Source organism: Bacillus sp. FSL R5-0431 (assembly GCF_038002985.1).
Classification (GTDB): domain Bacteria; phylum Bacillota; class Bacilli; order Bacillales; family Bacillaceae; genus Bacillus.
The window spans coordinates 1,556,631-2,018,003 of sequence record NZ_JBBOOG010000001.1 but is presented as its reverse complement, the minus strand read 5'-3'; the positions used below and the strand labels follow the sequence as shown (position 1 = coordinate 2,018,003).

Genomic DNA, 461,373 nt, shown 5'->3' with positions numbered 1-461,373 from the left:
TCATAGATCTTCAAGAAGATGTGAAGATGATGATGACAGTGCTTGGCGTGAAGACCATTGAAGAACTGAGACAAACCCAGGTTGTCATTTCCGGGGAAACAAGTCATTGGCTCAAAGAAAGAGGCATCGACACAACGTACTATAGTTTAAGATCAAAGAAGAAAAAGGACTAAAATCAAGTTTAGTCCCTAAACATCTAAGGCATGTGGTCATCACATGCCTTTTTTTATTGATTTCTTCTTCGTGCGCTATCTGGACCTTCTAATGCTGTTGCCCCTTTATGATGAATGGATTGATCACGGTCAGATTCCACTCTTTTTGATGCCTTTAAGCGTTTTTCCTGTCTATCTTTTCCCATCATGCATCCCTCCTCAATTATTAGAGTGTCACCTCTTGTTTATTTCATACAATGCCCAAAGCGATCCCTTACGTTTAAAAATTGGGGATTTTCCCATAATGTAATTGAGGTGATGAGACGTTGGAGGCTTTGTACTATTATTGGTCCATATGGTTCGTTTGGATTATGGTGACATTTATTATGGAAAAAAGCTCATGGCGCAGTATGCTAGGCGTTTGTGTCCTCGTCCATATTATATGTAGTCATTTCATGGTATCCATGTTTGATATGAGCCTCAATGCGGGGTACTTGATGACCTTTTTATATGCATGTGCAGGTTTCGTTATATTCCGGTCTGGCCATCAAATGATGAGAATCATGCAATTAGGCTCTATGGTGAGCGCATATGCCTTTTTTATGATTTTTGCATTATATGACCCGGTTTGGTTCACGCTAATAAAAGTGGATTGGGTCGTATTTGCCTTGCTGATCTTGATGTCTTTGACATATGGACATCATTTCACAGAACGAGTCACCCTATGGATGATGTCTGTATGTCTTGGCGAAGCCCTTTATGCGCTGACGATTCACCGCCTGACATCATCGATTGTCATAGGAGATCTCTCTTTTCTGTCCCTTGTTGTTCAAGGGTCCATCTTCCTATTAGGTGTCGATCAGCTTGAAAAGCTCTTGAACGCCCGTTCATCAAGAAAACCAGTAAAAGGGGCTGCAAAATCAACATGACGGATTATACGTTTCCTGTGATTATTGGTGTCATCTTTGGGATGGCGGCCAGACTTTATATGTTAAGAACAGATTACCGGCAATACCCCACGTATATTCATGGACAAGTGATTCATATTGCGCTTGGTTTTATCGCTTCAGGACTTGGTGCGATCATTATGCCTGCACTCATTCAGGAGGAATTTACGGCGATTACCTTTCTCACGCTGGCGGCCACGCAATTCCGAGATGTCCGCAATATGGAAAGAAATACGTTAACTCAAATGGATTCATATGAGCTAGTCTCAAGAGGCAGTACATATATAGAAGGCATTGCCATTGCCTTTGAAAGCCGGAATTATATTGCGATTCTCACGGCACTGATTACTACCACAGCCTGTATTTTCTTCTCGCTCGTTATTGGGACAGTGGTCGGTATTCTTTGTTTTTTCTTGGCAAAGCTATTAATGTCTGGCAGCCAATTAAAGGATATTGTCAATATACAAAAAGGAGAGCTTCGCTTTGATGGGGCAGGGCTTTATGTGAATGATATTTACATCATGAATATCGGACTGCCCGAAAAGCAAAAGCTCATTTTAGAGCATGGGATGGGCTTTATTTTGACGCCGAAAAATTTCAACTCAGCCACAACGATTGCCAATCTTGGGCAGCGGCAAGCCATTTTATTTGATTTATCCAACGTACTTGGGGTGTATCGCGACTCTGGTGAACCATCGCTCTGTCCGCTCGCAAAACGTGATCTAAATAACGGCACACTTGGCGTGTTCATTTTACCGCAATGGTATCGTGAAGATTTGGCTGTCCGTGTATTGGAAGAAGTACCTATTTTAGAAAATGCCATCAGAATGCCGACAGAGTTCATAAAAAAGAAAGTGAGGTAATAGGGCATGGCGAACACCATTGAACAATTTATACTCGCTGTGGCTACAACAAATAAAGAGCGGGTCATGGGCGGAACAGCCGTTTTTTTCTGTGAAAATAAAGAAGAACTCGACATGTACGCCATGAATTTAGAGGCCATTTTAGATGGAATTGCACACGGAATTGGAGAAGATCTTTACTTGATTGTCAAACATTTTTAAGTTATTCATTGTGGTCTGATTAAAAATTGATATAATATATAAGTTGAACCCTTCATGTTTGAAGGGTTTATTTCATAAAACTGAATGAAAATTTTAAATCCCGGTTGAAACATGATGATGAACATATTGAATCGCGGCTGGATTGAAAGGAAGGGTACTATGGGTAAACCTGTCGTAGCCATTGTTGGAAGGCCCAACGTTGGAAAATCTACAATTTTTAATCGAATCGCAGGCGAAAGAATATCGATTGTAGAAGACACACCTGGTGTAACAAGAGATCGAATCTATAGCTCTGCTGAATGGTTAAATTATGACTTTAACTTAATAGATACTGGTGGAATTGATATTGGAGATGAGCCATTTTTAGCGCAAATTCGCCATCAGGCAGAAATCGCAATGGATGAAGCGGATGTCATTATCTTTATGGTGAATGGCCGAGATGGTGTCACATCTGCGGACGAAGAAGTCGCAAAAATTTTATATCGCACGAAAAAGCCAGTTGTACTTGCTGTCAATAAACTGGACAACCCTGAAATGAGAAGTGACGTGTATGACTTTTATGCACTAGGGTTTGGCGAACCGTATCCGATTTCTGGAACGCACGGATTAGGTCTAGGTGATCTGCTTGATGCTGTCGCAGAACACTTCAAAAACTTACCGGATACACAGTATGCGGAAGAAGTTGTTCAGTTCTGCTTAATTGGCCGCCCGAATGTAGGGAAATCTTCTTTAGTGAATGCAATGCTTGGAGAAGACCGGGTCATTGTGAGCAACATCGCTGGTACGACAAGAGATGCTGTGGATACGATGTTTACGTACAATCAGCGTGACTTTGTCATTGTCGATACAGCAGGTATGAGGAAAAAAGGAAAAGTATATGAAACAACAGAGAAATACAGTGTGCTTCGTGCATTAAAAGCCATTGATCGTTCTGATGTTGTCGCTGTTGTTCTAGACGGTGAAGAAGGCATTATTGAGCAGGATAAACGTATTGCAGGCTATGCACACGAAGCTGGTAAAGCTGTTGTGATCGTTGTGAACAAATGGGACGCTGTTGAAAAAGATGAGCGTACAATGAAGGAATTTGAGCAAAACATTCGCGAGCATTTTCAATTCCTGGATTATGCACCTGTCTTGTTTATGTCTGCTCTCACGAAAAAGAGAATTCATACGTTAATGCCATCCATTATTACAGCTAGTGAAAATCATGCGATGCGCGTTCAAACGAATATTTTGAACGATATCATCATGGATGCAGTGGCAATGAATCCAACACCGACTCATAATGGACAGCGTCTGAAAATTTACTATGCGACACAGGTGGCTATTAAGCCTCCGTCCTTTGTGGTGTTTGTAAATGATCCAGAGCTTATGCACTTTTCTTATGAACGTTTCCTAGAAAACCGCATTCGAGATGCATTTGGTTTTGAAGGAACACCGATTAAAATATTTGCGAGAGCGAGAAAATAAAAAGGGTGAGCAGGATGAAGAAAATTTCAGTACTTGGAGCAGGCAGCTGGGGAACAGCTCTTGCGCTTGTATTAGCTGATAATCATCATGATGTACACATGTGGGGACATAGACAAGAGCTTATTGATCAAATCAATGAGAAACATGAAAATCATGATTACTTGCCTAATGTCGAACTGCCAGCGTCTATTCAGGCGACGACAGATATGAAGCAGGCGTTAGAGGGGACAGACGCTATTATTGTCGCTGTGCCAACAAAGGCCATTCGCGAAGTATTAAAGCAGGCAAATGAGCTGATCACATCGAAAGTGCCGTTTGTCCATGTAAGTAAAGGGATTGAACCAGATACACTTCTTAGAATTTCTCAAATGATTGAACAAGAAGTACCTGCTGAGAAAAGAGAAGCTGTTGTTGTCTTATCAGGGCCGAGCCATGCCGAAGAAGTAGGCTTGCGTCATCCGACAACTGTCACTGTCTCATCAGAAAATATTGAAGCGGCTCAATTTGTTCAAGATTTGTTCATGAACAACAACTTTAGAGTATACACAAACCCTGATGTGATTGGTGTAGAAATAGGCGGAGCACTGAAAAATATCATTGCTCTTGCGGCAGGGATCACAGACGGACTTGGATATGGTGACAATGCGAAAGCGGCGCTCATCACTAGAGGACTCGCTGAAATCGCACGTCTTGGTACGAAAATGGGAGGAAATCCTCTGACATTTGCCGGATTAACAGGCGTGGGAGATTTGATCGTGACATGTACAAGTGTTCATTCGCGTAACTGGCGCTGCGGAAATCTGCTTGGTAAAGGGTATAAGCTTGAAGAAGTGCTTGAAAAAATGGGGATGGTTGTTGAAGGCGTCCGTACAACAAAAGGCGCTTATCAGCTCTCCAAAGAATACAAGGTCAGCATGCCGATTACAGAGGCGCTTTACCACGTCTTATTTGAAGGGAAAAAGGTCGACGATGCTGTAGAATCATTGATGGCACGTGTGAAAACACATGAAATGGAAGACCTTGTGAACATGTTTGAAAACCAAACAAAATAAATGGAAGACTGAACTTAGGCATGTAGAGGATGCAAGAAGGGGAAGACTTGCATAACATAGCAATGAAGTTTGAATAGAGCTTTGCCTCTACAGAATGAGGAAAAATAGTCGATTTAATGACTGAAGCAGAGTCCCCCTCTTTGCTTCAGTTTTTTATGCGCTTTTTTCTGAATGATTGGAAAAATGATTGATATTTACCTTATTTTTGGTTTAGAATGAAATATAAACGCTTACAATTTGTTCGTTTTGAAGGGGGACAGGCACGATGAGTTTTGCTTTAATCAAGATGTGGTTTGCGCTTGGTTCCATGGGGCTCATGTTTTTAGCCGTAGTAACCATTTATTTCAGTCGATTTAAGCTGAAAAGCCGGTTTCTTAAAATAACAGCCTCGACCGTCGCATACAGCTTGATGCTTATATCAGGTATCATTGTGTTTTTAGTTGTATTTAGCGGGCCGGTCAATGAATAAAGAAAAAGGAAGAATGTGATGATCAAAGCAAAAGTCAGTGTCACGTTGTTAGCACTTATTTTACTAACAGGATGTCTGTATCCAGAAAATCGCAAAACTGAAAACCGTGTGCCATATGAAGAACAGCTGCAAAGCGTTCAGACAGCGATTGAGGAATTTCAAAAAGCAACAAATGGCCTTTTGCCGATTGAAACGAAAGAAGCAGATACGCCGGTTTATCAGAAGTACGTCATCGACTTTAAGCGCTTGTCACCAAGATATTTACACGATGTACCGTCTACATCTTTTGAAGGCGGGGGAGAATATATGTATGTCCTCACAGACGTCGAAAAAAAACCAACGGTGAAACTGCTTGATGTCAAAATGACGCAAACCATCAGTGAATTACGGCTTAGAATCAAAATATATCAAGATGAACATACATATCCGCCATATGGCAAAGTAGTATCAAGCAATTTATATACGTTAAATGAAAAAAAGCTAGGCTTAAAATCGCCGCCTACGGTCATGAGTCCGGTGACGGGGAATTCCCTCCCGTTACTGATTTCATCAAATGGCGAAATCTATGTGGACTACCGCAGTGATTTTGCTCATATTTTGAAGAATACGAAACAAAAGCTCAAACCAGGTGAAAACATTCAAGATGTCTATTGGCAGGAAACCCCGTTTGTACCCGCGTTTTCTGTCCCATATACCATCAACAAAAAAGGTGAGCCTGACTTTTTAGAAAAAAAGACGTCATAAACAAGAATGAACCTTTTTCCTCTGCATATAAATGAGGAGAAAGGTTTTTTTATGGCTAAACATACTCTCAAAACAAAAAAGGTGTCATATTCAAATAGGACAACGTCATACACATATATTGTCCAGACACCTTTCAAGCACAGTTTGATTGAAGAATAGAGTATTTTATTTGAAAACGAGGATAGCAAGTCCGGGAGGGGATCACTTGGAAAAAGTCGATATTTTCAAGGATATCGCTGAACGAACAGGAGGCGATATATATTTAGGAGTCGTTGGCGCTGTTCGTACAGGGAAATCTACGTTTATTAAAAAGTTTATGGAGCTCGTGGTGCTCCCGAATATCAATAATGAGGCAGATCGTGCAAGAGCACAGGATGAATTGCCGCAAAGTGCAGCAGGAAAAACCATTATGACCACTGAGCCAAAATTTGTACCGAATCAAGCGGCATCGATCCATGTGAGTGACGGTCTTGATGTCAACATCAGGCTTGTTGATTGTGTCGGATACACAGTCCCTGGTGCGCGCGGGTATGAAGATGAAAATGGTCCAAGAATGATCAACACGCCGTGGTATGAAGAGCCAATCCCGTTCCATGAAGCAGCGGAAATTGGCACACGCAAGGTCATTCAAGAGCATTCAACCATCGGTGTTGTGATTACAACAGATGGTTCCATTGGAGAAATCCCAAGACATGATTATATTGAGTCTGAAGAACGTGTGATTGATGAGCTCAAAGAGGTTGGAAAGCCGTTTATTATGGTGATCAACTCTGTGAGGCCATATCACCCTGAAACAGAAGCGCTGCGGCAGGAACTCAGCCAAAAATATGATATTCCAGTACTCGCCATGAGTGTAGAAAGTATGAGAGAGCAAGACGTCCTTAGTGTGCTTCGTGAAGCATTATATGAATTCCCAGTCCTAGAGGTGAATGTGAACTTGCCAAGCTGGGTCATGGTGCTGAAAGAAGATCATTGGCTGAGAGAAAGTTATCAGGATTCAGTGAAGGAAACCGTAAAGGATATTAAAAGATTAAGAGATGTTGACCGTGTCGTTGGTCAATTCAGCGAATTTGACTTTATTGAAAGAGCGGGCTTAGCAGGGATTGAAATGGGTCAGGGGATTGCGGAGATTGACCTGTACGCCCCAGATGATCTATATGATCATATTCTAAAAGAAGTGGTTGGTGTGGAAATTAGAGGGAAAGACCATCTTCTAGAGCTCATGCAAGATTTTGCGCATGCGAAGACAGAATATGATCAAGTATCAGACGCATTAAAAATGGTGAAGCAGACGGGATACGGGATTGCGGCCCCGGCCTTGTCAGATATGAGTTTAGATGAGCCAGAAATCATTAGGCAGGGCTCGAGATTCGGCGTGAGATTAAAGGCGGTTGCGCCATCTATTCATATGATTAAGGTAGATGTAGAGAGTGAATTTGCACCGATTATTGGAACAGAGAAACAAAGTGAAGAGCTCGTCCGCTACTTAATGCAAGACTTTGAAGATGATCCGCTTTCGATTTGGAATTCTGATATATTTGGGCGCTCACTCAGCTCCCTTGTCAGAGAAGGTATTCAAGCAAAGCTGTCGCTGATGCCAGAAAATGCAAGATATAAGCTGAAAGAAACGCTTGAAAGAATTATCAACGAAGGATCAGGCGGTTTGATCGCCATTATTCTATAGCATGTGAGACCTCTCATTGACAGGGGTCTTTTTTTGCGTATTGAATGAGTCATAAAAAGACAATTGTATAAAGATTAGTCAGATTCAGGCTGAAATTAGGAATATTCGTTCGTAAAAGTGCCCTTAATCCTTGACGAATAAGGATTCTTCCCTTTAAAATGCTTGATATGGTATTTCATATGTGTTAATCTACTTACAGAAAATCTTCACTTTGTTGGACAAACATTCCTTCAAAGAGTTGTTTTCTAATGAATAGCCATGTATAACGCTTTCTAGACGCTCTTTTTTTCGAAAAAAGTGTATAGAAAGAAGATGAATTGTGAAGAAATGATAACAATCTACTGAATGCATATTTTTGGGAGGAGGTGAAAGGCATGAACAAGACAGAACTTATTAACGCGGTTGCTGAAGCAAGCGAGTTATCTAAAAAAGACGCGACAAAAGCAGTTGATTCTGTTTTTGATACAATTTTAGATGCACTTAAAAATGGTGACAAAATCCAACTTATCGGTTTTGGTAACTTTGAAGTACGTGAGCGTTCAGCTCGTAAAGGACGTAACCCACAAACTGGTGCAGAGATCGAAATCCCTGCAAGCAAAGTACCTGCTTTCAAACCAGGTAAAGCACTTAAAGACGCGGTGGCAGGTAAATAATCGTTATGTGTAATGATCCTATTGCAGGAGTTATACATATAAAGTTTCACACTGGTCTAGAAAAGCCCCTTTCATAAGGGGCTTTTCCTTTTGAATCAAAAGGTTCGTTTAGAACGCTCTCCTTTGCTTTTAGGATCTGAAGTGTGCTAGAATCTGATTGAAATGTAATCGCCTTTGGAGGATATAATACATGAGTGAAATAAATAAAGAACTAATCGAACACGCAGTACGCGATATATTAAAAGCCATCGGAGAAGATCCAGATCGTGAAGGACTTCTTGATACCCCAAAACGAGTAGCAAAAATGTATGAAGAAGTGTTCTCGGGATTAAATGAAGATCCAAAAGAACATTTTAAAACCATTTTTGGTGAAGACCACGAAGAACTCGTTCTTGTAAAAGATATTGCTTTCCATTCAATGTGTGAACATCACCTTGTACCTTTTTACGGAAAAGCCCATGTCGCTTATATTCCGCGCGGCGGAAAAGTAACGGGACTTAGCAAACTTGCAAGAGCTGTAGAGGCTGTTGCCAAACGCCCGCAGCTTCAGGAACGCATTACATCAACCATTGCAGATAGTATGGTGGAAACACTCAATCCGCATGGCGTGATGATTGTCGTTGAAGCAGAGCATATGTGTATGACGATGCGCGGAGTGAAAAAGCCAGGTGCTAAAACCGTGACATCAGCAGTACGCGGTACATTTGCAAATGATACGGCGGCAAGAGCAGAAGTGCTTTCCTTTATTAAAAACGACTAATTCAATAGATGGAAGGTGAACAGATTGAGTGAAAATAAAGCATCTGATTTTGTAGTGATTAAAGCCATTGATAATGGTGTAAATGTCATCGGCTTAACTAGAGGCTCTGATACAAGATTTCACCATTCCGAAAAGCTCGATAAAGGTGAAGTCATCATTGCACAATTTACTGAGCATACGTCAGCGATCAAAGTAAGAGGCGATGCTGTCATTCAAACGAGCTTCGGTGAAATTCAAAGCGAAGCAAAGAAATAAGCACTTGAATGCACTTGATAGCATAAAAGTGAGAGCTGATATGGTATAATAAATCTCTATACAATGTGCAGGGCTACATATGAAACTGTAATTTTTGGGACAAGGGTGATATCTTTGCAAGACATCTACGGAATTTTATCTAATCTAAATATAAAATTAAATAAAAAGCTTTCTCATCCTTATTTGGCGAAGCATTTACGTGCGCCACTCATCGATGAAGATAAGCTCCTTCTTTTTCATGCAATGTTTGATGAAGCTCAAATTGATGCAGAGAAAAAAGAAAATTATATTTTAACGGCGATGCTTGTACAAATTGCCCTTGATACCCATGACGAAGTCACAACTGCTGCAGCCATCAAACAAGACGAATTCAAAAATCGTCAGCTGACCATCCTAGCAGGAGACTATTTCAGCGGTCTCTATTATTCTCTTCTCTCTGACATGAAAGACATCTACATGATTCGCACGCTCGCAACGGCGATCAAAGAGATCAATGAACATAAAATTAGACTGTATGATCGATCCATTCAAGATGCAGCGCACTTTTACAAAAGTGTAGCAACTGTTGAGTCTGCGTTATTCCAAAGGGTTTCTGAGCATTTTCAATTAACGCATTGGAATGAGATTGCAAGTCGTTTCCTTGTTTATAAGCGTTTCATGAAACAAGCAGAAGATGACAAACATTTAAAACTTTTTTTGAACGATAGCTATACGGACGCCTATACATGTTTTGACAACTTTGAGAAGGAAGGCTATGAAAAGGCCAAACGACCGATCAAGGAGTATCTTGTTTCATCTCCGGTCGTTCAAAAAGAGCTATTAAATCGCTTGGATCATATGAAAAATGAGCCTGCGTACCATCAGAAAGTGGAAGAAGGGTAAGTCATGCAGCAATCAAAAGAACAGCGAGTACACGGTGTATTTGAAAAAATTTATAAAAATTATGATCAAATGAACTCTGTCATCAGCTTTAAGCAGCATAAAAAATGGCGCGATAAAACAATGAAACTCATGAATGTTCAAAAAGGAGCCAAAGCATTGGATGTATGCTGCGGAACAGCCGATTGGACCATTGCGCTGGCTGATGCTGTAGGCGAAAAAGGCGAAGTCAAAGGCCTTGATTTTAGTAAAAATATGCTGAGTGTTGGAGAAACGAAGGTGAAAACTGGGGGCTATAATCAAATTGAACTGCTTCACGGCAATGCGATGGAGCTTCCTTTTGAGGATAACACATTTGATTATGTCACGATCGGTTTTGGCCTACGAAACGTCCCTGATTACTTAACGGTGCTAAAGGAAATGACAAGAGTCGTGAAGCCTGGTGGAATGGTTGTCTGTCTTGAGACATCACAGCCTGAAATGATTGGGTTTAAACAAGGCTACTATGTCTATTTCAAATACATCATGCCGCTCTTTGGTAAACTGTTTGCCAAAAGCTATCAGGAGTATTCATGGCTTCAAGAATCAGCCAAAGCGTTCCCTGGCATGAAAGAACTGGCGGCTCTTTTCGAAGAGGCGGGTCTGTCTGATGTCTCGTATCATCCATTTACAGGCGGTGTAGCAGCAACACATATCGGAAAGAAGCTTTGAATAAACGATATTTGGGTGAAAATAATGAAACTAAAAGCAATGATCTCTTTTTTAAATCATGATATCGATATTATTGAAAAAGAGCTTGAACAAACAGTTCGCTCTGATTATGCATTATTAAGTGAAGCAGGTCTTCATTTGCTGCAAGCGGGCGGAAAACGAATCCGCCCCGTTTTTGTTCTCCTTTCAGGCATGTTTGGCGACTATGACATTAATAAAATTAAATATGTTGCCGTTGCTCTTGAGCTGATTCATATGGCATCGCTCGTTCATGATGATGTCATTGATGATGCTGAGCTGAGAAGAGGCAAGCCAACGATTAAGGCAAAATGGGACAATCGAATTGCCATGTACACAGGAGATTATATGTTTGCAAGATCGCTTGAGTATATGACAAAGATCAATCACCCAATGGCGCATGAAATTTTGTCAAAGATGGTCGTCGAGCTCTGTCTTGGTGAAATCGAGCAAGTGAAAGACAAATACAATATGGATCAAAACCTGCGTACATACTTAAGAAGAATCAAACGAAAAACAGCCTTGCTCATTGCAGGCAGCTGCCAGTTAGGTGCGATAGCAGCAGGTACAGATGAGAAAACACATAAAGCCCTTTACTGGTTTGGCTATTATGTCGGTATGTCCTATCAGATCATTGATGATGTGCTTGATTTCACATCAACTGAAGAAGAGCTTGGTAAGCCTGTTGGGGGAGACCTTTTACAAGGAAATGTCACACTCCCGGTCTTATATGCACTGAAGAACCAGGCACTCGAAGGCCAATTAAAGCTGATTAATAGTGAAACAACGGAAATGCAGCTGAAGCCTGTGATTGAACATCTCAAACAAACAGATGCGATCGACCGCTCGATTCGAGTGAGTGAAATGTATTTGAAGAAGGCATTTGAACAGCTGGACAAACTTCCTCGAGGACGAGCGAAAACGTCACTTGCCTCCATTGCCAAATATATTGGAAAACGAAAATTCTAATCAACATGTTGTTGATTGGTTTTTTTGTGAAATTTTTTGTCAAAAATTGATTGTTATAAAAAAAAATGATACGATCACTTTGTAACAATGTAAGCCTATACATACATAACGACGGGGTGGAGAACGTATATGGACAAAACATTTCTTATGGTCAAACCTGATGGTGTGGAAAGACAATTAATCGGTGAAATTGTGTCAAGATTCGAAAAAAAGGGGCTTCAGCTTGTTGGTGCAAAACTAATGAGTATTCCAAAAGAAGTAGCAGAAACACATTACGGAGAGCATAAAGAAAAACCATTTTTCGGGGAATTGGTTGACTTTATTACGTCAGGACCAGTATTTGCAATGGTATGGCAAGGTGAACAGGTAGTAGATGTAACAAGACAGATTATCGGCAAAACAAACCCGAAGGAAGCGCTTCCAGGCACAATAAGAGGAGACTATGGATTGACGGTTGGAAAAAACATTATCCATGGCTCAGACTCACCAGAAAGTGCTGAAAGAGAAATCAACTTATTCTTCAAACAAGAAGAACTCACAAGCTGGGATCAAACCATCTCAAGCTGGATTTATTAAGGTTCAAGCCAAGGTGTTCATCAAATGAGCACCTTGGCTTTTTTTATATGAATATTTCTACACGAAATTTCGCATGAGAAGATACAAATTTTCGATAAAAACAGCTATACTAGGACAAAGATAGATGAGACAGGAGAGGACTTTGATGGATCAATATCAAGTATTTGTAGGAAAATGGAAAAAACTAACCGGGGTGGATCTGAATTTATATAAAGAAGCACAAATGAAACGAAGATTAACGTCACTTTATGATAAAAAAGGATATAGAGATTTTGAAGCATTCGCGGCTGCCCTTGAAAAGGATAGAGCACTATTAGATGAGACGATGGATCGAATGACGATCAATGTGTCAGAATTTTACCGAAACTATCAGCGCTGGGAAGTGCTTGACCAAAAAATTCTTCCGCTGCTTTCGAAAAACAGCGGCACCCTAAAAATATGGAGTGCAGCATGTTCGACAGGAGAGGAGCCGTATACACTCTCAATGCTTCTATCAAGCCATCCGCTTGTGAAGGACTTCCAAATTATCGCAACTGATATTGATGATAAAGTTCTGCAATCAGCTCAAAAAGGACGATATCATGAACGATCATTGCAAGAGGTACCAGATCAAATCAAGCAAAAATATTTCACAAAAGAAGATTCTTCATTTTACACTGTGAAGGATGAGGTGCGAAAGCATATTCAATTTAAGAAGCACAACCTTTTAGCAGATCCTTATGAAAAACAGCTTGATCTTATCGTGTGCCGAAATGTCCTCATTTACTTTACAGAAGAGGCAAAAGAAGAGATTTACTTGAAAATGAGCAGCAGTTTAAAACCAAATGGCGTATTATTTGTGGGTTCTACTGAACAAATTTTTCACCCAGAAAAGTTTGGACTGACATCTGCTGATACTTTCTTTTATCAAAAGAAGGGGTTGTAGCTGACTTTTTAGTAGTAAGTGTGTTATCATATTTTTACTTAAAAGCGTTAATGCGATGAAGGGAGATCAAGTCATGAGATACTTAACAGCAGGTGAATCACATGGTCCACAATTGACCACAATTATTGAAGGCGTTCCAGCGGGACTTTACATAGAGCAGGATGACATCAATTATGAATTGGCTAGAAGACAAAAAGGTCACGGCCGCGGGCGAAGAATGCAGATTGAAAAAGACCAAGCGAAAGTGTTAAGTGGTGTTCGCCACGGGAAAACATTAGGTTCTCCTATTGCGCTTGTCGTTGAAAACAACGACTGGAAGCATTGGACAAAGGTGATGGGGGCAGAGCCGATCACAGAAGAAGAAGAGAGTGAAATGAAGCGTCAAATTTCACGCCCTAGACCAGGACATGCGGATTTAAATGGTGCGATTAAATATGGACATCGTGATATGCGAAACGTATTAGAGCGTTCATCAGCCCGCGAGACAACCGTTCGCGTAGCAGCAGGCGCAGTCGCCAAACAAATCTTGGCTCATCTAGGAATCAAGGTAGCTGGCCACGTTCTTGAAATTGGCGGAGTGAAAGCAGCTCATACGACATATAAATCGATTGAAGATTTGCAAAAGGTAACGGAAGAGTCGCCTGTTCGCTGCTACGACAGTGAAGCAGGTCAAAAAATGATGGATGCCATTGATGAAGCGAAGAAAAACGGTGATTCAATTGGCGGAATTGTTGAAGTCATCGTTGAAGGAATGCCGGTTGGAGTCGGAAGCTATGTTCACTATGACCGCAAATTAGACAGCAAGCTTGCAGGTGCTGTTCTGAGTATCAACGCTTTTAAAGGGGTTGAATTCGGTATCGGCTTCGAGGCGGCTTCTAAAAATGGCAGTGAGGTCCATGATGAAATCATCTGGGATGAAGAAAAGGGCTATACGAGAAAAACAAATCGCTTAGGCGGTCTTGAAGGCGGAATGTCAACTGGTATGCCAATTGTCGTAAGAGGGGTCATGAAACCAATACCAACGCTTTATAAACCGCTTCAAAGCGTTGACATTGAAACAAAAGAACCTTTCTCCGCAAGTATTGAACGTTCTGACAGCTGTGCTGTTCCTGCCGCAAGTGTTGTCGCAGAAGCAGTCGTGGCTTGGGAAATTGCCAATGCTGTTGTTGAGCAGTTTGGTCTTGATCAAATCGACCGCATTAAAGAAAATGTTGAAAAAATGCGCCAGCTTCAGAGGGAATTTTAATGAAAACACTGGAAGTTAAGACGTCTTCAGCCACTTATCCTGTATACATCGGTGATGGGATTAAACGCAATATCGTCGACTTGATGACTTCCACGGGGCATTCCTATACGAAGCTCCTAATCGTTACAGATACAGCTGTTGATGCCATTTACGGTGATGAAATGGTTCGATTACTTAAGCAGAAGTGGTCTGTGCATAAAGTGGTTGTGCCAAGCGGAGAGCAGTCGAAATCTTTTGCTGAGTTTGAGCATATTCATACGAAGGCCATTCAGTTTCAGCTGGATCGCTCCTCGTGCATCATTGCGCTGGGAGGAGGCGTAATTGGGGATTTGGCTGGCTTTGTTGCTGCTAGTTATATGAGAGGCATTGATTTTATGCAAGTTCCGACGACGCTGCTGGCACATGACAGTGCAGTTGGCGGGAAAACAGGGATTAACCACCCGCTCGGTAAAAATTTAATCGGTGCATTTCATCAGCCGAAAGCTGTGATCTATGATACGAGTATGCTTGAGACACTATCTCAAATTGAATTGAGGTCAGGCTTTGCTGAGGTCATCAAACATGCCCTCATTTCAAGTGAAGACTTTTTATCAGAACTGATGTCCATTCGTTCTTTGGCGGAATGTTCAAAGAGCGAGCTGGCACATATGCTGTATCAAGGGATTCAAGTCAAAGCGTCGATTGTTCAAAAAGACGAAAGAGAACAAGGCGTGCGTGCATTTTTGAATTTAGGTCATACACTTGGGCACGCCATTGAAGCAGAGTATGGATACGGCGTTATCACGCACGGAGATGCTATTGCAATCGGCATGCAGTTTGCGCTATATGTGAGCGAAAAGAAGCTGGGACTCAGCCTCAATCGGATGGAACTAAAAAATTGGATGAAAGAACTCGGATTCCCGGTACAAGTCACTCAAAACATTTCCACGAAAACATTTGTTGACCGAATGATTGGTGATAAAAAGGCAAGAGGCGGAACCGTTCAATTTGTTTTATTAAAACAGGTTGGAGACGCTGTCTTGCAGTCTTTCACAAAAGATGAGCTGCATCACTGGCTCGAAGAATGGAAACGGGAGGAGGGATGTCTATGATGTTTCGCGGGATACGTGGGGCTACAACTGTGACAGAAGATACAGAAACAGAAGTGTTAAACAAAACGAAACAGCTGCTAGAAGCGATTATTTCAAGAAATCAAGTAGATCCAGAACGTGTCGTGCAGATCTTAATTTCAGCTACACAAGATATTCACTCCGTTTTTCCGGCAAAAGCCCTTCGTCAGTTTGAAGGATGGACGTATGTGCCTGTTACTTGTATGCAGGAGCTGGACATTCAAGGCGGTCTAAAGCATTGCATTCGCGTTTTAATGACGGTCCAAACAGACACAAAGCAGGAAGATGTGCAGCATGTGTACTTGGAAGAAGCTGTGACGCTTCGCCCGGATTTACAGTTGACAAAAAACAAGGAATTATAATACGATATGAACAGCCGAAGTTTACACACAGGTGTAAACGGCATTGCAAGCTTAGAGAAGATGAGAATGAGACTAGGGTAGTTGAGATGAGTAGAGTTGAGCAGAGATACGATACGTCTATTTCATCATACTGCCTAAAAGAGCAACCCTCTTTTAGGCTTATTTCGTATACTCATACAAACCCTCTATATGTCCCCTCATTCTCCTTAATCCCATTTAAGGAGTGTGCTTATGAATTCCCAAACAAACCTGACCCAATTTTTAAGGGACAGCGAGTCCCACAAAACAATCCCGATTGTTGAAACCATTACAGTTGATACGCTCTCACCGATTCAAATTGTCGAAAAACTCAAGCAAGATATTGTGTATCTGCTAGAAAGCAGAGACGAGTCTTCTAGCTGGTCGAGATATTCCTTCATCGGATTACATCCTTTTTTAACCTTACATGATGACCAAAACCAATATATTGCACGTGACGCTGCAGGGCAGGAAGTCATGAAAAAGCAAGAACTGAAAGACTTACTAGACTGGATGAAAGAGCAATACCAAATCAAGACACCAGGTGTTGACATCCCATTTACAGGCGGGGCAGTTGGGTACTTAAGTTACGATCTTATTCCAAGCATTGAACCTTCTGTCAGGCCACACCTAAGCGCATCAACGACAGACAATTGTACTCTATTTGTCTGCCAAACGATGATTGCCTTTGATCATGAAACGAATCATGTTCATTTTATCCAATACACCCAGCTGACCGGAAATGAAACAGAAGACGAAAAAATACGAGCTTACAAAGAAAATCAAAAGCGGCTTGAACAGATGATTCACAAGCTCCATACAAAGATTGATATGAAAGAACTGATTTTATCAGGGAATATGAACGAATCACCGTCCTTTGAACATGTGACGTCAACCTATGAAAAAGCGCAATTTTTAAAGGACGTAGAAAAAATCAAAGAATACATTCGAGCAGGTGATATTTTTCAAGGCGTCCTCTCACAGCGCTTTGATATCCCAGTGTCAGTGAGTTCATTTGAATTATACCGCGTGCTTCGCATTGTGAATCCATCTCCATACATGTATTTTATGAAATTAAAAGACCGCGATTTAGTCGGAAGCTCGCCAGAACGATTAATCCATGCCAAAAATGGGCACTTAGAAATTCACCCCATTGCAGGCACAAGAAAACGAGGAACAACAAAAGAAGAGGACGCTGCGCTTGCAAGAGAGCTGCTAGAGGATGAGAAAGAAAAAGCAGAACATTACATGTTAGTAGATCTAGCCAGAAATGATGTCGGCCGCGTAGCAGAATACGGCAGTGTGTCTGTACCGACCTTTACAAAAGTTGTGAACTTTTCACATGTCATGCACATCATCTCCATTGTGACAGGGAAGCTAAAGCAGGATACACATCCAGTCGATGCGCTCATGTCCGCTTTTCCTGCAGGCACATTAACAGGGGCACCGAAAATAAGAGCGATGCAATTATTAAATGAAATGGAGCCTGAGCCAAGGGAAACGTATGGCGGCTGTATTGCCTATATTGGGTTCGACGGCAATATCGACTCTTGTATTACCATTCGCACCATGAGCATCAAAGATCAGACCGCTTCCATACAAGCAGGCGCTGGCATTGTCGCAGATTCTGTTCCAGAAAATGAATGGGAAGAGACATGTAACAAGGCAGGAGCGCTTCTGAAGGCCATTCAGCTTGCTGAACATATTTTCTCAGAAAAGGAGAGTGTGCAGGATGAATCAGCGACTTTCAGCTCTTGTTAACGGAGGCTTCCTATCAGAAAATGAAGCCCATAGGCTAATGCATGATATGATGAGCGGATCTTTAACAGATGCTGAAGTCGCTGCAAGTCTATCGATTTTAGCGCACAGAGGAGAAACCGCTGAAGAAATGACAGGCTTCGTGAGGGCCATGCGGCAAAAGGCAGCACCAGCGGAAAGATCGCTCGATGTCGTTGACACATGCGGTACAGGAGGCGATGGACTCTCTACATTTAATATATCAACTGCAGCTGCCATTGTGGCTTCCGCCGCTGGTGCTAAAATCGCAAAACACGGAAATCGTTCAGTCTCTTCTAAAAGCGGAAGTGCCGACGTGCTAGAGTGTCTTGGCATTCACATTCAATCCACTCCAGAAGAAACGAGAAGACAAATACAAGACAAAAACATGGGCTTTTTATTTGCACCACTGTACCATTCATCGATGAAACAAGTAGCAGTAGTCCGCAAGCAGCTCGGCTTCCGGACGGTATTTAATCTATTAGGACCGCTTTGCCACCCGATGCAAGCCAAAAAGCAAATCATCGGTGTGTACTCAAAGGAAAAGGCAAAATTAATGGCGAAAGCCCTTGCCCCATTAGAGCCAGAACATGTCCTGTTTGTGAGCGGGGAAGACGGGCTGGATGAATTAACGATTACAGCAAATTCATATGTGATTGAACTCAAAAAAGGTACCATGACAGAATATACGCTAAACCCGGAAGACTTTGGACTGGAAAAAGGAACCTTATCAGATATTCAGGTCCAATCACCGGAAGAGAGCGCAAAATTGATTCAGAATATATTGAATCATCAAACAGGAGGGGCGCCGCTTCATATTACAGCTCTGAATGCCGGGGCGGCTTTATATGTCGCAGGCAAGTCAGAAAGCCTCATGGCAGGAACATTAAAAGCGTTAGAAACGATTAAAAACGGCACAGCCAAAGAACAATTGGCTCGTTTAAAACAAAAAAAGAAAGAGGAAGAGATCTATGCTTAATCAAATCATTGCACGCAAAAAAGAACATATTCAAACGTTGCAGTTACCTGTGGATGGAGACTTTGAAAGACGATCATTTAAAGAAGCACTCATGAACCCTCACCGCTCGATTGGTCTAATTGCTGAGGTGAAAAAGGCATCTCCTTCCAAAGGAATCATTCAGCCGAATTTTGATCCTCTGCAAACAGCAAAAGCATACGAAAAATCGAATGCTGATTGCTTATCTGTCTTAACAGATGAACCATTTTTTCAAGGGAAGAACGAGTATCTTTCCTTAATTAAAGAACACGTCGCACGTCCAATTTTAAGAAAAGACTTTATCATCGACTCCATACAGATAGAAGAGTCAAGACGTATCGGTGCAGATGCAATTTTATTAATTGGAGAAGTACTTGAACCGCAACAGCTGCATGAGCTCTATGCTGAAGCGAAGGAAAAAGGACTAGATATTCTTGTCGAAGTTCATGCAGCAGATACACTGGAAAATATCTTAAACATATTCACCCCTGAAATCATTGGAGTGAATAACCGAAATTTAAAGACATTTAAAACAACAGTTGAACAAACAAAAGAGATTGCACCACTTGTTCCAAAGGATGTCTTACTAGTGAGTGAAAGCGGTATTCAGACATATGATGATCTGACCTTTGTCAAAAAACATGGAGCGAGTGCTGTCCTTGTAGGTGAATCATTAATGAGAGAACCATCACAAGAAAAAGCCGTTCAGACGTTATTTGGAGAATGAGGAAGATGAAGCCTTTTTTAAAATATTGCGGGGCGCTATCACAAGAAGATGTAGATTGCATTGCGCAATCTCAAGCAGATGCGATCGGGTTTATTTTTGCTCCAAGTAAAAGACAAGTCGATCCAGAACAAGTGAAACAATGGCTCACCGAGTCGCAGTGCGAGAAAGAGATTACTGGTGTATTTGTAAATGAAAAAATCCAAAAAGTGTGTGATATCACAAAGCATATTCCTTTAGATATCGTTCAGCTGCATGGAGATGAAACACGAGAGGATGCAAAAGAAATAAAACAACAAACAGGAGCGATTGTGTGGAAAGTCTTTCACCACGAGCCCGATGTAAAAGAAACACTCGATAAAATGACGGCATTTGCGCCGTTTGTCGATGGCTTCCTCATTGATGCGAAAGTAAAAGGGATGAGAGGTGGTTCTGGCACAGCTTTTACATGGGAAGCGGTACCTGTATACATTCAGCAGGCAAAACGACTGGAGAAAACATGCATCATTGCAGGCGGAATAACACCAGAAACGCTGCCAGAGCTGCTTGCCTATGGCCCAAAAGCGATCGATCTTTCAAGCGGCATAGAAGAAAACGGGAAGAAAAGCAGCGCTAAGATCAAAGCGCTCGAAGAAAGGATGTTAAACGATGTACGCATATCCAAATGAGATTGGCAGATATGGAGAATTCGGAGGGAAATTTGTTCCTGAGACGCTCATGCAGCCACTCAAAGAAATCGAACAAGCATTTAACGAATTAAAAGAAGACCCTGCTTTTGAGCAAGAATATCTTTCCCTTTTGCAAAACTATTCAGGCAGACCGACTGCGCTGACATATGCTGATCAATTATCAGCATACCTCGGCGGCGCAAAAATCTATTTAAAAAGAGAAGATTTAAACCATACAGGCGCTCATAAAATTAACAATGCACTTGGTCAGGCTCTGCTTGCAAAAAAAATGGGAAAATCAAACATCATCGCGGAAACAGGCGCTGGACAGCACGGAGTAGCAGCTGCAACGGTGGCCGCAAAGTTTGGATTATCCTGCACAGTATTTATGGGAAAAGAGGATGTGGAAAGACAATCACTCAATGTATTCCGAATGAAGCTCCTTGGCGCTGAGGTCATACCTGTCACAAGCGGGAACGGCACATTAAAAGATGCAACCAACGAAGCGATTCGTTACTGGGTCCAGCACTGCAGTGATCATTTCTATATGATCGGCTCAGTTGTAGGACCTCACCCGTATCCCCAAATCGTCAGTGAGTTCCAACGGATGATTGGTGATGAAGCAAAAGAGCAGATACTTAAAAAAGAAGGCAGGCTCCCACATAAAGTCATTGCTTGTGTCGGCGGCGGAAGTAATGCCATTGGAATGTACCGAGCGTTTTTAGATGAAGAGATTGATATTATTGGTGTAGAAGCCGCTGGAAAAGGAATCGATACGCCGCTTCATGCAGCAACCATTACGAAGGGGACAAAAGGGGTCATTCATGGATCTTTGACATATTTAATCCAAGACGAATTTGGCCAAATTATTGAGCCCTATTCCATTTCAGCTGGTTTAGATTATCCTGGGATCGGACCAGAGCACGCATATTTACATGCGAGCGGCCGTGTTCAATATCTGAGTGCTACAGATCAAGAAGCACTGGATGCGCTAAAGCTGCTGACGGAAAAGGAAGGAATCCTGCCAGCGATTGAATCAGCACACGCTTTAGCCAAGGCGTTTGAGATGAGCAGGACGATGAATGAAGATGAAATCGTCCTTGTCTGCCTGTCAGGAAGAGGAGATAAGGATGTGCATACATTAATGAATGTGCTTGAAAGTGAGGGCAAAACCAAATGATCACATTTCAATTAGAGCAAGGAGAGAAGTTATTCATCCCATTTATCACGGCAGGAGATCCGTCAGAAGAAGTCACGATTGATTTAGCTGTGTCCCTTCAAGCAGCCGGTGCACATGCGATTGAACTAGGTGTCCCTTATTCCGACCCGCTAGCGGACGGTCCTGTCATTCAAAGAGCCTCCAAAAGAGCTCTAAATCATGGCATGAATATCGTAAAAGCGATAGAATTAGCAGGGAAGATGAAAAAAAATGGTGTAAAAATTCCTGTAATTCTATTTACGTATTATAATCCTGTGTTACAATTAGACACAGAATACTTTTTCGCTTTACTGCGCAAAAATCATATTTCGGGACTCTTAACACCCGACTTGCCGTTTGAAGAGAGCAGTGAGCTGCAAAAGAACTGTCAAACTTATGACATTTCATATATTTCGCTCGTTGCACCAACCAGCAAGGAACGATTAGTAAACATTGTAGAGCAGGCAGAAGGTTTTGTGTATTGTGTTTCATCTCTTGGTGTAACAGGTGTCAGACAAACCTTTGACGAATCGATTACTGATTTTATTCAACAAGTGAAACAGCTGAGTCACATACCGGTTGCGGTCGGTTTTGGCATCTCAACAAGAGAGCAGGTAGACTCAATGAATAAACTGAGTGACGGTGTCGTTGTAGGCAGTGCACTTGTGAAAAAAATTGAAGAACTTCAAGATCAATTGTTAGCAAGTGATACACGTCAAGAAGCTTTAAGAGAATTTGAAACCTATGCAAAAACATTTAGTCCCCTCTATTCATTCAAATGAGGTGAAACTTTTGCAAATCAAAGATCAATTAAAACAACTAAAACCGTATCAACCTGGGAAACCAATTGAAGAGGTCAAAAAAGAATATCAATTAGACAAGATTGTGAAATTGGCTTCAAATGAAAACCCTTTTGGATGTTCCTTACATGCAAGAGAGGGGATACAAGCTGAGCTCGAACATTTAGCGATCTATCCAGATGGATACAGCGCAAGTTTAAGAACGGAGCTTGCTGAGTTTCTTCAAGTAAATGAAAAACAATTAATATTCGGGAATGGCTCAGATGAACTTGTGCAAATTATTGCTAGGGCATTCCTTGACCAACATACAAATACCGTCATCCCAGCTCCATCTTTTCCGCAATACCGTCACAATGCCGTCATTGAGCAGGCAGAGATTCGAGAGGTGCCGCTTTTAGACGGAGGAGCTCACGATCTGAAGGGCATGCTGGATGCGATTGATGAGAACACGAAGGTCGTCTGGGTATGCAACCCGAATAACCCGACGGGAAATCATTTGTCAGAATCTGAGCTTGTGGCGTTTTTAGACCAAGTACCAGCTCATGTGCTTGTTGTACTAGATGAAGCATATGTCGAATACGTTCGTGCGGAAGACTTTCCGAACAGCTTATCTTTATTACATTCCTATCAAAATGTCATCGTACTCCGAACGTTTTCAAAAGCGTATGGACTGGCTGCACTTCGAGTAGGCTATGGCATTGCGTCGGAAGAGCTGATTACTGCGATTGAACCAGCGAGAGAGCCATTTAATACGAGTCGTATCGCTCAGGCAGCTGCACGTGCAGCGATAAAAGATCAGGATTTCATTCAATCTTGCAGACAGAAAAATGAAGCAGGTCTCAAGCAATATCAAGAATTTGCTGACCGTTTTGGACTTTTTATTTATCCGTCTCAAACAAACTTCGTGCTGATTGATTTTAAGAGAGATGCAGATGAATTATTCAATGCATTATTGAAAAAAGGCTACATTGTTCGTTCTGGTAAAGCACTTGGTTTTCCGACTTCTTTACGTATTACGGTCGGAACAATGGAGCAAAATGCAGAAATTCTAAGTACACTTGCCGATTTAATGCAAGGCATTCGTGCGTAGCATAACCATAAAGTCATATCCTAAGGCAGGATATGGCTTTCATTGTACCAACCTCATATACATATAAGCTGTTGAAATGGCTTTTTTAATTTTCGTGAAAAAACAGGTGATGAACATGAATGATGCAAACGAAACAATATTAATCGCTGGACTTGGTTTAATTGGAGGTTCCATCGCACTGTCGATTAAAAAAGAGTATCCCCATAAAAAAATTGTAGGATACGATGTGTCCAAAGAACAAATGGTTGCGGCAACAAAGTTGGGTATCATTGATTTAGCAGCTGATTCATTTGCGGCAGGTTTGGATGAATCTGCGACTATTATATTGGCAACACCAGTTCAGCAAACAGTCAAGATGCTTCGTGATATTGCAAACTCTGGAATTGAGAGAGAGCTCACAATTACCGATGTTGGCAGCACAAAGCAAAAGGTCGTCCATTTTGCTGAAAAAACGCTTCCTAAGCACTACCAATTTATTGGTGGACATCCGATGGCAGGCTCTCATAAGTCAGGAGTCATTGCAGCGAAAGACTTTTTATTTGAAAATGCGTTCTACATTTTAACGCCGGCAAAGGAAACAAACCGCCAGGCTGTTGAACGTTTGAAGGACTTGTTAAAGGGGACAAATGCTCATTTCATTGAGATGACCCCAGAAGAACATGATGCTGTAACAAGTGTGATTAGTCATTTCCCTCATATTGTTGCAGCCAGCCTTGTGCATCAAGCACATCATTTTGAAGAACAATTCCCACTTGTCAAACGGTTTGCTGCTGGAGGCTTTCGTGACATTACACGTATTGCATCAAGCAATCCTGCAATGTGGCGAGATATCCTTCTGCACAACAAAAACAAGATTTTAGACCGGTTCCATGAATGGAAAAAAGAGATCGACCGCATTGAGACCTTTGTACAGCAAGAAGACGCTGAAGGCTTGTTCTCTTATTTTCAAGAGGCAAAGGAATATCGCGATGGACTTCCTCTTAGGAAAAAAGGTGCCATTCCTGCTTTTTATGACCTTTATGTGGATGTTCCAGATCACCCTGGGGTCATTTCGGAGATTACAGGGCATTTAGCAAATGAAAACATCAGTATTACGAATATCCGTATTATTGAAACGCGAGAAGACATTAATGGGATTTTGCGCATTAGTTTTCAAACAGATGACGACCGTAAGCGGGCAGAGATCTGTATAAAAAATAGAGCAAATTACGATACATTTTATGCTGACTGAGGTGACACACATGAAAATTCATAAAAATGCTCCTATGAATGGAGTCATTCATATTCCAGGTGATAAATCCATTTCTCATAGATCAGTGATGTTTGGTGCAATTGCTGATGGGACTACAGTGGTGAAAAACTTTCTTCCTGGAGCCGATTGTTTAAGTACGATTGATTGCTTTAGAAAGATGGGCGTTGAAATTGAACAAAAAGGGACAGATGTTGTGATCCACGGTAAGGGACTGAAAGAGCTCAAGGAGCCGTCTGACGTCCTCGATGTTGGGAATTCTGGTACAACCATTCGATTAATGATGGGAATATTAGCTGGTTGTGAGTTTCACAGTACACTGATCGGTGATGAGAGTATTGCTAAAAGACCAATGCAACGAGTAACAGGTCCACTTAAACAACTGGGAGCGAAAATAGATGGCAGAGCAAACGGCGAGTATACGCCACTGTCTATTCGTGGCGGTCATTTAAAAGGTATCTCATATGAGTCTCCGGTGGCAAGTGCCCAAATTAAGTCCGCTGTCCTTTTAGCGGGGCTTCAAGCAGAGGGAACAACAACATTAACTGAACCGCATAAATCAAGAGATCATACAGAAAGAATGCTCTCTATGTTTGGTGTAAAACTAGACGAAGATGAACAAAGTGTTTCCATTGAAGGCGGTCAAACATTAAAAGCAACAGATATATTTGTTCCTGGAGACATCTCTTCAGCTGCATTTTTCCTTGTTGCTGGATCTATTGTTCCTAACAGCCGGATTGTGTTAAAAAATGTCGGGCTAAACAAAACAAGAACGGGTATTATCGATGTACTGAAACAAATGGGTGCGAATCTTGAGATCAAAGAAGTAGATGCAAAAGACGGAGAACCGTATGGTGATTTAACGATTTCAACCTCTTCATTAAAAGGGATTGAAATTTCTGGTGACATGATTTCAAGACTCATCGACGAAATCCCGATTATAGCGCTTCTAGCGACACAAGCAGAAGGAACAACGATTATTAAAGATGCTGCTGAGTTAAAAGTAAAAGAGACCAATCGAATTGATACCGTCGTGTCAGAACTTAAAAAACTCGGTGCTGATATTGAAGCAACTGATGATGGTATGAAGATTCATGGTAAAACCACACTTCAAGGCGGCGCGGTCGTGTCAAGCTACGGAGATCACCGAATCGGTATGATGCTGGGGGTTGCTGCTTGCATCACAAAGCAAGCTGTTGAGATTGAAGATACAGATGCTGTTCGTGTATCATACCCGAATTTCTTTGAACACATTGAATACTTAACCAAAACAGTCTGAGGATGTCCTCAGGCTTTTTCTTTCCTTATGCATATTTGTAAGAAAGATAGCATAGCTTGTCTCAAGATGAAACCTGGAAAAAAATCATTTTATCCGATAAAAAAATGAATTTCAGGTGCTTACAGTTTACAAAACTTCCGTTTCGTAAAGGATGAAATGAAAAACAGTCTTTAAAACAAAAAAATGGGTTCATTTTAAAAGAGCAACATATTTGCTGGATGAGTACCTGTCGATTATGATATGAAGTAACAATAGTTTAGGTTTTTGGAAACAGAAAGGAACGGTTTGATTTGAATAGTTCATTACAAGAAGCCATAAAATTAGTTGAGGCGGGTGAGACTGAAAAAGGACTCCAAACACTTGCTCAGGCAGAAAAGCATTTGCATGATGAAGAAAAGGTGCAGGCAGCTCAGTTATATTATGATTGGGGAGATATCGATAAAGCGCGGAATCTCATCAGTGATTTACATGATTTATATCCAGAGGAAACAGGGTTAACATGTTTTTATGCAGAGCTACTGATTGACTCTGATGAAGAAGAAAAGGCGATTTCGGTATTAGAGACGATTCCTGAAGATGATGATGCGTATCCAGAGAGTTTATTGTTAATGGCAGATTTGTATCAAATGCAAGGACTATTTGAAGTCAGTGAACAAAAGCTCTTAAAAGCGAAAGAACTGCTTCCAAATGAAGCCATCATTGATTTTGCGTTAGGTGAATTGTATTTTTCACAAGGTCTTTCAAAGAAAGCCGCCGACTATTTCTACAAAGTCGCAGATCAACAACATGAGGTTGGCGGCGTCAATGTTTACCAGAGACTCGCTGAATCACTCAGCACAGCTGGAGAATTTGAAGATGCGCTTGAATGGTACGAAAAGGCAGTAAAACATCAAACAGACCCGAATACACTTTTTGGCTACGGATTTACAGCGATGAGGGCCGGCAGAACGAAAACAGCCATTCAGCAGCTTTCAGAACTAAAAGATATTGATCCGTCTTATTCGTCTCTTTATATGCCTTTAGCGAAAAGTTATGAGGAAGAAGGACTATATCAGGAGGCTTTAGAGGTAGTAAAAGAGGGTATTAAAGTTGATGAGTATAACAAAGAATTATATTTATATGGTGCAAAGATTGACTTGAAAAATGGGGATTCAGAAGATGCGAAAAAGCTGCTTCAAGAAGCACTTGCTCTTGATCCGGGATATATTGAAGCGGTTCAAACATTGCTCGCGATCTATTTAAATGAAGAGCTTTTTGATGAAATCCTGAATGTCATTAAAGAGGTTAAAAGCTTTGGGGAAGTTGATCCAAAATGGAATTGGTATGCTGCATCTGCTTCTGTTGGGCGAGAGGAATACAAAGAAGCAGCCGAGTACTTCAAGCTGGCTCTGCCTGATTTTGATGAGGAGCGTGACTTTTTATATGAATACGCTTCGTTCCTTTTAGAAGAAGGCAGACAAAAAGAAGCATTGCCGCTATTACGCAAAGTTCTTCAGAAAGATGGCACGAATGAAGAAATCGAAGAAACCATTTTAAGAATTGAAGACGAAATTTCCTTATAGTTTGCAGGAATGAAGAACTGGTTTGTTGAATAATTCATGTATAGCAATTTAATTTACGATAGAGGAGGGAATAACATGCAGACCCCTGTTTCTGTCAATGAAAAGAAGGAATTCATCCGGTGGTTTTTAAACCATTATCAGCTAAAACGAAGAGAGTGTGTTTGGATATTAAATTATTTAATGAGTCACGACTCTTTGATGGAAAAGGTTCATTTTGTAGAGCAAGCAGAATTTTGCCCAAGGGGAATCATTATGTCAACACACTGTGTGGATGAAGTTCCCTTTAGATTTTATAAAGAAAACATCATGACGACAGATGCTGAAAAGTCATTTCATGATATTCGTTTGAATAAACAGCAAGATTTGTTTATTCAATTGAATTTCCGTTCTGCTTATCGTTCGCCGGAATATGCAGCTGTGCTTGAAACAAATCCTCATATTCCAAAGGATCTTTATGAGAACGAAAAAGATAAGGATCTTGCGGAGAAAGTGCTTGAACACTCGATCGCAACGTTCCAAAAAGAACGGCTTATGAAAGAGATAGATGAGGCACTTGACCGTCATGATCAAGAAACATTTAATAAGTTAGCAAAAGAATTAAGCCTATTGTCATAAACTGAACGAATAAGCCTTGCCCTATACAGGCAGGGCTTATGTCATGAAAGAGGGGAAATTGATGAAGTTTCAAGCGGAGGATGCGGATCGCTTTTTGCAATCTAAAGATTACATTGATACCGCTATCATTCCAATAGTTGGAATAGATGCGAATCAAATCAAACAAAGTGTATCTTTAGGTGAGTTTACCATTCTTGTAGCAGAGGAACTTGAAAGGCAGCTGAAAGGGCGGGTCTTTCTTTTTCCGCCACATACATATGTAGAGATCAATGATCGAAAACTAGAAGACATCTTCACGATGAAGCAGTCGCTAGAAGATCATTTTCAGCATGTCGTGTTGATCTCATCTGATCATCAATGGAAAGAGCATGCGGCGGTTAGTGAAGCGCTATTTTTATTAAAGCCGGTTCCGCTCGAGCATTTAAAGGTAGAATTAAAGCAAAAAATCGTTCAAGACAGTGTAGAACAAATTTTGAACTTTTTGTTACAAAAGTGGAACCCTTCATAAAAACCCTTACATTTGCATTGTACATAGCTTTTTAGGCTGTTGACCTTGTGAATAGATTGATATATTATGAGGGTGTCCTAGTTTTATGAAATTTTTTCTAATTCAGTTATAAAGTAGCTGACGACCTGAGGGGGGGAGAAAAAAATGAGCGAGAAGAGACATGGAGTGTCCAGGCGTCAATTTTTGAATTACACGTTGACCGGCGTGGGGGGATTTATGGCCGCTGGAATGCTCATGCCTATGGTTCGCTTTGCGCTTGACCCTGTGCTAAAAGGAACAGAGGATCAGGATATGGTTCAAGTTGTCAGTGTAGATGAACTGACGAAGGAACCGAAGCGCTTTGACTTTAAAATTGATCAAGTAGATGCATGGTATGAGTCAAAGGAATCTAGGTCAGCATGGGTGTACAAAGAAGGGGATGAAATTGTCGCTTTATCGCCAATCTGTAAACATTTAGGATGTACAGTGAACTGGAACAGTGATCCGAAAAATCCAAACAAATTTTTCTGCCCATGCCACTATGGGCTGTACGACAAGGATGGTACAAACGTACCCGGAACTCCACCGCTTGCACCGCTTGACCATTATAAGCAGCAAGTGAAGGACGGATACCTCTATCTTGGAAAAGCTGTGCCGAAAGGGGAAGGGTAACGATGCTTAACAAGATTTATGATTGGGTAGATGAGCGGCTAGACATTACACCAATATGGAGAGATATTGCGGATCATGAGGTGCCAGAGCATGTCAATCCAGCACATCATTTCTCCGCTTTTGTGTACTGTTTTGGCGGTTTAACGTTTTTTGTGACAGTCATTCAAGTCCTTTCGGGCATGTTTTTAACGATGTATTATGTGCCGGATATTAAAAATGCCTGGGAATCTGTCTATTATTTGCAAAATGAAGTGGCATTTGGTCAGATTGTCAGAGGGATGCACCACTGGGGTGCGAGTCTAGTCATTGTCATGATGTTTTTACATACGCTAAGGGTCTTTTTCCAAGGGGCGTATAAAAAGCCTAGAGAGCTGAACTGGATTGTTGGTGTGCTCATTTTCTTTGTGATGCTTGGACTTGGTTTTACAGGATATCTCTTGCCATGGGATATGAAGGCGCTATTTGCGACGAAGGTTGGTCTTCAAATTGCAGAAGCCACACCATTCATTGGAAAAGAGATCAAAACGCTGCTTGCAGGTCATCCTGACATTGTAGGGGCACAAACGCTGACGAGATTTTTCGCTATCCATGTCTTTTTCTTGCCAGCGGCATTATTTGGGCTGATGGCTGCCCACTTTATTATGATTCGTAAGCAAGGAATTTCTGGACCGCTATAAAAAAAGTTGCGTTTGATGAATGTTCAATGAGGAGGGGATGACTTTGCATAGGGGAAAAGGGATGAAGTTTGTCGGAGACTCCAGAATTCCGGCAGAAAGAAAACCTAACATACCTAAAGACTATTCCGAATATCCGGGAAAAACAGAAGCCTTTTGGCCGAACTTTCTTTTAAAGGAATGGCTTGTAGGTGCCGTTTTTTTAATTGGATTTCTTGTCCTAACTGTTGTTCATGCACCTCCGCTTGAGCGGATGGCTGATCCAACAGATACCGGCTATATTCCGCTGCCAGACTGGTATTTCCTATTCTTGTACCAGTTATTAAAATATGAATTTGCTGCAGGAGGCTATACAGTAGTTGGCGCGATGATTATGCCTGGAATTGCGTTTGGTGCACTTTTGCTCGCACCATTTCTTGATTCTGGTCCTGAACGCAGACCGTATAGAAGACCGGTTGCAGTGGGGATGATGATCCTTGCAGTCGGCGCAGCAACATATTTAACGTGGGAGTCTGTTGCTACTCATGATTGGGAAGCAGCGGCGAAGCAAGGTGAAATTAAGAAAGAAGCAGAGATTGATACCTCAGCGGAAGAGTATAAAATTTATCAGGAGCAGACATGTATCTCCTGTCACGGGGATAACATGCAGGGCGGAGCAGCCGGACCGTCACTTGTTGACAACGGTCTTGCACCTGAGGAGATAGCTAAAATCGCTGTTGAAGGAAAAGGCAACATGCCTAAGGGTATCTTTAAAGGCAGCGATGAAGAACTTGAAAAGCTTTCTAAATATTTATCTGAGGTCAAATCTAAATAATTCAGTTGTTTAAAAGCAAGTACAAGGATATACTCAAAAGAGAAAAAGCTGGCGCTGTCAGCTTTTTTCTGATTTTAACAGATCGTGAGTGAAGAGACGTATGAGATGGATTCAATATCTGCTAGCCACGCGCTACATGCTTGTGCTAGTCCTGATGATCAATTTCCTTGGCAGTGTGTACGGCTACTATTGGTATATTCCTCAGCTTGTAGAGACGCCGGCTATCTTTTTAGCTTTTGTTCCAGACAGCCCAACGGCAAGCTTTTTCTTTTTATTTGTACTACTTGCGTTTTTGATGAAACGAAACGCTCCTTATTTTGAAGCACTTGCCCTTGTGACCTTGATTAAGTACGGGTTATGGGCTGTAGGAATGAATATCTTTGTGCTTTTATCTGTTGATGACTTTCCGTGGGAAGGATACATGCTGATTGGGTCTCACTTTGCGATGGCGGTTCAAGCTGTATTGTTTGCACCGTATTATCGTTTTAAAATGCGTCATTTGGTGGTAGCCGGCATATGGATTTTACATAACGATGTGATTGATTATGTATTTGGTATGATGCCGCGTTATTCTATGCTGTCTGCCTATTCAAACGAGATCGGCTATGTCACGTTTTGGTTAAGTATTGCTGTTCTTCTTGTTTCGTATTATCTCGTCCTATCGAAAAAATCGGTCAAGCTTGAACTCCCTTAACAATATTGGTCTAACCTTGTCCTTTTCTTCATACGCTGTATGGAGAAGGGCTAGGAGGGACTTGCATGAAACGAAAGCCAATCGCGATGATTCTATTATTTTTTCTCGTATTACAGCCATCTGTTGCCAAAGGCGAGGAAACAGCCGCTAACGTGCTGCAAGAATTAACGGAACTATCAGATTCAATCTTTCAATTAACGAGACAAGCTAAATATGATGAGGCGTTACAGGTCGCATTGTATGTTGAAAAGACATTTAAAGCTGAGAATTGGCGTGGTACTCTGACAAATACGCAGATTCGGCAAATTACACTTGGCTATCAAGATATTATAAAAGGGCTGCCGCAGGAAGAATTGAATGAGCGCGAAAAGCTTCGTTATGCCTCTCAGTTTAGAATGCTGCTCGATGCGATCCAGTCAGACTCTGAGCCTCTTTGGGGTTCGCTGGAGAAGCCCATTATGGGGTCTTTTCCTACTTTGAAAAAAGAAGTGAGGGATCCGGAGTCGACGACGTTTTATGAAACTTGGAATGAGCTGGTTTCTTTATACGATATGATATACCCTAGTTTAACCATTGATGTTTCGCCTGAAAAGCTGCAAACGATTAAGCAGCATATGGAAGTGATTGAGCAAGGTGAATTTTTAAAAGCATCAAGTGGGACAAAGCTTGAGCGTCTCACGAAGCTCGAAGAGGATTTATCGAGTGTGTTTGCTCACGTCGATCAAGATGAAGCTGATCCATCGCTTTTATGGGTCATTTTAACAACAGGGAGTATCATTTTATTAACGTTAACGTATGTTGGGTTTCGGAAATACCGTGCTGAAAAAGAGAAGAAGCAAAAGCGTCAGGCTGATTATCCGAAATCATAAAAAAAGAAGCACCATTTTTGGGCTTCTTTTTTTAATGCGGATTAAGCGGCTTTTTGTGTTCATCTAATGTGAAGCCTTCACCAAGCACATCATGCACGTCACTGACGGATACAAATGCATGAGGATCGACTGAGGTCACGACGCTTTTGAGATGGACAAGCTCGTTTTTCGGGACGACGCAATAAAGGACGTTGCGCTCCTGTTTTGTATAGGAACCAACCCCTTTTAAAATGGTCACACCGCGCTCCATTTCCTCTGTGATTTTCTTTTGAATGATGTCATCTTTTTCAGAGATAATCATGGCGCCTTTGGCTGCGTAAGCGCCTTCTTGCATGAAGTCAATGACCTTTGCGGCAACAAACACTGCGACGAGTGTATACATGGCTTCTTTGTAATTTAAATAAGTAAGAGAAATCGTAATGACACATGCGTCGAAGATGAACATTGTTCGTCCCATGGCCACCTGATAATGCTTGTTGATGAGTCTTGCGATGATGTCCACGCCGCCGGTTGTACCGCCGAACTTAAAGATGATCCCGAGGCCTGTTCCGATAAACACACCAGCAAAGAGCGCGGCTAGAGCCAAATCGTGCTGGAGAGGCATATGTATTTGAAAGCGCTGGAAGATGGCAAGAAAGACAGAAAGACTGACGGTTCCTACAATTGTATAAGTAAACATGGTTCTGCCGAGCATTTTCCAGCCGATAAAAAAGATCGGAATGTTTAAGACAAGGTTTGAAATGGATGGATCAATGTGAAATAGAAAATATAGAAGCAGTGTAATACCTGTAAATCCGCCTTCCGCCAAATTGTTCTGCATATTAAAATGAACAAGACCGAAAGAAAAAATCGCAGATCCTATTAAAATAAATACGATATTTTTAAGACGAATTTCTTTTAGCAAGAGACCACTCCTTTTTTTGCTTAGACAGCGATAATATTATATGGTATGGGAGAGAAACAAGCAAACTGAGTCTTAAACATTTGTCAAATATTTATGATTTCGCTAACATGTAAGAGATGGATAGGAGGATGAGCTTCATGACGAATGAAAAAACGCTGCGTCACGTGCAGCAAGAAGTAGATGATTACATAGGACAATTTAAAGAAGGCTATTTCAGCCCGCTTGCCATGATGGCCCGTCTGACAGAAGAATTAGGCGAGCTAGCAAGAGAGGTTAACCATTACTATGGAGAAAAGCCGAAAAAAACAACGGAAACAGAAAAAAGCATGGAAGAAGAAATTGGCGATGTTTTGTTTGTGTTAACATGCCTCGCTAATTCACTAGATATATCACTAGAGGAAGCACACGATCGTGTGATGCATAAATTCAATACAAGAGACAAAGACCGCTGGACGAAAAAAGAAGGGAAGTAGAGACGATGACGAACCAAACCATCAAAGTAGTAATCGCTGGAGCAAGAGGAAGAATGGGGATAGAGGCTGTGAAGCTGGCAGAAGAAACGAGCCATTTTGAGCTTGTGGCAGCCCTTGATCACGCGCACGAAGGAAAAAAATTATCTGATGTGATTCATACGACATCTGAGGCGCCAATTTATACAGATATTGATGTGTGTCTTTCAGAGACAGCACCTGATGTATTAATTGATTTGACGACACCAGAAATCGGGAAAGTACATACAAAAAAGGCACTTGAACATGGCGTCCGACCAGTCGTAGGAACCACTGGATTTTCTGAAGCTGACCTGAAAGAGCTACAGCAATTAACAGAAGAAAAGGGCATAGGCTGTATTATTGCGCCAAACTTTGCTGTCGGTGCGGTCTTAATGATGAAGTTTGCCAAAATGGCAGCGAATTACTTTCCTGACGTTGAAATCATTGAGCTTCACCATGATAAAAAACTAGATGCTCCGAGCGGTACAGGGCTTAAAACAGCTGAAATGATTGCAGAAGTCAGAGAAAGCAAAAAGCAGGGACATCCAGAAGAGAAAGAATTAATCGAAGGTGCACGAGGCGCAGATTATGACGGTATCCGTCTGCACAGCGTAAGACTTCCGGGTATGATTGCACATCAAGAAGTACTGTTTGGAATGGACGGACAGACGCTCACAATTCGCCATGATTCTTATAACCGTGCATCATTTATGTCAGGTGTGAAGCTTTCAGTTGAACAGGTCATGCACATTGATCAGCTCGTCTATGGTTTAGAAAATATCATCGACTAATAAGGAGTGGATTCCTGATGAACATTGCTTTAATCGCTCACGATAAGAAAAAAAGTGACATGATCCAATTTGCCATTGCGTACCGTGATATATTGGCAGATCATACACTTTACGCAACAGGGACAACAGGTTTGAGAGTGAAAGAAGCGACGGGGCTTCCCATTCATCGTTTCCAGTCAGGACCACTTGGAGGAGATCAGCAGATTGGTGCTTTAATTGCTGATAATGCAATGGATCTTGTGCTCTTTTTTAGAGACCCGCTTACCGCGCAGCCGCATGAACCGGATGTATCTGCACTCATTCGGCTTTGTGATGTGTATACCATTCCACTAGCCACCAATATGGGGACCGCTGAAATTTTAGTCAGGAATTTAAATAAAGGCACGTTTGATTTTCGAGATGTAGCAAAAAACGGAGGAACAAATGAAACGACTTGATATCCTTGCATTCGGTGCCCACAGCGATGATGTTGAGATCGGTATGGGCGGAACGATTGCAAAATACGTAAAAAAAGGGGCGCGTGTCGGGATTTGCGACTTGACCCAGGCCGAATTATCTTCGAATGGAACGGTAGAGAGCCGTAAAGAGGAAGCAAAAGCTGCTGCCGCCATTTTAGGTGTGTCAACGCGAATCCAGCTCACACTGCCAGACAGAGGACTTTATCTAAATGACGAAGCGATGAAGGACATTGCAGGCGTGATTCGAACATACAAGCCGAAACTGATTTTTGCTCCGCATCACCAAGATCGGCATCCAGATCATGGTCATGCGGGCTCACTTGTAGAAGAGGCTGCTTTTTCGGCAGGTATACATAAATTTGAAGATTCATACAAGCAGCCAGCGCATAAAATAAGTCAGATGTATTATTACATGATTAACGGCCATCATCGTCCAGATTTTGTGATTGATATTTCTGAGGAAATGCACCAAAAAATTGATAGCTTGCATGCGTATAAAAGTCAATTTGTTAAATCGGCGAATTCAGTTGAGACACCTCTTGTGAACGGTTATATTGATTTTGTCAAAATGAGAGAGTCTATGTATGGAAGGGAAGTCAATAAAGCTTATGCAGAAGGGTTTATCACAAAGAAACCACTTTTGATAGATGACGACTTACTTGGGGGGTAATTATGAAAAAACTGAAGGTCGGAATCACTTGTTATCCAAGTGTCGGCGGCTCGGGCATTATTGCTACGGAACTTGGAAAACGTTTAGCTGAAAAAGGGCACGATGTTCATTTCATTACCTCAAGTATTCCGTTTAGGCTCAATAAAGTGTATCCGAATATTTATTTTCATGAGGTGGATGTCAATCAATATGCTGTTTTTCAATATCCGCCTTATGACCTTGCATTAGCAAGTAAATTGGCAGAAGTCGCAAAACGAGAGAAGCTTGATATTATTCACGCGCATTATGCGGTTCCGCACGCCGTCTGTGCGTTCTTAGCGAAGCAGATGACGGGACACTCTGTGAAAGTCGTCACGACGCTTCACGGGACGGATATTACGGTATTAGGCTATGATCCATCACTAAAGGAAGTCATTCGATTTGCGATCGAATCATCAGACCGGGTAACGGCGGTGTCGCATTCATTAGCTGCGCAGACGTACGACCTCATCAAACCAAATAAAAAGATCGAGACGATCCATAATTTTGTCGATGAACGGGTGTATTTGCGCGAAGATCACGAAGTGCTAAAGACACATTATGGTCTTTTACCGGACGATAAGGTCGTCATCCATGTATCAAATTTTCGAAAGGTCAAACGGGTGCATGATGTCGTTCATGTGTTTAAAAAGATCTCAGAACAGGTGCAGGCAAAGCTGCTGCTCATCGGTGATGGTCCTGAAAAATCGGTCGTATGCGAACTCGTGAAAAAACTGGGGCTGACAGACCGCGTGTTATTTTTAGGAAAGCAAGAGAAAGTAGAAGAGCTGTATTCCATCAGTGATTTGAAGCTGCTTCTTTCTGAGAAAGAGAGCTTCGGACTTGTGCTTCTTGAGGCGATGGCATGCGGTGTCCCATGTATTGGGACTGATGTTGGCGGGATTCCAGAGGTCATTACACATGGAGAAACAGGTTTCCTTGTCCCGCTCGGCGATATAGACGCGGCAGCTAAACACGCAGTCTCTATACTCAAAGACAAAGCGCTTCATGAACAAGTGTCTGCGTCGGCTCAGTCTAGTGTTCAGGGCCATTTCTCTTCTGAAAAAATTGTGAGTGAATATGAAAAGCTTTACCTAGAATTGATCGAAGGTGATGATGAACATGAATGAACCATTCACACATGCGATCCCTATTTTACATACACTGCACGAACATGGGCATCAGGCTTACTTTGTCGGCGGAGCAGTGAGAGATGTCCTTTTAGGCAGGGAAATCGGCGACATCGATATAGCAACAGATGCAACGCCTGATACGGTCGAATCCTTATTTGAAAAAACAGTTGATGTTGGCAAAGAGCATGGCACTGTCATCGTGTTACATGATGGGGTCAGCTATGAGGTGACGACGTTTCGAACTGAATCAGAATATGAAGATTTTCGCAGACCGAAAGAAGTGGCGTTTATCACATCATTGAAGGAAGATCTTTTAAGAAGAGATTTAACGATCAATGCGATGGCCATGGATATAAATGGGGAGATCATTGACCATGTAGGGGGCAAACAGGATATTGAGCGGAAACGAATTCAAACCGTAGGAGATCCTGCGTGCCGCTTTCAGGAAGACGCGCTTCGTATGATGAGAGCGGTCCGTTTTTTAAGCCAGCTTGGCTTTGAGCTCGCTGCAGAAACGGCTGAAGCGATGAAAAAAGATAAGCACCTGCTTGCCAACATATCAGTTGAACGCAAAAAGATTGAAATGGAGAAGCTTTTAAAAGGCCGTTATTGTGAGCGGGCGATTAAGGTGCTCATTTCTACCAAATTGTATGAAGAATTGCCGGGTCTCAAAAAGGATGGTCTGCAAGAATCCTTTCAATCATTTCCGTATTATTTACTGGATGGACTAGAAGAAGTATGGGGGGCTGTTATCCATTTGCTTGGCTTAGATGAAGCGGAGGCTGTGCTCTTCTTAAAAGAATGGAAGCTGTCAACAAAGCTTTTGAAAGACGCGGTGGCGATTAGCCAATACGTCGATTGTGACTGGGATGCGGAGAAGATGTTTGAGGCTGGTGAACACGTGCTCTTATCTAGTTTGAAGATCTCACAGCTAAAACACGAGCGTCGCATTTTCTTTGACGAGCTTGAGGCAGCGAAGCGTTCTTATGATGCCCTGCCGATTAAAACGCTTCAAGACCTCGCTGTTTCAGGAAAAGATTTAATGGCCTTTCGGCAAAAGACATCAGGAAAATGGATCGCAGAAGAGCTCGATTTGGTGAAAAAAGCCGTTCTGCAAAATCATTTGGAAAACCGAAAAGAAGCCATAGAGGAGTGGCTTACAGCATGCGATCAGCAATTAGAAAACGATTAATCGAACTATTTACAGCATCAAGTGAGGACTTTGTCTCAAGTCAGCAAATATGTGATGAGCTTGGCTGTTCTCGAACGGCTGTCTGGAAGCATATAGAGGGCCTCAGAAAAGAGGGCTATGAGGTAGAAGCCGTCAGAAGAAAGGGGTACCGCCTGCTTCGTAAACCGGACAAAATTAGTGAGGATGAAATTCTGTTTGGTCTAGAAACAGAGAGCTTTGGCAGGCACATTTATTTTCAGAAAGAAGTCGCCTCCACACAGCTGATTGCCCATGATCTTGTAAATGAAGGTGCGCCCCACGGTACGCTCGTTGTCAGTGATCATCAGACAAATGGGAAAGGCCGCCTTCAAAGAACGTGGCATTCACCAAATGGGACAGGCATCTGGATGAGTCTCGTTCTACGGCCTGAAATTCCGCTGCACAAAGCGCCGCAGATGACGCTTTTAGCATCTGTAGCCATCGCAGAAGCCATTGCAGAGCAAACAGGACTCAGTCCATCCATTAAATGGCCAAACGATATTTTGTTAAACGGGAAAAAGGTCGTTGGCATTCTGACTGAATTAAAAGCAGAGGCGGACCAGGTTCATGCGGTGATTATTGGCCCGGGCATTAATGTGAACCAAACGGCTGATGACTTTCCGGATGAACTAAAGGATGTCGCCACAAGCCTGCGAATGGAACTGAATGAAAAAGTGGACCGTGCTGCCCTCATACAACAGATCATGTCCACCTTTGAAAAAAGGTATGACGATTATATGAAGCATGGATTTACACCGATTAAACAATTATGGGAATCGTTTGCGATGACGATCGGTCAGCATATTGTTGCCCGCACCGTCAATGGGCAATACACTGGAAAAGCGCTCGGAATCAATGAAGAAGGTGTTTTATTGCTTGAAACGGAGGAAGGTATTCAAAAAATCTACTCCGCAGACATCGAGATAAAGTCAACTTAAGTGGAACACCCGGCACATTTTTGATATACTTCGTGTGGGCAGTATCTGAAAAAGAGCTGTACCTGTAGAAACAAAAATTTGATAAATTTCTGCCTTGATCCTAAGGGACTTGGACAGAGGGATGATTCGCCGCGCATGAGAGATCAAAACATGTGATGTGAGGCAAGCCATCTCCTCTCCAGAATGAGGAGGAACAAATGAAGACAAAGCTAGATTTTTTCAAAATGAAAGAACAAAACGAACCGATTGTGATGCTGACAGCATACGACTATCCATCTGCAAAGCAAGCAGAAAAAGCGGAAGTCGACATGATCTTAGTTGGTGATTCACTTGGGATGGTTGTACTTGGACTCGATTCGACAGTACAAGTCACAATCGATGACATGATTCATCACACAAAAGCAGTGAAAAGAGGCGCAAAAGACACATTTATTGTGACGGATATGCCATTTATGTCTTACCATTATTCATTAGCAGAAACATTGAAAAACGCAGCACGCATCATGCAAGAAAGCGGTGCGGATGCCTTAAAGCTAGAAGGCGGAGATGGCGTATTTGAATCCATTCAAGCTCTCACAAGAGGCGGGATTCCTGTCGTCAGTCATTTAGGCCTCACACCTCAGTCAGTTGGAGTACTTGGCGGATATAAAGTGCAAGGAAAAGACCACGAAAGTGCGCAGAAATTGATTGAAGACAGCTTAAAATGTGAGGAAGCTGGTGCGATTGCACTTGTGCTTGAATGCGTACCTGGTGAACTGACAAAACGAATTACCGACATGCTGAAAATTCCTGTCATCGGGATTGGTGCAGGAGCTGAGGCAGACGGACAAGTTCTCGTTTACCATGATGTGGTAGGATACGGGGTGTCTAGAACACCTAAGTTTGTGAAACAATACGCGCAAATTGATACTATACTAGAAGAAGCGCTTATTCAATATACGAAAGAAGTAAAAGCACACACATTTCCAGAAGACAAGCATACATTTCATATCAAAGAAGAAGTCCTTAATGGTTTATATGGGGGTATGAAAAAATGAACGTTGTCACCCATATTCACGAGCTGAAAGAATGGATCAAACATCATCAAGAAAAACAGCATTCCATCGGCTTTGTCCCAACGATGGGCTTTCTTCATGAAGGACATCTGACGCTCGCGAAAGAAGCAAGGGATCAAAATGACATTGTGGTAATGAGCATCTTTGTCAATCCTTTGCAATTTGGACCGAACGAAGACTTTGAATCCTATCCAAGGGATATGGAAAGAGATCAGCGCCTTGCAGAAGAAGCAGGTGTGGATATATTATTTACACCTGATGTGAAAGAAATGTATCCAAATGATCCATCTATCACGATGACGGTTCAAAAGCGGACTGATGTCTTATGCGGGAAAAAACGTCCAGGACATTTCGATGGCGTTGTCACTGTGCTTACAAAGCTATTTCATCTTGTAGCACCAACAAATGTATACTTTGGTCTAAAGGATGCACAGCAAGTCGCTGTGATCGATGCGATGATCAAGGATTTCTTCTTTGATCTTCACCTTGTATCTGTGCCGACAGTTAGAGAAGAAAACGGTTTAGCGAAAAGTTCAAGAAATGTGTACTTATCTGAAAAAGAAAGACAAGAAGCACCTGCTTTGTACCGCGCATTGAAAAAAGGACAGTCAGCGGTTGAAAAAGGTGAACGTGACGTCAGTCGTATTTATCAGTTGGTAGAAGAGGAAATTCTTCAAACGAGCGGGGAAATCGATTATATTGAGATCTACTCCTATCCAGAGCTTGAGCCGCTTCAGCAGTTGGCAGGTCAGGTCATCATTGCGATTGCGGTGAAATTCTCACGGGCAAGGCTGATTGATAATGTGATATTCCATGTTCCTGAAAGCGGTGAAAAACATGTATAGAACCTTTATGACCTCTAAACTTCATAAAGCGACGGTAACAGAAGCAAACTTACATTATGTAGGAAGTATCACCATTGACGAAGATTTACTTGATGCGGCAGGCATGATGGCAAATGAGAAAGTACAGATTGTCAATAATCACAATGGCGCGAGACTTGAAACATATATTATTCCTGGTGAAAGAAAGAGCGGTGTCATTTGTCTAAATGGCGCGGCAGCAAGATTGGTTCAGCCGGGGGATGAAGTGATTATTATCGCTTATGGGATGCTCTCAGAAGAAGAAGCAAAGACACATACACCAAAAGTGGTCGTATTAAATAAACAAAATCAAATTGAACAAATGATTGGGCAAGAGCCTGCGAGAACGATTTTATAACGCATGCTGCAAGGAAACAGAACAGTTTTAAGAAAAGAAGCTGTTCTGTTTCAGCTATTTTGCCCAGAGCGTGTTTCACTTCGAGTGAAACGAGGAATTGAGGTGTCCATTTTATGGCCGATCAAAGGTTTGTTGTCGTTGATATTGAAACCACCGGAAATTCACCCAAAAAGGGTGATAAAATCATTCAAATTGCTGCGGTGGTCATTGAAAATGGACAAATTGTCGAACGGTATTCAAAATATGTGAACCCGGGAAAAGCGATCCCTGGATTTATTGAACAGCTGACAGGTATTCAGCAGCACATGGTTAACGATGCAGTGTTTTTTGAGGACATTGCCCAAGAGGTGTATGATCTTATTCAAGGCGCTTATTTTGTTGCGCACAATGTTCATTTTGACTTGAATTTTTTAAATGATGAACTAAAAGCATGCGGGAAAAATGAGCTGGATGTGCTAGCGATTGATACAGTTGAGATTTCTAGAATTCTTTATCCAGAGCTTGAAGGTTATAAGCTCACTGAATTAAGTGAAGAGCTCATGCTTCCACATGACCACCCGCACCGGGCGGATAGTGATGCGGAAGTTACTGCCATGTTATTTTTAACCTTATTACATCAATTAACACATACACCGCCAAATGTGCTAAAGCAGCTGCGCAGATTATCCTCTTATCTCTTAAGCGATATAGGACTTTTAATACAGCAGCTTGAAACGAGTCGTGCTAGCCGTGAAGATTCTTTGGTAGAAGTGGGCTCTTTTGCTGTAAAAGATGTCACCAACCCTGAAACGGATACGACAGATTCAGTAGGGGAAGACGATGAACAGCTGTTTGAGGAGATCAAAAAGAAGCTTCCCCAAACAGTGGAAGGCTATGAAGTAAGAGAAGGCCAGCTCACGATGATGAATAAAGTGAGAGATGTGTTTCATGAAAGGGCCTATGCTTTAATTGAAGCGGCACCAGGTATTGGAAAAACGCTGGCATACCTCATACCAGCTGCACTAGAGGCAAAGAAATCAGGAAAACCTGTCATTATTAGTACATATTCCATTCTTTTGCAGCAGCAAATGCTTCAGCGCGATGTGCCGATTTTAAATCAATTGCTTCCGTTTGAGCCAGCTGCCTGTGTATTCAAAGGACGGGCGCATTATATTTGCTTAGATAAGTTTGAGCATGTGCTGCATGAGGAAGATGATAACTATGATGTGGTCTTAACGAAGGCGCAAATATTAATGTGGCTTCTTGTCACAGAAACGGGTGATTTATCTGAACTGAATTTACCGTCAGGAGCTGCCAATATAAAAGACCGTATTTCGTGTGTGCACATGCCGTTTACATCAAAAAAGCGCCGCTTTAAAGAATACTGCTTTTATGAACGCGCCAAAAAAAGAGCCAAAACAGCCAATTTAATTTTAACAAATCATCGCCTGCTCTTATCACAAACGGAAGCATCGTCTATCTTTCAGCATGCAGACGTATATGTGATTGACGAGGCTCATCAATTTGAGAAAACAGCCAATGAAACACTAGGAGATAGTGCGTCGTATATCCAGCTTCATGCGAAATTAACGCAGCTTGGCTCCTTACAGGGCGGTCTTTTAAACAAGCTGAAAAAGAGATTTCACGGTGCAGGTTTACAGACGGACACCTTTATCGAAATGGATGAGTATCTTCATCAGCTTCAAATGGAAAGTGACGCCTTCTTTAGTACAGTTCATTCTTTTGTCAAAAGGACAAAACCAAAAGCAGACATCAATCGTCTCATTCATAGAGTACGTCATCATTCGAAGCATGCGCAGTGGAAACGGATTAAAGAGACGGCAAGTAAGCTTTGTTCCTTGTTAATTGCTTGTGAAAAGCTGTATGAGCAGCAAAAAAGCGAGCTTCTTCAAAAAAGTGATCAGCTGACAGAACACTTTGCGTTTGAAGCAGAGGAATACGATCAAGTGATGTCGTTTATGCATACATTTTGCAGTACGCTGTACCGGTTTATTTTTGAACCGAAAAACGATGAAACGGTTTGGATTGAGATTGATGCAAAGGGTGCCAAAAATGCTGTCTTTATGCATGCACAGCCGCTAGATACAGGAGAGCTTTTAGCTGATCGTTTTTTTATGAACAAAAAAAGTGTTGTTCTCACATCAGGAACACTCACAATCAATGGGCGCTTTGATTATTGCTTAGAACGATTTGGTCTGCAGGATTTTTATCCGCATCTTGTACAGATTGAGTCACCGTTTGAACTTGAAAAACAGCTCAAGGTGATTGTACCAGCTGATATGCCGCCGATTACGAACCGTGATGAGCACGACTATGTAGAGCAAGCAGCACGGTACATTAAGGTGATGGAAAAGCAGCATCAAGCGAAGATATTGGTGTTGTTTAATTCACATGAGATGTTAAAAGCAGTGTATGAAGAGCTGAAAACAGAAGGGATGCAAGCCGCCCTTTTTGCTCAAGGTCTGACGGGCGGGAGCCCTGTTAAATTAACGAAAATGTTCAAATTAGCAAAACATGCGATTTTACTTGGTACGGGTAGTTTTTGGGAAGGTGTCGATTTTCCTGGATCAGAGCTGACAACAGTCATTATGGCACGTCTCCCGTTCAGGCCGCCTGATTCACCGCTCATTGAAGCAAAATGTGATGCCGCTAAAAAACAGGGGAAGAATCCGTTTAAAGCCGTTGCTCTCCCAGAAGCTGTGCTAACCTTTAAACAAGGTGCAGGACGCTTGCTGCGCTCTGAAAAAGACATAGGTACATTGCTCATTTTAGACCGCCGAGTGAAAACCGCTTCATATGGAAAGCTATTTTTAGAATCACTCCCTCATGCGCCAGTCCACGAGATGTCAAAAGAATCACTTGAGGCGTATATAGAGAAGCTCAACAACGAAAAGCCGCTGTCATAAGCGGCCTTTAGCTGGTGTGGGTTTGGAGTTAATTTATCGTAACGGCTTTTTGTGTTCCGTTGTAAAAATAGTATCGGTTCCCGCGCCGAAAAGTATGACTAACAATATTTACGTACCGAGGAGGAATTAGAAGTGGAAAGTAAAATAGAGGTACTTTCAACTGTTCAAATTAAGCATTCAGAGGACCTGTATAAAATTGTTGACTTATTGAACAGAACGCTTAAAAGAGAAGATCTCATGTTTGGATTAGCATTAGATCAAGAAGATCAAAATCAAGCGATATTTACGATATATCGCACATAGGGGAAGCTTGACATGAAAAAAATAGTCTGGATCATTTCATCCGTTGTGGCTCTCGTTTTGCTCATTGGCATCATCAGTTTTACGTGGATTTATCAGATTGCCATGGGACAAAAAGAACAAGGTCATGAGGCGGCGATTGAACGAGCAAAAAAACAAGCAAACATCGTACAAGTGGAGCAAGTGGAAACCTTTGTCGGGAAAGAAAAACAATTTATTGTTGAAGGAAAAAACAAACAAAATGAAACAACCTATGTTTGGGTACCTGCCAGCAATAAAGAAAAAGTGATCGCAAAAAAAGCAAAAGAAGGCATTACCTCAAATCAAGCAGTACAAGCCGTTCAAAAGGAGAACACTGTATCTAAGCTAAAGGACGTTCAATTAGCAAGAGAAGGTGACGTACTCCTTTGGGAAGTGACGTACTTAAATGAGAACAATCAATACAGCTTCAGCTATGTCGACTTCTCGACAGGACACGTGGAAAAAAATGTAACGCCATAGTTTCTCCTGTCTTGCGTTGACCATGCTGAATTAGAACGGTTATAATAAAATGTATGAAAAAAGATTCACACCTGTTGAAAAGGTGAGTTTCTTTCTGGCTTTGGAGGGAATTATGTTGAAAACAACGATTAATCAAGTGTTCAAACATGTCGATGAAGATGTAACCATCGGCGCATGGATTGCCAATAAACGTTCAAGCGGTAAAATTGCATTCTTGCAGCTGCGTGACGGGACAGGCTTTATTCAAGGAGTCGTAGTAAAAGCAGAAGTGGAAGAGGAAGTCTTTAAGCTTGCGAAATCAGTCACTCAAGAAACATCTGTCTATGTGACAGGACAAGTGACAAAAGACGAGCGTTCACCTCTTGGTTTTGAATTGCAAGTGAAATCCATTGAAGTGATTCACGAAGCAACTGACTATCCAATTACACCAAAAGAGCATGGAACAGAATTCTTAATGGATCACCGTCATTTATGGCTTCGTTCTAAAAAGCAGCATGCCATTATGAAAATTCGTAACGAAATTATTCGTGCTACATATGAATTCTTCCATCAAGAAGGTTTCGTGAAAGTAGATCCGCCAATTTTAACTGGAAGTGCACCTGAGGGCACAACGGAGCTGTTTGCGACGAAATATTTTGATGAAGATGCGTACCTTTCTCAAAGTGGACAGCTTTACATGGAAGCTGCGGCAATGGCACTCGGAAAAGTATTCTCATTTGGCCCAACATTTAGAGCTGAAAAATCTAAAACAAAACGTCATTTAATTGAGTTTTGGATGATCGAGCCTGAGATGGCTTTTGTCGAATTTAATGAAAACCTTGAGTATCAAGAACATTATGTGACTCATGTTGTTCAAAGTGTACTTGAAAACTGTAAAGTTGAACTGCATACACTTGGCCGTGATACAGCAAAATTAGAAAACATCAAAGCACCATTCCCGCGCATCACTTACGATGAAGCGATTAAATTCTTGCAGGAAAAAGGCTTTGACGATATTGAATGGGGAGATGACTTCGGTGCGCCTCACGAAACAGCGATCGCTGAAAGCTACGATAAACCAGTGTTTATCACTCATTACCCAACATCATTAAAACCATTTTACATGCAGCCTGCACCGGATCGTGATGATGTCGTCCTTTGTGCAGACTTGATTGCACCAGAAGGCTACGGAGAGATCATTGGCGGTTCTGAGCGTGTGCATGATCTAGAGCTGCTTGAAGCAAGATTGAAAGAACATGGGCTAGATCAAGAAACTTACAAATGGTACACAGAATTAAGACAATATGGTTCTGTACCGCATTCAGGTTTTGGTCTTGGACTTGAACGTACAGTTGCTTGGATTAGTGGAGCGCCGCATGTGCGTGAAACCATTCCTTTCCCAAGATTATTAAACCGTTTATATCCTTAAGACATGAAAGCCTCCAACATATGGAGGCTTTTTCAAACGTTTTTTGAAGGGGCACGTGAAATAAAACGTGATATACTTAAAGTGAAGAGGTGTATCCGATGAATAGGCAGCAATTTATAAATATGCAGCAAATGGGTTCGACCAGTTTGCCTAATTTGCTGATTGCTCATTATGAGCAGTTAGGACTGAATGAATCACAAATGATGGTGATGCTTAAGATTAAAATGAATGAAGAACAAGGTGTTTTCTTTCAAACATTTGAAGAGCTGTCCCATGGCATGACCATTTCAGCTGAAGAATGTGCGTATATGGTTCAGCATTTAATTCAAAAGGGATTTATTTCGATTCAGCCGTTTGAGGACGGGTCTGGTATTCAGCATGACCGATACTCAGTTGAGCCTTTATGGGGCGTACTGTATGACTTTTTAGAAGCAAAACAAGCGAAGGAAGGTCAAAAACTTCATGTGCAGGCTGAAAAGTCTTTATATGCTCTATTTGAAGATGAATTTGGCAGACCGCTGTCTCCTCTTGAAGGAGAAACACTCTCGATCTGGATGGATCAAGACCATCATGATGCTGAAATGATTCGCCTAGCGTTAAGAGAAGCGGTTTTATCAGGAAAATTAAATTTCCGTTATATCGACCGAATTCTGTTTGAGTGGAAAAAGAAAGGGCTGAAAACAGCGGAAGAAGCAAAAGAGCATAGCCAGCATTTCCGTTCTCAGCAAAAAGCGCCACCTTCAAAAGAAGAGACGTCAACATATAAACGACAAGTTCCTTTTTATAATTGGCTGGAACAATAACCAATAAAGGAGAAGTCATGTTATCAAAAAAACAAATCAATGAATGTTTAGATATTATAGGAGATATGTTTCCAGAGGCTGAGTGTGAGCTTGTTCATTCCAATCCATTTGAACTTGTGATCGCTGTGGCACTCTCTGCGCAGTGTACAGACGTGCTTGTCAACAAAGTCACCAAAACGTTATTTCAAAAATATCAAACACCAGAAGACTATTTAAGTGTACCGCTTGAAGAATTGCAGCAAGATATTCGTTCGATTGGCCTTTATCGAAATAAAGCCAAAAACATTCAAAAGTTGAGCAAAATGCTGATTGAAGAATATGGCGGTGAAGTGCCAAAGGATCGGGACGAGCTTGTGAAGCTTCCTGGGGTGGGCCGGAAAACAGCAAATGTCGTCGTATCTGTCGCTTTTGGAGTGCCAGCCATTGCTGTCGATACACACGTAGAACGAGTCAGCAAGCGTCTTGGGATTTGCCGGTGGAAGGATTCTGTTCTTGAAGTAGAGCAAACCTTAATGAAAAAGGTGCCAGAAGAAGATTGGTCTGTGACGCATCACCGCCTAATCTTTTTTGGCAGATATCACTGCAAGGCGCAGCGGCCGCAGTGCGAGTCTTGTCCGCTTCTTGATATGTGTAGAGAAGGGCAGAAGAGGCTGAAAAAAGGATTGGTGAAGCTGGCATGAGCGGGGCAGCTGTTTTTACCTCATATGTCGAAAAGCTAAAAGGGAAAAAGGTAGAGATGAAAGGCGATCGAGTAGACATACTTAGAGATAATCCACTCGCATATGATCTATCATCAGATCTTTTAACAGATGAGCTTCCATGGCAGAAAACAGAAGAGTTTGTTCCTGTGATGTTTGAACTGTGGAATGAATTAAAAGAAAAAATGCTTCCTCGTTTTCAAACAAGAAAGTCCCGGTGTGAAGAAGACGATATGCTGCAAGGTATTGTCAGTATGATTGCGATGTTTTACTGGATCAAAGGGGAGAGACTTCAAACGCTTGAATGGGAACATATCAAGCAAGAGACATTTCCTGTAGCTCCAATTAATTGGACAGAACGTTTAGAGTTCATTTTGCTAAAACCAACTCAATATCATTGCTTTATTCAACTGGACGAGCTATACACGGAACTAAAAAAGCAGTATGGAAAACATGAAGCACTTAAAAAGATCAGACAAAACCGTTAAAAAAAGCACTTGCCATATGGGCAAGTGCTTTTTCATTATTCATTTTCTTTTCGACTAGGAGAATTTGATTGCGAATTTGAGCTTTGAGAGTTTGTTTTCGCATCATCTTTCTTTTTATCTTTATTGTCAGTTTGTGAGTTCCCATTTGTACTGTCTGAGCCATCATCGGAAGAACCATTATTTCCATTTTCCGTATTTCCGCCTTGATCCTGATCCTTATCCTTATCTTGATCTTTTTTATCATCTGGCTTTTGCTCGTCAGTGCCTGGGGGTTGATTTTTGTTATCGTCAGTCTGGTCTGTCTGCTCGTCGTCAGGCTGCTGCGGTTCTTCTTCTTCTTTGTTCTCATCATCTGCTTTTTCTTCCTCATCTTCATCATCCTTGATGGTGAGGAAGGTAGAAGCTGCTTTACTTGTGACATCCTCTACAGTGGCTGTTACTTGGAATTTATAAGTAGAGCCAGGCTTCACATCAGAGATGACCGCTTCTTTAGCAGAACTGTTTTGAATCTCTTTATAGCCGCCGTTATCAACCGCTTGTTTCACATTAAATGTAGCATCTGCGTCGTTATCATAGCCCCAAGACAGTGTGATGGATTTTTTCTCTTCATCATACACCGCTTTTAAGCCAGAAGGCTTATCGGCTTCTTTTTTCTCATATGTGTCAGACACTTTTGTCGGAACAGTTCCTTTTACAAAGTATTCTGTTGTCTTCTTCTCACTTGGTGTATTTGGTCCGGCTAATCTTGCTGGATCTGATCCTTTTTCAACCGTAGCTTCCAAGACACTGTCTGGTTTTTCAAATGAGCCGCTTCCATCATCAATTTGAGAAATTAATCGCTGGAAGACGATTTTGGCAACGCGCTGCTCGTAATCTGTGAGCCACATTTTGCCGTCCGCATCTTTTGAATTACCGATTCCGGTCCAAACGGCTGCTGTATATTGCGGCGTATAACCAACAAACCACGAATCTTTCGCACCGCCAGAAGGGATATTGTATTTATTCATATCATCTTGTGTAAAGTTGGTTGTACCTGTTTTACCAGCTACTTGAACGTTCGGTACTTGTGCAAGTGTACCTGTTCCAGATTGTACAGCTGTTTTCAGCATATCAGTGATCATAAATGCTGTGTAATCACTCATTGCCGCTTTAGAATCTGGCGTAAGGTCAAGCTTTGTTCCGTCATTAAACTCAACAGACGTGACAGCATGCGGTTCATTATAGTATCCGTTATTACCGAATGCACTAAATGCTCCAGCCATCTTCAGGGAGGAGACACCATCGTCAAAACCACCGATTGAGTATGACTCTGGAATGTCAGACGGTAAGTCCAAACCTAAGTTATTGGCGAATTGAACGGCATTGTCTGTGCCAGCTTCTTGGAAAGCTTTTAAGGCAGGGATGTTTCGTGATTGTGCCAAAGCACTTCTCATCGACATTTTCCCTAAATGTCTTCTGTCAAAGTTATTAATCGGTGTACCGTCTGAGTACGTATACGGTGCATCATCAATTTGCTGATATGTTGACCATTTTTTGTTTTCAATGACAGGACCGTAATCTAAGATTGGTTTGATTGTAGATCCTGGCTGGCGTTTTGCATCAGTTGCATAGTTAAAGCCGCCGGCTGGTACATCACGTCCACCGCCAATGGCGCGAATTTCACCATTTTTCGTATCAAGCAATGTCACACCAGCCTGCATGCCTTTCGTAAATCCAGCTGCATCTCCATTAATGATATCATCTAGGTGATCCTGTGCTTTTCGATCAAGTGATGTATAGATTTTTAGTCCATCGGTTGATACATCCACTTTGGCTTTTTTCTGTACTTCTTCCATGACTTCTTCAATATAAGCAGAGTACTTACTTGAGTTTTGGCTCTTATATTTATCAGCTGAAACAACGGTCTTGCTGACAGGGGTTGCTTTTGCAACGTCATAGTCTTTTTCTGAAATGTAGCCTTGTTTTTTCATGAGGCTTAAAACGATATTACGGCGTTTTTCCGCTGCTTCAGGATGTTTCACTGGGTTATAGGCAGAAGGACTTTGCGGCATACCTGCAAGTGTGGCAGCCTGTGCAACGGTTAGTTTATTTAAATCTGTAACGCCGAAGAATTGTTCAGCCGCTTTCCCAACACCGTAAGCATAAGGTGAGAAGAAGATGCGGTTTAAATACATTTCTAAAATTTCATCTTTAGAGTATTTTTGCTCAAGCTGAATCGAGAGCCATACTTCCTGTACTTTACGTTTTAACGTTTTTTGATTGTTAAGTAGAGAGTTTTTCACAACTTGCTGTGTAATCGTACTTCCACCTTCAGCTCCAAAGCCGTCCTCGACGTTTGCGACAAGGGCACCGCCGATACGGATTGGATCAATCCCGTGGTGTTTATAAAAACGTGCATCTTCAGTTGCAATAAATGCTTCTTTTACCACATCGGGTATATCTTTAATCGAGACATACGTTCTTTTTTCCGCACCAACTTCTGCAAACACTTTCTTGTCTTTGTCATAAAGCTTTGAAGAATACGGTGTTTTGAGCTTACTATCATCAATAGAAGGAGCGCTTGATGCAAAAACGGCAAAAGTTGTGATTCCGGCAACTACACAAAGAAGACCGATCACGAGTAAAGATAAAAATATTTTTTTAAATAGACCTGCTTTCTTTTTGCCTTTTTTGTTCTTTTGCTTCTTATTGTTTTCTTGACTTGCTTTACGTCGCTGTTCACGACTTGTAAATTGATCAGACATCACATCTCAACCTTTCGTGTTAAACCTTTTTCGAACGTCATTGCTACTCACTTTCATCCGAAAAATGAAGTGTCTCCACTACTTTAATATAATCAATTCTTGGCGAATATCCAAGTGTCATTAAGTGGCCAGCTTCCATTAATTCGTCTTTGCTAATAGATTTCCGGCCGTTTTGCTGCTGCCGCTCCCAGAAGAAAAAGAGATCTGAAGCGGACAAATAATAAACGGAGCCAAATGCGGATATAATAACGAAACAAATACCGCCTTGCTTTTCTACCTGTTTCATATGCTCAATTTGATGATCGTGAAAATTTTTGAGTGGAAACGAGGTGGTGCTTTTGGTTTCCTTTGCTTCAAAATCGATATAGCGCCCTTTGTACACTCCATTATAGTCTGTTGTGGATGATTGTTTAAAATAGGCTTCTTTGATAACAGCAGCGCTTCTTTTTGGATAATCCACATTCACAATTTGAACGGGGGTAGGCTTTTTATGAATGACTGCGATCCCGTTGACCAAATAGTACTGGTTGGTTTCATTTAAGTCAGCCTCAAGCGTCATCCCGCGGTTACTATAAGAGGATTCGCCGCTGATTCTTTTTTTTGTCCCAATTTGTTGAATGGGCTGATACGATTTTCCGTTTGGATACCGAATCATCAAGTTTCAGCCTCCTTTTAATGCATTTTGTATTGGAGAGATTACTATGTTGTCACAAGAAGAGCACATCATCACTCAGTATATATTGCGTGAAACGAAAGCGAAAAATAAAGACAACCTGACGAGGACAAATGCTTACAAACGCTTTTATGACCGCCATCCAGAGATGAAATGGTCGCTGCTTGCTTCCTTTGTCTCGAGAAATGCTGGATGGTCTATGACGGATCTAAAGGGCGAGCTCTTTCATCCAGGTTTAACAGATCAGCAGGGGCACCTTTTTTTCACAGCATATGAAAGAGCGAATTGGCTGATCTTTTCGGATGCTTACCCTCAGCTTCTTTTGTATGAATGGTCTAAGCGGTGCAGCAAACCCTTGTTCCATCTGCTTCCATATTTTTCTGTTTCTCGTTTTATGAGCACTGAGTGGGAACGTTTTTGGCTAAAGCGTGACACAGAGCGCCTGCTTTATGCACTCATCATAAATGAACAATATACTATACAATCTCCTATTATACAAAATCCTCTTCTGAAAAAGAATGTTTTTCACTCGATTCAATATCTGTTCAGCGAGTGGGGACATTTTCAAACCGTTGTTTTTCCAACGGTGGACGGGCATTTGTACGGGTTAACCATACGGAAGTTTTCCCGCGTAAAGGAGCGTATTACATTAGGAAAAAAACTAGCGAAACTATTATTTCGAGCCGATTTATTTTCGGATTTTTATCATTTTTTGCATACTGTTCCGCATACCGGATCACGGTTTGATTTTGAGCCGTTTTTAGGGATCGCTAGGAGGTCAACACCTTTTCTTCGAACAGTTTATCCGGTGATGACACATTCATTAGACGATCAAAGGGACGATTGGTTTCAAAAGAAATTGAGCCCATCCTTATTTGATGCAGAGACGTTACCAAAACAAATTGAGCTGACCGACTGGTATTTTCATAAAAAAAGACAGCTTCGTTTTCTTTTCTCATTAGAGCACTATTTTTTGCATAAATAAAAAGCAGGGGGTACCTGCTTTTTTACGTGGATGGTCGATTAGGACCGCCGAGCTTTTTATCAAGCTGATCTGTACTGTTTTCTTTCCCTTTTGGCTTTTGCTCTTTTGGTGCTGGCTGCTTTTTCATGAAATCTACCTCCTTTGTCCTTAGAATTTACACAATCGGACGCAATCATACAAAGAAGGACAAGCATATGTCGAAAAGGAAGAAATAGCGCTCATCTACACTTAGATTGGCGATTTGCTTCTAGTTTTGTCATGTGTGAAGGAGGGTGTGAAAGAAAAGAGAATGTAACGAGAGACGATAAAGGAGGAATCTGATGATGAGCGAATTTGTATCAAAAGAATCCATTATGCAGTTATTAGAGGAAATCGAGCGGAAAATTGATGCGGTGGAAGAAGAACTGTCTCTTGCTGTGAACCAAACAAAACGTGCAGCCATAGAGGAGCAAGAACAAATGATAGACCGGCTTGAATCAGAAGTAAAGGACTGTGAAGTGAAGATTCACGCGGCTGAGTATAAACTGGCGGTAAGACCGGCATATCACACCGGATAGCTTTTCTATTTGAGCAATAAGTAAACGTTTGATAGGATGGTTCATAGAGGTGAACATTTTGGATAATCAAACATTACTTGAACATACACAAGAGCTGAGAATATGGATCGAAGAGGCGTATGAGCAGTACCAAAAGGGAAAGGCTGAAGAGGAATACCCCGTATATGATTTTCACACGGACATTCAGCCGGCCGTTGAGACATTTGATCAGAAAATGGAAGAGTGGCTCACTGCTGCGATCTCGTTTATTCATCTGGTCAAACCTAGATATTTACACCAAGAACAGCTTGAAGCCGTCAAAGAAAATGGAAAAGAGGTTGTCCTGCAATCTTATTTTGGCAAACAGCATGCACCCCGTGTGAAAAATTTAGTTGAGTCAGTGATTTACACACTGAACCTTTTAATAGAAGAAATCAACAAGCGCAGCTGAAGACATATGCTGCGTTTTTCTTATGGCTGCTTTAGGCACATCTTCTGTTCTTGATCATAATATATGAGTGACATCACTATGTGTTGAGAGCGAGAGGAGCGAGATATATGATCCCTTATTCAAACCAGCAGCCTTATGAATTCAATCCATTCAATCGAGGGCCTTTTCCGTATCCAGATATGCAGCAGCAGCCTCCGCAGCCTCCAGAATATTTTATGCCGCCACATCAAGGTGGAATGAGCCAGGCACCATCTGCTGTCTATCAGCCGCCTTATGGATACCAAGAAAATGTGCCGCCTTTTCATCCGCCTGAAGCGATCAATCAACCCCAGATGCCGCCACCAGGCATGATGCCCATGCAGCAGCCTATGAACCCTTATCCTTTGCCAAGACCGCAAAAACAGCAATCATCTCAATTTAAAAGTGTACTGTCACAATTCAAAAAAACGAATGGACAATACGACTTTAACAAAATGTTTGATACAGCTGGGCAAATGATGAGTACGATGAATCAAGTAGGCTCATTAGCGAAAGGATTTACAAGCATTTTTAAAGCATAGTTAAAACCCAATAGATGGACCTATTGGGTAGTTTGCTTTGGTGCCGTCACACGAAGCGTTTGATCTTTCCACACGCTCTTCATGTTCGTTTCATCTATTTTTGCCGGCATTAAAATGGTCTTGGTAAAGCTCGAATACGAGGAAGTTGTATCTGTTTTGATTGTTTCCTGCACGGATAAGTGTAAATATTGGGCTTTTACTTCTAGTGCGATATCCCCTTCCACAAAATGGTCGGGAAATTGGATCTCGATATACACAAACTGCTCATCCTCTGTCACATCGGTCGTAATCGATGCAAGTGAATGTGATGTGGTCATGAGCGCCTCCGCACTATTTAATATCTCGTGAAACGGGGAGGATGCGAAAAATTGTTCAATCGCTTCATAGAGAATATCTTCATTTGCCAGCAATTCATGGTTCTTTTCGCCTTCATGTTTCATTTGAATCACCTCTCATCTACAGCCTATGCAGAAAGGGCTCAGGCGGTTATCAATTGATGAGAGGAAAAAATTATGATTAAATAGTGTTGAATGTAGCAAGGTGTATGAGCGCAGCGTTTCATACGCGGAATAGAACTAGAAGCAAAGCTTGAAGGGAGCAATTGACATTGCTGAAAAAATTATTCGGTTTCGGAAAAAACCAAGATGATGTAAAGGAAGAAATCATTTATTCTCCAGCTGATGGAGAGTTAATGGATATGACGGATGTACCAGACCCTGTTTTTTCTCAAAAGATGATGGGAGACGGCGTAGCAGTAAAACCAAAAAGTGGCACGATTGTGTCACCAGTAGAGGGTGAAATCATCCAGCTCTTCCATACAAAACATGCAATTGGCATTCGAACACTCTCAGGGCTTGAGCTTCTGATTCATATCGGGCTTGAAACAGTGGGATTAAATGGTGAAGGATTTGAAGCGCACATAAAAGAAGGGGATAAAGTGAAGATCGGTGACCCTCTCATTACGTGTGATTTAGAACTGATTGAAGAGAAAGCGGCAAGTACAGTGACTCCGATTGTCATTATGAATGGTGACTTGATCGAGCATCTTGATAAAGAACCAAAGGGACCTGTAGAAAAACAGACTTCTAAGCTTTTTACCGTTAAACTAAAATAATCAGGAATCACAAAAAAACTACCCAATCGTATGAGGGTAGTTTTTTTGATGACATTAATCTTCCATCGGAACCCAGCCTTGACTCGCTTCCATGACAGACCACAATCCTTCTGGAATCAAATACTTATCTTTTTGGCTGCGTTTAATGACAGTTTCAATCTCGCTTTCTCTGCCTTCTTTAATCTTCTTTGCCCAATCTGGGTCGACGATCAGCTCTCGTGCGACAGCGATAAGTGGAATTCCTTGATTATAAGCACCTAGTGCATCTTCGGCTGTAATGACGCTGCCCACACCGATGAGCGGAAGGGTATCGCCGCAGCGTTCTTTTAGCAGCTCCATACGTGTCTTATGAGTATCTGCACCACGTCTTGCTTTAGAGTCAATCTCCATTAAAGAGATATGCAAATAATCGAGGTTTTTTGTTTTGAGAACATCCACTAAGGTAAACGTCTCTGTCATTGTTAAACCAGGTGTTTCTGGTTCTTCTGGGGATAATCGATATCCAAAGATAAACGGTTTTGTTGCATGCTTTTCGATTGCCTCTTTGACTGCATCCACAATAGCGATAGGGAAGGCTAGACGCTTTTCTTCATTTCCTCCCCACTGATCTGTCCGCTGATTGCTATGCGGAGAGTAAAATTGCTGTAATAGATAACCATTTGCACCGTGGATTTCCACGCCGTCAAACCCTGCTTGAACCGCTCGTCTTGCCGCTTCTTTAAAAGAGTCAATGATATGGACAATTTCCTCTTCTTTTAAAGCGCGTGCAATCTGCTTTCCATCTTTAAACACATCACTTGGCGCAACCACATCACCGTTTGGAACTAAGTGAGGGAGAGCCTGAGAGCCGCCGTGATGAATTTGAATGATGGCTTTTGTTCCCTTTGCCTGAATCGCAGAAGCAAGTTTTTTCAGGCCAGGTATATCTTCATCTCTTGCAATAGAAGGCTGTCCTTCAAATGCCTTACCATCTGGAGTCACGTTTGCACATGCTGTGATCACCATGCCCATATCACTAGATCTAGCTGTAATGAAATCAATTTCCTCTTTAGAAATGGTGCCATCCTCGTGAGAACCGAAGTGTGTCATTGGCGCAACGACTAACCGGCCATCAATAGACGCACCTCCTGGAAACGTAAATGGTTCAAATAAAGGCTTAAATTCGTTTTTCACTCTCATCATCTTCTTCCTTGATAAAATCATTTCACTATAGAAGTGTAATAGATACTGTTACAACACTTCAAAGTATTTGCTCATAGGCTGCGCATCAAAAAATTGCCGCCTAGTCATGCAAACAAATATTCGGTACACTATGTAAGAGAGGTGATGCGATATGAAAAAGAAAACAATGAACGAACTCATAGAAGAATTAAAGAAAGACGAACAGGTAGAACATTGGCATGAAATTGATGCGAAGCCTGCACAGACCTCTCCGGTTCCTGAAAGAGTGAACGACAGGCTGAAAAAGGCGCTTGAGAAACGAGGCGTGAGCGAACTCTACATTCATCAAAAGGAAGCCTTTGAACGTGTGATGGATGGAGATCATGTGGTAACCGTCACACCAACAGCTTCAGGTAAAACGCTTTGCTACAATCTGCCTGTCCTTCAGTCGATCGCAGAAGATCAGACAAGCCGCTCCCTTTATTTATTCCCAACAAAAGCGCTCGCACAAGATCAAAAAAGTGAACTTAACGAGATCATCCACGAGATGGATGTTCCGATTCATAGTGAAACATATGACGGAGACACCTCTCCGGCCATTCGGCAGCGAGTCAGACAAGCAGGACATATTGTCATCACAAACCCGGATATGCTGCATTCAGCCATTTTGCCTCATCATACGAAATGGGTCAGCTTGTTTGAGAATTTGAAGTATATTGTCATTGATGAGCTTCATACATATCGAGGTGTATTTGGCAGTCATGTGGCCAATGTGATTCGCAGGTTAAAACGAATTTGTGCATTTTATGGAAGTGAACCGGTTTTTATTTGTACTTCCGCAACGATTGCGAATCCAAAAGAGCTAGCGCAGCAGCTAACGGGGAGTAAGGTGCATCTGATTGAACGAAACGGGGCACCTAGCGGTAAAAAGAATTTTGTGTTTTACAACCCGCCAGTTGTGAATAAACCATTAAATATTAGACAAAGTGCCGCCACTGTTGTCAATCAATTGGCAAAAACTTTTTTGAAAGAAAAAATCCAAACGATTGTTTTTGCTAGAAGCAGAGTAAGAGTTGAAGTGATTTTAAGCCATATTCAAGAGCTAGTGAAAAAAGAGATCGGTCCAAAATCGATTCGTGGATATCGCGGAGGCTATTTACCAAAAGAGCGGCGAGTGATTGAAAAAGGATTGAGAGAAGGAGACATTCTAGGTGTGGTCAGCACAAACGCACTAGAATTAGGAGTGGATATAGGTCAGCTAAAGGTCTGTATCATGACAGGGTATCCTGGCAGTGTAGCGAGTACATGGCAGCAGGCAGGACGAGCTGGAAGGCGTCATGAGGAAGCACTCATAATTATGGTGGCAAGCTCCTCACCTCTTGATCAATATATTGTCAGACACCCTGAATATTTCTTTAACAGGCCGCCTGAAGCTGCCAGAATCAACCCTGAAAACCTCATTATCTTAGTGGATCATCTAAAATGTGCATCCTACGAGCTTCCGTTTCGGGAGGATGAACAGTTTGGCGGCATGGAGGTAGAAGAGATTTTGCAATACTTACATGAGGAAGGTGTTCTTCATTTTAGCGGGAACCGGTATTATTGGTCAGATCAATCGTTCCCAGCGCATGGCATCAGCCTCCGGTCTGCAAGCCAGGAAAATGTGGTGATTGTGGATCAATCAGATGTGGCGAATGTTCGGATTATTGGAGAGATGGATCGATTCAGTGCGATGACGCTGCTTCATGATGAAGCCATTTATTTACACGAAGGGGTTCAGTATCAAGTGGAAAAGCTAGATTACGAGCATCTGAAGGCTTATGTGAAACAAGTAGATGTAGAATATTATACAGACGCGAATTTAGCTGTTCAACTTAAGGTGCTTGAAATCGATCAGACGACAGAGAAGGAAGCCGTATCTGTTCACTACGGTGATGTGACTGTCAACGCAATGCCGACGATTTTTAAAAAAATCCGGCTAAGTACCGGTGAAAATATCGGCTCTGGACCAATTCTCTTGCCGGAAGAAGAAATTCATACGAGTGCTGCTTGGTTTGAATTACATGAAGCAGAGCGGAGATTTGAAGAGAAAACACTTGAACAGCTGCTGCTTGGCATCGCAAATGTTCTTCAGCACATTGTACCTGCTTTTGTGATGTGTGACCGTTCTGATATTCATGTTGTTTCACAAATTAAAGCGGCACATACCGGAAAACCGACGGTCTTTTTATATGACCACTACCCTGGCGGAATCGGCTTAAGCAAGGAAGTACAAGCTCGTTTCGATGAAATAGCAGGCGCAGCCATTCAGCTGATTGAGCGGTGCCGCTGTGAAAATGGCTGTCCATCCTGCATTGGCATGGAAATGAAAGAGGTGAGCGGAAAAAGCAGCATCGTTGAATTGATGTCCGTATTTTAAGGGAAAGGAGGGGGACAACTGCTCATGTCTTTAAAAGGGAAATTAAACAGAATGAAGAAGCACCTATCGCACAATCAGACACATGAAAACCGGCAGAAAACTTTAGAAGGACAACCACAGCCTGTGACTTCAGAAAATATCCCATTTTTAAAAGAATGGGAAACATTAGGTGTATCTCCTTATCACTTTGAGGATTCCTTTTGTCTGATTCGGGAAGTCGCATATTCATTAGAAGATCAGCATGGGCGCTATTCGTTTGCGGAACTGCCGAAGATCATCGAGGCATGGAACGAAAGCGGCATCCAGCATTCGCTATCGGCTAAAGGGTACGAGCCGCACGAGCTGTTTTTCTTTGATACAGAAACAACAGGATTATCTGGCGGTACGGGAAATATGATTTTCTTGCTTGGACATGCACGTGTCTTTTCCGACAAAGTGGTGGTGAAACAGCACCTGCTCACCAATCCAGGAAATGAAGCGGCTCTGTACAAAAGCTTTCTCGATGAAGTAAACGTAGAATCATTGGTTACATATAATGGTAAATCGTTCGACTGGCCGCAAGTGAAAACGAGACATACGCTCTTACGAGATCAAATCCCTGCACTGCCTGAATTCGGACATTTTGATCTTCTGCACGGATCTAGACGATTGTGGAAGCATAAATATGAACGAATGGCGCTATCCGTTGTGGAAAAAGAAGAGCTGCACGTGCATCGTGAAAACGACACGCCGGGGTTTTTGGCACCGATGATTTATTTTCATTTTTTAAAGGAACAAAATCCGAAGCTGATTGAAGGGATCTTGACTCATAATGAACTAGACGTATTATCGTTAATCAGCCTCTACATTCATCTATCCAAAAAAATACTATCTGAGGATGCGGTAAAGGAACACAAGGAGAAGTATGCGCTCGCCAGATGGCATCTTGCTCATCGTGATGTACAGGAAGCAACGAAGCATTTGCAAAAATTAACGGATGCTGATTTTGAGCATGCGAATCAGGCGTCTTATGATCTTTCCTTACAATATAAACGACAAAACGAGTGGGATGAAGCGGTTCAAATATGGGAAAAATTATTTAAATCAAGCGATGTCCATTTAGCATTAAAAGCGGGTATAGAGCTTGCGAAGTGTAAAGAGCATCGTCAAAAAAATGCAAGGTCAGCTCTATCCATCACTGAATCGTTATTATCTTTCTCATCGTTAAGTCAGCGAGACACGGAAGAACTTGAGAAGCGAAAAAAACGTCTCTTGAGAAAAGCTGGGCAATGAACATTATTGCCCGGGAAAGCGCAAAACATGACAACGTTCGGCTCTCGGCCGAAAATAAAAATTGTTTAGCACTTTTATTGTAGAAAAGTCACGAATCCTGTAAAATAACGTTAGATATTGAATGAGGAGCGTAGAGCATGTATAAGGGTCTTTTCTACTTGTTTTTTCTTGTTGTCATTTTGGTCGCTTTTGTGTTTTCAAACTATAAGGATGTTTTTCTTGCAAACTTTTAAAATAGGTTAATGCATTAGTACATGTACACCTCTTAATTCATACATTGTTAATGTAAGAAAATTAAGGAGAGGGGAATGCTACATGTACCATCATCATCATCATTGCCAGCCGAATGTTACACAGCCAATTGTTCATCCGACGAATCATTGCTGTACACACAGCGATTCAACAACAATTGTGCCGCATATCCATCCGCAGCATGTGACAAATGTTCACCATCAAAATTTCAAACATGTTCACTACTTCCCGCATACGTTTTCTCAGGTGGACCCGGCAACACATCAACACTTTAACTGCGGTGGACCTTGCTGTAACAGATAAAGTGAAATGGGACTTTTAGAAGTCCCTTTTTTTAAAAGCAGGTGAAAAAATGAAAATTATTGCTGTCACAGGGTACAAGCCATTTGAGCTTGGGATATTCAAACAAGACGAGCCTGCACTTCAATACATAAAAGCGGAGCTTCAAAAAAGGCTGACAGCCCTGATTGAAGAAGGCCTGGAATGGGTTCTCATATCAGGCCAGCTTGGGGCAGAAATCTGGACTGCCGAAGTGGTATTTGAGCTTCAAGAGGAGTATCCAGCGTTAAAACTGGCCGTCATTACACCATTTTATGAACAGGAAGAGCGCTGGAATGAACAAAACAAAGAGTTGTATGAAGGGATTCTTGCACAGGCCGATTTTGTAGAAAGTGTCACGCATAGACCGTATGAAAGTCCGGCACAATTTAAACAAAAGAACCGTTTTTTTATTGAAAAAACAGATGGCCTTCTCGTCCTTTATGATCCTGAGCATGATGGCTCGCCAAAGTACATGATCAAAGAAGCGGAAACCTATACCGATTACCCCATTATGTACATCACAATGGATGATTTGAGAGCGCAAGTTGAGGCAGAAGATCCGTTTTTTGACTAAAAGCAAGAGAAAATTTGACAACGTCACGTATTTCTGAAAAAATATACTATGAATTCACGATATGAGGTGAAAAAGATGCTTGCTGATAAAGTAAAGCTTTCTGCGAAAGAAATTTTAGAAAAAGAATTTAAAACAGGTGTCAGAGGATACAGACAAGAAGAAGTCGATAAATTTTTAGATATGGTCATTAAAGACTATGAGACATTCAACCAAGAAATCGAAAAGCTTCAACAAGAAAACCTCCATTTGTCTAAACAGCTTGAAGAAGCCGTTGAGCAAGGAAAAAGACAGCCTGCACAGTCTAATACAACAAACTTTGATATTTTAAAAAGACTATCTAACCTTGAGAAACACGTTTTCGGCAGCAAACTTTATGATTGAGCCTTGCTGAAAAAAGCTTGTGCCTGATGTCATTGTCGTTTATAATAACGATTATTGATTAACGTTCGGGTAATCGCTGCAATGCTTTTAGACATTGCAGAGGAAAGTCCATGCTCGCACGGTGCTGAGATGCCCGTAGTGTTCGTGCCTGGCGAAAAAATAAGCCAGGGCAGCCTGGGAAAGGCTGACGGCAGGAAAAATGCCTACGTCCTTTTAGGATATGGCAAAGTATCCTTGAAAGTGCCACAGTGACGAAGTCTCACTAGAAATGGTGAGAGTGGAACGCGGTAAACCCCTCGAGCGAGAAACCCAAACTTGGTAGGGGAACTTTCTCAAAGGAACCAAACGGAGAGAAGGACAGAGTATTCTGTAGATAGATGATTACCACCTGAGTACGAGGCATTTGCCGTTTGCAGTACGATGGAACAAAACATGGCTTACAGAACGTTATATCCGTTATTATAAACATGATGAAAACAAAGCTCTCCTATTCAACATATGGAGAGCTTTTATCTTGAATACATAAAAGGACGAGAAAACAGGTGATAAAACAATGAAAACCTATACACTCATCGCAACAGCTCCAATGGGAATTGAAGCGATTGTTGCAAAAGAAGTAAGAGACCTTGGCTATGACTGCACAGTAGACAATGGAAAAGTGATTTTCGAGGGGGATGCTCTTGCGATTTGCCGTGCGAACCTTTGGCTGCGTACAGCAGACCGGATTAAGGTACAAGTAGCTGAATTTTCGGCAAAAACATTCGATGAGCTGTTTGAACGGACGAAGGCGATTGACTGGTCCGCTTTTTTACCGAAAAACAGCACGTTCCCTGTCATCGGTAAATCTGTGAAATCACAGCTTGCCAGTGTGCCGGATTGTCAGCGTATCGTCAAAAAGGCGATCGCGCAAAAGCTCATATCCTCTTACAACATACAGTCTGAATGGCTTGAAGAAACAGGACCTGAGTATAAAATTGAGGTTGCCCTTTTAAAAGATAAAGCTGTGCTCACGCTTGATACATCTGGTGTGGGTCTTCATAAACGAGGGTACCGTACGGATCAAGGCGGAGCACCTATTAAAGAAACCCTTGCGGCTGCACTCGTGCTATTAACAAACTGGACACCTGACCGTCCGTTTGTTGACCCTTTCTGCGGGTCAGGAACAATCGCTATTGAAGCGGCCATGATAGGACAAAACATTGCCCCAGGATTTAACCGGGAATTTGCGTCCGAGTCATGGGAATGGATTGGTGAAGACGTTTGGAACAAAGCGCGTCACGAAGTGGAAGAAAAAGCAAACTATGATCAGCCGCTCCACATTATTGCAAGTGATATCGACCATCGGATGGTAGACATTGCACAAATGAATGCTGAAGAAGCTGGTCTAAGTGAATTGATTCAATTTAAACAAATGCAAGTGAAAGACTTTCAAACGAAAGAAGAGTATGGTGTGATTGTCGGAAATCCGCCTTACGGAGAACGACTCAGTGATAAACCAGCTGTTGAAAAAATGTATCAAGGAATGGGCGAAGCATTTAAGAGCCTAGATACTTGGTCCATTTACATCTTAACGTCACACGAAAAGTTCGAAGAGTGCTTCGGCAGAAAAGCAACGAAAAAGAGAAAACTGTTTAATGGTTTTATTAAAACAGACTATTACCAATATTGGGGAAAACGCCCGCCTAGAAAACAGACAACTGAATCATAAAAAAAAATGGTCACACCTATAGAAGGTGTGGCTTTTTTATCGCAGAAAGGTATAAACCTTCACGGGACGGAATAAACTGAACTTGATTTTAAAAAAAGAGGTGTCTCCATGATACAATATGATCAATTTCAGTTAATCCAAAAAGCACTCGCTTCGACTGCTCAAAAAATTGAAGGGCAAGAAGGTGGACAATCTGCTCAGCTGACAGCAGCCATCGAAGATTTAGCGCTTGCTCAGGCTTACATAGAGCGTTCAGAGCATGCATTTTTAATGAAAGAAACCTATCAACATCGTTTGCGGTCGTAAAAAAGATTGTCATTCCCCTGCATAAATGTTACTATTGAATGTCTGAATGATTCAAAAGTTGGGGGTTGAAGCAGGTGACAGCATCTCGTTTGCCTTTTTCATTATCAAAAGAACATAATTTTTACGAAGAACTGGGCAACTGGATTGGTGATGTGTTCTATGACATTTTGCCAGAAAAGGGCTTTGATCTTCGAGATGAACAAATATTTATGGCTTTTCAACTAGAAAGAGCCTTTAAAGAAAAAAGTGTGATGTTTGCCGAAGCTGGGGTAGGCACAGGCAAAACCATTGTCTATCTATTATTTGCGGTCACATATGCAAGGTATACAGGGAAACCTGCGATTATTGCATGTGCAGACGAAACGTTAATTGAACAGCTGGTGAAACAAGAGGGTGATATCTATAAAATTGCCAATCACCTTGATATTCAAATAGATGCGAGATTAAGTAAATCGCATGACCAATATTTATGCTTAAAGAAACTAGAGAAAACCATGCAGCGTGAAGATGATGAGAAGTGGCTCGATATTTATGAATCGCTTCCTTCATTTGTTCATGAATCACATGGCATGCAAAACTTTTATCCGTATGGTGATCGAAAAGAGTATCCAGAACTATCAAATGATGAATGGTCACGCATTGGCTATGACTCGTTTCAAGACTGCTTGACGTGCGATATGCGTCATCGCTGCGGTCTGAATTTATCAAGAGATCATTACCGGAAAGCAACCGATCTCATCATCTGTTCTCATGATTTTTACATGGAGCATGTGTGGACGAAGGAATCCCGCAAACGCGAGGGCCAGCTTCCGCTGCTTCCAGAACATAGCTCCGTCGTATTTGATGAAGGGCACCTTCTTGAATTTGCCGCACAAAAAGCACTGACGTACCGAGTGAAGCAATCAATGCTCGAAACATTTTTAGAGCGCCTGTTGCAAAACGATATACGTGAAGAGTTTGCCGAGCTCGTTGAAGATGCACTAGCCACAAACGATGAGTTCTTCTATCTCTTAAAAACACATGCCAAAGAAATCAAGGGCTCGCATCGACTTGAAATTGGACGTGTGGATGAAGTGAAGCGGTCTGCAAGTGAATTGTGTGATTTGCTTGAAAAAATCGGAGAAGCACTCGTGTTTGAATCAGAGATGTATACAATCGATCAATACGAATTGTCTGTTGTGGAAGAGTACATTGAACAAATGGCGTATTCTCTGTCGCTATATCAAAAAAATGCGATTAGCTGGCTTGAAAAGCAGGAGTTAGATACGACATTTGTTGTGATGCCAAAGACAGTCGCAGAGGTGCTTGGTGAAAAAGTATTTTCGCAAAAAAGACCATACATTTTCTCTTCTGCTACATTGTCTGAAAATCAATCCTTTGATTATTTAGCTGAAAGTCTTGGGATCAAAGATTATTTATCAATGAGTGTCGCTTCTCCGTATGATTACGATGAGCAAATGAAGATTTATTTCCACGGGATTCAGCAGCTTCAAGAGCAAGAGGCAAAAGGACAGCAAGTGATCACTGAGCTGAAAGAAAACGGAGGACGATCTCTGATTTTGTTCCCTTCATTTGATGAACTTCATTTCTTTAGAAAGCAGCTTGAGGCATCGGATGAATCACTGCCTTTCCACGTGTATTTTGAGGGAGACGAGGAAATCAGCACGATTGTTCAAAAGTTCCAAGCAGATGAGACATCCGTGTTATGCTCTGTTCACCTTTGGGAAGGGCTGGATATTCCAGGACGATCACTAACAAATGTGATCATCTGGGGACTTCCTTACCCGCCTCATGATCCGGTATTTGAGGCAAAACGGAATGAAGCAAAGGATGCTCGTGCTGAAGTTGACCTTCCGTATATGCTGCTGCGCTTGCGACAAGGTATTGGAAGGCTGATTCGGACAAGCCAAGATGCAGGAACCATTCATATTTATTTTGACCGTAAGGAAGATACAGAGCTTCAAAGTAAAATTCAATCCGTTCTACCAGTCAAGCCAATCATCATATCTTAAATAACGCCCGAACGAAGAAAAGAGGAGGATACCATCTGAGTATCCTCCTTTTTCATTGACAAAAGAACATTCCTTGAAGTAGCCTTGAAACGTACATACATATTTTATTGATTGGGGGAACAAACGTATGAGTCTTGAAGCAAAAGAGAAAGCGTTTTATCAATTACTAGGAAAAATCGCCCATTATACGGAGGCGCTCCATTTACTTTATTGGGACTCTAGAACACAGGCGCCTAAAAAAAGCGCCGATTTCAGAGCTGAAACGATCGGTCAATTATCAAGTGATATTTTTAATATGAAGACTTCTGATGAAATGAGAGATCTTCTTCACGCATTAAACAAACATCGAGATGAGCTGTCAAAAGATACACAAAAGGCGCTCGAATTATCACAAAAAGAGTATGATGAAAACAGCAAAATTCCGAAAGAAGAATTTAAAGAATACTCGATTTTGCAATCAAAAGCAGAGCATGTCTGGGTAGAAGCAAGGGAGAAATCAGACTTTTCACTCTTTGCACCATACTTAAAACAGCTCATTGATTTTAACAAGCGCTTTATTCAATATTGGGGCGTGAAACAAACGCCATACGATGTGCTACTCAATAACTATGAGCCAGATATGACGGTTGAACAGCTCGATCAAAAGTTTGGTGCACTTCGTGATGCCATTGTTCCTCTCGTGAAAAAAATCGAAGCCTCTCCTCATAAGCCGGATACTTCATTTTTATCGAAAAGCTTTCCGATCGACAAACAAAAGGAACTGAGTCTCTTCTTCTTAAAAGAATTGGGGTATGACTTTGACGCAGGACGTCTGGATACAACGGTTCATCCGTTTGCTGTGACATTGAGCAGAGGGGACGTTCGTGTGACGACCCGTTATGATGAGCATGATTTTCGGATGGCGATCTTTGGCACGATTCATGAGTGTGGTCATGCCATCTACGAGCAAAACATTGATGAGGCACTGAGCGGAACGCTATTATGTGATGGCACATCAATGGGGATCCATGAATCACAGTCTCTTTTCTTTGAGAATTTTATCGGCAGACATGAAGATTTCTGGAAAACGTATTATCATAAGCTGCAAGAAGCGTCTCCTGAGCAATTTAAAGATGTCTCTTTAGAAGACTTTGTGCATGCAGTGAATGAATCGAAGCCGACTTACATTCGAATTGAGGCAGATGAACTGACGTATCCGCTTCACATTATCATCCGCTATGAAATTGAAAAAGCGATTTTTAATGAAGAAGTAGCAGTTGAAGACCTGCCTGCACTGTGGAATGAAAAATATAAAGCGTATCTTGGCATTACGCCTCCTAATGATGCACTCGGCATTTTGCAGGATGTTCACTGGTCTGATGGAAGCTTTGGATATTTCCCTTCATATGCGCTTGGTTATATGTATGCGGCGCAACTAAAGCACCAAATGATCAAAGATTTACCGAATTTTGATGAGCTGATTCAAAATGGGTCTTTTGCACCGATAAAAGAATGGCTCACAGAACATGTTCACCAGCATGGAAAACGCAAAAAACCATCTGAAATCATTCAAGATGCGACTGGTGAGGAATTAAATGTGCAATATTTAATCGATTATTTAACAGATAAATATACGAAATTGTATTTATCTTAAATAAAAGGCACCCTTTGCTCAGAAGGGTGCCTTTTTTGATGCTTGAATATTCTAAAAACGAACGTTTTGATCTGATCTATTATTTAAGTTCGGTATTTTTCTGGAAAAGTGCTTTCCAAGCGTCTGAAATCTTGTTATAATTTGAACACTATAACACTCATATAATCGCGTGATGATGGCACGCAAGTTTCTACCGGACACCGATACGGTCCGACTATGAGTGAGCAAAATGAAACAGCTCTTGTTTGAGCTGAAGATCCGTGGATCGTTTTCGCATTGCTTGCTCCTCATGGACAGCAATGCTTTTTTTATGCAAAAAATTAAAATGTTTGCCAATATGCTGGGAGGAAGAATGATGGAATTGTTACGTCAAAAAATTGAGAACGAAGGAATCGTTCTGTCAAATCAAGTGTTAAAGGTAGATGCCTTTTTAAATCATCAAATTGATCCTGTGTTAATGCATGAGATCGGGCAAGAGTTTGCTAGATTATTCAAGCATGATGGCATTACAAAAATTGTCACAATCGAATCTTCTGGCATTGCACCTGCTGTGATGGCTGGACTAGCTCTTCAAGTACCAGTTGTCTTTGCTCGAAAACGTCAATCACTAACACTAACAGATAATCTATTAACAGCGAGTGTGTACTCTTTTACGAAAAAAGTAGAAAGCACGATCGCTGTTTCAAATACGCATCTCAGTGAAAAAGATTGTGTATTAATCATTGATGACTTTTTAGCGAACGGTGAAGCCGCTAAAGGGCTTGCTGCAATCGCAAAGCAGGCGAAGGCGAAAGTAGCCGGATTTGGCATTGTCATTGAAAAGTCATTTCAGCCCGGAAGGAATGCGCTTGTTCAAATGGGCTACCGCGTCGAGTCCCTTGCACGTATTGAATCACTTGAGGAAGGGAAAGTCACGTTTGTACGGGAGGTACAATCATGAGTGCCGCTAAAAAAGCCAAAACGCTCTCGCTAGGGATTCAGCATGTGCTGGCGATGTATGCAGGTGCCGTTCTTGTGCCGCTCATTGTGGGAGATGCGCTCGGCCTCACCCCTGCACAGCTGACTTACTTAATCTCGGCAGATATTTTCATGTGCGGGGCTGCCACGCTCCTTCAAGTTTGGAAAAACCGTTTCTTTGGTATCGGTCTGCCTGTTGTATTAGGCTGTACATTTACTGCGGTTTCTCCTATGATTGCGATTGGCTCTAAATACGGGATTTCGTCTATCTATGGAAGTATTATCGCTTCTGGGTGTATCATCATTCTTCTTTCCTTTTTCTTTGGGAAGCTTGTGAAATTTTTCCCGCCTGTTGTGACTGGGTCTGTCGTCACCATTATTGGTATTACCCTTATTCCAGTAGCGATGAACAATATGGCAGGAGGAGAAGGAAGTGCAGATTATGGTTCTTTTGAAAATCTAGGCCTCGCTTTCCTTGTGCTGTTTATCATTGTGCTGCTCTATCGATTCACAAAAGGTTTTATGAAGGCGATCGCTATTTTAATCGGTATTCTCCTTGGGACAGCAGTCGCTGCATTTATGGGGAAAGTGGAAACAGCTGAGGTGGCGAACGCTCAAGTTTTCCGCATGATTGAACCATTTTATTTCGGCATGCCTACCTTTGAATTTGCACCCATCATGACGATGACGTTAGTAGCCATTGTGTCATTAGTCGAATCAACAGGTGTTTATTTCGCATTAGGTGATTTAACAAACCGGTCATTAAAAGAGAAGGATTTAGCGAAAGGCTATCGCGCAGAGGGGATTGCTGTTTTATTAGGTGGTATTTTCAATGCCTTTCCTTACACAGCCTACTCGCAAAACGTTGGGTTGATCCAGTTGACAGGAGTCAAGAAAAATCAAGTCATCGTGGTGACAGGAGCATTGCTCATGTTATTTGGACTTTTTCCTAAAATTGCTGCATTTACGACGATTATTCCAAAGTCAGTTCTTGGCGGCGCAATGGTCGCCATGTTTGGGATGGTCATTGCCTACGGTATTAAAATGCTCTCGCGCGTAGATTTTGCCAAACAGGAAAACCTACTAATTGTTGCGTGCTCAGTTGGGATCGGCTTAGGTGTCACCGTCGTGCCGCAAATGTTTGAGCATCTGCCAGAATCGATGAAATTATTAACAAGTAACGGAATCGTGGCCGGCAGCTTTACCGCTATTTTGCTTCATATTATTTATCACATGATTCCATTTAAAAAAGAAACAGGGCAGGATCTGATAGAAGAACCTAAGCAATCTGTTATGTAAACACCTCTCATTAAGAGGTGTTTTTTTTGCATAAAAAAAGCAGGTTCGCTTGGCTTGGAACGAACCTGTGAAGGAGGAAAACTACATCATGTTTTCAACTATATTATCCAATATTTATCAATTGTCGTCAAGACAAAAAGTTAGACGGAGGAAAATGTTTTGACTGAATTGTGACGATTTGGCATGTATATCCTTTTTTCGATAGGGGATATTAACCAAAAAAAGAGGTGAAGCCGATGGCGTACATTCTTTCAGTTGGAACGAGTCTCCCAAAGCATCACGTGGATCAGAAAACAGCTGCTGAATTTGCTAGGTCTCAATTTAAACGATCGTTTAAAGATATTGATCGGCTGCTGAGAGCTTTTCAAAATGGAGAAATTCAGAGCAGGCAATTTGTACAGCCCATTGAATGGTATCAGACGCACCACTCTTTTGAAGAGAAAAACAATATCTATTTGGAGAAGGCACTGGCTCATGCAAAAGAAGCGATCTTACATTGTCTTCAAGAAAAGGCGTTTCTGAAAAAGTCGATCCCGGTTGAAGAGATCGATGCACTGTTTTTTATTTCAAGTACCGGCTTATCGACCCCAAGTCTTGATGCAAAGCTGATGAACGTACTTCCTTTTTCTCCTTATACGAAACGAGTACCGATCTGGGGGCTAGGGTGCGGGGGTGGTGCGTCAGGGCTGTCTCGGGCTTATGAATATATAAGGGCATATCCAGAAGCAAAGGTGCTCGTCGTTGCCTGTGAGCTGTGCAGTTTAACCTTTCAGCCGCAAGATCAATCAAAAAGCAATTTAATCGGCACCTCCTTATTTGGAGACGGGACGGCTGCGGCTCTTTTAGCTGGAGAAACGGCTGCACTAGAATATGCCCATTTAAAAACAGTCCCTAAAGTACTAAGTACACAATCCGTCACGATGAAGGATTCTGAGGATGTGATGGGCTGGGAATTTACAAGTGACGGCTTTCGGGTTATTTTCTCCCGTGACATTCCGTCTATGATTTCAGGCTGGTTAAAAGAGCAGGTGGATCGATTTTTAGAGGAGCTTGGATGTTCAACTAAAGACTTATCCGTTTTTCTTGCCCATCCTGGAGGAAAAAAAGTGATTGATGCCTATGTTGAAAGTCTATCTTTACGAGAGGATCAGCTATTTTCTTCAAAAGAAGTACTCAAACAACACGGAAATATGTCCTCTGCCACAGTTTTGTATGTCATCAAGCATTTCCTTGAACATCAATCAGCTGAAGCGGGGGATATTGGCCTTTGCGGGGCGCTTGGTCCAGGCTTTTCCTCAGAGCTGCTGCTTATGAAATGGGAGGAGGTCTTGTCATGATCATTTGGCTGGTCATCGGTTTCTTCGTTTGTCAGCGGCTCATTGAAATGATTGTGGCCAAAAGAAATGAAAGAAAAGTAAAAGCGATGGGTGCCATTGAATTTGGTGCTAGTCATTATCCCTATATGGTCGCTATGCATACGGCCTTTTTTCTCTCACTCATAGTTGAGATAGGGCTTTTACATAAGGGGCCGTCCCGGTATTTTCTTGTGCTGCTCCTTTTCCTGATGGCTACACAGGTCATTCGATACTGGGCATTATGCTCCCTTGGGACGTACTGGAATACGAAGATTTTAGTCGTGCCAAACGCAATGATTGTAAAAAAAGGGCCGTATCGCTGGTTGAAACACCCTAACTATGTAGTCGTGGCGATTGAGCTTTTGCTGATCCCGCTATTGTTTGAGGCGTATGTCACTGCCATTTTGTTTACGTGTTTAAATGCATGGATGATGGTTGTAAGAATTCAAACAGAGGAGAAAGCGTTAAATCAGTATTTGCTAAATTAATATTGAAAATCATTATCAATTGTGCTACACTTTCATTAATGATAAACATTCTCAATCATGAAGGATGGATGGTGATCACATGACAATGATTTTCTTACTCGGTACGGTGTGTGTATACAGCCTATTAATTGGCTTCGTATTAAAAGGTGTCTCCAAAAAATCTGCTTCCTGATCTCAGTCAATTGCGACTGATCGGGCAGCAGATTTTTTTTATTTCCTCAGATCAGAAGAAAAATCTCTTTATTTTGTGTAAAATGGTATCACATACATAACTGACTTTTCTAAAAACAAAGGGGTTTATCGTCATGAAAGATTTGTCTATTCGAGATTCGCTCGTTCAAACTACAGGAGCTTTATATCAAAGCTTTCTCAAAAGGGATGATCATGAGCGCGCAGCCAAACTTGCATCGATTATCAAAAAGGAAGCAGAAGAAGAAGTGTATATCGCATTTACCGGCCACTATTCAGCTGGAAAGTCATCACTTGTGAATCATCTGCTTCATGATCACATTTTGCCAACGAGCCCAATCCCAACAAGTGCAAACTTGGTCGTCGTGAGGAAAGGGGAAAGTGAAGTGCAGCTTCACACCTCTGATGGCCGTTTTGCAAAAATGAGCGGTTCTTATGATAAAGAAGCAGTACAGCGTTTTTGTAAGGATGGAGAACAGATTGAGATGGTGGAAATTAGCGGTGACTATAGAGGACTGGAAGGAAAGGTGGCACTGATTGATACGCCAGGAATTGATTCAACGGATCATGCCCACTTTTTGTCTGCTGCCTCTATTCTTCATCAAGCAGATGCTCTTTTTTATGTCGTTCACTACAACCATGTTCATTCTGAAGAAAACATTCGTTTCATTCGTTCCATTAAAGAAAAAGTGCCAAATCTTTATTTCATCGTGAATCAAGTGGACCGGCATGATGAGCATGAGACAGCATTTGAAGACTACAAAAATCAAGTGATTGACATGCTCCTTAAAGAGGGCATTGAAGAAGATCATCTATACTTTACATCTGTAACCGATGAGACGCATCCAAGAAATGAAATGATTCGTTTAATCAAAAAACTGCAAGAATTACAGACGTTGCCGAAAGCATCACTTCGGGCTTATACGGAGCAAAAAATTGAGCATGTTTTAAAAGAACACATTGACTCGTTAAAAGAAGAGCTGCAAGGTGAAGAGCTTGAGTCGCAGCTTCAAGAAAAAAGAAAAGAAGTAAAGGAATTTGAAGCGAAAAACCACTTCATTGAAAATGGAGCAAAACAATTAGAAGATGAAGTATCTTCTGAAGTCGAGAGCATCTTAAAAAATGCCAACCTAACTCCATTTAAAATGAGGGAACTCGCAAGCGACTATATTGAATCAAAAGCACCTGGCTTTAAAGTGGGACTGCTTTTTGCTAAAAACAAAACTGAGCTAGAAAAAGAAAAACGGGCAACCGACTTCTTAGCAGATGTCAAAGCGAGGATGAAAGCTGAAGTGGACTGGCATATTGCTGAGCTGCTTAAAAAAGAAGTCAAGAAGCATCAGCTTGGTGAAGAGTTATTAAATCAAGTGATGGCATTTGAAACACCTGTGCAAGAAGCACTCCTTGAAAGTGTGATTCATCATGGTGCGACGTTCTCCAATGAATACGTACTGCAATATGCAAAAGATGCTGGCGAAGCCTTGAGAAGACAGGCAAAACAGAAAGCGATGACACTGATTGAACAAATGTCTGAGTCGCTGAAAGCCCAGCTTATGAAAGATAAAGCAAAACATCAAGAAAAATGGGACCAGTCTGCAAAAGAACTCCAAACGCTCGAGCAGTGCATCGAAAAAAATGAACAAATGAAACGAGATATTCAGCATGTATGGGATATATGGCAAAACGGAACGGATGAACAGATCGAAGAAGATTGGTTTTATGCGAAAAAGAGGCGAATGCAGCATGATCAGCTAAAGCAGGATCACGCGCACATTCATCCCGAAGGGAGTGGGCAAGAAAAAGCGCAGAAGCAGATAGAGCAACATCAAATGCGTCAGTCACAGCGTGTCACGACGGCACAGTCAATTGACCAGTTTGAACAGCTTTCTCAGATTTTATTGCCATTAGACGCTCTCAAATCTCAAAGAAAGTCCTTTGAAAAACGAACAAAACGGCTGCAAGCGAAAGAATTCACACTCGCTTTATTTGGGGCTTTTAGTTCGGGGAAATCTTCCTTTGCAAATGCCCTTGTTGGGAGAAAGGTACTGCCATCCTCTCCCACGCCAACAACGGCAACGATTAATAAGCTGACGCGACCGACGGAAGATCACCCGCATGAAAGTGTAAAAGTGGTGTTCAAAACAGAACAGGATATATTAGAGGAGCTCAATCAGATCCTCGGATTTTCGATCTCAGAAGAAAAGGGAGAGACGTTTACATCCAAGCTCGAACGAACGCTGAAAAAAAGACAGCTTGAACAAGATCACCGCATCATTGTTGAACATTTTTTACAAGCGCATACACGTTTCCTTCATCACATTACTAAGCAAACGCCGCTTCATGTCACTCTTCAAGAACTGAGGCCATATGTGGCGGAAGAAGCTGTTTCTTGTGTGGTGAAGGAAGTGACGGTGTATTTGAGTACACCTTTAACAGATAAAGGGCTGACTATTGTTGATACACCAGGCGCCAGCAGTATGAATAAGCGCCATACAGAGATTGCCTTTCAATATATGAAGGACGCAGATGCTCTTCTTTATTTAACTTACTACCAGCACTCTTTCTCGAAGGCAGATCGGTCATTTTTACGTAAGCTTGGGCTTGTAAAAGATTCATTTAGCATGGATAAAATGTTCTTTATTATCAATGCAGCTGACCTCGCAAAGGATCAAGCAGAGCTTGACACCGTCTTTGACTATGTGAAAAATGAGCTCACAAAAGAAGGCATCCGAAACCCAAACCTTCATCATGTGTCCAGTAAGGAAGAAATCGAAGGAAAGGGAGAGACAGCTTATAATCAATATGCAAAGCTTAGAAAACAGCTCGACTATTTTATTGAGGAAGAATTAACGAAAGATGCGATCGAGCTTTTGTATTTTGAAGCCGGCAGGTTATGTAGCACAGTCGACAAGCTGCATGCGACACTGCATCAGTCAGAAGATGAGAAGCAAGCGGAAAAGAAAAAGATAGACACATCCTATGAAGCGATTCTTGATCAAATGAGTCATATCAAACAATCTAAGCTAGTGACAGAAAGTGTGAAAAAGGACTTACATGAACAGCTCTATCATATTGTGCAGCGCCTATCACTATTTGCGAATGATCTGTTAAAGACAGTCTTTTACCCTGGAATATCTCAAGGAGACTTCAGGCAGCAGTTGAAAAAAGCGCTTGAACAGGCACTGAAGGATTATGAATTTGAATTTGTACAGGAGTTAAAGGCGCTTGATATCCGAATGGAATCGTTTATTCATCAATATTTCCAAGAGGAGTGGGAGAAAGGATTGCAGGTGGCAAGTGCAGAAGACCCCTACTTTTCTCTCACACTCTCGCCGCCAGAAGAGAAAAATGCTGAGCTGAAACAAATTGAAGTCGAAGCTGAACTGACGCCATTCGAACCGCTCTTAAAGAAGCAAAAATCAGGGAAAGTTTTCTTTGAACAGAATGGAAAGGCTGCGTTCATTGAAGCGATTCGAGATATTCTTCATCAGTTAACCACGAAATGGGCAGATAAAGAAAAAGAAGAATTACTGAGCAGGTACGACACAATGGTGAAGACCTTTACTGAAAGATATGAAACAGAAGCGCTCGAGCAGCTAAGTGAACAAAAACAAACATTTATCAAGGGCCTAACGACAGATGCCAAAGAACAGGCGGTGATTGAACAAGTATATGAACAAACAAACGAATGGAAGAACCAGTTGAAAACCATTTGATTCATGGTAGACTAAATAAAAAAGAAAGCAGTTGATAGAAAATGACGAGCGTACACGAAGAGATTTCCGCACACTCACAAAAGCAGCATGCTCATATTCAGTCCTTTCTTGAGCTTGAACAGAAAAGAGAACAAGCAATAGAGACTGCTGTATTCAAATGTGAGCAAAACGAGCCATTTACAACAGACGACATCAATGCCATTACGTCGAAGATGAATGAGCTTGCACGAGGCGGTATTGTTCCGCTGCGTAAGCATGTGACGAATGATATGGTTAGGGAGTATGTCAAGCGGAAACAGAAGTAAAGAGTAACTTTCTCTTTTTTGGTCATCTTAATGAATGTACCAAGAAAGGGGAATGATCATGAAAAAAAAGCAACAGACAAAGCAGCAGAATGAGCGTGACCCTAAACAAAAAGACATGCCGTCCTATGCAGAAGCAGAGTCGAAAAAAATGCAATACGGTCAAAAGTAAACAGGGTGCCTCTTCTTTTCTAAAAGAAGAAGGCGCCTTTTTTATGTCGAGTTTTGTGTTCTGTGATAGAATAGGAGTATTGTTTTGAAAAAGGGAGTTTATAAGAATGAATAAACACGTACTGCTTGTAGATGGAATGGCGCTTTTGTTCAGATCGTTTTATGCAACGGCTGTACATCGCAATTTTATGATAAATGATCACGGTGTGCCGACAAATGGAGTCAATGGCTATTTGAAGCACTTATTAACGGCTGTACAGACATTTGAGCCAACTCATATTGTTTGCTGCTGGGATATGGGAAGCCAAACATACCGAAACGAATTGTTTCAAGATTATAAAGCAAATCGAGGAGAGGCGCCTGTCGAGCTCATTCCGCAATTCGATTTAGCAAAAGAAGCTACAGAAGAACTGGGAATTGTAAACATTGGTTTAAAGGGCTTTGAAGCAGATGATTGTATCGGTACTCTTGCTGCGCTCTACCAAAAAGAAGCACGGGTGACTGTCCTAACTGGAGACAAAGATTTGCTGCAAATTTTGAATGAACAAGTCACTGTTGCCTTGATGCAAAAAGGAATTGGCAATTATAAGCATTATACAAAAGCTTTATTCGAAGAGGAAATGGGAATCTCTCCAAAGGCGCTGATCGATATGAAAGCACTCATGGGTGATGCAAGTGATAATTATCCAGGTGTCAAAGGAATCGGAGAAAAAACCGCATTAAAATTTATCCAAACATATGAAACGATTGACGGTTTGTTAGAAAATGTCCATGAACTAACGGCTGCACAGCAAAAGAAAATGCAAGCAGGATTAGAAGATTTGAAGCTTTCTCGTCTATTGGCAGAGATCAAATGTGATGTCCCGCTCAGCTGTCCAATTGATGAGACGAAAATGAACATCAATCAAGAACGTGCTGCTGCTATGCTGAGGTACCATCAAATCAAAGGAATCGAACCGATGATGAATCGTTTAAGTACAATAGAGATCAGCTAAAGCCGATCTCTCAGAGTGTAGACAAACCCTCGCATTCGTTGTCAGGTTTATCACGCTGAAAAGAAGACAAAGGGCTAAATCAATATCATTTTAGCCCTTTGTCAATAATCTTAGAGGTCAGAAAAGCAGATCTCTCAGGTTCATCTTTTTGTATTGCTTTTCTTCGATCTATTTTCAAGCTGAGATAGTGGCTGTTTATCTTTTGTTTGCGCATCACCTTGTGGGGTTGTCCCATTTGTGACACGACCTTTATTTTCTTTATCCAATCAGTATCACCTCACACACATTAGCATAACCGAAAAAAAGCGATTCATCCTTTAGAAAGGTGAATCGCTTTTCTAGCGAGCTGATCCGCTATTTGATTTTCCTTACTCGGAATCCATTTAATGAAAAATAAATCAAACTGGCTTTGAAGTTCGATCATCTCTTTGATAAAATGCTGAAAGGCTGGATTTTTAGCAAATCCTGCATTGGCTGCGCGGTCAACTACTTGTGAATCTGTTCGAAATGAAACGGTACGCAATCCTTTTTCCGCGCATATTTTCATCCCCTCGATCAGAGCGGAAAATTCTGCTTCGTGATTGCTCATTGATCCAAGAGGAATGGAGAAGGATTCAGCCTTTCCATCATATTTAATGAAAATGCCGATGCCAGAGGGACCTGGATTACCTGCACTTGCACCATCAATGTATATTTCAGCTGGCACATTATTTCACCCTTTCATCAAGCGGAACCATTTTTTTCGCTGCATACGCGTAAGGTGTCGCAATCGCAGCTACGATAAATTTAATGACATATGTCGTGATGAAGATTTCAATCCATACATGAAATGGATACGTGCCAAGAAAGGCAATGGTCGTGAAAATCAGTGTATCAAGAAGCTGGCTAATCATCGTACTTCCGGCGTTGCGCACCCAGAGCGCACCATCGGAAGGAAATATCCGGCGAATAAACGAATATACATAAACATCTAACATTTGACTGATGATATAAGCAGCAAGACTGCCAAGTGCGACCCTTGGCATAAAGCCAAATATGGTTTCCAGCGATGATTGTGAGATATCAGATGGAGCGGGATGGAAAAGCAAAGCCTCCTGCATGACAACAGTTAGTGTTAAAAGGGTGGCAAAGCCAATCCAGACAGCTTTTCTCGCTTCATTTTGTCCATATTTTTCATTCAATACATCCGTTGCAAAAAACACACTGCCATATAAAATATTTCCAAGTGTTGCCGTTAAGCCAAATAATTCAACGGTTTTGACAACTTGTAAATTTGCGGCAGCCGTCGCAAAGCCAATCCAGACAAAAAGGCCCATCTTGCCAAATCCTTTATAAAATAGAAGAACAATGATAAAATTAATGATCGCAAATAAGATCCAAATACCTTCATTAAACAAGTGACATGAACTTCCTTTCTCATTGTAAAATGTAACTTTTTGATTATAGCATAACGTATGTTTACCTTAAAAGCACGGGAAGGCGATGTGATCAATGAAATTAAGAGCACACTACACAATGAAAGTGAAATCAATTGGGTCCATTGCTTTTTTCCAAGAAGATTGGATGGAGCTAAATGAGGCCTTGATTTTAGCAAAACATATCGGCAAAAAAGAACCACAGTCACTCCTGTCATTTGAAGATGAAAAAGGGGCCATGTGGTCCATAAAAGAGCTTGAAAAGCTAAATGAAGAACTAAAGCTTGAACCTGATCAGCTTCAAGTCTATTTTGATGCAAGTTTTCATAAAGAAACTGGCGACTCTGGTCTTGGAGTTGTCGTCTACTATAAGCTGGGAAAAGACGCTTATCGATTGAGAAAAAATCAGCCTTTCCAAGGGAGCACCAATAATGAAGCAGAGTATGCGGCTTTATTTGAGGCAGTAAAAGCTTTAAAAGACCTAGGGGCAAGCAGAAATTCTGTCACGATTAGAGGAGATTCACTTGTTGTCATGAATCAGTTAAAAGGAGAATGGCCTTGTTATGATGATGTACATAACAAATGGCTTGACCGAATTGAAGCGGCTATAAAAGAGCTGAAGCTGACGCCAACCTATGAAGTCATCGATCGGAAACAAAATGCAGAAGCGGATCAGCTTGCAAGACAGATTCTTGCAGACGTCCCAATCGAAAGTACATTGAAATTAGAAGCAGACGGAGCTGAATAATGTGGATAAAAAAACAGCAGTACAAGAATTGACCGATCTTCAAGACACGTATTGTTCAGATTGTTTGATTAAGAAGCATTTTCGGAAAGAATTTGGCAAAAAATATGCCCATTCCTTTTGTATACAGCAATGCACCGTTGGAGAGAAAATAAAAGAATATGGACAGACGCTGCTCAAAAAGTAAGCGGACGCACCGGTTTTCCCTGCTCAAACATCCGTTCATGAAAAAAAACGGATAGAATGTGTAAAAAAAGAACATATTCTGAAAAATGAGCCGATATAACTATAGAAAGTTTTGGTTGAGTTACTTTTTGACTAAGTGACGGATATTAGAGGAAAAGGGGAAGGCCGGTATGAATAATAAGGAGTTCGAAACGGTATTACATCGAACATTTCAAGAGGTGTACAGCGATCTAGAGCAACTAGTAGATGTAGCAAAGAAGGGAAGACCTTTTCTCGAAAAAGATATCTCTGAAATTGAACAACGACTGAAGCAAAATATTTTAGCGATTGAAATTCAGCTGAAAATCAAATAAGAGAGGCATAGGCCTCTCTTTATTTTGTCTTTACATCATTGATTTAGTTGATTAGATTTTTGTTACGTTTGCAGCTTGAGGTCCACGATTACCTTCAACGATTTCAAAAGAAACTTCTTGTCCTTCTTCTAAAGACTTGTAGCCGTCACCTTCGATAGCTGTGAAGTGAACGAATACATCGTCTCCGCCTTCAACTTCAATGAAGCCGAAACCTTTTTCATTATTGAACCATTTTACTTTACCGTTTTGCATATTGCTTTTTCCTCCTAGTACTGTAGCATACCTTTTGGCATACTAAAAAAAATTTTCATCACCTAACGACTTTGCAGTTGTTAAATGATGGTTCCACTATACACCATCAAAAGTAAAGCGTCAAGCGGGAGAGCCAAATTTTGAGCAGAATATTTGATTTTTTTTGGCGAATAACAATAATAGCTAAACCGTCCCCATTTTCTGAAACTTTATGCACACCTTGTCCGTATATAAAAAAAATACAGGAAGAGGTGCTATCATGAATCGTTATACACTTGAAGAATTTGTTCAGAATACGCAGCAGGAAGATAAAGGAGAAGGGGTCTTCGAACTTGAAACATCAAGACTTTTAGAAATTAATTTGACTGATACCATTTGGGCAAAAACAGGTTCCATGGTTTCGTACCGAGGCAAAATCAAGTTTGAACGCGAGGGCGTTTTTGAACATGGCGTCTCAAAGATGTTCAAAAAAATGCTGTCAGGAGAAGGCACTTCACTCATGAAGGCAACAGGTGATGGGAAATTATATGTGGCAGATCAAGGCAAAAAAATCTCAATTCTTCGTTTGGCTCAAGGAGATTCCATTTTTGTGAATGGGAATGATCTGCTCGCATTTGAACCGTCAGTGCGCTGGGATATCAAATTGATGAAAAAAGTGTCGGGCATGCTTGCAGGCGGTTTATTTAATGTCAAATTAGAAGGACCAGGCCTTGTTGCGATTACGAGTCATTATGAGCCGCTCACATTGATTGTTCAGCCGGGTGACTCTGTCTATACAGATCCGAACGCGACAGTTGCATGGTCAGGGGATTTAAAAACTGAATTTGTGACAGATGTTTCATTCAAAACCTTTATTGGCAGAGGAAGCGGAGAGTCTATTCAAATGAAATTTAGCGGAAGCGGTTTTGTTGTCGTGCAGCCGTTTGAAGAAGTGTACACAACAAATGGAAATCAAGGATAAAGAAAAAGGTGTCCGTCAATGACGGACACCTTTTTATGATAATGCACGAGCATACGTTTTGTTATTCGTGATGAGATCTGATTGCTCAACGATATCTTCCAAAATGGTTTGAGAAGAATGCTTTAAGTGCAGTTTTTTAATGTTTTGTTTCATGACTTCTAACTTTTCTTCATCTTGCAGCAAGTTGGTCACAGATTCTAAAATGTCTTCATGTCTGTTGATGACGATGGCCGCACCATAATCTTCAAAGAAATGTGCATTTTCCTTTTCTTGTCCAGGGACAGGCTTGTAAAGAATGACCGGGACACCGATTGCTGTTGCTTCTGTTAAAGTAATGCCGCCTGGTTTTGTGATCATACAATCTGTTACTCTGAACAATTCATCAATTTGTTCCACATATCCAAGCGCCTTCAATTGATCTGGATGTGCTTGTTCAAGATCGCTCAGTGATTGTTTCAGCGCTTCGTTCTTTCCGCATACAACAACAATTTGTACTTCACTGTCTAGAAGCAGCGCTTCACATAATTCCTTGACATTTTTCAGTACACCATGAGCACCGGCCATAATCAGAAGAACTTTTTTGTTTGATGATAATCCATATTTTTTATAAATCTTCGATTTTGGCACGTCTGCTTCAAATTGTGGTCTAATAGGAATGCCTGTCACTTTGACATCGCTTGGATGTGTGCCGATTTCCACTAATTTTTGTTTCACATAATCGGTTGCAACATAGTACCGGTCGATGTTTTCATGTACCCAAATCTTATGCAGACAGAAATCTGTCATGACATTAAATGTCGGGATGACTTTGCCTGTTTTGTTCCGGTATTCTGGAACAACAATCATCGGGAATGTAATAATAATGATATCCGGATTGTGTAATTGAATGAGTTCATCAAGACGCTTATTTCCCATTTTTAAATAAATGTTAAATTTGCGTTTATTGTAAATTTTATCTACACCATAATAAAACAAGCGATAAAATTGTTTCCCAATGGAAAAGCTCTTCAAGTATAAATATTGAGTCACTTCCGACACAATGGGATTTGATTCTTGATACAAATTAGAAACTACAACATGCTCAAACCCTTGGGATTTGCATTCATCATACAGTGTTTTAGCCACCTGCATATGTCCATTTCCATAATTTGCGGTCAAGATTAATATTTTTTTATTGGTATTCAAGAATATTCACCTCAAATGTAATCAACAACAACAAAACTTCGTACGAAAACTATTAATCTCATAGGTCTACATATACATAAAGATAACATATAAACAGCCAGAGCATATCATTCGTTACGAAAGAATTAAACTAATTTTAAAAAACAACGAGACTAAATTGATAATGGAAGACAGAGCCATTTGTATTTTAACACATTTTGACCATTTATCATCAGACCACAGTCTATTTTATTCCCAAACGTATGGAGTTTCTTGATAAACATAATAATTGAGCCAATTCATAAACAGTAAAGTGGCATGGGCTTTCCAGCGATTCACTGGGACTAATGTGTCACCATCTTCTATAAAATAGTGGACAGGTTTTTGGACTGTATCATGCTTCAATAAATCTCTTTCATATTCCTGCTTCAATGTGTCCGTATCATATTCAGGATGTCCAGTTAAAAATACTTGTTTATCATCATCTGAAACAATTAAACAAACACCCGCTTCTTCAGAGATACTCAATACTTTCAAATTCGGCGTGTTTTTTAATTGTTCTGTATTAATATCTGTATGCCTCGAATGTGGGACATAGTATACTTCATCGAAACCTCTGACTAATCTTTCTTTTTTCTCTTTCACAAGATGCTCAAATACACCAAATTTTTTCTCGGGAAGCTTGATTTTTTCAATCCCATAATGGTGATATAGGCCTGCCTGTGCACCCCAGCAAATATGAAGGGTAGACGTCACATTGGTTTTACTCCAGTCCAAGATGTCCTGAAGCTCTTTCCAATAGGACACTTCTTCAAAAGCTAAATGCTCAATTGGTGCGCCGGTGATGATCATTCCATCAAATTTCTTATGGCGAATCGATTCAAAGGTCGTATAAAATTCATCTAGATGCTCTCTCGACGTATTCTTCGGTGTATGCGTACTTGGAATCAAAAACGTAAAGTACACTTGCAAAGGAGAATTTCCGAGCATTCTTAGCAGCTGCGTTTCAGTTTGTATTTTTTTTGGCATTAAATTTAAGATCACGATATTCAAAGGACGGATATCTTGCTTGAATGCCCTTGTCTCATCCATGACGAAAATGTTTTCGCTCTCTAGTATTTGTTTTGCCGGCAGATGAACTGGTATGTTAATAGGCAACTCGCCACCCCCTGAACCAAAGCTAATTTCATTTCATTATAGGAACTTTCTGGCGATATTTCAATGTTTCAATTATGTTACAATAAAAAACAGAGCAAAAACAAAGCTGTTTCTGGAAAAAAAGGAGGCCGTTTATTTATGATCACAAAGCATTTATCAGATATTGACATCGCCCAAAAGGCAAAGCTGAGACCTATTCAAGACATCGCAGCAAAGCTGCAAATACATGACGAAGAATTAGAATGCTATGGTTTCACAAAAGCGAAAATATCTTTGACTATTTTTGACCGTTTAAAAGAACAAAAAGAAGGACATGTGATTCTTGTCACATCGATCAATCCAACGCCAGCAGGTGAGGGGAAGTCTACCGTAACAGTCGGCCTCGGTCAAGCCTTCGAAAAAATTGGGAAAAAAGCAATCATTGCGATGCGCGAGCCTTCATTAGGTCCTACAATGGGCATAAAAGGCGGTGCAGCGGGTGGAGGATATTCACAAGTGCTGCCGATGGAAGAAATCAATCTTCATTTTACAGGAGATTTTCATGCGATTACTTCTGCACATAATGCCTTATCTGCGTTCATTGATAACCATATCCATCACGGAAATGAACTCGGCATCGACTCGCGCCGCATTGTATGGAAGCGAGTGCTTGATTTAAACGATCGTGCATTAAGACAGGTCGTTGTCGGACTTGGCGGTCAGTTAAATGGGTATCCTAGAGAAGACGGATTTGACATCACAGTTGCCTCCGAAATGATGGCCATCCTTTGTTTAGCAGAAGACTTAACCGATTTAAAAAAACGTCTTTCTTCTATTGTTGTTGCCTATAATCAAGATGGCGAGCCAGTCACAGTTGGAGCACTTGGATATGAAGGTGTTCTTACGTTACTTTTAAAAGACGCGCTCAAACCGAATCTTGTTCAAACGATTGAAGGAACTCCGGCCCTAGTACATGGCGGTCCTTTTGCCAATATTGCGCATGGATGTAATAGTTTAATTGCAACCAAAATGGCGGCGAAATTAGCTGATTATGTGGTAACAGAAGCTGGATTTGGAGCAGATCTTGGAGCAGAAAAGTTCCTGCACATTAAAACAAGAGCTGGTGATTTCAAGCCTGGTGCAGTTGTCATTGTGGCGACTGTCAGAGCATTAAAGATGCATGGCGGAATGAAGAAAACTGAACTCAAAGAAGAGAATGCACATGCCGTATTAGAAGGTATACATAATTTAGAAAAGCATATTGAAACTGTGCAAGCCTTCGGTCTTCCATACATCGTCGCAGTAAACAGGTTTATCACTGATACAAAAGAAGAGATTCAATCGATAGAAGATTGGTGCCACGCACATGGCCATCCAGTCAAAGCTGTGAATGTATGGGAAGAAGGAGGCGAAGGCGGAACAGCACTTGCCGAGGAACTCGCGACACTTATTGAAAAGAAGAAGAACCACTTTTCCTATTTGTATGAAGAAAATGATTCTATCGAAGAAAAGTTATCTAAAGTTGCCCAAGTGGTTTATGGAGCAGACGGGGTCACACTCACTTCAAAAGCAAGAAAGCAGCTGGCAGCCATCGAGAAAAACGGCTGGGGTCATTTACCGGTTTGTATGGCAAAAACGCAATATTCACTTTCGGATGATCCAGCTTTAATTGGGAGACCTAAGGGCTTTACCATTACGATTCGCGAGTTAAAACCATCTGTAGGAGCAGGCTTTATTGTTGCTTTAACCGGAAGCATTCTGACAATGCCTGGATTACCTAAAAAACCTGCGGCGCTCGAGATGGATTTATTAGAAGACGGCAGTGTGACAGGGCTCTTTTAACAGGAGGCATAAAAAGCGATTTTATAAAAGAAGCATGTTACGATAGGAAAAAGTGAATCCTAGGAGGCTATGAGATGTCAATTTATGATATTCAGGTCAAGACCATTAACGGTCAGGAAAAATCAATGGCAGATTACAAAGGAAAAGTACTCATTATTGTCAACACAGCAAGTAAATGTGGACTGACTCCTCAATTCAAACAATTGCAAGAGCTATATGATCAATATCATGAAAAGGGCCTTGAAATTTTAGGATTTCCGTGCAACCAATTTATGAACCAGGAGCCAGAAGGGGAAGAAGCGATTCAGGAATTCTGTTCTTTGAATTATGGCGTAACCTTCCCTATGTTTGCGAAAGTAGATGTCAATGGTGACAATGCGCATCCGCTTTTCAAACATTTAACAAGTCATGCAAAAGGTGTACTTGGAACGAAAACAGTGAAATGGAATTTCACAAAATTTATCGTTGATCAAAACGGAGAAGTCACTGAGCGGTTCTCTCCGAAAACATCACCAAAAGAATTAGAAAGCTCCATCATCGCTCTTTTGGACAAATAAGGTGCTCACAGTCATGCAGAAAAAACAATTGGAGGCAGCTGCCTCCTTTGTTTCAGATCAGCTGAAATATGAACCGACTGGACACGATGCGGCTCATATTGATCGTGTGCGCCAGCTTGCCCGCCAGATTGCTAATCAGGAAGGCGGCTCTCTTTTTATTATTGAAATGGCGGCGATTGTTCATGATGTCATTGATGAAAAGCTGTCGAGTGAATGGAAGCTTTCACCGCAACAACTTGAGCATCAGCTCCTTTCTTGGGAAGTAAATACGCGGGATATTCGTTATATCATGGATATCATTACCACGATGTCTTTTCGTCATCGACATAAGCAGAATAGGCCTATGACGTTAGAAGGGGCCATTGTTCAAGACGCAGATAGACTCGATGCGATAGGAGCAAGCGGTATTGCAAGAGTGTTTACTTATGCAGGCGCAAAAGGGGAGCCCCACTATACAAAGAACATGCAGCAGGGCTCCGTGCTAAAGCATATGGAAGAAAAATTGCTCAAATTAAAAGACTTGATGAACACCTCTGCAGGAAAGCAGCTTGCTGAGGAGCGGCATGAATTGATGAGCTTATTTATCAAGACATGGAAAGAAGAATGCGGCCTTACAGATGAGTAGGGTCTTTATGTGTGTAAGGAGGATGTATAGATGAAAATAACAGCGATAGAACCGACGCCAAGTCCAAATACCATGAAGGTCATTTTGACAGAAGCACTTGCCGGCGGTAAAAGCAACAACTACAAAAAGGATCAAAAAGACGAAGCGCCAGAGATGATCAAGCGCATTTTGAACATTGAAGGTGTAAAAGGTGTTTATCATGTCGCAGATTTCTTAGCGGTCGAGCGTAATGCAAAGTTTGACTGGCAGGGCATTTTACAACAGGTGAGAGAAGCCTTTGGTCAAGAAACAGAAGGCCTTCAGGAAGGACCGCAGTCAGGCGGTGACACATTTGGCGAAGTCAAAGTGTTTGTCCAAATGTTTAATGGGATTCCGATGCAAGTCAAATTAACGGACGGTGAAAGAGAAGAGCGGTTCGGAATGCCTGAACGCTTCCAAGCAGCCATTTTAAAGCTCAGAAGCAGTTCAGACAATGTCGTATTTGAACGTGTGTGGAAAGAACATGGCGTTCGTTTTGGTGACTTTGCTGATATCGGCCAGGAAGTCACAGAAGAGCTGCAAGCAGCCTATGATGACGAGCGTTTAGCCCGCTTAACAGAGGCGGTCAAAGAAGGGCAAGAAGCCGTAGATAGACAGGTGAACCGAAAGGCATATGATGTAACAGAAGACATGCTGCGCGAGGAAGATTGGAAAAAGCGTTTTGCCCATTTAGAGCAAATGCAGCCAGAGCAAAAGGATATACCTGTTTTAATGAAAGCGATGGAGGACCCAAAAACATCCATTCGCAGACAAGCCGTTGTGAATGCTGGAATGATTGAAGATCCTGCTATACTGCCTATATTATATAAGGGACTTAAAGACAAAACTGTGACGGTCCGCAGAACCGCTGGAGACTGTATTTCAGACCTTGGTGACCCTAGCGCTATGGAAGCAATGATCGAAGCATTAAAGGATCCGAGTAAACTTGTCCGCTGGCGTGCAGCTATGTTCCTCTATGAAGAAGGTGACGAAACAGCACTTGACGCATTAAAAGAAGCTGAGCAAGACCCTGAATTTGAAGTCAGCCTTCAAGTGAAAATGGCGATTGAGCGCATTGAGCACGGAGAAGAAGCGAAAGGCTCTGTATGGAAGCAAATGACAGAAAGTAGAAAAAATGCATCAGAATGATGAGAAATATGAGCAAGCTGCCAATGAAAGGCAGCTTGTTTTTCTTAAAGTGATAGACAGAAAAATTTTTTTAGAAAAATTATTTTGAATATTGTTGAAATATGCGAAAAAACTCTATATAGTAGTACCAATATAGAATATTGGAGGTCAGATTTTATGACACGAACCTTGCTGAGCGCTAGTTTCAGCAGACATGTGGGTCATCAGTCATTCATCGGTGGCTAAATAAACAGAAAATTTGTAAAATAAAATCAACTCAAAATCATGCAGTCAACAAGACTTGTAGTATAGGAGGCTTTTTAAACAGATGGCAGAACTACGCAGTAATATGATTAAACAAGGAATTGACAGAGCACCTCACCGAAGCTTACTAAGAGCGGCGGGGGTAAAGGATGAGGACTTCGGCAAGCCATTTATTGCCGTATGTAATTCCTATATTGATATTGTCCCAGGACATGTCCATCTTCAGGAATTCGGGAAAATTGTGAAAGAAGCCATTCGTGAAGCTGGCGGGGTCCCATTTGAATTCAATACGATTGGGGTCGATGATGGAATTGCGATGGGTCATATCGGGATGAGATATTCATTACCAAGCCGTGAAATCATTGCTGACTCTGTAGAAACCGTTGTATCTGCTCACTGGTTTGATGGAATGGTTTGTATTCCTAACTGCGATAAAATCACACCAGGGATGATGATGGCAGCGATGCGTGTCAATATTCCGACTGTCTTTGTCAGCGGTGGTCCGATGGAAGCGGGTAGAACAAGTGATGGCAGAAAGATTTCTCTTTCTTCTGTATTTGAAGGCGTTGGTGCATACCAGTCAGGTAAAATTAACGAAGAGGAATTAAATGAATTAGAACAGTTTGGCTGTCCAACCTGCGGTTCTTGTTCAGGTATGTTTACAGCAAACTCAATGAACTGTTTAGCAGAGGCGCTTGGAATTGCTCTTCCTGGAAATGGAACGATTTTGGCGACATCACCAGAGCGAAGAGAATTTGCGAAAAAGTCAGCAAAACAACTGATGGAGCTCATTAAAAAGGATATTAAACCACGTGATATTGTTACTGAAAAAGCAATTGATAACGCATTTGCATTAGATATGGCACTTGGTGGTTCAACCAATACCGTTCTTCACACACTGGCGATCGCAAATGAAGCAGGTGTGGAATATTCACTTGAACGTATCAATGAAGTAGCTGAGCGTGTGCCTCATTTATCAAAACTTGCTCCAGCTTCGGATGTTTATATTGAGGATTTACATGAAGCAGGCGGCGTCACAGCTGCGCTAAATGAATTGTCCAAAAAAGAAGGCGCACTTCATTTAGATACAATGACCGTCACAGCGAAAACGCTTGGTGAGAACATTGCAGGACATGAGGTAAAAGACTATAACGTCATTTATCCAATCGATAAGCCATTTACTGAAAAGGGCGGCTTAGCCGTTTTATTTGGAAACCTTGCGCCAGATGGAGCCATCATTAAAACGGGCGGGGTACAAGATGGGATCACACGTCACGAAGGACCTGCGATCGTATTTGAATCCCAAGAAGAAGCTCTTGAAGGCATCATTAATAGAAAAGTAGAAGCAGGACATGTTGTCATTATTCGCTATGAAGGACCTAAAGGCGGACCTGGTATGCCAGAAATGCTTGCACCAACTTCACAAATTGTCGGCATGGGACTTGGGCCAAAGGTTGCTTTAATTACTGACGGACGTTTTTCCGGCGCTTCTCGTGGTTTGTCCATTGGACACGTCTCTCCAGAGGCAGCTGAAGGCGGCCCGCTCGCCTTTGTTGAAAATGGTGACCATGTCGTGGTTGATATTGAACAACGCATTTTAAGCGTCGATGTTCCAGAGGAAGAATGGGAAAAAAGAAAAGCAAACTGGAAAGGCTTTGAGCCAAAAGTGAAAACTGGCTATCTTGCTAGATATTCAAAACTTGTGACATCAGCCAATACAGGCGGAATCATGAAAATTTAATCTGATATGGAAGATTTGAAAATTGGCTCTCTCTATAGTATCCTTTATTCACAACATAAGGATTTTTAGAGGGGGCTTTTTTATGTCAATGGCATATGAAGAATATATGCGCCAGCTCGTTGTGCCAATGCGCCAAGAGCTGACAAGTGCAGGATTTCAAGAACTTAAGACGGAAGAAGAAGTAGAACAAACCATGCAAGAAGCTGAAGGAACAACATTTGTTGTCATTAATTCTGTATGCGGATGTGCTGCCGGATTAGCACGCCCAGCAGCGACTCAAGCTGTGATGAAGGCAGAAAAAGCTCCAGACAGAATCGTCACAGTATTTGCTGGGCAGGATCGGGAAGCAACGGCAAAAATGAGAGAATACTTCACGGGTGAAGAGCCATCATCTCCTTCTATGGCCCTTTTAAAAGGAAATGAACTCGTTCATTTTATCCCGCGTGACGAAATTGAAGGTCATGAAATGGAAGATATCATGAAAAATGTCTTAACTGCATTCGAAAAACATTGCTAATACAAGTGTTGAAATGCCCTGTGATCAGATCAGGGCATTTTTTCTTGATCATGATGGAGGAACAATATGCTCATTACAACAAGCTTTAGAGCAAATGAACAAACGATTGAAACAGCGAAGGCGCTTGCAAAGGATTTAGATGGTGAGTATGTAGAAAGACGCAAACAATCCGTCAAGCAGCTTGCGATGAAACGAGGAGATGTACTTGTTGTCGGGAAAGAAAGATTCGAATGGTATCAGCCCAATGGTGAAAAGTTCTTTTTTCATCCAAGCTCAGCGATGTTCAGGGTGAAGCGGCTCTTGCGCGGAGAAAAGGATCCTTTAATCGAAGCAGCCCAGCTAAAGCCGGGAGATTCCTTTTTAGATTGCACACTTGGCTTAGGGTCTGATGCTATTACTGCAAGCTGTGCGATAGGCAGGAATGGAAGGGCCGTCGGTATAGAAAAGAATCCCATTACGGCGTTACTAGTGCGAGAAGGACTGAACACATGGGAAACAGGGATAGAAGAAGCAGATGAAGCGATGAAACGGATATCTGTGATCAGTGGAGACAGTATCGAGCAGCTAAAGCAGTGTCCTGACCGTTCATTTGATATTGTCTATTTTGATCCGATGTTTGAGGAAACGATTCAAGAATCTACAAGTATAGCGCCGCTGCGTCATGCGGCAGAGCACCACTTTGATCACGAAATAGCCGTGCAAGAGGCGTTAAGAGTGGCAAGAAAAAGAGTGGTTTTAAAAGATCATTGGAAAAGTACACGATTTACAGCGGAATCCTATCAATTTCACGTCATAAAACGAAAAACAGCCCAATTTCATTATGGTTATATTGAGAAAGAAAAAAGCCCTCACTAAGGGCTTTTACAGCGTGTAGACAAACCCTTGCATTCGTTGTCAGTCCTGCGCTGCGGTACTCACGAATGTCAAATTCGCTCCATTCCAGTGCTCGTCCTTCCTAGACTTCAAAGGTTTTCTATCACGCTGAATAGAAGACAAAGGGCTAAAATCAAGATTATTTTAGCCCTTTGTCAACAATCTGAAAAAGCCCTTTCTAAGGGCTTTAATCCGTAATCTCCATATAGACAAAATAAAACAGTGTCAGCAAGGAAGCTGTGATGAAAAACCCTTCAAGCATACCCATTCCTCCCAAATTTTAGTCGTCATTACTGTCATTGTAAACGTTTTATTATGAAAAAGAAAGTCTCAAATCAGTGACCAAATTGAATGACTGAAAATTCATTATATGCTAGAATAGCAGTATGATAACTTATGGAAGGAATTAGATATCATGAAGATGTGGATGAGAAAAACGCTTGTTGCGCTCTTTACAATTGCAACTTTTGGTTTGATCTCTCCTCCGTCGGCTTTGATGACAGACAAGCCATCTGAACTTTCTTCATCTGATAAAACGCCTTATACAGCGGTTTATGATACATCAGATGAATTACGCAGCTGGGAACTATCGCAAGAGGACAACAAAGAGCAGGTAGACCCCTTTGAGCAATATAAGGAGGAGGTTCTATCAAGTGCAGAAAATCAATCCTTTCTCAAATTCGGCCGTAAAATCACACCTGTCATTGAAGACGAGTACAGAGAAGAGATTCAACCGAAAATTGAACAAGTGTTAACCGATGTTTTAACAAATTTCAAAGATGACGAAAAATTTCAAGATGTTGTGTTAACTGATCAGCCTTCGAGCGGAAATGGCGAAAAAATCTTCCACATCTACAACCGGAAGACTGGAGAAGATTTGCTCCGTTTTCATGTGAGAAGAGATCAGCCGCCACACAGCGGATATTGGTTTAACTTTCACTACCATACAGCAGAAGATGGATTCCAGACGCATCATGAACTCGGTAATATTTACTGGGACAAAAACACCCCGCCGAGCTGGATGAGCCACTAGAAGGAGATGTCATGCCAATTGAAAAAGTATACAATGAACGAAATGGTGCAGATTACAAAACAAATGTTAAACGAACGTGGAGTGAAAATTGAAGATATTGCACATATTGTGCTAAAGCTTCAAGAAAAATATCATCCAAACCTTCCACTTAGTGTCTGTATTGAAAATGTTGAAAAAGTGTTGAATAAAAGGGAAATTGTCCATGCGGTTTTAACAGGACTTGCCCTTGATCAGCTGGCTGAAAAAAAGCTATTGCCAGAACCATTGCAGCACTTAGTAGAAACAGACGAGCCGCTATATGGTATTGATGAAATTATTCCGCTTTCCATTGTCAATGTATATGGATCAATCGGTTTGACCAACTTCGGTTATTTAGATAAAGAGAAATTTGGTATTATCAGGGAATTAGATGAAGGTCGTCCAGGTGAAGTGCATACCTTCCTTGATGACCTTGTCGCCGCGCTTGCCGCAGCAGCAGCTAGCCGTATTGCTCACTCACACCAAGATATTAAGGACGAAGAGCAGGATCGAGTGAATCAAGTATAAAAAGAAAAACATGTCTGCTCATCATGCAGGCATGTTTTTTTGGTTTAAACAAAAGCAGAAATAAGGTAAACTACAACAAGAACATAAATAAAGGATGAAAAAAATGAAACAATACAAAGAGTTATGCCGTCATGTATTACAGCACGGGGATGAAAAAGGTGACAGAACGGGAACAGGTACAATCAGCACGTTCGGTTACCAGATGAGATTTGATTTGCAGGAAGGATTTCCGCTTTTAACAACAAAGAAATTGCACCTGAAATCAATTATTCATGAGTTACTGTGGTTTTTAAAAGGTGATACAAATGTCAAATATCTTCAGGAAAATGGCGTCCGGATTTGGAACGAATGGGCAGATGAAAATGGCGAACTGGGCCGTGTGTACGGAGCGCAGTGGCGATCTTGGGCTAGTGGGGACGGTGAGACTGTGGATCAGATCACAAAGCTGATCCACGATATCGAGCATAATCCGAATTCAAGAAGACTGATCGTCAGCGCTTGGAACCCGGGTGAAATTGATCAAATGGCGCTGCCTCCATGTCATTGTCTGTTTCAATTTTACGTATCAAACGGGAAGCTTTCCTGCCAGCTTTATCAAAGATCGGCAGATATCTTTTTAGGCGTGCCATTTAATATTGCTTCATATGCCCTTCTCACGATGATGATTGCCAAAGTTACAAATCTTGAGCCAGGAGAGTTTATTCATACGCTAGGAGATGCTCATATTTATCAGAATCATCTTCCGCAGGTGAAAATGCAGCTAGAGCGTGAGGAACGCACGCTTCCGCAGCTTCGCATCACAAGAGATGTGAAAAGCATTTTTGATTTCACGTTCGATGATTTTGTACTTGAGAACTATGACCCGCACCCGCATATCAAAGGAGAAGTCAGTGTATGATTTCAATGATTGTGGCGACAGGAAAAGACAGAGTCATTGGTCAAGATAATCAAATGCCTTGGCATTTACCAGCTGATTTAGCGTATTTTAAGAAGGTCACAGGCGGCCATACGATTGTCATGGGCAGAAAAACGTTTGAATCAATCGGACGAGCGCTTCCTAACCGCCGTAATATCGTTTTGACGACAAGTTCTTCTTTTGAAGCAGAAGGATGCGAGGTTGTCCATTCCATTGCTGATATTTTGGCAATCGGGGAGAACGAGACAGAGTTATTTATCATCGGCGGGTCTAAGCTGTATGAAGAAATGATGCCATATGCGAATCGTCTATATATCACGCATATTCACCATGCGTTTGAAGGAGACCGCTACTTTCCTGATTACAATGAAAACGAATGGACGGTTGTATCACGCGAAAAAGGCCATCGTGACGAAAAGAACCCCTACAATTATGAATTTGTCGTTTATGACAAAAAAGGATAAATGAGTAGGAGGAGTACGGTTGTTTCGTTATTGGTTTTTAACGATTTATGTTGTTGTATCCTTTTTTAAAAGTATGAGGCATTTGCATGCCCATGAATTAACTGATCCGCGCATTTCCTATACGAAACGAATGCATCTCATTCATGAGCATGCAAAAAGGTTTGCCCGGGGCTGTATTGATCAGTCAGGATCAGTCATGACCATTCACCAGCAAAAGAAGCTGCCAGATGGACCCGTTATTTATATCACACAGGCACTGAATCCAGTCACGACGACATTATTGATTGGTCACCTTGAGAAGCCATTTGCTTTCATGGCAAAGCCGAATCTTTTTCGATATCCCATTTTAAAACAATGGCTGAAGAAGATGGCGGTTATTCATCAGAATCAATCTGATGATGCCTTATTAGAAGAAGCAAAGGAAAGAATCTTATCTGGGCAGAGCGTATTGCTTTCAGAAGCACAGCGTCACATGGCAGAGGCACTTGCTGAAGATTGTGATTGTCCGCTTGTACCGATTGAAACAAGTGGAACGGATCGTCTATTAACTGGGAAAGTCGTGAAAAGGCTGCGCCCTGTTAATGTTGATATTCATATTAAAGCACCTGTCATGATGAGTGATTACGCCCAAAAGCGCGCATAGAAAAACCAGCATCCGAAAGTGGATGCTGGTTTTTTTCATGCAGCAGGAATGTTCACACAATAGAAGAGAATGCAGAAGAACATCGATGCACTGCCGCCGAGTACAAAGCTGTGCCAAATGGCATGATGATAGGGGATTTTCCGCCAAATATAAAAGATGGTTCCGACTGAATACAATAGACCGCCTAACAGTAAGAGGCCAAATCCTGCGCCCGTTAACCCAATGTAAAGTGGTTTGATGGCAATGATAATCATCCAGCCCATTAATAAATAAACGAGCGTGGACACAATGATAAACCGTTTGACGAAAAAGATTTTAAAGACAATTCCGCCAGCAGCAAGCGCCCATACAATCGCAAGAAGCGTATAGCCTAGTGCGCCTTTTAATGGTCCTAGTAAAAAGGGCGTATATGTACCAGCAATCAATACATAAATAGCCGAGTGGTCGAGGATTTCAAATACATCTTTTGTTTTTTTGTGCCGAATGCTATGAAGCAAGGTCGAGCTTAAATAGAGCAGCAGCATGGATGCGCCAAATATCGAAAAGCTGATGATCTCTGTGACAGTGCCGTATTGAACAGCGAATAACACGAGAAAAACAATGGCTGGTATGGATAAAATAACGCCAATGCCATGTGTAATGGCGTTTGCAATTTCTTCTTTTACAGTAAACAATGGATGTCCTCCTTTTATTGAACCGGTATATAACCATCAAGTGACTTCAGGAATGAAAGACCTTCAAGTGTAATCTTCGTGCCGGCCCTGCCTTTTCCTTTTGTCACGTATGCTTTTTTCTCAAGGTCATCTAATCGGCTTCTCACCTGCTGAGGAGTCAGCGGAATGTCGCCTTGTTTGCTTAATTCAGACAAGATGCGTCTGCTGGCTGCTTCACCTTTCTCATTGAGAGACTTAATGGCTTCCAGCAGGAAAACAAACTCTTGTTTTTCCATTAGTGTGAGCTGGTGTTCTTCCTTTTTTCCTTTTACGTCCGGCGAAAGAGGTGTTAACACAAAAGGCGGCAGGTGGTGTAAAAATACCGTTTGCCCCTCGAGAATGACTGCAGCATAATGAACGATATTTTTGAGTTCCTGTACGTTTCCTTCAAACGGATACTCCTGCAAGGTTTCCCAAACACTTTGATCAATATCAGGCGTCATGCTCAGCTCCTGAAAGAAAGCAGTTGTTAACACAGGAATGTCTGTTTTTCGCTCTGCTAATGACGGCAGGGGCAAATGAAAAACATTTAAACGATAAAACAGCTCAGGTAAAAAGGTAGATGACACCCTCAATGCCTCTATTGATAAAGACGAAGTGGCAATGATTTTTGTTGCAAAAGATGTTTCTAGAAAACGAATGACCTGATGCTGCATAGGAATACTTAATGCGGCGATTTCGTCTAAATAAAGAATTTGACGGGTCTTTTCCGTGAAGGCTTTCTGTAAGGTATCTTCATCTAAGACGGGGCAATATAGATGTGTCAGTGAAGCGTTTGGAGCAGCTGCATTTGCAATTTCCTGGGCAAATAGTGTTTTGCCTGTGCCAATTTCTCCTGTTATCAAGACCGGCTGCTCGTGTTTTGTGAATTGCTTTGCCAGATGAATGGCACGCTTCATTTCTTGATGCTCTCCATATATAGACGTAAACGAATGTGTGGTCATCGGGTGATTCCTTTCTTTGTGGTTCTAATTGGTTCAATTGTAACACCCAATAAAACCAAATGTACAGAAAAACGAAAAAGTTTATGAAATTTATGCTTGATCCATGATCTATCGGTTTATTTTTTGAATATTCATGTTATAATGACAAATTAAATAAGGTTAAAGAGAAAGGATCTTGTACATGAAACCGTTGCTCAAAGAAAACACGCTAATTCAAGTGAAAGACATTTTAAAGGCCCATCAAAATTTGAAGGATGTAGTGATTCATACACCTCTTCAAAAAAATGAGCGACTTTCTGAACGATATGAATGTAATGTCTACTTAAAAAGAGAGGATCTTCAAGTAGTTCGTTCCTTTAAATTAAGAGGCGCTTTTAATAAAATGAGCCAGCTTCCAAAAGATAAACTAGAAAACGGCATTGTCTGTGCAAGTGCAGGAAATCACGCACAGGGTGTTGCCTATTCTTGTAAATATTTAGGGATCCACGGGAAAATCTTTATGCCTGCCACGACACCAAGGCAAAAAGTATCTCAAGTGGAGCTTTTCGGAAAAGAATATGTTGAAATTATCTTAACCGGAGATACGTTTGATGATTCATATCATGAAGCAGTAAAATGCGGAGATGAAGAGAAGCGCGAGTTTATCCATCCGTTTGATGATTTGGATGTGATGGCAGGACAAGGAACGACTGCTGTAGAAATATTAAATGATATCGAAGTGGAGCCTCACTTTTTATTTGCAAGTGTTGGAGGTGGAGGTCTGTTATCTGGAGTTGGTACATATATCAAAAATATCGCCCCAGAAACCGAAATCATTGCAGTCGAACCACTTGGCGCAGCTTCACTCCATGCTTCCCATGAAAAGGGCAAGGTTGTGACACTTGATTCAATTGATAAGTTTGTAGACGGAGCAGCGGTTCAGCGGATTGGCGAAAAGACGTTTACATCGCTTCAGTCCGTTGTCGATAAAATCAGTCTTGTACCTGAAGGAAAAGTATGTACAACCATTTTAGAGCTGTATAATCAATGTGCGATTGTAGCAGAGCCGGCAGGCGCACTGCCGATCGCAGCGCTGGATGCCCATCGCGAGGAGATTAAAGGGAAAAATGTTGTCTGTATTGTCAGTGGAGGAAATAATGACATTGGCAGAATGCAGGAAATCAAAGAACGGTCGATGATCTATGAAGGGCTTCAACATTATTTCATTGTCAATTTTCCGCAAAGAGCAGGAGCGCTTCGGGAATTTTTAGATGAAGTATTAGGTCCAAATGATGATATCTCACGCTTTGAATATACGAAAAAGAATAACCGAAGCAAAGGCCCCGCGCTTGTTGGCATCGAATTGAATGAAAGAGATGACTATGCGGCACTGATTGAACGGATGAATAAAAAAGGCTTCCATTATGTTGAAGTGAATAAAGATCAAGATTTATTCCACCTATTTATTTAGGCCTAACAGAACATTGGAAAAGAGGATTGATCGTTTGTGCTGCTCAAAACAATATGTTTTAGACGGATGGATGGAGCTCAGATCAAGGTAACAGAAGTCCCTGTACTAAAGGGAGATGAGACGTATGGTTTCATGCTCACCTTTAGACTTGAAGCTTTCTTGAAAAAAGTCTATGTATCTAAAGGAAAGAGAGCTGTATACTCTTTCAGAGAGGATGTGAAACGTAACGTCAAGTGGAGCACATATGAGCAGATCTATCAGGAGCCTACACTGAAACACAATGCGTAAATAGAAATCTTTGTCAAGTGGAGTGAGCGGCCGTTTTGAAATGACAGCTGCTCAGCTTGGCAAAGATTTTTTTCATAAAAAGAAGAAAATGTGACAATTTTAAAAACGTCATGACAGTTGTTTTCAAGTATGCACGAAATAAGGTAATATCATAAGTAAAGACTAAGACAGCAAGGATGAGACGATAGTGAAACAAATTAAAATTGTAACAGATTCAACTGTGGACCTTCCGCAAGAAAAAATCAATGATCTTTCCATTCACGTGATTCCGCTCAATATCTCCATTTCTGGGGTTGATTATATTGACCGAGTGAATATACAGCCAGATGAATTTATTGAAAAAATGGAGGCCGCTGAGGAATTGCCGAAAACGTCTCAACCTGCGATCGGTCAATTCGTCGAATTATATGAAAAGCTCACAGCAGATGGAAGCGAAGTCATTAGTATCCATTTAACGGGTGGAATGAGTGGTACTGTTCAAACTGCTGAAAGCGCTTCGAAAATGGTAGACGGAAACATCACGGTGATTGATTCAAATTTTATTTCCTATGGGTTAGGTTTTCAAGTCAGCAAAGCAGCAGAGCTTGCAAAAAATGGTGCAAGCCGTGAAGACATCATCAAAGAAATGGATAAAATCCGTCTTAAAACAAAGCTATTTGTCACAATCGATACATTAGAAAATCTCGTGAAAGGTGGAAGAATTGGAAGAGGAAAGGCGCTGATCGGCTCACTTCTTCATATCAAACCAATTGCCAGCTTAACGGATGGGGTATACACGCCGGAAGCGAATGTGAGAAGCTATTCTGCTCTTGTCCGCTATTTGACCAAACAGTATGTACAGGCCGTGAAAGGAAAAACAGTTCAAGCCATTGGGATAGCGCATGCAGATGCATTAGAACTCGCTGAAAAGCTCAAATCAGCGCTGCTTGATCACACACCTGAAGCACTTGTTGACATTGCCTACACAACACCGATTATTTCGTGTCACACTGGAAAAGGCGCAATAGGCTTTACTTTTTATACCGATTGATTGAAAAGGGGATGGACGTACCATGCTTAAAAAAAGGGGAGCCTCACTTGGTGCGCTTATTATCATAAGCGTGCTTCTTTTAGTCTCATGTTCAAATGGACAAATCAAAGATGCGTTAAATTATCAAATACAGCCGTTTGAGTATGAAAATCAGGATGGTCAAAAGGTGTCATTGGATGATTTGAAGGGGAAAGTATGGGTTGCAGATTTTATTTTCACAAGCTGTGAAACGATCTGTCCGCCGATGACTGCTCATATGACAGAGCTGCAAAAACGGTTAAAAGAAGAAAAATTGGATGCTCATATCATTTCCTTTAGCGTGGACCCGGAGGTAGACTCACCGAACAAGCTAAAAGAATTTGCGAAAGCATATCCATTGTCCTTTAAAAATTGGGATTTTCTCACTGGCTATTCACAGTCCGCAATCGAAAAATTCGCAATGAAGAGCTTTAAAACCATTGTGAAGAAACCTGAAGATGAAGACCAAGTGATTCATCAGTCATTGTTTTTCCTAGTTGATCAAGAAGGGAAAGTGATGAAAAATTATGATGGTGTACAAAATACACCTTATGATGAAATTATCAAGGACATCAAAACGCTGAATCGAAGCTAGCATAAGGATGTTCAAATGAGCGAAAACATGATACACTTTTTTAATCAGAAAAAGGAGGGACATCATCGTTTGAAGGCTCGTTTGATTTTGATTGTGATGTCTCTAGCTTTTGTTCTTTCTGCATGTTCCGCGCAAGAGGCTGGCATAAAGGATAAACTAGAAGACACACAAGACGTAAAAGAACATATTACGATCGCAGCGGTTGGAGATTCCTTAACAGAAGGAATCGGAGATCAACATAAAAAAGGATATGCAGGCATGACCCGTGACAAGTTAGAAGCGGTGGACGGCGTGCAATCTGTCACATTAAAAAATTATGCCATTAAAGGCAGTAGAACGGTAGATTTATTAAAAAGATTAAAAGAAAAAAAGGTGCAAGACGGACTGAAAGACGCTGACTATATTTTCTTTACGATCGGCGGCAATGACTTAATGCATGTTGTCCATCAAAATGTGCTCAATTTGACTTTTGCTCCTTTTCAAAAAGAGCAGGGTCCTTTTGAGGAGCGCTTTAAAACCATTCTTGCTCAATTGAGAAAGCACAATGATCATGCGAAGATCATGTATGTCAGCATGTACAATCCCTTTAAGTTCAGTTTGTCTGAGCTGCGAGATATTGATGAAGTCGTCAAAGATTGGAATGCCGCTGCCAAAAAAGAACTGAAAAAAGACGGCAACGCTGATATGATCAATGTAGCAGATTTATTTGAGGAAGATTCTGATGAAAAATTACTGGCAGATGATGATTTCCACCCAAACCAAAAGGGGTACTCTCTTATGGCAAATCGTTTATTCTCCAAAGTGAAAAAAGAAGGACTGCCGAAGGAATAGGGTGAACGTATGAAAAAGTGGAAAAACTTATTTTTTATTTTACTTGCAATCAATCTATTGATTGTTCTTGCCTGCGGTATTTTGATGATGCTGCCAGGCGGTCAATCCGCTTCAACTAAAGAATTAAAAAGCGAGTATTCTTTTAATATATCTAGCTCAAAGGAATCGCTCACCAGCTTTATCAATGATTACTTGAAAAATCAAGGATCAAGTGATATGCCAGACTTTCATGTGGCGATCGATCAAGATGTGAAAGTAACAGGCGCAATTAAAGCTTTCTCTTCGACTATTGATGCAAACGTCTCATTTACGCCAACTGTCGAAGATAATGGTGATGTGCTGTTGAAAGTGGATGGCCTTTCAATTGGACAATTGAGCATTCCGATTAGTTTTGTTTTAAGCTACATGGGCCAGTTCTATGAACTGCCAGAATTCGTTCATGTGAAACCGGATCAAAAAACGGTTGAAGTACGCCTTTCAGAAATGCCACTGACGAATGATATGTATGTGAAAGCAAACAAAATTGATCTAGAGAACGATGAAATTGAGTTCTCATATTATCATCCAAAGCAATAGAAAGTGAGTCAGGAGTGAAATCATGAAGCGAGTCTATCAATATTTTAGTTTACTGTCGCTTTTATTTGCTGCGTACTTTGGCATTACAGCTGCCACTGATTTAAGAGCAGAAAATATCGATCAGTTTTACTTAAATATTGCCTATTGTGCATTATTTCTAGGTATCATGATTCTTGCTTTTGATTTTCAAAAGCAAGAAAAAGCTGAAGATGTCTCGTAAAGAGCCTTTTCCATTGAGGAAAGGCTCTTTTTTATATTTGCTGAGACAAGACCACCTTCGCCATAAGCTCTGGCTCTCCGTTAGCAAAGCCATGAAGCAGAATGAGGTATGCGCGATTTGCTTGCAGATGAACTTTTGGGATATCAAGCAGTACACTTTGAGTACCGGCGGCTTTTAATTCAAAATGATATTTATTCGGGGAGAAATGATGAATGTGAGTGCCGTTTACATAATGAAGCTCCTTTGATAACACCCCTTGATCACGTTCATATATATCAATGGAAGGAAGGTCTGGAGACAGATGGACAAATGTAAGGGCTGACAGGTCCTCGTGTTGAATCACAGGGTCTTGCCGCTCTGTCAGCAGCGCAAAACCTGCATGAGCACCTGTGATACATAGGGTGTAAATCTCGCTACGTTTAATCATCATGCAAGAATGAAGAACTCTTTCTTTTGTAGTCAGCTTGAACACTTCTATCTCATAAATTCCCTCATTCCACTCCATATAAGCTGTCAAATGACTGTAAGGCATTTTTTTCAAGACCTCATTCCGATTCACATATACAGCGAGCTCACTAAGATCTGGTGCAGCGTGAAAGAGCCGAATAAAGGCTTTGGATGAAGGGCTGCTTTGAGGGTGCTCGAAGCCCGCAGCGAGTGGACGGTATGGAAAGTCATGATAAGAGAGCTGCTGCATGTCATCAATCCCTACTTTCTTATGCGATGGTGTTTTTTTGTAGCGTATGCATGAAAAAGGCGATCTGTATAGGCAAAAGAAGCATAGAAAAAAGCCTGACGTTTTCCGTCAGGCCCGCAAGTTAAGAAGGAGAAGAATATTGATGATATTCAGCTAGCTTAATGAACGTTTTTTCATCCTCAATTAAACCACAAACGCCGCACTGGACTTTTATTTGAGGACCTTGATAGCTCACGTGAAAAGGAGAAAGCTGCTCTCCTTCGTATCTTTCGACAACTGCTCCGGTCGCAGGATCCAGCTTCACAGGTTCTGAAAGCTGCTCAATCAGATTAAAGCGCGTTCTGTTTGTTTTACAGTTTGGACAAAGATAAGGGCTTGTCATGGTTCATTCCACCTCTTTTTATCCGTAGCATGTCCAGAGCGCTAAAATCTATGCTTAATCCTTTTGACTTTTATCCAGCTTTTTAAATAATTTGATCATTGTTTTCAGTTCTTCGTCGTCGAATGACTCAAATCGCTCCATAAAGTATTCTGTTTTCTTTTTCTCAAAATGCTCAGTAATTTCCTTACCCTTATCGGTTAAGTGGATTTTGATGATGCGGCGATCCTCTTTAGAACGGATACGGGTAATCCAGCCCTTCTCTACGAGTGTGTCGGTCACAGCTGTGATATGGCTTGCTGACACCCCTAGAATGGACGCAAATTCCGTTACTTTTTTTGCACCTTGCTCACGAAGCAGATTTAAAATGAGAAATTCATTCCGAGATAATTCGTTTTCGAGCAGGCTGTTAATCTCATAACGGATCTGCTTAAATACGGTTCTCAGTAAAGAATCCATTTCATACATCATTTGTTTTCTTTGTTCCAATCATTAAACCCCCATTATATTTTAAGATACGACAGAATGCTTTCTTTTATTTTAGGTATACAAGTCGTATCATTTTCATTATTTTTCATCATGTTATAATATGATGATACCATTTTTTAAATGAAGGGGGCACTAATATGTCTGAAAAACAAGAATTAGCCACATTTGCAGGAGGCTGCTTCTGGTGTATGGTTAAACCTTTTGATGAACAGCCGGGCATTATCAAAGTTGAATCAGGGTATACTGGCGGACATACAGTGAATCCGACCTATGAGGAAGTATGTACAAATACAACAGGACATAGAGAAGCGGTTCAAATCACGTTTGATCCAGACGTTTTCTCGTATGAAAAGCTATTAGAACTGTATTGGCAGCAAATAGACCCAACAGATGATGGAGGGCAATTTGGTGATAGAGGAGAGTCCTACCGCACAGGTATTTATGTTCATCATGACGAGCAGAGAAAGCTTGCAGAAGCATCGAAAGAGAAGCTGAACGAAAGCGGCACTTTCCAAAAGCCAATTGTGACAGAAATTTTAGATGCTGGTCCTTTTTATCCCGCAGAGGAATATCATCAGCATTATTATAAAAAGAACAAAATGCACTACGAACGATATCATGTCGGTTCGGGCAGAGCGGGTTTTATTGAGTCCCATTGGAGTGATAAATCATGACAAACGAAAAAGAAAAGCGTCTGAAAGAATTAAACCGAATGCAGTACGAAGTCACGCAAAATAATGGCACTGAGCCGCCATTTCAAAATGAATTCTGGGATCACAAAGAAGAAGGCATTTATGTAGATATCATTTCAGGCAAGCCGCTTTTTTCATCTTTAGATAAGTTTGATGCCCATTGCGGCTGGCCGAGTTTCACAAAGCCGCTTGAAGATGAGGAAGTAGCGGAGAAGGTGGATACGAGCCATGGGATGGTGCGGACAGAGGTGCGCAGCAAAACAGCTGATTCTCATCTAGGTCATGTCTTTCCTGATGGACCAGGACCAAATGGTCTTCGGTATTGTATTAACTCAGCCGCTTTGAAGTTTATCCCAAAGGATGATCTTGAAAAAGAAGGCTATGGGAATTTGAAACATCTATTTGATTGATCTATTTAAAAATCGTCACATGGAAGGCATCTGCTTCCGTGTGACGATTTTTTATTTTTTATGATGCGTGTGATGTAATTGTTCAATGATGTGGAATAGCTTTTCTTTTGTAATGAGAGGCGCTTCATTTGATGTGTAATTGGTTAAGTCGACTTTTTGAAAGTCAGCGTGCAGTTGTGGTCTTGGTAAAATGGCATAAAATTGTTCATGCTCAAATAGTGCATCTGCTTCGTGCTGAAATGTGAGCTCTTCGTGAAGCTTTTCTCCAGGTCTTTTCCCAACAACGAGAATATCCGGGGATGCGACATTGATTTGAGTGGCATATTCATGAAACGCTTTTAAGAGATCAGCAAGCTGTAATGACTCCATCTTGAGAATGAACGTTTCGCCGCCTTTCATCATGATCGCTGCTTGAAGTGTGAGGGAGACAGCCTCTTCGATGGACATAAAAAAACGTGTCATATTAGGGTCAGTTACGGTCAAAGGTTTTTCATTTAACAGCTGCTGGAGCATGATGGGAATGACTGAACCTCTTGATCCAAGCACATTGCCAAAACGCACAGAGCAAAACATCGTTTTTTGATTCGGAATACTTTCGTTTGCTTGGAAAAATAGTTTTTCTGAAATTAATTTTGTTGCACCCATGGCATTTGTTGGAGAAACCGCTTTGTCAGTTGATATGTTGACAACATGACTGACTTCATGTTCGATTGCGGCTTCAATGACGTGCTGCCCGCCGATAATATTCGTTTGCACGGCTTCAAACGGATTGTCTTCACAAGTGGGTACTTGTTTTAAGGCGGCTGCATGAAAGATGATATCAACGCCTTTGACGAGCTGTCTCACGCGGCTTGCATCTCGTACATCTCCTAAAGCGAATGCAACTTCTGGATGATCTGCATACTCATTTTTCATCATGTATTGTTTGCTGTCATCTTTGCTGAAGACGATAATCTTCTTTGGAGAGCATGATGTTAATTTTTTCACAATTTGACGGCCGATCGAACCCGTACCGCCTGTGACTAATATCGTTTTGTCACGAAAAAAAGCCTTCAAACTCATTTCTATCTTTTTGGACATATCTAATCCCCCAACTCTCATTTCTCTACTTTGCATCATATGTGAAAGAGCGGCATCCGTTTGAGGAAAAGAACCACTTTCTATATAAATTAGGTGAACAAATTATAACCATCTGCTTGACGTCTTAATAGAATATGGAGAGATAAGAGAACAAGTAGAAAAACGAGAGACCTGAACACTTCAGTACTGCGATCAGCTCGGATGAAAATGAAGAGAGCTTTGCGTGAGGGGAGAAGGGAATACATGTATAGGGGAAATCGTATTTTAGCCTTGATACCAGCTTTTAGAAGTAGGCGCGATCAGCATGATGAACACATTCGCGTATTGGCGGAGCGGCCGCTCATCTATTGGACCATTCAGCCGTTACTGCAAATGATTGAGTTAGATGAAGTCATCGTCTCTACAGAGGATGTCAATACTCAAATCATTTCATCTCACTACGGAGCCCATGTGATTGAACTGCCAGACACGCATGTAACGGAACAAACACCGTCACTCATAGCTGTGAAGCATGCGCTTGCTTATTTAGAGCGTGAGGGGAAGACCTTTGATATTGTTCTATATTTGCATCCATCGTCTCCTTTAAGAGAGCCGGAAGATATTGAGAAGTGCTTGCAGCTTCTAGTAGAAGGGAGTTATGACTGCATGGCATCTTTTACAGAGGCGCTAGAAAACCCAAATGAAACATGGACACTGCATGAGAATAATGAAGCAACTTTATATAAGGACAATCATTACTTTTTCATGCCAAAGCATGAGCAGCCATATACGTATGGCCGTTTAAATGGAGCAGTGTATGCTTTTCATGTTCCATATGCAAAAGAATGCATTCATTCCTTTTTAGAAGGATCTGTTGGAGCGTATATCATGGATCGCCAAAAATCACTCGTGGTGAAACAGGAGGAAGACCTTGAGAAAGCGGAGAAAGTCTTATTGGCTCGCCGAGATGCGGAGGGTTATGCATAAGATGAATTTCAACGAGAAAAGCGCCCGGTCATAGGGCGCTTTTTACGATCTCATAAAGCCTGTGTGGAAATGTCTCAAATGTATTCCAGGGAACGACTTGTTCGTAATTGTTTCGTGCGATCGCTTTTCTTTTCTCGGCATTTGATCCATAATATTCAACCTGTTCCAGCAAATCGTCCTCATCTTTATAAAAAACGAAGCTTGAAAAAGCTTGCGGCGGTTGTAGATCCGTCAATTGAAAGCTTTCAGCTGCAGCGATATCAAACGCTCTGTTGTTCAGGCTTACATTTTGAATCATGGCTTTGTTTTTATTATAGGCAAACTGAGCCGGCCTGTGCGGGTTAAGAACAATCGCTGATTGCTGATAGATGTCCGCCATTTGCTGAGGGCTCAGCCAATTGGTCACTAGTGTGAGATCTCGATAATGTCTTCGTGACTTATTTAAATGACGATGCCATTCCTTACCTGCAACGAGAATCCGCCATTTGTTCTGTTGTAAGAGTGTATCAATGGCTTTGATGCGGTTGGGATAAGGGTAGCCGGCGAGTGCAATGTCATAGTTGCACATCTCTTCAGGCGATTCGTTTTTTTGAAAAACACGTGTATTTACCGGAATGGGAAAGTAGTGGGTGTGACCTATGCCCAATTGTTTGTAAAATGGCAAAGCTCCTTCATCAATCGTTAATATGAGCCGCGCATCACGCGTGCAAGCAGCTGACACATCTGTATAAAAGGGATCTTCTGTCATCCACAAAACGATCGGGATCTTTTCTTGTTTGAATTGATGAAGCACTTCGCTCGGAACATGATCACCGATCATCATCAAAACAAAATCCGGAGAAAATGTCCGGATTTTGTGCATGTGAGGGGGTAGAGATTCTCGATCAATTTTTACACATGAAAAGGGGGAATCAATGAAGCTCTCTTCTACCCATTGATCAAACATGTGATAGATTCCACCGTAGCCAGAGCTGATATAAAGAACCTTCATGATGGCCCTCTCACATTAAGATGTGAACGTAACACTTTCAACTTTATCTACATCTAATAAAGTCGTTGCAGAGCCTGTTGGTGTAACTGAGCTTTCTTGTGTAACAAATACAACACCCGTTGAAGCATTGAATGCTACGAATTGAACCGGCCCGATTAAATCTCCTGAGTCAGTGACAATGCTGATGACGGTTCCTGGTGCAAGTCTTGCAAAAATCCATCTTGCTGGCTGCGATACATCGAGTGTTGTAGCAGAATCTGAAGGTGATGCCTCAGCTGCCACTTCACTTAATAAATTGTTCAATTTTTCTTCCATTTGAACTCCTCCTTCTTCAAGATTAACTGTTAATGCACGAGTAAGTGGTTTGAAAAACACTTTCAATAGTTCTTTTTTTAATTCGGCACGCTTGTCGCTCATTTTTTCCCCATCCTTTCTTCATCAATTCAAACTCACCCCTATGTATATGCCGTTCACTTTTTTTGGTATAAGCAGAACGCTGATTCTTTGTTCTTTTTTTCATTTAATTACTTCACACATTTTTAAAAATGTTTTCAAATGCTGAGGCTAAATGAAGTGATTCTCATACTCTAGTAAAGATTAAATGTGAAGAGAGAGGGATTATGAATGGAATTTGAACAATTATTAAATGGTTGGAACGAAGAATTACTAGAAGCAGAAGGAGTACTTGAAGTCATCTTGATTTTACTTCTTTTTCGTCTTTTAGAAGAAAGTGAGGAAGAGAGTGTGTCAGACATCAAAGAATTACTTCGTCCATGGCTTGAGCTTGGCATACCGCTGCCACGTGTTCATTTAGTCAATGGAGAGGTCCTTCAAAACGTAGTTGTTGTGCAGCTCTTTGATACAGTAGCGGTCTTTAAAAACGTGACAAATCAGCTAAGAGTGAATGTTCCTTACGTGAACATTGTCAGCTGGGGGGCTTTTTAATCTAATTAAAAAGGATAATGATCATGAAAGTATCGGTAATTTTAACAAGCTACAATAAACCTGATTTCATTGATCGTGTGCTAAAGAGTATGGTGGAACAAACGTATTCAAATTGGGAGCTTCTGATTATGGATGATGGCTCAGAACAAGGCACCCTCCAAAAGATCCAGCCCTATTTAGACGATGAACGCATTCATCTGTATTCACGCACGGTTCATCCTGCAAAACGGCTGTTAACCGTTCGGTATGCGACGCTTATTAATGAAGCGCTAACCCGTATAACAGGTCAGCTCATTTGTTATTTAACAGATGATACTGTGTATCATCAAGATCGTTTGCAGAAAATGGTGGATGTTTTTCAGTCGAAGCCTCATATCGATATCGTGTATTCCTCGCAGCGGGTCGTGCATGTTGATAAGCATTTAGTTGAGACCATGAGCTTTGTCCGTGAAGCAGACCAAATCTTGGAGCATGCGTCCTTTCAAGTGGATCATTGTTCGGTCATGCACAGAAGGCGTTTGCTTCCGCTAATTCATGAAAAATACGGGCAATATTGGGATGATGGGCCGAAACACTGGCATCATGCAGATTCTGTTTTTTGGATGAGGCTGAATCAATTTGCCGCGTTTTTTCCATTAAGAGATGTACTTGATACAACGTATAAAACCCCTCATTCCTTTCATCATCTGTTTTCGAGTATGCCGTATGATCTCATTGACGGAACGGTGATTGAAAAGGAAGGGGATTACTACCAAATCGCAGGCGGCAATCTTCATGAAATTGAAAGGTGCTGGGTGAACGAAAAAAACAGGCGCGCAATTCGGGTGCCATCGTTATGTGCGATGAAATATGAGATGAAAGACATGCTGGCAGTACCAAATTATACAGTTGTCACGGCAGATCATGGGAAAACGTTCTATTATATTGAAGATCAGAAAAAAAGGCGATTTGCTGCAAAACGTGACGTGCAATATTTTCAGTTTCACCCTAAGGAGATCTATACGATTTCAAATGAACGGCTTCAGATGTTTGAAGATGGCGGCATGATTCAAGTTTCTCCAGTATTTAGTCCGCCAAACAGACGGCTGTTTAAATGGAAACAAGATGTCTATTTACTGATGCATCATACCTTTTACCGTATTGATCCTGATGTCGTGAAGCGATTTGCTTTTTATCATCAGCCAATTAATTTATACCCTTCCCAATTTACGTTATTTCAAGAAGGAAAGCCGATAGTGCCGCTGTATATGGAATCGCTGCAAGAATTTGATATGTCTCTTTATCAAACATCAGGGCGAAAGCACTCCTCATAAGAGGGGTGCTTTTTTGACGCTATAGACAAAAAAAGCAGGAAGTTGCAAGGAAAAAGCGAAACATGAAAGGACAGGAGAACGTGTGAGGAAGATGATCAAGCCGCTGAAAATCCGGCAATAGATGCCGGTTTTTTGGCACTGAAAGTGAGGGGGAAAGAATGGGGAAAGTTGTCGAAAGAGCGGATTGGTTTGAATTAATTTTAGAAGCCATTGATGAAGCCATTCATGTTGTAGATGATCAAGGCATGACGATCTTTTACAATCATAATGCCGCTAAGTTTGACTGTTTACAAAAAGAAGAGGTGATTGGCAAGTACATCCTTGAGGTGTATCCCTCTTTAACAGAAAAAACAAGTACGCTTATGCATGTTTTGAGAACTGGGAAGCCCATTTATCATTCGCTGCAAACCTATTTGAATAAAAACGGAGAAAGAATTGAAACCGTCAACACGACATTGCCCATTATTGAAGAAAGCAAGTTAATAGGCGCGGTCGAAGTCGCAAAAGATGTATCGAAGCTGTCAGCCCTTTCAAATCGTTTAGATCAAAAAAAACGGATACACGATGTGGCTGGGGCAGAACAAATGCATGATTTTGCTTCATTTTTAACAAATGATCCGTTCTTAAAAGAAATGCTTGAAAAGGCAAAAAAAGCAGCTGCTTATCCGTCATCAGTTGTTGTCTACGGGGAAACAGGGACAGGGAAAGAAGTGCTCGTTCAAGCCATTGTTCATGAATCTGACCGGAAAAACCAAGTGTTCATTCCGCAAAACTGTGCAGCACTTCCAGAATCGCTACTTGAGAGTCTATTATTCGGATCTGTCAAAGGGAGCTATACGGGCGCAATTGATCGCAAGGGGCTCTTTGAATTGGCTGATGGAGGCACGCTTTTTCTTGATGAACTGCAAGCGATGCCGCTCACGCTGCAGACGAAATTATTACGTGTGTTAGAGGATGGTGTTGTGCGCCGTATTGGGGATGCAAAAGCGATTCAAGTGGATGTAAGACTCATTACTGCACTCAATATGGACCCATTTGAAGCGGTGAAAAAGCAAATTTTAAGAGAAGACTTATTTTATAGACTGCATGTGTCATCTTTTCATATCCCGCCGCTTCGTGAGAGAAAGCAAGACATCCCGCTGCTTTCCCGCCATTTCATTCAAACCTATCATCAGCAGTTTTCAAAAAACGTCAAACGCCTTTCTGAAGAAACGGAACAATTGTTTATGGCTCACCACTGGCCGGGAAACGTTCGAGAATTAAAACATACCATTGAGCATGCCGTATTGATGATGCCAAAGGAAGCGGAAGACATCACACCTTCATACCTTCCTGCTCATTTACGTACGCAGAAGCTCGAGGAAGAAACACCCGACGCCTCCTTAAAAAGTCAGGTTTCTTTATTTGAACAAACTTTGATTCAAGAAGCTTTAAATCAGCATCATGGCAATATTAAAAAAACCGCCGCAGCCTTAAAAATCCCTCGACAAACGCTGCAGTATAAACTGAAGAAATATGCAGATGCCGAAAAATAGGCACCACCATCCATTGGATATCACGGGTAAAGCTCCTTTTGTAAAGAATAGGGGCATTTTCCCATGTTGGCACATAACTTGCATAGTATAAGGTGAATGCTGATAGGGGGAATGGATATGAATCAGAAACTGTATGAACCGGCGCGTCATTGGAAGGACATTGAGCTTTGGAAGGATGTACCTGAGGAAAAGTGGAACGACTGGATTTGGCAGCTGACGCATACCGTGAAAACGCTTGAAGATTTAGAGAAAATCGTGAACTTAACAGAAGAGGAAAGAGAAGGGGTGAAGATTTCCACCAAAACCATTCCACTCAACATTACACCCTACTATGCCTCACTGATGAATCCAGACGATCCAAGATGCCCAGTACGTATGCAATCTGTGCCAATCGCTGAGGAGCTTCATAAAACAAAATATGACTTGGAAGACCCTCTGCATGAAGATGAGGACTCACCTGTCCCGGGGTTAACGCATCGGTACCCAGATCGTGTGCTCTTTCTTGTAACAAATCAGTGCTCCATGTACTGCCGCTATTGTACGAGAAGACGTTTTTCCGGCCAGATCGGTATGGGCGTGCCAAAAAAGCAGTTAGATGCTGCCATTGGATATATTAGAGAAACACCTGAGGTGCGGGATGTGTTAATTTCCGGCGGAGATGGGCTCTTAATCAATGATCAAGTGCTTGAATACATTTTGAAAAACTTACGAGACATTCCGCACGTGGAGATCATTCGGATAGGAACCCGCGCGCCGGTCGTCTTTCCGCAGCGCATTACAGATGAGCTGTGCGAGATTTTGAAAAAATATCATCCGGTTTGGCTGAATACCCATTTCAATACAAGCATTGAAATTACGAAAGAAGCGAAAGAAGCGTGCGAACGTCTTGTGAATGCCGGCGTCCCTGTTGGTAATCAGGCTGTCATCCTTGCAGGTATTAACGACAGTGTGCCGATTATGAAGAAGCTGATGCACGATCTCGTGAAGATACGGGTCAGACCTTATTATATCTATCAATGTGATTTATCTGAGGGGATTGGCCACTTTAGAACACCAGTATCAAAAGGTCTTGAAATCATTGAAGGCTTAAGAGGGCATACGAGTGGGTATGCCGTGCCAAGCTTTGTTGTAGATGCACCAGGAGGCGGAGGAAAGATAGCCTTACAGCCAAATTATTTATTATCGCAAAGCCCTGACAAAGTCGTCCTTCGTAACTTTGAAGGTGTGATCACCTCTTACCCTGAACCAGAGCATTACGTCGCAGGGCAGGCAGATGCGTATTTTAATGAAATTTATGAAGAGAAACAAGAACCGGCAATTGGTGTTACCGCACTATTTCAGGATGAAGCGAAATCGTTTACGCCTGAGAATTTAAGCCGGATGAAACGAAGAGAAGCATATGAGACAAATCCTGAGCATGACACACTCAAAAACAAACGTGAAAAACGAGATGAATTAAAAGAGAAAAAATATCAAGCACAGCTCAAAAAAGATCAAACTGTAAAGGAGGAGAAATGACCTTGCTGACATGTGATTGGTGTGAGGAAAACAAAGCAAACGCAGAGCAGACAACAGTCTATTGGGAACTGATCACTGGCACACAATCAATTGAAATCATCGAAACACCGTCCATTTCCTGCACGCACTGCGGCATGTTATATCAAAAGGATGAGACGGTCAAAGAGATAGAAGATCAATTAATTTTAGTGGATCAGACAAAACTTCCAGAAAAAATTTCATACGAAGAATTAATGAGCATGGAGCGGTTATTAAAGCGAAATTACTTTGACTTTTCATCATAAGTTGTACCTCCGCCTATACAAGTCATCAAATTGCTGTATAATATAACAACAAAATAGAGTGTCGCGGAGGGAAAAACAGGTGAAGTCGTTTTACCATTATTTAATGAAGTACAGACATCCAAAACCGAAAGATGAAATCAGCCATTTTGCAAATGCTGCTTATGAGGATCACAGCTTCCCGAAAGCGTCCATTGATTATCATGAGCTGTGTGCCTATTTAGAATTAAATGGCGATTATTTGAGCTCAATGACAACATTTGACGAAGCGTTTGAGCAATATGAAGTAGAAGTCAAAAAAAAATAACAAACAACCGCTTGTTCCAGATGGGAGAAGCGGTTTTTTTATAAGAAATAAAATGGCGTTTTGCATGGTGTGGTTGCCCATGCAGAATTCCTTGCGCCGGCATACGATACGTTAAGACCAAAAGTCGGGCAAGGGGGAGACAGAATGAAGGCGAAAGCACCAAAATATCAAGTAGGGGATATTGTCGTCGTTGTCATGTACGGCACAGTCGGAACGATTACAAAAGTCCATCAAATTGACCAGCACTATTTGTATGAGGTCAATCATAATGAGGTGCTTTATTTTGAAACATCACTTCAGCTTTACGATGAGTACGACGGGGTGATTGTGGATACAGAAAAGCTGGACATTGAATATGAGTTCCTCATTGGCGATGTTGTATATGTAAAAGATTACGGAAAAGAGCTATTTAAAATTATTGGCCATCGGACTGAAATATGGCGATACCTTGATGACGGCTGGGAAGATGTCATTTACGAACTCACGAGGCTAAAGGACGGAGAGTGGCTGGAAACAGAAGAGGAAGACTTAACGCTTGTCCTGAGGAAATATGAGATGGACCAGTTCGTTCATCAGCTTCTTTTTGTGCATTACGTCGGTGAAACCTCAAAAGAAATGGAAGAAGATATGGTTCAAACGGCTCTATTACAACTAGAAGAGAAACAAGAAAGCGAAGCATCACTAGAATTCCTCGCTGTATCTATAGTGGATGAGCTTCTTGATATATATAATGACTATAAAATTCTCTACGAATTTTTCGAAGATCCAGAATACAAGGATATGATGGATTTTATATTGGAAAGTTTACACGAGCATTTTGGTTAAAGAAAGACTTGTCCTAACACGAATAAAAAATAAGGCACACAGAAAAAAACAATCACATAAAACCATCCCCTCAAGATACGGCCCATCACCTGATCAAACGTTTCTCCATCTAATATGCTTAACCATTTCATTGCCTCAAACCCCTTTTCTTTTTGTTTACTGCATTTATATGTATGGAATGAGCCATTATGACAAACTGTAATAAAAAACAGGCGTCGTTCATACATCATAAAAAAGGAGGCGGAATGTAATGAAAGAAGCAGATTTGGTGATTGATACAGAGGAAATTGCGGAATTCTTCTACATGGAGCTGGTCAAAAGAGGGTACATACCTGCTGAGCTGGAAACGTTTGAGCTGGCTGACATTACGTTTGAATATATGCTGAAAAAAGCAATGATAGTTGAAGAAGAGGCGTGGTAGGCACTATACTTTGAAGAGATTCTGAAGAGAGAGGGAGGAGAATCTTTCGCGTGTATATCCTATTTCTTTTGATTTTATTTGGCGCCATTGCTGCGCTCATGGTATCTGGTGCGGGTCAAGAATTGGACAACCAGATCATCTTATGGTTTGAGAGCATCAGACTCCCTTTTTTAAATAATGTCATGCTGACTTTGACGGACTTTGGCATTAGTGCGCTGCTCGTCCCAATCATGCTCATTTTTAGTGTCGTACTATTCATGTATAAGCGCTATTACTCTATCATGATGCTTTTTCTATTATATCTCACAGAAAAAACCATCAATCATGAACTAAAGGGGCTGTTTGCTAGAGAGCGACCGGCCTTTGATCATCTTGTCAATGAAACGTATTACAGCTTTCCGAGCGGACATTCGATGAATGCAGCCACAATCTATCCTTTTATAGCTTATCTATTAGTTGAAATGATTCCATGGCTGAAAGAAAGACAAAAAATCGTCTACTTGATCACGGGGTTCTGTGTTCTTTTGATTGGGATCAGCCGAATGTATATCGGTGTTCATTATTTGACAGATGTTGCAGGCGGTTTTGCGATAGGACTTGCTTTATTTCTCATTTGTAAAAAGATTGACGAAAAATTGTCTGTCATTCGACAAAAATAGAAGAAGGAAATTGACAGACCCCAGCCAATTTTATATAAAAGGGGAGGGATTTGAATGCAATTGACGTTGAGATTTTTTCAAAAGAAACCTTCAGCATTTCACTTAACCATTTATCAGACACCTGAATATGGCGCTGCAAGCGGGCATCAGCCTGTGTACCGGACAAAGATTGGCGGCAGAACACACCTGGATGTTCTGGAAAAAGCATTCTCGACATTTAATGTACATGATACAGTCCCTAATGATTACAATGCACGGTTTATGACAACAGGTGATATTGTTGTGATTGATGATAAGAAGAAGGGAAAGTGCTATTATCAGCTTTTTCCGGCAGGATGGAAACGCAGTGAACGACTGATGACGATGAGTTAAATAGATGATTGACGATGCCAGCTTAAGCTTCAGCTGGTATTTTCTTTTTTAGGCTCAATCGTTTATACTAAATAGGATAAATCACATAGTAAACGTAAGTGGAGGCTAAAAAATGAGTGTACATATTGGAGCAGAAAAAGGACAAATTGCAGAAACGGTATTGCTGCCAGGCGACCCGCTTCGTGCGAAATATATTGCAGATACATATTTAGAAGATGTCGAATGCTATAACGAAGTGCGCGGAATGTATGGTTATACTGGAACCTACAAAGGAAAGCGCGTTTCTGTACAAGGTACCGGAATGGGCGTACCTTCTATTTCGATTTATGTGAATGAACTCATTCAAAGCTATGATGTTCAAAACTTAATCCGCGTCGGATCTTGCGGGGCTATCAAAAGGGATGTCAACGTGCGTGATGTCATTTTAGCTCAAACATCTTCAACAGACTCACAAATGAATCGTGTGGCGTTTGGACCGATTGATTACGCACCTTGCGCTGATTTTGGACTGCTTAAGAAAGCCTACGATACAGCAGAAGCAAAAAATGTCGCTGTACGTGTCGGTAATGTATTTACCGCAGACCAATTTTACAATGAAAAACCACTTGAACTCATGGCTCAATACGGTATCCTAGCGATTGAAATGGAGACAACAGCTCTTTATTCGCTTGCAGCAAAATTTGATCGAAAAGCGTTATCCATTCTGACAGTGAGTGATCATGTTCTCACAGGAGAAGAAACAACGGCTGAAGAGCGTCAAACGACATTTGACGAAATGATCTTAATTGCACTAGACTCCGTTTTATAATAGTATAAAGGGTGTGCTACGATGTAGCGCATCTTTATTTTTTTTTAGAAGAGCAAAAGGAAGGTATGTCATGAAGAAAAGCTATAAAATACTCTCAATCGCATCGATTCTTGGTTTGACAGCCGCACTATCGGGCTGCCAGTTGCTGGATCAAAAAAGCGGTACATCTGAATCGAACAAAACAAACGAACAAAAGAGCGCAGCAAATTCATCTACCCAGCAAAACTCAAACAATACAGCAGATTCATCGGATCAAGAGCTGACATTAAAGAGTGAATATTTCAATGACATCAAGGTGGTAAGTGGGCTGAAAACCATTCAAAATCCTGCAAACGTGCTAGCTCTTGTCAACAAAGAATACGCATTACCAGGAACCTATAAACCTTCTGATCTCGTTGTACCAAAAGTAGAATTCTCTTTTTCAGAGGATATTGAAAAACGATATATTCGTAAAGAAGCAGCGGAAGCACTTGAGAAGTTATTCAAAGATGCGAAAAAGAAAAACTTCGAGCTGGCTGCAGTATCTGGCTATCGCTCCTATGACCGTCAAAAAGTCATTTTTGATAGTGAAGTCAAATTAAAAGGCAAAGACAAAGCGCAGGAAGCAGTAGCTTTACCAGGCGAAAGTGAACATCAAACAGGCCTTGCCATGGACATTTCCTCAAAAAGTGCCGGCTTTGACATCTCTGAAAAGTTTGGTGAAACACCTGATGGCAAATGGGTGGCTAAAAACGCCTATAAATATGGTTTTATCATTCGTTATCCAAAAGGAAAAGAAGATATTACAAAATATGAATATGAGCCGTGGCATCTGCGCTATGTTGGAAAAGAAGCAGCAAAAGCGATGCATGATCACGATTTAACATTTGAAGAGTACATGAACAAAGTGAAGAAAATCTAATCAAATAAAAAGGCCTCCCAGCTATTCGGGGGGCCTTCTTTATTCTTCTTTTAAAAAAAGAACAATCCTGCTAATGCGAAACCTGTAATGAAACCAAGCCCGATGCCATAAGCGGCACCCCAGCCGTAATACCCTCCGTAATAACCAAAGCCAAAGCCGCCGCGAGAACCGCCGACTGGACGAATATACACTTTACGGTTTGTCACCCGCTCAATGCGTCCGACATGTACTCTGCCATTACGATCTGTGATTCTAGCGACTTTTCCCATGTGCTGCTGACAAAGCTTTTGATAGCGCTCCATATTTTTCCTCCTTATGACAAACTCTGTTCACTCTTATCCTATGCGAGAGACCTCATAGAGTTTGGACAAAACATATAGGAGATTCGCTCATTTTATACGGTACATTCAAATAGAATGTGGCTTAGCTGCTTCCGGTGCGCTTGAATCAGATCGTAGTGTGTTTGCAGCGTTTCGTAAAGAGAAGGCGGGATGTGTTCAGATAATTCCATTTCTGTCGGCTCCTCCTGTACCATGTGTTCATCAAATGAGAGAATGCGAAAGTCATGGAATCCTGCTGCTTTTAGCTGCTCCTTCCATTCTTCAAGTGAAAAGAGTGAGTGGAACCCGTAAAAATCTCGTACGGTGGCGAGCTCCTCTGGTGTAAGGGGTGCTTTTAACACAGCTTCATTTGCGATCATTTGACTTCCAGGGGCAAGCACTCGTTTGATCTCAGCAAGTGCAGCAGGAAGGTTTGTGAAGCTTAAAACAGATTCACTGATGAGAAGAGTGAACGCTTCATCTGGAAATGGCAGCTGTTCAATTGATGCTTGCAATGCGCGGATCGGCAGTTCTTCTCGCTCAAATCGCAGGTTGGCCTTTTCAATCATCAAAGGGTGTGTATCAATCGCCTCTACCTGATAACCGATATTTCCTAAATATGCCGCCGTTTGTCCTGTCCCGCATCCCGCATCCAGTATACGTGCATCCGGCGTCAACTTTATATGCTCAAGCATCGTTTTTGTTAACTCAATTCCGCCAGGATGGGCACTGGATACGCCAAAATAGGCAAGCATTTCTACATAATCACTCATAAAATCCCTTCTTTCCTTATCAAGTTCCTCTTTAAAGATTATGCAATGCAAGGTTAAATGGCTTATCTTTTCAAAGAGAACTTCGATCCTTTGGTTGACGGATGAAGCATCGTCCTTGATAATAATGAAAGGAGATAAAGGTGGTGTTTTTTTGAAAAAACAATTTAAGTTCGTGATCGCCATTCTGGTGACAGCGGCCCTGTCCTCTGCGATTACATTTGTGATCACAAAACAAGGGGCTGTCAGTGTCTCAGGAGACGAGAAGTTTAGTAAACTCATGGCGGCGTATACGAAGGTAAAAGATGAGTATTACGAAAAAACGGATGATCAAAAACTAGTAGATGGTGCGATTCAAGGAATGATTGCATCACTTGATGATCCATACTCTACATATATGGATCAGGAGGAAGCCGAAGGATTTAACAACACCATTTCATCATCATTTGAAGGAATTGGTGCACAAGTAGAAGAGAAGGATGGGCAAATTTTAATTGTCGCACCGATTAAAGGCTCTCCTGCTGAAAAAGCCGGGTTGAAACCTCATGATCGTATTTTAAAGGTGGATGGGAAAAGCACAAAAGGCATGTCGGTCAATAAAGCAGTTTCTCTTATTAGAGGGAAAAAAGGAACGGATGTCAAGCTGCACCTTAACCGCCAAGGAGTGGGCAATGTTGATGTGACGATCACAAGAGACACCATTCCGCTTGAAACGGTGTATGCAAAACTCACAAAAGACAAAATAGGAGAAATTCAAATTACGTCCTTTGCTGAAACAACATCGAAAGAGCTAGATAAAGCCATTGATGACCTCGAGAAAAAAGGGGCAAAAGGCTTTGTCATCGACCTGAGAGATAATCCAGGCGGCATTATGACAGAAGCGATTGAAATGAGTAATGACTTTATCGATAAAGGGAAAGTCATCATGCAAGTTGAAGAAAAAGGGAAGAAAGAAGAGTACAAGGCTGAAAAAGAACGTAAAGTTCATCAGTCGGCAGTTGTTCTTGTAAATGGCGGCTCAGCTAGCGCTGCTGAAATCATGGCGGCGGCTCTGCACCAATCTTCAGGTATCAAAATTATTGGTGAAAAGACATTTGGTAAAGGAACTGTTCAAAATGCACAAAGCTATAATGATGGTTCTAGCGTCAAGTTAACCATCGCCAAGTGGCTGACGCCGGATGGTTCTTGGATTCACAAAAAAGGAATTGAACCACAGGTCAAAGCATCGCTCCCAAGTTATGCAAAGCTGCCATACTTAAGTCCGAAAAAATCGTATCAGCTGAATGACAATGGAGATGAAGTCAAAGCGGCTCAAAAAATGTTCCAAGCGCTTGGCTACAAAGCAAAAGCAAATGGTGAGTACGATCAAGCTTTCCAGTCTATCGTCAAACGCTTCCAAACAGACAACGATCTGAAAACAGACGGTATTCTGACAGGAGATACAACGACAGTACTGATGACAAAGATCCAAGATAAGCTAAAGAACAATGATACTCAAATGAAAAAAGCCATTGAAGTTTTGAAAAAAGAAATGAAATAAAGAGCAGTCCTCATAAGGGGGACTGCTCTTTTTATGTTTACGCGTTGTTTACAGTCGCTTCTGTTTTTTCGTTATCTTTTTCAAAAAGATCATTTATGACAGAATTGTCTGTGACATGCTTTTGGAAGAATGGATTCAAGATCAAGATGACCACAACGTTTGCTAGTAAACCGAGAAAACCTTCATAAAGACCGAACGTGACTTGTGAGATATTGGCTGTAAAGGTGACGATGATGCCAACAACTAACCCCGCAATCGTTGCTTCTCTTGATTGTTTTTTCCAGAACAAGCTGATCGCAATGGCTGGGAAAATTTGAACCATTCCTGAAACGCCAATGAGCTGAAGCGTTACAAGTGCTGTTGGGAAGAGCATCCCGAATAAAAGGGCCAGTCCGATGACGATAAACACCATTGAACGTGTAATGATGGTCAATCTTTTTGGTGATACATTCGGATGAATTAAGTCACGGTATAAATTATTGGCAAATAAATTCGATGCGCCAATGGCCATGATTGAGCATGGAATGAGGGAAGCCAGTGCAATTGTTGAATAAGCGAGGCCCTGCATCACACCACCATATGACGTTTGAATTAAATGAAGAAGAGCAAATCTTGGATTTGTATCTTCAGGTAAGACTAAAAAGGCAATAAATCCAAGGAAGATGACCAAAATCAATACGATGTTATAAAGAGGCAAAAACATACTGTTTTTACGGATGGCATCTGCACTTTTGGCTGTAAAAACCCCTGTTGCCGCATGCGCCCACATAAACAAAGCAAGGGCAGAAACGCCTGAAGCGGTAATGAACCATAAAATGCCTTTAGGACCGCCGTCAGGGATCGTCAGAAGCTGTGGCGCTTCCTTAGCTAACGTATTCATCATCGGGGTCCAGCCGTTAAAATGAATGATTGGCAGTGAAACCACCATAAACAGCATGATGACCCAAACGAGAATATCCTTAATAATGGCTGTATATGTAGGACCTTTAATACCACTGAAAAATGTATAAAGTGCGACTAAAATAAATGAAATAATAACAACTGCATTCACATTAATATAACTAGTACCAGCGACAGTTAACGTATCTTGAATCCCGCTCAGCTGAAGACAAATATAAGGAATCAGCATAAGTACTCCAATAATCGCAATCAAACTGGATAACAGCTTGCTGTCAAACCGCTCACGTGCATAATCAGCGAGCGTTGTGAGGTTGTGATTTTTCGCAACCGTCCATAGCTTTGGTAAGAAGAAATAAGCAATAAAATACGCTAGAACTGAATAGGGGATAGCGAAAAAAGCGACACTTCCAGCTGTATAGGCTGTACTAGTGAGCCCTAAAAAGGTATAAGCGGTATATAAATCTGCGCCTACGAGGAACCAGACGAGCAGACCGCCAAATTTTCTCCCGCCGACAGACCATTCCTCTACTGACTGTCTCGATGATTTATCCCGGCCAGCGGCAAATCCGATGACCACGACGATGAAAATAATACTTGCAGTAATCAATAAAGCTGTTAAATTTCCTTGCATTAGTCAGTTCCTCCATTTGAATGTTGCATCCGGTAAATGATGAATGTGCAGATTGGTGTGAGAACAATCCATAGTAAGAGCCAGAAGTGGAAAAAAGGAAGCCCTATCACAAATGGATGAATACGATTTGCAAAGGGCAGCAGTGCGAGCTGTCCGATGAATGGAATCGCTATAAGTAGTGCCAGTATCAATTTTTTATTCATGATTCCCTCCTGAATTTTTTGTAATTTCATAATAATAGCAGTTGTCAGATTAGATCACAAGACCATTTTCAGAAAAAACAATCATTTTGGCGAATATCATACTAATATAACGCTTTCATTCTTAAAAAGGAGAAAGGGTGAAGGTGAAAAGGGGTAAAGTGAAAAGAAAGTATGTAGGAATAATATTTAAACCAAATAAAAAAAGCCTCAGCATGAAAGCTGAGGCCTTGCCAATCTTAAAGGAAATCAGATACTTGTTCGGTGTCGAAACGATTGCTTTTATGAGCTTCTTTCGCTGCTTTACCAACTGAAATCAACATGACTGGCTCATAACGTCCGCTTACATTGAATTCTTTGATGAAGGCGTCTTTACTGAAACCACCCATTGCGCATGTATCATAGCCCATTGCTTTTGCAGCAATCATTAATTGCATAGCAGCTAATGAAGCATTTGAATACGCAGCTTCACGTGCATACTGCTCGCTTTGGTATGCGCCATTGATTTGAGTCATCAATGTTTCTTTGATGTCTTCAGTAATGAAGCCTTGTTCTGCCAGCTCACTGTATATTTTTTCACCATTTTGATTGGCTTCAAGATCACCTAGTACAGCAATAACAGCTGATGCTTGTGAGATTTGCTTTTGGTTGTAAGCGATTGGAAGTAACTTCGCTTTAGATTCAGCACTATGGAAAACAGTGAAATGCCAATGCTGAAGATTCCACGCAGATGGTGCTTTAGTTGTGATATCAAGCAGCTCTGTTAGCTCTTCTTTTGTCATTTCATGAGTTGTATCATACTCTTTTACTGAAGCTCTTTGTTTTAAAATGTCAATTGTTTTTTGATCAGTCGCCATATGGATATTTCCTCCCGTTTTTGCAAATAGTATGGTACAATAACTAAAAAAGTGAGAAACTTACTTATTGTAACTAGAGCTATTTTAAATTGTATACCGTTAGTTTGTCAAACAATCATGAAAAGAAAGGCTGAAATTTATGGAATTTCAATTATGTCCACACATTCAGCAAGCTTTTTTACTGCTAGGCAAAAGGTGGAATGGTCTCATTATTCATGTATTGCTTGATGGTCCAAAGCGCTTTAAAGACATGACGGACATTATCCCATCTATCAGTCAAAAAATGCTCGCAGAGCGTTTAAAAGAACTTGAGCAAGAAAGGATTATAGAGCGAACTGTTCTGCCTGAGACGCCTGTTAAAGTCATTTATTGTTTAACTGAAAAAGGAAATGCGCTAAATAATGTGTTTCATGAGGTATCTAGGTGGGCAGGGGAGTATACAGAATCTCATGAAAAAAAGGAGCAAGCCTAGTTTCAGGTTTGCCCAAACGTTTTGACTCCTGATGAATATGCTGATGTTAGGCACATGACAAAGGAGGAGAAATGCATGTACCCTCATACTCCGTATTTCCGAGGCGGCGCCCCTGGCATTCCGCCATATGAATCCAGAGTCCCTTTGTTTTTTGGTTTTGGCGCTCCTTTAGTCGGCGGACTGCTTGGCGGATTTTTAGGAAGTGCGATTTTTAATTATCCCCGTCCATATTACCCACCACCACCGCCTGCTCCACCACCTTATGGCGGCGGATATCCACCATACTATTAAGAAAAAAGAGTAAGCCTGCTTCTATATGTAAGCAGGCTTTTTATAATGGAATATCGATTTCAGAGATCCCCGGATCATCATGCTTTAAAAACATAATCTCCAAAATACCGTCCTGATACGAAGCCTTCGTTCCTTTTCTTTTTACAGCAGCAGGAAGGACAACTTTCTTCTGCGTGCCTTCCTCAGGAAAATGATCAATAAACAGCAGGTTGGCTGTATGTTTGATTTTTACTTTTTCTGTGTTCGGCCGAGCAAGCTCAATTTTAACGAACACGTGATCAGTGGTTTCGAACACTTCCACTTCGGGTTCTTTTTTGACGTCTGTTTCTCTTGTTTTTTGATGTTGAGAGAGTGGATCCTGAAAAGGGAACTGAGCAGGATAATTGGAGCCGAATACACTTTCCATCACTTGATTGACATACTGCTCAACGTCTTTAGGGTCTGAATTCTTTAAGGCTTCTTTTGAAAATTGCTTTTGAAAAGGGAATAATCGGTTCCAGTCAAACATGCAAATCATCCTTTCTAAATGCCCTGAATTAGTATATGCCCATTCACCTGAGTGCGTGCTATAATATACGATAGGTTTAGAAAGGAATGGTTAGATTGAACGATCAGCAACAATCAAAAGGTGTTCTCTATACGGCAGCATCTTTTACATTATGGGGATTATTCCCGTTATATTGGAAACTGATGGAGCATATTTCGTCAGGCGAAATTTTAGCGCACAGAATTTTATGGTCATTTGTTTTTATGTGCGGTATTCTACTGTATTTAAAACAAGTCCGGCCGGCGATGCAGACAGTGAAGGGTCTCATGCTGGATGGTAAAGCACTTTTTTCACTACTTTTATCTGCTATTTTAATTTCGGTTAACTGGTATGTGTACATTTGGGCAGTCAATCACCATCTCATGCTAGAAGCTAGTTTAGGGTATTATATTAATCCGCTTGTCTCTGTTTTACTAGGCATCATTTTCTTGAAAGAGCGGCTCAATAAATTACAAACCATTGCGATACTAATTGCCGCCACTGGGGTGATTCTTTCCACGATTCAGTACGGTTCATTTCCTGTCGTTGCGATATTACTTGCCTTTAGCTTCGGTTTTTATGGATTGATTAAAAAAAGAATGAGCTTCACGAGTGCAATTGGATTGACAATTGAAACGCTGCTTTTAGCCCCAGCGGCCCTTGTGTACTTATTGTTCTTCTTAAAAGAACCTGTGGTGACAATGAATCCTAACAGCTTCGGATCGCTTGGTCTCTTATTCTTTGCAGGGGTCTTTACAGCGGTGCCACTTCTTTTATTCTCTGAAGGCGCAAAAAGAATTCCTCTTTATCAAGTGGGCATTTTACAATACATTGCACCGACGATTACGCTGTTTTTGGGGTTATTTGTGTATCACGAGCATTTATCTTCAGCTAAAATCGTGACGTTTCTTTGTATCTGGGTGGCGATTTTATTATTTACTACCTCTCAATTACGCATGAAAAAAACAGCGAATTCTCATTAAGTGGAACAAGCAGTTTGCTTTTTTTTGAAGGCGGATCATGTCATAATAAGTTGTTACCAAAACTGTAGAGGTGATTACATGTCATCTGCCAATGAGCTTGCAGCCGCTTATCAATCTTTATGGAAAAATCGTCAGCTTGATGTCGATGATATGTCTTCTTTACTCGAGGCGATATGTGATGATTTAAGCGATGCGCGCACTCATCCGCGGGCGAGAAAATCATTCCATCAAAAATATGTGCTCGCTGTAGAGAGAATATTAGAAAGTGAGCTTGAGCATGATCATCAGCTGCAACTGATCAGCTTACATACAAAAAAGCTGCGAGAATTAATTCAAAATGAAGGAAGGAACCACTCATGAAACCAATTCAAACGGAAGATGTCACAACACATCTTGAATCGTTTTTAAATCGTCCAGTTTTCGTTCATCTTGAAACGACAACGGGTTCTTATTCAGCTCATGTAAATGAACAAAATATGACGGTCGTGGCTTATATCCGAAATGCGAAAGTCGTCTATTCACAGGCGAAAATAAAAGGACAAGGTCCGTACCGTGTTGGAATGAAAACAGAAGATGGCTGGATTTACGCAGAAGGATTAACGGATTATGTGTTTGATGACCATGGCCGCCTGCTGTTAGCAGGGCACTTGCCAGACGGAAAACTAGCGATCTCATTACAAATTAGTGAAACACCATTTCAGGTGTAGAAGAAAGGGTGACGAGTCATGAACGAACATGTACTAGTGATGTTGCCTCACCCAGATGATGAATCCTTTGGGGTTGCAGGTCTCATTGCACAAAGCAGAAAACGCGGAATCCCAGTCACGTATGCATGCGGGACACTTGGGGAAATGGGCAGAAATATGGGCAGCCCAACATATGCCAATCGCGAAACACTTCCTGAATTAAGAAAACAGGAATTAATCAATGCCTGCAAAGAAATGGATATCACAGACTTACGTATGCTTGGACTTCGTGATAAAACATTGGAATTTGAAGACGACGAGTATTTAGCTGATGTGATGGAAAACATCATTGATGAAGTCAAACCTACACTGATTGTCACGTTTTATCCAGGACACGGTGTACACCCTGATCATGATGCGACAGGAGAAGCGGTTATTCGCGCTCTTTACCGTAAGAAAAAAGAAGACCGTCCTGTCACATACTGCATGGCCATTACGAGAAATAGAGAAGAAGTGCTGGGAAATGCAGATATTATGATCGACATTACAGATGTAGCAGATATCAAATTAAATGCACTGAGAGCGCATAGAACGCAAACAGAAGGCATGCTGAGAGAGCTTGAACAGAAGCTGAAAAACAAAGAACCTGTCGTCCAAAAATGGTTCGATGAAGAAATTTTCTGGACGTACCAATGGAATGACTAAATAAAAAAGCAGCTGACATCGATCAGCTGCTTTTTTTTGTGTCGTATTTAGTGATTGAGCGCTTGCTGAAGCAAGCGTTTTTCAATCAATCTGAGGCGGATAAAGAGGACGACAGCACCAGCGGCAAGTCCTGCAATGAGACCAATCCAATAGCCAAATGCCCCAAATGAGGTATAGGTGCCAATCAAATAGCCGGAAGGAAGACCGATCACCCAGTAAGAAACAAATGCGGCAATGAGAGTATAGTTCACATCTTTATAGCCGCGCAGAGCCCCTTGAATGGGTGCAGCAATTGCATCTGACAGCTGGAAAAAGATCGCATAAATCAAAAAGTGCTGTGTCAACTGTAAAACAGCCGATTCAGCTGTGTATAAACCAGCAATCTCTGGTCTAAATAACAAAATGAGTGCCGCCGTACACAATGAGAATAATACCGCCGTTCCAATTCCGATATAGCTGTAGTTTTGCGCGTCTTTATACCGCTTGGCACCGGATTCAAACCCAACGACAATTGTTAAAGCCATTGAGATACTGAGCGGTAAAATATATAAGATAGAAGCAAAGTTCATCGCAGCCTGGTGACTTGCAATCGTCACAGTATCAAAGTGACCCATTAACAGCGTGACAGCTGCAAAGATACTCGTTTCAAAAAAGATCGCAAACCCAATAGGAAGACCGATTTTCAGTATTTGCCCCATACGGGAGATATTGATTCGAGGCAGTTTTTGAAACAAACGAAATGAGGCAAATGGTTCTGCTTTCATGACAATACAAATACTCATGATGAAAATGGCCCAATACGTCATCGCAGATGCAAGGCCAGCTCCCGCACCGCCAAGCTTTGGAAAGCCAAAATTCCCAAAAATAAATACATAGTTTAAAGCAAAGTTAATAGGAAGTGCTGTTAACGTGATGAACATCGTCACACGTGTTTTCCCTAATGCATCAATAAATGACCTGAGTACCGAATAACCAAACAGCGGGATGATACCAAAAGCAAGAAAACTGAGAAAATGCCGCGCAATATCCTCTACGGATTGCTCAAGTCCAAGTCCACCTAATACGTAAGGGATGCTGATTGTACCAATCGCAATCACACCGATACTTAAAAGAAAGGATAAATAAATCGCCTGAAAGACAGCCTTGGGAACATCTTTTTTATGCCCAGCGCCCATCAGTTGAGCGACAATCGGCGTAACGGCCATTAATATACCAGCAAGTCCTGTATAAACGGGTGTCCAAATACTAGAACCGATCGCAACACCCGCAAGGTCTTCTGCACTCACTTTTCCAGACATTACGGTGTCTAAAAACGTAATAAGCGAAAGACCCGCTTGAGTGATTAAAATCGGAATCAAAATGGTTAAAAATAGTGTCACCTTAGCTCGAATGCTATTTGTTTCTCTCATCATAAGTTCCTCTCTGAACAGAAATAACGAGAGGATTATATCATGCTATGTAAAAAAATCAATTCTCCGTCGGATTATTTTTCTTAGATGGCTTCGTTTTTTTAAACATTTGGGCATAAATAAAGGAAAGACTGACAACACCTAAAATGCTGCAAGTATATTGAATCACTTTCTGAATGGTCATATTAAGTCACCTCCATATCAATAGAATGCGCATAATTTGTTATTTTATGACAACAAAAAGGAGGAGGGAAAAGGTCAAATGATCAATCGTACGAATGAAGAAGCGCTATTTAAAGTGGACATGAGAACACACTTGATGAAAATCATGAAGGATGCAAGTGACATTATTGATTCCCTTGATGAGATCGAGCAATGTCTACTTTGTGATCTCGAGTCATTACATGATGAGTTTAATGAAATGCACGCAGAGGCTTCCTCGTTTTATTTGCAATCGTATATGGAAGAATTCACACCTGGATTTGCTCAATTTTCGTTAGCCATTGAGAACTTATCAAAACAAAAACACGGGGCACTTATTGTGATTCAAAGGCGTGATGAGGTTGAGGATTTTATTCAAAAAGGGACAAATCTTCATGCGAAAATTAGTGCTTCATTAATAGAAAGCATTTTCTACCCAGGAAATCCACTTCATGATGGTGCTCTTTTAGTCAAAGAGAATACACTCGTATCTGCTGCAAATGTGCTCCCGCTTACTTCAAAAAAAGTTAGTCCTTCTCTCGGGACAAGACACAGGGCTGCGATCGGACTCTCCGGTATGACCGATGCACTTGTTCTCGTCGTATCAGAAGAAACGGGAAAAATGTCGTTTGCGAAAGAAGGAGTCCTTTATCCGCTCACTGTAAAAGAACCTGAAATAAGGAAATAAAAATGAATCGCTGCATTCTTCATTCGGAAGGATGCTTTTTTTCATTTGAGGAGAAAAAACAGCCAATTGAGTAAAAAGTCATTTGATACAGAAAAATTTGTCATGTAGAATAGAACTATGAAACTAGCACCGTGCTTGTTTTGACAAATTTCTAAACGTCAACTTAAAAATTCCTTAAAAAATGTTTATAAATACAGCAAACTGCCGATAGAAACGATATGGCTTTGTTTTAGCATTTTGAGTTGGCTGCTTTAGCCTATTTGTTATTGCCCAACGTCTACATGTCGAGTAATATAATAGAAATAAAGATAAAATAGTGCAAGAGAAGCAGAACCATTAAATGCTAAACTCAAAACTAGTACATAAGTCTTATTGAATGAAATATGAAAGGCGGAGATTCATCTATGAAGAAAAAAGTAGTAACCGGCCTCACAGTTTCAGCGATCGCTGGCTCAGCTGTGTTTGCTGCACCGTCAGAAGCACAGACGATCAAAGTGAAAAGCGGTGACTCACTTTGGAAGATTGCCGAACAGTACAATACAAGTATTTCGGAACTTCAATCTCTTAATCAACTAAAAACGACGATGATTTTTGCAGGACAAAGCTTGAAAATTCCTGGCGCAAAAAGCAAAAAATCCAGCTCGTCAACTGGATCAAAAGCAACGAAATCAAATGCTTCAACGACATCAAGCTACACTGTAAAGCTTGGAGATTCTTTATGGCTCATTGCAAAAAATCATAAAATGTCAGTCGCAAGCTTAAAAAGTCTAAACAGCTTAAACAGTGACTTAATTCGTCCTGGACAAAAGCTAAAGGTATCTGGAAGTACGAAGACAAGCGGGGGCCAGTCATCAAACTCCTCTTCAAATTCCAGCTCAAACAATAAGACAACGAACTCAAATAGTTCATCCTCATCAAGTACATACAAGGTTAAATTAGGGGATTCTCTCTGGAAAATTGCGAATTCGCTCAATATGTCGATTGGTGAAATCAAAACATTGAATGGGATAAAATCTGATATGATTTATCCGAATCAAGTATTGAAAGTAAAAGGGACGGCTGCATCAAAACCAAGTCAGCCGAAAGCACCTGCTAAACCAAGCAACCCGCCTTCAAGCGGGAAAGCGACATCTTATACTGTAAAATCAGGCGATTCCTTATGGAAAATTGCGAATCAATTTAAAGTGCAGGTTCAATCCATCCGCACAGCCAACAGCTTAAAAAGCGATGTGCTTAGAATTGGACAAGTTCTAAAAATTAATGGTGCAGCTTCAGGCTCAACTGGGTCGAATGGTTCTACGTCTAACGGTTCAACAACTCCGGTCAACAATAACAAAAATGATGTGCCGATGAATGCAAAAATCACGACGATGATCCAAGAAGGGAAAAAGCTGACAGGCATTCCTTACAGATGGGGCGGCAATACACCATCTGGATTTGACTGCAGCGGATTTGTTTATTATCTCATTAACAAGGTTTCATCTGTATCCAGATTAAGCACAGCAGGCTACTGGAGTATGATGACACCTGTGAGCACACCTCAAGTTGGCGATTTTGTTTATTTCACAACGTACAAAGCGGGTCCATCTCATATGGGACTATACCTTGGCGGAGGAGATTTCCTTCATGCAAGTGACAGCGGAGTAGGGATATCGAACTTAAGCAACCCATATTGGAAAAAAGCCTATTTAGGTGCAAAACGTTTCTTCTAAAAAAAGCCGATTTTCGGCTTTTTTTTGTTTGCCTATTGATCAGGTTGTCCATACTGATATCAAAAGGGGGCAGTCATATGAAAAAGTCAGTGTGGATGATCATGATGTGTCTGGTCTTTGTCGCAACAGCATGTCATGCACCGCCGAAAAAAGAAACGACAGAAGAAACCAGTGAGGTTGCAGCACCTAAACAAGCACCAGTTACCACGACACTCATCAATGAAAACGGGCAAAAAATAGGAAGCATCGAAGTAAGAGACTCCTCAGAAAATGGCCTGGATTTACATGTGAAAGCGAAAGATCTGCCGCCAGGTCCTCATGGCTTTCATATTCACGAAACAGGAATATGTGAAGCGCCAGATTTTGAAACGGCAGGGGCTCACTTTAATCCAACACACCGGGAGCATGGCTTTGATAACCCAAAGGGCCACCATGCTGGAGATATGCCTAATTTAGAAGTTGGGGCAGATGGGCAAATTGATGTTGTCGTGAATGTGCCAGATGTGGCGTTAAAGGGAGGTCCAAACCAATTAATGGATCAAAATGGGCGTAGCTTTATCATTCATGCGGAAGCCGATGATTACTTAAGCAACCCTTCTGGAAACTCAGGGAAACGCATCGCTTGCGGAGCGATCACAAAAGAAATGGTAAAATAACAGATGTCTAGCCTTTATGTATTGAGTGCATAAAGGTTTTTTTAGTATACTTGGTGAGGAAAATGATCGAAGAGAGGAATTAATCATATATGTTTAACGAACAATCACTCCCAGAAGAAATTCAAGCAATGATTGAAGCAAAAGCAAAAGGACTAGAAGAAGAATTCCGTCCGCTTATTGGAACAGGCGGCTATGAATCACAGGATACGTCTATCATACAAGATGCGATAATTGCACTAGCACTCGGCAAAAACGTTCTTTTAAAAGGGCCGACTGGCTCAGGTAAAACAAAACTAGCAGAAACTTTATCTGCTTTCTTTCAGCAGCCGATGCATAGTGTGAACTGCTCGGTTGATCTTGATGCAGAAAGTTTGATTGGCTATAAAACCATTCACAATGATGGTCAAGTTGCTTCTATTGAATTTATTGAAGGACCGGTAACGAAAGCGATGAAAAAAGGCCATCTTTTATATATTGATGAAATCAACATGGCGAAGCCGGAAACACTGCCTATTTTAAACGGTGTACTCGACTACAGAAAAATGATGACAAACCCATTTACAGGCGAGGTCGTTAGAGCAGATGAAGGCTTTGGAGTGATTGCGGCAATCAATGAAGGCTATGTCGGCACAGTGCCTCTAAATGAAGCGTTAAAAAACCGTTTTGTTGTGATTGACGTTCCATATATCGGCGGCGGTATCCTAAAGGATGTACTGCAATCCCAATCTGTATTAAAGGATGAACGGTTAATCGATCAATTCGTGCAGCTCTCATCAGACCTCATTACACAGGCGCACAACGGGCAGGTAAGTGAAGAAGCGGCATCCATCCGTGCACTCCTAGACACATGTGATCTTGCGCAATACATCCCGCCGCTTCGTGCAGTTGAACGAGGGATTGTTGAAAAGCTAGAAGATGACCGGGAAAAAGCAGCGGTAAGAAATATTGCCCAAACATTATTCGAGTGAGGTTCTGACTTTTGAAATTCATCAAATTTAATGACAGCAGAATCGATTCATTTTTATTTATGGAATTAACGGATTTAGCTAAAACGTTAGCAAAAAGTGATGATGTCGAGCTTGAATACGGAGTGCAGTCCTACTATGAGCCTTTTGAAAAGAAAATTTTCATCAGCCATTTTTGGGATGACCGTAAACAAGAAGACATGACAGCCGGGCTAAAAAGTGATGTGTTCCTCCGTGCAGTAGGAACCGTTTATAGTGATCTGACTGTCTTTCAGGAAATCATTCGCTATGCTCATACAATTACCATTCCTGATCTATGTAAACAATTGTTTATGCTCTTTGAAGATATCCGGATTGAAGAGCGGATTAAACGCGAACGTCCAGGAACAAAAAAGGTATTTAAACGAAGAAGAGAGCTGTACCGGCGACACTTTAAGACGCAATTAACAATTAACCAAGAGCGAAGCATTCTAACGGATGCACTCTATTGTGCAATGTATGTGAAGCTGACAGCTGACTCGCCGCTGGAAGAGATTCCGCCTCTCCACGAGCGGATCAACCCAATGATTCCGTTTATTGAATCAAGTCTTGAGCGTGTATATGAGGCGGGTTCAACAGCAGATATCGCAGTCATTGTCAAAGAATTAATAGAAGGTTTTGATGAGCTTCTTGATAAGGATATGCTGAATACGTACTTTTTCTTCCCGGAATTGGACTATGAAAAAGCGGCAAAAGAACCGCTGTTTCATGACTTGAAAAGAAAACCTAAATTAAGTGAGGACATCAAAGTCGACCGGGAAAAAGAGGGCGATGAAGATATCCACCAGGAGTATATGGAAGTGTGGCATCGAGAAACAGAAGCGCCGTCAAAAAGCTTCCTTCAATTTGATTTAGAGCACGGCGGTAAAAGTGATCTCGGGAAGGATGCAGCAAGAGAAGGCGATGACGGAGATCAAGCACTCGGCACTGTCCAAGGCTCTGCCAAGCAAACATACCGAAAAGATTATTCAAAGCTTGAGGCGCTGGAAGAGGCTGAAGGGGAAGAAAGCGGGGCGGATGCTCATGAGAATGGAAAAGAGAACAAATATGCGTTTCCAGTCATGATTTCACCTGATCCTCCCGCGCCAGAACAAATCGATGTATACAAGCAGCACGCTAAGGAGATTGAGCCTTATCAGAAACGCTTAAAACAGATGATTCAAAAAACGCTCGAACACAAAAAATCATGGCCAAAAACGGACCTTCATGCAGGACGCCTCAGTAAAAAGCTGATTCGGTATTTTACAGAGTCTAACCCGCGTCTTTTCTATAAAAAACAGGCACCTTCTTCGGAGATTGATGCTGTTTTCACTTTATTAGTAGACTGTTCTGCCAGCATGTTTGACAAGATGGACGAGACGAAAAAAGGAATTGTTTTATTTCACGAAGCATTAAAGTCCGTTCAAGTCCCACATCAAATTGTGGGGTTTTGGGAAGATACAAATGACGCAACAGAAACAAGTCAGCCGAACTATTTCAACACAGTCGTGTCGTTCAAAGATTCTTTATTTGATGCAGGTCCTTCCATTATGTCCCTTGAACCAGAAGAGGATAACCGGGATGGCTATGCGATTCGCCAAATGACAAAAATGATTTTAAAACGAAGAGAAGAGCAAAAGTTTCTCATTGTCTTTTCAGACGGAGAGCCAGCTGCCTTCAGCTACGAACAAAATGGGATCGTCGATACACATGAAGCAGTTCTTGAGGCGAGGAAAAAGGGCATTGAGGTGATCAATGTGTTTTTATCCAATTCGCCGATCGAAGAAGCACAGATAAAAACCATTCAAGATATGTATGGCAAGTTCAGCATTTTTGTACCAGATGTCGATACATTGCCGGATGTCTTATATCCATTACTGAAGAAATTACTGCATAAAAGCATTGGGGCATAAGGTTTTGCCCCTTTCTTCAAAATATTTTTCGGAATGATTTAAATTTTTTGTTTTTCTGTGAATTTTTTATCTTTAATTGAACAAAGAATGTAGAAAGTAATCCGAAACAGTGGTAGAATATTATTGGAAGCGTTTTATTACATAAATTTGGTCATTGTGTTCTGGAAGTTATATCGAGATAGTGTTCAATCACTTGATGATCAAAGTTGGGGGTAGTGTTCAAAATGTTTCAAAATGATGTGAAACAACCGTTGAGTTGGGAAGAATTTCATGGTCCGAACCTCGGCTATGTGCTCGAGCTCTACGATCAGTATGTCCAGGATCCTACTAGTGTTGATGAAGATCTAAGAGGCATATTTGATGAACTTGGTGCACCACCGAGTGAAATGAAGGAGGAAATTGGGAAAAAAGAAAATAGAGTAGTTACTTCTGAACAAATCCAAAAGATAGCATCAGTCGTTAAACTGGCAGAAGACATCAGAACGTATGGCCATTTAAATGCTTCCGTCAATCCTCTTCGCAAAGAAAAGGAATTACAAGAGCTGTTTCCTTTAAAGGAGTACGGTTTAACAGAAGAAGACGTCAAGAATATTCCAATATCTATTATTAGTCCTGACGCACCAAAACACATTTCAAACGGCATAGAAGCCATTAACCATTTGAGAAATACGTATAAGCGTACCATTTCATTTGAGTTTGATCACGTGCATGATTTCGAAGAACGAAACTGGCTCTCAAAATCGATTGAGTCTGGTGAACTATTTAAGAAAAAACCAGCGGATAAACTAGTTTCTGTTTTCAAGAGATTAACAGAAGTTGAGCAGTTCGAACAGTTTCTTCATAAAACATTTGTTGGGCAAAAGCGCTTCTCAATAGAAGGATTAGACGCACTTGTCCCAGTACTTGATGAAATTATTTCAGAGTCTGTTACACAAGGGACTTCAAATATTAACATTGGAATGGCACACAGAGGCCGTTTAAATGTATTAGCACATGTGTTAGGAAAACCATACGAGATTATTTTCTCAGAATTCCAGCATGCGCCAAATAAAGAGCTTGTTCCATCAGAAGGCTCTATCGGCATCAGCTACGGGTGGACAGGTGATGTAAAGTACCATCTTGGAGCAGATCGCCAAATTAAAGACGAAGATACAAAGAGTGCGAGAGTCACGCTTGCTAATAACCCAAGTCACTTGGAATTCATTGATCCAATCATTGAAGGAAGCACACGTGCCGCTCAGGAAACACGTACTCAAAAAGGTTATCCAGCTCTAGACGTTGAAAAGGCATTAGCCATCTTAATTCATGGTGATGCGGCATTTCCTGGAGAAGGAATTGTGGCAGAAACATTAAATTTAAGTCAACTTGTAGGGTATCAGGTGGGCGGAACAATCCATATCATTGCAAACAATATGATCGGATTTACAACAGAAAGCAATGAATCTCGCTCAACAAAATATGCAAGTGACCTTGCAAAAGGATTTGAGATTCCAATTGTTCACGTCAATGCAGATGATCCAGAAGCATGTTTAGCGGCTGTTCAATTAGCTGTAGAATACCGCAAACGCTTTAAGAAGGATTTCTTAATTGACTTGATCGGTTACCGCAGATTCGGTCATAACGAAATGGATGAGCCTTCTACGACTCAGCCGATGCTGTACGATGCAGTCAGAAAGCACAAAACGGTCAAGAATATCTTTGCAGATAAACTTGTTACAGAAGGTCTTCTAACGAAAGAGCAGCGTGAAGAAATCGAGCAGGCTGTAGCAACGAAAATAGAAGAAGCCTATCAAAAGGTGCCTTCAAAGAAAGAGCATACGATTCAAGAAATTGAACTGCCAGAACCAGTATCAAATGGCTTCCCAGCAGTAGATACATCAGTAGAATTTGATGTATTACGAAAGCTGAATGAAGAATTGATCAGCTGGCCGGAGGATTTCCAAGTATTTGGTAAGCTCAAGCGGATCCTTGAAAAACGTGCAAAAGTGTTTACAGATGACCGTAAAGTAGAATGGTCGCTTGGGGAAGCACTTGCATTTGCATCTATATTAAAAGACGGTACGCCAATTCGAATGACCGGACAGGATTCAGAGCGCGGTACTTTTGCTCAAAGAAACCTTGTTCTTCACGACAGTCAAACTGGAGATGAATTTATTGCTCTTCATGAGCTGAGTGATGCAAACGCATCATTTACTGTTCATAATAGTCCACTGTCAGAGGGCTCAGTCATCGGATTTGAATATGGTTATAATGTCTATTCTCCTGAAACGTTAGTCATTTGGGAGGCTCAATTTGGAGACTTCGCAAATGCGGCTCAAGTGTATTTCGATCAATTTATTTCAGCTGGCCGCGCAAAATGGGGGCAAAAATCAGGTCTAGTGATGCTCTTGCCGCATGGATATGAGGGACAAGGACCTGAACATTCAAGTGGAAGAACAGAGCGTTTCCTGCAATCAGCTGCTGAGAATAACTGGACAGTGGCGAACCTGACAAGTGCAGCACAATACTTCCATATCCTTAGAAGACAGGCGAAAATGCTGCTTCGTGAAGAGATTCGTCCACTTGTCATCATGACACCGAAGAGTCTGCTTCGTAACCCGAACACATTGTCTGAAGTCCAGGAATTAACGGATGGACAGTTCCGTCCAGTTCTTGAACAGCCAGGCCTTGTGCATGATCACGAAAAAGTATCGCGCCTCGTGCTATCTAGCGGGAAGGTATCAATCGATATTAGTGATCGTTTTACTCAAATGGAAGAGACGAAAAATTGGCTTCACATTGCGAGAGTGGAACAACTATATCCATTCCCAGCCAAAGATATTAAAGCGATTTTATCGAAACTAACAAACTTAGAAGAAATCGTATGGGTGCAAGAAGAGCCACAAAATATGGGGGCTTGGGGATACATTGAGCCATATTTACGTGAGATTGCGCCTGAAAAAGTAAAAGTACGTTACATCGGCCGAAGAAGACGTTCAAGTACGGCTGAGGGTGACCCAACTGTGCATAAAAAAGAACAAGAACGAATTGTATCTGATAGCTTGACTCGCAAAAACTAAGGGGGAAATGAAAAATGGCGGAAATTAAAGTACCTGAATTAGCGGAATCGATCTCGGAAGGAACGATTGCTCAATGGCTAAAGCAGCCGGGCGATTATGTGGAGCAGGGAGAGTACCTGTTAGAACTTGAAACAGATAAAGTCAATGTCGAACTGACAGCCGAAGAATCTGGTGTACTGAAAGAAGTGCTGAAAGATTCTGGTGACACTGTACAAGTTGGAGAAGTCATTGGAACAATTGCAGCAGGTGAAGCTGGCGGAAGCGAGTCCGCAGCTCCAGCACCTGAGCAAGAGTCTGCACCAGCTTCGAAAGAAGAACCGGCAGCTGCCCAAAAAGAAGAAGCAGTGAAAGAAGAGTCGAAATCTGGTAATGGCAGAACCATCGCTTCTCCTGCAGCTAGAAAACTGGCGAGAGAGAAGGGGCTAGACTTATCTGAGATTCCAACCGTAGATCCGCTGGGCAGGGTACGAAAGCAGGATGTCGCTTCTTATCAAAAGAATGAAGCACCTGCAAGTGCACCGAAAGCCGCGCCAAAAGCAAATGCTGCGGTGCAAAATGAGCAACCAGGAAAGCCAGTTGAACGCGAGAGAATGTCACGCCGCAGACAAACGATTGCAAAACGTTTAGTTGAGGTTCAGCAAACGGCTGCGATGCTGACGACATTTAATGAAGTGGATATGACGGCCGTGATGGATTTAAGAAAGCGCCGTAAAGATGCCTTCCTTGAACAAAATGATGTAAAGCTTGGCTTCATGTCCTTCTTCACAAAAGCAGTTGTAGCAGCACTGAAGAAATATCCGCTGCTTAACGCAGAAATTCAAGGTGATGAGCTCGTCTTGAAGAAATTCTATGACATCGGCATCGCCGTTGCTGCTAACGAAGGACTTGTGGTACCGGTTGTCCGTGATGCAGACAGATTGTCGTTTGCAGGGATTGAAAAGGAAATTGGTCATCTTGCGAAAAAAGCAAGAGATAACAAATTGTCTCTGAATGAGCTACAAGGTGGATCATTCACGATCACTAACGGTGGAACATTCGGTTCACTGCTTTCAACACCAATTTTAAACAGCCCTCAAGTTGGAATTTTAGGTATGCATAAAATTCAGCTTCGTCCTGTGGCAATTGATGAAGAACGTTTTGAAAACCGTCCGATGATGTATTTAGCTCTTTCTTACGACCACCGAATTGTCGATGGTAAAGAAGCAGTTGGATTCCTTGTCACGATTAAAAACTTGCTTGAAGATCCGGAGCAGCTATTGCTTGAAGGATAATCTTCAATTTGAAAAGCTAGCACCCGTTAAGGTGCTAGCTTTTTTTCTTTTTCATTTTCAGGATTTCCTCTTTTTGACCAATATGTCGCAAGCCAGGAACCAGATAAATTATGCCACACACTAAAAATGGCACTTGGTACGGCTGCAAGTGGCGAGAAGTGTGCTGTCGCTAGAGCTGCACCGAGTCCAGAGTTTTGCATGCCTACTTCAATCGAGATGGCTCTTCGAGAAGGGATATCCATTTTGCACCATTTTGCAATAAGGTAACCAAATAAAAGACCAAGTCCATTATGTAATATAACAACGGCCAATATCAGCAATCCAGATTGAAGAATCTGCTCTTTATTTGCACTGACAACTGCTGCAATAATCACGACAATTCCGGCAACAGATACAAGCGGCAGTGCTTGAACCGCATATGATACTTGTTTTTTAAAAAACAATTTCACAAGAATACCTAAAATAATAGGGATTAAGACAACTTGTACAATGGATAAAAACAGAGCCTCTGGTGATACAGGTAACCAAGATCTTGCAAAAATTAAAATGAAAACAGGGGTTAAAAACGGCGCTAGCAATGTTGATATGGTGGTTACAGCTACAGATAAAGCTGTATTTCCTTTCGCCAAAAAGGTCATGACGTTCGATGCTGTACCGCCTGGGCAGCAGCCTACGAGAACAACTCCTACTGCGATTTCAGACGGAAGCCGCAGTCCGTAAGCTAACAAAAAGGCAAGAAGCGGCATGAGTGTGTACTGCGTCAGCACCCCGATCAGAACATAAAGAGGTTTTCGAAACAGTTCTTTAAAATCTTCAGTGGACAAGGTAAGCCCCATTCCAAACATAATAATACCGAGTAAAAAAGGAATATACGGTCCAATCTTAGAGAATTCGGCAGGAAAGGCAAATCCAAGAAGTGCAAAGACAATGACCCAAATCGCAAAGGTCCTTCCTGCAAAGTGACTAATAGTTAAAAGAATCTTCATTTATTGTTTCAACTCTCTTTCCTTACATATCTTTTTTATTTTAAACGAATTTTCTGAAAAAACAACCCATTCTTTATAAAGGCGATCATAATAAAATTATGTAAACTAAATTGAATTAAAAACCCCCCATATAAGCATTTGCCTATATGGAGTATCGTCTTAAAAAGGGGTCCATTTCACTTGCTGAGCTTGCTTTAGTCGTGCTTCTGGCTCACGCCAGTCAACGACATTCCACCAACGGTCTACATATTGTGCTTTTTCATTCAGATATTGCAGATAGTAGGCATGTTCCCATACGTCAAGAGCTAGAAGAGGGATCACATCCCATTGTGATAGAAATTGATGGCGTTCGGCTTGTAAAATCTCTAATCGTTGAGATCTTGGTGCCCATACAAGAATGGCCCAGCCAACACCTTCTACTTGTTTGGCTGCAGCTGAAAATTGGGATTTGAATGCATCATAGCTTTCAAATGATTGTTCAATGAGACGCAGCATTTGACCAGTGGGCTTTCGTTTTCCTGAAGGACTCATAGAAAACCAAAAAATGCAATGTAAATAGTGTCCCGCACCATTGAAGGCAAGCTCCCGTTCCCAATGCTTGATCATTTTAAAATCATTGGTTCTTCTCGCTCTTTTTAAGGCAAGCTCAGCTTGGTTCAGACCATCAACATATGATTGATGATGCTTCTGGTGATGCAAATACATAATCTCTTTTGAAATAAACGGTTCTAGTGCATCATACCGGTAAGGGAGCGGAGGTAATTTATGGTCGCCAGCTGCCACATCCCGCATTGCTTCTAGTGGTTTCATATCCTCTGCAATACTTTCTGCCAATTCGTACCACTCTTCTTCACTGGAATATTCATCATTCATGATGAACGATAAATGTTCTGTTTTCTGACGGATGTTGTCATCTTGAACTGCACCTTGAATGGAGCTAAGCCAATCTTTAAGCTGCATGCGATATTCTTCCTTATTCATTTTTACGCCTCATTTCTTCTAAAAATGTGGAACAAGCCATCATTGGAAAGACAAATGGATAGCTATGATAGGTGATGTAAAATTGCTTTGGAAGACCAATGCCTACTGGATAGTGCAAGGCTTCAATCGAGTGCTGATGAATCAAAAATGAGATGGCTTTTAATATTGTTGTGTGATCCGGCTTCTCATATTGTAAAAGTGCCTCAGCAGCCCAAGCCGTTTGAACCACTGTTCCAAATGGGAGCGGGACATATCTTTTTACCTCTGCACTTTTACACGATTCTCCGAAGCTGCCATCTTCCAATTGAATTGTTTTTAAAAATCGACACGCTTTTTGAACAGCAGGATGCGATGAGGGAATGCCAGCAGCCTTTAGTCCTGTTAATGCAGCCCAGGTTCCATAAATATAGCAAACACCCCATCTGCCAAACCATGATCCGTTGTTCTCTTGATGATCAAGAAGCCATTTTACGCAATGATCTTTTTGCCTTTGCATGAGTGGTGACATGTTGTTCTCTTCAAGACCGATGAGATGAAGCACACGACCTGTAATATCAGGAGTAGATGGGTCAATGGCCGCATCCTCAGCAGATTCGAGCGGGAGATGACGAAGCAAGAAGTGATCTTGATTTTTTTCAAAAGCAGAAAAGCCGCCATCACGGTTTTGCATGGAAAGAAGCCAATCAAACCCTCGTTTCCACTGAACGGGTGCGTAGGTGTGAGGAATGGCTTTTAACACAATTTGCGTATCATCACAATCAGGATTATTTGTGTTCAAATCTGAAAAACCAAAGCCTCCCGGAGCCGCATGCCGGTTATGAATCGCCCAATCTGCTTTCTTCATTTGCTGCCGGTTCAATAAGTACGTAAAAGACTTTTCGATAACTGGATCTTCTTGAGTTCTGCCTGCTCGCTGAGAAGCATAACTGACAAGCGCTGTATCCCAAACTGTGGATGTAGAATTCTCAGCATATTTCCTGCCCCCACAGTCAGTGACTAGCTTTTTGATCCCTTTAACTGCTTTTAAAATGAGACGATGGCCAGGAGAGTATCCAAGACTCATGAGTGCATAGACCATAAAAATACTGGCACTTAAATAGCTGTACAGCGTACCATCTTTTTCAAGTCGGTCAAACATATATCGCTTCGCTGCCTCATACCCGAAAAAGTCGAGGCGGCTGTCGAGTGCTGTATACGACCTCATGTACGCTAGAAAGTGGTGAGTGGAACGTTCTTCTCTTGCCATAAACCAGTCAAAAGGATTTTTAGACATGTTCGCATCAAGATGTGCTAAGCTTGGAAACTGTTCATGAGAGGTATATCGTTTGTTGAGTGCAATCATCATTGGGACAAAATGAATTCTTGCATATGCACTAAGATGATAGAAGTGCAGCGGAAAGTATGTAGGGATGAGTAAAAATGAAAGTGGCGCATAGAAGTATGGCCAAGGGTGCATGCCATTGACGGCAAGCATCCACTTTGTCATAAAATGAACGTCTTTTAATCCGCCTTTTGATCGAATAAAGTGTGCTGCTTTTTCCATATGCGGCTCATCTTGTTGAAACCTGCCTGAAACAAGCATTCCACAATAGCCTTGCACAGTCGCTGTTACATGTCCCGATTGATCATGATACAAAGAAAAAGAACCATCCTCATTTTGCTTTTCGCGAATTGCTTCTGCCAATTGATGAACGAGTGCCTGGTCCGAATCACCGACAGCCTTTAACAGCATAATCAAAAAAGCATTTGTCATCATTGGGCCTTCAAAGCAGAAGACAAAAGCGCCATCTTCTCGTTGTCTGCGTAGCATTTGCATGTGCAATTCATCAATAAATTCGTTTACTTTCGTTTTGAAATCTTGCATATTCGGCCTTGCTCCTTTCCTTTATTACTATATTCAGGAGCCTGCCTGTCACATGCAATCACAAAAAAGCCGATGACATGGTCACCGGCTTTATAGGCGTCATTAGTCTTGGAGATTAATCCATACACTTTTGACTTCTGTATAGTTGTTAAGGGCGTATGATCCCATTTCTCTGCCAAGACCTGATTGCTTGTATCCTCCAAATGGGGATGCAGCATCAAAGACATTATAGCAGTTGACCCAAATCGTGCCTGCTTCAAGACGTGCAGCAATATCATGGGCATGCTTTAAGTTTTCTGTCCAAAGTCCTGCGGCTAATCCATAATCAGACTGGTTGGCTCTTTCGACCACTTCATCAATGGAATCGTAAGGAATCGCAGATAAGACAGGACCGAAGATTTCTTCTTTTGCGATGGTCATGTCATCTTCTACATCTTTAAAAACAGTAGGGGAGACAAAATAGCCAGCCTCATAAGGGCAATCGCCACCGACAACGGCTGTTGCACCTTCTGATTTACCCTTTTCAATATAGCCTAACACGCGCTCGTGCTGTTCTTTACTTACAAGAGGTCCGATTTGCGTATCTTGATGAAGACCAGCGCCTTGCTTGAGGGATGTCGCATATTTGGCCATTTGATCGACAACCTCATCATATTGGCTCCGGTGAACAAAGACCCTAGAACCTGCAGAGCACACCTGGCCTTGGTTAAACATGACACCATTTAGAGCACCTGGAATGGCTTTCTTTAAATCGGCATCTGGCAAAATAATATTAGGTGATTTTCCGCCAAGTTCTAATGTGACCCTCTTAATGGATTTGGCTGCTTTCTCCATAATGAGTTTCCCAACACTTGTTGACCCCGTGAAGGCAAGCTTGTTTACATCAGGGTGATCGGTTAATGCGTTCCCAGCTGTTTCACCAAATCCAGGAACGATGTTAATCACACCTTCTGGGAAGCCGGCTTTATCCACTAATTCAGCTAAATAAAGAGCAGAGAGGGGTGTTTGTTCTGCTGGTTTTAAAACGATGGTGCAGCCAGTTGCAAGTGCAGCACCCATTTTCCACATGGCCATGAGCAGCGGGAAGTTCCAAGGAATGATTTGTCCTACAACGCCAACAGGCTCATGACGGGTATAATTAAAGTACCCTTGACTGACAGGAATGGTTTGTCCGCTTATTTTGGTCGTCCAGCCCGCATAATAGCGCATATGCTCAATGGCGAGAGGGATATCTGCATTTGTTGTTTCATTAATTGGTTTTCCGTTATCTAATGTTTCAAGCTGTGCGAGCTCTTCTTGGTTTTCTTCCATTAGATCGGCAAGCTTGAACATGAAGCGGGCGCGTTCAGCGGCAGATATTGAGCGCCATGGGCCTTGAAAGGCTTTTTTGGCAGCCTTTACTGCTTCATCAATGTCTTTTGCACCTGCTTCATATACATCAATAAGGGTTTCACCTGTGGCTGGGTTAGGGGTCGAAAAGGTTTTGTTATCGTGACTTGTGACAAACTGACCATTAATGTAGAGTTTTTTCGTCCCTTGGAGAAAAGATTCGAGTTTTGAACTAATTTGAAGTGTTGTAGAGCTCATAAATAAACAAACCTCCTTAAAGATATGGATTGTTCTGCGAGTTCTAGGTGGAAAAGCGGATCTGAAGCAAAGGAACCAGTATACGCACACGTATGTAAACGTATACATTCATCATATTACACGACATGTTTGAAAGCAATCCATAACACTCATTGCATTTCATGAAAAATTGGCTACAATAAATATATAGATGAAAAAAGGAGTTTTTAAATCATGATCCATCAAAACTGGCAAACGGCTCAAACGTTAAAGCAAGTAAAATGTATACATACGAATGCGAAAAAATATATGGTCGATCGTGCACTAACGGTTGGAAGCACATATGAAGTGAAAAATGAGACAGAAGAATTCCTGTTTGTCGTTGATAATACAGGTAAAGTAGGCGGGTATTATAAAGAGTATTTCGAAGACATTTCTGCTGAATGATTTTAGTGATCATCACTCATACTAAGAAAAACAGTAAAGGGTGATGATGATGAAAAAGAAGCAAACAGACGAGCAGAATAATCAAAATGCTTGGCATGATCACGAAGATGCTGATATGGCGATTACGCTTGAGCAGATTTCCGATGTATATGCCGAGGGAACCATTGATACACCAAAAGACGAATAGTCCAGATTGTTGACAAAGTGCTAAAATGATCTTTATTTTAGCACTTTGTCTTCTTTTTCAGCGTGACATGAAAACCTTTGCGGTCTAGGAAGGACGAGTACCGGAGCTGAGCGAATTTGACATTCGTGAGCACCGGCGCGCAGGACTGACAAAGAATGCGAGGGTTTGTCTACACGCTGACAGTGATTTGAAAAAATCACTGTTTTTTTATTGGTAACATTCAGCAATTTTTCTCAAAAAGAATTGAAACTTTTTTCCTGCTTTAACTGTCTAAATAAGTAGAGGAAAGAGCATCGAATCAAAAAGAAAAAGTTAAATGAAATTTAATCTATTCGTAATGGAATAACGACCATTTATAGCGTATTCTATAAGTGAGAATAAAACGTACCCACAGAGCGTGCGTCCGTTTTTTCATAAAGGAATTTGATGGAGGAAGAGGGGGTTTACGTGGGTATTTTTTCTGTCAGTAAACAAAATGATAAGAAATTCGAATCCTTACTAATTGAAGGGGAAAGAATTGAGGCTGTTTACAGACTGCGTCACGACCAAATTTGTTTCACCAATAAACGACTGATCTTTGGCGATAACCGCGTATTTTCTAAGAAGAAAGTCAGGGTCTCCTTGCCGTATCGATCAATTGAAAGTTTTGCCATTCAAGAAGCTGGCGTGTTTGATCAGGACACAGGTATGCTGCTTGTCACAAGCTCAAAAGTATTTGAACTCGATTTTTCGAAAGAGACGGATTTGAGTGATGTGCAAGCCATTTTGACAAAACATCTTTGCTGATCAACCTTGCGATTACATAGATCATGCACTTTTCTCATTCTACTTATTTTAATAGATCGCACATTGCCTGAGCTCTTACCCATATTTTCTGGGAAGGGCTTTTTTTGTTTAGGTGTTTGAATGATAGCAAAAAAGGATAAAGATGAAACAGATACAGAAAGGAGAATGAACAATGAAAGTATTAGTTGCTGGAGCAAATGGACATACAGGCAGGCTCGTCATTCGTTATTTAAAAGAAAAAGGACATGAGCCGCTTGCTCTCATTCGAGATGAAAAACAAGCGGATGCGCTAAAGGAACTTGGTGCAGCGCCTGTCATCGGTGATCTTGAAAAGGATGTGACAGATGCTGTGAAACAAGCAGATGCTGTCATCTTTGCAGCTGGTTCAGGCTCAAAAACAGGTGCAGATAAGACGATTGCAGTGGATCAAGAAGGTGCAAAACGCCTTGTCGACACAGCGAAAAAAGAAAACATTCAGCATTTTGTTATGCTGAGTTCCTATAATGCCGATGATCCAAACCAGGGAAAAGGGCAAGGAAGTATGGAAATTTATTATGAGGCGAAAAGAAAAGCAGATGAACACTTAAAACAGTCTGGGCTTTCCTATACCATCGTCCGTCCAGGCGCCTTGCTGCATGAGGAAAAGACAGGAAAGATTGAAGCTGCGGAGCATATTCCCGATAATCAGAACATTGAGATTTCAAGAGAGGACGTAGCCGCTGTACTTGTGGAAAGCTTAACAGAATCCAATGTGAAAAATAAATCCTTTGACTTGATTAAAGGGGATAAACCAGTAGAAGAAGCACTTCGTACTCTGTAAGAGAAGAAAGCTGCTGCCAAAAAGGCGGCGGCTTTTTTGATGTTTTCAATTCCCTTGCAGCGGGAAGGTAATGAGAAAGGAGTGATTGAACGTGGGCTTAACGAAAGAACAAAAAGCTGATTTATACGAAAGATTGAATCAATTAAAAGAAGATGTGAAAGGATCAAAAAAGAAAGAAGAATCTATGCTAAGTGAATCCAGCGAGATTTCAAATGGTGTTGGGAACCATATCGCTGATCATGGGAGCATCTATTTAGACCGCATGACAGAACAAACGCTGGATGAAGTTGATGGCCAGCTTGAAGATGAAATTGATGCAGCACTGAAACGAATGGAAGACGGATCATATGGGATATGTGAGAAAACAGGGAAAGATATTCCATATGAACGTTTAAAAGCAGTCCCGTATACACGTTATTCAATCGATGTGAAGAAAAACGAAGAAACCACTCAAGACCCAAACGAGTTTGACCGTAATTTCTCTGATCAAATGCGTGATTTAACAAATAGAGAAACAATGGATCAGATGCATTCAGATACGTATGAGCGATTAGAGGAAGAGCAGGATGTTGACATAGACGAAGAAAAATAGGATAATAAGTTGAAGTTACATTTTTTCAGAATAATGTTTTCTTATGTGTGCAAGGACAAATATCTTGTATACATAAGTATTTCTTAGAAAAAAGATCTCTTGAAATTTAATAAACTTTCGTGTAATATAGTTTAAAGGCTGCGATGCGCGTAATGTTAATTAAGTTTTAACCTTTAAGCTGTAATAGGGAGTTTTATATTGAAGCCGGAATGTCATGCCTCCTTAGAGAGGAAGACAGGAACGTTTCTGCAAACACCCACTTTGAGGAGTGGTGGTTTAAAACTTTCTTACTTAGATTACGGCATCCGCAGCTTTTCCTAGGATGATTCAAGCCATTTTCCATTTCGGAAAATGGCTTTTTATTTTGTGAAAATGCGAAATTGGACAGATCGCCTGTAGAGGCAAGAATATATGTTAAAATGGACAAAACTAATGACGGAGAGGGAATTGGATGTTAGAACAAGCAGAAGCACTCCTGAAACAATACTATGGCTTTGATGTCTTTAGAAAAGGACAGAAACAAGCCATTGAAGCGATTGTAAATAAACAAAAGGATACTGTCTGCATTATGCCGACAGGCGGAGGGAAGTCAGTTTGCTATCAGATCCCTGCCCTCATGATGGAAGGTACAACGATCGTTGTATCTCCGCTTATTTCTTTAATGAAGGATCAGGTCGATGCGTTAAATGAGATGGGAATACGTTCTTCCTTTTTAAACAGCACACTTTCCGCAGCTGAAATGAATGAAAGGCTGAAAAAATGCGAAAATGGGGAATATGAGCTGCTTTATATCACACCTGAACGCTTACAAAATGAACGTTTTTTTCAGCTGCTGGATCGGTTAACGATCCCTTTAATCGCGATTGATGAAGCGCACTGTATATCTGAGTGGGGGCATGATTTTAGGCCAAGTTATCGCTTCATTCAAGAATGCTTGAACAAGCTGTCAAAAAGACCGGTGATTGTCGCATTAACAGCTACAGCGACGAAAAAGGTCCACCAAGATATATGTGAACAGCTTGGCATGAACGGAGAAGAAACCATCTTTACTGGGTTTGCTAGAGAAAATTTGTCCTTTCAAGTGATCAAAGGGGAAAATAGTGACCGTTTTATCACACAATATATGAAGAAAAACAGTCTTGAGTCTGGCATTATTTATACAGCAACTCGTAAAGAAGCGGATAACATTTATAATCGACTAAAAAAACAAAAGATCAAAGCTGGCGTTTATCATGGCGGTTTGGATGACCATACGAGAGAAGAGCAGCAAAACCTGTTTTTAAATGATGACATCCAGGTTATGGTCGCTACATCAGCATTTGGCATGGGAATCAATAAGTCGAATGTACGTTTTGTGATCCATCATCAAATTCCAAGGGATATTGAAAGCTACTATCAAGAAGCTGGGCGTGCCGGCAGAGACGGGCTTGAAAGTGAATGCATTTTACTGTTTTCACCACAAGGCGTAAGAGTGCAGCGCTTTCTCATTGAGCAGTCAACAGAAGATGAGACGCGCTACCAACATGAGCTGCTTAAATTAAGGCAAATGGTTGATTACTGTCATACTGAGCAATGTCTGCAGCAATTTGTGATGGACTATTTTGATCAAACAGCTAGTTCGCCTTGCGGTAAATGCAGCAACTGCCTTGATGAAAGAGAGCGTGAAGAGGTCACAAGAGAAGCACAGATGGTGTTATCTTGTACAGTGAGGATGAATGAGCGATTCGGTAAAATGATGATAGCCCAAGTACTGGCAGGCTCTAAAAACAAAAAAGTGCTTGAGCTAGGTTTCGACCGTCTCCCTACATATGCTTTAATGAAACAACATTCGGCTCAGCAAATCAGTGACTTCATTGAATTTTTAATTACAGAAGAGTATTTGCACATGTCTGAAGGTGCTTACCCAACACTTAAGGTGACCCATAAAGGGAAGAAAGTGTTAGTTGGACAAGAGACAGTGTATAAAAAGCAGGCGATCAAAGCAGAGGCCATTCAAGAAAATGATGCATTATTTGAGCGATTGAGATCGCTGAGAATGAAGCTAGCTAGAGAGCAAGGCGTCCCGCCATTTGTTGTATTTTCTGATCAAACATTGAAGGAAATGTCAGCTGTAGAGCCTCAAACAGATGATGAATTACTCCAAATTAAGGGGATTGGCGCTCAAAAAAGAGAGAAATACGGAGATGTTTTTTTAGAAGAAATTCGTTTATTTATAGAAAAAGAGAAAAAATAAAGTGTTTAAAGAAGAAAAATAAATTTTTTTTCGCTGCACTTGGACACGTTTTCATCAGGTCGTTTTCGATCCTTTTAAAACCTTGATATGGCGGGGAATCAAGCCGTTTTGTGGTCTGATTTACCAATGGAGAGAGATGTTTCATGTAAAGGAACTGTAATCTAAAACATATCGTTTTGTTATTGAAATGACATTTACATATGTTACGATAGCACTCGTTAGCCGCCATAAAAAGCTAACAAGGGAGGATTTACTTTATGAAGAAGACTATTATGTCCTTGGTTGCTGTTGCAGCAATCTCAACAACAGCATTTGGAGCGCAGCAAGCTTCTGCAAAGGAAATCACTGTACAGAAAGGTGATACACTTTGGGGAATCTCTCAAAAAAATGATGTGTCTCTAAAAGACCTAAAGGGTTGGAACAATTTATCTACTGATATGATCTATGTAGGTGATAAATTGACAATCTCTTCAAAAGAGAAAACTCAGGAGCAGTATAAAGTCCAGAAGGGGGACAGCCTCTGGAAAATCGCTCAAAAATTCAATGTGTCAATTAGCGATATTAAGTCTTGGAATAACTTAAACTCAGATATAATCATGGTTGGTTCAACACTAAGTGTTGCTGGCCAAAGCTCGGCTCCGGTAAGCTCAGAACCTGTTCAAAAACAGGAACCTGTCCAAAAAGAGCAAACAACGAAAAAAGCTGCTCCTAAAAAGGAAACAGCTAAAGCAGAATCATCTTCTGCTAGTCAGAGTGTACAAAAAGAAATGACTGTTACGGCTACGGCTTATACAGCAAATGATGGTGGCATCTCAGGTATCACTGCAACAGGGGTAAACTTAAACAAAAACCCAAACGCAAAAGTTATTGCAGTAGATCCTAGTGTCATTCCATTAGGAAGTAAGGTTTATGTTGAAGGCTACGGTGAAGCCATCGCAGCAGATACTGGCGGCGCAATTAAAGGTAACAAAATTGATGTACATGTACCAAGCAAATCCCAAGCGCAAAATTGGGGCGTAAAATCAGTCAAAGTAAAAGTACTTAACTAGTAAACAATTGTTTTTTTTGAAGAAAGCATCAGGTGGCGGCCTGATGCTTTTATTATACCCTTTTTTTGGTCAAAAATACACATATTTTTCTGAAAAGTTTGCATTTTCGACAAAAAGCAGCGCATATCTTATGATACACGCTGGTTTTTGTCGTTAGCTGTCCACCCAATAAATTTCTCCGCTTTGTTCTTTCCAATTGATTTGAACATCAAATTGATGCTTTTCATAAAAATGAATCAAGCGATCCACGTGATTCCAGTCCCTTTTGACGAGGTCGCCAGTAATCACTGGTATGTTCTGCTCTCTTGCGATTTCTTTTAAATGCTTCATACAGATGGAGCCGTACCCATTATCTGGCGGGCCTTTAATATCGGCAATATGAATCTTTCCTTCTTCAGGATATTCCGCAATTAAGGAAAAATCAGATTGTCCGCGAAAAGCTTTTTCACAATCGCTCAACATAATTTTACATGTATCTGCACTTTCAATGGCAGAGACGATCATCCACTCATCTTCTTTCGCTTGATCGATGCCAATGATTTTTGCTTTTTTCGAAATATCTTTCATATTTTCTTGCATTCGATACATTTGGAACTGCAATTGCTGTAATTCTTGCTCTAACGTCTTCACATCTTTGGCTGTTTCCTGTAAGATTGACAAGTCCATTACTCCTTTCATATCAGAAATGATAAAAATCACATAAATTCCAATTCTAAAGGAAGTGGATGGATCTTTCAAGCCGTTAGAACGCCTGCAACCCTTAAGTTTGTCTAAAATTCGACGAAGACAGCGAATTCATTGACTTTATAGAGAAAGTTAAATAACATACTCTTAGTCGGAACTAATAAAGAGAGGTTTTCAAACATGAACGAACAGAATCAAAAACCGAAAAATTTCACTGGTATTGTGATCATTTTAACAATTGCCATAAACGGATTAATCGCTTTATTATTTTTAATGCCAAAATCAGATAAATTTAGTCATCTGGATATTACATTTTTGCCGTTACTTAATGCCGTGATGAACAGCTTTACGTTTATCTTTTTACTTTCAGCACTCATCATGATTAAACAAAAGAACATTAAAGCGCATAGACGATTTATCTTTGCTGCATTTTCAACGACACTTGTCTTTTTAATTTCGTATGTGACATATCATTCAATGGCAGCTGATACCCATTTCGGAGGAGAAGGGATCATCCGTCCAATTTACTTCTTTATTTTAATCACACATATCGTCTTATCAGCTGTAATTGTACCGCTTGCCCTAATTACTCTTTTTAGAGGCGCACAGATGCAAGTCGAGCGTCACCGTAAAATTGCCCGCTGGACAATGCCGCTATGGCTTTATGTCAGTCTCACTGGCGTCATTGTGTATATGATGATTTCTCCATACTACAGCTAACGTATGCCCAACTGGACATACGTTCTTTTATTTACAAGAGGCAGTGCTTTGGATAAAATGGGAATTGGGTATCCGACTTGCACGGTATCTTCCCATCTATAGACTCACATCATTTCTGGCCGTTTGCTCGTTTGGAGAACAACAATTGAACGAAACGGGGGTTATATGATGACTGAACAACTGCAGTATAAACCGGGGCTTGAAGACATTGTGGCAAGCGAAACGTCTATCTCATACTTAGATGTGCAGCAAGAAGAAATTGTAATTCGCGGGTATGACCTCATCGAGTTGGCACAAAAAAAGACCTATTTAGAAACAGCCTATCTGCTTATTTATGGAAGATTACCAGATACCATGGAATATCACCAATTTCAGCAAGACATTTCCTCACAAACCAACTTACATCCAACCATTCAAACCATTTTAACAAAGCTGCCAAAAACCACTCATCCTATGGATGCCATGAGAACGTGCATATCTGCTCTTAGTGGGTACGATGATGCATTACATGATCGATCAGAAGCGTGCCAGCAAAGGCGTGCTGTTCGATTACTCGGCCAGCTGCCGGCCATTGTTGCTGGAAGCTATCATATTCTCACAAAAGACGCCGCTATTTCTCCAGATCAGACCAAATCCTACACTGAAACCTTTTTAGCCATGCTCACAGGACGTACTCCAACACAAGACGAAATCACCGCTTTTGACCAAACACTCACATTATATAGTGAACATGAACTGCCTAATTCAACGTTTGCCGCTAGAGTCATCGCATCCACCCATTCTGACATGTATGGTGCTTTTACTGGAGCGATTTCTTCATTAAAAGGTGACTTGCACGGGGGAGCGAATGAAGCTGTCATGCACATGCTTCTCGAAGGAAAAACAACGGAAGGATTCCTTGCGCTGATTGAACGAAAATTAGCCGCAAAAGAAAAAATGATGGGCTTTGGCCATAGGGTATACATGAGAAAAATGGACCCAAGAGCCGCTCTTTTAAAACGATCATTGAAAACGCTTACGGAATCAAAGGGAGATACAACGCTTTATGACATGTGTGCAGCAGGCGAGGCATACATGAAAGAGAAGAAAAACCTCTATCCGAATCTTGATTATTACGCCGCACCTATTTATTACGTGCTCGGGATTCCAATTTCACTTTATACACCGATTTTCTTTGCTGCTAGAGCCAGTGGATTAGCAGCCCATGTTATTGAACAGCATTTGCATAATCGCATTTTTAGACCGAGAGTCCGGTATTTAGGACCAAGAGGATTAAAAGTCTCAGATGATGATAGAAAAACGGGGGAATGAACATGAATAAAACAGCAGTCGCCAATCAAACGGATCAGCTATTAGAAGAAATCGCAGCCTATGCAGTAGACGGGGAAATTACGAGCAAAGAAGCCATTGAAACAGCGCGGTATGTACTGATAGACACACTCGGCTGCGGAATGCTGGCGCTCAATTTTCCGGAATGTACGAAGCATCTTGGCCCCATCGTACCTGGTACCGTTGTGCCTAACGGAGCAAGAGTTCCAGGCACTTCGTTTGTGCTAGATCCTGTTCAAGCGGCTTTTGATATAGGCTGTATGATTCGCTGGTTAGATTATAATGACACGTGGCTTGCAGAGGAGTGGGGACATCCGTCAGATAACTTAGGCGGAATATTAGCTGTAAGTGATTATATCAGCAGAACGCGGCTTGCAAACGGTGAAGAGCCGCTTTCGATGAATGACGTACTGCATGCGATCGTCAAGGCACATGAAATTCAAGGTGTGCTCGCTTTAGAAAATTGTCTGAACCGAAATGGCTTGGATCATGTGTTATTTGTCAAAGTGGCAACAAGTGCTGTTGTGTGTGCATTGCTTGGCGGAACAAAGGAAGACGTGCAGCATGTTTTATCGCAAGCGTTTGTTGATAATTCTCCGCTTAGGACGTATCGCCACGCCCCAAACACAGGATCAAGGAAATCGTGGGCAGCGGGTGATGCAACAAGCCGCGGGGTAAGACTGGCAATGATGACACTAAAAGGGGAAATGGGCTATCAAACGCCGCTCAGTGCTGAGAAGTGGGGCTTTGAAGATGTTCTTATGCAAGGAAAATCTCTCACACTCGCTCAGCCGCTAGGATCATACGTCATAGAAAATGTGCTTTTCAAAATTGCTTATCCTGCTGAGTTTCATGCCCAGACGGCTGCAGAGGCCGCTATGATGCTGCATGACGCTGTAAAAGATCGATTAGATGAAATAGACCGGGTAGAGATTACAACACATGAATCAGCGATTCGGATTATTGATAAGAAGGGGCCACTGTATAACCCAGCAGACCGCGATCATTGCTTGCAGTATATTACCGCGATTGGATTGATCTATGGTGAGCTGACAGCTGACCATTATGAAGAAGAAACGGCGCGAAATCCGGCCATTGATCGTCTCCGGGATCAAATGGTTGTCAAAGAAGATAAACGTTATACAGCAGATTATTTAAATCCGAAAAAGAGATCAATAGCAAACTGTGTGCAGATCTTCTTTAAAGACGGGACGATGACAGACCGAATCGAAATTGAATATCCACTTGGTCATCGCAGAAGAAGGCAGGAAGGCATTCCGCTGCTTGAAAAGAAATGGCTCTATCATTTGAAGACGAGATTTCCACAAAAACAAGTGGATCAAATTGTGTCACTCTGTCAAAATCCAAATCAATTAAAAACAACAACCGTACCATCATTTATGGACCTATTCGTCATATAAGGGGGAACTAGTGTGTGGATCGTGAATGATGAATCAAGTCAAGCAGATTTAGCCGCAGCCTTTAAAGAACAAATGCACAAATCATCTTTATTTCAAATCCCAGGCGTTCACGATGGAATGTCTGCGCTTTATGCAAAAAAAATGGGCTTCCAAGGGCTCTATTTATCTGGCGCCGCTTTTTGTGCCAGCAAAGGACTGCCTGATCTCGGCATGATCCATTCAACGGAAATGGCTGAAAAAGCGAAGGAAATCATTCGAGCTTCTCAGCTGCCGCTTTTGGTAGATATGGATACTGGCTATGGCGGCGTATTGAATGCTGCAAGGGCGGCCAAAGAAATGGTAGAGAGCAAGGTGGCAGCTGTTCAAATTGAAGATCAGCAAATGCCAAAAAAATGCGGACATTTAAACGGAAAGTCGCTCGTTCCAGTAGAAGAGATGATCGCGAAAATCAAAGCCATCAAACAAGCGGCACCAACGCTTTTGGTGATTGCAAGAACCGATGCAAAGTCTGTAAACGGGATGGAGGATGTCATCCGCAGAGGCAATCTTTATCTCGAAGCAGGAGCTGATGCTATTTTTCCTGAGGCGCTCATTACAGCTGAAGACTTCACGCATGCGTCAAGCAGCATAAAAGGACCTCTTCTTGCAAATATGACGGAGTTTGGTAAGACACCTTATTATCATGCAGACGAATTTTCGATGTTTGGATTTCAGATGGTCATATACCCTGTGTCATCACTTAGAGTCGCTGCAAAAGCGTATGAGCGTTTATTTACAGAAATCATGGAGAAGGGGACGCAGCAAGGAATGCTGAAGGACATGCAAACGAGAAAAGAGCTGTATGAAACGATTCAATATGATGAATATGAGGAAATGGATCAGCATTTAGCGAAAACGATCCTGCCGGAAATCGGGAAAGAACAGCCATAAAATGAAAAGCACTTCCTAAACGGAAGTGCTTTTTTTACGATGATGGTGTGGATGATGAAGCCAATTTCATCTTTTCTTCAACTGTTTTCGTTTTTTCTTTTACTTTTTCAGCATAAGTGAAATCACCGTAGCAATACGGATAGCGGAAGTTATCTTTGTTGCCTCCGCACGTATAGACTTCGGGGTTTTGTTTCACTTGCTTTTTGGAGTATTGCTTTGCCAATTTCTCGGAATGTTTTCCCCCGTTTTTTGCAACAAAATCAATATAGCCGATTCCCATATTATAGCTTTGAATAATGGTTTCCAAATCAACGCCTTTTTTCTTCCCATGCTTGTACATAGTAGAAAAATGATGGACTCCTTGTCTAATGCTTTTCTGAGGGTCATTGATTTCATTTCGTTTCAAACCAAGAGATTCAGAGGACTGCATTGGATCTCCGCCTCTACCTTTTGATTCTTGATACATCATACCGAGGATTAACGCGGTATATTGATCTAAATCTTGATCTCTTAGCTCTGTTTCTACAAGCGGCTTGTAATCATCCAATCTCGACAAAACAATTGATTCCGTATCAATCGGCAGCTTTTTTAATTCCTTTTGATTAAAGGACATGACAATGGCTGCTAATACGAAAACAAACAGAAAAATCGTGAAGCAGCCTGAAATGGCAAAACATCCTGTTTTTTTCTTTTTCAAGGTCAGTTCACCCCTGTTTTGCCCCGCTTTTAAAAGGGAAGTACAGCCTTTTTATTATGCCATATCCTGCACAGGATACCAAGTGAAAACCTTATAATCAATCATACCCAAATGTAAATTCGGGTCTTGTTTTCAGTCTGTAGCAGAAATAAACAAAACCGATAATCAGCCAAAGCATACCAATGATTAATGCATTTGTACTGATGCTCGTTAACAGCCAAATACAAAAGGCCGTCCCGCACAGAGGGATCAATGCGTATCTCAATGTATTGAGTACACCTCTTTGTTTTTGTCTGACGAAATAGTACGCAAAAACAGACAAGTTCACAAAAGTGAATCCAATCAACGCGCCGAAGCTGATAAAGGAATAAATGACTTCAAGTTCGCCAACGACTGCGGTTAAGGAGAAAGCACCAATTAATAAAATATTAAAAACAGGAGTTTTTAATCTCGGATGAATATATCCGAAGAAACGCTTCGGTAACGACTCATCTCTACCCATTGCATATAACAGCCTTGCTGCACTTGCATGTGACGATAAGGAAGAAGAGATGACAGCGACCATTGTGCCAGCTAAAAAGAACGAGTGGAGAAATGCGCCCCCCACAAATTCCGCAATTTCAAGTGAGGCAGCATCGGGATGCTTGAACTGTTGAAAATTTGGAAATACCTGCTGCAAAAAATAAGACGTCAAGGTAAACAGTACGCCTCCAATGGCGACGGTTAAGAAGATGGCAAGTGGGATCGTCTTTTTTGGCTTAATGGTTTCCTCAGACATGGTCGAAATTGCATCAAATCCTAGAAACGAAAAACATAAAATGGTCGCTCCTGAAAAAATAAGCGCTGGTTCTAAGCTCGCTGAATAAAAAGGCCGGGCGGACAATAATTCTCCACTTCCAGCGTTTTGTGTGAGCCCATAAATAACAAACCCAACAAAAGTGACGGCGACAATGACCTGGAAGGTCACAAATAGTGCCGTGATGTTGGCTGTAAGCCGAATACCGATTACATTGACAGTCGTTATGGCGATAGCAAGTATGATGATCCAAATGTAATGAGGTACATCAGGAAAGGCTGCGGTTAAATAAGCACTTCCGATCGCAAAATTCACCATAGGCAAAAATAAATAATCCAGTAAAAGTGTCCAGCCCACAAGGAAGCCGACATGAGGATGAATACTTTTTTGCGCATATGTATAAGCAGATCCTGCTTTTGGAAAAGCCTTCACCATATTCCCATAGCTAAGCGCTGTCAATAGTAATGCAAGTAACGTAAATATATAAGCTGCAGCGACGTGTCCTTTCGTCAGCTGAGCAACAATGCCGTATGAATCAAATACGACAAGTGGATCCATATAAGCAAGCCCGATCACAACAAGTGGAAAGACAGTCAGGCTGCGTTTTAGTCTTGGCTCTTCAGTCAATTTGCCTATCAGCTCCTCTAAAAAAATGAATAAATAATGCTCATTTTAAAAAGAATGCTACCAAGTGTCAATGCTATTTGAGTAAATCTTTTTTCTAAAGTGTGCCCGCTTTGCATGCCGGACGTTTTGGTATATGATGATACAGAGAATAAGTCGTGATTTGACGGACAAGAAAGGTGAAGCAAAATGAAGGAAGAACTGAATACAAATCAAGAACAGGAACGGATGGAGCTGGATGAAGAAAGTCTATTTCTTGTCTCCCAAACCTTTAAAGCTTTATCTGATCCGACTCGTATTCGAATTCTGCACCTGCTGTCTCAAGGTGAACACTCGGTAAATGATATAGCAGAAACACTGAATCTCATGCAATCAACCGTTTCTCATCAGCTGCGCTTTTTAAAAAACCTTCGTCTCGTGAAATCTAGACGAGCAGGGACCTCGATTTTTTACAGCCCTGAAGATCAGCATGTGATGGAAGTGCTTGAACAGATGATTCACCATGCACAGCACGATTGATAAAAAACCTTCCTACGCCTATAGGAAGGTTTTTATGCATGATGCACATGTGTCGATCGTTTACTTGCTTTCATCATGTGATAAGAAAAAACAACATAGTAAGCAGCTAAAAGAAAAAAGCTGAGCATGGTCATCGCATCATCGCTCACGATATGCTGATATAGTTCAACGACACTGATCTTGGTCATCGAATGGTTTGTCAGCTCAACCAGCTTAAAACTAAGCCTGGATAAAAACAAACATAAAATGAAGCTTTCAATCCATTTACTCGTTTTCATATACAGCCGGCCATTTTCTTCTTTCATTCGAATCGTCTGATAGGCATGAATAGCCAGGCTGCTTCCAAAAAGCATGCCAATAGCGGCATAGATGAAGATACTGTGATTTTGCCATCCTTCTGATAGGAGAATAAGGGCAGAGAGACCAAAGATATACATTCTCATCAAAAGACTGATGGGGCGTACAAGCTGATAGCGTCTCATTCGATTCATTCGAATCATGATGCAGATCAACATAATGCTCCCAATCATGAACAACTGCCACACGTTATGTGTCATGATGCAACCTCCTCCTGCACGTGCAGGGATGTAAACGAATGCTGGCTGTTACTTATCTTTACCATTCTTTCTTTTTTTATCAAAACAAAACCTACATTTATGAAAAAGAGGAAAAGTCATGAAAATCGACCGCATTTTATCTATTGTGATGCTGCTCATTAGCAAGAAGCAGGTACAGGCGAAAGATCTTGCTGAACTCCACGAAGTGAGCGTGAGGACCATTTATCGTGATATTGATACCATCAACCAAGCGGGAATCCCTATTGTGACAACCCAAGGAGCAGGTGGAGGCATTTCACTTGTTGAGGACTATCGTTTAGAGAAAAAATTATTTACTGATGATGACATCGAGGTCATTTTAACAGCCCTCGAAAGCATGACGAGTGCGTACTCCTTTAAAGAAAGTGAGCATGTACTGAAAAAAATCAAATCGCTCATTCCCACGCATACGGGTGAAAGTGAAAAACAGCATCATGTCTTCATTGATTTAAGCTCCTGGGGAAAAGACAGCCAGGCTGAGCAGAAGCTCCAGCTCATCCATACAGCTGCCTCAGCGCACCAATATATTCAGTTCACCTATCGCAATGCGAAAGGCGAAACACTTCCACGCAAAGTGGAGCCTTATACGCTTGTTTTAAAAGGAAGGCATTGGTATTTGTATGCGTTTTGTTGTGTGAAAAAAGCTTTTCGTCTGTTCAAGCTGACCAGAATGACGGGTCTTGTCACCATTTCAGGATATTTCCAACCGAAAAGAATCAAAAACGAAGAGAAGCCTTGGAATGACTCTTGGCAAGAACAACCATCGGTCAGCTCTGTCACGCTCAGGTTAACGGAAGCATCAGTGGGCAAAGTGAAGGAATGGGTGGATGAGAACGAATTGAACGTATGTTCAGACGGAAGCTATCTTGCCACCATCACTGTACCTCAAGATGATTGGTTAAATAGTTTCCTATTCCATTTAGGTCCAGATGTCGACATTCTTTCCCCGAAGCATGTCAAAGAAGCGTTTGATCTCCAGTTGAAACAATTTCTCAAACGAATGGAAACTTGACACAATGTTGTCAGGTTTCTTTTTATATGATAGAAAAAAAGGAGATGAGAATGTATGTACGATATCGTGACATTAGAGAAACAATGGATGAAAGGGTTGTCTGTTCGAACAACAAACGAAATGGAGCTGACAAAAGAGCGGAAGATTGCACCTCTTTGGCAGCAATTTTTTGCGCAGCAGCTGCACGGGGGACAAGCGCCCGTCATAGGGCTGTATTCAGATTATGAAAAAGATGAGCAAGGCTCTTATTTATTCACAGCGGGACACTTTGTGGATCAGCACTTAGAACATGTAAAAGAGATTCCCTCGTCCACGTACGCAAGATTTCGAACGAGAAAGGGGCCGATTGAAGAAGTTGTGCTTGAAACATGGCAGCAGATTTGGAATTGGGATCAGCGTTATTTTCGCACATATACAGGGGATTTTGAATGGTACGATGAAAGGTCTATTGATCCAAAAGAAGCGCAAATCGATATTTATATTGCGGTCGATGAAAAAATAGTTGCTAAAACTAATAGTATTAGTTAATATAAAACTAACAACATTAGTTTTAGGGGGACACTTGATGAGATTGACAACTTTTGACCGTCTGCACCAGCTCACATTGATGCCGCGATTATTTCCGGTAAATTGTTATGTATTTGAGGAAGAGAATGGGCTCATCTTAATTGATGCTGCTTTAAAAATGGCAGCAAAGCCGATCATCGAATTTGCCCGTCAAAAGAACAAACCCATACACAAAATTATTCTCACCCATAGTCATATGGATCATATAGGCGCATTAGATGAAGTGAAAAAAGTTTTTCCAGAGGCAGTCGTCTATTTATCAAAACGCGATGCCCGCCTATTTGAGGGTGACTTATCCTTGCTTCCTGGCGAACCCCAGCAAAAAATCAAAGGCAGTTTTTCGAGAAATATTCACACAAAACCGGATGTGCTTGTCGAAGAAGGAGATGAGATTGGGCCGCTGAAAGTCATTGCGACACCAGGGCACACACCTGGCAGCATTTCCTTATACGATGGAAGGTCAGGAGTTGTGATTGCGGGGGATGCCCTTGTAACAAAAGGCGGCTTATCAGTAACGGGTGAATTTCGCTGGACCTTCCCGTTCCCGGCCTTTGCTACATGGGATGCAGAAACCGCACTCAATAGCGCCGAAAAATTACTGGCACTTCGCTTATCCTGTCTTGCTACAGGACATGGCGATCTCATCATAAAACCTCATGAAAAGCTGCAAGCTGCCGTTCGTAAAAGGCAGCAGCAGCTGAAGAAAGGGGAGCAGTAAATCGTGTCTCCAAGAATGGGTATCACGCAAGAAAAAATTATGGATACAGCAGCTGCATTTGTTGATGAAGAGGGGTTTTCTGCATTGACCATTGCTACATTGTCTAAAAGGCTGAACATCAGACCGCCTTCCCTTTATAATCACGTATCCGGTCTTCATGAGATTCAGGCGGCACTCGCAGTAAAAGGGCTGTCCATGCTTTGTGAAGAAGGCATACACGTAACAGAGGGGTTGGATAAAGAAGAAGCTGTTTTAGCCTTCGCCAGGCAGTATGTTGAATTTGTCCGGGAACATCCAGGTCTCTATGAAGCTGCCTTTTTACATATGGATGAGAAAAAAGTAAGAAGCGAGGCAGAGCGCCTTGCTGAATTTGTCCAATCCATCATGTCCCGCTTTGGTGTAAAAGAAGAAGAGATGACACATGTGGTAAGAGGACTAAGAAGCTTATTGCACGGCTTCGGTGATATTTCAAATAAAAAGGGATTTCAACGAAAAGAACAGCTTGAAGACAGTGTGAGCTATGCGGTCAGGCTTTATATCTCAGGTGTGTTGCAAAAAGAAGATCTGTCTCATTGACAGGTCTTTTTTTTGCAGTGAATAGATATCTTAAAGAGGCGTCCGTCTTGAACCATTTTTTTGACAGAAAACGAATAAAGATTTGACAGTTTTGTGAAACATGGTATGCTTGTTATGTGAAATAATTCACATAGAGGAGTAGAGGCAGATGAAAAGAAAGCCTGTTTATGTGGAAACAACCATTCATGCACCTATAGAGAAAGTATGGGAATATACGCAAAATCCAAAGCTTCATGAACAGTGGGATTTGCGTTTTTCAACCATTTCATTAAATGAATCCCAAAATGAACAGCCCCAATCCTTTTTGTATGAAAAGCATCTTGGGTTTGGTTTAAGTGTCACAGGGACAGGAGCGTATCGAACAAGAATAATGGATGAACGGAATGAGCGGGCATCTTCGCTCAAATTCAAATCGTCGCACCCATTGTCTTTTATCAAAGAAGGCAGCGGCTACTGGAAGTATATGAAAACAAGCGATCACATTGTGTTTCAAACTCAATTTGATTACGAAACGAAAGAAGGAAAAGGGTGGACATGGGCAGACCGGATTCTTTTTCGCCCGATGATAGGGGTTATGACGGCCTTTAGTTTTGGCGCATTAAAGACGTGGCTTGAAAAGGGTACGCATCCTCGGTTATTACTAGAGAGAACACTTGCTCATTACGGGATTTGTTTGCTGTTTGCCATCGTCTGGCTATGCCAAGCGGTCATCCCTTTTTCACATTCTGCTTTTGATCATAGCATGGGATTTCGATTGTTTTATGCGCTTTTAGGCGTATCATGGCTGATTCCTAAGCTGTCAAAGAAATATCTCTTCATTCTACAAAGCATTTTTCTGCTGATCATGCTTTGTATAGGGGTCCTATCCCCGCAAACGACACTTCATGAGCCGCTTGTGATGAGTGCATTTTTCATCTTGTCGATTGCAGGTATGATAAATTTAAAAGATTGTGTAGATGTATTTTCCATCAAACGAAAAAGGGGAGGTAGACATGGTCGTTCATCGTCATCAAGTAAAGGATTACGATAAACTGCATCCAAAACTAAAAGAGAGATACAACCGCGGGTTTTCTGCTGAAGGCACCATGGAGGAAATAGGCGGCGGGTCAAGACTCATTCGATTGATCTTCAGAATTGGTCCATTGTTTCGTTGTTTTTTCCCTGAGAGAGGAAAAGATATTCCTTTCCTAATTGTCAATGAGCCCTTTGTGACAAATAAGGGGGAGGAAGGGATGCACTGGTATCGAACGTTTTATTTCCCAAAGAAGGAGCGGCACTTTGATGCAGATATGATCATTGATCAGAAGGGTCATACAGTCCTAGACTACTTTGGAAAGCCTAGACTTCTTGTGTCAGAGCTTCATTTTACAGTAACAAAGCATGGTTTCTTGCGTATTCAATCCGGCCGGCAGAAGTTTTTGATGTTCGGCAGGGAAAGGCCTCTGCCTTCATGGCTTTATGGTGTGTCAGATGTAACGGAAGGATACGATGAGCATGCAGGTGAATATACCATTGATGTCCACGTGAAAAATCGCCTGTTTGGTACTCTTTTTACATATAAAGGCCGTTTTACAGAAAGGGTGTCTCATAATGAATAAGTGGCATTTGACATCCAGTCTGATCTTTATGTCTTTTTTTATCGCCACCCATTTGATGACAGGTCCGATAGCAGAATTTTTTGTTCTCATGGCGATTCTATTTTTTCTTCCCGCTGCCTTACACTTTTTTGATAAAGAAGGGAAGAAACAAAAGCCAGGGATGCTGATCGGCTTTTTAATGAAAGCCTTTCCACTAGCCGCTCTTTGTGCAACCGCTGCTTTTATCTATCATTCCACCTGGTTTGCATCGGGATGGCTTTTATATACAATCTTATTGGCGTTATTTGGCTTTTCTCGTTTGCTGAAAAGAGGAATCTTTCCGCTTCATGAGCTGATGATCGACGGCGCATGGATGTATATCGCTTTAGGCGGGCTTTGGTTTTGGCTGTACACAACAGATATACAGGTGATGACATTTTCGCCGATCATTGTTCTTTTGACCGCTATTCATTTTCATTACTCGGCTTTTTTTATCCCGCTTTTTTATGGATTATTAGGGAGACAGCGAACAAAGGAGACAGCTTTATACAAAGCGGCGGGCTGGGTGATTTTGCTGTCGCCTGTGATGATTGCTGTTGGGATTAGCTTCTCCCGTCTATTTGATACGTTCAGCGTCATTCTTTATGTGGTTGCCCTCTACATATATGGAATCCTTTGTGTGAAAACAACATTTCGGTCAACTTTCGCAAAAGGTCTTGTTGTGTTTTCTAGCTTTGTTTTAATGGGGACGATCGTGTTATCTCTTCTTTATTCAGCGGGTATGCTTATGCGCGTGACCTACATCAGCATTGATCAGATGTATTTGGTTTCATGGCAGTAACAATGCTTTTTTTGTGATTTTGCCAGGTTTAATTGGCTGGGTGATCGAAGGACCGAAGGATCAATTGAAGCAGAAGGATTTTCCGATTTCGAAAGTGCATGGTCGCTTTCATTTGATCTCTTTTCAAGAGGAAAGAGTGCACGATCGAGAGAAGCTCGGTTTAGTCGATTCACTTGATGAATTAAATGGAACGACATTTTCAGCTGATCGGGTTTCACCTGTGATTCGCAGATTTTATGAGAACCCTATGGCTTTTACGTTAAAAGCAGCCGTCAGCTTTCATTGGTGGGTGAGGCCTTTTGTTTTTTTACTTCAGCCAGTGTTTAAGAAAATAGGTCAGCTTTATTTGGGGTCATCTCGTATTCCTTATGAAATGCCGGGAAGTCTTTGTAGATTTCAACACCCTAAGGAAGAAAGAGAGAATGTGCGTGCGTGGATTCGTCACAACGAGAAAGGGGAGCAAGTCTTTTTTGCACTTTATGCTCTTCATCACGATGCAGCTGCGGGTTATATGAATATTGCGCTGCCGCTTCCGTATTCTCAGCTGACCGCCATTTTAAAGCCTTTTAATGAGAAAGAAGACTTTCTATTAAAAAGCACATGTCCAAAAGGCAGTACCGGTGACGAAGGATTGTATTTACATACGCCTTTTATCACCATGAAACTGCCAATGGAAGAAAGCTTTCATATGAAGCCGGAGACAGATCAAAGTCTCACAGCGTTACACCAAATGAAGCTGTTCGGTATTCCTTTTTTAACGATTCATTATCATATTGACAGCGAAAGTCATCATGTTAGTCAATGATGTCACATGGTTCACCGTGCCGAATGATGTTCACAATCGCTTGCCCATCACTCGGATGATGATCTGCATACTGGACTGGCAGCAGTGCAAAAAATACATAGTAGACTGAGAAGTAAGCAAATTGATAGAAAAATTGGTGCTCTGGCAGGAAATCATTGGCGATCATTGTATTCAGTATGAGAACACTGAGCAGGTTGCATAATGAACCGCCTAAGTAGACAAGAATGTGCGAAAATCGGTTATTTTTTCTCATTTCTTCATAGTGGCAAAATGCATCTAGAAAATAGATCCGTCTAATTTCAACGACGCCTACTTTCAACACTTTTTTGCCTCTGCCAAGAGCAAAGGAAACCTTTGCCCCAAACATCCACGCGACCACAATATGGCCAAGCTGATGAAGGATGGCAACGATAGGAAGAATGACGAAAAACGACCAGCAAAACGTCCACATATCCGATAATGTAAACAAGTGTTAACCCTCCCCAATATATTCGGGAGGAAGCAGTAGGATTATTTGCCATTTTACTGAATTCATTTTCAGGATGCAAACATTTAATACACGACTATAAATTTATTATGTAAACTAAAAGGGTGATTTAGCGCTGAATAGGCTTTTTGAACCTCCTTTTTGACGAAATGAATGTGCTACAATGGATAATCAATAGGTTACGTTACCTTTCGTGAAGGGGAGAGAGTCATATGGCAGATATTGAACAGTTCTTGGCGTTAGATATTCGTGTTGGGACGGTCATAGAAGCAGAATTATTTGCAGAGGCAAGAGTGCCAGCGTTGAAACTCAAGATTGATTTTGGTGAAGAAATTGGTGTAAAGCAATCTAGTGCTCAGCTGACCAAGCGTTATACAGCGGAGAATCTTACCGGCAAACAAATTGTAGCAGTCGTTAATTTCCCGCCAAGAAGAATTGCAGGGTTCAAATCAGAAGTGCTTGTCTTAGGAGGCATGCCATCAAAAGAAGACGTGGTTTTGCTAGCCACAGATGAACCGGTTGAGAATGGAACAAAAATAGGGTAAGAAAAAAGACATCTTCCTCAGAAGATGTCTTTTGCGTATTGAGGCGGAATAACCACACGCCACATTCGTATGTGTCTCAAAGAGACATGTTACCCGACTTACACAATTCAGCTCATCGCTTGATTAATATAGCATGGGATGAGCTTGAATGCAACCATTAAATGAATTCTTTCAGATTTTCATGTCATTTTACAAGATGAATGACAAGAAATCGATTATTTGGATTATTTTTTCAAAAAATATTGAAAAGTCAGATCAGATTTTATAAAATGAATTCATCTTAGTTTGTTTGGTCAATAAACTAAGATGGATTTCAAGCATTGATTCCTATATTGAAGGAGATGATTCCGTCATTCAACTGATTTGCTGCTTAAATGGGCTAAGCTGAAAGGATGAGATGTTCAGCTACATTTTTACAACAAATTGAAAGCGCTTTATATTTCCCGCATTGATTGCTGCTGCCCTCGGTCATCTGTTCGTTAGAAGAGGCTAAGTGAAGAAGGGAGAAAGCTCATGGTTAGTGAGAATTTAAAGAAGATTCGTATGTCTGAAAAAGTGGGATATGCTTCAGGGGATTTCGCATGTAATTTGATTTATGCAACTGTCTCTACGTATCTATTATTTTTTTATACAGATGTGTACGGTTTATCAGCGGCAGCAGCAGGGACGATGTTTTTGGTTGTTCGCGCCATCGATGCGCTTGCAGATCCATTTATTGGTGCATTGGTGGACCGGACGAACAGCCGTTTTGGCAGGTTCAGACCTTACTTGTTATTCGGTGCGTTTCCTTTCGTCGTACTTGCCATCCTTTGCTTTACAACACCTGATTTTTCCGAAATGGGTAAACTCATTTATGCCTACATCACGTATGTTGGTTTATCGCTTACATACACATTCATCAACGTTCCTTATGGTGCTTTAACTTCCGCAATGACAAGAAATAACCAAGAGGTTGTCAGTATTACGTCCGTTCGTATGGTTTTTGCCAATCTAGGCGGTCTAGTTGTGGCTTTTTTTGTTCCTTTTCTTGCGACCTTTTTAAGTGATACGACAGGAAATACAGCACTCGGCTGGCAGATGACGATGGCTTTTCTCGGCGTTCTTGGCGGTGCATTACTGATTTTCTGTTTTAAAAGCACGAATGAACGTGTCACGCTTCAAAAGCCAGAGGAAAAGATTAAATTCAGTGATATCTTTGTCCAGTTGCGAGTGAATCGTCCGCTTGTTGTATTAAGCATTTTCTTTATTATTATTTTTGGTGTGAACTCGATCAGCAACTCTGTTGGGATCTATTATGTGACGTATAACCTTGGCAGAGAAGATTTAGTGAAATGGTACGGACTCATTGGCAGTCTGCCAGCTTTAATGGTGCTGCCTTTTATTCCTAAGCTGCACAAGCTGTTAGGAAAGAAAAAGCTGCTGAATTATTCTTTATTGCTGAATATCGTAGGTCTTCTTGCATTACTTGTAATACCGCCGAGTCAAATCACTTTAATACTTGTTTTTAGGCTCGTCGCTGCTGCGGGGAGTATTACAGCCGGTGCTTACATGTGGGCACTTATTCCAGAGACTGTTGAATATGGCGAATATAAAACAGGGAAAAGGATGGGCGGGCTCATCTACGCGGTCATTGGGTTCTTCTTTAAATTTGGGATGGCATTAGGCGGGATTGTTCCAGGGCTTGTACTCGATCGATTTGGCTATGTCGCGAACCAAATACAGACACCAGAAGCATTACTAGGCATTTTAATTACGGTAACGGTGATTCCTGTATGCTTACTGATTTTAGCGATGATTGATATTAATTTTTACAACCTAGATGAAGAAAAACACCAAAAAGTTGTAAGGGAGCTTGAGAATAGGGATCAAGTATACATCGATCATATGGATGATTTTAAAATGTAGGTCGTGAAGAGGAGGAAGTTGAATGAAAATTACCAATCCAGTGCTCAAAGGGTTTAACCCGGACCCAAGTATTTGCCGTGTAGGAGAAGATTATTACATGGCGGTCTCTACATTTGAATGGTTTCCAGGGGTGCAAATTTATCATTCGAGGGATTTAGTCCATTGGCGGCTTGCTGCGCGTCCTTTGCAAAAAACGTCGCAGCTGGACATGAAGGGGAATCCTGATTCTGGCGGAGTATGGGCACCGTGCCTAAGCTATGCAGATGGTCAGTTTTGGCTCATTTATTCAGATATCAAAGTAGTGGATGGTCCCTTTAAAGATGGTCATAATTATTTGGTCACGGCAAGTGAAGTGGATGGTGATTGGAGTGAGCCGGTCCGTCTCAATAGCTCTGGCTTTGATCCTTCTTTATTTCATGACCAAAGCGGCAAGAAATACGTCTTAAATATGCTGTGGGATCATAGGGAAAAACACCATTCCTTTGCGGGTATTGCCCTGCAAGAATATAGCGTGACGGAAAAGAAACTCATTGGTCAGCGGAAGGTCATTTTTAAAGGCACGCCGATTAAATTGACAGAAGCGCCGCATCTTTATCACATTGATGATTACTATTATTTATTAACAGCAGAAGGAGGTACCCGGTTCGAGCATGCGGCAACAATTGCCCGTTCCTCGCAGATTGAAGGGCCTTATGAGGTTCATCCTGATAACCCCATTTTAAGTGCTTTTCACGCACCTGAACATCCGCTTCAAAAATGCGGGCATGCTTCCATCGTTCAAACGCATACAAATGAATGGTATTTGGCGCATCTCACTGGCCGCCCTATTCAATCAAGCAAGGAATCGGTTTTTCAACAGAGAGGGTGGTGTCCTTTAGGAAGAGAAACAGCGATTCAAAAGCTCGAATGGAAGGATGGCTGGCCGTATGTTGTGGGCGGAAAAGAGGGGGCGCTGGAGGTTGAAGCGCCAGCGATAAACGAAAAGGTTTTTGCTCCTACACACCATACAGTCGATGAATTTAAAGAATCAACGTTAAATAGACACTTCCAAACATTAAGAATCCCTTTTACTGATCAAATCGGTTCATTAACGGAAAAACCTCAGCATTTAAGGTTATACGGACAGGAATCACTAACATCTAAGTTTACTCAAGCTTTCGTTGCAAGGCGCTGGCAAAGCTTTTATTTTGAAGCAGAGACAGCTGTTTCGTTCTTTCCAGAGAATTTTCAGCAAGCCGCTGGTCTTGTGAATTATTATAATACGGAAAATTGGACAGCACTTCAGGTGACATATGACGAGGAACTTGGCCGCATTCTTGAACTATCTGTCTGTCAAAACCTTTCCTTTTCTCAGCCGTTGACACAAAAAATCGTCATTCCAGAGGGGGTCACGTATGTGTATTTAAAAGTGACCGTTCAGAAAGAGACATATACCTATTCTTATTCTTTTGATCAAAGAGAATGGAAGGAAATTGATGTGTCATTTGAATCAAGCCATTTATCCGATGACTTCATTCGAGGAGGGGGATTTTTTACAGGGGCATTTGTCGGCATGCAGTGCCAGGATACAAGCGGCGAGCGTCTTCCTGCTGATTTCAACTATTTCCGTTATGAGGAAACAGATAAATAAAAAAGACAACACGCTAAGAGCTGTCTTTTTTATCTATGAACCTGTCATGGTGAGAGGGTGGCATCTTGCAGGAAAGCTTCAATGACTAAAGATGTCATCCCTAATACCGGTGCGTTGTGTCCTAATGACGAAGGAAGCAGCTCTACATGTGAACTGAATTGCGTATCCATCCTTGAGGATACCTCCTCTTGAATCACACGTAAAACCGTTGGCTGTGCTTCAATCACCTTGTTTCGTAAAATAATCGCTTGCGGGTTAAAGGTATGCAGGACGTTTGTGAGACCGACGCCAAGGTAAAAACCAAAGTTGCGCAGGGCATTGAGCGTTTTCATATCATTTAACGTCGCCAGCTGTTCCAAGTCTTGATGGGAGATGGGTTGATCATTTGTTTGAAGAGACTGAAACAAGGCTTTCTCAGATGCATACAGCTCCCAGCATCCACGGTTTCCGCAGCTGCATGTTGGTCCATTAAAGTCGATGGTCATATGTCCCATTTCACCAGAAAAGCCGTATGCGCCTCTGTATAAATGATGATTGATAATGATCCCGATCCCAATGCCAGTGCCGATGCTGGCATAGATCAAATGATCATAGTGTTTAGCAGCGCCAAAGATTTTTTCACCATATGCACCCGCGTTTGCTTCATTTTCAATGAAGACGGGTACTTGGAAAGCGTCTTGGAGCGTTGTTTTCAGGTCAACATTTTTCCATTTGGAATGAGGCGTAAACACGATTTGTTCATCGGTATCCACTAACCCAGGTATACATAGGCCAATACCTATGAGCCCGTATGGGGAAGAGGGGATTTGTGCCATCAACTGCTGTATTAATTCAATTAAAATGCGTATGGTCACATCAGGAGAGCTTGATGGGAGCTTGATCTGCTCTTCATGAAGAATGGACCCTTCGAGGTCGGTTAAAATGCCGTTGACATAATCAACGCCGACATCAATCCCGATGGAGCAGCCAGCACGTTTATTAAACATCAGTAAAACCGGTCTTCTCCCGCCGCTAGACTCACCTTGACCGATCTCATAGACGAGATGCTCTTTCATTAATGTACTTACTTGAGAGGAAACAGTCGATTTATTTAATCCAGTGCGTTCAGATAATTTTGCTCTGGAAATTGGCGCATGCTGGAGAATTTCTTTTAATAATAGCTTTTGATTTATTTTTTTCACAAAGTTCTGATCAGCAATATCCACGTTATCCACTCCATTTGTTTCGTCTTTAGATTAAGTTGAAAAAAAGCTGTTTTTGTTTGCCTGTATTCTGTAAGAAGGATGATTTTAACTTTATTATAACGAAAATATTTCTAAAAAACTAAAAAATATGGAAAATTCAAAGTGAATTGATCATCAATTGAACATTAGTTTGTTGAATCAACTTACTAAATATATTCATAGGAGGAATAAAAGATGGCCAACTCAAATATGAAAACGTTACACAACTTAGAAGGAATCGGAAAAATACAATATGAAGGAAAACAATCAAAAAATCCACTCGCTTTTAAACACTATGATCCAAACGAAATGATTGGCGGAAAAACAATGAAAGATCATCTGCGCTTCTCAGTCGCTTATTGGCATACATTGACTGCAGATGGAACAGACATGTTTGGAACTGGCACGATGCAGAGAGCCTGGGACTCCTATAGCGGAATGGATTTAGCGAAAGCTAGATTGGAAGTGGCCTTTCAACTTTTTGATCTATTGGATGTTCCGTATTTTTCCTTCCATGACCGTGACATTGCACCGGAGGGGGATACGCTTCAAGAGACCAATCAACAATTAGACATCATTTTAGATAGAATGAAAGAATACATGCGGGATAGCGGAGTAAAGCTGCTCTGGAACACGGCCAATATGTTCAAGCATCCTAGATTTGTACACGGCGCAGCGACATCTTGTCATGCAGATGTCTTTGCCTATGCGGCCGCACAGGTGAAAAAAGGCATCGAAACAGCTAAAGAACTCGGCGCTGAAAACTACGTTTTCTGGGGAGGACGAGAAGGATACGATACTCTGCTGAATACAGATATGAAAAGAGAGCTTGACCACATGGCGTCGTTCTTGCATATGGCTGTTGATTATGCAAAGGAAATTGGGTACACTGGCCAATTTTTAATTGAGCCTAAGCCAAAGGAGCCAACCACTCATCAATACGATGCAGATGCAGCGACATCTATCGCCTTTTTAAAGCAATACGGATTAGATTCACATTTTAAATTGAATATCGAGGCCAATCACGCGACGCTTGCCGGTCATACGTTTGAGCATGAATTACGAGTAGCAAGAATACATGGATTGCTCGGTTCTGTGGATGCGAACCAAGGGAATACGCTGCTCGGCTGGGACACTGATGAATTTCCAACAGATTTATATGCCACAACTCTTGCCATGTATGAAATTCTGCAAAATGGCGGACTAGGAACTGGTGGTCTCAATTTTGATGCAAAAGTTAGAAGAGCTTCTTTTGAGCTTGAAGATATTTTGTATGCCCATATTGCGGGTATGGATGCATTCGCAAAAGGACTGCGGGTCGCTCATAGACTCATAGAAGATCGTGTGTTTGAAGATGTGATAAAGCACAGGTATCGCAGTTTTTCTGAAGGGATTGGCCGTGACATTTCAGAAGGAAAGGCAAACTTTCATACATTAGAAGAGTATGCGCTCAAACACCCTTTGATCAGAAACGAATCGGGAAGAGAGGAACAGTTGAAAGCCCGGTTAAATCAATATTTGTTAGAAGATTGATTGAAGGAGCGGACCTGTTTTGAAGGAGTGAAGACATGAAGTATGTGATGGGAATTGATCTTGGAACGAGCGGAGTCAAAGCAATATTAGTAGATGAGAATGGAAAGGTGTGCTGCGAGGCCTCTAAGCCTTACCGCCTCATTCAAGATAAACCTGGATATTGTGAGCAGAACCCAGAGGATTGGGTTGAGCAAACAGTGGCTGCGATGAAAGAACTGATGGCAAGACAGCCTGTTCATTCAAAGAAAGTAGAAGGCATCAGCTTTTCTGGACAGATGCATGGTCTGGTTCTTTTAAATGAATCCCGCAAGGTACTCCGCCCTGCGATTTTATGGAATGATACACGAACGACAGCGCAATGTACACGCATCACAAAAAAGCTGGGGGAACGGCTGCAAAAGATCACGAAAAATCAGGCGCTAGAAGGATTTACACTGCCAAAATTATTATGGGTAAAGGAACATGAACCAGAAATTGATCAACAAATCGACATGTTTTTACTCCCGAAAGATTATGTCAGATTTCGTTTAACAGGGTCTGTTCATATCGATTATTCTGATGCGGCTGGCACATTGCTGTTAGATATTGGAGAGCAAAAGTGGAGTGAAGAAATTTGTCAGGCATTTGATATTCCTCCTCATATTTGTCCGCCGCTTGTCTCATCAGAGGAAGAGGTCGGTACACTATTGCCGCACATTGCACGTGAGGCGGGGATCGAAGAGGGTGCAAAAGTCTTTGCTGGCGGGGCAGACAATGCTTGCGGAGCAATTGGAGCTGGCATTTTATCCTCTGGCCGCACGTTATGCAGCATTGGCACATCTGGCGTCATTCTCTCTTACGAAGAGGATCATGAAAGAGCGCTTCAAGGAAACTTGCATTTGTTTCATCATGCAAAAAAAGACGCTTTTTACACAATGGGTGTCACCCTTTCAGCAGGATATAGCCTTAACTGGGTAAAACACTTACTGGCTCCAGAGGAATCGTTCCAATCGCTTTTAGAGGGTGCGGTTGATGTCGCGCCAGGAGCGAATGGATTGCTCTTTACGCCATATTTAGTCGGGGAGAGAACACCTCATGCGGATTCTACCATTCGTGGAAGCTTGATTGGATTAGACAGCAGACATGAAAGGGCACATGTCGTCAGGGCTGTGCTAGAAGGGATTACCTTCTCGTTAAATGAATCCATCGCTTTATTCAGGCAAGCAGGGAAACACATAGATTCTATTGTCTCCATTGGGGGCGGCGCGAGAAGCCGGACATGGCTTCAAATGCAAGCAGACATTTTTCAGGCTGAGGTCATCCAGTTAGACAATGAACAAGGGCCTGCTTTAGGTGCAGCTATGCTGGCCGCCGTTGGCTGCGGATGGTATCCGTCGCTTGAGGCATGTGCAGATCAGTTTATTCATCAAGCTGCTGTCTATGAGCCAGAGCAGCAGCATGCAAGTATATATGCTGATCTATTTCATCTGTATCAAAAGATCTATACACAAACAAGAGACATCCATGCCGGGTTAGAACAATACCGTTCTGTCTAGCAAGAAAGGTTACATGAAAGGAGGTGATGGGCTCGTTTCATCTTAGAGAAGGCAGAATAATATGATGAAAAAAGGAGAGGGATGAAAAATGAATTTGAAAAGATTGAGGCTGTTGTTTGTGATGTGTATTGGATTTGTGCTGATACTGACTGCTGTACCAGCTCATGCGGAAACGATTTATGATAATAGAATAGGCACACACAGCGGATACGATTTTGAATTATGGAAGGATTACGGAAATACCTCAATGACACTCAATAATGGCGGAGCATTTAGCGCACAATGGAACAATATTGGAAATGCTTTGTTTCGAAAAGGGAAGAAGTTTGATTCCACTAAAACTCATCATCAACTTGGCAACATCTCCATCAATTACAACGCAGCCTTTAACCCAGGCGGGAATTCCTACTTATGTGTCTATGGCTGGACACAATCTCCATTAGCTGAATACTACATTGTTGAGTCATGGGGCACATATCGCCCAACAGGAACGTATAAAGGATCATTTTATGCCGATGGAGGCACATATGACATTTATGAAACGCTACGTGTCAACCAGCCTTCTATTATTGGGGACGCTACCTTTAAGCAATATTGGAGTGTACGTCAAACAAAACGTACGAGCGGAACTGTATCCGTCAGTGAGCATTTCAGAAAATGGGAAAGCCTAGGTATGCCAATGGGGAAAATGTATGAAACAGCATTAACTGTAGAAGGCTACCGAAGCAACGGAAGTGCAAATGTGATGACCAACCAGCTGATTATTCGATAAAATCAAATGAAAAAAAGCCAGCAGTTTTTGCTGGCTTCAGCGTGTAGACAAACCCTCGCATTCGTTGTCAGGTCTGCGCGCTGGTGCTCACGAATGTTAAATTCGCTCCGCGCCAGTGCTCGCCCTTCCTAGACTTCAAAGGTTTTCTATCACGCTGAAAAGAAGACAAAGTGCTAAAATAAAAATCATTTTAGCACTTTGTCAACAATCTAAAGCCAGCAGTTTTTTGCTGGCTTTTCTTCTGTCTATGATAATTTTTCAACTTCCACTCTGCCAGAAAAGAACGTCGCGCCGCCGCCCATATCTGCCAAGCGATCTGGTGTTAATCCATTGACTAAATGCTTTTTGCCTTTTTGATCTGCCCATAATCCTTGACTGACCACAACACCAGATAATACATTTTGACCGACTGATACGACCAGCTCACATTCTCCTCGATCATTCAGTACACGCACCATGTCACCGTCTTCAATCTGTCTTGCCTTTGCATCTTGTTCATTCATATGAAGCTTAGGAAACTTCTCAAGCTTTTGATGCTTTTCATGAAGTGAGAAGGTCGAGTTAAGAAAATTATGATTCGGACCTGGTATAAAGGTAAGCGGATATTCACTTTCCTGATAAAGGGGCATATAGGTTGGTAGTGCTGGATAGCCGTCTTTTTTCATTTGTTCAGAATAAAGCTCAATTTTCCCGCTTGGAGTAGAGAGCTTTAAGTCTTGGAAAGGTCCTCGTTTTGCTTTGATCCATTTCTTTTCTTTTAATGCTTCGTACGAAATGTCCTCATAATGCGGATTTTCCGGATGATGAAGGGCTTGTTCCATGAGCTCCGCATCTGTCTCGCGGAAGGCTTCATCTTCAAAGCCCATCGCATGGGCTAACAGGCGGAACACTTCCGTATTGGATTTACTTTCTCCATAGCGTTCAATCACCGGCTCTTGAATTTGAATATAATGATGCCAGTATGATGTATAGAAATCCTCATTTTCAAAAGCGGATGTTGCCGGCAGGACAATGTCTGCATACGCAGCTGTCTCTGTCAGAAATAGGTCATGAACCACTGTAAATAAGTCCTCTCTCAGCAAACCTTCTCTTACTTTATTTGCTTCAGGTGTTACAACGGCTGGGTTGCACGAGTAGACAAAGAGTGAATCAATGGAAGGAGATGCATTCGTCAGCACACTGCCTAGCTGATTCATATTAAATGATCTTGGCGTGCGTTCCTTTAATAGATCCGGCCGCTGAAGAGCTGTTTCATTATAGCTGAGAAAAGAAGAGTTTGATTTCATCGCACCGCCGCCCTTGTAGAGCCATTGACCAGTCAGGGCAGGGAGGCAGGAAATGGTTCGAATACTCATCCCGCCATTATCATGGTGCTGCAAACCATTGCCAATGCGAATGAGAGATGGCGATGTCTCTGCGTACATTCTCGCAAGTGTAAGGATGTCCTCTTTAGAAACCCCAGTGATACCCTCAACGGTGTCTGGATCATACTGCTTCACATGCTCGCGCAGCTCTTTATGACCGGTTGTATATTCCTCTAAAAAGGCTTCATCTGTCAGTCCTTCTTTAAAAAGGACATGCATGATGCCAAGGGCAAGTGCGCTGTCAGTACCAGGTCGAAGCGGAATAAACCAATCTGCCATCCGTCCGGTTTGGTTCTTGTGAACATCAATCACGACAATCTTTGCTCCTTGCTTTCGCGCTTTTTGTGCGAGGGTGATTTGGTGCATATTGGTCGACACAGCATTGATGCCCCAAAAGATAAATAGTTTCGTATGAATGGTGTCTTCTGGGTCTGTCCCGATGCTTGCACCCATTGTATATTTATAGCCAGTCGTTCCTGCTGACTGACAGATGGTCCGGTCTAACTGACTTGAACCAAGACGATAGAAAAAGCGGCGGTCCATGCCTTCTGCATTCAGATTGCCCATGTTCCCATAAAAGCTGTAAGGCAGAATACTTTCTGGACCTTTTTCTTCAATCAGCTTTGTCCATTTTTGACGAATGGTTTCAATGGCTTCTTCCCACGTAATCGGTGCAAATTGACCATCGCCTTTGCGTCCAACACGTTTCAAAGGAGTGGTCAGTCGTTTTTCATCATATAAACGGGCTGTGACATTCCGCACCTTGTTGCATATGTTGCCTTGGGTAACTGGGTGGTCTGGATCTCCCTGCACTTTTACGATCTTTCCATTTTCTTTATGTATCAAAAGACCGCACTGATCCGGGCAATCTAACGAACAAACTGATTTGAATATTCCGTCTTTCATTGCTGTATAATCGGTCATGAATTTTTGGCTCCCTTTCTGCATTCCGTTATCACTTTGTATGGACTTTATTTTAGCATGTTCGGAGATGGAAGGTAAGAAAGAGATGATGAATTGAAGAAAATGAAAAAGTCCCTCAAAAGGGACTTTTAAAAACGGGTGACCTGTACAGGAAATTCTTTTACCCCAAAAACAAATGTACTTTGAATGGGTTTTAGCTGATCTGCCGCACAGGTGATGTCTTGAAACGTCTGGAGTAAAACCTCAAGGGCAATGTTGCTCTCAAGGCGGGCAAGCGGTGCACCGAGACAAAAATGAATGCCAAAGCCAAAGCTCATATGCGGATTTGATTTCCGGTCAAGGCGGAACGTATCTGGATCGTCAAATTTCTGTTCATCGCGATTTGCAGAAGCGACCCAGCTAATGAGATAGTCACCTTTTTCAATTTTTGAGCCTGCAATCTCCACATCCTCGGCCGCGATTCGCCCAATGGCTTGAACAGGTGGGTAATAGCGTAACGTTTCCTCGGTCAATTGAGAAATAAGAGAGGGGTCCTGCCGTACTGCTTCGGCGATATGCGGCTGCTCTGTAAGCAGTCGTACTGCATTTGTAATTAAATTGGTCGTTGTCTCATTACCAGCAACAAGTAATAGAATACAAAAGCCAAGCAGTTCATTCTCGGTTAAACGCTCACCATCGATTTCCGCTTGAATGAGAAGTGAGATCAGGTCATCAGCAGGGGAGTCTTTTCGTTTTTGGATTAAGTGAGCAAAATAAGCGGACAGCTCTTCCTCTGCGCGTTTCTGCATATCGACAACTGCCTGAATGGCTTCTTTTGATTCATCCTTAGCACCTGCCACTAGGGCATCAGAATGTTTCTTAATCAGTTCTCTATCTTTTACCTCTGCACCGAGAAGCTCAGCAATAATCATCACAGGCAGGGGAGCTGCTAGATCTTGCACGATATCAAACGTACGTTGATCCTTGACTTGTTGCAGCAGGTCATGTGTCAGGTCTTTAATCTTACCTTCTAATTGCTTGATCGCTTTTGGCGTGAATGCTTTATTCACGAGTGCTCTCATCTTTGTATGTTTTGGAGGGTCCATTGTTAAAATACTCGTTTTCGAGGTGCTTCTTCCTCGCTGTGATGAGAACACTTTCGGCTGCTTGAGAACAGACTGGATATCCGCATATCGAAAGAGATCCCAGCACTTTCTTGTCTCATCATATCTCATATCACTCTGCGCACGTAGCTCATTGTAAATAGGGAATGGGAAAAGAAGGTCATCGGTAGAACGGATTTCTTTCATTGGAATGACATTGACATAGTTTTCTTTCACTTTCATTATGAACGCTCCTTTTTCACTTGGTTTCTCTTTCACCGTATCACCAGTAAAATGTCATTTCAACGGACATGTTTTCTAAAATATGTCAATAGTCTAATCGGAAGATTCAAGCACATTCATCGTATAGGAAAATAGAAAGTCATTAAAAATGAGCGCTTTCTAAAAAATAGAATTGAAGTCACCGAATCAAAAATAAAATGAGGAATTCAGTCGAAAGAAAGGGTACTATGATGCGAATACGAATAGTTCTTTTGGTCTAAATTGTTGTTTCGTAAAAGCGCAGTCAGCATACATATAGCAAGCGGTTCGCTATACAATCGGGACTTTTGAAAAGCACTAGCTCTTTCTTGACACGATTTCTCATCATGTTACGATAACTAACGTGTGAAAAACACGAACAAAAAGCGAACAAGGGAGAGGATCCATATCATTGATCAAAAGAAAGTTGCTTTCATTGGAGCAGGTTCTATGGCGGAAGGAATGATTGCAGGGATTGTGCGATCAGGACAGATGCCGCTAGGCCAAATTTACGCAACAAACAGACAAAATCAACATCGATTGAATGAACTAACGAAACGATACGGAATACAAACAGCCACAATGGATTCTTTTCCTTTTGAAGAAATGGATATGTTGATCCTGGCCATGAAGCCAAAGGATGCTGAAACAGCACTTGAATCGTTAAAACCTCATATTCAGAGAGACCAGCTGATCATGTCTGTCCTTGCAGGCGTTAAGCAATCATATATTGAAGATATGCTGCATGAAGGGCAGCCTGTTATGAGGGTGATGCCCAATACGTCAAGTACGATCGGGGCTTCAGCGACCGCTTTATGTGCTGGACGTTATGTGAAAGACGACCATATCAGCATGAGTCAGGCTCTTTTATCTGAAATGGGCGAAGTCTATACCATTCAGGAAGAGCAAATGGATATTTTCACTGGAATTGCCGGAAGCGGCCCAGCCTATTTTTATTTCTTAATGGAGAGAATCGAAGAAGCGGGAGTAGAAGCAGGTTTATCTAAGGAATTGTCTCGTCAAATTGGTACGCAGACACTTCTCGGTGCTGCGAAAATGCTGCAAGAAACAGAGGAAGACCCTTCTACTCTAAGAGAGAAAATTACGTCACCAAATGGAACAACGGCTGCTGGATTGAATGCATTAGATGATTTTGGCGGTGGAGAAGCGATCAAGCAGGCCGTCAAACATGCTGCTAATCGATCAAAAGAGATCAGCAATCAGCAAAAACAAAAAGTATCTATATAAATAGAACTCAGGTACAGGAGTGATAAGGTGTACGCAGATAAAGAGAGAAAACGAATTGTTGTGAAAATCGGAAGCAGCTCTCTTACTAGCTTTCAAGGGGAGATTAGTTTAAAAAAACTAGAAAACCTCGTCAATCAAATTGTGAAACTCAAAGATGCAGGACACGAAGTCATTTTGGTTTCATCTGGTGCGGTTGCAGCTGGTTACCGAAAACTAGGATTTATCGATAGACCCAAAACACTGCCGGAAAAACAGGCATCTGCCTCAATTGGGCAAGGCCTTTTAATGGAATCATATTCTACTTTATTTTTATCACACGGTTATATTGCCTCACAGCTTTTAATCACAAGAAGTGATTTTTCAGATGAAACGCGCTATCAAAATGTGCGCAACACGATGAATGTGTTATTAGACCGAGGCATCATCCCAATTATTAATGAAAATGACACAGTGACGATCAATCGGCTGAAGTTCGGAGATAACGATACATTGTCTGCAAAAGTAGCTGGATTGATTGATGCGGATTTCCTTGCCATTTTATCTGATATTGATGGCTTGTATGAAGATAACCCGCATACAAACCCAAATGCGAAGAGAATTCTTGAAGTCACAGACATCACAGAAGACATCGAAGCAGCGGCTGGAGATGCAGGCAGCAGTGTGGGTACAGGCGGAATGAAATCAAAGCTCGATGCGTTTAAAATTTCCATGGCCGCTGGCATCAATGGCTTTTTAGGAAAAGCGGATACGCCTCACATTTTAGATAAAGCGATCAATGGGACAGAGGACGGCACTTATTTTACGGCTGATGAAAATTTAGCTCCGCTGAATTACAAGAAGCAGTGGATTGCCTTTCATTCTGGACCAAAAGGCGAGATCGTTGTTCAAAAAAAATCACAGGAGCACCTCATGCACCGCGAGAAAAGCCTTGATTCCGATGGCATTGTCAATGTAAAGGGTTCGTTTAAAAAAGGCGATGTCGTCCGTATTTTAGATCAAGATGGAAGAGAAATAGGGCTTGGTATTGTGAATTATCCATCTGATGAACTTGCACTGAGCAGTGACTCGTTACAGGATGAAGTGGTTCATGTCGTCGATCTTGAAGCGTTTGTTTGTCATTTAGATTTATCGATACCAGTTTGCTAACCAAAAGGGAGGAATTTCATGACACTGACAGCTGAAGTTGTCACATCGGTCAAAGAAAAAGCAAAAAAAGCAAAGCACGTTTCAAAAAAACTAGGTTTACTTCATACAGAGGATAAAAACGAGGCGCTGCTTAAACTAGCAGAAGCGTTAGAACAAAAAAGCACCTTCATTTTACAGGAGAACCAAAAGGATGTAGATGCCGGGAAGGAAAAGGGCTTCTCAGAGGCACTCTTGGATCGTTTAATGCTAAATGAAGAAAGAATTCATGAGTTTGCTGAAAGTTTGCGGCTTGTGACGAGATTAACAGATCCTGTTGGAGAAATATTGGATGAATGGACTCTTGAAAACGGCTTGCACGTGAAAAGCCGAAGAGTACCGCTCGGCGTGATCGGGATGATCTATGAAGCGAGACCGAACGTCACTGTCGATGCAGCAGGGCTTGCCCTCAAGGCAGGTAACGCAGTGATTTTAAAAGGCGGTTCCTCCGCTATTTCTTCCAACAAAGCCATTGTCCGTGTCATTCATGAAGCATTGGATCAAACAAAGATCCCGCGTGATGCGGTGCAATTGATTGAACAAACAGACCGTTCATCGGTTCAAGCGATGTTCCATCTGAAAGATTGGATCGATGTCTTAATTCCGCGAGGGGGAGCTTCTTTAATCAAAACAGTGGTTGAACAATCCACCATTCCCGTCCTTGAAACAGGGACAGGAAACTGCCATGTCTTTATTGATCAAACAGCCAATGTAAAAAAAGCCATTGAGATTGTCATCAATGCAAAAACGAATCGTCCGGCTGTATGTAATGCACTTGAGACGCTGATCATCCATCGTGATTGGCTGAAAGAGAATGCTGCATCATTGAATGAAGCTCTGCTGGAGCACCATGTCACTGTACATGGTGACGAGGCAGCACTGTCTCATTTTTCAAACGCCATTCCTGCTGAGGAAGTGGACTGGACAGATGAGTATTTAAGTCTTGATCTTGCAGTAAAGGTAGTCGATTCAATCGAGGAAGCCATACACCATATTGATCAGTACGGTACAAAACATTCAGAAGCCATCGTGACAGAAGATGAAAAGCAGGCACTCACGTTTTTAAACACAGTCGATGCGGCGGCGGTTTATCATAACGCATCTACCCGCTTTACAGACGGCGGCGCACTTGGATATGGGGCTGAAATTGGCATCTCCACTCAAAAACTGCATGCAAGAGGTCCAATGGGACTTCCTGCACTCACGACAACGAAGCTGCTTCTGTCTGGTGACGGTCAGATTAGAGGCTAGAAGAGATTCAAGAAACACTACCTTTTTTATGGGGTAGTGTTTTTTAGTGTATGATGAAGATTTTCATTTGTTAGAGCAAGTTTTCTTCATGACTTTCTCAAATTTAAAGAATTCAAATTCCTCAGGTGCTGAAAGCTCATTTTCTTGATCATCTGCATGAGGTTCGTTCGGGTCTCGATGCTGCATGTGATAAAACTCTACAATTTGAAAGCCGCACTTATTGACATAAAAATGAATGTTGCGTTTTTCAAAATACGGGGTCACAACCTCCCATACCATCGTTTCTGGATATTGCGCCTCAATGGCTTTCCATGCTGCCTGACCAATGCCTTTTCCGTGTGAGGATGAAGAGATGTATAACAGGTCAACTGAGTTGCGCTGTGTCTCTTGATTGATTTTGATGACAACTCCGCCTGCCTTTTCACCATTTAGCATAATATGATAAACAATGTGTTCATTTGATTGAAAAGATTCATCAATCACTTCATCTGGAGGAATCGGTCCATCATGCGCATCGCCAAATGCGTTGATCACGCCAGCTGTAAAAGCTTTCTGCAGCTCTTTTTTCATAAAAGGGAAATCCTCTTTATTTGCATGTGCTAATGTCACTTCATGTTGAGTTATGTTGTTCATGTTTTTATCCTTTCCCAGCATAGTGGTGGTTCTGCATGTTATCATGATAAAGGGTGGAGTAACTCCATAGTCAAGAGAGGAGCCTTAATCATGATCAATGATGTGCAAAAAACGTTTTTCACTGGAGAATTTGCCAAGCTATTTGATGTAAAAAAAGATACTCTGTTTTATTACGATAAAATTGATTTATTTAAGCCAGCTGGTGTCCATGAAAATGGGTACCGTTACTATACACTCGAGCAATTTGATCATTTTATAGCGATTCAATCCCTTCGAGCTGTTCAATTTCCGATAAAAGAGTTAAAACAATATTTTACAGAGCCTTCCCGCGAAAGGCTTCAAAGCCTAGCAGCCGAACAAATAGAAAAGGTCAAACAAGAGATTGAAAAACTTCAAGATATCCAGTCTTTTCTTATGCGGGTGATGGAGACGACGCAAGAACTATCATCTATAAAAATAGGAGAGGTTCTGTTTCAAGAGATGCCAGAAGAACCTGTTGTATTAAGTGCATCGAACCCAATTGACATGAATACATCCGTAGAAGAAATATCACGTATTGTTGGAAAATTTCTAAAGGGAATTGGTATAAAAGGTGCTGCGGCAAATGGTGCTGTCTTAAAAAAGGAGCAGTTTCTTCAGCGTCACTATCATCAGTCAGATCGGCTGTTTTGCCGAATGGAAGCGCCGGGAGCAGTTAAAAAACCTGCCGGCCTCTATGCGGTGATGTATGATCAAGGATCATATGAGGAGATTGAATCTGCTTATTCGCGCTTGTTAGATGAAATCGAGAAAGAGGAAATGATGCTGGATGGAGATGTATTTGAGGAGTATTTGCTTCATTCACTCATGTCTAAAGATGAAGCAGAGTATATAACGAAACTCAGTGTAAAAGTGAAAAAGCGAGCTGATTAACAAAAAAGAGGATAGACCGCATGGGTGCGTGTCTATCCTCTCTTTATATTTAACCCACTTGATCCTCCGAAAATTGGCTCATATATAAGTCTGCATAAAAGCCTTTTTGTTTCAAGAGTTCACTGTGCGTTCCTTTTTCAATGATGGTGCCATCTTTCATGACTAAAATAAGGTCGGCATCCTTGATCGTCGACAGCCTGTGTGCAATGACGAAGCTCGTTCTGCCTTTCATCAATTTATTCATCGCTTTTTGAATGTGCATCTCTGTCCGTGTATCCACATTGCTCGTCGCTTCATCTAATATCAAGATCTTTGGATCAGATAAAATCGCACGTGCGATGGTTAACAGCTGGCGCTGACCTTGGGACAGGTTGCCGGCATCTTCTGTTAAGAGTGTGTCATATCCGTCTGGTAGTGTGCGGATGAAGTCATCAGCATAAGCATGTTTGGCAGCTTTGATGACATCCTCTTTTGAGACGTTCTGCCTGCCATAGGCAATATTGTCGTGAATCGTTCCTTCAAAAAGCCACGTATCCTGAAGAACCATCGCAAATAAGTCGCGTACTTGCTGACGGCTGAGGTCAGTTGTTTTGACGCCGCCGATGCGGATAGAGCCTTGATCTAATTCATAGAAACGCATTAAAAGATTGATGATGGTTGTTTTTCCAGCGCCTGTTGGCCCGACAATAGCAACCGTTTGTCCTTCTTTTACATCTAAAGTCAAATCTTTAATAATCGGATGGTCTTTTTCATACCCAAATTGAACTTGTTCAAAGCTCACATCGCCTGAAAGTGATTCAAGATCAATTGCTGCATCTTCCTCGGCACTTTCTTCTTCCTCATCGAGGATTTCAAATACCCTTTCAGCAGAAGCAATCGCTGATTGAACCAAGTTGGCGACGCTTGATGCCTGCACGAGCGGTTGAGACATTTGCTGCGTGTATTGGATAAACGCCTGCACATCTCCGACACGAATATTCCCATTAATGACAAGAATACCGCCGGCTACACTGACTGCCACATAGCCAAGGTTCCCGATAAACGTCATCAATGGCATCATTAAACCAGAAATGAACTGCGCTTTCCTTGATGATTCATACAGCTGTTCGTTTAATTGATCAAACGTATCAATCGCTTTCTTTTCGTAGCCATACGCACGAACCGTCTGGTGTCCTGTGAACATTTCATTAATATGTCCGTTGATCATCCCGAGCTCTTTTTGCTGCGCTTTAAAATGCTTTTGAGAAAATGACGTAATGCCGCGAATCGCAAACAGGCTGAGCGGCAGCGTTAAACAAACAAGCAAGGTAAGCAGCGGACTAATCAATAGCATCATGACGACAATCCCAATGACCGTAATGACAGATGTAATCACTTGGGTGAGTGCCTGCTGAAGCGATGTATTAATATTATCGATATCATTCATCACACGGCTCAGCGTGTCCCCATGGGTTGTTTTATCAAAATACCGAAGGGGGAGACGTGTGAGCTTGTCATTTGCTTCTTGCCGTAATTCAGCAATGGTCTGTTGGGAGACACCCGCCATCACATATTGCTGAACGAATGAAAAGAGAGAGGCAATGACATATAGCGCGACAAGCAGTAATAAAATACGTGAAATGACATCAAATTGAACAGCTGTTCCTTGAGTAAAGCTGTCAAACAGGGAAGAGGTGGCATCCCCTAGCAGCTTTGGACTAATGACGTTAAAGACGGTTGAACCGACCGCTGCAATGAAGACAATGATCAATTGAATTTTCCTCGGTTTTAAATAACCAATCAAACGAAGCAGTGTTTTCTTAAATTCCTTCGGTTTTGTGACAGGTTCTCTAGGGTGGCCGCCTTTATGGCCCATGCCGGAAGACATTTTCTTACTCATCCTCGCTCCACCTCCTGACCTTCCTGGGATGCAACAATCTCTTGATAGACAAGATTGTCCTTCAGTAATTGTTCATGTGTTCCGATACCTGCGATTTTCCCATCATCTAGTACGATGATTTTATCACTATGCTTCACTGTGCTGATTCTTTGCGCCACAATGATGAGGGCTGCATGCGCTTTTTCAGCTTCTAATGATGCCCGAAGCTTCGCATCTGTTTTGTAATCAAGTGCTGAGAAACTATCGTCAAACAGATAGAATGACGGCTTTCTCACTAGCGCTCTTGCAATAGAAAGACGCTGCTTTTGACCGCCAGATAGATTCGATCCACCCTGGTCAATTTCCGCATTGATTCCGCCATCTTTTTGCAAAACAAATTCTTCTGCCTGCGCCGTTCGCAGCGCCTGCCAGACGTCTTCATCGCTTGCATCCTGCCTGCCAAAGCGCACATTATCGGCAATGGTTCCGCTAAATAAAACCGCTTTTTGAGAGACATAGCCCATCTGGCTTCTTAGTTTCTCCTGAGGCAGCTCTCTAATGTCTACACCATCTAGTGTAATCCGGCCATCTGTTGCTTCATAAAAGCGTGTCATCAGCTGGAGAAGGGTGGTTTTCCCTGAACCTGTACTTCCGATAATAGATGTCGTTTCGCCAGTTTTGGCTTCAAACGTAATGTCTTGAACTGCCGGTTTCTCAGCATTTGAGTAATAAAATGACACATCCTCAAAACGAATGGATTGGGCTGGCGCGCGCAGGTCAGTAACAGTTCCTTCATTGTCTTTAATCTTCGGTTCCATGTTTAACACTTCGTTCATGCGTTTAGCTGATGCTTGTGCTCTTGGAACCATAATAAAGCTCATCGACAGCATAATAAGTGCCATTAAAATCATCATCGCATATTGAATGAAAGCAATGAGATTCCCAACTTCCATCTCTCCGGCATCAATTCGGTTTGCACCTAGCCAGACAATGCCGATATTCGTGAAGTTCATGATGATCAGCATAAATGGAAACAAGTAAGCCATTAATCGGTTGACTCTAAGGCCAGTATCCTTGTAGGATGTGTTGGCTTCTTGAAAACGCTCCTTTTCATCATCTACACGGTTAAAAGCACGAATGACCCGGATGCCTGAAAGAGATTCTCGCATAATTAAATTCAGCCGGTCTGTTTTCTTCTGAAGCTGGCCGAATAATGGAATGGCTTTTCTCGATACCAAATAGATAAATCCGCCAAGAAGGGGAAGAGCTGCTAAAAAGATGAGAGACAGGACAGCATCTCGGGATACAGCCAAAATAATTCCGCCCACAAGCATGAGCGGTGCTCTCGTCATCATTTGTAAAATCATGATCGTGACATCTTGGACTTGTTTCACATCATTTGTTGATCTTGTAATAAAGGAAGACGTCCCGATCCTTTGAAATTCTTCTAGTGAAAATTGTTCGACATGCACAAACAGCTGTCTTCTCATATCACGCCCGAAGCCAAGTGCAGTCTTTGATGACAAGTAAGACTTCCAGATCGTGAGCAAGATGGCAAGTAAAGAACAGGCCACCATCCAGCCGCCAACCTTCCATATGTAAGCAATATCTCCTTGGACGATCCCGACATCGACGATATCTGCCGTAAGCGTCGGTAAATACAGCTGGAGCATGCTGCTTAAAAAGGTGAGGATCACAATGGACACAACGGATAGCCGATACGGCTTTAAAAACGATAAAATTGATTTCATAAAAATACCTTTCTTCCATATAGTGTGTTGTTCTGTAACCCATCATATACAAAGAGGGATTATTTCCACAAATGAAATGTCCTGTTTTAATAAATTATTTATATTGTTCAATTTTAGAAAAGAAATCCTTCACAAACACATAAAAATCATGGGCAGAAGGAGACATTTCTCGTGACTTAGACGCAATAATTCCAACCGTTCTTCTCACTTGCGGAAAATCGATCGGAATTTTCGCTGTAAATCGCGGTGTGGTTTCATAAAAGGCGCTTTCGGGTAATAAGGTAACGCCCATACCCGCTGATACAAGACCTTTAATGGCGTCTAAATCCTCTCCTTCAGATGAAATGGTTGGCTCATAGCCTGCCTGCTTGCAAGCATCAACTGCAATTTGTCTCAGCACATACCCTTCAGGAAATAACACGAAATGATCCTTTCTTAAATCACTTAAATGAATACTCCTTTGTCCGCTAAAGGGGTGGCTAACCGGCAAAAGGGCATAAATGCTTTCTGAAAACAAAATATTTCCTTCTATTTGAGGATCGTTTGTTGGTACGGGTCCTAAAAAGGCGAGATCAATATCCCGATTTTTTACAGCTTCAATGAGAAATTTATAGGATCCTTGACGAAGTAAAAAATCGACCTCTGGATATTCCTGCTTAAAGGCGGAAATGACAGAAGGAAGCACTTGGCTTGCTAGACTTGTAGGAAAGCCGATATTCACCGTTCCTTTGTGCGGATCTAAGTATTCATCAATTTGCTCTTTCGCATAATCAATGGCTTTTAGTGCCGTTCTGACATGATCTAAAAATTGTCTGCCGATTTTCGTTAATTTGATATTTCGGCCTTCTCGTTCGAATAAGGCCACTCCAAGTTCTTCTTCTAAATTCGCAATCTGCCGGCTGATAGCAGATTGGGCGACATGTAAGTTTTCAGCCGCTTCTGACACGTGCTCACGGTCTGCGACTTCTACAAAATAACGTAACTGACGAAGCTCCATTTTTACACTTCACACCCATCTATCTCAAAAAGAGATTGTTTTCATCTAAATTATATATTGTTTATATTAATTTGAAAACTTAAAATAAGTTACAGAGTTTGTGAGATTTTATGACTGTGAAAAAACGGATCTTTTAAACGGGGGAGAGAAACGATGACTTATAATCAACTACCACAACCACAAGGTCTCTACCGTCCTGAATTTGAACATGATGCATGTGGAATCGGACTGTACGCTCATTTAAAAGGGGAAGCGACACACAGCATCGTCAAAAAGGGATTACAAATGCTTTGCCAGCTTGATCACCGCGGCGGGCAAGGCAGTGATCCGTATACAGGTGATGGTGCTGGCTTAATGGTACAGCTGCCAGACGCTTTCTTTAGAAAAAGCTGCAAAGACTTTGCACTTCCTGAAAAGGGCCGTTACGGGGTAGGAATGGTCTTCTTTTCAAAAGAGGATGACGAGAAAACGCGTCAAGCCATCGAGCAAAAAATCAACGGATTCATTAAACAAGAAGGTCAAACATTAATTGGCTGGAGAACAGTCCCTGTCGATGCCGGTAAAATTGGTACTGTCGCAGCGAAGAGCTGTCCGGTTGTGAGGCAAGTCTTTATCGGGGCAAACGACAACATCACAGATCGTTTGTCATTTGAAAGAAAATTATATGTCATTCGTAAGCAGACTGAGAACTGGGGAACAGCAGAGGAAAAGCAATTTTACTTTGTCAGCCTGTCGAGTCAAACCATTGTATACAAGGGGCTTTTAACATCAGATCAAGTCGATGCTTTTTATCTTGATCTTCAGGATGAAACATTTGTTTCTGCATTTTCACTTGTTCATTCAAGATTTAGTACAAATACATTTCCTACATGGGAAAGAGCCCATCCAAACCGTTACTTGATTCACAACGGTGAAATCAACACATTAAGAGGAAACATCAATTGGATGAGAGCAAGAGAACAACAATTCGTATCTGAAGCTTTCGGAGACGATTTAGACAAGATTTTACCAGTGCTGAATGCAGACGGAAGTGATTCATCCATTCTAGACAATGCCTTTGAATTCTTTGTGCTTGCAGGCCGTACACCTGCTCATACAGCCATGATGCTGATTCCAGAGCCTTGGACTGAAAACACGCACATGTCAAAAGAGAAACGGGCATTTTATGAATACCATAGCTCTCTCATGGAGCCGTGGGATGGACCAACAGCCATTTCCTTTACAGATGGTAAACAAATCGGTGCCATCTTAGACCGAAACGGATTAAGACCGGCAAGATATTACGTCACAAATGATGATCATATCATTTTCTCTTCTGAGGTCGGCGTGATCGACACAAATGAAGAGGATGTCAAATACAAAGACCGTCTCGAGCCGGGCAAAATGCTGTTAATCGATTTAGAAGAAGGACGAATTATTTCTGACGAAGAAGTGAAGTCAACAATTGCGAATGAACTTCCTTATCAAAAATGGCTTGATGAAGAAATGGTTCATGTCAATCGCTCGGAAGAAAATTCAGAAAATTCTAGTATAATGGATGATTTATTGACTCGTCAGCGTGCGTTCCATTATACGTACGAAGACATTCAAAAATATTTAATTCCTTTACTAGAAGAAGGTAAGGACCCAATCGGTTCAATGGGAAGCGACACACCGCTTGCTGTGTTATCAGATCGTGCGCAGTCTCTGTTTCATTATTTCAAGCAGTTGTTTGCACAGGTGACGAACCCGCCGATTGATGCCATTCGTGAGCAGCTTGTGACATCAACCATGACTTGGTTAGGTGCTGAAGGAGATATTTTACATCCGAATGAATATTCATGCCGAAGAATTAAACTTTATACACCGGTCTTAACGAGTGGACAATTTAACGGCTTGAAAACGATTGTTCATAATGCCTTTAAAAGCAAAACGATTCATACTCTATTCACCGATGATTTAAAGCGCGGATTGGATGCGATGTTTGAAGAGGCGGAAAAAGCGATCCGCGAAGGCGTATCTTTATTAATCCTTTCAGATCGTGAAATGACAGAACAAAAAGTGCCGATTCCACCGCTTCTAGCGCTCAGTGCACTGCATCAGCATCTTGTACGCCAAGGCTTACGGACAAAGGTTAGTCTGATCGTTGAATCTGGAGAAGTCAGAGAGGTCCATCATTTTGCAGCACTGATTGGCTACGGAGCAGATGCGATCCATCCTTATCTTGTGTATGAAACGTACAAACAGTTGATTGCAGAAGAAGCGATCTCTTTCAGCTTTGATGAAGCGGTCACAAAGTTTGGTAAAAGCGTGACCGAAGGTGTCGTCAAAGTCATGTCTAAAGTGGGAATTTCCACTGTGCAAAGCTATAGAGGAGCGCAAATCTTTGAAGCCGTCGGCATTAGTGAAGACGTCATTCAGGCGTATTTCACGGGAACAGCTTCTCAGCTTGGCGGGATTGATCTTGAGACCATTGCACATGAGGCAAAACTCCGTCATGAAGCAGGGTATCAGGCAGCGACTGACCAAACACTCGAATCAGGCAGTGATTTCCAGTGGAGAAAAAATGGAGAGCACCATGCCTTTAATCCAAAAACGATCCATACGCTTCAGTGGGCATGCCGCAATGAAGATTACGATCTATTTAAGCAATATACAAAGGCAGCGGACGAAGAAAGAATCGGCTTCCTCAGAAATTTATTTTCTTTCCAGCCAAAACAAAAGCCAGTTCGTCTGGAAGACGTTGAATCTGCTGAATCCATCGTGCGCCGATTCAAGACAGGTGCCATGTCATTTGGATCTTTAAGTAAAGAAGCGCACGAAGCGCTTGCGATTGCCATGAACCGAATTGGCGGTAAAAGTAACAGCGGAGAAGGCGGAGAAGATCCTGCACGCTTTACAGTTGATGAACGCGGCGATGATCGCAGAAGTGCGATTAAACAAATTGCTTCCGGACGCTTTGGCGTAAAGAGTCATTATTTGGTCAATGCAGATGAACTCCAAATTAAAATGGCGCAGGGAGCAAAACCTGGAGAAGGCGGACAGCTGCCAGGAAATAAAGTATACCCTTGGGTTGCCGATGTACGTGGCTCTACACCAGGCGTCGGATTGATTTCACCACCGCCGCATCATGATATTTATTCCATCGAGGATTTGGCGCAGCTGATCCATGATTTGAAAAACGCGAACCGTGATGCCCGCATCAGCGTCAAGCTTGTGTCTAAAGCCGGCGTTGGGACGATTGCAGCAGGTGTAGCAAAAGGGACGGCGGATGTCATTGTGATCAGTGGATACGATGGCGGCACAGGAGCTTCGCCGAAAACGAGTATTAAACACACAGGACTTCCTTGGGAGCTCGGTTTGGCAGAAGCACATCAAACCCTTGTGTTAAATGGTCTTCGCGAGAGAGTCGTTCTTGAAACGGACGGCAAGTTAATGACTGGACGCGATGTTGTCATGGCTGCGATTTTAGGAGCAGAAGAATACGGCTTTGCGACAGCTCCACTTGTCGTATTGGGCTGTGTGATGATGAGAGCATGTCATTTAGATACTTGCCCAGTCGGCGTCGCTACACAAAATCCAGAGCTTCGCAAAAAATTCATGGGGAACCCTGATCACATTGTGAATTTCATGATGTTTATTGCAGAGGAAGTAAGAGAAATCTTAGCGGAACTTGGCTTTACATCAATGGATGAATTAATTGGACGCACGGATGTTCTAGGAGTCAGTGAACGAGCAAAAGCACACTGGAAAGCAGGGCAGCTAGACCTTGAAACACTGCTTTATCAGCCAGAAGGAGCTCGTACATTCAGAACACCGCAAAATCATAAAATTGATGAATCACTGGATATGAATGAAATCCTCCCTTATGTACAGGAAGCGCTGAATCATCAAACACCGGTTGATCTATCATTGAATATTCGCAATATCAATCGTGTGGCCGGAACCATTACTGGAAGTGAAGTGTCTAAGCGCTACGGGGAAGAAGGCTTGCCAGAGGATACGATCACACTAAGGTTCACTGGTTCTGCAGGACAAAGCTTCGGCGCATTTGTGCCAAAGGGCATGTCTCTCTATTTAACAGGTGATTCAAATGACTATATCGGCAAAGGACTCTCTGGAGGCAAAATTGCGGTCAAAACCTCTGATCACTTTGTACAAAATGGACATGAAAACGTCATTGTCGGAAACGTCGCATTCTACGGAGCGACAAGCGGAAAAGCCTTTATTAACGGGCGTGCAGGTGAGCGCTTTGCCGTTCGTAATTCAGGTGTGCATGTGGTTGTTGAAGGAATCGGAGATCACGGCTGTGAATACATGACTGGCGGACGTGTCGTCATTTTAGGAGACGTCGGAAAAAACTTTGGTGCAGGCATGTCTGGCGGCGTGGCTTACGTCCATACATCCGATGCGAAACAGTTCAAAAGAATGTGCAACATGGAAATGATCATGTTTGAAAAGCTCACAGATCATGAAGAAGAACAAGAAGTGAAACAGTTGATTAAAGAGCACCTTTATTATACAAACAGCTCAAAAGCATCGGCACTTCTAGAAAACTGGGCGCAAGAAAAGGATCATTTCATCAAAGTTATTCCGAGAAATTACAAAATGATGCTTCAAAGCATTGAAGAACAAAAACAAGCGGGCCTCAGTCATGAAGAAGCGGTCATGTTTGCCTTTGAAGCAAACACAAAACCGAAAAATCAAGAAACGGCAAACGGGCAAAAAGCAGCCCTCGCTCATTAAGAAAGGGGAGAGGACAATGGGCAAAGCAACAGGTTTTATGGATTATAAAAGAGAAAAGCCAAATGAACGTGACCCTCTCACTCGTCAAAATGACTGGAAAGAATATTCCGCTCCTTATACAGATGACGTATTGAAGAAGCAGGGCGCTAGATGTATGGATTGCGGCACACCGTTTTGTCAAATTGGGATGGAGATCAGGGGCGGCGTCTCAGGCTGCCCGATCTACAATTTAATTCCAGAATGGAATGACCTTGTGTACCGCGGGAGATGGAAAGAAGCTCTCGAAAGACTGCAAAAAACAAATAATTTCCCAGAATTTACTGGGAGAGTATGTCCAGCACCTTGCGAAGGGTCATGTACAGTTGCCATCAATGATCCAGCCGTTTCGATTAAAAATATCGAACGGACGATCATTGATAAAGGCTTTGAAAATGGATGGATCACACCAAGAATTCCTTCAAGCCGTACAGGCAAGAAGATTGCCATTGTCGGCTCAGGGCCAGCAGGACTTGCAAGTGCGGATCAATTAAACCAAGCAGGCCACGCCGTAACAGTGTTCGAACGGTCTGACCGCCTTGGCGGGCTGCTGACATACGGCATTCCAAACATGAAGCTGGACAAAGAAGTGGTGGAGCGAAGAGTCAAACTGTTGAGACAAGAAGGCATTGATTTTGTAACGAACACAGAAATCGGCGTCGATGTCACTGCCGACGAACTGAAAGAACAGTTTGATGCGGTCATCCTTTGTACAGGTGCACAGAAGCAGCGTGACCTGTTGATTGAAGGCCGGGAAGCTAAAGGGATTCACCTTGCGATGGATTATTTAACCCTCGCAACAAAAAGCATGCTTGATTCAGGATTTAAAGACAAAAACTTCATTGATGCAAAAGGAAAAGACGTCATTGTCATTGGCGGGGGAGATACAGGTGCGGATTGCGTCGCAACTGCACTTCGCCAAAAAGCAAAAAGTGTTGTTCAGTTCGGGAAGCACCCAAAACTTCCGGATACACGTGTAGGGGATAACATGTGGCCTGAACAGCCTTACGTCTTCTCACTGGATTATGCTTATGAAGAAGCACAAGCAAAATTCGGAGAAGATCCGCGTCAATATTCCATTCAAACCACAAAAATTGTGGCAGACAAAAATGGGAAATTAAAAGAGCTTCATACCATTCAAATGGAAAAGGTGAAAAACGAACATGGGAAGTTTGAATTTCATGAGATTCCAGGGACAGAAAAGGTATGGCCTGCTCAGCTAGTCTTTATTGCAATTGGTTTTGAGGGAACTGAACAGCCACTCGTGAAACACTTTGGCGTGGACAGCAAAAACAATCGCATTGACGCAAAGTATGGGGAATATACAACAAATGTAGAAGGCGTATTTGCAGCGGGAGATGCAAGACGCGGGCAAAGCTTGATTGTCTGGGCGATTAATGAAGGCAGACAAGTGGCGCACGAGGTAGACCGGTATTTAATGGGGAGTTCGGTTCTGCCAAAATAGGTCATACAAAGGGTGTTTACACATATAAAGAAAAGCCATGACCAAAGAGGGGTCATGGCTTTTTATGATTCAGAAATGGTGTGGTTGATGATGACTTTTTTGCGTTTAAGCTGCGATATGACTAAACAAATAAAGACAACTAGAACAATAAGAGAAATGGTCAAAAAGCCAAACATATATGAGCCCGTCACTTCTTTTAAACTGCCCAGAATATTAGGTAAAAAGAAGCCGCCAATGCCCCCAGCAGCACCAACAATTCCGGTCACGATCCCAATTTCATTATGAAATACTTGAGGCACCAGCTGAAAAACTGCGCCATTCCCCATCCCAAGACACATCATCCCGGTAAATAAAAGGGTAATGACCAAAGGTAAAACTGGAAGACTGCTCACCCCTCCTAAGCAGATGCCGATGACTGCGAATAATCCAAGCAGTACTTTCATTCCACCTATTTTATCCGCCATGAGACCACCGATGGGGCGAAAGAAGCTGCCCGCCGCCACACAAAGAGTCACAAAATCACCTGCATGAATTTTCGAGATACCATATTGATCCACAAAGAAAATACTGAGAAAACTGGAAAGCCCGACAAATCCTCCGAATGTAATCGCATAAAGCAGGCAGAAAAACCATGTCGATTTCACCTGAAATACTGAAAAATACGACCGTAGCGGCTTTGGAGCGGGCTGATTTGGTGCATCTTTTGCTGTGAAAATAAAAAACAAAAAGACAAGACTTAACGGAATCAGGGCGAGCCCCATGACTGCATGCCATCCATAAATCTCGGCAAGACGTGGACCAAATAGTGTGGAGATCAGTGTTCCGCTGTTACCGGCACCTGCAATCCCCATGGCCACGCCTTGTAAATGAGGAGGATACCAGCGGCTTGCCATTGGCAAAGCAACAGCAAAGCTTGCTCCTGCTACTCCTAACAAAATACCAATCAGCACGAGCTCGGAAAGGGTTGTACCAGCGATGAACCCCCAGATGAGCGGGATGGTGGTGAAAAGCATTCCAATTACCGCTGTCTTCTTAGGTCCTATACGATCAGTGAATAAGCCAAGTACAATCCGAAAAAAAGAACCAGATAAAATCGGAATGGCAACAATCATGCCTTTCTCTGCGGTCGATAAAGCAAAGTCTTGCGTAATAAAAGCACCCAGTGCCCCTAATAAGACCCAGATCATAAAGCTCACATCGAAATATAAAAAGGAACTTAGCAATGTCTTAGGGTGACCACTTGATTTTAACTCTGAGAGTTTCATAAAACGCCTCCTATATTTTGAATTTTCTGACTTAAAGATAGCGAGTTATCCCAAGTAATGAAAGTATCATGTTAGAAAAAATGACATAAATACACACTTTTTTACAGGCATGTGCCATAATCTATCCATACAATGTGTTGGGCAAGAAGCTTAGAGAGGTTGATTTCATATGGCAAAACGCAAACTCGTGTTTATCGGAAACGGCATGGCGAGTATGAAATGTATCGAGCAGATGATTCAAAAACAGCCAGAACACTATGCCATAACAGTTATTGGAAAAGAGAAGCGCCCTGCCTACAATCGAATAAAACTTTCATCGATTTTACAAAAAAGCGACTCATTATCTCAAATTGAACTCAAGGAAAAAGAATGGTACACCGCGCATGACATCATCATGTACAAAGGGGAAACAGTCGTCCATATCGATACAAACAAGAAGTGTATCATGACAGATGCGCGCCGGGAAATTTCCTATGACAAGCTCGTCATCGCAACAGGATCATTGCCGTATTTTCTTCCTATTCAGGGCGTATCCAAAAAAGGGATTTATGCGTTTCGTACAATTGATGATTATGAGGCCATTTGTACGGATGCGATGCGTTATCAACGAGCAGCAGTGGTCGGAGGCGGTGTGCTTGGTGTAGAGGTGGCGGCTGGCCTGCAGATTGCGGGACTTGAGACAACCATCATTCATCATGCCGAGTGGCTCATGCAGCGCCAATTAGATGAAACGGCTGCTAGTCTATTACAGCAGCAATTAACGCGCAAGGGCATTCAGGTGAAAACAAATGCCCATACCATTGCATGCTTAGGGGACGAGAGGGTAGAAGGCGTTCTATTGAAAAATGGCGACATCGTGGATGCTGATCTTGTTGTCTTCACAACAGGTATCCGTCCAAACATACAGCTTGCAAAGAATCACGGCATTCATACGCGAAAAGCCATTGTCGTCAATGATATGATGCAAACAAATGTCCAAGATATTTATGCCATTGGGGAATGTGCAGAGCATAAAGGAATGGTGCATGGCCTTGTTCAGCCCATTTATGAACAAGCAAATGCACTTGCCAATCATCTATTAGGCGAGCAAATTACATCTGTACCTCATCCCATTTACTCAACAAAATTAAAAGTACCTGACATGCCTATCTATTCTGCGGGATGTATTGAACACCATTCTCCGTATACGTCAGTGGTGACATATTTAGATGAAGAGCAAGAAGTGTATAAAAAATTCGTCTTTGAACGCGAGGCACTAACAGGTTTTTTATTAGTTGGAGAACTGGAGAAAGCCGATCAGCTTTTGCAAGATGTGAAAGTGGGGCGTGATAAAAGTGTCGTCATGAAAGCTCTTCATGAGGAGCAGCCATCTCCTCTAGATTCATTAAAAATGGACGATCTCGTCTGCCAATGTCAAAGCGTTACAAAAGGGACGATTTTGAACACCATATCCGTCCATCAGCTGACAAGCTTAGAAGAGGTTCAAAAACAAACAGGAGCAGCAACCGGCTGCGGCGGCTGTCAAGAGCTCGTCCGTGCCTGCTGTCAGTTATCATCACATGAACAAATAGATGAGCCGGCCTCTTTTTGTTCATGTACAGAAGCTGATGAGCAGACCATTTTTTCGTTTATCAAAAAGCAACTGCTGCTGAATGTGGAGGAAATCAGAAGACATTTTCATTGGAAAACAGAGAACGGCTGCAGCAACTGCAGGTCTGCCATTCCATACTATCTCGAGCAATTTCAATCACCGATTGAAAAAATCAGCGATGCTGATCAAGAAGACATGTTGCCTCAGCTATACGGAGGGCGTTTTGAACTGGATTTCCTGAAAATCATTACGTCTTTGTTAGAACAAAAACTGATTGATCAGGCAGAGCTGACAGAGCATAAGCGAATACGGCTCATCGGCGTGTCAAAACAGGCGGCACAGATCGTCAAAAAACATTGGCCCATCATGGCGAAAGAGAAAAGAAGACTATCTTATGTCCTTACATGTGATTGTAGTCACGATCCAGCTGTCACAGCACTAGTAATGGAGTTTGAAAGACAAGTAGAAGACACACTTTTACCAGCCGTCACCTCTATTCATGTCGCCGGCTCTTCCTGCACGTGTAAACTAGCTCCAATATATGACATTTGCATGAAGAGACAGCTGGGGGAATGGAACATTTATATAGGAGGTGACGTATGTCAGCCGAAGGCCGGCCAGCTTTTTTACACTTTGCCTCAATCAAGTGAGCTGATCCCTTTTTTAAAAGCGCTGCTTGAAGATTATAGAAAAAGTGCATACTTTCAAGAATCCATCGGCGATTGGCTTCTCCGATATGGACTTATTTCTATTCGAGAAAAATTGCTTGATGAGGAAAGAAGAAAAGAGCTCTGTGAACAATTTGACCAAAGCAGACAAAAGGATGTGAAGGTATGAGTCAGTCTTTTTTACGATATGCCCAGCAAATATCAGAGCAGGAAGAACGAAAGCGAGTGTATCCATCCCAATGTCCATTTTGCAGTATGCAGTGCAAAATGCAGCTAGTAGAGCAGCATGTGGAAGGACGAACCAGATATCAAACGATTGGCGTACACAATCCAACTACGCACGGGAGACTTTGTATGAAAGGGCAGCATGCACACCAGCACGCACTGCACAAAGAACGTTTGAATCACCCGCTCATCAAAAGAAACGGGCAATTTGTAAAAGCGTCATGGCAGGAGGCACTTAATGAAATCAAAACAAACATGGAATCCCTTCAGATGGCACACGGGCATGATGCCATCAGTGTGTACGGAAGCGCATCTATTACAAATGAGGAGGCGTACTTACTCGGAAAGTTTGCGAGAGTGGCGCTGAAAACGAAATACATCGATTACAACGGGAGACTTTGTATGTCGTCAGCAGCAACTGCGGCGAATCAAACATTCGGACTTGACCGGGGTCTTACGTTTCCTCTCAGTGACATCAAGCATACACGGGTATTGATATTGGTTGGAACGAATATAGCAGAATGTCAGCCAACCTTCATGCCGTACGTCGAAGAGGCGAAAAAAAACGGTGCATTTCTCATCGTCATCGATCCGCGCAAAACACAGACAGCCCAATTAGCCGATGTACATGTCAGCCTGAAACCAGGATCAGATGCTGCACTGGCAAACGGCATCTTGCACATTATGCTTCATGAACATTTAATAGATGAATCATTTATTCGTCATCGAACGTCAGGGTTCCAAGAATTAAAGGAGCACGTCTCGCGCATGTCCCTCTCAAACATTGCTGAGCAAACCGGTGTGACGATTGAAGTTCTGCAGAAAATAGCAAGGAAATTCGCACAAGAAAAGACAGGCATGATTTTCACAGCAAGAGGCATTGAGCAGCAAATAGACGGGACAGCATCTGTACGAAATTTCCTGAATATTCTGCTTGTTACTGGGAAGATCGGCCGCGTTGGGTGCGGCTATGGCGCAATAACCGGGCAAGGAAATGGCCAGGGGGCAAGAGAGCATGGACAAAAAGCAGATCAGCTTCCAGGGTATCGAGATATCACAAATTCTGCTCACAGAAAAGAAATAGCTGACATATGGAACATTGATGAAAAAGAACTCCCTGGAAAAGGCGTGTCTGCTTTTGAGATGTTTGAAAAAATGCAGGAAGGAGAAATAAAAGCGCTCTTTTTAATGTGCTCTAACCCCGTTCAGTCAGGCCCGCACGCGCGCTTTATTCAACAAGCCATCAAGAAATTGTCCTTTTTTGTAGCTGTTGATTTATTTATGTCTGAGACAGCTGCGCTGGCAGATGTAATTTTACCTACTTCGTCATATTTAGAGGATGAAGGTACGGTGACAAATGTAGAGGGGCGCGTTACGCTTAGAGAAGCAACCTATCCACTTAAGCATCAAAGAAAACACGATTGGCAAATCATTTGTGATATAGCAGCTGTATTAGGCAAAAGCGGCTATTTCTCCTTTTCATCCGCAGAAGAGATTTTTGAAGAATTAAGAGCCGCAACGAAAGGCGCAAAAGCGGATTACTCAGGCATGACCTATGAAAGACTGAGGAAGGAGCAAGGCATATTATGGCCTTGTACGCATCTAGAAGACCCAGGAACCGAAAGATTATTTGAACATGCATTCTCACATTCTGACAGTTTAGCAAAGTTTGCCGTCGTCACACACGGAAAAAATGTGGCAAAGGAACCAGTCAGTCAAGAATATCCTCTTTATTTAACGACGGGCAGAGTGATGGCTCACTACCAAACGGGCGTTCAAACAAGAAAAAGTACCTCTCTTGTTGCCCGGCAGTTTGAATCTTATGCAGAGCTTCATCCTGACACAGCAAAAACGTATGGACTTCAGCACGGGAAGCTTGTGACCATCCAGTCAAAAAGAGGAAGTGTCATCATGAGATGCCGCATATCAGACACCATTCGAAAAGATACCGTGTTTGTTCCATTTCACTGGAGTAAACATCAATCCATTAATCAATTAATTAGTGAACAACTAGATCCGCACAGTAAAATGCCAGGCTTTAAATATTGTCCTGTACAGCTGTCAGCCTATGTGAATTAAAAAATATGTGAGAAATCATAACATGTATTTTCCATCTATGTTTAGATGATGGTACTTTCTAAAAAATGATCACATGAGGGGTGTTTTATCGTGAAAGAAAAACTCGTATTAGTGGGGAACGGTATGGCTGGCATTCGAAGCCTCGAAAACATTTTAAAAACAGACAGCGAACGATTCGACATGACGGTATTTGGAAGTGAACCGCATCCTAACTATAACCGGATTCTTTTATCGAAGGTGCTTCAAGGAGATACGAAGGTTGAAGATATTACACTAAACGATTGGAATTGGTATCAGGAGCATGATATTCAGTTGTTTACAAATGAGACCATTGTGAAGATCGATACAGATAACCAAACAGTCACCAGTGATCAAGGACGGACCGTGCATTATGACCGATTGATTTTAGCAACAGGGTCACTTCCGTTTATCCTGCCGATTCCAGGGAGTGATAAAAAAGGCGTGACGGCCTTTCGTACATTGCAAGACACAGAGGAAATGGTCAATGCCTCTAGCAGGTACAAAAAAGCAGCAGTCATTGGAGGCGGCCTTCTTGGACTGGAAGCAGCACGCGGCCTACTCAACTTAGGCATGGAAGTGAATGTCATTCACCTCAGCTCTCATTTAATGGAACGCCAGCTAGACCCTATTGCAGGTCAGCTTCTACAAAAAGCATTAGAAGAACAGGGCATGAACTTCCTGTTAGGAAAACAGACAACTGAGATTTTAGGAGATACAAGAGTTGAAGGGTTATCATTTTCAGATGGCACGACACTTGAGACAGACCTAGTCGTCATGGCTGTAGGAATTAAACCAAGTAAAATGCTTGCAGAGATAAGCGGCCTTGAAGTGAACCGAGGTATTATTGTCAATGATTTCATGGAAACGAGTGTCCCAGGCATTTATGCCGTCGGAGAATGTGTAGAACACAGAGGACAAACGTACGGGCTTGTCGCTCCTTTATACGATCAAGCGAATGTGCTTGCTGGGCATGTATGTGACATGAATCCTGTGCCATATGAAGGCTCTGTTCTGTCAACGCAACTGAAAGTATCGGGGGTTGACGTGTTTTCAGCTGGTGACTTTATAGAAAACGATGAGAAAAAAGCGATCAAAATCTTTGACGAACAAAAAGGCATCTATCAAAAACTAGTCTTCCAGCAAAACCGATTAGTAGGTGCCGTCATGTTTGGAGAAACAAGCGATGGACCTCGTCTATTCTCGTATATTAGAGAAGGGGTAGATATGTCGGATATGGAGAAGGTATCTGTCTTAACCTCGAATGATCCGGCGCAAGAAAGCACGATTGAAAGCATGGCAAACGACCATATCGTTTGCGGCTGTAACGGTGTCTCAAAGGGTCAGATTGTGGAAGCCATTCAAAAAGAAGGCTTAACAACGATTCAGGAAGTGAAGCAATGTACAAGTGCCTCACGATCATGTGGAGGCTGCAAGCCCGTTGTCGAAGAGATTCTTTGGCACACGTTGGGCGATGATGCGAACCGAACAGCCCAAAAAGAAACCATCTGCGCCTGCACCACTCGTTCACGAGATGAAGTCATTCATGAAATCAAAGAGAAGGGCCTGCAGCATGTCAAAGAAGTGATGAACGTACTTGACTGGGAGACAGAGGAAGGCTGTTCAAAATGCCGACCTGCCCTGAATTATTATTTAGGCATGCTTCAACCACTTGAGTACAAAGATGAAAAGAGCTCACGATTTGTGAATGAACGCATGCATGCCAATATTCAAAAAGATGGCACCTATTCGGTTGTTCCGCGGATGTACGGTGGCGTGACAAATGCAAATGACCTGAGAAAAATAGCTGATGTCGTCGACAAATATGAAATACCGCTTGTGAAAATGACTGGCGGCCAGCGTATTGACCTTCTAGGTGTCAAAAAAGAAGATTTACCTAAAGTATGGGCAGACCTGGATATGCCATCTGGTTATGCATACGGAAAATCTTTAAGAACGGTCAAAACTTGTGTTGGAGAACAATTTTGCCGGTTCGGCACACAGGACTCGATGGCTCTTGGCATTGCACTTGAAAAGAAATTCGAAGGTCTTGCGACACCGCATAAAGTCAAAATGGCTGTCTCTGCTTGCCCTAGAAACTGTGCAGAATCTGGCATTAAAGACCTTGGCATTGTGGGAATTGATGGAGGGTTTGAATTGTACGCCGGCGGAAATGGCGGCACACACTTGCGGGCTGGAGATTTATTGATGAAGGTCAGTACAGCAGAAGAAGTAGAGCAAGTGGCAGCTGCGTACCTTCAATATTACAGAGAAACGGCAAATTATCTAGAAAGAACCTCTGCTTGGGTTGAACGACTTGGATTAGATCATATTCAATCAGTACTCCTAGATGATGAGAAACGAGAAGCCTTAATCCAAAGAATGGACATCGCACTGTCAACGTATGAGGAGCCTTGGCAGGAGCTGCGCGAGAGTCAAAAAGACACGAAACAATTATTTCAAAAAGCGACGGCTTCTGTATAAATCAATTGAAGGGATGAGATCATATGACAGTTTCAGTTGTAAAAGTTCACATTGGCACCCTATCAGATTTTCCGCTGCAGCTAGGGAAAACAGTCGCAGCCGGTACTCTTGAATTAGCTGTTTTTCAAACCTCTAATAAGCAGTTCAAAGCCATTGAAAACCGCTGCCCTCATAAAGGCGGTGTTCTGGCTGAAGGAATGGTAAGTGGAGACCATGTCTTCTGTCCAATGCATGATTGGAAGATTGATCTTTCGTCAGGGAACGTTCAAGCACCAGATCACGGATGCGTTAAAACGTATGAAACGTTGGTCGAGGGGGACGATGTCTTTATTTTATTGCCCTCATAAATAGTTTAGATCCTTCCTTTCATGTATATGCTGTATGTAAATGCAGCAAGAAAGGAAGGAATTTCTGTGCCGTTTTTTAGTATTTTGATTGAACTATTTATCGGGTTTTTCGCCTTATTTTTTATTACAAAATTATTAGGGAAAACACAGTTTGCACAAATCACGCCGTTTGATTTTATTTCTGCACTGATTTTAGGCGAAATGGTCGGAAACGCCATTTTTGACCCAGAAGTCAAGATTCAGCACATTTTGTTTGCTGTTGCAGTGTGGGGCGTTCTCATCTATACAGTTGAATGGTTTTCACAACGCTTTAAAGGTATTCGAGCCTTTTTAGAAGGAAGACCTACGCTTGTCATTGATAAAGGGAACATTCACTACAATCGTTTGAAGAAAAATATGCTTGATCTCAATCAGCTACAGACACTGATTCGCGCGAAAGGTCATTTTGCCTTGCATGAAATAGAATATGCCATTTTGGAAACAGACGGCTCTGTCAGTGTTCTTCCGAAAATGAAATACGCAACTGCCACCGCAGAAGATGTGAACGTGAAGGGAAAAGAAGTCAAATTGCCTAGAACATTTATTATTGATGGCGAAATTTTAAAAGATGACCTACAAGAAGCTGGCTTTGACGAAACATGGCTGAGTGAGCAATTAAAAAAGCAGCACATTTCTTCTCATCGAGACGTTCTATTTTGTGAATGGATTGAAAATGAAGGGATTTATGCGATGAAATATGAAAAGTCTAAAAAACATCCACAACATCAATAAGTGGGTGTTTTTTTGTTCGTGTGTTGAATAGGATCAAAAAGAATGTTTAATTGAAAACGTTCACAAAGAGGAGGAGATGTGCGATGAAGTATGGAAAGGTATGGCTTGTGGTCGTCTTGTCTTTATTACTATTTAACTCAGCTTCACTTCAAGCAGCCGAACATCAGAATCAAACAAACCGCGTCCTTGTGGTCGATCAAAAGGGAAATGGCTCGTTTCGAACCGTTCAGTCTGCCATTGATGCGATTCCAGCGAACAATCAACAGCGCGTAACGATCTATATTAAAAATGGTGTGTATAAAGAAAAGATCCTGCTTCCGCAAAATAAACCGCACGTGTCCTTTATCGGCGAAAACCAATACAAGACGATTCTGACGTATGATGATACAAATGCAAGTACTGGCAGCACAACAAATAGCTCCAGCACTATGATTCGTTCGAACGACTTTTACGCAGAAAATATCACCTTTCAAAATACGGCCGGCAGACATGCTGGTCAGGCGGTTGCGCTGTATGTGTCTGGCGACCGGGCTGCGTTCAAACAAATAAGAGTCTTAGGGTATCAAGATACACTTTATGCAACAGGCTCAGGCCGGCAATATTATGAAAACTGCTATATCGAGGGCACGGTCGATTTTATTTTTGGATCAGCCACAGCTGTGTTTAAAAGAGCTGAAATAAAAAGTCTTGGAAATGGGTATATTACTGCAGCATCCACAACAGAAGCACAAAGGTATGGCTATGTATTCATCGATTCTGCATTGAAAAAGGGGACGGCAGCTGCTCAATCGGTTTATTTAGGACGTCCGTGGAGGCCTCATTCCGCTGTGACATTCCTCTATACAAAAATGGATGAACATATTAAGGCAGAGGGATGGCATAACTGGGATAACCGTGATAACGAAAGAACAGCAAGATATAAAGAATATGGATCGACTGGGACCGGAAGCAATGTAGCAAATCGCGTAAAATGGTCCAACATTTTAACGAAAAACGAAGCAAGTCAAATCACGGTGCAAGCTGTTCTTGGCGGAGCCGATGGCTGGAATCCAGAAAAAAGGTAAAGGGCTTGTCAGTTTTCGTCAAAGAAAGCTGACTTTTCTGTTTAAAAAACCTTTGAGAACAAACGTTCTTTTGTGTATAATGAACATATTCTTCTAAAATTGGCTGCGACAAAAAAGGAGGGATTGCGTGAAGCGTTTTTCACAGCTCTTGTTTTTACAAATATGTATCCTGTCGATTTTATTTCTCCCTTTTTCTGCAAAAGATGATCAACTTACAGCTCGTGACGACTCACTGCCGTGGATGACAGCTTTAGATGAATTCATACGAACAGCACCTGATTTAGAGGGCGCGATCTCCGGCATCAGCGTCCGCAATACTTCTGACTCCTCTCTTCTTTATGAACATCAAGCCGATATTCGTCTTACTCCTGCTTCTAATATGAAACTGCTCACATCTGCCATCGCCCTTGATATACTAGGAGAAACACACACATTCCTGACAGATATCTGGATGGATGGTTCTATTCAAAAGAAAACGTTACATGGCAACCTGTATCTACGCGGTACCGGGGATCCGACTTTATTAGAGGAGGATTTTGCAGCACTTGCCAAACAAGTGAAAAAGGCCGGAATACATACGATTCGCGGACAGCTTGCGGCAGATGACAATTGGTATGATGATACGCGATATTCTATTGATTTGCCTTGGAGTGATGAAGATCAATATTACGGTGCACAAATCTCTGCTCTCACAGCTTCACCGAATCAAGATTATGATGCAGGAACCGTGATTCTCGAAGTAAAACCAGGAAAGAAAGCAGGACAAAAAGCGACCTATGACATGATCCCGAAGACTTCTGTCCCTCAAGTCATGAATCAAGTAAAAACCGTGCCAGAAGGCGGGAAAAAGAAGATTTCTTTTAAGCGCTCTCACGGCACCAACAAGATCACTTTGACTGGCACCATTCCGGTGAAAGCGAGTGTATCTAGACAATGGGTAGCGTTATGGGAGCCAACCACTTATGCGTTAGATTTAATGAAACGAGCGTTAAAGGCGGAAGGGATTCAAGTAAAAGGACCGCTTAAAACAAAACAAGTTCCTAAAAAAGCCAAGAAAATTGCCACCCATTCATCGATGCCTTTATCAGATCTGCTTGTTCCCATGATGAAACTCAGCAACAATACCCATGCAGAAATTTTGCTAAAGGAACTTGGAAAACAAGTGAAAAGCAAAGGGAGCTTTGAGGATGGACTGGATGTCATGTATGAACGACTTCCCGCGTTTGGCATCAATCCTTCGCATGCAGTGCTGCGAGATGGGTCGGGCATATCACCTATTAACCTTGTTTCTGCCAACCAGTTCACGTTATTTTTGACAAACATTCAAAAGGAAAAATGGTTTAAGACCTATGAACATGCGCTTCCGTTAGCAGGGGCAAGTGAACGAATGGTCGGAGGGACGTTAAGGAACAGATTGAAAGAACCAGCTACACTAGAAAAAGTACGTGCAAAAACAGGTTCATTAACAACGGTCAGCACACTTTCTGGATATATTGACACGAAGAGCGGAAAGACGGTCGCCTTTTCCATTTTATTAAATCATCTTGTTGATGACGAAAAAGGGAAAGAGATAGAAGACCATATTGTCAGCATTTTAGCTGAGAATCTTTAGATAGAGAAGGAGTACCATCATGACGTTAGATAACAATCAATCTTTAGTAAAAACCATGTCCATTTTTCTCGTCCCGCTTTTGCTTAGCAATATTTTGCAATCAATCGGACAGCTTGTATCCATCGTTCTTGTCGGTAGATGGATTGGAGAGGATGCAGTAGCTGCTATTTCTGCATTCTTTCCGCTTTTCTTTTTACTCGTTTCTTTTTCCATTGGAATTGGATCGGGAAGTTCCATCCTTATTGGACAAGCGTATGGCGCGAAAAATGAAAAAAGATTAAAAGAAATTATTGGCACAACGCTTTCATTCACCTTTTTAATCGGACTTTCTTTAGCGATCATTGGAGGTTTATTTGCAACAGACATCCTAAATCTCATGGGAACACCTGCAAATATTGTGGAGGAAAGTGCGGCATATGCCAGAATTCTATTCATCTCAATGCCGATCTTATTTCTTTATTTTGTTTACACGACCTTCCTGCGAGGAACGGGGGATTCAAAAACGCCTTTTTATTTCTTAATGATTAGTACGGCAACGAATATTTTAATGCTGCCCATTTTATTATTTGGCTGGCTGGGACTGCCGGCATTTGGTTTATACGGCGCTGCATATGCTTCTGTGATTTCAACCATTGTAACGTTTATTATTCTACATATCTACTTATATAAGACAAAGCACCCGCTTCGCATTGATGCATCAGTGAGAAAGCATTTATTGATGAAAGGGGATCTACTAAAAACATTATTAAAGCTCAGCATTCCATCGAGCATTAATATGATCCTTATTTCTTTATCAGAAATTGCTGTTATTTCTTTTGTCAACGATTATGGATCACAGGCCACAGCTGCTTATGGTGTTGTCAATCAAGTCGTGAGCTATGTGCAGATGCCGGCAGTGAGTCTTGGCATTGCAGTCTCTATCTTTGCAGCACAATTCATCGGTGCAGGGAATATCAACCGCTTGAAAGATGTGATAAAAATCGGGTTAGGGCTCAATTTTGCCATAGGCGGATTCATTATTATCATCGTTTATCTCTTTGCACCACAGATTTTATCTATCTTTTTAACAGATTCTAAGACGATTGACATTGCCTATAGCTTGGTCGTCATTACATTATGGAGCTATCTTATTTTTGGAACGGCCCAAATTGTTGCAGCCACGATGAGAGCAAGTGGAACAGTTTTATGGCCAACAATCTTTAGTATTTGCTCCATTTGGCTTGTAGAAGTACCAGTCGCTTATGTGCTATCGCACTACACATCCCTTGGCATCAAGGGCATATGGATTGGCTATCCTGCGGCTTTCTTTGTGAACTTACTCCTTCAATACGGCTACTATCAGCTCGTATGGAAGAAAAAACAAATTGTAGCGCTTGTTCAGTCATAATGTGAAAGTATGAAACAGCATATACATACGAAGATCTATCACTTTTCAGGAGGTCTGATCTTCTATGTTTTTGAATCAAAGAAGTGAACTGAGCTCGCACAATATCGGTGTTTTTTCTTATGCCGGACCAGATTTCCAAGTGCTGACTTGGGGGGAAGGAGCGACATTAAACATTGGGAAGTTTTGTTCCATTGCAAACGAAGTGAAAATTTTCCTTGGCGGTGAACACCGGACAGATTGGGTCACAACGTATCCGTTTAATCAAATTTTCAAAGAAGCTGCCCACATCAAAGGACATCCCAAATCGAAGGGAGATGTTCATATAGGACACGACGTATGGATTGGATATGGCGCGACGATTATGTCAGGAGTATGTATAGGGAACGGAGCAGTGATCGGAGCAAATAGTGTCATCACAAAAGATGTGCCGCCATATGCAATTGCCGCAGGAAATCCCCAGCAGCTCATGAAATATCGGTTTTCATCCGAAATGATCGAAAAACTGCAGTTATTAGAATGGTGGAATTTAGAGTTTGCAATCATCCAATCTACTTTTCACCTTTTGCAGTCTCATGATATTGAACATTGTATAAATGTAATAGAAGACATAAAAAAGAAAGGCTGAAAAAGCCTTTCTTTTTTAGTTTAGCTAAGCCGTATATTGATCAAGGCAGCACCTGCAGCACCATTCCCTCGAGACCTGTTTTGTTTTGAATGTTCTTGATTGATAAATGGACAGTCTCTTCTTTGAGGACGGTCATGACGATCTTTTGTAATGAGGCTGCTCATGATATTTACCGCAAAAGGGACATTTGTGATCGAATTGATTGTACAAATTGCCCATCTCCTAAAATTGATATTTCATTCTATGTGCAAATTTTCAAATTGGAAGTAAAACCTAGAAACTCATCATTTCGAAAATCATCGAATCAAATCATTTAAATGTTTCATGATTTTATGTTATGGTGTTGAAAGTATGTAACTAGTATGATTTTTGACAGAAATGGGGACATCATTTATGAGTCAATCAGTTTTACAGCGCACAGCTTATTCCGTTTTAAATTTATCCTCTGTGACAGAAGGAGGCACCATTAAGGAGTCTTTTGAACATAGTATGGATTTAGCAAAAAAGTCGGAGAAGTGGGGTTATCATAGATACTGGCTGGCAGAACACCATAATATGGAAGGTGTTGCGAGCTCTGCAACGTCCGTTTTAATTGGATATATTGCTGGGGGAACCGAAAAAATTCGAGTAGGATCTGGCGGGATTATGCTGCCAAATCACTCTTCACTTGTCATTGCTGAACAATTTGGGACACTTGAGACATTATATCCGGGGAGAATTGATTTAGGTCTTGGCAGAGCACCGGGAACGGATCAGTTAACGGCAAGAGCTCTCAGACGTAACCTTCATAACGGAGAAGATTTCCCGGAGCAGCTTGAAGAACTTCGGCAATATTTCAAACCAACAGGTCAGGTTAAAAAACATGTAAGAGCAGTACCAGGCGAAGGACTGGACATTCCCATTTGGCTTCTTGGTTCAAGTGGTTTTAGCGCAAGACTTGCAGGAGAGCTTGGATTGCCATTTGCCTTTGCGGCACATTTCTCACCTAAAAATACAATTCCTGCTTTAGAGTTGTATAGACAGTCATTTAGACCTTCTGATGTGTTAAAAGAGCCTTATGCCATGGTAGGTGTGACAGTTTTTGCTGCAGATCAAACAGAGCGAGCTGAATATTTGGCGACCTCTCATTATCAGCGGTTTTTGAGTCTCATTCGAAATACTCCAGGAAAACTCAAAGCGCCTGTCGACAGTATGGACGGCCTTTGGAGTCCGTATGAAAAAGCGATGGTGGATGAACAATTAAGTTCGACAATGATCGGGGATAAAGAAAAGGTGAAAAAAGAATTGGAAGCCTTTATTGAAGCCACTCAAGCAGACGAAGTGATGATTAATTCGGATATGTTTGACCATCAAGAAAGAATGCGCTCGTATGAAATCATCGGAGAGATCTTCCAAGAGGCACAAGAAAAATAAACATGAAAAAAGAACTGCACAAAGCAGTTCTTTTTTATTTATGCTTTTGTAAAAATACGAAATGGTTGTCCAATTGGCAGCACAGTTCGGCCAAAATGAGTATTGAGCACAACAGCTGCTGAACCATAAAACGAAAGCAGGGAAATGATCAATTCTGCGATACCGGCAATGGTATGAGTCACATCGTACATCACACCAAACGAGCTAAGGGAAAGACCAAGGAATAAGAAATCAATAAAGACGAAAATCAAAAATAGTACTTTATGTGTTTCCATAGCACCAATCGTCATAAACAAGCTGAAAATCAAATAACCGATAAACGCAAAACCTAGTTGTTTTGGATCTGCTGCTCCCGCAAGCGTTTTCCCAAAAACGCCGGCTTGAATGAGCCAAGTCGTTCCAACGCCCATCCAAAAAAGACCGAATGCGCCAAAGGCAGTGGCTCCAAAAATATTATGATGCTTTGAATCTTGTATGGACGCGATTAGCTGCGCGATGCCTCCAAGGAAGATAGCCCAAGGTAAAATAAGGGAAGTGCCATCTGTAATTCCTAGTTTTTGTGAGGACGCAACGAGCGTCACCATTGCTAAACCAAACAAACCAAGTGGTGTTGGGTCTGCAATTGATAATCGAATAGCTTGAACATTCTGTTTTTCCATAATGACCTCCTACAATTTGCACTTACAAAAGATACTCGAATTAGACCGAAACGTCAAGCTCTTTTTTAGTAGACACTTGCAACGTCTTCCAAATAAATCTATATTTAATACATATCAAATGTGATAGAAAAAGAGGGATAAAATGAGTAAAGGCTTAGCTGGAAAAACGATTGCCATTTGTGGAACGAGAAAAACAGAAGAAATGCGTACACTTGTCGAAAAGCAAGGGGGACAAGCCGTTATTCGTTCTCTTCAAGGAACCGTATTTTTAGCCAAAGAGGAGTTAAAGCCAGGCATTGAAACCTTTGTGAAGCAGGGTGCGGATTGGGTGATTTTCACAACAGGCATCGGGACAGACACATTGATTGAGAGTGCAGAAGAGCTTCATCTGGGGGAAGCATTTATGCACATTCTATCAAATGCGCATATTGCTTCAAGAGGGTATAAAACCTTTGCAGCACTCAAAAAACGCGGAATTCAGCCAGACGTATCTGATGAAGATGGAACGGTTCGTGACATGATCTCAAAGCTTGAAGACAAGGAGTTTCATGGCAAACGCGTCATGGTGCAGCTTCACGGGGAAAACGCTCCGGCTCTCATCCAGTTTTTACATGACAAAGGGGCTGATATTTTGCCGCTTTTACCTTATCAGCACACACCTCCTGAACCAGAGGCCGCAGAAACATTGCTTCAAGAAATGAAAGATGAAAAAGTCCATGCCGTCTGTTTTACAACCGCTGTTCAGGTTCACGCCTTTTTCACATTAGCGGCAAAATGGGGCAGAAAACAAGAACTCCAAGAGCTATTCGAGCAGCACGTACTGGCAGTGGCCGTCGGAAAAGTCACAGCTGAAGCTTTAAAAGAAGAGGGAATAGACAGAATTCTAGCTCCGTCACTTGAGAGAATGGGTGCAATGATTATGGAATTATCCCAATATATGAAAAAACAATCATCACATTCATAGAAAAAACGCCTTTCACCCGATCAGTGGAAGGCGTTTTTCATTAGATTGTCCGTTTTCGGTTCGTACGAATTTTTTTGAGGACGAAATAGAGAACAATCAGGACGATCGCAATGGCCATAATAGGGGTTGTATAAGCGTGAGCAACACTTTGAATGTGATCCCACTTTGTCCCAAGCTGCATACCGAGATAGATAAATAAGATCGACCAAGGGATGGCAGCTAATCCTGTCAAGAGGACAAATTTCAAAAAAGGCATTTTGGCAATACCTGCTGGAATGGAGATGGCGTGGCGGACAACAGGAATAAAGCGCGCTGTAAACACCACACCGGTTCCATATCGGTCAAACCAGCGCTCTGCAGTTGCGATATGGTGTTCATGGATGAATAAGTATTTTCCGTACTTTGTTAAAAAAGGTCTTCCGCCATAAAGGCCGATCCAGTATATAAAACACTGTGCGAGCGTACCTCCGATGACGCCAGCGATAACAGCTCCAACAAAACCGATTGTTCCTGTTGACACCATATATCCGCCATAAGCAAGAACAATTTCGCTCGGAATGATTTCAATCATCAGACCTAGTGCTACACCTACATAACCAAGGCTTGTCAGCCAGGTTAAAATTTCATTGAACAAGGTTCCCATTCATTTCACTCTGCCTTTAAATACGAATTTTCTTCAAGCATCCTTATAAAAGCCTATGCTTGTTTTGCTTTTCTCATGAGTATGCTTTCCGCTTACCTCTCACGGCTAAACCGAAAGACGCCTCATGAATGCCTGGCTTTTCCACCAAGTCTGTGACGATAAACTCTCGTCTAGCAAACTTTATCATACCATATTTGCTTGTACCTAGACGATCTACTTGCTGAACACTTGTTATGTGAAGAACTATCATGATGTCAGTCGTCAAATCAGTAAAGAAAATATGAACAGGCTGCATCCGTTTTTTTCAACAGATCATGATATAATTTGTTAGATGAAACGAACGGGTGGTGCACAAACATGTATTTAACAATCGAAGAAACAGCTGAATACTTAGAAGTATCTGAAGCGTATATTGAGAAATTAATCCAGCAAAAAAAGATCCGCTATGTATTTGACGGCGAATCCTATCTGATTTATCAAGGACAGTTTCAAACGCATATGAAGCAGCTTGAACAATACAAAGAGCTCGTCCAAGAGATTTTAAATGAACCGATTCCTGAAGATCCAGATGTAAAGGACGAAGATTAGAGCATTGTCATCTTTTCAAATGAAACAATTTTTACTACGTGATGACTTTTATGGAGAGGACGGACAGGCTTTCCAATCAGAGGATGATGTCATCGTCACCAAAGAAGGTAAAGCACCCACATTACAAGACGTTCGGCAAGATTTGGCGTCTTTATTAGACTTTTCAATCACTAGGTGGTTTCTTGAGGGTGATGTCATCGATGCGCTGAAACAGCACGATGAGAAAAAGATCTTAGACTCTGTTCAAAGTCGGTTTGATGAAACTCAGCATGTCGAAGTGAAATCACGAATGATAGAAATCGCGGCTGATGTTTTAGGTACATCTGCCGCTGGGTGGGTAAGGGAACTTTTGGATCAGGCTTTCATGGGCAGCAGCCAGCAGCTTACCAGAAGATGAGAGTTTACAACATGTGATAGAGAAATTGAAATCGATCGGTGAAAAAGAATTGCCGACAGCTGCATTTATCAGCCTGTACCGTTTCCGTTCTAACAAAATATTGGATTGGATGGAGTCAGCCTGCACTCATTTTCACGATCATTGGGGAAGGCTGGCAGCCGTAAGCTGTCCAACCTGGGATAGAATGAAAACAAGGCTAGACAAAGGAAGACCTTTCAGCTTAATTGCCCTTGAAACAATGGCAAACTGCGCTAAAGGGAATAGACCGGTCCTTGTGGAACAATGTTCTCCTAAAATCCTTAGAACAGATAAAAATGAAGTAGAGAACACTTTAAATGACTATCTTCAATAAGATTGCGTTCCACGAGTTAAAATGAACGTGTCTAAAATAATAAATAACAAAGAAGATATTTTCGAATAATTTTCCACTCATTTATTGACTGACACCGGTTTGAACAATTTTCATATGGCATTTAATTTGTACATCCGCATCAGGATAGATTTCCTGCCATTTTTCTGGTGTCATTGCTTTGTCTTTTGATCTATACCTCAAACCCAGCCCAAGCGGATCTATGTTTTGTTTTTTAAAAGACTGAACAAGGTCTTGTCCTTGCTGAGAGACACGTTTTTCAACTTTTTTTTCGACATGGTCCAATATATTCGGTTTATCAATTTTTTTGGACTTCATGAATTCTTTTAATTCACCTTTCAGCTTGATATCAATCGTGATATGAGGCTTTTTTGTTAGGTTTTTCGTTGGTTTGATCTGGTAAGACACATGTGATTTGATATTTTCAATGACGACATGGGTCTTTGCTTGATCATCCAATTGAAACTCGTAGATGCCGTTTTTATGATTTTCAATCATGGCTTTAAATGCGAACGTTTCTTCTCCTGGGATATGACCCACCATTTTTTCTTGATCAAACAGAGCGACGCCCGAGACCTTGATGGCATTGCTTGTTTTTTTGATGTAAGGGAGGTAAGCATCTACCCCTTTTGCCAGCATCTGATTCATAAAAATATGCTGATTGGTCACAGGTTCATTGCCATTTCGCATATTTTGGGCTAACAGATCAGAGAGATACACGCCAATATTCAAGTTCGTTTGATTCATTTTTGTGTATAATAACTCTTCAACCTCTCCGCCTACAATCGCAAACACTTGGCGTGAACCAATGATAGGATCACGATAAATGTAATTCATTAAATCGATCATGCCGACTTCTTTTGCTAACTTTTCACTGACTAAAATAACGAGTACCTGGCCCATGACCACTGGAAAAGGTGATTTTTCTGACACGAGAAACTGAATATTACTAATAGTGTTTGACCTTGCGCTTAATATTTGATAACTTCCTTGATCCTCACTTTTAAAGACAGGAAAGACAAAGAAACCCTTCATTTCTCCATCTTCCACTAAATCAAATCCTGCCGCCTGAGAGATATTTAATTCATCTAAAAGGCGAGGCTGTGCACAGCTAGTTAACAAAAGGCTAAACAACATGAGACCCATGAGTATATAACGTTTCATGCTCGTTTTTTCACCCACCTTTTTTTCAGCATCAGTCCAATGACCATACAGACAATCAATCCATACATAAGAATGTATCCGCTATACTCCACCCATTGATTAAAGGCTTCAAAAGAGGTTGCCCCGGCAAAAAACGAAAACATGACCAAAATGAGGATGCTGAGACAGATTAAAGTGACGCGCTGACTCGTATGAAATACTTGTTTCGCCATTCGGCTCGCAGCCCATAATGGAATCGCGATATTTGGAATAATCAAAAACAGCCAAAGGGACACTTCAATAAAGTCAAAGCGCTGGATAAACGGAAGCTTCACAATGCTTGTTAACGTTAACGTCGGCCATTTTGTTAATTTGAGCTGAGCACTTGAGTAATACGCAATGGAGACAAGAAAGACGAGTAAATTTAAGCATGTCGTAAATAATGCCCCCATATGAGCAAATTTTTGAGACGTCTGTGCTTGTTTAATAAAGGGATAATAGACAAGCAGCGTGCCAAAACCAAACATGGATAAAGAGGCATCTTTCAATCCCATCAACAGCTGCGAAAATGTATGATCAAACATCGGGAACATGAAGCGAATATGACTATATTTCATGGCATAAAAGCAAATAAACGTCATCCAATACGTCAGTACAATGCTAAAAAATGACCATCCAGCAATGGTTCTAAAGCCGCCGGTATGAATGTAATACACAAGCAGCAGCAGTACAGACGCAAACAATAGACCAGGAATCTCTTTAAACAGCCATACATGGATCACATCCATATAATGGATGAGAACCGTCAATGACAAAGAAGCAAAATATAAGATATAGAGAATGTTGAATAATTGCCCTATCCACTTGCCAAATACATATTGCGTGATATCACCAAATTCATCCGAAGGTGCCTTTTTAAACATCAAGTACATCAGAAAGATCATTACATTGACGCTGATGCCAGAAATAAGAATGGCGATCCATCCATCATTATTCATAGAACGAACAAGGTTTGTTTGAAAGTTTAAAATGCCGACACCTACTTGATTGGCATTAATGAGAAAAAACACAAAAAAAGGGGAAACTTGAAATTTCTCTTTCACAGAAGAAGAACTCATGCTTTCACTTCCTTATTCATAAAAATCATTTTTCCCCTTACGGCCTTGCTTAGGCTTTTGCCGGTGAATGGTTTCATTTTGCGGACGTAAATTTTCCGGTCTTTTATTCAAAAAACGGAGCTGAGGACGAATCAAACTGCCCTTTAAATCAGTCAGACGCAGCGGAAAAATAGGCTCTAGATAAGGACGCCCAATAGACGTTAAGTTCATTAAATGGGTGAGAAGGAAAGATCCCATCACAGCAATACCTAATGCGCCCCAAATCTGTGCTGCAAGTAGAAATGGAAATCTCAGCAGGCGAATGGCATTGCCCATTTTGTAAATAGGGGTGACAAATGAGGCAAGAGCAGAAAGGGCAACAATAATGAGCAAAATATTACTTGTTAAGCCTGCTGCCACAGCAGCCTGTCCAATGACAATCCCTCCAACAATCCCGAGTGTCTGTCCGACTTTAGCTGGAAGCCTCGATCCTGCTTCTCTTAGTAATTCAATCGAAATCTCTAAAAATAGGGCCTCAATGATCGGAGGAAATGGAACAAGATAGCGCGAGGACACAATGGTTTCTAATAAATCCTTTGGGATCAGCTCATAATGAAAGGTTAAAACGGCTACATATAAAGGTGTCGCAAAAATGGAGAATATCACTGCAAATATGCGTAACAGTCTAAAGCAAGAAGCCGCAATCCACGACATATTGTAGTCTTCCATAGTGGAAAAATACTCAAGTAAAATAGTCGGAGCAAGCAAGACATGAGGCGATCCATCCACTAATATGGCAATTTTCCCTTCCGATAAACCTGAAGACACACGGTCAGGTCTTTCTGTATTCAAAAACAACGGAAAGATGGTATTGGATACATCATTAAGCATTTGAGAGAGGTAATTCGCATCTAAAATCTGATCATAATCAATGTCCTCAATTCGCTGCAGAACAGTTTCGATGTTTTGCGGGTTGGCGATTTCTTCGATATATAACACCGCTACTTTTGTTTGAGATAGCGTGCCAACCGTCTTTTCCGCCACTTTCAGGTTCGGTGTTGGCAGCCGCCGTCTGACCAAATTTAAATTGGTATCCAAAACCTCCACAAATGCTTCCTGTGCACTGATAATGCCAAATTCAATATCAGGCGGTCCTACTTGTCTGCCTTTCTTTTCTTCAATCGGTATCAGAAGCGCTTTGCCCCAGTCCGTTTCGAGCCTAATGGCCAAGTTACCTAGGTGAAGGGCTTTTTCCACTTTTTGAAGATCGGTTGTGATGACAGACTGTTCAATGGGGATTCGTTCTTTCAGCTCCTCAAGAGTGGGGGTGAGGTGCAACTCTTTCATGCAGGGCAAAATTTGTTCATGGAGTAGATGACCATTAATTAAAGAACGAAAAAAAGAGATTCGATAAAGAAAACCTTCACTTCGTGACAATTCGTTTGTAAAATCAGAGGAACGTGACAATGCCTCAAATACTGAATTTGGGTCCTTTTGATGTTGTTTGTTTTTCTTCAGCACTTGAATCATCTCCTTCCGCGATTTGCCTCTATTATCCAACTAATTGTCTGAAGATATGCATGAAAAAAAGCGTTCAGCTTGATGAGCTGGACGCTTTTTTTCCATATTGAACGGCTTCTAATAAAAAATCTGCGAGATGGACGGCACGCATGCTGGGCGATTGTCCTGAACGTTTGATACCCGCTGCCATTTGCAGCTGACAGCCTGGATTGGACGTGACAATAGCAGACGCAGCTGTTTGACTAGCTTCTGTCATTTTATGATCTAAAATTTGCATCGACATCTTTGGCTGCAAAATATTATAAATTCCGGCGGATCCGCAGCAGCGGTCGGCATCCTTCATTTCTTTAAATGATACCCCGTGAATCGACTTCATCAGCACCCTTGGCGCTTGCTCTACACCCATTCCATTTCGTAAGTGACAAGAGTCTTGATAGGTGATGATCTGCTCTGGCACGGCAAGCGATGTAAGCTGGTGAAACTTAAGCTCCACGAGAATGTCTGATATATCCGTGATTTTCTTTGAGAAGGCTTCACCTCGTTTTTGAAAAGCCGGATCGTCCTGAAGCAAATGATCGTAATCACTTAAAAAGGCACCACATCCGCCCGCATTCATAACAATGGCATCTGCCTCTATCTCCTCAAATGCTTCAATATTCCGCCTTGCTAACTGTTTCGCTTGCTCCTTTTCTCCGCTATGGCCATGAAGTGCACCGCAGCACGTCTGAACAGGAGGGATGACAACGTCACAGCCGGCCAGCTGCAAAAGCTGGATGGTCGCTTCGTTTGTGCTGGAAAAAACGGTGTCCATTAAACAGCCAGTAAAAAAGGCCACACGCTTTCTTGCCGTGCCAATGGCTTTGTATTCTAACGCACGGCTTTTTTGTTGACGCGGCACCTTTGGAAGGGCCTGCTCCATCAGCTGTAAATGCGGCGGAAGCACCTTCAGCATGCCAGACTTGCGGGCGGCCGTTTGCAGACCAGAGGTTTGATAAAATCGCAGAAGTCCAGCCGCTTGACGCATTCGGCTTTGTGAAGGAAAGAGTCCTTTAAACACAACACGTCTCACAAATTTGACAGGAAGAGATTGTTTTTTGTGCTGCTGAAGGATGTCTCTCGCATCCTCAAGTAAACGTCCATATTTGACGCCGGAAGGGCAGACCGGTTCACATGCACGGCAGCCAAGACAAAGGTTCAGTGAATGTTCGACATCTTCATCGGGCTCAATCACGCCGTCTCTCACCGCCTTCATTAAAGCAATCCGGCCGCGGGGAGAGTGAGTTTCTTGTTGACCGGATTCAATATAAGTAGGGCAGGAAGGGAGGCAGAAGCCGCAGCGCATGCAGTTGAGCAGCTCCTTTTCATCCATTTGCTGCTGAAAGTTTTGCTGAATCTCTGATTGTTTAGAGGAATTCATGAGACCACCACCCGCTTTCTTGCTGCTTTTCCAAATACCTTATCAGGATTCATAATATTTGCTGGATCTAGCGCTTGTTTGATCGCTTTCATTGCAGCGATTCCTTCTTTTTTGACCTTTAGCTCTAAATAGGGGGCTTTCATCAGACCCACGCCATGTTCACCCGTAATGGTGCCGCCAAGGGAGACTGCTTTCTCAAAAATGGCCTGAAAGGCTTCTTCGACCCGCTTCATTTCTTCTTCATCTCTTGCATCAGTTGCACAAGTAGGGTGTAAATTCCCGTCACCTGCATGACCAAATGTACAGATTTTCACTTCGTACTCTCTCGCAATGTCTTCGATCGCCCGCACCATGTTAGCAATTTCAGACCGGGGGACTGTAGCATCTTCTAAAATCGTTGTGGGGCTTAAACGGGCGAGGGCAGATAAAGCGGCTCGTCTCGCTGTTAAAAGGGCACTTGCCTCTTCTTCAGAATGTGCGATATTTACTCCTTTTGCACCGTGCTGCTGACAGACCTTTGCGATGTTCTCTATATCACGGGAAACGGCCTCAGGGTTGCCGTCCTGTTCGATTAATAGCACCGCTTGAACGTCAGTCGGCAGGCCGATTTTGGCAAAGTCTTCGACGACTTTCAGTGTTGGCTGATCCATAAATTCTAATGTGGCGGGGATAATACGCTCTGCAATAATCGCCGAAACTGATGCGGCTGCTTCCTCTAGGCTTTCATATAAGCAAAGCATCGTTTGTTTGGTTTCTGGAAGCGGCAAAAGCTTCAGCGTGGCTTCTGTGACAATTCCGAGCGTTCCTTCTGATCCAACAAATAAACGGGTCATATCATACCCGGCCACGTCCTTAGCGAGCTTGCCGCCCGTTTTGATGATGTCACCGTTTGGCAGCACCACTTCAAGTCCAAGTACATAATCTCTCGTCACGCCATATTTTAACCCCCGGAGACCACCTGAATTTTCATTAATATTGCCGCCTAACGTGGAGATTTTCATCGAGCTTGGATCTGGTGGGTAGAAGAGACCTCTTGCCTCTACTTGGCGAATAAGTTCCTGTGTGATCAAACCAGGCTGGACCGTTGCGGTGAGGTTTTCTTCGTCTATTTCGATTAATTGGTTCATTCTTGTAAACAACATCACAAGTCCGCCTTGTGTAGGACAGGTTCCTGCACAAAGGTTCGTTCCTGATCCTCTTGGCACGATCGGCACCTTATATGAAGCGCAGAGCCGGACAATTTGCTGGATGTCCTCAGCCGCGCGCGGGCTTACGATGACATCTGGCATATGCTGAAAATTAGGTGTTGCATCATAAGAGTAGGCAAGCCGATCGGCTTTACTGTCTTGTACATAGGGCGCACCGACAATCTTTTTTAATTGACTTAAAAATTCAGAATTTAACATGCGCATTCACTCCTACTGATTAGACATACCGTTTCTTTCAGTATAAAAAAAGAATCGCCTCATGCCTATGGACGATTCTACAAAATATTGGGCTGTTCGCCTCGTTTATTTGGATGATGATCTAATAGCATCAAGGCTAAATAAAAGAGCATCGCATCTTGCATGCGTTTTGGATCAAGTGCCGTTAAATCTTGGATACGTTTTAGTCTGTAATGCAGTGTATTGATATGTACGTGCATCGCTTCCGCGGTATACTTCAATGAGTAATCTGATGTCATGAGTACACGCAATGTTTTCACTAGTTCAGGGTAGGGGAGAAGTGGGGCGATCGTTCGATCAAGGAACACTTCTTTTGTTTCCTGACTCACTTCTTCTATAAAAAGTTCAAGTGTTAAATCCTCATCAAACACAATCGGTGTATCCACATTCGCCAATTTTAAGGCACGAAAGGCTTGATGAAAGGATTGCTTCATCATATGTCCAGCTGCTGGTTTTCCCGCACCTATCAAAACCTTTGATGTGGAACGTGAGGTGAGGGAAGCATGGATGTGAAAAAGACGCTGCTGCAAGGTATCACGATCATCTGCTGTGGTTTGCAGCATGAGCAAAAAGCGGGCATGTCCCCAGCGAACGATCATTTCCTGACTTGTGAGATGCAGCATTTCCTTTACTTTTTTGTATTGATCCTGCTTCATAAACGATTCATCGTGACAATCAATGAGGACGACGACACGCTGTTTTTTGACATCAAGCTGAAGCCGCGCTGCTTTTTCAGTGAGATTGATTGCTGTCTCTGGCAGATGAAGCCAGTCGAACACAAACGCTTCAAGCTGCCGTTCATCGGTTTCCGTTTCTAGAAAAAATTCATGCTCTTGAATAAGCAGTTCGGTCATTTTTCGTAATATTTCGCCAAATGGAGAGACATGGACGGGATTTCCTGTCATCCCAATCACACCAATGACCTCTTGCTTAAAATAAATAGGCAGATTGATGCCGGCTTTGACCCCTTTCATTTGCTGCTCATCATCCTTTGTGAGGATTCGTTTTTGTCCTTCAAAGGATGTCAGATACGCCCCTTCATGAAATTGACCAATGCGCGCTGGATCTGTTGCCGCAATGATGGTGCCGTTTGTTTGTGCGATGATGATTTCCTCAGTCAGCACTTTTTTGACCTCGTCTACGATTTTTTCTGCCAGTGTCATTGTGAGCAAAACGTACCCCTCCGAGATGTTTCTTTTGACACTATCATACCATCATATGCTGAGTCATATCTTTCTTTTCATGAGTTATGCTAAAATAATAAACGCACATGAAAGAGAAGAAAGGAGACATAGCCATGTCATTGCAAAATCGCTTACAAGATCTATTGAAAGAAGGACAAGCGCTGACAGACTTTGAATATGACGAAGCGGCGCGCCACAATTGGCCTTTAGAAGGTGCAAGAATAAAGGAAGAGGCACGCTTTAGCGATGTATATATAGAGCGTGTAGACAAAGAATCCGAGGACATGATTCAAACAGAAGGCGCCTCATTTCTAAACACACCGCTTACATATGTAAAACAACATCAAAAAGAATTCATTTATATCGAATCAAAGTGGTTTGATGTGGTGAGAGTCGATGGATTAGCCATTGAATGGGACGAAGTGTTTCAAACGTATACCGTGTTATTCGGTTTAAAACGTCCTAAAAAAGACACAGGTATTTTAAAAGACATGCTGGCTTCATTAAATGGTGCGCAGCTTCAATTTAATGGGCAAGACGGCTTATTCGATGTGAATTTACAGCTTCTTGAACTTGAGGACATCCATGAAAATATGCCTTTTATTGAAGTCATCTCAGCCGTGTACCGTTTTTTATTCCGCATGATCATGCAGCTTGAAATGAATGAATCAAAAAACGGCTCAAATTCCTGAGCCGTTTTTTTGTGATCCATTTATTTACGTCTTCTCATTTGATGAAGGCGTGGCAAACCGTACATCATGATCTTTTCCATATTGAAGATAATCTTCATTTGGCTGTTTATTCGTCACGACGACATCAAGATCGTGTAAATCACAAAACGTGGTCAAAGCGTAGTGATCGAACTTACTATCATCAACTAATAAAAACGTTTTGGCACTTTTTTCAACAACTGTCTTTTTAATATCCGTTTCAAGTGGGGACGAATTCGTGACTCCGTGATCAATGGATAAACCAGTTGATGCGATAAAGGCTTTATTGACATTGTAAGCTTTCAAACGCTCTACACTTTGATAGCCAACGAAAGAATTCGTTTTTCTCTCAAGCATCCCGCCGGTGGAAAAGATAGTGAGATTTTCATAAGGCATCGCCTGTGTAATAAAATCTACATTATTGGTCACAACGGTCACCTGTTTCTCAGTCAAATAGGGAAGCATTTCAAGTGTTGTCGTACCAGAATCAACAAAAATCATATCCCCATTTTCCACAAAAGCAGCAGCCGTTTGTCCGATCAATTGCTTTTTACTGAGCTGGCGGGTCTTTCGCTCTTGATATACTACTAATGTTGAATGGTTCACAGCGACTCCGCCGTACACTTTCTTTAGTACGCCGGACTCGACCAATGCTTGTATATCTCGGCGTATCGTGTTTTTTGAGACGCCAAAATGCGCCACAAGCTCATCAAGTGAGGCAGATTCCCGGTCAAACACATACTCTTTGATTTGCTGAATCCGTTTTGTTTTTATCATGCTTCATATCTCCAATCCATCCGAATCTCCTTTTTCCATTATACCAAATGGCTTCTCTTTTCCCCATCTCAATAAAAGCGTATGATAGAGAAAAGAACGTAACGGAAAGGATTTTCACTTCTATGAATCAATCAAACAACCCATTTTCAAAGCTTGCGAATTTTAGAGAAGTAGGGGGACTTCAAACAACAGGTGAGATGGTGTTCAGGCAGGGAATGATTTATCGATCCGCAGATCTATCGCGTCTCACAAAACAAGATATGTTGACGTTCTCAAAGCTTAGGATTCAAACCATTTGTGATCTCCGAACAAGCTCAGAACGCAAATCACATCCGCCAAAAATCAAGGAACACAACAAAATCGTTCATATCCCGATGCAGCCTGACAGTAAGATGCCAAGTAAGTGGACCATGTTTCGTATGCTGACAACTGAAGGGAAATCTCTCTCATTTACACCGATTATGAAAGATTTATATCAAAGTATGCTCACAGAGCGTAAAGAAGAGATTCAGCAGCTGTTCTCACTGCTTTCAGATAAGAGCAATTACCCGCTGATGCTTCACTGCACGAGCGGTAAGGACCGGACAGGCTTTTTATCTGCCCTTATTCAATTAGCAGCAGGTGTACCGATGCCGGCCGTTTTAAGTGAATATATGCGTTCCAATGAAGGTGTGAAAATGCTTGTCAGAAGGCAGCAGCGATTTGTCCGCATGATGAGTTTATACCGGGTGTCAAAAGAGCAAATTCAACCGCTTCTCGGTGTGCAGCAAGATTATCTGGAAGATGTGCTAAACGAGATGATGGCGACATACGGAAGTACAGAGCGATATTTAATCGAGGCTTGCGAAATACCTGAAGCTCAGCTCAAGGAAATGAAAAACATCCTGCTGACACCATCTGCTGGCATTCGATCTCAAAAAGCAGAATAAACTGAATATGAGGTGATGCAAAAAATGCTGAAAAAAATCAGTATGACGTGTCTAACACTAATTTTGATGTTTGTATTCTTATTGATTCCTTCTAGCAGTCTAGCTCGTCCAATGCCAAAAGGGAAGCTTGAAAGCACAAGAGAGATGCGCGCGGTTTGGATCGCATCGGTTTATAACTTAGATTGGCCTTCAAAGAAAGGACTGCCTGTCAAAGAGCAGAAACAAGAGTTTATTCATTTGTTAGATGAGATCAAAGCGATGAATATGAATGCCGTGATCATGCAAATTAAACCGACAGCAGATGCCTTTTATCCTTCGGCATACGGCCCGTGGTCCGAATATTTGACCGGCACGCAAGGGAAAGATCCCGGGTATGACCCGCTTGAATTCATGATCGAAGAAGCTCATAAACGCGGGCTCGAATTTCACGCGTGGTTTAACCCGTATCGAATCACAATGAATCATACCGACCTCAGCCGTTTATCAGCCGATCACCCTGCAAAAAAACATCCAGATTGGACTATTGCTTATGGTAATCAGCTTTATTACAATCCAGGCATTCCTAAAGCTCAGGAGTTCATTGTCGGCAGCATAGAAGAAGTCGTGAAAAACTACGATATTGATGCAGTGCATATGGATGATTATTTTTACCCGAATAAAATAGCCGGTGTGCCGTTTCCAGATCAAGAAACGTATGAAACATATGGAAAAAAGGCATTCACGCATATAGAAGATTGGCGAAGAGATAATGTGAACCAATTGGTCAAGCAAATCAACGACACCGTGAAGAAAGTAAAGCCGTATGTGAAGTTTGGTATTAGCCCATTTGGAGTCTGGCGCAACATAAAGGATGATCCGACTGGTTCAAACACCACAGCAGGGATGACCAACTATGATGATTTGTATGCTGATACAAGAGAGTGGATTCAGCAGCACGATATCGATTATGTCACCCCGCAAATTTACTGGAGCATCGGCTTTCAGGCAGCCGCATACGATGTGCTAACAAAATGGTGGTCAAATGAAGTGAAGGGAGAGCCTGTTCACCTGTACATTGGTCAGGCGACGTATAAAATTAATCAAAACAGTGATCCCGCTTGGTCTGATCCAGAAGAATACTTTCGGCAGATTGAGCTGAACAGACAGTCGCCTCTCGTGCAGGGAAGCATGCACTTTAGCCTAAAGGATATCAATCGCAACCCTTTGAATGTCAAAAATCGATTGATAGAAGATGCTTACCGTAAACCGGCTCTCATTCCAGAAATGCCTTGGCTTCATCAGAAAGCGCCAAAAAAACCAATCATTCAATCTATTAAAAAGACAGCAGAGGGTGCGGCTTTACAGATCAAAAATGATCCACAATCTACCGCATCCTATTACGCGGTCTATCGCTTGACGACGAAAGGAACATATGAATTGCTGCAAACCGTTAGAAAAGAAGCCGGCACGCTGACATCTGTCAAAAATCTTTCAGTTCATCAGAATAAGAGTGATACTTACAAAGTAACGGCTCTCAATCGACTTCATCACGAAAGCAAGCCTTCTACAATAAAAGTGAGATAACGAAAAAGCATGAATGAGGATTTTCTTCGTTCATGCTTTTTTCTATTATTTTTGTTTTAATTTTCTGAATTCAACCAAGCTTGGCATGAAGCAGCCACTTGATTAATAAATATGATAGAAAAGAGCCAAAGGGGGAAACAAGATGGATTTTGAATTAACGAAAGAACAACAAATGATCCGGCAGATGGTCAAAGAATTCGCCAAGGAAGAAATTGCTCCACTCGCTCAAACCATTGATCAACAGGCTGTATTCCCGGTCCAAACTTTTCAAAAAATGGGAGAGCTCGGCTTGATGGGCATTCCTTTTCCAGAGAAATACGGAGGCTCAGGAGGAGATACGATCTCATATGCGCTCGCTGTAGAAGAAATCGGAAAACAGTGTGCCAGTACAGGTCTTAGCTATGCCGCAGCCGTTTCCTTAGGCGCAAGCCCGCTTTATTACTTCGGTACAGAGGAGCAAAAGATGGATCACCTTGTCCCGCTGGCATCTGGAACAGCACTCGGTTCCTTCGGATTAACAGAGCCAAATGCAGGGTCAGATGCAAAAGGGACGAAAACAAAAGCGGTCAAAGACGGACAAGAGTATGTGATTAGCGGGGAGAAGTGCTGGATCACAAATGCCAATTTTGCCAGAACCATTATCGTCACCGCTGTCACGGATCATGATGAGCACGGCCGCCCGATCATCTCCGCCTTCATTGTAGAAAAAGGTCAAAAAGGGCTGTCCATTACAAATCCATACGACAAAATGGGGGTGCGCGGTTCAGATACGGCTGAAATCATTTTAGACAACGTACGTGTACCAGCACATCATATATTAGGAGACCCAGCCAAAGGCTTCAAGCAATTTTTATATACATTAGACGGGGGACGCATATCAATTGCTGCCTTATCTGTTGGTATCGCGCAAGCTGCACTAGATGCTTCTCTCTCCTATGCAAAGGAAAGAAAGCAATTTGGGCAGACCCTCTCGTCCTTTCAAGCCATTCAATTTAAACTGGCAGATATGGCGATGCAAATAGAACTTGCTCGTCAAATGGTGTGGAAAGCCGCCTGGCTGAAAGATCATGGAAAGCCATTTACAAAAGAAGCTGCCTATGCCAAACTTTTCGCTTCGGAAATGGCGACAAAAGCAAGTCTTGATGCTGTCCAAATTCACGGAGGAACAGGCTACATGAAAGAGTGCGGGGTAGAACGGCTTGTGAGAGATGCCAAGCTCATGGAAATCGGAGAAGGCACCTCTGAAATTCAGCGTTTAGTCATCGCAAGACAACTGCTATCATAACCCTTTTGTGAAAACGCTTACCATTGATGGAGGAGGAAAATCATGATGTCGATTCATCCACAAACGATCGGCTCCCTATTAAAAGAGAAAAAGGAGCAGCACCCAGCACATGAAGCCATTGTGTATCCAGAACGTTCATTACGTTATTCATACGAAGCGTTTTTTAGAGAGGTTAAGGAAACGGGGAAAGGTCTTATGGCATTAGGGGTTCAAAAAGGGGATCATATCGCCATCATGGCGCCCAATGTACCTGAATGGCTCATGCTGCAATTCGCCTGCGCCTCCATTGGAGCCGTTCTTGTCACCGTGAATACGAACTTTCAATCACAAGAACTCGCTTATTTACTAAAGCATTCTGATAGCAGCATGCTGTTTATCGTTGACGGGTTTAAAGAGACATCATATGTCAGGATGCTTGAAGACCTCATTCCAGAGCTTAAAACAGCTCATCAAGACGAGATCAGTTCATCATCATTTCCATATTTAAAAAGTGTGGTATATATTGGCGAGCACACGCCAAAGGGCATGCGCAGCTGGGACAGTATTCAAACTGCTGCCAAAAGAACGGAGGATGATGAATGGGAGAAACGAATGGGTGAGCTGAAGCCTGATGATGTCATTAATATGCAATATACTTCAGGCACAACCGGCTACCCAAAAGGCGTCATGCTCAGCCATACAAACATCGTCTGCAATGCCAGTCAAATCGCAGATTGCATGAAGCTCACCCATGAAGACCGCATGTGTATCCCCGTGCCATTCTTTCATTGCTTTGGGTCTGTTCTTGGCGTACTTGCTTGTCTCGCAAAAGGAGGCACGATCATTCCAATTGAATCTTTCCACCCAGAGCGAGTCCTTCAAACAGTGGAACAAGAGAAGTGTACTGTTCTTCACGGCGTCCCGACAATGTTCATTGCAGAGCTCGATCATCCGAATTTCCACCAATACGATCTGTCCACATTACGAACCGGCATTATGGCAGGATCTCTCTGCCCATCCCATGTGATGAAAGCAGTCATTGAACAAATGGGCCTGAAGGAGCTCACGATTGCCTACGGTCAGACCGAAAGCTCACCTGTCATTACCCAAACAAGAACGGATGATTCATTTGAAAGGCGGGTTCAAACGGTAGGTCGGGCACTTCCTCACATCGAGGTAAAAATCACCGCCCCAGGTACTCAGACTCAGGATGAAATGCCAAGAGGAGAACAAGGTGAGCTGTGTACAAGAGGCTATCATGTGATGAAAGGCTACTATAAAAATGAAGAAGCCACAAATGAAGTCATTGATGAGGACGGGTGGCTTCATACAGGGGATTTAGCGGAGATGGATGAGGACGGCTATGTGAAAATCACAGGACGGCTGAAAGATATGATCATTAGAGGCGGGGAAAATGTTTATCCAAAAGAGATTGAAGACGTTCTTTACACGCATCCAGCCATTCTTGATGCACAGGTTGTTGGTATTCCTGACGAGACCTATGGAGAGGAAGCCGCCGCATTCATTCGGCTCAAACAAGGTCACACGGTGACGATTGAGTCATTAACCAGCTATTGTCAGTCACAAATGGCTCGCTACAAAATTCCAAAATATTTTTTCATCACAGACGAGTATCCGATGACCGCATCAGGGAAGATTCAAAAATTTCGTCTGAAAAAACAGGCGCTTGATCTAATAAAGGAGTGAGGGCAGCGATGTTCAAAAAAGTACTGATCGCAAATCGAGGCGAAATTGCTCGTAGAATTATTCGGACTTGTAAAAGGCTTGGGATCAACACCGTGGCTGTTTATTCAGAGGCAGATCAGCATGCGCTTCATGTGCAAGAAGCAGACAGCGCCTATCTGATTGGAGGAGCGAAAGTATCTGAAAGCTATTTAAACATGGAAGTGATTATCGAGGTTGCCAAGCAGACAAATACAGATGCCATCCATCCTGGATATGGCCTCTTATCAGAAAATGCGGCCTTTGCTGAACGCTGCCGCAGCGAAGGAATTATTTTTATTGGACCATCCGCACAGGTCATTCAGCGAATGGGGAATAAAATTGAAGCGAGAAAAACGATGGACCATGCGGGGATTCCCATTGTACCAGGCGTTTCAGCCCCGCTCCATGACGCAGAAGAAGGAGTCAGTAAAGCCCAGTCACTCGGTTATCCGATCATGCTCAAAGCATCAAGCGGAGGCGGGGGAATTGGCATGCAGCTTGTGCGAAATGACGAGGAGCTGCATAAAGCTTTTGAAGGAAATCAAAAAAGAGCGCAAAGTTTTTTCAACGACGGGACGCTTTATATGGAAAAGGTCATTGAAGACGCGCGGCACATTGAAATTCAGGTCCTCTTTGATTCCTTCGGCCATGGGGTTCACTTATTTGAGCGCGACTGTTCACTCCAAAGAAGACACCAGAAAATCATCGAAGAAGCACCTGCCGCCTGTCTCGATGAATCAGTGAGACAACAGATGGGACAGATGGCCGTCAAAGCAGCCAAAGCCATTGGCTATGAAAATGCAGGGACGATTGAATGTTTAGTCGATCAAAACCAACAATTTTATTTTCTAGAGATGAACACGAGATTACAAGTAGAGCACCCTGTCACAGAAGAAATTACAGGTATTGATCTTGTCGAGGAGCAGCTGAAAATCGCTGCATCAGAGCCGCTTTCCTTCATTCAGGAGGATATTCATCAAATTGGGCATGCCATCGAGGTCAGAATCTATGCGGAGGACCCCGTTACCTTTTATCCGTCACCAGGAACAATCACTCGGCTATTTATGCCAGAAGCTCCCTATATACGCCATGAATCAAGTGTGACAAGCGGGAGCGTCATTACCCCATATTACGATCCAATGATTGCGAAGATGATCGTTTACGGTGATACACGAAAACTTGCAATAGAACGATTAAAAAAGGCGTTACAAGCATATGAAATAGAAGGGATCAAAACCAACTTACCGCTTTTAAGGGAAATGGCTGGATCTTCTGCTTTCTTACATGGCAGCATCACAACCGATTTTCTCATGAAAAAAAGGGAGGGGAACCGTTCATGAAAATGGTCACGATACAAATGGCCGGAAACTTATGGAAGCTTCTTGTGAAAAAAGGCGATGAAGTGCAAAAAGGGCAGGAGGTCGCTATCTTGGAATCAATGAAAATGGAGATTCCAATTGTTGCAGAAGAGGCTGGTGTCATCAGCAAAGTGTATAAGGCAGAGGGGGAATTTGTCGATGAAGGAGAGGTCCTTCTTGAGCTGACAGAATAGGAGGGAGCGAGATGGCATTACCAAAGCGTGTACTTATCAGAGAGGTCGGCCCGCGGGACGGACTGCAAAATGAATCCACTTGGCTGGACACAAGCGAGAAGCAAAGGTGGATTGAACTGCTCACAGCAGCCCGGCTTCCTTATATTGAAGTCACCTCATTTGTTCATCCTAAATGGGTCCCAGCCTTAAAAGACGCCAAAGAGTTAGCTCAATCCTTACACAAAAATGACAACATCACCTATGCAGCACTCATTCCTAATGAAAAAGGCTTGGCTCACTTTTTTGAAGCAAATCTTGACGCAGGCGCTATGTTTATCTCTTCGAGTGAAACACATAACAAAAAAAATATGAATCAATCCATCCACGAAACACTTCCTGTCATCAAACAAATGACAGCTGAATTAAAAGCAGCAGGAAAGATCACGCGCGCATATATTTCTACCGTGTTTGGCTGCCCTTATGAACATCAAGTGCCAATGGATCAAGTTCTGCGGTTAACGGATATTCTGCTCTCTTATGGCATTGATGAAATATCACTCGGCGACACCATTGGAGAAGCCCATCCGCTTCAAGTAGAAAGGCGATTAGACATTTTACTAGAACGTTTTCCTGCTGATAAAATCGCTCTACATTTTCACGATACGAAGGGGATGGGTCTTGCCAATATTTATACGGCATTAAAAGCGGGAATCACAACATTTGACTCCTCAAGCGGCGGGCTTGGCGGCTGCCCATATGCACCTGGCTCTAGCGGAAATGTCGCAACAGAAGATGTAGTGCATATGCTTCAAAAACTAGGAATTGAAACCAAAATCGATTTTCCAGCATTGATAAATGCGGCAGAATGGATCGAAACAAAAGTAAATCGAACCCTGCCTAGTCATTGTTTACGTGCTTTTCACTCTCATACTACTTCATAAAGGATGAATGTGACATGACATCATTGGTCAATTTTACGATACAAGATGAACGGATTGGGATCATGACCTTAAACAGGCCGGAACAAGCGAATTCCCTATCCGCTGCGATGCTTGAGGAGATCAATCAAATCATTCAAGAAATCAAACACGATGAAAGCATCCGCTGTCTGCTCATTACAGGAGCTGGTTCTAACGTCTTTTGCGCAGGAGCTGATTTAAAGGAGCGACGATTGATGACAGAAGAAGAAGCAAAAGCGGCGGTTCTGTCGATTCAGCAAACCTTTACAGAAATTGACTCCCTTCCTGTGCCTGTCATTGCCGTGATGAATGGACACGCACTCGGCGGAGGCCTTGAGCTCGCACTGGCTTGTGATCTCCGCATCGCACGAGCCGGAGCAAGACTCGGCCTGCCAGAAACTGGACTAGCCATCATACCAGGAGCCGGAGGAACCCAGCGGCTTCCGCGCCTGATTGGACTCGGTAAAGCAAAAGAACTGATTTTCACAGGTGGTTCATTACAAGCTGAAGAAGCCATTCAAATCGGGTTGATTGAGCACCTCTCTTTAGCAGATTCTCTTATGGATGACGCCATTTCTCTCGCAAAACAAATCGCCAAAAACGGTCCAATTGCTTTAAAAGAAGCGAAACAAGCGATTCAAATGAGCCTTGATCATGATTTACGTACAGGTCTGATGAAGGAATACGAAGCCTATGTACGGCTCATTGATACAGAAGATCGAATGGAGGGACTTCAAGCTTTCCAAGAAAAACGAACGCCTCATTACAGAGGCAACTAGCAAGAAAGGGGAATGGGCATGATCGAAGAATATGAAGTGAAAAAACAGCGGATTGTAAAAGGAGGAGCCGAACGTTACCATCAAAAAAACAAAGAAAAAGGAAAATTGTTCGTCCGTGACCGGCTCCAGTTGTTATTAGATGAGGATTCTTTCATTGAGGATGCCATGTTTGCCGAGTGTAAAGATCAACATTTACCAGCAGATGGGGTTGTCACAGGGACGGGGCGGATGAATGGGCAAACGGTTTGCGTCATGGCGAATGATTCTACCGTCAAAGCTGGATCATGGGGCGTCAAAACGGTAGAAAAAATCATTAGAATCCAAGAAACAGCGGAAAAGCTCAACTGCCCGATGCTGTATTTAGTCGATTCTGCGGGTGCAAGAATCACCGATCAAATTGCCATGTTTCCAGGCAGAAGGGGCGCGGGGCGCATTTTTTATAACCAGGTGAAGCTGTCTGGACGTATCCCGCAAATTTGTTTACTATTTGGTCCTTCTGCGGCAGGAGGTGCTTACATTCCTGCTTTTTGTGACATCGTCGTTATGGTCGAAGGGAATGCCTCGATGTATTTAGGCTCTCCGAGAATGGCCGAAATGGTGATTGGAGAGAAAGTATCACTAGAAGAAATGGGCGGGGCAAACATGCACTGCAGCATATCAGGATGTGGTGATATTTTAGCCAAAACCGAGGAAGAAGCCATTCAAATCGCTCGCGACTATTTAACCTACATGCCTGCCAACTATACAGAGAAACCAAAACGGGCAGCCGCCAAAGCACCTCAGCCATCTGAGATGACCATCCAAGACCTTATCCCTAAGGGGCAGAATACCCCTTTTGATATGTATCAGCTCATTGATTTACTCATTGATGAAGGGTCATTTTTTGAAATCAAAAAACTGTTTGCCGCTGAGTTGATTACAGGCTTTGGCCGCATGAATGGTCAGCCTGTTGGTCTTATTGCCAACCAGCCTAGGGTGAAAGGCGGGGTGTTATTCCATGACTCAGCTGACAAAGCCGCCAAGTTTATTCAGCTATGTGACGCCTTTCATATCCCGCTCCTTTTTCTTGCGGATATACCGGGATTTATGATTGGAACAAAAGTGGAACAAGCTGGCATTATTAGACACGGGGCGAAAATGATCTCCGCTATGTCAGAGGCCACTGTTCCGAAAATATCGGTCATTGTGCGTAAAGCATACGGTGCAGGGTTATATGCAATGGCAGGGCCAGCGTTTGAACCAGACTGCTGTCTTGCTCTTCCATCAGCGCAAATTGCTGTCATGGGGCCAGAAGCGGCTGTGAATGCTGTCTATGCGAATAAAATTGCCGAGCTGCCTGCCGAAGAGAGAGCTGCATTTATACAAGAGAAACGTAAGGAATATCAGGAAGATATGAATATATATGAGCTTGCCTCTGAAATGATTGTCGATGGCGTCATCCCGTTTGACCACCTGCGAGCTGAGCTTTGTCATCGATTACAAGCCTATTCCTCAAAAGAGATGACATTTACAAGACGAAAACATCCGGTCTATCCGGTCTAAAGGGGGCATCCTTATGATGAACCTGAAACCAGCATGGGTACCGGAAGAGCAGAAGGTCAAACATACACGTCTTTACAAATGGATGCACTCACTTGGTTTCTCTACTTATGATGCATTCTACAAAGCTAGTATCGAGCGTACCGATTGGTTTTGGAGAGAAGCTGAAAAGGCGGTCGGCATCAAGTGGAAGATGCCGTATGAAGCCGCATTAGGTCAAGATTCATTCATGTGGCCGAAGTGGTATAAAGGCGGTCAACTAAACATAACCGAAACCGCCGTGGACAAATGGGCAGAGAACGAAGAGACCCAGCATCAGCCAGCCGTGATTTGGAGAAATGAAGTTGGGGCAGAGAGGAAATGGACGTATCTCGACCTTCAGGAAAAGGTGAATCGCCTCGCTGCTGGTTTTTTGAAGAATGGGCTTCAAAAAGGAGATGTGGCGGTCATTTATATGCCAATGCTTCCTGAAACGGTTGCCGTCATGCTAGCCTTTGCAAAAATTGGTGTCATCTTTAGCCCCGTCTTCTCCGGCTATGGAAGCGAGCCTCTTGCCGTGCGTATTCGTGCATCAGGTGCATCCATTGTCGTCACAGGCTCCGACATGACGCGACGCGGGAAGACGATCAATATGCGGGAATGTGCGGCAAATGCGATTCACAAAACAGACACTGTCAAAACCGTCATTGTACACAATTCCTCTGATACTGAATATGAAGGGGATATCAGGCTAAACGATTTGTTAAAAGAAGATCTGATAAGTGAAACGACCTATCTCACAAATGAAGAGCCTCTCATGATCTTATACACTTCTGGAACAACTGGTACGCCAAAAGGAGCTGTCCATACACACGCAGGCTTCCCTGTAAAAGCTGCTTTTGACGCCGGTCTTTGTATGGACGTTGCAAAAGGAGACCGTTTGTTTTGGCTCACAGACATGGGCTGGATGATGGGGCCATTTCTCGTCTTTGGCGGCTTGATCAATGGAGCTGCAATCGTTTTATATGACGGTGCACCCGATTATCCAGATGAACAGCACCTCTGGTCATTCATCCACGAGCAAAAAGTCACCCATTTTGGACTTTCACCTACTTTTGTTCGGTCTGCGATGCAGCAAAACCTTTCAGGTATTCAGCTGCCGCATGTCAAAGCCATCATTTCTACAGGTGAACCGTGGAATGAAGCACCATGGCAATGGCTTTTTGACAAAATCGGTCAAAAGCATATTCCGATCCTAAATTATTCAGGGGGAACAGAGGTCTCTGGCGGAATTGTAGGAAGTACACTGCTTCGCCCAATCAAACCAGTTCTTTTTAATGCGGCGATCTTAGGAATGGCGGCAGATGTGTATAATGAAGCAGGTCAGAGCGTCATAAATGAAGTAGGAGAACTTGTTTTGAAAAAGCCATGGGTCGGCATGACATGTGGTTTTTGGAAAGATCCGGGGCGATATGAAGACACGTATTTCAGACGATTTGATGGGGTGTGGACACATGGTGATTGGGTGATGCAATCAGCGGATGGCACATTCCATATCACGGGCAGATCGGATGATGTCATTAATTCAGCAGGAAAACGTGTCGGCCCAGCAGAAATTGAATCCATTCTTGTCGGACATCCAGCCGTACACGAGGCAGCTGTAATTGGGGTAAAGGATGAGGTGAAAGGGGAGGCACTCGTGTGCTTCATCGTGACTAGCTCACAATCTTGTGACGAAGCAAAACTGATTCGAGAGCTCAAAACTCATGTTGGTTCACACGCGGGAAAAGCTCTCATGCCAAAGGAAATTCATCTCATTTCAACTTTACCGAAAACAAGAAACGGAAAAATCGTCCGGCGTTTATTAAAAGGAGCCTATGAACAGCAGCCCTCACTAGATCTTTCTTCTTTAGAAAACCCTCATGTGTACAAAAGCATTTGCAAATACTTGAAACGGAAACAGAATCCATAGAAAAAGACAGGAGAGTGTCCTGTCTTTTTCTATTGCACATGAAAATTCGTGCCATCTGTTGTTTCTTTGACAATCCCTGCCCGAACGACAAAATCACCGAAATGTTCTTGGTCTTCTCGTTCTTTTGCATAGCGAGGGAGCAGAGAGCCAAGCTCGTTTAAAATGTCTTCCTCACCAACATTTTCACGGTACAGCTTACTTAATCTGCTGCCATCAAACGCAGCGCCAAGATACATGTTGTATTTGCCAGGTGATTTGCCGATAAAGCCAATTTCACCTAACGCATGGCGGGCACAACCATTTGGACATCCAGTCATTCGAATCGTGATTTCTTTATCACTTAAGCCATTTTCTTCGACAATCTCTTCAATTTTGTCAATCAAGCGTGGAAGGTAGCGTTCTGCTTCTGCCATCGCTAAGCCGCATGTTGGAAGAGAAACACAGGCCATTGAACTGCGGCGCAGTGCAGAGTGCTGCTGGCCAGCTGATAAACCGAACTCCTGAATGAGCTGCTCGATTTGTTTCTTTTTATGAGATGTGACATTTCCAATGATCAAATTTTGATTCGCTGTTAAGCGGAAGTCTCCTGTATGAATCTTTGCAATTTCCCGAATACCTGTCATCAGCGGGTAGTCATCGTAATCCGTGATGCGGCCGCCTTCTACAAACATCGTATAATGCCATCTGCCATTGATGCCTTTTACCCAGCCATAGCGGTCTCCGTTATGATCAAAGTGATAATCTTTTGCGTCTAAAAGGGCAAACCCAAGGCGTCGTTCAAGCTCTTCTTTTACATTCTCAAGACCGAGGCGGTCCACTGTATATTTAAAGCGGGCGTTTTTTCGCACCGAACGGTTTCCATAGTCACGCTGAATGGTAATCACTTGTTTCGCAATCTCTACAACTTGTTCCGGTGTACAAAAGCCAATCACTTTTGCAAGCTGAGGATAGGTCGCTGTATCACCATGAGTCATGCCCATTCCACCGCCAATTGCGACATTAAAGCCGATCAATTGCTCATTTTCGATGATCGCAATGAAGCCTAAATCCTGCGAAAAGACATCAATATCGTTAGCAGGAGGGACCGCCACACCAATTTTGAATTTTCTTGGCAAATAAAGCGGACCATACATCGGTTCAACTTCCGTATCAGGCGTTGCCGCTACCTTTTCCTCATCAAGCCAAATTTCATGATACGCTCTAGTTTGCGGAAGCAGGTCATCACTTAATTTTTTGGCCAGCTCATATACATCATGGTGCACTTCTGATTGATAGGGGTTTGATGTACACATGACATTTCGGTTCACGTCGCCGCAAGCAGCGATTGTATCTAGCATAGTAGAATGGATGTCTTGAATGGTCTTTTTCATGTTCCATTTTAAAATACCGTGAAGCTGAAAGGTTTCACGAGTAGTCAGCTTTAACGTACCGTTTCCGTATTTGTGAGCAAGCTCATCCATCACTAGCCACTGCTTAGATGTGGCGATTCCGCCAGGCAGGCGTACGCGCAGCATAAATTGATAGGCTGGCTCAAGCTTTTGTTTTTGCCGTTCATTTCTAAGGTCTCGATCATCCTGTAAATAGCTGCCGTGATGCTTCATCAGGCGGTTGTCATCATCAGGAATGCCCGCTGAAATCGGATCAAGCATCACTTCTTTTAACGTACCCCGTAAATAATCACTTTTTTCTTTGATTTCCTCTACGTCGCTCGGAGGTCCATCCGGCGCTGTTAATGCTGTCTTCACCATGTAAGTAAAAGCTCCTTTCTTTCAAGCATCAAATCAATCAATATACGTCGCGCTGATAGCGTTTTTGCTGCTGCAAGTTGGCTAAATAGCTTTCTGCTTTCTCTTTGCTCATCGCACCTTCTTCTTGGATGATCGATAGAAGGGTACCATGAACATCATGCGCCATATGCTTTTCATCTCCGCAGACATATACATAGGCACCTTGCTCCAGCCATTCGAATAATTCTTTACTTTGTTTCTTCATTTGGTGCTGGACATATACCTTTTCCTCTGAATCTCTTGAAAAAGCCACGTCCATTTTCGTTAAGACACCATCTTTTAACCACTTTTGCCATTCAGTTTGATATAAGAAATCCGTCACAAAGTGCTGATCACCGAAGAATAGCCATGACTTTCCGTTTGCACCGATTTCTTCTCGTTCCTGCATAAACGAACGGAAAGGAGCGATACCTGTGCCTGGTCCCACCATAATGATCGGTGCATCAGGGTTTTCAGGAAGCTTAAAGTTTTGGTTGTGCTGGATATAAACAGGCAGTGTATCACCTGGCTCTAAGCGCTCCGCACATAAGATGGAGCAGACACCTTGGCGTTCTCTCCCGTGTGCATCATATCTCACAGCACCTATAGTCAAATGAACTTCTTCTTCATTGGCTTTCAGGCTGCTTGCAATCGAATAAAGGCGTGCAGGGATTTTTCTTAAAATAGCGGTGAAATCTGCGGCTGTTCCTTCAAAAGGACCAAAATCGCGAGCAGCATCTACTAGATCTCTTCCTGCTATATACGCTTTTAACTTTTCTTCATTCCCTTCTTCTAAAAGGGCATGGAGGGCTTCACTTTTTGTAAAGTCCGCCATCTTTTGAAGAAGGGGTTTTGTTAATACTGTAATCTCAAAGTGCGAGGTGAGTGCTTCTTTCAAAAGAAGAGTGTCGCCGTTTTTATGCACGGTTACGGCTTCCTCTGCATTCCATCCGCAAATCGTGAGCAGTTCATCAACAAGCGCAGGATCATTTGTTGGATAAATACCAAGACTGTCACCCGGCTCATAAACAAGTCCTGATCCTTCAAGAGAGAGCTCCAAATGGCGGGTTTCTTTGTTAGAGCCGCGGCCATTTAGGTTGATATTTTCAAGAACTTCCGCATAAAAAGGATTCATTCTTGAGTATTCAGAAGCTGCTGTTTGGTTGGTTGCTCCTGCTGATTCTTGCGGGAATGCTGCGGCTTCACCTTCGCTAAGTGCCGATGTCACCCCTTGAAGCCATTCAGAAAACGGCTCATCATAATCAAGGTCACAATCCACTCGGCCTATAAGACGTGTTCCGCCAAGTTCTTTGAAGCGCTCATCAAATTCTTTTCCAGTCTGACAGAAGAATTCATAAGAGCTGTCGCCAAGCGAAAGAACAGAAAAGCTTAAATGATCGAGCTTTGGCGCACGTCTACCATGGACATATTCATGGAAAGAAAGGGCATTATCAGGCGGATCTCCCTCGCCATGTGTGCTGACGATCATCAGTAAATTGTGTATTTTTTTCAGATTATTTGGTTTAAAATCTGACATAGAAGAGAGCGTCACTTGAAAACCTTTCTCCTCGAGATGCTGCGCTGTCTTTTTTGCTAACCCTTCGGAATTGCCTGTTTGCGAGCCATAAAGTACGGTCACATCTTTACTGACAGGCTGCGCAGGGGCTGCGGCAGAAGGAGTAGGGGCCAGAGTGGCCGTTTCTGATCCGGCTAGAGCTGCCTGTGCTGATAAATAACCGGTAAGCCAAATTTTTTGTTGATCTGTTAAAGTCGGAAGCAGCTGATTGAGCAAGTCTGCCTGCTGCTGACTAAACGGACTGTTCAATACATGAAGTTGCAACGATATCCACCTCACAAGGAATATAAACATAGATTAATTCGATAGGAATTATATATATAGGTTCAATTTGAACTTTACCGAAAGTTTGCCATTAAGTAAAATATATAATATTGATTGTCATGATTAAGATTTCTAATACCTTTACATGGTGAAATTAATTTATTTGGTCAAGGAGGTAATATGAGTATTATTAGAGATTTGGAAGATCCAAAAGTTAAGTTTAAATTAGTAAAGAATGTGTCTATCCATAGAAAGGAATTAGAAAAATTAAATCTGAGTCAAGTTGCAGATCTTCGCATTTATGCGAAAGATAAATACGAAAGAGCTGCCAATTTTTCTACAAAAGCTTCAATTATTACAATAACAATTGTGCCATTATTTTTATTTTTGAACTCTTACTTTAATTCATATTTTAACTTTGGATTAAATTTTATTTCTAGAAAATACAACGTTAACGATTCGAAATTACTAGATAACTCACATGAGCAGCAAAATGATTTTGATAAACTTTCGATCAATATATTTGATACTTATATTTATTTTGCTTCAAGTGTTTTAATAGTTGTTTTTATTGTTTTTCTCATTAGAAGAGTTGATGTTTCCAAAACAAATAAACTTTTTAATTTAATTGATGAAATATATGACATGAAATTAAAACGAGAGGAACAATTTCAAGAAGATTATAAACAATTGCAAAAGATACGAGCTATGAATTGGCAATTAATCTCTTGTGTTCATTATTCTAATCGTTTAGAGATTTTAATGAAATCTCCAAATCGAAAAGAAGCTGAATTTTTTATGTTCTATGAATTAGATCATATTAAAGAAGTTGAAGTAATTTTGGGAATTAGTTAAAAATTGAGTTCACGATTATTCATTAAATACTCCTCTTTTTATTGATACATGATCTCATCATTATGGATAAGGATAAATAGGGGAGTAGTAAGCAGTTCTTAAAATTCGAAATGGGTTCTTATTAATTAAATAAAAAGGGGAGAAAAACCCTAGAGTTTTTCTCCCTTCTCAATTTATGCCGTTGGAAGTCCCATCACAGCTTTCACTTCTAAATATTCCTCGATGCCGAAGTCTCCCCATTCTCTTCCGATACCAGATTGCTTAAAGCCGCCAAATGGGGCAAAGTAATCTGTTTCGGCATTGTTAATGGTGATTTGGCCAGCACGGATATGTTCAGCTACATATTTTAAAGTTTTTTCATCTTTTCCAACAACATACCCGGCAAGGCCATAAACCGTATCATTGGCGATGTCAAGGGCATGATCTAGGTCCTGATACGTAATCACACTCATGACCGGTCCGAATATTTCTTCTTGCGCAATGGTCATATCATTTTTTACATTGGTGAAAATGGTATGCTTGGCGAAATATCCTTTATCGATTCCGTCCGGCTTTCCAGTTCCCCCTGCAAGCAGAGTAGCACCTTCATCAATTCCTTTTTCAATATAAGATTGCACGGTATCCCACTGCTTTTTAGAAACAAGCGGGCCTGTAGCGTGATCTTCTCTCGGATCACCAACTGTAAACTTCGGCAGGGCATTCAGCAGCGCTTTTTCAAACTTGTCTTTCATTGATTCTGGAATAAGCACACGCGTAGCTGCAGAACACACTTGACCTGTATTCATCGCAATATGATCAATGGCGGTTTTTGCTGCCTCATCCACATCTGCATCATCTAAGACGATAAGAGGGGATTTCCCGCCAAGCTCAAGAGCCACTTTCTTCACATTGTCCGCCGCGTTTTCCATAATTTTAGAGCCGACGGCACCTGATCCAGTAAATGAAACAAAGTCAATATCAGGATGTGAGCTAATACCGTCACCAATCACGTCACCAGTTCCGTTTACTAAGTTGAAGACTCCTTTCGGTACGCCTGCTTCATCAATGATTTCTGCAAGAATCATCGCAGCAAAAGGTGTAATTTCCGCTGGCTTTAAGACAACTGGTGAGCCTGCCGCAATGGCACCCGCAATTTTAAGAGATGTTTGATTCGTTGGGAAGTTCCACGGTGTAATCAATCCGCTGACGCCAATCGCTTCTTTTATAATGGTATGTCCGCCGCGGTCCTCGGTAAATGTATAAGATTTAAGTGCTTCCGCTGCTTTAGAAAAATGTTCATAGCCCATTGTGTAATGAACTTCTTCTGATACTTTCAGCGGTGCACCGAGCTCTTGTGTCATCACTTCTACAAGTTCATCCTTGCGTTTTTCGTAGCCGCGCACAATGTTTTCCAGCATCTTCACGCGTTCATTTCGAGATGTTTTCGAGAAAGAAGGGAAGGCGGCACGAGCTGCTTTCACTGCCTTATCTAAATCTTCTTTTGTTCCTAAGCTAATGGTGCCAATGACTTCTTCTGTCGCAGGGTTGATGACCTCTGTCTTTTCGTTTCCTGTTGAAGCAATCCATTCTCCGTTAATAAAATGTTTCTCTTGATTTCTCATTCTGACATGTCTCCTTTTTATATGTGATTCAATCAATATTCTGTTTTCAGCTGATATAAAACTGTACCCACTGTGAAAAATCTAAAACGAAGAAACTGCAAAAGAAAAAGTTTCTGATATAATACGCAAAGTGGGACATATGTCCTTTTCAATAGATGGGCATGTATCATTTAATGGAACTAGACTGAAAAAAGAAGGAGCATTTGAACGAATGAAAGGTGTTATTTTCGCTTTATTAGGAGGCGCTTGCATTACACTGCAAGGCGTAGCCAACGCAAGAATCAGCCAGGATATCGGCACATGGCAGGCGGCAACGATCACGCAGCTGACCGGCTTTATCATCTCGCTCGTCATTTTACTGATTGTACGAGACGGACACTTCAGGGAATATCGAAAGGTGCAGCCACTTTATTTAATAGGCGGCGCATTTGCAGCCATTATTATTTTTAATGAAGTCACCGCGATTCAAATGATCGGTGTCACACTCACCATCGCAGCGTTACTTATTGCACAGCTTGCTTTTACCTTTGCAATCGATGCAAAAGGATGGTTTGGTGTACAGAAGAAAAAAATGAAATGGCCTCATTATGCAGGAATTTTACTGATGGTCGCAGGCGTGATCATTTTAAAGCTATAAAGGAGGGCGTCAGATGGAGGAGCTTTATGATGAATCTCTTTTTTCCTCTTATCTTAAGGCAAATCAATTAGAAAACGTCTTTCATCAAAAGCTCATATCACACGTGAGCTTGTGGCGCTATGAGCAGGGTGAGCTCGTTTGTTCAAAAGGGGATAAGAGGGAGTACCTGTACTTGTTAGTGAAAGGAAAATTAAAGATTTTCACGACCACAAAGGAAGGGAAAACCTTTATTCTTAGCTTTAAACATCCCCTTGAAGCGATTGGAGATATTGAATACGTTCAGCAGACGGATATGGTCAATACAGTTGAAGCTGTCACAGAAGTACATATGCTAAGGGTTTCTCATCAAGCGCTCATGCGCCATGCGAAGGATGACCCACGCGTGTTAACCTTTCTGCTAAAAGGCATCACAAACAAATTTTATACAAAATCAAACGATCTGAGTTTCCACCTTTTATATCCTGTGGAGGTCAGGCTTGCAAGCTACTTATTGTCTGTTGTAACAAATGATGACAGCGCGAGCGCCCTTCGTCTCACTGATGCGGCAAGCTTAATCGGTACAAGCTATCGTCATATTAACCGGGTCATTCAGCAATTCTGTGAAAAAGGGCTGATAGAGAGGCGTAGAGGAGAGATTACGATTTGTGACCGGAAAGGGCTCCTAGAAATAGCAGAGCACAACATTTATGAATAGAAGAAATGAAGGGATTTACACATGATTATAGGAATACTATTAGCTATCACTGCTGGCGCACTCGTCAGCTTACAAACCATTTTTAACAGTAAGGTCAATGAGCATACAGGCTCTTGGTCAACTACAACCCTCGTTCTTGGAATGGGCTTTATTGCTTCACTCCTGATGGGTCTCTTACTAGAGGGAACTGGCATGTTTCAATTAAGACATATGGAAGCTTGGTACTGGATCAGCGGAGCCATTGGGGTAGGAGTGGTCATTTGTCTAGTTCAGAGTATCAAACGTCTTGGACCGACTTATGGCATCTCGATTGTCCTCACGTCACAGCTGGGCTGCGCTCTTTTGTTTGATTCGCTTGGCTGGCTTGGGTTAGAAAAAGTGGCATTTTCTTTTACAAAACTATTAGGTGTCATTGTGATTGTTGCTGGGATCTTAGTGTTTAAATTGACCAAATTGGAGTCAGCAGAAAAAGATCAATCGCAAGAAAAAGGGCTGCCACAAGAGTAGCCGCCCTTTTTTAAATCAATCGCCGCCATAATACCGTTATCGCGGATAATCCATTTAAAAGGAGCCTTTTCATCAAAGGCTTTTTTTTCTGCCCATATGCGCTCGCATGATAGGCTGTTCGGTCTTTAGCAACGAGATTACTGTAGGCGATTTTTTGTTCGATTGCCTGTGTAAGTGATAACGCAAACGGGGCACTGTCAATCACCAAAATCGACTCTGTGTTTAAAAAACTAGACCTCGCATCTAAGTTATATGTCCCAATAATACTCAAGTAATCATCAATCACCATTGATTTCCCATGAATGGAATAGGGGCCTTCATATTCATACAAATGAACGCCTGTTTTCATCAGTTCCTTTTTCGTGCTTAAATATCCAGCAAAGGCTAACGGATTTGGTGTCGCTGTAAGAGAATTCGTGACCATTGTCGTTTGAATCTCACTACCTAAGGGGGTGAGTCCGGCTTTCATTGGGCGTGTTGGGATGACATAAGGCGTTTGTATAAGCACAGAACGCTTTGCCCGGTGCGCAAGATCGTTCAGTTTTTTCAGCACAAGCGGCCGCTTATTGAAGCGTTCCACAGGATTTGTGAAAAAGGCAATCTGTTTCACAGAAGTGGCATCTGCTGCCCAATCAAAGGAGGACATCACAAAAGGTTCTTTCGTGCGCACTGCTTCTTGATAGGATCTGAGCAGCTGTTTTCTTAGCTTTAACCCTTTTTTCGCTTTTTGCTTGGAGAACACATCTTTTGTTCTTTTCGTAAAATCATGATTCCATAGATAAACGAAATATTGCTCCATTTCATCTAATACTTTTCCCTTTTTGGCGTTATAGAGTAGCACATCGCGGTCAAAAGCAAAGTCTTTCGGCGGCTGATCTGCAAAGTATTTATCACCGATATTTCTTCCGCCCATCACAGCCACTCGGCCATCTGCCAGCAGCAGCTTATCATGGAGGCGGTTATGCCACGTCCATGGCTTGAACAAACGAAAGGGCTCATAAAAACGAATCGACATGTTCGGATGATTTGCCACCGCATAGCGCAAATGCTTCAGCGGCCCGCGCAAACTGTGGCAGATGCCATCTAACAACACCTGGACTTTCACACCTCGATCAGCTGCTTCAATTAAAGCACCTAGTACCCATTCGGCTGTTTTTCCCTTTTGAATGGAATAGTAACTGAGACGGATCACCTTCTTTGCCTCACGAATCATTTGGATTCTAACCTGACCAGATTCAAACCCATCGTCAAGAAGCATCACTTGATTTGTCCCCTGATCGTCTCCTGAGATAGAAGAGGCTTTATAAATACAATGTTCTTTGCATGTTTTTTGTATCGGTAAATAAAACAACACAAATGCGGTCAAAAATACATAGACGACATAGAGAAGGATGAGAAAAAACAAGAGATGAAGCATAGGTATCAGCTCCTTTCACACAGACACAACTTTTCCTTAGTGTATGTCAAAAATCAAATTTCACTCATTTTGGCTTCCACATCAAAATATATGATAAAAGAATCATCTTGTTTTTATTGGGCATTTAATTATAGTATGAAATGAGTAAGGGGGAATCGAATTGAATGAACCACTATTTAACATTCCAAGCGATGTGTATCAAACGTTAAGTGAAACAGAACGTTATTTACTCCATTATATTCACCAGCATCTAGAGGAAATCTCCACCTTATCCATCGTCACATTAAGTGAAAGAGCGAATGTGTCGACAGCCACAATTGTCAGATTGATGAAAAAAATTGGTTACAACGGCTATACTTCCTTTAAATATCGATTGAAACAAGAAAAGAAAATGACCGATGCAAGTGATCAGCTAAAAAACATCGATGAAGACATCAAACTAGCGATTCGGAAAAATGAAGAAGAGGTTTTAAAGACGATTCAGCTGCAAAGTATTGGGCAAATTGAAGATGCCGTTCAAAAAATACATAATGCGGACAAAATTTATATTTTCGGCAGAGGCTTCTCAGAGATGATTGCTAAAGAAATGACCATCAAATTACAGCTCATCGGAAAAACATGCGAAGTACACGACGACCCGAATATCATTCGGCTGAAATCACGAGATATTGGTAAAAATGAACTTGCGATCTTTGTTTCATTAAATGGCGAAACAGCAGAGCTCGTTGAAGCGTGTCAAAATCTCAGCATGAAGCAAGTCACGACCATTACCGTCACGACAAGAATAGATTCTACATTAAGCAAAATATCAGATATGACTCTAGTCGGATATAAAGGCGAACAATCTTTCTTCCCAGATTATGAAGTCAGATCGCGCCTGTCTCTTCATGTCATTGCCCGCATTTTACTAGATGCCTATGTGATCCGAATGAAATAACCGCTAAAGAAGCCTTCGAGACTTTGATCTGGAAGGCTTTTTATCATGAAAACCTTTACACAATCTGAAAACATTTTCACTCCATCGTATGAGATACTTTCTTTAGAGAAAAGAAAGAAGGTGAAACCAATTGATTTATACCTGCACCTTAAATCCTGCTATTGACCTATATATTGCATTAAAAGAAATGAGAGCAAATGCAGTCAACCGCACAGAAGATGAAGATTATCAGCCGAATGGCAAAGGAGTCAATGTCTCCATTATGCTAAAGAAATATGGATTCACCAGCACTGCATTAGGATTTATTGCTGGGTTTTCAGGCTCTTATATTGAACAATCCTTAAAGGACCTTTCCATTCAAACCGATTTTATCTCGGTTGAAGGAATTACACGCATTAATGTTTTTATTAATACGACAGAAGAATACAAGCTCGTGAACCAAGGACCTGCGATTGAAGCAAAAGCGCTTCACGCCTTTCGTGAAAAAATAGCGGCCATCCCGCAGGGGGACATCCTTATCATGTCAGGCAGCCTGCCAAAGGGCGTACCCGCCAGCATTTTTTCAGAAGTAGCAGCTATTTGTCATCAGCACAACGTCAAGTTTATTTTAGACACAAGCTCCGCAGCAGTTCTTGAGACGCTTCAATACAAGCCATATTTATTAAAACCGAATGAAGAAGAAATCGCTGCTTTTTTTGGCAAAACACATCCTATGTCAGAAAAAGAACTCATTCAATCAGGAGAAAAACTCATTGAGATGGGTGTAGAGCAAGTGCTTATTTCCCGCGGAGGAGAAGGGGCTTTGTTCATTACGAAAGACATCATCTTAAAAGGAAACGCACCGACAGGCACTGTGGTAAACACAGCTTGTTCTGGAGATGCAATGCTCGCAGCCTTTCTTAGTAAACAGCTTGAAGGTCATTCACCTGAAGAATGCTTACGTTACGGCATTGCAACGGGCGCATCTACTGCATTTTCTAAAGGCTTAAGTGATTTACATGACATTCATTCATTAATTGAGCAAGTACACATTCACAAGATATAAGGGGGAATCAGATATGAGCCGTAAAAAAATTGTCGCTGCAACTGGCTGTCCAACAGGCATTGCACACACGTTTATGGCAGCTGAGGCATTAAAAATAGCTGCTGAGCAATTAGGGGTCGACATCAAAGTCGAAACACATGGTCAAGTAGGAATTGAAAACGCTTTAACCGATCAAGACATTCTGGAGGCCGATGGGGTCATTGTCGCAGCTGACAAAGATGTGAATACAGATCGTTTTCACGGCAAACCACTGATTGAAGTGCCTGTAGCGAAAGGCATCCGCACGCCAGAAGAACTGATCCAAGGCATTATCAATGGAGATGCACCCGTTCATCAAGTGAAAGGAAGGGCTTCTGGAACGGAGAAAACATCTGCTCCTTCATCCTCTCAACAAAAGACGACGAATAAATGGATACACACGATCTACAAACATTTAATGAACGGTGTATCACACATGCTTCCATTTGTTGTTGGAGGCGGGGTCTTAATTGCCATTTCATTTCTATTCGGTATCTACTCTGCTGATCCTCAGCATGAAACGTATCATCCGTTTGCTGCCTATTTGAAAAGCATTGGCGGACTCGGCTTTAGCTTAATGGTGCCTATTTTAGCAGCATTTATCGCTGATTCAATCGCCAGACGCCCAGGGATGGTTGTCGGGTTTATCGGCGGCCTGCTTGCAAACGACGGAGGCGCTGGATTCTTAGGTGGTATTATCGCAGGTTTTGCAGCAGGATATATCATCGTATTCCTTCAATTCCTGCTTCAAAAATTACCTGCATCACTTGACGGTTTAAAATCAATCTTCATCTATCCTGTTATCGGTATTTTCTTGATTGGAGCTGTGATGACACCACTATTAGTTCCGATCACAGGCCTAAATAATTCATTAATGGATTTTCTCTCAGCTGTTCAATCCACGAACCCGCTGCTCTTAGGTTTAATTGTTGGAGCGATGTGTGGATTTGATATGGGAGGTCCTTTTAACAAAGCAGCCTATGTCACAGGAACGGCTTTACTTGCACAAGGCAACCTTTACTTCATGGCAGGTGTGTCCGCAGCATGTATCACACCGCCGCTTATCATTGCGATTGCCACAACGATTTTCAGAAAACATTTCACACCGCAGGAACGAAATGCAGGGGCAATCAACTATATTCTAGGGGCGACACATATTACAGAAGGGGCCATCCCATTTGCGGCAAAAAACCCGATCGTTGTCCTGCCAATTATCATGTTTGGCTCAGCCATCTCTGCTATATTGACGTATCTATTTGGCGTACAGGTTCCAGCTCCGCATGGTGGATTCCTTGTCCTTCCAGTCGTCACAGGTGCATTTCAGTGGGTACTATCCATACTGATCGGATCACTTGTAGGTGCCATTCTATACGGACTTTACCGTAAAAAAATAGACAAACCCGCAGTTTAATAGGGAGGAAGAGAAATAATGGAACATATCTATATGAATCTTCATGAAACAGCTTCTTCACAGGCTGGCGTTTTCGCAGCCATTGCTGACATTGCCTACAAAGCAGGTATTTGTACATCACAAGAGGATGTCAAAAAAGGCTTAGCTGAAAGGGAAGCACTGAGCACGACTGGATTTCAAGATGGATTTGCCATTCCACATACACAAACAGAAGCCATCACAAAACCAGCACTCGTGATCGTCCGCACTGAAACAGGCATTGAATGGGACGCTTTTGATGGGAAGCCATGCTTTTTCTTCTTATCCTTACTGATCCCCAAAAATGAAGCGGGCACCACTCATTTAAAGGCTCTTTCTGCCCTTTCACGAGGATTAATGGATGAAGCCAAACGACAAAAGCTGCTGGAAACAAGAACAAATGAAGACATGCTTACTGTTTTAGAAACAGATATTTTAACGAGAGAGGATGTTTGATTATGCCTTTACTTTCAACAACACCGATGCTTGAGGCTGCGAAAAAAGAAAAATACGGAATAGTTGCATTCAATGTACATTCCTTTGACAGTATTTATTGGGTGCTCGAAACGGCCGCAGAATTAAAATCACCTGTCATTTTGCAAACAACGGTTGGAACGGTTCAATCTCTTGGAGCAAAAGCGATTGCAGATACAGTCAAAGCGGCGGCTGATCAATATCAAATCCCAATCGGTCTGCACCTCGATCACTGTACGGACTTTGATGTAATTCTCACCTGTATCAGGGCCGGATATACATCCGTCATGATCGATGCATCCATGCATTCATATGAAGAAAATGTACGCCGCACAAAAGAAGTCGTAGACCTCGCATTAAAAGTAGGGGTGAATGTCGAAGCAGAATTAGGCAAGGTAGGCGGCGTAGAGGATGATATCGTCGTCGATGAAAAGGATGCTGAAAAAGCCGTTCCTTCAGAGTGCCGCCAATTTGTAGAAGAAACTGGGGTTCCTACTTTAGCGCCTGCGATCGGCACCGCTCACGGCATTTATAAAGGAGTACCGGATATTGACTTTGACCGTATTGAACAAATTGCAGCGCTGGTCGATGTTCCACTTGTACTGCACGGCGGTTCCGCTGTACCGGATGAGGACGTCAGACGATGTGTAGCACTTGGTATGGCAAAGGTCAATGTCTCTACTGAATTGAAAAATGCGTACTCTGAAGCCATCCGTGATCATTTCTCAAACGAACCTGAAAGCTTAGATCCACGTATGTATTTACAAAAAGCAAAGCAAGCAGCAAAAGACATGGTCACATCGAAAATACGTATCGTTGGCAGTGAGGGCAAAGCCCATCCTCTATATCAGTGAAACGAAAAAAAGCAGAGCCGCTAACGCTCTGCTTTTTCACATTATTCGCTTTCTTTCATTTCATTTGATGTGCGTACTCGTGCATTTCCCATAAATAGGACCGTAATCGCTGCAAGGGCAATAGGGAATAACGCAATCAAAAATACGTACGTAATGCTTTGTGACATCGCATCGATGACTTTATTTAAAATATCAGGCGGAATTTGTGAACGAGCACCTTCTTGGAATATGGCTTGTGGATCGCCTATTTGAGAAGGGGCTCCTTTCATTCCGCTAAAGGCATCTGCTAAGCGATTCGTTAGGACATTGGTTTGAATCGTCCCAAAAATCGTGACACCAAGTGTCATTCCAAGTGATCTCATAAATGAATTGGTTGAGTTTGCACTGCCTCGGTAACGAGGGGCAAGATCATTCATTGAAGCTGAAGGCAGAAGGGAGAAGCTAAAGCCGACGCCAAAGCCTGATATCATCATAAAGAGTGTAAGCCACAGTCTAGCTGTATCTGGTGACATATTGGCAAGAAGCAGCATCCCAGCAAAAAATGAAATAACAGAGATCGTCATAAGACGTCTGAAAGGCACTTTCGTCTGCATCGTTCCGCCAATCATACTGCCAATCACAGACCCTATCATCATCGGTGTTAAAATAAACCCTGCACTTGTCGCAGATTCACCATACACCGCTTGCACGAAAATAGGAATAAAGACGGCAAGAATAATAAATGTCCCCCCATATAAAAACGCCAATATTTGAGATGTCGCAAATAAACGATTTTTAAACATCCAAAAAGAAATAATCGGTTCCTCCGCTTTACGCTCAACAATAAAGAAGATGGTACCAAACACAAGAAACACGGCAAAAAGTGTGAGGATTTGCACCGAATCCCAAGCATAAGATTTACCGCCAAGCTCAAGTGCGAACATTAAGCTCACAACTGCCACGACAAGTGTAATAGCACCTGACCAGTCAATTTTTTGTTTGCGATGTTCTAGCGATTCATGATAGTATCTAGCGATCAAGAACACGCTAACAATACCGATTGGCACGTTAATATAGAAAACCCAATGCCAGCCGATCGAATCTGTGATAATAGCTCCTAACAGTGGCCCTAGTACACTCGATAAACCAAATACTGCACCAAACATACCGGACATTTTTCCGCGCTTTTCAGGCGGGAAGATATCAAAGATGATCGTAAACGCGATCGGAAGAAGGGCACCGCCTCCAAGCCCTTGAATGGCCCGGTAAATAATGAGCTGATCCATCGTTTGTGCGATACCGCACAGCGCTGATCCAATTAAAAAGAAAATAAGTCCAAACAGAAAAAAACGCTTTCGACCATACATATCAGAAAGCTTTCCGTAAATCGGCATTCCGGCCATTACTGCCACCATATAAGAAGCCGTCACCCAAGCAAATTTATCAAAACTGCCCAAATCTGCTACGATGCTTCCCATCGCTGTTGCAACAATGGTATTGTCCATCGCTGCCATAAAAATTCCTAACAGCAAACCGATGACAACAAAGCGAGTGGATGCCTTGCCTTTATCCACATGATTCATTTCATTTACCTCCTGCTTACGTTCTCTTCTTATTTTTGCTATGATCAACTTAAATATAAAGGAAGAGAACTTTTATCTTGATGATCAAGATAAATTGATTTTAAAGGGAGGAGAACATGTTGTCAATAAAGAACGACGCTGAAGATAGTGCAGACCTGATCATACATACAATGAGGCGCCTCGCCACTCGAACGGTTTTATTCCATCAAGCGGCCGCGCAATCGCTCGGCCTTTTCCCAACAGATCTCAAATCAGCCGATTTATTAAACGAACTCGGCCCCCTCACAGCAGGGGAATTAAGTGAAAAAACAGGTCTTAGCTCAGGTGCGGTCACAGCACTGATTGATCGCCTTGAAAAAGCGGGCTACGTCAAAAGAGAAAAGGACCCAAAAGACAAGCGAAGAGTCATCATCGTTCCATTAACGGCTGGGAAATCACAGGTAAAAGAACTCTTTCGATCCTTATCGGCATCAACAAAACAACTCACAAACGAATACAAACGAGAAGAATTAGACTTAATCATTCAATTTATTACCGAAGCAGCAGATATTATGGAGCAAGAGCTGCGATTGCTTAAGTCTAAGTCTTAAGAGAGCACAATGTTAAGGGTGTGCTTTTCTTTGAAATAAAATAGCGAGGATATGATTCTGATCATTTACATATTAAGTACTGTTTTTGTATCTATATTCCTATTTAATGACAAACTTTGTGTTGGTAAAATTGACCTTGTCAATGAATAGGAAGGAGTGAATTCTTCTGGGGAAGATACTTGATGCAAAAGCACTAACAAGTGCCATGGACGCAAGGGCAAAACACTACCAGGAACTCCGCGAACAAATGGTAGATTTAAAAAAAGCATTACAAGGTGTTTCTAATCTCGGTGACGACTTCACTGGGAAAGGTGCCGATAACATTAAAAGCTTCTACAAAGAGCTCGCTGGAAATGTAGACATGTTTATCAGCTTCATTGATAAGCAAAAAGCGTTCCATGAAGGTGTTTCTGGGACACTCGATGATACAAACTTTGGCGGCGATACCTTCGTAGAAGAACACTTTTTAGACAACGCTGTACATATGGGCATCAAAAATGCCAAAAGCATTGTGAAGGATCAAAAAAAGGCGCTTAAAACGATTTTTCAAGACATCGACGACCTCATCTCTCTAGAAGTATTTGATAGTCAAAGCTTTGATGAAAAGATTGCAGATGCGGAAGACGAGCGAAAAAAGACAGTAAAAGACCTAAGAGAGCTTGATCAAAATTTAAAAGATGAATATGCTTTGTCAGAGACGGAGCAGCAAGCTACAATGGCATTGTACGCAGAAATGATGAATGCGACAAATGATGGAAAAGCCATTTCGCCGATGAATTTTGACAAGAAAGCGTATCAAAATAGCGAAATCTACAAGGCAAAAAGCGATATTGAGAAGCAAACTGCTGAATATCTCAAAATTAAAAAAGAACAAGAAGAAGCTAGAGAAATCGCAAAGGAACAAGAAGCACTCGCCAACCGCCCTTGGTATGAAAAAGCACTTGATTATGGTGGAAATATCGTGAATGAATTGACAGGTGTGAACGATGCAAAACGCGCCGCAACAGGCGTTGATCCAATCACAGGGGAAGAACTCACCGCAGGACAGCGGGTCGCCGCAGGCGGCATGGCAGCAGCGGGCTATATCCCGATCGTCGGATGGGCGGGCCGTATTTTCAAAGGCGGAAAAGCCGTCTATAAAACGACTCAAGCCACTTCAGCTGCAGTCAGAGCAGTCGACATTTACAAGACATCGCAAAAGTCTTTTGACGCCCTAAAAACATCTCAAAAAGGCTTATATGGCCTCACCGCCACCAACGGATTCAGTGAAGCGATCACGGGGCGAGATATGTTTGGAAATAAGGTCTCGAAAGAACAGCAGGAAGCGAGTATGAATGCGGCGCTTGGAGTGCTTTTGCCGTTTGGGGCGAAAGGGTTTCATGGGAAGATGGGGTTAAACGCTCAAAGTCCAGAAGGATTTAATCGAAAAAGGGCTTTGCGGCACGCTAAGGATTTAGGGGGAATACCTAGATCGCAACAGCCTACTCGTCAATGGCAAGTAGGAGATAATGTTTTTAAGAAGGGGCAAGAACATCGTAATTATGAGTACAGTTCTAACCAAACTCATCATGGGCGGTACTATGAATTTGATACCCCAAAAGGAAAAAGAGTTATAGTACAACATACTAATGACGGAAAATTACACACTCACGCAGGGAAACCGAAAGAGGGTGCCGACCCATTTAATTATGATTTTAAAAAAGAAAGGTATTCAAATATTTATGGGCCAAATGGTGATCACCATATCTATTACAATGAATAATGAGGAATGAAAAATATGGTATATCAAAATGAAAAAATACAAAAGAAAATAGCTTTTATGAATGCTAAAAAGAAAATACAACAATTAGCTTATATTGAGGTAATTGATTTTGAAAATGATGCTTCTCAATGGCTAAAATTATGTGAAGTAGTATTAAAACAATTTCGTCAAATAGACTCTACACCTTCTGATATTTTAACAATTACAGACAAAGAATCTGTTATGGCTTGGTTAAAAAATTCACTAGATTTTCTGAAAGAGAAAAAAGAATGGTTTATTTTAGTTGTAAATGACCCTTTTCCTGTTTGGGCAAATGTAAAAGCTCTAGATTTCAATAAGGCAATTGAAGAGATTTGGCTATCTTCAGAGAATCACAACGTCATTGTAGCAGATAAAGCAACTGGTAAAATCGCTCAGATATTTTCAGAAGAAAAACACTTTGAACTGCATATTGGAAACTGCGCGATTTAATTATAATCCAGGTTAATTGATTAAGTAGCAGCCACAATCTGAAAACCCGTATTTAACAATGATTTGAATAACCAACACCAATACCTTGATTTTAATAGAATCAAGGTTTCACTTGTCTAATATAATTGGTGATTTTAATTATAATACATTGTAGAGGTGATTCAATGAATGAGAGCTACAGTTATTTAGAGGAGTTAGAAGATTTTTTAGGTGGGACATTTCATCAGGATATCGATTCACCAGAAGAAGCGTTAGAGGAGTTTATTCATGAAGCTACTAAAGAATGTCTGCTCTCTACTATAAAGGATTGTCAGGATTTTTTGAATGGTACTTTAACAATAGAAGAAAAAGAAAGCTTTATCGAAAGTAATGCAGAAATCTATTTTCCGGCGATCTCATTAAACCCTATACAGTGGTTTAATAAAATAATAGAGAAAATGGAAGAAGCAGTGAAAATGAAATAACAAAACGAAATTAGAATTTTTTTACATAAGAAAGAATCTGCGGACACTGATCATTGGGCACTTAAGGCCTTGATTGGTGTCCGCTTTTTTTGGCGGCGATGATGCAGTACATATGTGTGAATCAAGAATGCCAAAAGCATTGTGAAGGATCAAAAAAATTCAAAAAGATTTTTCAGGACATTCATGATCTCATTACAAAGGTTTTCTATCACATTAAAGAAAACAAAGGATTCTTTTTGTAAAAGTCTCAAAGCACACTCAAGCGGGTGTGCTTTTTCTTATAGCAAAAGAGCACCCAAAAGCTGCACAGCATTTACTGAAGACATTTGGGCTTCTTTGATGCATGTGAGTTGATTAGACTTATAACCAAAGGGAAGAAGGGAGGAATTCCAACTGTATTTAACCAAAAGGGGCACGACTTTACTATCAATGCTGATTCACACGACATCTTATTTATCAATTGAAGATTTACAGAATCGACTGAATGTCTCTACTCGAACCGTCTACTCTGAAATCAAACGCATGAATAGCTGGCTGGAAACTCAGCAGCTGAGTGGTATTCAGCGAAAAGATCAACTTGGCTACTACTTACACCCACATGAAAAAGAAGTCATTATTCAAAAAGCGAACACCATTCTCGTTGGCCATGATTATGAACCATGTGTAAAGGAAAGAAGAGCCATCCTGCTCTTATCCATTGCATGCAGTGAGAAACGCCTAAGAATTGATGATTTTATGAAGATGACCAAAGTGAGCCGGAATACATTGCTTGAAGATATGAAACAGCTAAAAGAAGCACTTTCAAAGCAGCAGCTTATCCTCCACTATCAGGCAGCCTGCGGCTATTTGATTTCAGGAGAAGAAAGAGCGATTCGATTGGCGCTGAAACCTTATATTCATTCCATTCGCACAATGATAAAAAACGAAAAAGCGTTTCCACCTTTTTGGTTAAAGGGGCCAATTTCATATAAACGGTTAAAGCATCTCCTCGAGCAGTCAGAACAAGAGCTTAAGCTCGAGTTTGCAGATGACATGCTGGATCAGCTGTCTTTGGATCTCTTTTTCTACTTAAAGCGGATGAAGCTAGGACGTGCTGTACACCTTTCAAACGAAGAAAAGCGTACATTGCAGGAAACAGATGAATGCTTGGCGGCTATTCGTTTCATGGCACGAATTCAAAGAGAAACCGGCCTTCATGTTCATGATGATGAAATCTATTTTCTTACTACTCTATGGCTCAGCGCCAAGAAACAAAAGCTTCCATCAAGTAAAAAACCAGAAGAGCATCTCATTCGCACCATTGCCAGACAAATGATTTTTGACTTTCAGCGGTATGCATGTATTTCCTTTCAAGAATACGAAGCCTTGGAGCAAAACTTGACCATGCATCTCATCCCGGCCTATTACAGACTCATCTATCACATTAATATCAACAATGAATTAACAGAATCTATTAAAAAAGCACAGCCAGAGGTGTTTGAAATCACTCAAAAGGTCGTATGCCATTTAGAAAAGGCGACTTGCTCAAAGATCAGCGACCATGAAATTGCATATGTGGCGATGCATTTTGGTGGTTGGATGAGAAGAGAAGGGATTTCACCAATTGTGCGGCGTTCTGTATACATTGTCTGCGGCGAAGGAATTGGCACAAGTCACATGCTGAAAACACAGCTTATCGAATTAATCGGTTATATCGAAGTACGTGAACTATTATCAAAGCGTTCATATGAAGAAATGTCATCCATTGATGTCGACTTTGTTGTGTCAACAACACCTATTTCGTTTAAAGGAAAACCTGTTCACCTCGTTCATCCCATTCTCACTGCCTATGAGAAAAAAACCTTACTTCAATATGGGGAAGGTGCAGAAATCAGGCTTGATGAGAACAATGTGGACGCTTTATTCAACATCATTCAGCAGCATACCATCGTACAAAATGAAAAAGCACTGCTTCGTGATCTTAAAGAGCTACTTCATCCCGCATATGTATCCCATCAGAAAGGGTGGAAACCAGTGTTAAACGATTTATTAACAGAAAAAACCATTCATCTCCAGCAAACAGCAGATACTTGGCAAGAGGCCATCACAAAAGCAGCGCAGCCTTTACTCGATCAAAATGCCATTCAGAGAGGTTATGTGGAGGCCATGATTCAGTCTGTGCATCAAAATGGACCTTATATTGTGATTGCACCACAAGTAGCCATTCCGCACGCCAGACCAGAGGACGGCGTGAACAAATTAAGCATGTCACTCATGTCATTTGAACCGCCCGTTTTTTTCTCTAAAGATGGAAAAAAACAGGTTCGTCTCATCATTGTGCTAGCAGCCATTGACAGTATGACCCACTTGAAAGCACTCAAACAGCTGACCATGCTGTTAAGTGATGAAAAACGGAGGAAACAACTGGTTGAAGCAAAGGAATTAGCATCGGTGCAAAAACTAGTTGATCAATTTTCACAACTATAAAGGAGGAAAAAGAGAATGAAAAAAATTCTTGTTGTGTGCGGAAACGGATTAGGAAGCAGCTTTATCGTAGAAATGAATGTCAAAAAAGCATTAGAAGAGTTAGGACTTGTAGCTGAAGTAGATCATACCGATCTCAGCACAAGTAAAAATGAACAGGCCGATCTATATATCGGAGCAACAGACATTATCGATCAGCTGGATGACGGCACAAGAAAGGTCGCTGGATTAAATAACTTGTTAGACCAGGAAGCCATTAAAGACGTCCTTCGTAAACACATATAAGCCACAAAAAAGGGGGATTCACATCATGATAGAACTGATCATGAACGATATATTGGGCACACCGGCAATTCTCATCGGTTTGTTTGCACTGGCCGGTTTACTTTTGCAGAAAAAATCAGCCGCAGATACCGTGTCAGGCACCTTGAAAACAACCATGGGTTTTTTAATATTAGGAGCGGGCGCCACGGTCGTGTCTGATTCACTTGGAGTTTTTCGAAAAATGTTTGAAGCAGCCTTTCACATTCAAGGGGTAGTCCCAAATACAGATGCCATGGCGGCCATTGCCCAAAAGGAATTCGGTACACAGACGGCTCTCATTATGATTTTTGGCATGCTGGTCAATTTGTTATTGGCAAAATTCACGCCCTTTAAATACGTCTTTTTAACAGGGCACCATACCTTGTATATGGCTGCAATGCTCGCAGTCGTTCTCTCGACAGCCGGAATGCAAGGAGGATTTCTTGTGACCACCGGTTCGATTATATTAGGAACAGCTATGGTCATTGCACCCGCTATCCTTCAGCCATTCACAAGGAAAGTCACCGGAAGCGATGATCTCGCGCTCGGACACTTCAGTACCTTCGGTTATTTTACAGCGGGAATGATCGGCAAATGGATCGGTCGTCCAGAGAAATCAACGGAAACCATTCAAGTGCCTAAATCACTCGGCTTTCTAAGAGATACATCTGTTGCCATTTCGATCACGATGGCTTTGCTGTTCTTTGCGATTGCACCGTTTGCAGGGATTCCCTTTATAGAACAAATTAGCGGGGGCACGAACTTCGCTGTCTTCATTCTCATTCAGGCTATTACCTTTGCCGCTGGTGTGTACATTATTTTAGCCGGGGTGAGGATGGCAATCGGTGAAATCGTGCCTGCTTTTAAAGGGATTGCCGATCGTTTTGTGAAAGGGGCAAAACCGGCACTTGACGCGCCAACCGTTTTTCCATTTGCTCCAAATGCAGTCATTATCGGTTTTTTATGCAGCTTTGCAGGAGGCATCGTATCCATTTTTCTTTTACCTTTGTTTGGTTTAACTGTCATTGTCCCTGGTCTTGTCCCGCACTTTTTTTGCGGCGCTACAGCAGGAGTGTATGGCAATGCAACAGGAGGCGTGAGAGGGGCTGTCGCTGGGGCCTTTGTGAATGGATTGCTTCTTTCCTTTTTACCTGCTTGTTTATTACCTGTGTTAGGGTCCCTTGGCTTTGAAGGGACAACTTTTGGAGATACAGACTTTGGTATCATCGGAATCTTAATTGGATTGATCAAGCTTTTATTTCAACTTTAAAAAAGAGGAGCCTGAGAATGACAGCCATTTTTTCACCTTCACTAATGTGCATGGATTTAACGCACTTCCGCGAACAAATTCATATTCTCAACACGAGAGCAGATCGATATCATGTCGACGTCATGGATGGTCATTATGTGAAAAATATCACCCTATCACCCTTTTTCATTGAACAGCTTCGAAAACTAACAGATAGACCAATTGATGTTCACCTTATGGCGGAATACCCCCAAGAATTTTTAATCGATGCCTGCATTGATGCAGGCGCAAGCATGATCTGCTTACACCCAGAGGTCGTGCAAAGAGACGTTTTTAGAATCATTCGGCATATCCATCAAAGAGACTGCAAGGTTGGCTTTGTCTTAAATCCCGCCACACCAATTGCGGTGTTAAATTCCTTTATTCATTTAATAGACCGAGTGACGATCATGACGATCGATCCAGGCTTTGCTGGACAGCCTTTTATTAAAGAAATGCTTCGTAAAATCAAAGAGGTGAGAAAGATAAAAGAGCAAGGAGGATACTCATTTTCAATTGAAGTAGACGGCTCTTGTAATGAGAGCACGTTCCGGCTGCTTGCTGAGGCTGGAAATGAGATCTATATCATCGGCAACTCAGGTTTATTTGGACTTCACAATCAACTCGATAAAGCTTGGGAGACAATGAAGCAATTGTTTGCAAAAGAAACAGCCTCAATTGAATCACGTTAGTAAAAGAGGATGTAATCCATCCTCTTTTTTACGCAATTTTACTAAAACACTGCAATCTCACCAAAACATACCCAAATACAAAATAAAAAATTACAAATCCACAATTGAAAGCGCTTTACTTATATGTTATCCTTCAAATATCTTTAGTAAATATTTAGTCAAAATCTAAGAGGAGTTTGCCTATGACCACACTCAAAGATATTGCCCATGATGCAAAAGTGTCCGTATCCACTGTATCCCGTGTGTTAAATGGCGATCAAACACTTGCCGTTTCACACGCAACAAGACAAAACATCCTCGACATTGCAAAGAAGCTAAACTATACCCCAGTGAGAGCAAGAAAAGCCGATCAAGCAGAAGAAAAACCTCCATCTGAATCCCCAGTCATCGGTATCGTTGTCGCTCAATCCATTGACGAAGAATTAAATGATCCCTTTTTTTCATCGATTCGAAAAGGAATTGAAAAAGAATATGCCAAACAAGGGCTGTCCACCCTCCATACCTTTCGCCTGAGAAGCATGGACAAAGGAGCGATGCTAAAGGATATTGACGGTTTGATTGTCATTGGACGAATCAGCCCCGATACAGTTGAAAAAATGACAAACCGAATGGAACACATTGTTTTTATTAATCATTATGCGGATGAAGATTTGTATGATTGTGTACATGTTGATTTTGTAAGAGCGGCAGATCGAGCAATTCGCCATCTGCAATCGCTTGGCTATACACATCTAGGCTATATTGGCGGAAAGGAGCGGGAGCATTATTTCGAAGGAAACGCTGTGATTGAGGACGAAAGGCAAACGACGTTTATGAGAAGATTGCAGGAGGCGGGATGTCTTCATCTGGATGACATCCACATTGGGGAATACTCCATGCAAGAAGGCTATACGCTTATGCAGCAAGCCATTAAAAAAGGAAACCTTCCACAAGCCTTTTTTATCGGAAGTGATTCAATGGCGATCGGTGCAATGCGTGCGCTCAACGAAGCCGGTCTGCGTGTTCCTTTCGATGTATCCATTGTTGGGTTTAATGACATTGAAGCTGCTTCATTTTCAAGTCCGCCGCTTACAAGCGTAAAAGTATATACAGAAGAAATGGGGGAAGTCGGCTTGAAGCTTTTGCTTGAGCGAATAAACGGAAGAAAGCTCCCTCTAAAAGTCGTCGTGCCAACAAAACTCATCGAACGGGGCAGCACATGTCTCATCCATGAAAGGGGGTGAACCAAGATCTCAGCAAACAAAAAAGAGACAAAAAAGCAGAAAGCAAGCTGCTCAGCATGATGGCCAGATCATGCTGAGAACAAGGCAGCCTGCCGTTATGCTCTCTTATCTCTTTGAAAAGAATAGAATTCCAGTATAATGGACTTCTTTTGTTTCCGCAACTGCATGAATTCTACCGATTATCGTCTGAATTTTCAGTGATCAAAAGGAGGAAACCATGAATAAAAAAATCATGCTGCTGACTGCGGCCTTTGTCTTGACCATTCTTTTGTCTGCTTGCGGCAATAACGGTACGTCCGAAGCAAACGGAAAGGCCACCCTGACTCTCTATTCGACGATGAGCAACAGCGGGGAAAGAAAAGCATTTGAAGAAGTGATTCGTGAGTTTGAAAAAGAGCATCCACATATTCGAATCGATGTCAACTTCCCAGGCAACAGCTATGAAGATATGATCCGCGTCAAAATGGGGGCAAACGATATGCCGGATCTGTTTGACACACATGGCTGGGCCAAACTGCGCTACAGAGAGTATGTGGCTGATTTAAAAGAGATGGATTGGGTCAAACAGCTTGATCCTTCACTCGATCAGATTTTAAAGGACCAAGCTGGCAAAGTATACGCGTATCCGCTGAATCAAGCAAAAGACGGGCTTAGCTTTAATGCCAATCTATTAAAGGACTATGACATTGAAGTCCCTAGAACACTTGATGAACTAAAATCCGCTTTGCTGACAGTTAAAGAAAAGAGCAAAGGAGAGGTTGTGCCGCTCTGGATACCAGGAGGAGATAACTCAAATATCGCCCAAGTCTTTGATGAACTAGCCACACCTTTATTAATCACCGATCCAAAACATCAATACGGAAAAGAACTTGAAAACGGATCATTTGATTGGTCTCACTATACACCGCTTGCACAGTTCATGAAGGAGCTGAAGGATCAAGACCTTTTAAACAAAGATGTCCTGACAGCGAAACTATCTCAAGCACCTGAACTGATGGCACAAAACAAAATAGCCTTCACCTTTGTCGGAGGATCATTAGGACCTGAAGCGTCTGAACTCAATCAATCGATCAAAGTAGGAACGATGCCTGTTCCTGCCATTCATGAAGGAGATGAGCAAAGCTGGATTGGGGGAGAACGGTTTACTGTCGCTGCCTGGAAGGACTCCAAGCATCTAAAAGAAGCAAAACAATTCATCGATTTTCTCGCAAAGCCTGAAAATGCGGAAAAAATCGCAGAAGGCACATCCTCTGAAGCAGCCTTAACGCATGTAAAAGCGAAAAACTATTACTCTACGTTTTACGATCAATACGAACAGGTGAAGATTGAACCTTACTTCGATCGAAAATACTTACCAAGCGGAATGTGGGCTGTCATGGCAACGACGGGTCAAGAATTATTAGCAGGCTCCATCACACCAGAACAATTATCGAAGAAGATGGAAGAGGAATATAAGCGTCTGAAAAAACAATAGCAGGCCCATGCTGAAACAGGAGTGAAGCCAATGAATGACATCACAAAAGCAAAGCAGCCAGCCGCATTTACCTCTTTACCAAAACAAAAGATGCAAAAAAGCCGGAATTCATCACTTTGGTGGATGTACATGCCAGCTGTACTCGTCGTCAGTACCTTTATCATTTATCCTTTTTTGAACGGCATTCAGCTATCTTTTACGAATTGGAACGGGTTCTCACAAACTTATGAATGGATTGGGCTTGATCAATATAAACGTCTGCTTCAAGACCCAACGACATGGCTTGTTGTCAAAAACACGCTTCTCTACGGAATTGGGAGTACAATCTTACAAAATATCATTGGACTTGGATATGCTCTCTTATTAAACCAAAGTTTAAAGATGAGAGGCATCACAAGGACGGTGATCTATCTACCTGTCATGATCAGTCCGATTGCCATGGGCTATATTTGGTATTTTGTGTTTGCTTACCAAGGCGGTGCCTTAAACGATGTGGTGACGTTTTTTGGATTTGACCAAATGAATGCGCTTGGCAATCCGCAATTAAACACATGGATCATTGTGCTTGTCAACACCTATCAATTCGTCGGAATTGCGATGATCATTTATTTAGCAGGCCTTCAAAGTATTCCTAAGGATTATTATGAGGCGGCACAATTAGACGGCGCAGCAAGCCTCCAGCAATTCAGACGGATCACATTGCCGCTGCTTATGCCGTCTATCACCATTAATGTTGTGCTGAATGTCATTGGCGGGCTCAAGCTCTTTGATGTCATTGTGGCACTAACAGGCGGCGGACCTGGAGATTCCTCGCAATCGATGTCGACCTTTATGTATGATCTGTATTTCAAACGTCAGGATGCAGGCTATGCAGCAACGCAAGGAGTCTTCATGGCGGTCATCATCATTGTCATTAGTGTCGCAGCACTGATTTATTTCAAACGAAAGGAGACCGAGGTGTGATGGATAACGCCTTTAAACGCAAAAAGAGATGGTACACCTTCCTCGCACTTTTGGTGACATTGCTTCACCTCATTCCATTTTATATCTTGGTGACGACATCATTAAAGGGGATAGGAGATTTCAGTTCAAAATGGCTGTTTCCGAAAGCGCTCCATCTTGAAAACTTTCGCACGGCATGGACAGAGGCTCAGCTTGGCCAGTCCTTTTTGAATACAGTGATGATTACGTTCAGCTCCGCTGTATTACTCATCATACTTGGATCTCTTGCAGCCTATCCGCTCGCAAGAAGAAACACAAAGCTAAATAAAGCAGTTTATGTTTTATTCATCACCATTATGGTCATTCCACCGCTCACAGCCCTTGTCCCGCTCTATCAAATGGTCGTTCAAATCGGGATGATGAACACCTATCAAATCGCTATTTTAAATAATGTCGCTGCTTTTTTGCCGCTAACCATTTTCTTATACGCAGGCTTTATCCGGTCGACCATTCCAAAGGAGCTTGAAGAAGCAGCCCGTATTGATGGAGCGGGGACACTCAGAGTTTTTTTCACTGTCGTTTTTCCTCTTCTGAAGCCCATTACCGCTTCTGTTTTAATCATTGCCTGTGTGTATATTTGGAACGACTATCAATTTGCCATCTTCTTTTTGCAAGATAAAGAGATGCATACACTCACAGTCGCCTTATCCCATTTTTTTGGTCAAAATCAGCATCAGCTCCAGCTCGTTGGTGCCGCTGCGCTCATTGCGATGCTGCCAATGGTTACGATGTTTTTACTGTTGCAAAAATATTTTATCGCAGGGCTTTCACAAGGCTCTGTCAAAGGGTAGTTCAATATGGATGTAAAAAGGAGAGTCGTCAATGTCTAAAATTACATTTATCGGTGCAGGGAGTACCGTGTTTGCTAAAAATATATTAGGAGATTGTTTGTTCGTCCCTGCACTTAGCGGCTTTGAATTCGCATTATATGATATCGACCACAACCGGCTGAATGAATCAGACACGATGCTTCGGCATTTAAAAGAGAACTACGGTGCAAATGTGACCATTAAGCCCTATCACAACCGAAAAGAAGCCTTAAAGGATGCGAAATATGTCATCAATGCCATCCAGGTTGGAGGCTATCGGCCAAGCACTGTAATTGATTTTGAGATTCCGAAAAAATACGGATTAAGACAAACGATTGCGGATACGGTTGGCATCGGCGGCATCTTCCGCTTCCTTCGAACAATTCCTGTGATGCTTGATTTTGCAAAGGAGATGGAAGAGGTTTGCCCAAATGCTTTATTATTAAATTACACAAATCCAATGGCCACACTGACAGGTGCGATGCTGCGCTATACACCGATTCAAACGGTGGGTCTTTGTCATAGTGTGCAGGTGTGTACAAAGGATCTATTTGAATCACTTGAAATGGATCATGAAGGCATTGAAGAAAAAATTGCCGGCATCAACCATATGGCATGGTTATTAGAGGTGAAACGGGACGGAAAAGATTTGTACCCAGACATCAAAAAAAGAGCAAAAGAAAAGCAGCAAGCGCGGCACCATGATATGGTACGTTTTGAGCTGATGGATAAATTCGGCTACTATGTCACAGAATCCTCAGAGCACAATGCCGAATACCATCCTTATTTTATCAAATCACGCTATCCAGAACTGATCGGTCAATTTAACATTCCTCTCGATGAATACCCGAGACGCTGCGAGGAACAAATCAACAACTGGAATACAATGAAGCATGACCTTGTGGGCAATACACAGATCACACATACTCGCTCAAAAGAATATGGTTCTCGTATCATTGAAGCGATCGAAACGAACGTTCCCTTTAAATTTGGCGGGAATGTGCTGAACACAGGAGGACTCATTCACAATCTGCCTGAAAAAGCGTGTGTCGAAGTACCATGTGTTGCAGATCGCAGCGGCATCATGCCTTGCTATGTCGGAGAGATCCCTGAACAATTGGCTGGACTCAACCGGACCAATATCAGCTCACAGCTCATGACAATCGAAGCAGCAATTAGCGGCAAAAAAGAGCACATTTATCAAGCGGCATTACTTGATCCACACACAAGCGCTGAGCTATCCATTGATGACATTATCAAATTAAGCGATGAACTCATTGAAGCACATGGTGAGATGCTCCCGCATTTTGCAGAACCGAATCAATATGCTGCATCAACTAAATAAAAGAAAAGAACCAGCCTCTACCTGATGCAACGCGCATCAGGTTTTTCTTATGTTGCAAAAAGAGGATTGACTGAAAGCGTTTTTAATATTATGATTTTTCTACAGTTACCCAATAGTTGATCAAAAATACACCATGAATAAATCACATTCCGGAATCATTTCTCACAAACAAATCGATGGGCGGCAACCTTTCACCCTTTAGAGCAAGCTCTTTATCACAACGTAAACCAAAACGACAATTACATTTGACAAAGAGTGTATACAGATGGGCGCCCGTTAGATGAGACAATGACAACCATACACATCCTATAAGCATGACATTCTTTCATAAAAAGGAGAGAGGGAACATGACCAAAACAGATGTACAAATGTTGAAAAATTATATTGGCGGACAATGGATTGAGGCAGAAACAAGTCAAACAGAGGCAGTATATAACCCAGCTACTGGCGAGATCATCGCAGAAGTGCCGCTTTCAACAAAAAAGGATGTCGAACGTGCGGTACAGGCAGCACAAGAAGCATTTACCACTTGGTCGAAAACTCCAGTTCCCCGCCGTGCACGCATTTTATTTAAATACCAGCAGTTACTCGTTGAGAATTGGGATGAGCTGGCTGAACTCGTAACGATTGAAAACGGAAAAAGCATAACAGAGGCAAAAGGAGAAGTGCAGCGCGGGATTGAATGTGTGGAATTTGCCGCTGGTGCACCCACCTTAATGATGGGAAAACAATTACCAGATATCGCATCTGGACTCGAATCTGGCATGTACCGCTATCCGATTGGTGTCATTGGCGGCATTACGCCATTTAACTTTCCGATGATGGTCCCGTGCTGGATGTTCCCGCTTGCCATTGCCTGCGGAAATACATTTGTTTTAAAACCTTCAGAACGAACGCCCATTCTTGCCGCGCGGTTAGCCGAGCTATTTGAAAAAGCAGGTCTTCCAAAAGGTGTTCTCAACATCGTCAATGGGGCTCACGATGTCGTCAACGGTCTGCTTGAACATCAAAAGGTCAAAGCCATTTCATTTGTCGGCTCTCAGCCAGTCGCAGAATACGTCTATAAAAAAGGCACAGAGCATGGCAAACGTGTCCAAGCACTTGCAGGTGCAAAGAATCACTCCATTGTCCTCAAAGATGCAGATTTAGATGCGGCAACGAAACAAATCATTGGTGCTGCCTTTGGATCAGCGGGAGAGCGCTGCATGGCCGCGGCCGTTGTCGCGGTGGAAGAAGAAGTGGCAGATGAGTTCATTCAAAAATTAGTTGATGAATCGAACGAGCTCGTCATTGGAAATGGAATAAATGAAGATGTCTTTCTTGGTCCAGTCATTCGAAAGGAACATAAAGAACGAACGCTTCAATATATCCAGTCAGGGATTGAAGAAGGAGCAAGCCTCATTCGTGATGGTAGGAATGACCTTGAAACAAATGGAAAAGGGTATTTCGTTGGACCGACGATTTTTGACCATGTCACAAATCAAATGAAAATTTGGCAGGACGAGATTTTCGCCCCAGTCTTATCAATTGTCCGTGTCTCTTCACTAACAGAAGCGATCGACCTGTCCAATCAATCAAAATTTGCGAACGGTGCCTGCCTTTACACGGACAGCGCATCAAGCATCAGAGAATTTCGCGAAAACATCGAAGCAGGTATGCTCGGCGTAAATATCGGTGTGCCCGCACCAATGGCATTTTTCCCGTTTTCCGGCTGGAAGGATTCTTTCTACGGGGACTTACATGCGAACGGAACAGACGGAGTAGAGTTTTACACAAGAAAGAAAATGGTGACCGCTCGTTATATGTAATCTACATTCATTGAATAAGAAGAAAAAATGCAGTTCCAAAGTGGAGGACTGTATTTTTTTATTGTCTCCTAGTCAAAAAGTAAGGGTTTTCATGATGGTTTTAGCAGTGATTTTCCCTAGAAATCATCCTTTGTATTCATTCTTCATCAGCTCATATCAACATAATTTGAAATTGGGCGTAAACCCCAATATTAGGAAGATGAAAACAGGAGGAAAATGACACGATGAGGAAGAGGATGAAGTGCGGTGTAGGTTTTTTGATTCTTGCTTTGGTGCTGAGCTGTATACCGGTATATGATGCGAGTGCAGCAAGTACCCCCATTGCAAAACGAGTAGGAAATGCAAATCCACTCATAGACCATCACTTGGGGGCGGATCCGTTTGCGCTCACCTATAACGGCAGAGTGTACATTTATATGTCGAGTGATGACTATGAATATCACAGCAATGGAACGATTAAGGATAATTCTTTTGCGAATTTGAATAGGGTCTTTGTCATCTCTTCGGCGGATATGGTGAACTGGACAGATCACGGAGCGATTCCAGTAGCTGGCGCAAATGGGGCCAATGGCGGGAGAGGGATTGCCAAATGGGCAGGCGCTTCCTGGGCTCCATCCGCTGCGGTGAAAAAGATCAATGGGAAGGATAAATTTTTCCTTTATTTTGCTAACAGCGGCGGAGGGATTGGCGTCTTGACAGCAGACAGCCCGATTGGACCTTGGAAAGATCCTATCGGGAAAGCGCTCGTCACACCAAATACTCCAGGGATGTCCGGTGTTGTATGGCTTTTTGATCCAGCTGTATTTGTAGATGATGACGGGACCGGTTATCTATATGCCGGAGGAGGCGTTCCAGGCGGTTCAAATCCAACACAGGGACAATGGGCCAATCCTAAAACAGCAAGAGTTCTGAAACTAGGGCCTGACATGACAAGTGTGGTCGGTAGTGCATCAACCATTGATGCTCCTTTTATGTTTGAAGATTCGGGTATGCATAAGTATAACGGTACCTATTACTATTCTTATTGCATCAATTTTGGCGGCTCCCACCCAGGCGATAAACCACCTGGTGAGATCGGTTATATGACGAGCTCAAATCCTATGGGCCCCTTTACGTATAAAGGGCATTTCTTGAAAAATCCAGGTGCATTTTTCGGCGGCGGCGGTAACAACCATCATGCTGTGTTCCATTTTAAAAACGAGTGGTATGTCGTGTATCACACGCAAACGGTGAGCTCTGCCTTATATGGAGCAGGGAAAGGCTACAGATCTCCACACATTAATAAGCTTGTGCATAATGCTGACGGCTCCCTTCGAGAGGTCGCAGCCAATTTTGAAGGCGTTAAACAGCTTTCCAACCTGAATCCTTATCAACGGGTAGAAGCTGAAACATTCGCTTGGAATGGACGCATTTTAACAGAGGCCTCCTCAGCACCAGGTGGACCAGTCAATAACCAGCATGTCACAAACATTCAAAACGGTGATTGGGTGGCTGTCAGTAATGTCGATTTCGGATCGAGCGGTGCCAGAACCTTTAAAGCCAATGTAGCATCCGCTTCAGGCGGACAAATAGAAGTACGTCTTGGCAGTCCAGACGGCAGAATTGCCGGAACACTCAATGTCCCTTCCACAGGCGGAAACTGGCGAGAAATAGAAACGGCAGTGAACGGAGCAGCAGGAGTGCACAACGTATTTTTTGTCTTCAAAGGAAATGGTGCCAACCTATTCCAATTTGATTCCTGGCAGTTTACTCAAAGGTAAACAAAATCAGATGCTGCGGCATCGATCACTGGTTGATGGGAGAGTGGGAAAATTTGATGTCCATAATCAAAAAACCAATTTGTACTTTATTCATCTGCTGCACTATGCTGTCTGTCATGTTCATAGGGCCTGGGGTAACTGAGGTTTCAGCAGCAAGTGATGCGAATATTAATGTCAATGCGGAAAGACAAGTGATTCGCGGCTTTGGCGGAATGAACCACCCGGCTTGGATTGGTGATTTAACCGCCCCTCAAAGGGAAACCGCCTTTGGCAATGGGCAGAATCAATTAGGATTCTCCATTCTACGAATTAATGTAGACGAGAACAGAAATAATTGGCACAGAGAAGTTGCTACCGCCAAAAGAGCAATAGATCATGGCGCTTTAGTGATCGCTTCGCCTTGGAATCCTCCAAGCCATATGGTGGAGACTTTCAACCGTAATGGTGCGTCTGCAAAGCGGTTGAGATACAATCAATACGCCGCCTATGCTCAGCATCTGAATGATTTTGTGACATACATGAAAAATAATGGTGTCAACCTCTATGCCATTTCTGTACAAAACGAGCCTGATTATGCACACGAATGGACATGGTGGACGCCTCAGGAAATCCTGCGATTCATGAGAGAAAATGCCGGCTCCATTAATGCACGCGTGATTGCACCAGAATCTTTTCAATACCTTAAAAATATATCAGATCCTATCTTAAACGATCCGCAGGCGCTTAGAAATATGGACATTCTCGGTGCCCATCTGTATGGAACCCAGATCAGCCAGCTTCCGTATCCTCTTTTTAAACAAAAAGGAGCGGGGAAAGAGCTGTGGATGACAGAGGTATATTACCCGAATAGTGATAACAATTCAGCGGACCGCTGGCCTGAGGCATTAGGGGTGTCAGAGCATATTCACCATTCGATGGTGGAAGGTGATTTTCAGGCGTATGTTTGGTGGTACATCCGCAGATCATACGGTCCTATGAAGGAAGATGGAATGATTAGCAAACGTGGCTACAACATGGCGCATTTCTCCAAGTTTGTGCGTCCAGGGTACGTCAGAATTGATGCAACGAAAAGCCCTGAACCGAATGTTTTCGTCTCAGCCTATAAAGGGGACAATAAGGTCGTCATTGTAGCGATTAATAAAAACAATACAGGCGTCAATCAACACTTTGTCATGCAAAATGGAACCGCTTCACAAGCGTCAAGATGGATTACGAGTAGTAACAGCAACCTTCAGCCTGGAACTGACTTAAATATATCAGGTAATCAATTTTGGGCTCATCTCCCGGCTCAAAGTGTGACAACATTTGTGGTCAAACGATAAAAAAACACCAAAAGCCAATTTTCTCATTAAAAAAGAAAATTGGCTTTTTTCTGTGCAAATAGAAAGTTGATTTTTCACGATGTCTACACTTTGGGTATAATAATAACAATGACTTCAGGAGAGTGATCATAATGCCAAAGCTTCAAAGCAAAGTATTGATTATAGATGACGAAAAAGAAATTTTGGAATTACTCCATACAGTATTAACAAGAGAAGGCATTGACCGGGTGATAACAGCTTCAACTGCCCGTGATGGGCTCACGCAATTCCATCAAGAACATCCCGATCTCGTCATACTGGATATTATGCTGCCAGACGGTGAAGGCTATGATATTTGCAGACAAATTAGAGAGACCTCCCATGTTCCGATTATCTTTTTATCAGCAAAGGGAGAGGAATCAGACAAAATTGTAGGACTTGCCATTGGCGGCGATGATTACATTACAAAACCTTTCAGCCCAAAGGAAGTCGCCTACCGGGTAAAAGCCCAGCTGAGACGGTCATCATACTTACAGCCTTCTCAAGCAGATCCCGTGATCAAAAAAGGGCCATTTGAGTTAAACGAGCAGCAAGCCGAATTGACGAAAAACGGAGCGGCAATTGAGCTCACACCGAAAGAACTTATGCTGATGACCTATTTCTTGCAGCACCCGAATCGAGTGATCAGTAAAGAAACGCTTTATCAAACTGTTTGGGGAGAAGATTTCTTCGGTTCTGACAATACGGTGATGGTTCATATACGAAGACTTCGGGAGAAAATAGAGAATTCCCCATCTACACCAGAATTTCTCGTGACGGTCAAAGGGCTTGGCTATAAATTTGTTGTAAAGGATGCGTAAGGATGAAATGGCGATTAACAGGCAGATATATGGTCTCTGTCATTATCGTGACCATTATCACGGTTTTTATTAACTTATTTGGATTCATCATTTTGCTTGTACTACAAGCAAGCAGCCAGCAAAACGAAGGAAATACGCCCGAAACCTTCACAAGAACATTTGAACAATACATCACCTTGTCCGGTCAAGATGTCACTGTGAGCAAAGAAGGACAGCAAGCCTTAAAACAACAAAATGCGTGGATTCAAATATTAGATGAAAATGGACAAGACGTCTATCATGTACAAGCACCTAAAGGCTTAAAGAGCAAATATACACCTATAGAAATCGTGAATTTACATAAATATAAAGATAAACAATTGCTATCAACCATTTATGTCGGCGAAAAAAAAGGAAAGGGCAGGGAATACAGCTACTTTATCGGATTTAAGGACCCTTCCATCGGAAAATATTTATTCTCGTTCGACACGAAGGACTTAGTGGCGAGATTCAATATCGGGACGATGATTTTATTATCGATTGACGCCATCATTGCCTTACTTATGGGGTACTTATTCAGCCGGCAGCTCATCAAACCGCTCGACCGTGCCATTCATGGAATCCAGCGGCTCACAAACGGAGATTATACGACAAAGCTGCCAACTAAGGGAATATATAAAGATGTCTTCTATAATGTCAATCACTTATCAGAGCAGCTCGCTTCAAGCCAAAAAGAAAAAGACAAATTAGAGCAAATGCGGGAAGAGTGGATCAGTCATATTTCTCATGATATTAAAACACCATTATCCTCTATTCAAGGCTATGCAGAAATCATCAAAGATCCAAATTATCCTCTTTCAGATCAAGACATCAGACATTATGCCAGCATCATAGAGAATAAATCACTGTACATCAAAGATGTCATGGAGGATCTAAATTTAACAACAAGGCTGAAAAATAACGACGTGATGCTGCATAAAGAGCTAGTGAACATTGTGCCGTTGCTGCGGGAAACGTTAATTGATATCCTAAACGATTCGAGATATGCAGAACAGACGATTGAGCTGCAAACGAATGTAGACAAGCTCATGCTAAATATTGATACGATCCTCATACGAAGAGCGGTCACCAATCTCATTTTAAATGCCCTTGTTCACAATGATTCTGATGTGAAAATCATTGTACAGCTGGAACAAAAAGAAAATACCCACATCACGATTAAAGATAATGGCAAAGGAATCGAAGAGGCAGAGCTAGAAAAAGTGTTTGACCGCTACTATAGAGGGACGAATACAGGAGGGACACATGCAGGCTCTGGTCTCGGGATGGCCATTGCAAAGGATATTATCCAAAAGCACGGCGGGGATATCACGATACGCAGTATGATAGGGGAAGGAACAACGATTGATATCCAATTACCCGCATGAATGGACATACAAAAAAACGGTTCTGATCAATCACAGAACCGTTTTTCCCATCTATTATTCTGAAAACACTTTAATGCCTTTGACAATGTTCCAAATGAAGAAGTAGATCGCCACAAGGAATGTCACAGCATACGTTGCAATTAAGAACGGACCAGCATGTCTGATATCGTTCATGCCAAGTAAACCTGAACCAAGGATGCCAATGCCAAAAATCAAATAAGGAATAAAATGTGTCCATAGCGATTTTTTCGCATGATATTTCACTTCGTCCTTCCCTAACAAATAGACGATAATCGGAAACAAAAATGGCGCAAAAAAGATACTGAAGTAACATAATGAAGACAAAATTTTATTTTCTCTCAAACCTTTTCACCTCTATGATTGATTTAGAAGGGAGGAGAATCATTCGACTCATCCCTCACTTCCTTACAAACCCATTGTACAACCTCAACCTTAACTTGTATTAATCCGAACCTTACAGCAACCTTAAAAATGTTAAAAGATCGAACGCTACATGAAAGATAAAGGAAATACAAGTTATGGAACTGCTGAGTCAAGACATAGAACCTGATACTTTAAGAAGGATTGTACATCACAAACACGAAGAAATTAAAAAGAAAATTAAACGCTTCCGTCAAATTCAAGACCTTTTATCTAACTTGTTAAAGACCTCTGATAAAGAAATACAAGTCTACCTCGAATCATTTCGTGTGATACATCAGGATGAACAATAAAACAATTGACTTAAAGGAGAGAAAACAAATGAGTGTGGAAATAGTTAATGGAGAACGTTCTGAAGAAAGTATTCAATTTGAAAAATTATTCGCTTCCCAAAGTAATAAAGAGAGTTTTTCTAGTATTGAAAACACAAAAAAATTTCTTGATCAAAAAGGAATAGAAAATACGAAGCCTTATGCCATTGGGGATGATGTGAAGTTAATTAGTGAGATAAAAGAGCAGACATTCGAAGGCATACAAGTTTTCACTTTGAATGACCAAACGTCACAAAAACAAAAAGTCATTCTATATATACATGGCGGCGCTTGGACAAATCAGCCTTTGAATTTCCATTGGTGGTTCATGGATAAGATGGCGCAATCACTCAATGCGAAAGTGGTGGCTCCTATTTATCCAAAAGTGCCTCATTATAGCTGCCAGGATACCTATCTGAAAATCCTAAACCTATATAAAGACCTTCTGAAAACTGTTGAAAGTGCCAATCAATTGACGATCATGGGAGATTCAGCTGGCGGGAATATCTCACTTGGTCTGGCGCACCTTTTAAAGAAGGAAGGTCTGCCGCAGCCGAAGGATATTATTTTATTATCTGCATGTGTTGACATGAGCTTAAGCAATCCTCTAATGTTTGAATATGCAAAAAAGGACCCGATTCTAGGTCCTGAAGGAATGGAAGTCATTGCAAAGATTTGGACAGCTGATAAAAATGTAACTGACCCATTGATCAGTCCCATTTACGGTGACTTTAAAGGACTTGGGAAGATTACTCATTTTATTGGAACACATGATATGTTATATCCAGATGCCATAAAGCTTGATGAAAAACTAACAGAACAAGGAATTGACATAAAAACCTTTGTTTATCCTGAAATGCTTCATGTATTTGTTGTCATGCCAATCCCTGAGGCACAAGATGCTCAGGAGAAAATCATTCAGGTAATCAATCGTTAGGGGTTGAGTTCACACAAAAAGATGCAGAATGATTTGATTGAAATAGTCGAAAGTTTAGTGAATGGGCTGCTTACTTGAAAGCAGCCTTTTTCAATTCAACATGAAATACATTCAGATTGTCAATTCACTTCGGGTTAAGTAATCCTTAAATTCCAATTTTTGTTTAAAAAATACATATTTCCTATTAATATAATGAATGTTCACTTCTTCACTGGAGTTGACGAAGTGTCACCACTCCCTCAAACGTTATATCAACTAGCTGATATTCGCTGCCTGTAAAACGCGGTCATTGAATCTACATTTATAAAAAGTGCAATCGATAAACATAGCATTCTCCAATGTCATTCCTCTCATATCGCAGGAGGAGAATTCGCAATTGGTGAAAACGGCTTTGATTTTGGCAATGCCCACAGAGCGCAAGTCGGAACGAATAAAGGTACAATGATCAATCGTACTACCGTTGGGGTGAAATCCCTCCGAGCAAAGAGCGGGTATCTATTTCAATACAGCTTGACATGTGAATCAATTATCGATATGGTGTGAATGAGTTCACATTTTACATAAAGGAGTCATTTATGCCAAAAAATACTTTCTTTCGATTGAATGAAGCAAGGCGTGAGGACATATGTAATCGTGCTATGCATCTTTTTGTTGATCATCTTTACGAGGATATAACGATGAAGATGGTTTTGGATCGTTTGTCCATGCATCCCGGAACTTTTTATCGGTATTTTGAAGACAAAGATGACCTTTATTGTCTCTTAATACGACACGTGACCAAGAAAAGAGCTGCGTATTTTCATAACAACAATGAAGATTCTCTTTTTCAATTTTTCCTTACTGGCTTATTTGACAACACTAATGGCATTGCGACTGAGCCATTGAATGAACTGGAAATCAAACTCGTTGAAACATTTTTACACATTCCAGAGAACACCTTACTAAAAGTATATTTGAATGTGCTAAAGGGCGAGTCATTCCCCTTAATCAAGGACATGTTACGTCGCATGAGGGTTGATGGATATCTACGACCTGATATTGATGACGACCTCATTTCTTTTATGTTTGAATCTATGCAGTTTAATTTAGTCATGTTTTTTAGGGAATTCGATATTAAGGATTCTAACCTGCAGCATAAGATGAGCAAGTACTTTGCTGACTTTATGGGTCATGGGCTGCTTAGAGATGATAAATATGCTGAAGTTGTTAGCAATCTCAAGAAAGCCAATGAATAAGGATATGAACTGAAGATTGGATGTAACCATTTTACAGTTTTGAAAGCACTTATATCGCCATGTGTATTTCACATTCGCACTTTCATTTATTAAGGGGGAACAAAAGGATGAAAAGGTATGACACATTCCCAGAACCAATCGGCAGCTATACCGCCGCTCGTACCCAGATGGATTTTGAGTACACAGCATCAGATGACTCAAAAAGAGAATTGACCGCGTTTGTGTACTATCCGTCCGATAGCAGCGAAGGGAAGACTCCATCAACGTACATGTTTCCTGAAGTCTACGAAATGCTTCATGAGCAGCCACTTGTCACTGAGTATCTGAAAGAGAAGAATTTTTTCTCTATCGATATCAAGACTCATTGTTACGACGACCTTGCTCTTTCTGGGAAGAAAAAGCGCTATCCAGTGTTATTTTATGTTTGCGGCGGGGGCGGTTCACCGGAATGGGGGACAGCCATCTGTACAGACCTGGCAAGCCTGGGTTATGTTGTCGTCAGTATCGGCCATCAGAATAGCACAATGTATAAACGGAAAGATGAGAAGCTGTTGAATGTATCAAAGGATTTTTCGGATGTCATTATGGCGTTTTCTGAAGATCCGGAGATGATGGAGCTGGCTGGCAAGATGAAGATGCGGCCTGACGATGAAACGGCTATTGAGATGTGCCGTAACGTCCTGGCTCTGCCAATCATTAATCAGTTAACATTATATAGTGAACGACAGGCAGAAGATGTAAGGTACGTAGCCGATCATCTTCACAAACTAAACTCTGAAGAATTGGATTCTATCTTTCATGACAGACTGATGCTTGACGTCGGCATGGGCATCGTCGGACACTCTTATGGAGGACCTACGGCAGCGGTTGTTTGCCGGGATGACGACCGGTTTTCCTGCGGAATTGGCTTGGACAGCGGGGCATTCGGCCTTCTCGACAGCGACCTCAATAAACCCTTTTTGCTACTGTTTTCTGAACCGAACTATCATATGAATGCGATCATTGGCGCTAACAACAGCATGGAAACCTATTATTTCTCCGTTGATCGTGCTGCACATTTAGATTACTGTGACATCGTGTTTACCGGCGTAGATGAGCAACTGAGAGGCACAAGGGAGGCGGTAGAGATGCGAAATCTTGTGACGGATTATACGAAGACCTTTTGTGATCATTACATTCTGCAAAAGGCTGCACGTGTGGAAAGCCTGTCATATGATGGCGTGGACTTAATCAAGAAAACGAGCAACAAGTAATAACGGAGAAGCTGCTGATCAAAGCCGTTTCAAGCGTCAGCTTAAAGTTGAATATCTCAGCTTTTCCGTTAAATACCGAATGCTGATTGTTTGGAAAAGAAGAGACCGTACTAACAGATCTGTATTCCAAACAGCTTGTAGTGAATGAAGAGAAAAAAATGTAAAGTGGATCAATCCATCATCTTGATGATTAAATTAAAAGGGAACCATTTCAATCATTGCTCATATTAGCCTACAAATACTTCTCCCTCCGGATAACGTATTGGGCTTTTGGTTCGTTTCATAAAGAAAAATACAATGGTCAGAGAACCTACTCTGCCAATAAACATCAGAATGGAAAGAATCACCTTACCTAAAAACGTTAACTCCGGTGTTAATCCCATAGGTCAAATGAGTGCATTGGCGCTTTGATGATCCAGCAAAAGCAGAAGGAACAGAAGAAGAGAAATGGGCATTTTCCCAAAGGGTGAGAGATGAAATTGGGGGCTGATTACAGCAGTTTGCTGTGACTGAAAAATATAGTTTTACATGATAAGCCATATTGAATCAATGGCTTATTTTTGTTTCGACCAATTGAAGACGTTCAGGCAGCGTGACTTTAAAAGACTTGATATTTAGTAATAGCACATTTACAGCCATCTTGAATGAAACAGGAAGATGATAGCAGACAAGATAAAAACATTTGATCCAACTCAAAAAGATATCTAGTGAATAAACGCCGCAAAAAACGATTTTTCATTGTTCTAATGAGCGATTGAATTGTTTTCGAAAAACTAGGCATGAGACAGCAAATACTGCGAATGCGCCTGCTGATCCAGCAGCAAACATCAGCTCAAATTGTTCTGGTTTGGATTTGAATAACAAAGGGACAGAAAGAATGAGAGCAGCACCACTAAAGCTCAATCCTAATATCAACATTGCCAATAATTTATTCATAGAAACACCTCGCAGACTCAGCATTGAAACATTAGGAACCGACTGATCTAAGAATCATGTTATGATTTGAAATCCTTTAAAATCCCTAAATCGAAGTGTCCAATTTATATCCTATGGGTGTCGGATGATTGGGTTCATTACAATTAAAGCACAAATTCATGAAATAAACCATTTTAAACGAACACTGTTCTTTACGAACGATGTTCGTTATAATATAAATGAGATGTGGTTTTACACTACTTCCATAAAGAAGAGGAGATGCATACGATGCAGGCATTATCTAAAAAACAAAAGCAAATCGCTATCATTGGAGGAGGACCAGGAGGGCTAACACTCGCCTTAATTCTGCAAAATTACGGTATACAAACAACCATCTATGAACGGGAGATGCATGACAAGAGTCTTGAAAGAGGAGGCTCACTGGATATTCACGAAGAAACAGGTCAAAAAGCCTTAAAGGAAGCAGGAGTTTATGAGAAATTTCAAAAGAACGCTCGCTATGAAGGAGAAGATTTCCGGTTATTTGATAAAGCAGGAAGAATTTATCTAGACGAAGAAACTGAATCACATGAAAAAGGCACTCGGCCAGAAATTGATCGTGGTGTTTTGTGTGAAATGCTGTTAGATCAAATTGATGCTGAAAACATCAAATACGGATATAAACTAGATAGATGTGTTTCATTAGAAAATGGCATGACAGAACTTCATTTTGAAAACGGGGTTGTCGAGACGGTTGACCTTTTGATTGGGGCAGATGGTGCATTTTCTCGTGTACGTCCGCTGTTAACAGATATTGATATTGAATACTCCGGGCTCACGATGCTGGAACTGAATGTCCTAAGCGTAGAGGTGAACCACCCTGATTTAGCTGAATTTAATAAACGTGGTAAGATGTTTGCTTTAGCTGATCACAAAGGAATTATTGGTCAGTTAAACGGAGATGGACGAATAAAAGTGTATGCAAGCCTTATGGTAGAACGCAGCTGGATCGAGACTTGTGGCATTCCATTTAATCAAGCGAATGAAGCGAAAGAACCATTATTAGAGTTATTTAGTGATTGGGATGATCAGCTGAAAAATTATATTCGTTATGCAGAAGATGTCATCATTCCAAGACGTATTTATACGCTTCCTGTCGGTTTTAAATGGAACCGTCATAAAGGAGTAACGCTTATCGGTGATGCAGCTCATCTCATGACACCATTCGCAGGTGAGGGTGTAAACATGGCGATGTTTGATGCAATGGAGCTTGCACTTGCTATTGTCCGAAATCCTAATGATATTGAAAAGGCTATTGAAGAGTACGAAGAAATGATGTATGAATATTCATCGGAAAAGGCTCAGGAATCGGAGAATAGTTTAAAACTGTGTTTTTCAAAAGACGCTGCGGTCAAGCTTGCAGATATGATGAATTCTTTTCAAGTAAACGGTGATTGATGCTCAATTTACTATTTTACTTTGACATGTTATAAAGAGAGTATGAACAATTCAAATCGTCATATTATAAGTCGCCGGTCTCGGCCGGCTAAAGAGCCCTTAAGCCGTGAGCTTATTGTTAAAACTGCCTATGCGCTTCTTAAGGAGCAAGGGATAGAGGGCATGAGTATGCGTAAGGTGGCTAAAGCATTGGATACGGGACCTGCATCCTTGTATGTCTACGTGAACAATTTTCAAGAACTAAGTGCTTACGTATTGGATTATGGTCTCGGCCAAATGGTTTATCCAGATTCAGTGGATGGCACATGGAAAGAAAAGTTATGTGAAATATTGCATACTTATTTCCTGCTGCTATTAGAAAAACCTGGTCTTGCTGAAATTTCTCTTTCCACCATTCCACAAGGAACGAACTTTCTTCAGTTGACCGAACATATTCTCGCTGCATTGCATGAAGGCGGGATCAAATCTACATCCGCAGCATGGGGAGTAGACCTATTGCTGTTATACGTATCTTCCGTAGCTTACGAAAAGGTCTCTTGGAAGAAACAAGGCTCTTCGCAGATTTCAGACACAAAAAAAGCATTTCATGATGCAGACAAAACGCGGTTCCCTTTCATCCATAGCCTGAAAGAAGAAATGTTTGCAGGTGATCCCGTATCAATGGAACGGTTCCGATGGGGAATTGACGTCATTTTGTATGGAATCCAGAAAGAAAGCAATTAGAAAGGAGCACAAGCAAAAAGCAGTCAATGGCTGCTTTTTTTATATGGTTATTTTCACATTTGTGATCTTGTGATCATCATAATATATAAATAAATCTATATATTGTTTTTATATATAAAAAATTATATAATCTAGTGGAATAAAAAAATGAGGTGCTTAGGCATGGAACATATGAAGAATTTATTAGCGAGTTATATTCCTTTAGCAAAATCTACTGCAAAAATGTTTGGACCAAATTGCGAAGTGGTTATTCATGATTTAACGAACCCTCAAGCATCTGTCATGTTTACAGTAAATAACCATGTGACAGGAAGAGAAATCGGCCAATCATTTGATCATCTAGTAAAGACTGTATTACAATCAGAAGATTTTAAAGAAGATTATCTTGCTGGTTATACATTTGTAACAGAAGATAAGCGTACGATTCGTTCTTCGACTTCATTAATACGTGATTCAAAGCAAAAAGTGATTGGTGCTTTCTGTATCAATTTTGATGTTGAAGCCCTAAATCAAATGCAACATTTTATGGATACTTTTCTTTCTACACAAGTGGAAGCTCAAGAGAAAGAAACAACATCAAATGATGATCTTGAAAATGTGGAAGAAATAGTAGATCAATTGATTCAACAAATCATTCAAAACAGTGTTCATCCAGTTATGAAACGTCATGAAAAAATTGAACTAATTAAATTTATGGATGAAAAGGGCATCTTTTTAATGAAAGGATCTGTTGAGAAGGTCGCATCTATGTTAGGCATTTCCAAAGTAACCGTCTATAGCTATTTGGATGAAATCAAAAATAAATCGAGGTAAGGAGCGTCAAAATGGAAAGCATACTCGAGGTAGGAAATCTAAAATCAAACGGACACTATGCATTCGCAACCATTCATCAAAACACGGTCTATGTTTCAGGACAATTTGCCATCAATCCCGAAACGAGAGAAAAAGAATTCGGCACTATTGAAGAAGAGACATTGCAAGCGCTTAAGAATGTGGAAATGATTGTAGAAGCTGCTGGAAGTAAAAAAGAAAAGATTTTGCGCATGACATTATACATTTCGGATATTCATTTATGGGACAAAGTAGATGCTGTTTATACTGAATTTTTCGGTGAACATAAACCAGCACGTACTATTGTACCAACTAATGAATTACATTTTGGTTTCAAAATTGAAATTGATGCTATTTCATATATTTAAGATATTTTTTTGCCTATGATATATAAAAAATTATATTCTATATAAAAAAGTATTCGAAGGAGTTGATGATTGATGAATCAATTGATTTGTAACCATTGCGGGAAAAAGTATGAGATGACACCAACTCTATGGAAATGTGATTGTGATGGAGTATTAAACCTGGTGAAAGATACCCCAAAAATAGATATCGCAGCTTGGGATCACTATCCAAACTCATTATGGCGTTATGTTGAAACCATGCCATTTTCAAAAGGTTCTAAGACTTGGGAAACTGTCACAATGGGGGAGGGTCAATCACCTTTAATCGTTCTAGATCCTAATGAGCCAAACACTTATGTAAAAGTTGATTATATGATGCCGACCTTATCCTTTAAAGACCGAGGAGCCGCTGTTTTGATGACAAAAGCTAAGGAACTCGGGGTATCAAAAGTGATTGCTGATAGTAGTGGGAATGCAGGAACGGCGATTGCAGCTTATGCAGCACGTTGTGGTATTCCCTGTGACATCTATCTTAGCGATGAAACTTCGCCTAAAAAGGTCGCTCAAATAAAAGCACATGGAGCAACGATTAAAGAAATTCACGGGACACGAGAGGACATTGCAGCTGCGGCACAAAAGGCAGTAGACAATGAAAACGTTTTTTATGCAAGCCATGTCTATAACCCTTATTTTTTTGAAGGTACTAAAACATACGCCTATGAAATCTATGAGCAACTAAAAGGAGCACCTGATGCTTTAATCATTCCGGTTGGAAATGGTACTCTCCTCCTAGGTGCGTATTATGGCTTTAAAGAGTTATTTGAAAATGGTCTCATTCATAAAATACCGAAAATCGTTGCCGTACAAGCGAAAAACTGTGCACCCCTTGTGAAAGCGTATCAAAATAAAGAGGAATCAGCATCACCTGTTACGAATAAAGGGACCTTAGCAGAAGGGATAGCCATTGCTGCCCCAGCTCGTTCCAAACAAATTTTAGAAGCTGTACAAGATACGAATGGTACGTTTATTGATATTGAAGAAGATGAGATCCTGAATGCACGATCTAAACTGAGTGAGAAAGGATTTTATGTCGAAGTGACATCTGCAGTTAATTTTGCCGGCTACATGAAATATAAAAAGGAATCAGAAGAAACCATTGTCATACCTCTTTGTGGTGCAGGGATTAAATCAAAATAACCCTATTAGAATTGTCTCTCTTTGAAAATATGGAAATCCGCCATTGCGAAGCAGATTGGTCTTACACCGACTTCCATTTGAAAACTATCAAGATGACATCATTCCATTGCTGGATCTTTAGGATTCTGATAGTTACTTAATGCCAGATGTGTGTAAGACCGTTGCAGTTAGATTGCGTCAACTAATCCGCACTTGGCCTGATGATGATATAGATAAAAAGAACGCTCTCTATTTGGTAGGAGGAATGGAGCTAGCGCATCAACAAAATGAGCCATTGGGATTTATATAAGAATAGGAATTGTCATATGACAGACCATTGAAAGAAATGTAGATCCATTTTATGCTTTATAAACAATAGTCAAATAAGGATTCTACAATAATCAATTTTTTTGATGAATAAAAAATAAAAGAAAAAAACATTAATCAATAATTTTAACGCGAATAAATTTTTGTTCAAATCATATAATCAATTGATTATATAAGTATTCAGTTATATAATATTGGAGGATTTGATAACAGGGACCGTCACCAATATTTAAAAGAGGGAGGGAATCATTGTGACTTCAGATGTTTCAATTGGTTTGTTACATATGTCGAATTGTTTAAAAATACTCAGTGATCAAACAAGACTCATTATGATGAAATTGTTTTTGGAGAAGGAATATTGTGTTTGTGAACTGGTAGATATGTTCGAAATGAGTCAACCAGCGATTAGTCAGCATTTACGAAAATTAAAAAAAGCTGGATTTGTTCATGAGAACAGAAAAGGGCAGTGGCGTTATTATTCAATCAATACACTGTCTCCAGAATTTGAGACGATTCGTATCATCTTAAATCAAATTGATAAAGAAGATGACCTTTTAAAAAGTATACAACATAACGCAACAAACATTTCTTGTTCGTAAGGAGGGATGGGTTTGAGTTTTGCCGTTTTATCATTACTCATATTTTTGTTAACTTTGGTATTGGTTATTTGGCAGCCAAAAAATTTATCCATAGGGTGGTCCGCATGTGGAGGGGCCGTTTTAGCATTAATCGTAGGTGTTGTGAATGTTGACGATGTGATCACCGTGACAGGCATCGTTTGGAATGCGACTTTAGCTTTTGTTGCCATTATCGTCATTTCACTCATACTTGATCGAATCGGCTTTTTTGAATGGGCAGCATTGCATATGGCAAAGGCTGCAAAAGGCAGTGGGCTGCGTATGTTTGTGTATGTGACCATCCTTGGTGCAATCGTCGCTGCTTTATTTGCAAACGATGGTGCAGCACTTATTTTGACACCCATTGTTTTAGCCATGGTCAGAGCATTACACTTCAATGAAAAAATTGTATTCCCTTTTATTATCGCGAGTGGGTTTATTGCAGATACAACTTCGCTTCCCCTTGTCGTAAGTAATTTGGTGAACATTGTAACAGCCGACTATTTCAACATTACGTTTATTGAATATGCATCCAGAATGGTCGTTCCAAACCTTTTTTCATTGCTAGCGAGTATCACTGTACTGTACCTTTTTTTTAGAAAGAGTATACCTAAACGCTATGATCTGACTGAGTTAAAGCACCCTAGTGAAGCAATAAAAGATCCAAAGATGTTTAGATTATCTTGGTATATATTAGCTTTTTTATTGATTGGTTATTTTGCATGCGAATTTTTATCTATACCTGTATCGGTCATAGCTGGTGTGATTGCCATTTTATTCTTGGTCATTGCACAAAAAAGCCCTGCTGTTCAAACAAAAAGCGTTCTAAAAGAAGCACCATGGGCGATCGTTTTCTTTTCCATAGGTATGTACGTTGTTGTGTATGGCATGCGAAATGCAGGGCTCACTGATGCTCTTTCAAGCGTGATCCAAGCTGTAGCAGATCAAGGTTTATTGGCAGGGACTCTTGGTATGGGATTTATCGCAGCAATGCTTTCATCTGTCATGAACAATATGCCGACTGTCATGATTGATGCATTAGCTATATCCGGTACCGATACACAAGGAATAATGAGAGAAACGTTAATTTACGCAAATGTCATTGGTTCTGATTTAGGACCAAAAATTACGCCCATTGGCTCCTTAGCAACACTACTATGGCTCCACGTCCTTTCTCAAAAAGGTGTGAAGATTTCCTGGGGCACATATTTCAAAATAGGAGTCATTTTAACTGTACCAACACTATTCATTACACTTTTAGCTTTGTATTTCTGGCTATTGATTATACATTAAAGGAGACGATCAACATGTCAAAGAAAACAATTTACTTTTTATGTACCGGTAATTCTTGCCGCAGTCAAATGGCTGAAGGTTGGGCTAAAAAACACCTTGGTGATGAGTGGAAGGTTTATAGCGCTGGTATTGAAGCTCATGGATTAAATCCGAATGCTGTAAAAGCAATGAAAGAAATAGGGATTGATATTTCTAATCAAACGTCTGACCTGATTGATCAAAAGATATTGCATCACGCTGACTTAGTCGTAACACTATGCGGTGACGCAGCTGATAAATGCCCGTTGACTCCTCCTCATGTCGAACGTGTCCATTGGGGCTTTGATGATCCAGCAAAAGCAGAAGGAACAGAAGAAGAGAGGTGGGCATTTTTCCAAAGGGTAAGAGATGAAATTGGAGATCGATTGAAACAGTTTGCTGAGACTGGAGAATAATATCTTTTATATGTGAAAGGAGACATCAATTCAGTGGATTGCGATGATCGAGTATGCAAAAATTCTATGGGATTGGCTAATAAGTCAAGCAAAGGAAAATGAGTGTGAACAATTTCATTTAGATTCTGGTGTTCATAGGCATGATGCACATAGATTCTACCTTAAAGTTGGATTAGATATTACTTGTCACCATTTTCAAATGTCTCTTTAACAAATGGATGGTCAGCATCGATTAGGTGGAATTAAGTTATATTTAGAAGAAACAAATGCATTCATTAATGTGCCATTTTTAGCTTTTCATTATTTGGAAGATGAAGAAAAGATCAGTTTATTTGATACTATCAACACTAAAGCTAAAGGTATAGGGTCTTCTTTAAGCCGATATCTAAAAAAGGAGAGAAGAAGAATTATGGAGATAACGCCTGTAGTATTAATAGGAGATAGAGTAAAGATACAACCTATGGAAGATTATCACGTACAGGAATTATTTGATGCGGGAAACAATCCAGATATATGGGCACACATGCCAATGAGGGTTCAATCGATTGAAGATATGAAGTCCCTTGTGAATGGAGCACTTCAAGCGAGAGAGCAAGGAAGCGAATTTCCTTTTGTTATCTTCGATAAGAATTCGGGGAAAATTGTGGGAAGCACTCGTTTTCTTAATATATCCATACCAAATCGTAACTTGGAAATTGGTTGGACATGGCTGTCTCCAACTGTTTGGCGAACTAGAATAAATACAGAATGTAAGTATCTTCTTTTGAAACACTGCTTTGAAACACTTGAGACAATTCGTGTTCAGTTGAAAACAGATAGCAGAAATGTGCGGTCTCAGCAGGCAATTGAACGGTTGGGTTTGGTAAAAGAAGGGGTGCTTCGGAATCATATGGTTATGCCTGACGGGTATTTAAGAGACTCTGTGTATTACAGTGTAATCGACCAAGAATGGGTGCTAGTGAAGGACAAATTGGAGAGTATGCTACAATAATCTCGTATTTTCGAAGTGTTGCTTATAAAACTAAAGGGTGCTTTGACTTAACAAAGGAGGTAGCTGCGGCACCTCCTTTTCTTATTGAACAAACGGAGCAACTAACTTTACTTGAACAATTATGACCCTAAAAAATATACATATAATAATAATTGTAGAGGTTTTTGATATTACATACAAAAGAGGCAGTTGGAGATGGATAAGAGGGACTGTACAACAATGGATCCACATTTACCTTCTAGTACATATGAAGCTATGAAGACGAAATCTTATTCATTTCTTTTTATTAGTTTACATAATATATATTCTAGGAAGTTACAGCACAAATGAATTTCTCTTGTCTCAAATCTAAGTATACTTATCTTATTGAGACAAAAAAGAAAAAATCAAAATCCTTGTTTATTCGCCAGATTTTAATTCACCAAGATATTTTATGATTTTCGCAGGATTTCCGCCAACCACGACGTTTGCTGGAACACTTTTTGTCACAACGGCACCAGATGCTATGACAGCATTGTCGCCAATCCATACGTGGTTTCCAATGGTGACTGGTTTGCCGAATTCAATGCATTTTGCACGTTCTATCGGGTCAAGCGGGTGTTCAGCCGTATAATTATGTACATTCGGACCTAATAAACAGTGATGTCCAATGGTAATTTTGCAAACGTCTAATAATACTGCATCAAAATTTGCAAAAAATGCTCGCCAACCTCGATATTGTATCCGTAATCGCACTGCAGCCTTCCTTCAAAAACGACATCATTTCCGCAAGCGCCTAATAATTCCTTTAAAATGGATGTTCTTTTTTCTGGCTGATTGGTTTGCTGGTATGTAAATGTCAAATGTCTCGCTCTTTTTCGATCTGCAATTAGGGTTTGGTCACACTAGATACATAATGTTCTCCTTGGATCATTTTTTCCTTTTCACTTTTCATGTTGATCCTCTCCTCCCCTTCTATTTATCCTGATACATCATTTGGTAACCAATTGACCATTCGACATATTCCAAATGACGTCTGAACCTGTGATAGCGCTGCCTTTAAGTTTGTTTGTACATTTCTGGCTCAATCCCGTCTCCTTTCACCGACATGCTTCCTCCCCATTATGTTTATTTTAAAGAATTGGGAAGGCAAGATTCCTTTTGACTAGAATTGTTCATGTTCCTGCCTCAAGTTATTTACGAATCAGCCCATCTCATTTATAATCGAGTAGATTTGTTCAGTAACAGATACATCTTTAAATGTGAGGGATTAGATGGAATTAAAGTGGTATAAAGCGATCATAGGTATTTTCACGATGTCTGGTATTTCCATCTCTACATGGTTTTCACGGACACCGGAAGTCAGAGATTTATTACAAGCCAATACAGGAACGATGGGACTTATTTTACTTGGCTTATCTGTTGGTTCAATTGTTGGGCTTGTTCTTTCAAATGTATTTGTTCGAAAAAAAGGCGGACGAGTGGCGATTGTGATCAGTGCTTTTTTGATGTTCCTTGGTTTCACCACTCTTGCCATTGGTTCAACACTCTCTTCTATCTTTGTCGTCACTGCCGGTCTATTTCTTTTTGGAGCAGGCTCAGGTATGTGCAATGTGGCGATGAACCTAGAAGGGACAGAAATTGAATACAGTATTAAGAAAACCATTTTGCCTATATTGCACGCTTCCTTTAGCATTGGCACTTTAATTGGAGCGGGAGCTGGCATTCTTTTTATCCATCTAGGGGTCTCTGTGTTGAATCACCTACTTGTCATTGCCCTTCTTTTCTTTCTCAGCATCTTGATTTGTACCCGGTTTATTCCGCACGGGACAGGAATGGATCAGCTTGAGAAGCAGTCAAATACAATAGATGATACTCAAACGGCATGGCTGAACAAACGAACGGTCTCTCTTGCGATGATCGCCTTATGTCTTGCATTTGTCGAAGGGTCTGCCAATGATTGGATTCCACTTGCGATGGTGGATGGCTACCAGGTTTCACATTCCATGAGTACAGTCATCTATGCTTTATTTTTATGCGGGATGATTAGCGGCAGACTAATCAGCGGACGTTTGATCGATCGTTTCGGCAGGGTGTTATTGCTAAGAATTGCGATTTTATCAGCAGCCGCCGGACTATTTCTGGTCATTTTAAAGATTTCACTTGTTGTATGTATGATATCGATCTTTTTATGGGGACTTGGCGCTTCTTTAGGCTTCCCGCTAACCATTTCTGCAGCTGGCGATGATAGCCGGTACGCCGTGAAACGCGTCAGCATTGTGACCTTATCAGGTTACACAGCCTCTCTTTCTGGGCCGCCTATATTAGGGCTGCTTGCCAATCAAGTAGGACTGCTTCATGCCTTTATTTTTGTTTTATTCGCCATATGTATTGCAGGAATCTTCACAAAAGCTGTCGCGAAACCGCGTACATTACAAGTTCACTAAAAGTGTCTGATCCTCGATCATGGCACTTTTTTTAAATTAAAAAAATAAAATTGAAACCTTTCATGAAGTGAAACAGTCCTATAAATGTCCTGATGTTTATCGCTTTTTTAAAGAGGGAAAGTAAAAAAATAAGACTTTTCAAATAACAGAAAACGTGGTAAGATCATGAAAATAAACAGGAAGGGGTGAGATAAATGAAAAAAAATATGCTGCTAAAATTAGCTGTCTTATTCATAGCACTTGCAAGTTTTCATTTGTTCTCAATGCCTCATTCCGTTCAGGTATACCATCATGCAAAGGTGGTTGCCGATCAAGAATCACATGAAATGAAAATCGCTCAGACAATGGGTGATGAAAAGAAACAAAAACATGTGAGCGCAGTATTTGCCGCATTTACAGTACTGCTGATGATTGGCAGTATGACAGCTGGATTTGCACGCATCACTCATACTGATCAATTTGACCGGAAAAAGAAGCATTTACTTGCAGTATTCTATCAATCTTCTTATTTCCGACTATCTCGTGTTTAACCCAACCATCTAAATCAAAACAAAAATTGGGAGGTTTTACACGATGTTATTTTTCTTAAGAGTATTCATTCTAGGTCTATTCTCTGTCACTTCACTTTCTCTTTTCGTCTACCAAGGAATTGAAGTAGTGCACGCCATTACAAGCATGTTTGGCAACCACGAGAGCTAAATGACCCGTATATAAAAGAAACCCCCTGTTTATCGCAGGGGGTTTTCGTTTGCTTATTTATTGTCATCTGGTGCAGGTTGAGGTGTGACAAGGACATGTGTTACTTCTCCCTGCTCTTCCTCATCTACAATAAATGATCCATTGCTATAGCGGTCATTCGCTCTTAAAGTAAAGATATCAAGCGGAATCGTTGTACCCTTATCCGTATCAATCTCAAGTGTATCGTGCAGTGATGCAGCAATAACAGCCACAATACGGTGCGGGTTTTTCTTTAATTCTCTTAGCATCAGAACTCCGCGTTTGGCTCTAGATGTTTTATCAAATTCAGAGAGGTTCATTCGCTTCATAGCCCCTCTTTGTGTCGTCAGTACGAGGACATCGTTTTTCGGATCAATGATCTGGCCAGAGACTACTTCGTCCCCATCTTTCAAGTTGATACCTTTGACACCGGCCGCTCTCGGACCAACAACACTTACTTCTTCTTCATCAAACCACAATCCATAGCCATTCTTCGTCGCAATAAACAATTCCTGCTGTCCTGTTGTCACATGAACATCCACGAGTTCATCGTCCCCTTTTAGGTTCAAGGCGACAAGCGGTTTCGAATAGCGCTGCGCTTTATATTGAAGAAGCTCTGTTTTCTTCACCATTCCACCTTTTGTAAAGAACAGAAGATACGACGTTTCATCAAATTCTTTAATTGGTATGGCTTTTTGAATTGATTCATCACGATCAATTGAAATGATATTCGTAATATGCTGCCCCATGTCTTTCCAGCGTATGTCTGGCAGCTGATGAACTGGACAATAAATATAGCTCCCTTTATTCGTGAACAATAGGAGGACATCCGTTGTATTCATTTCAAACTGATGAATCAGGCGGTCTGTATCCTTCATGCCAAAGTCCTTACCGTTAGATGCAGCATAGGAGCGCTGACTTGTCCGTTTGATGTACCCATCCTTCGTCACCGTGACGTAAACATCCTCTGAGGCGATCATCACTTCAAGGTTAATCTTAATTTCTTCGATTTTTTCCTCAATGACAGATCGTCTCTCATCAGCATATGTCTTTTTGAGCTTTTTCAAACTGTTTGTAATGACCTTTAGCAACTTTTTCTCGTTACCTAAAATGTCTTCAAGTTCTGTTATACGCACATCAAGCTCACTAGCTTCGTCTCTTAATTGCGTAATATCCGTATTCGTTAAACGATATAACTGGAGGGAAACAATCGCTTCTGATTGTGCTTCTGTAAAGTCATATTTCTCCATCAAGTTGTTTTTCGCATCTCGCTTATCATTAGAGGAGCGGATTGTGGCAATGACTTCATCTAAGATGGAAAGCGCCTTAATTAATCCGTCTACAATATGGTGGCGTTCCTTCGCTTTTCGAAGCTCATATGCTGAGCGGTTCGTCACCACTTCTTTTTGATGGGCAATATATGCATCAAGTATAGTTGTCAGCGTCATTAAAGTTGGTCTACGATTATGTATCGCCACCATATTAAAGTTATATGGAATTTGCAGATCTGAGTTTTTATATAAGAAATTCAAGACACCATTTGCATCTGATTCTTTTTTCAGCTCTACCACGATTCGAAGCCCAGTTCGGTCAGTCTCATCTCGAACCTCTGAAATTCCTTCAACTTTTCTTTCGATTCGGAACTCGTCCATCTTTTTGACAAGATTGGCTTTATTCACTTCATAAGGAATTTCTGTGATCACGATTTGCTGGCGTCCGCCGCGGATGGTTTCAATTTCCGCTTTTCCGCGAATCATAATCTTTCCTTTTCCTGTTTCATAAGCCTTCTTAATGCCGTCGACCCCTTGAATGATACCGCCTGTTGGGAAATCTGGACCTTTGATGACTGTCATTAAATCCTCAACCGTACAATGCGGCTGTTCGATTCGTTTAATGACACCATCAATCACTTCTCCCAGATGATGCGGCGGGATATCGGTGGCATAACCTGCTGAAATCCCTGTTGATCCATTCACGAGAAGGTTTGGAAACATCGCTGGTAAAACAACTGGCTCCTTGCTTGTATCATCAAAGTTTGCGACAAATTCGACCGTTTCCTTGTCTAAGTCCTTTAATAGCTCTGAAGCAATGGCAGAAAGCCTTGCTTCCGTATAACGCATGGCAGCAGGCGGATCTCCATCGATACTCCCGTTATTCCCATGCATCTCAATGAGCACATTTCGTACTTTCCAATTCTGACTCATTCTCACCATCGCTTCATAAACAGATGAGTCACCGTGCGGATGATAGTTACCAATCACGTTACCGACTGTTTTCGCGGCTTTACGGAAGTTTTTATCTTGCGTGTTTCCTTCTGCGTACATCGCATATAAGATTCTTCGTTGTACAGGCTTTAGTCCATCTCGCGCATCTGGAAGCGCACGGTCTTGGATAATATATTTACTATAGCGACCAAACCGGTCTCCGATCACTTCTTCTAATGGTAAATCATGAAATCGTTCTTGTTGTGCCATGTTTAAACCTCCTCAGCTAGCGACAAGTTTTCATTTTCAAGAATGTTGCTTTCCTCATCAAGTCCAAAGGCGACATTCTTTTCAATCCATTTACGTCGTGGTTCTACTTTGTCACCCATCAATGTCGTGACGCGGCGTTCCACACGTGCAGCATCGTCGATTTTGACCCTGACAAGTGTTCTCGATTCTGGATTCATTGTCGTTTCCCATAGCTGGTCGGCGTTCATTTCACCTAAACCTTTATAGCGCTGAATCGTGTACCCTTTTCCAACTTTCTTCAGTACGTCATCCATTTCTTCATCAGACCATGCGTACTCAATGATTTCTTTTTTCCCTGAGCCCTTGCTGACTTTATATAAAGGCGGTAGTGCAATAAACACTTTGCCATGCTCAATCAGCGGCTTCATATAGCGGTAGAAGAACGTCAGTAGAAGCACTTGAATATGCGCTCCATCTGTATCAGCATCTGTCATGATCACGATTTTGTCATAATTGATGTCTTCTACATTAAAATCGACACCGACGCCTCCACCGATCGCATGAATAATGGTGTTGATTTCTTCATTTTTGAAAATATCAGCAAGCTTCGCTTTTTCTGTGTTGATGACCTTTCCACGAAGTGGCAGCACCGCTTGGAATTTACGGTCACGCCCTTGCTTTGCTGATCCGCCCGCTGAGTCGCCCTCTACTAGGTACAATTCGTTTCTTGCCGGGTTTCTAGATTGAGCAGGTGTTAATTTTCCGCTCAGTGTTGCTTCGGACTTTTTCCGTTTCTTGCCGCTCCTTGCTTCTTCACGTGCTCTTCTAGCAGCTTCTCTTGCCTGCTGCGCTTTAATCGCTTTTTTCACAAGAAGAGTGGCTGTTTCCCGGTTTTCTTCAAGGAAATAAGCCAGCTTTTCAGAAATAACAGCATCAACAGCCGAGCGAGCCTCACTTGTCCCAAGCTTTCCTTTTGTCTGGCCTTCAAATTGAAGCAGTTCTTCAGGAATTCTGACAGAAATAATTGCTGACAGTCCTTCGCGAATATCAGTGCCTTCTAAATTTTTGTCTTTTTCTTTTAAAAGGGCTACTTTGCGCGCATATTCATTAAAGGCTCTCGTCATCGCCGTTTTGGCACCAGACTCATGCGTACCGCCATCTTTTGTTCTGACGTTATTGACGAAAGAAAGAATATTCTCCGAGTAGCCGTCATTGAATTGAAAAGCAAAATCTACTTCGATGGATTGATGCTCTCCTTCAAATGAGACCACTTCACTCAGAACATCTTTTTCTTCATTTAAATAAGCAACGAAGGCTTCAATGCCCGTCTCATAATAAAAGGTTTCTTGTACATCATGTCGTTCATCAATCAGCTCTATTTTTAATCCTTTTAATAAAAAGGCAGATTCTCTTAAACGTTCTGATAAAGTATCGAAGTTATAGGTCGTGACACTGAACATAGTTGGATCAGGTTTAAAATGAATCAGTGTTCCTGTTTTTTTCGTTTTTCCGACTTTTTCAAGTGATGTGGCAGGCTTTCCGCCGTTTTCAAAGCGCTGATGATAAATAAAGCCGTCGCGTTCAATTGTGACAGTGAGCCATTCTGACAGCGCGTTTACTACAGATGCCCCAACTCCGTGAAGCCCACCACTTGTTTTATATCCGCCTTGACCAAATTTTCCGCCTGCGTGAAGGACCGTTAAAATGATCTCAGGTGTCGGTTTTCCAAGCTTATGCATACCAGTAGGCATCCCGCGTCCTTTATCCTGGACGGAAATGCTATTATCTTTATGTATTTTGACAATGATATGATCTCCATGGCCAGCGAGCACTTCATCGACAGAGTTGTCTACAATCTCATAGACAAGGTGATGAAGACCGCGTGAATCCGTAGACCCAATATACATCCCTGGACGTTTACGGACCGCTTCAAGTCCCTCTAGCACCTGAATAGAATCATCGTTATAATCTACTTGCTGCTTTTTAACCAAATGCTTAATCCCCTTTCACTAACAAACATAACCGGCAAACCATCAAATGATCTCTCTAGATTTTAATGATGATCATGCTGCTCATTACTGTCCACTTTAATAAGCTGCATCATCACCATGCATGTGTGAATCAACAAAACATGCTCTTTTGCACGGCTATGAGAATGTTCTACATTCTGCAATCAGAACTAGAAGTCCATTATAAACAAGACTGTTTGATAAGCCAAATGCAATCATATGATGGTTTTCACAAAACAGAACAAACGTTCCATCTTCATCTTATCGCTCTTTTTCTTGATATGCAAGGTCACCGCTATGTCCCTGTCGCCTTATTTTATCGCTTTCTTCTAGAATCGCAAATATATTTCTGCAACAAAAAAGCAAAAATCCTTGAAAACCAAGGATTTTTGACGATTTAATGAGTTTTTGTCATTGCATGAGCCACCTTGATACATAAATCCATGATGGCGACCTTGCCATTTTCCTCAATCAGCCTTTTCGCTTCTTCGTGATAGATGCCTTGCTGCGCCCAAAAAACAGGTGCGTCCATTTCAAGAAATTCTTCTGCCACCTCGGGCAAAAACTCTGAACGTCTAAAGACATTGACGATATCAACAGGATCTTTGATGTCCTTTAAAGAAGCGACTGCTTTCACACCAAGTGCTTCATCAATCGTTGGGTTCACCGGAATGATCTCATATCCGGCATCTTGCATCGCTTTAGACACCATATAAGACGTTCGGTGCGGCTGATCTGATAATCCAACAACAGCAATTCGTTTACTGCTCTTTAATATACGGCCAATTTCTTGTTTCGTAGGATGATTCATCCAAACACCCCTTTTCCTCTATTTTAGCGAACTTCTGCTTAAAAACAAAGCTGAATCCATCTGCTTTTGATTTTTTCAAAAAAAGATCCCCATGTTTTTCATAAGATCATGTTAAAATGTAAGACAAGAGGGAGAATATAAAGGAGTTATGCAGATGTTAATTGCTTTGATGTTTATTTTGGCTTATCTTCTCGGCAGTATTCCATCCGGTCTCATTGTCGGGAAAGCTGCAAAGGGTATCGATATCCGTGAACATGGCAGCGGAAACCTAGGTGCAACGAATGCATTTCGTACACTTGGCGTAAAAGCAGGGTCTATCGTGATTTCAGCTGATATTTTAAAGGGAACCCTTGCTTCTGCTTTACCGTTTTTCATGCAACTGGACATTCATCCCTTATTAGCAGGAGTTGCTGCTGTTATCGGTCACAGCTTTCCTGTCTTTGCAAAATTTAAAGGGGGAAAAGCAGTCGCTACATCTGGCGGCGTGTTATTATTTTATGCCCCATTCTTATTTATTACGATGATCGCTGCTTTTTTCTTATTTTTATACATTAGTAAATATGTTTCACTATCATCTATGCTGACCGGTATCTATACATTCATTTACAGCATTTTCACCAAAGACGTATTCTTAATCATTGTTGTTGCCGTTCTAGCTGGTTTTGTGATCTACAGACACATCGCCAACCTCAAACGAATCCTCAACAAAACTGAACCGAAAATCAAATGGCTCTAGCCGTTTCATAAGTTTCATTATGTGGTAAAAGGAAAGAAAAGCTGTTTTTGCATCCTGCATTTAAAAAAACAGCATGACTTCAAAAAGGGGCGATCACATTGAAATTAACGATAAAAGAAGATGCACTCAATTGGTACAAGGATGAACTAGATTTAGAAAAAGGTGATCAAGTTCGCTTTTTTGTGAGATATGGCGGGTGCAGTAATGTACAAAAAGGCTTTTCTCTCGGCGTCGCAAAAGATGAACCTCAAAATGCCGGCGCAACCGCTGAAATAGAAGGTATTACTTTCTTTGTTGAAGAAAGTGATATTTGGTATTTTGACAACCATGATCTGCATATTGATTATAACGAGTCCGTGAAAGAACCAGAGTTTCATTATGAATAAACAAAAAAGATACCTCATCCCTCGGGTATCTTTTTTGTTTTATCCTTCAATATATAGCCCATACTCTTGAATGTTTCCTAAAGACCGCTCCTTTTGCAGGATTCTTTTTTGTGGTTCACCAATCAAGTCAAAGTGTGGAAATCCTGCGCGGTCATGAATCCATTCTTTTTTGAGTCCATGTTTTTCTCCCCACTCAATTAACTGCTTCATATCCTGACAAGCTGCTTTAGTGACGGTATTGGCATGCGGGAAACGGTCATCAAGCCAATAATGGGTTAAAAAGGCCAGTTCTCCTTGCTGGACAGCTGATTTCCACGCATTTAGATCGCTTCTTTTAATACCAAACGCCATGAATTAAACCTGCTTCTTCGACTGTTCGTATACTTTGTGCCAGGCAGGAAAAGCTTTTCTAAATTGAATAGGTCTAAAAGTTTCTTTGTCTACACAAATATGTGAGGTTGTCCCTGTAATCGCTGTTTGCCCATCAGGCTTTTGAATTTCGTAGCCATACACCGTTTTGAGTCCATTGTATTCTTCAATCCACGTATGAACTGTCGCTGTTTCACCGTACAGCAATGGTTTTTTATATTGCACCTGTAAATCTATAACGGGTGCAAGAGCGCCATCTGCTTCTAGCTGCGCATAGGAAAATCCTAATTCTTTAATCAGTGCTGTTCTGCCGACTTCCATCCAGATTAAATAATTGGCATGATACACGATGCCCATTTGGTCTGTTTCTGCATAACGGACTTCTATTTCTTTTTTAGATACATACACGTTTTCATCGCTCTCCTATCAAAACCTAAGCTCTCTGCCATTTTACCACAATCGAAATGGTTCTTCTAAAAGGAGGCAATAAAATAAACCAGGAATCCCTGGTTTATTCGGTATAGCCATTTTTTCTTGCTGCTTCTTCGTCCTTGATCTCAGAACGCATGGCATCAATACTCATTTTTCTATTTTCATTTTTTTGCTTGATCATCTGTTTTTCTTGATCTGTCGAAAGGGCCATCGCTGCTTCAGATTCATCGATATTGTCAAGGGTGTTTTCGATCATATCTTGCAGCTTTTCAACATTATCAGAACGATCATCTGGATTGGATTGATATGACTTTCCATTCATCATGATTCCCTCCTTATTCGCCCTTCGTCTGTATGACATCAGGCTGTTCATTTGATTTATTATGCATCTTTTTTCCTTTATTACGTTTGTATGCTACAGGTTTTGTCCCTAAATGGTCTGGTGTAAACTGCGCTTGTTTATCATGCTCTCTGCCCATCATTCATCCCTCCCTCTTCTTTAGGATGAACGAAAAAGGATAATTCATAACTTATTTCTGTCTAAAACGCTCTTCCAACTTTTCTTCAAGCTGGTTTAAAAATTCCTCATTGCTTAATAATTCTTTTTTATTTTCAAGTACAAGCTCTTCAAATGTACGTCGTTTTCTTCTTCTCATTGTACTCACCTCCAGTGTTTGTATTTCATTTTCGCCAAAACATTTAGAAAATAAGCAAAAAAGCTGAATCATTATAGATCCAGCTCTTGCTCAATTTCTTTTTTTGTCAGCATTTGATGCTTTACAGACACGATTCGTCCTTTTTCATCTAATATGTATGTCGTGGGGTATGAAAGCACCTGATATCGTGCTTGAATGCCTTTTTGATCCAATAAAATAGGAAAGCTCAGCTTTAATTCATCTGCAAATGCTGCAACATGATCTACACTTTTTTCAGTGGTCGTCAAATTCACTGCAAGTACTTCGACCTGATCATGTTCGCTTCTAATTGCGTCTAGATCCGGCATTTCTGTCCTGCATGGCTTACACCATGTCGCCCAAAAATTGACGAGCACCTTTTTCCCTTGGTAATCAGATAACGAGGCCGTTTGACCATCAAGGGTTTTAAGTTCAAAATCAGGGGCTTGATCCCCTTTTTCAAGACCGATTGCGGGCTCTTTTGGTCCAAGTAAATTCCACGCAAGTAAACCAATCAACACAAGTAAAACAGCGCTTGCCATTCCTTTTTTCCACATGATTGATCCTCCACTATTTTAAAAAAGAAGAGAAAGCTGTCTAGGCGCCTTCTCTTCTTTGCTGTATGAGTATTAATTGCTTGCCAATTTTTCACGAAGTACCATTTGAAGGATACCACCATGACGATAGTAGTCAATTTCGACTTCACTGTCAAAGCGAACAACCACTTCAAATGTTTTCTCATTGCCATCTGCATCAATTGCTTTCACAGTGACAAGATCACGTGGACGAACTGTTTCATCAACTTCAACTTCAAATGTTTCTGTTCCTGTTAGTCCATAAGTTTCTGCACTTTCTCCGTCTTTAAACTGTAACGGAAGTACACCCATGAAGACAAGGTTACTTCTGTGGATACGCTCAAAGCTTTCAGCTAGAACGAATTTAATTCCAAGAAGGTTTGTTCCTTTTGCAGCCCAGTCACGCGAAGAACCCATTCCGTAGTCTTTACCTGCTAAGATTGCAAGACCTGTTCCATCTTCTTTGTAACGCATGCATGCATCATAAATGGATGTCACTTCACCAGTTGGCCAATAAGTTGTATATCCGCCTTCTGTCCCTGGTGCAATTTGGTTCTTAATACGGATGTTTGCAAAAGTACCTCTCATCATGACATGGTGGTTACCACGGCGAGATCCATATGAGTTAAAGTCTCTAGGCGATACGCCTCTTTCTTGCAAGTATTTACCCGCAGGTGTGTCTTTACCAATCGCTCCAGCAGGAGAAATATGGTCAGTTGTCACAGAGTCACCGAACTTGGCAACGACGCGCAAGCCTTTAAGCGGTTCAACTTTACCAGGTTCAACTGATAGGTTTTCAAAGAATGGCGGGTTATCAATGTATGTGGAATTTTCATCCCATTTATACAGTGCATCATCTGTCGTTTTAATTTCATTCCAGCGGTCATTGCTATCAAATACAGTTTCATACTCTGAACGGAAGAGTTCAGGTGTTACTGTGCTTTTCACGACGCTGTTGATTTCGTCCATTGATGGCCAAATATCATCGAAATAAACGTTCTCACCATTTTTATCCACACCGATAGGGTCTTTTGTTAAATCAATATTCACCGTACCAGCAAGTGCATACGCCACAACTAATGGTGGAGATGCAAGGTAGTTTCCTTTCACAAGCGGGTGGATACGCCCTTCAAAGTTACGGTTACCTGATAAAACAGAAGTGATCAGCAGATCATTTTCAGAGACAGCATCCTCGATTTCTTGCGCAAGCGGTCCTGAGTTTCCGATACATGTTGTACAGCCATACCCAACGATGTTAAATCCGAGGTCTCTTAAGTATGGAAGAAGTCCTGAGTTCACGAGGTATCCTGTAACAACCTTAGAACCTGGTGCTAGTGACGTTTTCACGTAGTTTGGCACCTTCATACCAAGCTCACTTGCTTTCTTCGCAACAAGACCTGCTCCGATTAAGACGTATGGATTCGATGTATTCGTACAGCTCGTTATCGCTGCAATCGCAATCGCACCTGTCTTCATCACAGCTTTTTCACCATTTGCTAGATCAAATTCAATTTGTTTATCCAGCTCTGATTTTTCTAAGCCAAACCCTTGGTTACCAGCTGGGCTTTCAATGTGCTGATGGAACGTCTCTTTCATTTCAGAAAGTGGAATCAAATCTTGTGGACGCTTTGGACCAGATAAGTTTGATTCAATTTGAGAAAGGTCAATTTCCACAACATCCGTAAAAATTGGCTCTTCTGCATCTGGCGTATAAAATAAGCCATTTGCGCGAGAATATTCTTCAACGATATTAATTTGCTCTTCATCACGTCCAGTAAGGCGAAGGTAAGCAAGAGCTTCCTCGTCTACTGGGAAGAATCCGCAAGTAGCACCGTATTCAGGCGCCATATTCGCAATCGTTGCACGATCCGCTAACGGCAGCTGTGCAACTCCAGGTCCGAAGAATTCAACGAATTTGTTCACTACGCCTTTTTCACGCAGAACTTGTGTCACTTTTAATGCAAGGTCAGTTGCAGTCGTTCCGTTTGGAAGCTCTCCAACTAATTTAGCACCAATGACTTCTGGTACTGGGAAGTATGAAGGCTGACCAAGCATACCAGCTTCTGCTTCAATACCGCCAACGCCCCATCCAAGTACGCCGATACCGTTGATCATGGTTGTATGAGAGTCAGTACCAACCAATGTATCTGGGTAAGTGATGATCTCACCATCTTCTTCAATCGCATGAACAACACTTGCAAGGTACTCTAAGTTTACTTGGTGAACAATTCCTGTTGCAGGCGGAACAGCTTGATAGTTATTAAACGCTTTCTTTGCCCAGCTAAGGAAGTTATAACGCTCTGCGTTACGTTCGAATTCTAAATCCATGTTAATGTTTAAAGCATCTTCAGTTCCAGCCTTATCAACTTGTACTGAGTGGTCAATGACAAGGTCAACTGGAATTTCAGGGTTAATTTTATCCGGATCCCCGCCTACATCTGCCATTGCTTTTCTTAAAGAAGCAAGGTCAACGACGGCTGGTACACCCGTGAAGTCTTGTAAAATAACACGAGAAGGTTTAAATGGAACATCAATTTCTTTGACCTCGGCAGTTCCCCATTTTGCCAAGTTTTCAACGTGTTCCTTCTTGATCACTCTACCGTCTACTTGGCGAAGCACTGATTCTAAAAGTACCTTAATGGAATAAGGCAGCTTAGAAACATTTCCGATTCCTTGTTTCTCTAGTGCTTCTAACGAATAATAGTGATACGTTTTCCCATTTGTCGAAAACGTTTTTCTAGATTGAAAAGCGTCTTGTTTAGCGACTTGCTGCTGTTTCGACATGTCCAAAATCCCCCTTTTGATGATCAAGATCAATTTCAATTCTCAGAAAAATCGTCGTATTTCACCACAATTTTCTCACAATTTCATCTTAAAACAAATTCATACATAAGTAAATAACAATGCTTTTATTAAATTCAATAAGTTTAGCTTATCATCAGGAAATGATTACTCTTCATAAACCAAGCAGGGCGGGATCATACTACAATTGAGGTGATAGAACATGACAAAACGCAAAGCAAATCATGTGATTGACGGCATGAACGCAGCCAAAAGCCAAGGGAATGGTGCAGGTTATATTGAAGATGACCAACTCGTTTTAACAGAAGAACAAAGACAAAACAATAAAAAACGTAAAAAAAACCAATAAGAAAGGAGCAATCATCATGACGAATAAAAACACAGGAAAAGACATCCGTCAAAACTCACCTAAGGAGCATCAAGACGGACAGCCTGAGCCATTATCAGGCAGTAAAAAAGTGAAAAACCGCAACCATACAAGACAAAAGCACAATTCTCATCACGATATGTAAACATTCACCTCTCATCCCGTGGCAAGGCGGGATGTTTTAGGTCTTTCACACATTTCAGTTCTCAACATATCATTTATTATGAGATGTGATGGAGGAGTGTTTATGGAGAATGAAAAGCAATCGAATTCCTCTGATTTTCTAGAAATAGATGATTGGCTCAATGTCTTAATGGATGATCCATTTGCCTGGTATGATGAACACCTCCCAATTGATCTTTATGAAACAAGCCACGATTATATTATTGAGATTGATGTCTCCACCCTGTCGATCACTGATGTAAAGCTGACCTTCGCTGGACATGAGCTGACTCTCGCTTACACGGTACAAAAGCCAAATGATGAAGGCGAACAGCCAATTGAAAAAAGTGTTATGCTCCCTTTTTATTTGAACGACAAAGATATTGAAACAGAATATGAAAACCGAATCATTTCGATAAGAATTAAAAAAAGTTCTGACCATCCAAGCGGGGCATTTTCCTTTCAAATCCCGCACTTCAAACATTAAGAGCCCACCTTCATTTGGTGGGCTCTCTTCCGTTCGTGTCAAGTCAATACCTTTTGCGAACCACCATGGCCAAATAGTAGAGTCGCTATATGATAATGTATTCTCTTTCTACTAGATGGTTTGGGTTTTTCTAGTAAATGGGCTGTTATGAATGAAAAAAGGCGTTCATAGAGATGAGAGACATACATTTTTGTTATTTTCTTCTATCATCTCTTCATGTAAAATAAGATAGAGAGACGAGGGGTATAAGGAGTGAGAACATGTTAAGCGGCTGGTTTTTGTGGTTCATTTTATTTTGGGGTACGGTGATGATCGGATTACTCGCAATCGGTGGCTTTTTTATGTTTCGCAAATTTTTAAAACGATTGCCGAAGGAAGATGGGAAATCAGAGCTTGATTGGCAGGATGAATATATTCAAAAGAGCCTCCACCTATGGCGGGAAGAAGACAAAAAGCTTTTAAATGAACTCGTATTACCTGTTCCAGAGCTGTTTAGAGATGTCGCCAAAGAAAAAATCGCGGGTAAGATTGGCGAGCTGGCTTTAAAAGAACAAGCTGCCAGCATTAATTTAGACTTAATCATTCGCGGCTATATTATCGCTACCCCAAAGCGGGATCATAAGTTTTTACTGAAGCGCCTTCAAGAAAAAGACATCGATCACACGCCATATGAATCGTTATTAAAATAACCTCCTTTATCAAAAGGAGGTTTAATTCATTTGAACCTGCTGCGGATCTAATTGCTTAGACAGCTTTCTAAACGACAAATACATAGCAACGCGCCAAGGTACGATCATGCCAAAGGCAAGAATCCAAAACATCCCGCTTAGAGAACCATAATCAATAGAAGAACTCAGGATGGTCTTCATCCCGATACGAAGAACAAGAAGTCCAATGAGAATAAACACAAATGCTTTTGATCGCTTTAAATAAATGTCATTCCCTCTAATTTCAAACTTCGATGTTTTGATTAAAAATATGGAGAAAAACATCCCCACTGTGATCGCCTCTAGAAATTCAGCCCCAGTTACTCGAAACATAGGAACAAAAAACATTAGTGCCCCAGTGCTCATGAAAATAGGAGGTAATATAATTTTTTTCGCGGTTGCCGGTTTTGCAGATGACTTAATGCGAATAAACATGACGGCTACCGCCATACATATCGCAATTATAGAAGAGATCAAGACCATCATATCAAATCATTCCTTTATTCTTTAAGGTCAGCCTATGTATAATATACTCCAATTGACGAAAAAAAACCATTCGCCGCGACTGTAGAAAACGATTTCAAAAGCCTGTAAATCCGCCGAACAATGAGGAGAACATGATGATAATCCATGTGAGAAGATCAAAGAACAGCAATATCCCTACCACAATCATAATGATCCCGCCAATTCTCATGATAAGCTGCTGGCGCTTTCTGATCCACGTCATTTTCGTGATGAAAAAGGATAGAACAAAAAACGGAACGGCAAATCCGAATACATACGCAATCATATATGTGACAGCCGACTCCGGATTGTTACCAGCAAGTGTGATAACAGCAGATAAAATAGGTCCTGTACAAGGTGTCCATCCAGCGGCAAAGCCCATTCCGATGAGAATCGATCCAAAAAAACCAGCAGGACGATTTTTGAACTGCATTCTCTTTTCCCCCATAAGGAAAGAAGGCTGGAAGACACCAAGAATTATAAAACCAAAGAAAATAATGAGAATGGCTCCAACCTGGCGAATTGCTTGATGGTAATCATAAAAAAACTTCCCAACAAACGATGTCCCAAAGCCAATCGCAATAAATATAATAGAGAATCCAACTAAAAAGAATAAGGTATGAAGCAGACTTCTTCTTCTCAGCATCACCTTCTCAGATTTCACTTCATCTATACTAACGCCCGTAATATACGATAAAAAGGCTGGATAAAGCGGCAGACAGCATGGTGAGATAAAAGAAAGAAACCCTGCTCCAAAAGCTAAAAAGTAATTCAAATCTGTCAAAAGAACACCCCCTTCTTACAATATACAATAAGAGATGACAAAATCATTTCATTTTTTTTACATCCTCTCAATAAAGATGGTCTATTCTCTTAAAACCTTATATAATTTAATTTGACATCAAGATAACGAATCCTTTAAATTTGAAAATAAACCTTAAAATGGATATAATAAAATCGATTCTTTTTATCAAGATTTGCATGAAAGGAACATGACTTTGGTAAAAACATCATTATTAACTCAAATCGAAGAAAAAAGAGAAGAGCTGATGAAAGTTGTCTTGCATAATGGGATGACATCAACAGTGACCATCGAACATAGCCAGCAGCTAGATCATCTTCTCTTACAATATCAACGACACTTACACTCAAACTCAGCCAACTAATCATATCTCATGATATCTATCATGCTGCACGATTTTTAGAACAGTTGATATGTGACCATAAACGAAACAAAAACCTCTGATTACAGGGGTTTTTTGTTTTTAACAGGAGGCTGACGCCAAAATAAAAACCACCTTCCCTGCTTTATTCATGCAAGTACAGTGGTTTTAAAGCGTCTGATGAAGGTGAATTCAATAAAGATAGGACAACGCTTGTCCATTCTTTATAACCATGTTCCATCTATGATCATAATATCGTACGTATTATTTCGCTTGGTTGTTCATGGCTTTCATCATTTGATTGATTTTCTTCTGGGACGGTTTCATGCCCATTTGCATCATCATCATTCGAAGCATTTGTTCATTAATTGGTGGATTCTTTTTCAAGTAGCTCATCATATACTTACGAGCAATAAAGAATCCGAGTGCAACTCCTGCAAGCAGTGCAACAACGCCTACAAGGATGACAACCCATAAATCCATAATTCTTCCTCCTTCATGTTGTCTCGTATAAAGTGTACTAAACAAAAGGCTATTATACAACATTTCACGTTCAATTTTATTTTTTTAAACAAAATTCCTCACTTTTACCGGATTGAGCCACCCATGCTTCTTTGAACCAAAGTCCATCGCAAGAAAGCAAGGACTAATTTTTCTCAGCACTTCAAAAAACACCGCTTCTGCCTCGTAACTGCCGGTGGCAGACATTTGGATATAACGGTCTTTTATGATAAATGCAGCCGTTCCTTTTCCATCAGGTAAGGAAGCGCTGTATATCGAGCCAATTTGTGTATAGTGAATGTTCGTTAAGTTGTTCATTAATCGCTGGTGCATATGAAAAGCAGGGATTCGTTTCGTCACGTAATCCACTTGTTTCACAAGCATCACCAATTCATCTTCCGTGCGGTTCGTCCAGTGTAACGACTCAAACAAATGAAACAAAATCGATTCTCTGCCAAAATAATGATGTGCAAATTCATCCTCAATCCAATAAATATAATAATGGCGTTCCATGTCTATCCCTTCCTTTCACATTTCGTCAATCTCGTATATTGCTTGTATTATACAAAAATGCGAAAGAAAGAATTGTCTATATATGAAGCAAGAAGAAACTAGTTTTGTCAAAAAAACAAGAAAAAAGAAAAAAGTTTGCAGAGCGGATGAAAATGCTCTGCAAACAGATGAAAAAAAGCATGATGCTTGGAGACTGGTTATTTGTTCAGCTTCGCTTTCACACGGCTGACCACATTGCTGACCGTAAATCCGTATTTCTCAATAATGGTTTCACCTGGTGCAGAAGCGCCAAATTTATCAATGGCAATCACGTCACCATCAAGACCAGTGTAACGCTCCCAGCCAAGTGAAGCCCCCATTTCAATCGCAATACGTGCCCGCACTGCTGTAGGAAGGACTGATTCTTTGTATTCATCTGACTGCTGATCGAAACGATCCCATGCAGGAAGACTGACAACAGACGCGCGGATCCCTTCTTTTTCAAGTGCTTTTTGCGCTTCAATCGCTAAACCGACTTCAGATCCAGAAGCGAGTAGAAGTGCTTCGGGCTGTGCATCAGCAGCTTCAACGACGACGTATCCACCTTTTTCTACTCCCTCATACGCCTTCTCTGGTGCTTGGTCAATCGTTGGAAGGTTTTGACGAGTCAGTACTAGAGCTGTCGGTTTATCCGTTGAAGATACAGCAAGTTTCCACGCTGCAGCTGTTTCGTTTCCATCCGCTGGGCGAATGACAGAAAGATTAGGCATCGCACGTAATGAAGCAAGCTGCTCAACCGGCTCATGCGTCGGACCATCTTCCCCAACAGCGATACTGTCATGAGTAAAGACATAAGTGACTGGAAGTCCCATTAAAGCAGCAAGACGAATCGCTGGTCTTAAGTAATCTGAGAAAACAAAGAACGTTCCGCCGAATACACGAAGGCCGCCGTGAAGTGCCATACCGTTTAACGCGGCACCCATTGCAAATTCTCTGACACCGAACCAAATATTCTTGCCGGCATAATTATCTTTACCAAAATCGTCTGTGTTTTTAATCGTTGTTTTGTTTGAACCTGCAAGGTCAGCAGACCCGCCAATGAAGAAAGGTACTTGCTTCGCAATGCCATTTAATACTTCGCCTGAAGAAGCGCGGGAGGCAAGACTTGAACCTGCTTCATAAACAGGAACCTCTTGATCCCAATTCTCAGGAAGCTTTCCTTCAATCGCAAGCTTCAGTTGAGCTGCAAGTTCAGGGTATTCTTTTTCATATTGTTCAAATAGTTCATTCCAAGCTGCTTCTTTTTTCTGACCAGCGTCTTTTACAGCTTCTTTGAAATGATCGTACACTTCAGAAGGTACATGGAAATCTTCTTCAAACGTCCAAGAGTAAGCTTCCTTCGTCAGCTTGGCTTCATCGCTGCCAAGCGGTGCACCATGCACACCAGACGTTCCTGCACGGTTAGGCGATCCGAAACCAATCGTTGTTTTCACTTCAATCAATGTAGGTCTGTCTGTACTTTGTTTCGCCTTTTCGATAGCAGCCGTCACTTCTTCAATGTTGTTGCCGTCTTTCACATAGAGAACTTCCCAGTTCATCGCTTCAAAACGATTCTTCACATTTTCAGAGAATGAACGATCTAGGTCGCCATCTAATGAAATATCATTTGAATCATAAAGAACAATTAAACGGCCTAAGCCTAAATGACCAGCAAGTGAAGCAGCTTCAGAGGAAATTCCCTCCATTAAGTCCCCATCTCCGCAAATGCTGTATGTATAGTGATCTACAACATTAAAGTTGTCTTTGTTATACGTTTCCGCAAGATGTCTTTCTGCAAGTGCCATACCAACTGCCATGGCAATCCCCTGCCCTAAAGGACCTGTTGTAGCATCTACGCCCTCTGTATGTCCAAATTCAGGGTGTCCAGGTGTTTTGCTACCCCATTGGCGGAATTGTTTTAGATCATCGATGCTCAGGTTGTATCCGCTTAAATGAAGCATGCTATATAGAAGCATAGAACCATGCCCCGCAGATAAAACAAAACGGTCTCTGTTAAACCAATTAGGGTTTTGCGGACTTACGTTTAAGTGATTCGTCCATAAAGCGTATGCCATTGGTGCAGCACCCATTGGCATTCCAGGGTGACCGGAATTCGCTTTTTCAATTGCGTCTATGGAGAGAGTACGTATTGTTGCAATAGATTTCAATTCAATCGTTTCCATATAAATCCCCTTCCGTATCTTGTGTACACCATTATCATAAATCTACTGTCCTTTTTTCACAACTATTTCACGCTGAAAAAGAGTGATTTTGTCACATTTAGTTTATCGATCACCTAAAAAGTTATGCAAATATGAAAAAAGATGAGAATATACTTCCCATCTTTTCAAAATTTAAGAAATCACAGACTTAGTGAAGGTTTTGATCTCTTTCTCTTTTTAATTTTTCTGGTGTGACATCGTTTCCTTCAGGATCAACGATTTTCACGGTTTTAAGTGTATTTTTCATAGAAGAACGAAAAGCTTTTAAATACTCTTCTCTCAATAGCTTTTGTTCTGTTTTTTCAGCGTCTGATAAACCGGTCTCTTTCGACTTTTTTGAAAGCTCATTGATTCTTGCAAGCTGCTTTTTAGAAATCATGACAAACTCCTTTAAAACATTTTCTCTACATACTACTAAATATCAATCATTTTGACAACAAATCAAGCTTTAGGTGGTCAGACCTTTTTCATATTCTTGATACCTTCTATGGACCGTTGCTTTTGAAATGTCAAAACCTAGTGCCTGAAGAGTTGCTGCAATTTCTGCGAATGTCATGTTGTTTTTTCTTAATCGAACAATTTCTGAAATCGGCACTTCAATACGCTCACGGCCAGGCGCATGATCCTGCTGTTTTAAATTCAGTTCGGGCTGATACCCGCGCTCAACAGCTCTTCTCATTCCCCGCTTGATTTTCAGGTTATGAATTTTTCGTTGATACTCTTCAACTACTCCTACGATCTCAATAACCATTTCATCTGCTTCTGAAAGCTCAAGCTCGCCTCTATGAAACGTACTGTACACCTTTACGTTCTCTTTAAAAAGACAATGAAGAAGCGCAATTTTTGCTTGTCCTCTTCCGAGACGCGTTTCATCCTGGATAAGAACGGCATCAATTGACTCTTCTTTTAGTGCAGCTAGCATATCAAACACACCATCACGATCTAGATCATATCCGCTTGCTTTTTCTTTGATGACTTTCACCACATTCATCTTGTGCATAGCAGCTAAAGCCAGCAGTTCTTCTTCTTGTCTCTTCAGCGAGGTTTCCTGCTCTTCTTTGACAGTGCTTACTCTCGCATAGATGATTGCATTCATGACTTCAATCGACCTTTCTATTGTACTGTTGCAAGTTGATATACGACGGGATGCTCTTTTTTGACTGGTATGACAAGAATGTCACCAGGCTGGATTTCCGTTGAAGCAAGATCATTGTGTTCAGTGACCCAGTCAATAAACGCATTTTTGTCGATTGATTTGCTGTCGTTTACTTGATCAGCTAACCCCCAAAGAGTATCACCTGATTGAACCTCTATTTTAACATATTGATTTGGATCATTATGGCTTGTGACTGCAATAAGTGAGAGAAATATGCCAACGATGAATGAGAATACCCCAATAAAAATAATAGATTCTTTTAACCTCATAATGTCATCTCTCCTAACAGAATATGTGTTCGCTCTTTCTGTCACTCATTATAAATACGAACAAACGTTTCTGTCAAACGTTTTTTTCGAACCTATGTTTGTACTGTTAGGAAAAACATGCTATAATTTCTTTAAAATTGACGTTTTGAGGTGCAAAAGATGACGAAGCTATCAAAAAGACAACTCGATATCCTGACATTCATCAAAGAAGAAGTAAAAAGTAAGGGCTATCCCCCATCCGTTCGTGAAATTGGAGAAGCTGTCGGTCTAGCATCCAGTTCAACGGTTCATGGACATTTAGCTAGACTAGAAACAAAGGGCTTAATTAGAAGAGACCCGACAAAACCTAGAGCGATCGAAGTACTAGATGAAGAGGAAATGAATATTCCAAAGAGTGCTGTAATGAACGTACCAGTCATCGGAAAAGTAACCGCAGGCCTGCCTATTACGGCTGTTGAGAATGTAGAAGAATACTTCCCTCTTCCAGAGACTTTTGCAGCACCAGATGAACAAGTATTTATGCTTGAAATTATGGGAGAAAGTATGATTGATGCAGGAATTTTGGACAAGGACTATGTCATTGTGCGTCAGCAAAGCACCGCTAACAATGGAGATATTGTCGTCGCCATGACAGAGGAAGATGAAGCGACAGTGAAACGTTTCTATAAAGAAGATACACACTTTAGATTACAGCCAGAGAACCCATCTATGGAACCGATTATTTTACAGAATGTAAGTATACTAGGTAAAGTGATTGGCGTATTTAGAAATATTCACTAAAAAAAGCCGGTATTTCATCAGCTGCTGATGAGAACCGGCTTTTTCTTTTATGAACAAAAATAGGCAAGGATACGCGAGCTTGGGAAGGAACCAAATGTAAAGTTTGGCCAAATAAAGCCAGTTGTTCTCCCGAAAGGCTGTGAGGATAGGACATACATTAAAAACACTTGACCGTTTCTCATGAACACAATCGTCCATCTTCTATTACATCCCGCTGCAAATTGAACAGATTGCTGGCCTCCACCTGTTTGCCCTGAAATAAGTGACTGCATGCTTTGAGGCTGTGATAATGCTTGCTGATACTGCGAAATGATATGCTGTGGCGGAGCTGGCGGAGCTGATCCGCTTGATCCGGGTCCAGTGCCTCCTCCTCCGATTGGAAACCCTGGAAATCCTCCAACTTGAGGAATAGGGAGCGATGGCCATCCTTGCATCTGCCTATCATATGAGTACCCATTCCACATACCTTCATACGGATGATACATATTCAACACCACTTTCTTAGACATTCATCACGATAGTATATGTCATAAATGAGAAAGCGTGTTAAACGTCCAAACAGAAATTTTTCCAAAAAACGTTTTGTTCTTCTTTAGAACGGTTAAATACTAGATATAAAGAAAAAAATAAAAAAATGAAAACTTTTTGTCACCCTCAAACGTTATATATATAGAAAGAAAAGAAATAAAAAACATTTAGATTTAATACTTGTAATATCACTGTAATTATTGTAACATTTGTAACATAAGAAGTTTTCATTGAGAAAAGGAGGCAATCGCCTTGAAAAAATTATTCGTTTTATTAACTGCTATTATGCTTATGATCTCATTACAATCTACAACATTGGCCGCTTCTAAAAAACCAGCCGCTTTGACAAATAAAGAAGCGTTACATATTGCCCTTGACGCACGAGAACACTTTTGGAGTGCGATGTCAGGCTACAAAATTAATGAACATTCCGATTACAAATTAAAATCATTTAGCTATAAAGACATGACATACAACTATCTTTCTAAAACATTTGATACAAAGAAAAAACTAAACAGCTACCTATCTCAAGTTTTCACAAAAGATGCCATCAATCAAGGTTTAAAAGACTACCAGTTCATTGTTCATAAAGGCAAAATGGCTGTTCCAGTCGGTGACGGAGACAACATGCTTAATTGGGATAAAGCCACACCTAAACTTGTCTCTAAAAAACAAACGGTCCGCACCTATGAATTCACCGTCCCAACACTTGATGGACGCAAAGTAAAACGAACTGTTACGTACGAAAAAGTACAAAAAGATTGGAAAGTCACAAAAATTGACGCTGTCATCTAAATCAAAAACCAGGCCATTCAATCGGCCTGGTTTTTATATTGGAGAAAATTCAGTCATGCGATCCAGCGCGTGAGCAAGTGATGATGCCGTGCGAAATTCATTAAAAGGAAGCCCAAGCTGCACGGCTGTTTGGGCAATTTCTGGTCTGATGCCTGAAATGGTCGTCTCTACTCCAATTAACCGAAGTGATGTGACAAGATCAAAGATTTGATGAGCCACCATTGTATCAATAATGACAACGCCCGATAAATCAATACATAAATGCTGTACACCTTTTTGCGAGCACTGTTTAAGCGTATTTTCTAAAATCATCTTTGCTCTCGCTGTATCAATGTCACCTACTAACGGCAATAACGCAATATGATTTTTTAAGACAATGACAGGTGAGCTCAGCTCGTCAATCATGTCTCTTTGTGCCACGAGCTTCCTCGTTGTATTTTTCACATATTGCTGGATAAACACATGAATTGAAATATTAAACGCCTCTGAAATTAAATCATACCAATAAAAGATGCGGTCAATATCAATTTCATCTTGACGCTGTTTAATAAATTCTTTTAAGTAATGAAGGACCACTCTTTGATTGGACATGTATTCTCTCACAACATAATCTAATGGTGTATTTAAATGCTTCAGGTCACTGGCTAAGTCTTCAGACCACTTTTTAAACTCAGTATGTAAATATGTCTTGTCTTCAATAAGAGCACGTATAAAATGCTGGTAATAATCTTGATTTTGCCGTTTCAGATCTGCTATGATGCTGGAATCTGTTGAACGATATATTGATTCTGGATCATCATCCTCAATTGATTCATACCAAGTTTCAGTCAGTTTCTCTGCATGTTGCATGAAAAAATCGTATAATGCACGGTTCTTATCCATAAGCATATGTCCCTTCACATTTTCTTCTTGTCAGTATTTGTACCTTATAGATCCATTGTACCTCTGAATCTTTTGTCCCTGCTAACTCCAATACGCTCTGATCATCAACAAAAAAGGCACCTACTCACAGGTGCCTCTCTTCCAGTTTTATTTCACAATAAATAAAATTCTTTTCCCATCAGGATAACTGCTAATCTGGTGTCCAACCCATGAGCCTGCTCCCCTATTATCAGATGGGCTGACATATTGAACACTCGCACCTTTTCCTCCCTCAAGACAAACCGCCATCGGCCACTCATCCCGGTCAAAGCCAGGTTTAGTCGGAATTCCTTTTAATGATTCTTGCCTGCGGGCATCTGCTCCATTTCGGTCTATCGTACACACATCTGAATGCCCTTTTCGAATGGCTTCTTGAATATGGCTGCCTGTTTCAGGGTACCGTTCCTTTGGAAATTGAATGACATGATCATATCGATCCGCACCTTTTGCCGCATGTTTCTCCCCAAATCCACCTAACAACGTGCCCATCCATATCACAAAGCATAAGGCGACACCAGTGATCCAGCCTCTTCTCATTTTCAAAAGTGTGAGACCTCCTCATTTTTCTCAAGCAGAATCTTGACTTAAAGGAAATGTGTCATTTTAATGTATGAGCGGTTCACGAATGACATGTGAAAAAAATGATGAGGCTGAGAACTCAATGAATCTCTCAAGCGTAGACAGATATTTCTATCCATATAAAAAAGCTTGTCCCCTATGAAGGAAACAAGCTTTGTGCTCTAACTCTTATTGCGCTTTTGCATAGTTGATAAATTCAACAAAGGCAGCTGTCGCTTTTGGACCGCCATTAATCGTTCCGTTTGAATACCCTGCGTTATGAACCCCAACGATTTGCTGATTTTGATCTAGCATCGCTGAGCCTGAATTTCCGCTAAATGTATCAATCGTATAGTATGCGAGATTTGTATCTTCTTTTGTCACAGAACCTGACATCTCCCACTGCGACACCTTGCCAGTCGATCTCATTTTATCACCTGGATATCCAGAAATTTTAATCGTTGTCCCAGTTAAGTTTGTCACCTGACGGATAGAGCGGTAACCGACCGTATTGCCAATGTTCGTATCTGTTTTGATCACGGCAAAATCATATTGGCTCGCGCCTGTATTGATATATCCGCTTGGTACATAGAACTCCGTCATGTTTGCTGAGCCATTCACCGCAGTACTATCGTTCATGCCTGGATACACCGATCCTTTTGCACTATAACTTCTCGATGCTGTATTGTACACGCAGTGCCCGTTTGTCAAAATTTTGTTAGGGGCAATGAGTGTCCCCGTGCAGCTTGAGCCGCCAAATGTAATATAAGCAATTGAATTATATGGTGCCACTCTTGTGTTTGCTACTTTTGTTCTACCATCGTCTCCAATGACGACTTTTGTTTGAAAGTCTTTTAAATATTTTGATAGTGGTTTTACTTTTTCGCCAACAGTAGAAGAAAGATCATCCACTTTGTCAAAGGATGAGGGGGATTTCGTATCATTGTGGAAATCACTTGAAGAGATCACCTTCCCATCAGAAGTCACCATGTCATAATCAGACGTTAGTACTGAATCCGATGTGGCATGGGCAAAACTAGGCACACTTAAAGCACCAAAAACGAGTAGAGAAGGGAGTAACATTTTCACCTTTTTCATCATATTCCTCCTTTATGTCCTATATCAAAAATCATACGATTGTTTCATATTGGAGTAAATGAGAGAATATTCTTATTTTTTACAAAATATTTCATTTTTAAATTAGGTGTTTTGTATCTTTCCAACCTTCATTCTATTGATCTCTCTCTGAAATAGAAAAAACCGCCTAATTGGCGGTCTTCCTAATTTTTCAGCTCCACACATCTTTTACATATCTATTGTCATTTGCAAGGGTTGTCAGCCAATTTTCAGCTGTTTCCTTCGAGCAATGTTTCTCGTTTTGATAGAGGTCGATAAGCGTAGCCTCTACGTCTGGTGCCATAACTTTTCCGTCCCCGCACACGTAAAGATACCCACCTTGGTCAAGTAACTTGATCAGCATGCCGCCGTCTTCTTTCAACAAATGCTGGACATATACTTTTTGCTCTTTGTGACGAGAATAAGCCCGGTGGATGTGAACAACTCCTTTTTGCGCTGCAAGCTGCATTTCCTCAAAATACAGATCATCTTCAAGAGGGTGACGGCAGCCAAAATACAGGTGAGCTTCGCCTAGTGGTTTTCCTTCCTTCTGCCACACTTCTCTTGCCTGAACAAACCCTCTAAATGGAGCGATTCCTGTACCCGGTCCGATCATGATCATCGGTACTTCGGATGAAGGTGGCAGCTGGAATCCTGCCTGCGCTTCGTGGAGGAAGCAGGCGACTTCTTCTCCTGCCTGCAGACCGCATAAATAGTTTGATGCGACTCCGGCATATTCTCCGCGGCCGCTCCACGCTTTACCTTTCACAACCGCCACTGTGATACTGACTCTTTTTTCTTCGACCTTTGGTGAGCTAGAAATTGAGTAATAGCGCGGCTTCAAACCTGGTAAAAGTGCTAAAAAGTGCACAAACGGCAGCTCACACGCTTCATATTGATCTAATAAGTCCAGCATGGTTACTCGTTTCTTTAAAACGGCTTCTTGATATGCTTCACCAGCCATTTGCTCAAGCTCCACGCGGTGAGGCGGACAAACTGTATATGCTGCGAGCTCTCTTAGCTGCGTACGTGTTGCAGGCTCTTGAAGCTCAACATGTGACGCAAGTAATTCTCTCATTTGAATCGGCTGATCTAAAGGTAAATGACTTGCTTCTTTCTGAGAAGAAAGCTTGATGTGCTGCTTAGGATCAAGATTGAAGCGATTGATCACCCGCTGCACGAGTGCATCACTATTTTTCGGAACAATTCCGATATGATCCCCTTCTTTGTATTGTTTCCCTTCAGGCAATTGCAGTTCAATATGTCTTGTTTGCCGCTCACTTTTTTCAGATTGTAATTCCTCATTTTTCAGTACAACAGCTGAAAAAGCACCATACGTTTTCGCCACAGGACGTTCTACTAGCTCATTTGTATAAACAACTGATAGTTTTGGCTTTTCCTTACCTTTCTCTTGGAAGGTGAGCTTAAATTCTTTTGCAAGCTGCTTGAAGACCGTTTTCTGGAATGTTTCTTTATCCTCATCCATATCTCCGCCTGCATCGCCTTCTCCTAAATCAGCTACACGCTTTGCACTTTTTCTTTCAAGTGCTTCATCAATGAGACGCGGAATACGCTGGTACGTACTCGCCCAATTTCGATCTCCGCATCCAAAAACAGCAAATGTCACGTTTGATAAATCCTGCTCTTCATCCTGCGTGACCCAATCCACAAATTTTTTCGCATGGTCAGGCGGATGTCCATTGTATGAAGCGGTCACGATTAAGACTGCACCTTTATCTGGTAATTGGCGTGTATAGTCATCAAGCGGAGCAGTGGTCACGTCAAACCCTTTTGCTTTCCCGTCTTCAGCAAATTCGTTTGCGATTTGCTGCGCTGTGCCAAGATTTGATCCATATAGAACAAGCAGTGGTGTACCGTGACTGGCCACTTTTGACTCATTAGATTTTGTGCTTTTTTTCGCCTCTTCTTTCGGTGGTGCCATAAAGAGTAGCTGCTTCCTTGGCCGCACTTTGATTTTAAAATCGTTTGGCTTAATCGTCAGAGATTCTTTTAAATCAAGTTCATATGATGTGTGATCTATCAATTCCAGATTGTGCAGAACCATCGCTAGCACCATAGTGGCTTCATGAAGGGCGAATTGCATACCGATACATGCACGCTGCCCATTCCCAAAAGGCTTGTAGGCATGATGCGGGATCTTTTCAGGGTGTAGAAACCGCTCTGGTTTAAATTCTTCCGCATCCTCTCCCCATACCGCTTGATCACGATGTAACTTAGGGAGCAGCACGGAGACACTTTGATTCTTTTCAATCGAATATTTCCCTCCGATGACGGTGTCCTCTTTCGCATAAAGAGAGAACGTAGGCGCTGTTGGCCAGAGGCGAAGTGATTCATTTAAAACCATACGAGTGTAATTTAGTTTTTGTACCTGCTTAAATGTTGGCAGTCCGCCTTGCAGCACATCATCTGCTTCTTGGACGGCTTTCTTTAATTTTTCTGGATTCTTTAATAAGAAATAAATCGCAAAGGATAGCAGCCCGCTTGTTGTTTCGTGCCCAGCTATTAAGAAGGTAATGATTTGATAGCGGATATTTTCATCTGACAGGCGCTCTCCTGTTTCAGGGTCCTTTGCATGCAGCATGAGGGACAGTAAATCATCGCCCATTTTATCTTGTTTTTTTCGTTCTTGAATAATGTCATCTACTAATTGCTTCATAAAATCGACATTTTGGTCAAATTTTTTTCTTCTTTTGATCATTAGCTTATCTGCAACCGGCAACCGGCTCGCCTGATCCATCGCTTCGTTTAAACCATTCAGCATACTTTCGATGAATGGATGCTGATTTTCTTTATAAAAGCTGTTAAATCGAAAATCAAAACCGCAAAGTCCGATCGTATCTAAAGTAAGCTTTGTCATATCCTCTGCTACTTCAATTTCTTCATCACGGCCTGTTCTTTGCCATTTTTGTACAAGCTGTGCGGCAATATCGAGCATCATCTCATGATAGCCCTTCATGGCCTGCTGGCTAAACGCCGGCATCAAGATGTGGTGAGCCTTTCTCCAGTTCGATTCTTCTGTCCAGCTCGTAAATAACCCATCTCCTGCAAATGCTCTTACTTTATTGAGACTAGTCCCAATGTATTTATCAAAACGGCTCTCATCACATATTTCTTGGACAAGTTCATGGCTGGAAACAAAAATACTTGTTGCTTTTGAAAATTCAAACTGAAAGATCGGTCCTAATTCATCTGCAAGACGCCAAAAGGTTTGAGAAAGCTCCCCCTTTTTGATATGGGGAATATTTTTAAAAGGTCCGTATGTTTTTGGTTTTGGAATGATTGATGTTTGTTGCATGTGCCCACTCCCTTTATATCATTAAGAAGCAACGCTAATGGCGCGCCATAAACATTGCTCAATGTCCTCTAGAAATTCAATCGTTGGCTCTATTTCTTCTGCAAGAATTTGTTTATGCAGCTGTACAAAGGCACCAAATACAATCGATAAAATGGTTCTACCTGAGAGATTTGGATGAATCCCATCCTTTTTCCCTTCTTCAAAGATAAGGAATAGCTCATGTAACAAAAGCTGCATTTTCTCTTTGCTCGTCTCGTCTAAGTAATGGGATCGTTTATCAATTTCTAAGAAATATAGCCCGCTTGGATTCTCCTTTGTAAATAAAACCAAGCAATAAAATACATGCTTAAAGTACGCCCGAATACTTGCCTTTGGATCTGGACTGTTTGTGTTCATTTTTTCGATAAATGCAGAAAGGCTGCGCTGGTACAAAATATTAACGAGGGCCTCTTTACTGTCGAAATAACGGTAAATGGTTCCTGCTCCGACGTTTGCTCTTTTTGATATCATCGGCATCGTGGTCCCATCAAAGCCCCGTTCAATAAATAAATCTAGTGAAGCCTTCATAATCTGTTCTTGTTTATCAGTCACTGCTGGCACTTCATCCCCTCCTCATTTCAGGAATGAATGTTCATTCCGCATGCGGTATATTATATTAATATTTTAATTTCTTCTATATATACTTAAACACACTTATTTTTCTCCGTCATCACATTTTCTGAAAATAATAATAATTGAGAAATGATGCCTAGTCAGACAGCATCCAAAGGACTTAGAAATATTGGCAGATATGTGTCATGCGGGTGACCTCTGCACTACACGTTCATTTTTGATCAATCGGAGACTGAATATGGTCGTCATATGTATCAATATGTTTGCTTTCCAAGAAGACGTGCTCCACCAAATAAAATCGCAAAAGCAAACATCGTTCGAAGAATCACTTCAATATGATCAGGCATATATGGGTCCACCTTTCAATTGCATCAAAAAAAGCCTTTTCCTTAGAAAAGACTCATGTTTAGACTATGCATTTATTTCATCATTATTCAATTGGGCAGCATCGCTTTGCTCAAATTGTGTTCGCAGCTCAATAATTGAGCTATTCCTGACATCATTGGCATCTTGCTCAAGAAGCCACGTATAAAATCTTGCTTGCTCCGCCGTTTGCAAAGCCTGCATATATTTTTGCGAGGAACGCTTCTCTGCGACGCGCTGCTTGATCGCACGCATCTGCTTCCAGAATTGATAATAAGGGAGCTTGAGCTTGGTCATGAATCCGCGATGATCCTCTATGACAAATCCCTCTTCTTTAATCGAGTCGTCATGAGAGACTGCCTGATACCATTTATAAAAAGACGTCCAATCATGGAACACAGCCACTTCCTGCTTGCAGGACATTCCAAGCTGTTCGCTTAACCTTTTCACTTCAGTGAATGCTGCTTTTTCATAGCTTAGCTGACGCTTCACAATATCAAGCAAAATGAGTTGATCTTGATCATATGTGATAATATGTGGGTCTTTCTCTGGTAAAATGACTTCAAACACAAGAGATACTTTGTGGTCACGTACGTATGATTTGATGTAGTCGATCTGCACATCTCCGAAAGTCTGATAGAATAGCTCTTCGACCCAGGAAGCATGCTGATTTTGTTTCACATGAGATGTATACGATTTGGACGTAAACACCAATTCATCATCCATTTCGTTATACCCAACCGTTCCTAAATATCCATTTGCTTTATCATAGACGGTAACAGGGAATTGAAGATGGTTCACTAGATGATGCATTTTTGTCTCTGGACGCTCGTCAATATTAAAAAATTTGTTGTAGCTTCTTGAAACAATCTGCTTTGACACCATATTGACAAACAAACCTCTTGCCTTCACATTCACATCATCCCACTGCCGTTCACTAAAAGCTTTTTTCGTAAAATTAAAAGATGAAATATGGTGCGGAAGCTTTAATTCCTGTACATATTCATGCTGATCTAAGTGAGCTAAAAAGTCATCCAGTGAGATATCTGGTTGAATAGCAGCCGATGGGTTTTTCTCAGAAGCTCTATAGACTGGGTTGTCAATTTCATGAGTCTCAATCCCGTCAGCTGTGATTTTCAAGACCCTCAGCTGCCCCCCGAATTCAACCTGGCCTTCTAGATTATAAGACCTTTCCGATGCTTGAATAGGCAGCCTGTATAAATTGCGATGCCCGTGAATTTGAATGACATCTAATCCAGCGGTGTTTTGAACAAACAAGTGGTCAATGTCATCTGAATATTCACCTACACCGTGAATGAGCTGCTGTGTTGAGACATGCAGAAGCTCTTCTGGCAAATGAGCAAGCCCCCCGTGGGTAACAAGAAATGTCTTGCCATGGTACGTAAAATAAGTAAGCTGATGAAATGTTCTGACAAACTTCCGTACTTCTTTTAAATTAAAGTCTGCTGCTTCGATTTCAGGTGCAGTATGCCGGTTAAACATATTGCTTCTTACTTTTTCACCATGTGCAAACCGGTATAAATGCTGATCATGATTGCCCTCAATCACGATGACATTCCGGCATTCTCTATGTGCGAGCATCCATTCTAATACTTCCTTGTTTTCTATTCCTCTATCAAGTAAATCACCTGCAAAGATATAAAGTTCGTTTTCTTTAATGTCTCCTTGTAAATAGGTGGTCAGAGCGGTATGACAGCCGTGAATATCTCCAAAGACATGAATGGCCTCATATTGATCGAAGGATCGAGGCTGATAGGTCATCACTTGCGGATATTCCTCAGGCTGCAAAACAGTCACCCATGATGGGACCTTTTCTGTTTTTAACCGCTCGTTCATTTGATATAAAACAGACTCCCGCACAACTTTGTGAGGTTCCCGTGAGCGATTTTGCAGGAGAGCTGTTTCAAGCGGCACCTGCGTGAAATCGACGACATACACCCTGTAACGATACGATGTGGCTAACGATTTATATTGAGATATCGATTTGCTTGAAATATGTGTCGCATCAATCACAGTAAAGTCTCCGCGTTCCATACGTGCTGTAAGCAATTCAAATAACAAAGACCAGACTTTGTGGTCATGTTTGCTTGAAATTTCTGGTTTCCCATTGACAGATAACTGCGGCGGCTGGGTCAAAAGACGGATCTGATCCGCTGATAAAGTGTAGGGCTCTAAGCCTTGAGCTTTGATCCAAGTTGATTTACCTACGCCTGGGAGACCTCGTAAAAGGACTAAAGTTCTCATATTGGTTCTCCTTTAATGAGTGATATTTTACCTATTATAGATAAATTATGGATAAATCTCAATCTTTTATTGATTATGGTAATATATAGATAGAAAGGGAGGTTTTACGTATGTCTAATGGAGCGAATATGGCATTCAATCTTGGAGATTTTTTATTTCAAGTGTTCTCTCTTCTATTCATTGCTGTTATCGTGACTATGATTGTCACCTCTTTTCGAATGATCAGAAGAAGACGAATGGAATTGAAGAAGGTTGAGGAAAGATTGAACAAAGTGATTGAAAAAAATGATTTAAAAGAGTAAAAAATCCGGGATTTAACCGGATTTTTTTGGTTTCATCACAATTCCTTGACGCTGCTGCATCAAAAAGAAAAAGACGCCTAAAAGGACAAGAAGACCGCCAAGCATTTGAAACAGCGTGACTTTCTCTCCAAGTAGCCATACAGCAAGAATCGTGGCCCCAACAGGTTCGCCAAGTATACTCATTGAAATCGTTGTGGCATTGACATAAGTTAAAAGCCAATTATTAATGACATGAGACATGGTGGGAATGATGGCAAGCAATAAAAAAATCCCCCACTCTTTACCCGGATAGCCTGTAAAAGGAGTTTGCTGCATTAGGTTGAATAGAATTAAAAAAAGACCAGCAAAACCAAACACACAAAAACTATAAATCCAATGAGATATTTTCCTTACAGCCTGTTGACCTATTAATAAATAACAAACAACCGCGATCACACTTAAAAAGGATAAAATGTCTCCTAGGATGGCTTCCTGGCTATGACCTATGTCTCCCCATCCAATCATGAGTGCACCAGCAATTGCGGCACACATTGTCAAGAGTGCGGGCAGCGTGGTTCGTTCACGGAAAATGAGAAAGCCGCCTAATAAGGAGACCATCGGCTGAAGGGCGATAATAATAGTAGAGCTTGCCACAGTCGTCAGCTTCAGTGAGCCAAACCACAACACAAAGTGGAGTCCTAAAAAGAAGCCTGACATACATAAGAAAAACCAGTCTCTGCGCTTAATCGAGAGAAATTCTTTTTTTCGTGGCAGGATAAACGGCAGCATAAAAGCCGCGGCAAAGATCATTCGATACATGCTTAAAATAGCAGCAGGTGCATTTGACCATTTCACAATGATAGCAGAAAATGAAATGGCAATAATTGAAATCACAAGCGGTAGTGCAATTGATTTCTTTTGAGCAGTTGACTTCATTTCCATAAGCAGCTTCCTTTACATCAGCAGTAGATGAGAAGTTCATCTTGTATGTCGTCATCTTACTATGTCCAATCCGCTAGAGGCAAGATGATTTTAAAACTTGTGTGAGCTTTTTTGCATGAAAAAAAGGCTTTCATCTCGAAAGCCCTACTCATCATCTATCAATAGATAAACGGCCCGAACTGGACCATGAACACCTACCACTAAATTCATCTCAATATCCGCAGAGTTACTCGGACCTGATATGAAATGAATAGCACCTTTCGCCTGCTCCCCCTCTTCTACCGAACGATTAAGAGCCGAAACAGCCTGAATCATCCGCGGAACCACTGTGCTTTTTTCGATACACACAATATACATCATCGGTAAAAAATGCAGCGCTCTGCCTTGGCCTTGATGGGATGAAAGGACGACTGTACCTGATTCTGCAAGGGTGTAATCACTGAATACAACCGAATATGTCGCTTGTTCTGCCAGCCTGATATTTTCTTCCCTTGATGCCTCAGCATTCCATCTGGTGACTGCGAATCCTTCGTGCTGCAAGCTGTCAAACATCGGATGAAATCCATATTGTTCAAAACGATGATCGACAGGCGTCATCACAGAACCCTCTCCATACTCTGTCATCAATAATCTTAATACAGAGGGCGCTTCCTCTGGTGTTGTTTCGACCACTCTTGTGTGAATTCGTTGACATTGCTTCTTCAGTTGCTCGACTATTTCTTCTTTAGACAAAAGTCCGTTTGTTTCCCACTGGACTTGATGCTTCCAAGCTGGACGCTGAATAGATGCAGACGGGGAGGAATCTTTACCTAATTGCTTACGGATATGAGCTAAAAACGACTCTCGGTGAGAAATGGTTCCCTTCATCACTGCTCCTCCTTCTGTCTCTTTTTAAACCAATCCCTGAATCTTTCTTTACTTGGAGCTGGCAGGTCACGAATATCTGTCCAATTCTTTAAAGGACCTATTCCTTTTGAAATCTGTCCGTTTGAAGCCACACGATTCATCAATACAGGGGCTGCTTTTGTTCCGAATTGATACATTCCGGGAGTCGATGCGCCCATTCCGAACATTTTCATCGCCATCATTTCAGCTTTAGACGCTCTCCCCTCTTTTTCAACGATGACTTGTCGATGTTTTATTAATAACTCGTGAAGCGGGATCTTTACTGGACAAGCATCTGTGCAGGCTGCGCAAAGGCTTGATGCAAAGGGGAGCTCTTGGTAGTCATCATAGCCGCCAAGAAGCGGCGAAAGAACAGCGCCAATTGGCCCTGAATAAATCGATCCGTATGAATGTCCGCCCACATGCCGGTAAACTGGGCACACATTAATACAGGCTGCGCACCGGATACATTGGAGAACAGGCTGAAAGGCAGTACCTAATATATTGGACCGCCCATTGTCTACAATGACCAAGTGAAATTCTTCTGGTCCATCCACTTCTTCTCCTCCTTTTGGCCCGACGACAGAAATATAACTTGTTAATTTCTGACCAACTGCACTTCTGCACAAAAGACCAACAAGGACATCCAGTTCCTCCATCGTTGGAACAATCCGTTCCATGCCCATAACGGCGATATGTGTCTTCGGGATAGCTGTGACAAGATCCGCATTCCCTTCATTTGTCACAAGGCAGATGGAACCTGTATTGGCGACAGCAAAATTACAGCCAGTGACACCAATGTCAGCTTCGAGGAATTTTTCACGTAATATGGCTCTTACAAAACTCGTCATGTCTTCAGGTGTCTCTGACATCTCATACCCTAGCTTCTCATGAAATACTTCCCGTATTTGTTCTTTCGTCATATGAAGAGCAGGTGCCACAATATGTGAAGGAGGTTCATGATCATCTACTTGCAGAATATACTCGCCAAGATCGCTTTCCACCACCTCACAGCCGATCTCTTCAAGCGCTTGATTCATTTCAATTTCTTCTGTGACCATTGATTTTGATTTAACGATCTTTTTGGCCGCTTTTTTCTGTGCCACATTTTGTATATACGCCGATGCCTCTTCCTTTGTTTTTGCAAAAAAGACATGTCCTCCACGTGCACTAACGCTTTCACTTAATTGGTATAAGTAGTCATCAAGATGCGTCAGCGTATGCTGCCGGATTTCCTCGCCAAGTTCTCGCCACTTTTCCCAGTTGCCAAGCTCTTCGCTCGCAGATAGCCGCCTTTCATACAGGCGTTCCTGCGCTGAGGAAACAGCACCTCTCATGACAGTATCTTCTAACCCTTCCCCGATTCGTTCTTTAAAGCCCTTCTCTCCAATTTTCATACTCATGTGCCGTTCCCCCTCTTAAAGTCAGCGGCTATTTAATACTTCTGCGATATGCATCACTTGAATGGGCTTATCAAGACGATTCAGCCTCCCGCCAATATTCAGCAGACATCCGCAGTCAGCACCAATAATGTATTCAGCGCCTGTCTCCTCTATGCTTTGGACTTTCTCATCGACCATTTGCTCAGAAATAGGTGTCATTTTTACTGAAAAGGTTCCTCCAAATCCACAGCAATTTTCTGCGCGCGGCAATGGTGTCATCGTCAAATCTTTGACATGTGACAACAGTGTGAAAGGTGCTTCCTTAATTCGCAGCAGTCTCGTCATATGACAGGATGTGTGATAGGTTGCGTTTCCTTTCAGGCTCGCTCCTACATCTGTGACGTGTAATATATCAACAATAAACTCGGTTAATTCATATGTTTTCTCAGCAAGTGCCTCAGCTTTTGCAGTCCACACTGGTTCTTCTTTTAAAAGATGAGGATATTCTAAAAACATCGCCTTACAAGAACCTGATGGCGTCACGACATATTCAGCTGATTCAAAGGCTTTGATCATGTTTTTTGCTGCTTTGATGGTTTCTTTTGTATAGCCGCTGTTAAAGGCTGGCTGTCCGCAGCACACTTGTGCCTCTGGAAATTCCACCTCTACACCGAGCCTTTCTAGTACTTCCACTGTCGCCTTTCCTACATTTGGCTGCATGGTGTCAATTAAACAGGTAACGAATAAATGGACTTTCATCGGCGAACTTCCCTTCTTTGCTGCAATTTGAATCATCACTTTGGTCATCTGATGACGAAATAACAGGCCCTATTTTCATTTTAATCCCAAATTTCTGAAATTTCAACGAAGTGATTTGTCTAAATTTGGACATATGGCTCGTGTGGATGAATGAAAAAAACGCCCTTTTAAGGGCGCTTGAGAAGATTTATTTTGAAGTCAATTCACGAATTCTTTCTTCGATAGGTGTTAAGGGCCGGCCTAATAATGTTTCGAAATCACGGCTTTCAACAGCTAAGGCACCATCGCGAATGCCGCTTTGAATGGCTTTGACGAACGGAACAGCTTCTTTTGGTACACCATTTGAAGCTAAAAACTCTCCAAATGTGTCGACATCAATTTGCTCGACTTTGATCTCTTTTCCGCTTACCTCACTGACAATGTGTGCAAGTTCAGTATGCGTCCGAAGAGGTCCTGACAGCTCATATATCTCCTGATCATGTACAGGAAGTGTTAACGCATTTGCGTCCGCTTCTGCGTAGTCATTTCTTGTTGCCCAGCCAACCTTGCCATCACCAATTGGACTTAAAAATGGTGCGCCGCTAACGGCTGCTAGAATCGTATCTTTTTCGTTTTCTACATACCAATTGTTTCTTAAAAACACATGAGGAATGCCAGAGGCCACAATCGCTTCTTCTGTTTTTGCATGGTCATGTGCAAGGACAAGCTGACTCTCTCTTGCACTCACAACGCTTGTATAAGCAATAAAGGATACACCAGCTGCTTTCGCCGCTTGGATGGCAGCCGTATGCTGCTGCACGCGGTCTCCTTCTGCAGTTGAAATCATCAAAAGACGGTCAATGCCTTGAAAGGCTGCCTTAAGGGTGTCTGGCTGAGTAAAGTCTCCGTGGCGTACATCCACCCCAGATTCCTTCAAATGTGCTGCTTTTTGCGGGTTTCGAACACTGACCGCAATTTGTTCAGCCGGTACCTTTGTAAGCAAATGCTGGACGACGAGCGATCCAAGTTGTCCTGTTGCGCCTGTTACTAATAACTTCATTTGTTTGACCTCCTCATTTTGTGATTCGACGGTGATGTTTTGGTACAGTTTTACGTATCCGTTTATTCGTTATAACCATCTCGATTACAACAACTGGTGTAAAAAAAGCTCAAGTTCAGCCTGAGCTTCTTTTATTCTGACTCTGTCAACAATTGCTGGATGGTCACTTGTTTGAGGTGATTTTCAAGCGCTGCCTGAGCTTCTTTTAGTTCACTCCTCAGTCTTGTATCCATTGCTTGACCAATCGGACATGCGATGACTGGCTGATGGAAGTTAAATAATTCTTCATCCTCGCTTACATCGACAGCACGGTACACATCTAACAGCGTGATTTCCTCTGCCGGCCTTTTTAAGTAAGCACCGCCTACTCCGCGGCGTATCTCAATAAGTCCCGCCCGTTTGAGCATTGCCATCATTTTTCGAACAGTGGCTGGATTTGAATTCACACTTTCCGCAATAAAATCCCCTGTACACTCATTTGGAACACCTGCAATATATGACAAAATATGAACAGCAATTGGATACCTGCTGCTAATTTGTTTCACAATCTTTCACCACCGTTGTAATCAATATAGTTACAATTAGTGAATTTGTCAATCAATAAACGGATTTTTCTTTCTATCCCAGTCCTCATATGTCATGATATCGTAGTCTTCTGCTGTATCAAGTTCAAGCGGGGCAATGCATTCAAGCAAATTCTCATCTGGGTCAAGAAAATAGATCGCTGCATGAAATTGCGGCGGATTATCCAGAACTAAAGGCTGTTCCTCTTCTGAAAAACCAAACATTGGGTGAATACTGATGCCTTTTTCAACCAGCCAAGCCTTGATCTGTTCGATACTGGACGTTGTAATTTGAAAGGCAACGTGCCGAGTCGAGGGATGGTATGGAAAGGCATTTATATCTACTTTCCACAAGCCAAGCCAGCTCTTTCCTTTTTCAATCCATAAAAAAGCAACTCGTTCATTTTCGTGAGCAAGTGTCAATTCCAATTTTTCATAAAACGCAATAGATGCCTTCAAATCACTCACAGGTAAATGGGCTTCATACAAACCTTTTATCATCATCAAAACCACTCCTTTTCTCCCTTCTATTCTCCTGGATTTGATGAGATTCCGCCTCAGCAAAACGATGTATTTTATCCCCTTCATTGGTTTGAGAAGAATGATATGTTTGATCTATTGCAGATGGGGGAAGGTGTTCAAATAAAAGAAAGGAGCGGTTCATATGCCTTGGACGATGAACGATTATCCAGCTTCATTTAAATCATTAGACAACGTCATTCGAAAAAAAGCGCTTGAGATTGCCAACAAAATGATACAGGAAGGCTATGAGGAAAATAGAGCCATTCCAATTGCAATCAGTCAAGCGAAAGAGTGGAAGAAAAACGCAACGGAGAAAGAGATAGAGAATTTCTCATCTCATGGTTCTGTCAAACCTTCTGAGGGCAGCAGCTCCGCAAGACCAGAGCTCATGGATCATGCGCAGCATGTCGTCAAACATGAAGAAGGCTGGGCGGTTCAAACAGAGAAAGCAAAACGAGCAAGTGAGGTCAAAGAAACGAAACAAGAAGCAATTGACCGGGCAAAGGAGATTGCATCTAATAAAGGGACTTCTGTTGTTATTCACAGAAAAGACGGGGAAATTCAGGACGTGTTAAAACCGCAATAAGACCGCCCGTAAGCGATCTCAGCGTGTAGGCAAACCCTCGCATTCGTTGTCAGGTATGCGCTTCGGTGCTCACGAATGTCAAATTCGCTCCGCTCCGGTGCTCGTCCTTCCTAGACTTTAAAGGTTTTCTATCACGCTGAAAAGAAGAAAGTGAAGACCGCCCATAAGCGGTCTTTTCTTATGCATTCTTTTCTTTTTTCGCTGGTGCTTTTCTTTTTTTAGGTGCTGCTTTTTTCGCTTTGGCTGGTTTTGATCGATCGATTGAAGCCTGTAGAGCCGCCATTAAATCAGTCACATTGGATGCCGGATCTTTTTTGCCTGTCGTTTCTGGCTGAACCGTATGTTCTCCAGATATTTTATCGCCAATTAAATTCATCAGCTGTTCTCTGTATTCATCTTGATATGCCGCTGGATCGAATGTCGTGGTCAGCTGCTCGATTAAAAGGAGCGCTGTATCTAACTCCTTTTTCACAATGTTTTCCTCTTGGGGGATATTCGGTACATCTGATACCTGTCTAATTTCATCGGGGAAATGAATGGTTTCCATCAGCAAAATATGTTCATAGCACCTAACGATTGCTAATTGCTCCTTTGAGCGGATCATAATCTTCGCCACACCAATTTTTCCCGATTCCTCTAAAGCTTTTCTTAATAATGAATATGCCTTCGCACCGCCAGTATCCGGGGATAAGAAGTAACTTCTTTCATAATAGATTGGATCAATCTCTTCTATCTTCACAAAATCAATGATTTCGACGGCTTTTTCTTCATTTTCTTTTCGCAGTTTTTCTAGCTCTTCATCGTCTAATTCAATGAATTTATTTTTCGCATACTCGTACGCTTTGACGATTTGTTCTGGTGCCACCTCTTCCCCGCAGTTGGCACAAACCTTTTTATAGTTAATGGGCGTGTGACACTCTTTATGCAGCTGTCTTAATTTAATATCTTTGTTCTCTGTAGCAGTAAACAGCTTAACTGGAATATTGACTAGTCCAAAGCTAATGCCGCCTTTCCAAACTGTATGCATCGCGTCGCCTCCGTTCTTTTCTCCTTACTATGTAATGTTTTCATCAGACTTATGTATGCGAATGAAAATTTCATCCCACTCTAAGAACACATCATATGAGGAAGTGACATGACAATGAAACCTATGCGATTAACGGCGGCACATGATATTCCTACCGGTTCAGACTGGGTGTATGAATTAAAATATGATGGCTTTCGGACCATCCTGATGTGGGAGGAAAACGAGATTCATTTAGAAAGTAGAGCCGGAAAACGATTAAACGAACAGTTTCCTGAGGTTATTGAACAGTGCGAACAATTAAGGGACCAGTTTGCTCCTTTTTTACCGCTGACGCTTGACGGGGAATTGGTCTTTTTACTGGATGAACAGCAAAGCGATTTTGCAAAGGTTCAGCAAAGAGGCAGGCTGAAAAACAAAGATGCTATAAAGCTGCAGGCTGAACGGTTTCCATGTCATTTGATTGCATTTGATCTATTAAGATGCACAGGGAGATCCCTTGTTGATTTACCGTTGATGGATAGGAAAAAACAGTTACAGCAAGTTTTCCAAGAAGCAAAACTTCCGCCAACTGTTCAGCTGGAGCACCCTTCCCTTCTTCAACTCATTCATACAGACACAAATCATGAATATATGAAAAAGCTGATGACGGAGTATTTAGCGGAAGGACTCGTTGCGAAAAAAAAGACGAGTAAATGGCACGACAATACCCGGTCAAAAGAATGGCTGAAAGTCAAAAACTGGCGCTATGTCTCTGTCATTGTGACTCGTTTTGATAAAGAAAATGGCTATTTCCAAGGCTGTATTTATCAAGATCATCATCTCACCGAGGTTGTCCAATTCAAGCATGGGTTTTCTAAAGAAGAAGAACAAACGCTGCGTACACTCTTTCAAACAAAAGGCCAGCTAAAAGGAGCATCAGGATATGAAATCCCTCCTTCTATCGTCGCCAGCATTGCTTGTATATCCTTTGATGGATCCGCCTTAAGAGAGCCGCGTTTTTCTTCCTTTTTACTAGATACTGACCCAGCAGCGTGTACGTTTCAGCAAATGCTCAAACAGCTGTATCCGCTCCCTGCCGTGATTGACGTCACTCATCCTGAAAAACCGATTGTGCCGGCTCTTCATCTGAACAAGGCAGATTACTTACTTTATTTGAGACAAGCGGCTCCCTATCTCTTGCCCTTTTTACGTGAAAGACGACTTACTTTAATTCGGTTCCCTCATGGCGCTGGGGATGAATTCTTTTATCAAAAGTCGACACCTGATTATGCACCAGATTTTGTGTTGACCGATCAAGCTGATGATATTGCTTACACGGTCTGTAATGACCCTCAGACGCTTCTTTGGCTCGGTAACCAGCTTGCGATGGAATTTCATATTCCTTTTGAAACAAGGGATACGGACCGGCCGGTCGAAATCGTCTTTGATTTAGACCCGCCATCTGTTAACGAGTTTCACCTAGCCATAGAAGCTGCCAAGCGAATCAAAGCGCTTTTAGACGGGCTCTTTCTTACAGCCTTTATTAAAACAAGCGGCGGTAAAGGACTGCAAGTGTATATTCCATTAAAGAAAAATGCCTTCACATACGAAGAAACGAGATCATTCACCGCGTTTATATGCCAATTTTTATGTGAACAAGCTCCTGAGCTATTTACTTTAGAACGTCTTAAGAAAAAACGCGGCAATCGCTTGTATTTAGACTATATTCAGCACGATGCTGGAAAAACAATCATCGCGCCCTATTCACCAAGAGGAAATGAGCTTGGACTTGTAGCGACACCGCTTGAATGGGATGAACTCCATCAAGATGGACTTCATCCTTCTTTGTTTACCATGCCAGCTGTTATAGAGCGTCTAAAGGAAAAAGGAGATCCATTCCGCCGTATGAGGCATCTTGTAAATGATGACACTTTCAGACAAGTTTTGCATCGGCTTGAAGACATCATACCGGCACATAAGATGGACATACGCGGTCATTAAGCGTTACACTTATTCATTAGAGAGTAAGAAAGGGATGACCATTTTGACCGCACATTCATTTCGAAATATAGCACTAATCTTCTTGTGCCTTTCCGCAGGAATTGTAGATGTGATTGGCTATTTGAGCCTAGGGCATGTGTTTACAGCCAATATGACAGGTAATATTGTGCTGCTTGGCATTGCAGCAGGAAGCTCCTTGCAGCTAACAGCCCTTCATTCCATCACTGCACTGAGTGGATTCGTTCTAGGGGTTTTACTTGCTGTTGTGATAGGCGGAAAGCATGAGAAAACATTTTGGCCAAAAGCCGTTACACGTATCTTTATCATAGAAGTCATGATACTACTTCTATTTGCTCTCATGACCATATTCCCTTATACACAAGGTGCTTATTTTATGCTGATTATCCTTTTAAGTATGGCCATGGGTCTCCAGACAGCGGCCGCCCGCAAATTAAATGTGGCTGGCATTTCCACAACGGTTCTAACGAGTACACTCGCTAACCTATTTGAAGATTTGGCTCAGCGCATTTCACACCGGGAAAAAAGAAAAACTCCTATTCAGCATGTCAGTTTCATGCGAATAGGCTCTATTGTCTTTTACTGCCTAGGTGCCGCTTTAGCGGCATACACAGATGCGTACGATCCGTTTATCATCATTTGGCTGCCTATCTCTATCCTTGGGGTGATTGTGATCACTGCTGCATTTAAGAACTTTCACCAATTGAAATAGCCAATCGTTAGATGGCTATTTCAACGTTCACTCATAACTTCTCACATAAAAACCAGGAGGCCGCCCCATAATGAACGTGGAGCCATACGGATATCCAGAAAATGTCCCGAATCCCCCGTATCCAGGGAAACCGCCTAAACCAGAAAACACACCAGGGCTCACATAATACCCGCCAAAGCCGATATGAGAACCAAACGATCCGATATGTGCTCCCCCACCGCTAAAACCGCCTCCATGAAAACCTCCATAAACTCGTGGATACATACAATCACCTGCTTTCGTCTAACAACTCATCACATCATATGCATGACAAATGGAGCGGTGTTCCGACTTTTCCTTTTACTTCTATGTACAATAGACCAATTTGATAAAATGTGAATGAAAAGTCCTGCAAAAAATTAAATTAAGCAAAGAAAGGTGACCTTTTTAACTTGTTGCGCTGCCCTATGTTTATTTAGAATAATGGGGCAGGTAACAAATTTGCACACCCCCTTTGTTGCGAATTCTTCTTATTAAACGTTCTTGTAGCGTTTAATAAGAAGAGCCTATTAACAACATACAAAAAACCCTTGCTGACGATGATCAACAAGGGCGAGAGATAAATGGTGGATTAACCACCAATGATTTTTTCTGCTACTTCGAAAGAACCCGCAACGTTTTGAGTCAGAACTGACGCAGCGATCGCTAAACCTACAACGAATAATACTTTTAAACCTGTTTTCATCTTAAATCAACCCCATTCTTTTCATATGTAAATCCGCTTCTAAACTTTTGTTCAAGTAAAAAACAGACTGCTCATAAAGTGCTTGCTTTTCACAATACTTAGCCGCAAAATGTGAAAGCTCTTTTACTTCATGATATTCATTCTTCTCTTCTAACTTTCTTAATTTCTCATCAATTTGCTGAAATCTTTGTGGTGCATTCGTTAAGTAAAGGTCATGGACGATGCCTATTTTCAGCTGAAACACTTCATGAGAAGCATCTTTTATTCTGGCATACGCAGCCTCTATATATTGGCTTGCACGCTGCTTTTCACCAATCACACAGAGTTCCCGGCTGATCAGATACGTAGAATGGAAAAAGAAATCCGACTCATAATATTCTTGATGGGACAGTGCTTTTTCAAGATGACGTATTGATTCTTTCGGTTTGTTCCAAAATGAATATAAAATGGCTACATTGTGATGGAGCTGAGCCAGCATAAAGTCATCCTGCTCGTTTGTCAAAACCTCTTCCGCTAGGCGATAATTTTCAAGCGCCTCTTCATACCGGCCGATCTCTGTTTGATTCGCCGCAATGAGAGAGTATGAAAGTGCCGTTCTTCTTTCATAATGCTTGTGCCGTTTATAGACGTGAAGTGCTCTGCGGATATAGCTTAATGAGAGCATGATATGACTAAGTCGGTAGTAAAGCCAGGCCACCTTAAAATCGAAATCAGCACGTTCGATCTCACTTGGAATTTTATCTAAGAGCTTTTCAGCACTTTGATACATTTGCAATGCAACCTCGTAATTTCCTTGATGCTGCTCATACACACCCTCATAAAAATCAAAATAGTAGGCAAGTCGGTTAGACAAGTCATCCTCTTTTTTCCCGTGATGACCTTCTATACTTCTCGTTGAAACACTGCCCTTTTGCCCTCTTAAATTGTACATGAGAATGTGATGCCTCTTCTCAAGAAGAGAATAGTACATAAGAATGTCCGCATCGTCAATTTCCTCTACCGCTTCTTTCGCTTTAGCAAATAACCGTTCTGCCTCATCTGCATGATCTTTTTTGATTTCCATGTTCCAGTCATTTAATAATGATGCCAATTCCGCAACAGGAATCTTGCTCATTCTACACCCCCAATCACCTTCAGCTGCATCACATGATTTCACTAAATATGGAACTTCTATTAGCAATTGCTAATTAGTCCATTTGAGATCATTTTAATATGAATCACTTGAATCTTCAATAACCGTTTCCATTGAAAATGCGTTTCTTTCTTCTAGTCAATGATGTTTGTGTAAAAATTCCGCCTTTTTTCGGTTTTAAAGTAACCAATCATCTCGTAATGAAATGAAAAAGCCCTTTTTTGGGCTTTTTGTCCTTGAACGCTTGTGAGTAACGCCTTCATTTTTGTTTGATAGTTTATCTCTTTCAGTTTACTCATCAACAGGTTTGTCACCTTCTATCAGTCCAATTCAATGCTGTATACAAATCCATATGGTCTTTTATCATATGTGCCTTTGACTATTTTGTGCGATTCGCGTAAAGATCAGCGGCAGAAAGAGAACCCATGGAACTAATCGCAAAATTTACCGAACGAAAAGCACTTTTAAAAGCTGTTCAATTAATCTATCGCATAATACGATATTACGTCATGCTCCGCCAAAAACGACGCCAATTATACGCAAATAAAAAAACAAATCAATAAAGCTTTAAAAGTGTTAAAAGGTTTATTCATACATTGTGAAAATTATCACCTTATATAAATAGGTAAATTTAAGGTATTTTTACAAAATTCGACACAAAATGCTTTTTCTCTTTGATACTATTGAATTAACCTATTTACAAATAATAGGTTAATTCAAATTAAGGAGTTGTTTTGTTTGAAAAAATCAACATTAAAAAAAGCTGTATTATCTATCGCCTTTTCTGCAACAATGTTATTTTCTATGAATACTGCAAGTGCTGCTCCGTTAGAGTGGGTCAGAGATGCTTATCCTGATCAGTGGGATTACGTATTAATTAAACAAAATGGGGTAAGTTACACTCAAGTTTGGACAAGTAGTAACAGTTATTTCCTTGTAAAATGCGAAGTATTATCTAACGGAAAATGCTTTGTTTCAAAATAAAAATATTTACAAAACGACTTCCAATTTTGGGGTCGTTTTTTACTTCAAAGTCAAACTCCTCTAAACGGGTGCTTTAAATTAAACCTCATTGAGAGCATAATCCAGGTTTAGGAAAGTCTTTGCTTTTAAACGTGTATACAATCTTTCACTCATACCGATTTCATTATATACCTTGTAATAGTTAATTTTGGAGCATATTTTGGTTTAATCTCCCTAATCTCTTTATACATAGGTTTTTCTTTACAATAACCCTATTAGCATTTTACTATATATAATAAGATCAATAACTTCCGCGCCTCAGCAGCTCTAGAAGGCTAGAGCACTGTAAAACGAATTATAGCTGGCGAGCCGCAAGGTAAGGGTTTCAGAAGCATCAAAAAGCACACTGAGACAGGTGAAATTCCGTAGGGAAGCGTGTTGCCCCTAACCTATGCTTACCGGGTTCGAATCCCGTCTGAGACGTATGAGGTCGATGGAATTGGAGGATAAAACATCATGCATGTGTTTGAAGAATATGTAAGCAATATCGGTAATCCAAAGCTGAAGCAGCGCACACAAGACATTTTACAATGGATTTTAGACACATTCCCTCAATTAGAGCCAAGAATTGCTTGGAATCAGCCCATGTTCACAGACCACGGCACATTTATTATTGGGTTTAGCGTAGCAAAACATCACATTTCTGTCGCACCAGAAGGTAAAGGAATCGATCACTTTTCAGCTGACATTGTACAAGCGGGTTACGATCATGGAAAAAAGATGTTTCGCATGAAGGAAAGCTTGCCAGTTGATTATCCTCTCCTAAAAAAAATTATCGAATTTAATATCGAAGACAAAGCGGATTGTTCAACGTTTTGGCGAAAATAAAAAATACCCCGATCTGAGCCATTAACAGATCGGGGTATTTTGCTGCAACATGTTATTTTGTTCTCTTCCTTACAACTTTCTGCTCAAGCCACTCATAACATGACAAAATGGCATTAACGCTCCTTTGGCATATCGGCAAATATACAACAGCGACCGCTGTTAAACACGCTATGACAGCACCTGCTAAGACATCAAATGGATAATGGACACCTACCCAAATCCTTGAAAAACCAACGGCGCACGCAATGATCAGCCAATAAACATGGCGCTTGTGAAAAAGCCAAAAGATCAGACAAACAGAAAAAATAAAGATGGTATGATCACTCGGAAAAGAGTTATTTACTTCCTTTTGAATCAAAAGATTGACATGACTCATTTCGGCAAAGGGCTGCTGGTTGGAATAAAAAATTCCTGCAATTTTGCCAATTAACTCTGCCAATATGAAAGTAAATCCGGCAGATACGACCATCGCCCTATTGCTGCTTCGATTTTGAAACCAAAAGAACAGACACATGAGCGCTGCTAACAGCACTGTATATTCAGCTAGTCCAATGAATAACGGATTCAAGTAACCATGATCGATACTGAGCTGATTCACCCACCTAAATAAATCTTCATTATATCCCTGCATCTAATTTCATCCCTTTTTCCTCGATTTATGACAAGGATAATTGAAATGAGATGACCGCTCCATCGATCGAACGAACAAACCATGGAATCATATGACATGTTTGTCACTTTGCCGTCACCTGAACATCATTCACTAACTGCTTATAGAGAGTGATGTTGCTCCCATTCCTTTTTTAGCAAAGCATATTGGTACGTGTTTTCATATTTAGGGGTGCCGTCCTCATATGTAGTAAATGAAATAAACTCAAGAAAAAGGCCTTCTTTCCGCATGCCTAGTCGCTCACATAATGCCTGCGAACGGACATTATCATCTTCTACATAGGCATAAAGCCGCCTTGCTGCCTTTTCTACAAATAAATAGGACAAAAGAGCCTCAGCACTCTCACGTGCATACCCCTTTCCTTCATATGCTGCATTGAAATTCCAGCCGATTGAATACGTATCAGGCTCCTCTTTTAAATGAAACAACTCACCGATAATCTGTTGGCTTTCTTTTAAACAAACCGTTACATATGAATGGTCTTCTTTTCTCTGTTGCACTTTAGCCACAGCTTCTTCTAATGAAGAAATTCGATCACTAAGAAAACAATTTACTCTTGGATTAGACAAGTATTCAAGCATCCCTGCCGCATCTTCATCGCAAAACGGTCTAAGAACTAAACGATTCGTTTCTAATTGATTCATAGATGACTCCTCTTTGCATACTTTCGTGTTTTCTAGTCTCTCCATATTTTAGATGACATACACTAGCTTTGACAATCAAGTTGTTGTGAACTGTCTTCAATAACTGTAAAGGGGTCATGGGCGCTGGATTAGCCAAACAAATCAAAAGCAAATACCCCAATGTATACAAAGAGTATAAACAATTATGTACAGAACAAGGAGATGACTTGTTAAGCTCCGTTCAACTCATCACAACTAATGACGGAAAAACAATTGCCAACTTATTTGCTCAAACTGGATACGGAAGAAAAAGAATGCAAACTGATTACGATGCCTTACGCAGCTGCTTACAAAGCCTAAAAGACACAGTAACCCATTCACATGAAGAGAAAAACCGAACTTCCATCGCCATTCCTTACGGGATAGGCTGCGGACTGGCGGGCGGCGATTGGACGATTGTTGAAGACATGATTGAAGAGGTATTGGGTGATTGTGAAGTGACGGTTTATTGGTTTAGATAAAGTGAAAAGAAAGATTTAATTAGAAAAGAATATTGTGTTTTTCGATATTTTTGCTTTCGTGAATCGGTTTCTTTGACATGCTAATCAATACACAGTTGATTCCATATGTATTGATTTTTATTTTGTTGCTAAGTGTTGAATAAGAGCACCATTTCTGCTTGGAATGATGCTCTCAATATGTTCTCTAGTCTTTATTTCTTTAATCTATCAAAACGAATTTTATAACATCTCAAAAAGTTACTCCAATGTAGAGAGGTATTTTTCTAAATGTTTTTTACCAGAATTACTTTTAGGTATAATACCTAGATGATTATATTTCCAAATAGTTTTTCTTTCATGAGGGTTTGTATTCAAAAGGTCATCATAATTAAATTCTATATTAAAATGCCCCGTTTCATCAAATATCATTGTGAAGTTTGTCCAAGGTTCTTGACCATTTTGTTCAAACTCTCTCTTAAGTTCTTGGATACAGTCAACTAATTGATGCCATCTTTCTTTGTATTCATGTTCACTCACTTCAAAAAGTTCAGTGATCTCATGACTATATACCAGTTTACCCTCATTTTCTTTAGATGAAAAATAAAAGTAAACAGTTTGAGAACCTTCAACTACCTCACCATATAAATACACCTTTCCCCATTCAATTGGTATTGTTCCCACTACAACATCAACTATCTCTTTATATAAATGTTCTATTTTTTCTTCATTCATTACTTTTTACCTCCATACACATTGTCGAACCTTTTGAATACCATAAGGAGTCTGACACTTTAATCCACTTTATCGTTTTTTAACCAATTATCCTCCAGAGCTGCCTTTTGATGCGACTGTTTGGACATCATCATGTAGAAGTTGAATCAAACCACTTGATAATAGATTTTTATTTTATACAAAGAGTGCTCTGAGTTTCTTTAGACTGTTTTTCGTTTAGATAGAACGTTGTCAACAACAGTGACTACGACAGCAATAGCAAGGGTAAAAGCCCCAATCCAAGGAAGATAATTCAACAAACCATTTTTTACAGCAATACCGCCGATACCAGCTCCACCTGCCATTCCAAGTTGTCCCAAAGCACTGTGTAAACTAAGCACAATACTTGCTGCAGCAGGAGCAAGTCTTATTAGCTGAAATTGTATTGGCGAACCGGAAGACCAAGCTGCAAGCGCCCAGAAAATAAGCAATACATAGAAAAGAAAAGCAAATTGACCGATAAACGGGAATAACAATAGTGCAATAGCGTGGAGTACCATTCCTCCAGTTAATGTCCGAAATGCTCCCCACTTATCTGTACTAAAACCTCCTAATTGGGCTCCAATAGCACTAGCAATACCAAATATAAAGAGAGCTGTCGTTACCCCATGGTTACTCATTCCGAAAATGTCTAGGAAATATGGCGAAATGTACGTAAATACAACCGAATATGCACCTAACCATAGAAAAGTGATAAGCAAGTAAGCTGCGATACGTGGTTTCATAAAAAATTTAAACTGCTCACGCAAAGGTACGGGTTCTTCAGCGACTGTTTTTGGAATAGCGAACAAAGTTAAGACAGAGAAAAGTAATCCTACTACACCAAGTCCAATGAATATGACATTCCAATCATAATGTGAAGCCACAACTCTACCTATAGGTACACCTGCAACCAAAGCAGAACTTTGTCCCATAATAACTGTAGCAATCGCACCTCCTTGCTTTCCTGGAGCTGCTAAAACTGCTGCAAGGGTTAGAACTGTGACTTGCATAACACCAGCACTAAGGGCAGAGATTATTCTAGCTGCCATTAGCATTTCATATCCTGTAATCATCGCAATAAGAATATTTATGACAGAGAAAACGGTTAAAGCATAGACAAGAAGTTTTTTTCGGTCCATTCGAGCAAACATAGCAATTAGAAAGGGTGTCCCTGCACCAAAAGCTACTGAAAACACAGTGATTAACTGTCCTGCAGATGAAACTGAAATGTGATTGCCCTCAGCAATTTTGTCTAAGATTCCTGCAATCACATATTCTGATGTACCATTAAGAAAACTAATGGCAGCTAATAAATAAATTTTCCACATATTTGACAAAATAATTCACACCTTTTATTTCTATATTTCTAGAACAATAGATTTAAGTTCAAAAACTAACCGCACGTTTAAAAAATTAATGAGAAAGAGCTACTCTTTACACGTGGGTAGATTGACCTTTATAGTTTTTTATTTAATGTTTTAAAAACTGACAAACCATGAATTTAACACGATTATGATAACGATAGGTGATTGCTTTAGTGATTTTTTCTAAAGTACTAGTAATAGATAGACTTAGAAGTCCCAATAAAAAACCGAAGATAGCATACCAAGCAAATCAGCCATAATCGAGAAAAGTGAAACTATACCTTTTTTTGCATATCTCTGTAAGTTCAGAAACACAAAAAAAGAGAAATCACGTCATCACATATGGAGCATACTTTCTGATCAACTCACGGTCTAAGATGTAGTATACATATGTGCTCTTTATGAGTACTAAGAAGTCCACAATCAGTTAACTGTTTTAAGTGATGTGATAAAGTTGATCCAGCAATTGATTCAAGTCTTATCCCGATATCCGAACAACATAAATTTGCTTCATTAACAAGCAAACGAGTAATTTTTAATCGTGTTGGTTCACCGAGTGCTTTATATATTTTAACCGCTTGCTGTAAATTCGAGTTATTCTCCATTATTATCACCCCCTTTCTGAATAAATACATCATATGAATACAAGCTAACCTTACAGTTACAAGAATAGATTTATTTCACAGATAACCCCTCTTCTTTAGCATGAGCTGGCTTCGTAATTTTCCATCCCAGTAACATAACAATGAAACCTAAAAGTATAAGAACATATAATGTCGGAACGAAGCTTCCTAGACAATCATGAAGAAAGCCGATGATAAATGGGCCCACTGCACCAATCATATATCCAATTGCTTGAGTCATTGCTGACCAAGTACTTGCTTCCATAGGGGACGATGCCTTATCTATCGGTAATAATAAAGTTAGTGAGACAAGACCACCACTACCAACCCCTAAACATATACTTGCAACAATAGGTGTCACGTTTGTAAAACATAAAAGGGATAATCCAGTCATTACACTGAGGGTAAAGATTGTAATCCAAAGTCTTCTACTTGGTAGCACCCTCAAGAGACTAGGCAATAAAAGAGTAGCTGGCAACTGTGCAATCATAGCTATTGTACCTACAAGACCACCAAATGCTGACGTCCATCCTTTTTCCTCTACGATGGCTGGCAGCCAAGCTGCAAAACAATAAAACATAAGAGTGACAAGCCCTACAAAAGAGGTTAATAACCACGCCTTTTTATTTTTTAATGGCAAGGAGGCATTTCTCTTTTGTGATGCTGTATGTGTATGAGAATGTTTAATGACCATAAGCCAAAGTGGAACAGCGATTAGAGCAAGAATACTCCAGAATGCTAATCCGTTTTTCCATGAATTATTGAGCCAGTGTTGAAGTGGTGTCGTTAGCCCAATAGAAATGGATGCTCCAACTACCATTGAAGTAGAATATATGCCTATCATGGATGCTGCCTTCTCCGGAAAGTGACTTTTAATGAAACCAGAGAGTAAAGGACTTACAATCCCAATTCCCGCGCCAATGAATAAAGCCGTTATCAATAGATAGACTGACGAATTTGTAAAGACACGCGAAAACGTTACAATACCTATAAAAGCGATAAAGAATGTGATGGTTTTCTCTGATTGATAGCGATTTGCTAGACGACCAGCGAATAACGAACAAAAACCAAAACATAATAAAGGAATAGATGTAAGTAGACTAGCCGAAGCAGAACTCATACCTAATTCATTTGTTATTCCGTGCAAAACTGGACTAACTGAAGTTATACCAGGCCTAAGATTAAATGCAGCTAATATAAGTGCAAATAGAAATAATCTATTACGATTGATCATACTTGTTACCTCCGATACTTTTCTTGATGCGTAATCCTATTTAATGGTACATGAAGTCACAGCATAAATAAAATGCATATTAATCATATAATATATAACAAAATTGATATGATGTTTTCAGTGTAGAAGTAAGCTGCTGTTATGTAATGCAGATGAAAAAAGCTGAAGCCTCCAACGTTAGGAGTCATCAGCTTTTTAAGCTTACTTTTTCTATTCTTCAATTAGGGAAAAGCATTTATCAAATCTTATGGATCTGGCATCGATAAGATTTTAATGGTTCGGAACCTGATATGGGGTCGATCTCATCTGTACCTATTAATTGATTCACATTTGAACCTTCTACTGAAAATGGATCAAATCCAGCTAATTCTAGTTCATCACACTCATCCCACCAGCCCGCTTGAGTATATACCGTACCCACGGGTATACTTTCTGTCAGTCGAGCGACTGCCTTCATCCTGCCATGAGGAGAGGTTAAATGAATCCATTCACCTTCATTTAGCCTATACACTTGAGCTGTTTGGGGATGGATTTCAACAAAAGGATCGGGATGCATTTTCCTTAGTCTAGCAATATTACGATGCTGGCTATGACAAAAACCTTTTAGTTTAAATGAAGAAAGAACTAACGGAAAATCATTAGATTGATTCTGATATTGCGGAACAGTTAATGGTTTTTCAAATTGGGGCAGTGGATCATACCCATGCTCTAACAAAAACTCGGAATAAATCTCCAGCTTTCTTGTCGGGGTAGAAAAGCCTTTGACTCTTTTATTTATTTTTTCTCTATATTTACAATATTTTATTTTTAGGGGCACAGACAGACCTTCAGGATGAGATCGAAGTTGGTCTAATGTTACATTCACTGGTTCAAGATAGTCATTAAACGCTTCCTCAATATTTCCATTCCAAAACTCTTCTTGATAACCCATTTCTAACGCTATATCCATGATTATTTGCAGATCAGGACGAGCTTCCTCAGGAGCCTTTGACATTGCAGGTTTGTATTGAATATGTTGAGCCGTTTGTAAATTCCCCTCAAAACCGGCTAACAGACTCGGGGACTCCCATGCGTGTGCAGCAGGTAACACAATATCTGCAAACCGCGTCATTGGACTATGAAACATGTCAACGTGCACATGAAATTCTAATTTTTTTAAGGCTTTTATCATATTCTCGCTTCCTGGGTTTTGAGTGACCATATTACCCCCAAAACTTAATAACCCTCTCATAGAATACGGAGATTCGTTTAATACAGCATGAACAAAATCATACCCTGAAGCAGATATCTTTGGGGCACCTAAAGGTCTCTTATTTAACCCTAGACGCTTCTGCTCTTGTGAAGGTGGTAATAAATCTTGACCTTTTATTAAGTTTACTGGTAAAGATGGGAGGACAATATTCCCTCCTTGCTTATCAAAACAACCAGTCAGACTATAAAGGATACATAATGCTCGATTGGTTGATGAACTATTTACATGCTGTTCTAAGCCATTCCATGAATAATAGGCGATCGGATTTTCTTGGCATAATAAACCCTTAAGTTCCGTTAATTTCTCAGCTGGAATACCCGTTATTTTTTCTACATGTTCTATTGTAAATGAAGAGACTTGTTTCAATAATTGAGAAAAGACGGTTTCTGAAGAAACATTCTCATTTTCGTATTCACCTGAAAGTAAAATATGTTCTGACCATGTCTCGGGATCTTCCCGAGTATCGATTTTAAATGGCTTCTGTTTCTGATCAAGAGCTAAAAATTCATATGGCTGATGATGTTCCGGGCGAAGGAATTTTCCCGTTCGCTTATCCACTAAGAAAGGGGCATTGGTCCAGTGGAGCAGAAATTGCTCATCATATGAATGGTTCTCAATCAAAAACTGAAGACACCCTAATATTAAAGCGATATCAGTTCCATGATTCGGAGCAATCCATAAATCTGCCGCAGCAGCTGTCGTTGTTCGGCGTGGATCGATTACTACTAGTTTACTTCCTCTTTTTTTGGCTGCCATGAGCCTTTTCCAAGTCTGAAGATTCGTATCTGCTGGATTGTGTCCCCATATCAATATCAAGCTAGCATGTTCAAAGTCGGGTTGAGGCAATCCAACACCATATGTGTATTTTGACCCCTCGTCCCTTGCCCACTGGCAGACATTGGTATGAGAAATATAGTTGGGGGTGCCGTATAGATTCATCAAGCGCTGCAAATATGGCCCCCAGCTAAAGCTTCCGCTTGCACCAATCGTTGGAAAAGTGTAAGAAACAGTTTCTGCCCCTGTTTCAGAACGAATCTGTTTTAGTTTATCTGCAATGGTTTGGATGGCTTTTTCCCATGTGATTTTTTCCCATATCGGGTCTTGTCCCTTTGGGTTAGTTCTCTTTAAAGGAACAAGGATACGATCAGGATGATTGACGATTTGAGGTGCTGCTGCTCCTTTTGGACAGATTCCCCCATTCGGATGATTTTTATCCGGGAGCACCTTTACTAACTGATCATTTTCTGTAATGGATATAACTCCACATTTTGAAACGCATTGCGAACAAAATCCCGCTCTTCTTTTTTCACTAGTACTCATCGTCCTTCTCTCCTTTTTAAGATTGAAGTCATTGGTCAAAAAACTAGGAATCTTTTCGGGCGAATGATGAAGCATACATGGGATAATTAACCTCACTTATTGTCTCGGATTATATCTTGAAGTTCTATTTTCTTTTATGGTACATTAAGTTTCAATACAATTAAAATGCATATTAATCATATAGGAGATATCAAAAAAGCTATGAATAGATCACAAATTCAACTGATTGTCCAAATTTCTGAAACAGGAAGTTTTACAAAAGCTGGTGAGGAATTACACATGACACAGCCGGCGGTAAGTCGAGCCGTAGCAACAATTGAATCGCAACTAGGAACAAAGTTAATTGAAAGAGATAAGAAAAATGGGTTGTTTTTCACAGATGTAGGGGAGCGTATATTAGTTATTTTCAGAAAGATTCTGAGTGAATTACAAAAAGTAGATGAATTAGTTGCAGCTGAACAAGGATTAGAGATTGGGAAGTTACACATTGGAGCCTACCGAACTGCTTGTACTAGATTTGTTCCTAAAATCATACGTGCAATGGAGAATCAATATCCCGGCCTAGAAATCAAACTTTCAGAAGGGAGTGTAGGTCAAGTTAAAGAGTGGTTACGTTCTAAATGCATTGATGTAGGCATTATTATTCCTCCTGATAAAGATTTTGATACCGTACATTTAATGAAAGATCAACTGATTGTACTTATGCATTCAAGCCATCCTTTATATCAGAAAGAAACAATAGGTATTCCCGACTTACAAGGTGAAGATATACTAATGGGAAAAGGGGGTTATGAGGTACAGGTTCATGATTTATTTAAAAAGTATAACTTGACTCCTAAAGTTCGGTTTGAAATGGAGTATATAGAGACAGGATTAAGTATGATACAAGAAGGGTTAGGAATAACCATTACAACTAAAAAAAATATTTGGTCGCTGCCAGACCAAGTCGTTTTTCGTGAATTAAAACCAGATACGTTCAGAGATATCAATATAGCAGTGCTAGATATGAAAGATATATCAAAAGCAACAGATGCCTTTATTCAAACAGCTCTTACGCTTTTTGCTAACAAAGATGTTTAAATGTCGCTCAATATTTTTCAAGAAAAAATTTATAATATAGTACCTAAATAAGTGACCTTTTTCCTTATTTCTGATATTGTTCTATTTCACTGTGTTAGACAACTTAGAACTTTCTGTTCATTTTATGGAAAAGGCAAGCAACTTGGACAACCTACAGCATATAAAAAACCAACACTTATTATATAACCAGCTACCCCTTACCTACTTCAGTAAGGGTTCTTTGCTATTTTTTGATTGGACAGGCAAGCTTACTGCAGTAGCTACATAAATTATAGGTTGACCGTCTCTGTTTGAGTAAAATTCAGCATCATGAAGTTTAATTTCAAGGAAACTATCATTTACATTTTCTAACTCAAAATTCCCTAGATTCTCTTTCTCTGCTGCCCTTCAAAGAAAAGATATTGATTTGAAGAATCGAACCATAAATAAATCACTATTTCCAAAGAAAACCTGGTGAAGAAGCATTCGGGTAACATCTGATATTTATCTCATATCATCAAAAAATTTACAGGATTCAATGAATAAATATGAAGAGTATATCTCCAAGATCATGGAGTGATTTTTTCATCATTTTTTTGTGGGTGAATTGTGGGTGATGCCTGTTTTATTTTAAAATATAAGAAACACCCACAAAAACAAAAAACCCCTGAAACCAGTGGTTCCAAGGGGTTTTCTCTATTAATACTGAGACATATACTGATCGCGTTCCCATGGGTGAACTTGGGTTCGGAACATATCCCATTCGATTTCTTTTGATTCGATGAAGTGTTCGAATAGGTGATCGCCTAGTGCGTTGATCATGACTTCGTTTGATTTCAGCAGCTCAAGTGCTTCTGCAAGTGTTGCAGGTAGGTCAGAGATGCCGTTTTCAAGGCGCTCTTCTTTGTCCATGACATAAATGTTTCTGTCGATTGGTGCTGGTGCGTCTAGTTTATTTTTGATTCCGTCAAGACCTGCTGCAAGTAATACGCTTAGTGCAAGGTATGGGTTTGCAGATGGGTCTACGCTGCGCACTTCTACACGTGTACTAATGCCGCGTGATGCAGGGATACGGATCAATGGGCTGCGGTTTTGTGCACTCCATGCCACGTAGCAAGGTGCTTCATAACCAGGTACAAGACGCTTGTAAGAGTTAACCGTTGGGTTTGTGACCGCTGTAAAGCTTGTTGCGTGCTTGACGATACCTGCGATAAAGTGTCTAGCAGTCTCGCTTAATTGTAAATCTGCTTTTTCATCAAAGAATGCGTTTTTGCCATTTTTGAATAATGATAGGTTACAGTGCATACCAGAACCGTTTACACCGAACAATGGTTTTGGCATGAATGTCGCATGAAGACCGTGCTTTCTCGCAATCGTTTTGACAACGAGTTTGAACGTTTGAATGTCATCACAAGAACGGATAGCGCCAGCATATTTGAAATCAATTTCATGCTGTCCAGGTGCTACTTCGTGGTGAGATGCTTCAATTTCAAAGCCCATTTCTTCAAGCTCAAGCACGATATCACGGCGGCAGTTTTCGCCTAGATCTGTTGGTGCAAGGTCAAAGTATCCACCTTTATCGTTTAGTTCAAGCGTTGGCTCGCCTTTTTCATCTAATTTAAATAAGAAGAATTCTGGCTCAGGTCCAAGGTTGAAATCACTAAATCCTAGTTCTTCCATTTCCTTTAAGACACGCTTTAAGTTATTACGTGGGTCTCCATCAAATGGCGTCCCGTCCGGCTTGTAAATGTCACAAATAAAGCGTGCAACTTTACCTTTTTCTGCTGTCCAAGGGAAAATAACAAATGTGTTGAGATCTGGGTATAGATACATATCTGATTCTTCAATACGTACGAAGCCTTCAATAGATGAACCGTCAAACATACATTTGTTATCGAGAGCTTTTTCTAACTGGCTCACAGGAATTTCAACATTTTTAATCGTTCCGAGAATGTCTGTAAATTGCAGACGAATGTACTTTACGTTTTCCTCATTTACTAATTTTACGATATCTTCTCTTGTGTATTTTGCCATTTCGTAAAACTCCTCCCCTACAAAAGGTAAAATTGTATAGCAATGCTTTTGCTAATTCGTTAACGGAAGAACCTTGACATATCCCCCTGCCTAAAGGTCGTTCCTTGTTGGAAACGTCCAGCCTGAATGAGTTCCTTCTTCAGTAGCTTCCTGAGTTCATCATCTGTCAAGTTGTGCTTGGCTGTGGTTTTCTCCTCGGTCTTTGTGTCAGACGCTGGATTTTCTGCCTCAGCTTTGGCAAAAAGTTTTTTGATTCCTGCCATGTTTACACCTTGTTCGATGAGGTTTTTAATTTCTAGTAATTTATCAACATCATGGAAAGAAAATAATCGGCGATTCCCATCACTTCTTGCTGGAAATACTAACCCATTTTCCTCATAATAGCGAATTTGCCTTGCAGATAATTCTGTTAGCTGCATGACAATCCCAATTGGGAATAAAGGCATTGAGCGGCGAATGTTATCACTCATCTCAACTGTCTCCTCCTCTTTGCTTAAATTTATTATATGTCATGTTATATTATGTGTCAACACTATGTTAGGAATATTAACATGGATTTTTTATTGAGCAGGTATGTCGATAAAACCTTGTTCCAATAAGGCATCTACAGCACTGCAAATCGCATTTTTCACATGGGCATACGTGAGTCCGCCTTGAACGTAGGCTGTATAAGGCGGTCTGATCGGTCCATCGGCTGACAATTCGATGCTAGCTCCTTGGACGAAGGTGCCCGCTGCCATGATGACATCATCCTCGTAGCCCGGCATATAGCTCGCATGCGGTGTGACGTGACTGTTGATCGGAGATGCATATTGAATCGCCTGGCAGAATGCAATCATCTTTTTAGGATCGCCAAATTCGACGGATTGAATCAAATCCGTTCTTTTCGCATTCCACGCTGGGTAAGTTTGGAATCCGAGCTTCTCAAGAAAACGAGCCGTGAACACTGCACCCTTTAAGCTTTGCCCCACAACATGCGGTGCTAAGAAAAATCCTTGATACATTTCCTGAAGCGAATACAGCGAGGCACCCGCTTCACTGCCGATGCCCGGAGATGTCATTCGATAAGAGCAAGCTTCTACCCATTTTTCTTTTCCAACGATGTAGCCGCCTGTTTTGGCAAGCCCACCGCCTGGATTTTTAATAAGGGAACCTGCCATAAGATCCGCTCCCACATGACATGGCTCTTGTAATTCAGTTAATTCACCATAACAGTTGTCCACAAACACAATGATTTCTTCATTGATCTCTTTTACAAATGAAATCATTTGCTCGATTTCTTCTATTGTAAAGGAGGGTCTTGAAGCATAGCCTTTCGAACGCTGAATGCCGATGACTTTTGTTTTCGAGGAGATCGACTCTTTTACTTTGTCATAATCGACGGATCCATCTTGCCTTAAATCAATGGCCTTGTAATCAATCTGGAAATCTTTTAATGAGCCTGTCCCTTCTTTGCCGCGGATCCCTACAATTTCTTCTAGCGTATCGTATGGTTTTCCTGTCATATAGATCAATTCATCGCCAGGTCTCAGCACACCAAATAACGCAATGGAAATCGCATGTGTGCCGGAAATGATCTGCGGACGCACAAGGCCGCTTTCTCCTCCGAAGACATCTGCGTAGATCTTTTCTAACGTGTCTCTTCCCATATCATCATAGCCATATCCAGTTGTCGGGTTAAAGTGAGAGTCACTGACTTTATGCTTTCGGTAGCTTTCAAGCACCCGCCACTCATTTTGTTCGCTCTTTTGATCAATTTGCTGATGCACGTGTAAAATGTCTTGTTCTGTTTCTGCTGCTACTTTTTCTAAAATACTGCCGTGTTTTAATGTATGAAACATCTTGATTTAATTCCTTTCTTACAACATATACTTCTTGATTTGACCTAAAATGGTCTGCTCCTCACCACTAAACCCGGTGATGTCATAAAGTTCTGCTTCTTTTTGAAATTCTAGTGATTCCACGAGCGTTTCTGATTTTAATGCGGAGATGAGCTTTCCTTCATACGCTGGAATCTTCACATGATATGGCTTTAAAAAGGTTTTTTTCAGTTCAGCCATGATATCCGCTTTTAACCGTTTCACATCTTCTTCGCGTCTCGCACTGATTAACAGATGACGATGCTTTGAAGATGGGATGAAATCTGGTCTGATTTGATCTTCTTTGTTATAAACCGTCAGCATCGGAATACGATCTGCTTCTAATTCCTCTAAAAGCTCATGAACCGTCCGTTCGTGACCTTCGTAATCCTCATTAGAAGAATCGATGACGTGAAGCAAATAATCAGCTTCCTTCACTTCTTCAAGAGTGGAACGAAATGCCGCAATCAGTGTTGTTGGAAGGTCTTGGATAAAGCCAACAGTATCTGAAATCAGCACACTGTAGCCAGATGCTAATGTCATCTTACGTGTCATTGGATCAAGTGTCGCAAACAGCAGATCCTCTTCATGACTATCTGCTTCTGTTAATTGATTAAACAAAGTAGATTTTCCAGCATTCGTATATCCGACAATGGCAATTTGGAACACCCCATTTTTCTTCCGGCGTTCCCGGTATCTTGTACGGTGTTCTTTGACTGTAGATAATTGCCCATTAATTTCGTGAATACGGTTTCGAATATGGCGTCTATCTGTTTCAAGTTTTGTTTCACCTGGACCTCTTGCGCCAATTCCGCCTCCTTGTCTTGAGAGGCTGATCCCTTGTCCGCTTAGTCTTGGCAAGGCATACTGAAGCTGGGCAAGCTCTATTTGCAGCTTCCCCTCTCTTGTACGAGCCCTTTTTGCAAAGATGTCTAAAATCAATTGTGTACGATCAATAATTTTCACATCTAAGGCAGTTGCCAAAGCTTTCAGCTGACTTGGAGACAGTTCATCGTTAAAAATAATGACATCACATTCGAATTCCTCGCAAAGCACTTCAAGCTCTTCTACTTTGCCTTTACCGATATATGTTGCGCTGTCTTGTCTATTTCTCTTTTGCGTCATCACGCTGACAGCTTCACCGCCAGCTGTTTTGGTTAAGGAAGCTAATTCTTCCATTGAGTATTGAAAGCGTTCATCCGTGACATGCGGCAATTGACAGCCGACAAGGATCGCTTTTTCTGTCATTTCATGTTCATTCAACGTCAGTTGTTTCCTTTCTGTACTTAAGTTTTCAGTAGTACCATCATACCAAACACATCACACGTATACCACTATTCGGATGGTTTATTTTAGTATCTCTTTATAAAAAGGATACGCCATTTTAAGAAGGCGTATCCTCTTTCATTTGCAGATCGTGACTTTTAATCGTGAGCAAATCTTTTTTATCATAATGATCCACAAGCAGGAGTCTCATCGCTTGGGTTCGAATGGCCTTTTCAATCGTGTTTCGCACAAAGCGGCCGTTGCTGAATTTTGCAGGACTCGTGGTGCTTTTAATGTGCATTAAGTAATCTCGCAGCTTCCATTCAGCTTCTTGGGTAAATATATATTCTCTGTCAGCCATCATTCGTTTGGCAATGTCCATGAGCTGATCGACGGTATAATCAGGAAAGCTGATATTAATTGGAAATCTTGATTGCAGGCCGGGGTTTAATGATAGAAAATGATCCATTTCCTTAGAGTAGCCAGCAAGAATGAGAATGAATTCATGCTGTTTGTCCTCCATATGTTTTACTAGGGTATCAATCGCTTCTTTCCCAAAATCCTTTTCGCCTCCGCGGGCAAGAGAATAAGCTTCGTCGATGAACAAAATGCCGCCTAGTGATTTTTTAATTAACTCCCTTGTTTTTTGCGCAGTATGACCAATGTACTCTCCGACAAGATCTCCGCGTTCCGCTTCAATTAAGTGCCCCTTTGAGAGGACATTCATTTCAAAGAAAAGCTTCCCGACAAGCCTTGCAACCGTTGTTTTCCCTGTGCCTGGATTCCCTTTGAACATCATATGAAGCGCTTGTTTGCCTACCTTTAACCCTTGTTCCTGCCTTTTTTGATTGACAAAGATCCAAGCATAAATCTCTTTTATGTTTCGTTTCATTTCATCCATACCGACAAGGCTGTTCATTTCACGCTCTATTTCCCGTAAGATGCTGTGTTTTGCCTCATTTTTCTGCAAGGCTTCTAGGTATTCTGCCTCTGAATCTGCATCAACCAATACTTGCTTTTGTCCGTTAAGTATAATATTGATTTGGCCGTTGTTTTTATATGTGACAGCTCGCTCCAACGTATTCACCTCTCGCTCTTCTCTCTTTATTCTATTCGGGTGGAGCTGTAATCGTGACAATCGCCCGCTTAAGCCCAAGTTTGCTGTCAAAATGACCCGAGATACCGAATATTGTAGGGATTTCTGCGGTTTCCCAGGAAATGATGTGCTATTTCCATTGTATTCATCCCATTTAGGCGGACAAACCAACAATTTGTTTTTTCTTAGAAAAATGTAGCTTTCTCATCACAAATTGTGCAGAAAAGAGTCTCAATGATTTCCGCATATTGTACAGGCAATTCTTCTATTTTCTCATAAAATAAAGACGAGGTGATGAATAGATGGTGAAAATTTTTATTGATCCTGGCCACGGAGGAACAGATTCTGGAGCTGCTGCAAATGGACTTTTGGAGAAGAATATAACACTGCAAATCGCGATTTTACTGAGAGATATGTTGATTAGTGATTATGATGACGTTTCTGTCCGCTTAAGTCGTTCAATTGACCAGTCCGTCACTTTGGCCCAGCGTACAAATGCGGCAAACAGCTGGGGAGCTGACTATTTCGTGTCTATTCATATTAATGCAGGCGGGGGCACAGGTTTTGAAAGCTTTGTGTATCCTGGCGTTTCAGCACCGACCACCACGTATCGCAATGCCCTTCATGATGAAATTGTTCGCTCGGTGGATTTTGCCAACCGCGGCAAGAAAACAGCGAACTTCCACGTTCTTCGAGAAACTTCTATGCCCGCTATTTTAACAGAGAATGGTTTCATCGATACGACAGCTGATGCCAATAAGCTCCGCAATGCGACCTTCCTTCAAGGCATCGCTCGCGCTCATGCCACTGGATTAGAGAAAGCCTTTCAGCTGAAAAAAAAAGCTAGTAATCTTTATAAAGTACAGGCTGGAGCTTTCAAGGTGAAAGCCAATGCAGATGAATTAGCAGCCACGCTAAAATCAAAAGGCTTTGACGCCTTCGTTGTATTAGAGGGAGGTATGTTCCGAGTGCAAGCTGGGGCTTTCCGCACAAAGCAAAATGCGGATGAGCTCGTCGCAAGATTAAAGCAGGCCGGTCACGACGCATTCGTTTTCCAATAAGCTGAAGCTATTATAACGAAACAAACCGGCTCAAGTCTGCTGCTGAGCCGGTTTGTTATTGATTCATTTATGCTAAAATGTTCACGACAAATTGAGACCACGTTTCAAGTCGATCGAAGTATTCGGGCTTTTTCAAATCGGATGCTTTCATCCATTTTCCTGAGATTTGATCTGTTTCTTTCACTTCTACATGAGCACCCGGCGCTAATTCAAGCGCTGATAACAGGCCAATGTGCACACGGCCGACACTGTTGTCATCATCATTAATTAAACCAAGGGTTTTCATCTCAAGTTTGTCTTCTTCTTGAATAGAAAGTTCCTCGTCCAGCTCACGATCCGTATTTTCTTTTAGAATTTCAGCAAAGTTTTTCCCTTCGATGAAATTCATGTGACCACCAAAGCCAAGAGACAACTTATGATGCAATCGAGTCTCTCCCCCGCCTTGAAGCCTTTCATATACATACACTTCGTCCTCACGCTTAATCACGACATAAGGAATCGGCTGCTTGAAGTCAGGATTTTCTTCCGCATCGCCTCTGCGCATCTGCTCGAAGTGCTCTTCGATTTCTTTCATAATGGTGTTGATTGTTTTCTCTTCACTATTCACACCATTAAACGCAAGCGTTTCGTTTTGGAACACGCGTGTGCGCGGTGCAACTAGTATGATTTCATCCATCTTTCCCATGCTCGGTAACCTCCAGTATGTAACGCATTGTATGAAATGGCAAAAAGCCAAAACGAGTGATGCGTTTTGACTTTTACGCCTTACTTATGATTCATCTCCAAAGAAGAAGTCGTCATCTTTTAACGGCTCTACAGTTGCTTTTTTGTAGCCGTTCCCTTTCATTGAGAAGAAGTCATGCGACTTTGTTTTTGTATTGAGTCCGTTCAATACAATTGGATTGATCTCTTCTTCTTCAAAGTAAGGGGCAAATCCAAGGTTCATTAACGCTTTATTGGCATTGTAACGAATGAACTTTTTCACATCATGTGATAAATTGACTTGGTCATATATATCTTCCGTGTAATGAAGTTCATTTTCATAAAGCTCGTTCAAGAGGTCAATCGAGAAATCATAGAGCTCTTTTTGCACTTCAGGTGTTTGTTTGTTGTAAATTTCTTGCGCTAATAATCCAACGTACACACCGTGAATCGCTTCATCACGCAAAATCAAGTTGATGATTTCACCACTTTGCATGAGCTTTCCTTGTCCATAGAAATAAAGCGGGTAGTAAAAACCACTGTAAAATAGGAAGCTTTCTAAATAAACAGAAGCAACCATTGCTTTAAAAAGGGAAATCGGATCGTCCTTTTGAATCGAACGGTATAAACTGACAATCATATCTGCTTTCTTTTGCAAGAATTTATTTTTCTTGACCCATTCAAACACTTCACTGATCGTTTCAGTTGGTGCGAGGGTCATGAAGATATTTGAGTATGATTTTGCATGTACCGCATTTTCCATCATCGCCATAAAGTTTAATACTGCTTTACGCTGATGGCCGTCTACATGTTCAGCCACAATCGGCATCCCTGTATTTCCTTGTTCTGTATCAAGTAAAGTCAGGCCAGCAAGTACCTTCATGTACGTATCTCGCTCTTTTTCACCTAAATATTTCCATGTTAAGAGATCCCCGTTTAAGGAAATCTCTTCAGGAAGCCAGAACTGCTTCACATTTTGGTTGTAAAACATTTGTGTAAAATCGTCTTCGTGTTTTGACCAGTTGGCTGCATCATAAATTTTTGTCACGTTAAACTCTCCTTTAATCAAACAACACAAGAAAGACAGCCTTCCTGCCCTGTATCCTTCGTTCTTGCATAATAAAGTGTCTTAATGCCTTTATGGTGTGCATACAGATCGATACGGTTTAAGTCACGCGTTGTCATCGTATCTTTCAGAAATAGTGTAAAGCTGATTCCTTGATCGACGTGCTGCTGAATCGTTGCGATCATATCGACCACTTTAAACATGTCCATATCGTACGCTTCTTTATAGAAGAACCAGTTCTGCGCTGAAAGACCTGGCATTGGGTAATAGGTTTTGCTGTTGCCGTATGTTCTTTCTTCGATACGTTCCATAATTGGCATAACAGAGGCTGTGGCCGATTGCACATAAGAAATGGAACCTGTTGGTGCAATACATAAGCGGTAGCTATGGTACATGCCATTTTCCGCTACAAAGTCTTTGAGTGCTGCCCAGTCTTCTTTTGTTGGAATGTGCATGCCTTCAAATAGTGCTGCTGCTTTTTCTGTTTTTGGTGTGAAATCATTCTCCACGTATTTATTGAAGTACTCGCCCGTTGCATAGCCAGAGCCTTCATAACGATGGAATGTTTCTCCTTTTTCTTTTGCAAGCTCACTTGAGCGTTTAATTGAATAGTAGTTCACCATCATAAAGAACGTATTCGCGAAATCTCTTGCTTCTTCACTTTCATAGGCAATTTGGTTTTGAGCCAAATATCCGTGAAGGTTCATCGCGCCAAGTCCGATTGACTTCATCGCTTTGTTCGCTTTTCGAACAGCCGGTGCATTGCGAATGTCTGTTGTTTCAGATACAAGTGTTAGTGAGTCTGTTGCAAGTTTGACCGTTTTTTCGATCGATTTGTTTTTCATGACATTCATGATATTTAATGAACCAAGATTACAAGAAATATCAAGACCAATTTCATCTTCTTGATCATAGTCCGTGTAAGAAGAGACCTCTGAAGCCTGAAGCACTTCTGAGCAAAGGTTTGAGAATTTCACTCGTGAAATATGGTTTAATGCATGCTCTCTATTCACATTATCTTGGAACATGATATATGGATAGCCTGATTCTGAGCGAAGAACAGCCAATTTTTCAAGAAGCTTTCTCGGATTGACTTTTTCTTTTTTGATTTCCGGGTTTTCTACAAGCTCATCATACATTTCTTCCATGTCCATCTCATCAAGATGCTGTCCATATTCTTTATAGACTGTGTGCGGATAGAAGGTGTAAGCTGTTTTATCTTCTCTTGCCAGCTCGATAAATTTGTCCGGGATGACAACACCGATGGACAATGTTTTCACACGAACATCTTCATCAGCAGAGATTTTTTTTGTATCTAAGAAATCATTGATATCTCTGTGGAAAATATTGAGGTAGGCACTGCCTGATCCTTGTCTTTGTCCCATTTGATCTGCATATCTGAATGCATTATCAAGAAGCTTCATCACGCCGACGACACCTTTTGTCGCGTTTTCAACATCTTTGATCGCTTCGCCTTTTGCACGAAGTTTTGACAGGTTCAAACTGACGCCGCCGCCTAGTTTTGAAAGCTGCATTGAAATATCAATCGCTCTTGAAATATCGTTTAATGAGTCATTCACTTCAAGCAAGAAACAGCTCACAAGCTCACCGCGTCTTTTACGTCCAGCGTTTAAGAATGTTGGTGTACTTGGCTGGTACTCCTGATTGATCATCAGTTCTACAAACTCAAGTGCTTTTTCTTTATCTCCGCCCGCAAAGAAAAGCGCTACAACTGAAATGCGGTCTTCATAGCGTTCAAGGATTTTCTTTTTATCATTTGTTTTCAGTGCATAGTCGTTGTAAAACTTAAACGCACTCATGAATGATGGGAATCTAAATTTCTTCGCATATGCAGCTTCGAATACTTCTTTAATATCTGCCATGCTGTATTGTCTTAAAAATTCTTCCTCATAGTAGTCGTTTTCTATTAAGTAATCAATCTTCTCTTCTAAGTTGTGAAAGAAGACCGTGTTTTGATTAATATAATCTACGAAATAACTATGTACAGCTTCTTTGTCCTTATCAAACTGAAACTTTCCTTCTTTTTGAATCATAATCTCGTTATTTAATTGTATCCACTTTGGAACCTGATTTTGTGACAATTCTTTCTACCTCCTGTGTAAACAATTCAACATCCCTTTTTGTTCCGCTTAGTTCAAAGGTGTGCAAAATAGGAACTTGATATTGTTTAGAAATCGTATCGGCGCTTTTGGCAAAATTATCTCCCCACACTTTGTTTCCACTCACCGCTACACCTAGTAAAAGGTGAGCATTTTTCTCTAAAAAGGATTGAGTGGTACTAGGGACTTGTCCAAATCCTGTCGTAAAGGTGACGAGAATAAACGGCGTATCCAAAAACTCTTCTCCAGTCAATTTTCGTTTGTCTGTAAAAGGGGTCTTGTCCAAAAAGCGTTGAACATTTCCTGTTTTTGAATCAAATACGATTTGAATCAATTCCATCACGACCTAGTTTTTAGTATTGTTGATCATTTCGTTATTCACTATATATAGTATACTATGTTTTTTCAAAACACAACATATAGATGTTCGAAACGAAAAAAATCAACCAACCCGGCCGAACATTCATAGCCGAACTCGTACGTTCAAATAAATAGAGCAGAACAGGATCTAAAAATAGACTGCTCTACTCCCTATTCAACTGAAACCGAAATCTATCATAACACGAAAAAAAATCGCTTAGTAGACTAGACTTTTTGTTTTATTTTTTGTAGGCATCGCACTGTAAATCTTCTGACACTTCTGTAATTTCCACTTCAACACCTAATTCTTTTAGCACCGCTTCAAGCGCAGAGACGATTGAAGCTTCTCTGACTAATTCTTTCCCATTTACAGAAACGCTTGTTCCATATTCGAAACAGGAGTCGTCTTCACAAGTTTGTTCCCAGTGATTAATTTTAATTTTGTGTGTCATGAACTCATCCTTTTCTGTCTAGATGTCTGATGCATGATTATAGTGTAGCGACTTCACATTCATTTGTAAATTTACGTGCTTACTCTTCAACAGAATCATCATCATATTCCTCGTCCCATTCATCTATGTACTTCGTTTTAACGAGGGTCAGTTCTCCCTCTTTTTCATCAAACCGGTACACATGTACTTCCTCATCTTTCACAACAGCAAAGTGATTATTTTTTAGTGCAACAGCTGATTGTAAAAGGCCCTCTATATGTCCATTATCATCTTGATTAGCATAGTTATGCGAGCTTTCCTGTCTCGATTCAATGTTTGAAATGGCGCACGATCCAAATAAGACAACAATCCCAATCAATAGAAGGATCACTCTAATCCTTCTTAATTCAAGCTCTGCATTTTCCATATCGCTTCCCTCACCTTTCTTCATATCCAATAAGGGATTATACGTAAAATAGACAGAAAAGTTTCACGGCATGCAAAATAGCCCCTCTGCACTGACAAAAAACGTAGCGGGTTCCGGCCGGTTTATTCGCAGATGCATGGGGCTATTAGGTCGAACATATCCTATTCTAATTCTAGATTTACATTCTTTTGAGGTGCAAATGTAGAAATGGCGTGTTTATAAATAAGCTGCTGCTTCCCTTCTGTTTCAAGCAGCACCGTGAAATTGTCAAACCCTTTCACTTGACCGCGAAGCTGAAAGCCATTCAGTAAGAATACTGTGACAAAGGTATTGTCTTTACGGATTTGATTCAAAAATTGGTCCTGAATATTAATCGGTTTCATGTTTCGTCCTCCTTGGTTCTGATAACTACAGTTTCGCTTTAAGTTCAAGCTTTCCTGCTATATATGCGAAAATTTCCTCTTTTTTGTCTGAAAAGTGGCAAGGCGGTGTCATGTCGAACCAAGTGACATCCATTTTATTACGAAACCACGTGAACTGACGCTTCGCATATCTGCGTGAATTTTGCTTTAATTGCCGGGTGGCTTCATCAAGTGAGCAGTCACCTTGAAAATACGCATACAGCTCTTTATAACCAATCGCTTGAACCGATTGACAATCCTTCAAGCCAGATTGATAAAGTGCGCTCACTTCCTCAATTAAGCCTTCATCTATCATCATATCAATTCTTTGGTGAATGCGCTCGTACAAAAGCTCTCGATCCATTTTCAGCCCAATGAAGGCTGTATCATAAAGAGGAACTTCTTGATGACCGTTTTGCATCTCCGACATTTTCTGACCTGTTGTATGGATCACTTCCAGCGCCCGGATCACGCGGCGGACATTATTCGGATGAATGGCTTTTGCAGCATCAGGGTCTACTGCCTTTAGCTTTTCGTGCAGCTGAAGGGGGCCATGCTGCTGTTCAAACAGCGCCATTTCTTCTCTAAAAGCAGGATCACTTTTCTCGTCGGTAAATGTATAATCATATAAAACAGATTGGATATACAAACCTGTTCCGCCGACAATCATGGGTGTTTTCCCTCTAGCGGCAATCTCTTTGATTTTCAAACGGACCAGCTGCTGAAATTCAGCTGTAGAAAAGGATTCGTCCGGCTCTTTAATATCAATTAAGTGATGCGGGACACCATCCATTTCTTCAGGGGTGATTTTAGCTGTTCCAATGTCCATTCCTTTATAAATCTGCATAGAATCACCGCTGATAATTTCTCCATTAAATGCTTTGGCTATATGAATGCTCAGTTTTGTTTTGCCGACAGCCGTCGGTCCTACTAATACAATCACTGGTTGTTTCGTTTTTTTCATAACATCACTCTCTTTTACAAACTGCCTACAGTATAGCATAACTTCTCATTCTCTCCTATATACGGCCTATCACCAGCCGAGTGGTTCATTTCCGACCACTTCGTATGTTTTTCCTTTTAAACGGTGCGTATGCGTTTGCCGCTCTTCGTCCGGACTATAGACGACTCCTCCATACGGAATAGGGACAGAATCGTTATAGGCAGAAAACGTGACTTCCTCAATCTCGTGATAGTGCGTACCATCCACTCTCGGTATCGCAGGCCCTGTGATGCCGTAGTATCTGTGGAAATGCCCCCTCTCAAAAGAGGTGATCCCGCGATAAAAATGTGTATGCTGATCTGTATTGCTTCCATTGACAGGCTGAGAAATGCCTTCTATTAAATGATAATGCTCCTCTGTTACATCCGTTCGTGCTTTATAGGCATGAGCATGCGGCGGGCATTTTGCCCAATCAGATGGATACAGGCCCATTTTTAACATTCCTCCTTATATTAGGCATTCACCCAAACACATATAGGCCATTCGAATACACTGATGTCAGTTACAGTGATTTTATGTGAGAGGAGCCTTTTTTTATGAATTATTTTGACGCACAGCCATTTATGCAAGAAGACATGAGAAGACCTTTTGGTTTTGGACGCCCGGGCTTTGGGTTTGGGAGACCTGGATTCGGTTATGGTAGACCTGGATTCTTCGGACCTCCATTTTTAGGTGGTTTTGCTGGAGGTCTGCTTGCTGGGTCTCTGCTTGCGCCAGGATATGGATATGGGTACCCTTATCCGCCGCCGTATCCGCCATATGGACCATACCCTTATTATTAAATATGACGTTTTAGTGAAAATATCTGTTCATCAAATGAATCGATTGACACACTCGTTTTTGATGGGTTAACATTTACTTTACCGACCGTTCAGTAAAGTAGGTGTTTTTTTTATGTCTAAAACCAAAAAAGAGCAAATCTTTGATGCAGCTGCCCGCACGATTTTAGAAGAAGGATTAAGCCAGCTTACCCTTCAGCAAGTGGCAGAGCATGCACATATGACCAAAGCCGGCCTGCTTTATCATTTTGCAAGCAAGGAAGAGCTCATCCAAAAAATGAATGAGCACGCGATTCTTTGCTTTCGTCAGCAGCTCGAAACGTATCAAGAAACTTACAAACACGAAAAAGCGCCTTATGTACGTGCATATATATTGGCCACATTACATGATCTTGATCATCAAAATACGACCCAGCTATGTACAAGTATGATGGCTACCATGTCATTTGATGAAGCGTTATTGAACCCTTGGCGTGATTTTTATGCGGAGTTCAAAGCGAAAGCAGCTGAGGAAATAAACGACCCTGCATTGAGTCAGCTAATTCGACTCGCATGTGATGGGATATGGTTTTCAGAAATGTTTCAGCTTGAACCGCTGAATCGAGAAGAAAAAACCCTTTTACTTCATCGGATTTTACACCTATTAGAGGAGGGATGATCATGATCCTCGGATATCTTTTTCTGGCTGTGGCCATTTTTTCAGAAGCCATTGGCGCCGTGATGTTAAAACTCTCAAATGGCTTTACGCGCTTTAAGCCTAGCGCTGTCGTTGTTGCTGGCTATACACTTGCATTTTATATGCTGTCATTGACACTTAACATCATTCCGCTTAGCATGTCTTACGCAACATGGTCTGGGGTTGGTACAGTCCTCACGGCTATTTTTGGCGTGCTTTTTTTCAAAGAAACCTTGAACCAAAGAGCAGTCATTGGGATAGCGATGCTTGTCTCAGGGGTTGTACTTTTAAATATGTCATAAAGGATGTGGGAGATCATGAAAGGAATGCTCTATTTAACAGGAGCCATTTTGACGGAGGTTTTTGGCAGTACGATGCTGAAGCTTTCACAAGGTTTTTCGCAACTGCTACCGAGTATTGGGGTCCTGATCGGATTTGGCTGCGCCTTTACCTTCCTCAGTTTGGCACTTAAAACGATTGAACTTTCGTCTGCTTATGCGACATGGTCTGGCGTTGGAACAGCACTCACTGCTCTTATCGGACTCGTGCTGTTTAACGAAACCATTCACATAAAAGGCTTCATCGGCCTTGCACTTGTGATATGCGGCGTGATTGTCTTGAACCTGTCCAAAAAACAAAAGGAAGAAAACAAAGAACAAATCGATCAAACCGAATGGACGTCATAAAAAAAGTCATTTTCTCCATTTAATAAGAGAAAATGACTTTTTTGTTTTTACCCACCAACTTGAATGGTTTCTTCTAAGGAAATGGCCACATTTCCTTGAACAGCTCTTGAGATCATACATGAGCTTTCGGCTTTATGCGCGAGCTTGCGGGCCAGCTCAATATCTTGCGGGGAAGCGGATTGTTTGAGGATGATGACAGGCCGGTGAATGATTTTTTCATATGTAAACACACCATTGGTCACATCTACGACAGCCTCAGAACTCATCGTTAGATCCTCTTTCTCTAATTGGCTCCGCTCCATCATAGCGGCAAGTGTAATAATATAACACGTAGCCGCTGCACCTAAGAGCATCTCATCTGGATTTGTTCCAATGCCGGGACCGTCCATTTCTTTTGGAATTGAAATCTTCGTTTTTAACTGTTCACATGAGATTGTACCCACATCGTTACGCAGACCAGGCCAGCTCGCCTGAAGATGAAAATGATGACGCGCCATATTCGTCTCTCCTTTTGTTATACTTTTTATAGTGTAACAAGAATTCACGCTGCTTGTCTTAACATGTGCACCATCTTTATGTATATTCCTCATCCAGCACTGTCCGAATCGCCCTGACATACCGGTAGAACGTCTCGTTTTTTGTACTCGACCGCCGCCGAAAGTCAAAACTGTCAAATAAAGCTTCACGCTGACTTCTACTAATCTCTAGCTGTACACTTTGCCCTGTTTTTGTAAGATTATTAATATTATGATTGCTTGTTCCGCTCAGGGTTGCGTGTGCGACAGCCAGTTCAGCAGAAAATCCGTTCCGCTCTAATGAGTTCACAATTTTTTCTGCACGGTCGTAATCTGTTCCGCCAACGAGAGTATGGTCAATTCCTTCCTCACCTTTGTATCCATGAACTGCTAAGATATAATCGTGTGCTTTTGCCTGCGCGACGCCGACTGGCTCATCAAAGTTTGTGCTTGTAATATGAAGTTCTGACGCATTCTCTCTTAAGCCTTCAAACAGATACGTAGAGAAATCATTATCGAAAAAATGGACGATCTCGCTCACGCCGCCTTCAATCCTCCCGCCATGGGGTGACATCACTAGAAGACGGCTTCCAGGCACTGGGTTGGCTGTAATCTGATAGCTGCTTGTTGATTCGTTTTCTTCCAGTTCTTTAAAATTGCGATAAATATCATTTGAACCGCTTTCGTCTTCCCCACCTGATGACACTGGCTCATCATGTTCCTGTGCTTGCATTGTATAATAAACGCCCCATCCGATCGCAAGCAGGAGAAGCAAAGCAAAAAACTTCTTCATTCCCGTTCTCCTTTAACAGATTTCTAAGCCGTTTCTATGATTTATATTGAATCATCATTTCTTTTCATTTTTTCCACTTTTTCTCTTCAAATTTGATCATAACACTCTAGATCATGAGATTCCTCAAAAATAAGATAATTGCATTTATATACACAGAAACGCCTCTCCTCTTTGAAAACAGAGTTAGAATAGTATGACAGACAAATGAAGTTATGTTTAAAATGGCCTAGTTCTATCCAGTCTGTTTTCTTTAATTCGGCTTGTATTTATATGGATTTGATTTTTTTCCTCTGTGACAAGTCACATTTGTATGAGCATTGACCCTGTTTATCCCCCCCTTTTTTCTGCAAAATCGATTGTTTCACCGGTTCTCTTTGAAGAACTCTCCCACCTATCATCGGCAGATTCTACATGTTTTTCACCTTTTTCTATTATTTTACAAAATGTAAGCGCTTTTCTTTTTAAAGAGAAATCAGTCAGCCGCCAATATGAAGAAAAGGAGGGGCATGAATCCGAACCAAGCAGCTCTCATTCTCATAACGTAATAGTGTACAAGAATGGATAGCTAGAATGGAGGGCATTACATGTTTGGATTTTCTATGGTGCAAATGGTCAGAACACATGCTAGTAAACTGGATCAGCCTTTAAGAGAAACCGTCCTTCACCTTTATAAACCTTTTAAATGGACGCCATGCTTTCTTCATCGTTTCTTGGAAGGAAGATTAAAGAAGAGAAAGAAGCTTCGTGTGATCATTGAATTTAAGGAAGGTGCGGTCGAAGCAGGTATTCAAAGCGCAAAACAGTTCATGAAAAAAAATAGAAAAACAAAAATTAAACGGCACTTTTCACATATCGACTGCTGCGCTGCTGACCTAACACCGGATGCTTTAGAGGAGCTGTTAGCGAATGGTGAGCATATTCGTAAAATTTATTTAGACAGGAAAGTTCATGCACTTCTGGATGTGGCCACACAAGCAAGTCATACTGATGAAGTCATCCGAAACGGTACAACCTTAACAGGGGAAGGTATTACGGTCGCTGTCATTGACACAGGGATTTATCCGCATGAAGATCTAGAAGGAAGAATTCGCGATTTTGTGGATTTAGTCAAGCAAAAAACAAAGCCTTATGATGATAACGGGCATGGCACTCACTGCGCTGGAGATGTAGCTGGAGACGGAGCTGCCTCAGATGGCTTGTACAAAGGACCTGCTCCAAAAGCTAATTTAATTGGCGTGAAAGTGTTAAATAAACAAGGGGCTGGATCACTTTCTACTATTATAGAAGGGGTTGAATGGTGCATCCAGTTCAATGAAGATCACCCTGATGATCCGATTCATATTATGAGTATGTCACTAGGCGGAGAGGCCCAGCGTTATGATGACGAACAAGACGATCCGATGGTGCGCGCTGTCAATGCTGCTTGGGATCAAGGCATTGTTGTATGCGTCGCTGCCGGAAACTCTGGTCCTAACAGCCAAACGATTGCGAGCCCTGCCGTCAGTCAAAAAGTTATTACCGTTGGCGCTTTTGATGACCGGAATACACCAGAATCAAACGATGATATCGTGGCACCATTTTCGAGCAGAGGCCCTACTGTTTATGGTGAAACAAAGCCTGATATTCTCGCACCAGGAGTAAACATCGTCTCTCTCAGATCACCAAGGTCCTTTCTAGATAAACTCGATAAATCAAGCAGAGTCGATGACGATTACACGACGTTATCTGGCACATCTATGGCAACACCGATTTGTGCTGGTATTTGCGCTCTTCTTTTAGAGCATTCACCAGATTTAACGCCCGATGATGTCAAAACCCTGTTAAAAGAAAATACAAGCAAGTGGTCTGGAGATGACCCGATGATTTACGGAGCAGGTGCCATTGACGCAGAAAAAGCCATCAAAGAATAAATTAAAAAAGCCCTTTACGTTGATTCGTAAAGGGTGTTGTTTGTCTGTTATTACGTGTGAAGTCTTTCATCTACTTGAGCAGCTGACATGTTATGCTTCGTTCTCATACATCTCATCTCCTTTTTGAATGTGCGTACGCGCTTCGATCACAATCTCAAAAAAAGTGGAAGATTCCTTGTACATGTCGCGTTCCTTATAATAATTAGCCGCATCAAGTGCTAATTCCTCTAAATCAGCAAACATTTTTTTGCTTCGCAGACCAAAAAGGGCCGACCTTAATTGCTCACAGCTGTCTTTTTCTATATAAAGCGCCTGCAAAAATTGGAATTTCAACTGATAAATTTCATCTTCCAATAAACAAGCCTCGTTCATTCCTTTACGTATAGCCTCGCCCGCCCGCTGGATATCTCCGAGTTTAAAACAAGTAAGGGCAAGTGAAAATAATGATTTGATCATCGTGGATGCTTGATCTTTTTGATAAAGGGAAATGGCTTGTTCAAAAAAGACAGTCGCTGTATGATACGTTCCCATACTATAATGACAAGCACCTAAGTTATTAAGAGCCATCGCTTTAAAATAAGATGTGCATTCTTGCCGTTCCATCGCTTCACAGACCTTTAACGCTTTTTCTAAATAAGGAAGCGCTTTTTGGTGCTGACTCACATCAATCCAATTACCTGCCATGACAAAATCACATTGAATGCTTCTTTTTCCATAAAGCTGATGTTTTTTATAAATGTCTCTCGCCTTTTTAGCATAATGCATGGAGAAATAAGTTTGTTTCATATGATAGTATACTTCAGCGATTTTATAGTAAAATTCCGCTTTTTCAATCTCATCTGTCACTAAGATCAGTTGATGTTCCGCATGCTTGTAATAGGAAATAGCCTCGATATACCGGCGCTGGATAAACGCATACATTCCATGGAAAAAATGAAAGTAATAGCCGAGCAAGCCTGTCATCTCATCTTCTCCATCTTCCATTTCTTTCGGAAAAGACACGGCTTGAAGCGTTTCACTCCCTGCATGGACTGGCGTTAAATGCTGAAGCATCATTTGATGGCGAAAATCCATTAGAGAATAGTATAGAAGTAAATCTTGATCCTCTTCCATCTCATGAATTTCTTCTTCAACAAGGCGCTTCATATCGTTTGCTTGTTCGACTTCAAATTTGCAAATATGCGTGTACCATTGATTGATCTTTACACCTACTTCGGAAGATGGTATTTTGTGTGCCATCCACTTCAGCCCCATTCTATCATATCAAACTGATAACTATTATTTTACATAATTTATGTTTTTAAGGCAAATTGTAAGTTATTACATAATTTATGTCTATTTCGCATATTTCTATCTTTTTTACCAAGTTTAAATAGAGTACTTTTGCCCATCAAAACGGTTTTTCTACGAAGATGGGTCAAATTCTCTTAATACTTCTTTTAAAGCACTGATATAACGTCTGAATGCTTTTTTCTTTCCTTTTCTCGTATCAAAATTGTCAAAAAAGGCTTCTCTCTGCGCCGTACTAATTTCTAGCTGAACACTTTCACCACTCGCATTTCGATTATTAATATTTTTGGGATCTGTTCCTGAAAGCCGTTCGCCTTCTTGCACCATTTCTGCAGAAAATCCTCGATCCTTTAATTCTCGAACAACTGCTCTTTGCATTTTTTCGTTTGTCCCGCCAACTAGCGTGTGTCTTTTATCACTTTTATAGCCGTGGATGGAAATGGAGAAGGGATACGTTTTAATCATTTGAACCAATATCGGTTCATCAAACTTTGTGCTTGTAATATGCAAATCACGATTATTGTCTTGTTTTGTTCCTTCAAACAAATACGTAGAGTACTTTTCTTGAAATGCTTCTACAATTTCACTTGTTCCTGGTTCAATTTCCCCTCCATGAGGAGAAAATACGAGTAAATCACTTCCACCCTTTTCGTGAAATTCTATTTCATAGCCTTCTCTTTCATGTCGGATAAGCTGTTTAAAGCTTTCATATTGATCCCCTTTTTTTCGCTCTTTATGATACTTTTCTACCTCTTCTTGATATTGCTTTTGCTCTTTTTTTTCTTGAACAGAATGGCTGCATTTCACCATTAAAAGAGCACACAGGATCAGAAAGATGAATCCACATATCAGTAGCCTTTTCATTTCACCGCTCCTTTTCATTCTCTTAGGTGTCATCTTATCGCATTATTTTACTATCAATGGCTAACAGAATTCAAAGGTTGTCCGGCTCATTTGAACGAATCAGGAGAACTTACCTGTTTTTTTATGCTGCCCTAGGTATTTCTGACTTCTTTGAATCATTCATTGCTTGAATAAAAACTGCATCGTATGACCTTATTTTAGCTTTAGTTAAAATCACCTACAAAAATGGACATATTCTTCTGATTTCAAACAAAAAAAGCCGTAAACAAAAGGTATGCCCTTCTGTTTACAGCCAATTACTGTATATCCATCATTAAACTCTTAGTTCATTCTCTAAAGCTGAAAGGACTTCATCTTGCGACAGTCCTTGTGCAAGAGAAATCTCACTCACTAACATGCCTCGTGCATCTTCAAGCATCTTCTTTTCACTTGAATTTAATGCTTTCTTCTGATTGCGTCTCATCAGATCTTTGACAACGTCTGCACCATCTTCGATCGCACCTGTTTTTAGCTTTTTCAGATTTTCATCATATCTTTGCTTCCAAGTAAGCGTGTCGTCGTTTGTTTCTTCTGCAAAATTGTTCATCACAACTTTCAGCGTTGCTTGATCTGCTACCGGACGTATACCTAGTTGATTGATTCTGCCTCTTGGGATCATCATCTGCATATTCGGCATTTGAATCAGAAAATATTCCTCCGTCTTACCTAAAATCTCTTTTTCTTCCATTCCTTCAATCACACCGGCACCATGCATAGGGTAAACAATTTTATCACCTATTTGAAACAAATCCGCCACCTCCGAAAGTATTCACATTATGATTATAACACATTTCATCGGTGGATAAAAATTTATATTCTATCATGTTATTTTAGCACTAGTCAATTCTTTTTATTTGAGTTTTTCAGAAAAAGCCTTTTTTTACAAAAAAAGCGCCATCATCCAGTCCCCTTGTCTTATTCTTGCATATACTAGCATTGAGTCACATTTAGGAGGGATGACAATGTGCAAATGCAAGTGCAAGTGCAAACATTCCCACTCAAACTGTTATAAAAAGCATGACGATCATTGCCATGAGGATCCATGTAAAGAAAAAAAGTTTCATCATAAAAAAGATAAATGGTTTGAGAGCGATTTCTGGGATACTTCTAGAAGCTACGATCCCTATTACTGTCCTAAAAGTGTCTGCAGCAGCTGTAAGAAGCGTCGTAGAAGAAGACATGGCTTCTCATATTAGCAATTGACGCTTTCACCTGCTTTTCGTTTTCCCGGCTGAAAAGCCGGTTTTTTTCATATGGATAGGCTCATGAAACGGATCATGCTCATAGGATATGGCAACCTGACATAAAGGATGAGATATCAAATGAACAATATGAATAGCCCAATGAATCATCATCACCAAGAAAATCCCTATCATACATTTGAGAATGTGTATACAGCCAATCATGAGCATGTGGTCGCGCCAAACATGCAGGATCCTATTAATATACCAAAGCATTATCATACCGGTAAAAAAGATATGTACAGCGGACACTATCCGCATCATCATTCAACCTATTCGACGTTTCCAAATCAGCATGATGCCTTTTCACATGTTCCAATGAAAGATCACCATCATCTTGGCCACTATGGTGGATACGGAATGATGCCATATCATCCATACGGATATCAAGATATGCATATGATGATGCCAAATCAGCAAATGACAGGCCATGGTTATGGAATGAACCAACCAAATGCGTTTTTCCCCCGTTATTACTAAACAAGTGACAAAATAAGGGTATAATATACCATTTAATACCATATAGGAATATGGTAACCTTGTAGGTAAATAATGGGTGTAATCATCTATTATTTACCTATATTCAACAAGGGGGAAGGAAGAAATGAAAAAAACATGGACAATGATCATGATGGGAATGCTTACACTGGTCATGGCACTATCGGTACCGATTGCCGCATCCGCAGAAGGAGTCAAAACGGAGGAAGGCAAAGCATCAACGAATGCAAGACCAGCTGAACTTTATGCAAAAATTACAGGTACAAGTAAGCAGGAATGGTCTTTTTCTGACATTGAGCTGACATACCGCCCAAATTCTGTTTTAAGTATCGGTGCCATTGAGTTCACATTGCCTGCAGGCTTTCAAGCGACAACAAAAGACATCTTCAATGGAAAAGCATTAAAAGACAGCTACATTTTGAACAGTGGAAAAACTGTCCGCATTCCAGCTAGAATCGATTTATTAGGAATCTCACAATATAAATTACAACTTTCACATAAAGTACTTCCTGCTGCAGGTACATACACGTTCCGCGCAGAAAACCGTGCGCTTAGCATTGGTTCTAAATTTTATGCAGAGGACACCCTTGATATTCAAACACGACCAGTTGTGGTCACACCGCCAAATCCTTGTGGATGCTAAATAAAAAAGCGCTCTAATAAGAGCGCTCCAACTGACAAAGGGCTAAAATGATTTTTATTTTAGCCCTTTGTCTTTTTTTCATTTGATCACATGACCCGTTTAAACATTTTTTCCATTTCATATGTCGAGTGATGAATGATGATCGGCCGGCCGTGCGGACAAGTGAAGGGGTCCTTTGTCTGCCGGAGTTCATCTAATAGGGCTTTGATTTCATCATTTCGCAAATGGCGATTTGCTTTGATAGAACCTTTACAGCTCATCATGATCGCCGCTTCTTCTCTCAATTTTTTGATATCAACACGCTTCTCATCTAGCACTTGCTCTATAATCTCTTCGATCAGTTCAGCCTCTTCCCCTTTTGGAAACCACTGCGGATGCGACCGAACAATGTAGCTTCCTGAACCGAAAGGCTCTAAGAAGACGCCCACTTTCGTTAGTATCTCTTTATGCTCTTCAATAATCAGCATATCGTTTTTCGAGTAGTGGAATGTTAATGGGACGAGCATTTCTTGCACTTCCTGCTTGATCTCTCCTACCTTCTCACGATAATACTCATACTTGATTCGCTCCTGGGCCGCATGCTGATCGATAATATAAAGCCCTCGTTCATTTTGAGCCAAAATATATGTGCCGTGCATTTGCCCGATGGGATACATGACTGGAACACGTTCGTTTTCTGAAATGGTTTCTGCAACATCTTCTCTCAGTACCGTCTCTTCATATTCAAGTGAAGCGGCGGATTCCTCTAAATGAACACGCTCAGATGGAGCATCTTCATAAAATACGGGTGATGACGCCTCAGTCTTTTCCTGCTCAGCCGTCCCATATGTACCCGTCTGACTTGTCTCGTATACAACCGATTCGAGAGGCTCCGGCTGATAGGATAGCGGCGTTTCCGACACGCTTGTGTTTATTTTTTTCGCATCAAAGGTTAAGGATTGCTGCTCATTTTTGATAGCTGGCATTGGTGCTTTCTTTGGTACCGAAGCACTTGGAATGAGTTGCTGCTTTTGAAATACTTCCTTAATTCCTTGTTTGATTAGCTCATGAAGTTCCTGCTCTTTACTTAGTCTCACTTCAAGCTTCGAAGGGTGAACGTTCACATCCACTAAAATGGGGTCCATCTTCATCTCAATAAATGTAATCGGATGGCGGCCAATCGGCAGCAGGGTGTGATACCCTTCATGGACCGCTTTCACGAGCGGAAAATGCTTAACATATCTGCCGTTTACAACAGAAGACATATAATTCCGTGATGCCCTTGTCACTTCTGGCAAGGAGATATATCCTTTCACTTCAAAATCAAGTGATTGCACGTGAAGCGGCACCATTTTTTTCGCAACAGCTGTCCCGTAAATGGCCGCAAGCACATGCCGCACATCTCCGTTTCCATTCGTCTGAAGCAGAACTTTCCCTTGATGTCGCAAGCGAATTGATACTTCTGGGTGAGCCAGCGCAATTCGATTGACGACATCCGATATATTGCCAAGCTCCGTATGAACGGTTTTCATGTATTTTAAACGGGCAGGCGTATTGTAAAATAAGTTGGTAACGACAATCTCGGTACCGCGGCGGCCAGAGGTTTTTTTCTCTGAAATGATCTTTCCGCCTTGCAGTACCAGGTGCGTTCCAGCTCCTTCACCAGTACTTGTTTTCATTTCTAGATGAGAGACAGAAGCGATACTTGGCAGCGCCTCTCCCCTGAATCCGAGTGTTCTGACACGGAACAGATCATTTTCATCTTTGATTTTACTCGTTGCATGGCGCTGAAAGGCGAGCTTACAATCTTCAGCATCGATTCCAACACCATTATCAATCATTCTAATAGAGGAAAGACCTGCTTCTTCTACATCGATTTCAATGACTGTACTGCTTGCATCGATTGCATTTTCCATAAGCTCCTTTACGACAGAAGCCGGACGCTCAACTACTTCACCAGCAGCAATTTTATTGGATAGGTCATCGGATAACTGAATAATCTTTGCCATTTTGCTCACCTCACCTTATATTATAATTTCTTTTGCAATTCATATAGCTTTGTCATCGCTTCGAGCGGGGTCATATCCATTAGGTTGAAAGACTTTAATTCCTCGATCACCGCTTGATCTTTCTGTTTTAGAACTGGTTTAGTTTGCGGTTTTTCTTCTACTTCAAAGAAAGAAAGCTGCTGTTTTTCCTCGGTCTTTTCTGTTTTTGGGGCTGCAGATACGTGCGGGGTCACTTCATGTGATCCGCTCTCAAGCTCCGTCAAAATGGTCTGGGCCCTATCGATGATGGCATCAGGCAATTCAGCAAGCTGCGCTACATGAATACCATAGCTTTTATCAGCTGCCCCCTCTTTGATTTGATGTAAGAAAACGACCGTGCCTTCATGCTCTTCAGCACGTACATGGACATTTTTCAGCTCGCTTAATTGAGACTCAAGGACTGTGAGCTCATGGTAATGTGTAGAAAATAGCGTTTTGGCACCAATATGATCGTGAACAAATTCAATGATTGCCTGCGCAAGAGCCATTCCATCATAAGTGCTTGTCCCGCGTCCAATTTCATCAAATAAGATCAAGCTGTTTTTCGTTGCATGCACCATCGCATTTTTTGCTTCAAGCATCTCTACCATAAAAGTACTCTGACCAGAAATCAAATCATCTGCCGCACCAATGCGTGTAAAGATTTGATCAAAGATCGGAAGGGTCGCCTTTGATGCCGGCACAAAGCAGCCAATTTGCGCAAGAATTGAGATAAGCGCCATTTGTCTCATATACGTACTTTTCCCTGACATATTCGGTCCAGTAATGAGTAAGGTTTGCCGGCCTTTTCCCATATGGCAGTCATTTGGCACATACTCCTGATGATCCATCACTTTTTCAACGACTGGGTGACGGCCATCTATGACATCCACCTCATCCTCTGAGAATTCCGGACGGATATAACGGCGCTTTTCACTGACAGTCGCAAAACATTGGAGGGCATCCAGCTCACTCATTTGTTTTGCGAGCAGCTGTAATCTCGGAATATAGACTTTCACTTGTTCCCTGAGAGCTGCGAATAGTTCATATTCCAGTTCGCTTATATTTGATTCTGCCTCAAGAATCAGCGCTTCTTTTTCTTTCAATTCAGGTGTAATATACCTCTCTGCATTGGCAAGCGTTTGTTTTCTTTCATAACGCCCTTCCTCCAGAAGATGCGTATTCGCGCGTGTCACTTCGATATAATAACCGAACACTTTATTAAACCCGACTTTTAAGGAGCGAATGCCTGTGTATTCTCTTTCTTGCTGTTCAAGCCGTGCAATCCAGTCCTTCCCATTTCGGCTGGCATCACGGTATTCATCTAATTTTGCATTGTAGCCGTCTTTAATCAAATTGCCTTCTTTTAACGTCATCGGCGGATTCTCATATAGCGCATCTTCTAATAAATCAAGTAAGTCACCACAAGGGTCAATATCATTCGCTCTTGATTTCGCCATTTCCTCTGGCAATGAATGCACAAGCTCTTTAATGGCTGGTACTTGTTTTAAGGATTCCTTTAACTGAATGAGATCACGGGCATTCACGTTGCCAAATGCGACGCGTCCAGCTAAACGTTCGAGATCATATACTTGCTTTAATCGTTCTCGCAGATCCTCTCGTTCAAAGAGATGATCCATCAAAATTTGCACCATTTCCTGACGTTCCTTAATTTGCGAAAGGCGAATTAACGGCCGGTCGATCCATTGTTTGAGCAGCCTTCCGCCCATCGCTGTTTTTGTTTCATCTAGCAGCCATAATAAAGAGCCCTTCTTGCTTTTTGAGCGGATCGTCTCTGTTAATTCAAGATTTCGTTTTGAGTAAAGATCAATTTTCATTGTTTGTTCGAGCTCAAACACTTGAACTTGCTGAAGGTGATCGAGACTTCTTTTTTGCGTTCTTCTTAAATAAGCATATAATGTCAAAAAGGCCGATCTTAGATGCTCGTTCAGGTGGGACACGAGTCGCTCAGCTTCATCGATCAAATCATCACTATCTTCGTATGAAATGGTCGCTTGGCACCGATCCTTTAAGGTCTTGACTGTTTCTTCATCCAGCTGCTTTGACACCACAATTTCTTTTGCACCGACAGAATAAATTTCAGACACGACTTCATCTAATCGATCGATGAAAGCCACCATATTTTCACCTGTAGATAAATCGGAAAGTGCAAGTCCGTATCCATTTTCAAATCTTGTAACAGATGCAATGAAGTTGTTTTCGTTTTCACTTAAGCCTTTACCATCCATCACCGTACCTGGTGTAATGAGTTGAACGACTTCTCTTTTGACGACACCTTTTGCCGTTTTAGGATCTTCCACCTGCTCACAAATCGCGACCTTGTAGCCTTTTGAAATCAATTGTTCTATGTATGCAGAAGCAGAATGATAAGGAACACCGCACATTGGTATTGTCCCGCCATCTCTGCTTGTTAACGTAATTTCCAATTCTTGTGCCGCTTCTTTTGCGTCATCAAAAAACATCTCATAAAAATCGCCTAAGCGAAAAAATAAAAAGGCATCTTGATACTCTGCCTTGATCTTTAAATATTGCTGTATCATGGGCGTATAACTTGCCATATTTCTAATCCCTCACTATATTACATTCGAATTCATACCATCTTTCATTATAGCATAAAAAATCCCCTTTTTTCTCCTAGATAGGACACAAAAAAACTAGGGGGATATGCGCCCTAGTCATCAATTACTCTTCTGGATCACCCGCTAGGAATTCTGGATGAATATCCTCTAACTCCTCATCCACCTCTTCTTCCCACTCGTGATCATCTTTTTCTTTCCAGCTTGAATTGACCTCTACAACAATTTTTGTTTCTCCTACCACTTCAGCAATGAATTCCCGCTCTGCTTGAACGATAATTTTATTGCCGTTTGGAGAAATGGTCACTTCTAAGCAATTCGGCTGCTGCAGCACTTTTGCAATCACTTCATGCTCATCATCAAGGAAATTTTTATCTTTATATCTCAGTTTGATGATGTCTACATATTTCACTCGTTCTGTGACGACTTCTGTTTTTGTGTTATCAGCGTAAGAATACCATACGTTAATATCAAAGGTTCCTTCAATCTCAACAGTTTTACCGACCTTTTCAGCATCATACTTATGATTAATGATCCAACCACCTAGGATGCTGGTTGGTTTTTGCGATGGAGAAATGGTGTGTGTGCTTTGGGTGAATTTCCTCCCTTTTGCAACCACCGCTTTTGTAATAATCTCTCTGTATTCAGACATTCCGGCATGCCTCCTTGTTCTTGATCGTTTTATCTTATGCTGGGCATTCGTCTAGTGTGTCACGATTTTGAACTTCATGTTCAATTAAATTCATTTCTGTTTCAGTGTATGCATGGTCGCCCATAAACTTGCCTTGAAAATTGGAAAAGTTGGAGAGTGAGAGATTTTGGGGTGACGAAGCAAGAGATAGAACGGGAAGGGTGAATTTCTTCTGTTCTTTCAAAAAATGATGGTAGCAAAGCAAAAAACCCCGCATCTGCGGGGTTTTCTCATTTAATGGAGCAACTTGGTGATGAGTTTTTCACTTTTGAACCGGTTTCTCCTAATAAGAGGTCACCGCCGGTTGAAAGAATGATTTCATCTGTTACTTGATTAGAAATCGTATGCGCTACGAGCTGAAGCAGGGAATTGACTTCCACTTGTGATTCTTTGAATTCTTGAATCACCGGGATGTCATCCAGTTCTTCTTGCAGGGCATCGATTTTTTCTTCCACTTGCTTTAAGGCTTCATGTTTGCCGTAATGCTTTAAATTCACAGCTTGTTTTTGAAGCGCCTTAATTTGATTAATAATCGTTGAAATTTTTGTATTTTCATTGATTTGCGCTTCTGCTTTCTTGAAGAAATCAACTTCTTCTGTTTCAGAAATCATTTTAGCGAGCTCTCTTGCACGCTCGACAATCTCTTTTTTTGAATAAAGCGTCATTTTAATTCACCTCGATAGCTTCTCCAACCATTTCTCCGTCAAGAGACCAAGTTTTGGCTTGTGTGATTTTCACTTTGACGATGTTGCCAATCGCTTCTTTTGGTGCTTTAAAATTCACAAGCTTGCTTTTACTTGTATATCCGGCTAGGATTTCAGGGTTGTTTTTACTTTCACCCTCTACTAATACTTCGACAGTCTGCCCTTCATATTCCTTCATTTTTTTCGCGGAAATTTCATTCACGAGGGCATTCAGGCGCTGCAGACGTTCTTTTTTCACATGCATTGGCACGTTGTCTTGCATTTTCGCTGCTGGTGTTCCTTCTCTTGGAGAGTAAATGAACGTATAAGCGGCATCAAACTCAACCTCGCGATAGAGAGAAAGTGTTTCCTCAAACTGTTCATCTGTCTCATTTGGGAACCCAACAATAATGTCCGTTGTTAATGAAGCATTTGGCATGGCTTCTTTGATTTTGCGCACAAGATCAAGATAACGCTCACGGTCATATTTTCTCGCCATGAGTTTCAAGACAGAAGAACTGCCTGATTGAACTGGCAAATGAATATGATCGAGAAGGTTCCCACCCTTAGCAAGCACTTCAATTAAATGATCGTCAAAGTCACGCGGGTGGCTTGTTGTAAAACGGATACGCGGAATATCGATTTTACGCAGCTCATCCATCAGGTGTCCAAGACCATATTCCATGTCTTCAAAATCTTTTCCATACGCATTCACGTTTTGACCAAGAAGGGTAATTTCCTTATATCCTTCTGCCGCTAAACGTCTGACCTCTTGGATAATTTCATCCGGGCGGCGGCTTCTTTCCTTACCGCGCGTGTAAGGGACGATACAGTATGTACAGAATTTATCACAGCCGTACATAATATTCACCCAGCCCTTAATTTTTCCTTGGCGGGCTCTCGGAAGGTTTTCAATTACATCGCCTTCTTTTGACCAAACCTCGATGACCATTTCTTTTGAAAGATAGCATTCAGATAATAGCTCTGGCAGGCGGTGAATGTTGTGTGTACCGAAAATCAAATCAACAAATGGATGTTTCTTCAAAATACGGTTGACGACAGATTCCTCTTGCGACATACATCCGCAGACACCTAAAATTAAATCTGGCTTTTCACGCTTTAATGCTTTTAAATGACCAAGCTCTCCGAACACTTTGTTTTCCGCATTTTCACGAATAGCACAAGTGTTTAATAAGATGACATTTGCATCTTCCGTTGAGTTTGTTGGCTCATAACCAAGCGCCATAAAGATACCAGCCATCACTTCTGTGTCATGCTCATTCATTTGACAGCCATATGTGCGAATATAAAACTTGCGGCCGTTCCCTAAACCTTGAAACCGCTCGTCAATTTGAAATTGATTGTATTCGACTTCTTCTTTACCCCGTTTTTTTGCTTCTTTTAAGGAAGGCGGAATGTACACAGCTTCAAAATACTGGCTGTAGTCCTTCTCGGATTTTTTGTCCGATGAACTTACTTGTCCGCTCGCTTTTCTCTGCTCTTCATTCATGAATTTGTACTCCTTTCAAACCAAGCTCCACCCTACAGTATAGACTATTTTGTGATGAATTGAAAATAAATTCATATACAGTTTTTCTATAAAAAATGCCTATTCAGCAAGAAGGTCACAGCCAATCTCTTTATTAAAAAAAAGAGAGCCTGCGCTCTCTCAATCAAGTATGTTCAGTTTTTTTGCTTCTTCTTTGATCACCGTCAGTGCACGGTCTAGTTCTTCTTTTGTGTGCTCTGCTGTGATGATGGCTCTAATTCTCGCTTTTCCTTTTGCCACAGTTGGGAAGGCGATGCCTTGAGCAAACACGCCTCGCTCTATTAAAGCCTTTGAAAAGCGGAAAGTAAGGGCTTCGTCTCCAATCATAATTGGAATAATCGGTGTTTCTGTGGGTGCAACCTGAAATCCAAGACTGACGACTTTTTCTTTAAAATAGGCGGCGTTCTCCCAGAGCGTGCCAATTCGCTCCGGTTCATCTAACAGCACTTCAATCGCTTCTTCACACGCTCTAGTCACTGCTGGCGGATGTGAGGTGCTGAATAAAAACGGTCTTGCTTTATGTTTTAAATAATCAATTAAAACTGCTGAACCCGCTACATAGCCGCCAAGCACTCCGACAGCCTTACTAAGTGTCCCAACCTGAATATGCACTCTGCCGTCGAGTTTAAAATGGTTGACTGTCCCGCGGCCATTTTCACCAAGCACGCCCGAGGCATGCGCATCGTCTACCATCACAAATGCATCATATGCTTCTGCGATCCTCACAATCTCAGGAAGTGGCGCAATATCTCCATCCATCGAGAACACACCGTCTGTGACGATGAGACGCACGCGGTAATTCATAGATTTCTTTAAAATTTTCTCAAGCTCTTCCATATTGGAATGACCGTATACCTTTTTATCTGCTTTTGTTAATCGGATGCCGTCAATGATTGAGGCATGATTCAGTTCATCTGAAATAACAATATCATCTTTTGTCAGGATACTTGATAAGACCCCTTGGTTGGTTGTAAAGCCTGATTGGAACACAAGGGCTGCCTCTGTCTTTTTAAATGCAGCGAGCTTTTTTTCAAGGCGTTCGTGCATCGTCATTGTGCCGGCGATGGTTCGTACAGACCCTGTGCCAGCACCAAATTCATCAATTGCCTCTTTTGCCGCTTCCATCAGCCTTGGATGTGAGGTGAGGCCTAAGTAGTTATTTGAGGAGAGCTGTATGACAGATTGTTCATTTAATGTCACAGTGGATGATTGTTTTGAGTCGATCTCTTTTAATGTTTGGTGGGTGCCTTGCTGCTTCATTGTTTCCAATTCATCTTGTAAATACGTGAATTCTTTCATCATTTCTTCCCCCTTTGATTTGATGGCAGCATCAGTACGACCTTTCCGCACGTACCATTTCTCATGAGTTCAAATCCCTTTTCGTACTGTTCAAATGGCAGCGTATGGGTGACAACTGGCTGGACATCGATGGTATTCGTTCTTAATAACTCAGATACTTGACGCCACGTCTCAAACATTTTTCTCCCCGTGATTCCTTGGACGGTTAATCCCCTAAAAACAATTTGATTCGTAATATCAATTGTCACTGGCCGTTCTGGCAAGCTTAGTATATTGACTTTCCCTCCATTTGCACAAGCTTCGAGTGCTTGATTAATGGCAACTGGATGTCCTGACATCTCGCATATCACATCTGCTCCTTCCATCCGTGTGAACTGCTTAATCACCTCAACAGGATCATCTTTTCCAATATCCACGATATGGTCTGCCCCCATTTTTCGGGCAAGATCCAGCCTGTATTCGTTTTGATCGACAGCAAACACTTGGACAGCACCGGAAGCTTTCGCGACGGCGATCGCCATTAAACCGATTGGTCCGCAGCCGAAAATCACCACTGACTTACCTGAAACGGGTGTGTGCAGCACTGTATGAACAGCATTTCCAAGCGGCTCTTGGATAGATGCAAGCTCTACTGGCATTTGAGCTGGATTGTGCCACACATTTTGTTCAGGTACTTTGACATATTCAGCAAAGCAGCCGTCAATGTCTACCCCTAAAATTTTCGTTTCACTGCACAAATGCTGCTGACCGGTTAAACACATATAGCACTGATTACATACAACATGTGTCTCTGCCGATACAAAATCCCCTACTTTTGCACGTGAGACTTGCTTCCCTACTTTGACAACTTCCCCTGTAAATTCATGTCCAAAAATGTAGGGCGCTTTGACTCTTCCTTTTGCCCACTCATCCCAGTTATAAATATGCACGTCTGTTCCGCATATCGAAGTGGCTTTCACCTGAATCAATACTTCATGATCATTGATTTCTGGAATCGGCATCTCCATCAGCACCGCTCCGTAAGCGCTTTCTTTTTTAACAATTGCTTTCATCTTTCCACACATGACGTACAACCCCTTTGTTAAAAAACTTCTCCCAATGAGATTTTAACACGTCTTATTTTAGTCGTAAATACCACTGTCTACTGTAAAAAGACAAATGAACACTCCATATATTTTTTTGGATATTTTTCTAAAAAAAAAGCAAATCCCCGTAGAGAAGGAGATTTGCTTTTTGCGTCACCGTCTTTTTGAAACGGCAATATATAAGGCTGGCACAATGAAGAGTGTGAGAATCGTTGAGAAAAAGACACCCGAAACTATGCAGATTGCCAGCGGCTTAAAGAGCGGATCATTACTTAATGCTACAGGCATAAGGGCAACCAGTGCTGTAAATGCTGTTAGTAAAATTGGCCTAATCCTAGCTCTTCCCGCTTCAATGACAGCTGTCTGTTGATCGAATCCTTGCTTACGCCGCTGCTCAATAAATTCGAACAAGACAACCGCATTTCGGACCACGATACCAGCTAATGAGACAATTCCCATTGTTGCCATGAAGCTGAACGGTGTTTGTGTGACAAACAGTCCTATAACAGCTCCAGATATCGCTAAGTAAACCGTACCTAGAACTAACAATGGAAGCATCAATGAATTGAACTGAAAAGCGATGGTCACATAAATGAGCAGCAAGACAACCCCAAATAAGAGACTAATTTCAATAAAGAACTGGGTTTGATCTTCATTTTCTCCACCTTGAGAAATGGTTAGCTCCTTCGCTGCATCCGTTTTTCCTACTTGATTGACGACTTCTTTCATGTCATCTTTAAACGACTCTGACGTGCCAGGGTACGCCTTCAGCGTAATGTTCGGAATTCCATTTTCATGTGGAATGCTTTCGTACTGCTCTGTTTCTTTTTCTTTTACATATCGGCTAAGCGGCTCGAGTGAAGGCATACCACCTTCATTTGAATTGACAGGCACTTTTATTTCTTTTAGCTTTAATCCATTTTGGTGTGTAGCCATATCCTGTTTGACCACTAGGTCGATATCATTTGATCCTTGTTTAAAGCTGCCTAATGGCATGCCTTCTGTCACTAGACCGAGCTGTTTGCTGACAAACTGAGCGCTGAGCCCATCCTCTGCCATTCGGTCACGGTTTAACTCAAAGGAGATGGTTTTTACCGGCTGATTGACATCGTCAGTGATCAAGCTCGCTCCTTTTTCTTTCATTTTACTTGTGAGCGTTTCTTTGATATTAATGAGCTTTGCAAAAGAGTCACCCGCAATGGTTACTGTCACAGGCGCACCGGTTGGCGGTCCTTGAACAATGGTTTTCATAAAAATATCAGCATCTTTGAATTTCTTACGCAATGGCTCTGTCATACGATCTATCAATTGTTTACTCGTCATCTGATCATTGTCTACTCTCACGACAACTTGACCAGTATGATCACTTGCATTTGAGATACTTTCATTAAACAGGTTCGGTACACCGCCGCCTGCAAAGATCGCCGTCTCTTCAATGCCTTTCTGCTGTTTCATCTCTTGTTCTATTTTCTCTAATGTTTCATTTGTTTTGTCTAATGTTGTTTCACTTGGAAGTGTGACAGTGACAACCACTTCTTTCTTATTCGCTGCAGGGAAAAATTCAAATGGTGTGACGAAAATCAGTAAAAAGGCAAGCGTTGCAACGAGCAAACCACTTAGGCCAATAAGCAGCGGACGCTTCACAATATTCGTCAGCACACGGTCTGCATAAAAATCAGCTAATTTTTTTAACGGTTTGCCTAGGAATCCTGGCTCTTTTTGAATTTTCTTGTTCTTTCTTTTTCGGTTCACGGTATATTGATAGACTGGCACTAGTGTCAGAGAAATCACCATAGACGCAAGTACAGTCGTGACTAGGACAGACGGTAATGCTCGTATAAATGAACCGTTTGCACCTGATAAGAAAACAAGTGGCAAGAAAGCAAACACAACCGCAAGTGTTGAAGTCAAAATAGACCCTGCAACTTCTTTCACACCTGCAATCGTTCCTTTAAGCGGACTTTCGTATTTTTTCATCTGCCTTAAAATATTATCGTTGACGACAATGGCATCATCGACAAGTATTCCTAGGGCAATGATAAAGCCGATAATCGAAATCTGATTGAGGTCCACTTGTAAAAATGGCAGCGGAATCGTTCCGATTGTGATCGATAATGGGATGGCAAGTGAAACGATGAACGCACCGCCAATGGTAAGACCAAGTGTGGTGACGATAATGACAGCGATGACCGCAACAATGGCTTCTTTTATCAAATCATTAAAAATGGCATCCACATCACTTTTTTGTGAATAGTAGTCTACCCACTCCACACCATTTGGAAGCTGCTTCTCTTTCTCAATAACATCACTGACTTTGTCATACATTTTAGGAATATCAAGCCCTGGTTTGATATTGACTGTAAATGAATAGGCGGGCTTTCCGTTATACGACACAATGTCACTTTTCTCTTTTTCTACTTCTTTTAAGCTGCCAAGCTGACTGATTGTGACCGGCTCACGGTTCGATTTGGAGAAAAGCTCAATCTTTTTCACTTGATCCAAACGATCATAGGCATCAATGGACAGCTTAACCTTCTCGCCACCTGCCCGAATGTCGCCTAGTGGAGATGTGTCAAATTCCTGATTGATGGCATTTGTGACATCCGTTACATTTAACCCTTCATCCTCCAATTTACTTGAATCTAAGTTTAATACCGCTTGTTTGTCATTGAATCCTTTGATGACGACACTGTCTACCCCTTTGATGTCCTCAACCTTTTCCTTCAACGCACGCAGCGATTCCTGACTTTTTGCCAAGTCTGTTGATTGACTCGCCACAACCATATAAGAACCAACCGGCACGTTGCCGAACTCATCCTTTACATCCGGCTCCATCACTCCGTCAGGAAAGGACGACGCAGCACTTGTGGTTTCATTCTTAATTTGATTTGCCACCTCTTGAAAGTCGGCTTGATCACCAATTTCAAGCACAATATTTGAAAAACCAATGGCAGAAACAGAGCTCGTTTTCTCTACACCATTGATATCAGATATGGCTGATTCGAGCTTATTGGTTACATCAATTTCCACCTGTTTTGCATCCGCACCAGGAAACACGGTGGAAATCGTGACGATATTCGCTTGGAATTCTGGCAGTTCTCGCTTAGGAAGCTGCGCGAATAAATAGCCGCCAGCAATGAGAACAATAAAAAATAAAATAAAAACAAGCTTTCCTCTTTTCAAAAAAGCTTCAATCATTATTTCACCTACTTAAATATTTATTTTTGATGAAGTATTTTTAACTTAACCTTAATTTATCATCATGGTGAAAAAATGCAAGCTTTAATATGTCATTTTTATCTATTTCATGAACTGAATATGTTATATAAGAAATGTATAGTGGTAAACAAAAACAACCTGCTTACATGATGTAAGCAGGTTGAAAATAATAAAATTAGAATTATCGTGGTTCAACAATCAATTTGATTGCTGTTCTTTCTTCTCCATCGATAAGAATGTCAGTAAAGGCTGGAATGCATATCAAATCCACTCCGCTTGGTGCAACAAATCCCCTTGCTATGGCTACAGCCTTGACCGCCTGATTCAGCGCTCCAGCGCCGATTGCTTGTATTTCCGCTGCACCGCGTTCACGTAAAACGCCTGCTAATGCTCCTGCTACTGAATTCGGATTTGACTTTGCTGAAACTTTTAAAATTTCCATTTCTGCTCCCCCTTAAATTTACAATGGATAAGTGAGTGTTCATTAGAACAATCTTTGTTAGATGATGCTATTTTTTGAAAATCCATCCCCAAAATGTTTTTCAAAAATAGCAGGCTACCTACCATTTTTACTATATTCACGATAGAGGGCGCATATTCCTTCTTTCTGATTAATATTTTTCTGAAATAAATATGTGAACATTTATTCAAAGAAAATATGGTCATCATTTATCAAAATTCGATCAATTTTGACAGCTTTTTTCGACTGTTCGTCAATTTCTACGATTACTGCACTTAATGTTGTGCGTCCTTCTGCAATCTCAAAACGGACTGGAAGACTCGTTTTGAATCGTTTAATAATCGTCTCCCGATCAACACCTAAAATGCCATCATAAGGTCCTGTCATTCCCACATCTGAAATATACGCAGTTCCTTTTGGCAAAACGCGGTTATCTGCTGTTTGAACATGTGTATGCGTTCCAACGACACATGATGCACGGCCGTCTGTATACCAGCCCATCGCTTGCTTTTCACTTGTGGCTTCACCATGAAAATCAATAAAAATGAACGGTGTACGTTTGGATGCTTCCGCAATTAACTCGTCTACTTTTTGAAACGGGCAGTCAATTGGCGGTAAAAAAGTGCGTCCTTGTAAATTGATGACGGCCAGTTCTTTTCCTTGTTTTTTTATAAACGTAAGACCTTTACCAGGTGTGCCTTCTGGGAAGTTCGCCGGACGAACCATGTTGGCTGCGTCATCGATGAAATCAAAAATGTCTCTTTTATCCCATGTATGGTTGCCCATTGTAAGCACGTCAGCTCCTGCTTGCAGCAGCTCATGATAGATTTTTTCAGTTATCCCTTTCCCATGAGCAGCATTTTCTCCGTTGACAATGGTAAAGTGGGGCTGATATTTCTTCTTTAGCTTTGGTAAGTATTCTTTCAGTGTGTCTCGTCCAGGTGAACCGACGATATCTCCAACAAATAATATTTTCATGCGCTTTGAACCCTTTCTCTTATAAATTGACTTCTTATCAGTGTTGCATATTTACACAAAAAAATAAAGCGGCGCTAAGCGCACCGCTCTATTTTGCATACTCTACTGCGCGAGTTTCTCGAATGACCGTCACTTTAATGTGACCAGGGTAATCGAGCTCGTCCTCAATCCGCTTACGAATATCCCTTGCTAGACGGTGAGCTTCAAGATCATTAATTGAATCTGGCTTCACCATAATACGTACTTCACGTCCAGCCTGTATCGCAAACGATTTTTCAACACCTTCATAAGATTCAGAGATATCTTCTAATTTCTCAAGTCTCCGAATGTAATTTTCAAGCGTTTCACTTCTTGCACCAGGGCGTGCTGCAGATAATGCATCTGCTGCCGCAACAAGAACAGCGATAATAGATGTCGGTTCTTGGTCACCGTGGTGAGAGGCAATACTGTTGATGACAACAGGATGCTCTTTATATTTCGTCGCAAGCTCAACGCCAATTTCTACGTGGCTTCCTTCTACTTCATGATCAATGGCTTTTCCAATGTCATGCAGAAGACCTGCTCGTTTTGCAAGCTTTGCATCTTCTCCAAGCTCTGAAGCCATGAGACCTGCAAGATGTGCAACCTCAATTGAATGCTTCAGGACATTTTGTCCATAACTTGTACGGAATTTTAAGCGACCGAGAATTTTGATGAGATCCGGATGCAGACCGTGAACTCCGACTTCGAATGTCGTTTGCTCACCCATCTCGCGGATATAATCATCGACTTCACGGCGTGATTTTTCCACCATTTCTTCAATTCGTGCAGGATGAATGCGGCCATCCTGGACTAGCTTGTCCAGAGCTATCCTCGCTGTTTCACGTCTAATCGGATCAAAGCCCGATAGGATAACAGCTTCAGGTGTATCATCTATGATCAAGTCAATACCTGTTAACGTTTCTAACGTACGGATATTTCGTCCTTCACGTCCGATAATACGACCTTTCATCTCATCATTTGGAAGATTGACTACAGATACCGTCGTTTCAGCTACATGATCAGCTGCACAACGCTGTAACGCAAGTGAAAGAATGTTTTTCGCCTTTTTATCAGCCTCTTCTTTCGCTCGGTTTTCAGATTCTTTCGTCATGACTGCAATGTCGTGGGAAAGCTCATTTTCAACTTGATCCAGAATGATTTGTTTCGCTTCATCTCGAGTTAAACTAGAAATGCGTTCTAACTCGGCTTTCTGCAAACGAATCATATCATCCACTTTGCTTTCCATCTCTTCAATATGTTGTTGTCGTTCATTCAGAGAATGATCTCTCTTCTCCAACAGGGACTCCCGTTTATCTAAAGATTCGTCTTTGCGATCAAGATTTTCCTCTTTTTGAAGTAAACGGTTTTCTTGTCTTTGAAGCTCATTACGTCTTTCACGAACTTCTTGCTCCGCCTCTACACGAAAGGAATGAATTTCATCTTTCGCTTCCAAGAGCGCTTCTTTCTTCAATGCTTCCGCATCACGCTTTGCATCCTCAACAATTTGTTCGGCCATGTTTCTTGCGCCGGATATTTTTGCTTCTGCAATGGTTTTACGAACAAAGTAGCCAACAACTAAACAGATTAGGCTCAGCAAAATGGAGATGATCGTAAACATCGTAGGCGACATATTTTCACCTCCTCTTGCTATGAACTTGGTTTTACAAATAAAGTGTCGGCATGTACATTGTTTTGTGTCTCAACATACAGGGCCTTCACAGGGAATGAGATCCTCACTGCCCTTGTCAAGTTTAAATTAGTTATCAATCATGTTAAGAAAAACAAGTGATACATTCCCATTGTAATTGTGTCGGAAATACTTGTCAAGCTAGTCAGACTGAGGCGTAAGTCGTTATTTCAAGCAAAGACAGAACTTTTGACCTGCTAGCTGTCATGTAAATGTAAAAAAAAGACGCTTTTCAGCGTCTCAGCGTGTAGACAAACCCTCGCATTCGGAGTCAGGTCTGCGCTCCGGTTCTCACGAATGTTTAATTCGCTCCGCTCCGGTACTCGCCCTTCCTAGACTTCAAAGGTTTTCTATCACGCTGAAAAGAAGACAAAGGGCTAAAATAAAGATCATTTTAGCCCTTTGTCAACCATCTAAGACGCTTTTCAGCGTCTTTTAGTTTTTAAATTTCCAATTCCTCTTGTCCTTCTTCTTCTTCAGCTGCTTTCACTCCGTTTGTGTCCAAACCGTAGTGTTCTCTAATTTGTTCTTGAATCATGAGAAGAATATCTTTGTTTTCTTTAAGGAACTGTTTCGCATTTTCGCGGCCTTGCCCAAGACGTTCCTCTTGATAAGAATACCAAGCACCGCTCTTTTGTACGATATCTAGTTCGCTTCCAAGGTCGATGATTTCGCCCTCTTTTGAGATTCCTTCACCGTACATAATGTCTACTTCTGCAATACGGAATGGCGGTGCTACTTTGTTTTTCACCACTTTAATTCTCGTTTTATTCCCCATAATGTCATTGCCCTGCTTCAGCTGTTCAGCACGGCGCACTTCTAAACGAACAGACGAATAGAACTTAAGCGCACGTCCACCTGGCGTTGTTTCAGGGTTACCGAACATGACCCCAACTTTTTCACGAATTTGGTTAATAAAGATGGCAATTGTTTTCGATTTATTAATGGCACCTGATAGTTTACGAAGTGCTTGGGACATCAAACGTGCTTGTAAACCAACATGTGAATCACCCATGTCCCCTTCAATCTCTGCTTTTGGTACAAGAGCAGCTACTGAGTCAATAACAACAATATCAACTGCACCACTGCGGACAAGAGCTTCTGCAATTTCAAGTGCTTGTTCTCCTGTATCAGGCTGAGAAAGTAACAGCTCATCAATATTGACACCTAGTTTTTGAGCGTAAACTGGATCGAGCGCATGCTCTGCATCGATAAATGCAGCTTGTCCTCCCTGCTGCTGAACCTCAGCAATGGCATGAAGTGCTACTGTCGTTTTACCAGAACTCTCTGGACCATATACTTCAATAATACGGCCGCGAGGATATCCACCTATTCCAAGTGCAGTATCAAGTGCTAACGAACCACTCGGTACTGTTGAAATGCGTGTATCTGTTTGCTCTCCTAGTTTCATAATAGAGCCTTTACCAAACTGTTTTTCTATTTGTTTAAGAGCCATATCTAAGGCTGCTTGACGATCACTCATTCTATTGTTTCCTCCTTTATCAATTCCACTATCTATACTATACCTTGTTTTACGTCATTTGCCAAGAAAAAAACGAACACATATTCGATTTTTTCTTGGCAGATTTTTAAGAAAAGAGTGATTTCTATTAGAAAAAACACTCTTTTATAAAGGAGTAAACCTAACAAAAAACAAAATTAACTCTCTTTTAATAAATTGAGCAAGTGATGCAGACCGTATTTCACAGCGCGCTTTCGAATGCCCGACCGGCTTCCTGTAAACATCCATTCAAACACGTCTGTATGGTCTTTCGTAGATAGCCCAATGAACACTTTTCCGACAGGCTGTCCCTCGTGGGTATCAGGGCCTGCTACACCCGTAAAACTAATGCCAATATCACTTCCCGCGAGCTTTCTAGCACCTTCAGCAAGCTCTAGAGCACACTCTTTGCTGACAGCACCATGAGAAGACAACGTTTCCTCCCGGCAGCCAAGCACCTGCTGTTTGACTTGATTTGTATAACAAACGACACTGCCGCTTAAAATCGACGATGCACCTTCAAGATCTGTCAGCCATTCAGAAAACATTCCGCCAGTCAGGCTCTCAGCCGCTGCCACTGTTTTCCCGTGTTCGTGCAAGGCCTTGGAAGCTTCACGGACAAGTGATGTATCATCATACCCGTAGAAGTACTCACCTACCCGCGCTAAAATTTTCGCTTCTGTTTCTTTTAACAGACGCTCCGTTTCTTTTTCATCCTCATGCTTAGCCGTGAGCCTAAGTGTCACTTCACCGTCAGATGCGAGAGGTGCAATCGTCGGGTTGGTTTGAGCATCAATTAAATCTTCTAGGTCTGTTTCAAGCTGTGATTCACCGATTCCGAAGAAGCGGAGAACAACAGACACGATTTTTTCCTTTAAACCCAGTTTCTCAGAAATCAGCGGCTTCGCCTCGTTCTCAAACATCGGATGCAGTTCACTTGGCGGTCCAGGAAGCAACATATAAAATGTATCGTCTTCTTGAATAAACATACCTGGGGCCATCCCAAACCGGTTTACGAGCACATCAGATCCTTCTAGAACGAGTGCTTGCTTACGGTTATTCGGCGACATGTCTCGTCCAGTCTTTCGAAAGTAGTCTTGAATGGATTCAAATGCTTCTTCATTTAGCACGAGCTCTTTTCCGAGCGTACTCGCAATGGTTTCTTTTGTTAAATCATCTTTGGTTGGTCCAAGACCACCTGAGAAGATAATAAAATTCGATCTTTCCTGCGCCACTTGAATGGCCCTTTTTAAACGCTCTGGATTGTCACCAACTGCTGTGTGGTAATAAACATTCACACCAATTTCAGCTAGCTGTTTGCTGATAAATTGTGCATTCGTATTCGTAATTTGTCCTAGCAAAAGTTCGGACCCGACTGCAATAATTTCTGCTTTTCTCTCTGACTTCAAAGCGTACACGTCCTTTTTAGTTAGAATTCTTTAAAGCTTCCCAGTTTTTTGCAAAGTAATCCCAGCCTGACACAACAGTGAAGAACACTGCTACCCACATCGCAAGGTCACCAAACGGGAATGATACAAGTTCAAATGGCAGGTTATGCAATAGAAGTGCTGAAATCGCAATGATTTGCGCCCATGTTTTCACTTTTCCAAGCATATTAGCTGCTACCACTTCACCGCCTCCGGCTAATACAAGCCTTAGACCGGTTACAGCAAATTCACGGCTAATGATCACAATCGCCATCCATGCCGGTGTGAGGTTGTATTGAACAAGTATAATTAAAGCAGCTGAAACAAGCAATTTATCTGCAAGCGGATCTAAAAATTTACCAAAGTTTGTCACTAAGTTAAGTTTACGCGCATAGTACCCATCAATCCAGTCAGTTGTCGAAGCGACAATAAACAGGATTGCTCCAACAAGATGCGTCACTTCGATGCTGACGTTACCAAAACGCGCAACACCCCAATCTAAAGGTGCAAGCATAATGATCATAAAAACAGGGATCAAGGCGATCCTAGAAAGAGTTATTTTATTCGGTAAGTTAAACATGAAATTCAATCCTCCAATAAGCCATTTTTTTATGTATATATAATAGTAGGAACAAAAGAAAAGTCATCTACTTGCTTAAGATGACTTTTCCTTTCCTTTATTCACAATCACAATGTTTTGTGTCATGGTGTTTTTAGGGTCTAATTCGTACTTAAGCGTTTCGTCATTCACCTTGATATCAATTCCAGTCGCATTGCCTAGACGGATATCGACCTGAGAGAGCTCAGACAAGTCTGTTTTAAACGATTCGCCATCTTTTAGTTCACCCATCTTCAGCACTTTTCCAGATTCGTCTCTGACGCGCAGCCATGAAGCTTTTGTTGCAGAAATGGTTAACTCCATCTCATCTGCACCTGACACTTCATACGTTGTCGTTGAGCCTTCCGTATTCGTTGCCTTCAAAGAGACCGTTTCATCGTCTTTGGATGAATCCTTTGATGAGTCATCTTTTTTAGATGATTTTTCTTGATCATCTGACGAAGCTTTTTCTTTTTTCTTTTGATCCTTTGCAAGAGATGAATCCTCAGATACTTCATATTTAGATTCTGACTGCTGAGGAGCCGTCTGATTGTTCTTCTGCCCGCTATCATGATTGACCGCCTGCACAATTACATAAATGATCGCGATGACCACAAGGACGCCTCCAATAATCAAGATGGTCGGCAGCAGCTCAAGCACCTTCGAGGCAGGCTTTGGCAGCTCTCTTTGCGGCTTAATATTTGATAATTTATCAGATACTTCATCGTTATACGTGCTCGGTACATCTTTACGAAATTCTTCGAACAATTGTTCAGGATTTAGTCCAACGGCTTCGGCATATTGTTTAATAAACGCTCTGACGTAAAATTTACCTGGAATAATATCATAGTTTCCTTGTTCGATTGCTAGCAAGTAGCGCTTTTGGATTTTGGTCACCGTCTGAAGATCCTCCAGCGACATCCCTTTTTCCTCTCTGGCCTCAATGAGCCGTTTTCCCAATTCAGTCAAAACAAACACCTACCATTACCATATTAAAAATCGAAGCCAGAAAAACCAGAATGATCAAACACTTGTGGTTCTTCAGCGTGCTCATATGTAATCTCTTCATCTGCACTATTACGCAATTCAATGATATAGTCGAAATCATCCATTGTATATTCTGAATTTTGAATAAAGATGTCTGGATGCTCAACCACCTTCGTTGCCGGCAGTCTCATAATTTCTCTTAAAAGCTGCAAGTGCTTCTCAGAACCTCTTCGCGTCGACACAATCCCATCAATAATAAAGACGTTATCTGGGCTGTATTCATCCGCAATCAGCTGACTTCGGATCGTCTGTTTCAAAAGAGTGGACGATACAAAAAGCCATCTCTTGCTGGCACATACACTTGAAGCTACAATTGATTCTGTTTTTCCGACACGCGGCATCCCGCGAATCCCAATCAATTTATGTCCTTCTTTTTTAAATAGTTCAGCCATAAAATCAACAAGAAGACCAAGCTCGTCCCTTTCAAAACGGAACGTCTTTTTGTCATCCGCATCACGCTGAATATATCTGCCGTGACGAACCGCTAAGCGGTCACGAAGTTTTGGCTGTCTTAATTTCGTTACTTTTATCGTTTCCATTGTATTTAAAATTGATTCAAGGCGCTTAATTTGATCTGTGTGGTCACAGCGCAAAAGCATTCCGCGTCTTGATACATCAACACCATTAATTGTCACAATATTAATTGAAAGCATCCCCATTAGAGAAGAAATGTCTCCTAATAGTCCGGGACGGTTTACCTGTATCTCATATTCAAAATACCATTCGAGCTTTGCCAAATGATATTACCCCCTTCATTGTGGCAAATTTTTACCTTCCTTTATCATAAAGCATTTTCACATTTTTAGAAAGCACAATGTTGCTAAACGGTTAAAATAAAAAGAGAGGCACAAACGACCCCTCTTTTTGTTTAGTGCGAGCTATTATTTTCAACCAGCTTGACCATCATATTGGCAATAGCGCGCTGCTCATCTTCTGATGCAACGCTCCAAAGGTCAGCAAGTACTCTTTCTTGCTCGTTCTTTGCTTCAACTTCGTTAGCTAAATATCCGCCAATTTCATACGCAAGGTTATTGATGGTATCATCTTTTAAACCTTTATCCTGCGCATGATTTAAACGGTCACCTAAAAAGTTTTTCCAATGGTCCCAGTTCTCAAGTACTGACATGTCGATTCCTCCATTCGAAAAGATGAATTACAGCCATAGCTTTTGTCATGGAGAGACGAATTATACACGTTTTTTAACAGTACCAGCCGCCATTAACGGATAAAATTTGACCTGTCATATAACTTGACTGCTTTGAGGCGAGAAACCAAATGACATTTGCTATCTCCTCAGGTGATGCAAGCCGGCCAAGCGGGATTTCTTCCTCAAGCATTGCAATATCTTCTTGTGTGAAGCTTTTCATCATGTCTGTACGGACAGCACCTGGCGAAACAGCATTTGCTCTAATTCCACTTGGGGCAAGCTCTTTTGCCAGACCTTTAATAAACGCATTTTGCGCCCCCTTCACCATGCTGTACAGCACTTCACAGGATGCACCTGTTTCTCCCCATATCGAGCTTACTACAACAATATGACCTGCTTTTTTTTGAATCATGGCTGGCAATAGGTGTTGGGTGAGCTCATATGGACTTGTGACATGCAGCTGCACCATACTGGCTAATACATCTTTTTCTGTATCTGTCACTAATCCGACATGACTTTTACCGCTATTTAATACAAGAATATCTGGGGATACAGGCAGACGGCTGACGAGCTCATCTGCTCCGCCCATTTTAGCTAAATCCGCTTGAACGACGTGCGTCTGAATATGACATGTTTCTTCCAGCTGAGCGGCAAGCTGCACGGCTGCCTGTTCATTTTTGTGATAATGGAGCATCACGTGGCAGCCTTCATGGGCAAGCTTTTTGGCTGCAGCCTGCCCAATCCCGCCACTGGCACCTGTTATCAGCGCCCAACGACTCATCACATGGATTCCTACTTTCTATTTGAAATATCTATTCTTTTCGTTTAAATGGGAACCAGTTAGCTGATCCGAACAATTTCACCATCACAGGTACGAACAATGGTAGCACAACGAGTGCGTACAGCAAAAGTCCTGTTAGAACAAGTGTTGCAATCTGCAGGAGAGACAGCACTCCTGAAGGAAGCATTGCTGCAAAGGTTCCTGCCAAAATAACAGCAGCAGACATAATGACAGAGCCCATATTCTTCATTGATTCGGTCATAGCAAACTGAATGTCTTTTGTTTTGTATTCATTGAACCGCTCCATTAAGAAAATCGAATAATCGACTCCGAGCGCCATTAATATGACAAATCCAAAGAATGGAACAGCCCAGTTAATGCCCGGGTATCCGAAGAAATGGGTGAAAATAAATTCTGTCATCCCGATAGCTGTAAAGTAAGTCAAAATAAGTGAACCTACCAAGTACAGCGGCATAACAAGCGAACGGAACAGGATCACCAGGATGAGGAAAATACCGATCATCATGTAAAGAACCGTCTTATTGAAATCTTGGTCTGACAGCTGTTTTAAATCAGCGTTCATACTTGATACACCTGAAACGCCGAATGATGCATCTTTTAGGTTCGTTTCAGGAAGTGCCCGCTCGACAGAAGCTTCTACTTGTTTGATCGTCGACAAGGCTTCATTGCCATATGGATTTTTTTCTAAAATGACATCAATTTTTGTCATCTTGCGGTCATCCGACATGTATGAATCAAATACTTGCTTGAATGCTTTATTTTTCAGCACGTCTTTTGGGATAAACCAGCCGGCCATGTCTTGATCTGGTGCATTTTTCAGTTCGTCTAAGTAGTCACCTGCACCCATTAACCCGCTTGAAATTTTCTCCAGGCCACTTGCGCTTTTGTTCAGCCCATCTGTCAGCTTGGTCAGGTCATCACCAAAGCCGCCAATCTTTTCTTTCATTTGTTTTTGACCATCAATCACTTTGCCAGCTCCATTTGCAAGCTTCGGCATATTATCAGCTAACTGTCCTTGACCTTTAGACGTTTGATCAAGTCCAGTTTCAATTGCGTCTAAGCCAGCAATGAGCTCATCAATTTGACTCGTCAAGACTTTCTGCTGCTCTGAAGCTTTTGCGATAAAGGCATCCGCTGCTTCAAGCTGTTTTTTAGCTTCTTTTGCTTGTTTGGCATAGCTGTCTGCCTGTTTCGCTCCTTCTTGCAAGGTCGTAGAAAGTTCATTATATGAAGCTTTGATGGCTTGATACGATTGATTTTCTTTTACCTGCGGAATTTGTTTTTCGAGTGTACTAAATTGTTTATTTGCTTGTGTGATTAATGCTTTTACATCCGCTGCGGCAGAGGATGACGTATCAACTTGCGCTAATGCTGCCTTTAATTCTTTGGAAATGCTTTTATACAGCGACACTTGTTGATTCACTTGTGCGACTTGAGCCGTTAATTCCTTTTTCGCACCTTTGATTTCCTCTTTAATGGCTTCTACACCTTTTTTATTTTGGTCGATTCCATTTTGCAGTTTTCTTAACGATTTCTCGACGTTTTGAATGCCTGTTTGCACTGATTCAGTGCCAGAAATCAGCTGGTTAATGCCTTTTCCAGATGATTTGATCTGCGGCGTTTGATCTTCAATAGATTTACTCATTGTCGTCAGTGCATCTTGGATTTTTTTCAAGCCTTCATTACTTTTATCAAGTCCGGTATTCAGCTCTTTGGCTTGTGATTTCACGTACAGATCACTCAGCCCTTTACCGACAGGACGTGTCGCACTTCTCACTTTACTTACGCCATCTGTTTGTTCAATTGCACGGCTGAGCTTTTCAACGGCAATCAATCCTTTATTATTGTCTAACAAATCAGCTGATTTCACGACAATCGTTGCCGGCAGTGCTTCTCCTGGCCCAAATTTGTCAGAAATGGTATTGAATGCATTGACTGATTCGTATTTATTACCGATTTCATCTAAGCTGTTATACGAAAGCGTTCCTTTATACATGAGAATGGGCGGAAGCGTAATGATTCCTACGATTAATAAACTAAAAAGTGGTTTCTTAAAGGAAAAGCGTCCTGCTGTTTCCCACATTTTTGACTGCGGATGAGCAATATCACCTTTAATCGGCCAAAATAACACTTTTCCTAAAACCGCCATAAAGAACGGAACAATCGTGAGAAGCGCCACAATCAGCACAGCGACACCAACTGCTACTGCAACAGCTGATTTATAGAGCTGGAATTGCGCCAGACCTATACAGGTAAAACCGATCAGCACCGCAATTCCGCTGAATAAAACGGTCTTTCCTGCTGTTTTATACGTAATCAGAATCGCCTCAATTTTATCTTTACCGTGTGCGATCTCTTCTTTAAAGCGGCTGAGAAGCAGAATGCAGTAGTCCGTTCCTATTCCAAACATGATCGCGACCATGAAGATTTGGGTAAAGGTCGTGAGCGGGAAGTCGAGATATTTGACTAAATAAGCCACGATGGATTGGCTCACCAAGTAAGACAGAGCTACTGCGACTAATGGAACGAAAGGCGCCACAGCTGATCTAAAGACAAGGACAAGGACGATGAGAATAAACCCAATCGTAATGAACTCTGTTTTCTTCAGACCTTCTTGCGAGCTTGTGATCACATCATCGTCAATTAATGGCTGCCCTGTCATTTCAAATGTCAGATTTAAGCTCTTCAGCTTTTCATTGACTTTTTCTTTAAAATCGGAAGCTTTGATTTTGTTTGAGTCATATGTAACTGGAACAAGAAGCGTTGTTTCATCTTTAGAGAGCATCTGTTTTTTGATATCTTTATTGGCTTCAAAATAAGAAGTGATGTCCTCTACATGAAGATCTTGATCTTTTTCTATAATCTCCATTGCCTTTTTTAAAGATGTTTCTCTTTCTTTTACGATGTTCTTTTCTTGAAAGACAATGACGATTGATTTTTCTGTATCGCCGTTTTCAGACATTTTCTTTAATAACTGATTCGCATATGAGGACGGATAGCCGTCTGGTACAGAAATTTGCCCTTTTTCTTTTGTTAATTGCGCCATATTAGGAGCGGTGATGAGTAACACTGCCGCTAATACGATCCATAGAATCGTGATCAGCCATCTACCCTTTATGATTGCTCTCATTAGTACTTTGTGCCTCCTCTTCGATGATCACTTGATAGATCTTTTCATATGTTTGAATAAATGATTCCATTTCTTTTTCTTCCAGCTTTTCAAAATAAGAGCGAACTAGATCCTGAAGCTGCTTTTCCATTCGGCTGACCACATCTTTGCCCTCTGGCGTGACGTATAGGTGAACATTTCTTCGATCGGCTTGATCGTGCTCACGGACAATATAGTTTTTCGTAAAAAGACGATTTGTCATGGAGGTTACAGCACTTTTGTTCACATTACATACATTTGCAAGGTCAGTTGATGTACATCCAGGATGTAAATTGATGTATCGAAGCGAGTAATACTGATCAAGCGTCAGCTCTTTATCAAGCTTTTCCGTGATCATACCCGATACCTTTTTTTCCATCATGAGATAGACGTCTGCATATCTCTGAATGAGCTGTGCAATTTTATTTTGTTCCATACGCTGCTCCTTTTTAGTTTAAGTGTTTAACTATTAAAGAGTTTAACTAACGAACAAATTGATTGTCAATGAAAATCCTCACTAATAACATGCTTTTATCAATTAGACATAAAAAAGACAAACTCATTTGATCTGAGTTTGTCTTTTTTTATTTATTTTGTTTTCGGGACGACTTTGAAAACGGACATCCGTTCTTCATCAATTTCTTCCTCTAAAATTTGCTGAATGTCGGTTAATTGAATCTGTTCCAGCATGGTCACGACATCAAATAAGCTCATGTCTAAAAATGCATATCGGGTGAATTGGTTCGCAATGTATTCGGGAGAGTTCATGGCTTTTAAAAAGCTGCCGATTTTCTTCTTGCGAGCGAGCTCAATTTTCTCTTCTGACATCAAGTTCTTTGCTTGAAGAAGGGTTTCTTTTAATACTTTTGCCAGTTGATCAGGATCATTTGTATCTCCGCCAACGGACGTGAAGCCAAAACCGCCTTCTTCCGTATAATCGTAGCTGAAGGTTTCATCAATTAAGCCTTTTTCATACATTTGTTCATATTGTAAGGAGCTTTTACCAAACAGCGTCTCTAAAATGAGATTCATACCGAGCTCATGTTTTAGCAGCTGATTCCCTTTTTTATGAGGATTCTTTGTTTTCAACCCGAACATACATTTCGAGCCTTGTACGTTCATTGGAAGTTCGTATTCTTTTCGGTACACACCTTCGGGCTCATTGATGTCTTTTCTTTTGATCTCTGGCTGGTCTGTAAATGGCTTCTTCGCCTGATTCGCTCTGACTTGATCTAATATTTGCTTCGGATCAACGGGGCCGACAACAAATAGAAGCATATTGCTCGGGTGATAGAACGTTTCATAGCATTCATACAAATGATCTTTTGTAATCGGAGCAATACTTTCTACTGTTCCAGCAATATCAATTCTCACGGGATGCTCTTTATAAAGATTTTCAATCAGACCGAAGAATAAACGCCAGTCCGGATTGTCATCATACATGTTAATCTCTTGACCAATGATGCCTTTTTCTTTTTCGACTGTTTTTTCAGTAAAATAAGGCTCTTGAACAAAATCAATGAGTGTCTCAAGGTTTTGTTCGACATTTGAGGTGCTTGAGAATAAGTAAGCTGTTCTCGTAAACGTTGTAAAAGCATTTGCGGATGCTCCTTGCTTACTAAATGTATGAAATACGTCTCCATCTTCTTTTTCAAACAGTTTATGCTCTAAGAAATGGGCAATTCCGTCAGGCACTCGAATCATCTCTTCTTTGCCAAGCGGCACAAATTCGTTATCGACAGAGCCATATTTGGTTGTAAAGGTCGCATAGGTTTTGTTAAACCCTTGCTTTGGCAGCACATAGACGTCAAGTCCGCTCTCCATTTTTTCGTGATAGACCGTTTCTTGCAGCTGGTCGAATTGAATTGTTTTCACTGTCATGAAGCACCCTCCGTTCCTTTAAGAAAATAGGTCGTATCCCATTCAATTTTCTGACCCACTTTGATGATGTCCTCTTTTGTCACTCGGTCTAATGCTTCTAAAAAGGAATCAAGGGTTTCCCCTGTTGGCACAACGGCATGCTGATACAAATATTCTGCTGTCCCATAAGATGTATCAATCGTTTCAAGCAGCTGATTTTTGACGACAGCCTTTGTTTGGTCAATCGCTCCATCTGAAAAATCACCCTTTTGCATCGCTTCAAATTGTTCTTTAATGATGTCTACTGCCTGCTGGTAGTTGCCGACTTCAATTCCTGACATGACCATCATCAAGCCTTTAAAGCTCTCAAGTCTAGACACAGCGTAGTACGCAAGACTTGCTTTTTCCCGAACATTGATGAATAGCTTCGAATGCGAGAAGCCGCCAAATATGCCATTAAACAAATGCAGCGCCGGATAATCTTCATCTGCAATCGTCGTATGCGTGCGAAAGCCGATATTCAGCTTGCCTTGCTTCACGTCCTCTTCATCAATGACTTCTTTTGCTTCTTTTTGCGTTCTTGTTGAGTCAGCGTGTTGTTTGACCGGTTCTCTATCACTTGTTTTGAAGTATTGAGAGACCATTCGGCTGATGTCTTGTTCGTCAACATCTCCCACAACATAAAGATCAAGCTGATTTGATTGAAGCGCATGCTCATAAGCTTCAAAAAGCGAGTGAGCTGTGATCGTTTCAATGTCTTCCATTTCTCCATTGACGTGCAGTGCATACGGTTCACCTTTGCACATTTCCTGCACAAGTCTTAAGTTCGAGTAACGCATTTTATCATCATACACTGCTTGAATTCGCTGTTTTAATGTGCGTTTTTCTTGATCTACATATAATTGACTAAACACCCCATCTTCAACATACGGATGGAATAGTAGGTCAGATAGTAAAGCAATCCCTTTTTCTAGTAAAGGGGTTTGATCCTTTAAATATTTTTCATTCGCCATTTCCAGGCGGAAGGTAATGATGTGATTTTCCCCTTTTTTCGCCATGTCTGCCGAAACAGTTGCACCATAAAGCTCATCAAAATAAGCACGCAATTCTCCCGTTTTCGGCATTTTCTCTGTTCCTCTTAACAGCACATGCGGGAAAAGTGAACGCATGGTGACATCATCTTTCGATAGAGGCGCAAGCATTTTAAAAAGGATTGTGACCGTTTTAAATTTTTCTGTTTTGACAATATGAGTATGAAGACCAGGTGTGTCTAGTGTCTTCTCTTGTAAGTACGTCATGAGAAACCTCCTTTGTTCATCCTATTTATTATGTATTAGAACATAGCTGATATATACGTGAAACAGCCATTTAATAGACATTATATCAATCAGAGGAAAGGATAGGAAATAAAAACGCCTCTGCTATAAGCAGAGACGCCGGTGTTATTTCATTCTAAAAGGCCACCAATTCCATTTACCGAAAATACGAACCATGACCGGGATAAAGAGCGGCAATACAACAAAAGCATATAATAAAAGTCCAATGAGTATGACCGTTGCAATCTCAATAAGTGATAATACACCAGACGGCAGCATGGCGGCGAAGGTCCCCGCTAATATCGCGACTGCTGAAATAATGACGGAACCCATATTTCTCATCGCTGATATCATTGATGCTTGCACATGCTCTCCCTTCCATTCATTAAAGCGATCCATTAGGAAGATCGAATAATCAATGCCAAGGGTGACAAGAATGACAAAGCTGAAAAATGGGACAGCCCAGCTGACACCGTCGTAGCCAAAAAATGTTTTAAAGATCCATTCAGTTAAACCGATGGATGTAAAATACGTTAAAATAAGTGAAAGTGTTAAGTATATCGGCATGACGATTGACCGTAATAATATAATTAAAATGATAAAGATGCCAATTAACATGAAAATGACCGTTCGAATAAAGTCACCGTCAGATGTTTCTTTTAAATCTACATTTAAACTTGAGATACCAGACACACCGTAATTTGCATTCTTTAACCCGCTGACAGGTAAATATTGTTTAAGAGTGTCTTCAATTTTCGCAACGCCTTTCATCGCTTCATTGCTGTATGGATTCACATTTAAAATGACTTCAAAGGTTGTTAATTTACGATCTGGAGACATATACGTCTGAAAGATTTGTTTAAATTCATGACGTTTCAGCACCTCTTCTGGAATAAACCAGCCCGTTATTTCTTCATCTGGCGCTTGCTGAAGCTGCTTTAAGTAGCCGCCCGCCTCTGTGAAGCCGCTTTTGACCTGCTCGAGCCCTTCAATACTTTCATCTAAACCATCTGTTAACAATGTGAGTTTTGATGAAAGCTGGTTAAATCCTTTTTTGATGGATTTTTGGCCGTCTGTCAGCTGATCTGCTCCATCTTCAATTTTAGGCATTTCTTTGATCAATTGTTTTTGTCCTTCATTTGTTTGTTCAAGACCGTCATAAATTTGATCGAGCCCGTCCATGAGTGCTTGCACTTGGCGTTTTACGTCTTTTTGCTTGCTTGATAAGGTTTGAATTACTTGATCTGCTTTTTTGATCTTTTGTTTAAAGTGAGAGGCTTCCTCTTCATACACACTCATTTGGTCCCCTGCTTGATCAAGCATTCCTTTTGTGTCTTTGAATACTTTCTTGATTTCTTTATATTCATCCATATCTTTTACTTCTGGAAGCCGTTTTTCAAGTGCTTCAAACGATACATTTTCATAGGAATTTTTTACTTTTTTAATGGTGGTCATCAGCTGCTGATTCGATTTCGCATGACGTTCCAGCGTACTCACCATTCGCTTAAGCTCTTGAATCATCGCTTCACTGCTGCGATATTCTTGCTCTAATTCCTTTTTCGCTTCTTTGATTTCACTTCGGATGGTCCCGACGCCATCTTTACTGCGCCTTACCCCATCTTCTAAAGAGATCAAGGACTCCCTTACTTCTCCAATTCCGCTTTTGATCGCTTTTGTTCCATCAATCAGCTGGTCAATGCCTTTAGCGGATTCTTGAATTTTTGGTTTTTGTTTGAGAAGGGCAAGATTTGTTTCGGTCAGGCCATCTGAAATTTTCCCGATTCCTTCGTGGCCTTTGCCAAGTTCTCCTCCCAGCTCTTTTGCTTGAGAGGTGACGTAAAGCTGACTTAGCCCGTCTCCAACAGGCCTAGTGACACTGCGGACTGTTTTTACTTCGTCAATGTCATTTAATTTACGGGTCAGTTTTTCAATCATGACAATCTTTTCTTGGTTATCTAACTTATTGTCACTTTCAACAAGTACATTCAGGGGCAGCGCTTCCCCAAAGCCAAATTGCTCTGATATCGTATTAAATGCAGACACTGATTCATACTTTGTCCCAATCTCATTTAAGCTGTTATAAGAAAGAGTTCCGTCGTACATCAAAATAGGAGGCACAGTAATTAGTGCAACTAAACCTAAACTGATCAGCGGCCTTTTAAATGAAAAACGCCCAGCCCATTCCCACATTTTACTTTGGGGGTGGCGAATGTTTTCTCTTTTAGATGGCCAAAAAAGGGATTGTCCGAAAACAGACATAAAAAAGGGAACGATGGTGACTAGGGCAATCAGCAGTATGCCAACTCCAACAGCAACACTAACAGCTGATTGATACAATTGAAATTTGGCAAACCCAATGCTTGAGAAGCCGACTAACACGGCTAAGCCACTGAAAAAGACCGTTTTCCCTGCACATTTATATGTGATGATAATCGACTCTTTGACATCACGACCTTGACCGATCTCTTCTTTAAAACGGCTTAACAGCAAAATACAATAATCTGTTCCTATACCGAACATAATAGCTACCATAAAAATCTGAGTAAAATTAGATAGAGGAAATTGCATATATTCTACTAGAAAAGCCACAATACACCGGCTGACGGCATAAGAAATGCCGATCGTAATGAGCGGAACAACAGGTGCCAAAATCGATCTGAAAACAATGATTAAAATAAAGAAAATAAAAATCATCGTAATAAGTTCAGTTTTCTTCAGACCTTGTTGAGAGCTTTTAATGACATCTGAATCCACAAATTTTTGACCCGTCATTTCATATGAGACATGATAGGGCTTTAAAACTTCCTCAATTTGTTCTTTAATCTTCACAGCTTTTGTTTCGTAGTGGTCGAATTTGAATGGAACAAGAAGTGTACTTTTATCCTTTGATAAAAGTTGTTTTTGAATGTCCGGATCTACATGAAAATACGAAGTAATTCCGTCAATGTGGAGGTCTGGGGCATGAGTCATGAGTGCAGATAAAGCCTTTTTTAATTCCTGCTCTTTCTCAGGGAACAGATGTTGTTCGGAGAATACAATGACACCCGTATCTTTTTTCCCGTTATGATCTGATAGCTTATCCAATAAGTGAAGTGCCTCAGCTGTTGGTGTCCCCTCCGGAACCTTTAATTGCCCTTTTTCTCTTGTTAATTCCTCTAAATTAGGCGCAGTAATAAACAGAATCACAGCTGTTATCATCCACACCACTAATACAATCCATCTTGCTTTAATTATTTGCAACATAGCTGCTTCAAGCTCCTTCTAGTTCATCAATCAATTTGCTGTATTTGAGCGTGTCTGAAGTGCTGACTGCGTCTCCTTCAACGTGCTAATGGCAGGATGACCTATTCAATTGTCTTTTCGTGTTGAAGAAACACATATTCATCATCAGCACGCGAGCTCAATTTCTGCCTGAAGAAAGACAGAAAATGAATGTTTTTGAACACCTCCTATTTGGGATAATTTAAAAGATATTACTATACATTAGTTTAACTATCAAAATTTTACATGTCAATTTATAAAAAAGAAAAAAGATGGCAAAATACCGTCTTTTTTCTAGATTAAACCGTTTTTAATTGTTCACTTTCATCCTTTTCATCTGGCTGGATAAAGAAGAGGACCAAAAATAGTGAAATAAGACTGCAAATGGTCGAGAGAATAAAAACGATGGAGTCCCCTTTATCCATGAGATAGGCGTAAATCGGAGGTCCTAAAGCGACACCGATAAAACGCATACTGCTGTAAAATGACGTAATGGTTCCGCACTGCTCTTTTTCGATTCCTTCTGTGATCAGGGCATCAAGTGCAGGCAGTACAATACCGATGCCAACACCGCCAACGCTTAAACAGATAAACAATACGTAAAAGCTGTGATTCCACCATAAAAACATATAGGAAAGTGATAACAAGGCCATGCCTACGATTATAAAGATTCTCATTTTCCCTTTTTCTTTTCCAATCGTTTTCCCAGCAATGTATGAACTGATAGATAGAAAAAGGAGCGGGATACTAAGCAGGAGCCCTTTTTTGACACCCTTAATTTGATAAGCTGCCTCTAGGTTATCAGATAAGTAAAAAAGCACACCAAAAAGAAGAAACATAATAAAACCGCCAATTGCAAAAATGGCATAAAGCCAGCGTCCCTCATGCTTAAAAATGGTCTTTGTTGATTTTAAAAATTCTTTGAATGTAGGCGGGTCCTCCTCTTTTTTCGCGGACTCTACCATGAACAGTACCATGAGAAAGCTGATGATTGAAAAGAACGGAATAAACCAAAACGGCACAAACCAAAACCATGAAGCTAGAAGCGCCCCAATAATCGGGCTTAATACCTTTCCAGCTGTGTTAGAGGTTTCGATGGCGCCAAGTCCCGCACTTACTTCTTCATCATCATGAAACAAATCTCCTATAAACGGCATCACGACAGGTGCTGCTCCGGCTGAGCCAACGCCTTGAAGGACCCTTCCAAATAGAATCCACATGTAGGGTTCTTTCATGATCGTTGAGGCAACTGCTGCCACAGCCCCACCAAGACCTGCGATTAACAGACACGGCAGGAGTACCTTTTTACGCCCGATTCGGTCCGATAAATAGCCGGCGATTGGAATACATAAGATCGCTACAACAGAGTATACCGTAATAATGAGGGAGACTTGAAAGGAAGTGATGGAGAGTGTCTTTTCTATCTCTGGCAATACAGGTATTAACATCGAGTTCCCAAGTGTCATGATTAGAGGCACTGATGATAATGCAATAATATTCTTTTTACTGACTGTTTTCTCGCCCAACATCATTCACCCAATTCTATATACTGTTACGTATTAGTGTGGCAAGTTTTACGGGTATTATGTATGGGCAAACAAAAAGCAACCGCTTATGGAAGCGACTGCTTGTTAAAATCGTTTACGTATCACATGAAAGCTGAATTTATCCGCTCGAAAATAATTAAGCGAGTATAAGACCGGCTGATCATCCTGATCATAGTGCATTTGTTTCAGTAATAATAATGCTGTTTCAGGGTCACATTCGAGTATCGGTGAAACCTGATCGTGGTAGCCGATTGGTTCGATGTCAGCAACTGCATATTTAATCCCGCTGTGTGGTTCTCTTCCAAACAGCTCAAAAAGAGACTCTTCTTCATGTGTAAAAGAAGCGGGAAGATGCTTGACCGGAATTTTATCTAAACAATATACCACTGGCTGTCCATCTGCCGTTCGAACGCGTTCCATTGAAAAAATCTCATCAGATTCATCACACTGAAAACGAATCACATCATTCTCTGTCGGCTCCCCTTCTTGCGAGGATAAAAAGATGGTACCAGGCGTCATATTGACCTGCTCGATCATTTTCGTGACACTTGCCAGCTGTTCTATGCCTGTTGAAAAGAGTGGTCTTGAGTTGACGAACGTTCCCACACCATGCCTTCTAATTAAATACTTCTCTTCTTCTAATACACGAAGGGCTTCACGCAGTGTCGCTCTGCTCACGCCTAAAAGCTTTGAGAGCTCAAACTCAGAAGGTAGCTTTTCTTTTTCTGCATATACGCCTGTTTGTATATCTTCTTTAATACGGTCAATCACTTTCAAATATAAATGGCGATTGTCTGTTTTGGTCGACATGTTTTCCCTCCGTCTAATCAATGCAAATGATAAGATGAGAAATCTCTATTCCGAGATAAGTTGAACACAACTATATCATGTTTTTGCAAATAAATAAATAGTCTGACTTCCAGTTAACATAATCATACTATCGTTTACTTCTTTTTTAGGAAAGCTCTCTTCGATTTATGAAGAGAGCTCGTCATATTGTTCTTTTGAGAGCAGGACTTCTCTCGGTTTACTTCCTTCATAAGGGCCGACAACGCCTCGCTCTTCCATTGCGTCAATCAGGCGGGCCGCTCGGGTATAGCCGATGCGGAATCTTCTTTGAAGCATAGAGACAGAAGCCGTCTGCATGCCGATGATGAGTTCCACTGCTTCATCATATAAATCGTCATCCACAGCTGTAAGCTGATCCTGCGTTTCTTCAGTTGGAATCATTTCTTCTTGATATTGTGCTTTTTGCTGGGTGATCACATGATCAACGACATGCTCCACTTCTTCATCTGATAAAAAGGCGCCTTGCACACGAACCGGTTTGTTTGCACCTACCGGTAGAAACAGCATATCCCCTCTGCCCAGCAGTTTTTCTGCGCCACCCATATCAAGGATCGTCCTTGAATCTGTTTGCGAGGACACGCTAAAGGCGATGCGAGATGGGATGTTGGCTTTAATGACACCTGTAATGACATCGACAGAAGGTCTTTGTGTAGCAATAATTAAATGAATCCCGGCAGCACGAGCCATTTGCGAAAGTCTTGTAATGGAATCTTCTACATCAGAGGAAGCGACCATCATTAAATCTGCAAGCTCGTCTACAATGACAACAATATAAGGAAGTTCTGGCTGTTTGGCCTCTTCTGATTGATTCATTCGTTTAATGTAATCATTGTATCCTTCAATATTTCTTGTCCCCGTATGGGAAAACAATTCATAGCGGCGCTCCATTTCGCTGACTACTTTTTTAAGTGCCTGTGAGGCTTTCTTAGGGTCCGTTACAACCGGTGCGAGCAGATGCGGAATGCCATTATACACATTTAGTTCAACCATTTTCGGATCAATCATCATCATTTTCACCTCATGAGGTTTCGCTCTCATAAGAATACTTGTGATAATACCATTGATGCACACACTTTTTCCGCTTCCAGTCGAGCCTGCTACAAGTAAATGCGGCATTTTGTTCATTTCAGCCAGAACGGCTTCACCAGAAATATTTCGGCCCAGTCCAATCAGCAGCTTCGCATTAGGACGGTCATTTTGCTTCGATTCTAATACCTCTTTTAAAGAAACCATCGCGATTTCTGCATTAGGAACCTCAATACCGATGGCTGATTTACCAGGTATCGGCGCCTCAATCCGAATGTCTTTTGCTGCGAGAGCAAGGGCTAAGTCATCACTAAGATTGACGATCTTACTTACCTTCACGCCGACATCTGGATAGACTTCATATTTTGTGACCGCCGGTCCTAAGTGAACCTGTGTGACTTTTGCTTTTACACCAAAGCTTTGAAACGTTTTTTCAAGCTTTCTTGCATTTTCGTATATATTTTTCTTGTCTGTTTGCTGCCCTGAGTGCTGCGGCTCTGCCAAAATATCAAGTGACGGCAATTCGTAATCTTTGTTTTCAAGTTCAGTAAATGTCATCGGCGGCGCCTCTTTTGGTTCATCGGGTGTATCTGATGGAACTGGTGCACTTTGCACAGACTCTTGAAGAGGCTCTGTCTCTTTTGCCGTCTGCTCTTTTTGAACGAGCGGGGTGAGAATGTCATCTCTATCAGCAAAGCTTGAGATGATTGGCTGGCTATTGTCTGAAACCGGCGTTTCCTCTTCGATCAAGATCTGATCATCATCGTCCTCTTCCTGAATACGAGACCGTTTTTTCTTTTCACCTGTTTTTTGAGGGGGCGCGCTCTTTTTCGCCTGCCTGATTCCTTTCATATCTTCAACAAACGCTTTCCACTGCTTCACCATAAATTGTGAGACAGGCAGTGTCACTTTTTTCACCATTTCTTGAAGAGAACGATTTGTAATCAGCACAATTCCAATCAGCATCAGAACGATTGCCATAATTTGAGAGCCTGCTTGCGCAAATAAGAAATATGAAGCAGCAAATAATACGGCACCGATCATGCCGCCTCCTAAATCAGGTGACCCAGTCTCACCTTTCATATCCATTAAGAAAAGCTCAAATGTATTTCTTATCACACTTTGAGAGCCTATTGCGCCCGCAGATGAAAGGTGCTGAAAGAGCTTCACATGAGACAAAAGCAAGATACTCGCAATGATGCAGTATAGCCCTGCTTTTCTCCTTGTCAACATATCTGGGATTTGTTTTTTCCAGAAGATGGTCACGCCAAAAAGAAATAATCCGATAAGGCAGAGAATGAACCATTCACCTGCAAAAAATCGGAATAAATGTACGAAGGTTTGTCCAACGACGCCTAGCTGTAAAATGGCAATGATCGCTATGGCAATACAGACTAACCCATTTAATTCATATTTCAGTTTTAGCTGTTTATTTTGTTTTTTTCTCGTTTTCCGTTTTCTCTTTTTAGCCATACTCATCACCTTACTACGAAAGAAAATATAACCTACCGAAAAGATCAGAAAGAAAGCAGCCTGGTTTTGGCTGCATCTTGTTGTAAGTTTTCCCTTTATTATAGCATAGAATCATTCATATGAGTCGGTTTGATTGGTGCCTAATTGTAACTTCAATCGCTTGCCTGGTGCAAGCTCTTGATTCAGAAAGTCCATTGGATTGGTACTCATGACTTGAACGATTTCTGCTTCATCCTCTTTCATTTCAACCATAACTGGCACGCCTTGGATGTTTACCTGCTGAAGTTTGCGGTCTCCTTGTTCCTCCGCGTAAATGGCTTCATATGGCATAGGTGTATATAAAATCATTGGATCAGCCCCTCGTTTTGAGATGCCCTGTCTCCAATCAGTTCGTTCAACTTTTTAATCGCTTGTCCTACGCCGCCTACTTCATTCATGAGTCCGTATTCTGCTGCCTCATGACCAACAACATTTGTTCCAATGTCTCTTGTCAAATTGCCTTTTGAGAACATGAGCTCTTTAAACTTCTCTTCTGTAATATTGGAGTGGCTTGTTACAAAGTTAATGACTCTTTCCTGCATTTTATCTAAGTATTCAAAGGTTTGCGGGACACCAATCACTAGACCAGTTAAACGCACAGGATGAATGGTCATCGTGGCTGTTTCTGCAATATAGGAATAGTCACACGATACAGCAATCGGGACACCAATAGAGTGGCCGCCGCCAAGTACAATCGATACAGTCGGTTTCGATAAAGATGCAAGCATTTCTGCAATCGCTAGTCCCGCTTCAACATCGCCGCCTACTGTATTTAAGATGATCAAAAGACCTTCAATTTTCGGGTTTTGTTCAACTGCGACGATTTGCGGAATGACATGTTCGTATTTGGTTGTTTTATTTTGTGGCGGAAGCTGCATGTGGCCTTCAATTTGTCCAATAATGGTGAGGCAATGTATATTTGTATCTTGCGGCAGCTGTGGTATGGCTGTTTCACCAAGCTGCTGTATTTTGCTCATAATGCTGTCTTTTTCTTCTGGCTTTCGCTCAGGCTGCTGTTCATTCTTTTCGTCCATTTGTCTCCATCCTTTCCTCAAACTCTCCTTCTATTATGAACAAGAAGGCCGTATTCAATCCGCATTCCTAGTGCCACATCAAAAAAGCCCAAAGAGCTTATGCTCCTTGGGCTTTCACATCACACTTCCATAATAATTGGAATGATCATGGGCTTACGTTTTGTTTTTTCATATAGGAATTGATTGAGTACATCGCGCATGGATTGTTTCAATGTTGACCATTCAACAATTGAGTTTTCCGTTTGCTCTTTGACAATTCCTTTGACCATTTCTGTCGCTTTTACAATCAGCTCTTCGGATTCTCTGACATACACAAATCCTCTTGTGATGATTTCAGGTCCAGAAATTAATTGTTTCTTTTGTTTATCAAGCGTAATAACGACAATTAAGATACCATCTTGAGACAATAGGCGTCTATCGCGTAGCACAATGTTCCCGATATCACCAACGCCAAGACCATCGATCAAAATATTGCCTTGGTGAACTTTTTCACCGATTTTTACGTTCTGTCCTCTAAACTCTACAACATCCCCTTTATCAATCAAGAAAATGTCACTTCGTTTCATTCCCACTTCTTCAGCAATACGAGAATGTGCTTTTTGCATACGATATTCGCCATTCACCGGAATTAAATACTTTGGCTTTAGTAAGTTCAGCATCAGCTTTAACTCTTCTTGGCAGCCATGTCCAGAGACATGCACACGTTTTTGCGCAAAAATGACTTGTGCGCCGCTTCTTGTGAGGAAATCCACTGTTTTTGAATATGTGAGTTCTTGTCCTGGAAGAGGTGTAGATGCAATCACAACAGTGTCATCTTTTTCAATATGAAGCTGTTTGTGATTTTGTTTTGCCATTTTTGTTAAAGCAGCAAGAGGCTCTCCGTGGCTTCCAGCTGTCAGGATGACCACATCGTTTTTCGCCATTTTCTTCACTTCTTGAACTGGTACAAATAATTCTTCGTCTGCTGTGACATAACCAAGTTTGATCGCCAGCTGAAGAGTCGTCATCATATTCTTCCCTGCTACGGCAAGCTTACGGCCATTTTGATTCGCTGCATTAATGATCTGCTGCACGCGGTTAATGTTAGATGAAGATACAGCGACAATTACTCGATTTTCAGCATTGTACATCGCATTTGAGATTTCGTCTTGGACGAGCGCCTCAGAAGGTGTATAACCTGGTTTTTCAGCATTCGCACTGTCTGAAAGAAGTGCTAAAACGCCATTGTTTCCAATTTTCGCAATCTCTCCGATGTCACAGGCTTGGTTAAGCGCTGGGGTTTGATCAAATTTAAAATCACCTGTGCATACGATTGAACCAAGAGAGGTTTTAAAGCTGATCCCAACTGAATCAGGGATGCTGTGATTCGTTCTAAAGAATGATACCTTTGTTGTTTCAAACGTAATGACTGATTTTGCATGTACCTCACGCAAGTCAGCTTTTTGATTGAAGCCATACTGCTTTAATTTTTCTCGAAGTAACGCAAGGGTCAGCTTCGTTCCGTAAACTGGTACAGACAATTTGCTTAAGCAATGGAATACGCCTCCGATTGCTTCATCATGTCCGTGGGTAAGAAAAATTGCTTTCACCCGATCAGCACGTTCTGTTAAATAAGAGATATCAGGAATAACGACGTCAATGCCTAGCATTTCGTTTTCTGGATGCATCAAGCCTGCATCTACCACATATATGTCAGAATCAATTTCAATGACATATAGGTTTTTCCCGATTTCTCCAACGCCTCCCAGTGCAATAATTCTTACGTTCTCTGTATTTTTCTTTTTCAAAATTCTTATCCTCCTAGTCTCAAGCCCGTCCATCATCGCTTAATGCTATTATAACTGAATCTAATTTTAGAAAACAAGATGAAGTCACATTTTAAGAAAGTGTTTATGTATAAAAAACGGTCATACTCAGGGACATCTGAGAATGACCGCTTACGAAATCTTTTGTTTTGATCAGCTGTTTAAAACGCTGCTTAAATCCAGTCTCTCTTCTTCTGACAAAGGTAAAAGCGGAAGACGAACAGATCCGACATCTAGTCCTTTCAGCTGAAGAGCTGTTTTGACAGGCGTTGGATTTGGCGCTGTGAAAAGCTGTTTCATGATTGGGAGCAGCTTTTGATGGATCAATGCGGCATTGGCCGTTTGACCTGAAGCATAGCTTTTCAGCATTTGCTGCATATCAAGCCCTACGATATGAGACGCCACAGAGACCACTCCTTTTGCACCAACAGATACAGCTGGAAGTGTTAAGCTGTCGTCACCTGAATATACATCGAAATCTTCTGGTGTCTCTGCAATGATTTTTGTCATGGCATCAAGATCACCGCTTGCTTCTTTGATCGCGACAATGTTAGGTATTTGCGCAAGTTTAATAGTTGTTTCTGGGGCTAATGACGCAACCGTTCTCCCTGGTACATTGTAAAGCATGACAGGAAGAGATGTAGACTCGGCAATGGCTTTAAAGTGTGCATACATGCCTTCCTGTGATGGCTTGTTGTAGTAAGGTACGACAAGCATCACTGCATCAACGCCCGCTTCTTCTGCTTTTTTCGTTAGTTTGATAGACGCATTTGTATTATTACTGCCTGTTCCTGCAATGATTTTACAACGACCATTTGCTAATTTCACCGATTGCTGAAAAAGAGCGACTTTTTCTTCAGTCGATAAAGTTGGCGATTCGCCTGTTGTCCCTGCAACGACTAAAGAGTCACTGCCGTTTTTTAATAAGTAATCAATGAGAATTGATAGCTTTTGGAAATCAATGTTGCCCTTTTTATCAAAAGGTGTAATCATAGCTGTTGCGATATTTCCGAAATTCATTTTTTTCACCTCATCATGATTCAATCACATTTATCTTGAAAGTTCAAACACTTCGTGCAGGGCATTGACAGCCGCTCTCATGTTTTCTTCGTTCACTAGCACCCAAATGGTCGTATGGCTGTCAGCCGATTGTAAAATCGGAATGTTTTGCTCAGATAGAGCCGATACAATTTTAGATGTGACACCTGGTACACCCATGATGCCTGCGCCAACAGCTGACACTTTCGCACAATTTGTTGTCACAATTGGCGTATAGCCAAGATCTTTTAGGATCGATGTTGCCTTTTCAGTCATTGCACCTGTCACTGTATACACAATCTCACTCGGTGTAATGTTGAAGAAGTCGACACTGATTTGTGCGTTAGCCATAGCCTTGAAGACCTCTGTTTGGACGCTGTACTGCCCTTCTTTTGCCGGGACCTTGATTTGCGTCACATCATTGACATGTGCAATACCCGTAATGAGGCGGTCGTACACATCATGGCTCATTTTATCTGAGTAGTGTGACGTGACGAGTGTGCCCTCATCATCAGAGTATGTTGAACGGACCCTCATTGGTACTTTTGCTTGCATCGCAATTTCGACAGCTCTCGGGTGAATGACTTTCGCCCCTTGATATGCAAGGTTGCAAATTTCCGTATATGTCACGACTCTGAGCGGCTTTGCATTTTCAACAATGCGGGGATCTGCTGTCATGACGCCTTCTACATCTGTAAAAATATCAATAAAGTCTGCCTGTAATGCAGCACCTAAAGCAGCTGCGGACGTATCACTGCCGCCTCGTCCGATTGTGGTCACGTCCCCATTTTTCGCAGCTCCTTGGAACCCAGCAACAACGACAACATCATGTTCAGACAGTGCCGCCTCGAGACGTTCACACTTCATATCAATAATTTTCGCACTCGTATGCTCCTTATCTGTCACAAAGCCCGCCTGTGCGCCTGTCATTGCTACAGCCTTTAGCCCGTTTTCATTCAGCATACTTGAAAACACAACAGCTGAAATATTCTCTCCGCAGGAAACGAGCAAGTCTTTTTCTCGATTTGTCATATGCTGCGCGCTGCCGTAAAGCAGACCAAGCAGCGTATCTGTCGCATAAGGGTCGCCTTTTCGTCCCATTGCGGAAACGACGACAACCGACTTATAGCCTTTCTCTTTTGCCGATAAGATATGTGCAAGTGCCCTTTTTCTACCTTGATCATCTTTGACAGATGTACCGCCAAATTTTTGGACAATTATTTTCACTGTTTTCACTCCAAGTTCATTCTGACGTAACAGAAGAGAGCAGGCGAAAGATGCCTAACTCTCTTCTGTTCGTCCTCATCATCCATTGAATGTTAAACTAATTTTAATGCTTTTAAGCTTTCTGCAATTTGAACTGAGTTCCATGCAGCGCCTTTTAGCAGGTTATCAGATACAATCCACATATGGAACCCGTTTGGACGGTCCAAATCTTTCCGAATGCGGCCGACAAATACGTCGTTTTTTCCAACAGCATCTGCAGGCATTGGATAAATTTGCTGAGACGGATCATCTTGCAGTGTAATGCCTGGTGCATCTTTAAGAATTGACTTAATGTCGTCAACTGTTGCGTCATTTGATTCTAGTTCGACGTAGACAGATTCTGAATGTCCTGTTTCAATTGGAAGTCTCACACATGTTGCCGCTACTTCTAGCTCTGGCATATGCATAATTTTTTTCGTTTCGTTGATCATTTTCATTTCTTCAAATGTATAGCCATTGTCTTGGAATTTATCAATTTGCGGAATCGCATTAAATGCAATTTGATAAGGCATGACTTCCGGCTTTACATCTTCTTTATTTAAAATGGCTTGTGATTGGCTGTATAGTTCGTCAATGGCTTCATGTCCTGCACCTGATACGGCTTGGTAAGTGGACACGATGACTTTTTTCATGCCATACGCCTGACGAAGCGGTTCTAATGCCGCTACCATTTGAATCGTTGAACAGTTAGGGTTTGCAATGATTCCTTGATGGTCATGCAAGTCTTTTTCGTTTACCTCTGGTACGACAAGAGGGATGTTTTCGTCCATACGAAAAGCACTTGTGTTGTCTACAACAATCGCACCTCGTTTGACTGCTTCAGGAGCTAGCGCCTTGGAAACATTTCCTCCAGCACTGAATAATGCAATGTTCACTCCTTCAAAGCTTTCAGGTGTTGCTTCCTGAACGGTATACTCTTGACCTCTGAATGTCACTTTTGTTCCAGCAGAACGTTTTGAGGATAGTAGAGTCAGTGTATCCATTTCAAAATCTCTGTCAGCTAGTGTTTTTAACATTTGTTGACCGACAGCTCCAGTCGCTCCAACTACAGCTACATGCAATCCTCTTCCCATCAGTAAAACTCCTTCCGACCCATCCATGATTCTTTTCTTTCGGATGGCCATCCTATGACTTTTTACATTTTATTTTACCATAGAAAAGCAAGGCTTGAAGCATCTTTTTTGAATCTTTCATGATTTTCTAGTGAATCTATTATTCGTTTGCTCCAATTAAAATCGGCTGAATTTGTCTATGCTGGAGCGCCTCTTCTACTGTTTGAGAAAGCAAATCCATGTTTGCGACCATGGAGGTCGGTTTTTTAAATGGATCATCTTGGCCAAATGGAATAAAGAAAATATTCTTTGTCGACATCAGCCTCATCAGATTTGTACCATTTAAGCCTAGCGCATCATTTGTTGAAATTCCTAAAACGACAGGACGATGATTTCGAATGGTTGCTTTTGCAGCCATTAAAACAGGGCTGTCTGTCATGGCATTTGCGAATTTCGCCATCGAGTTCCCTGTTAATGGAGCAATGACCATACAATCAAGTGGCAGCTTAGGTCCGAGCGGCTCTGCTTTAACGATTGAGTCAATCGCCTTAAAGCCAGTCAGCTTCTCAATCCGCTCAATCCAGTCAGCCCCATCTCCGAATCTTGTATTCGTACTCTGGACCGTATATGACACCACTGGACGAACTTCTGCTCCTTCTTTTACAAGTGCTTCGATTTGCGGATAAACAGCTTCGTACGTACAGTGGGAACCAGTTAAGCCAAAGCCGATTCTTTTCCCTTTTAATGTTGTCATGATTCCATCCCCCTTTTTTCCTCTGCAAGTTCACATAAGAGCCCAGAAAGCACTTTTGCAATGATTTGCCCTGCTGTCTTTGGTGCAACAATCCCCGGGAGTCCTGGTGCAAGAAGCGCCTTCACTCCGTGTTTTTGTGCAAAGTCAAAGTCTGTTCCTCCTGGGCGGGAGGCGATATCCAAAATGAGTGTCTTTGGTGTCATGCTGACGATGACAGATGAATCTAATACAAGGCTTGGAATGGTATTGATGATGATATCTACATCCGTTACTTCTTCTTTTAACTGGTCCATTGAAAATGGATCAATTCCCATTTCAAAGGCCCGCGCTAAATGAGCTGTATCTGCTGCCCCTACTTTTACGTCCGCACCGAGTGCCCGAAATGTGCGGGCAATGGTGAGTCCTGTTCTTCCGAGCCCGAGAACAGCAACACGTGATCCATGAATCGTATAATCCGTTTGCTGAATGGCCATCATGATAATCCCTTCAACTGTTGGAATAGAGTTATATATGGCAATATCATCTCGCTCAAACAGCTTCACAAGTTTTCGGTTCACCTGCTTTGCCAGATTGTCTAAGTACGTATTAGAAATACCTGAGTACAAGGTACAATGGGCAGGGGTTCTTTCTAAATATGTTGCTTCCAGCAAAACCTGCTCATTTGAGAAAACTGTCGCAACAACACCTTCATCCGTTGCCCCTGATACTGGCAGGATCATACTGTCTACCTGTTCGAATGGAAGTTCTGACATTTTCAGCTTTTCAGCACCGATAAATCCGTGATCCAGCTGATCAAATCCAACCAAAAACACTTTGGCATGCTGCTGTGACAGCTTGCGAATAATTTCAAGCTGCCTTGCATCTCCCCCGATCACCGCAACCGTTAAACCGCTCAACATACTGACCGTTCACCTTCTTTATTTAAAAAAGTCTGTAATATTTTCTGAATCTCCCTTCTAGCATATGAGGAGAGGATTCAGCCTGTGAACAAATCGGAGAGAGAAAAGAAAAAGAGCACCCATTTATGATGGATGCTCTTTTTCTCCGGGTGGCTGAAGTGCTTCAGGCACATCGAGAATGATCATATCTGATCCTATTTTTTGAATGTGATTCCACGGGACGCGGATGTCATTTCCTTGCTTTCGAAAGCCAAACCACTTCACCGAAGGTATGATGAGTGCTGTTATTTGACCGTCCTGTTCATTGATTTCAAGGTCGGTTTGCCCAAGCACGCCAAGCCGCTCCGCTCTTTTAATATCGACGATCTCTTTTCCTGACAGTTCACTCAGCCTCAAAATCGCATCACTTCCCTTCCGTATCATATATGCAGCAGGCAAAAGGAATAGACCAGATCTCTTTAATGACTAGTTTGGAGAGGAAGCCGCGTCCCTTTCATGTAGTGATCATGCCATAATTCCAAGTTGTAAAGCATCCAGACTTTTTGATCCGCTCCATTTTTGTTTTTCTGATTCGGATCATTTCGTAAAAATTGCTCTAGTGGCTTTCTTTGAAACAGTTCTGTTGCAAAGCTTTGTTGATCAAGAAGCTTCTCTTCGATTTCTTTCATCCTTTTGCTCATCCAATGATACACTGGAACCGGAAAACCCATTTTTCTTCTATATAATATACGCTTATCCACCGTTTGCTCCATTGTCTTTTTTAACATATATTTCGGAATGTCTTGTACCTCACTTGTTTTGAGACTCGACTGAAAAAATGCTTGCAGCCTGCTAGGCAGTCCCTTATAAGGAAGCTTATATTTGAAGGGCATGTCATTGACAAATTGGATGATGCGATGATCCAGAAATGGAACACGCGCTTCTAGTCCATGTGACATCGTCATAATATCCAGCCGGTCTAACAGATTTGGTAAATGAATCTGCTGAAATAAATAGAGCAGTTTATTTTCATACGACGCACCCTCCATCTTTTGAAAACAATGGGCGATAAACTTGTTCATGTGCGAGTTAGGAGGATCAATTGAATCAGCGTGACGACTTAAAAGCTGCTCTTTTTCGCCAGCAGTAAACCATGCATACCTTTTTTTGTAATGATCCATCTCACCTTCAAGGTGGATCAATTGATGCACCTGCTGCTGAAAGGATGGTTCAAATAATACCTTTGAAAGGATGGAGGACAGTTTTCGGTTTTTTTGAAGCCATAAAATTTTCCGCCAATCTGCTGGACTCCTAAAGACACGTCCATAACCTGCAAACAATTCATCCGCTCCTTCACCACATAAAACAACCGTCACGTGCTTTTTTGCTTCCCGTGACATATGGTAAAAAGCGACTTCATGAGGAATAGAAAGAGGATGATCTCTTCGCTTCACAACTTCAGGCAATAATTGAAAGTACTCTTCTTCACTCATTCGATGTGAGTGAAGCTTGACATTGTATTGATCTGCCGCGAGCTTGGCATAGCTTTCTTCAGAAAAGCCTTCCTCTTCAAAGCTGGTCGAAAAACAATGAATATTCTCGTTTGCATATTTGGACATCAAAGCGACAATCGAAGTCGAATCCACCCCCCCACTCAAAAAAGCTCCCACAGGCACATCAGACATCATCTGTTTTTGCACACTATCTTGAATTAATTCAAACAATTCCTTTTGATAATAACGTTCTCCCCGATCGATCCTATCAGCAGGGAGAGGATATTGCCAGTAGGCCTCTTTTGATATGCCTGTTTCATCTATTTTCAAGATGACACCTGGGGGTAATTTTTGAATTCCTTGAAAGAAAGTCTGCTCGCCGATCGAATAACGGAAGGATAAATAACTAATAACAGCCTCCGGCTGAATAGCAGTTTGTATATCGGGATGCTGAAAAAGAGCCTTCATTTCCGATCCAAAAATAAGACCTCCCCGACATTCTGAAACATACAGCGGTTTAATCCCAGACCGGTCTCTAAACAAATAAAGTGCTTTCTTCTTTTTATCCCATATCGCAGCTGCAAACATTCCGTTCAATTGCTCAACAAAGGAAATTCCGTATTCTTCATAGCCATGAACAAGCACTTCTGTATCTGTCTGCGTACGAAACAAATGGCCTTTATTCCATAAGTTCTCTCTTAATTCTTTGAAATTATAAATCTCTCCATTTAGAATCACACATATAGAATCATCTTCATTTGTTATTGGCTGCGGCCCAGATTGAATATCAATAATTGAAAGCCGCGTATGAACCAAACCAACTGAGTCATCTTGATATACACCACTATCATCAGGTCCTCGCACAGCAAGTGCGTTTTTCATCTTCAGTAAGATGTGAGGATCGAGTGGTGCTTGGTTAAAATGACAATAGCCTGCAATGCCGCACATAGACATGGCTCCCTTCCATTAATGATCTGACTGCTGAATCGTCATTGCGAAAATATGCATAAATGGATTATCTTGAAAGCGAATTTCATCAAAAACTACTTTTTGCGAGAAGGTGAGCGAATCAAGCCATAGGTTTGATGTCAAATGATGATTAATGCCGGATACCGTATGAATATAATCAAATGCATATGCCGCTCGATCATGAAATGCAGGTTCACGTTCAATCACATCCGTTAATGAAAGCCGAGTCTCACAGACAACGTTCCCCTCTCGTAATAATGAAATCTCTTCGTAAAGATTGCCATTGGATGAACAGCCAACGACATGAAGCGCTTCTGCTTCAAGTGGCGGAAAATGAATAGACTGTCCCTCTAATTCAATATTGTCTCCTTGATCTTGATATATGAACTGAAAAGGAATCCCTTCGATAAAAAGATCTTGCACGTTCATGATTAACTCAGCCGGCAAAGAAGCTCCGCCAATTGTTAATTGGCCTTTTTCATATTCATTTTGATATGTGATGCCTCTGTTATTGACATAATCATGAAGAGAGAGAGTTTGATAGGTCTTCATTTTGAATCACCTCTTTTAGTTCTGTGAGAAGACTGGTCTCCACTTCTAATGTTTTTTGAAACCGATTCGCCGTCCTTTCTATCATACTGCGAGGTTTTTTACTGAGGCCTACTCTAGCCGTAAAATTGGCGAGCACTGTCCAGCTTTGATAAGCATCTTCAAAAGCTTGAATAAGGGAATGTAAAAGCTCATTTTCATAAGAAGATAAGAATGTCACCATATGTTTTCTGGAGTTGGCCACATCCTTTAGTCCTTCAAAATAAACATTGTCTAATAAATTTCCATTTTCATTGTCTTTGATACTATCAATATAATCCCTTTGAATCACTGAAATAGCGCCTAGCCCTGTGACAGCTCCAGGCAAATCAAAATGCGGCGGTGCTCCTTCTAAGATGGCGGCATGCTCCTTTAATATCATCAGCACATCTGGTTCTTTCTGAAGTTCCACATGTTTGATCCACTTATAACGATTTTCGGTTCGAGGTGTATGTTCATATACAGAGCGGGCAGCTTTCATCAAATGGCCTTTGCTCAATGTGCCATGATAGGAGTAAGCATGGTCACTGATCACTGCATGATCATCATTCACCTCAAGTACTTCCAATGTGTGATACCCATGTTCTCTTTCGTAAAATGGACAGTACGGTAAATCATATATATCTAAGGAAACAGACACAGTCCCTCTGCTTGGATGCTGTTTAAACACACGGTTGATATAAAGGTCTAATTCCTCTTCCGTGTAAAAAATTTCTTCTAAATGAATGCCATTATGATGTAGAATATCATCACGAAAATGTTTAAAGGAACCGATCAAAACAAACCCTTGGTCTTGAGATCTATAAACAAGGCCTGCCTGCCTCCAAATCCTATCAATTCCAATCCCTTTTCTAAGAAGCATGGCTGCAATCGTTAATTGAGAACAGTTTAAGTAATTGTTCCGGTAAATAGGTGCTGCAGTAGCCACATATGTCTCCTCCTTTTTCTTGCCATCATACCCAGCGATTTTTTAACGGGATAATGCCCAGCTCTTTTTTCGCAATCACTTCTTTTAATAAATCTTCAGAAGGCGGATGAAATTTTGCCGCTTTCACATCTCGGCTTAAACGCTCGAGCAAAGATCCTTGCTGTAATGAAGAAAAACCCTCTACCTGAGAAGCTAGCTGCACGATTTCTTCTGCTGCTTGCGTCACAAAATGTTTTGTAATCAGCGTCTTTGTATACAAATCACTTGAGTAATGATTTTGTTTCTTTTCTTGATCTGCTTGCTGGGCACAGGCCATAAGCTGAGAATGTGCAACATCTAATTTAATTTTCATATCTGCAATACGAAATTGTTGACCTGGTAAAAAGGCTGATTTTTTCTTGGAAATTCGATCATTTCTTTTATATGTCATACCGAGGGCATGTTCATATGCTGCTTTTGCAATGCCATAATAAACAGCTGTAACAGCTAGACGAAACCAATAGATTAAATTTTCAGTATCTTCTATTGCGTAGCCTTCCCGCCCGATGAGCTGATGATCGGGTATAAACACTTGATCAAAATGAATGTGATGACTCATCGATGCTCTCATGCCTGAATAATTCCACGATTCCTCAATCGCAGCACCTTCACTCGGTAATGTCATTAAGAGCGCAGTCATTCCATATTGAGATGTGCATGACGACGGAGCATACTGACAATAAATCGGTAAATATTTAATGCGCGGTGCACCAGTCACTGTAAATTTAGTTCCACTCACAAGATATCCGCCATCTGTTTTTTCTGCGGTAATGGTCGGAATTCCGTCCATTTGCTTACGCTGATAAATAAAAATCACATTCGGATCGCTAACAGAAGCGATTAGCTCTCCTGAACGCCGAATATCGTCAAAAACCATGGCCTGCTGCTCACTTGTAAGCACTTCAGAAAATGCGCCGAGCGAATAGTAATGCATCGCCATAATGAGTCCTGTCGACGCGCACCCTTTAGATATGTGTGACAAAAGAGTCACCGTTTCTTCAAATCCATACCCAAGACCCCCGTCTTGTTTCGGCATATTGGCGACATGTAATCCACAATCAATCAGCTCATCTAGATTCTGATGCGGGAACTGAAATTCGGCATCAAGCTGACTCGCTCTTTCTGAAAATTGGAAAATGAGACGATCAATCGTTTCTTGACGAAGCTCCGTCAGTGTCATATTCATCCCTCCTTTGTCTAAAGAATAATCTATTTTGTTTCAATAAAAGATCATCCGAGGTCCCTCTATCTCGAATGACATAATCGTTTCCTTCAAACAAAAGCAGCTCTAGCGGAGAAGGATGACCTAAAAATAAGGTAGGGCTGTAGCAAAGTCCATATGCCCCAGATTTCTCAATACAAAGAAGATCACCTACATCGCCTTGCGGAAGCTCCACCTGCCTGCCAATTAAGTCTTCCGGGGTACAAAGTGGACCAACAATCGATTGTTTCACTACAGCCGAGGGTTTGCTAGAAGGTTTAATGAGCCGCATCGGATAATTATTGCGGAGCAGCCTGCCTCTAAACGTCATCGCTTGATGATGATGCATTCCTCCATCTGCAATTAAAAACGTCTGCCCTTTTGATTCTTTTACATATTGTATAGTTGTTAAATAAACACCACATTCCGCTAAAAGGAATCTCCCCATCTCAATAATAAACCTCGGAAATTCCAGCTCAGTTTCATACGCTCTAATCAATTCCGCTACGTTTTGAAATAACCTTTCAGCATGAAGGGGTGTCTCATGCTGAAAATACGGAATTCCAAACCCACCGCCTAAATCAACCATCTGGCATGTTAGTCCAAATTCATTCTTGATTCGAACAGCTGTGTTGAGCGTGTATTCAAACGATGATAAAAGCGATGTTTCATCAAGAACTTGAGTCCCCAAATACATATGAATCCCTTTAAATAAGAGCGAATGATCATACTTCTGAAATAGGTCAAATACGTCTTTCAGTTTGGATTCATCTATCCCAAATGGACTTGGAACTCCGCCCATTTTGATTTTTGCTAGTGACTCAATGGATTCAGGATTAATCCGAATGCCTACTGATGCCTGTTTGTTTTGATGCTTTGCAGACTCAGCGATATAGATGAGCTCTTCCTTTGATTCGGCGATAATACAATAGATCTCATGCTGAATAGCGACATCGATCTCTTGCTTCTGTTTACCAGGGCCAGAAAAAATGATATGCGTCGGCGAATAACCTGCTTTTACAGCCATAAGGAGCTCTCCTGCAGAAGCCACTTCTATACCAGCCCCAAAAGACTGTAACAATGACGCAATCGAGACATTTCCATTGGACTTAAATGAAAAGAACACCTCAGCTGATTGATGGAGCCATGCTGTAATGTGATCATAGTGATCTTTCAATGCTTCTCCATCGTATACATACATCGGCGTCCCATAACAATTCGCTTTCTCTAAGAGCGTAGAGTCATTTTTCGGCAAATTTTCTCCCCCTTTCTGCTGAAAATCCCATATCATCAAACATTGTCAGCATATGAATCTGCTTGTCCTTCTTCATATGGTAAAACAATATAAACAGTCGATAGTGCCACATATCATCCGCTCTCGTTTTACCGAAAGTATAAATAAAAAACCCACCATCTTCTCCCGGACCGAGTGCTTCTGTTACCTCCGTTAATACATCTTCAAATGGCAGGTCGGCACTGCATGAGAATCTTTTAAAGCGGCTTTCAATATATTCGTAGGTTGAAAAAAAACGGCAAATGATTGGGAGTAAATAAGTAACCTGCGTGAACCGGGCATTTATTTCAATGATCGGTATGAGCTGTTCATTTGTATCAATTATCGAATCAACGCCAACCACGCCTCGATACCCTTCTTCATATAGAAGCTCTATGATTCGATGCATGATTACTTCATATTCACGTTTTTTGTTCAGTTCATAAATAGGCGCAAAATCGGTCCCTAAGTAGATGCCGTCTTCATTGATTTTCTGTTCTGTAATTGAAAGTAAGTGTGATCCTTCCTCTTGAATGAGCAATTGGGCATTTAAAGATCGCTTAATCGGATGCCACCCCTCTAAGAGGAGGTCTGTTTGGATTTTTCTTCTTTCGATAAAGGTCACTAGATGCATGAATTCTCTCTCGTTTTTTAAAATACGAAGTCCCTTCCCAGATGATCCATAAGGTATTTTCAGAACCATTTTTGAGAAATGATTCGCCCTTAATTCTTCATACGTCTGTTTTAACTCGTCAGCATTTTGACAAACAGCACCACACGTGACAGTAAACTGATGTTCTTCTGCCCATTTTCTAGTCGAAATCTTATGATTGAATCGCTTTACGAGTGTTGAATTTGAGCCATAAATCTTTCTTTTTTCAATTAATGATTCTTGTTCAACCGATTCATCTAAAAGATAGGGTACAATGAGTCCCTTTAATTTCAAGGCATCTTCTTTTTGAATCATATGCGGAAGCTTGACACCTTTCTTTTCCAAATAGGCTAAAAAAGCAGGTTCAGGCTGATGATGCATGATGACATGATGATCCTTAGAAGCAATCAAAAGCAGTTGTTGTTCTTGCTGAAGAACCAGTTCATTTTGAACATGGTCTGTCATGACAGGTAAAGCTCTTGTTTGTTCCCAGCTTTGTTCTTGATTCATATTCCCAAACCATATCACGTCGTTTCTTCCCTTAAAATCAAATAGCGCTGCCGGATCTTTCATCACACTACTCCTTATGAACAGAATGCTTTTGTATTTCTAAAGATCGATTAATGTGAAAGAATCGTTTACGTATGGGCTGATTCCAGGTATGAACGACATCATTTGCATCCAGCACTTCAGATAAATAAGCAAGCGATTCAGGCTGAAGTGCATCCATGACAAGATCAGGAATCGTATGAGGAAAGACTTCATTCACATAATGCAAAGCAAAATAGACCATCTTTTCAAAGCCATACGCTTTCGTTCGACGGACAAACAAATCCACATCCAATAGGTCTTCTCTCATAAACATGCCATATATATCAAGCAACTTATAAAGCAGTAAGTCTTTCATTGACTCCACTTCATTTAAATAAATCGCCTCTTTGTAAAAATGAATACATAAGAAAATCAGCATATCCTCTTCTTTTAATGACCATACAAGGTGTTGATCAACAGACGTTTGAATTCGTCTAGACAGCATTTCTTGGACAATTGAATCTGTCCGGTTTCCTGTCATGAGGTCAACTGAAAACTGAACATCAATTTTATGACAATCAATAAAGCGGCATTCTGGTGTAGGTTTCATATAGGTGTAGGTTTGATGTGAGTTCATGATGAGGTAAAGAATGTCTTTTCGTTTCGCAGGTGTGACTGTCTCCGTTTCATAGTTCCAAGAACCTTGAATATAGCCTAATTCTTTTAATACATGTCCAGTTTCTTGCAGCTGATCTTGTGAGATAAAGAGGTCGTTGTCCCCAAATAAGCGAAGCCCTACATCGTCGTATGCCCACTGGCCAATCACACTTCCTTTTACAATGGCATACTCAATTCCTTTTTGATCAAGTGCTTGGAATAACTGATCGTTTAATGTGATATTGTCTCGTGCCGTTTCTAATTGACCCTTATACATAATCTCTAATGACTTTAAAAAATAAGTTGCTTTAAAATCTTTTCTTAAATGAATGGCATGACGTTTAATATTCTTCCATGCAATACCTGCTGTCCGATGAACATGCAGCATTCCGAGAATGACATTCCAGTCTTGCTGCTGATACAGAAGCTCCTGCATCTCTTCTATCTGACTGTCTTCTAAAAAAGGAGTAGATAAAATGAGGGCTGTGTGCTCTTCTTGAGTCAGATTACTTTGCAGCATAGTGACCCTCCTTTATAAGAAGCATTTCATCCGGCCAATTCTTTCGATTTCGACCGTATGTTTGTAAAAATACTTGAACCCATCGATCGATACCAAATGCGGCACAACCCGAATAAAGCGGCATACCATCTTCTCCCTTGATCTGGAACCTTTCACAAAGCATTTCTCCACAGTCATTAAAAGAAGCGATCGAAACGTCTTTCTTTTCTGTCACAGCAACTAACTCATATTTGCTGTTCGCCATTAATTGATAATTCGCTTTATCCATATCATCATAAAAGAAAAAGGGGTCATTTGCGGTCGTGACCTTTCCACTAAGGCCAAGCTGATGAAAACATTGCCATGTGTGTTCAAGAAGTGTTTTTCTTGTTTCGTTGATGTATTCGTTATCACCGATAAAGACAATTTCACGCATACTAAATTCTAGTTTCCTTAGAGGGTCTACTTTCCAAGAAATTTCATGTCTAAAACACTGCCCCGCTGCTGTCATCATTTGATTGTCTGTATAGGTCTTCCCTTCCCATTCCTCATAGCAGTGATAACAAATACACGGCTGTAAAAAACGGCCTGCTTGCTGGAAGTGTTCAGGCAGAAAACCATGATGCTTTTCTCGAATGTCATCAATAATCTGGTAATCATGTGGTATTTCAAAAACAGAATAAATATTTTGCGGAAAATTCGTATGGTATTTACATTTTTCCATTAATTCTTTACTCATCGTAGAAGGGTATCTTCTTAATTTGGCTCCAAGTGAAATCCCCATATTTAAGAATAATTGATCAAAATAGTGTGAGAGTTCCATTTCAATTTCATCATAGAAGGTTCTCTTTTGGTCATCGTCGCTTAGTTTCGAATGAACAAGTTCACTGGATAAATGAATATTTGATTTCATTTCCTTTTCACGAAACCTCCGCAGTTGAGCTACATTTGACGATAACTTTAAAAACGCAGCTGATATCGCCTCTGCATCTCCCGTATGATCTACTGTTACTTCAATAACAGATTCCTCTTCAAGAAGATCAACGTGCACAATATGGGCAGATAGAAAAGAAACTCTTTCCACAAAATCCGGTATCATTGTATCTTCTAGTGCATCTGGTAAAGGCAGCTGAAGGGTTCTCAACTAAATACCTCCCTTTTCATTGATAACTTTTGGTGCTTCTAATGGTTGTAAAACTTTATCAAGATAGTCATAAATAGACTCTTGTAAATGAACATCACATAACTCAATCGCCGATGGATGGCTATCTTGAACTGCCAGCCCCCACTTGGCCTTCTTCAGCAGCAGTCTGTCATTATGACCATTTCCAAAAGCAATCACACGATTTAAATCACTTTCTCCAAAACAATCTAATAAATGGTGCCCAAGCATATCTGCCTTACAAATTCCTTTCGGGGATATCACTTGTGCATTTAAAAACTGGGCATCCGCAACATCACAATGACAATCTCTTAATAGATGAGCGATATCTATTTTTTCTTTCGGTAAAATAAATAGTTTTGTCACACGGTCAAATCTGAATTCTTTCTGATGACCAACCTCTATTTTTTCTCGTGGAAATGTGTAAAGCATACAATATTTCAACTTAGCGCTTTTACTTGATGCCACATGCTTCCCATGTGATTCCATGACAAATTCAGCTTGACCATCAAGTGACGAGATGACCTGCCGGCATAAAGCAGCATCTAGATATTGTTTAACGTCAAATGTTTTCTTTTGATGGTGGCAAATCACATTTCCATCATTCAGCAAAACATCATGATGAAATAAATCGAGTAAAGATGGATCTAAGTTCAGAGAGAAGAAAGAATCATAGGTTCTGCCTGTGACAATAATTGAAATAATGCCTCTTTGGCGCAGCATGTTCACTGCGCCATGGACATCACCAATAAGTTGACCTCGGTCATCAATTAATGTTCCATCCAAGTCAAAAGCGGCAAATTTTATCTCGCAAAAATTTAGTTCTGCTTCCACTGATCACACCTTTTTCAGCTCAGCATTTGCTACATATTCATTGAATAGACGCAATGATTCTGAATCTACTTGTCCAATTGGAGGGCTTTTGAATAAGAATGGGCAGACGTCATGTATGACACCGCTGTGATTCATGTCTTTAGCTGCTTTTGCTACACGCATTGCGTTAGCGATAACACCAGCTGAATTCGGAGAATCTTCTACTTGTAAACGGATTTCAAGCGAAATGTCTGAATCCAAAACAGAATTTCCTTCCAATCGCAGGAAGCAGACTTTATGATCCCCTAAGTAGCTGACATAGCCATTCGGACCTGCTGCCACTTCGCTGGCATCAATACCAGAGGCAAATAACGCTTTTCTCTTCGATTTTTGCTTACTCGTTGATCTCATTGGGTTGGCAAGGTTTAAAAAGTCTGTATTGCCTCCGACATTCAATTGGTACGTATTGGTAATATCAACCCCTCGGGATTTTAATAGTTCAATTAACGCTGTATGCAGTGTTGTGGCACCTAAATGACTTCTTAAGTCATCTCCAAGGAGCGGGGTATTCGACTCTTCAAACATTTTGACAAATTCAGGATCATTTGCCACCGGTTCAGGTGTCGCATTAATAAAGGCAGTTTGAGCGTGTGCACACGCCTCTGCGTATACTCGAACTGCTTCAAACGAACCTGTCGGTAAGAAGCAGACTAGTACATCTGCCTGAACGTCCTTTAATCTTTGCGTCACATCATGTGTGTTCATTTTTAATGAGTGTTCATGCGGCTGAATGCAGTTGGACAAATCTCCTTCAAGACCATCACATAAAGGACCTGCTTCAACGGGTACTTGGAAAAACGGAACATCTATATGTTTTACTGCAGCCGTTGGTTTAGTAAAAATAGCCTCTGATAAGTCTTTTCCTACTTTATTTTGATCTACTTCAAAAGCTGCAACAAATTCCACATCAGACAAGTGATAACCTCCAATGACATCATGCATAACACCGGAGAGGGTACCCATCTTTTCCTTTGCCAATTCTACAAATTGAACAATACTTGAAGCGCATGATCCTACTCCTGCAATTGCTACGCGAACTTTTGTCATTTTCATAACCCCTTTTTTTAGAATTTATAGAACCAATTTTCGCTTTTGACGAGATTGAAAGATATACCATTCTCGATAACCTAATTCCTTCAGTGTCTGTTTTACTTTCAGCCAATCATCTGCTACGCGGGCTGGCTGATGTGCATCTGAGCCAAACGTGACATCCACACCATAAAATTTGGCTCGCTCTAATAGATCCATTGATGGATACCAGCCGCCGCAGTCTTTTGATTTGCCAGAGGTATTCACTTCAATGACAGAACCACTCTCCGCAATTGCTTGCAGTGCATCATCGACAGCTTCTGTTTTGAGATGAGCAATCTCTGGATAAAAACCTTTTAAGGCGTCAATATGGCCTAAAACGTCGAACATTTGACTCTCAGCAGACATTTTAATCAACTGGTAATATGTTTCTTTTTCAATGATTGCTTGTTGCTCTGTGATTCGTTCCCACCGTTTCCGGTTAAATAGGTCATATCCATTACTGACATGAACCGAGCCAATGATATAATCAAATGGATAATGTCGATACACGTCTCGGTAAAGGGCCTCGTGTTCTGGAAAATAGTCAGATTCGACACCTAACAGCACGTGAATTTTTCCGTCATATTCCTTTTTCAACTGCAGGACTTCCTCTATATATGATTGAAAATCACTTTTAGCCATCGCTACCCAGGGTTTAAAGTGGTCAGCCTCTTCACCAAAGAACGGGGAGTGATCCGATATTCCAATAAAATCAAGACCTAATTTGACAGCCTCATCGATATATTCTCTGATGTTCCCTTCCGCATGACCACAGCGTTGATGATGTGTGTGCAGATCAAATTTCATGCAATTTTTACTCCTCTACATGGCAGTATAGCCGCCATCAACCATCAAATTTTCTCCTGTAATAAAACTCGCTTCATCTGAAAGAAGGAAGATGACAGCAGATGCGATCTCTTCTGGATCAGCTGTTCGTTTCAACATGTGCATCCCGCCAATATCAGGATGCTGATTTGCTTGCTCTCTTGTCAATCCAAGTTCTTCCAAATGAAATCGCTCGTTATTTTTGTTCCACACCGTACCTGGATTCACTGCATTTACACGAATACCTGCATCCGCCAAATCCATTGCCATGCACCGCGTCATATTGACAACGGCTGCTTTTGTCGCGTTATATGTTAAATATTTCGGCTGGGCAATGTGTCCTGAAATGGATGCAATATTTACAATCGACCCTTTTCCTATTTTCTCCATGTAAGGTGCGGTGTGTTTGACACAAAGAGCTTGTCCCATAATATTCAAATCCATGATGCGCCGCCATTCTTCAACGGTTGCTTCAAGACCCCGCATGATAAAAATGGCTGCACAATTCACCAGCATGTCTATTTTCCCAAAATGATTGACTGTTTTTTCTATCATTGAAACAATTGATGCTTCATCAGCAATATCAGCCTCTATAAACAAAACATCATATCCGTTTGCTTTGAGCTGTTTTTCTGCTGCAATTCCGTAATCTACATAGTGATCAGCAATGGCGACTTGTGCGCCTTCTTGTGCGGCTCGTTCTGCGACCGCATATCCAATCCCCTGAGCTCCGCCTGTCACAATAACCGTCTTTCCTTTCATACCTCGCATGTAGCTGCCTCCTCTTACCACTGAAGTCTTTGACCGTCTCTCAACAATTCTCCTGTTGGTCCATCTCGGGGCAGCTGTGCCGCCCACACTATTCCTGATGCACCTTCCTGTATGGTTTTAACAGCCTCTGAGGTCCCCATGTCCGTTTGTACCCAGCCAGGACACACAGCATTTGCAAGGATAGAATAGGGTGACCCCTCTAAAGCTGTGACTTTTGTGAGAACATGTAGTGCCGCTTTTGACATCCGGTAGTAAGGACCACTTTTACCGTCACGCCTGACATCGCCTGAAGCGTAGATCGCGGATAGCCTTCCCATACCGCTAGATACATTGACAATCCGTCCATATCCAGCCTCTTTCATGTAAGGGAAAACCGCCTTGGTCATTCTGACTGCGCCATATACATTCACATTCATCGTTTCTTGGAGTGTCGATACAGGAAGATCTAGAAAAGATGGAAATGTGTGATCCTTTATGTTGTCATGAAAGACACCGGCATTATTAATGAGCACATCCACTCTCCCGAACGAATCTTTCATAAATGCCGAGAAACGTTCAACCGATTCTTCATTTGTTACATCCAGCTGAAATGGCACAACATGCTCTGTCATTTCAGACGCAGCTATTTTGGCACTTTCAAGCTGCCGTGCAGTTAAAATAACAAGCATTCCACACTGCGCAAGCTGTCTGCATACTTCTTTGCCTATGCCCCTATTTCCACCAGTGACAACAGCGACCTTCATATTCTCATCTCCTTTTGGAGATACCAATCTTCCTTCAGCTGGTTCGATGCAGATTCTAGTGCTTGAAAAGACCAATCAATATACCATTTCAGTAGGTGAGGTGTATAGGTATGCAGCAGTGTTAAATACCGCCCTGTTGGAATATATAAAAGTCTGATAAAAGCAGATATAGAACGCCATTCATATTCGGATAAGTCATCTGCATATGCCTTTAAAAATTGAATCGTTTTCACAATATCTAGTTGAAACGTTCCTCTCTTGATTCTCGTTAACAAAAAAGCAGATATGGCTGCATCATATATTCGCGGTCTAAAGCCTGCTGTATCAAAGTCAAGAACCATGGCAAGCTTTTTGTTACGAATTAACAGGTTGCCAGAATGAAAGTCACCATGTGTAACAGCATGAGGTAATGCTTCATATATACTAGGGTTTAGCAGCGTGATGATATTCATTAGTTCCCGTTCATACACTTTGAGCAAAGCAGCAGCCTTTTTAGAAGAAACAACCTTTTTTAGTGCGTAAGCCGTCTTGCCGAGCGTTTCGTCCGGAGAAGTAATCCAGTTATTCAATTCGCAGTTTGGATTCACAGGCCCTTTCGGTAAGTTCTTCAATGAATGGAGCTGTTTTAATACCCGGATGGCTTCTTGTTCATCTGAACGATTTCCCATTTCATATGGTCTTCCTTCGAAATAGGGCCGCAGCTGCCAAAAGTGTTCTTTGAATAAAATGGTCTTACGACGGTCTTCTGCCTCCATCATAGGTTGAATCGGGAAGCCATGATCAAGCAGAGCATCTGTTAAATCCTCTAAATATTGAAGCCACTCCGCATCATGATTTCTTGCACATTTTTTTAAGACAAAGCGGTTTTTGATCGTTTCTACAAGCCATCCTTCATTAGGGCTTCTTCCGTTTAAAGGTGTTAAACGGATCGGCTGTTCCGAAAACCAATATTTCAGGACATTATAAGCATCATCTAATGTCGTCATGTCCTCACCCCTTTTTCTCAAGGTTTTTGATTTTCATAATCACCTGGTCTGCCTCGTCCCGCTTGTCTATGCGCAGGCATTTCACATGAGATTCTTCTTTTAATTTGTGAAAAAGCTTTTCGTTTTGATGAATCACCTCTGGATAGACTTGAAAGGCATATGAGAAAAATTGGAGCGCGTTACCCATTCTCTCCTTATTTCCATTCCAAAGTTTCTCCCTTGTGATGAGCCGTTTGAATGTCCTTTTCATGAGACGGGGGAATGTCTGTCTTCTCTTTACATCAAGCCAAATGATCGTATCAGCATATTCAGCCAATATGTGGTGAACAGATGAATATTGACCATCAACGACCCATTTCTTTTGTTTGACAATTTCATGGACGTTATCGATAAACACCGTCTTATCTGTTTTTTTCCAGTTCGCTTGCCAGAATAGGGCATCGAGCTCATAGTGAGGTAACGTTAACTCCTGCTTCAATTGATGTGCAAGGGTCGTTTTTCCAGATCCAGGTGGACCGACAATCCAAATTCGCTGGCTAGCTCCTTTATTGTTCAAGTTGTTCCCTCCGTTACAGAACACGTTCATGCTTTTGAATGTCGTTTCTCACTTTTACTAGCAGATCAAGTGCTTCATCCCAATTTAGGTTTTCTGTTAATTCAAATACGGGCGTTTCGCTTGAATGAATGGACACATCTTTACATAATAGATCTAATGCTTCCGCCGAAAAGCCATTTTCCTTTAACAGCTGGCCAAAAAGTGTATGCGCGGGAGTCATCCTTGTTTCAGGTGTACTAAAATAGTGAATCATTCCCGCCATTGCTTCTACAGGACCCGGTGACAGGTGAATGCCATTAAACCGAGTACACACGTTAGATAAACCAAACCGTTTTTGCTCCGACAGCAGCGTGTGTTTAAAAGAACCCGCTTTAGCCTCTTTAGGGTCCGTTGCACCGATGAAATCTTCTCTCAACATCCTCATTGGCTGCTTTGAAAAACATTCAATGACGATAATAGACTTTGCAGGTGAAGTGAACCACTCTATTTGACAAGGGTGGAATGAATTGAGCAGAAGCATTTTTTCTCCATCCACCTCGGCCTCTATGGCGTATGTGCCCGCACCCAGCTTGTCTACCTTGACGTTCCGGGTTAAAAGCTCTAAACCATACGGCGTGAGCTCTTTGTACTCTTGTAAAAATTGATGGCCTCCATATATGAAATGTTCCTTCTTTTTAAACTCTGGGTATTTCATGTCGAGCATCTTTTTTGCTGCATCTGACACTTCACTCAGGCCATTTTTAGAAATTTTATTTAGCATCCCATATTGATTCTCAATTATTTTCTTTTCTTTCAAATATAAGGATGATATAACACGCACGGCTCCTATTTCTACATCACGATCATCTAATCGTTGGAGAAGTTCATCTAGTATTAAATCCAACTGTACACCTTTATTGATGCTTGTTAATTCAGGCTTTAGTATCAACAGAAGATGATGTTGATTCAATTGTTGTTGTTTTTCAATTTCATATGGATGAATGGTCACTGCCATAGGTTCTTTTGTATGAATACATGCATGAACGGCATCAATGACTCTTTTTTTCATCCTTTTTACCACATTGTCACGCCTTTAAAAATTAAATCTGTTGTCACATCGCCCATTGAATGAACCGCATTCATGATGAGGTCTTCAATTCTTTTTCTATCAACTTCATTTCCATCCCACTGCTGAATACGGACGGCAATTTCATCCGGGTTGTGGAGCGGTGCCTCTTTTGAAGTAAAGATATGCACTTCTGTTGGCTTTTGAATGGTCTCAAAAATTTGATCTGCCAACCGTTGTGCGAGCACCCCATATAATTTTCCTGTATGATCAAGCGGGTTTTTCCCAGCCGGCGCTTCAATACTCATAGACCGCATTGGGGTGATCAGTCCATTTAATCTATTTCCTCTTCCAACAACTCCTACATCGCCGGTATCTGCTACAGAACCTAGCGCTGTTAAGTACGGACGGCCATTACGATCTGTTGCATTCAGCATGAGATCAGGCGTGAGGCCTAACGTTTCATGAATATAGCGAGCGATTTGATCTTGGCATTCTTTTTTGCGGGCAAAATACTCCTCAAGACTATGAATATCTTTAGCTAGAAAAGGCATGTTCACAATGAGTTTAAAATCTTCATGACGTCTGCTTCCAAATATTTTTACATCCCAGCCGGTATCTGGATTGACCTTTTTAAATTCTGGGCCATTCACATAACGCTCTGTATAAAGAACCAGCTTCTCAAGACGGCTTAATGGGGCATGAGCATGCAGTAAGTTACAGTCGTTTGACACAAGCTTTGGATCACCGATTTCAATCATGTCCGTTTCAACCATCGGACGATATCGTGAATTTTTGCGGCCTGCCCCCTGATGATCAACGATTCGGCAGTCAATGACGAGATGTTCTTCAGGATCAAATCCTGTTGTCACCTCTGATAACACATCCTTTGCCGCATCAAAAAGAATCTTTTTAAGAGGAATGAGCTCATCGCCGTATGCGTATGCCCCTTTTCCAGCAAACACAACTTGATACGGTTTGACCATTGTCCCTTTCCCATACGTGACATCAGCATCTCCGCCAAGAAGCATGACTTTGTCAAACCAGTGGTGTGCCACTCTGCCGAAATGCTCCATGCAATATTGAGAATAGTATTGAGAAGCTCTTTCTGCTATGGCGTCACACATCGTATCTGGATGACCTACACCTTTACGTTCCACAAGCTCATATGGAATTTGTTCTATATCTTGGCCATCACCTTTTAAAATATCAAGAATGGTTTTTTGAATTGTTTTCATCATCTATCGCCCGCTCTCTTTTAAAATATAAAAATATTGATCGTTCATCTTAAAACAATATGAAACATTTGGTAATATATATATATTCTGTATGAAAGAGGTGTCTATTTTGATCAATGAATCGATCCTGCAGCGTCTGCAAGATACAACCACCGATATTAGGAAATTATTAGAACAACATCAAATTCCCGGCTGTTCCATTTGTATTTCACATGAAGATGAGCACATTTGGTCGTGGCATGAGGGCCTCGCTGATATTGAAAGCGGCACCCCTATTACAAAAGACACAACCTTTCGAATTGGTTCTGTGACTAAGCCTTTTACTGCAATGGTCATGATGAAAATGCGAGAGGATGGATTGATTCAACTCGATGAACCCATTCATACTTACGAACCATTACTTTCTTTCATAAGAAGTCACTTGTCTGAATCAATTCCACTCACTTTCCGAATGATTGCCTCTCATATCTCAGGCCTGCCCAAAGCACTCGACAAAGCAGCTCATTTACGAGATATGACTCTAGCTCAGTGTATTGAAATACTCACTATTTTCACACCGCCTTGGTCTATCATCAATTATTCCAGTCTTGGCTACTCTATATTAAGTAAAGTGCTAGAAAAGGTGAGTCATCAGCCATATAGAGAATTAGTGCATACCCACATACTAAAACCGCTCGATTTGAAGCAAACTGGATTTATTGAAACAGCATCCACAGCCAAAGGGTATACAGTTTCTTCCTCAGGCCTGTCTGACGTATCCTATCCAAGTGCTGAAACACCATCTTGGGAGGACGGTTCAAGCGGACTAATCTCCACAGCAGATGATCTGATTCAATTCATTCAAGCTCAATACGGTGGAAACAGCCTGCTTCCTCAGCATTCGCTAAAAGAAATGCAAAGCCCCGTTATGGTTGAAGAAGATTTCAGCAGAGGTGTTGGTCTTTCATGGTTTTTGAGACCTTTTAACGGCTTCACCTTAGCTGAACATAGCGGAGAAATTAAAGGGTTCACCTCCTATATTGGATTCATTCCAAAGCGAAAATTAGGTGTTTGCATTCTAATGAACTCTGACGAAAGGCTCGCACGGCCAATTGCCGAAATGCTCTTTCAAATTTTGCTGCCAGCAGATCACGAGCAAATGAAAAAACGTGAAGACCGGCTCAAACGAATGTTTAGACAATCGTCTCTTTAAATCGAACTGACTTTTTTGTTTAACAGATCTGGAATTGCTTCTTGCAGGTGACGCGGATCACCCTCTAAATAAAAGCATGGCATGTTAAACAAGTGATGGATAAGCTCAGATGCCTTTTGCTTGAGAAAGGTATCTGACACATGTCGAAGTCCGAGCCAGCCTTTTAAATAGTCGGGATCTTCTGGTTCTCTTATATTTGCTGCCATAATTTCTTTTGCTCTTTGATCATCCTTTTTTACCGGCACAAGCCTAATCTCACCTGAACCTATTTTAAGTGAGGGGAAAATCACCATATCTACTTTCGTAGAGCTTCTAATCGTTGTTCCTGTCATTTCAGCAGCTTCTTTTGGTGTAATTTCAAACTTACAGCCGCTGGCCCATTTTTCTTTTGCCTCTTCCTCTGTTGATATGGTTTCATCCCATATTCTTTTATCTTGAGACCGGCTGAATTTTTTGTTTTTCAGTTCCTGTATATTTGTTGTGGCTTGGACAGTTCCTACTCCAAGCGCCAAGCACATCGGCCATCCATACACAGTAAGTTCCTGATCTTCAAGCACTGAAATGGAACGATCGTTTGTGATAAAATCTGCTCCTCCATGATGCAAAAACTGCCACATAGTGGTTGACTTCCCGGCACCTTTATCGCCGATAATGAGCGCTCCTTTTTGGCCATCTTCAAAAGAGACAGCTGCTGCATGCGTAAAGCATCCACCTTGATTTTCTAATGTTCTAAGGGCAATTTCTCGAACGATTCGCAGTGGACAGCGTATCGCAGACTCATTTTTGTTTTTTCCAATCACAGCATAACGCCCTTTATTGACCGCCACACTGTGCGGCTCGTCACCTTCATGTGAGGCAAATAATACTTGATCGTCTAATTTTAATCGTTTATAAGTAAACTTCCTTTTTGCTGTAATGGTTTCACCCTTTTGAAAGCAAGCACTGCGAACAGACTGTTCGACCTCCGGATCAATGATAAATCGTATTTCAATCTGTGAAGGTATCCCCCCCTCGCGGCGATCCAATTCTTTTGGGATATAATGTTCAATATCTTCAATCGCCAGCGATTCCATTGAAAGAATATTAAAATGGATACCTGCAAACACAAATGATTTTTCATAAGGAAAATCGTTCTTTGGCTTTTCAAAAAGCGCTTTTATATCCATATAGAATCCTCCTCTTCAATTTGCTATTGCCTTTCAGGAAATAGCTGTATGGCTGGTTCCTCTTCAAGCTCATCGCGATTATCCAAGCTGAAAAAACGTTCAATAAAGGATTTTTTCCATATTTTCAAAGAACCGAAATCATTCTCTCCATAGGCTTCTAAGAATGATTGGTCACTCATGTCTAGCTGCTTCAATTGGTCAATATAGTTCGTTTGATACAATAAATCTAGAAACGTAAACGTGTAAAAAAGTGCTTTCTCGGCCCCTAATTCCTTCGCTCTTTCTTGCAAAGCATGCCAATCAAGCTGATTTTGCTCTACAGCAAACATGACGTACTCCCTTACATCACAAAACTTGATCAAATTAAGATCTGCATGTAAGTAGACATACTGTACATTTGTTGCCTCCTTGTATAGATGGAAGGCAAGATGGATAAGAAAATCTAACGGCTTAAGCAAATAGACATCTGTTTGAAAAAAGGACTTTTCTTCAGCAGCATCCAGCAAGGCATTTGTTGCTTCGTAGTTTTTTTTCAGCTCAACATCATAAGAAAAATCGACTCGGTGTACCTTCAAAAAATCTTCTCCGCTCCGTTTAATATGTGAATAAAGATTCCCGGCATTCATTCTCCACATCATTTCTTCTTCTCTGGCAATCGGTATTTCCTGATCGGCAGCCCAGTCATATTTCCCGATGATAAACCCTTCCTTCTTGAGCAATGAAGAGGCACTCTTTCGATCATCTGGATGAATTAAGAAGTCAAGGTCTGACATCATTCGCAGTCCATAATCTTTGTACACAAGCGGGGTTAAAATGGCACCTTTTAGGGGAACCGCTTTCAGCTTTGCATTTCGGAATGTTTGTAAAAGACGCTTGAATTCTTTGAATCTCTCCATATTTTTTTGACGATTCCCTATATAGTGATAGTGAAGCAAAAATTTGTATGTTGTCGTAATGTTTTTTTCATCGTCAAGGCGAATCAAATGAGGCGTAATCAGTTGAAGCACCTTATGTCTTGATGCCAGTCCAATTAATTTAGGCATATCGATGCCATCTTTCAATAGAGCTCTAATAGACTCTTCTTCTTGTTCATTTAATTGAATACGTGAGCTAAGTAATAACAGCCTCTGCTCGTTTGAGAGAGTAGATTGATCCAAAACAGCCCGCATGTTTGACTACTCCTTCCCGTAAAACGATTGAAATCTAGTAATAAATCGAGAACGCTTCCCTTTTCGATTGACTGGCATGTCCAAATCATCAGTTAGTGTATGAAACAATTGATCTGCCTCATATGCTTTTTCACTGTCATATTCAATTTCCAGTTCATAATCTGTGATGCCAAGATAGCTGCTTTGGTCCAAATCTACTTTGATGCCTTTCTCAATGTAAAAGGTTGTTCGTTCAGTGACCAATAGCCCTAACAATTCTGGCTGTTGAGTGATTGTAATAGGTAAAGACGTCATGATGTTCTGTACATCTAGTTTTTGCGGTAACTCCTCAATAGGTAATGACGTTTCTTCTCTTACTCTTTTATAGCCAGACGTTTGACTGGGGCGTTTGATTTCAAGTGTTAGTTTGCCGCTGATTTGACGGATACGTACGGTATAACCAAATCGTTTCAATAAAAAATCTGGTGTGTCGTAATAGTAATTGAAATTAAGTACATAAGTAGGTGTATGACTTTGAATTAACATGTCGTATATGTACTGAAACTCTGTTTGTGACAACAAATATTTATACTCCTGCTCAACCATAACTCACCTCCAAAAAGTCTTACACGACAATGTCAGATTGTTCAAGAAGCTCTTGAATGAGGACAGTGCCTTTCTCTAAAGAAGTAAATGCCTGCTTTAATGAATAACAAGGCACCTTTTCCGCTAGTGCGTTAAGAAATGGTTCTAGCTCTTCAGGTGTCGGCAATGTGAAATACGGTAATAAGAATTCATTATGTCTTCCAGGATTAATGACTGCATGCTGCTTCAAACGTTCCGCTGCTTCCTGCGGAGTCATTTTCGAAAGTTCTGCACCAGTTTGCCCGTGAGGTAAAAATTCAGGAAACACAATCACATCGATTTTTCCCATTGTTTTGACTTCACGTGAAAACCATTTTTCTAACTCTTCTGGATATACAAAATGATAGTTTTTATCATCCTCGTTAAATGGATGACTCGATGTTTGGAGTCTGTATGGGGTACCAAGCTTTTCAATGGCTTCAAACGAATCTTTCCGAATACTCATAGATCTCGGCCAGCCAGTTCCTGTGTACTCGGTGTTCGTACATGAAACACCTATATCATCGTTTGTAATATAACGGGCCTCGGTTAATGATAACAAGGATAAGATGGTGGACGTTTTCCCCGCCCTTGATCCCCCTACTAGGGCAATCCCCTTTTGATTCATCTCCATCATGCCCCCATGCAAATAGATGAGTCCATCCTGATAACACAAAAGGCGAAGCAAAACTCTTATTAACCGGAGTGCATGCTGGGCTGCCCATCTGACATCTTTTGGTTCATCTATCACAATCACTTTTTTCTCTCCGTGATACAGGTAGCGGCAGCGGGGTTCCATCTTCGTTTGGTAAAAGACTTCTTCAAGCGGTACTTCTTTTTGAATTTCTTGTGCATATTTACTGGTTAAAATCGTCCAAACGTCTCCTTCATGTCTTTCGGTTATTTTTCTGCAATCAATATAGGGATGCACTTTACTTATGACTAAATTCTGAATTGATTCATCTGCACCTAATACCACACGAACATCCTTTTTTTGATAGCTTACATATGACAATGAATGCCACCCCTTATGATAGATTTATAAAAACAATTGCATTTTTTTCCTTAATAAACCAAAATGTAACATATATCAATCTCTTAGAAAGGAGCCGCGACATGAATGAACTGACAATAACTGAAGTTGAAGAAAAAATTGTCCAACTTGTAATGAATAAGTTATCGCTCAATGAGCAGCCAAGTCGGGATGATAGTTTAAAAGCTTTAGGACTAAATTCTGTCCAAATCGTCTCTTTTGTTATTTCATTAGAGGACACCTTTCATATTGCCTTTGAAGACGAAGAATTACATCCGGACCACTTCCGCACCTTAGATCGACTCTTCACTTTGGTTAAAAACAAACTGACTAAGACGCTGTAATCACCTGCGCCATAAATAAAGAGCGGTAATGCGAGGAGGCTTCCATCAGCTCCTCATGTGTACCGCAGCTTTGAACAGCACCGCCTTCAAGTACATAGATCATATCTGCATTTTGTATGGTCGATAATCTGTGCGCAATAACAAGCAGGGTGCCGCCCCCTTTGGCATCGTCTATCCCTTTTTGAACCTTCCTTTCTGTCTGCCGATCAAGCGCGGAGGTCGCCTCATCTAATATAAGTAAATCAGCCTGTTTTAAAAGCGCTCTGGCGATAGCTAAGCGCTGTCTTTGTCCTCCTGATAGGGAAATTCCCCTCTCTCCAATGACTGTGTCAAAACCTTTTTCAAGCCCTTTGATGAAGGAAAGAATTTGTGCAACTTCACAAGCCTGTTCAAGTTGTTCTTCGGTAATATCATTTAATCCCATGATTAAATTCAGGCGTATAGTGTCTGGGAAAAAATAGGGCTCTTGCGGGACAACGGCTATTCGCTTTAATAAATGAGATGGCTTTATCTCTGATAGATCAACCCCATTCACTAAAATTCCCCCGCTATCCGGCCGGTAAAGTCCAAGTGTGAGCTTTGAGATCGTCGATTTCCCGCTGCCGCTCGCTCCAACAATAGCCACTTTCCTTCCCTTTGGAATATGAAGATTCAAGCAGTCTAAAGCCCCTTTAGATGTTTGTTCATAAGAAAAGCAAACATCTTCAAACACCACGTCTTCTACAGCATCTATTCGTTTTGTTCCTTTTTCTTCGTTTTTCATTTGTAGCACTTCTGCGATTCGATGAACGGATGCACGCTGTTGGAAAAATTCAAATACATACTGGAATAACTCCTGATAACTCTTCATTAATTGAGATGCATATTGGTAAATGACGACAAATAAACCGATTGACATGTTTCCTGCTGCTACTTGATATGTGCCAAACACTAGAACTGATAGTATTCCAAACCATTTCAATGGTTCTGTTAAAAAAAGAAGCTTATTTTGAAACTTACCTTCCTTCATGACACGATCCATCATTTTGTTAAATAGCTTTTCATACAAACCGATTTCCCACTTGCGTCGATTAAATGCGACAACTTCCCTTGTAGAAGAAATTCCTTCTTCTACATGCACGAATAGGTCTGATTTTCTCTCCTGCACATCTTTTGCTATGTTTGTTGCCGTTTTCGCCATTTTTTTACCGACAATGAAATAACAAGTGCTTGCAAAGAGAAGCAAGAAAAATAAGACAGAACTCACAGATAGTAAAATGATAGATAAAACAACGGCCATAAAAATCGTTTGTACAATTTTCGGTATATGTAAAGCAGCCGTGACAGCAACTGTCTTTACATCTTGATTAAGCTTGTGTAAATAAAAACTAACTGGGTGAGTTTTATATGATCTCATGGATACCTGCTGAAGCTGATCTAACATCTTTTTCTGCAATGAATGATGGATGATCAGATAGTTTTTATGCATCACATATGGGCTGGCAACAAACATTACAACATATACGAGAAATATAATGGCAAACAGCATCAAGATCTGGGAGAAATGTTGACTGTCACCACTATTCAAAAGAACATCGTCAATGAGCCACTTTTGCAGTCCTATCATGGCTAAATTAGCTGCTACTTCAATCAAAACGAGTAAAAGAGCAAGGATGAGCATCCATTTTTGCCTTGTGATCAAAAGAAACAGCCAATTTTTTCTCATGTTACACCTGCCTCCTTTTCTGAGCGGTCAGACGCCAATTGATAAAAATGCCCCTTTTTCCTCATCAATTCATTAAATTGTCCAGCTTCTAACACACAACCATCTTCTATAAAGATAATTCTGTCAAAATGTCTTACCGTTGATAAACGATGAGCAACTGCAATGACAGTAGACTCCTTAAATGTTTGGTGTAATGCCTGCTGGACTTTTTGCTCACTGACATTGTCAAGAGATGCTGTGGCTTCGTCGAGTAATACAACACTTGGATTCTTAGCAAATAGCCTGGCAATAGCTATTTTTTGTTTTTGCCCGCCAGAAAGTTTTAATCCCCTTTCCCCGAGTATGGTGTCGTATCCATCTTCTAATTCTCTAATAAATGAATCACAATCTGCTTTTTTTGCGGCTTCAATGATCTGTTGATCTGAAAGACTTGTATCTCCAAAACGAATATTGTCCTTTACACTCATATTAAATAAGAACGTTTCTTGAAAAACAAACCCCATCGCATCTCTTATTTGACTAGTAGGTAAACGGCGCAAATCAACTCCATTCATTGTAATCATCCCGGATGAGGGATCATAAAAGCGTCCAATTAGCTTAAGAAGCGATGTTTTCCCTCCGCCGCTCGTACCGACCAGAGCTACTTTTTCACCCTGCCGAATATGTAGATTCATCCCTTTTAATAAAGGAGGATGCATTGGATAATGAAAATCGACGTCATGAAACACGATATCGCCTTCTACATGATCAAGGTGCACCGGCTGCTGAGGCTCTCTAATATCAGGTGTTTTTTTCATAAAATGATATAAAGGTTCAATTTGAAAGGTTAATATCCGTTGTTCTGTTAAAAGTGTGACAATGGAAGTAAGCATATGCATCGCTGAAAAATAATATAGTATATATGCCACAAAACCACCTGTCGTTAGCTGTCCAGTCTTTACAAGATGGATACCGATACCAAAAGTGGCAAGAGCGCCAATATAATAAGTCAGCCTGCGATTGCTTCCTCGTAAATAGGCGAAAAAAACATTTTTCTCATGATCTTGGCGCACTTTTTCATGCAGTGTTTGAATCCGTTCCATATCCCATTTCATATAGCCTAAAATTCTAAGCTCTTCCATCGAAGCAAGACTTTCATATAATTTTGTTTGTAGCGTGCGAAAACCTTCCGCACTTTGTCTACCGTAAATAGTTGCCTTTTTTTCAAGCCATGGTCCAAAGACATAGTAGAGAATAAAACTTGGAATGATGATGAATGTGAGTAAGATAGAAATGTTTATCATAAAGTAAAGTGAGATGGCGATAAATAATATCTGATTGATAAATTGTGGGAAGTATCGTCTGTAAATTTCTTGTACAGCTCGTGTCTGTGTGTTAACAAAGGAGAGTGTTTCACTAACAGAATGTTGTTCGTAGTATGAGAAACCAAGTTGACGGATTTGCTGGAAGGCAGCAAATTGTGAATCTCTTGAGGCTTGTTCAATTAATTTTCTTTGCCATAAATTTCTTGCGGCTGTCAGTATAATACCAAGTACAATTAAGCCAGTCAGTCCTAACAATAAACCATTCATTTTTGAAAAGTCTTTTGCTGGCAAAATGGTCTCAATAAAATATTGAATAAATTTAGGTATAATGAGCTCGCTCAAGGTAATAACGAAACCACTTATAATGACTAGAATCACTTTACCTGTATAAGGCTTTAAGAATGAAAGTGTCCATAAATAAACACGCCATAACTGCTTTGAATCCTTGTCGATTTGTTTCAATCCACCACCAGCCTTTTGCTCTTTTCCAACAAAAAACGGAATTTTTTTACATCTTTTTCGATCCTTGTTTGGATTATATAAAATGTTTTTAATCATGACAATGTGTAATTTGTATCATTATAACAAAAAAGACAGCGACTTCCATCACTGCCTAATCGTCCTATATTTCACTGTTATCTAGTGATACGCGCATACCACTGAGGCTCTATTTGATCAAAATAATCATGATCTTTTAGCACATTTTCTAGTCTTTCAATCATCTCATCCATTTGACCCGGATCGAATTTAATAACCCACATAATCGATGAAAAGATACTCATTGCGACATAAACAGAGTAAAGCAGCCAAAAATCATCTGGAATGTTCCCATCAAAATATCCATTGATTTGACCAGCCGAAAAGGCTTCACTTGTTTCTCTGCTGAAAAGAGCTACTTTATAAAAATCGTGAATGGGATCTCCCCAATCAAAATTGTTAAAATCAATGACACCTGCATATTTATTATTGTTTACTATAATGTTCCCTAAATGAAAATCATCGTGCTGAAATTGATTAGGTCTACCTTTCACAATATCTAAGTGCTTTGCTATAAACTGAGCCGCTTTTTCATCACCTTCAAGGGAGATGCCGCTTTCCCGATAAGCAGCTAAATATCGATGATGCTTTTTAATGACACGATCTTCCCAAGGTTCGATGTGTGAAGGTGCCGGATATCTATGCATATTTCGTAAATCCTGACCTGCACCTACCCCGATAGCATACTGCTTTTCTTCAGTTAACTGACTCATGATTTCTTTTGCTTCCTGGCCTTCTATAAACGATAAAATATAGTACACTTGCTGTTTTGCTTCTAGTACACCGAGGTTCACTGGATCAGCACACTGAACACCGTGACGTCTTAATTCATATAGCAGCTCAAACTGCGTCTTTATTTTGTCATACTGGTCTTGATCTGAGAATCGAAGGACATAATTTTCGCCTGATACGGTAGTCATGACCCATTTTTCATCCCGAGAATACCCTTTATTAATCTGGTCTATGCTGACCGCTTCTTTTAATAAGGGAATGTGCTGCATAAGGTCTGTTTTTTTCATGGATTGATTCATCCTTCCCAGTCTCTTTTCTTCTCACTCTACCAAATATTCATTTGAATAGAATGATCAACAATTCCTATTTATGTCGAAACTGCTTTACAATGTTTTTCCATTCTAATATAGTTAATTTATGTAAATGATAGAAAATTTGTAAAAGGGAGCGTTGCAGATGAATGAAACGACGGATGTCCTTTCACTTTCAAGTCAAGTAAAAGATTTGGTTCTGCGTTCTTTGGAAGATAGCAGCAAGATTTCTATTGGTGCAGATGAAGAATTAACAAATCACGGTCTCGATTCAATTAAGGCAGTTTCACTCATTTTGGAATTAGAAGAGGTTTTTGATATCCAATTTGCAGATGAGGAGTTACTGACAGAGCACTTTTCGACAATCAACAAAATTGTTCATCAGCTGCAAAACAAGTTAGCTGATTAATCTTTTTTGCATGAAAAAAAGGCATCTCTTTAAAAGACATGCCTTTTTTGTTTAAGCAGAAGGTACATCACCCGTCGGACTAATAAGCGAGAGCGCATAATCTTCTGTAAAGATTCGTTTTGATAAGTTATTCACGCCGTCTAATGTGACGTGGTTGATTTCGTCAATAATTTCATCGAGTGTACGATGTTTGCCAAGGAGCAGTTCATTTTTACCGTTTCGGCTCATCTTGCTGTTTGTGCTTTCAAGGCTGAGCATGAGGTTCCCTTTCATTTGCTCCTTAGAGTTTTCAAGCTCTTTTTGCGTGATTCCCTCACGTTTTAAGACGTCTAATGTTTGTAAGATGGTTTCAGAGAGCAGGTTTAACTGCTTCGCTCCAGTCCCGCCATAAATCGTCAGCATGCCGTTATCTGCAAATGAACTGTGATAGCTGAAAACGGAATAAGCGAGTCCTTTGTCTTCTCTTACATCCTGGAACAAGCGGCTGCTCATGCTTCCGCCAAGAACATTGTTTAAGACGATTAAGTCGTAGATGCCTTTATCTCCAGCTGGGAGGCCATTAAAGCCCATGCATAGATGCGCTTGCTCTGTTTCCTTTTTGCGTGTGAGCTTGTCATAGTGAAATTGCGGCGCTTCTAAAGGCTGTTTTTTTCCTTTCGTTTCATACGAACCGAACAACTTTTCAACCTCTCGAATGAAGGTGTCATCCACATTCCCTGCAACAGAGATGACGACGCGGTCCGGCGTGTAGAATTCATCCATATAAGCTCTAAGAGAGTCACCGTTAAAAGTAGAAAGTGTTTCTTCTGTTCCTAAAATCGGGAACCCTAAAGAATGATCACCATAAATCGCTTTGCTCAACAGATCATGAACGATATCATCAGGTGTATCCTCATACATTTTGATTTCTTCATAGACTACATTTTTTTCTTTTTTCAGCTCTTCTTCATCAAAAGCGGAGTGGAAGAACATGTCGCTTAATACATCGAGGGCGTAGCCAGCATGTGAATCAAGCACCTTTGCATAGTAGCAAGTGTATTCTTTTGACGTAAAGGCATTCACTTGACCACCAATGCGGTCAAAGGATTCTGCGATATCACGTGCAGATCTCGTCTTTGTCCCTTTAAAGAACATATGCTCCAGAAAGTGTGAGATTCCATTAATTTCTGGTGTCTCATGTCTAGAACCAGTTCCAATCCAGACGCCAATTGCGACAGATCTTACAGTGGGATTGTTTTCAAGTACAATTCTTACTCCGTTTTGGCATGTATACGTTTTGACCAAGTTTTGCTCCTCCTATTCAACAAACAGATCGGATCACGGATGTCTTTTTTCACTTAGGAGGTCTGAAACCGTTCCTAATTCATATCCTCTTTCCTTGATTTGAGTGATAAGTGCGTCAAGACTTTTCGCCGTCGAATCTGTTGGATGCATTAATATCATCGCCCCATTGTGAATTTTCCCAAGCACCCGTTTTTGTAATATGTCTGGTGACGGTTTTTGCCAGTCAATGGTGTCTACCGTCCACATAATGGTTTCCATTCCTTCTTCAGCAGCGAGTTTCACTGTTTCTTCTTTAAAGCTGCCGCTAGGAGGGGCGAACCACTTCGGTTTTTTTCCAAGGGATTCTTCAATTTGACGATTCGTTTTGGTAATCTGCTCTAATGCTCGTTCTCTTGTCAGTGTGCGCATATCCGGGTGATTGTATGAATGGTTTCCAATTTCATGACCATCTGCCACGATTTTTTTAGCAAGATCCGTGCTTTTTTTCACCCATTTGCCCTCTAAGAAAAAGGTCGCCTTGACCCGATGCTTTTCCAGTGTCTTTAACATCTTGATTAAATGCTCGTCACCCCAAGCCACGTTGATGAGGAAAGCATTCATTTTTTTATCTGGATGTCCCCTGTAAATGGGCTCAGCACCAAGTTCGTGTAAATGAATAGAAGGTTTTGTTTCATTGAAAACAAGCAGCTTTTCATCAAATGACCCTTGTTTTTTCATTTTTTCATAAGAGGCATCGATATTGACTGTCTGTCCATTTAGACCAGGCATCTTTTTCCACACTTTATCAATCTTAGCATTTTGCGCCTTCACTTCATAGTCAGAAGACTTCGATTCAATCTCTTGATATAAAATATCTTTTGAAACAGATGCAACCTCAGCATGCTCTTTCATTGATTCAATATATGTAACAGCAGCCGGCTGCTTCATCGTTTGATATGACACGAGCAGTAAAAATACAAACACAATGAATGGTAACGTTTTTTTCAATGGCTGTCCCTCCCCTTTACCACAAATTATGATGGGGAGAAACAAGCTAGAACTATTGTTAACGCAAGAAAAGAAAGAAGCCTGGTACGGATACCTGGCTTCTAGCACATTTCATTAAGACTGTTTTTCTTCTTTTTCCTTTTCTTCACGTAAAACAGCTTTGCGAGAAAGGTTCACACGGCCTTGTTTATCGATTTCAGTGACTTTGACAAGTAATTCATCGCCAATCTTCACGACATCTTCTACTTTGCCTACACGGTCAAGCGCAAGCTCAGAAATATGAACAAGTCCATCTTTGCCGCTGAAGATTTCAAGGAAAGCACCGAATTTTTCAATGCGTTTTACTTTACCTAAGTAAAGTTGCCCCACTTCAACTTCTCTCACAAGATCTTCAATGACTTTCTTCGCTTTTTGGTTCATGTCTTCTTCTGTAGAAGAGATAAAGATTGTACCATCTTGTTCAATATCGATTTTCACACCGGTATCTTCAATGATTTTATTGATTTGTTTACCGCTTGGTCCAATGACATCACGAATTTTATCAGGATTGATCTTCATCGTTAAGATTTTTGGTGCATAACGAGACAATTCTCCTCTAGAAGCAGGAATCGTTGACAGCATGCTTTCTAAGATTTCCATTCTTCCTTTTTTCGCTTGTTGGAGAGCTTCTTCTAAGATGTCTTTTGATAGACCATCGATTTTGATATCCATTTGAAGCGCTGTTACACCTTTTGATGTACCTGCAACTTTAAAGTCCATATCGCCAAGTGCATCTTCCATTCCTTGAATGTCTGTCAGCACTGTGTAGTATTCACCAGATTTCACAAGCCCCATTGCAATCCCTGCAACTGGTGCTTTAATTGGAACACCCGCATCCATCATCGCAAGTGTGCTTGCGCAAATACTTGCTTGTGAAGTAGATCCGTTTGATTCCAATACCTCAGAGACAAGGCGAACCGTATAAGGGAAATCTTTTTCAGATGGGATCACTGGTTCTAATGCCCGTTCACCTAGCGCACCATGTCCGATTTCACGACGGCCTGGGCCACGCATTGGACCTGTCTCACCAACACTGAATTGCGGGAAGTTGTAATGGTGCATGAAGCGTTTCGATTCTTCAACGCCTAGACCGTCAAGAATTTGCACATCGCCAAGTGCACCTAATGTACAAATACTGAGCGCCTGTGTTTGTCCTCTTGTAAATAGACCTGAACCGTGCGTTCTTGGCAGAAGTCCTACTTCTGAAGAAAGTGGACGGATTTGATCTACACCGCGTCCATCTGGACGTACTTTCTCTTCAGTGATCAGACGACGAACTTCGTTTTTGACAAGCTTGTTTAATACATCCTTCGCTTGTTTAATCGTCGCTTCGTCGCGATCTTCTTCTTCAAATTTCTCAACCACAGCTTTTTTCACAGCACTGATTGCATCCTCACGTGCATGCTTCTCATGTACTTGAATCGCTTTCAGCAGGTCTGTTTCAGCAAGTGCTTTTACTTCGTCTGCTAACGTTTGGTCTACTTCATATAAAGGAATATCGATTTTTGCTTTACCGACTGCCTTGACAATTTCCTCTTGGAATTCGATTAAGCGTTTGATCTCTTGGTGACCATACATGATGGCTTCAAGCATTGTTTCTTCTGGTACTTCATCAGCACCAGCTTCGACCATGTTGATCGCATCTTTTGTTCCAGCGACTACAAGGTTGATGTCACTTTGTTCAAGCTGCTCTACATTTGGATTGATGATCAGCTTTCCATCAACTCGTCCTACTGTAACGCCGGCGATTGGTCCCTCAAATGGAATGTCAGACACACATAATGCTAAAGATGAGCCAAACATTGCAGCCATTTCAGATGAACAATCTTGATCCACACTCATGACGATACTAATGACTTGTACTTCGTTTCTAAATCCATCTGCAAATAATGGACGGATTGGTCTGTCAATTAAGCGGCTCGCAAGGATCGCTTTTTCACTTGGACGGCCTTCTCTTTTAATGAAGCCTCCAGGAATTTTACCTACTGCGTATAATCTTTCTTCGTAGTTCACAGTGAGCGGGAAAAAATCAAGTGGTTTTGGTTCTTTAGAAGCTGTTGCTGAGCTAAGCACAGCTGTATCTCCGTAGCGTACGAGGACCGCTCCGTTTGCTTGCTTTGCAAGCTGGCCAGTTTCAACTGTCAGTTGACGTCCAGCCCAGTCTATGGTGAAGACATGTTTCTCTTGTCCCATTCTGAGAAAAACTCCTCTCTTATCTTGAAATTTTAGTTAATTCTTATTATGAACAAAATGATTTTCACATATCAATGTGAAAGGTGTATGTAGAAGGGTTTTTGCCATTCTTTCAACATTTTAACCATAAAATATTAGTGATTATACGATAAAAAAGCGGGAATCCTCCCGCTTTTTACGATTATCGACGTAAGCCTAGTTTGTTAATTAACTCACGGTAACGAGTTACGTCTTTATTACGTAGATACGTAAGAAGATTACGACGTCTACCTACCATTTTCAAAAGACCGCGACGTGAGTGGTGATCTTTCTTATGAGTACGTAAATGCTCGTTCAAGTTGTTAATTGATTCTGTTAGGACAGCGATCTGAACTTCTGGAGATCCAGTATCAGATTCGTGTGTTTTGAACTCATTAATTAATTGAGTTTTACGCTCTTGAGTAATAGCCATCCTGTTTCACCTCCAAATCATGTTAGCCCCATCTACCTCGCAACCGTCGGTGAAGTCGGCCTGCCAAGTAAGTGGTTTTAAAGCTACAGGAATAATCATACTAAAAATATGCTGAATTTGCAAATGGTAGAGCTGTTTTTCTATGAATTTTTTGTTTGCCTTAGCTGATCTTGAAAAAACTGAATCGCTTCTTCTTTATCTTGACTGATTTGAGCCGTTAACTCCTGGATTCCGTTAAATTTTTGTTCACTGCGAATGCGTTTGAACCACTGTAATTTAATCGGTTCACCATATATTTCTTCGTTAAAATCAAAGAGGTTTACTTCAATGGCAGGCTGATCAGGGCGCTTTTCATAAAAGGTTGGTTTATAGCCAACGTTACAAACACCGTCATACACTTTGCCTTTGACTTCTGCTCTTACTGCATAAACCCCTGTTGGCGGAATAATGTATTCAGCAGATAAACCGACATTTGCAGTCGGAAAGCCGATCGTCCGTCCTCGCTTATCTCCATGAATGACAATACCGCGCAGCTGATAAGGTTTTCCTAAAAGCTCACTCACATATTCAACATCCCCATTTTTCAATGCGGAACGTATGAGTGTAGAGCTGACTTTACGGTCTTGATTGGACAACTTAGGAACGATGGTGGCCGTGATACGCCCTTTACCGTACTCATCGAATGTTTCCATTGTGCCTGCACCAAAACGGCCAAACGTAAAATCAAAACCGGCTACTGCGTGCTTCACATTCAGCTCATCCAAATATTGATCCACAAACTCTTGAGGAGACAGCGCTGCAAAGCTTTCACTGAATTGCACAATGTATAAATAGTCAGCGCCCAGCTGTTCGATGAAATCAATTTTATCCTCAAGCGGTGTAATTAAGTCCTTTGGTTCACGTGCTTTTTGCAAAACATGTGATGGATGCGGATGAAAGGTCATGACTGCTAAAGCCAATCCTTCTTTTCTCGCAATGCTTTTCGCTGCGTCAATAACTTTTTGATGTCCGAGGTGAACACCGTCAAAATACCCTAAAGCCATAACAGAAGGGTCTTGATCCTTTTGATTCAATGTATGTGGGTGTGAAATATGTATAGTCTTCACGAGATGGTCACCTTTTCTTTAAGATTGCTTGTCCTGAGATAAGATCTTCGCCGGCTTCATCAGATTCTGTTTGGTCGGGTGCTTCATATATATCGCCATACAGCGACCTGAAGGAGCAAAGACAGCGACACGATCTTCCTCTGCGAAATGAGCGAATTCATCAGGCATTGGCAGGACTGCACCGTTTTCCACTTTACTTGCTAATGTATCATTTATCTCCCATTTCGGCAAATGATTGAGCGCGCGCTCGATCGGGACAAGGTGCTCATCTACTGCTCCTTCCTCGCTTATATTTCGGAGCTCATCAAGGGTGATGCATTCATCTAGTGTAAAATCCCCTGACCCTGTGCGAATGAGATGTGACATATGGGCTGGAAACCCTAGTTTCTTTCCAATATCAACCGCTAAGGTTCTGACATACGTTCCTTTTGAGCATAAAACGGTGAATCTAAATGATACCTTTCCATTCTCAAATAAAGCAGGTGTTGTCCGCTCGATACGGTGAATCGTAATTTCACGGCTCGGCCGCTCAATTTCAATGCCTTCTCTTGCATATTCATAGAGTTTTTTTCCGCCAATTTTTACAGCAGAAAACATGGGAGGAATTTGTTCAATGGTTCCTTGAAACTGTTTCAGCACAGCATCAATTTCTTCTTCTGAGATGGGTTTTTGCACCTTTTCTTCTTCTACGATCTCACCTGTTTGGTCTTCTGTTGTGGTAGAAAAGCCAATCGTGATTTCTGCATCATACGTTTTCGATTTATCTGTTAAGTATTCGACAATCTTCGTTGCTCTTCCGATACAAATGGGCAGAACACCTGATACCTCCGGGTCGAGAGTGCCTGTATGTCCGACTTTTTTTGTATGCAAGATCTTTCTCACTTTGAACACACAGTCGTGAGAGGTCATTCCTCTTTCTTTATGTAATAAAAGAACACCATTTATCATCTGCGTTCTCTCCTTTCATAAACGATGAAAAAGGACAGACGATCATCGCCTATCCTTATTTCAACGTCTTATTCATGATCTTTTGTGTTTAGTTCAGCAATCAGGCTTTCAATTCGATTTCCGTAATCTACGGATTCATCGAATTCAAAGTGCAGTTCTGGTGTTTTGCGAAGTCTAATTCGATTGCCAATTTCAGAGCGGATATACCCTTTAGCCTTTGCAAGGCCTTTTAAGGTTTCCTCTCTTTTTTTCTCGTCACCGAGAACAGAAATGTAAACTTTCGCAATTTGCAAATCACCGGATACTTCAACATCGGTTACAGTCAAAAAGCCAATTCTTGGATCTTTTAGCTTTCTGCCTAGGATGTCACCTAATTCTTTTTTCATCTGCTCACCCACGCGGGTTGCTCTCATACTCATGATCTTATCACCTCTAATTAAAACCACTCAGTTTTCGTGATCGTTCGTTCAATTTCAGGAAAAGAATCAATAAAGCTTAAAACACGCTGCAATTCCTTTTCCACTTGAACCCGAGAGGAGGAAATCACGGCGATTCCAATTGATGTACGCTGCCATGTGTCCTGGTAATCCATTTCAGCCATGGTTACATTGAATTTATGGCGCGTTCTTGTCAATATACGCTGAAGAACCGCACGTTTTTCCTTCAGTGAGGAGGCATCATAGATGATGCACTCACATTCGGTATAACCGATCATTTTCTTTCGATTTCTTGCATAACGAATGATTCCATGACATCACCTTCACGGATATCATTGTACTTCTTAATGGTAATACCACATTCATAGCCTTGTGAAACTTCTTTCACGTCATCTTTGAATCGTTTTAATACGTCGACTTCGCCTTCAAATATCACGACGCCGTCACGGATTAAGCGGATACCACTATCTCTTGTAATGGTTCCTTCAGTGACATAGCCACCAGCAATTGTACCGATTTTAGAAACTTTGAACGTTTGACGAACTTCAACTTGACCGATGACTTTTTCTTCATATTCAGGGTCAAGCATCCCTTTCATCGCAGCTTCAATTTCATCGATGACTTTATAAATAATGCGATGTAAGCGGATATCTACGTTTTCTGTTTCAGCTGTGCTCTTCGCATTTCCATCAGGACGTACGTTAAATCCGATCACGATCGCATTAGAAGCACTTGCTAAAATAATATCAGATTCTGTAATCGCTCCAACACCCGTATGGATGATTTTCACTTTTACGCCTTCTACTTCAATTTTTTGAAGAGCGGCCGTCAGTGCTTCAGCAGAACCTTGTACGTCTGCTTTCACGATCAAGTTGATATCTTTCACTTCACCTTGTTTGATTTGCTCAAATAGGTCATCTAGAGATAATTTTGCTTTGTCTGAACGCTGTTCATCAAGCTGTTTCGAAGCACGCGCCTCACCCACTTGACGAGCTGTTTTTTCGTCTTTGAATACGAGGAACTGATCCCCTGCATTCGGTACATCATTTAAACCAGTGATTTCAACAGGTGTAGATGGTCCTGCTGTTTTCACGCGGCGTCCGATGTCATTAACCATTGCACGAACGCGGCCAAATGTATTTCCGACAACGATTGGGTCACCTACATGAAGTGTACCAGTTTGAACAAGAAGGGTTGCAACAGATCCTCTTCCTTTATCAAGCTCAGCCTCGATGACAGTCCCTTTTGCCGCACGATTTGGGTTGGCTTTCAGTTCTCCTACTTCACTAACAAGAAGGATCATTTCGATCAATTCGTCAATGCCTTCACCTGTTTTTGCAGATAGAGGAACGAAGATCGTTTCGCCGCCCCAAGCTTCTGGTACTAAACCATGCTCAGTTAATTCCTGCATCACACGGTCAGGGTTCGCTGTTGGTTTGTCAATTTTGTTGACAGCGACAATGATTGGCACTTCTGCCGCTTTCGCATGGTTAATGGCTTCAATCGTTTGCGGCATCACGCCATCATCTGCTGCAACGACCAGAATTGTCGTATCTGTTACCTCAGCACCACGTGCACGCATCGTTGTAAATGCTGCGTGTCCAGGTGTATCAAGGAACGTGATTTTCTTGCCGTTTTCTTCAATTTGGTAAGCACCGATATGCTGCGTGATTCCACCAGCTTCGCCTTCGACGACTTTCGTCTTACGAATGCTGTCAAGAAGCGTTGTTTTCCCGTGGTCAACGTGTCCCATGATTGTCACAACTGGAGGGCGTACTTGCATATCTTCTTCTTTATCTTCAACTTCATACTTTTCAAGTTCAGTTTCTTCTAAAATAATGACTTCCTCTACTGGAACGCCATATTCAGAAGCGATTAATTCAACTGTATCTTTATCCAGCTCTTGGTTAATGGTTGCCATAACACCCAGCATCATCAGCTTTTTGATAATTTCAGCTGTTTCTTTTCCAAGCTCTTCAGCCAGCTGGCCGACTGTCATTGAATTTGTAAATTCAATTTTTTCAGGAAGCTCTTTCTTAGGCTTCACAGGTCTAGCTTGCTGATGCTGCGGTTTGTTATTCCCACCGCGTTTATTTTTGTTTTTGTTTTGGTTGTTGTTTTTTTTGTTTTTATTAAATTGATTATTCTGCACGTCATTCTTCTTTCTATCATTGTTTTTGTTAGATGATTGTTTTTTTTGTTCTGCGGGTTTCTCGTTAGCTGTCTCTTTTGCTTTGGCTTTTTTATAGATAGCGTCTAGCTTTTTCACAGTGTCGTCTTCAAGCGTCGCCATGTGGTTGTTCACTTCCACGTTCATATCCTTAAGCGCTGCTATAATATCTTTACTTGAAACATCTATGGCTTTTGCGTATTCATATACTCTCACTTTAGCCATTCGTTCACCCCCAAATAAATTAATCGAGCAAGCTTATCAGCTTCTTAGCGAAGCCTTGGTCAGTGACAGCGACAACTACGCGAGCTTCTTTCCCAATAGAACGTCCGAGAACGGAACGGTCTTCAACTTTTCTAACCGGAACATTATAAAATTTGCATTTGTCAGATACCTTTTTCTCTGTGTTCGATGAGGCATCTGCTGCAAGAAGAACCAGCTTAGCACGCGCATGTCTAATTTCTTTGATCACAAGATCTTCTCCTGACACGACTTTACGAGCTCGATTTGCTAGACCAAGCAAAGGATACCATTCAGATTGAGTCATTTGGTTTTTTCACCTTTTCAGCTAGTTCTAGTAATTCTTCAAATATGTGTTCGTCAATCTGTGTCTGAAATTGCTGCTGTAAACTGCGTTTGTTCTTTGCCGCAAGAATGGTTTCTTTATCGAGAGAAAGGTAAGCTCCGCGTCCGTTCATTTTTCCGGTTGCGTCAACAGACACTTCACCTTCTTTAGAACGAACAACACGGATCAGTTCTTTCTTTGGTTTCATTTCTCCCGTCACGACACATTTTCTAAGCGGGATTTTTTTTCGGCTATTCACCTTTTACATCACCTCTTATTCGTCAGATTCCTCAGCTACTGGTTCAGCCTCTAAGAAAAGAGATTCAGAGTCTTCAGTTCTTGGGAAAATACCGAGTTCCCTTGCATCTGTTTCGCTTTTAATGTCAATTTTCCAGCTAGTCAGCTTTGCTGCAAGACGAGCATTTTGACCTCTTTTACCAATGGCTAACGACAGCTGATAATCAGGGACAATAACTGTTGTCGCCTTATCTTCTTCATTTACAATGACATCAAGTACTTTTGATGGACTTAATGCATTGGCAACAAATTCAACCGGGTCATTAGACCAATGGACAATGTCAATTTTTTCGCCTTTTAGCTCGTTGACAATTGCTTGTACACGCTGACCTTTTGGTCCAACACAAGAACCAACTGGGTCAACATCAGGATCATCTGTACGAACAGATATTTTAGAACGGTCCCCAGCTTCTCTAGCAACCGATTTAAGCTCTACAGTACCATCATAAATTTCTGGCACTTCAATTTCAAATAAACGCTTTAAAAGACCTGGATGTGTTCTAGACACATAAATTTGTGGTCCTTTTGTTGTTTTTTCGACTTTTGTAATAAACACCTTAATGCGGTCATGTGGTTTGTAGTCCTCATTTGGCATTTGTTCGTTGACCGGAAGAAGGGCTTCGATTTTGCCAAGTGACACGTAAATGAATTTACTGTCAATTCGCTGAACGATTCCCGTCATAATGTCTTCCTCGCGATCGATAAACTCAGTGTAGATCACACCTCGCTCTGCTTCTCTCACTCGCTGCGTCACCACTTGTTTCGCTGTCTGAGCTGCAATGCGTCCGAAGTCTTTTGGTGTGACTTCAATCTCAACGACGTCACCTACCATGTAATTCGGGTTGATATTGGCTGCATCATTTACAGAGATTTCAAGGCGAGAATCATACACTTCATCTACAACATCTTTTCTTGCAAATACACGAATCGTTCCCGTTTCGCGGTTTAAATCAACACGAACATTTTGTGCTTGATTAAAGTTACGCTTATATGCAGAAATGAGTGCAGCTTCTATCGCTTCAATAATAATTTCTTTACTAATACCCTTCTCTTTCTCAAGAACAGTCAGGGCATCTAACAACTCACTACTCATTTTTATGGTTCCCCCTTATATCAATGAAAAGGTTAATTGAACGAAACTGCTAATCTTGCGTTAGCTATTTTTTCGTATGGAATATTGATCTCTTTCTTTCTTGTCTTGATCTTCACTGTCACTGTTGCAATCTCACCATCAAAGCTTGTAAGCTCACCTTCAAATGCTTTTTCACCATCAATTGGTTCATATGTTTTCATGAAAACATTTTTTCCAAGTGCTTTTTCAAAATCAGCTTTTTTCTTTAATGGGCGCTCCGCTCCAGGAGAGGACACTTCAAGAAAGTAGTTTTGGCTAATCGGATCTGCCTCATCAAGCTTTTCGCTCAAGGCTTCGCTCACTTTGGCACATTCTTCGATATCGACGCCTTTATCAGAGTCAATAAACACGCGAAGGAACCAGTTTTGACCCTCTTTGACAAATTCAACATCAACGAGTTCAAGCTGTAAGCCATCTAAAATTGGCTGCACCATTTCGCTTACGACATCCACTACTTTTTTGCTCATTCTCTTCCTCCTTGTGCTTTCGATAAACGCTCTTATCAATCATTCTGCATAAAAACCCTGCTTTATGTGAGCAGGGGGAGCAGAAAACGGATGAATAATGTCGAGACAAAAATTGCCTGTTCAATACAAAAGAGCGGGTTTCCCCACTCTTGTCTCGGTAATCGTTAGCATTTCCATAAAAACTATACCATATCCAATTTTTTTATGCAAATGAAGTTCCTTATTCAGCAGGCATTCGCCATCAGTTCTTTTCGTTCATTCTTTTCGCATGTTCACTGATAAGTGCTGCCTCCCTGCTCCCCTTTATGATGCGGAAACCGTCATAATCCGGATAGAGCGAATCATCGTCCTGAATACTTGTTAAAATCCAAAATTGACTGCCAGCTCCTCCGAGCCGCTCAACCGCTGACAGCCAGCTTTGATATACGTCAGGACGCGCTGATTGATTTTGAACGCCAAACTCTTCTAACACAACTGGTTTTCCGATTGACTTCCCGCGGGTGATATGGTCTTCGATCCATTTCACTCCCCAAGCAGCTGACTTGTTCCAGTGATCTGGGTACAGATGATAGGTTCCATAATCGATATTAGAGAGAGCCGTCAAACGATCCCAATCAACGCCTTCTCCGCCTCCATAAAACCAGTCTTCATGTCCTGGTATGCGAAAGAACCCTTCATCTCCTACTGCAACAAGATGGTGACGATCCAGCGATTTGATCCACGTACTCATTTCATCTGCCCATTTGACTAGTATATTTCCCGTTGGATCTGACTGCACACGCGGCTCATTAGCTAATTCCCAAGTCATAATAGCTGGATCGTCCTTATATTGAACACCTGTGTACGTATTGGTTCTTTCTAATACATAGCGCACATAATTTTTGTAAGCTTTTTGTATACGAGGATCTGTATAAAAGGCATCATGCGCTCCTGCCTCGAACCACTTTACGTATTGATTCATCCCGCCAAAATCATCCCAATTGTTCACTAGTGGGATGACAAGTTTTATTCCTTCCTGTCCCGCTTTATAAATCGCATAATCTAGTTTTTGAAAACCCGATTCTTCATAGACCCCTGGACTAGATTGTAAGACTGAGTTTTCTTGAGGGGCCCCATCGTGAAATCCCCAAATACGTATGACCTTTAAATTCATTGCTTTCATATCATCGAACACAGCATCTACCATCTTTTTAGATTTGTAATGGAAATAGTAATTATTTGTGCCAGCGAAGTAAAATGGTTGATTGTTCAGCGTAAATTGTGTACCAGACGTCTGTACATAAGAGGCGGCCTTAATCGTAAGTGAAAACCACCCGGCCCATATAGCGGCCACAAGTATGAAGCAAGACACTCTTTGAGTCCATTTCTTCATTTAAATTCCCCTCACAATCTAGCCTTCTTCAGGTACGATCACATCTAGCCGAAGCGGTGTTTGTTCATTTGAATCAAGTTCAATTGTCTGTTGTTTTAACAGTTTACTTTCTTTACCGATTCGAATCTCATATGTCCCGTGAAATGCTCGACATGTCACATTGCCATTAGCATCTGTTTTTTCAACTCTTTGTGTCGTCCACTCATTTAGAAGCTTTTCGTAACGTCGGCCTGCTTCATTTAAAGACCAATCATAATTCACGATGGCCGCATGCTCACCTCTCCAATGGGCACCTGCCCAAAATCCCCACATTAGCACTCCTTTTACGGCTGGATGACTAAATGCGACGCGATATAAAGCCTCTAGGTTATCCGCTCTTCTATTAGCGTCAGGGTGAACAGAATCGTACTCTGTAACCCATATAGGAAGACCAAGCTCAGCAAGCACATCGAGCCTCTCTTTTACAACGACTGGATCGACCCGTTCTTCAAAATGTCCTTGAACACCTATCGCCTCAATAGGTGCGCCTAACTGACGCAGTTCATTGATATGCGCTTTATAAGCGTGGTGCTCACCATATGAGATCACATTATAATCATTCACAAACAATAGTGCTTGAGGGTCAATTTTTTTCGTTTCTTCATACATCCACTTCCAAATATTTTTCCCGAAGCGATCTTTAAAAAATGAACCATGCATCATTTCATTGTTTACATCCCAATGACGGAATCTCCCTTTAAAATGATTACCCGCATGCTCAAGCCGGTTTTTCATGGCTTCATACACTTCGTGATTCGGTAGTGACCTCAGCCAGCTTGGATTCGCATCCTCTACCTCCCAAAATAAAGCGTGCCCTCTCACTGGAAGTTGATGTTTATCTGCAAAATTCAGCATCGCATCTGCTTTTTCGTAAGTGATTTTCCCTCTTTCAGGCTCATTCGCATACCATTTTGCCTCATTTTCAAAAACAGCCCAATTAAAATACTTCACAAAAAAATCGGCATATTGTTGATTAAACAACACTTGGTCATTCATCGCTGAACCAAATGCGAATTCATGCCTATTTTGCTTAATCTCAACCTCTATACCTGCTATTGGCTTTTTTTCGTGATTTGTGACATTTATTTCAAGATCTCTTTGTCTATGCTCTGAAATTCGATCATTCGCCTCTTTTTTCCACATCAGATTTATCTGCCCATTTTCGCCCTTGTTTAATGATTGATGAAGAAAACTTCTTTCTTTGACCATGTAAAAACACCCTTATCTTCACTGGATTTATATTTCCTAATCAAACTGCCGGCTCAAAGAAACCGGCAGCTTAAATTTGACCTGCTAGTTGATGAGACGATGATATTCAGCGTAGGCAGTGGCCATATCCACTTGAGACCAGAAACGGTGATAGGTGAAAACCGGTGCCCCATTCTCCCATTTGCCTGTTGCTTCATTAAATGAAGACTGATATTTACTCTCGAGTGAAGACCATGCTGGATCTTGTTTAATATTTGGACGAAGATCAGCAAAACTCGTATAGACCCCATTACCTCCTCGCTGCGGATCAGAAGGAATAGTGCTGGCTCCAGGAATCTGATTCCCTTGACCAAATGTCCCGTTCCAACCATTTGGGAAATACACTTCTTTTTTAAAGAAGCGGTCATAGTCCTCTCTTTCTTCTTCTGTTACAATGCCCACGCCATCATTGTAATTCCACGCAACCTCAAGGAGCTGTGCGGCAGCATCTTTCGCTCTGACACCAAGCGCTGTATAATCCCCTGTTTCTAGCTTAGTGGCAGCAGCAAAGAAAGTTAAAGCCTTGACTAGACTCCCTAGTACGCCCGTATCCTGAGTTGGATCTTTTGTTACAGCTGTTAAGTTTGGATTTCCTGTTGCAGACTGGAACCCATTCCAAGTGTCAGGCTGTCCGCTCCAAGCAATATTTCCAGGAAGCCAAAACTCGCCAGGTGCACTCGTTGTAGCAACAGCAGCATTTGTTCCTCCTAGAATTCTTTGTCCTTGGTCATCTAAGAAATAACCCTCTTCATCCGACACAGGACGGCTGCCGATAAAAATGTAATCTAATGCATAGTTGACCCATTTTGTGATGCAAGATTTGGCCATTTGGACATTTTCAGATGTTTTGTCTCCATCTTTCACAAAAATGTAATAAAGCTCTGCTACGCGCTCCATCGGCCATGCCTGCATCCCAAACCAGTTATTAGAAGGCGGGTCAAGATAAACAGGTGCATCCTCATATGCCATATCGTAAAAAGTACTTCTTCCCGCCGGATAAGCACTATAGTCTCCATTCCAGCTATTGGTTGCACCTCCTGCAATCGCTCCCTCTTTAGATTGAAGCCATACATAAAATTCAAGCTGCCTTTTTAATGTTTTTTCCCAATCGCTTGCACCAGTAGCGGAAGATGGCTTTAAGCCTCCTTTGTCTGAGGATAAAGCATAAGCGGCGACAGGGTTTTGATACCCTTGGTGACAATGGCTAGCTCCAATACGCCATGACCAGTTGGCATGGTCGCCAAGTCCTCCGCCCCAAGAGGTATACCACGCCATTAAGTAATGACAGGCACCCTTTCCGTTTCCAGGGTACGGATTCCCCTGTTTGCCGCTTCCAATCGTTTGAAAATATTTATCGTACATACCGTAACGAAGAAAATCCCCCATTTTTTTCGCTTTATCAAGATAGGCTGACTCATTATAGCCGAGTTCCTTCGCCCAATACATCACTTGTATTGCACGCGCATCAGCATCCGTCGCATTGGTATAGCGCCACTGAGCAGCTGGTGCTTGATTTTCTTTTGTGAACAAGCTCATAAAGCCTTCATTCGGCTTTCCAAAAGATTTATCATCTTGTGAAGGATGAGGGATGGCCTCCCATACGGATTCCTGCGGCCCGCGCTGGAACGTGTTCACATATGCAGCTTTATGTGATGGGTTGAGCAAGTTTCCATATTTATACCAGTTATCGACATCAAGCAGCCAGTGCATTAAATACGTTTCATTCGTTCCATAGGTTGATTTCAATTCACCATCAATCGGATCTTGACCCGCAGGACGAGCACCGCTTAACTGGCTAGGGTATTGATCCGGGTATGGTTTTTCTGCTGCGTATGTGGCTGGGCTAGAAGGATTGTAGGCGCTCATATGCGGCTGCTCATCATTTCCATCTTCATTTACTGGGATGATGTACTTCTCCATATTGTCCCAGGCTGCCTCTAATTTGCTCCAATCCCCTGTGTAATGTCCGTACAACACCTCAAGCCACAGCCAATAGCTATACGCTTCTGAAGTTGTCATATGCCCGTAATCAGGCGCTTCGCAAATGAGCGTCTCGATTGAATGATACGGAATTCCTTCTGATGAAAAATATCCATTCGCATCACTTTTAATTTGATGATAAAGCGTTAAAAACCGTTCTTTGTTTGACAAGTTCTTCACCCTTTCAATACATCTTGATTTTTATTTGTCTGGAAGTGCACCAAATACCAAAGCACCATCATCAAAAACGGGAATCCTCGCTGTTTTTTGCATATTGGAAGTTAAGCCTTGAAAGGAATAATCATTTGAGGCATCCCATATATTCGCCCCATTTGGTGCAGATAATCGAAATTGTATTTCCTTCTTATGCTCTGATTCTCCTCCAGGAAAAATCGCTACGCCCGTAAAATCAATTTCTGCATAATATACGTGGGCTGATGCGTCATATACCTTCAGCGGAGATAAGGAAGCGCCTTCATTGTAGGCTGCTGTCACTTGAATATCTTTTTCAGTGAATCCCTTTGCAAAGACCTCACTCAGATTGACATAATATCTAAAGGACAGCGTTTGACTGCTTCTTGCCGGCCAGCCGGACCGATTGTATAGAACCGCCTTCACCTGAGTTGATGTTGTATCGTTATTCATCAGAGCTGCCTCTACAAAAAATTCATCCTGAGCCTGTTCTTTAGGCGGGAAATTTGGAAGCTTAGATTGCCCCTTTCCAAACAGCTGCACCATTTTGGCTATATTTCCAGTAAAGGCGGCATTATAGTCCGTCGCCACCTCGTTTGATACATAATCAGAGATGTCATCGTCATATTGATCCTGTGCATTAGGCCCACCAACAAGCGCTCCATAAAGAGTGTGCCGATGATACGGAGGATTTGTCAGCTGGTTAGACCATGAGCCATGTGCAGTTCGATGGTGTGGATGCTTCGGCGGGTTCTGGCCAAACCCAACGACATAGCTTCTATTTAGCGGATTATCACCTAGCATATAGTGAGTTTGCTTGATCGCAAACGTTTGATATCGATTCTTTTTTTCTTCATCTGAAACCCAATCAGCATAGACAAAGGCTAAAAATGCTGCATTTGCTGTATAACGAAGCGATCCCCATTGATCTAGCCATGCCAAACCGCCAGGCGTATAAGTGATTCTTTCGACTTTTCCATTTTGAACAAAACCCGTCGTCCAGTAATCGAGATTACGCTCTGTCGATTCTATAAATCGATTTTCTTTCGTGATTCTGGCGAGTAAGATTTGCGAAGCAAAAAAAGTATTGTCCCATGACATGGTAAACGTATAATCCCAATCCTTCGGCCATTCCTCTACTGCTTTTAGTGCTTGATTTAAATAGGTTTCTTCATTTGTTGCCAAGTACAGCCAGATTCCGCCCCAAATGAGTTCGTCAATATAGCCGCTCCAGGAGTTGTAAAACGGCTGAGCGTTTGTGACACAATCTGTATACTCGCCGCGATACCTGTCAGCAAATGCATAAAGCTGTTTCGCGTGGGTCAGAAGCTTTGCTGCATAAGGGGCATCTGTCTCTTTAAAAATGATAGAACCCGCTGCTAAAGCTGCAGCAGTTTGTGCGGCTACTTCTGTTCCTGGACAATTTTCATCAATTTTAAAAGCTGGCCGGCTCATCGGCATCACTTCTGCCGGTCCCCACCAAGCATGATCGGCGTTCCCATCACCTACCTGCGCCCAAAACTCGTTCGGACCTGTATGTGCTTTCAAAAAATAATCCGTTGCCCACCTGATTTGATCGAGGATGTCATCTAGCAGTTCTGCCTCTTCATAGGCTTCTCGGTATTCATATACTGTCCATGCAAGCACAGCTGCTGAGTAGGCCATCGGAAGTCCAAATTTCACATGATCACCTGCGTCATACCAGCCGCCAGTTAAATCATGCCCTACATCCTTCCCGTCCTCTAGTCCAGAATCTCCCCGCCAGTTGAGACGGCTGCTTTCGGGAAGCTTTCCAGACCGCTGCGCTTCATAAAACAACAAGGATTTTTGAAGAACCTCTACATAATTATAAGATGCCATTTCCGTATGACTCACTCCTTCTTTTTAGTCAAACATGAATAGACAAGCCACCTCCTTTTATTCAGAACGTGATTTGAACAGTTTTGAAAAGAATCAAATACGTTTCAAAAATAAGCATAGTAAACAGCAATCAGCTTTACGCTCATCGAAGGTTTTTTCTCTTGATTCTTTTTGTGACTGTACCCAGAATGATCATATGTCGCATGAGAACATTTCAGACGGCGAAATTCTCTTTTTTGCTCTATTTGGGTAGAAAGAATGACATACAATCTCTTCTCTTAAAACATCACGTTAAATCAAGGTATATGAATGAATAAGAAAATGATTCCATTTGGTGGAAAATCTTTATTAGTTAACATAATAAAATTATTGTATATGAAAAAAGAACGCCCCTTTAAGGACGCTCTTCATGAATCGCATTAAAACAAAGAAAGCTGGTTTTGATCGGGAAGTGCTTCTAAGCAGCCTTGACGATCTAAATATTCTAGGATCGTTTTCGACACTTTTCCGCGTTTTTGTAAATCTTCTTTTGAAAGGAATTCCCCGTCTTGTCGTGCGCGAACAATATTTAACGCAACGTTTGTTCCGAGTCCAGGGATCGAGTTGAATGGCGGAATTAATCCATCTCCATCAATGATAAACTCTGTTGCACTTGATCGGTAGAGGTCCACTTTTTTGAAATGGTAGCCTCTTTCACACATTTCAAGTGCAAGCTCTAGTACAGTTAATAGGTTCTTTTCTTTCGGTGATGCATCTAGACCTTTTGAGTTAATATCGTCCATGACTGCTCGAATCGCATTCGATCCTTTTGTCATTGTTTCGATATCAAAGTCATCTGCACGAACGGTAAAGTAAGCCGCATAGTATAAAAGTGCATGATGCACCTTGAAGTAGGCAATCCGTACAGCCATTAATACGTAAGCAGCTGCGTGGGCCTTAGGGAACATGTATTTGATCTTTTTACAAGAATCAATATACCAGTTCGGTACATTATTATTCTTCATTTCTTCTTCCCATTCAGGGGGAAGCCCCTTTCCTTTACGAACAGACTCCATGATTTTAAATGCGAGTGACGGCTCTAAGCCCTGATAGATGAGATAGACCATAATATCGTCACGACACCCAATCACTTCACTTAGTTCACACGTTTTATTGTGAATGAGTTCTTGCGCGTTTCCGAGCCATACATCCGTCCCGTGTGATAGTCCAGAGATCTGAACGAGCTCTGAGAAGGTCGTTGGTTTTGTATCCTCAAGCATTTGCCGAACAAACCTTGTCCCAAACTCCGGAATACCGAGTGTACCTGTTTTACAGCCAATTTGCTCTTCTGTTACACCTAGAGGCTCTGTTCCTTGGAAAATTTTCATTACTTCAGGATCGTCTGTTGGAATCGTTTTTGGATCAATTCCGCTTAAATCCTGAAGCATACGAATAACCGTTGGATCATCGTGCCCTAGTATATCCAGCTTGAGCAAGTTGTCATGGATTGAATGGAAATCAAAATGCGTCGTTTTCCAATCAGAACCTGTCGCATCTGCTGGATATTGAATTGGTGAGAAATCATAAATGTCCATATAATCCGGCACTACGATAATACCGCCTGGGTGCTGGCCCGTTGTCCGTTTGACCCCTGTACAGCCTTGGACAAGCCGGTCGATTTCTGCGCCCCTCATATGAAGATTATGATCTCCTGCGTAGCCTTTCACGTAACCATATGCTGTTTTTTCTGCAACAGTACCAATCGTACCTGCTCGGTATACATACTCTTCACCGAACAGCTCTTTCGTATAGTTATGTGCAATCGGCTGATATTCACCTGAGAAGTTCAAGTCGATATCAGGGACTTTGTCTCCTTTAAAACCTAAGAACGTTTCAAACGGAATATCATGTCCATCTTTTTTGTACGGCGTACCACATTCTGGGCAGTCTTTGTCAGGAAGGTCAAAGCCTGAACCAACAGATCCGTCATTAAAGAACTCCGAATGCTTACAGCTTGGACATACATAATGCGGGGCAAGTGGGTTCACTTCGGTAATCTCTGTTAATGTTGCAACAAGAGATGAGCCGACAGATCCCCTTGAACCAACAAGATATCCATCATCAAGTGATTTCTTTACAAGCTTATGAGAGATTAAGTAAATAACGGCGAATCCATGGCCGATAATACTTTTTAATTCTTTCTCAATACGGTCTTCTACAATTTTCGGCAAATCATCTCCGTAGATGCTGCGCGCCATTTGATAGCTCATTTCCCGTATTTCTTCATCTGCACCTTCAATTTTTGGTGTGTATAGGTCATCTTTGATTGGTTTAATGCTTTCGACCATCTCAGATACTTTTTTCGTATTCGCCACGACGATCTCTTTCGCTTTTTCGTCTCCTAGGAAGGAGAATGCTTCAAGCATTTCATCTGTCGTTCTAAAATGAACTTTTGGCAGTTCGTGACGGTTAAGCGGATTTGCTCCACCCTGTGATGAAATTAAGATTTTACGATAAATTTTGTCTTCTGGATGCAGATAATGCACATTTCCAGTTGCCACGACTGGTTTATTGAGCTTTTCGCCAAGCTTCACAATGTTTGTGATGATTTCTTTTAACGCACGTTCATCTCGAACAAACTCCAGCTGCAGCAGATGCTGATACACTTCTGGCGGATGAACTTCTAAATAGTCGTAAAATGCTGCAATGTCTTCCACCTCATCAGGTGATTTTTGCATCATCCCTTCAAAGACCTCACCCTTATCACAGGCAGACCCGATAATTAAACCTTCTCGATATTTCTCAAGCTGTGAGCGCGGAATGCGCGGCACCCGGTAGAAATAATGAATATGAGAAAGAGAAACAAGTTTGAATAAATTTTTCAGACCGGTCTCATTTTGTGCGATCAGAATGGCATGGTAAGGACGTGAGCGCTGGTAGGCATTAGACTGACCCATGTTTTCATTCAATTGATCGTGATAGGCAATTTCTTTTTCAGCCGCATCTTTTAGCATCTTCAGCATGAGGTAGCCTGTCGCCTCTGCATCGTAAATGGCCCGGTGATGCTGCGTCAGTTCTATATCGAACTTTTTACAAAGTGTATTGAGCCGGTGATTTTTAAATTCAGGGTAAAGGAATCGGCCAAGTTCAAGTGTATCAATCACAGGGTTTGACGCTTTATCTGTTTTTAACAGGCGTTTGTACGCTGCATTTAAAAAGCCCATATCAAAACTTGCATTGTGCGCAACAAGGATATCTTGTCCAATCCATTCTTTGAAATCGCGCACGACATCGACGACATCTGGAGCATCTCTGACCATATCATCCGTAATACCCGTTAATTCGATCGTTGTCGCTGATAATGGGTGATGAGGATTTGCAAATGCCTCAAAGCGGTCAATGATTTCCCCGCCTTTTATTTTCACTGCTGCCAGCTCAATGATCGTGTCATAAACGGCTGAAAGTCCAGTTGTCTCTACGTCAAATACGACATACGTCGCGTCATCTAACAAACGGTGCTCCGGATTATAGGCAATGGGTACTCCGTCGTCCACCAAGTTGATTTCCACACCGTACATCATTTTGATGTCATGCTTTTTACTTGCTGCATACGCATCTGGGAAGGATTGTACAACCGCATGATCCGTCAGGGCAATCGCTTCATGTCCCCATTTTTTTGCTTGTTCCACCAGCCTGCCAATGCCAGTGACAGCATCCATTTGGCTCATTGGGGAATGCAAATGAAGCTCGACACGTTTTTCACCCTCAGGTGCCGTATCCTCTTTCAGCTGAGGTTTCATTTCATTGACGTCATTGGCAATCATGACAAGGTCTCTGACAAACGTATCGTTTTGAATGCTTCCTCTTGCTTTGACCCACATGCCTTTTTTCAATGATTTCATCAGCTGGGCATCTTCTTTTTCTCTTGCAAACATTTTGATTAAAATACTGTTTGTATAATCTGTAATCTTAAAGATACAAAGCGTTCTGCCGCTTTTCAGCTCACGCGTTTCTGCATCGAATACGTAGCCTTGAACGGTGATTCTTCGTTCCTCATCCATAATACTATCAAGCGTACGGATTTCTTCATTGTCTTTAATTTGATAGCCAATCATGAGAGGACCAGACGGAGCTTCATCCTGCTCCTCACTTTCCTTCTTCTCCATCTCAGTGAGGGCTTGCATCGCTCTTTCTTGATCTTCAGCAAGCTTTTGTTCTCTGAACTTCTGAATCTCTTGATCTGATACAAAAATTTCTGTATCGAATTGCAGCTCTGGAAAGCCCACTTGTTTAAAAGCAGCCTGGAGCATTGGGCTGTACTTCTTCTTGATGGCCAAAGCCTCTGTTTCGCTTTTCGTTTTGATGATGATTTTATGTCCAGACAGCGATGGTTTTTGCTGCTGAAGCAAGCTGATGATTGGAGGAGAAATTCCTTGAAGCTCTTCCACACAATGTGACCAATACGATTGAACGAGCTCTTCAGAGATGTTCGGATCATTGACTTCAAT

Annotated in this window: 453 protein-coding genes, 2 other RNA genes, 6 pseudogenes and 1 riboswitch (2 of these 462 running past the window's edge); of the genes and pseudogenes, 258 read left to right on the top strand and 203 right to left on the bottom strand. The window is 41.4% G+C overall.

Annotated features, from left to right (window positions below):
* Nucleotides 1-173 carry the final stretch of a type 2 isopentenyl-diphosphate Delta-isomerase gene (gene fni / locus MKZ03_RS10085; RefSeq protein WP_307499840.1) on the top strand. Its footprint begins 895 nt before the window's first position, so the window shows 173 of its 1,068 coding nt (coding positions 896-1,068); the start codon falls outside the window, past its left edge; it ends in the stop codon at nucleotides 171-173.
* Between the two features lie 53 nt (nucleotides 174-226).
* Here fni and MKZ03_RS10080 read toward each other — a convergent pair whose 3' ends face one another.
* Nucleotides 227-358, bottom strand: coding sequence for a YpzI family protein (locus MKZ03_RS10080; protein ID WP_066030721.1), 132 nt, complete (start codon nucleotides 356-358; stop codon nucleotides 227-229).
* Nucleotides 359-478: 120 nt separating this feature from the next.
* Between MKZ03_RS10080 and MKZ03_RS10075 the strand changes: the two genes are divergently transcribed.
* The 36 genes from MKZ03_RS10075 (at nucleotide 479) to ypjB (ending at nucleotide 32,231) form a co-directional block, all read left to right on the top strand.
* Entirely contained in the window at nucleotides 479-1,081 is a 603-nt protein-coding gene (locus MKZ03_RS10075; RefSeq protein ID WP_223249886.1) for a YphA family membrane protein, read from the top strand.
* Nucleotides 1,078-1,962: a YIEGIA family protein gene (locus MKZ03_RS10070; protein ID WP_034661083.1), complete on the top strand. Its 885-nt coding sequence runs from the start codon at nucleotides 1,078-1,080 to the stop codon at nucleotides 1,960-1,962. Before MKZ03_RS10075 ends, MKZ03_RS10070 begins: the two co-directional genes overlap by 4 nt.
* A 6-nt stretch (nucleotides 1,963-1,968) precedes the next feature.
* A complete protein-coding gene (locus MKZ03_RS10065) occupies nucleotides 1,969-2,163 on the top strand; it encodes a capping complex subunit for YIEGIA (RefSeq protein ID WP_003215794.1) in 195 nt (64 codons plus the stop codon).
* Nucleotides 2,164-2,322: 159 nt separating this feature from the next.
* Nucleotides 2,323-3,633 carry a ribosome biogenesis GTPase Der gene (gene der, locus MKZ03_RS10060; protein WP_034661082.1) on the top strand — a complete coding sequence of 437 codons (1,311 nt, stop codon included), beginning with the start codon at nucleotides 2,323-2,325 and terminating at the stop codon, nucleotides 3,631-3,633.
* Nucleotides 3,634-3,647: 14 nt separating this feature from the next.
* Nucleotides 3,648-4,685, top strand: coding sequence for an NAD(P)H-dependent glycerol-3-phosphate dehydrogenase (locus MKZ03_RS10055; protein ID WP_034661081.1), 1,038 nt, complete (start codon nucleotides 3,648-3,650; stop codon nucleotides 4,683-4,685).
* Nucleotides 4,686-4,950: 265 nt separating this feature from the next.
* Entirely contained in the window at nucleotides 4,951-5,154 is a 204-nt protein-coding gene (locus MKZ03_RS10050; protein WP_034318888.1) for a DUF2768 domain-containing protein, read from the top strand.
* Between the two features lie 18 nt (nucleotides 5,155-5,172).
* Nucleotides 5,173-5,898: a hypothetical protein gene (locus tag MKZ03_RS10045; protein ID WP_034661080.1), complete on the top strand. Its 726-nt coding sequence runs from the start codon at nucleotides 5,173-5,175 to the stop codon at nucleotides 5,896-5,898.
* A gap of 205 nt (nucleotides 5,899-6,103) precedes the next feature.
* Nucleotides 6,104-7,582, top strand: coding sequence for a stage IV sporulation protein A (gene spoIVA, locus MKZ03_RS10040; protein WP_008344534.1), 1,479 nt, complete (start codon nucleotides 6,104-6,106; stop codon nucleotides 7,580-7,582).
* Between the two features lie 374 nt (nucleotides 7,583-7,956).
* The gene (hbs, locus tag MKZ03_RS10035; protein WP_003215863.1) at nucleotides 7,957-8,235 is read left to right on the top strand and encodes a non-specific DNA-binding protein Hbs; all 279 of its coding nucleotides are present in this window, start codon (nucleotides 7,957-7,959) and stop codon (nucleotides 8,233-8,235) included.
* Between the two features lie 190 nt (nucleotides 8,236-8,425).
* Complete coding sequence (gene folE, locus MKZ03_RS10030; RefSeq protein WP_034661079.1) at nucleotides 8,426-8,995, top strand: GTP cyclohydrolase I FolE; 570 nt, start codon at nucleotides 8,426-8,428, stop codon at nucleotides 8,993-8,995.
* Between the two features lie 24 nt (nucleotides 8,996-9,019).
* Complete coding sequence (gene mtrB, locus MKZ03_RS10025) at nucleotides 9,020-9,250, top strand: trp RNA-binding attenuation protein MtrB (RefSeq protein ID WP_008344541.1); 231 nt, start codon at nucleotides 9,020-9,022, stop codon at nucleotides 9,248-9,250.
* 114 nt (nucleotides 9,251-9,364) lie between these two features.
* Nucleotides 9,365-10,132 (top strand): heptaprenyl diphosphate synthase component 1, encoded by a 768-nt coding sequence (locus tag MKZ03_RS10020; RefSeq protein ID WP_341031721.1) that lies wholly within the window; start codon nucleotides 9,365-9,367, stop codon nucleotides 10,130-10,132.
* Nucleotides 10,133-10,135: 3 nt separating this feature from the next.
* Nucleotides 10,136-10,840: a demethylmenaquinone methyltransferase gene (locus MKZ03_RS10015; RefSeq protein ID WP_034661076.1), complete on the top strand. Its 705-nt coding sequence runs from the start codon at nucleotides 10,136-10,138 to the stop codon at nucleotides 10,838-10,840.
* Between the two features lie 24 nt (nucleotides 10,841-10,864).
* Complete coding sequence (hepT, locus tag MKZ03_RS10010; RefSeq protein WP_034661075.1) at nucleotides 10,865-11,827, top strand: heptaprenyl diphosphate synthase component II; 963 nt, start codon at nucleotides 10,865-10,867, stop codon at nucleotides 11,825-11,827.
* Nucleotides 11,828-11,956: 129 nt separating this feature from the next.
* Nucleotides 11,957-12,403, top strand: a complete 447-nt coding sequence (gene ndk / locus MKZ03_RS10005; RefSeq protein ID WP_034661072.1) for a nucleoside-diphosphate kinase — start codon at nucleotides 11,957-11,959, stop codon at nucleotides 12,401-12,403.
* Between the two features lie 145 nt (nucleotides 12,404-12,548).
* Complete coding sequence (locus tag MKZ03_RS10000; RefSeq protein ID WP_341031718.1) at nucleotides 12,549-13,328, top strand: CheR family methyltransferase; 780 nt, start codon at nucleotides 12,549-12,551, stop codon at nucleotides 13,326-13,328.
* 73 nt (nucleotides 13,329-13,401) lie between these two features.
* The gene (aroC, locus tag MKZ03_RS09995) at nucleotides 13,402-14,574 is read left to right on the top strand and encodes a chorismate synthase (RefSeq protein WP_060596745.1); all 1,173 of its coding nucleotides are present in this window, start codon (nucleotides 13,402-13,404) and stop codon (nucleotides 14,572-14,574) included.
* A complete protein-coding gene (gene aroB, locus MKZ03_RS09990) occupies nucleotides 14,574-15,665 on the top strand; it encodes a 3-dehydroquinate synthase (protein WP_341031716.1) in 1,092 nt (363 codons plus the stop codon). Before aroC ends, aroB begins: the two co-directional genes overlap by 1 nt.
* Entirely contained in the window at nucleotides 15,662-16,045 is a 384-nt protein-coding gene (gene aroH / locus MKZ03_RS09985) for a chorismate mutase (RefSeq protein WP_034661065.1), read from the top strand. The genes aroB and aroH overlap by 4 nt, the downstream gene beginning before the upstream one ends.
* 231 nt (nucleotides 16,046-16,276) lie before the next feature.
* Nucleotides 16,277-17,824, top strand: coding sequence for an anthranilate synthase component I (gene trpE, locus MKZ03_RS09980; RefSeq protein ID WP_307499831.1), 1,548 nt, complete (start codon nucleotides 16,277-16,279; stop codon nucleotides 17,822-17,824).
* Nucleotides 17,796-18,818, top strand: a complete 1,023-nt coding sequence (trpD, locus tag MKZ03_RS09975) for an anthranilate phosphoribosyltransferase (protein ID WP_307499830.1) — start codon at nucleotides 17,796-17,798, stop codon at nucleotides 18,816-18,818. Before trpE ends, trpD begins: the two co-directional genes overlap by 29 nt.
* Complete coding sequence (trpC, locus tag MKZ03_RS09970; RefSeq protein ID WP_334749532.1) at nucleotides 18,811-19,563, top strand: indole-3-glycerol phosphate synthase TrpC; 753 nt, start codon at nucleotides 18,811-18,813, stop codon at nucleotides 19,561-19,563. The genes trpD and trpC overlap by 8 nt, the downstream gene beginning before the upstream one ends.
* Nucleotides 19,564-19,568: 5 nt before the next feature.
* Nucleotides 19,569-20,228 carry a phosphoribosylanthranilate isomerase gene (locus MKZ03_RS09965; protein WP_341031710.1) on the top strand — a complete coding sequence of 220 codons (660 nt, stop codon included), beginning with the start codon at nucleotides 19,569-19,571 and terminating at the stop codon, nucleotides 20,226-20,228.
* Complete coding sequence (trpB, locus tag MKZ03_RS09960; RefSeq protein ID WP_341031707.1) at nucleotides 20,209-21,408, top strand: tryptophan synthase subunit beta; 1,200 nt, start codon at nucleotides 20,209-20,211, stop codon at nucleotides 21,406-21,408. Before MKZ03_RS09965 ends, trpB begins: the two co-directional genes overlap by 20 nt.
* On the top strand, nucleotides 21,405-22,208 hold the full coding sequence (trpA, locus tag MKZ03_RS09955) for a tryptophan synthase subunit alpha (protein WP_095285333.1): 804 nt from the start codon (nucleotides 21,405-21,407) through the stop codon (nucleotides 22,206-22,208). The genes trpB and trpA overlap by 4 nt, the downstream gene beginning before the upstream one ends.
* 10 nt (nucleotides 22,209-22,218) lie before the next feature.
* A complete protein-coding gene (hisC, locus tag MKZ03_RS09950) occupies nucleotides 22,219-23,316 on the top strand; it encodes a histidinol-phosphate transaminase (RefSeq protein WP_341031705.1) in 1,098 nt (365 codons plus the stop codon).
* 115 nt (nucleotides 23,317-23,431) lie between these two features.
* The gene (locus tag MKZ03_RS09945) at nucleotides 23,432-24,547 is read left to right on the top strand and encodes a prephenate dehydrogenase (RefSeq protein WP_340973205.1); all 1,116 of its coding nucleotides are present in this window, start codon (nucleotides 23,432-23,434) and stop codon (nucleotides 24,545-24,547) included.
* 10 nt (nucleotides 24,548-24,557) lie between these two features.
* Entirely contained in the window at nucleotides 24,558-25,844 is a 1,287-nt protein-coding gene (gene aroA / locus MKZ03_RS09940) for a 3-phosphoshikimate 1-carboxyvinyltransferase (protein ID WP_187703938.1), read from the top strand.
* A gap of 290 nt (nucleotides 25,845-26,134) precedes the next feature.
* On the top strand, nucleotides 26,135-27,406 hold the full coding sequence (locus MKZ03_RS09935) for a tetratricopeptide repeat protein (RefSeq protein WP_341031703.1): 1,272 nt from the start codon (nucleotides 26,135-26,137) through the stop codon (nucleotides 27,404-27,406).
* A 75-nt stretch (nucleotides 27,407-27,481) separates the two neighbouring features.
* A complete protein-coding gene (locus MKZ03_RS09930) occupies nucleotides 27,482-28,021 on the top strand; it encodes a ReoY family proteolytic degradation factor (protein WP_008344562.1) in 540 nt (179 codons plus the stop codon).
* Between the two features lie 61 nt (nucleotides 28,022-28,082).
* Entirely contained in the window at nucleotides 28,083-28,529 is a 447-nt protein-coding gene (locus MKZ03_RS09925) for a YpiF family protein (RefSeq protein WP_341031701.1), read from the top strand.
* A gap of 144 nt (nucleotides 28,530-28,673) precedes the next feature.
* Nucleotides 28,674-29,180, top strand: coding sequence for a ubiquinol-cytochrome c reductase iron-sulfur subunit (locus MKZ03_RS09920; protein ID WP_007500911.1), 507 nt, complete (start codon nucleotides 28,674-28,676; stop codon nucleotides 29,178-29,180).
* 2 nt (nucleotides 29,181-29,182) lie between these two features.
* Nucleotides 29,183-29,857: a menaquinol-cytochrome c reductase cytochrome b subunit gene (gene qcrB / locus MKZ03_RS09915; protein ID WP_003215804.1), complete on the top strand. Its 675-nt coding sequence runs from the start codon at nucleotides 29,183-29,185 to the stop codon at nucleotides 29,855-29,857.
* Nucleotides 29,858-29,900: 43 nt separating this feature from the next.
* Nucleotides 29,901-30,668, top strand: coding sequence for a menaquinol-cytochrome c reductase cytochrome b/c subunit (locus MKZ03_RS09910; protein ID WP_003215888.1), 768 nt, complete (start codon nucleotides 29,901-29,903; stop codon nucleotides 30,666-30,668).
* A gap of 100 nt (nucleotides 30,669-30,768) precedes the next feature.
* Nucleotides 30,769-31,362: a DUF1405 domain-containing protein gene (locus MKZ03_RS09905; RefSeq protein ID WP_334749519.1), complete on the top strand. Its 594-nt coding sequence runs from the start codon at nucleotides 30,769-30,771 to the stop codon at nucleotides 31,360-31,362.
* Between the two features lie 65 nt (nucleotides 31,363-31,427).
* Nucleotides 31,428-32,231, top strand: coding sequence for a sporulation protein YpjB (gene ypjB / locus MKZ03_RS09900; RefSeq protein ID WP_060596735.1), 804 nt, complete (start codon nucleotides 31,428-31,430; stop codon nucleotides 32,229-32,231).
* Nucleotides 32,232-32,262: 31 nt separating this feature from the next.
* On the opposite strand, the gene MKZ03_RS09895 is transcribed toward ypjB, so the two are convergent.
* Nucleotides 32,263-33,135, bottom strand: a complete 873-nt coding sequence (locus MKZ03_RS09895; RefSeq protein ID WP_003215598.1) for a YitT family protein — start codon at nucleotides 33,133-33,135, stop codon at nucleotides 32,263-32,265.
* Between the two features lie 137 nt (nucleotides 33,136-33,272).
* On the opposite strand from MKZ03_RS09895, the gene MKZ03_RS09890 reads away from it, so the two are divergent.
* From MKZ03_RS09890 to MKZ03_RS09810, 17 genes are all read left to right on the top strand, one after another.
* Nucleotides 33,273-33,608, top strand: coding sequence for a nucleotide pyrophosphohydrolase (locus tag MKZ03_RS09890; protein ID WP_003215805.1), 336 nt, complete (start codon nucleotides 33,273-33,275; stop codon nucleotides 33,606-33,608).
* Between the two features lie 5 nt (nucleotides 33,609-33,613).
* On the top strand, nucleotides 33,614-34,417 hold the full coding sequence (gene dapB / locus MKZ03_RS09885; protein ID WP_058014826.1) for a 4-hydroxy-tetrahydrodipicolinate reductase: 804 nt from the start codon (nucleotides 33,614-33,616) through the stop codon (nucleotides 34,415-34,417).
* A 17-nt stretch (nucleotides 34,418-34,434) separates the two neighbouring features.
* Nucleotides 34,435-34,854, top strand: a complete 420-nt coding sequence (gene mgsA, locus MKZ03_RS09880; protein ID WP_012010363.1) for a methylglyoxal synthase — start codon at nucleotides 34,435-34,437, stop codon at nucleotides 34,852-34,854.
* Nucleotides 34,841-35,545, top strand: coding sequence for a bacillithiol biosynthesis deacetylase BshB1 (bshB1, locus tag MKZ03_RS09875; protein ID WP_034661049.1), 705 nt, complete (start codon nucleotides 34,841-34,843; stop codon nucleotides 35,543-35,545). Before mgsA ends, bshB1 begins: the two co-directional genes overlap by 14 nt.
* A gap of 2 nt (nucleotides 35,546-35,547) precedes the next feature.
* Entirely contained in the window at nucleotides 35,548-36,693 is a 1,146-nt protein-coding gene (gene bshA / locus MKZ03_RS09870; protein WP_106039206.1) for an N-acetyl-alpha-D-glucosaminyl L-malate synthase BshA, read from the top strand.
* Nucleotides 36,686-37,888, top strand: coding sequence for a CCA tRNA nucleotidyltransferase (locus tag MKZ03_RS09865; RefSeq protein ID WP_106039205.1), 1,203 nt, complete (start codon nucleotides 36,686-36,688; stop codon nucleotides 37,886-37,888). Before bshA ends, MKZ03_RS09865 begins: the two co-directional genes overlap by 8 nt.
* The gene (locus MKZ03_RS09860; RefSeq protein WP_034661046.1) at nucleotides 37,861-38,844 is read left to right on the top strand and encodes a biotin--[acetyl-CoA-carboxylase] ligase; all 984 of its coding nucleotides are present in this window, start codon (nucleotides 37,861-37,863) and stop codon (nucleotides 38,842-38,844) included. Before MKZ03_RS09865 ends, MKZ03_RS09860 begins: the two co-directional genes overlap by 28 nt.
* A gap of 197 nt (nucleotides 38,845-39,041) precedes the next feature.
* Nucleotides 39,042-39,881: a 3-methyl-2-oxobutanoate hydroxymethyltransferase gene (gene panB / locus MKZ03_RS09855; RefSeq protein ID WP_341031698.1), complete on the top strand. Its 840-nt coding sequence runs from the start codon at nucleotides 39,042-39,044 to the stop codon at nucleotides 39,879-39,881.
* Nucleotides 39,878-40,744 (top strand): pantoate--beta-alanine ligase, encoded by an 867-nt coding sequence (panC, locus tag MKZ03_RS09850; protein ID WP_307499821.1) that lies wholly within the window; start codon nucleotides 39,878-39,880, stop codon nucleotides 40,742-40,744. Before panB ends, panC begins: the two co-directional genes overlap by 4 nt.
* Nucleotides 40,737-41,120, top strand: coding sequence for an aspartate 1-decarboxylase (gene panD, locus MKZ03_RS09845; RefSeq protein ID WP_024422780.1), 384 nt, complete (start codon nucleotides 40,737-40,739; stop codon nucleotides 41,118-41,120). Before panC ends, panD begins: the two co-directional genes overlap by 8 nt.
* 113 nt (nucleotides 41,121-41,233) lie before the next feature.
* Nucleotides 41,234-44,026 (top strand): ATP-dependent DNA helicase DinG, encoded by a 2,793-nt coding sequence (dinG, locus tag MKZ03_RS09840; RefSeq protein ID WP_034661040.1) that lies wholly within the window; start codon nucleotides 41,234-41,236, stop codon nucleotides 44,024-44,026.
* Between the two features lie 132 nt (nucleotides 44,027-44,158).
* Complete coding sequence (locus MKZ03_RS09835) at nucleotides 44,159-44,329, top strand: YpmA family protein (protein ID WP_008344594.1); 171 nt, start codon at nucleotides 44,159-44,161, stop codon at nucleotides 44,327-44,329.
* A gap of 12 nt (nucleotides 44,330-44,341) precedes the next feature.
* Nucleotides 44,342-44,827 (top strand): cell wall elongation/penicillin-binding protein regulator TseB, encoded by a 486-nt coding sequence (gene tseB, locus MKZ03_RS09830; RefSeq protein WP_060596725.1) that lies wholly within the window; start codon nucleotides 44,342-44,344, stop codon nucleotides 44,825-44,827.
* 115 nt (nucleotides 44,828-44,942) lie between these two features.
* Nucleotides 44,943-46,235 (top strand): asparagine--tRNA ligase, encoded by a 1,293-nt coding sequence (asnS, locus tag MKZ03_RS09825; protein ID WP_095285348.1) that lies wholly within the window; start codon nucleotides 44,943-44,945, stop codon nucleotides 46,233-46,235.
* 98 nt (nucleotides 46,236-46,333) lie between these two features.
* Nucleotides 46,334-47,038 (top strand): DnaD domain-containing protein, encoded by a 705-nt coding sequence (locus MKZ03_RS09820; RefSeq protein WP_034661036.1) that lies wholly within the window; start codon nucleotides 46,334-46,336, stop codon nucleotides 47,036-47,038.
* A 17-nt stretch (nucleotides 47,039-47,055) separates the two neighbouring features.
* Nucleotides 47,056-47,718, top strand: a complete 663-nt coding sequence (gene nth, locus MKZ03_RS09815; protein ID WP_034661035.1) for an endonuclease III — start codon at nucleotides 47,056-47,058, stop codon at nucleotides 47,716-47,718.
* Nucleotides 47,715-48,224, top strand: a complete 510-nt coding sequence (locus tag MKZ03_RS09810; RefSeq protein ID WP_334749499.1) for a YpoC family protein — start codon at nucleotides 47,715-47,717, stop codon at nucleotides 48,222-48,224. The genes nth and MKZ03_RS09810 overlap by 4 nt, the downstream gene beginning before the upstream one ends.
* Nucleotides 48,225-48,259: 35 nt before the next feature.
* Here MKZ03_RS09810 and MKZ03_RS09805 read toward each other — a convergent pair whose 3' ends face one another.
* Together MKZ03_RS09805 and recU are read right to left on the bottom strand one after the other, a co-directional pair.
* Nucleotides 48,260-50,968: a PBP1A family penicillin-binding protein gene (locus tag MKZ03_RS09805; RefSeq protein WP_341031693.1), complete on the bottom strand. Its 2,709-nt coding sequence runs from the start codon at nucleotides 50,966-50,968 to the stop codon at nucleotides 48,260-48,262.
* A gap of 43 nt (nucleotides 50,969-51,011) precedes the next feature.
* Nucleotides 51,012-51,623 carry a Holliday junction resolvase RecU gene (gene recU / locus MKZ03_RS09800; RefSeq protein WP_060596723.1) on the bottom strand — a complete coding sequence of 204 codons (612 nt, stop codon included), beginning with the start codon at nucleotides 51,621-51,623 and terminating at the stop codon, nucleotides 51,012-51,014.
* A 46-nt stretch (nucleotides 51,624-51,669) separates the two neighbouring features.
* Between recU and MKZ03_RS09795 the strand changes: the two genes are divergently transcribed.
* Nucleotides 51,670-52,626, top strand: coding sequence for a DUF2515 domain-containing protein (locus MKZ03_RS09795; protein WP_340973189.1), 957 nt, complete (start codon nucleotides 51,670-51,672; stop codon nucleotides 52,624-52,626).
* A 22-nt stretch (nucleotides 52,627-52,648) separates the two neighbouring features.
* Here MKZ03_RS09795 and sspM read toward each other — a convergent pair whose 3' ends face one another.
* Complete coding sequence (gene sspM / locus MKZ03_RS09790; protein ID WP_012010346.1) at nucleotides 52,649-52,753, bottom strand: acid-soluble spore protein SspM; 105 nt, start codon at nucleotides 52,751-52,753, stop codon at nucleotides 52,649-52,651.
* Between the two features lie 196 nt (nucleotides 52,754-52,949).
* Between sspM and MKZ03_RS09785 the strand changes: the two genes are divergently transcribed.
* From MKZ03_RS09785 to MKZ03_RS09775, 3 genes are all read left to right on the top strand, one after another.
* Entirely contained in the window at nucleotides 52,950-53,183 is a 234-nt protein-coding gene (locus MKZ03_RS09785) for a DUF5446 family protein (protein ID WP_341031689.1), read from the top strand.
* A 58-nt stretch (nucleotides 53,184-53,241) separates the two neighbouring features.
* Nucleotides 53,242-53,613: a YppE family protein gene (locus tag MKZ03_RS09780; RefSeq protein WP_340973187.1), complete on the top strand. Its 372-nt coding sequence runs from the start codon at nucleotides 53,242-53,244 to the stop codon at nucleotides 53,611-53,613.
* A 107-nt stretch (nucleotides 53,614-53,720) separates the two neighbouring features.
* On the top strand, nucleotides 53,721-54,173 hold the full coding sequence (locus MKZ03_RS09775; protein WP_060596720.1) for a YppG family protein: 453 nt from the start codon (nucleotides 53,721-53,723) through the stop codon (nucleotides 54,171-54,173).
* Nucleotides 54,174-54,193: 20 nt separating this feature from the next.
* On the opposite strand, the gene MKZ03_RS09770 is transcribed toward MKZ03_RS09775, so the two are convergent.
* Nucleotides 54,194-54,613: an Hsp20/alpha crystallin family protein gene (locus MKZ03_RS09770; protein WP_341031686.1), complete on the bottom strand. Its 420-nt coding sequence runs from the start codon at nucleotides 54,611-54,613 to the stop codon at nucleotides 54,194-54,196.
* A 167-nt stretch (nucleotides 54,614-54,780) separates the two neighbouring features.
* Between MKZ03_RS09770 and MKZ03_RS09765 the strand changes: the two genes are divergently transcribed.
* Nucleotides 54,781-55,287, top strand: a complete 507-nt coding sequence (locus MKZ03_RS09765) for a PTS sugar transporter subunit IIA (RefSeq protein ID WP_060596718.1) — start codon at nucleotides 54,781-54,783, stop codon at nucleotides 55,285-55,287.
* 54 nt (nucleotides 55,288-55,341) lie between these two features.
* Here the strand turns inward: MKZ03_RS09765 and MKZ03_RS09760 are convergent, their stop codons facing one another.
* Entirely contained in the window at nucleotides 55,342-56,460 is a 1,119-nt protein-coding gene (locus MKZ03_RS09760; protein WP_334750280.1) for an NADH-dependent flavin oxidoreductase, read from the bottom strand.
* Nucleotides 56,461-56,620: 160 nt separating this feature from the next.
* Here MKZ03_RS09760 and MKZ03_RS09755 point away from each other — a divergent pair, with 160 nt between their 5' ends.
* The 18 genes from MKZ03_RS09755 to MKZ03_RS09670 all read left to right on the top strand — a co-directional run bounded on the left by MKZ03_RS09755 (nucleotide 56,621) and on the right by MKZ03_RS09670 (nucleotide 76,798).
* A complete protein-coding gene (locus MKZ03_RS09755) occupies nucleotides 56,621-58,867 on the top strand; it encodes a DEAD/DEAH box helicase (protein WP_341031684.1) in 2,247 nt (748 codons plus the stop codon).
* Nucleotides 58,868-58,891: 24 nt separating this feature from the next.
* Nucleotides 58,892-60,139, top strand: a complete 1,248-nt coding sequence (locus MKZ03_RS09750; RefSeq protein ID WP_341031682.1) for a ribonuclease H-like domain-containing protein — start codon at nucleotides 58,892-58,894, stop codon at nucleotides 60,137-60,139.
* A 315-nt stretch (nucleotides 60,140-60,454) separates the two neighbouring features.
* Nucleotides 60,455-60,694 carry a spore coat protein CotD gene (cotD, locus tag MKZ03_RS09745; RefSeq protein ID WP_034661015.1) on the top strand — a complete coding sequence of 80 codons (240 nt, stop codon included), beginning with the start codon at nucleotides 60,455-60,457 and terminating at the stop codon, nucleotides 60,692-60,694.
* Nucleotides 60,695-60,743: 49 nt separating this feature from the next.
* A complete protein-coding gene (locus tag MKZ03_RS09740) occupies nucleotides 60,744-61,286 on the top strand; it encodes a DUF1273 domain-containing protein (RefSeq protein ID WP_170938393.1) in 543 nt (180 codons plus the stop codon).
* A 75-nt stretch (nucleotides 61,287-61,361) separates the two neighbouring features.
* Nucleotides 61,362-61,667 carry a cell division regulator GpsB gene (gene gpsB, locus MKZ03_RS09735; RefSeq protein ID WP_307499814.1) on the top strand — a complete coding sequence of 102 codons (306 nt, stop codon included), beginning with the start codon at nucleotides 61,362-61,364 and terminating at the stop codon, nucleotides 61,665-61,667.
* Between the two features lie 61 nt (nucleotides 61,668-61,728).
* Nucleotides 61,729-62,112, top strand: an RNA gene (gene rnpB / locus MKZ03_RS09730) — RNase P RNA component class B.
* A 108-nt stretch (nucleotides 62,113-62,220) separates the two neighbouring features.
* Nucleotides 62,221-63,375, top strand: a complete 1,155-nt coding sequence (locus tag MKZ03_RS09725) for a THUMP domain-containing class I SAM-dependent RNA methyltransferase (protein ID WP_334749490.1) — start codon at nucleotides 62,221-62,223, stop codon at nucleotides 63,373-63,375.
* Between the two features lie 108 nt (nucleotides 63,376-63,483).
* Complete coding sequence (locus MKZ03_RS09720; RefSeq protein WP_034661010.1) at nucleotides 63,484-63,681, top strand: hypothetical protein; 198 nt, start codon at nucleotides 63,484-63,486, stop codon at nucleotides 63,679-63,681.
* Nucleotides 63,682-63,755: 74 nt separating this feature from the next.
* Nucleotides 63,756-65,693, top strand: a complete 1,938-nt coding sequence (locus MKZ03_RS09715) for an ATP-dependent DNA helicase (protein WP_334749488.1) — start codon at nucleotides 63,756-63,758, stop codon at nucleotides 65,691-65,693.
* Nucleotides 65,694-65,820: 127 nt separating this feature from the next.
* A complete protein-coding gene (locus MKZ03_RS09710) occupies nucleotides 65,821-67,326 on the top strand; it encodes a carboxypeptidase M32 (protein WP_034661008.1) in 1,506 nt (501 codons plus the stop codon).
* Nucleotides 67,327-67,463: 137 nt separating this feature from the next.
* A riboswitch (purine riboswitch) is annotated at nucleotides 67,464-67,563 on the top strand.
* A gap of 118 nt (nucleotides 67,564-67,681) precedes the next feature.
* Nucleotides 67,682-68,266, top strand: coding sequence for a xanthine phosphoribosyltransferase (gene xpt / locus MKZ03_RS09705; RefSeq protein ID WP_034661972.1), 585 nt, complete (start codon nucleotides 67,682-67,684; stop codon nucleotides 68,264-68,266).
* Entirely contained in the window at nucleotides 68,263-69,582 is a 1,320-nt protein-coding gene (pbuX, locus tag MKZ03_RS09700; protein ID WP_066030745.1) for a xanthine permease PbuX, read from the top strand. The genes xpt and pbuX overlap by 4 nt, the downstream gene beginning before the upstream one ends.
* Before the next feature lie 236 nt (nucleotides 69,583-69,818).
* Nucleotides 69,819-70,919, top strand: a complete 1,101-nt coding sequence (locus MKZ03_RS09695) for a type III polyketide synthase (protein ID WP_307499811.1) — start codon at nucleotides 69,819-69,821, stop codon at nucleotides 70,917-70,919.
* Nucleotides 70,916-71,425 (top strand): isoprenylcysteine carboxyl methyltransferase family protein, encoded by a 510-nt coding sequence (locus MKZ03_RS09690; protein WP_341031676.1) that lies wholly within the window; start codon nucleotides 70,916-70,918, stop codon nucleotides 71,423-71,425. The genes MKZ03_RS09695 and MKZ03_RS09690 overlap by 4 nt, the downstream gene beginning before the upstream one ends.
* A 64-nt stretch (nucleotides 71,426-71,489) precedes the next feature.
* The gene (gene fbpC / locus MKZ03_RS09685; protein WP_306172627.1) at nucleotides 71,490-71,597 is read left to right on the top strand and encodes a Fur-regulated basic protein FbpC; all 108 of its coding nucleotides are present in this window, start codon (nucleotides 71,490-71,492) and stop codon (nucleotides 71,595-71,597) included.
* A 133-nt stretch (nucleotides 71,598-71,730) separates the two neighbouring features.
* Nucleotides 71,731-75,330, top strand: a complete 3,600-nt coding sequence (locus MKZ03_RS09680) for a dynamin family protein (RefSeq protein WP_341031675.1) — start codon at nucleotides 71,731-71,733, stop codon at nucleotides 75,328-75,330.
* 41 nt (nucleotides 75,331-75,371) lie between these two features.
* The gene (locus MKZ03_RS09675) at nucleotides 75,372-75,635 is read left to right on the top strand and encodes a YpbS family protein (RefSeq protein ID WP_034661003.1); all 264 of its coding nucleotides are present in this window, start codon (nucleotides 75,372-75,374) and stop codon (nucleotides 75,633-75,635) included.
* Nucleotides 75,636-75,910: 275 nt separating this feature from the next.
* Entirely contained in the window at nucleotides 75,911-76,798 is an 888-nt protein-coding gene (locus tag MKZ03_RS09670; protein WP_095285310.1) for a 5'-3' exonuclease, read from the top strand.
* Nucleotides 76,799-76,938: 140 nt separating this feature from the next.
* Here the strand turns inward: MKZ03_RS09670 and MKZ03_RS09665 are convergent, their stop codons facing one another.
* From MKZ03_RS09665 to MKZ03_RS09655, 3 genes are read right to left on the bottom strand one after another with little or no spacing between them, the layout of a single operon-like run.
* A complete protein-coding gene (locus tag MKZ03_RS09665; RefSeq protein ID WP_282066584.1) occupies nucleotides 76,939-77,064 on the bottom strand; it encodes a small, acid-soluble spore protein L in 126 nt (41 codons plus the stop codon).
* Between the two features lie 44 nt (nucleotides 77,065-77,108).
* Nucleotides 77,109-77,504 carry a reverse transcriptase-like protein gene (locus MKZ03_RS09660; protein ID WP_307499807.1) on the bottom strand — a complete coding sequence of 132 codons (396 nt, stop codon included), beginning with the start codon at nucleotides 77,502-77,504 and terminating at the stop codon, nucleotides 77,109-77,111.
* Between the two features lies 1 nt (nucleotide 77,505).
* Nucleotides 77,506-78,195, bottom strand: a complete 690-nt coding sequence (locus tag MKZ03_RS09655) for a queuosine precursor transporter (protein WP_095285309.1) — start codon at nucleotides 78,193-78,195, stop codon at nucleotides 77,506-77,508.
* 94 nt (nucleotides 78,196-78,289) lie between these two features.
* Between MKZ03_RS09655 and MKZ03_RS09650 the strand changes: the two genes are divergently transcribed.
* The 3 genes from MKZ03_RS09650 to MKZ03_RS09640 all read left to right on the top strand — a co-directional run bounded on the left by MKZ03_RS09650 (nucleotide 78,290) and on the right by MKZ03_RS09640 (nucleotide 79,497).
* Entirely contained in the window at nucleotides 78,290-78,961 is a 672-nt protein-coding gene (locus MKZ03_RS09650) for a ribonuclease H family protein (RefSeq protein WP_334749476.1), read from the top strand.
* Between the two features lies 1 nt (nucleotide 78,962).
* Nucleotides 78,963-79,145, top strand: a complete 183-nt coding sequence (locus MKZ03_RS09645) for a zinc-finger domain-containing protein (RefSeq protein WP_003215998.1) — start codon at nucleotides 78,963-78,965, stop codon at nucleotides 79,143-79,145.
* Between the two features lie 169 nt (nucleotides 79,146-79,314).
* On the top strand, nucleotides 79,315-79,497 hold the full coding sequence (locus tag MKZ03_RS09640; RefSeq protein WP_003215507.1) for a hypothetical protein: 183 nt from the start codon (nucleotides 79,315-79,317) through the stop codon (nucleotides 79,495-79,497).
* A gap of 51 nt (nucleotides 79,498-79,548) precedes the next feature.
* Here MKZ03_RS09640 and cspD read toward each other — a convergent pair whose 3' ends face one another.
* Complete coding sequence (cspD, locus tag MKZ03_RS09635; protein ID WP_003215784.1) at nucleotides 79,549-79,749, bottom strand: cold-shock protein CspD; 201 nt, start codon at nucleotides 79,747-79,749, stop codon at nucleotides 79,549-79,551.
* Nucleotides 79,750-80,008: 259 nt separating this feature from the next.
* Here cspD and MKZ03_RS09630 point away from each other — a divergent pair, with 259 nt between their 5' ends.
* Complete coding sequence (locus MKZ03_RS09630; RefSeq protein ID WP_034660996.1) at nucleotides 80,009-80,710, top strand: AIM24 family protein; 702 nt, start codon at nucleotides 80,009-80,011, stop codon at nucleotides 80,708-80,710.
* 33 nt (nucleotides 80,711-80,743) lie between these two features.
* Here the strand turns inward: MKZ03_RS09630 and MKZ03_RS09625 are convergent, their stop codons facing one another.
* Entirely contained in the window at nucleotides 80,744-81,895 is a 1,152-nt protein-coding gene (locus MKZ03_RS09625; RefSeq protein WP_034660995.1) for a diglucosyl diacylglycerol synthase, read from the bottom strand.
* Between the two features lie 228 nt (nucleotides 81,896-82,123).
* Nucleotides 82,124-83,032, bottom strand: coding sequence for a homoserine O-acetyltransferase MetA (gene metA, locus MKZ03_RS09620; protein ID WP_034660994.1), 909 nt, complete (start codon nucleotides 83,030-83,032; stop codon nucleotides 82,124-82,126).
* A gap of 138 nt (nucleotides 83,033-83,170) precedes the next feature.
* On the opposite strand from metA, the gene MKZ03_RS09615 reads away from it, so the two are divergent.
* The 12 genes from MKZ03_RS09615 to MKZ03_RS09560 all read left to right on the top strand — a co-directional run bounded on the left by MKZ03_RS09615 (nucleotide 83,171) and on the right by MKZ03_RS09560 (nucleotide 94,178).
* A complete protein-coding gene (locus MKZ03_RS09615; RefSeq protein ID WP_341031671.1) occupies nucleotides 83,171-84,853 on the top strand; it encodes a formate--tetrahydrofolate ligase in 1,683 nt (560 codons plus the stop codon).
* 74 nt (nucleotides 84,854-84,927) lie between these two features.
* Entirely contained in the window at nucleotides 84,928-85,410 is a 483-nt protein-coding gene (locus MKZ03_RS09610) for a glutathione peroxidase (RefSeq protein WP_003216059.1), read from the top strand.
* A gap of 13 nt (nucleotides 85,411-85,423) precedes the next feature.
* Nucleotides 85,424-86,035, top strand: a complete 612-nt coding sequence (locus MKZ03_RS09605) for an HD domain-containing protein (protein WP_034660990.1) — start codon at nucleotides 85,424-85,426, stop codon at nucleotides 86,033-86,035.
* 30 nt (nucleotides 86,036-86,065) lie between these two features.
* Nucleotides 86,066-87,202 carry a conserved virulence factor C family protein gene (locus tag MKZ03_RS09600; protein WP_034660989.1) on the top strand — a complete coding sequence of 379 codons (1,137 nt, stop codon included), beginning with the start codon at nucleotides 86,066-86,068 and terminating at the stop codon, nucleotides 87,200-87,202.
* Between the two features lie 307 nt (nucleotides 87,203-87,509).
* A complete protein-coding gene (gene ilvD, locus MKZ03_RS09595) occupies nucleotides 87,510-89,186 on the top strand; it encodes a dihydroxy-acid dehydratase (RefSeq protein WP_012010311.1) in 1,677 nt (558 codons plus the stop codon).
* Between the two features lie 82 nt (nucleotides 89,187-89,268).
* Complete coding sequence (locus MKZ03_RS09590) at nucleotides 89,269-89,703, top strand: BrxA/BrxB family bacilliredoxin (RefSeq protein ID WP_034660988.1); 435 nt, start codon at nucleotides 89,269-89,271, stop codon at nucleotides 89,701-89,703.
* 66 nt (nucleotides 89,704-89,769) lie between these two features.
* Nucleotides 89,770-90,558: a class I SAM-dependent methyltransferase gene (locus tag MKZ03_RS09585; RefSeq protein WP_307499800.1), complete on the top strand. Its 789-nt coding sequence runs from the start codon at nucleotides 89,770-89,772 to the stop codon at nucleotides 90,556-90,558.
* Between the two features lie 433 nt (nucleotides 90,559-90,991).
* A complete protein-coding gene (locus tag MKZ03_RS09580; RefSeq protein WP_060596585.1) occupies nucleotides 90,992-91,609 on the top strand; it encodes a YpjP family protein in 618 nt (205 codons plus the stop codon).
* Between the two features lie 18 nt (nucleotides 91,610-91,627).
* Nucleotides 91,628-92,155, top strand: coding sequence for a phosphatidylglycerophosphatase A family protein (locus MKZ03_RS09575; RefSeq protein ID WP_034660983.1), 528 nt, complete (start codon nucleotides 91,628-91,630; stop codon nucleotides 92,153-92,155).
* Between the two features lie 103 nt (nucleotides 92,156-92,258).
* On the top strand, nucleotides 92,259-93,053 hold the full coding sequence (locus tag MKZ03_RS09570) for a thymidylate synthase (RefSeq protein WP_064497497.1): 795 nt from the start codon (nucleotides 92,259-92,261) through the stop codon (nucleotides 93,051-93,053).
* Nucleotides 93,050-93,535: a type 3 dihydrofolate reductase gene (gene folA / locus MKZ03_RS09565; protein WP_034660981.1), complete on the top strand. Its 486-nt coding sequence runs from the start codon at nucleotides 93,050-93,052 to the stop codon at nucleotides 93,533-93,535. Before MKZ03_RS09570 ends, folA begins: the two co-directional genes overlap by 4 nt.
* Nucleotides 93,536-93,554: 19 nt before the next feature.
* On the top strand, nucleotides 93,555-94,178 hold the full coding sequence (locus MKZ03_RS09560) for a lysophospholipid acyltransferase family protein (RefSeq protein WP_307499797.1): 624 nt from the start codon (nucleotides 93,555-93,557) through the stop codon (nucleotides 94,176-94,178).
* 35 nt (nucleotides 94,179-94,213) lie between these two features.
* Here MKZ03_RS09560 and trhA read toward each other — a convergent pair whose 3' ends face one another.
* Both trhA and MKZ03_RS09550 read right to left on the bottom strand, forming a co-directional pair.
* Complete coding sequence (trhA, locus tag MKZ03_RS09555) at nucleotides 94,214-94,852, bottom strand: PAQR family membrane homeostasis protein TrhA (RefSeq protein ID WP_034660979.1); 639 nt, start codon at nucleotides 94,850-94,852, stop codon at nucleotides 94,214-94,216.
* A gap of 14 nt (nucleotides 94,853-94,866) precedes the next feature.
* Nucleotides 94,867-95,835, bottom strand: coding sequence for a sigma 54-interacting transcriptional regulator (locus MKZ03_RS09550; RefSeq protein ID WP_307499796.1), 969 nt, complete (start codon nucleotides 95,833-95,835; stop codon nucleotides 94,867-94,869).
* A 181-nt stretch (nucleotides 95,836-96,016) separates the two neighbouring features.
* On the opposite strand from MKZ03_RS09550, the gene ilvA reads away from it, so the two are divergent.
* The 7 genes from ilvA to ypmT all read left to right on the top strand — a co-directional run bounded on the left by ilvA (nucleotide 96,017) and on the right by ypmT (nucleotide 100,843).
* Nucleotides 96,017-97,285, top strand: coding sequence for a threonine ammonia-lyase IlvA (ilvA, locus tag MKZ03_RS09545; protein ID WP_034661970.1), 1,269 nt, complete (start codon nucleotides 96,017-96,019; stop codon nucleotides 97,283-97,285).
* Nucleotides 97,286-97,321: 36 nt separating this feature from the next.
* Nucleotides 97,322-97,573, top strand: a complete 252-nt coding sequence (locus MKZ03_RS09540) for a YpmP family protein (protein ID WP_034660976.1) — start codon at nucleotides 97,322-97,324, stop codon at nucleotides 97,571-97,573.
* A gap of 187 nt (nucleotides 97,574-97,760) precedes the next feature.
* A complete protein-coding gene (locus tag MKZ03_RS09535; protein ID WP_034660975.1) occupies nucleotides 97,761-98,603 on the top strand; it encodes a DegV family protein in 843 nt (280 codons plus the stop codon).
* A gap of 22 nt (nucleotides 98,604-98,625) precedes the next feature.
* Complete coding sequence (locus MKZ03_RS09530; protein WP_034661968.1) at nucleotides 98,626-99,216, top strand: SCO family protein; 591 nt, start codon at nucleotides 98,626-98,628, stop codon at nucleotides 99,214-99,216.
* Nucleotides 99,217-99,285: 69 nt separating this feature from the next.
* Nucleotides 99,286-100,047, top strand: a complete 762-nt coding sequence (locus tag MKZ03_RS09525) for an SGNH/GDSL hydrolase family protein (RefSeq protein ID WP_223250486.1) — start codon at nucleotides 99,286-99,288, stop codon at nucleotides 100,045-100,047.
* A 9-nt stretch (nucleotides 100,048-100,056) separates the two neighbouring features.
* Nucleotides 100,057-100,623, top strand: coding sequence for a YpmS family protein (locus MKZ03_RS09520; protein WP_307499794.1), 567 nt, complete (start codon nucleotides 100,057-100,059; stop codon nucleotides 100,621-100,623).
* A gap of 22 nt (nucleotides 100,624-100,645) precedes the next feature.
* Nucleotides 100,646-100,843: a protein YpmT gene (ypmT, locus tag MKZ03_RS09515; protein ID WP_034660972.1), complete on the top strand. Its 198-nt coding sequence runs from the start codon at nucleotides 100,646-100,648 to the stop codon at nucleotides 100,841-100,843.
* Nucleotides 100,844-100,874: 31 nt separating this feature from the next.
* Here ypmT and MKZ03_RS09510 read toward each other — a convergent pair whose 3' ends face one another.
* From MKZ03_RS09510 to MKZ03_RS09500, 3 genes are all read right to left on the bottom strand, one after another.
* Nucleotides 100,875-101,540: a DUF4397 domain-containing protein gene (locus MKZ03_RS09510; protein WP_307499792.1), complete on the bottom strand. Its 666-nt coding sequence runs from the start codon at nucleotides 101,538-101,540 to the stop codon at nucleotides 100,875-100,877.
* Nucleotides 101,541-101,661: 121 nt separating this feature from the next.
* A complete protein-coding gene (locus MKZ03_RS09505; protein WP_034660970.1) occupies nucleotides 101,662-101,922 on the bottom strand; it encodes a hypothetical protein in 261 nt (86 codons plus the stop codon).
* Nucleotides 101,923-101,976: 54 nt separating this feature from the next.
* The gene (locus MKZ03_RS09500) at nucleotides 101,977-102,408 is read right to left on the bottom strand and encodes a MarR family transcriptional regulator (protein WP_034660968.1); all 432 of its coding nucleotides are present in this window, start codon (nucleotides 102,406-102,408) and stop codon (nucleotides 101,977-101,979) included.
* Nucleotides 102,409-102,545: 137 nt separating this feature from the next.
* On the opposite strand from MKZ03_RS09500, the gene msrA reads away from it, so the two are divergent.
* Nucleotides 102,546-103,082 (top strand): peptide-methionine (S)-S-oxide reductase MsrA, encoded by a 537-nt coding sequence (msrA, locus tag MKZ03_RS09495; RefSeq protein ID WP_307499791.1) that lies wholly within the window; start codon nucleotides 102,546-102,548, stop codon nucleotides 103,080-103,082.
* The gene (gene msrB / locus MKZ03_RS09490; protein WP_307499790.1) at nucleotides 103,079-103,510 is read left to right on the top strand and encodes a peptide-methionine (R)-S-oxide reductase MsrB; all 432 of its coding nucleotides are present in this window, start codon (nucleotides 103,079-103,081) and stop codon (nucleotides 103,508-103,510) included. The genes msrA and msrB overlap by 4 nt, the downstream gene beginning before the upstream one ends.
* A 51-nt stretch (nucleotides 103,511-103,561) precedes the next feature.
* On the opposite strand, the gene MKZ03_RS09485 is transcribed toward msrB, so the two are convergent.
* The gene (locus MKZ03_RS09485) at nucleotides 103,562-104,590 is read right to left on the bottom strand and encodes an SDR family NAD(P)-dependent oxidoreductase (RefSeq protein WP_307499789.1); all 1,029 of its coding nucleotides are present in this window, start codon (nucleotides 104,588-104,590) and stop codon (nucleotides 103,562-103,564) included.
* Between the two features lie 243 nt (nucleotides 104,591-104,833).
* Between MKZ03_RS09485 and MKZ03_RS09480 the strand changes: the two genes are divergently transcribed.
* A complete protein-coding gene (locus tag MKZ03_RS09480; protein ID WP_034660961.1) occupies nucleotides 104,834-105,556 on the top strand; it encodes an acylneuraminate cytidylyltransferase family protein in 723 nt (240 codons plus the stop codon).
* 28 nt (nucleotides 105,557-105,584) lie between these two features.
* Here MKZ03_RS09480 and MKZ03_RS09475 read toward each other — a convergent pair whose 3' ends face one another.
* Complete coding sequence (locus MKZ03_RS09475) at nucleotides 105,585-106,547, bottom strand: CgeB family protein (protein ID WP_341031661.1); 963 nt, start codon at nucleotides 106,545-106,547, stop codon at nucleotides 105,585-105,587.
* A gap of 15 nt (nucleotides 106,548-106,562) precedes the next feature.
* The gene (locus MKZ03_RS09470; protein WP_106031081.1) at nucleotides 106,563-106,964 is read right to left on the bottom strand and encodes a hypothetical protein; all 402 of its coding nucleotides are present in this window, start codon (nucleotides 106,962-106,964) and stop codon (nucleotides 106,563-106,565) included.
* 207 nt (nucleotides 106,965-107,171) lie between these two features.
* Here MKZ03_RS09470 and cgeC point away from each other — a divergent pair, with 207 nt between their 5' ends.
* The 7 genes from cgeC to MKZ03_RS09435 all read left to right on the top strand — a co-directional run bounded on the left by cgeC (nucleotide 107,172) and on the right by MKZ03_RS09435 (nucleotide 113,271).
* Nucleotides 107,172-107,492: a spore maturation protein CgeC gene (cgeC, locus tag MKZ03_RS09465; protein ID WP_341031658.1), complete on the top strand. Its 321-nt coding sequence runs from the start codon at nucleotides 107,172-107,174 to the stop codon at nucleotides 107,490-107,492.
* 17 nt (nucleotides 107,493-107,509) lie between these two features.
* Complete coding sequence (locus tag MKZ03_RS09460; RefSeq protein WP_307499787.1) at nucleotides 107,510-108,805, top strand: glycosyltransferase family A protein; 1,296 nt, start codon at nucleotides 107,510-107,512, stop codon at nucleotides 108,803-108,805.
* Nucleotides 108,806-108,963: 158 nt separating this feature from the next.
* A complete protein-coding gene (locus MKZ03_RS09455; protein WP_307499786.1) occupies nucleotides 108,964-110,340 on the top strand; it encodes a sigma-54 interaction domain-containing protein in 1,377 nt (458 codons plus the stop codon).
* A 117-nt stretch (nucleotides 110,341-110,457) separates the two neighbouring features.
* On the top strand, nucleotides 110,458-111,858 hold the full coding sequence (ablA, locus tag MKZ03_RS09450; protein ID WP_034660953.1) for a lysine 2,3-aminomutase: 1,401 nt from the start codon (nucleotides 110,458-110,460) through the stop codon (nucleotides 111,856-111,858).
* A gap of 2 nt (nucleotides 111,859-111,860) precedes the next feature.
* The gene (locus MKZ03_RS09445; RefSeq protein WP_080869528.1) at nucleotides 111,861-112,142 is read left to right on the top strand and encodes a YokU family protein; all 282 of its coding nucleotides are present in this window, start codon (nucleotides 111,861-111,863) and stop codon (nucleotides 112,140-112,142) included.
* Between the two features lie 79 nt (nucleotides 112,143-112,221).
* Nucleotides 112,222-112,446, top strand: coding sequence for a YozE family protein (locus MKZ03_RS09440; RefSeq protein WP_034660951.1), 225 nt, complete (start codon nucleotides 112,222-112,224; stop codon nucleotides 112,444-112,446).
* Between the two features lie 144 nt (nucleotides 112,447-112,590).
* Nucleotides 112,591-113,271: a hypothetical protein gene (locus MKZ03_RS09435; RefSeq protein WP_012010279.1), complete on the top strand. Its 681-nt coding sequence runs from the start codon at nucleotides 112,591-112,593 to the stop codon at nucleotides 113,269-113,271.
* On the opposite strand, the gene MKZ03_RS09430 is transcribed toward MKZ03_RS09435, so the two are convergent.
* Nucleotides 113,268-113,402, bottom strand: coding sequence for a hypothetical protein (locus MKZ03_RS09430; RefSeq protein ID WP_258182067.1), 135 nt, complete (start codon nucleotides 113,400-113,402; stop codon nucleotides 113,268-113,270). The two genes, MKZ03_RS09435 and MKZ03_RS09430, sit on opposite strands and share 4 nt — an antisense overlap.
* Nucleotides 113,403-113,521: 119 nt before the next feature.
* On the opposite strand from MKZ03_RS09430, the gene MKZ03_RS09425 reads away from it, so the two are divergent.
* The 5 genes from MKZ03_RS09425 to MKZ03_RS09405 all read left to right on the top strand — a co-directional run bounded on the left by MKZ03_RS09425 (nucleotide 113,522) and on the right by MKZ03_RS09405 (nucleotide 116,432).
* Nucleotides 113,522-113,692 carry a YozD family protein gene (locus MKZ03_RS09425; RefSeq protein WP_066030762.1) on the top strand — a complete coding sequence of 57 codons (171 nt, stop codon included), beginning with the start codon at nucleotides 113,522-113,524 and terminating at the stop codon, nucleotides 113,690-113,692.
* 50 nt (nucleotides 113,693-113,742) lie between these two features.
* A complete protein-coding gene (locus MKZ03_RS09420; protein ID WP_187703919.1) occupies nucleotides 113,743-114,351 on the top strand; it encodes a phosphatase PAP2 family protein in 609 nt (202 codons plus the stop codon).
* 54 nt (nucleotides 114,352-114,405) lie between these two features.
* Entirely contained in the window at nucleotides 114,406-114,723 is a 318-nt protein-coding gene (locus MKZ03_RS09415; RefSeq protein ID WP_095285295.1) for a YodL domain-containing protein, read from the top strand.
* A 112-nt stretch (nucleotides 114,724-114,835) separates the two neighbouring features.
* The gene (gene deoD / locus MKZ03_RS09410) at nucleotides 114,836-115,531 is read left to right on the top strand and encodes a purine-nucleoside phosphorylase (protein WP_012010274.1); all 696 of its coding nucleotides are present in this window, start codon (nucleotides 114,836-114,838) and stop codon (nucleotides 115,529-115,531) included.
* A 70-nt stretch (nucleotides 115,532-115,601) separates the two neighbouring features.
* Complete coding sequence (locus MKZ03_RS09405) at nucleotides 115,602-116,432, top strand: M15 family metallopeptidase (protein WP_060596558.1); 831 nt, start codon at nucleotides 115,602-115,604, stop codon at nucleotides 116,430-116,432.
* Between the two features lie 50 nt (nucleotides 116,433-116,482).
* Here the strand turns inward: MKZ03_RS09405 and MKZ03_RS09400 are convergent, their stop codons facing one another.
* Entirely contained in the window at nucleotides 116,483-116,734 is a 252-nt protein-coding gene (locus MKZ03_RS09400; protein ID WP_003216113.1) for a hypothetical protein, read from the bottom strand.
* Between the two features lie 92 nt (nucleotides 116,735-116,826).
* The gene (locus MKZ03_RS09395) at nucleotides 116,827-117,525 is read right to left on the bottom strand and encodes a class I SAM-dependent methyltransferase (protein ID WP_060596696.1); all 699 of its coding nucleotides are present in this window, start codon (nucleotides 117,523-117,525) and stop codon (nucleotides 116,827-116,829) included.
* Between the two features lie 151 nt (nucleotides 117,526-117,676).
* On the opposite strand from MKZ03_RS09395, the gene MKZ03_RS09390 reads away from it, so the two are divergent.
* Nucleotides 117,677-119,062: a S41 family peptidase gene (locus MKZ03_RS09390; protein ID WP_340972888.1), complete on the top strand. Its 1,386-nt coding sequence runs from the start codon at nucleotides 117,677-117,679 to the stop codon at nucleotides 119,060-119,062.
* A 37-nt stretch (nucleotides 119,063-119,099) separates the two neighbouring features.
* On the opposite strand, the gene MKZ03_RS09385 is transcribed toward MKZ03_RS09390, so the two are convergent.
* The 3 genes from MKZ03_RS09385 to MKZ03_RS09375 all read right to left on the bottom strand — a co-directional run bounded on the left by MKZ03_RS09385 (nucleotide 119,100) and on the right by MKZ03_RS09375 (nucleotide 121,650).
* The gene (locus MKZ03_RS09385; protein ID WP_034660944.1) at nucleotides 119,100-120,593 is read right to left on the bottom strand and encodes a sodium:solute symporter family protein; all 1,494 of its coding nucleotides are present in this window, start codon (nucleotides 120,591-120,593) and stop codon (nucleotides 119,100-119,102) included.
* Nucleotides 120,593-120,796, bottom strand: a complete 204-nt coding sequence (locus MKZ03_RS09380; RefSeq protein ID WP_034660942.1) for a DUF3311 domain-containing protein — start codon at nucleotides 120,794-120,796, stop codon at nucleotides 120,593-120,595. Before MKZ03_RS09380 ends, MKZ03_RS09385 begins: the two co-directional genes overlap by 1 nt.
* A 236-nt stretch (nucleotides 120,797-121,032) precedes the next feature.
* Nucleotides 121,033-121,650 (bottom strand): nitroreductase family protein, encoded by a 618-nt coding sequence (locus tag MKZ03_RS09375; protein ID WP_340972886.1) that lies wholly within the window; start codon nucleotides 121,648-121,650, stop codon nucleotides 121,033-121,035.
* Nucleotides 121,651-121,789: 139 nt separating this feature from the next.
* Here MKZ03_RS09375 and MKZ03_RS09370 point away from each other — a divergent pair, with 139 nt between their 5' ends.
* Nucleotides 121,790-122,122: a winged helix-turn-helix transcriptional regulator gene (locus MKZ03_RS09370; RefSeq protein WP_034660940.1), complete on the top strand. Its 333-nt coding sequence runs from the start codon at nucleotides 121,790-121,792 to the stop codon at nucleotides 122,120-122,122.
* Between the two features lie 75 nt (nucleotides 122,123-122,197).
* A complete protein-coding gene (locus tag MKZ03_RS09365; RefSeq protein WP_034660939.1) occupies nucleotides 122,198-122,413 on the top strand; it encodes a hypothetical protein in 216 nt (71 codons plus the stop codon).
* Nucleotides 122,414-122,453: 40 nt separating this feature from the next.
* On the opposite strand, the gene MKZ03_RS09360 is transcribed toward MKZ03_RS09365, so the two are convergent.
* Complete coding sequence (locus tag MKZ03_RS09360; RefSeq protein WP_106072814.1) at nucleotides 122,454-122,921, bottom strand: Hsp20/alpha crystallin family protein; 468 nt, start codon at nucleotides 122,919-122,921, stop codon at nucleotides 122,454-122,456.
* A gap of 95 nt (nucleotides 122,922-123,016) precedes the next feature.
* Here MKZ03_RS09360 and rarD point away from each other — a divergent pair, with 95 nt between their 5' ends.
* The 4 genes from rarD (at nucleotide 123,017) to bshB2 (ending at nucleotide 125,313) form a co-directional block, all read left to right on the top strand.
* Nucleotides 123,017-123,922 carry an EamA family transporter RarD gene (rarD, locus tag MKZ03_RS09355; protein ID WP_095285293.1) on the top strand — a complete coding sequence of 302 codons (906 nt, stop codon included), beginning with the start codon at nucleotides 123,017-123,019 and terminating at the stop codon, nucleotides 123,920-123,922.
* A gap of 78 nt (nucleotides 123,923-124,000) precedes the next feature.
* The gene (locus MKZ03_RS09350; protein WP_034660935.1) at nucleotides 124,001-124,282 is read left to right on the top strand and encodes a hypothetical protein; all 282 of its coding nucleotides are present in this window, start codon (nucleotides 124,001-124,003) and stop codon (nucleotides 124,280-124,282) included.
* Nucleotides 124,279-124,629: a YojF family protein gene (locus MKZ03_RS09345; RefSeq protein ID WP_034660934.1), complete on the top strand. Its 351-nt coding sequence runs from the start codon at nucleotides 124,279-124,281 to the stop codon at nucleotides 124,627-124,629. The genes MKZ03_RS09350 and MKZ03_RS09345 overlap by 4 nt, the downstream gene beginning before the upstream one ends.
* Before the next feature lie 18 nt (nucleotides 124,630-124,647).
* On the top strand, nucleotides 124,648-125,313 hold the full coding sequence (bshB2, locus tag MKZ03_RS09340; RefSeq protein WP_034660932.1) for a bacillithiol biosynthesis deacetylase BshB2: 666 nt from the start codon (nucleotides 124,648-124,650) through the stop codon (nucleotides 125,311-125,313).
* A 47-nt stretch (nucleotides 125,314-125,360) separates the two neighbouring features.
* Here bshB2 and MKZ03_RS09335 read toward each other — a convergent pair whose 3' ends face one another.
* Nucleotides 125,361-126,722, bottom strand: a complete 1,362-nt coding sequence (locus MKZ03_RS09335; protein ID WP_034660931.1) for an MATE family efflux transporter — start codon at nucleotides 126,720-126,722, stop codon at nucleotides 125,361-125,363.
* A gap of 58 nt (nucleotides 126,723-126,780) precedes the next feature.
* Nucleotides 126,781-126,906 (bottom strand): hypothetical protein, encoded by a 126-nt coding sequence (locus MKZ03_RS09330; protein ID WP_341031648.1) that lies wholly within the window; start codon nucleotides 126,904-126,906, stop codon nucleotides 126,781-126,783.
* 78 nt (nucleotides 126,907-126,984) lie between these two features.
* Between MKZ03_RS09330 and cdaS the strand changes: the two genes are divergently transcribed.
* The 7 genes from cdaS (at nucleotide 126,985) to odhB (ending at nucleotide 137,205) form a co-directional block, all read left to right on the top strand.
* On the top strand, nucleotides 126,985-127,611 hold the full coding sequence (gene cdaS / locus MKZ03_RS09325; RefSeq protein ID WP_034660930.1) for a sporulation-specific diadenylate cyclase CdaS: 627 nt from the start codon (nucleotides 126,985-126,987) through the stop codon (nucleotides 127,609-127,611).
* Between the two features lie 404 nt (nucleotides 127,612-128,015).
* Complete coding sequence (locus tag MKZ03_RS09320; RefSeq protein WP_341031645.1) at nucleotides 128,016-129,323, top strand: C40 family peptidase; 1,308 nt, start codon at nucleotides 128,016-128,018, stop codon at nucleotides 129,321-129,323.
* A 77-nt stretch (nucleotides 129,324-129,400) separates the two neighbouring features.
* The gene (locus MKZ03_RS09315; RefSeq protein ID WP_334749438.1) at nucleotides 129,401-129,979 is read left to right on the top strand and encodes a superoxide dismutase family protein; all 579 of its coding nucleotides are present in this window, start codon (nucleotides 129,401-129,403) and stop codon (nucleotides 129,977-129,979) included.
* 89 nt (nucleotides 129,980-130,068) lie between these two features.
* Complete coding sequence (locus MKZ03_RS09310; RefSeq protein ID WP_341031641.1) at nucleotides 130,069-130,947, top strand: ATP-binding protein; 879 nt, start codon at nucleotides 130,069-130,071, stop codon at nucleotides 130,945-130,947.
* A gap of 11 nt (nucleotides 130,948-130,958) precedes the next feature.
* Nucleotides 130,959-132,875, top strand: coding sequence for a vWA domain-containing protein (locus MKZ03_RS09305; RefSeq protein WP_341031640.1), 1,917 nt, complete (start codon nucleotides 130,959-130,961; stop codon nucleotides 132,873-132,875).
* A 224-nt stretch (nucleotides 132,876-133,099) separates the two neighbouring features.
* Nucleotides 133,100-135,934, top strand: coding sequence for a 2-oxoglutarate dehydrogenase E1 component (gene sucA / locus MKZ03_RS09300; RefSeq protein WP_340972880.1), 2,835 nt, complete (start codon nucleotides 133,100-133,102; stop codon nucleotides 135,932-135,934).
* A 14-nt stretch (nucleotides 135,935-135,948) separates the two neighbouring features.
* The gene (odhB, locus tag MKZ03_RS09295) at nucleotides 135,949-137,205 is read left to right on the top strand and encodes a 2-oxoglutarate dehydrogenase complex dihydrolipoyllysine-residue succinyltransferase (RefSeq protein ID WP_334749431.1); all 1,257 of its coding nucleotides are present in this window, start codon (nucleotides 135,949-135,951) and stop codon (nucleotides 137,203-137,205) included.
* 26 nt (nucleotides 137,206-137,231) lie between these two features.
* Here odhB and MKZ03_RS09290 read toward each other — a convergent pair whose 3' ends face one another.
* From MKZ03_RS09290 to MKZ03_RS09275, 4 genes are all read right to left on the bottom strand, one after another.
* On the bottom strand, nucleotides 137,232-138,191 hold the full coding sequence (locus tag MKZ03_RS09290; protein ID WP_307499775.1) for a bile acid:sodium symporter family protein: 960 nt from the start codon (nucleotides 138,189-138,191) through the stop codon (nucleotides 137,232-137,234).
* A gap of 159 nt (nucleotides 138,192-138,350) precedes the next feature.
* On the bottom strand, nucleotides 138,351-139,172 hold the full coding sequence (locus tag MKZ03_RS09285; RefSeq protein WP_060596547.1) for a superoxide dismutase: 822 nt from the start codon (nucleotides 139,170-139,172) through the stop codon (nucleotides 138,351-138,353).
* Nucleotides 139,165-141,036, bottom strand: a complete 1,872-nt coding sequence (locus tag MKZ03_RS09280) for a terpene cyclase/mutase family protein (RefSeq protein WP_341031638.1) — start codon at nucleotides 141,034-141,036, stop codon at nucleotides 139,165-139,167. The genes MKZ03_RS09285 and MKZ03_RS09280 overlap by 8 nt, the downstream gene beginning before the upstream one ends.
* A gap of 102 nt (nucleotides 141,037-141,138) precedes the next feature.
* The gene (locus MKZ03_RS09275; RefSeq protein ID WP_307499773.1) at nucleotides 141,139-142,623 is read right to left on the bottom strand and encodes an aldehyde dehydrogenase family protein; all 1,485 of its coding nucleotides are present in this window, start codon (nucleotides 142,621-142,623) and stop codon (nucleotides 141,139-141,141) included.
* Between the two features lie 213 nt (nucleotides 142,624-142,836).
* Between MKZ03_RS09275 and MKZ03_RS09270 the strand changes: the two genes are divergently transcribed.
* The 8 genes from MKZ03_RS09270 to MKZ03_RS09235 all read left to right on the top strand — a co-directional run bounded on the left by MKZ03_RS09270 (nucleotide 142,837) and on the right by MKZ03_RS09235 (nucleotide 148,716).
* Complete coding sequence (locus MKZ03_RS09270) at nucleotides 142,837-143,049, top strand: DUF6501 family protein (RefSeq protein ID WP_012010250.1); 213 nt, start codon at nucleotides 142,837-142,839, stop codon at nucleotides 143,047-143,049.
* 49 nt (nucleotides 143,050-143,098) lie between these two features.
* The gene (locus tag MKZ03_RS09265; protein ID WP_223249850.1) at nucleotides 143,099-143,236 is read left to right on the top strand and encodes a DUF4025 domain-containing protein; all 138 of its coding nucleotides are present in this window, start codon (nucleotides 143,099-143,101) and stop codon (nucleotides 143,234-143,236) included.
* Between the two features lie 447 nt (nucleotides 143,237-143,683).
* Nucleotides 143,684-144,022, top strand: coding sequence for a PH domain-containing protein (locus tag MKZ03_RS09260; RefSeq protein ID WP_024422682.1), 339 nt, complete (start codon nucleotides 143,684-143,686; stop codon nucleotides 144,020-144,022).
* A 172-nt stretch (nucleotides 144,023-144,194) separates the two neighbouring features.
* Nucleotides 144,195-144,842, top strand: coding sequence for an SDR family oxidoreductase (locus MKZ03_RS09255; RefSeq protein ID WP_060596544.1), 648 nt, complete (start codon nucleotides 144,195-144,197; stop codon nucleotides 144,840-144,842).
* Nucleotides 144,843-144,933: 91 nt separating this feature from the next.
* Complete coding sequence (locus tag MKZ03_RS09250) at nucleotides 144,934-145,434, top strand: TraR/DksA family transcriptional regulator (protein ID WP_307499770.1); 501 nt, start codon at nucleotides 144,934-144,936, stop codon at nucleotides 145,432-145,434.
* Between the two features lie 132 nt (nucleotides 145,435-145,566).
* Nucleotides 145,567-145,752: non-coding RNA, 6S RNA (gene ssrS, locus MKZ03_RS09245), on the top strand.
* Nucleotides 145,753-145,885: 133 nt separating this feature from the next.
* Nucleotides 145,886-147,667 carry a DNA helicase RecQ gene (gene recQ / locus MKZ03_RS09240; protein ID WP_341031634.1) on the top strand — a complete coding sequence of 594 codons (1,782 nt, stop codon included), beginning with the start codon at nucleotides 145,886-145,888 and terminating at the stop codon, nucleotides 147,665-147,667.
* Nucleotides 147,668-147,924: 257 nt separating this feature from the next.
* A complete protein-coding gene (locus MKZ03_RS09235; RefSeq protein ID WP_340972875.1) occupies nucleotides 147,925-148,716 on the top strand; it encodes a LysM peptidoglycan-binding and 3D domain-containing protein in 792 nt (263 codons plus the stop codon).
* A gap of 153 nt (nucleotides 148,717-148,869) precedes the next feature.
* Here the strand turns inward: MKZ03_RS09235 and MKZ03_RS09230 are convergent, their stop codons facing one another.
* Nucleotides 148,870-149,382 (bottom strand): GNAT family N-acetyltransferase, encoded by a 513-nt coding sequence (locus tag MKZ03_RS09230; protein ID WP_060596695.1) that lies wholly within the window; start codon nucleotides 149,380-149,382, stop codon nucleotides 148,870-148,872.
* A 198-nt stretch (nucleotides 149,383-149,580) separates the two neighbouring features.
* On the opposite strand from MKZ03_RS09230, the gene MKZ03_RS09225 reads away from it, so the two are divergent.
* From MKZ03_RS09225 to prpB, 4 genes are all read left to right on the top strand, one after another.
* A complete protein-coding gene (locus MKZ03_RS09225; protein ID WP_003215636.1) occupies nucleotides 149,581-150,120 on the top strand; it encodes a DUF420 domain-containing protein in 540 nt (179 codons plus the stop codon).
* Nucleotides 150,121-150,288: 168 nt separating this feature from the next.
* Nucleotides 150,289-151,431, top strand: coding sequence for a citrate synthase (mmgD, locus tag MKZ03_RS09220; RefSeq protein ID WP_307499767.1), 1,143 nt, complete (start codon nucleotides 150,289-150,291; stop codon nucleotides 151,429-151,431).
* 2 nt (nucleotides 151,432-151,433) lie between these two features.
* Complete coding sequence (locus MKZ03_RS09215; protein ID WP_307499766.1) at nucleotides 151,434-152,870, top strand: bifunctional 2-methylcitrate dehydratase/aconitate hydratase; 1,437 nt, start codon at nucleotides 151,434-151,436, stop codon at nucleotides 152,868-152,870.
* A 12-nt stretch (nucleotides 152,871-152,882) separates the two neighbouring features.
* Nucleotides 152,883-153,800: a methylisocitrate lyase gene (gene prpB / locus MKZ03_RS09210; protein WP_341031633.1), complete on the top strand. Its 918-nt coding sequence runs from the start codon at nucleotides 152,883-152,885 to the stop codon at nucleotides 153,798-153,800.
* A gap of 34 nt (nucleotides 153,801-153,834) precedes the next feature.
* Here the strand turns inward: prpB and MKZ03_RS09205 are convergent, their stop codons facing one another.
* Both MKZ03_RS09205 and MKZ03_RS09200 read right to left on the bottom strand, forming a co-directional pair.
* On the bottom strand, nucleotides 153,835-154,497 hold the full coding sequence (locus MKZ03_RS09205; RefSeq protein ID WP_034660911.1) for a lysozyme family protein: 663 nt from the start codon (nucleotides 154,495-154,497) through the stop codon (nucleotides 153,835-153,837).
* 97 nt (nucleotides 154,498-154,594) lie between these two features.
* Complete coding sequence (locus MKZ03_RS09200) at nucleotides 154,595-155,920, bottom strand: APC family permease (RefSeq protein WP_034660910.1); 1,326 nt, start codon at nucleotides 155,918-155,920, stop codon at nucleotides 154,595-154,597.
* Between the two features lie 186 nt (nucleotides 155,921-156,106).
* On the opposite strand from MKZ03_RS09200, the gene czrA reads away from it, so the two are divergent.
* On the top strand, nucleotides 156,107-156,436 hold the full coding sequence (gene czrA, locus MKZ03_RS09195; protein ID WP_007500691.1) for a Zn(II)-responsive metalloregulatory transcriptional repressor CzrA: 330 nt from the start codon (nucleotides 156,107-156,109) through the stop codon (nucleotides 156,434-156,436).
* A 32-nt stretch (nucleotides 156,437-156,468) separates the two neighbouring features.
* On the opposite strand, the gene MKZ03_RS09190 is transcribed toward czrA, so the two are convergent.
* On the bottom strand, nucleotides 156,469-156,993 hold the full coding sequence (locus MKZ03_RS09190; RefSeq protein ID WP_066030776.1) for a mother cell-specific membrane sporulation protein: 525 nt from the start codon (nucleotides 156,991-156,993) through the stop codon (nucleotides 156,469-156,471).
* 118 nt (nucleotides 156,994-157,111) lie between these two features.
* Between MKZ03_RS09190 and MKZ03_RS09185 the strand changes: the two genes are divergently transcribed.
* From MKZ03_RS09185 to MKZ03_RS09155, 7 genes and pseudogenes are all read left to right on the top strand, one after another.
* Nucleotides 157,112-158,044 (top strand): helix-turn-helix transcriptional regulator, encoded by a 933-nt coding sequence (locus MKZ03_RS09185; RefSeq protein ID WP_034660908.1) that lies wholly within the window; start codon nucleotides 157,112-157,114, stop codon nucleotides 158,042-158,044.
* A gap of 54 nt (nucleotides 158,045-158,098) precedes the next feature.
* Nucleotides 158,099-158,572, top strand: coding sequence for a GyrI-like domain-containing protein (locus tag MKZ03_RS09180; RefSeq protein ID WP_307499764.1), 474 nt, complete (start codon nucleotides 158,099-158,101; stop codon nucleotides 158,570-158,572).
* A gap of 37 nt (nucleotides 158,573-158,609) precedes the next feature.
* The gene (locus MKZ03_RS09175) at nucleotides 158,610-159,329 is read left to right on the top strand and encodes an MBL fold metallo-hydrolase (RefSeq protein ID WP_307499763.1); all 720 of its coding nucleotides are present in this window, start codon (nucleotides 158,610-158,612) and stop codon (nucleotides 159,327-159,329) included.
* A gap of 3 nt (nucleotides 159,330-159,332) precedes the next feature.
* Nucleotides 159,333-159,905 (top strand): TetR/AcrR family transcriptional regulator, encoded by a 573-nt coding sequence (locus tag MKZ03_RS09170; protein ID WP_307499762.1) that lies wholly within the window; start codon nucleotides 159,333-159,335, stop codon nucleotides 159,903-159,905.
* A 148-nt stretch (nucleotides 159,906-160,053) separates the two neighbouring features.
* Entirely contained in the window at nucleotides 160,054-160,935 is an 882-nt protein-coding gene (locus tag MKZ03_RS09165) for a hypothetical protein (protein ID WP_307499761.1), read from the top strand.
* On the top strand, nucleotides 160,898-161,503 hold the full coding sequence (locus MKZ03_RS09160) for a DUF4166 domain-containing protein (protein WP_341031628.1): 606 nt from the start codon (nucleotides 160,898-160,900) through the stop codon (nucleotides 161,501-161,503). The genes MKZ03_RS09165 and MKZ03_RS09160 overlap by 38 nt, the downstream gene beginning before the upstream one ends.
* Nucleotides 161,496-163,128, top strand: a pseudogene (locus tag MKZ03_RS09155) (YndJ family protein). Before MKZ03_RS09160 ends, MKZ03_RS09155 begins: the two are co-directional and overlap by 8 nt.
* Here MKZ03_RS09155 and MKZ03_RS09150 read toward each other — a convergent pair.
* Complete coding sequence (locus tag MKZ03_RS09150) at nucleotides 163,118-163,597, bottom strand: site-2 protease family protein (protein WP_034660901.1); 480 nt, start codon at nucleotides 163,595-163,597, stop codon at nucleotides 163,118-163,120. The pseudogene MKZ03_RS09155 and the gene MKZ03_RS09150 overlap by 11 nt on opposite strands.
* Nucleotides 163,598-163,827: 230 nt before the next feature.
* Here MKZ03_RS09150 and csaA point away from each other — a divergent pair, with 230 nt between their 5' ends.
* The 3 genes from csaA to MKZ03_RS09135 all read left to right on the top strand — a co-directional run bounded on the left by csaA (nucleotide 163,828) and on the right by MKZ03_RS09135 (nucleotide 167,695).
* Nucleotides 163,828-164,160 carry a chaperone CsaA gene (gene csaA / locus MKZ03_RS09145; protein ID WP_341031625.1) on the top strand — a complete coding sequence of 111 codons (333 nt, stop codon included), beginning with the start codon at nucleotides 163,828-163,830 and terminating at the stop codon, nucleotides 164,158-164,160.
* Between the two features lie 513 nt (nucleotides 164,161-164,673).
* Nucleotides 164,674-166,065, top strand: coding sequence for an MFS transporter (locus MKZ03_RS09140; protein ID WP_307499758.1), 1,392 nt, complete (start codon nucleotides 164,674-164,676; stop codon nucleotides 166,063-166,065).
* Between the two features lie 22 nt (nucleotides 166,066-166,087).
* On the top strand, nucleotides 166,088-167,695 hold the full coding sequence (locus MKZ03_RS09135; RefSeq protein WP_307499756.1) for a glycoside hydrolase family 43 protein: 1,608 nt from the start codon (nucleotides 166,088-166,090) through the stop codon (nucleotides 167,693-167,695).
* Nucleotides 167,696-167,739: 44 nt separating this feature from the next.
* On the opposite strand, the gene xylR is transcribed toward MKZ03_RS09135, so the two are convergent.
* A complete protein-coding gene (gene xylR / locus MKZ03_RS09130; RefSeq protein ID WP_034660898.1) occupies nucleotides 167,740-168,900 on the bottom strand; it encodes a transcriptional repressor XylR in 1,161 nt (386 codons plus the stop codon).
* Between the two features lie 213 nt (nucleotides 168,901-169,113).
* Between xylR and xylA the strand changes: the two genes are divergently transcribed.
* From xylA to MKZ03_RS09115, 3 genes are all read left to right on the top strand, one after another.
* Entirely contained in the window at nucleotides 169,114-170,451 is a 1,338-nt protein-coding gene (xylA, locus tag MKZ03_RS09125) for a xylose isomerase (protein WP_060596530.1), read from the top strand.
* A 35-nt stretch (nucleotides 170,452-170,486) separates the two neighbouring features.
* Nucleotides 170,487-171,986: a xylulokinase gene (gene xylB / locus MKZ03_RS09120; RefSeq protein WP_334749385.1), complete on the top strand. Its 1,500-nt coding sequence runs from the start codon at nucleotides 170,487-170,489 to the stop codon at nucleotides 171,984-171,986.
* Nucleotides 171,987-172,074: 88 nt separating this feature from the next.
* Entirely contained in the window at nucleotides 172,075-172,758 is a 684-nt protein-coding gene (locus MKZ03_RS09115; RefSeq protein WP_334749383.1) for a glycoside hydrolase family 11 protein, read from the top strand.
* A 245-nt stretch (nucleotides 172,759-173,003) separates the two neighbouring features.
* Here MKZ03_RS09115 and MKZ03_RS09110 read toward each other — a convergent pair whose 3' ends face one another.
* Entirely contained in the window at nucleotides 173,004-175,046 is a 2,043-nt protein-coding gene (locus MKZ03_RS09110) for a molybdopterin oxidoreductase family protein (RefSeq protein WP_307499754.1), read from the bottom strand.
* A 128-nt stretch (nucleotides 175,047-175,174) separates the two neighbouring features.
* On the bottom strand, nucleotides 175,175-176,371 hold the full coding sequence (locus MKZ03_RS09105) for a cytochrome P450 (protein WP_307499753.1): 1,197 nt from the start codon (nucleotides 176,369-176,371) through the stop codon (nucleotides 175,175-175,177).
* 468 nt (nucleotides 176,372-176,839) lie between these two features.
* Here MKZ03_RS09105 and proC point away from each other — a divergent pair, with 468 nt between their 5' ends.
* From proC to MKZ03_RS09090, 3 genes are read left to right on the top strand one after another with little or no spacing between them, the layout of a single operon-like run.
* On the top strand, nucleotides 176,840-177,637 hold the full coding sequence (gene proC / locus MKZ03_RS09100; protein ID WP_427847064.1) for a pyrroline-5-carboxylate reductase: 798 nt from the start codon (nucleotides 176,840-176,842) through the stop codon (nucleotides 177,635-177,637).
* A gap of 27 nt (nucleotides 177,638-177,664) precedes the next feature.
* Complete coding sequence (gene proB / locus MKZ03_RS09095; RefSeq protein ID WP_307499752.1) at nucleotides 177,665-178,783, top strand: glutamate 5-kinase; 1,119 nt, start codon at nucleotides 177,665-177,667, stop codon at nucleotides 178,781-178,783.
* Nucleotides 178,784-178,801: 18 nt separating this feature from the next.
* Nucleotides 178,802-180,070 (top strand): glutamate-5-semialdehyde dehydrogenase, encoded by a 1,269-nt coding sequence (locus MKZ03_RS09090; RefSeq protein WP_341031621.1) that lies wholly within the window; start codon nucleotides 178,802-178,804, stop codon nucleotides 180,068-180,070.
* Nucleotides 180,071-180,133: 63 nt separating this feature from the next.
* On the opposite strand, the gene MKZ03_RS09085 is transcribed toward MKZ03_RS09090, so the two are convergent.
* Nucleotides 180,134-180,703 (bottom strand): GNAT family N-acetyltransferase, encoded by a 570-nt coding sequence (locus MKZ03_RS09085; RefSeq protein ID WP_341031618.1) that lies wholly within the window; start codon nucleotides 180,701-180,703, stop codon nucleotides 180,134-180,136.
* 90 nt (nucleotides 180,704-180,793) lie between these two features.
* Between MKZ03_RS09085 and MKZ03_RS09080 the strand changes: the two genes are divergently transcribed.
* Nucleotides 180,794-181,615, top strand: a complete 822-nt coding sequence (locus MKZ03_RS09080) for a MerR family transcriptional regulator (protein ID WP_307499749.1) — start codon at nucleotides 180,794-180,796, stop codon at nucleotides 181,613-181,615.
* Between the two features lie 49 nt (nucleotides 181,616-181,664).
* On the opposite strand, the gene MKZ03_RS09075 is transcribed toward MKZ03_RS09080, so the two are convergent.
* The 3 genes from MKZ03_RS09075 to MKZ03_RS09065 form a co-directional block, all read right to left on the bottom strand.
* Nucleotides 181,665-183,494 carry an ABC transporter ATP-binding protein gene (locus tag MKZ03_RS09075; RefSeq protein ID WP_341031616.1) on the bottom strand — a complete coding sequence of 610 codons (1,830 nt, stop codon included), beginning with the start codon at nucleotides 183,492-183,494 and terminating at the stop codon, nucleotides 181,665-181,667.
* Nucleotides 183,491-185,224 (bottom strand): ABC transporter ATP-binding protein, encoded by a 1,734-nt coding sequence (locus tag MKZ03_RS09070; protein WP_341031615.1) that lies wholly within the window; start codon nucleotides 185,222-185,224, stop codon nucleotides 183,491-183,493. The genes MKZ03_RS09075 and MKZ03_RS09070 overlap by 4 nt, the downstream gene beginning before the upstream one ends.
* A gap of 94 nt (nucleotides 185,225-185,318) precedes the next feature.
* Nucleotides 185,319-186,221: a LysR family transcriptional regulator gene (locus MKZ03_RS09065; protein ID WP_044141269.1), complete on the bottom strand. Its 903-nt coding sequence runs from the start codon at nucleotides 186,219-186,221 to the stop codon at nucleotides 185,319-185,321.
* Between the two features lie 153 nt (nucleotides 186,222-186,374).
* Here MKZ03_RS09065 and gltB point away from each other — a divergent pair, with 153 nt between their 5' ends.
* Both gltB and gltD read left to right on the top strand, forming a co-directional pair.
* Nucleotides 186,375-190,946, top strand: coding sequence for a glutamate synthase large subunit (gltB, locus tag MKZ03_RS09060; RefSeq protein ID WP_341031612.1), 4,572 nt, complete (start codon nucleotides 186,375-186,377; stop codon nucleotides 190,944-190,946).
* A 16-nt stretch (nucleotides 190,947-190,962) separates the two neighbouring features.
* Nucleotides 190,963-192,447 (top strand): glutamate synthase small subunit, encoded by a 1,485-nt coding sequence (gltD, locus tag MKZ03_RS09055; RefSeq protein ID WP_144459932.1) that lies wholly within the window; start codon nucleotides 190,963-190,965, stop codon nucleotides 192,445-192,447.
* A gap of 62 nt (nucleotides 192,448-192,509) precedes the next feature.
* Here gltD and MKZ03_RS09050 read toward each other — a convergent pair whose 3' ends face one another.
* The gene (locus MKZ03_RS09050) at nucleotides 192,510-193,712 is read right to left on the bottom strand and encodes a nitrate/nitrite transporter (RefSeq protein WP_341031610.1); all 1,203 of its coding nucleotides are present in this window, start codon (nucleotides 193,710-193,712) and stop codon (nucleotides 192,510-192,512) included.
* Nucleotides 193,713-193,881: 169 nt separating this feature from the next.
* Between MKZ03_RS09050 and nirB (MKZ03_RS09045) the strand changes: the two genes are divergently transcribed.
* The 10 genes from nirB (MKZ03_RS09045) (at nucleotide 193,882) to MKZ03_RS09000 (ending at nucleotide 207,996) form a co-directional block, all read left to right on the top strand.
* Nucleotides 193,882-196,140, top strand: coding sequence for a nitrite reductase large subunit NirB (nirB, locus tag MKZ03_RS09045; protein ID WP_307499744.1), 2,259 nt, complete (start codon nucleotides 193,882-193,884; stop codon nucleotides 196,138-196,140).
* A complete protein-coding gene (nasC, locus tag MKZ03_RS09040) occupies nucleotides 196,137-198,275 on the top strand; it encodes an assimilatory nitrate reductase catalytic subunit NasC (RefSeq protein WP_341031606.1) in 2,139 nt (712 codons plus the stop codon). The genes nirB (MKZ03_RS09045) and nasC overlap by 4 nt, the downstream gene beginning before the upstream one ends.
* 87 nt (nucleotides 198,276-198,362) lie before the next feature.
* Nucleotides 198,363-200,777 (top strand): nitrite reductase large subunit NirB, encoded by a 2,415-nt coding sequence (nirB, locus tag MKZ03_RS09035; RefSeq protein ID WP_223260716.1) that lies wholly within the window; start codon nucleotides 198,363-198,365, stop codon nucleotides 200,775-200,777.
* Between the two features lie 23 nt (nucleotides 200,778-200,800).
* Nucleotides 200,801-201,124 (top strand): nitrite reductase small subunit NirD, encoded by a 324-nt coding sequence (nirD, locus tag MKZ03_RS09030; RefSeq protein ID WP_034660879.1) that lies wholly within the window; start codon nucleotides 200,801-200,803, stop codon nucleotides 201,122-201,124.
* Nucleotides 201,125-201,151: 27 nt separating this feature from the next.
* Nucleotides 201,152-201,895 carry a DUF421 domain-containing protein gene (locus MKZ03_RS09025; RefSeq protein ID WP_307500669.1) on the top strand — a complete coding sequence of 248 codons (744 nt, stop codon included), beginning with the start codon at nucleotides 201,152-201,154 and terminating at the stop codon, nucleotides 201,893-201,895.
* Nucleotides 201,896-201,978: 83 nt separating this feature from the next.
* Nucleotides 201,979-202,959, top strand: a complete 981-nt coding sequence (locus tag MKZ03_RS09020; protein WP_334749364.1) for a pectinesterase family protein — start codon at nucleotides 201,979-201,981, stop codon at nucleotides 202,957-202,959.
* A 127-nt stretch (nucleotides 202,960-203,086) separates the two neighbouring features.
* Nucleotides 203,087-204,571 carry a D-alanyl-D-alanine carboxypeptidase/D-alanyl-D-alanine endopeptidase gene (dacB, locus tag MKZ03_RS09015; protein ID WP_341031603.1) on the top strand — a complete coding sequence of 495 codons (1,485 nt, stop codon included), beginning with the start codon at nucleotides 203,087-203,089 and terminating at the stop codon, nucleotides 204,569-204,571.
* 19 nt (nucleotides 204,572-204,590) lie between these two features.
* Nucleotides 204,591-205,958, top strand: a complete 1,368-nt coding sequence (locus MKZ03_RS09010; RefSeq protein ID WP_034660876.1) for an MATE family efflux transporter — start codon at nucleotides 204,591-204,593, stop codon at nucleotides 205,956-205,958.
* 64 nt (nucleotides 205,959-206,022) lie between these two features.
* A complete protein-coding gene (locus MKZ03_RS09005) occupies nucleotides 206,023-206,583 on the top strand; it encodes a CatB-related O-acetyltransferase (protein ID WP_341031600.1) in 561 nt (186 codons plus the stop codon).
* Between the two features lie 393 nt (nucleotides 206,584-206,976).
* Nucleotides 206,977-207,996 carry an LLM class flavin-dependent oxidoreductase gene (locus MKZ03_RS09000; protein ID WP_334749360.1) on the top strand — a complete coding sequence of 340 codons (1,020 nt, stop codon included), beginning with the start codon at nucleotides 206,977-206,979 and terminating at the stop codon, nucleotides 207,994-207,996.
* 38 nt (nucleotides 207,997-208,034) lie between these two features.
* On the opposite strand, the gene MKZ03_RS08995 is transcribed toward MKZ03_RS09000, so the two are convergent.
* Nucleotides 208,035-208,655 (bottom strand): acetate uptake transporter, encoded by a 621-nt coding sequence (locus MKZ03_RS08995; protein WP_060596503.1) that lies wholly within the window; start codon nucleotides 208,653-208,655, stop codon nucleotides 208,035-208,037.
* A gap of 142 nt (nucleotides 208,656-208,797) precedes the next feature.
* On the opposite strand from MKZ03_RS08995, the gene MKZ03_RS08990 reads away from it, so the two are divergent.
* The gene (locus MKZ03_RS08990; protein ID WP_106042120.1) at nucleotides 208,798-209,619 is read left to right on the top strand and encodes a uroporphyrinogen-III synthase; all 822 of its coding nucleotides are present in this window, start codon (nucleotides 208,798-208,800) and stop codon (nucleotides 209,617-209,619) included.
* Nucleotides 209,620-209,659: 40 nt separating this feature from the next.
* On the opposite strand, the gene MKZ03_RS08985 is transcribed toward MKZ03_RS08990, so the two are convergent.
* Complete coding sequence (locus MKZ03_RS08985) at nucleotides 209,660-210,262, bottom strand: DedA family protein (RefSeq protein WP_095285257.1); 603 nt, start codon at nucleotides 210,260-210,262, stop codon at nucleotides 209,660-209,662.
* A 357-nt stretch (nucleotides 210,263-210,619) separates the two neighbouring features.
* Here MKZ03_RS08985 and MKZ03_RS08980 point away from each other — a divergent pair, with 357 nt between their 5' ends.
* The 3 genes from MKZ03_RS08980 to MKZ03_RS08970 are packed head-to-tail and all read left to right on the top strand — an operon-like array spanning nucleotide 210,620 to nucleotide 211,599.
* Nucleotides 210,620-210,850 (top strand): excisionase family DNA-binding protein, encoded by a 231-nt coding sequence (locus MKZ03_RS08980; protein WP_106049519.1) that lies wholly within the window; start codon nucleotides 210,620-210,622, stop codon nucleotides 210,848-210,850.
* Nucleotides 210,851-210,854: 4 nt separating this feature from the next.
* Complete coding sequence (locus MKZ03_RS08975) at nucleotides 210,855-211,247, top strand: hypothetical protein (RefSeq protein ID WP_341031597.1); 393 nt, start codon at nucleotides 210,855-210,857, stop codon at nucleotides 211,245-211,247.
* Nucleotides 211,248-211,260: 13 nt separating this feature from the next.
* Nucleotides 211,261-211,599, top strand: coding sequence for a hypothetical protein (locus MKZ03_RS08970; protein ID WP_341031595.1), 339 nt, complete (start codon nucleotides 211,261-211,263; stop codon nucleotides 211,597-211,599).
* Between the two features lie 81 nt (nucleotides 211,600-211,680).
* On the opposite strand, the gene MKZ03_RS08965 is transcribed toward MKZ03_RS08970, so the two are convergent.
* The 6 genes from MKZ03_RS08965 to MKZ03_RS08940 form a co-directional block, all read right to left on the bottom strand.
* Nucleotides 211,681-212,781 (bottom strand): Ger(x)C family spore germination protein, encoded by a 1,101-nt coding sequence (locus MKZ03_RS08965; RefSeq protein ID WP_307499735.1) that lies wholly within the window; start codon nucleotides 212,779-212,781, stop codon nucleotides 211,681-211,683.
* Nucleotides 212,778-213,878, bottom strand: a complete 1,101-nt coding sequence (locus tag MKZ03_RS08960) for a GerAB/ArcD/ProY family transporter (RefSeq protein WP_341031593.1) — start codon at nucleotides 213,876-213,878, stop codon at nucleotides 212,778-212,780. The genes MKZ03_RS08965 and MKZ03_RS08960 overlap by 4 nt, the downstream gene beginning before the upstream one ends.
* A gap of 12 nt (nucleotides 213,879-213,890) precedes the next feature.
* Nucleotides 213,891-215,378 (bottom strand): spore germination protein, encoded by a 1,488-nt coding sequence (locus MKZ03_RS08955; RefSeq protein ID WP_341031591.1) that lies wholly within the window; start codon nucleotides 215,376-215,378, stop codon nucleotides 213,891-213,893.
* A 73-nt stretch (nucleotides 215,379-215,451) separates the two neighbouring features.
* Nucleotides 215,452-216,795 (bottom strand): (Fe-S)-binding protein, encoded by a 1,344-nt coding sequence (locus MKZ03_RS08950; RefSeq protein WP_307499732.1) that lies wholly within the window; start codon nucleotides 216,793-216,795, stop codon nucleotides 215,452-215,454.
* Nucleotides 216,792-218,201: a glycolate oxidase subunit GlcD gene (gene glcD, locus MKZ03_RS08945; protein WP_307499730.1), complete on the bottom strand. Its 1,410-nt coding sequence runs from the start codon at nucleotides 218,199-218,201 to the stop codon at nucleotides 216,792-216,794. Before glcD ends, MKZ03_RS08950 begins: the two co-directional genes overlap by 4 nt.
* A 77-nt stretch (nucleotides 218,202-218,278) precedes the next feature.
* Complete coding sequence (locus MKZ03_RS08940; RefSeq protein ID WP_341031588.1) at nucleotides 218,279-219,412, bottom strand: CdaR family transcriptional regulator; 1,134 nt, start codon at nucleotides 219,410-219,412, stop codon at nucleotides 218,279-218,281.
* Nucleotides 219,413-219,537: 125 nt separating this feature from the next.
* Here MKZ03_RS08940 and MKZ03_RS08935 point away from each other — a divergent pair, with 125 nt between their 5' ends.
* On the top strand, nucleotides 219,538-220,116 hold the full coding sequence (locus MKZ03_RS08935; protein WP_341031586.1) for a branched-chain amino acid aminotransferase: 579 nt from the start codon (nucleotides 219,538-219,540) through the stop codon (nucleotides 220,114-220,116).
* Nucleotides 220,117-220,140: 24 nt separating this feature from the next.
* Here MKZ03_RS08935 and MKZ03_RS08930 read toward each other — a convergent pair whose 3' ends face one another.
* A complete protein-coding gene (locus MKZ03_RS08930; protein ID WP_341031584.1) occupies nucleotides 220,141-220,911 on the bottom strand; it encodes a DeoR/GlpR family DNA-binding transcription regulator in 771 nt (256 codons plus the stop codon).
* A gap of 122 nt (nucleotides 220,912-221,033) precedes the next feature.
* On the opposite strand from MKZ03_RS08930, the gene MKZ03_RS08925 reads away from it, so the two are divergent.
* The 10 genes from MKZ03_RS08925 (at nucleotide 221,034) to MKZ03_RS08880 (ending at nucleotide 233,151) form a co-directional block, all read left to right on the top strand.
* A complete protein-coding gene (locus MKZ03_RS08925) occupies nucleotides 221,034-221,840 on the top strand; it encodes a tyrosine-protein phosphatase (RefSeq protein WP_307499726.1) in 807 nt (268 codons plus the stop codon).
* A gap of 24 nt (nucleotides 221,841-221,864) precedes the next feature.
* Nucleotides 221,865-223,403 (top strand): glycoside hydrolase family 10 protein, encoded by a 1,539-nt coding sequence (locus MKZ03_RS08920; protein WP_307499725.1) that lies wholly within the window; start codon nucleotides 221,865-221,867, stop codon nucleotides 223,401-223,403.
* A gap of 142 nt (nucleotides 223,404-223,545) precedes the next feature.
* Nucleotides 223,546-224,688 (top strand): acyl-CoA dehydrogenase family protein, encoded by a 1,143-nt coding sequence (locus tag MKZ03_RS08915; protein ID WP_307499724.1) that lies wholly within the window; start codon nucleotides 223,546-223,548, stop codon nucleotides 224,686-224,688.
* Between the two features lie 42 nt (nucleotides 224,689-224,730).
* Nucleotides 224,731-226,374 carry an AMP-binding protein gene (locus MKZ03_RS08910; protein ID WP_341031577.1) on the top strand — a complete coding sequence of 548 codons (1,644 nt, stop codon included), beginning with the start codon at nucleotides 224,731-224,733 and terminating at the stop codon, nucleotides 226,372-226,374.
* Nucleotides 226,375-226,382: 8 nt separating this feature from the next.
* Nucleotides 226,383-227,732: an acetyl-CoA carboxylase biotin carboxylase subunit gene (locus tag MKZ03_RS08905; protein ID WP_095285246.1), complete on the top strand. Its 1,350-nt coding sequence runs from the start codon at nucleotides 226,383-226,385 to the stop codon at nucleotides 227,730-227,732.
* Complete coding sequence (locus tag MKZ03_RS08900; protein WP_106031131.1) at nucleotides 227,729-227,944, top strand: acetyl-CoA carboxylase biotin carboxyl carrier protein subunit; 216 nt, start codon at nucleotides 227,729-227,731, stop codon at nucleotides 227,942-227,944. Before MKZ03_RS08905 ends, MKZ03_RS08900 begins: the two co-directional genes overlap by 4 nt.
* 11 nt (nucleotides 227,945-227,955) lie before the next feature.
* Nucleotides 227,956-228,864, top strand: coding sequence for a hydroxymethylglutaryl-CoA lyase (locus MKZ03_RS08895; RefSeq protein WP_307499722.1), 909 nt, complete (start codon nucleotides 227,956-227,958; stop codon nucleotides 228,862-228,864).
* 14 nt (nucleotides 228,865-228,878) lie between these two features.
* Nucleotides 228,879-229,661, top strand: a complete 783-nt coding sequence (locus MKZ03_RS08890; protein ID WP_334749340.1) for an enoyl-CoA hydratase — start codon at nucleotides 228,879-228,881, stop codon at nucleotides 229,659-229,661.
* 18 nt (nucleotides 229,662-229,679) lie between these two features.
* Nucleotides 229,680-231,203, top strand: a complete 1,524-nt coding sequence (locus MKZ03_RS08885; RefSeq protein WP_106037706.1) for an acyl-CoA carboxylase subunit beta — start codon at nucleotides 229,680-229,682, stop codon at nucleotides 231,201-231,203.
* A gap of 13 nt (nucleotides 231,204-231,216) precedes the next feature.
* Entirely contained in the window at nucleotides 231,217-233,151 is a 1,935-nt protein-coding gene (locus tag MKZ03_RS08880) for an AMP-binding protein (RefSeq protein ID WP_340972826.1), read from the top strand.
* 29 nt (nucleotides 233,152-233,180) lie between these two features.
* Here the strand turns inward: MKZ03_RS08880 and cysI are convergent, their stop codons facing one another.
* Nucleotides 233,181-234,899 (bottom strand): assimilatory sulfite reductase (NADPH) hemoprotein subunit, encoded by a 1,719-nt coding sequence (gene cysI, locus MKZ03_RS08875; protein WP_307499719.1) that lies wholly within the window; start codon nucleotides 234,897-234,899, stop codon nucleotides 233,181-233,183.
* A 37-nt stretch (nucleotides 234,900-234,936) separates the two neighbouring features.
* Nucleotides 234,937-236,757 (bottom strand): assimilatory sulfite reductase (NADPH) flavoprotein subunit, encoded by a 1,821-nt coding sequence (locus tag MKZ03_RS08870; protein WP_307499718.1) that lies wholly within the window; start codon nucleotides 236,755-236,757, stop codon nucleotides 234,937-234,939.
* 180 nt (nucleotides 236,758-236,937) lie between these two features.
* Between MKZ03_RS08870 and MKZ03_RS08865 the strand changes: the two genes are divergently transcribed.
* A complete protein-coding gene (locus tag MKZ03_RS08865) occupies nucleotides 236,938-237,612 on the top strand; it encodes a hypothetical protein (protein WP_106037281.1) in 675 nt (224 codons plus the stop codon).
* 173 nt (nucleotides 237,613-237,785) lie between these two features.
* Here MKZ03_RS08865 and MKZ03_RS08860 read toward each other — a convergent pair whose 3' ends face one another.
* A complete protein-coding gene (locus MKZ03_RS08860; protein WP_341031570.1) occupies nucleotides 237,786-239,213 on the bottom strand; it encodes an aldehyde dehydrogenase family protein in 1,428 nt (475 codons plus the stop codon).
* A 211-nt stretch (nucleotides 239,214-239,424) separates the two neighbouring features.
* Between MKZ03_RS08860 and MKZ03_RS08855 the strand changes: the two genes are divergently transcribed.
* The 3 genes from MKZ03_RS08855 to MKZ03_RS08845 are packed head-to-tail and all read left to right on the top strand — an operon-like array spanning nucleotide 239,425 to nucleotide 241,051.
* Entirely contained in the window at nucleotides 239,425-239,850 is a 426-nt protein-coding gene (locus MKZ03_RS08855; RefSeq protein WP_034661956.1) for a DMT family transporter, read from the top strand.
* 13 nt (nucleotides 239,851-239,863) lie between these two features.
* The gene (locus tag MKZ03_RS08850) at nucleotides 239,864-240,544 is read left to right on the top strand and encodes a Crp/Fnr family transcriptional regulator (RefSeq protein WP_341031567.1); all 681 of its coding nucleotides are present in this window, start codon (nucleotides 239,864-239,866) and stop codon (nucleotides 240,542-240,544) included.
* A gap of 21 nt (nucleotides 240,545-240,565) precedes the next feature.
* Nucleotides 240,566-241,051, top strand: coding sequence for a DMT family transporter (locus MKZ03_RS08845; RefSeq protein WP_034660841.1), 486 nt, complete (start codon nucleotides 240,566-240,568; stop codon nucleotides 241,049-241,051).
* Nucleotides 241,052-241,061: 10 nt separating this feature from the next.
* Here the strand turns inward: MKZ03_RS08845 and MKZ03_RS08840 are convergent, their stop codons facing one another.
* On the bottom strand, nucleotides 241,062-242,468 hold the full coding sequence (locus MKZ03_RS08840) for a phospholipase D-like domain-containing protein (RefSeq protein ID WP_340972823.1): 1,407 nt from the start codon (nucleotides 242,466-242,468) through the stop codon (nucleotides 241,062-241,064).
* Between the two features lie 160 nt (nucleotides 242,469-242,628).
* Here MKZ03_RS08840 and MKZ03_RS08835 point away from each other — a divergent pair, with 160 nt between their 5' ends.
* The 5 genes from MKZ03_RS08835 (at nucleotide 242,629) to MKZ03_RS08815 (ending at nucleotide 247,225) form a co-directional block, all read left to right on the top strand.
* Nucleotides 242,629-243,405 (top strand): MurR/RpiR family transcriptional regulator, encoded by a 777-nt coding sequence (locus MKZ03_RS08835; protein WP_106042083.1) that lies wholly within the window; start codon nucleotides 242,629-242,631, stop codon nucleotides 243,403-243,405.
* 130 nt (nucleotides 243,406-243,535) lie between these two features.
* Complete coding sequence (pfkB, locus tag MKZ03_RS08830; RefSeq protein ID WP_334749329.1) at nucleotides 243,536-244,450, top strand: 1-phosphofructokinase; 915 nt, start codon at nucleotides 243,536-243,538, stop codon at nucleotides 244,448-244,450.
* 13 nt (nucleotides 244,451-244,463) lie between these two features.
* Nucleotides 244,464-245,879: a PTS fructose transporter subunit IIC gene (locus tag MKZ03_RS08825; protein ID WP_106031140.1), complete on the top strand. Its 1,416-nt coding sequence runs from the start codon at nucleotides 244,464-244,466 to the stop codon at nucleotides 245,877-245,879.
* A 15-nt stretch (nucleotides 245,880-245,894) separates the two neighbouring features.
* Nucleotides 245,895-246,353 carry a PTS sugar transporter subunit IIA gene (locus MKZ03_RS08820; RefSeq protein ID WP_060596473.1) on the top strand — a complete coding sequence of 153 codons (459 nt, stop codon included), beginning with the start codon at nucleotides 245,895-245,897 and terminating at the stop codon, nucleotides 246,351-246,353.
* Nucleotides 246,354-246,355: 2 nt separating this feature from the next.
* The gene (locus tag MKZ03_RS08815) at nucleotides 246,356-247,225 is read left to right on the top strand and encodes a class II fructose-bisphosphate aldolase (RefSeq protein WP_334749327.1); all 870 of its coding nucleotides are present in this window, start codon (nucleotides 246,356-246,358) and stop codon (nucleotides 247,223-247,225) included.
* A 43-nt stretch (nucleotides 247,226-247,268) separates the two neighbouring features.
* Here the strand turns inward: MKZ03_RS08815 and MKZ03_RS08810 are convergent.
* Nucleotides 247,269-248,787 (bottom strand): annotated as a pseudogene (locus tag MKZ03_RS08810) (MDR family MFS transporter); the annotation flags it as partial.
* A gap of 170 nt (nucleotides 248,788-248,957) precedes the next feature.
* Here MKZ03_RS08810 and MKZ03_RS08805 point away from each other — a divergent pair.
* From MKZ03_RS08805 to MKZ03_RS08720, 18 genes are all read left to right on the top strand, one after another.
* Nucleotides 248,958-249,377 (top strand): MarR family winged helix-turn-helix transcriptional regulator, encoded by a 420-nt coding sequence (locus tag MKZ03_RS08805; RefSeq protein ID WP_334750273.1) that lies wholly within the window; start codon nucleotides 248,958-248,960, stop codon nucleotides 249,375-249,377.
* A 166-nt stretch (nucleotides 249,378-249,543) separates the two neighbouring features.
* Complete coding sequence (locus MKZ03_RS08800; protein ID WP_334750272.1) at nucleotides 249,544-251,139, top strand: T7SS effector LXG polymorphic toxin; 1,596 nt, start codon at nucleotides 249,544-249,546, stop codon at nucleotides 251,137-251,139.
* A gap of 15 nt (nucleotides 251,140-251,154) precedes the next feature.
* Nucleotides 251,155-251,610 (top strand): hypothetical protein, encoded by a 456-nt coding sequence (locus tag MKZ03_RS08795; RefSeq protein ID WP_106030970.1) that lies wholly within the window; start codon nucleotides 251,155-251,157, stop codon nucleotides 251,608-251,610.
* Nucleotides 251,611-251,774: 164 nt separating this feature from the next.
* Nucleotides 251,775-252,074: a contact-dependent growth inhibition system immunity protein gene (locus tag MKZ03_RS08790; RefSeq protein ID WP_334749324.1), complete on the top strand. Its 300-nt coding sequence runs from the start codon at nucleotides 251,775-251,777 to the stop codon at nucleotides 252,072-252,074.
* Between the two features lie 393 nt (nucleotides 252,075-252,467).
* On the top strand, nucleotides 252,468-254,540 hold the full coding sequence (locus MKZ03_RS08785) for a BglG family transcription antiterminator (protein ID WP_307500666.1): 2,073 nt from the start codon (nucleotides 252,468-252,470) through the stop codon (nucleotides 254,538-254,540).
* A gap of 15 nt (nucleotides 254,541-254,555) precedes the next feature.
* Nucleotides 254,556-254,822, top strand: a complete 267-nt coding sequence (locus tag MKZ03_RS08780) for a PTS sugar transporter subunit IIB (protein ID WP_034660831.1) — start codon at nucleotides 254,556-254,558, stop codon at nucleotides 254,820-254,822.
* A gap of 25 nt (nucleotides 254,823-254,847) precedes the next feature.
* Nucleotides 254,848-256,110: a PTS ascorbate transporter subunit IIC gene (locus MKZ03_RS08775; protein WP_340972817.1), complete on the top strand. Its 1,263-nt coding sequence runs from the start codon at nucleotides 254,848-254,850 to the stop codon at nucleotides 256,108-256,110.
* Nucleotides 256,111-256,127: 17 nt separating this feature from the next.
* The gene (gene alsE / locus MKZ03_RS08770; protein WP_060596467.1) at nucleotides 256,128-256,820 is read left to right on the top strand and encodes a D-allulose 6-phosphate 3-epimerase; all 693 of its coding nucleotides are present in this window, start codon (nucleotides 256,128-256,130) and stop codon (nucleotides 256,818-256,820) included.
* A 182-nt stretch (nucleotides 256,821-257,002) separates the two neighbouring features.
* On the top strand, nucleotides 257,003-258,043 hold the full coding sequence (locus MKZ03_RS08765) for a LacI family DNA-binding transcriptional regulator (protein ID WP_307499704.1): 1,041 nt from the start codon (nucleotides 257,003-257,005) through the stop codon (nucleotides 258,041-258,043).
* A 217-nt stretch (nucleotides 258,044-258,260) separates the two neighbouring features.
* Complete coding sequence (locus MKZ03_RS08760; protein WP_340972815.1) at nucleotides 258,261-259,517, top strand: ABC transporter substrate-binding protein; 1,257 nt, start codon at nucleotides 258,261-258,263, stop codon at nucleotides 259,515-259,517.
* A gap of 30 nt (nucleotides 259,518-259,547) precedes the next feature.
* On the top strand, nucleotides 259,548-260,480 hold the full coding sequence (locus MKZ03_RS08755) for a carbohydrate ABC transporter permease (protein WP_307499702.1): 933 nt from the start codon (nucleotides 259,548-259,550) through the stop codon (nucleotides 260,478-260,480).
* Nucleotides 260,480-261,310 (top strand): carbohydrate ABC transporter permease, encoded by an 831-nt coding sequence (locus tag MKZ03_RS08750; protein WP_340972813.1) that lies wholly within the window; start codon nucleotides 260,480-260,482, stop codon nucleotides 261,308-261,310. Before MKZ03_RS08755 ends, MKZ03_RS08750 begins: the two co-directional genes overlap by 1 nt.
* 31 nt (nucleotides 261,311-261,341) lie before the next feature.
* Complete coding sequence (locus MKZ03_RS08745) at nucleotides 261,342-262,673, top strand: alpha-glucosidase/alpha-galactosidase (protein WP_341031561.1); 1,332 nt, start codon at nucleotides 261,342-261,344, stop codon at nucleotides 262,671-262,673.
* Nucleotides 262,674-263,020: 347 nt separating this feature from the next.
* Nucleotides 263,021-264,481 carry a CoA-acylating methylmalonate-semialdehyde dehydrogenase gene (locus MKZ03_RS08740; protein WP_307499699.1) on the top strand — a complete coding sequence of 487 codons (1,461 nt, stop codon included), beginning with the start codon at nucleotides 263,021-263,023 and terminating at the stop codon, nucleotides 264,479-264,481.
* A 224-nt stretch (nucleotides 264,482-264,705) separates the two neighbouring features.
* Nucleotides 264,706-266,241, top strand: coding sequence for a glycoside hydrolase family 43 protein (locus MKZ03_RS08735; protein ID WP_427847061.1), 1,536 nt, complete (start codon nucleotides 264,706-264,708; stop codon nucleotides 266,239-266,241).
* A 53-nt stretch (nucleotides 266,242-266,294) separates the two neighbouring features.
* Entirely contained in the window at nucleotides 266,295-267,563 is a 1,269-nt protein-coding gene (locus MKZ03_RS08730) for a glucuronoxylanase (protein WP_340972811.1), read from the top strand.
* A gap of 131 nt (nucleotides 267,564-267,694) precedes the next feature.
* Complete coding sequence (locus MKZ03_RS08725) at nucleotides 267,695-268,402, top strand: response regulator transcription factor (RefSeq protein ID WP_340972809.1); 708 nt, start codon at nucleotides 267,695-267,697, stop codon at nucleotides 268,400-268,402.
* A 2-nt stretch (nucleotides 268,403-268,404) separates the two neighbouring features.
* Entirely contained in the window at nucleotides 268,405-269,808 is a 1,404-nt protein-coding gene (locus MKZ03_RS08720; protein ID WP_340972807.1) for a sensor histidine kinase, read from the top strand.
* Nucleotides 269,809-269,862: 54 nt separating this feature from the next.
* On the opposite strand, the gene MKZ03_RS08715 is transcribed toward MKZ03_RS08720, so the two are convergent.
* Nucleotides 269,863-270,171, bottom strand: a complete 309-nt coding sequence (locus tag MKZ03_RS08715) for a DUF4870 domain-containing protein (protein ID WP_307499696.1) — start codon at nucleotides 270,169-270,171, stop codon at nucleotides 269,863-269,865.
* A 176-nt stretch (nucleotides 270,172-270,347) separates the two neighbouring features.
* Between MKZ03_RS08715 and MKZ03_RS08710 the strand changes: the two genes are divergently transcribed.
* Both MKZ03_RS08710 and MKZ03_RS08705 read left to right on the top strand, forming a co-directional pair.
* Entirely contained in the window at nucleotides 270,348-270,542 is a 195-nt protein-coding gene (locus MKZ03_RS08710) for a hypothetical protein (protein ID WP_334749308.1), read from the top strand.
* Nucleotides 270,543-270,570: 28 nt separating this feature from the next.
* Complete coding sequence (locus MKZ03_RS08705; protein ID WP_334749306.1) at nucleotides 270,571-271,497, top strand: alpha/beta hydrolase; 927 nt, start codon at nucleotides 270,571-270,573, stop codon at nucleotides 271,495-271,497.
* Nucleotides 271,498-271,752: 255 nt separating this feature from the next.
* Here MKZ03_RS08705 and MKZ03_RS19005 read toward each other — a convergent pair whose 3' ends face one another.
* Nucleotides 271,753-271,908: a pentapeptide repeat-containing protein gene (locus MKZ03_RS19005; RefSeq protein ID WP_409482278.1), complete on the bottom strand. Its 156-nt coding sequence runs from the start codon at nucleotides 271,906-271,908 to the stop codon at nucleotides 271,753-271,755.
* A gap of 164 nt (nucleotides 271,909-272,072) precedes the next feature.
* Here MKZ03_RS19005 and MKZ03_RS08695 point away from each other — a divergent pair, with 164 nt between their 5' ends.
* From MKZ03_RS08695 to MKZ03_RS08685, 3 genes and pseudogenes are all read left to right on the top strand, one after another.
* Nucleotides 272,073-272,732 (top strand): TetR/AcrR family transcriptional regulator, encoded by a 660-nt coding sequence (locus MKZ03_RS08695; protein WP_341031559.1) that lies wholly within the window; start codon nucleotides 272,073-272,075, stop codon nucleotides 272,730-272,732.
* 107 nt (nucleotides 272,733-272,839) lie between these two features.
* Nucleotides 272,840-273,985, top strand: a complete 1,146-nt coding sequence (locus MKZ03_RS08690) for an alpha/beta hydrolase (protein ID WP_340876056.1) — start codon at nucleotides 272,840-272,842, stop codon at nucleotides 273,983-273,985.
* A gap of 397 nt (nucleotides 273,986-274,382) precedes the next feature.
* Nucleotides 274,383-274,475 (top strand): annotated as a pseudogene (locus MKZ03_RS08685) (arsenate reductase); the annotation flags it as partial.
* A 245-nt stretch (nucleotides 274,476-274,720) separates the two neighbouring features.
* Here MKZ03_RS08685 and MKZ03_RS08680 read toward each other — a convergent pair.
* On the bottom strand, nucleotides 274,721-274,921 hold the full coding sequence (locus tag MKZ03_RS08680) for a hypothetical protein (RefSeq protein WP_034660801.1): 201 nt from the start codon (nucleotides 274,919-274,921) through the stop codon (nucleotides 274,721-274,723).
* A gap of 267 nt (nucleotides 274,922-275,188) precedes the next feature.
* Between MKZ03_RS08680 and MKZ03_RS08675 the strand changes: the two genes are divergently transcribed.
* From MKZ03_RS08675 to MKZ03_RS08635, 9 genes are all read left to right on the top strand, one after another.
* A complete protein-coding gene (locus tag MKZ03_RS08675) occupies nucleotides 275,189-276,358 on the top strand; it encodes an FAD-dependent oxidoreductase (RefSeq protein ID WP_334749301.1) in 1,170 nt (389 codons plus the stop codon).
* Between the two features lie 42 nt (nucleotides 276,359-276,400).
* Nucleotides 276,401-277,081, top strand: coding sequence for a TetR/AcrR family transcriptional regulator (locus MKZ03_RS08670; RefSeq protein ID WP_340876053.1), 681 nt, complete (start codon nucleotides 276,401-276,403; stop codon nucleotides 277,079-277,081).
* A 162-nt stretch (nucleotides 277,082-277,243) separates the two neighbouring features.
* Nucleotides 277,244-277,894 carry a helix-turn-helix transcriptional regulator gene (locus tag MKZ03_RS08665; RefSeq protein WP_106042043.1) on the top strand — a complete coding sequence of 217 codons (651 nt, stop codon included), beginning with the start codon at nucleotides 277,244-277,246 and terminating at the stop codon, nucleotides 277,892-277,894.
* A gap of 11 nt (nucleotides 277,895-277,905) precedes the next feature.
* A complete protein-coding gene (locus tag MKZ03_RS08660) occupies nucleotides 277,906-278,280 on the top strand; it encodes a RidA family protein (RefSeq protein ID WP_307499688.1) in 375 nt (124 codons plus the stop codon).
* Between the two features lie 72 nt (nucleotides 278,281-278,352).
* Nucleotides 278,353-279,456, top strand: a complete 1,104-nt coding sequence (locus MKZ03_RS08655) for a threonine synthase (RefSeq protein WP_340876051.1) — start codon at nucleotides 278,353-278,355, stop codon at nucleotides 279,454-279,456.
* A gap of 557 nt (nucleotides 279,457-280,013) precedes the next feature.
* On the top strand, nucleotides 280,014-280,361 hold the full coding sequence (locus MKZ03_RS08650) for an ArsR/SmtB family transcription factor (protein WP_307499685.1): 348 nt from the start codon (nucleotides 280,014-280,016) through the stop codon (nucleotides 280,359-280,361).
* A 12-nt stretch (nucleotides 280,362-280,373) separates the two neighbouring features.
* Complete coding sequence (locus MKZ03_RS08645; protein ID WP_334749298.1) at nucleotides 280,374-281,672, top strand: arsenic transporter; 1,299 nt, start codon at nucleotides 280,374-280,376, stop codon at nucleotides 281,670-281,672.
* Nucleotides 281,673-281,686: 14 nt separating this feature from the next.
* A complete protein-coding gene (arsC, locus tag MKZ03_RS08640) occupies nucleotides 281,687-282,106 on the top strand; it encodes an arsenate reductase (thioredoxin) (RefSeq protein ID WP_307499683.1) in 420 nt (139 codons plus the stop codon).
* 214 nt (nucleotides 282,107-282,320) lie between these two features.
* Nucleotides 282,321-283,097, top strand: coding sequence for a GNAT family N-acetyltransferase (locus MKZ03_RS08635; protein ID WP_334749297.1), 777 nt, complete (start codon nucleotides 282,321-282,323; stop codon nucleotides 283,095-283,097).
* Nucleotides 283,098-283,496: 399 nt separating this feature from the next.
* On the opposite strand, the pseudogene MKZ03_RS08630 reads toward MKZ03_RS08635, so the two are convergent.
* Nucleotides 283,497-284,031 (bottom strand): annotated as a pseudogene (locus tag MKZ03_RS08630) (sugar O-acetyltransferase).
* Nucleotides 284,032-284,350: 319 nt separating this feature from the next.
* Here MKZ03_RS08630 and MKZ03_RS08625 point away from each other — a divergent pair.
* The 3 genes from MKZ03_RS08625 (at nucleotide 284,351) to MKZ03_RS08615 (ending at nucleotide 286,222) form a co-directional block, all read left to right on the top strand.
* Nucleotides 284,351-285,523: an MFS transporter gene (locus MKZ03_RS08625; protein ID WP_341031554.1), complete on the top strand. Its 1,173-nt coding sequence runs from the start codon at nucleotides 284,351-284,353 to the stop codon at nucleotides 285,521-285,523.
* Between the two features lie 194 nt (nucleotides 285,524-285,717).
* Nucleotides 285,718-286,053 carry a hypothetical protein gene (locus MKZ03_RS08620; protein ID WP_034660789.1) on the top strand — a complete coding sequence of 112 codons (336 nt, stop codon included), beginning with the start codon at nucleotides 285,718-285,720 and terminating at the stop codon, nucleotides 286,051-286,053.
* A gap of 43 nt (nucleotides 286,054-286,096) precedes the next feature.
* Nucleotides 286,097-286,222 (top strand): hypothetical protein, encoded by a 126-nt coding sequence (locus tag MKZ03_RS08615; protein WP_008343787.1) that lies wholly within the window; start codon nucleotides 286,097-286,099, stop codon nucleotides 286,220-286,222.
* A 53-nt stretch (nucleotides 286,223-286,275) separates the two neighbouring features.
* On the opposite strand, the gene parC is transcribed toward MKZ03_RS08615, so the two are convergent.
* The 3 genes from parC to MKZ03_RS08600 all read right to left on the bottom strand — a co-directional run bounded on the left by parC (nucleotide 286,276) and on the right by MKZ03_RS08600 (nucleotide 291,513).
* Nucleotides 286,276-288,714, bottom strand: coding sequence for a DNA topoisomerase IV subunit A (gene parC / locus MKZ03_RS08610; protein WP_341031553.1), 2,439 nt, complete (start codon nucleotides 288,712-288,714; stop codon nucleotides 286,276-286,278).
* Nucleotides 288,715-288,716: 2 nt separating this feature from the next.
* Nucleotides 288,717-290,684 (bottom strand): DNA topoisomerase IV subunit B, encoded by a 1,968-nt coding sequence (gene parE / locus MKZ03_RS08605; protein WP_060596429.1) that lies wholly within the window; start codon nucleotides 290,682-290,684, stop codon nucleotides 288,717-288,719.
* 415 nt (nucleotides 290,685-291,099) lie between these two features.
* Nucleotides 291,100-291,513 carry a CoA-binding protein gene (locus MKZ03_RS08600; protein ID WP_034660785.1) on the bottom strand — a complete coding sequence of 138 codons (414 nt, stop codon included), beginning with the start codon at nucleotides 291,511-291,513 and terminating at the stop codon, nucleotides 291,100-291,102.
* Nucleotides 291,514-291,667: 154 nt separating this feature from the next.
* Here MKZ03_RS08600 and plsY point away from each other — a divergent pair, with 154 nt between their 5' ends.
* Nucleotides 291,668-292,249, top strand: a complete 582-nt coding sequence (gene plsY, locus MKZ03_RS08595) for a glycerol-3-phosphate 1-O-acyltransferase PlsY (RefSeq protein ID WP_060596428.1) — start codon at nucleotides 291,668-291,670, stop codon at nucleotides 292,247-292,249.
* A 98-nt stretch (nucleotides 292,250-292,347) separates the two neighbouring features.
* Nucleotides 292,348-292,635 (top strand): HesB/YadR/YfhF family protein, encoded by a 288-nt coding sequence (locus MKZ03_RS08590; RefSeq protein ID WP_003210876.1) that lies wholly within the window; start codon nucleotides 292,348-292,350, stop codon nucleotides 292,633-292,635.
* Between the two features lie 39 nt (nucleotides 292,636-292,674).
* Here MKZ03_RS08590 and MKZ03_RS08585 read toward each other — a convergent pair whose 3' ends face one another.
* The 7 genes from MKZ03_RS08585 to acnA all read right to left on the bottom strand — a co-directional run bounded on the left by MKZ03_RS08585 (nucleotide 292,675) and on the right by acnA (nucleotide 297,469).
* Nucleotides 292,675-292,986 carry a hypothetical protein gene (locus tag MKZ03_RS08585; protein WP_341031551.1) on the bottom strand — a complete coding sequence of 104 codons (312 nt, stop codon included), beginning with the start codon at nucleotides 292,984-292,986 and terminating at the stop codon, nucleotides 292,675-292,677.
* Nucleotides 292,987-292,989: 3 nt separating this feature from the next.
* Nucleotides 292,990-293,412 carry an acyl-CoA thioesterase gene (locus MKZ03_RS08580; RefSeq protein ID WP_034660781.1) on the bottom strand — a complete coding sequence of 141 codons (423 nt, stop codon included), beginning with the start codon at nucleotides 293,410-293,412 and terminating at the stop codon, nucleotides 292,990-292,992.
* A gap of 103 nt (nucleotides 293,413-293,515) precedes the next feature.
* On the bottom strand, nucleotides 293,516-293,758 hold the full coding sequence (tlp, locus tag MKZ03_RS08575; RefSeq protein ID WP_003211760.1) for a small acid-soluble spore protein Tlp: 243 nt from the start codon (nucleotides 293,756-293,758) through the stop codon (nucleotides 293,516-293,518).
* A gap of 13 nt (nucleotides 293,759-293,771) precedes the next feature.
* A complete protein-coding gene (locus tag MKZ03_RS08570; RefSeq protein ID WP_008357830.1) occupies nucleotides 293,772-293,915 on the bottom strand; it encodes an acid-soluble spore protein N in 144 nt (47 codons plus the stop codon).
* 51 nt (nucleotides 293,916-293,966) lie between these two features.
* Nucleotides 293,967-294,092, bottom strand: a complete 126-nt coding sequence (locus MKZ03_RS08565) for an FbpB family small basic protein (protein ID WP_003211002.1) — start codon at nucleotides 294,090-294,092, stop codon at nucleotides 293,967-293,969.
* A gap of 71 nt (nucleotides 294,093-294,163) precedes the next feature.
* The gene (locus MKZ03_RS08560) at nucleotides 294,164-294,667 is read right to left on the bottom strand and encodes a TlpA family protein disulfide reductase (RefSeq protein WP_307499679.1); all 504 of its coding nucleotides are present in this window, start codon (nucleotides 294,665-294,667) and stop codon (nucleotides 294,164-294,166) included.
* Between the two features lie 72 nt (nucleotides 294,668-294,739).
* On the bottom strand, nucleotides 294,740-297,469 hold the full coding sequence (gene acnA / locus MKZ03_RS08555) for an aconitate hydratase AcnA (RefSeq protein ID WP_341031547.1): 2,730 nt from the start codon (nucleotides 297,467-297,469) through the stop codon (nucleotides 294,740-294,742).
* A gap of 220 nt (nucleotides 297,470-297,689) precedes the next feature.
* On the opposite strand from acnA, the gene sspO reads away from it, so the two are divergent.
* The 4 genes from sspO to MKZ03_RS08535 all read left to right on the top strand — a co-directional run bounded on the left by sspO (nucleotide 297,690) and on the right by MKZ03_RS08535 (nucleotide 299,192).
* The gene (sspO, locus tag MKZ03_RS08550) at nucleotides 297,690-297,836 is read left to right on the top strand and encodes a small acid-soluble spore protein O (RefSeq protein WP_034660777.1); all 147 of its coding nucleotides are present in this window, start codon (nucleotides 297,690-297,692) and stop codon (nucleotides 297,834-297,836) included.
* Nucleotides 297,837-297,852: 16 nt separating this feature from the next.
* Nucleotides 297,853-297,999, top strand: coding sequence for a small acid-soluble spore protein P (locus MKZ03_RS08545; protein WP_307499677.1), 147 nt, complete (start codon nucleotides 297,853-297,855; stop codon nucleotides 297,997-297,999).
* A 102-nt stretch (nucleotides 298,000-298,101) separates the two neighbouring features.
* Nucleotides 298,102-298,503: an Hsp20/alpha crystallin family protein gene (locus tag MKZ03_RS08540; protein ID WP_341031544.1), complete on the top strand. Its 402-nt coding sequence runs from the start codon at nucleotides 298,102-298,104 to the stop codon at nucleotides 298,501-298,503.
* A gap of 260 nt (nucleotides 298,504-298,763) precedes the next feature.
* On the top strand, nucleotides 298,764-299,192 hold the full coding sequence (locus tag MKZ03_RS08535) for a DUF2621 domain-containing protein (RefSeq protein WP_034660775.1): 429 nt from the start codon (nucleotides 298,764-298,766) through the stop codon (nucleotides 299,190-299,192).
* A gap of 21 nt (nucleotides 299,193-299,213) precedes the next feature.
* On the opposite strand, the gene MKZ03_RS08530 is transcribed toward MKZ03_RS08535, so the two are convergent.
* Entirely contained in the window at nucleotides 299,214-299,696 is a 483-nt protein-coding gene (locus MKZ03_RS08530) for a CcdC family protein (protein ID WP_034660774.1), read from the bottom strand.
* Between the two features lie 94 nt (nucleotides 299,697-299,790).
* Nucleotides 299,791-300,498: a cytochrome c biogenesis CcdA family protein gene (locus tag MKZ03_RS08525; protein ID WP_341031539.1), complete on the bottom strand. Its 708-nt coding sequence runs from the start codon at nucleotides 300,496-300,498 to the stop codon at nucleotides 299,791-299,793.
* Nucleotides 300,499-300,706: 208 nt separating this feature from the next.
* On the opposite strand from MKZ03_RS08525, the gene MKZ03_RS08520 reads away from it, so the two are divergent.
* Nucleotides 300,707-300,880 carry an aspartyl-phosphate phosphatase Spo0E family protein gene (locus tag MKZ03_RS08520; protein ID WP_369810454.1) on the top strand — a complete coding sequence of 58 codons (174 nt, stop codon included), beginning with the start codon at nucleotides 300,707-300,709 and terminating at the stop codon, nucleotides 300,878-300,880.
* A gap of 261 nt (nucleotides 300,881-301,141) precedes the next feature.
* Here the strand turns inward: MKZ03_RS08520 and MKZ03_RS08515 are convergent, their stop codons facing one another.
* The 6 genes from MKZ03_RS08515 to yneA form a co-directional block, all read right to left on the bottom strand.
* A complete protein-coding gene (locus tag MKZ03_RS08515) occupies nucleotides 301,142-301,360 on the bottom strand; it encodes a YneF family protein (RefSeq protein WP_003212379.1) in 219 nt (72 codons plus the stop codon).
* Between the two features lie 84 nt (nucleotides 301,361-301,444).
* Nucleotides 301,445-301,891, bottom strand: a complete 447-nt coding sequence (gene sirA, locus MKZ03_RS08510) for a sporulation inhibitor of replication protein SirA (RefSeq protein ID WP_012010100.1) — start codon at nucleotides 301,889-301,891, stop codon at nucleotides 301,445-301,447.
* A 197-nt stretch (nucleotides 301,892-302,088) separates the two neighbouring features.
* A complete protein-coding gene (tkt, locus tag MKZ03_RS08505; protein WP_106042000.1) occupies nucleotides 302,089-304,092 on the bottom strand; it encodes a transketolase in 2,004 nt (667 codons plus the stop codon).
* A gap of 187 nt (nucleotides 304,093-304,279) precedes the next feature.
* A complete protein-coding gene (locus tag MKZ03_RS08500) occupies nucleotides 304,280-304,510 on the bottom strand; it encodes a DUF896 domain-containing protein (protein WP_034660771.1) in 231 nt (76 codons plus the stop codon).
* Between the two features lie 69 nt (nucleotides 304,511-304,579).
* The gene (locus tag MKZ03_RS08495; RefSeq protein ID WP_307499674.1) at nucleotides 304,580-305,227 is read right to left on the bottom strand and encodes a YneB family resolvase-like protein; all 648 of its coding nucleotides are present in this window, start codon (nucleotides 305,225-305,227) and stop codon (nucleotides 304,580-304,582) included.
* Nucleotides 305,228-305,244: 17 nt separating this feature from the next.
* Nucleotides 305,245-305,556 carry a cell division suppressor protein YneA gene (yneA, locus tag MKZ03_RS08490; protein WP_034660770.1) on the bottom strand — a complete coding sequence of 104 codons (312 nt, stop codon included), beginning with the start codon at nucleotides 305,554-305,556 and terminating at the stop codon, nucleotides 305,245-305,247.
* Between the two features lie 159 nt (nucleotides 305,557-305,715).
* On the opposite strand from yneA, the gene lexA reads away from it, so the two are divergent.
* Nucleotides 305,716-306,336 (top strand): transcriptional repressor LexA, encoded by a 621-nt coding sequence (gene lexA, locus MKZ03_RS08485; RefSeq protein WP_003212311.1) that lies wholly within the window; start codon nucleotides 305,716-305,718, stop codon nucleotides 306,334-306,336.
* A 47-nt stretch (nucleotides 306,337-306,383) separates the two neighbouring features.
* Here the strand turns inward: lexA and MKZ03_RS08480 are convergent, their stop codons facing one another.
* Complete coding sequence (locus MKZ03_RS08480; protein WP_341031536.1) at nucleotides 306,384-306,821, bottom strand: hypothetical protein; 438 nt, start codon at nucleotides 306,819-306,821, stop codon at nucleotides 306,384-306,386.
* Between the two features lie 295 nt (nucleotides 306,822-307,116).
* Between MKZ03_RS08480 and MKZ03_RS08475 the strand changes: the two genes are divergently transcribed.
* Nucleotides 307,117-307,659, top strand: a complete 543-nt coding sequence (locus MKZ03_RS08475) for an IseA DL-endopeptidase inhibitor family protein (RefSeq protein WP_034660768.1) — start codon at nucleotides 307,117-307,119, stop codon at nucleotides 307,657-307,659.
* 33 nt (nucleotides 307,660-307,692) lie between these two features.
* Here the strand turns inward: MKZ03_RS08475 and MKZ03_RS08470 are convergent, their stop codons facing one another.
* From MKZ03_RS08470 to MKZ03_RS08445, 6 genes are all read right to left on the bottom strand, one after another.
* Nucleotides 307,693-308,541, bottom strand: coding sequence for an STAS domain-containing protein (locus MKZ03_RS08470; protein WP_341031534.1), 849 nt, complete (start codon nucleotides 308,539-308,541; stop codon nucleotides 307,693-307,695).
* Between the two features lie 147 nt (nucleotides 308,542-308,688).
* Nucleotides 308,689-309,069, bottom strand: coding sequence for a NucA/NucB deoxyribonuclease domain-containing protein (locus MKZ03_RS08465; protein WP_060596689.1), 381 nt, complete (start codon nucleotides 309,067-309,069; stop codon nucleotides 308,689-308,691).
* A gap of 258 nt (nucleotides 309,070-309,327) precedes the next feature.
* Nucleotides 309,328-310,236: a trypsin-like serine peptidase gene (locus MKZ03_RS08460; protein WP_341031532.1), complete on the bottom strand. Its 909-nt coding sequence runs from the start codon at nucleotides 310,234-310,236 to the stop codon at nucleotides 309,328-309,330.
* 190 nt (nucleotides 310,237-310,426) lie between these two features.
* A complete protein-coding gene (locus tag MKZ03_RS08455; RefSeq protein ID WP_341031530.1) occupies nucleotides 310,427-313,570 on the bottom strand; it encodes a bifunctional cytochrome P450/NADPH--P450 reductase in 3,144 nt (1,047 codons plus the stop codon).
* 21 nt (nucleotides 313,571-313,591) lie between these two features.
* Complete coding sequence (locus MKZ03_RS08450; RefSeq protein WP_249114887.1) at nucleotides 313,592-314,137, bottom strand: TetR/AcrR family transcriptional regulator; 546 nt, start codon at nucleotides 314,135-314,137, stop codon at nucleotides 313,592-313,594.
* A gap of 456 nt (nucleotides 314,138-314,593) precedes the next feature.
* The gene (locus tag MKZ03_RS08445; protein WP_334749249.1) at nucleotides 314,594-316,810 is read right to left on the bottom strand and encodes an RNA ligase; all 2,217 of its coding nucleotides are present in this window, start codon (nucleotides 316,808-316,810) and stop codon (nucleotides 314,594-314,596) included.
* Nucleotides 316,811-316,920: 110 nt separating this feature from the next.
* On the opposite strand from MKZ03_RS08445, the gene MKZ03_RS08440 reads away from it, so the two are divergent.
* Nucleotides 316,921-317,112: a hypothetical protein gene (locus tag MKZ03_RS08440; RefSeq protein WP_340972776.1), complete on the top strand. Its 192-nt coding sequence runs from the start codon at nucleotides 316,921-316,923 to the stop codon at nucleotides 317,110-317,112.
* 12 nt (nucleotides 317,113-317,124) lie between these two features.
* Here MKZ03_RS08440 and MKZ03_RS08435 read toward each other — a convergent pair whose 3' ends face one another.
* The 7 genes from MKZ03_RS08435 to MKZ03_RS08405 all read right to left on the bottom strand — a co-directional run bounded on the left by MKZ03_RS08435 (nucleotide 317,125) and on the right by MKZ03_RS08405 (nucleotide 323,165).
* Nucleotides 317,125-318,033, bottom strand: coding sequence for a DMT family transporter (locus MKZ03_RS08435; protein WP_066030861.1), 909 nt, complete (start codon nucleotides 318,031-318,033; stop codon nucleotides 317,125-317,127).
* A gap of 144 nt (nucleotides 318,034-318,177) precedes the next feature.
* A complete protein-coding gene (locus MKZ03_RS08430) occupies nucleotides 318,178-318,900 on the bottom strand; it encodes a LutC/YkgG family protein (protein WP_307499670.1) in 723 nt (240 codons plus the stop codon).
* Nucleotides 318,900-320,321 carry a LutB/LldF family L-lactate oxidation iron-sulfur protein gene (locus tag MKZ03_RS08425; RefSeq protein WP_341031526.1) on the bottom strand — a complete coding sequence of 474 codons (1,422 nt, stop codon included), beginning with the start codon at nucleotides 320,319-320,321 and terminating at the stop codon, nucleotides 318,900-318,902. The genes MKZ03_RS08430 and MKZ03_RS08425 overlap by 1 nt, the downstream gene beginning before the upstream one ends.
* Before the next feature lie 21 nt (nucleotides 320,322-320,342).
* Nucleotides 320,343-321,059 carry a (Fe-S)-binding protein gene (locus MKZ03_RS08420; RefSeq protein ID WP_340973796.1) on the bottom strand — a complete coding sequence of 239 codons (717 nt, stop codon included), beginning with the start codon at nucleotides 321,057-321,059 and terminating at the stop codon, nucleotides 320,343-320,345.
* Between the two features lie 187 nt (nucleotides 321,060-321,246).
* Complete coding sequence (locus MKZ03_RS08415; protein WP_341031524.1) at nucleotides 321,247-322,098, bottom strand: SDR family oxidoreductase; 852 nt, start codon at nucleotides 322,096-322,098, stop codon at nucleotides 321,247-321,249.
* Between the two features lie 131 nt (nucleotides 322,099-322,229).
* Nucleotides 322,230-322,643: an Rrf2 family transcriptional regulator gene (locus tag MKZ03_RS08410; protein ID WP_334749237.1), complete on the bottom strand. Its 414-nt coding sequence runs from the start codon at nucleotides 322,641-322,643 to the stop codon at nucleotides 322,230-322,232.
* Between the two features lie 48 nt (nucleotides 322,644-322,691).
* Entirely contained in the window at nucleotides 322,692-323,165 is a 474-nt protein-coding gene (locus tag MKZ03_RS08405; protein ID WP_106037251.1) for a VOC family protein, read from the bottom strand.
* A gap of 160 nt (nucleotides 323,166-323,325) precedes the next feature.
* On the opposite strand from MKZ03_RS08405, the gene MKZ03_RS08400 reads away from it, so the two are divergent.
* Nucleotides 323,326-323,769 carry a DUF2188 domain-containing protein gene (locus tag MKZ03_RS08400; protein WP_095285204.1) on the top strand — a complete coding sequence of 148 codons (444 nt, stop codon included), beginning with the start codon at nucleotides 323,326-323,328 and terminating at the stop codon, nucleotides 323,767-323,769.
* 178 nt (nucleotides 323,770-323,947) lie between these two features.
* Here the strand turns inward: MKZ03_RS08400 and ku are convergent, their stop codons facing one another.
* Nucleotides 323,948-324,796, bottom strand: a complete 849-nt coding sequence (gene ku, locus MKZ03_RS08395) for a non-homologous end joining protein Ku (RefSeq protein ID WP_106037743.1) — start codon at nucleotides 324,794-324,796, stop codon at nucleotides 323,948-323,950.
* A 114-nt stretch (nucleotides 324,797-324,910) separates the two neighbouring features.
* Between ku and MKZ03_RS08390 the strand changes: the two genes are divergently transcribed.
* Complete coding sequence (locus MKZ03_RS08390) at nucleotides 324,911-326,776, top strand: DNA ligase D (RefSeq protein ID WP_307500661.1); 1,866 nt, start codon at nucleotides 324,911-324,913, stop codon at nucleotides 326,774-326,776.
* A gap of 34 nt (nucleotides 326,777-326,810) precedes the next feature.
* Nucleotides 326,811-327,506, top strand: coding sequence for a YoaK family protein (locus tag MKZ03_RS08385; RefSeq protein ID WP_307499667.1), 696 nt, complete (start codon nucleotides 326,811-326,813; stop codon nucleotides 327,504-327,506).
* 27 nt (nucleotides 327,507-327,533) lie between these two features.
* On the opposite strand, the gene MKZ03_RS08380 is transcribed toward MKZ03_RS08385, so the two are convergent.
* A complete protein-coding gene (locus MKZ03_RS08380) occupies nucleotides 327,534-327,770 on the bottom strand; it encodes a hypothetical protein (protein WP_307499666.1) in 237 nt (78 codons plus the stop codon).
* A gap of 461 nt (nucleotides 327,771-328,231) precedes the next feature.
* Nucleotides 328,232-329,344 carry a response regulator aspartate phosphatase gene (locus MKZ03_RS08375; RefSeq protein WP_307499665.1) on the bottom strand — a complete coding sequence of 371 codons (1,113 nt, stop codon included), beginning with the start codon at nucleotides 329,342-329,344 and terminating at the stop codon, nucleotides 328,232-328,234.
* Nucleotides 329,345-330,100: 756 nt separating this feature from the next.
* On the opposite strand from MKZ03_RS08375, the gene MKZ03_RS08370 reads away from it, so the two are divergent.
* Together MKZ03_RS08370 and MKZ03_RS08365 are read left to right on the top strand one after the other, a co-directional pair.
* The gene (locus MKZ03_RS08370) at nucleotides 330,101-330,346 is read left to right on the top strand and encodes a hypothetical protein (RefSeq protein WP_034660753.1); all 246 of its coding nucleotides are present in this window, start codon (nucleotides 330,101-330,103) and stop codon (nucleotides 330,344-330,346) included.
* A 495-nt stretch (nucleotides 330,347-330,841) separates the two neighbouring features.
* Nucleotides 330,842-331,213 carry an iron chaperone gene (locus MKZ03_RS08365; RefSeq protein WP_034660752.1) on the top strand — a complete coding sequence of 124 codons (372 nt, stop codon included), beginning with the start codon at nucleotides 330,842-330,844 and terminating at the stop codon, nucleotides 331,211-331,213.
* Between the two features lie 52 nt (nucleotides 331,214-331,265).
* On the opposite strand, the gene MKZ03_RS08360 is transcribed toward MKZ03_RS08365, so the two are convergent.
* Nucleotides 331,266-331,844, bottom strand: coding sequence for an undecaprenyl-diphosphatase (locus MKZ03_RS08360; RefSeq protein WP_307499663.1), 579 nt, complete (start codon nucleotides 331,842-331,844; stop codon nucleotides 331,266-331,268).
* A 140-nt stretch (nucleotides 331,845-331,984) separates the two neighbouring features.
* On the bottom strand, nucleotides 331,985-332,527 hold the full coding sequence (locus tag MKZ03_RS08355) for a GNAT family N-acetyltransferase (protein WP_307499662.1): 543 nt from the start codon (nucleotides 332,525-332,527) through the stop codon (nucleotides 331,985-331,987).
* 113 nt (nucleotides 332,528-332,640) lie between these two features.
* Here MKZ03_RS08355 and MKZ03_RS08350 point away from each other — a divergent pair.
* A pseudogene (locus tag MKZ03_RS08350) lies at nucleotides 332,641-333,027 on the top strand (macro domain-containing protein); the annotation flags it as partial.
* Nucleotides 333,028-333,264: 237 nt separating this feature from the next.
* Here the strand turns inward: MKZ03_RS08350 and MKZ03_RS08345 are convergent.
* The 5 genes and pseudogenes from MKZ03_RS08345 to MKZ03_RS08325 all read right to left on the bottom strand — a co-directional run bounded on the left by MKZ03_RS08345 (nucleotide 333,265) and on the right by MKZ03_RS08325 (nucleotide 339,552).
* Nucleotides 333,265-333,738, bottom strand: coding sequence for an antitoxin YezG family protein (locus tag MKZ03_RS08345; protein ID WP_099725746.1), 474 nt, complete (start codon nucleotides 333,736-333,738; stop codon nucleotides 333,265-333,267).
* 200 nt (nucleotides 333,739-333,938) lie between these two features.
* Entirely contained in the window at nucleotides 333,939-335,087 is a 1,149-nt protein-coding gene (locus tag MKZ03_RS08340) for an MFS transporter (protein ID WP_307500660.1), read from the bottom strand.
* Nucleotides 335,088-335,451: 364 nt separating this feature from the next.
* Nucleotides 335,452-335,728 (bottom strand): annotated as a pseudogene (locus tag MKZ03_RS08335) (ArsR/SmtB family transcription factor).
* 70 nt (nucleotides 335,729-335,798) lie between these two features.
* Nucleotides 335,799-336,980, bottom strand: a complete 1,182-nt coding sequence (locus tag MKZ03_RS08330) for an MFS transporter (protein WP_307499661.1) — start codon at nucleotides 336,978-336,980, stop codon at nucleotides 335,799-335,801.
* A 238-nt stretch (nucleotides 336,981-337,218) separates the two neighbouring features.
* Nucleotides 337,219-339,552: a molybdopterin-containing oxidoreductase family protein gene (locus tag MKZ03_RS08325; protein ID WP_341031516.1), complete on the bottom strand. Its 2,334-nt coding sequence runs from the start codon at nucleotides 339,550-339,552 to the stop codon at nucleotides 337,219-337,221.
* Between the two features lie 201 nt (nucleotides 339,553-339,753).
* On the opposite strand from MKZ03_RS08325, the gene MKZ03_RS08320 reads away from it, so the two are divergent.
* Nucleotides 339,754-340,632, top strand: coding sequence for a LysR family transcriptional regulator (locus MKZ03_RS08320; protein WP_189293825.1), 879 nt, complete (start codon nucleotides 339,754-339,756; stop codon nucleotides 340,630-340,632).
* A 678-nt stretch (nucleotides 340,633-341,310) separates the two neighbouring features.
* Here MKZ03_RS08320 and glnA read toward each other — a convergent pair.
* From glnA to spoVK, 5 genes are all read right to left on the bottom strand, one after another.
* Entirely contained in the window at nucleotides 341,311-342,645 is a 1,335-nt protein-coding gene (glnA, locus tag MKZ03_RS08315) for a type I glutamate--ammonia ligase (RefSeq protein WP_060596374.1), read from the bottom strand.
* A 59-nt stretch (nucleotides 342,646-342,704) separates the two neighbouring features.
* Nucleotides 342,705-343,115, bottom strand: a complete 411-nt coding sequence (locus MKZ03_RS08310) for a MerR family transcriptional regulator (protein ID WP_034662120.1) — start codon at nucleotides 343,113-343,115, stop codon at nucleotides 342,705-342,707.
* Nucleotides 343,116-343,205: 90 nt separating this feature from the next.
* Nucleotides 343,206-344,486, bottom strand: coding sequence for a methionine gamma-lyase family protein (locus MKZ03_RS08305; RefSeq protein WP_341031513.1), 1,281 nt, complete (start codon nucleotides 344,484-344,486; stop codon nucleotides 343,206-343,208).
* An 18-nt stretch (nucleotides 344,487-344,504) separates the two neighbouring features.
* Nucleotides 344,505-345,767: a GTPase HflX gene (gene hflX, locus MKZ03_RS08300; RefSeq protein WP_307499657.1), complete on the bottom strand. Its 1,263-nt coding sequence runs from the start codon at nucleotides 345,765-345,767 to the stop codon at nucleotides 344,505-344,507.
* A 121-nt stretch (nucleotides 345,768-345,888) separates the two neighbouring features.
* Nucleotides 345,889-346,848 (bottom strand): stage V sporulation protein K, encoded by a 960-nt coding sequence (gene spoVK, locus MKZ03_RS08295; RefSeq protein ID WP_307499656.1) that lies wholly within the window; start codon nucleotides 346,846-346,848, stop codon nucleotides 345,889-345,891.
* Nucleotides 346,849-347,168: 320 nt separating this feature from the next.
* Here spoVK and MKZ03_RS08290 point away from each other — a divergent pair, with 320 nt between their 5' ends.
* The gene (locus MKZ03_RS08290) at nucleotides 347,169-347,927 is read left to right on the top strand and encodes an N-acetylmuramoyl-L-alanine amidase (protein ID WP_307499655.1); all 759 of its coding nucleotides are present in this window, start codon (nucleotides 347,169-347,171) and stop codon (nucleotides 347,925-347,927) included.
* Between the two features lie 67 nt (nucleotides 347,928-347,994).
* Here the strand turns inward: MKZ03_RS08290 and MKZ03_RS08285 are convergent, their stop codons facing one another.
* The 9 genes from MKZ03_RS08285 to MKZ03_RS08245 all read right to left on the bottom strand — a co-directional run bounded on the left by MKZ03_RS08285 (nucleotide 347,995) and on the right by MKZ03_RS08245 (nucleotide 354,869).
* A complete protein-coding gene (locus MKZ03_RS08285) occupies nucleotides 347,995-348,612 on the bottom strand; it encodes a hypothetical protein (protein ID WP_341031510.1) in 618 nt (205 codons plus the stop codon).
* An 84-nt stretch (nucleotides 348,613-348,696) separates the two neighbouring features.
* Nucleotides 348,697-349,677 carry a class 1b ribonucleoside-diphosphate reductase subunit beta gene (gene nrdF / locus MKZ03_RS08280; protein WP_034662137.1) on the bottom strand — a complete coding sequence of 327 codons (981 nt, stop codon included), beginning with the start codon at nucleotides 349,675-349,677 and terminating at the stop codon, nucleotides 348,697-348,699.
* 17 nt (nucleotides 349,678-349,694) lie between these two features.
* The gene (gene nrdE, locus MKZ03_RS08275; RefSeq protein WP_066030874.1) at nucleotides 349,695-351,797 is read right to left on the bottom strand and encodes a class 1b ribonucleoside-diphosphate reductase subunit alpha; all 2,103 of its coding nucleotides are present in this window, start codon (nucleotides 351,795-351,797) and stop codon (nucleotides 349,695-349,697) included.
* Nucleotides 351,757-352,149 (bottom strand): class Ib ribonucleoside-diphosphate reductase assembly flavoprotein NrdI, encoded by a 393-nt coding sequence (gene nrdI / locus MKZ03_RS08270; protein ID WP_008360380.1) that lies wholly within the window; start codon nucleotides 352,147-352,149, stop codon nucleotides 351,757-351,759. Before nrdI ends, nrdE begins: the two co-directional genes overlap by 41 nt.
* A gap of 265 nt (nucleotides 352,150-352,414) precedes the next feature.
* On the bottom strand, nucleotides 352,415-352,627 hold the full coding sequence (locus MKZ03_RS08265) for a hypothetical protein (protein ID WP_003212415.1): 213 nt from the start codon (nucleotides 352,625-352,627) through the stop codon (nucleotides 352,415-352,417).
* A gap of 79 nt (nucleotides 352,628-352,706) precedes the next feature.
* The gene (locus MKZ03_RS08260) at nucleotides 352,707-353,033 is read right to left on the bottom strand and encodes a YmzC family protein (RefSeq protein ID WP_307499653.1); all 327 of its coding nucleotides are present in this window, start codon (nucleotides 353,031-353,033) and stop codon (nucleotides 352,707-352,709) included.
* Between the two features lie 161 nt (nucleotides 353,034-353,194).
* Nucleotides 353,195-353,416, bottom strand: a complete 222-nt coding sequence (hfq, locus tag MKZ03_RS08255) for an RNA chaperone Hfq (RefSeq protein ID WP_003211269.1) — start codon at nucleotides 353,414-353,416, stop codon at nucleotides 353,195-353,197.
* Between the two features lie 25 nt (nucleotides 353,417-353,441).
* A complete protein-coding gene (gene miaA, locus MKZ03_RS08250; protein WP_106071503.1) occupies nucleotides 353,442-354,398 on the bottom strand; it encodes a tRNA (adenosine(37)-N6)-dimethylallyltransferase MiaA in 957 nt (318 codons plus the stop codon).
* Nucleotides 354,399-354,467: 69 nt separating this feature from the next.
* A complete protein-coding gene (locus MKZ03_RS08245; RefSeq protein ID WP_341031508.1) occupies nucleotides 354,468-354,869 on the bottom strand; it encodes a YmaF family protein in 402 nt (133 codons plus the stop codon).
* Between the two features lie 104 nt (nucleotides 354,870-354,973).
* Here MKZ03_RS08245 and MKZ03_RS08240 point away from each other — a divergent pair, with 104 nt between their 5' ends.
* The 4 genes from MKZ03_RS08240 (at nucleotide 354,974) to erbB (ending at nucleotide 356,578) form a co-directional block, all read left to right on the top strand.
* Entirely contained in the window at nucleotides 354,974-355,219 is a 246-nt protein-coding gene (locus tag MKZ03_RS08240) for a spore coat protein (RefSeq protein ID WP_106047819.1), read from the top strand.
* Nucleotides 355,220-355,331: 112 nt separating this feature from the next.
* Nucleotides 355,332-355,874, top strand: coding sequence for a TetR/AcrR family transcriptional regulator (locus MKZ03_RS08235; protein ID WP_066030878.1), 543 nt, complete (start codon nucleotides 355,332-355,334; stop codon nucleotides 355,872-355,874).
* Nucleotides 355,875-355,876: 2 nt separating this feature from the next.
* A complete protein-coding gene (erbA, locus tag MKZ03_RS08230) occupies nucleotides 355,877-356,194 on the top strand; it encodes an SMR family multidrug efflux transporter EbrA (RefSeq protein WP_060596350.1) in 318 nt (105 codons plus the stop codon).
* 15 nt (nucleotides 356,195-356,209) lie between these two features.
* Nucleotides 356,210-356,578 carry an SMR family multidrug efflux transporter EbrB gene (gene erbB, locus MKZ03_RS08225; protein WP_307499650.1) on the top strand — a complete coding sequence of 123 codons (369 nt, stop codon included), beginning with the start codon at nucleotides 356,210-356,212 and terminating at the stop codon, nucleotides 356,576-356,578.
* A gap of 47 nt (nucleotides 356,579-356,625) precedes the next feature.
* Here erbB and MKZ03_RS08220 read toward each other — a convergent pair whose 3' ends face one another.
* Both MKZ03_RS08220 and MKZ03_RS08215 read right to left on the bottom strand, forming a co-directional pair.
* A complete protein-coding gene (locus tag MKZ03_RS08220) occupies nucleotides 356,626-357,075 on the bottom strand; it encodes an OsmC family protein (protein WP_034662163.1) in 450 nt (149 codons plus the stop codon).
* Between the two features lie 76 nt (nucleotides 357,076-357,151).
* Nucleotides 357,152-357,886, bottom strand: coding sequence for a poly-gamma-glutamate hydrolase family protein (locus MKZ03_RS08215; RefSeq protein WP_034662166.1), 735 nt, complete (start codon nucleotides 357,884-357,886; stop codon nucleotides 357,152-357,154).
* A 584-nt stretch (nucleotides 357,887-358,470) separates the two neighbouring features.
* Between MKZ03_RS08215 and MKZ03_RS08210 the strand changes: the two genes are divergently transcribed.
* Nucleotides 358,471-359,796 carry a S8 family peptidase gene (locus MKZ03_RS08210; RefSeq protein WP_307499648.1) on the top strand — a complete coding sequence of 442 codons (1,326 nt, stop codon included), beginning with the start codon at nucleotides 358,471-358,473 and terminating at the stop codon, nucleotides 359,794-359,796.
* 90 nt (nucleotides 359,797-359,886) lie between these two features.
* On the opposite strand, the gene MKZ03_RS08205 is transcribed toward MKZ03_RS08210, so the two are convergent.
* From MKZ03_RS08205 to MKZ03_RS08195, 3 genes are all read right to left on the bottom strand, one after another.
* Nucleotides 359,887-361,035, bottom strand: a complete 1,149-nt coding sequence (locus MKZ03_RS08205; RefSeq protein WP_260336065.1) for a Rap family tetratricopeptide repeat protein — start codon at nucleotides 361,033-361,035, stop codon at nucleotides 359,887-359,889.
* A gap of 165 nt (nucleotides 361,036-361,200) precedes the next feature.
* Nucleotides 361,201-361,950, bottom strand: a complete 750-nt coding sequence (locus MKZ03_RS08200; RefSeq protein ID WP_334749199.1) for a poly-gamma-glutamate hydrolase family protein — start codon at nucleotides 361,948-361,950, stop codon at nucleotides 361,201-361,203.
* Nucleotides 361,951-362,263: 313 nt separating this feature from the next.
* The gene (locus MKZ03_RS08195; protein ID WP_034662177.1) at nucleotides 362,264-362,737 is read right to left on the bottom strand and encodes a CarD family transcriptional regulator; all 474 of its coding nucleotides are present in this window, start codon (nucleotides 362,735-362,737) and stop codon (nucleotides 362,264-362,266) included.
* Between the two features lie 574 nt (nucleotides 362,738-363,311).
* On the opposite strand from MKZ03_RS08195, the gene MKZ03_RS08190 reads away from it, so the two are divergent.
* The gene (locus tag MKZ03_RS08190; protein WP_334749198.1) at nucleotides 363,312-363,710 is read left to right on the top strand and encodes a hypothetical protein; all 399 of its coding nucleotides are present in this window, start codon (nucleotides 363,312-363,314) and stop codon (nucleotides 363,708-363,710) included.
* Nucleotides 363,711-363,834: 124 nt separating this feature from the next.
* Entirely contained in the window at nucleotides 363,835-364,371 is a 537-nt protein-coding gene (gene bslA / locus MKZ03_RS08185) for a biofilm surface layer hydrophobin BslA (protein WP_034662185.1), read from the top strand.
* Between the two features lie 86 nt (nucleotides 364,372-364,457).
* Here bslA and mutL read toward each other — a convergent pair whose 3' ends face one another.
* The 52 genes from mutL to MKZ03_RS07925 form a co-directional block, all read right to left on the bottom strand.
* Nucleotides 364,458-366,359 carry a DNA mismatch repair endonuclease MutL gene (gene mutL, locus MKZ03_RS08180; protein WP_341031501.1) on the bottom strand — a complete coding sequence of 634 codons (1,902 nt, stop codon included), beginning with the start codon at nucleotides 366,357-366,359 and terminating at the stop codon, nucleotides 364,458-364,460.
* A gap of 20 nt (nucleotides 366,360-366,379) precedes the next feature.
* Nucleotides 366,380-368,956 carry a DNA mismatch repair protein MutS gene (mutS, locus tag MKZ03_RS08175; protein ID WP_340972745.1) on the bottom strand — a complete coding sequence of 859 codons (2,577 nt, stop codon included), beginning with the start codon at nucleotides 368,954-368,956 and terminating at the stop codon, nucleotides 366,380-366,382.
* Between the two features lie 124 nt (nucleotides 368,957-369,080).
* On the bottom strand, nucleotides 369,081-369,626 hold the full coding sequence (gene cotE, locus MKZ03_RS08170) for an outer spore coat protein CotE (protein ID WP_003212450.1): 546 nt from the start codon (nucleotides 369,624-369,626) through the stop codon (nucleotides 369,081-369,083).
* A gap of 269 nt (nucleotides 369,627-369,895) precedes the next feature.
* Nucleotides 369,896-370,330, bottom strand: a complete 435-nt coding sequence (locus MKZ03_RS08165) for a RicAFT regulatory complex protein RicA family protein (protein ID WP_106030907.1) — start codon at nucleotides 370,328-370,330, stop codon at nucleotides 369,896-369,898.
* 1 nt (nucleotide 370,331) lies between these two features.
* Nucleotides 370,332-371,858 carry a tRNA (N6-isopentenyl adenosine(37)-C2)-methylthiotransferase MiaB gene (gene miaB / locus MKZ03_RS08160; protein ID WP_060596336.1) on the bottom strand — a complete coding sequence of 509 codons (1,527 nt, stop codon included), beginning with the start codon at nucleotides 371,856-371,858 and terminating at the stop codon, nucleotides 370,332-370,334.
* A 159-nt stretch (nucleotides 371,859-372,017) separates the two neighbouring features.
* Nucleotides 372,018-373,199: a glycine C-acetyltransferase gene (locus tag MKZ03_RS08155; protein ID WP_341031498.1), complete on the bottom strand. Its 1,182-nt coding sequence runs from the start codon at nucleotides 373,197-373,199 to the stop codon at nucleotides 372,018-372,020.
* The gene (gene tdh / locus MKZ03_RS08150) at nucleotides 373,196-374,260 is read right to left on the bottom strand and encodes an L-threonine 3-dehydrogenase (protein ID WP_341031496.1); all 1,065 of its coding nucleotides are present in this window, start codon (nucleotides 374,258-374,260) and stop codon (nucleotides 373,196-373,198) included. Before tdh ends, MKZ03_RS08155 begins: the two co-directional genes overlap by 4 nt.
* Before the next feature lie 174 nt (nucleotides 374,261-374,434).
* Nucleotides 374,435-377,479, bottom strand: coding sequence for an efflux RND transporter permease subunit (locus MKZ03_RS08145; RefSeq protein ID WP_341031495.1), 3,045 nt, complete (start codon nucleotides 377,477-377,479; stop codon nucleotides 374,435-374,437).
* Between the two features lie 202 nt (nucleotides 377,480-377,681).
* Complete coding sequence (gene spoVS / locus MKZ03_RS08140) at nucleotides 377,682-377,942, bottom strand: stage V sporulation protein SpoVS (RefSeq protein ID WP_003211281.1); 261 nt, start codon at nucleotides 377,940-377,942, stop codon at nucleotides 377,682-377,684.
* A gap of 201 nt (nucleotides 377,943-378,143) precedes the next feature.
* The gene (locus MKZ03_RS08135; protein ID WP_034662209.1) at nucleotides 378,144-378,938 is read right to left on the bottom strand and encodes a TIGR00282 family metallophosphoesterase; all 795 of its coding nucleotides are present in this window, start codon (nucleotides 378,936-378,938) and stop codon (nucleotides 378,144-378,146) included.
* A gap of 88 nt (nucleotides 378,939-379,026) precedes the next feature.
* Nucleotides 379,027-380,589 (bottom strand): ribonuclease Y, encoded by a 1,563-nt coding sequence (rny, locus tag MKZ03_RS08130; protein WP_003211958.1) that lies wholly within the window; start codon nucleotides 380,587-380,589, stop codon nucleotides 379,027-379,029.
* Between the two features lie 499 nt (nucleotides 380,590-381,088).
* A complete protein-coding gene (gene recA / locus MKZ03_RS08125) occupies nucleotides 381,089-382,129 on the bottom strand; it encodes a recombinase RecA (protein ID WP_034662211.1) in 1,041 nt (346 codons plus the stop codon).
* Nucleotides 382,130-382,305: 176 nt separating this feature from the next.
* Nucleotides 382,306-383,556 (bottom strand): competence/damage-inducible protein A, encoded by a 1,251-nt coding sequence (locus MKZ03_RS08120; protein ID WP_341031493.1) that lies wholly within the window; start codon nucleotides 383,554-383,556, stop codon nucleotides 382,306-382,308.
* Between the two features lie 16 nt (nucleotides 383,557-383,572).
* A complete protein-coding gene (gene pgsA / locus MKZ03_RS08115; protein ID WP_034662216.1) occupies nucleotides 383,573-384,154 on the bottom strand; it encodes a CDP-diacylglycerol--glycerol-3-phosphate 3-phosphatidyltransferase in 582 nt (193 codons plus the stop codon).
* Between the two features lie 75 nt (nucleotides 384,155-384,229).
* Entirely contained in the window at nucleotides 384,230-385,141 is a 912-nt protein-coding gene (locus MKZ03_RS08110; protein WP_106030901.1) for a helix-turn-helix domain-containing protein, read from the bottom strand.
* A gap of 23 nt (nucleotides 385,142-385,164) precedes the next feature.
* A complete protein-coding gene (locus MKZ03_RS08105) occupies nucleotides 385,165-385,956 on the bottom strand; it encodes a DUF3388 domain-containing protein (protein WP_003211480.1) in 792 nt (263 codons plus the stop codon).
* A gap of 131 nt (nucleotides 385,957-386,087) precedes the next feature.
* Nucleotides 386,088-386,345 (bottom strand): DUF3243 domain-containing protein, encoded by a 258-nt coding sequence (locus tag MKZ03_RS08100; RefSeq protein WP_003211590.1) that lies wholly within the window; start codon nucleotides 386,343-386,345, stop codon nucleotides 386,088-386,090.
* A gap of 73 nt (nucleotides 386,346-386,418) precedes the next feature.
* A complete protein-coding gene (gene ymfI, locus MKZ03_RS08095; RefSeq protein WP_282068100.1) occupies nucleotides 386,419-387,147 on the bottom strand; it encodes an elongation factor P 5-aminopentanone reductase in 729 nt (242 codons plus the stop codon).
* Nucleotides 387,148-387,178: 31 nt separating this feature from the next.
* On the bottom strand, nucleotides 387,179-390,298 hold the full coding sequence (locus tag MKZ03_RS08090) for an MMPL family transporter (protein ID WP_341031490.1): 3,120 nt from the start codon (nucleotides 390,296-390,298) through the stop codon (nucleotides 387,179-387,181).
* A complete protein-coding gene (locus tag MKZ03_RS08085) occupies nucleotides 390,276-390,752 on the bottom strand; it encodes a MarR family winged helix-turn-helix transcriptional regulator (RefSeq protein ID WP_060596316.1) in 477 nt (158 codons plus the stop codon). The genes MKZ03_RS08090 and MKZ03_RS08085 overlap by 23 nt, the downstream gene beginning before the upstream one ends.
* A gap of 152 nt (nucleotides 390,753-390,904) precedes the next feature.
* Complete coding sequence (yfmH, locus tag MKZ03_RS08080) at nucleotides 390,905-392,197, bottom strand: EF-P 5-aminopentanol modification-associated protein YfmH (protein ID WP_340972739.1); 1,293 nt, start codon at nucleotides 392,195-392,197, stop codon at nucleotides 390,905-390,907.
* A complete protein-coding gene (yfmF, locus tag MKZ03_RS08075; RefSeq protein WP_341031488.1) occupies nucleotides 392,194-393,474 on the bottom strand; it encodes an EF-P 5-aminopentanol modification-associated protein YfmF in 1,281 nt (426 codons plus the stop codon). Before yfmF ends, yfmH begins: the two co-directional genes overlap by 4 nt.
* Before the next feature lie 144 nt (nucleotides 393,475-393,618).
* On the bottom strand, nucleotides 393,619-396,735 hold the full coding sequence (locus MKZ03_RS08070) for an MMPL family transporter (protein ID WP_341031486.1): 3,117 nt from the start codon (nucleotides 396,733-396,735) through the stop codon (nucleotides 393,619-393,621).
* A 317-nt stretch (nucleotides 396,736-397,052) separates the two neighbouring features.
* A complete protein-coding gene (locus tag MKZ03_RS08065; protein ID WP_223250456.1) occupies nucleotides 397,053-398,282 on the bottom strand; it encodes an MFS transporter in 1,230 nt (409 codons plus the stop codon).
* 102 nt (nucleotides 398,283-398,384) lie between these two features.
* Nucleotides 398,385-399,110: a GntR family transcriptional regulator gene (locus tag MKZ03_RS08060; protein ID WP_060596309.1), complete on the bottom strand. Its 726-nt coding sequence runs from the start codon at nucleotides 399,108-399,110 to the stop codon at nucleotides 398,385-398,387.
* A 165-nt stretch (nucleotides 399,111-399,275) separates the two neighbouring features.
* The gene (locus MKZ03_RS08055; protein WP_334749168.1) at nucleotides 399,276-401,648 is read right to left on the bottom strand and encodes an FtsK/SpoIIIE family DNA translocase; all 2,373 of its coding nucleotides are present in this window, start codon (nucleotides 401,646-401,648) and stop codon (nucleotides 399,276-399,278) included.
* 111 nt (nucleotides 401,649-401,759) lie between these two features.
* Nucleotides 401,760-401,996 (bottom strand): YlzJ-like family protein, encoded by a 237-nt coding sequence (locus tag MKZ03_RS08050; protein WP_060596305.1) that lies wholly within the window; start codon nucleotides 401,994-401,996, stop codon nucleotides 401,760-401,762.
* Nucleotides 401,993-402,721, bottom strand: coding sequence for a ClpP family protease (locus MKZ03_RS08045; RefSeq protein WP_034662249.1), 729 nt, complete (start codon nucleotides 402,719-402,721; stop codon nucleotides 401,993-401,995). The genes MKZ03_RS08050 and MKZ03_RS08045 overlap by 4 nt, the downstream gene beginning before the upstream one ends.
* 119 nt (nucleotides 402,722-402,840) lie before the next feature.
* Nucleotides 402,841-404,508: a ribonuclease J2 gene (gene rnjB / locus MKZ03_RS08040; RefSeq protein ID WP_066030894.1), complete on the bottom strand. Its 1,668-nt coding sequence runs from the start codon at nucleotides 404,506-404,508 to the stop codon at nucleotides 402,841-402,843.
* A gap of 171 nt (nucleotides 404,509-404,679) precedes the next feature.
* Nucleotides 404,680-405,546, bottom strand: coding sequence for a 4-hydroxy-tetrahydrodipicolinate synthase (gene dapA, locus MKZ03_RS08035; RefSeq protein WP_044142095.1), 867 nt, complete (start codon nucleotides 405,544-405,546; stop codon nucleotides 404,680-404,682).
* A gap of 30 nt (nucleotides 405,547-405,576) precedes the next feature.
* A complete protein-coding gene (dapG, locus tag MKZ03_RS08030) occupies nucleotides 405,577-406,791 on the bottom strand; it encodes an aspartate kinase (RefSeq protein ID WP_034662253.1) in 1,215 nt (404 codons plus the stop codon).
* A 92-nt stretch (nucleotides 406,792-406,883) separates the two neighbouring features.
* Nucleotides 406,884-407,903: an aspartate-semialdehyde dehydrogenase gene (gene asd / locus MKZ03_RS08025; protein WP_034662256.1), complete on the bottom strand. Its 1,020-nt coding sequence runs from the start codon at nucleotides 407,901-407,903 to the stop codon at nucleotides 406,884-406,886.
* Nucleotides 407,904-408,042: 139 nt separating this feature from the next.
* Entirely contained in the window at nucleotides 408,043-408,636 is a 594-nt protein-coding gene (gene dpaB / locus MKZ03_RS08020; RefSeq protein WP_060596299.1) for a dipicolinate synthase subunit B, read from the bottom strand.
* Complete coding sequence (gene dpaA, locus MKZ03_RS08015; protein WP_334749159.1) at nucleotides 408,633-409,535, bottom strand: dipicolinic acid synthetase subunit A; 903 nt, start codon at nucleotides 409,533-409,535, stop codon at nucleotides 408,633-408,635. The genes dpaB and dpaA overlap by 4 nt, the downstream gene beginning before the upstream one ends.
* Before the next feature lie 123 nt (nucleotides 409,536-409,658).
* Nucleotides 409,659-409,931 (bottom strand): YlmC/YmxH family sporulation protein, encoded by a 273-nt coding sequence (locus MKZ03_RS08010; RefSeq protein WP_012010001.1) that lies wholly within the window; start codon nucleotides 409,929-409,931, stop codon nucleotides 409,659-409,661.
* Nucleotides 409,932-409,993: 62 nt separating this feature from the next.
* Nucleotides 409,994-411,961 carry an asparagine synthase (glutamine-hydrolyzing) gene (asnB, locus tag MKZ03_RS08005; RefSeq protein ID WP_334749156.1) on the bottom strand — a complete coding sequence of 656 codons (1,968 nt, stop codon included), beginning with the start codon at nucleotides 411,959-411,961 and terminating at the stop codon, nucleotides 409,994-409,996.
* 12 nt (nucleotides 411,962-411,973) lie between these two features.
* On the bottom strand, nucleotides 411,974-412,528 hold the full coding sequence (locus MKZ03_RS08000; protein ID WP_106030890.1) for a hypothetical protein: 555 nt from the start codon (nucleotides 412,526-412,528) through the stop codon (nucleotides 411,974-411,976).
* Nucleotides 412,497-413,492: a hypothetical protein gene (locus MKZ03_RS07995; protein ID WP_334749155.1), complete on the bottom strand. Its 996-nt coding sequence runs from the start codon at nucleotides 413,490-413,492 to the stop codon at nucleotides 412,497-412,499. The genes MKZ03_RS08000 and MKZ03_RS07995 overlap by 32 nt, the downstream gene beginning before the upstream one ends.
* Nucleotides 413,493-413,517: 25 nt before the next feature.
* The gene (locus MKZ03_RS07990; protein ID WP_341031483.1) at nucleotides 413,518-414,711 is read right to left on the bottom strand and encodes an acyl-CoA dehydrogenase family protein; all 1,194 of its coding nucleotides are present in this window, start codon (nucleotides 414,709-414,711) and stop codon (nucleotides 413,518-413,520) included.
* Nucleotides 414,677-415,987: a type III PLP-dependent enzyme gene (locus MKZ03_RS07985; protein WP_341031482.1), complete on the bottom strand. Its 1,311-nt coding sequence runs from the start codon at nucleotides 415,985-415,987 to the stop codon at nucleotides 414,677-414,679. The genes MKZ03_RS07990 and MKZ03_RS07985 overlap by 35 nt, the downstream gene beginning before the upstream one ends.
* On the bottom strand, nucleotides 415,974-417,230 hold the full coding sequence (locus tag MKZ03_RS07980; protein ID WP_341031481.1) for an ATP-grasp domain-containing protein: 1,257 nt from the start codon (nucleotides 417,228-417,230) through the stop codon (nucleotides 415,974-415,976). The genes MKZ03_RS07985 and MKZ03_RS07980 overlap by 14 nt, the downstream gene beginning before the upstream one ends.
* 4 nt (nucleotides 417,231-417,234) lie before the next feature.
* Nucleotides 417,235-418,365 (bottom strand): nucleotidyltransferase family protein, encoded by a 1,131-nt coding sequence (locus MKZ03_RS07975; RefSeq protein ID WP_334749150.1) that lies wholly within the window; start codon nucleotides 418,363-418,365, stop codon nucleotides 417,235-417,237.
* A complete protein-coding gene (locus MKZ03_RS07970; RefSeq protein ID WP_106030884.1) occupies nucleotides 418,352-419,488 on the bottom strand; it encodes an aminoacyl--tRNA ligase-related protein in 1,137 nt (378 codons plus the stop codon). Before MKZ03_RS07970 ends, MKZ03_RS07975 begins: the two co-directional genes overlap by 14 nt.
* Nucleotides 419,489-420,340: an HAD hydrolase family protein gene (locus MKZ03_RS07965; protein ID WP_341031480.1), complete on the bottom strand. Its 852-nt coding sequence runs from the start codon at nucleotides 420,338-420,340 to the stop codon at nucleotides 419,489-419,491.
* 3 nt (nucleotides 420,341-420,343) lie between these two features.
* Nucleotides 420,344-421,426 (bottom strand): inositol-3-phosphate synthase, encoded by a 1,083-nt coding sequence (locus MKZ03_RS07960; protein WP_334749149.1) that lies wholly within the window; start codon nucleotides 421,424-421,426, stop codon nucleotides 420,344-420,346.
* Nucleotides 421,427-421,450: 24 nt separating this feature from the next.
* Entirely contained in the window at nucleotides 421,451-422,257 is an 807-nt protein-coding gene (locus tag MKZ03_RS07955) for a histidinol-phosphatase (RefSeq protein ID WP_341031479.1), read from the bottom strand.
* Between the two features lie 15 nt (nucleotides 422,258-422,272).
* Nucleotides 422,273-423,046, bottom strand: coding sequence for an SDR family NAD(P)-dependent oxidoreductase (locus MKZ03_RS07950; RefSeq protein WP_106030880.1), 774 nt, complete (start codon nucleotides 423,044-423,046; stop codon nucleotides 422,273-422,275).
* A gap of 14 nt (nucleotides 423,047-423,060) precedes the next feature.
* Nucleotides 423,061-423,789: an SDR family NAD(P)-dependent oxidoreductase gene (locus MKZ03_RS07945; RefSeq protein ID WP_106030879.1), complete on the bottom strand. Its 729-nt coding sequence runs from the start codon at nucleotides 423,787-423,789 to the stop codon at nucleotides 423,061-423,063.
* Nucleotides 423,786-424,775, bottom strand: a complete 990-nt coding sequence (locus MKZ03_RS07940) for a phosphotransferase enzyme family protein (RefSeq protein ID WP_341031477.1) — start codon at nucleotides 424,773-424,775, stop codon at nucleotides 423,786-423,788. The genes MKZ03_RS07945 and MKZ03_RS07940 overlap by 4 nt, the downstream gene beginning before the upstream one ends.
* A 4-nt stretch (nucleotides 424,776-424,779) precedes the next feature.
* Nucleotides 424,780-425,331: an AAA family ATPase gene (locus tag MKZ03_RS07935; RefSeq protein ID WP_106030877.1), complete on the bottom strand. Its 552-nt coding sequence runs from the start codon at nucleotides 425,329-425,331 to the stop codon at nucleotides 424,780-424,782.
* Between the two features lie 13 nt (nucleotides 425,332-425,344).
* Nucleotides 425,345-426,379: a hypothetical protein gene (locus tag MKZ03_RS07930; protein WP_341031475.1), complete on the bottom strand. Its 1,035-nt coding sequence runs from the start codon at nucleotides 426,377-426,379 to the stop codon at nucleotides 425,345-425,347.
* A gap of 5 nt (nucleotides 426,380-426,384) precedes the next feature.
* Nucleotides 426,385-427,614: a methionine adenosyltransferase gene (locus tag MKZ03_RS07925; protein ID WP_334749143.1), complete on the bottom strand. Its 1,230-nt coding sequence runs from the start codon at nucleotides 427,612-427,614 to the stop codon at nucleotides 426,385-426,387.
* Nucleotides 427,615-427,723: 109 nt separating this feature from the next.
* Here MKZ03_RS07925 and MKZ03_RS07920 point away from each other — a divergent pair, with 109 nt between their 5' ends.
* Entirely contained in the window at nucleotides 427,724-428,806 is a 1,083-nt protein-coding gene (locus tag MKZ03_RS07920) for a serine hydrolase domain-containing protein (protein ID WP_189318237.1), read from the top strand.
* Here the strand turns inward: MKZ03_RS07920 and MKZ03_RS07915 are convergent.
* From MKZ03_RS07915 to MKZ03_RS07900, 4 genes are read right to left on the bottom strand one after another with little or no spacing between them, the layout of a single operon-like run.
* Complete coding sequence (locus tag MKZ03_RS07915) at nucleotides 428,803-429,972, bottom strand: hypothetical protein (protein ID WP_334749142.1); 1,170 nt, start codon at nucleotides 429,970-429,972, stop codon at nucleotides 428,803-428,805. The genes MKZ03_RS07920 and MKZ03_RS07915 overlap by 4 nt on opposite strands.
* A 23-nt stretch (nucleotides 429,973-429,995) precedes the next feature.
* A complete protein-coding gene (locus MKZ03_RS07910; RefSeq protein WP_341031473.1) occupies nucleotides 429,996-431,141 on the bottom strand; it encodes a nucleotidyltransferase domain-containing protein in 1,146 nt (381 codons plus the stop codon).
* A 6-nt stretch (nucleotides 431,142-431,147) separates the two neighbouring features.
* The gene (locus MKZ03_RS07905) at nucleotides 431,148-431,726 is read right to left on the bottom strand and encodes a CYTH domain-containing protein (RefSeq protein ID WP_341031471.1); all 579 of its coding nucleotides are present in this window, start codon (nucleotides 431,724-431,726) and stop codon (nucleotides 431,148-431,150) included.
* A gap of 19 nt (nucleotides 431,727-431,745) precedes the next feature.
* The gene (locus tag MKZ03_RS07900; protein WP_106030871.1) at nucleotides 431,746-432,759 is read right to left on the bottom strand and encodes a hypothetical protein; all 1,014 of its coding nucleotides are present in this window, start codon (nucleotides 432,757-432,759) and stop codon (nucleotides 431,746-431,748) included.
* Nucleotides 432,760-432,860: 101 nt separating this feature from the next.
* Here MKZ03_RS07900 and MKZ03_RS07895 point away from each other — a divergent pair, with 101 nt between their 5' ends.
* Nucleotides 432,861-433,121 (top strand): acyl carrier protein, encoded by a 261-nt coding sequence (locus MKZ03_RS07895; protein ID WP_189318235.1) that lies wholly within the window; start codon nucleotides 432,861-432,863, stop codon nucleotides 433,119-433,121.
* Here MKZ03_RS07895 and MKZ03_RS07890 read toward each other — a convergent pair.
* The 3 genes from MKZ03_RS07890 to MKZ03_RS07880 all read right to left on the bottom strand — a co-directional run bounded on the left by MKZ03_RS07890 (nucleotide 433,108) and on the right by MKZ03_RS07880 (nucleotide 437,686).
* A complete protein-coding gene (locus tag MKZ03_RS07890; RefSeq protein WP_334749136.1) occupies nucleotides 433,108-434,826 on the bottom strand; it encodes an ABC transporter ATP-binding protein in 1,719 nt (572 codons plus the stop codon). The two genes, MKZ03_RS07895 and MKZ03_RS07890, sit on opposite strands and share 14 nt — an antisense overlap.
* Nucleotides 434,823-436,592, bottom strand: a complete 1,770-nt coding sequence (locus MKZ03_RS07885) for an ABC transporter ATP-binding protein (RefSeq protein WP_334749135.1) — start codon at nucleotides 436,590-436,592, stop codon at nucleotides 434,823-434,825. Before MKZ03_RS07885 ends, MKZ03_RS07890 begins: the two co-directional genes overlap by 4 nt.
* A 173-nt stretch (nucleotides 436,593-436,765) precedes the next feature.
* Nucleotides 436,766-437,686 carry an aminoglycoside phosphotransferase family protein gene (locus MKZ03_RS07880; RefSeq protein WP_334749134.1) on the bottom strand — a complete coding sequence of 307 codons (921 nt, stop codon included), beginning with the start codon at nucleotides 437,684-437,686 and terminating at the stop codon, nucleotides 436,766-436,768.
* Between the two features lie 169 nt (nucleotides 437,687-437,855).
* Between MKZ03_RS07880 and MKZ03_RS07875 the strand changes: the two genes are divergently transcribed.
* A complete protein-coding gene (locus tag MKZ03_RS07875) occupies nucleotides 437,856-438,119 on the top strand; it encodes an acyl carrier protein (RefSeq protein ID WP_334749133.1) in 264 nt (87 codons plus the stop codon).
* A gap of 51 nt (nucleotides 438,120-438,170) precedes the next feature.
* On the opposite strand, the gene MKZ03_RS07870 is transcribed toward MKZ03_RS07875, so the two are convergent.
* The 18 genes from MKZ03_RS07870 to MKZ03_RS07785 all read right to left on the bottom strand — a co-directional run.
* Entirely contained in the window at nucleotides 438,171-439,403 is a 1,233-nt protein-coding gene (locus MKZ03_RS07870; protein ID WP_106030866.1) for a M16 family metallopeptidase, read from the bottom strand.
* 33 nt (nucleotides 439,404-439,436) lie between these two features.
* The gene (locus MKZ03_RS07865) at nucleotides 439,437-440,390 is read right to left on the bottom strand and encodes a polysaccharide deacetylase family protein (RefSeq protein ID WP_334749132.1); all 954 of its coding nucleotides are present in this window, start codon (nucleotides 440,388-440,390) and stop codon (nucleotides 439,437-439,439) included.
* A gap of 114 nt (nucleotides 440,391-440,504) precedes the next feature.
* On the bottom strand, nucleotides 440,505-442,622 hold the full coding sequence (pnp, locus tag MKZ03_RS07860) for a polyribonucleotide nucleotidyltransferase (RefSeq protein ID WP_034662272.1): 2,118 nt from the start codon (nucleotides 442,620-442,622) through the stop codon (nucleotides 440,505-440,507).
* Between the two features lie 181 nt (nucleotides 442,623-442,803).
* Nucleotides 442,804-443,073: a 30S ribosomal protein S15 gene (rpsO, locus tag MKZ03_RS07855; RefSeq protein ID WP_008354438.1), complete on the bottom strand. Its 270-nt coding sequence runs from the start codon at nucleotides 443,071-443,073 to the stop codon at nucleotides 442,804-442,806.
* A 140-nt stretch (nucleotides 443,074-443,213) separates the two neighbouring features.
* Nucleotides 443,214-444,179 (bottom strand): bifunctional riboflavin kinase/FAD synthetase, encoded by a 966-nt coding sequence (gene ribF, locus MKZ03_RS07850; RefSeq protein ID WP_034662277.1) that lies wholly within the window; start codon nucleotides 444,177-444,179, stop codon nucleotides 443,214-443,216.
* Nucleotides 444,180-444,197: 18 nt separating this feature from the next.
* Nucleotides 444,198-445,127 (bottom strand): tRNA pseudouridine(55) synthase TruB, encoded by a 930-nt coding sequence (truB, locus tag MKZ03_RS07845; protein WP_066030895.1) that lies wholly within the window; start codon nucleotides 445,125-445,127, stop codon nucleotides 444,198-444,200.
* 68 nt (nucleotides 445,128-445,195) lie between these two features.
* A complete protein-coding gene (gene rbfA, locus MKZ03_RS07840; protein WP_007499525.1) occupies nucleotides 445,196-445,546 on the bottom strand; it encodes a 30S ribosome-binding factor RbfA in 351 nt (116 codons plus the stop codon).
* Nucleotides 445,547-445,563: 17 nt separating this feature from the next.
* Entirely contained in the window at nucleotides 445,564-445,842 is a 279-nt protein-coding gene (locus tag MKZ03_RS07835; RefSeq protein ID WP_012009994.1) for a DUF503 domain-containing protein, read from the bottom strand.
* Nucleotides 445,839-447,959, bottom strand: coding sequence for a translation initiation factor IF-2 (gene infB, locus MKZ03_RS07830; RefSeq protein ID WP_066030896.1), 2,121 nt, complete (start codon nucleotides 447,957-447,959; stop codon nucleotides 445,839-445,841). The genes MKZ03_RS07835 and infB overlap by 4 nt, the downstream gene beginning before the upstream one ends.
* Before the next feature lie 19 nt (nucleotides 447,960-447,978).
* Nucleotides 447,979-448,281 (bottom strand): YlxQ family RNA-binding protein, encoded by a 303-nt coding sequence (locus tag MKZ03_RS07825; protein ID WP_034662287.1) that lies wholly within the window; start codon nucleotides 448,279-448,281, stop codon nucleotides 447,979-447,981.
* Nucleotides 448,268-448,558, bottom strand: coding sequence for an RNase P modulator RnpM (gene rnpM, locus MKZ03_RS07820; RefSeq protein ID WP_034662290.1), 291 nt, complete (start codon nucleotides 448,556-448,558; stop codon nucleotides 448,268-448,270). The genes MKZ03_RS07825 and rnpM overlap by 14 nt, the downstream gene beginning before the upstream one ends.
* A gap of 15 nt (nucleotides 448,559-448,573) precedes the next feature.
* The gene (gene nusA, locus MKZ03_RS07815; RefSeq protein WP_341031465.1) at nucleotides 448,574-449,689 is read right to left on the bottom strand and encodes a transcription termination factor NusA; all 1,116 of its coding nucleotides are present in this window, start codon (nucleotides 449,687-449,689) and stop codon (nucleotides 448,574-448,576) included.
* Between the two features lie 32 nt (nucleotides 449,690-449,721).
* Entirely contained in the window at nucleotides 449,722-450,195 is a 474-nt protein-coding gene (rimP, locus tag MKZ03_RS07810; RefSeq protein ID WP_003211398.1) for a ribosome maturation factor RimP, read from the bottom strand.
* Between the two features lie 241 nt (nucleotides 450,196-450,436).
* Entirely contained in the window at nucleotides 450,437-451,567 is a 1,131-nt protein-coding gene (locus tag MKZ03_RS07805; RefSeq protein ID WP_334749123.1) for a glycoside hydrolase 5 family protein, read from the bottom strand.
* 18 nt (nucleotides 451,568-451,585) lie between these two features.
* Complete coding sequence (locus MKZ03_RS07800) at nucleotides 451,586-452,815, bottom strand: endo-1,4-beta-xylanase (RefSeq protein ID WP_341031463.1); 1,230 nt, start codon at nucleotides 452,813-452,815, stop codon at nucleotides 451,586-451,588.
* Between the two features lie 84 nt (nucleotides 452,816-452,899).
* Nucleotides 452,900-455,005 carry a glycoside hydrolase family 48 protein gene (locus MKZ03_RS07795; RefSeq protein WP_106030850.1) on the bottom strand — a complete coding sequence of 702 codons (2,106 nt, stop codon included), beginning with the start codon at nucleotides 455,003-455,005 and terminating at the stop codon, nucleotides 452,900-452,902.
* Nucleotides 455,006-455,035: 30 nt separating this feature from the next.
* Nucleotides 455,036-456,886: a glycoside hydrolase family 9 protein gene (locus MKZ03_RS07790; protein WP_106030849.1), complete on the bottom strand. Its 1,851-nt coding sequence runs from the start codon at nucleotides 456,884-456,886 to the stop codon at nucleotides 455,036-455,038.
* 419 nt (nucleotides 456,887-457,305) lie between these two features.
* Nucleotides 457,306-461,373 carry the 3' portion of a PolC-type DNA polymerase III gene (locus MKZ03_RS07785; protein ID WP_341032613.1) on the bottom strand. Its footprint extends 186 nt past the window's final position, so the window shows 4,068 of its 4,254 coding nt (coding positions 187-4,254); its start codon lies beyond the right edge, outside the window; the stop codon is at nucleotides 457,306-457,308.

What these genes read in the sequence shown, in the direction of transcription:
- MKZ03_RS10080 (WP_066030721.1), bottom strand. Translation starts at nt 358, where the DNA reads ATGGGAAAAGATAGACAGGAAAAACGCTTAAAGGCATCAAAAAGAGTG.
- MKZ03_RS10070 (WP_034661083.1), top strand. Translation starts at nt 1,078, where the DNA reads ATGACGGATTATACGTTTCCTGTGATTATTGGTGTCATCTTTGGGATG.
- MKZ03_RS10065 (WP_003215794.1), top strand. Translation starts at nt 1,969, where the DNA reads ATGGCGAACACCATTGAACAATTTATACTCGCTGTGGCTACAACAAAT.
- der (WP_034661082.1), top strand. Translation starts at nt 2,323, where the DNA reads ATGGGTAAACCTGTCGTAGCCATTGTTGGAAGGCCCAACGTTGGAAAA.
- MKZ03_RS10055 (WP_034661081.1), top strand. Translation starts at nt 3,648, where the DNA reads ATGAAGAAAATTTCAGTACTTGGAGCAGGCAGCTGGGGAACAGCTCTT.
- MKZ03_RS10050 (WP_034318888.1), top strand. Translation starts at nt 4,951, where the DNA reads ATGAGTTTTGCTTTAATCAAGATGTGGTTTGCGCTTGGTTCCATGGGG.
- MKZ03_RS10045 (WP_034661080.1), top strand. Translation starts at nt 5,173, where the DNA reads ATGATCAAAGCAAAAGTCAGTGTCACGTTGTTAGCACTTATTTTACTA.
- hbs (WP_003215863.1), top strand. Translation starts at nt 7,957, where the DNA reads ATGAACAAGACAGAACTTATTAACGCGGTTGCTGAAGCAAGCGAGTTA.
- folE (WP_034661079.1), top strand. Translation starts at nt 8,426, where the DNA reads ATGAGTGAAATAAATAAAGAACTAATCGAACACGCAGTACGCGATATA.
- MKZ03_RS10015 (WP_034661076.1), top strand. Translation starts at nt 10,136, where the DNA reads ATGCAGCAATCAAAAGAACAGCGAGTACACGGTGTATTTGAAAAAATT.
- hepT (WP_034661075.1), top strand. Translation starts at nt 10,865, where the DNA reads ATGAAACTAAAAGCAATGATCTCTTTTTTAAATCATGATATCGATATT.
- ndk (WP_034661072.1), top strand. Translation starts at nt 11,957, where the DNA reads ATGGACAAAACATTTCTTATGGTCAAACCTGATGGTGTGGAAAGACAA.
- MKZ03_RS10000 (WP_341031718.1), top strand. Translation starts at nt 12,549, where the DNA reads ATGGATCAATATCAAGTATTTGTAGGAAAATGGAAAAAACTAACCGGG.
- aroC (WP_060596745.1), top strand. Translation starts at nt 13,402, where the DNA reads ATGAGATACTTAACAGCAGGTGAATCACATGGTCCACAATTGACCACA.
- aroB (WP_341031716.1), top strand. Translation starts at nt 14,574, where the DNA reads ATGAAAACACTGGAAGTTAAGACGTCTTCAGCCACTTATCCTGTATAC.
- aroH (WP_034661065.1), top strand. Translation starts at nt 15,662, where the DNA reads ATGATGTTTCGCGGGATACGTGGGGCTACAACTGTGACAGAAGATACA.
- trpE (WP_307499831.1), top strand. Translation starts at nt 16,277, where the DNA reads ATGAATTCCCAAACAAACCTGACCCAATTTTTAAGGGACAGCGAGTCC.
- trpD (WP_307499830.1), top strand. Translation starts at nt 17,796, where the DNA reads ATGAATCAGCGACTTTCAGCTCTTGTTAACGGAGGCTTCCTATCAGAA.
- trpC (WP_334749532.1), top strand. Translation starts at nt 18,811, where the DNA reads ATGCTTAATCAAATCATTGCACGCAAAAAAGAACATATTCAAACGTTG.
- MKZ03_RS09965 (WP_341031710.1), top strand. Translation starts at nt 19,569, where the DNA reads ATGAAGCCTTTTTTAAAATATTGCGGGGCGCTATCACAAGAAGATGTA.
- trpB (WP_341031707.1), top strand. Translation starts at nt 20,209, where the DNA reads ATGTACGCATATCCAAATGAGATTGGCAGATATGGAGAATTCGGAGGG.
- trpA (WP_095285333.1), top strand. Translation starts at nt 21,405, where the DNA reads ATGATCACATTTCAATTAGAGCAAGGAGAGAAGTTATTCATCCCATTT.
- MKZ03_RS09945 (WP_340973205.1), top strand. Translation starts at nt 23,432, where the DNA reads ATGAATGATGCAAACGAAACAATATTAATCGCTGGACTTGGTTTAATT.
- aroA (WP_187703938.1), top strand. Translation starts at nt 24,558, where the DNA reads ATGAAAATTCATAAAAATGCTCCTATGAATGGAGTCATTCATATTCCA.
- MKZ03_RS09930 (WP_008344562.1), top strand. Translation starts at nt 27,482, where the DNA reads ATGCAGACCCCTGTTTCTGTCAATGAAAAGAAGGAATTCATCCGGTGG.
- MKZ03_RS09925 (WP_341031701.1), top strand. Translation starts at nt 28,083, where the DNA reads ATGAAGTTTCAAGCGGAGGATGCGGATCGCTTTTTGCAATCTAAAGAT.
- MKZ03_RS09920 (WP_007500911.1), top strand. Translation starts at nt 28,674, where the DNA reads ATGAGCGAGAAGAGACATGGAGTGTCCAGGCGTCAATTTTTGAATTAC.
- qcrB (WP_003215804.1), top strand. Translation starts at nt 29,183, where the DNA reads ATGCTTAACAAGATTTATGATTGGGTAGATGAGCGGCTAGACATTACA.
- MKZ03_RS09905 (WP_334749519.1), top strand. Translation starts at nt 30,769, where the DNA reads ATGAGATGGATTCAATATCTGCTAGCCACGCGCTACATGCTTGTGCTA.
- ypjB (WP_060596735.1), top strand. Translation starts at nt 31,428, where the DNA reads ATGAAACGAAAGCCAATCGCGATGATTCTATTATTTTTTCTCGTATTA.
- MKZ03_RS09890 (WP_003215805.1), top strand. Translation starts at nt 33,273, where the DNA reads ATGACGAATGAAAAAACGCTGCGTCACGTGCAGCAAGAAGTAGATGAT.
- dapB (WP_058014826.1), top strand. Translation starts at nt 33,614, where the DNA reads ATGACGAACCAAACCATCAAAGTAGTAATCGCTGGAGCAAGAGGAAGA.
- mgsA (WP_012010363.1), top strand. Translation starts at nt 34,435, where the DNA reads ATGAACATTGCTTTAATCGCTCACGATAAGAAAAAAAGTGACATGATC.
- bshB1 (WP_034661049.1), top strand. Translation starts at nt 34,841, where the DNA reads ATGAAACGACTTGATATCCTTGCATTCGGTGCCCACAGCGATGATGTT.
- bshA (WP_106039206.1), top strand. Translation starts at nt 35,548, where the DNA reads ATGAAAAAACTGAAGGTCGGAATCACTTGTTATCCAAGTGTCGGCGGC.
- MKZ03_RS09865 (WP_106039205.1), top strand. Translation starts at nt 36,686, where the DNA reads ATGAATGAACCATTCACACATGCGATCCCTATTTTACATACACTGCAC.
- MKZ03_RS09860 (WP_034661046.1), top strand. Translation starts at nt 37,861, where the DNA reads ATGCGATCAGCAATTAGAAAACGATTAATCGAACTATTTACAGCATCA.
- panB (WP_341031698.1), top strand. Translation starts at nt 39,042, where the DNA reads ATGAAGACAAAGCTAGATTTTTTCAAAATGAAAGAACAAAACGAACCG.
- panC (WP_307499821.1), top strand. Translation starts at nt 39,878, where the DNA reads ATGAACGTTGTCACCCATATTCACGAGCTGAAAGAATGGATCAAACAT.
- panD (WP_024422780.1), top strand. Translation starts at nt 40,737, where the DNA reads ATGTATAGAACCTTTATGACCTCTAAACTTCATAAAGCGACGGTAACA.
- dinG (WP_034661040.1), top strand. Translation starts at nt 41,234, where the DNA reads ATGGCCGATCAAAGGTTTGTTGTCGTTGATATTGAAACCACCGGAAAT.
- tseB (WP_060596725.1), top strand. Translation starts at nt 44,342, where the DNA reads ATGAAAAAAATAGTCTGGATCATTTCATCCGTTGTGGCTCTCGTTTTG.
- MKZ03_RS09820 (WP_034661036.1), top strand. Translation starts at nt 46,334, where the DNA reads ATGAATAGGCAGCAATTTATAAATATGCAGCAAATGGGTTCGACCAGT.
- nth (WP_034661035.1), top strand. Translation starts at nt 47,056, where the DNA reads ATGTTATCAAAAAAACAAATCAATGAATGTTTAGATATTATAGGAGAT.
- MKZ03_RS09810 (WP_334749499.1), top strand. Translation starts at nt 47,715, where the DNA reads ATGAGCGGGGCAGCTGTTTTTACCTCATATGTCGAAAAGCTAAAAGGG.
- MKZ03_RS09805 (WP_341031693.1), bottom strand. Translation starts at nt 50,968, where the DNA reads ATGTCTGATCAATTTACAAGTCGTGAACAGCGACGTAAAGCAAGTCAA.
- recU (WP_060596723.1), bottom strand. Translation starts at nt 51,623, where the DNA reads ATGATTCGGTATCCAAACGGAAAATCGTATCAGCCCATTCAACAAATT.
- MKZ03_RS09795 (WP_340973189.1), top strand. Translation starts at nt 51,670, where the DNA reads ATGTTGTCACAAGAAGAGCACATCATCACTCAGTATATATTGCGTGAA.
- sspM (WP_012010346.1), bottom strand. Translation starts at nt 52,753, where the DNA reads ATGAAAAAGCAGCCAGCACCAAAAGAGCAAAAGCCAAAAGGGAAAGAA.
- MKZ03_RS09785 (WP_341031689.1), top strand. Translation starts at nt 52,950, where the DNA reads ATGAGCGAATTTGTATCAAAAGAATCCATTATGCAGTTATTAGAGGAA.
- MKZ03_RS09775 (WP_060596720.1), top strand. Translation starts at nt 53,721, where the DNA reads ATGATCCCTTATTCAAACCAGCAGCCTTATGAATTCAATCCATTCAAT.
- MKZ03_RS09770 (WP_341031686.1), bottom strand. Translation starts at nt 54,613, where the DNA reads ATGAAACATGAAGGCGAAAAGAACCATGAATTGCTGGCAAATGAAGAT.
- MKZ03_RS09755 (WP_341031684.1), top strand. Translation starts at nt 56,621, where the DNA reads ATGAAAAAGAAAACAATGAACGAACTCATAGAAGAATTAAAGAAAGAC.
- MKZ03_RS09750 (WP_341031682.1), top strand. Translation starts at nt 58,892, where the DNA reads ATGTCTTTAAAAGGGAAATTAAACAGAATGAAGAAGCACCTATCGCAC.
- cotD (WP_034661015.1), top strand. Translation starts at nt 60,455, where the DNA reads ATGTACCATCATCATCATCATTGCCAGCCGAATGTTACACAGCCAATT.
- MKZ03_RS09740 (WP_170938393.1), top strand. Translation starts at nt 60,744, where the DNA reads ATGAAAATTATTGCTGTCACAGGGTACAAGCCATTTGAGCTTGGGATA.
- gpsB (WP_307499814.1), top strand. Translation starts at nt 61,362, where the DNA reads ATGCTTGCTGATAAAGTAAAGCTTTCTGCGAAAGAAATTTTAGAAAAA.
- MKZ03_RS09725 (WP_334749490.1), top strand. Translation starts at nt 62,221, where the DNA reads ATGAAAACCTATACACTCATCGCAACAGCTCCAATGGGAATTGAAGCG.
- MKZ03_RS09720 (WP_034661010.1), top strand. Translation starts at nt 63,484, where the DNA reads ATGATACAATATGATCAATTTCAGTTAATCCAAAAAGCACTCGCTTCG.
- MKZ03_RS09710 (WP_034661008.1), top strand. Translation starts at nt 65,821, where the DNA reads ATGAGTCTTGAAGCAAAAGAGAAAGCGTTTTATCAATTACTAGGAAAA.
- xpt (WP_034661972.1), top strand. Translation starts at nt 67,682, where the DNA reads ATGGAATTGTTACGTCAAAAAATTGAGAACGAAGGAATCGTTCTGTCA.
- pbuX (WP_066030745.1), top strand. Translation starts at nt 68,263, where the DNA reads ATGAGTGCCGCTAAAAAAGCCAAAACGCTCTCGCTAGGGATTCAGCAT.
- MKZ03_RS09695 (WP_307499811.1), top strand. Translation starts at nt 69,819, where the DNA reads ATGGCGTACATTCTTTCAGTTGGAACGAGTCTCCCAAAGCATCACGTG.
- MKZ03_RS09690 (WP_341031676.1), top strand. Translation starts at nt 70,916, where the DNA reads ATGATCATTTGGCTGGTCATCGGTTTCTTCGTTTGTCAGCGGCTCATT.
- fbpC (WP_306172627.1), top strand. Translation starts at nt 71,490, where the DNA reads ATGGATGGTGATCACATGACAATGATTTTCTTACTCGGTACGGTGTGT.
- MKZ03_RS09680 (WP_341031675.1), top strand. Translation starts at nt 71,731, where the DNA reads ATGAAAGATTTGTCTATTCGAGATTCGCTCGTTCAAACTACAGGAGCT.
- MKZ03_RS09675 (WP_034661003.1), top strand. Translation starts at nt 75,372, where the DNA reads ATGACGAGCGTACACGAAGAGATTTCCGCACACTCACAAAAGCAGCAT.
- MKZ03_RS09670 (WP_095285310.1), top strand. Translation starts at nt 75,911, where the DNA reads ATGAATAAACACGTACTGCTTGTAGATGGAATGGCGCTTTTGTTCAGA.
- MKZ03_RS09650 (WP_334749476.1), top strand. Translation starts at nt 78,290, where the DNA reads ATGAAATTAAGAGCACACTACACAATGAAAGTGAAATCAATTGGGTCC.
- MKZ03_RS09640 (WP_003215507.1), top strand. Translation starts at nt 79,315, where the DNA reads ATGAATAATAAGGAGTTCGAAACGGTATTACATCGAACATTTCAAGAG.
- cspD (WP_003215784.1), bottom strand. Translation starts at nt 79,749, where the DNA reads ATGCAAAACGGTAAAGTAAAATGGTTCAATAATGAAAAAGGTTTCGGC.
- MKZ03_RS09630 (WP_034660996.1), top strand. Translation starts at nt 80,009, where the DNA reads ATGAATCGTTATACACTTGAAGAATTTGTTCAGAATACGCAGCAGGAA.
- MKZ03_RS09615 (WP_341031671.1), top strand. Translation starts at nt 83,171, where the DNA reads ATGATCACAAAGCATTTATCAGATATTGACATCGCCCAAAAGGCAAAG.
- MKZ03_RS09610 (WP_003216059.1), top strand. Translation starts at nt 84,928, where the DNA reads ATGTCAATTTATGATATTCAGGTCAAGACCATTAACGGTCAGGAAAAA.
- MKZ03_RS09605 (WP_034660990.1), top strand. Translation starts at nt 85,424, where the DNA reads ATGCAGAAAAAACAATTGGAGGCAGCTGCCTCCTTTGTTTCAGATCAG.
- MKZ03_RS09600 (WP_034660989.1), top strand. Translation starts at nt 86,066, where the DNA reads ATGAAAATAACAGCGATAGAACCGACGCCAAGTCCAAATACCATGAAG.
- ilvD (WP_012010311.1), top strand. Translation starts at nt 87,510, where the DNA reads ATGGCAGAACTACGCAGTAATATGATTAAACAAGGAATTGACAGAGCA.
- MKZ03_RS09590 (WP_034660988.1), top strand. Translation starts at nt 89,269, where the DNA reads ATGTCAATGGCATATGAAGAATATATGCGCCAGCTCGTTGTGCCAATG.
- MKZ03_RS09585 (WP_307499800.1), top strand. Translation starts at nt 89,770, where the DNA reads ATGCTCATTACAACAAGCTTTAGAGCAAATGAACAAACGATTGAAACA.
- MKZ03_RS09580 (WP_060596585.1), top strand. Translation starts at nt 90,992, where the DNA reads ATGAAGATGTGGATGAGAAAAACGCTTGTTGCGCTCTTTACAATTGCA.
- MKZ03_RS09570 (WP_064497497.1), top strand. Translation starts at nt 92,259, where the DNA reads ATGAAACAATACAAAGAGTTATGCCGTCATGTATTACAGCACGGGGAT.
- folA (WP_034660981.1), top strand. Translation starts at nt 93,050, where the DNA reads ATGATTTCAATGATTGTGGCGACAGGAAAAGACAGAGTCATTGGTCAA.
- MKZ03_RS09550 (WP_307499796.1), bottom strand. Translation starts at nt 95,835, where the DNA reads ATGACCACACATTCGTTTACGTCTATATATGGAGAGCATCAAGAAATG.
- ilvA (WP_034661970.1), top strand. Translation starts at nt 96,017, where the DNA reads ATGAAACCGTTGCTCAAAGAAAACACGCTAATTCAAGTGAAAGACATT.
- MKZ03_RS09530 (WP_034661968.1), top strand. Translation starts at nt 98,626, where the DNA reads ATGCTTAAAAAAAGGGGAGCCTCACTTGGTGCGCTTATTATCATAAGC.
- MKZ03_RS09520 (WP_307499794.1), top strand. Translation starts at nt 100,057, where the DNA reads ATGAAAAAGTGGAAAAACTTATTTTTTATTTTACTTGCAATCAATCTA.
- ypmT (WP_034660972.1), top strand. Translation starts at nt 100,646, where the DNA reads ATGAAGCGAGTCTATCAATATTTTAGTTTACTGTCGCTTTTATTTGCT.
- MKZ03_RS09510 (WP_307499792.1), bottom strand. Translation starts at nt 101,540, where the DNA reads ATGCAGCAGCTCTCTTATCATGACTTTCCATACCGTCCACTCGCTGCG.
- MKZ03_RS09505 (WP_034660970.1), bottom strand. Translation starts at nt 101,922, where the DNA reads ATGACAAGCCCTTATCTTTGTCCAAACTGTAAAACAAACAGAACGCGC.
- msrA (WP_307499791.1), top strand. Translation starts at nt 102,546, where the DNA reads ATGTCTGAAAAACAAGAATTAGCCACATTTGCAGGAGGCTGCTTCTGG.
- msrB (WP_307499790.1), top strand. Translation starts at nt 103,079, where the DNA reads ATGACAAACGAAAAAGAAAAGCGTCTGAAAGAATTAAACCGAATGCAG.
- MKZ03_RS09485 (WP_307499789.1), bottom strand. Translation starts at nt 104,590, where the DNA reads ATGTCCAAAAAGATAGAAATGAGTTTGAAGGCTTTTTTTCGTGACAAA.
- MKZ03_RS09480 (WP_034660961.1), top strand. Translation starts at nt 104,834, where the DNA reads ATGTATAGGGGAAATCGTATTTTAGCCTTGATACCAGCTTTTAGAAGT.
- MKZ03_RS09475 (WP_341031661.1), bottom strand. Translation starts at nt 106,547, where the DNA reads ATGAAGGTTCTTTATATCAGCTCTGGCTACGGTGGAATCTATCACATG.
- MKZ03_RS09470 (WP_106031081.1), bottom strand. Translation starts at nt 106,964, where the DNA reads ATGAGCGACAAGCGTGCCGAATTAAAAAAAGAACTATTGAAAGTGTTT.
- cgeC (WP_341031658.1), top strand. Translation starts at nt 107,172, where the DNA reads ATGGAATTTGAACAATTATTAAATGGTTGGAACGAAGAATTACTAGAA.
- MKZ03_RS09460 (WP_307499787.1), top strand. Translation starts at nt 107,510, where the DNA reads ATGATCATGAAAGTATCGGTAATTTTAACAAGCTACAATAAACCTGAT.
- MKZ03_RS09455 (WP_307499786.1), top strand. Translation starts at nt 108,964, where the DNA reads ATGGGGAAAGTTGTCGAAAGAGCGGATTGGTTTGAATTAATTTTAGAA.
- ablA (WP_034660953.1), top strand. Translation starts at nt 110,458, where the DNA reads ATGAATCAGAAACTGTATGAACCGGCGCGTCATTGGAAGGACATTGAG.
- MKZ03_RS09435 (WP_012010279.1), top strand. Translation starts at nt 112,591, where the DNA reads ATGAAGGCGAAAGCACCAAAATATCAAGTAGGGGATATTGTCGTCGTT.
- MKZ03_RS09430 (WP_258182067.1), bottom strand. Translation starts at nt 113,402, where the DNA reads ATGAAATGGTTAAGCATATTAGATGGAGAAACGTTTGATCAGGTGATG.
- MKZ03_RS09425 (WP_066030762.1), top strand. Translation starts at nt 113,522, where the DNA reads ATGAAAGAAGCAGATTTGGTGATTGATACAGAGGAAATTGCGGAATTC.
- MKZ03_RS09415 (WP_095285295.1), top strand. Translation starts at nt 114,406, where the DNA reads ATGCAATTGACGTTGAGATTTTTTCAAAAGAAACCTTCAGCATTTCAC.
- deoD (WP_012010274.1), top strand. Translation starts at nt 114,836, where the DNA reads ATGAGTGTACATATTGGAGCAGAAAAAGGACAAATTGCAGAAACGGTA.
- MKZ03_RS09405 (WP_060596558.1), top strand. Translation starts at nt 115,602, where the DNA reads ATGAAGAAAAGCTATAAAATACTCTCAATCGCATCGATTCTTGGTTTG.
- MKZ03_RS09400 (WP_003216113.1), bottom strand. Translation starts at nt 116,734, where the DNA reads ATGGAGCGCTATCAAAAGCTTTGTCAGCAGCACATGGGAAAAGTCGCT.
- MKZ03_RS09395 (WP_060596696.1), bottom strand. Translation starts at nt 117,525, where the DNA reads ATGAGTGATTATGTAGAAATGCTTGCCTATTTTGGCGTATCCAGTGCC.
- MKZ03_RS09385 (WP_034660944.1), bottom strand. Translation starts at nt 120,593, where the DNA reads ATGCAAGGAAATTTAACAGCTTTATTGATTACTGCAAGTATTATTTTC.
- MKZ03_RS09380 (WP_034660942.1), bottom strand. Translation starts at nt 120,796, where the DNA reads ATGAATAAAAAATTGATACTGGCACTACTTATAGCGATTCCATTCATC.
- MKZ03_RS09375 (WP_340972886.1), bottom strand. Translation starts at nt 121,650, where the DNA reads ATGGCGACTGATCAAAAAACAATTGACATTTTAAAACAAAGAGCTTCA.
- MKZ03_RS09370 (WP_034660940.1), top strand. Translation starts at nt 121,790, where the DNA reads ATGGAATTTCAATTATGTCCACACATTCAGCAAGCTTTTTTACTGCTA.
- MKZ03_RS09365 (WP_034660939.1), top strand. Translation starts at nt 122,198, where the DNA reads ATGTACCCTCATACTCCGTATTTCCGAGGCGGCGCCCCTGGCATTCCG.
- MKZ03_RS09360 (WP_106072814.1), bottom strand. Translation starts at nt 122,921, where the DNA reads ATGTTTGACTGGAACCGATTATTCCCTTTTCAAAAGCAATTTTCAAAA.
- MKZ03_RS09350 (WP_034660935.1), top strand. Translation starts at nt 124,001, where the DNA reads ATGTCATCTGCCAATGAGCTTGCAGCCGCTTATCAATCTTTATGGAAA.
- MKZ03_RS09345 (WP_034660934.1), top strand. Translation starts at nt 124,279, where the DNA reads ATGAAACCAATTCAAACGGAAGATGTCACAACACATCTTGAATCGTTT.
- bshB2 (WP_034660932.1), top strand. Translation starts at nt 124,648, where the DNA reads ATGAACGAACATGTACTAGTGATGTTGCCTCACCCAGATGATGAATCC.
- MKZ03_RS09335 (WP_034660931.1), bottom strand. Translation starts at nt 126,722, where the DNA reads ATGAGAGAAACAAATAGCATTCGAGCTAAGGTGACACTATTTTTAACC.
- MKZ03_RS09330 (WP_341031648.1), bottom strand. Translation starts at nt 126,906, where the DNA reads ATGACCATTCAGAAAGTGATTCAATATACTTGCAGCATTTTAGGTGTT.
- cdaS (WP_034660930.1), top strand. Translation starts at nt 126,985, where the DNA reads ATGATCAATCGTACGAATGAAGAAGCGCTATTTAAAGTGGACATGAGA.
- MKZ03_RS09320 (WP_341031645.1), top strand. Translation starts at nt 128,016, where the DNA reads ATGAAGAAAAAAGTAGTAACCGGCCTCACAGTTTCAGCGATCGCTGGC.
- MKZ03_RS09315 (WP_334749438.1), top strand. Translation starts at nt 129,401, where the DNA reads ATGAAAAAGTCAGTGTGGATGATCATGATGTGTCTGGTCTTTGTCGCA.
- MKZ03_RS09310 (WP_341031641.1), top strand. Translation starts at nt 130,069, where the DNA reads ATGTTTAACGAACAATCACTCCCAGAAGAAATTCAAGCAATGATTGAA.
- sucA (WP_340972880.1), top strand. Translation starts at nt 133,100, where the DNA reads ATGTTTCAAAATGATGTGAAACAACCGTTGAGTTGGGAAGAATTTCAT.
- odhB (WP_334749431.1), top strand. Translation starts at nt 135,949, where the DNA reads ATGGCGGAAATTAAAGTACCTGAATTAGCGGAATCGATCTCGGAAGGA.
- MKZ03_RS09290 (WP_307499775.1), bottom strand. Translation starts at nt 138,191, where the DNA reads ATGAAGATTCTTTTAACTATTAGTCACTTTGCAGGAAGGACCTTTGCG.
- MKZ03_RS09285 (WP_060596547.1), bottom strand. Translation starts at nt 139,172, where the DNA reads ATGAATAAGGAAGAATATCGCATGCAGCTTAAAGATTGGCTTAGCTCC.
- MKZ03_RS09280 (WP_341031638.1), bottom strand. Translation starts at nt 141,036, where the DNA reads ATGCAAGATTTCAAAACGAAAGTAAACGAATTTATTGATGAATTGCAC.
- MKZ03_RS09275 (WP_307499773.1), bottom strand. Translation starts at nt 142,623, where the DNA reads ATGAGCTCTACAACACTTCAAATTAGTTCAAAACTCGAATCTTTTCTC.
- MKZ03_RS09270 (WP_012010250.1), top strand. Translation starts at nt 142,837, where the DNA reads ATGATCCATCAAAACTGGCAAACGGCTCAAACGTTAAAGCAAGTAAAA.
- MKZ03_RS09265 (WP_223249850.1), top strand. Translation starts at nt 143,099, where the DNA reads ATGAAAAAGAAGCAAACAGACGAGCAGAATAATCAAAATGCTTGGCAT.
- MKZ03_RS09255 (WP_060596544.1), top strand. Translation starts at nt 144,195, where the DNA reads ATGAAAGTATTAGTTGCTGGAGCAAATGGACATACAGGCAGGCTCGTC.
- recQ (WP_341031634.1), top strand. Translation starts at nt 145,886, where the DNA reads ATGTTAGAACAAGCAGAAGCACTCCTGAAACAATACTATGGCTTTGAT.
- MKZ03_RS09235 (WP_340972875.1), top strand. Translation starts at nt 147,925, where the DNA reads ATGAAGAAGACTATTATGTCCTTGGTTGCTGTTGCAGCAATCTCAACA.
- MKZ03_RS09230 (WP_060596695.1), bottom strand. Translation starts at nt 149,382, where the DNA reads ATGGACTTGTCAATCTTACAGGAAACAGCCAAAGATGTGAAGACGTTA.
- MKZ03_RS09225 (WP_003215636.1), top strand. Translation starts at nt 149,581, where the DNA reads ATGAACGAACAGAATCAAAAACCGAAAAATTTCACTGGTATTGTGATC.
- mmgD (WP_307499767.1), top strand. Translation starts at nt 150,289, where the DNA reads ATGACTGAACAACTGCAGTATAAACCGGGGCTTGAAGACATTGTGGCA.
- MKZ03_RS09215 (WP_307499766.1), top strand. Translation starts at nt 151,434, where the DNA reads ATGAATAAAACAGCAGTCGCCAATCAAACGGATCAGCTATTAGAAGAA.
- czrA (WP_007500691.1), top strand. Translation starts at nt 156,107, where the DNA reads ATGAAGGAAGAACTGAATACAAATCAAGAACAGGAACGGATGGAGCTG.
- MKZ03_RS09190 (WP_066030776.1), bottom strand. Translation starts at nt 156,993, where the DNA reads ATGACACATAACGTGTGGCAGTTGTTCATGATTGGGAGCATTATGTTG.
- MKZ03_RS09185 (WP_034660908.1), top strand. Translation starts at nt 157,112, where the DNA reads ATGAAAATCGACCGCATTTTATCTATTGTGATGCTGCTCATTAGCAAG.
- MKZ03_RS09180 (WP_307499764.1), top strand. Translation starts at nt 158,099, where the DNA reads ATGTACGATATCGTGACATTAGAGAAACAATGGATGAAAGGGTTGTCT.
- MKZ03_RS09175 (WP_307499763.1), top strand. Translation starts at nt 158,610, where the DNA reads ATGAGATTGACAACTTTTGACCGTCTGCACCAGCTCACATTGATGCCG.
- MKZ03_RS09165 (WP_307499761.1), top strand. Translation starts at nt 160,054, where the DNA reads ATGAAAAGAAAGCCTGTTTATGTGGAAACAACCATTCATGCACCTATA.
- MKZ03_RS09160 (WP_341031628.1), top strand. Translation starts at nt 160,898, where the DNA reads ATGGTCGTTCATCGTCATCAAGTAAAGGATTACGATAAACTGCATCCA.
- csaA (WP_341031625.1), top strand. Translation starts at nt 163,828, where the DNA reads ATGGCAGATATTGAACAGTTCTTGGCGTTAGATATTCGTGTTGGGACG.
- MKZ03_RS09140 (WP_307499758.1), top strand. Translation starts at nt 164,674, where the DNA reads ATGGTTAGTGAGAATTTAAAGAAGATTCGTATGTCTGAAAAAGTGGGA.
- MKZ03_RS09135 (WP_307499756.1), top strand. Translation starts at nt 166,088, where the DNA reads ATGAAAATTACCAATCCAGTGCTCAAAGGGTTTAACCCGGACCCAAGT.
- xylA (WP_060596530.1), top strand. Translation starts at nt 169,114, where the DNA reads ATGGCCAACTCAAATATGAAAACGTTACACAACTTAGAAGGAATCGGA.
- xylB (WP_334749385.1), top strand. Translation starts at nt 170,487, where the DNA reads ATGAAGTATGTGATGGGAATTGATCTTGGAACGAGCGGAGTCAAAGCA.
- MKZ03_RS09115 (WP_334749383.1), top strand. Translation starts at nt 172,075, where the DNA reads ATGAATTTGAAAAGATTGAGGCTGTTGTTTGTGATGTGTATTGGATTT.
- MKZ03_RS09110 (WP_307499754.1), bottom strand. Translation starts at nt 175,046, where the DNA reads ATGACCGATTATACAGCAATGAAAGACGGAATATTCAAATCAGTTTGT.
- MKZ03_RS09105 (WP_307499753.1), bottom strand. Translation starts at nt 176,371, where the DNA reads ATGAAAGTGAAAGAAAACTATGTCAATGTCATTCCAATGAAAGAAATC.
- proC (WP_427847064.1), top strand. Translation starts at nt 176,840, where the DNA reads ATGGCGGAAGGAATGATTGCAGGGATTGTGCGATCAGGACAGATGCCG.
- MKZ03_RS09090 (WP_341031621.1), top strand. Translation starts at nt 178,802, where the DNA reads ATGACACTGACAGCTGAAGTTGTCACATCGGTCAAAGAAAAAGCAAAA.
- MKZ03_RS09085 (WP_341031618.1), bottom strand. Translation starts at nt 180,703, where the DNA reads ATGAACAACATAACTCAACATGAAGTGACATTAGCACATGCAAATAAA.
- MKZ03_RS09080 (WP_307499749.1), top strand. Translation starts at nt 180,794, where the DNA reads ATGATCAATGATGTGCAAAAAACGTTTTTCACTGGAGAATTTGCCAAG.
- MKZ03_RS09075 (WP_341031616.1), bottom strand. Translation starts at nt 183,494, where the DNA reads ATGAGTAAGAAAATGTCTTCCGGCATGGGCCATAAAGGCGGCCACCCT.
- MKZ03_RS09070 (WP_341031615.1), bottom strand. Translation starts at nt 185,224, where the DNA reads ATGAAATCAATTTTATCGTTTTTAAAGCCGTATCGGCTATCCGTTGTG.
- MKZ03_RS09065 (WP_044141269.1), bottom strand. Translation starts at nt 186,221, where the DNA reads ATGGAGCTTCGTCAGTTACGTTATTTTGTAGAAGTCGCAGACCGTGAG.
- gltB (WP_341031612.1), top strand. Translation starts at nt 186,375, where the DNA reads ATGACTTATAATCAACTACCACAACCACAAGGTCTCTACCGTCCTGAA.
- gltD (WP_144459932.1), top strand. Translation starts at nt 190,963, where the DNA reads ATGGGCAAAGCAACAGGTTTTATGGATTATAAAAGAGAAAAGCCAAAT.
- MKZ03_RS09050 (WP_341031610.1), bottom strand. Translation starts at nt 193,712, where the DNA reads ATGAAACTCTCAGAGTTAAAATCAAGTGGTCACCCTAAGACATTGCTA.
- nirB (WP_307499744.1), top strand. Translation starts at nt 193,882, where the DNA reads ATGGCAAAACGCAAACTCGTGTTTATCGGAAACGGCATGGCGAGTATG.
- nasC (WP_341031606.1), top strand. Translation starts at nt 196,137, where the DNA reads ATGAGTCAGTCTTTTTTACGATATGCCCAGCAAATATCAGAGCAGGAA.
- nirD (WP_034660879.1), top strand. Translation starts at nt 200,801, where the DNA reads ATGACAGTTTCAGTTGTAAAAGTTCACATTGGCACCCTATCAGATTTT.
- MKZ03_RS09025 (WP_307500669.1), top strand. Translation starts at nt 201,152, where the DNA reads ATGCTGTATGTAAATGCAGCAAGAAAGGAAGGAATTTCTGTGCCGTTT.
- MKZ03_RS09020 (WP_334749364.1), top strand. Translation starts at nt 201,979, where the DNA reads ATGAAGTATGGAAAGGTATGGCTTGTGGTCGTCTTGTCTTTATTACTA.
- MKZ03_RS09010 (WP_034660876.1), top strand. Translation starts at nt 204,591, where the DNA reads ATGACGTTAGATAACAATCAATCTTTAGTAAAAACCATGTCCATTTTT.
- MKZ03_RS09005 (WP_341031600.1), top strand. Translation starts at nt 206,023, where the DNA reads ATGTTTTTGAATCAAAGAAGTGAACTGAGCTCGCACAATATCGGTGTT.
- MKZ03_RS09000 (WP_334749360.1), top strand. Translation starts at nt 206,977, where the DNA reads ATGAGTCAATCAGTTTTACAGCGCACAGCTTATTCCGTTTTAAATTTA.
- MKZ03_RS08995 (WP_060596503.1), bottom strand. Translation starts at nt 208,655, where the DNA reads ATGGAAAAACAGAATGTTCAAGCTATTCGATTATCAATTGCAGACCCA.
- MKZ03_RS08990 (WP_106042120.1), top strand. Translation starts at nt 208,798, where the DNA reads ATGAGTAAAGGCTTAGCTGGAAAAACGATTGCCATTTGTGGAACGAGA.
- MKZ03_RS08985 (WP_095285257.1), bottom strand. Translation starts at nt 210,262, where the DNA reads ATGGGAACCTTGTTCAATGAAATTTTAACCTGGCTGACAAGCCTTGGT.
- MKZ03_RS08980 (WP_106049519.1), top strand. Translation starts at nt 210,620, where the DNA reads ATGTATTTAACAATCGAAGAAACAGCTGAATACTTAGAAGTATCTGAA.
- MKZ03_RS08965 (WP_307499735.1), bottom strand. Translation starts at nt 212,781, where the DNA reads ATGAAACGTTATATACTCATGGGTCTCATGTTGTTTAGCCTTTTGTTA.
- MKZ03_RS08960 (WP_341031593.1), bottom strand. Translation starts at nt 213,878, where the DNA reads ATGAGTTCTTCTTCTGTGAAAGAGAAATTTCAAGTTTCCCCTTTTTTT.
- MKZ03_RS08950 (WP_307499732.1), bottom strand. Translation starts at nt 216,795, where the DNA reads ATGAATTCCTCTAAACAATCAGAGATTCAGCAAAACTTTCAGCAGCAA.
- glcD (WP_307499730.1), bottom strand. Translation starts at nt 218,201, where the DNA reads ATGTTAAATTCTGAATTTTTAAGTCAATTAAAAAAGATTGTCGGTGCG.
- MKZ03_RS08935 (WP_341031586.1), top strand. Translation starts at nt 219,538, where the DNA reads ATGTCATTGCAAAATCGCTTACAAGATCTATTGAAAGAAGGACAAGCG.
- MKZ03_RS08930 (WP_341031584.1), bottom strand. Translation starts at nt 220,911, where the DNA reads ATGATAAAAACAAAACGGATTCAGCAAATCAAAGAGTATGTGTTTGAC.
- MKZ03_RS08925 (WP_307499726.1), top strand. Translation starts at nt 221,034, where the DNA reads ATGAATCAATCAAACAACCCATTTTCAAAGCTTGCGAATTTTAGAGAA.
- MKZ03_RS08920 (WP_307499725.1), top strand. Translation starts at nt 221,865, where the DNA reads ATGCTGAAAAAAATCAGTATGACGTGTCTAACACTAATTTTGATGTTT.
- MKZ03_RS08915 (WP_307499724.1), top strand. Translation starts at nt 223,546, where the DNA reads ATGGATTTTGAATTAACGAAAGAACAACAAATGATCCGGCAGATGGTC.
- MKZ03_RS08910 (WP_341031577.1), top strand. Translation starts at nt 224,731, where the DNA reads ATGATGTCGATTCATCCACAAACGATCGGCTCCCTATTAAAAGAGAAA.
- MKZ03_RS08905 (WP_095285246.1), top strand. Translation starts at nt 226,383, where the DNA reads ATGTTCAAAAAAGTACTGATCGCAAATCGAGGCGAAATTGCTCGTAGA.
- MKZ03_RS08900 (WP_106031131.1), top strand. Translation starts at nt 227,729, where the DNA reads ATGAAAATGGTCACGATACAAATGGCCGGAAACTTATGGAAGCTTCTT.
- MKZ03_RS08895 (WP_307499722.1), top strand. Translation starts at nt 227,956, where the DNA reads ATGGCATTACCAAAGCGTGTACTTATCAGAGAGGTCGGCCCGCGGGAC.
- MKZ03_RS08890 (WP_334749340.1), top strand. Translation starts at nt 228,879, where the DNA reads ATGACATCATTGGTCAATTTTACGATACAAGATGAACGGATTGGGATC.
- MKZ03_RS08885 (WP_106037706.1), top strand. Translation starts at nt 229,680, where the DNA reads ATGATCGAAGAATATGAAGTGAAAAAACAGCGGATTGTAAAAGGAGGA.
- MKZ03_RS08880 (WP_340972826.1), top strand. Translation starts at nt 231,217, where the DNA reads ATGATGAACCTGAAACCAGCATGGGTACCGGAAGAGCAGAAGGTCAAA.
- cysI (WP_307499719.1), bottom strand. Translation starts at nt 234,899, where the DNA reads ATGGTGAAGACAGCATTAACAGCGCCGGATGGACCTCCGAGCGACGTA.
- MKZ03_RS08865 (WP_106037281.1), top strand. Translation starts at nt 236,938, where the DNA reads ATGAGTATTATTAGAGATTTGGAAGATCCAAAAGTTAAGTTTAAATTA.
- MKZ03_RS08860 (WP_341031570.1), bottom strand. Translation starts at nt 239,213, where the DNA reads ATGAGAAATCAAGAGAAACATTTTATTAACGGAGAATGGATTGCTTCA.
- MKZ03_RS08855 (WP_034661956.1), top strand. Translation starts at nt 239,425, where the DNA reads ATGAAAGGTGTTATTTTCGCTTTATTAGGAGGCGCTTGCATTACACTG.
- MKZ03_RS08850 (WP_341031567.1), top strand. Translation starts at nt 239,864, where the DNA reads ATGGAGGAGCTTTATGATGAATCTCTTTTTTCCTCTTATCTTAAGGCA.
- MKZ03_RS08845 (WP_034660841.1), top strand. Translation starts at nt 240,566, where the DNA reads ATGATTATAGGAATACTATTAGCTATCACTGCTGGCGCACTCGTCAGC.
- MKZ03_RS08840 (WP_340972823.1), bottom strand. Translation starts at nt 242,468, where the DNA reads ATGCTTCATCTCTTGTTTTTTCTCATCCTTCTCTATGTCGTCTATGTA.
- MKZ03_RS08825 (WP_106031140.1), top strand. Translation starts at nt 244,464, where the DNA reads ATGAGCCGTAAAAAAATTGTCGCTGCAACTGGCTGTCCAACAGGCATT.
- MKZ03_RS08815 (WP_334749327.1), top strand. Translation starts at nt 246,356, where the DNA reads ATGCCTTTACTTTCAACAACACCGATGCTTGAGGCTGCGAAAAAAGAA.
- MKZ03_RS08805 (WP_334750273.1), top strand. Translation starts at nt 248,958, where the DNA reads ATGAGGCGCCTCGCCACTCGAACGGTTTTATTCCATCAAGCGGCCGCG.
- MKZ03_RS08795 (WP_106030970.1), top strand. Translation starts at nt 251,155, where the DNA reads ATGGTATATCAAAATGAAAAAATACAAAAGAAAATAGCTTTTATGAAT.
- MKZ03_RS08790 (WP_334749324.1), top strand. Translation starts at nt 251,775, where the DNA reads ATGAATGAGAGCTACAGTTATTTAGAGGAGTTAGAAGATTTTTTAGGT.
- MKZ03_RS08780 (WP_034660831.1), top strand. Translation starts at nt 254,556, where the DNA reads ATGAAAAAAATTCTTGTTGTGTGCGGAAACGGATTAGGAAGCAGCTTT.
- MKZ03_RS08775 (WP_340972817.1), top strand. Translation starts at nt 254,848, where the DNA reads ATGATAGAACTGATCATGAACGATATATTGGGCACACCGGCAATTCTC.
- alsE (WP_060596467.1), top strand. Translation starts at nt 256,128, where the DNA reads ATGACAGCCATTTTTTCACCTTCACTAATGTGCATGGATTTAACGCAC.
- MKZ03_RS08765 (WP_307499704.1), top strand. Translation starts at nt 257,003, where the DNA reads ATGACCACACTCAAAGATATTGCCCATGATGCAAAAGTGTCCGTATCC.
- MKZ03_RS08760 (WP_340972815.1), top strand. Translation starts at nt 258,261, where the DNA reads ATGAATAAAAAAATCATGCTGCTGACTGCGGCCTTTGTCTTGACCATT.
- MKZ03_RS08755 (WP_307499702.1), top strand. Translation starts at nt 259,548, where the DNA reads ATGAATGACATCACAAAAGCAAAGCAGCCAGCCGCATTTACCTCTTTA.
- MKZ03_RS08750 (WP_340972813.1), top strand. Translation starts at nt 260,480, where the DNA reads ATGGATAACGCCTTTAAACGCAAAAAGAGATGGTACACCTTCCTCGCA.
- MKZ03_RS08745 (WP_341031561.1), top strand. Translation starts at nt 261,342, where the DNA reads ATGTCTAAAATTACATTTATCGGTGCAGGGAGTACCGTGTTTGCTAAA.
- MKZ03_RS08740 (WP_307499699.1), top strand. Translation starts at nt 263,021, where the DNA reads ATGACCAAAACAGATGTACAAATGTTGAAAAATTATATTGGCGGACAA.
- MKZ03_RS08735 (WP_427847061.1), top strand. Translation starts at nt 264,706, where the DNA reads ATGAGGAAGAGGATGAAGTGCGGTGTAGGTTTTTTGATTCTTGCTTTG.
- MKZ03_RS08725 (WP_340972809.1), top strand. Translation starts at nt 267,695, where the DNA reads ATGCCAAAGCTTCAAAGCAAAGTATTGATTATAGATGACGAAAAAGAA.
- MKZ03_RS08720 (WP_340972807.1), top strand. Translation starts at nt 268,405, where the DNA reads ATGAAATGGCGATTAACAGGCAGATATATGGTCTCTGTCATTATCGTG.
- MKZ03_RS08710 (WP_334749308.1), top strand. Translation starts at nt 270,348, where the DNA reads ATGGAACTGCTGAGTCAAGACATAGAACCTGATACTTTAAGAAGGATT.
- MKZ03_RS08705 (WP_334749306.1), top strand. Translation starts at nt 270,571, where the DNA reads ATGAGTGTGGAAATAGTTAATGGAGAACGTTCTGAAGAAAGTATTCAA.
- MKZ03_RS08695 (WP_341031559.1), top strand. Translation starts at nt 272,073, where the DNA reads ATGCCAAAAAATACTTTCTTTCGATTGAATGAAGCAAGGCGTGAGGAC.
- MKZ03_RS08690 (WP_340876056.1), top strand. Translation starts at nt 272,840, where the DNA reads ATGAAAAGGTATGACACATTCCCAGAACCAATCGGCAGCTATACCGCC.
- MKZ03_RS08680 (WP_034660801.1), bottom strand. Translation starts at nt 274,921, where the DNA reads ATGAATAAATTATTGGCAATGTTGATATTAGGATTGAGCTTTAGTGGT.
- MKZ03_RS08675 (WP_334749301.1), top strand. Translation starts at nt 275,189, where the DNA reads ATGCAGGCATTATCTAAAAAACAAAAGCAAATCGCTATCATTGGAGGA.
- MKZ03_RS08670 (WP_340876053.1), top strand. Translation starts at nt 276,401, where the DNA reads ATGAACAATTCAAATCGTCATATTATAAGTCGCCGGTCTCGGCCGGCT.
- MKZ03_RS08665 (WP_106042043.1), top strand. Translation starts at nt 277,244, where the DNA reads ATGGAACATATGAAGAATTTATTAGCGAGTTATATTCCTTTAGCAAAA.
- MKZ03_RS08660 (WP_307499688.1), top strand. Translation starts at nt 277,906, where the DNA reads ATGGAAAGCATACTCGAGGTAGGAAATCTAAAATCAAACGGACACTAT.
- MKZ03_RS08655 (WP_340876051.1), top strand. Translation starts at nt 278,353, where the DNA reads ATGAATCAATTGATTTGTAACCATTGCGGGAAAAAGTATGAGATGACA.
- arsC (WP_307499683.1), top strand. Translation starts at nt 281,687, where the DNA reads ATGTCAAAGAAAACAATTTACTTTTTATGTACCGGTAATTCTTGCCGC.
- MKZ03_RS08635 (WP_334749297.1), top strand. Translation starts at nt 282,321, where the DNA reads ATGGATGGTCAGCATCGATTAGGTGGAATTAAGTTATATTTAGAAGAA.
- MKZ03_RS08625 (WP_341031554.1), top strand. Translation starts at nt 284,351, where the DNA reads ATGGAATTAAAGTGGTATAAAGCGATCATAGGTATTTTCACGATGTCT.
- MKZ03_RS08620 (WP_034660789.1), top strand. Translation starts at nt 285,718, where the DNA reads ATGAAAAAAAATATGCTGCTAAAATTAGCTGTCTTATTCATAGCACTT.
- MKZ03_RS08615 (WP_008343787.1), top strand. Translation starts at nt 286,097, where the DNA reads ATGTTATTTTTCTTAAGAGTATTCATTCTAGGTCTATTCTCTGTCACT.
- parC (WP_341031553.1), bottom strand. Translation starts at nt 288,714, where the DNA reads ATGGCACAACAAGAACGATTTCATGATTTACCATTAGAAGAAGTGATC.
- MKZ03_RS08600 (WP_034660785.1), bottom strand. Translation starts at nt 291,513, where the DNA reads ATGAATCATCCTACGAAACAAGAAATTGGCCGTATATTAAAGAGCAGT.
- plsY (WP_060596428.1), top strand. Translation starts at nt 291,668, where the DNA reads ATGTTAATTGCTTTGATGTTTATTTTGGCTTATCTTCTCGGCAGTATT.
- MKZ03_RS08585 (WP_341031551.1), bottom strand. Translation starts at nt 292,986, where the DNA reads ATGGCGTTTGGTATTAAAAGAAGCGATCTAAATGCGTGGAAATCAGCT.
- tlp (WP_003211760.1), bottom strand. Translation starts at nt 293,758, where the DNA reads ATGAATGGAAAGTCATATCAATCCAATCCAGATGATCGTTCTGATAAT.
- MKZ03_RS08570 (WP_008357830.1), bottom strand. Translation starts at nt 293,915, where the DNA reads ATGGGCAGAGAGCATGATAAACAAGCGCAGTTTACACCAGACCATTTA.
- MKZ03_RS08565 (WP_003211002.1), bottom strand. Translation starts at nt 294,092, where the DNA reads ATGAGAAGAAGAAAACGACGTACATTTGAAGAGCTTGTACTTGAAAAT.
- MKZ03_RS08560 (WP_307499679.1), bottom strand. Translation starts at nt 294,667, where the DNA reads ATGTGGAAAAAAGGAATGGCAAGCGCTGTTTTACTTGTGTTGATTGGT.
- acnA (WP_341031547.1), bottom strand. Translation starts at nt 297,469, where the DNA reads ATGTCGAAACAGCAGCAAGTCGCTAAACAAGACGCTTTTCAATCTAGA.
- sspO (WP_034660777.1), top strand. Translation starts at nt 297,690, where the DNA reads ATGACAAAACGCAAAGCAAATCATGTGATTGACGGCATGAACGCAGCC.
- MKZ03_RS08545 (WP_307499677.1), top strand. Translation starts at nt 297,853, where the DNA reads ATGACGAATAAAAACACAGGAAAAGACATCCGTCAAAACTCACCTAAG.
- MKZ03_RS08540 (WP_341031544.1), top strand. Translation starts at nt 298,102, where the DNA reads ATGGAGAATGAAAAGCAATCGAATTCCTCTGATTTTCTAGAAATAGAT.
- MKZ03_RS08535 (WP_034660775.1), top strand. Translation starts at nt 298,764, where the DNA reads ATGTTAAGCGGCTGGTTTTTGTGGTTCATTTTATTTTGGGGTACGGTG.
- MKZ03_RS08530 (WP_034660774.1), bottom strand. Translation starts at nt 299,696, where the DNA reads ATGATGGTCTTGATCTCTTCTATAATTGCGATATGTATGGCGGTAGCC.
- MKZ03_RS08520 (WP_369810454.1), top strand. Translation starts at nt 300,707, where the DNA reads ATGACTTTGGTAAAAACATCATTATTAACTCAAATCGAAGAAAAAAGA.
- MKZ03_RS08515 (WP_003212379.1), bottom strand. Translation starts at nt 301,360, where the DNA reads ATGGATTTATGGGTTGTCATCCTTGTAGGCGTTGTTGCACTGCTTGCA.
- sirA (WP_012010100.1), bottom strand. Translation starts at nt 301,891, where the DNA reads ATGGAACGCCATTATTATATTTATTGGATTGAGGATGAATTTGCACAT.
- tkt (WP_106042000.1), bottom strand. Translation starts at nt 304,092, where the DNA reads ATGGAAACGATTGAATTGAAATCTATTGCAACAATACGTACTCTCTCC.
- MKZ03_RS08500 (WP_034660771.1), bottom strand. Translation starts at nt 304,510, where the DNA reads ATGATTTCTAAAAAGCAGCTTGCAAGAATCAATGAGCTTTCAAAAAAG.
- MKZ03_RS08495 (WP_307499674.1), bottom strand. Translation starts at nt 305,227, where the DNA reads ATGAATGCAATCATCTATGCGAGAGTAAGCACTGTCAAAGAAGAGCAG.
- yneA (WP_034660770.1), bottom strand. Translation starts at nt 305,556, where the DNA reads ATGAGGTTAAAAGAATCTATTATTTTTATTGGGGTATTCTCATTCATC.
- lexA (WP_003212311.1), top strand. Translation starts at nt 305,716, where the DNA reads ATGACGAAGCTATCAAAAAGACAACTCGATATCCTGACATTCATCAAA.
- MKZ03_RS08480 (WP_341031536.1), bottom strand. Translation starts at nt 306,821, where the DNA reads ATGTATCATCCGTATGAAGGTATGTGGAATGGGTACTCATATGATAGG.
- MKZ03_RS08470 (WP_341031534.1), bottom strand. Translation starts at nt 308,541, where the DNA reads ATGGATAAGAACCGTGCATTATACGATTTTTTCATGCAACATGCAGAG.
- MKZ03_RS08465 (WP_060596689.1), bottom strand. Translation starts at nt 309,069, where the DNA reads ATGGGCACGTTGTTAGGTGGATTTGGGGAGAAACATGCGGCAAAAGGT.
- MKZ03_RS08460 (WP_341031532.1), bottom strand. Translation starts at nt 310,236, where the DNA reads ATGAAAAAGGTGAAAATGTTACTCCCTTCTCTACTCGTTTTTGGTGCT.
- MKZ03_RS08455 (WP_341031530.1), bottom strand. Translation starts at nt 313,570, where the DNA reads ATGCAACAAACATCAATCATTCCAAAACCAAAAACATACGGACCTTTT.
- MKZ03_RS08450 (WP_249114887.1), bottom strand. Translation starts at nt 314,137, where the DNA reads ATGAAGGCTTCACTAGATTTATTTATTGAACGGGGCTTTGATGGGACC.
- MKZ03_RS08445 (WP_334749249.1), bottom strand. Translation starts at nt 316,810, where the DNA reads ATGAGAACTTTAGTCCTTTTACGAGGTCTCCCAGGCGTAGGTAAATCA.
- MKZ03_RS08440 (WP_340972776.1), top strand. Translation starts at nt 316,921, where the DNA reads ATGTCTAATGGAGCGAATATGGCATTCAATCTTGGAGATTTTTTATTT.
- MKZ03_RS08435 (WP_066030861.1), bottom strand. Translation starts at nt 318,033, where the DNA reads ATGGAAATGAAGTCAACTGCTCAAAAGAAATCAATTGCACTACCGCTT.
- MKZ03_RS08430 (WP_307499670.1), bottom strand. Translation starts at nt 318,900, where the DNA reads ATGAAGGGAACCATTTCTCACCGAGAGTCGTTTTTAGCTCATATCCGT.
- MKZ03_RS08425 (WP_341031526.1), bottom strand. Translation starts at nt 320,321, where the DNA reads ATGAGTATGAAAATTGGAGAGAAGGGCTTTAAAGAACGAATCGGGGAA.
- MKZ03_RS08420 (WP_340973796.1), bottom strand. Translation starts at nt 321,059, where the DNA reads ATGAAAGTCCATTTATTCGTTACCTGTTTAATTGACACCATGCAGCCA.
- MKZ03_RS08415 (WP_341031524.1), bottom strand. Translation starts at nt 322,098, where the DNA reads ATGAAGTTATTAGTAACAGGCGCAACAGGACAACTTGGATCGCTCGTC.
- MKZ03_RS08405 (WP_106037251.1), bottom strand. Translation starts at nt 323,165, where the DNA reads ATGATGATAAAAGGTTTGTATGAAGCCCATTTACCTGTGAGTGATTTG.
- MKZ03_RS08400 (WP_095285204.1), top strand. Translation starts at nt 323,326, where the DNA reads ATGCCTTGGACGATGAACGATTATCCAGCTTCATTTAAATCATTAGAC.
- ku (WP_106037743.1), bottom strand. Translation starts at nt 324,796, where the DNA reads ATGCATACAGTTTGGAAAGGCGGCATTAGCTTTGGACTAGTCAATATT.
- MKZ03_RS08390 (WP_307500661.1), top strand. Translation starts at nt 324,911, where the DNA reads ATGAAACCTATGCGATTAACGGCGGCACATGATATTCCTACCGGTTCA.
- MKZ03_RS08385 (WP_307499667.1), top strand. Translation starts at nt 326,811, where the DNA reads ATGACCATTTTGACCGCACATTCATTTCGAAATATAGCACTAATCTTC.
- MKZ03_RS08380 (WP_307499666.1), bottom strand. Translation starts at nt 327,770, where the DNA reads ATGTATCCACGAGTTTATGGAGGTTTTCATGGAGGCGGTTTTAGCGGT.
- MKZ03_RS08375 (WP_307499665.1), bottom strand. Translation starts at nt 329,344, where the DNA reads ATGAGCAAGATTCCTGTTGCGGAATTGGCATCATTATTAAATGACTGG.
- MKZ03_RS08365 (WP_034660752.1), top strand. Translation starts at nt 330,842, where the DNA reads ATGCATGTGTTTGAAGAATATGTAAGCAATATCGGTAATCCAAAGCTG.
- MKZ03_RS08360 (WP_307499663.1), bottom strand. Translation starts at nt 331,844, where the DNA reads ATGCAGGGATATAATGAAGATTTATTTAGGTGGGTGAATCAGCTCAGT.
- MKZ03_RS08355 (WP_307499662.1), bottom strand. Translation starts at nt 332,527, where the DNA reads ATGAATCAATTAGAAACGAATCGTTTAGTTCTTAGACCGTTTTGCGAT.
- MKZ03_RS08345 (WP_099725746.1), bottom strand. Translation starts at nt 333,738, where the DNA reads ATGAATGAAGAAAAAATAGAACATTTATATAAAGAGATAGTTGATGTT.
- MKZ03_RS08340 (WP_307500660.1), bottom strand. Translation starts at nt 335,087, where the DNA reads ATGTGGAAAATTTATTTATTAGCTGCCATTAGTTTTCTTAATGGTACA.
- MKZ03_RS08330 (WP_307499661.1), bottom strand. Translation starts at nt 336,980, where the DNA reads ATGATCAATCGTAATAGATTATTTCTATTTGCACTTATATTAGCTGCA.
- MKZ03_RS08325 (WP_341031516.1), bottom strand. Translation starts at nt 339,552, where the DNA reads ATGAGTACTAGTGAAAAAAGAAGAGCGGGATTTTGTTCGCAATGCGTT.
- MKZ03_RS08320 (WP_189293825.1), top strand. Translation starts at nt 339,754, where the DNA reads ATGAATAGATCACAAATTCAACTGATTGTCCAAATTTCTGAAACAGGA.
- glnA (WP_060596374.1), bottom strand. Translation starts at nt 342,645, where the DNA reads ATGGCAAAATACACAAGAGAAGATATCGTAAAATTAGTAAATGAGGAA.
- MKZ03_RS08310 (WP_034662120.1), bottom strand. Translation starts at nt 343,115, where the DNA reads ATGAGTGATAACATTCGCCGCTCAATGCCTTTATTCCCAATTGGGATT.
- MKZ03_RS08305 (WP_341031513.1), bottom strand. Translation starts at nt 344,486, where the DNA reads ATGTTTCATACATTAAAACACGGCAGTATTTTAGAAAAAGTAGCAGCA.
- MKZ03_RS08290 (WP_307499655.1), top strand. Translation starts at nt 347,169, where the DNA reads ATGGTGAAAATTTTTATTGATCCTGGCCACGGAGGAACAGATTCTGGA.
- MKZ03_RS08285 (WP_341031510.1), bottom strand. Translation starts at nt 348,612, where the DNA reads ATGGGAAAGATGGATGAAATCATACTAGTTGCACCGCGCACACGCGTG.
- MKZ03_RS08265 (WP_003212415.1), bottom strand. Translation starts at nt 352,627, where the DNA reads ATGACACACAAAATTAAAATTAATCACTGGGAACAAACTTGTGAAGAC.
- MKZ03_RS08260 (WP_307499653.1), bottom strand. Translation starts at nt 353,033, where the DNA reads ATGGAAAATGCAGAGCTTGAATTAAGAAGGATTAGAGTGATCCTTCTA.
- hfq (WP_003211269.1), bottom strand. Translation starts at nt 353,416, where the DNA reads ATGAAACCGATTAATATTCAGGACCAATTTTTGAATCAAATCCGTAAA.
- miaA (WP_106071503.1), bottom strand. Translation starts at nt 354,398, where the DNA reads ATGAAAAAAACGAAACAACCAGTGATTGTATTAGTAGGACCGACGGCT.
- MKZ03_RS08245 (WP_341031508.1), bottom strand. Translation starts at nt 354,869, where the DNA reads ATGGGCCTGTATCCATCTGATTGGGCAAAATGCCCGCCGCATGCTCAT.
- MKZ03_RS08240 (WP_106047819.1), top strand. Translation starts at nt 354,974, where the DNA reads ATGAATTATTTTGACGCACAGCCATTTATGCAAGAAGACATGAGAAGA.
- MKZ03_RS08235 (WP_066030878.1), top strand. Translation starts at nt 355,332, where the DNA reads ATGTCTAAAACCAAAAAAGAGCAAATCTTTGATGCAGCTGCCCGCACG.
- erbA (WP_060596350.1), top strand. Translation starts at nt 355,877, where the DNA reads ATGATCCTCGGATATCTTTTTCTGGCTGTGGCCATTTTTTCAGAAGCC.
- erbB (WP_307499650.1), top strand. Translation starts at nt 356,210, where the DNA reads ATGAAAGGAATGCTCTATTTAACAGGAGCCATTTTGACGGAGGTTTTT.
- MKZ03_RS08220 (WP_034662163.1), bottom strand. Translation starts at nt 357,075, where the DNA reads ATGGCGCGTCATCATTTTCATCTTCAGGCGAGCTGGCCTGGTCTGCGT.
- MKZ03_RS08215 (WP_034662166.1), bottom strand. Translation starts at nt 357,886, where the DNA reads ATGAAGAAGTTTTTTGCTTTGCTTCTCCTGCTTGCGATCGGATGGGGC.
- MKZ03_RS08210 (WP_307499648.1), top strand. Translation starts at nt 358,471, where the DNA reads ATGTTTGGATTTTCTATGGTGCAAATGGTCAGAACACATGCTAGTAAA.
- MKZ03_RS08205 (WP_260336065.1), bottom strand. Translation starts at nt 361,035, where the DNA reads ATGGCACACAAAATACCATCTTCCGAAGTAGGTGTAAAGATCAATCAA.
- MKZ03_RS08200 (WP_334749199.1), bottom strand. Translation starts at nt 361,950, where the DNA reads ATGAAAAGGCTACTGATATGTGGATTCATCTTTCTGATCCTGTGTGCT.
- MKZ03_RS08190 (WP_334749198.1), top strand. Translation starts at nt 363,312, where the DNA reads ATGAACAATATGAATAGCCCAATGAATCATCATCACCAAGAAAATCCC.
- bslA (WP_034662185.1), top strand. Translation starts at nt 363,835, where the DNA reads ATGAAAAAAACATGGACAATGATCATGATGGGAATGCTTACACTGGTC.
- mutL (WP_341031501.1), bottom strand. Translation starts at nt 366,359, where the DNA reads ATGGCAAAGATTATTCAGTTATCCGATGACCTATCCAATAAAATTGCT.
- mutS (WP_340972745.1), bottom strand. Translation starts at nt 368,956, where the DNA reads ATGGCAAGTTATACGCCCATGATACAGCAATATTTAAAGATCAAGGCA.
- cotE (WP_003212450.1), bottom strand. Translation starts at nt 369,626, where the DNA reads ATGTCTGAATACAGAGAGATTATTACAAAAGCGGTGGTTGCAAAAGGG.
- MKZ03_RS08165 (WP_106030907.1), bottom strand. Translation starts at nt 370,330, where the DNA reads ATGACGCTTTATTCAAAAAAAGAGATTGTCGAGCGTGCAAGAGAGCTC.
- miaB (WP_060596336.1), bottom strand. Translation starts at nt 371,858, where the DNA reads ATGAATGAAGAGCAGAGAAAAGCGAGCGGACAAGTAAGTTCATCGGAC.
- MKZ03_RS08155 (WP_341031498.1), bottom strand. Translation starts at nt 373,199, where the DNA reads ATGATGAAAGAATTCACGTATTTACAAGATGAATTGGAAACAATGAAG.
- tdh (WP_341031496.1), bottom strand. Translation starts at nt 374,260, where the DNA reads ATGTGTGGAAAGATGAAAGCAATTGTTAAAAAAGAAAGCGCTTACGGA.
- MKZ03_RS08145 (WP_341031495.1), bottom strand. Translation starts at nt 377,479, where the DNA reads ATGATTGAAGCTTTTTTGAAAAGAGGAAAGCTTGTTTTTATTTTATTT.
- spoVS (WP_003211281.1), bottom strand. Translation starts at nt 377,942, where the DNA reads ATGGAAATTTTAAAAGTTTCAGCAAAGTCAAATCCGAATTCAGTAGCA.
- MKZ03_RS08135 (WP_034662209.1), bottom strand. Translation starts at nt 378,938, where the DNA reads ATGAAAATATTATTTGTTGGAGATATCGTCGGTTCACCTGGACGAGAC.
- rny (WP_003211958.1), bottom strand. Translation starts at nt 380,589, where the DNA reads ATGTCGCCTACGATGTTTACGATCATCTCCATTTTGCTGAGCCTAATC.
- recA (WP_034662211.1), bottom strand. Translation starts at nt 382,129, where the DNA reads ATGAGTGATCGTCAAGCAGCCTTAGATATGGCTCTTAAACAAATAGAA.
- pgsA (WP_034662216.1), bottom strand. Translation starts at nt 384,154, where the DNA reads ATGTTTAACTTACCGAATAAAATAACTCTTTCTAGGATCGCCTTGATC.
- MKZ03_RS08100 (WP_003211590.1), bottom strand. Translation starts at nt 386,345, where the DNA reads ATGTCAGTACTTGAGAACTGGGACCATTGGAAAAACTTTTTAGGTGAC.
- ymfI (WP_282068100.1), bottom strand. Translation starts at nt 387,147, where the DNA reads ATGAGTCGTTGGGCGCTGATAACAGGTGCCAGTGGCGGGATTGGGCAG.
- MKZ03_RS08090 (WP_341031490.1), bottom strand. Translation starts at nt 390,298, where the DNA reads ATGAGAGCAATCATAAAGGGTAGATGGCTGATCACGATTCTATGGATC.
- MKZ03_RS08085 (WP_060596316.1), bottom strand. Translation starts at nt 390,752, where the DNA reads ATGGAACAAAATAAAATTGCACAGCTCATTCAGAGATATGCAGACGTC.
- yfmH (WP_340972739.1), bottom strand. Translation starts at nt 392,197, where the DNA reads ATGACAGTGAAAACAATTCAATTCGACCAGCTGCAAGAAACGGTCTAT.
- yfmF (WP_341031488.1), bottom strand. Translation starts at nt 393,474, where the DNA reads ATGACGTACTTACAAGAGAAGACACTAGACACACCTGGTCTTCATACT.
- MKZ03_RS08070 (WP_341031486.1), bottom strand. Translation starts at nt 396,735, where the DNA reads ATGTTGCAAATAATTAAAGCAAGATGGATTGTATTAGTGGTGTGGATG.
- MKZ03_RS08065 (WP_223250456.1), bottom strand. Translation starts at nt 398,282, where the DNA reads ATGTTGGGCGAGAAAACAGTCAGTAAAAAGAATATTATTGCATTATCA.
- MKZ03_RS08060 (WP_060596309.1), bottom strand. Translation starts at nt 399,110, where the DNA reads ATGTCGACCAAAACAGACAATCGCCATTTATATTTGAAAGTGATTGAC.
- MKZ03_RS08055 (WP_334749168.1), bottom strand. Translation starts at nt 401,648, where the DNA reads ATGGCTAAAAAGAGAAAACGGAAAACGAGAAAAAAACAAAATAAACAG.
- MKZ03_RS08050 (WP_060596305.1), bottom strand. Translation starts at nt 401,996, where the DNA reads ATGATTTTATATACACCTATGCCATATGAAGCCATTTACGCGGAGGAA.
- MKZ03_RS08045 (WP_034662249.1), bottom strand. Translation starts at nt 402,721, where the DNA reads ATGGACGAAAAGAATGAACAGCAGCCTGAGCGAAAGCCAGAAGAAAAA.
- dapA (WP_044142095.1), bottom strand. Translation starts at nt 405,546, where the DNA reads ATGAATTTCGGAAATATCGCAACAGCTATGATTACACCTTTTGATAAA.
- asd (WP_034662256.1), bottom strand. Translation starts at nt 407,903, where the DNA reads ATGGGAAGAGGATTGCATGTAGCTGTAGTTGGAGCGACTGGAGCTGTC.
- dpaB (WP_060596299.1), bottom strand. Translation starts at nt 408,636, where the DNA reads ATGACAACATTAAAAGGGAAAAGAATCGGCTTTGGCTTAACTGGTTCC.
- dpaA (WP_334749159.1), bottom strand. Translation starts at nt 409,535, where the DNA reads ATGTTGAGCGGTTTAACGGTTGCGGTGATCGGGGGAGATGCAAGGCAG.
- asnB (WP_334749156.1), bottom strand. Translation starts at nt 411,961, where the DNA reads ATGTCTATGTGCGGCATTGCAGGCTATTGTCATTTTAACCAAGCACCA.
- MKZ03_RS08000 (WP_106030890.1), bottom strand. Translation starts at nt 412,528, where the DNA reads ATGAAGACCTATCAAACTCTCTCTCTTCATGATTATGTCAATAACAGA.
- MKZ03_RS07990 (WP_341031483.1), bottom strand. Translation starts at nt 414,711, where the DNA reads ATGACACTGACGGAGCTTCGTCAAGAAACGATTGATCGTCTCATTTTC.
- MKZ03_RS07980 (WP_341031481.1), bottom strand. Translation starts at nt 417,230, where the DNA reads ATGAAAGATCCGGCAGCGCTATTTGATTTTAAGGGAAGAAACGACGTG.
- MKZ03_RS07975 (WP_334749150.1), bottom strand. Translation starts at nt 418,365, where the DNA reads ATGCTGCAAAGTAATCTGACTCAAGAAGAGCACACAGCCCTCATTTTA.
- MKZ03_RS07960 (WP_334749149.1), bottom strand. Translation starts at nt 421,426, where the DNA reads ATGACAAAAGTTCGCGTAGCAATTGCAGGAGTAGGATCATGCGCTTCA.
- MKZ03_RS07955 (WP_341031479.1), bottom strand. Translation starts at nt 422,257, where the DNA reads ATGAAATTTGATCTGCACACACATCATCAACGCTGTGGTCATGCGGAA.
- MKZ03_RS07950 (WP_106030880.1), bottom strand. Translation starts at nt 423,046, where the DNA reads ATGCGAGGTATGAAAGGAAAGACGGTTATTGTGACAGGCGGAGCTCAG.
- MKZ03_RS07945 (WP_106030879.1), bottom strand. Translation starts at nt 423,789, where the DNA reads ATGAAGGTCGCTGTTGTCACTGGTGGAAATAGGGGCATAGGCAAAGAA.
- MKZ03_RS07940 (WP_341031477.1), bottom strand. Translation starts at nt 424,775, where the DNA reads ATGACGACATTAGATGATGCTTATAATGTCCTGAAATATTGGTTTTCG.
- MKZ03_RS07930 (WP_341031475.1), bottom strand. Translation starts at nt 426,379, where the DNA reads ATGAAAAAAAGAGTCATTGATGCCGTTCATGCATGTATTCATACAAAA.
- MKZ03_RS07925 (WP_334749143.1), bottom strand. Translation starts at nt 427,614, where the DNA reads ATGAAAACAATTCAAAAAACCATTCTTGATATTTTAAAAGGTGATGGC.
- MKZ03_RS07915 (WP_334749142.1), bottom strand. Translation starts at nt 429,972, where the DNA reads ATGGATATAAAAGCGCTTTTTGAAAAGCCAAAGAACGATTTTCCTTAT.
- MKZ03_RS07910 (WP_341031473.1), bottom strand. Translation starts at nt 431,141, where the DNA reads ATGCGGGCTGTTTTGGATCAATCTACTCTCTCAAACGAGCAGAGGCTG.
- MKZ03_RS07905 (WP_341031471.1), bottom strand. Translation starts at nt 431,726, where the DNA reads ATGGTTGAGCAGGAGTATAAATATTTGTTGTCACAAACAGAGTTTCAG.
- MKZ03_RS07895 (WP_189318235.1), top strand. Translation starts at nt 432,861, where the DNA reads ATGAATGAACTGACAATAACTGAAGTTGAAGAAAAAATTGTCCAACTT.
- MKZ03_RS07890 (WP_334749136.1), bottom strand. Translation starts at nt 434,826, where the DNA reads ATGAGAAAAAATTGGCTGTTTCTTTTGATCACAAGGCAAAAATGGATG.
- MKZ03_RS07880 (WP_334749134.1), bottom strand. Translation starts at nt 437,686, where the DNA reads ATGAAAAAAACAGACCTTATGCAGCACATTCCCTTATTAAAAGAAGCG.
- MKZ03_RS07875 (WP_334749133.1), top strand. Translation starts at nt 437,856, where the DNA reads ATGAATGAAACGACGGATGTCCTTTCACTTTCAAGTCAAGTAAAAGAT.
- pnp (WP_034662272.1), bottom strand. Translation starts at nt 442,622, where the DNA reads ATGGGACAAGAGAAACATGTCTTCACCATAGACTGGGCTGGACGTCAA.
- rpsO (WP_008354438.1), bottom strand. Translation starts at nt 443,073, where the DNA reads ATGGCTATTACTCAAGAGCGTAAAACTCAATTAATTAATGAGTTCAAA.
- truB (WP_066030895.1), bottom strand. Translation starts at nt 445,127, where the DNA reads ATGATAAATGGTGTTCTTTTATTACATAAAGAAAGAGGAATGACCTCT.
- rbfA (WP_007499525.1), bottom strand. Translation starts at nt 445,546, where the DNA reads ATGAGTATGAGAGCAACCCGCGTGGGTGAGCAGATGAAAAAAGAATTA.
- MKZ03_RS07835 (WP_012009994.1), bottom strand. Translation starts at nt 445,842, where the DNA reads ATGATCGGTTATACCGAATGTGAGTGCATCATCTATGATGCCTCCTCA.
- infB (WP_066030896.1), bottom strand. Translation starts at nt 447,959, where the DNA reads ATGGCTAAAGTGAGAGTATATGAATACGCAAAAGCCATAGATGTTTCA.
- MKZ03_RS07825 (WP_034662287.1), bottom strand. Translation starts at nt 448,281, where the DNA reads ATGACTCAATCTGAATGGTATCCTTTGCTTGGTCTAGCAAATCGAGCT.
- nusA (WP_341031465.1), bottom strand. Translation starts at nt 449,689, where the DNA reads ATGAGTAGTGAGTTGTTAGATGCCCTGACTGTTCTTGAGAAAGAGAAG.
- rimP (WP_003211398.1), bottom strand. Translation starts at nt 450,195, where the DNA reads ATGAGCAAAAAAGTAGTGGATGTCGTAAGCGAAATGGTGCAGCCAATT.
- MKZ03_RS07805 (WP_334749123.1), bottom strand. Translation starts at nt 451,567, where the DNA reads ATGAAGAAATGGACTCAAAGAGTGTCTTGCTTCATACTTGTGGCCGCT.
- MKZ03_RS07800 (WP_341031463.1), bottom strand. Translation starts at nt 452,815, where the DNA reads ATGGTCAAAGAAAGAAGTTTTCTTCATCAATCATTAAACAAGGGCGAA.
- MKZ03_RS07790 (WP_106030849.1), bottom strand. Translation starts at nt 456,886, where the DNA reads ATGGCATCTTATAATTATGTAGAGGTTCTTCAAAAATCCTTGTTGTTT.